We start from the raw sequence: 461,373 nt of genomic DNA, 5'->3' as shown, positions 1-461,373 counted from the left end.
CTGCTGCGGGCCGCCGCGCCACGGGGGCGGCGTGGCCGTCCTGCGGGCCGCGTCCCAGCGGTGCGCGGCGCGTTCCGTGCGGCTGCGCAGCCGGTCGTGCAGCCGGTCGGCCAGTTCCCGGGCACTCGCCTCGCGGACGTGCACGACGACGAGGTGGGCGCCCACCTGGATCTCGGCGCCGGCGGCCCAGGGGAACTCGACGTGGTGGGCCGCCGCCCTGGTGACGCGCACCTCACCACTGACGGGCGGAAGCCCGGGACGGTCGAGCACGGCTCCGATCTTCGCCCGCAGGTACACGAGCGACTCCTCGTCCACGTCGCCCTCGACCCGCACCCGCACGGCTGCGGTGACACCATCGGTGCCGATGTCCTTGGCGGTCATGTGCTCAACTCCTTGTGATCGTTCCGGCGATGCCTCAAGACTGCTGCGCGCTTCTGCTCCCAGGACCGGTCGGGCCCGGAAGCAGGGGCCACGGGGCCCGGTCACCGGCTGTCGCTCACGTCGGTCCCGGCGAGCGCGGCCCGTCCGGCCTCCAGGCGGGCGACCGGGACGCGGAACGGCGAGCATGAGACGTAGTCCAGTCCGGCGGTGTGGAAGAAGTGCACCGAGTCGGGGTCGCCGCCGTGCTCGCCGCACACGCCGATCTTCAGGTCCGGCCGGGTGGCGCGGCCCTCGGCGACCGCCATCTCCACCAGACGCCCCACTCCGTCGCGGTCGAGCGTCTCGAACGGAGAGGCGGGGAAGACGCCCTTGTCGAGGTAGGCGGAGAAGAACTCGGCCTCGACGTCGTCGCGGGAGAAACCCCAGGTGGTCTGGGTCAGGTCGTTGGTGCCGAAGGAGAAGAACTCGGCCTCCTGGGCGATCCGACCCGCCGTCAGCGCTGCCCGCGGCAGTTCGACCATGGTCCCGACGGGGCAGGTGACAGGGACGCCGGCCGCGGCGGACACCTCACCCAGAACCCGCTCCACCTCCGCACGGACGATCCGCAGTTCGCGGACGTCCCCGACGAGCGGCACCATGATCTCCGCCCTCGGAGTGCCGCCGGCCAGCGTGCGCTCCGCGACGGCCTCGCCGATCGCCCGTACCTGCATGGCGACCAGACCGGGGATCATTAGGCCCAGACGCACGCCGCGCAGGCCCAGCATCGGATTCTCCTCGTGCATACGGCTCACCGCGGCCAGCAGCTCGACGTCGTGCGCGGCCGGCAGGTCACCGCGGGCCTCGGCGGCTGCGATGCGCACCGCGAGCTCGGTGCGGTCGGGCAGGAACTCGTGCAGCGGCGGGTCCAGCAGGCGGATGGTGACCGGCAGGCCGTCCATCGCCTCCAGGATGCCTACGAAATCCTGCCGTTGCAGAGGCAGCAGAGCCGCCAGCGTCCGCTCGCGCTCGGTGTCCGTGCGGGCCAGGATCATCTCCTCGACCAGCTCGCGGCGCTCGCCGAGGAACATGTGTTCGGTCCGGCACAGTCCGATGCCCTGCGCCCCGAACCGGCGCGCGCGGGCGGCGTCCTCGGGGGTATCGGCATTGGCACGCACCTTCAGCCGCCGGACGGCGTCGGCCCGCGTCAGCGCGCGGGCCACGGCGCCGACCGGCCCGATCGCCTCCGCGTGTCCGTCACCGGCCGACTTCCCGCAGGTGTCATCGGCCAAGGCGTCGCGAGTGTCACCGACCAAGGCGTCGTGGGTGTCACCGGCCGTTTCGTCATCGGTACCGCTCTCCAGGAACCGCATGACCTCCGAGTCCGCCAGCGGTACCGACCCCTCGTACACGGCTCCGGTGGAGCCGTCCACGGAGACGACCGTGCCCTCTTCGACGACGGTGCCGTCCGGGGCGGTGAAGTGCCTGGCCTCGACGTCCACGGCCAGCTCCTCGGCGCCGCAGACGCAGACCCTGCCCATGCCGCGGGCGACGACGGCCGCGTGGCTGGTCCTGCCGCCGCGGCTGGTGAGCACCGCCTGCGCGGCGATCATGCCGGGCAGGTCGTCGGGGGCCGTCTCCTGGCGGACCAGGACCACCTTCTCGCCGGCCGCGGCACGCCGTACCGCCTCGGCGGAGTGGAAGACCACCGCGCCCACCGCGGCGCCCGGCGAGGCCGGCAGGCCGTGGGCGAGGGGCTCGCTCGTCGCGGAGGAGTCGAAGCGCGGGAACATCAGCCGGGCCAGTCCCTCGCCGCTCACCCGGGCGAGGCTCTCGTCGGGGGTGATGAGCCCCTCGTCGGCGAGTTCGGCGGCGATGGTGAAGGCGGCCTCTGCGGTGCGCTTGCCGACCCGGGTCTGCAGGATCCACAGCGTGCCGCGCTCGATGGTGAACTCGATGTCGCACAGGTCCCGGTAGTGCCGCTCCAAGGTCCGCATGTGCTCGCGCAGCCGGGCGTACGAGCGGGGATCCAGGCGCCCCAGCTCGGTCAGGGGCACGGTGTTGCGGATGCCGGCGACGACGTCCTCGCCCTGCGCGTCGGCCAGGTAGTCGCCGTAGAGGCCGGGGCGTCCGGTGGCCGGGTCGCGGGTGAAGGCGACGCCGCTGCCGGAGTCGGGACCGAGATTGCCGAAGACCATGCGCTGCACGTTGACGGCGGTGCCGAGGTCGTCGGGGATGTGCTCGCGGCGCCGGTACAGGCGGGCGCGCTCGCCGTTCCAGGACTCGAAGACGGCCAGGACAGCCCGGCGCAGTTGCTCGGCGGGGGACAGCGGGAAGTACTCGCCGGTCTCCAGATGGATCAGGTTCTTGTACGTCTCCACCAGTTGGGCCAGGTCATCGGCATCCAGGTGCATGTCGTCCGGGACGTCGCGCAGATCCTTGAGCAGGGCGATGGCCCGCTCGAAGTGTGCGGGGTCGACGCCCATGACCGTGCTGCCGAACATCTGTATGAGGCGGCGGTAGGAGTCCCAGGCGAAGCGGGTGCTGCCGGAGACCTTGGCCAGCCCGAGGACGGACTCGTCGTTGAGCCCGATGTCGAGGATCGTCTCCATCATGCCGGGCATGGAGAACCGGGCGCCGGAACGGACGGACAGCAGCAGCGGGTCGTCCGGCTGCCCGAGCAGTCGGCCCGCGGCGGCCTCCATGCCCGTCAGACGTTGGGACATCTGCTCCCACAGGCCCGCGGGCTCGCCGCCGGTGTCCAGGAAAGCCCTGCACGCCTCGGTGGTGATGGTGAATCCCGGTGGCACCGGCAGCCCGAGCCGGGTCATCTCGGCCAGGTTCGCGCCCTTGCCGCCGAGCAGGCCGGCCATGTCACGGCCGCCCTCGGTGAAGTCGTACACAAAACGAGCCATGACGCCGCTCTCCTCAGCTGTGGGGCGTGGTGGTTCCAGCGTCGGACCGGAGCGTGTGCCGCGCGAGGTGCTGGCAGTCCCTCCCCGGGGGACCGGTCGGCCCCGGTGCGCGCCGTCCGTCCCCGCAGGGCCCAAGGGCCCTTTGCCTGAGCCGGCCGACCCCTGGCGGTTCCCCCACGCCGCAGGAAGGCTCGAAGACATCGGGAGGTTCACGGACTCGGGAGGGACACGCCATGCTTCACGACATCGCGGTGGGGGTCGACGGGTCGCCCGCGAGCCTCGCGGCCGCGCACTGGGCGGCCCAGGAGGCTCAGCGGCGGGGAACCGGGCTCAGCGTGGTGCACGCCTGGCACCCCCATGCGCGCCCGGCGCCGTACGTTCCTCAGGACAGCACCGAGCACGGCTGGGCCGAGCAGACCCTTGAGGAGGCCGTACGCAGCGTCCGCACGGCCCATCCCGGTCTGCGGATCACCGAGCGCCTCGTGTGCGACGCGACGGTCGGCGCACTGGTCGCCACCGCGGCCGATGCCGACATGCTGGTCCTCGGCACACGCGGACCGGGGCGGGTGGGCGGGTTCGTGACGGGGTCGGTGTCCCAGCGCGTCGTCGCCCGGCCCGCTTGCCCCGTCGTACTGGTGCGGGCAGGGCGGAGCGCTGCCGACGACCACCTGCCGGCCGCGGACGGCATTGCTCCGGACGAGATCCCCCAAACACCCTGCCGCGAGGTCGTTCTGGGACTGCACATCGGGCATCCCTGTGACGAACTGATCGAGTTCGCCTTCGACGCCGCCCGGCGGCGCGGCACCGGCCTGCGGGTGATCCATGCCTTCCGGATACCGCTCCGGCCTGCGCCCGGCCCGTCGGTGCCCCTCCGGTTCGCGACGCCCGACGGCCCGTCACTCGACCCGCAGCCACAGGCGCAGACGCCGGCCGACGTGGAACGCACCCTGACAGCGGTGCTGCGCCCCTGGCGGGAAAAGTTCCCGACCGTCCCGGTGACCGAGACGGTCACCGGGGGCCGGGCCGCCGTCACGCTGGTGCACGCGGCGCGGGACGCCGGGCTCCTCGTGGTGGGCCGTCGCACGAACGGGCGCAGGAGCGGTGCCCGCACAGGCTCCGTCGCCCATGCCGCGCTGCACCATGGCGGCTGCCCCGTCGCCGTGGTCCCGCATGACTGAGCCTGCTCACCGGCCACCCGCGTCGTGGAGAGCACGGGGGCCGACGGCTGTCGGAGACCTCGCTGTATCCCACGCGATCGTGTATGGCCGGTCGGCCCGCTCATCCGCGCCGAACTCGCCTTCGGCCAGGGCTTTCCGGCTCGGTGCACGGGTGGGACCGAAGGTCCCGGCGGGCCGGGGCCGGATGGGGACCGGTGCGGTGCCCTGTCCGGCACTCCTCGTCGGCACCTCGGACGACCAGCATCGACAGTGAACGGATGCCCCGACGAAAGGACCTGCGATGACCGCGACGGTGACAGCCGGCCCCCGGACCGCCGACGCCTGGCGGCAGTTCGCCGGAACGGGATGGCGTGAGCGCATCGACGTGCGCGACTTCATCCAGGCCAACTACACGTGCTACGACGGCGACGCCTCGTTCCTGACCGGACCGACGAACCGCACCCGCACGGTGTGGGAGAAGGTCGGCGCGCTCTTCCCCGAGGAGCGGCGCCGGGGCGTCCACGACGTGGACACCGCCACCCCGTCCACGATCACCTCGCACGCCCCCGGCTGGATCGACCGGGACCGCGAGCTGATCGTCGGCCTGCAGACCGACGCCCCGCTGAAGCGCGCGATCATGCCCAACGGCGGTCTGCGCATGGTGGAGAACAGCCTGAAGGCGTACGGCTACCAGCCCGACCCGTTCGTGACGAAGGTCTTCAGTACCTACCGCAAGACTCACAACGACGGCGTCTTCGACGCCTATACCCCCACGATGCGGGCGGCCCGCAGGGTCGGCATCATCACAGGGCTGCCGGACGCCTACGGCCGCGGGCGGATCATCGGCGACTACCGCCGCGTCGCCCTCTACGGAACCGACCGGCTGGTCGAGGCGAAGCGCGCCGAACGGGCTCTGCTGGACGCCCGGCCGTCCACCGCGGACGTCATCCGCGACCGTGAGGAACTGGCCGAGCAGCTACGGGCGTTGGGTGAGCTGACCCGGATGGCGGCGACCTACGGCTGTGACGTCTCCCGCCCGGCCGACACTGCGCACGAGGCCGTCCAGTGGCTCTACCTCGGCTACCTGGCGGCGGTGAAGGAACAGAACGGCGCGGCGATGTCGCTGGGCCGCACCTCCACCTTCCTGGACGTCTACCTCCAGCGGGACCTGGAGGAGGGCGTCCTCGACGAGTCCCGTGCCCAGGAGCTGATCGACGACTTCGTGATCAAGCTGCGGATCGTGCGCTTCCTGCGCACCCCCGAGTACGACGCCCTGTTCTCCGGTGACCCGACGTGGGTGACCGAGTCCATCGGCGGTATAGGCGTGGACGGCCGTCCGCTGGTGACCCGCACATCCTTCCGGTTCCTGCAGACGCTCTACAACCTCGGACCGGCCCCGGAACCCAACCTGACCGTGCTGTGGTCGCCGGGGCTGCCGGCCGGGTTCAAGGAGTTCTGTGCCCAGGTCTCCATCGACACCAGCGCCGTCCAGTACGAGTCGGACGAGCTGATGCGCCCGCGCACCGGTGACGACACCGCGATCGCCTGCTGCGTCTCCGCGATGGCGGTGGGCAGGCAGATGCAGTTCTTCGGCGCCCGGGTCAACCTCGCCAAGGCCCTGCTGTATGCCGTCAACGGTGGCCGGGACGAGATGAACGGTGAGCAGATCACTCCCGAGATGCCGGCGCTGAGCGGCGAGTACCTGGACTACGACGAACTGTCGGCGGCCTACGACCGCGTGCTGGACTGGCTCGCGCAGACGTACGTCGACGCGCTCAACGTCATCCACTACATGCACGACAAGTACGCCTACGAGCGCATCGAGATGGCGCTGCACGACTATCCCGTCCACCGCTTCATGGCCTGCGGCATCGCCGGCCTGTCCGTCGCCGTGGACAGTCTGTCCGCTGTCAGGCACGCACGGGTGAGGGTGTTCCGGGACGCGACGGGACTGGCCGTGGACTTCGAGACCGAGGGCGAGTTCCCGGCGTACGGCAACAACGACGACCGGGCCGACTCCCTCGCCGTCGAACTGGTGGAGTCGTTCATGGCCAAGGTGCGCAAGCACCCCACCTACCGGGATGCCGAGCACACGCAGTCGGTGCTGACCATCACCTCCAACGTCGTGTACGGCAAGCACACCGGCAACACCCCCGACGGCCGCCGCGCCGGCCGGCCCTTCGCTCCGGGCGCCAACCCGATGAACGGCCGGGACCGGCACGGGGTGGCGGCCTCGGCGCTGTCGGTGGCCAAGCTGCCGTACGAGCAGGCGCGCGACGGCATCTCCCTGACCACCACGATCACTCCGGAGGGACTCGGGCACGTACCCGAGGAGCGCGCGGGCAACCTGGTCGGCATCCTCGACGCCTACATGTCCGCGGGCGGTTTCCACATGAACGTCAACGTCCTGGACCGGGCCGTGCTGGAGGACGCGATGGAGCACCCGGAGAAGTACCCGGAGCTCACGATCCGGGTCTCCGGATACGCCGTCAACTTCGTCCGCCTGACCCGCGAGCAGCAGCTCGACGTGATCAGCCGCACCTTCCACGGATCGCTGTGACCGGCATCGTGCACGGCGCGGCCATCGGCCGGATCCACTCCTGGGACCTGTCCACCGGCGTGGACGGTCCCGGGACCCGGTTCGTGCTGTTCGTCAGTGGCTGCCCCCTGCGCTGCCTGTACTGCGCCAACCCCGACACCTGGCACATGCGCGACGGGCGGGCGGTCACCGTCGACGAGGTGATGGGGGAGATCGACAAGTATCGGGCGTTCATCACCACGGCGGGTGGCGGAGTGACTCTCACGGGCGGTGAGCCTCTGCTTCAGTCCGCGTTCGCCGGCGCCGTGCTGCGCCGTTGCAAGGAGGCCGGTCTGCACACCGCGCTCGACACCTCCGGCTTCCTCGGCCTCCGTGCCACGGACGAACTCCTTGCCGACACCGACCTTGTGCTGCTGGACATCAAGTCCTTCGACATCCCCACCTACCGGAAGCTGACCGGCGGCGGACTCGACCCCACACTGAACTTCGCCACCCGTCTCGACCGACTGGGCAAGCGCATGTGGATCAGATACGTGCTGGTGCCCGGCTGGACCGACGATCCGGAGGCGGTCGACGGGCTCGGTGGCTTCCTTGCGGGGCTCGGCAGCGCCGAGCGGATCGATGTCCTGCCGTTCCACAAGCTCGGCGCCGCCAAGTACGACGCCCTGGACGTCCCCTTTCCCCTGCGAGACACGCCGACCCCCGACGCGGCACTGGTGGACCGGGTCCGCGGCCAGTTCCGCGCACACGGTCTGGTGGCCCACTGACCGCAGCCGCGTCTTCGGCCCGAGCGCCGCGGTCCCGCCGCCGAGGGGCCGAAGGTCCCCCGGACCGTCCCCGCACGGCCCATGACCCGACGGGTGCACCACCGCAAAGCTGAAAGCGGTCCCGGAACAGACCGGGATCGCCGAACTTCAGGGGAGGACAACCGACATGACAGTGCGTGTGGGCATCAACGGCTTCGGCCGCATCGGCCGCAACTATCTGCGCTGCGCTCTGGAACGAGCCGACACCGGCACCGGTGTGCCGCTGGAGGTGGTGGCGGTGAACGACACCACCTCGCCCGAGGCGCTGGCGCATCTGCTGACGTACGACTCGACGTACGGGCGGCTGCACCGCACCGTCGAGCACGATGAGACCTCGCTGTCCGTGGACGGACACCGGATGGAGGTGACTGCCGAGCGCGACCCCGCCGCCCTGGGGTGGGGCGACCTCGGAGTGGATCTGGTGATCGAGTCGACCGGCCGCTTCCGCACGCGCGAGCAGGCCGGCCTGCACCTGGCGGCCGGGGCACGCAAAGTGCTGCTGTCCGTGCCTGGCAAGGGCGTCGACGCCACGATCGTGATGGGTGTCAACGAGGGCACGTACGACGCGGAACAGCATCACGTGATCTCCAACGCCTCCTGCACCACCAACTGCGTGGCTCCCATGGTGAAGGTGCTCGACGACCACTTCGGGCTCGTCAAGGGGCTGATGACCACCATCCACGGTTACACCAACGACCAGGTCGTCCTCGACGGCCTGCACAAGGACCTGCGTCGCGGCCGCTCGGCGGCGGTGAACATCATCCCCACCACCACCGGTGCCGCCCGCGCCGTGGGCCTGGTCCTGCCGGAGCTGGCCGGCACACTGGACGGCAGTGCCGTGCGCGTCCCCGTCGAGGACGGCTCGCTGACCGATCTGACGGTGGTACTCGGCCGGCCGGTGAGCGCGGAAGAGGTGAACGCCGCCTACCGGGAGGCCGCGGAAGGCCCGCTGAAGGGCGTGCTGAGGGTGTCCGACGCCCCGATCGTCTCGCGCGACGTCGTCGGCGACACCGCTTCGTGCGTCCTGGACGCACCGCTGACCCAGGCGCACGGGGAACTGGTGAAGGTCTTCGGCTGGTACGACAACGAGTGGGGCTACACCAACCGCCTGCTGGACCTCACCGAGTATGTCGCGACCCGGCTGCCGGGGAACTGAACACCCCGGCCGGCCCACGCCCTTGCTGTGACAGTGTTCCCGTACCGCCCTCGGAGCCGAGCCGCTACCGTGGCGGGGGAGCGCACGGTTGTCGCAGTTCGGTGGGGTGTGGAGGGTCATCGGTGGGAAGTGCCAGAGAGGTTCGGGAGGCCCGTGGGGGGCTGCCGCAGTTGCGGCTGGATGAGTTGCTGGATGAGCTGCAGGCCCGTCTGGACGCGGCACGTGGCACCCGTGACCGGGTGCACAGCCTGCTGGAGGCGGTGCTGTCGGTCGGCCGGGAACTGGACCTCGAACAGGCACTGCACAGCATCGTCGAGGCCGCGGCGGCCCTGGTCGACGCGGAGTACGCCGCACTGGGAGTGATCGGCCCGGACGGCAAGCGGCTCTCGGCCTTCCACACGGTGGGTGTCAGCGACGAGCAGATCGCCCGCATCGGCCCCTACCCGGAAGGCCATGGCATCCTCGGTGAGCTGATCCGCCACCCCGAGCCGCTGCGGCTGACCAAGCTCTCCGAGAACTCCGCCTCCTACGGATTCCCGGCCCACCACCCGCCGATGAACACCTTCCTGGGCGTCCCCATCCGGGTACGGGATCACGTCTTCGGGAACCTGTACCTGACCGAGAAGCGGGGCGGGCAGCAGTTCGACGAAGATGACGAGGCGGTGCTGGCCACCCTCGCCGTGGCGGCCGGCGTGGCGATCGACAACGCCCGCCTCTACGAGGAGTCCCGGCTGCGCGAGCGCTGGCTCCAGGTGAACGCGGAGATCACCCACACCCTGATGTCCGGCACCGATCAGGGCGGGGTGCTGCGGCTGATCGCCGAACGGGCCAGAGAGATCACCGGCTCCGCCCTGAGCGTGGTGGCCATGCCGGTGAGCGGGACGGACACGCTCGCCGTGGAACTCGCGATCGGCCAGGAGGCCGAGGCACTGCGCGGGATGGTGCTGCCCGTGGAGGGAACCCTCGTGGGGCAGGCTTTCCGGCAGGGGACGTGGGTGAGCAGCCCGGACGTCTCCCAGGACGAGCGGATGTCGGTCGGCCTTCCGCGTTCCGGTGGTCTGGGACCGGCCGTGGCCGTCCCCGTCGGTTCCGGGGACGACAGGGTGCGCGGTGTGGTTCTTCTGGTCCGGGAAGCGGGCCGACCCGAGTTCTCCGAGAAGGAGACGCAACCGCTGCAGGTCTTCGCCGCGCAGGCCGCCGTCGCCATGGAACTGGCGGAGCGCCGCCAGGACGCCGAACAGATCGCGCTGCTGGAGGACCGCGACCGGATCGCACGCGATCTGCACGACCTGGCGATCCAGCGGCTGTTCGCCACCGGCATGACACTCCAGAGTGCCGGCCGGCGTATCCAGGACGAGAGGGCCTCCGAGCGGGTCCTGCGGGCGGTGGACGACCTCGACGAGACCATCAAGATCATCAGGTCGACGATCTTCGGCCTGCGTTACCGGGACGACACCGTGTCCTCCGGGCTGCGCGCCCGGGTGGTGCGGACGGCCGGTGACGCCGCACCGGTCCTGGGCTTCGCGCCGAGCGTCCGCATGGAGGGCCTGCTCGACACACACGTCCCGAGGGAGACCGCGGACCACGTCCTGGCTGTTCTGTCCGAGTCCCTGACCAACATCGCCCGGCACGCCCGGGCGGACCGCGCCGACTTGGCCCTGGAGACCGATGGCAAAGAAGTGCGGCTCACGGTCACGGACAACGGCGTGGGCATAGCGCCCGGAGGCCGACGCAGCGGACTGGGCAACATGGCGGAACGGGCGCGCGAACTCGGCGGGGACATGGAGTTGAGCAGTCCGGAAGGCAGGGGTACGCGCATCGTGTGGCACGCACCGGTGGGACAGGGCACGGACGCGTCGGACGCGTGAACCGGGCGACCCGCCGCCGGTCGCGGCGAGGCGGACGGGAGCTGAACGCCGCTCACTTCTGACGGCCGTTCACGTCACGTGTCCCTGGCGGGGAACACCGCGGAGCACGTGGGAGAGAACTCGTCCGTCGCAGTGCTCGCTCACAGCCGGGCGGGGATCCGCCCGGCCCCTGGCTCCGGCGTGGCCGAACGTCCCTCCATGGAGGGCCCGTTCAGCCCCGCGATCACGGCCCATCGGCACCCGGCGCGCGACCGGCTTCTGCACCAGAGTGAGTGGTGTCAGGAACCACCCCGGACAGTCCCGAAGGGATCACCACCATGGCCGTGCACGAGCACTCTCACCGCAGTGCGGGTTTCCACCTGCCGTCCTTGCGCAGGAACCGGACCACCGCCGCACCCGAGTCCGCCGTGTCGGCACACAGCGACACGCACACCGCACGGGCCTACGTCCTCGCCTCGGCGCGCCTGCTGATGGGCTTCGTCTTCCTGTGGGCCTTTCTCGACAAGACCTTCGGACTCGGCTACGCCACCGCTTCCGGCAAGGGCTGGATCGATGGCGGCTCGCCCGCCGAGGGGTTCTTGGGCCACGTCGCCGTCGGACCGATGGAGTCCACCTTCCACGCATGGGCCGGCGCCGCCTGGGCGGACTGGCTGTTCATGCTGGGCATGCTCGGCATCGGCCTCGCGCTGGCCGCAGGGGTGGCCCTGCGCCTGACGGCATTCGCGGGCACCGCGATGATGGCGCTGATGTGGGTGGCCGAATGGCCACCGGCCCAGCACCTGTCGGACGGCTCGATGAGCATGTCGACGAACCCGTTCGTCGACTACCACCTCGTCTACGCCGTGGTGCTCATCGCCCTCGCCGTCACCTCCGCCGGCGACACCCTCGGACTCGGACGGCTCTGGGCCCGGCTCCCGTTCGTCCGCGGTAACGGATGGCTGCGCTGAACACCGCTGGTGCGGTGGGCCTGCCGGCGGGCCCACCGCACCAGTGCGCCGATGGGGTCGGTCGGCCCCCGCCGGGGACCAGCGGCCCCTGCCCCGGAACCCCGGTGAACGAGAAGCTGAAACAGCACCACCCGCCACAGGAGGAGGACACCATGTCCCGCACGATCACGGTAGGACTCGATGGATCGCCCGAGAGCCGCGCCGCCGCGGACTGGGCGGCCCGCGAAGCGGCGCTGCGCGACCTGCCGGTCAAGCTCGTCCACGTGTGGCCGCCGGTACCCGAACCGATGCCCCAGACCCCGTTGTTCGACGCCGAGACCTACCAGCACTGGACCGAGCGGCTCCCCCGCGAGATCGCCGAGACCCTGATATCGCGCCACCCCGGGGTCGAGGTGTCCACCGAACAGCGGGCCGGAGCCGCGGCCGACGCCCTTGTGGAGGCCGCCCGCGACGCCGAGTTGCTGGTCCTCGGCTCCCGCGCGCTGAGCGGGCTCGGAGGCTTCCTGGTCGGATCTGTCGGACAGGCCGTGGTCGCCCGCACCGAAACGCCCGTGGTCCTCGTACGGGCCGGGGAACAGGCCGCCGACGAACACCTCGCGGATCCCGCGGGTGTCCCGTCCGCGGACACCGCCTTCCGGCCCGTCGTCCTCGGCCTCGACACCGCCGGCGCCGACGACGCCGTGATCGCCTTCGCCTTCGAGGAGGCCCGGCGCCGCCACACGGGTCTGTACGCCGTCCACGGCTGGAGCCTGCCGCCCTACTACGCGTACAGCATGGCCGCCGCTGTCGATTTGAGCGACGACATCGCCCGGCAGCAGGCCGCCGAACTCACCGACGCCCTGCGCCCCTGGCAGCAGAAGTACCCGGATATCGAGGTCGTCGAGGTGTCCCGGCTCGACAGCCCCGCCAGGCAACTGATCGACGCCTCCCGCGACGCCTCTCTCGTCGTCGTCGGCCGACGCGTGCGCCGCAACCCCTTCGGCGCCCACATCGGTGCCGTCACCCACGCGGTGCTGCACCACGCCACCGCACCCGTCGCCGTCGTCGCCCACCACTGACGCGTCCGACCCCACGAGACGATCATTGAAGGAGCAGGCACCATGAAGGCAGCAGTCGTGCGGGAGTTCGGTGAACCCCTGGTCATCGAGGAGCGCCCCGACCCCGAACCCGGCTTCGGCCAGGTCCGCGTCCGTGTCGAGGCGTCCGGGCTGTGCCACACCGATATCCACGCCGCAAACGGTGACTGGCCGGTCAGGCCGACACCGCCGTTCGTGCCCGGCCACGAGGGCGTCGGCCTCGTCGAGGAACTCGGCAACGGCGTCACGCACTTGTCCGTCGGACAGCGGGTCGCCGTGCCGTGGCTGGGCAGGGCGTGCGGGCGGTGCGAGCACTGCCTGTCCGGCTGGGAGACGCTTTGCGAGAGCCAGGTCAACACGGGATACGGCTGCGACGGCGGGTACGCCGAGAAGATGCTGGCCTGGGCCGACTTCGCCCAGGTCGTGCCCGAGGGTGTCAGTGCCCTCGACGCCGCGCCGCTGACCTGCGCGGGCGTCACCACCTACAAGGCCCTGAAGGTCGCCGCCGTCCGGCCCGCCCAGCTGGTCGCCATCTCGGGCGTGGGCGGGCTCGGCCACCTGGCGGTGCAGTACGCGAAGATCGCCGGGGCCACCGTCGCCGCGATCGACGTCACCGACGACAAGCTCGAACTAGCCCGCGAACTCGGCGCCGACATCGTCATCGACGCCCGCACCCAGGACGTCGGCGCCGAGCTGAAGCGGCACGGCGGGGCCCACGCCGCTCTCGCCCTCGCCGTGAATCCGGCCGCCTTCGAAGCGGTCAACTCCGGCTTGCGGCGCGGCGGAAAGCTCGTGATGGTGGCCCTGCCCGCGCACGGCACCATCCAGGTGCCGATTTTCGACACCGTCCTCAACGGCACCTCGGTGATCGGTTCCATCGTCGGCACTCGCCAGGACCTTGCCGAGGTCTTTCAACTCCACGCGGCGGGCCGGACCAGGGTCATCCAGGAGACCCGCCCGCTCGCCGCCGTCAACGAATCCGTCGACGAGGTCCTGCGCGGTCGGATCAAGGCCCGCATCGTCTTCGACCTCGGCGCGGAAGGCTGAGAACGACGCCGCAGCCCTTGCCGCGACCCGGCAGCAGGGCCTGGCCGACACCGATCGCCGAGGTCGCCCGACCCGTGGTTTTGTGCGTGCGCGTCATGTGTGGTGCGGGTGTTGACGGTCGATACGCGTCCCGCCGCTGCCCAGCAACGCCGCGGGCCTGCGAGCACGCCTACTACGTGGGCACTCGTGCCTCGTGCGACGCCCCGGGGCAGAGCCGACCGCGGCCCGGCGCCGCGGTCCGGTTCGTGGGCTGCTACGAGACCGGGGTCACTCGACTCCCGCTACGAGAGCAGCGGGGAGACGCGACCGGCCTCACGAGAGCGGAGCCGCATCCACCTGGCGCCACGTCGCCACCGGGCCGGGGTCACGGGAGTCCTCGGGGGTGACCCAGAACGCCCTCCCCAGTTCGGCGCTGTACTGGGCGCCCGTCCGCCCGTCACCGGACGAGCGGCCGGTCAGGCGGCGACCGATCCACGGCAGCAAGTGCCGGCGGGCGAAACGGAGGTCATCGACGCGTCGTATCGCCCATTTCGGGGGCGCGGCGGCCGGCAGTGGCGTCTGCCAGTCGTTCTCCGGCGGCAGCCCCAGCGCCTGCCAGACCGCCTCCGCCACCCTGCGGTGCCCGTCGGCCGTCAGATGCAGCCGGTCGACGTCCCACAAGCGGGGATCGCCCAGGGCCGGTGCTCCGTACAGATCGACGACCGATGCTCCGTGGCGGGCCGCCAGGTCGTCGACGAGTGTGAACAGCTCCTCCATCCGCGGACGGAAACGTTCCATCACCGGGCCGTTGCGACCGGGGCTGCGCATGAGCACGAGCTTCTTGCACGAGGGCGCGAGCCGCTCCACGGCTTCTTCGAGCCGTCCGCGGACCATGCCCATGTCGCACTTGGGCCGCAGCGTGTCGTTGAGACCGCCGACGAGCGTGATGACGTCCGCCTGCATGGCGGCGGCCACATCGACCTGCTCGTCGACGATCTGGCTGATCAGCTTGCCTCGTACGGCGAGATTCGCGTATCGGAATCCCGGCGTGCGGACCGCGAGCCGTCCGGCGAGGACATCGGCCCAGCCCCGGTAGGAGCCGTCGGGCAGCAGGTCCGACATGCCCTCGGTGAACGAGTCGCCGACCGCGACAAGGCTGGTGTAGGAGGCATTCATTTCCATGGCGCTGCGATCGTATCGCGGTGGGCTCCGGCCTCCTCCCGCGACGGTCGCGGATGGGGCGCGGCCGAACGCGCACCACGCCCCACCCCATCCCGCCTCACAGCGCCCACCGAACGGTCAGCGCGCCTTCGGCCGTCCCACCAGTTCGCGCAGCACGTCCTCCATCGTGACCATTCCGGCCAGTCGCTCGTCCTCGTCCAGAACCGCCGCCAGATGTGTACGGCTGCGCCGCAGCGCGGTCAGTACGTCGTCGAGCGGTGTGGCGGCCCGTACCCGGGCGATCGGGCGCATCGCCGTCACGGGGAACGGCACATCGCGCGGTGTGGCGTCCAGGGCGTCCTTCACATGGAGGTAGCCCAGGATCCGCTCCTCGCTGTCCATCACCGGGAAGCGCGAGAAACCGGTCTCGTACGAGAGCTGTTCCAGCTGTTCCGGCGTCGTCCCGATCCTGGCGTAGACCACTCGCTCGACCGGCATGACCACATCCCGCACCGGGCGACGGCCCAGCTCAAGGGCGTGGTGCAGCCGTTCGGCCGCGCGGTCGTCGACCAGCCCGGCAGCCCCGGCATCCTTCACCAGCCGGGCCAGTTCGTCGTCGGAGAACGTGGCGGACACCTCGTCCTTCGTCTCGACCCGCAGGAGTTTCAGCAGCGCGTTGGCGAAGGCGTTGATGGCGAAGATCACCGGGCGCAGCGCCCGGGCGAGGGTCACCAGCGGTGGTCCGAGCAGCAGTGCGGTCCGTACGGGCTCGGCCAGGGCGATGTTCTTCGGCACCATTTCGCCGAGGAGCATGTGCAGATACGTCGCCACGGACAGCGCGATCACGAACGAGATCGGATGGACCAGTCCGTGCGGCACGCCCACCGCGTCGAAGACGGGCTCCAGCAGATGCGCGATGGCCGGTTCGGCGACGATGCCGAGGACCAGGGTGCACAGGGTGATGCCCAACTGCGCCGCCGCGAGCAGCGCCGAGACGTGTTCGAGGCCCCAGATGACGCTGCGCGCCCGCCGGTTTCCGTTCTCCGCCTCCGGTTCTATCTGGCTGCGGCGTACGGAGATCAGCGCGAACTCCGCGCCGACGAAGAAGGCGTTGAAGACCAGGGTCATCAGTCCGATGAAGAGCTGGACGGCGATCATCGTGCGTCCTTTGCCTGCTCGTCGTCGCCGGGCAGCGGCGCATGCAGCAGCGCCCGCGCGGCACGGCGCCCGGAGGCGTCCACCACGTCGACCCGCCAGCCGGCCAGTTCGATCGAATCACCCACGGCGGGGATGCGGCCGACCTCGGTGGCGATGATTCCGGCGAGTGTCTCGTACGGTCCCTCCGGCACCCGCAGTCCTATCCTCTTCAGCTGGTCGATGCGGGCGGCGCCGTCGGCCGACCACAGGGTCCGTCCGTCGGCGTCCTCGCCCGCCGCTGCCAGGTCCGGCGTCTCGTGCGGGTCGTGCTCGTCGCGCACCTCGCCGACCACCTCCTCGACGATGTCCTCCAGGGTCACGACGCCGGCTGTCCCGCCGTACTCGTCGATGACGACGGCCATGGCGAGCCTGCTGGACAGCCGGTCCAGAAGCCGGTCCACGGTGAGGGTCTCCGGTACGAGCAGGGGCTCGCGCAGCAGCTCCGAGACGCGTGTACGGGGCCGCTGCTCGGCCGGGACGGCCAGCACGTCCTTGATGTGTGCCACGCCGACGACGGTGTCGAGGTTGCCGCGGTACACCGGGAAGCGGGACAGTCCGGTCGCCCGGGTGGCGTTCGCCACGTCCTCGGCGGTCGCCTGTATTTCGAGCGCGGTGACCTGGACCCGCGGGGTCATGACGTTCTCCGCCGTGAGCTCCGCCAGGTTGAGGGTGCGGACGAACAGCTCCGCGGTGTCCGCCTCCAGCGCGCCCGCCTTCGCGGAGTGCCGGGCCAGCGCCACCAGCTCCTGCGGGCTGCGGGCAGAGGCCAGTTCCTCGGCCGGTTCCAGGCCGAAGCGGCGCACGATCCGGTTCGCGGTGTTGTTGAGGTGGCTGATGAACGGCCGGAAGACCGAGGTGAAGGCCCGCTGCGGGGTCGCCACGGACTTCGCCACGGCGAGCGGGGAGGAGATCGCCCAGTTCTTCGGTACGAGTTCACCGACGACCATCAGGAACACGGTGGACAGCGCGGTTCCCAGGACGAGGGCCAGGGAGGACGCCACCCCGGGGGACAGGCCGACGGCCTCCACCGGTCCGCGGATCAGCTTCGCGATGGACGGTTCGGAGAGCATGCCGACCACCAGGTTGGTGACGGTGATGCCGAGCTGTGCGCCGGAGAGCTGGAAGGTGAGGCTCCGTACGGCCTTCATGGCGCTCGCGGCGCCGCGCTCGCCCTGTTCGACGGCCCGTTCGAGCTGGCCGCGCTCGACGGTCGTCAGTGAGAACTCGGCCGCGACGAAGGCGCCACAGGCGAGCGAGAGCAGCACCGCCACGAGCAGCAGAAGCACTTCCGTCATCGGTTCACCTCCGTCCCATGATCGGGCAGGGGCAGGAGAATCGCTCGGTGTCGGAGATGTCGAGGATGTCGACTGAGGCGATGGTGACTACTGGGAGGCTCGCCCATGGGCGGACGCTCACACCTTTCGGAAGGATCGGTAGGGAGATCATCCATCGTAAAGGATCGGCAAAGTCGTCCGCCCTCTCGGGTGATCGTCTCAGTCCGTGAGGGGCTTCACCCAGCGCCGCCAGTGGTCCTCGCGGTGGTAGCCGCCCGCGGCCCAGGTGTGGTGCGCCCGCTCATTGGCCTCCAGGACCATGGCGTCCACCCGTCGCCCGCCCAGGGCGATGAACCGCTGTTCCGCCGCTTCCAGCAGGGCGGTGGCGATGCCCTGCCTGCGCCGGTCCGGGTGTACGGCCAGCCGGTACGCGGAGCATCGCCAGCCGTCGAAACCGGCTATGACACTTCCCACGAGCAGCCCGTCGCGCTCTGCGAGAAGCAGGGCCCCGGGGTCTCGCGAGATGAGCCGGGACACTCCGTCGTGGTCGTCGCTGATACTCGTCCCTTCTGCGGCTTCGCGCCAGAACCGCAGGACGGCGTCGATATCGGTGAGGGTGGCGCAACGGACGTGGAGATCACTCATCCGGCGAGCCAAGCAGAGCGCGGACCCGCTCGGCGAACGATTTCCGCTCCTCGGACCTCTCTGCGCTCGGCGGTCAGAGTTCCGCGTCGAGGATGTCCAGGAACGCCGCGGCGTTCACGCTCCCGTCGGGGCGGGGCAGGGACAGTTCTGCCCAGATGACCTTGCCCTGGGGGGTGTAGCGGGTGCCCCAGCGTTCGGTCAGCTGGGCGACGAGGAACAGCCCGCGGCCTCCCTCGTCCAGTGCGGCGGCATAGCGCAGATGGGGCGAGGTGCTGCTGCCGTCGGCGACCTCGCAGGTCAGGGTGCGGTCGAGCAGCAGCCGTATCGTGACCGGTGCGGAGCCGTAGCGGATGGCGTTGGTGATCAGCTCGCTGAGCACCAGTTCCACGGCGAATGCCAGCTCGGACAGGCCCCAGTCGTCGAGCTTCCCGGCCACGGCGGCGCGCATCCCCGCCACTGCGGCGGGGTCGAACGGCACGTCCCAGTCGGCGACGTGGTCGGGCGGGATCGCCCGTGTGCGGGCGATCAGCAGCGCCACATCGTCCTTGGGCCGGCTGGGCAGGAGGTCGTCGAGCACCGCCTGGCAGCTCTCGTCCGGCGACCGGTCGGGGTGGTACGCCAGGGCTTCGCGCAGCAGCTCGATCCCCACGTCGATGTCCCGGGTGCGGTCCTCGATGAGCCCGTCGGTGTACAGGACGAGCTGTGTGCCCTCCGCCAGCTCCAGTTCCTCGGTCTCGAACGGCATGCCGCCCAGGCCCAACGGCGGCCCGGCCGGCAGATCGGGGAACGTCACGTTGCCGTCGGGCCGTACGACTGCGGGCGGGGGATGCCCCGCCCGCGCCATTGCACAGCGGCGGGAGACGGGATCGTAGATCGCATACAGGCAGGTGGCGCCCGTGATCCCGGCACCGGCGGTCGTTTCCACCTCCTCCTGGTCGATGCGCTGGACCAGGTCGTCGAGGTGGTTGAGGATCTCGTCGGGCGGCAGGTCGAGTGTGGAGAAGTTGTGCACGGCGGTACGCAGCCGTCCCATCGTGGCGGCCGCGTGCAGGCCGTGGCCGACGACGTCCCCGACGACCAGCGCCACCCGGCTGCCCGGCAGCGGGATCACATCGAACCAGTCGCCGCTCACCCCGGAGAACGCGGGCAGGTAGCGATGGGCGACATCGAGTGCGCTCTGCTCGGGCAGGGCGCGCGGGAGCAGGCTGCGCTGCAGTGTCACGGCCAGTGCGTGCTCCCGGGTGTAGCGGCGGGCGTTGTCGATGCTGACCGCCGCCCGGGCGACCAGTTCCTCGGCCAGGGACAGGTCGTCCTCCTCGAACGGCTGGGGTTTCTCCGAGCGCCAGAAGTTGGCCATGCCGAGGATGACGCCCCGGGCCTGGAGGGGCACGGTGATCAGCGAGTGGATGCCGTACTCGACGACCCTGTGTGTCCGCTCCGGTTCCTGGGCGAGCCAGCCGGGTGCGGCGGACAGGTCGGGCACCAGCTCCGAGCGGCCACTGCCGAAGGCCTTCGCCTGCGGCGTGGAGGGCAGGAAGTCGATCAGGGTGCCGCGTTCGTAGAGCGGATGGTCGTCCCGGATGCCCCGGACGGCGGTGCGGCGCATGTCCGCGCCCGTGGTCGTCGGCTCGTCGCCGTGCAGGACCGGATCGGCAAGGTCGACGGTGACGAAGTCGGCGAGCCGGGGGACCGCGACCTTCGCCAGCTCCTCGGCCGTGCTCACCACATCGAGGGTGGTGCCGATGCCCAGCCCGGCGTCGTGCAGCAGTTGCAGCCGCTCGCGGGCGCGGTCCGCCCTGCCCGACAGTGCCCGCAGCTCCGTGGAGTCACGCAACGTCGCGACCGTCCCCTTCGGGCCGCCGTGACGATCGGTGGTCCGCTGGTTGACCGCGAGCAGGCGGTCCCCCGCAAGGTGCACCTCGTCCGTGGCCGCGCGGCCCGAGGTCAGCAGCTCCACCGTGCCGGGATCGAGGCCGGGCAGGTCCTTGATGCGCTGCCCCTCGGCATCCTGCGGCAGGTCCAGCAGCCGCCTGGCCTCGTCGTTCGCCAGGACGAGCCGGCCGTCGTTGCTGACGATGAGCACGCCCTCGCGCACGGAGTGCAGCACCGCGTCATGATGCTCGTACATACGGGTCATCTCGGCCGGGCCCAGCCGGTGGGTCTGGCGCCGCAGCCGTCTGGCGATCAGCGCGGTCCCCGTCGTGGCCATGACGAGCGCGGCCGCTCCGGTACCGAGGATGATCGGAATCTGCCGGGACACCACGCTGGTCACGTTCTCGACCTTCATGCCGGCGGACACCAGGCCCACGACCTTGTCCGCGTGGTCCTCGATGGGGACGACCGCCTGCACCTCGTGGCCGAGCGGGCCGTTGACGCTCTCGGTGTACACCTGCCCGGCCAGCGACGGCCCGATGGTGCCGACGAACTTCTTTCCGATCTGCTGCGGCTGAGGGTGCGTGTAACGGATCCCCTTGGTGTTCATCACCACGATGAAGTCGACGCCGGCCGCCTTCCGCGCGGCCTCGGTGAGCGGTTGGAGCACCTTGGAGGGATCAGGGGTCTTCAACGCGGCCAGGACGCCCGGTGAGTGCGCGAACGTCTGCGCGACGGCGATCGAACGGTGTCTCGCCTCCGAGTTGGTGTCGTGCTGGGACTGCAGCAGGAGCGCCAGCACCGCGGCCGCCACGAGGAGCACCACCACAGCCACCTGCAGGGCGAAAACCTGCCCGGCGAGGCTTCGGGGGTGCTTGTCCGTGAGTGACCGAACCGGTGCGTTCCGGAATCGGCCGAAACGTTTGGCCACATTGCCCTTTTTAACACCGCAAGGTCGACACCGCGTTGGGGCGAGGCTGGCAGGAGGGGCCTTTCGGGCGGGAGTGTGCGGCTGCGGCAATCGGCTGCCGGCAGGGCGCCGTGGCGCAGGCGTCGTTCCCCGACAGATGTACGGGGCACCGGAGGGCTCCTCTTGCCGGTGCTAGCAGACCCGCGCTAGCGTGATGGAGTGCCCAAGACTCAGCTGAACGTGAGAGTGGACGAGGCCACCGCCGAGGCCGCGCGTCAGCGCGCGCTGCAAAGGGGGATGAGCGTGAACCGCTACATAGAAGAGCTCGTCAAGCAGGATGCGGGCGAGGTCGGACACACCTTTGTCGAAGCCGCGGCCGACTTCATGAAGCAGTACGAGTCGGTGTTCGCCGAGGAGTTCGGCCCGGAGCGCAAAGGCACGCGTTGAACCTCCAGATCGACCTTTCCTGGCTGCTCATGGTGGCCGAGCACAAGACCCCCGGCGATCCACAGGTCGTCGACTGGGGCGCGCTAGTGGCCGCGGTGGCCCGCCATGAGGCCGAGATCTTCGGCAGCCCCGTCTACAGCGACCCGCACTCCAGGGCCGCATCCCTTCTGCAGTTGCTGCTCCATGTGCCCGCGCTCGAACACTCCAATGCCCTGTTCTCCTCGGCCGTCGCCTACGGCTATCTCGTCGCCTCCGGACTGAAGGTCATCACTTCACCCGAGCAGGTGCGCGACTTGGCCCGGCTCGTGAAGGAGGGCAAGGCGGATGTCCGGGCCATCGCCGACGAACTGCGCCAGTGGAGCCTGTGACACCGCCGGTGCGCGTCGGTGGACCGATGAATCGGTGACGCCGCGGGCACGCGGTGACGCGCCGATGCGTCAGCTCACCACGGTCGGCCGCCGCGCCACGCCAAGCACGCACGCCGATGTGGGCAGCCGGATTCCCCAGTCGGGCATCCTGACCCTGCGGTACGTCTCCACCGTGAACCCGGCGCGCTCGATGGCGGCCAGGGTGTCGCGCGCCGTGTGACAGCCACCTGCCACCAGCGGCCACACCGTACGGTCCAGCGCCAGCTGAACCGTTGCCATGGCCCGGTCATCGGCCCGCACGTGCTCGAAGAAACGGAGCTCGCCGCCGGGACGCAGCACCCGTACGATCTCCGCGAGCGAACGCTCCACATTCCGCACGGTGCACAGCACCAACGACGTGACGGCCCCGTCGAACGCCTCGCTCTTCACCGGCAGGGCCTCTGCCACACCCGGCACCACATCCACCGGAATTCCGGCACGCAGCGCCGACCGTACCGCCAACTGCCGCAGGGTGCGCTCGGGTTCGATCGCCACCACCTCCGACACCGCGGGCGGGTAGTGCGCGAAGTTCAGGCCGTTGCCCGCCCCTATGTCGATGACCCGGCCCGACAGACCGGCCAGCAGTTCCGAGCGCACCGCGGCCAGCCCCGCCCCGGTCTCCGCGGCCACGCTCATCCGGGCGTAGAACCGGGCGAAGACCGGATGGTGCACGGCGTCCTCAAGGATCTTCGTGCTGCGCAGACGCATGGCGGACCTCCTCGACACGGCGCTCGACCGGAAAGGTAGGGCTACCTTGATTCTTCCCCGTCCCGCGCGGCTCAGCCGCTCAGTCCGCCCGCCGATTCCCGCCCAGTTCCGCCGCCAGCCAACTCCCCGCCCTGGCGCGGAACTCGGCGGGCGCCAGCGCCCCCGCACCGGCCGGCACCGCACCCAGCAGCGGGGCGCCCGCGGCCACCGGAAGGTCCTGAAGATTGCAGAGCGCCGCGAGGTCCGGCTCGGCGGGCATGCTGCCCACCACCACACCGCGGCACTCCAGCCCCCGGGCCCGCAGAGCTTCCGAGGTCAACGCGGTGGCGTTGAGCGTGCCGAGCCCGGCCGGTGCCACGATCAGGACCGGCGCGCCCAGCAGCCGGGCCGCATCGGCCAGGGTCGCGCCCTCGTCGTCGTACCGTACGAGCAGGCCGCCCGCGCCCTCGATCAGCACCAGATCGTGCCCGGCCGCCAGCTTCTCGGCCGCCTCGGCGATCTCGTACGGCCGTACCGGCGCCAGACCGGCCCTGCGGGCGGCCGTGGCCGGTGCCAACGGTTCGGGGAACCGCGCCAGTTCGACCGCGGTCACATGGCCGCCCGCCAGCCGTGCCACCTCGGCGGCATCGCCGGGCTCGCCGGGGGCCAGCCCCGTCTGCGCGGGCTTGAGCACCGCGACGCGCCGGTCCCGGCAGGCCGCCGCCACGGCCGCGGTCACGACCGTCTTGCCGATCTCCGTGCCGGTACCCGTCACCACCAGAACCGTCATCTCAGCCCTCCCGCGCGGCCGCGCACACGGCACGGCAGATCCGTGCCACATCCTCGTCACCCGTCACATACGGCGGCATCGTGTAGACGAGATCGCGGAACGGCCGCAGCCACACGCTTTCCCGTACCGCCGCCCGGGTCGCGGCCTCCATGTCCACCTCGTGATCCAGCTGTACGACGCCGATCGCGCCCAGCACCCGCACATCCCGCACCCCGGGCAGCTTCGCGGCCGGGGCGAGACCGTCGCGCAGCGCGCCGCCGATCCGCTCGACCTCCTTCTCCCAGTCCTGTCCGAGCAGCAGGTCGATGGAGGCGCACGCCACCGCGGAGGCGAGCGGGTTGCCCATGAACGTCGGCCCGTGCGCCAGCACCGGTACCTCGCCGCGCGAGATGCCCTGCGCCACCCGTGAGGTGCACAGCGTCGCCGCCATCGTCAGATAGCCGCCGGTAAGTGCCTTGCCCACGCACATGACATCGGGCGAGATGCCCGTGTGCCCGGCGGCGAACAGCTTTCCCGTACGGCCGAAACCCGTGGCGATCTCGTCGAACACCAGCAGCACGTCATGCGCGTCGCACGCCTCGCGCAGCACCCGCAGATAAGCGGGGGAGTGGAACCGCATCCCGCCCGCACCCTGCACCACCGGCTCCACGATCACCGCGGCCAGCCGGTCGGCGTGCTCCCCGATCAGGTCCCACAGGTGCTGTACGTACGCGGCGTCCGGCTCCGCGTCGAAGCCGGCCGGCGGCTCGTCCGCGAAGACCTGCCGGGGCAGCACACCCGACCACAGCTCGTGCATGCCGCCCTCGGGGTCGCACACCGACATCGGCTGCCAGGTGTCCCCGTGATAGCCGCCGCGCCAGGTCAGCAGCCGCTGCTTGGCCGACCGCCCGGCCGAGCTCCAGTACTGCAGACACATCTTCACCGCGACCTCGACCGACACCGACCCGGAGTCGGCGAGGAAGACATGGCGCAGCGGTTCCGGGGTGATCTCCACCAGCCGGGTGGCCAGGCGCACGGCGGGCTCATGGGTGAGCCCGCCGAACATCACATGACTCATCCGGTCCAGCTGGCCGCGTGCCGCCTCATTGAGCACCGGGTGGTTGTAGCCGTGCACCGCCGACCACCACGACGACATCCCGTCGACCAACTCGTGCTGCCCGTGGGCCGGTTCGGCGAGCCGGAGGCGGACCCCGGACGCGGACTCCACGACCAGCGGCTCCTGACGTCCCGGCATCGGGCCGTACGGATGCCAGACGTGGGCCCGGTCCAGGGACCGCAGCTCGGCCGGGGAGAGAGCCTCAGGCATTGGGGGCGAGATCCGTACCCGCACCGCGACGGCGGACCGCCACCAGATCCGTGCGCGCGGCCGGGACATCGCCGGGCTCGGCCGCGGTCTCCGCGGGCGCGTCACCGCAGGGCGCGCACCCGCCCTCGTGCGAACCACAGCCGCCACCCACCTGCGAACGGTGCGAGGGCAGCGTCGTCGTTCCCGCTCCCTCCACCTCGAAACCGGCGTCCGCGATCATGTCCAGATCCGCCTGCCCCGCCTGTCCCTCACTGGTGAGGTAGTCGCCCAGGAAGATCGAATTGACCAGGTGCAGCGCGAGCGGCTGCATCGAGCGCAGATGCACCTCGCGCCCGCCCGCGAGCCGGACCTCCACATCCGGGCAGACGAACCGGACCATCGCCAGAATGCGCAGGCAGCGCTGCGGGGTGAGGTTCCACTCCTTGGCCAGCGGTGTTCCCTCGAACGGGATCAGGAAGTTCACCGGCACCGAGTCCGGGTCCAGCTCGCGCAGCGAGAAGACGACATCGACCAGATCGGCGTCGCTCTCACCCATTCCGGCGATCAGCCCGGAGCACGCCGAGAGCCCTGCCGCCTGCGCCTGCTGTACGGTCTCCACCCGGTCCGCATAGGTGTGGGTGGTGGTGATGTCCCCGTACGTCCCCTCGGACGTGTTGAGGTTGTGGTTGTACGCGTCAGCGCCCGCCGACCGCAGCCGGTCGGCCTGGCCCTCGGAGAGCAGACCGAGGCAGGCGCACACCTCGACGCCCTCGTTCTGCTCCTTGATCGCCTCGATGGTCTGCGACACCCGGTCGACGTCCCGGTCCGTCGGACCGCGACCGCTCGCCACCAGACAGACCCGCTTGGCGCCCCCCGCCACCCCGGCGGCGGCGGCCTTCGACGCCTCGTCCGGCTTCAGCCACGTGTACTTGAGGATCTCGGCCTTCGAGCCGAGCCGCTGCGAGCAGTAGGAGCAGTCCTCGGGGCAGAGCCCGGACTTCAGATTGACCAGATAGTTCAGCTTCACGCGCCGCCCGAACCACTGACGGCGCACCTTTCCGGCCGCGGCCACCACTTCGAGCAGATCGTCGTCCGGGGTCGCCAGTACGGCGAGCGCTTCTTCGCGGGTCGGCAGCTCGCGCCGCAGCCCCTTGTCCACCAGCGTGTTCAGGAGGTCCATGGCGTTGATCCTGGCCTACGGCATGGCCTGCAGCCAAGGAGGAACCGGACAACAGAGCCTGTCGAGGGTGTGTGTATTGCCACACCATGACCTGCTGCGCCCCCGGTTAGGGTCTGTGAGCTGCCTACAAAAGGGACCGCTCATGCCCTTCGCCCCGTTCGACTGGATCGATGACGAGGCGCGCCGCCGTGCGGACGCCGGACTCGTCCGCACGCTCCGCCCCCGGCCCGCCGAACCGGAACTCCTGGACCTCGCGAGCAATGACTATCTGGGCCTGACCCGGCACCCCGAGATCACCGCCGCCGCCGCCGAGGCCGCGCGCCGGTGGGGTGCGGGGGCGACCGGATCGCGGCTCGTCACCGGCTCGACCGCCCTGCATGCCGAACTCGAACGAGAACTGGCCGACTTCTGTGGCTTCGAGGCGGCACTGGTGCTGTCATCGGGCTACGCGGCCAATCTCGCCGCCCTCACCGCGCTCACCGGCCGGGGATCGCTGATCGTCTCCGACACCGGCAACCACGCCTCGATCGTCGACGGTTGCCGGCTCTCGCGGGCCGAGACCGCCGTCGTGCCGCATGCCGATCCCGATGCCGTACGCAAGGCCCTGCAGACGCACGGCGGGCGCGCGCTGGCGGTCACAGACTCGGTCTTCTCGGTCGACGGCGACGCCGCACCACTGCCCGAACTGGCCGGTGTCTGCCGGGCGGAGGGCGCCGCACTGCTCGTCGACGACGCGCACGGCCTCGGAGTGCTGGGCGAAGGCGGCCGGGGCGCACTCGCCGCCGCCGGACTCGCGGGCGGGGAGGGAATCGTCACCACGCTCACCCTCTCCAAGTCCCTGGGCAGCCAGGGCGGAGCGGTCCTCGGCCCGGCCCGGGTCATCGAGCATCTGGTCAACACGGCCCGTACGTTCATCTTCGACACGGGCCTCGCACCGGCCGCGGCGGGCGCCGCCCTCGGGAGCCTGCGGCTGCTGCGCCGCGAGCCGGAACGCGCCGGCCGGGCCCGTGCGGTCGCCACCGCCCTCCACGAGCGGCTGACCGAGGCCGGTCTGACCGCCGTACGCCCCGACGCCGCCGTGGTCTCGGTGCGGGCGCCCTCGGCGGATGCGGCGGTGCGCTGGGCGGCCGACTGCCGCACCGAAGGAATCGCGGTGGGGTGCTTCCGGCCGCCGTCGGTGCCGGACGGTGTCTCCCGGCTGCGGCTGACCGCGCGAGCCGATCTGACCAGGGACCAGATCGCCGCCGCCGTGGCCGTCGTGCTGCGGGCCGCTCCCGTCAGCTGACCGGAGCCCGGTGCAGACCGGAGACGAAGGATGTCCAGGCCGCCGCGGAGAACCGCAGGGGTGGCCTGGACACGTCCTTGGAGTCCCGCACGGCCAGCCGCCCGTCACCGAACGGCGAGGTCTCCACGCAGTTGTTCATACCCGTGCTTCGGCTGCTGCGCCGCCACCGTAACTCGTGCTGTGCGAGGCAATCCGGCATGAGGCCCCCTCGGGCGGTTCTGGCTCACCGGCCGTCGCGGTCGATCGCGGCGATGAGATCCAACGAGTGCTGCGGCGACAGCGCGTGTGCCTGCATCGTGTGGAAGGCCGAGCTGTACGCCTCAAGGTCTTCTTTCCGCTCCAGATAGAGGCTACTCGTCAAATGGTCGAGAACCACCACGTCCAGATCAGAAGTGTTCGGAAATGAGAAGATAACGAAAGGTCCGGTGAGGCCGGCGTGGCCACCGACCGAGAACGGCAACAACTGGAGTTCCACGTGGGGTAGTTGAGCCACACGGGTCAGATGGCGCAGCTGGTCCCTCATCACCCGGCGCCCGCCGACCTCACGCCGCAGCACCGCCTCGTCGAGCACCGCACTGAGCCGCAGCGGCGGATCGGTCCGCAGCACCCCCTGCCGGGCGAGCCGCACCTCCACCAGGGAGTCCAACTGGCCCGCGGGCAGCCCGTCCAGCGATGCCCGGGTCACCGCACGCGCGTAATCGGCCGTCTGCAGGAGCCCCGGCACCACCGAGGTCTCCAGGGTCCGTGCGGTCCGCGCCTGGGACTCCAGACTGATGAAGTCGCGGTACTGCGGCGGGATCAGACCGCGATAGGCATGCCACCATCCGGTGCCGCCACCGCCCGCCGAGCCCGCCAGCGTCGCCAGGAGCGCCCGCAACTGCGTGTCGTCCACGCCGTACGCGTCCAGCAGCCGGGTGACATCGGCCGGCCGCACCCCACTGACACCGGTCTCGATCCGGCTCACCTTCGACTGATGCCAGCCGAGCATCCGCGCGGCGTCCCGACTGGTCAGTTCCGACGCATGGCGCAGACTCCGCAGCTCCTCCCCGAGCTTGCGGCGCCGTACCGCAGGGCCGTGGTGCATCCGCGGCCTCCCTCCCTTTCCTGCCGAGCGGACAGTGTGACGCCTGCATACGGTCTTGTGGGGCAGGGTTCACCGCATCGAGCGACAGATATATGCATATCTTGGTGGATCGCCGTCACGGAGGGCAGCATCGGTGGCAATCTGGCGCGTAGCACAACCGGGACCGGTCGCGGGCCGGTCCAGGTGGGAAAGGGGCGGCTCGCCATGGCAGACCATCAAGAAGCAAGCGTCACTCTGCCGAGCGACCCGGTCTCGGTCTCGGCGGCCCGGAGATATGTGGCCGGCGCGCTGACCGATTGGGGACTAGGTCCTGTACGGAGTTCAGATCATGCTCGTCGGGTGATGCTGCGTAGCCACAGCATCGTGCCGCACAGGTGGAGTCCGGCCAGGTAGCTCTCGGGAGTCTTGTCGTAGCGGGTGGCGATCCCGCGCCAGTTGCGCAGCCGGTTGATGCACCGCTCGACCGTGTTGCGGTCCTTGTACAGCTCGGCGTCGTGACTGACGGGGCGGCCTCCGCGCGAGCCCTTCTTTTTGCGGTTGGCCGTCTGGTCCGCCTTCTCCGGGATCACCGCCCGGATTTGGCGTTTGCGCAGGTAGGCGCGGTTGCGGCGGGAGGAGTACGCCTTGTCGCCGGCGACCGCGTCCGGGCGGGTGCGGGGCCGGCCCCTCCTGCCACGGACCTTGATCTTGTCCACGACCCGCGCGAACTGCGGGCTGTCACCGGCCTGGCCGGGGGTGAGGACGAACGACAGTGGACGGCAGCGCCGTTCGGCTGACAAGTGCACCTTGCTGGTCAGCCCGCCCCGGGAACGACCGAGCTCAGCAGCCTTCAAACGGGCCCGGCGGCGTCGCCGCAACCGCTGCCGCTCGGCTCGTTCCGGGTCCCCGTCCTGATCGTATTGCGGCTCCCGTCCCTTCTTCCCGCCCCCTTTTCGGACTCTGCGGCCTCCACCAGCGCTTCCAACTGCTCTTCGTCCAGAACCATCCCGGCGGCGTGGTGGTGAGCGCGGGAGGTAGCAGAGTCCACGCTGACCAGCGACAGGTCTGCCTCACCGCGTTCTGCGGCATAACCGATGACCGTCTCCATCAGGTGCTGGAAGACGCCCTCGCGCGTCCAGATACGGAAGCGGTCGTAGACGCTCGACCACGGACCGTACTCGGCAGGCACGTCTCGCCAGGGGCTGCCGGTGCGGAACCGCCACATCGTCGCGTTGAAGTGTTTTCGCAGGTCAGGTATGGGTCCGGATACTCCCAGCGGGAGGTGGGGCTCAATCAGGGACCACTGCTCATCGGTCACATCGCCACGTGCCATACCTGATGGCCTATCAAGCGCACACGGTTCCGCGCTGCGGATTACCCGAACCGTGATCTGAACTCCGTACAGGACCTAGCCGCCGGCACGGAGTACGCCGACAGCATCCAGCTCATCGTCTCGGAGCTCGCGACCAACGCCGTCCAGCACACCTTCGGACAGTCGCCCACCTTCACCGTGGACCTGAGGCTGGAGCGGGAGGAACAACTGCACCTGGGGGTGACGGACAGTCACCCGCGCCGGCCCCGGCGGCTGCCCGCGGCCGTTCAACAGGACAACGGACGCGGCATGGTGATCATCCGCTGTCTGGCCAAGGAGTGCGGGGGCAGGCTCACCGTCACCCCCACCGCCGACGGCGGCAAGACGGTCTGGATCGAGCTCCCTTGGAGCGTCCCCGTGCAGAGCTGACCGGCCGTCCGATCCGCCCGCTCCCCGCCTCCCGGCCGCCTGGTCACCCCGCCTCACCGCTCGACCGCTGAGCCGAGCCCGCCCGCCCGAAACCACTGCGCAACAGCGCCTGGAGTGTCGCGGCGGCGGCGCTCGCCCGGTCTCCGCGGTGCACCATCGAGATCGTCCGCCGGTACGAAGCGGGTTCCAGTCGCCGCACGGACAGCGGCGTCGACGACATCGCGGCAACCATCTCCGGCACGACCGCCACTCCGATGCCCGCGCTGACCAGCGCACACACCAGCGCATAACCGGGCGACTCGCAGACCACGGCAGGGGTCGCCCCCGCCTCGGCCAGCGCCTGCTCCACCCCACGACGCGGCGGATGCCTCGGCGCGCTGCTGATCAGAGGCCGCCCCGCAAGCTCCGTCACCGGCAGTCTCCCGGTCCCCTCGGCCAGCATCTGACCGACCGCCGTGATCAGCACCAGCTCCTCGACCAGCAGCGGTTCGGCGAACACCCCGGAGGGCCAGGCCGCCGCGGCCGCCGGCTCGTACACATGGGTCAGTGCGAGGTCGACCTCGCCCTCGGCCACTGCCGTCACCCCGTCCGGCGGCTCGTACTCGGCGACCGCCAGCTCCACATCCGGATGGGCGCGGCGAAACGCGCTCAGCACCGGCGGCAGCAGATGGATGCCCGCAGTGGTGAACGTGCCGACCCTCAGGCGCCCGCCGGAGAGCCCGGAGAGCCGGGCCAGCTCATGGCGGGCCAGGTCCATCTCGTCAAGGATCCGCCGGGCGCGTCCCAGCAGCAGCTCGCCCGCGGCCGTGAGGCGGGCCCCCCTGTGATGGCGCACCAGCAGTGCGGCGCCCGACTCCCGCTCCAGCTTGGCGATCTGCTGGGAGAGCGCCGGTGCGGTGTAGCCGAGGCGGGCGGCGGCCCGGGTGATCGATCCGGCCTCGGCGACCGCCACGAGCGCCGCGAGCCGTGTCGGGTCGTACATTAAGCGTTCCTTTTGGCAGACCCAGAAGATTGCAAGTACACGCTAAAGGCTCCGCCGGGTCAGGGTGGACCCATGGACGCACAACTGATCGCCTTCACCGGGGTCGCCGCGGGAATGGTCGCGCTGCCGGGCGCGGACTTCACCGTCGTCGTACGCAACGCACTCGCCTCCCGGTCGGCGGGCGTGGCGACCGCGCTGGGTGTTGCCGGGGGACTGCTCGTGCACACCGCGCTGGCCGTTGCCGGGCTCGCCGCGGTGCTGGTGACGATGCCCGTGCTGTTCCGTACCGTCCAGCTGCTCGGCGGGGCCTACGTCCTCTGCCTCGGAATCAGCGCCCTGTGCGCGGCACGGCGCCGCGCCACGCGCGAGGCGGGTGAGGCCGTGGACGGACCGGCGGGGCAGGGGACCGTACGCGCGCTGCGCCAGGGCTTCCTGACCAACGCCCTGAATCCGAAGGCGCCGGTGCTCTTCCTGAGCCTCTTGCCGCAGTTCGTTCCCGACGGGCAGCCGCCGCTCCCGAGGACGCTGCTACTCGCGGCGATCGTCGTGCTGCTGGCGCTGATCTGGTTCCCCGCCGTGGCGCTCCTGGTGGACCGGCTGGGCCGGTGGCTGCGCCGGCCGCGTACCGCCCGCGCCATCGAGGGCGGCAGCGGCGCGGCGCTCACCGCGCTGGGGCTGGTGCTGGTGTCCGGGCCCCTGCTGCACTGAGCAACGACTGCCGCGCTGATCAACGAGTGCTGCACTGCGCGACAAGCGGATCAGCGGCCCGGACGGATGTCAGCGGACCCGCCCGTAGTAGACCCTCTTCGTCCAGATCTTCTCCAGCCGGACCACCGAACCGGTGCGCGGCGAGTGCCAGATCCTGCCCTTACCGGCGTAGATCCCGACGTGGTAGATGGCGCGGCCGTAATGGAAGAAGACCAGGTCGCCGCGTTGCCTGCGCGAGGCCGGGATATGGCGGGTCTTGTTGTACTGCTGCTGGGCCGTGCGGGGGAGCTTCTTGCCGGCTTTCTTGAACGAGTAGGCCGTGAGCCCCGAGCAGTCGAAGCGGCTGGGCCCGGTGGCCCCCCACCTGTACGGCGCCCCCTTCTTCGACGCGGCGATGTGGAGCGCCTTCATCGAGAGCGTCGCCGCCTGGGCCTGGCTCGTCGCGCCCGGGGCGAGCATGGTGCCGCCGACAGCGGCCAGTGTGAGAACCGAGGCCGTGCCGGCCCGGGCGAGCAGAGACGGGACATGAACCTGCGCAGTCATGCGCAACCCTTCGTCAGCCGCCTGTGAAGGATGACCTGTCGGGTTCGGGCTGGCGAAGTTGCCCGGCCGCGCACGGCGGCTTCACCCCGAGGGCCGGCCGATGTTCCGGCCGGCCCGTTGTGCTCGGGTCCTCCATTCCTGCCGATCCACTTCTGTCGACCAGTCATCCGGACAGCGGCAGGACTCGGCGTCCGCCCGGACCGCCCCGCCGCGGTGGCGGGGGCTTGTCGTCCCAGGGATCTTGACTCACCGGCTGCCGGAAATCCGAGAAGAATCGGCGATATATGCGACTCCTCACGAATGACCCGTTCGGGTGGAGATGGCGATTCCGGCCACTGCGGCGGTCGCGCGGTCCGGTCCCGTACCAGGGGTGGAATGACAGATTCGGCTCACCGCCCTCACAAAAAGCGCAAGTTGGAATATCTCTCACAAAGAGGATTTCCTACGCCGAACGAGCTAGGAATTTCGATGCGTGTGCCGGGCGTGTCGTGCGGGGGAGTTGACCGGAACCGGCCGGGGCCGGATGCGATGCGGTGATCATCTGGCCTGGGCGGGGGGTACGGTGACGCGGCCGGCCCGGCGTTCCCCGTCCAGTACGCGCAGCGCCCGCGCCAGGGTGGCGGAGTGGATCCGCGATTCGCCGCGCTCGTGCATCAATGCCAGGGCGTCCCGCAGCGCCCCTGCCCGCGAGGCCAGCGCCTGTGCGGCGCGCAGCGCACCGTAGGTGTCGCTGCCGCGGGCCGGGTTGATCCGGCCCAGCTGGTCGAGGACTTCGAGGTAGCAGTCGATGAACTCCCCCTCGGCGCGCGTCAGCGCGGGCAGCGGCGGCAACTCCGGTGGTCGCATCGGGCGTTCACCTCGTCCCGTGCGGCGGGAGCGACGACTTCCGGTTCTCCATGACGTGGTCCACCAGGCCGTACGCCTTGGCGCCCGCCGCGTCGAGAATGAGATCGCGCTCGATGTCGGAGGAGATCTGCTCGTCGCCGCGGCCGGTGTGACGAGCCAATAGTGTGGTCAGCATCTTGCGGAGCCGCTCCAATTCCTGTGCCTCGATCTGCAGATCGGACGGCTGGCCCTGCACCGGCTCGGAGAGCTCGGGCTGCCGCACCACGACCCTGGCTCCGGGCAGTGCGTGCCGTCGGCCGGGGGCGCCCGCTGCGAGCAGCGCGGATGCGCAGGAACCGGCCTGGCCGAGGCAGTAGGTCTCCACCTCGCAGTTGAGGTACTGCATCGTGTCGTAGATCGCGGACATGGCACTGAACGAGCCGCCGGGGGAGTTGATGTAGAGGGAGATGGGCCGGTCCGGGGCGTCGTGTTCCAGATGCATGAACTGGGCGATCAGATCGGTCGCCGCGGTGTCGTCGACGGGGGTGCCGAGGAAGACGATCCGTTCCGAGAGCAGCTTCGAGTACGGGTCGAGGGTGCGGGTGCCGTTGGTCGTGCGTTCGGTGAACTCGGGCAGTACGTAACGGGCGGTGGGGCGGAACAGCATGGCGAAGCCTCTCCTCCGGGTCTGTACGGGGCCCTGTGCAAGCTTCTGTGAAAAATGTACAGGACGTACAGAAGGTTATGATGGGGAGCATGGCCTACGAGATTCCGGTGACGCAAGCCCGAGCTGAGCTCGCCGAACTGATCAACCGTGTCGTCTACGGCGGCGAGCGAGTGGTCGTGACGCGGCACGGCAAGCCGCTCGTGGCGCTCGTTTCGGCCGCTGACCTGGAGCGACTCGAAAAGGACGAGGCGGCTGCCGAGGAGCAGGTGATCAGCTCGGTCTCCTCGATCGGCTCCTCGGTGTCCGCTCCCGGTGAACGGCGGCGTTTCGGCATCGCGGCCGAGCACAGGGGGCACCGCGATCCGGGCAGCTGAGCGCATGGCGAGCCGGGCGGCCGGGTGCCGCGCTGATGGTCCGTGACGTCGAAATGCCGTGCACCCCCGGCGCCTGCTGCGACGGGGGTGCACGGCGTGCTCGAACGGGGTCAGCCCGCCAGGGCCGGCTCCGGGGTGCGGAGCGCGGGTGTGGCCGGGGGTCGTGTCCGGCGCCGTTTGCCGATGAGCACCGCCGTCAGCCCGAGTGCTGCCCACAGCACGAGCGTGAGCAGCGCGCCACCCGCGCCGCTGCCGTCGAAGAAGGCCACAGACCGCAGCGGTGAGCCGCCCGCACCTGGCGGCAGCAGCTGTCCGATCGTTCCGATCGGCCGGGGCAGCAGTTCGGGCGCGCTGCTGACGCCGGAGAACGGATTTCCGAGCAGCACCATCAGCAGGGCGCCGATGCCTGTGCCGGGCGGACCGATCAGCGCGGCGAGCCCCGCCACCGTGCCGCCGATGGCCAGCGCGGTGAGTCCGAACGTTCCGGCCTCGGCCCACCAGTCGCCGGTGATCACTCCGAGCCAGTTGTCGGTGAGCGCCGCCGCACCGATCCCGGCCGACGCGGCCGCGCCGATCAGCGCCAGCGCGGCCCGGCCCGCGCGCAGCCGCAGCATCGTGACCGCCGAGCCCGACAGGACGCCCGCGATCGCCAGTGGGAGGAAGCTCGCGCCGAGCGCGCTGCCGCGCGGGTCCCCGGCAGGCGTCGCCACCACATCCGTGACCTGTACCTGAGCGCCCTCGGGGGCCCGGGCCGTGACGGCCTCGCGCAGCAGCTGGGCCACCACCGGGCTCGCCGCGGACGCGGTCAGCAGTCGCGGTCCCTGGGGTGTGGCCACGGCCGCGCCGTATACGGACCGGTTCTCGATCGCGCGGCGGGCGTCGGCCTCGGAGGCGTAGCGGTGGACATCGAAAGCGCCCTCGCGCTGCTCGAACTGCTGCTGGAGCCGCTCGGCGGCCGGCGCGGAACCGGCCACCCCGACGGGCAGATCGTGCGGCGCGATCCGGGCCGCGGGCCAGGCGAAGGCCCACAGGGCGAGCATCACCACCACGGGGATCAGCAGGATGACCGCCACCGTGCGGCGGTTTTGGGCAGCGGGCACGAGAGGCCTCGATTCAAAGAGAAGGATCGTTCGTTTTATTTGGTGGTCACTGTCGACCCGGTGTCGGAACTTGTCAAGAAGGAATGTTCGTTTTAGGTTTCGGGTATGGCCCGCGTATCCCAGGAACACCTCGACGCCCGCCGCCGTCAGATCATCGAGGGCGCGGCGCGCTGCTTCGCGCGCGACGGCTTTCACGGCACGTCGATGCAGGACGTGCTCAAGGAGGTCGGCCTGTCGGCCGGGGCCGTCTACCGCTATTTCAGCGGGAAGGAGGACCTGATCGCGGCCATCGCGGGGGAGGCGGTCGGTGGCGTCAGGCAGGCCTTCGAGGAGGCGGCGCGTGTCACGCCGCTGCCTGCTCCCGATGTGCTGATCGGCCGGGTGGCCCGCTCGCTGTTCGACGGCGCGGGGCGTGAAATGGGCCGGCAGGCCTACGCCGGTCTCATCGTCCAGGTGTGGTCCGAGACCCTGCGCAGCGAGCGGCTCGCCGCCACGCTCGCGGAGGCCTTCGGAGGTCTGCGGGCGGCGTGGACGGAGCTGGTCGAGGTGTACCGCGACATGGGTCTGCTCACCCCCGAAGTCTCCGCCGATCATGTGGCCCGCACACTGATCGCCACGGCGCAGGGATTCATCGCCCAGCTGGCGATGTTCGGTGACGCCGAGCCCGAAGCGCTGGAGAGCGGCCTGCGTGGCCTGATGTCCATGGATCTGCAAAAGATCAGTTAACGCGCCGGAAAAACTTCGGCTCTAACGTGCAATACCTCTCCGCGAGAGACCGGTCCGGCGTTCAACAGTCTGTTGAGCGCGACTGGTGTCTCGCTGCGCCCAGGGCCGGTACTGGGCACAGGACTGTGAGGTGGAAGCATGCAACTGACCCCACATGAGCAAGAACGCCTGCTCATCCATGTTGCTGCCGATGTGGCCGAGAAGCGTCGGGCACGCGGACTGCGGCTCAACCACCCCGAGGCGGTCGCGCTGATCACCACGCATCTGCTGGAGGGCGCCCGCGACGGTCGTACGGTCTCCGAACTGATGGCGTCAGGCCGCAAGGTGCTCACCCGTGAGGACGTCATGGACGGGGTGCCCGAGATGATCCATGACGTCCAGGTCGAGGCCACCTTCCCGGACGGCACCAAACTCGTGACCGTCCACGAGCCGATCGTCTGACGGAAGGCGCCACCGATGATTCCCGGAGAGATCCTGTACGCGGACGGGCCCGTGCCCTTCAACGAGGGCCGCCCCGTCACCCGCCTCACCGTTCTCAACGCCGCCGACCGGCCCGTCCAGATCGGCTCGCACTACCACTTCGCCGAGGCCAACCCGGGCCTGGACTTCGACCGTGCGGCGGCCCGCGGACTGCGGCTGAACATCCCCGCAGGGACCGCCGTGCGCTTCGAACCCGGCGTACCCGTCGACATCGAGCTCGTCCCCCTCGCCGGACGGCGCGTCGTCCCCGGCCTGCGCGGCGAGACCGGAGGTGCTCTCGATGGCTGAACTCGACCGAGCCGTCCACGCCGACCTGTTCGGCCCCACGACCGGCGACCGCATCCGGCTCGCCGACACCGATCTGCTCGTCGAGATCGAGGAGGACCGCTCGGGCGGCCCCGGACTCGCGGGCGACGAAGCGGTGTTCGGCGGCGGCAAGGTGATCCGCGAGTCGATGGGCCAGGCCCGCACCACCCGCGCCGAGGGCGCCCCGGACACCGTCATCACCGGCGCCGTGATCATCGACCACTGGGGCGTCGTCAAGGCGGACATCGGCATCCGCGACGGCCGGATCACCGGGATCGGCAAGGCCGGCAACCCCGACACCATGGACGGCGTCCACCCCGACCTGGTCATCGGCCCCGAGACCGAAGTCATCGCGGGCAACGGCAAGTTCCTCACCGCGGGCGCCATCGACGCCCATGTCCACTTCATCTCGCCGACCCTGGTCGACCAGGCGCTCTCCTCCGGGATCACCACCCTGGTCGGCGGCGGCACCGGACCGGCCGAGGGCACCAAGGCCACCACCATCACGCCCGGCCCGTGGCACCTTGCCCGGATGTTCGAGGCGCTGGAGGCGTACCCCGTCAACATCGGTCTGCTCGGCAAGGGCAACACCATGTCGCGCGAGGCCATGCACTCCCAGCTGCGCGCCGGTGCACTCGGATTCAAGATCCATGAGGACTGGGGCGCCACCCCCGCCGTCATCGACGCCTGTCTCGGCGTGTGCGAGGAGACGGGCGCCCAGCTCGCCATCCACACCGACACGCTCAACGAGGCCGGATTCGTCGCCGACACCCTGGCGGCCATCGCCGGACGCTCCATCCACGCGTACCACACCGAGGGTGCGGGCGGCGGGCACGCGCCGGACATCATCGGCGTCGTCTCGCAGCCGTACGTCCTGCCCAGCTCCACCAACCCGACCCGGCCGCACACCGTCAACACCATCGAGGAACACCTCGACATGCTGATGGTCTGTCACCACCTCAACCCCGCCGTGCCGGAGGATCTCGCCTTCGCCGAATCAAGGATCCGGCCCTCCACCATCGCGGCCGAGGACATCCTCCACGACCTCGGAGCCATCTCGATCATCTCGTCCGACTCCCAGGCGATGGGCCGCATCAGCGAGGTCATCATGCGCACCTGGCAGACCGCCCATGTGATGAAGCGACGCCGCGGCGCACTGCCCGGCGACGGACGGGCAGACAACCAACGGGTCCGTCGCTATGTCGCCAAATACACCATCAACCCGGCGGTCGCCCAGGGCCTCGACCGGGAGATCGGCTCCGTCGAGACCGGCAAGCTCGCCGATCTGGTCCTGTGGGAACCGGCGTTCTTCGGTGTCAAGCCGCAGACCGTCATCAAGGGCGGCCAGATCGCGTACGCGCAGATGGGCGACGCCAACGCGTCCATCCCCACCCCGCAGCCGGTGCTGCCGCGCCCGATGTTCGGCGCGGTCGGCCGTTCCCCCGCGGCCAACTCCCTCAACTTCGTGGCGAGCGCGGCCATCGATGACGGGCTGCCCGAGCGCCTCGGGCTCGGCAAGCGGTTCGTGCCCATCACCAGCACGCGCGGCGTCACCAAGGCCGACATGCGGGAGAACGACGCGACTCCGCAGGTCCACGTCGACCCCGACAGCTTCGCCGTGACGATCGACGGAGAACCGGTCGAACCCGCACCGGCCGCCGAACTGCCCATGGCCCAGCGCTACTTCCTCTTCTGATGCGGACCATGCGATGAGCCGCGCAGCACTTCTCGTCCTCGCCGACGGCCGGTTCCCCGCCGGTGGTCACGCCCACTCCGGCGGCGCCGAACCGGCCGTGAAGGAGGGACGCATCCGCGACGCGGCGGACCTCGCCGAATTCTGCCGGGGCCGCCTGCACACCACCGGGCTCACGGCCGCCGCACTCGCCGCGGCGGCCGCCCACGGCCACGACCCGCTCGCGCTCGACGAGGCCGCCGACGCCCGTACCCCGTCACCCGCGCTGCGCACCGTCGCGCGCAAGCTCGGCCGGCAGCTGATGCGGGCGGCCCGCGCCACCTGGCCCAGCCCCGAACTGGCCGCGCTCGCCCTGGCCCGGCCGCGCGGCGCACACCAGCCCGTCGTGCTCGGCCTCACCGCACGCGCGGCGGGACTCGGACCCGAGGACGCCGCGCACTGCGTCGCCTACGAAACCGTCAGCGGACCGGCCACCGCCGTCGTCCGCCTGCTCTCCCTCGACCCCTTCGAGGCCACCGCCGTCCTCGCCCGGCTCGCACCCGAACTCGACCGGATCGCCGCACAGGCCGCCGCCGCGGCGCACGGAACCATCGACGCGCTGCCCGCCGCCTCCGCCCCGCTCCTCGACATCACCGCCGAGGCACACGCCGCCTGGCCGGTCCGCCTGTTCGCCTCGTAGCACCGCAAGAACCAGGAGCCGCACCCCATGCACCTCGACCACACCCCGCACGGCCCCGCCGCCGTGAGCGCCGACGCCGCCCGTCCCGACGGCACCCGCCGCGCCCTGCGCATAGGGCTCGGCGGACCGGTGGGCTCCGGCAAGACCGCGACCGTCGCCGCCCTGTGCCGGGCCCTGCGCGACCAGTTCTCCATCGCCGTGGTCACCAACGACATCTACACCCGCGAGGACGCCGCCTTCCTGCTGCGCCATGCCGTCCTGCCGCCCGAGCGCATCCAGGCCGTGGAGACCGGCGCCTGCCCGCACACCGCGATCCGCGACGACATCTCCGCCAATCTCGAAGCCGTCGAGGACCTGGAGGACACCGTCGGGCCGCTCGATCTGATCCTGGTCGAATCCGGCGGCGACAACCTCACCGCCACCTTCTCCAAGGGCCTGGTCGACGCCCAGATCTTCGTCATCGACGTGGCGGGCGGCGACGACATCCCGCGCAAGGGCGGCCCCGGCGTCACCACCTCCGACCTGCTCGTCATCAACAAGACCGACCTCGCCCCGTACGTCGGCTCCGACCTCGGCCGGATGGCCCGCGACGCCGCACAGCAGCGCGGACCGCTCCCAGTGGCCTTCACCTCACTCACCTCCGAGGAAGGCGTGGGGCCCGTCGCCGAGTGGGTGCGGGCCCGGCTCGCCGACTGGACCGCATGAGCGTCCAGGCCACCGCCCGGATCACCGCGGTCCTCGACAGCAGGGGCGTCACCTCGCTCCCCGTGCTGCAGAGCGACGGACCGCTCGCCCTGCGCCGGACCCGGGCCGCGAACGGCCGGTACGCCCGGGTCACCGTCATCGGCGCCATGAGCGCGCCGCTCGGCGGGGACCGGCTCGCCATCGAGGCACAGGTCGAGGAAGGCGCCCGGCTCACGGTCGACTCGGCGGCGGCCACCGTCGCCCTGCCGGGAGCGGGAACAGCGACCGGCCCCGCCACGTACGACATCGGGCTGAACGTGGGGGAGCGGGCCGAACTGCGCTGGCTGCCTCAGCAGCTCGTCTCCGCGCGCGGCAGCGCCCTGCGCATGTCCACACGCGTCCAACTCGCCCCCACCGCACGGCTGATGCTGCGCGAGGAGCAGATCCTCGGCCGCCACGGCGAGAGCACCGGCACTCTCATCAGCCGCCTCACCGTGCACCGCGCCGGCCGTCCGCTGCTCGACCAGCAGATGGCGTACGGGCCGGGAGCACCCGGCGGCTGGGACGGCGCGGCCGTCCTGGGCGGCCACCGGGCCGTCGGCCAACTCCTCGTCGTGGACCCGTCGTTCGACGACAAGCGCCTTGAGACGCGGCTGCTGGGACCGACCGCCGTCCTCGTACCGCTCGCCGGCCCGGCCGTGCTGGTCACCGCGATCGCCCCCGACGCGCGGCTGCTGCGCACGGTCCTCGACGACGCGCTGAACGACGTACTCGACACCCCGGCAGGATGAACACCGCTCAGCGGGACATGGGTGTCCGGTTATCGATTCGGTAAAGAAGTGTGTGTGCGGCCTGTTCTCAGGAACCCCACAGACGACAGGATCCACGGGAGGTCCCGATGTGAACTGCGCTGCTACCTGCGGCGCTTCAGACAATGGGGGAGGATCCACTTGAGACGCACAGCAGTGCTCGGCTCGGCCGGCACTCTGATCGCGGGCACGCTCATAGCGGGCGCGATAGCCGCACCGACGGCCACGGCCGACGGCCGCCACAGCGGTTCGCAGGCGCGCGGCGTCCAGATCGCCGCCGCACGGGCGGCCCACACCGGCATCGACTGGAAGGACTGCCCGGCCGACTGGGCCCTGGCCACTCCGATCCAGTGCGGCTGGGTGTCCGTACCGCTCGACTACGCCAAGCCCTACGGCAAGCAGATCAAGCTCGCCGTCGACCGGCACGTCAGCACCGGCACGAAGGACGAACGGCAGGGCGCGCTCCTGTACAACCCCGGCGGCCCCGGCGGCTCCGGGCTGCGGTTCCCCACCCGGATCACCAACAAGAACCCGCTGTGGACGAAGACCGCGAAGGCGTACGACTTCGTCGGCTTCGACCCCCGCGGCGTCGGCCACTCGGCGCCGATCTCCTGCGTCGACCCGCAGGAGTTCGTGAAGGCCCCGAAGGCCGACCCCGTACCCGACTCCGAGGCGGACAAGCGCGCCCAGCGCAAGCTCGCCGCCGAGTACGCGGACGGCTGCGCCGAACGCAGCGGCGACATGCTGCCGCACATGACCACGCCGAACACCGCACGCGACCTGGATGTCATCCGCGCCGCCCTCGGTGAGAAGAAGCTCAACTTCCTGGGCGTCTCCTACGGCACCTATCTGGGCGCGGTCTACGGCACGCTCTTCCCGACCCACGTCCGTCGCATGGTCGTCGACAGCGTCGTCAACCCGGCGAAGGACAACATCTGGTACCAGGCCAATCTCAACCAGGACATCGCCTTCCAGGGACGCTGGGACGACTGGAAGGCATGGGTCGCCGCGAACGACTCCGCCTTCCACATCGGCAACACTCCCGCGAAGGTCGAGCAGGAGTGGCTGAAGCTGCGCGCCTCGGCCAAGAAGAGCCCGATCGGCGGCGTCGTCGGACCCGCCGAGCTCATCGGCTTCTTCCAGAACGCGCCGTACTACGACTCCACCTGGGCGCTCGTCGCCCAGACCTGGAGCGACTACCGGGCGGGCGACACCCAGGCGCTGGTCGACGCCGCGGGACCCGACATGTCGGACCTCGCGGGGAACGCCTCCTCGGAGAACGGCAACGCCGTGTACACGGCGGTCGAGTGCGCGGACGCCAAGTGGCCCACCAGCTGGCAGCGGTGGGACCGCGACAACACCCGGCTGCACAAGGACTACCCGTTCATGACGTGGTCCAACGCCTGGATGAACCTGCCCTGTGCGACCTGGGGGGCCGAGCAGCAGACCCCGCTGAACGTGAAGACCGGCAAGGGCCTGCCGCCGGTGCTGATCGTGCAGTCCACGCGTGACGCCGCCACTCCGTACGAGGGCGCCGTCGAACTGCACAAGCGCTTCAAGGGCTCGCGCCTCATCACCGAGCGGGACGCCGGATCGCACGGCGTCACAGGCCTGGCCAACCCCTGCATCAACGAGCGGGTGGACACCTATCTGCTCACCGGCAGGACCGACCGCAGCGACGTGACGTGCGCCCCGCACGCCACACCCAAGCCGTAACGGTCACGCCCCACCCGGACGGGCGGCAGGTGGTCTCGGACCACCGGCCGCCCGTCCGGGTGCACGGGCTCCGCCTCAGGCCCCGCGGTCGTACCCCGCCAGCCAGACGTCCTCCGCCGCGTAGTCGAAGAGCTCCTCCCCGTACGCCCGCAGCACGGTGGGAAAGGCCTCCGTCCAGTCCCTGCCCTCCAGTTGCGCGGCGATCCACTCGACCGTCCCGGGAAGCGACTGCGCATAGCCCGTCACCGCCCGGTACCCGAGCTCCCGCTCGGCGGCCGCCATGTCGTACACGACGGGATGGGCGATACTCCAGGGCGTCGAGCCGACGCCGTCCTTGCCGGGCGCGCCCGGCATCAGCACGGTCTCGGTCCTGCGGCCGAGCACCGCGTCGACGGCCTCGCCGATCTCCGCGACCGTCGGCGCCTGCGGATCCCCGGCATTGAGCACCCGCGAACCGGGCCGCGCGGCGGCGAGCCGGATCAGCTCGGCCAGATTGGAGACATGGACCGGGTGGAAGCGGGACGCCCCGCCGAACGAGAGCACCCGCCGCTCCCGGCCGTCCAGGAGCCGCTTCACGAAGTACAGCTCGCGGGGGGAGCGGCAGTGCGGCCCGTGGATCGCCCCCGCCCGCAACAGCGTCACCGGCAGCGCGTCGCCCGCCGCCAGCAGAGCCTGCTCCAGCTGTACCTTCCGCGTCCCGTACGTGGCATCGCCGGCCTGCACGGTGCGCTGTGTCTCCGGGATCGGCACCGGGTAGCGCGGCGCCCCGTCGGGCTCGTTCTGCGTGTCGAAGCCACGCCCCCGGTCGTCCTCGTACACCGCACCGCTGGAGATGACCACCGCCGAACCGATCCGGTCCGCGAGGCCGGTCAGCTGCCGGGCGTGATCCGCTCCGTACGCGACCATGTCGACCAGTACGTCACAGCCGTCGCCCAGCGCCGCGGCGAGCGCGCCGTCCTTCTCCCGGTCGAGGGCCGTCGTGCGCACCGCGCCGTCCCACCGCGCGTCCCGGCCGCCACCGCGCGAAGCGGCCGTCACCTCCCAGCCGTCCTCGGCGAGCGCCCGCACGGCCGCCCGCCCGATCTGTCCGGTCGCTCCCAGAACCCATGCGTTTCCTCTGCTCATGAGAGGCACGCTAGGGCGCGGCCGCGGCCGGGACCAGCGGAGTTCACCGAGCGCGGATTCGCCGTCAGCGTCGCAACTTCGGGAACTTCTTCGCCGGACCGGCCTGCTCCGCCTGCGCGGCCTTCACCTTGACCGCGTACTCGTCGACGTACTCCTGGCCCGAGAGGCCGAGGATCGCGTACATGATCTCGTCGGTGACCGCCCGGATCGCCGCCTTCTGGTTCTCCATACCGGCGTAGCGGGAGAAGTCCAGCGGTTCGCCGAAGCGGATGGTGACCCGTTTGATGCGCGGGACGACCTGTCCGGGCGGCTGGATCTCGAACGTACCGACCATCGCGCACGGCACCACCGGAACCTGCGCGGTGATCGCCATCACGGCCACGCCGACCTTGCCCTTGTAGAGCCGGCCGTCGTGCGAACGGGTGCCTTCCGGGTAGATTCCCAGCAGCTCGCCCCTGGCCAGCACCCCGAGCCCCTCACGGATCGCCGCCTGTCCCGCGTCCTTGCCGGACCGGTCCACCGGAATCTGCCCGATGCTGTGGAAGAAGGCGGCGGTCAGCCGCCCCTTCACTCCCGGTCCGGTGAAGTACTCCGCCTTGGCCAGGAACGTGATGCGCCGTTTGAGGATCGCGGGCATCAGGAAATGGTCTGAGAACGAGAGATGGTTACCGGCGACGATCGCCGCGCCGTCCTCCGGGATGTGTTCCAGGCCCTCGATTCTGGGGCGGAAGAACAGCCGGAGAAGCGGACCGAGAATGACGTATTTCAGGACGTAGTAGAACACGGGGCGGCTCCTAGCTCTACCGGATCGGCTCCAGGGCTGCATTCAGCGAGGTCAGCGCACATCTCAGCGGGGGACAGCCTATGTGCAGCCGTCGGCCTGTGTAACCGTTGGGCGGGTCAATGCCGACCCTGTGTTCACCCGGACCGATCATCCGGGTCGTCCAAGGGACATTGACGTCACATCAAGTGATCACCGGTGAGCGGGGCGTTTGCCGCGGGTGCGTCGGGGCGTGGGTCCGGCAGCCGGAACCGCAGCCGGCAGATCACCGTGTCCGTCTCGTGCCGCACGGCGTGTGCGACGACCGCGCCCCGCTGGTTCTGGAGCAGCCGCTGCCACATATGGGCGGGCTCGACCTCGGGGATGAGCACAGTGATCCGCACGCCCGGGTCCATGGCCGCCGCCTCGCGTATGTACGCGGCGACCGGGCGGCCGCCGCCTCGGTGCTCACCGGCGCGGACCGCGGGAGACCGACCGCGATCAGCACCAGCACACCGGGACAGAACCACAGCCGGTCGTCGTACAGCCCGGGGAAGGCCGAGGTCAGCGCGGCCACCCCGGCGGTGACGGCGACCGCGACGTTGAGGACGTAGTCCAGGACCAGGACGATCGCCTCGGCCCGTACGCCACCGAGGCCGTCGCGTCCAGCGAGAGTGCGGCGAGGCGGGCCCCGGTATCGGGGGGTTCCTCGGCACTCGGTGCCTTGGCGGGGGCTGAGGTCGCAGTGGACATGTGCTTCGCGGTCCTTTGATCGGGTCCGCTCAGGGCGTTCCCGCTTGCGGCCGTCAACGGCCGCCAATGGCGCTTTCTTGGCCCGAGACGGTGCTCTCTTTGCGTTTTCTTGACACCGACCGCCCCCTGCCGGGAGAGCGGCAGGGGGCGGATCGTGCCGGGCGTGTCCCTCGCCCGGCCCGGCCCCGTCGCCGCCCGTGCGGACGGCGACGGGAATCCCGGTCAGGGCGCGGTGCCCCAGGAGAGGGTGCCGCCCGCGTAGGCGGCGACCTTCGAAGCGTCGGCGTAGGCCGTGTTGGTTCCGCGGCTGTAGTCGTCGGCCTCGTTGAAGCTGGACCAGTCGGTCTTGTTCAGCCGGAGCTGGATCTCCCCGGTGGAGGCCCCGGCGGCCAGGCTGCCGCTGGCGAAGCCGACCTCCAGGTAGTGGCTGGCCCCGGCGGCCGGACCGCCCGAGGAGACCACGCCGTGGGTCACATCGCCGCAGCCGACGACCGCGTAGTCGCACGCGGCGTTGAAGGTGCTCGCACCTGCCTCGGGAGTGAACCAGTACCGCACCTTCACCGTGGACAGATCCACCGCGCCCGACCCGGTGTTGACCAGTTGCAGCCCCATCCGGATCTGGTTGTCGGTGGCCGACGAATCGGTGTTCTTGTACTGGACCTTGAGGGTGCCGCTCCCGGTGCCGCCGCCCTGGTCGGTCGTGGCGGAGACGGCCGCGGAGACCGCAGAGGCGTTACCGGCCGCATCCCGCGCCCTGACCGTGTAGCTGTACGCGGTCGAGGCGGTCAGGCCCGTGTCCGTGTAGGAGGCCGACGCGGTGGAACCCACCTGAACTCCCGCGCGGTACACGTCGTACGCGGTCACAGCGGTGTCGTCGGTCGAGGCCGTCCAGGACAGCGAGACGCTGCCACTGGTCTTCCCCGTGACCCGCAGACCCGTGGGCACGCTCGGTGCCTGGGTGTCGTCACCACCGCCACTGCCGTCCAGCGGCGGGTAGGCGTTGCGCACCAGCTCCTGGAACTGCGCGGAGAACCAGTGGCCGGCGAGCGGGGAGTTCGCCAGTGCGCCGGTCAGGTTGTTGCCGTTGCGGCCGTTACCGGTGTACGTGGGGTCGCACATCCGGTCGAAGCCCTTGCCCTCGTCGTTGTCGATGGGCTGGCTGTTGCCGTCCGACTCGCCCGGAGGCTTCGCCCAGACGTAGGCGTCGATACCGGGCTCGGGAGCGCTGGTGGGCCGCTCACCGATGCCCGCACCGCTCTGGTTGCACCAGTTGCCCGCGTGGATGCGCCGGTCGACGCGGCCTCCGTTGACGTAGTCGTCCACGCTGGTCAGCGGGCCCGCGGCGGTGGGCCGGGCGGAGCCGCCCCAGCCGTTGCGGGCCGTGTCGATCAGCATGCCGATGTTCGAGGCGAAGCCCTGGTTGACCAGCTCCGTGCGCAGCGCCTGCGCGAAGGACAGCTCGTCGGCGTAGAAGTTCCAGTCGATCCACTTGGACTGGCGCACCGTGGTGCCGTTCACGGAGTCGGTGACCTTGAAGTTCGGCTCCTTCAGCGCCGAGTAGTTGGCGGTGTTCACGATGAAGCCCTGGACATCGGCGACCGTGGCGCCCTCCGTCGTCGCGGCCTTCTTGAACTCCTGGGCCGCCGGTGCGAAGTTGGTGTCCCAGCCCAACCAGCCGTGGTGGGCGGCATCGATGTAGTTGTAGACGTTGGGAATCGCACCGAGGGTGTGCAGCGCGTAGCCGACGCCCTTCTCGTAGTTGCCGTTCGCCTTCATCGCCGCGCACGCGTCGGTGGACCCGGCGCTGCCGCCCGCATTGGTGACCAGGTTGGGCAGCGAGTCCGGCTCGATGATGGTGACGATGCGCAGATTCGCGTAGGCCGGGTCGGCGAGGACGTCGGCGATGGGGTCGATGTACTCGTTCTTGTACCGGTCGAGCTCGGTGGGGCCGAGCTCACCGTTGGACGCCAGCGCGGCACAGTCCCGTCCCGGCAGGTCGTAGATGACCACCTGGAAGAGGTTCGCGCCCTGGTCCAGGGCCGTGTCGAGGTGCTCGCGCAGGCTCATCGCGTCGCCCGCGCCCTCGATGGCCGCGATGCGGTCCATCCACACGAAGGAGGGCTCGTCGGCGATCACGCTGCCGCCCGGTTCGGCCGCGGCCTTGGCGGACCAGTCCGGGTTCACATACGCGGTGGCGCCCGCGTAGGGGTTGTCGACCCGGGCTGCGGCCGACGCCGGCGAGGGTATGGCCACCGCCAGCGCCGCGCCCATCGCCAGGGCGGAGAGTGCGGCCAGCTTTCGGCGTATCCCGTGCAGGGTGCTGCCTCTGGTTCTCATTGCGGCTCCGTGCTCCTCTCGTACGTCTGCGGGGTTTCCCCGCAGGCGGGTTCGTGGGGGTGTTGCCCGGGGCGGCGGCCGGTCAGGGCGCGGTGCCCCACACCAGGTCGCCGTCGGCGTGGACGGCGATCTTCGGTGCGTCGGTGAACGAGGTGTTGGTGGCCCAGCTGTAGTCGTCGGCCTCGTTGAAGCCGGACCAGTCGGTCTTGTTCAGCCGCAGCTGGATCTCTCCGGTGGAGGCCCCCGCCGCCAGGGTGCCGCCGCTGAAACCGACCTCCAGGTAGTGGTCGGCGCCCGGGCCGGCGGCGGAGGAGGGCTGCACGCGGTGGGTGACGGTGCCGCAGCCGAGGACGGCGTAGTCGCACGCCGTGCCGTAAGTGGTGGCACCGGATTCACCGCTGAACCAGTAGCGGACGGTGACGTCGCGCAGGTCCACCGGGACCGTGCCGGTGTTGACCAGCTGCAACCCGGGCCTGATCTGGTTGTCGCCCGGCGATGAGTCGTTGTTCTTGTACTGCGCCTTCAGCGCGCCGGTCGTACCGCCGCCCGCTCCGGTCGTCGCGGTGACGGCCGCGGAGGCCGCCGAACTGTTCCCGGCCGCGTCGCGGGCCCGCACGGTGTAGCCGTACGAGGACGAGGGGGCGAGCCCGGTGTCGGTGAAGGACGTCGAGGCCGTGGTGCCCGCCTTCACCCCGTCGCGGTAGATGTCGTATCCGGTGACGCCCGTGTTGTCCGTCGACGGAGCCCAGGACAGGGAGGCGGTGCTGCTGGTCGTTCCGGTGACGGCGACGCCCGCCGGGACCGACGGAGCCTCGGTGTCGCTTCCGCCGCCTTCCGCGCTCGCCTCGAAGGCGAACCCGTTCATGCCGAGCCCCTGGCCGCCCTGCCAGATCTCGAACCCGGCCTCCGCGTCGATCAGATAGTGGGCGGGGTTGATGGCGCCGCGCGTGACACCGTCGTCGATCAGCCCCTTCACATTGAAGCCGGTCAGCTCGGTGGCGCCGTTCTGCAGGACGTACGAGATCACCTTCCAGCCCGAGGCGCCGGGCCCCGTCCAGACGTCCCAGGTCCGGCCGTCGAGCTGCACCGTGGCGGTCCGCGACCCGATCGGCTGCACGCCGCCGCGGTGGTTCATCCAGACCATCAGCTCGGTGCCGTCCGGCTGGTCGTCGGTGACCGGGACGGAGTTGAACCAGATGTCCATCGACACGTTGTACGCGCCGGAGGAGACCTGCGTGGTCGACCAGTCGGTGCGTACGCTGCCCAACTCATCGACGCGCAGCGGCAGTCCGCTGCCGCTCGTGCACGCACCCCAGTGACAGCCTTTGTAGCTGGAGGGGTACGTGGCCGGGGCGCCGTTCGTCGGGAGCGCGAACGAGGATTCGGTGAGACTCCAGGCACCCGTCGCCGGGTCGATGCTCACGCACTGCCGGGCCTCGGAGTTCCACTCGTTCTGCTGGTAGAGGTACTCGCCTCCCTGCAGTTCGGTGGTTCCCCACTGGGTGCAGTCGGTGATGGGCGCGGCCGACGCGGGCGAGGCGCCCGTGAGCACCGTTGCCGCGGCGAGCAGCAGCGACGCCGCCGTGGCGACGAGCGCCGGCAGCCGTCGGCCGGTGCGCCCGGCCGCCCTGTCCGTCATGCGGTGGCTCCTCACGGCTCGACCCCCCAGGCAAGGGCGCCGCCGATGTACGCCGCGACCTTCGAGGCGTCGGCGTACGCGGTGTTGGTGGCGCGGCTGTAGTCGTCGCTCTCGTTGAAGTTCGACCAGTCGGTCTTGTTCAGCCGCAGCTGGACCTCGCCCGTCGACGCGCCCGCGTCCAGCGTGCCCGCGCCTGCGGTGAAGCCGACTTCCAGACAGCGCTCGGCACCCGTCTTCGGGGCGGTGGCGGCCACCACCCTGTGGGTGATGTTCGACGATCCGAGCGCGGCGTAGTCGCAGTACGTGCCGAAGGTGTTTGCGCCGCCCTCGGAGGTGAACCAGTACCGGAGCGTCACCGTGGACAGGTCGATGGGGGTGCCGCCGGTGTTCAGGAGTTGCAGACCCAGCCGGATCTGGTTGTCGGTGGCCGAGGAATCGCTGTTCTTGTACTGGACCTTCACCGCGCCGCTGCCGCCGCCCGGTTTCGTGGTAGCGGTCACGGCGGCGGAGAGCGCCGACGTGTTGCCGCCCGCGTCGCGCGCCGCCACCGCATAGCTGTACTCGGTGGCCGCGCCGAGGCCCTCGTCGGTGAACGTCCGCGTCGTCGCGTTCCCCGCCAGCACCCCGTTGCGGTAGACGTCGTACCCCGTCACCGCGACGTTGTCGGTCGCGGCCGACCAGGACAGCGACACGCTGTTGCTCGTGGTGGCGGTCACGGCGAGTCCACCGGGCACCGTCGGCGCCTCGGTGTCCGAGCCGCCCGTGCCCTCCACCAGCAGCTCCGCGTAGATCGCGAAGGCCAGCGCGAGCGCCGCCTGTGCCCAGAAGCGGTGGTAGGTGAAGGTGGGGGCGGCGCCGCCGTCCAGATAGGCCTGGACCTTCGGCCAGTCCGGGTCGTCCCGGTACCAGGTCCGGATGTCGATGAAGGTGGCGCCCGGCTCGACGGTGTCGCCGTTCGGCATCGTGCCCGACCACCCCGACGGGACGTACACCTCGTCGTCGAAACGCCGGTAGTCGGTCCTGGTCTCCGGCACCGCGATGCCCTTGTCGTCGGCGTTCAGCGCCATCGCGTCGAGGAGTGCCTTGGCCAGCGCGCCCGCGGCCTGGTCGCCCGACTTCGCCGCGTAGTAGGTGAGCGTCTTGACGTACGCGGCGCCCACGCCGACGTCGTTGGAGTAGTCGACGACCGATACATGCAGCCCGGCGTTGCGCCCGGGGGACGCCGGGTTCCAGGTGTCCGGCTGCCCCGTCCAGTTCAGCGTCGAGGGGAAGCGGTAGCTGCCGTCCGAGCCGACCGTCGTCTCGCCGGAGGCCCAGGCGACCCACTTGTCCAGCACGGCCCCGGCGGTCGCGTTGCCGGTGACGTAGTAGTACGCGGCGACCCGCTCCATGCCCCACGCCTGGAAGCCGAACCAGTTGTTGCTCGGCGGGTCGTGGTAGACCGGCTGCCAGTCGTAGGCCATGCCGTAGAAGGTGGGGGTACCGGCCGGTGGCGTGCCGTACTGCCCCTCCCAGCTGTTGGTGCACCCGCCCGCGAACGCGCCCTCGCTGGACTGCAGCCAGCTGAGGAACTCCAGCTGCCGGGTCAGACTCTTCGCCCAGTCCGTCCTCGCGGTGGCCGACTTGGGGGTGAGCGCCGGTACGTTGGACAGCGCCCAGGCGGAGAGCGGGTTCTGGTACCCCTGGTGGGAGGCGCCGTCGCCGATGCGCCAGGCCCAGCCGCCACCGCTGCCGGCCGCGGCACCGCCCCAGGCGTAGTACCAGGACAGCAGGTAGTGCTGGGAGTCGCGGCCGGAAGCCGCGGGGCAGGAATTGGGGTCCGTGCAGTTGCCGACGCGCTTGAAGTACTTGTCGAACATGGCGTAGCGCAGGTAGTCGCCCATCCTGGCGGCCTTCGCCACGGATGCCTCGACCTCGCTCTCCTTGCCCTGCGCCGAGGCCCAGCGATAGGCCCAGTAGGCGGCCTGGACCGCGCGGGCGTCGGCGTCGGGGGCGTTGGTGTACTTCCACTGCCTGGCGTAGCTCTGGTCGCCGACGAAGAGATCGAGATAGCCGTTGGGGCCGCCGTACTCGAAGAGGTCGGTGGTCGGCTGCGGGATGGTCTCCCACACCGACTCCTGCGCGCCGCGCTGGTAGGTGTTGATGAACGAAGGACCGGGCCCCGGGCCCGACTCGCCGCCGGTGCCCGGCTTGTTGCCGTAGCCGTAGGTGTTGTCCAGGTCCATCAGCCAGTGCATGCCGTATACGTCCATCGTGCCGTAGGACGCGGCCAGTTCGGTGGCGAGCGGATCCGAGCCGACGGAGACCGAAGTATCCAGAGACGAGGGGTAGTTGTCCGGCAGCGGCCACTCCGGGGCGTAGGTCGCGGGGGACCCGGGGTTGTACGAGTCGCTGGTCGGCTGGTCGGCGTGTTGCGGGATGATCGTCTTCTCCGCCACCGTCCAGGCCGCGTTGAACGGTGCCCAGTCGCCGGTCACCCGTCCGTACGCCGCCTCCAGCCACATCCAGAAGCTGACCGCTTCCGAGGTGGTCTCGTGACCGTGGTCCGGCGCCTCGACCATCAGGGTCTCGACCGAGTGGTACGGCAGTCCCTCCGGGCTGAAATAGCCGTTGGCCGCCGCCTTGATCTTGCCGTACTGGGTGAGGAACGCCTGGGTGTACGGGTCGTCGGCCGCAGCGCTCCGGGCGCCTGCGCGACCGGCAGTGGCGGCCGGAGCGGCGACCACGACGCCCCGGGCCAGGCCCACGGCGAGCAGACCGCCGCCCAGGGCACTACTGAACGTTCTACGGGATATCGACACAAATCCTCCAGTGGCGGGTGTCGTGGGGGAGGGTCGGGGAGACGGAGGAAGGTGCGGCACAACGGTGCGGGAACAGGTCCGGGCAGCGAACAGGGACCGGGGCCCGGACGGGTTCACCGCCCGGGTGCACGACGGCCTGTGTGTGCAAGTCTTGATTGTGGGAGCGCTCCCAAAGTGGCGTGGTGATGCGCACCTGTCAAGAGTCAAATCACAACTGCTTTACGGGCTCGTTAACTTGACGGACCGGCAGTCGACCGGTCCGCGACGTATAACTGCTGGTGACGGGAGGTCAACCCGGGGTCGCGACCGGGTGCTGAGTCCGCTCGGGATTCCGTGCGCGTCACCTGACGGTCAGCGAACCCTTCATATAAGGGTGAATGGTGCAGATGTACGGGTACGTGCCGGCCTTGTCCGGTGCGGTGAAGGTGACCGTCCGCCCCGACGCGACATCGCCGGTGTCGAACGCCTTGCCGCTGGTCGCGGTCACGGTATGGGTCGCGGAGTCCTCGTTGACCACGGTGATCAGCGTCCCCGGGGCGACCGTCAGACGGGCCGGCCCGAACGCGAAGTCCTTGATCGTGACCCTCGCCCTGCCGACCGGGGGCGACGAGGGGGATGGTGAGGCCGGGGAGGCGGCGGGCGGTGTGACGCCGACGGACGACGAGCTGCCGCCGCCGCCACCGTCCGTGCACCCGCCGACAGCGGCCGCGAACACGCCCACCGCGATCACGGCGACAGCCGCCCTCGAACGGTTGCCCATCACAAGAACTCCTCGGGTCCGGCCACCGCTCCGGCGGCCCTGTGGCCCTGAACGTTGAGGGCCGCGCGACCGGGGAGAGGGCAGGCGCTCGGGACGGCCGGCAGCTCGCATCCATCCGGGTGCAGGGCTCCCGCCCGCCGGTACTCCAGCCGGACCCGCCGCCGCCCCCGGAGGGCGAAGCACGCGGCGCGGCTCCTTGTCCGGTGCGGACTCAAAAGATCATCTTGCAAGGGTTCCCGGACACGGGACGTCCAGGACGCCTGAGACGCACCCGGTCCGCTCCACGAACGCCCCGAGATCTTCCGAGCCACAGGAGTTCCCCGATGCGCCTGCGCGCCACCCTCGCCGCCGCTGCTCTGATCACGCTCGCCGCCGCGGCGCCCGCCGCGGCCGACCCGTTCGGGGACCCGATGGAGGACCGCGGGCTCTTCCTCACCGTCTCGGGCAGCGACAACACCTGGATCCGGGGCGTCCGGCTGCTCTGCCCTGCCGCCCCGGGCGCCCACCACCCCCATGCGGCCGCCGCCTGCGCGGCGATCGACGAGGCGGGAGGCGATATGGACCGGCTGCCCGGCGACCCGCACCTGTGCACCATGGAACTCGACCCGGTGACCGCCACCGCCACCGGCACGTGGAACGGGCGCGCGGTCAACTGGCAGCACACGTTCGGCAACGCCTGTGAGCTGGAAGCCGCCACCGGAGTGGTCGCCCGCTTCTGAGCCCAGCCCGTTCTGAGCCGGGTGACCCGCCCGGCTCAGGACTCGCGCGTCGCGGCCATCCCCAGGGTGATCAGGCCGAGCACCACCCAGCCGAACCAGAGCCAGCCGCTGCTCCCCAGCGCCACGGTGTAGGCGGTGACCACTATCAGGGCCACCACGGTGATCAGTCCCATGGCCTTCGTGGATCCGGACATGCCCGCACCCTCCTCGTCGGCCGCACGGCCGTGGATGCCATCGTCACCCGGAAGGCAGGTCCACCGCTACTGCCCGCGCGCCTGCAACGAGGCGAGATAGGCGTTGTACGCCTGCAGCTCCTGGTCCCCGTCCCGGTCGGCGGCGCGGTCGGAGCGCTTCGCCGTCCGCTGCTCGGAGCGGTACCACTGGAAGACCAGCGCGATCAGCACCAGCACCGACGGGATCTCGCTGAACGCCCAGGCGATGCCGCCCGCCCAGTTCTGATCGCTCAGCGCGTCGATGCCGAGCGAGGCCGGCGGATTCTTGTACGTCTCCACCATCGGCGTCGACGCCATCATCAGCGCGATGCCGAAGAACGCATGGAACGGCATCCCCGCGAACAGCTCCAGCATCCGCATCACATAGCCGGGCCGGTGCGGCCCCGGGTCGACGCCCATGATCGGCCAGAAGAACACCAGACCGACCGCGAGGAAGTGCACCATCATCGCGATGTGGCCGGTCTTCGAACCCATGAGGAAGTCGAAGAGCGGGGTGAAGTACAGCGCGTACAGACTGGCGATGAAAAGCGGAATCGTGAAGACCGGATGCGTGATGATCTTCATGTACCGGCTGTGCAGCAGCATGAGCAGCAGTTCGCGCGGGCCCGTGCGGCCCCGTCCCGCGACCGGCAGCGCGCGCAGCGCCAAGGTCACCGGAGCACCCAGAAGGAGCAGGATCGGCGACAGCATGCTGATCACCATGTGCTGCACCATGTGCACACTGAACATGACCATGCCGTAGTCGTTCAGCTTGGTGCACATCACCAGGGCGATGGACAGCACGCCGACGACGAAGAAGACGATACGGCCGACCGGCCAGGCGTCCCCGCGTCTGCGCAGACGCAGCACGGCGTACCCGTACAGGCCGATGGCCAGCAGGCAGCCGACGAGAAAGAACGGGTCCGCGGAGAATTGGAGCCCACGTCCCAGCGTGAACGGCGGCAGATCCATGTTCATGCCGTGCCCGCTGTGATCCATCTGTTCACTCCCGCTGGGGACGTCCCCGTTTCGTGCCGGTTGTCCCGACCAGAGTAGAACTGCCCCCGGCCGCAGCTGCGGCCGGGGGCAGTTCGTAGGGCAGGGGCGTCGCTCAGAGCACGCACTCCGCCTCGGCGTACCGCTCGGCCGGAACCGTCTTCAGGGTCTCCACGGCCTCGCCCAGTGGCACCATCGCGATGTCGGTGCCGCGCAGTGCCGTCATCATGCCGAACTCGCCGCGGTGCGCGGCCTCCACCGCGTGCCAGCCGAAACGGGTGGCGAGAACACGGTCGTACGCGGTCGGTGTGCCACCGCGCTGCACATGGCCGAGAATCACCGGTCGGGCTTCCTTGCCGAGGCGCTGCTCCAGCTCGACGGAGAGCTGCGTGGCCACACCGGCGAACCGCTCGTGCCCGTAGATGTCCTTGGTGCCCTGCTCGAACTCCATGGAGCCCTGGCGTGGCTTGGCGCCCTCGGCGACGACGACGATCGCGAACTTCTTGCCGGCCGAGAAGCGCCTGCCGACCAGTTCCGTCAGCTCGTCGATGTCGAAGGGGCGCTCCGGCACGACGATGGCGTGCGCACCGGCCGCCATGCCCGAGTGCAGCGCGATCCAGCCGGTGTGGCGGCCCATGACCTCGACGATCAGCACCCGCTGGTGCGATTCGGCGGTGGTCTTCAGCCGGTCGAGTGCCTCGGTGGCGACGCCGACGGCGGTGTCGAAGCCGAAGGTCACATCGGTGGAGGCGATGTCGTTGTCGATCGTCTTGGGTACGCCGACGATCGGCAGGCCCGCCTCGGAGAGCAGATTGGCCGCTTTCAGCGTGCCCTCGCCGCCGATCGGGATGATCACGTCGAGCCCGAGATCGGCGACATGGCCCCTGGCCTGTTCGACGCCGCCCCGCAGATGGGCGGGCTGGACCCGCGAGGAGCCGAGGATCGTACCGCCGCGGGCGAGGATGCCGCCCACCGCATCGAGGTCGAGCTTGCGGTAGTCGCACTCGAGGAGGCCCTTCCACCCGTCGTGGAAGCCGATGACCTCGTCGCCGTGGTCGACCACCGCGCGGTGCACGACGGAACGGATGACGGCGTTGAGGCCGGGGCAGTCGCCGCCGGAGGTGAGCACACCAATTCGCATTGCCCGGGAAACCTTTGCAAAGTGGGCCGACGACCGGACCGCGTCGTCCGGTTGGATCCCCGCCACCCTACCGGCGCAGGATGGCGGGACCGAACCGGGCGTCCGCCTGCTGGACGCCGCTCAGCTGAGCGAAATACGACTCATCAGGCGGGCTGGGTCGCCGAGGCGATGCGCTCGGCGCGCAGCGCCTCGTACCAGCGGTCGTCCGTCGGCGGCAGGGCGTTGACATCGAGGGCCAGCTTCAGCAGCAGATCCGCGATCAGCGGGTTGCGCGCCATCACGGGCCCGTGCATGTACGTACCGAAGACGGTGTCGTTGTACGCACCCTCGGTGCCGTCCCCGGTGCCGTTGCCGTTGCCGAACTGCACCCGGGCGAACGGCCGTGCCGTCGGGCCGAGATGGGTGACGCCCTGGTGGTTCTCGAAACCGGTCAGCGGAGGCAGTCCGAGGTTCGGGTCGATGTCGGCCAGTACGTCACCGACGCACCGGGCCCCCTCGCCACGGGTGGAGACCACGTCGAGCAGTCCGAGACCGGGCTCGCGCTCACCGAGGTCGTTGATGAACTCATGGCCGAGGATCTGGTACCCGGCACAGACCGAGAAGATGATCGCGCCGTTGGACGCGGCCCGGCTGAGCCCGCCGTCGCGGCGCAGCCGCTCCGCGGCCAGCCGCTGCGGACGGTCCTCACCGCCGCCGATCAGATAGATGTCGCCGGACGTCGGGACCGGCTGGTCGCTGCGGACGTCCACGCGCTGCACGTCGAGACCGCGCTGGCGGGCCCGGCGCTCCACCACGAGCGCGTTGCCCTGGTCGCCGTAGGTGCTGAGGAGGTCGGGATAGACCCAGACCAGACGCAGACCGTTGTTGCTCATGCTTCGTCCTCTCCGGAGGTGGCCGGGGCCGGGGTCAGTTGCCGACACGACGGCGCAGATCCTGGAAGGCGGTGTAGTTGGCGATGACCTCGATACGGCCGGGCGGGGCCTGCTGCACGGCCTCGTCGAGGTTCTCGCAGACCCGGAAGTCGAGACCGGCCACTTCGAGCCGGACCGCGAGGTCCAGCTTGCGGTCGCCGAGCACGAAGATCGGGTGACCGGCGAGCTGGGTGTAGTCCACGTCCCACAGCCAGGAGGTGTCCGTACCGTCCGCGCCACGGGCGTTGACGGAGAGGATCACCGGGGTGGGCGGCGGGTCGATCAGGGAAAACGTTTCGAGCCAGCCCGCCGGGTTCTTCGCCAGCAGCAGCCGCAGCTCACGGCCGAGGAAGGTGACCACGTCGTAGCGGCCCGCGACGGCCTGCACCTGGTACATGCGCTCCAGCGCGACCTGCGGCGGCACACCGAACACGGCGGCCACGGCGGCCGAGCTGGTGGCGTTCGCCTTGTTGGCACGGCCGGGCAGCTGGAGGTGGATCGGCCACGCCGAACCGTGCGGGTCCAGGACGTAGTCGCCGTGCAGCACCCAGCTGGGGGCGGGGCGGCGGAAACCGCACTCGCCGCAGAACCAGTCGTCGCCGGGGCGCTGCATCACACCGCCGCAGGACGGGCAGGACCAGGCGTCGTCCTTCCACGCCTGACCGGCCGCGACCCACACCACATTGGGGGAGGAGGACGCCGCCCAGACGATCAGCGGGTCGTCGGCGTTCGCGACGATCACAGCCTTGGAACCGGACAGCCCCTCACGCCACTTCTCCGCGAGCATCCGGGTCTCCGCGGCACGGTCCAGCTGGTCGCGGGAGAGGTTGAGCAGCGCGATCACCTTGGGCGTCGTGTCGCGTGCGACCCCGGCGAGGTACTTCTCGTCCACCTCTATGACGCCGTACTTCGAGTCCGAGCCGCCCGCCAGCGCCGAGGTGATGCCCGCCGGCATGTTCGCGCCGAGCGCGTTCGACACGACCGGGCCCGCGGCCCGCAGTGCCTCGGCGATCAGCCGGGTCGTCGTCGTCTTGCCGTTCGTCGCCGACACGAGGATCACGTCCAGGTGCTGCGCCAGCCGCCCCAGCAGGTCGGGGTCGAGCTTGAGTGCCACCCGGCCGCCGATCACCGATCCGCTGCCGCGCCCCGCGGCGCGCGACACCGCCGCCGCGGCCTTGCCCGCCGTCACGGCGAGCTTGGCCCGCGGCGACAACGGCTCCGTGTTGCCTGCCATCGTCCTAGATCCTCCTTGCATCGGTCCACGCCCAGCCTATCGATGTCCGGCGCGGCGACCGCACCGCGGCACCGCCGGGAAGGTGGAGGTCACGTGGAACGTACGATTGCCGCCATGCGAAACCGCCCGATCCCCGGCAGTTCCGGACTGATTCGTGCCATGAGTCTGCTCGGTGATCCGGTGCTGCACAGTGCCTGCGAACCCGTCACGGACTTCGGTCATTCCCTCGCCCGCCTCGTCGAGGACATGTACGCCACCATGTACGCGGCCCAAGGGGTCGGACTCGCGGCCAATCAGGTCGGCGTCGCCCTGCGGGTGTTCGTCTACGACTGCCCGGACGACGACGACGTCCGGCACCTCGGACATCTCGTCAACCCGAAGCTGGTCGAGGCGGACGGCATCACCGTACGCGGCCCGGAGGGCTGTCTCTCGCTGCCCGGCATCGAGGCCGGCACCCCGCGCTTCGACCGTGCCGTGGTCGAGGGCGTGACGGTCGAGGGCGAGCCGGTACGGGTCACCGGCACCGGCTTCTTCGCCCGGTGCCTCCAGCACGAGTGCGACCACCTCGAAGGCACGGTCTACACGGACCGGCTGACCGGGCTGCGCCGGGCGCGGGCGCTGCGCGCGGCCCGCCGGGCGCCCTGGGCGACCGGCGGCTGACCATCGCACTCCCTCAGAACCCGGGGCCGCCGGGCCGGTCGCCCACGGCGGCCAGCCTGCCCCACAGCAGATCCGCCAGGCTGCGCACCAACTGCTCGCGGGAGCAGGGACGTTCGCCCAGCCACCAGTCGCCCGCGGCGTGCATCATGCCGACGATGCCGTGGCCCCATATGCGGGCCATGGCCTCACTGTCCGGGCCCAGGTCCACGCGCTCGGCGATCACCAGGGCCAGTTCCTCGCCGAGGCGGCGCAGCAGCGGGGCGGAGTGCCGTCCGACATCGAAGCCCTGCTCGGTCGAGGGCGCCGCGTCGTCGGACGGGTGCATGAGGAAGCGGTAGACCTGCGGGCGGGCCTCGATCGCCGCGAGATAGGTGTCGAGCGTCGCCTCCACGCGCCGACGGCGCTCGGCGGGTGCGTCGAGGGCGGCCCGCAGAGCGATCAGCAGGGCATCGGTGTGGCGTTTGGCGAGGGCGCGGTAGAGGCCGCCCTTGTCGCCGAAGTGCCGGTAGAGGATGGGCTTGGTGATTCCTGCCTCCGCCGCGATGGCGTTCATCGAGGCCCCGGGCCCGTCCCTGAGCACCACGCGGTCGGCGGCCTCGAGCAGCTCGCGGCGGCGGCTCTCGGCCGCTGTCCTCTGCCGCTCGGCCTGTCGTGTGGTCTCCATGTCGCCTCTCCCCACCCCTGGCCGTGCAATTGCGTCCTGCCTGCGCAACGTAACACTCTGCCCTGCGGGATGCGGATCGGCACCCGGGCGGTTGACAGAGGCTACTTGCCGGTAACAGACTGCGGTTACCGCAAGTAACGAGTGGTTTTTCAGGGTAGTACGTGGAGGGGAAAATGGCCGAGTTCACGCTCGAACTCAACGATGACCAGAAGCAGGTCCGTGACTGGCTTCACGGCTTCGCCGCGGATGTGATCCGACCGGCGGCTTCGGAGTGGGACGAGCGTGAGGAAACGCCCTGGCCCGTAATCCAGGAGGCGGCCAAGGTCGGCATCTACTCCCTCGACTTCTACGCCCAGCAGTTCTTCGACCCGACGGGCCTCGGCATCCCGATGGCGATGGAGGAGCTCTTCTGGGGGGACGCGGGCATAGCTCTGTCGATCGTCGGTACGGGCCTGGCGGCCGTGGGCGTCCTCGCCAACGGCACCGAGGAGCAGATCGGCACCTGGATCCCGCAGATGTACGGCGACGCGAACGATGTGAAGGTCGCCGCCTTCTGCTCCTCCGAGCCGGACGCGGGCTCGGACGTCGCCTCCATGCGGACCCGCGCGGTGTACGACCGGGCCAAGGACGAGTGGGTGCTGAACGGCACCAAGACCTGGGCGACCAACGGCGGCATCGCCAACGTCCATGTCGTCGTCGCCGTGGTCGACGCGGAGCTCGGTTCCAAGGGCCACGCCTCCTTCATCGTGCCGCCGAACACCCCCGGCCTCTCCCAGGGCCAGAAGTTCAAGAAGCACGGCATCCGGGCCTCGCACACGGCGGAGGTCGTCCTGGAGGACGTACGGGTCCCCGGTCACTGTCTGCTCGGCGGCAAGGAGAAGCTCGACCAGCGCCTGGCCCGGGCCCGCGAGCGCGCCGCGTCCGGCGGCGAGCGGGTGAAGAACGCGGCGATGGCCACCTTCGAGGCGTCCCGTCCGGCGGTCGGCGCGATGGCGGTCGGCACCGCCCGTGCGGCGTACGAGGTCGCGCTCGACTACGCCAGGACTCGCACCCAGTTCGGCCGGCCGATCATCGACAACCAGGGCGTCGCCTTCCAGCTCGCCGACATGCGTACGCAGATCGACGCGGCCCGGCTGCTCGTCTGGCGCGCCTCCTGGATGGCGGCCACCGGGAAGCCGTTCACGTCGGCCGAGGGCTCCATGTCCAAGCTGTACGCGAGCGAGACGGCGAAGACGGTCACCGCGCAGGCCATCCAGATCCTCGGGGGCAACGGCTTCACCCGTGAGTACCCCGTGGAGCGGATGCACCGGGACGCGGCGATCTACACGATCTTCGAGGGCACGAGCGAGATCCAGCGCCTGGTGATCGCCCGCACCCTCTCCGGCATGCCGATCCGCTAGCGCGGAGCCCCGTGTGTCCTCGATCGCCGGACGGGCCGGAATCCGGCCCGTCCGGCGATCGAGGGCGGAACCGGTCAGGCGGGGAGCTGGGACTCGATGGCCGCGATGAGCTCCGGGGCCTCCGGCTCCGTACGCGGGCGCAGGCGCGCGACCGGCTCGCCCGCGGGCGAGATGAGGAACTTCTCGAAGTTCCACTGGACGTCGCCCGCTTCGCCGTCCCCGTCCGCCAGCCCCGTCAGCTCGGCGTACAGCGGGTGGCGCGTTTCGCCGTTCACGTCGGTCTTCTCCAGCAGCGGGAAGCTGACACCGTACGTCGTCGAGCAGAAGGTCTGGATCTCCTCCGCGCTCCCCGGCTCCTGGCCTGCGAACTGGTTGCACGGCACGCCGAGCACGGTGAAGCCGCGGTCCCCGTACGTGTTCTGGAGCCGCTCCAGACCCTCGTACTGCGGGGTGAGCCCGCACTTCGACGCGACGTTCACCAACAGGACCGCCCGGCCGCGGTAGTCGGCCAGGGAGGTGGGCTCGCCGGTGAGCGTGCGCAGGGGGATGTCGTACAGCGTCATGAGGCTCTCCTTGTGAGGGTGACTTCCACTGCCATTGTCACGCCTGCACATTGATCGGTACGAACCCGGCCGCCCCGCCGACCGCCTTGTAATAGAGGGTCGTCGGTTTCAGGACGCCTGCCGGATCGGCGGCGTAACCCGGAATCGATCCGCACTCCGTCCAGCCCGTCGAGCGGTAGAGCCGTTCGGCGGAGCTGCCGGTCTCGGTGTCCAGCACCAGCAGCGTGACCCCCGCCTCGGCGGCCGAGCGTTCGGCGGCGTCGAGGAGCGAACGGCCGAGGCCTCGGCCGCGGGCCGACGGGCGGACCATCAGTTTGGCCACTTCCGCGCGGTGACGGGAGTTCGGCAACGGGGCCCGCACCAGCGCGATGGTCCCGGCCACCCGTTCCGCGTTCCGGGCGATCCAGACCTGAAGGTGCCCGGCGTCGACGGCCCCGGCCCTCTCCCGCCACCAGGCGGCCGCCGCGTCACGGTCCAGCGGCGCGAGGAATCCCACCGACGAACCGCCGTTCACGGCCTCCACCAGAAGGGCGGCCAACTCATCGGCGTAGGTGACCAGTTCGGGTCCGGACACCTGGACGATCTCGGTCATGAGACGGCTTCCTTTCGGGGCTTTCACAGCTTTCACGCTTTCCACGGCGCTCGCGGCGCCCATGACTCTCATTGCTCTCACGGCTCTCACGGCTCTCACGGCAGGACGATCACCAGCGCGTAGCGGACCCGCTCCGGGCCCGGACAGTGGAAGTGTGAAGGGCCGCGCAGCCGGAAGCGCAGACAGTCGCCGCTGCGCACGGTGTGCACGGTCCCGTCGACGGTGATCTCGACCGTCCCCTCCAGCACCCAGACGTGCTGCTCCACACCGGACACGGGCGCGTCCTCGTAGTCGATGGCGGCCCCGGCGTCGAGCGTGCCCTCGATGACCTCGGCGCGCAGCCCGGTGTGCGGTGGGGAGACCGAGCGGCGTACGAAGCCTGATGCCTCGTCGCGCCACACCGGTTGCCGCGCGGCGGGAACCAGCTGCGGCACCTCGGCCTCCACCTCCATCAGCAGCCGGGACATGGTCCGCCCGTAGACCGTGCACAAGGTGCCGAGCAGGGCCGCGGTCGGGCTCAGCTCACCGCGCTCCAGCCGGGACAGCGTGGAGCGGCTCACCCCGCTGCGCCGGGACAGATCGTCCAGCGACCAGCCGCGCCCGGCCCGCAGTTCGCCCAGCCGCACGGCGAGCCGGGCATCGACGGAGCCGGACTCCGCCCTTTCGGTCTCTCTCGCAACGGAGACGATATCTCTGACCGGAGATGAGCAGGGGCATGAGTGACAGCCGGACGTGCTTGTTCTGCTGACCGGGTGCTGTCGTGCCACGCTGATTCGGGGAAGTCCCGGCCGGGCCCACTCGGGTCCGCCGGTTCGCTTCTGCTACCAGAGGAGGCCGATATGGCCAGTGCCAGCAGCGGGCCGAACGTGGCGCCCGAAGCCACCCCGACCTCGCGTCAACCCTTCCGGCACGGCTGGACCGCCTTCGCCGTGGTCCTGATGATCTTCGGCGGTGCGATGGCGATCTTCGAGGGAATCGCCGCCATCACCAAGGACAACGTCTTCGTCGCCACGCGCAACTACGTGTTCCAGTTCAGCCTCACCGGCTGGGGCTGGATCCACCTCGTCCTGGGCATCGTCATCGTCCTCGTCGGCTTCGCGCTGTTCACCGGGGCACTGTGGGCGCGCGTCGTGGGCATCGTGTTCGCAGGGCTTGCCGCACTCGCCCACTTCCTGTGGCTGCCCTTCTACCCGTTCTGGTCCATCGTGCTCATCGCCATCAACGTCTTCATCCTCTGGGCGCTGTGCGCGGCTCCGCTGGAGGAGGAAGAAGCCTGAGCGTGACGACGTAGGAGACCACGACCGAGACGATCACCAACGGCATGACGGTGAGACCCTCGGACCCCAGCAGCAGCGTGGCCAGCAGCACCGAGGTCATGGGCAGCTTCAGCATCGCCACGCACATGGCCCCGATGCCCATCGCGAAGCCCGACGCCAGACTGAGCCCCGGGAGATGGGACAGCGCGATTCCGCCCGCCGCTCCCACGAACATCGCCGGAAAGACGGGGCCTCCCCGGAAACTGCTCAACGACGCGCAGTACGCCAGCGCCTTGCAGAGGGCGAGTACCAGCAGCGTGGCCACCGAGTAGCCCGCACCGGCGGAGAGCAGCGGATCGAGCGCGCTCTCGCCGGAGTACAGCACCCCGGACGCCTCCCTGCCGGTGCTCTGCGCGTACCCGAACGCGATCAGACCGATGATCAGACCCATGACCGCGGTGGCCACCACCGTCCGCCGCTCGACGTGGGCCTGCAGGAACAGGGCGAGCCGCTGAATACCCGTACCGGCGAAGGCCGCCGCGAGGCCGACGGCGACCGCCCAGCCGAACTGGGCGAGGTCGGGCTGCTGGGCGTGCGGCACATGGTGGAGCGCCAGGGAGTACGTCCCCAGGCCGGTCCACGAACCGAGACCGGTGAAGATGAGTGAACCGATACCGGCGGCCAGCAGGCCCGGCACCAGGACCATCCCGAGCATCGCCCCGCCCAGCCCCGAGGCCTCCATCAGGAGAAAGGCGCCGAGCAGCGGTGACCCCAGCAGCGCGCTGACGGCGGCGAAGCTCCCCGCCGCTCCCACCACGGCACTCGCCTTGGGGCTGATGCCCGGTTTGACCAGGCGCACCGTGTACACGGCCAGACCGCCGCCGAGAGCGATGAGCGGTGCCTCGGGACCGAGCACCGCCCCGACGCCGAGCGAGACGAGCGCCGCGAGGGCGATGCCGGGCAGCTCCACCGCCGCGGGCGCCCCCGTGTTCATCAGGCCGTCGGCGGGCCGGTGGCCGCCCTTCCCGGGGAGATGGCGGACGGTCAGCCCGACCAGCAGGCCGGCCACGGCGAGCAGCGGCACCGGCCACCAGGACGGCGTACCCGCGAAGCCCAGTGCCCTGGGCAGGTCGTCATAGGTGAGCGACTGGAGTCTGTGGACGAGGGCGAGGAAGCCGAACGCCACCACCGAGACCGGGACGCCGAGCATCGCCGCCGCCAGGAGGAGCATGACGTAAGCACGGGTGCGGATGAGCCTGAAGGGGTCCGATGGCGCCGCGGTGGGTGCTGCGACGGGTTTGGCCGACATGCTCATGGTCTCCTCGGCGCCGGAACCCATCGGGGAACATGCTGTGCCGCCGACGGACACAACGTCCACAAGGAGTTAGCACAGCGCGCGGACAGGGCGGCTGCGCACCCGCTGTGCGCGTGCGTCGATTCCCCGACCGTCATTCCTCTGGACCAATGCGCCCGCACGTGTCCGGCCGGGGGTCGAACGCGTGGCCGCGCCCCGGATACGCGGCGATCGCGGTCCGGTCGCCCGATCGTCATGTTCCCTGCCGCTGCCGCCATCACCTGTTCGACCGGTCGTGCCGGAGACCGACCCGCCGCCAGATCCTCCGCTGGCACCTGAGCGCGACCGTGCCCACCACGATCAGCACCGCGATGTTGACCAGCAGCTGGACGAGCGACCCCCATGCCTCGTGCCAGCTCGTGAACGCGGTGGAGACGCTGAGATCCGCCGCGGCCGGGATGGTCGTGACGGAGATGAACACACCGAGCAGGGCGCTCGTCCTGGCCTCGGTGAGCGACACGATGCCGACGACACCAGCCAGTGCCGCCACGGCGAACGAGAAGAAGTTGGGGGTGTTGATGAGATGGGAGACCGGCCGCAGCCCCGCGTGGAACGCCGCCGATTCGAGGCCGAACGCACGCACCAGGAGACTGAAGAGAAAGGTGATGACGATCGTCAGCAGGAAGCCCGCGACCAGCGCCCGAAGCCCCCGCCGGATCCTGGTCCGGTCGCCCTGGTCGATGCCCAGCGCGACGCTGACGATGGCACCGTACTCGGGGCCGACGACCATCGCCGCGACGATCAGGATCTGGGAGTTGGTGACGATGCCGACCGAACCGATGATCCCCGCGATCACGAAGTAGAGATAGAAGCTCGGCGGGTAGGTGGCCTCGGAGCGGATGCGCGCCTCCACCTGCTCCCAGACCGGTGCACGGGCCAGCGGCCCGAGCTGTTCGGCTCCGACGTCGGCCGCCCGGCCGGAAAAGGCCATGTCCACCGGTTCGATGACGAGGGAGCCGCGGCGGTCCAGGTGCAACGCGCGCAGGCCGCGCAGGACCTCGTTGGCCGCGCCCGTCAGCACGTCGCAGGCGATGGCGTCGCCGTCCGGGTTGCGTGACGCGGCCGGCTGCACGATCAGATTCAGCACGCATGGATCACCGGCGAGCAGGCTCACCGCCCGGTCGGTCAGATCCGGCGGGCTCACCGCGCGGACATGGATCATGTCCATCCTGAACCTCCATGAATCCCCCCTCCAGTAACACCGCAGCCGACACGTCCAGCAATCCAGGCCCCCGGCGGGCCCCATCGGGCGATCACCGGGCGCCGGACGGATAGTGGATGGGACCGGGATCTGTCTGGGATTGGATGCTCATGGACCGATACCCCCCTGTCGCCGAGCACGGGCTGGTGGGCGATCTGCAGACCGCCGCACTGGTTTCCTCGCGAGGGGTCGTCGACTGGTTCGCCGCCCCGAGGTTCGATTCCCCCAGCATCTTCGCCGCGCTGCTGGACCACGACTGCGGCGGCTTCTTCCGGTTGGCCCCCGAGGGCCCCGAGCACACCTGTAAGCAGCTCTACTACCCGGACACCGCGGTCCTGGTCACCCGCTTCATGTCGCCGGACGGGGTCGGCGAGATGCTCGACTGGATGCCGCCGGTACGCGCCGAGGCCCCCACCGACCGGCACACCCTCGTGCGGACCGTGCGTGTGGTACGCGGGACCTTGCGCTTCTCGATGGAGTGCCGGCCCCGCTTCGACTACGGCCGTGCCTCCCACACGCTCGAACCGACCCCCGGCGGAGCCGTGTTCCGGGCACCGGGCATCGCCGCACATCTGCAGACCACCTTCCCCGTGACGCGCGACGGCCAGGACGCCCTCGGTGAAGTGGTGCTGAACGTGGGGGAGTTGGCGGTGGCCGTTCTCACCGTCTGTGACGCGGACGGGCCCGCGCCACCGACGCCGACCACCGACGCCGTCACCGAACAGCTCTGGGAGGCCGTCGACTTCTGGCAGCGGTGGGTGCGCGTCTCCCGCTACCGGGGCCGCTGGTCCGACATGGTCAACCGCTCGGCCATCACCCTCAAGCTCCTCACCTACGCGCCCTCCGGCGCACCGGTCGCGGCGGCGACCATGGGCCTGCCCGAGCAGGTGGGCGGCGAACGGAACTGGGACTACCGCTACACCTGGGTCAGGGACGGCTCGCTGTCGGTCAGGGCCCTGCTCGACCTGGGGTTCGTCGACGAGGCGACCGCCTTCACCCACTGGCTCAGCGACCGGATTCACGACCGCGGGGACGCAACGGGCGAAGCCCTGAGGATCATGTACCGCGTCGACGGGGAGCCCCTGCTGACGGAGGAGATCCTGGAACACTTCGAGGGCTACCGCGGCTCGTACCCGGTACGGCTCGGCAACGCGGCCGCCGACCAGTTGCAGCTCGACATCTACGGCGAGGCCCTCTACGCCCTGTCCGAAGGACATGAGGTGGGTGTCCAGGCCGGCTACCGGGGCTGGAAGACCGTCGCCCAGACCCTGGACTGGCTCGTGGACTCCTGGGACCGGCCCGACGAGGGCATCTGGGAGACCCGCGGCGGACGCCGGGACTTCACATACAGCCGGGTGATGTGCTGGACCGCCTTCGACCGCGGCCTGCGCCTGGCGGCCCAGCTCAGCAGACCGGCCGACACCGTCCGGTGGACCAGAGCCAGGGACGCCATTCTCGAACAGGTCATGGAGCGCGGCTGGAGCGAATCGGAGCAGGCGTTCGTCCAGCACTACGACGGCGGGGTGCTGGACGCCTCGCTGCTGCTGATGCCCAGGGTGGGGTTCCTCGCCCCCATGGATCCGGGCTGGCTGGCCACGCTCGACGCCATGGACCGCACCCTGGTGTCCGACAGCCTCGTCTACCGCTACGACCCGGCCGCCTCACCGGACGGCATGCGGGGTTCCGAAGGCACGTTCAGTCTCTGCACCTTCCTGTACGTGGAAGCCCTGGCCCGCGCGGGCCGGCTCCGCAAGGCGCGCTTCACCTTCGAGAAGATGCTCACGTACGCCAACCATGTCGGCCTCTTCTCCGAGGAGATCGGTCCCAGCGGTGAGCAACTGGGCAATTTCCCCCAGGCGTTCACCCATCTCTCGCTCATCACGGCCGCGCAGACCCTGGACGAGGCGCTGGACCGGGCGGACGAGCGGGAGCGCCGCTGACGGCGACGGCAGCGACGGAGATCGGGCCGACAGCCGCCGGGCCGGCTCGGCCGGGCAGGGGACCCGCCGTCCCTCCAATGGAGCAATGGGCCCCAGCCCACCCACGTTCATGACCGAGATGCGCCGCGGCCCACCCGCTGATGGAATGGCCAGGGCCGTGGCCCCCGGCGGAACCGGGGCAGTCGAGATGCTGAGGAGCCGGCGTGAGCAGCGAGAGCGACGAGACGGGACCGATCGACTACCTGGTGGTCGAGTTCCCGGCCGGAAGCCGGATGACGGGCGAAGGAATGCCCCTGCTGGTCGACCTGGTCGACCGGGGCATCATCCGCATCCTGGATCTGTTGTTCGTCAGGAAGAACCAGGACGGAACGGTCGAGGGCGTGGAACTCTCCGAGCTGACCGGGGACGGCCAGGGCGAGCTGGCCGTGTTCGAAGGGGTCTCATCGGGCCTGCTCGGCCGGGACGACATCGACGAGGCGAGCGCGGTCCTCGAACCGGGCAGCGCCGCCGGAATCCTCGTCTACGAGAACGTGTGGGCGGGACCGTTCGCGGCCGCCCTGCGCCGCCAAGGGGGCCGCCTGGTCGCCAACGGGCGCATCCCGATCCAAGAGGTCCTGGCCTCGCTCGACGCGGCCGAGTCCAGGGTCTGAGCCGTACACGGTCTTGCCGGGCCGCCCCCGGCAGGGCCCGTCGGCCGCCCGCAGAGCCAGTCAAAGGAGATGCACCATGCCAGGCCTTCTTCGTGGCGTCGCCCGTACAGCGGTGATCGCCGGCACCGCCACCTCGGTCTCCAACCGGGTCTCCCGGCGCCAGGCGGGCCGCTGGGCGCGGCAGGACGCCGCGCAGACGCAGGCGCAGACGCGGCCCGCCCCCGCGGAACCTCCGCCGCTCGCGCCGGAGGACGAGATGAGCAACAAGATCGCGCAGCTCAAGGAGCTCGGTGACCTCAAGAACCAAGGACTGCTGAGCGACAGCGAGTTCGCGGCCCAGAAGGCCCGGATCCTCGCCTCCTGACCTGTGCGCGCGAGCAACTGCTCCGCCCCGTGCCGTTCGGAAGCCGCAGGGTGGACGGGCGTCTTGAGAAGATCGATTCGTGGAGTCCGCCGAACCCTTTGAACCCTTCTCCGAATCCGGCAGCGAGCCCCCGCCCGGGGACGGTGCCGCCGACCGGACCGCCCGCCGACAGGTGGTGCGCTGCCGCATGTGCGGCCGCCCGCTCACCGGTACGCAGTCACGCCGCACCGGCCTCGGCCCCGCCTGCGACGCCAAACTGCACCCCGCGCCCCCGGACATCCGCACCCGCCGCCACGAGGTCGAGCAGGACCCGCTCCCCGGTATCTGACCGGGCGCGGCTCGCCGCCCAGAGCTGCTGCAGGACCGATGGCACGTGCCCCTCCCCGTACGGTGAACGCATTGAGGCCGTCCCTCGCCTGCCGGAGGACTCCGTGCTTGTCGCCCACCTCCTCGCCACCGTCCCCGCGCCGCTCGATCCGGACTCCGCGGACGCTCCGGAACTGCGGATGGGACGGCCTTCGCGTAGGTGGTTGCCGGACGAACACGGAGACCCTGTCCTGTGGAACGATGCCAGGCATGCCCACCGATCCCATACATGAAGATGCCGTGCAGCACCCAGCACGTCTCGTCGCCACAGTCCCGGCTCCGCTGGGCGCTGCCGGCGCCGACGCTCCGGAGGTACTGCACTGGCCGGGCCGCAGGCTGCTCGTCCAGCACGCGGACGACGAGGTGGCCGTGGTCGACCTCGGTGAAGAAGGGGAAGCGAGGCAGGAATTCCGCTTCCCCGCGCCGTGGCCCAGACCGTTCGGCCGCGTCACGGTGTCCCCCGGGGGCGACATCGCCGTCTTCTCGGGGGTGCACGGTGTACGGGCCGTGGACCGCGGCGGTGATGTCCTGTGGGAGATCCAGCACGGCTGCTGGGCGACCGCCGTGTGCGCCTGGACCCGTGCCCCGTTCCCCGAGTACGCGGACGACCCACGCCATCATCATGCCGACCGCGGTTCCGCCGCGTTCTCCGCCGACGGCAAGCTGGTGTGGGCGCACGTCCGGCACTACTCCGACAACCGGGCGGACGAGGAGTGGCTGGTCGTGAACGCCGCCGACGGAGTGGTCCTGGGGCGGGCGAAGACCATGACCGTGGGCTCCGGCTCCCTGCACTTTCCTCATCCGAGCGCCGAGTACATGGGGCTGACCGTCGGAGAAGGAGACGACGACTCCCCGGTTCTGTGGGGTCACTGGGACGGCACCACCCTCGCCGTCGAGCGGCTCGAGGGAGAGATCTTCCAGGCGGTCAGTCCGTCCGGGCGGCACTTCCTCTGCACTGATCCCGGGCAGTGGGCCCTGTACCTCCACGAGGCCACGGACGGAACGGAGTTGCGGCAGTTGGACGCCAGGGAGGCAGTGCCTCCCGTGCCCGGGGACGACATGGCCAGGTGGGACTACGAGGGTGCGTACCCCTACGAGGAGGGTGCTGTCGTCAGCACCGAGGAATACGCCGAGGTCCCGCGTCACTGGCTGGTGAATCCCCGGAGCATGTCGGTGCGGGGCCTGGTCACCTACCCCCTGCCCGTCGCGGGCAGCCCACGTTCCGCCGGCGCCGGCATGTGGCACACGGTCGCCAAGGACAAGGCCTCGGTCCACCTGTGGTGCCTCGCCGACGAAGGCTGAGCCCGTTCCCCGCACGCGAACGCCCGGCCGGGAGTGTCCCCGGCCGGGCGTGCTCTGTGCGGCTGGTCGCGGCTTGTGGCCGAAACCCGGTGACGCCTAACGCCTCAGACGCCAGAACGTCCGGAAGTCGGTCTTGTCGGCCGCTCCCTGGAAAACCTCACCACCGAGGTTCATGGTTTTCTGAACCAGCGGCGCGCAGATGTCCGAGCAGACATTCTTGGACGCACCGCCATAGAGGACCTCGTAGTCCGGGTTCTTCTGCAGCCAGCTGAAGACGGCTTCCTCGGCGTGCTCGAAGGCGGGCTTGCCCTTCTTGGTCAGCCTGCCGGGAACCAGCGCACCGTCGACGAACTCCTCGCCCTTGCCGAGGGTCAGGAGGTTGCTCTTCTGCCCGGAACTCATCGCCACCTTGTTGATGACGTCGGTGGTGCCTTTCTTCCGGACGCCGATGACCGCCACGGTCACCATGCTCTCCTTGAAGAAGTGGAGCTGACCGGCGAGTTCCTCGGCGCGCTTCTGCGCCGCAATGGCTTCGTCCTTGTAGCCACAGTTGTGGACAAGGACTGCTGTGCTCCCCTTGCCCACGTAGTAGGTGTGGACGCCCTCGACGGAGAGGTTGTAGACACGAGCTGAACGATGGGCCGTATCGATCGCACTGATCTGGACCCAGGTACCGGCCGAGGTCTGCAGCCACATACCCGGCTTCAGCGCACTTGCCTCGACCCACTTGCCGAAGTCGGGCAGCCAGTACAGGTGCGCCGCCGTCGACGTCAGCTTGAACGGCTTGGCCTTGCCGTCCTTGCCGACGGTCAGGGTGACGAGGTCCTTCTCGCCCTCGTGGTTACGGGTGTTGGTGACGTACCGGGACTGCGTCTGCCCGGTCTCCGGATCGGTGGCGACGACCTGGTCGCCGACCTTCATCTTCTCGATGTCGCGGACCGTGCCGTCCGCGAGGACGACCTTGGTGCCGGGCACGAAGCTGTTCACCTTGCAGGTGGACGCCTCCGGCTTGTCCGGCGACTTCGTCGTCGGCGCGTCGGGGGTGTCCACCTTGCGTGCGTCGGCCGCGGTGTTGGCGGCCTTGCGGGCGTCGTTGGCCGAATCGACCGCGTCGAGGCCCTTCTTGGCGTATTTTCCGGCCTTGACGGCCGAGGCGCCATAGCCGATCAGCGGGATCGCCGAGGTCAGTGACAGTGCGGCGTCGGCATAGTTTCCCTCGGCCGCGTACCAGATGCCGTTGGCGACGTCGGCGACCTCACCGACGACGGGAACCAGGCCGACCACGTCGAGCGCCGCGTGGCCGATGTCCGACAGGGACATACCGAACAGGTGCCCGTCGAGCTCGACGAAACTGATCGGATTGCCGCCGGCGAACGCGTACCGGTTGCCGGTGAACGGGTCGGTGGCGAGCGACATGTCGGCGAAGGCACCGCTGTAGGAGTCCCGGGTCAGGAAGCGGTTCAGGCCCGGGTCGTAGTTGCGGAATCCCATGTCGTACGTGCCCGAAGCGCCGTCCCAGCGCGAGGAGTTGAAGCGGAAGGAGTTGTAGTCCTCCTGCGCCGCGCCCCCGCCGGGCTTGTCCGCGCCGGTCATCTGGGACTCGTCGGCACTGCCGTAGGCGGTGTATCCGTACGTGGAGCGGGTGCTGCCGTTCTCCTTCGTGATCGCCTCGATGTCGCCACGCGGACTCGTGACGTACTGCGAGTACTCCTTGCTCCCGTCCTCCTTGTGCTTGATCTGGGTGGCCCGCCGGCCGCCGCCGATGTACTGGTAGTCCTTGTCCGCCTTGCCGTCGACCGTCTCCCGCAGGAGCGTGCTGTCCAGGCCGAGGTAGGTGAACGCCGTGGTCTTGCCCTGGTCGCCGGAGGTGGTCTGGGAGACCGTCCGGTCGAACGGGTCGTGGACGTACGACGTGGTCACCGCGGTGGCACCGACGCCCTGGCGGACCTTCGCCTCACGGTCGAAGCCGTCGTAGTAGTGCTTCTCGACGCTCTGGCCACCGGTACTGACGGTGTCGAGCCGGCCCAGCGGGTCGTAGTTGTAGGTGGACGTGACACCGTTCGCACTGGCGGAGAGCAGCCGGTTGCGGTCGTAGCGCTGGGTGGTGGTGGTGCCATCGAGCTTCTGCGACACGATGTTGCTGTTGCGGTCGTACGTGTACGACTCGGTGGACGGGTCGTCGCCGCTCTTGGCGACCGTGGTGATCCGGTCCTGAGGGTCGTAGTCGAAGGTGTACGTGTTGTTGATGTGGGCCGAGTTGTCGTCGGCGTTCATCAGCTTCAGCGTGTCCTTGGAGCGGTGCCCGTTGGGCGAGTACTCCAGGTCGTGCTGCGCGACCACGGCGTTGCCCGACGTCTTCTCAAGGGACTGCCTTACCGCCCCGTCGAGGTAGTACTGCATGCCGAGGGTGTTGCCGTTGGGCTTGGTCTGCTTCAGGAGCTGACCACGCCCGGTGTAGGTCATCGAGGTGATCTGCTGATTGCCCGCGGTGGCGGAATCCGCGTTGGTCACCCTCTTGACCAGGTCGCGCTCGTCGTACTCGATCTTCGTCCAGGTCAGGTCGTGCGTGGACGTGACGGCGTGACCGTTCTCGTCGTACGTCAGCGCGGTGGTGTTCTTCACCGTGCCGCCGGCGACTTCCTCGACCTTCGAGATGTGGTTGAGACCGTCGTACGCGATTCTGTACGTGTCGATCTTCGCGTCCGACGAATGGTCCTGGACCTCGACCATGTTGCCGTTGGCGTTGTACCGGTAGGTGAAGTCCTTCTTCTCGTTGTCCGTGTCACCGGAGTTCGAGCGGACCAGCTTCACCGCGTCCGCGAGGACCGTGCCGTTCGCCTGATCGGTGAGGGTGACCTTCTGCGGGCCGTCCTCGACGAACGCGTAGGACCCCAGGGAGACCCAGGTGCCGGTGTTCGTGGTCTCGTCGATGGTCTTGGTGGTGCTGCCGCCGTCGTGGTCGACCTTGAACTTGGCGTCCGACGCGGCACCCGTCATCTTCGGATACCGGACGAACACCTCGTAGGAGCCGTCCTGCGGGATGTTCAGCTGCCACGACAGCGAGGAGCTGCCCGTGCCCGCGGGGTGCGAGTACGTGTCGTAGCCGTACTGCTGCTCGGCCTGAGTCCGCGTCCAGTTGCCCAGCGTCGCGGTGTTGTTGAAGTCCGAGCTGTCGACCACGACGACCTGCTTGCCGACGGGTACACCATCGTCCGAGCGGGCCTTCTGGTTGCCCGACGGGTAGTAGTCCCAGGTCATGGTGCGCTGCTGGGAGCCGCCCGCGGAGGTCAGCGTCGTCCTGGTCTGCTGGCCGAGCTTGTTGTACTCGTAGGCCGTGGTGATGTCCCACGGGTCCTTCGACGTCCTGGCCCAGCCGTTGTCGTAGTACGTGTACTCGGTGTCGTTGCGGACCGTCTGACCGTCCGACGGCGGCGCCGACACCGATTTCAGATTGCCGACGGAGTCGTAGGTGTAGAAGGTCGAATCGGGCGACGTGTACTGACTGTCGTCCTTGTCGAAGGGGGACCGCTCCTCCTTCACCCGGTTCAGCTCGTCGTAGACCGTCTCCGAGGCGAAGTCGGTGTCGTCGTCGGTGGTGGCGACGCCGCGCGGAGTGATCGTCCTGGTCCGGTTGCCGGCCTGGTCGTACTCGAACCTGGTGGTGCGGTGGGTGATGTTGCCGGAGGACTCCGACACCGGCACCCGCGACTCCACGAGAGCGCCGCGCTCGTCGTATGTCGCCAGCGACTCGTTGCCCTCCGCGTCGGTCTGCCCGGTCTGGAGGCCGTCCTTGTCGTAGCGGACCGAAGTGGCCCACTCCAGCGCGTCGATCGTGCGCTTCACCCGGTGGTTGAGGTCGTACTCGTAGCGGGTGGTGTAGTCGTCCGGGTTCGCGGTGGCGTTCTTGCGACCGTCCACCACCTTGACGACGTTGCCGACGCTGTCGAACTCCACCGAGGCCTTGTTGCCGTTGGCGTCCACCATTTCGACGGCCTGGTAGATGGCGTCGTACCGGGTCGTGGCGGTGAAGTCGCCCTCGGTGGCCGTCAGGTTGCCCTGCGGTCCGGTGGCCGAGACGAGATTGCCGACCTTGTCGTACGTCGATGTGGTCCGGCGCGTCGGCCCGGTGGCCTCGTCCGGCGGATCCACCGATTCCACGCGCTGGTCGGCCTTGTCGAACACCGCCGTGGTCTCTGTCCCGTTGGGAGCGAGGGCCTTGGTGATGTTGTCGTTGGCGTCGTAAATCGGTGCGGGAGTGACGATGAAGTCCCCCGCCGCCTTGTCCTTCGGCTCTCGCTTCTCCAGCGGACGGCCGTAGGCGTCATAGGTCTGGGTGACCTCGGCGCCCTGGGCGTTGGTGACCGTGGTGACGTTGCCGCGCTCGTCGTACGCGAAGTGCGAGTCGTTCTCGGCCGCGTCGGTGATGGTCGTCGGGAAGCCGGTCGGGCCGAACCCGCTGTACAGGGTGGCGTGCCCATTGGCGTCGGTCGACTTGGCGACCTGACCGTACGAGTCGTACTCGGTGCGGGAGGTGTAGTCGCCGTCGACGCCCGTCGTCGCGACGCCCTTCGGGTCGGTGACCGAGGTCAGGTTGCCCAGCAGGTCGTACCCGAACCGGTAGGTGCGCCCCTCAGGGGACTTCTTCTCGAAGATATCGGCGATGTGGCCGTCGAGACCGTAGGAGTAGGTGAAGGTCTGTGCCGCGGTGCCGTTCTTGTTGGCCTCGGCATCCTTCTGCTCCAGCGGGTAGCCGGTGACCGTGTCGTACTTCCAGGTCGTGACCGCCCCGTTTGCCTCCTCCAGACGCGTCACGTTGTTGTCGGTGTCCCAGGCCAGCTTCGTGGTCTCGGACTTGGCGTCGGTCATCTCGGTGGACCGGCCGTAGCCGTCCATCGAGTACTTCGTCGCATGGCCTTCGGCGTCGGTCACCTCGGTATCGACGACCGAGCCCGCCGTGCCGTCCGGGTCGGCGTAGACGTAACCGGTGGTGCCGCCGAGCCGGTCAGTGATGGTCTGCGTGTTCCAGTGGAACTTCGGGTCGTCGCCCTCGCTCGGGTAGTAGTAGTCGAGCGAGGTCGGGTTCCCGCGCGGGTCGGTGACCTTGACCAGCTTGACGTTCTTGTTGCCCTGTTCGGCGTCGTAGTCGAAGCGGAACACCTTGGGCTGTGTGCTGCCCGCACCGTCGGTGAGGGTGGTGAGCAGACCCTCGTCGGAGTAGTCGAAGGTGACCGTCCGCCCGGAGATGTCCGTCATCGACTTCACATGGTCGATGATCTTGGGCTTGTTGGTGTCGGCCTTCGTCCAGTACGTGACGGTGAGCGACTGCCGCTGCGTCGGGTCCTCGATGTAGGTGAGGAACTTGACCGGCTTGTTGTTGGATTTACGCTCGGCGTACGTGTACGACTGCGTGTTGCCGTTCTTGTCGACGACCGACGTCAGATAGCCGTCGCAGTCGAAGAAGAACTGGGCACGGTCCGGGCGGGTCAGCGACCAGGCGCGCGGGTCGCCGTCCTTGTCCGGGGTGCAGTCCGCGCCCGCGCCCTGCCGCAGCAGATAGTGCACGCCCGCCGGGGCCCGCCAACTGCCGTCGCCCTGCTTGCGGAAGACGTGCGCGGTGCCGTCCCCGTCGGGCAGCGTCACCTCGGTCGGGTTCGGGTTGGGATGGAAGTCGAGCGCGGCGCCCATCCGCAGCGGCATCGCGGCCTGCGCGGACCAGCCTGCGCCGAGCACCGTGTCGGAGGTGTCCTGCGAGTTGTAGGCGAACCGCACGAATGTGGCGAGGCCGCGGCCCGGGTTGTTGAACGCGTTGTACTGCCAGACCGTGTTGCCCGCGTACAGGTTCGTCATCAGCGACGAGCCCGCGCCCGTGTTCTTGCCGGCGTAGGAGAGGAAGTCCTCCATGCCGAGCTGGTTGGACGTCGGGTCCTCGGTGCGGACGTTCTGTGCCAGCGGCGCGATGTTCTCGGTGGCGGACAGCCACGTGCCGTCCGCGGTGTTCCTGAGGTCCCACTTCAGGACGTACTCAAGGCGCTTGTTGCCCGAGTCCGAGTTGATCGGCGCCTGCAGTTTCGCCGGGACGGTGATCGAGTCGCCCGGCAGCACCTCGTGGGCGAGCGCCGTCTGAAGCTGGTTGCCGCCGGTGGTGGCGTCCGTGCCGTCGGGCAGCGACCAGGTGTACGACAACGCGCGCTGGCCCGCGGGCCAGGTGCTGGCGGTGGTGTTGTTGAGGGTGACGTCGACCGTGTACTCGTCGCCGGGGATCATCCGCGCCGGGGTGTAGGGCGCGAAGTACGTGCTCTCCGTCGACTTGTCGAGATAGGTGATGACCAACTGCGGCCGCAGTTGGGGCTCTTCGGCCTCGGACGACAGGAACAGGGTCCGCTCCTGAGGACCGCTCGCCGACTCGTCGCGCAACCGGACCGCCACGCCGTGGTTCTTGGCGGGGTCGGACACCCAGCTCTGCGCGAGCGAGGTGAGCGACCAGCTCTGGCGCGCCGGGTCGTTGGTGACGGTGGCGACGGTGTCGGAGGCGACGGCGTCCATGTCACCGCCCGCCGTGCTCCACGAGGTGGTCGCGTCCGCCTTGTTCCAGGTGGCGGCGGGCTCGTTGAAGTCCCGGGTCAGACCGCGGGCTTCATAGATCGCACCCGGTGTACCGGTCGTCGTGGTGAAGCCCCACATGTGCAGGTCGGCGTCGAGCACCCGGGCGTTCGCGGGGATGTCACCGACACCGGGGAAGCCGACCAGGGCGCGGGTCGTGCCGTACGTGGTCGAGTTGTTGCCCACGGACAGCCAGGGCCGGGCGATGCCCGACTCGGAGATGGTGTCGTGCCCTGTGGCCGGCTCGGCGGACGACAGCGTGGTGTCGCTCTGCCCGCTCTGCAGCACCACGGTCGTGCGCCCCGCCTTGGGCAGCCGCACCAACTGCGTGGTGGACGGCAGTACGCGCCCGTCGCGGGTCTTGACCGCGACCATGTAGTAGTAGGCGTTGCCGAGCGGATCGGCGGAGTCCGCCGGGGTCGGCGTGGCGGTGCTGTCGGTGAAGTCCCGGGTGTCCTTGGCCACCGGCGAGACCAGCGTCTGTGACGACGGCGTGAAGTGCTGGAACACGCTGCGGTGGACCTGGTACTCGACGATGTCGTCGCCGGTGGCGGTCGACGACGGGTCGGTGTACGCGGGCCAGCTCAGCTCGGCGCCCGTGGAGTGGACGACGCGCGGGGCGTCGGCGTCGACGCCCTGGATGCCGTAGGTGAGCACCAGCTTGGGGTAGTTGGCGACCTCGCCCTTGTACGCGTACTCGGAGGCCTCGTAGCGCGGGCCGCCCTTGGGCCCGGTCGAGGACTCGTCGGCCGCCTTCACGACGAAGCCGTTGTTGGTGTACGTCCCGTCCAGCCACTGCTGGACCGTCTTGGTCACCGCGAAGCTGTGCCAGGAGTTGGACTCGTCGGCCTTCTTGGTGACCACACCGCCCTTGGTGAAGCGGACGGCGTCCGCGAGGACGGTGGTGGCCGTCGACGCGGGACCGTCCCCGAGGACGACCTGGCCAGTGGTTCCCGCCTTGAACGGGTGGCTGCCCAGTGTCTTCCAGACCTCGGCGCTGCCCGCCTGCTGGTTGACCGTGTACGCCTTGGTGCCGCCGTTGTACGTCACCGTGTACGGGGCGTTCGTGGCGCGGTCGGAGGCCGGGACGTAGTGCACGTCGACCTGGTAGCTGCCGTCCTCGGGAAGGCTGGGCTGCCAGGTGTAGGTGTCGCCGGCGGTGGCGTCCTTGTTGTAGCGGTAGTCCTGGCCGACCGCGTACTGCGTGTACGCGGTGTTGGTCGAGGTCGGCCAGGCGCCCCAGGCCGCGGTGGTGCCCGAGTCGCCGTCGTCGACCAGGACGGAGGTGCCGGACAGCTCACCGGTGATGTTCTGGGCGTTGTTCCAGGTCGCGCCAGTCTCGGTCCAGGCGGCGGTGGCGCGGTGCGCCTCCAGCTCGACCTCTTCGGAGCCGGTGGTGTGCGTCTGGTCGTAGTAGAGCTTGAGGTCGGCCGAGTCCAGCTTGGTGCCGGCGGGTATGCCGGACAGGCCGAACCGCAGCAGTGCCCTGCTGCTGCCGGTGGTGGTGTTGCCGACGGAGAGCCGCCAGCTGCCGTCGTAGTTCGCCGAGGCGTCGTCCGAGGAGATCATGACGTCCTCGGACTGCGACGGCGTGGGCGCGATGGTGATGGTCGGGTCGACCGTCACCGGGTACGTGCGCGCGGAGGCGGCGAGCCACTTGGCGTCGGGGCGCAGGCTGACGGCGTAGGAGCCGTCCTTGCCGGTGAGCCGCTGTTGCACCGCGTCGGAGGACGAAGTCCCGTACGGTGAGCTGCTGTTCGGTTTGGCATCCGTCATGAACGGCGCGGGGATGACGAGCTCGGGCCGGTCGGCCCCGGCGCTCTCGCTGTACAGCGAGATGCTGCCGTTCTTCTCCGACTCGGCGCTCAGGCCGTGGGTGGTGAGCGCGAAGTCGAACGAGGGAGCGCGGCTGCCCCGCGGCCGCTCGCGCAGGACGATGCCTTCCTTCACGCTGCCGTTGCCGACGGTGTACGTGAGGTCGACGCCCTTGCCGAAGGCGTCCCGGTAGGTGACGGTGTTGCCGTCCACGTGCGGGGTCAGCTTCTTCGCGTCCACACCCTTGAGGCCCAGGGTGACCCAGTGGCCGCGGTCCAGCTCGAAGCGGACCAGCTCGCCGGGGCGCGAACCGAAGTAACTGCGGGTGAGGTTGGTGGTGTTGGCCTTGTCGAAGCCCTTGCGGTCGGTGTCCCGGACCGTGGTGTCGATGGCCTTCCACGTCCGGTCCCCGCCCTGACCCGTGGCGTACGAGTCGGGTACGGAGGAGACCTCGGACTGCACCCTTCCGTCGGAAAGCTGCCAGTAGCGGGCCTGGGGGGTCCTGCGCCCCGTGAGCTCCTTGACGCGCTTGGGCTTGGCGGTGGCCCTGCCCTCGGCGAGCCGCTCGTTGCGGGGCACGTCGGTGTCTGGAAGCCCGGGCGGGCTCGCCCTCTCCTCCCCGTCGCCCTCGAAGAGGCTCTTGAGACCGTCGGTGAGCCGCCCGGTGTCGGGTGGCTGTGCGAACGCGGGTGTCATGGGCGCGAGAGTGGCGATGAACGCCAGCGTCACACTCGTGGCCAGGAGCCTTGCGGCTCTCGGTCTGTGCATCGGTTCCCCTTCGCGAAGCGGCTAAAGCCCAACCGCCGGACGGTAGTTGGCGAAGAGACTGTCTACAGCGGTGCGGCCTGCACATGTCAACCGAACGGATCATTCGCTCCACCCGCTTGAAATGGGTTGAAATCGGCGGGTGATGAGTCGTTTGATGCCCATCTGCCGTACATGGCCCGCCACTTGACACAGGCTGGCCCGCCGCTCTTGGATCTGGGGCGTCACGTCGGTGTTCGGGCCGCGCCCAGGGGGAGAGATTTCATGAGCAGTAGCACCCGGGAAGTGCACAAGCCCCTGGCGGAGCCCGGGGGACCTGGGCCGGACGGGTCCGACGCTTCCGGGGCGGGCGTGGCCGGATTCCGTCGCCTGGGCTCCGGCCGCGCCGGAGTGATCGCGGCCGCAGTGGCGCTGGCCCTGTGCGGCGGCGGGTTCGCCCTCTACGGCATCCTGGGTGGCGACGACGAGAAGCCGCGCCGGAGCGTGCCGACCGCTTCGGTGACGTACGAGGTGACCGGCGAGGGGCGAGTCGATCTCAGCTATCAGGGGGCGAGCGAGAACGGCAGGGCCAGGACGGTCTCCGGCGCCCGGCTGCCCTGGCGCACCACGGTCCAGATCCCGCTGGGGCAGGACCCGGTCGTCAGCATCACCCTCGGCGAGCACGGCAGTCGCGCCACCTGCACCCTCGCCATCAGCGGGCGCCACGTCCAGAGCGCCACGGCTGACGGCGGGTTCGGCCGGGCCACCTGCTCGGGAACGCTTCCCTCACCCCGGCCGACCGACGGCTGAAGCGAGAGTGCTGCCGCACCCCGGGGGCGCGGCAGCCGTCAGGGGTTCAGGGGCGAGGCGCCACGGAGTCCGTATGGCCTGCGGCATACGGACGGAACAGCCCCTCCTGCACCACGGACACCAGCAGATTGCCCGCGCGGTCGTAGATCCGGCCGCGCGCCAGCCCGCGTCCGCCCGTCGCGATCGGCGACTCCTGGTCGTAGAGGAACCACTCGTCCGCCCGGAACGGCCGGTGGAACCACATCGCGTGGTCCAGCGACGCCATGTCGAAACCGCGCGGGCCCCACAGCGGCTCCACCGGGATGCGGACCGCGTCGAGCAGCGTCATGTCACTGGCGTACGTCAGCGCACAGGTGTGCACCAGCGGGTCGTCGCCCAGCGGGCCGACCGCACGCATCCAGACCGCGCTTCGCGGGTCCGCGCCCTTCGTCTCCTCCTGCGTCCAGCGCAGCCGGTCCACGTACCGGATGTCGAAGGGCTGCCGGCGGGCCATCCGCTCCAGCGCCTCCGGAAGCGCCCCGAGGTGCTCACGCACCTCCTCGGCGACGGTCGGCAGCTCCTCGGGGTCCGGGACCTCGCGGGCGGGCGGCAGCTGGTGCTCGAAGCCCGCCTCCTCCGGCCGGTGGAAGGAGGCCGTCAGACTGAAGATCGTCCGGCCCTGCTGCACGGCCGTGACCCGGCGGGTGGTGAACGACCGGCCGTCCCGGATGCGCTCGACGTCGTAGACGATCGGCACACCCGGACGCCCCGGACGCAGGAAGTAGGCGTGCAGCGAATGCACCGGCCGCTCCCCGTCGGTGGTACGGCCCGCCGCCACCAGCGCCTGTCCGGCGACCTGCCCGCCGAAGACCCGCTGCAGTGACTCCTGGGGGCTGCGCCCGCGGAAGATGTTGACCTCGATCCGCTCCAGGTCGAGCAGATCGACCAGGCGCTCGGCGGGGTTCGTCATGCGTTTCGTCTCCACTCTCGCAGCGGCGCCGCCGCCCTGGCGTACGCGCTCACAGCTGACCGACGGAGGTGACGCGGACGACCGCCCGGCCCTCCTCGTCCGAGGCCGCCAGATCGATCTCGGCGCTGATGCCCCAGTCGTGGTCGCCGTTCGGGTCGGCGAACGTCTGCCGCACCCGCCACAGACCGTGCGCGGGGTCCTCGTCGATCTTCAGCAGCTTCGGCCCGCGGGCGTCCGGACCGGTGCCCAGATCCTCGTACTCGTCCCAGTAGGCGTCCATCGCATCGCCCCACGCGTCCTCGCCCCAGCCCGCGTCGCCGTCCAGCTCGCCGAGGTCGCCGACCCTGTCCAGCGCGGCCAGCTCCACCCGGCGGAACATCGCGTTGCGCACCAGTACCCGGAAGGCGCGGGCGTTGGCCGTGACCGGCTTGACCTCGTCGGCCCGCTCCTGCGCCTCCTCGGCGGTCTCCACCTCCGGGTTGGCGAGCTGCTCCCACTCGTCGAGGAGACTGGAGTCCACCTGCCGGACCATCTCACCGAGCCAGGCGATCAGGTCCTGAAGATCCTCGGACTTGATGTCGTCCGGAATGGTGTGCTCCAGAGCCTTGTACGCACTCGCGAGATAGCGCAGCACGATGCCCTCGGTGCGGGCCAGCTCGTAGTTGGAGGTGAACTCCGTGAACGTCATGGCGCGCTCGAACATGTCGCGGATCACGGACTTCGGCGACACCGGGTGGTCACCCACCCACGGGTGGCTCCTGCGGTACACGTCGTACGCGTGCCACAGCAGCTCGCTCAGCGGCTTCGGGTACGTGACCTCCTGGAGCAGCTCCATGCGCTCCTCGTACTCGACGCCGTCCGCCTTCATCTGCCCGACCGCCTCGCCGCGCGCCTTGTTCTGCTGGGCGGCCAGGATCTGCCGCGGATCGTCGAGCGTCGACTCGACGACAGAGACCATGTCCAGCGCGTACGAGGGGGACTCGGGGTCCAGCAGGTCGAACGCGGCCAACGCGAAGGTGGACAGCGGCTGGTTGAGCGCGAAGTCCTGCTGGAGATCGACGGTGAGCCGGACGATACGGCCCTCCGCGTCCGGCTCGTCGAGCTGCTCCACGACACCGCCGTCCAGCAGCGAGCGGTAGATCGCGATGGCCCGGCGGATGTGACGCAGCTGGGCCCTGCGCGGCTCGTGGTTGTCCTCCAGCAGATGCCGCATCGCCTCGAAGGCGTTGCCGGGGCGCGCGATCACGGACAGCAGCATCGTGTGCGTGACCCGGAAACGGGAGGTCAGCGGCTCCGGATCGGACTGGATCAGCTTGTCGAAGGTGGTCTCCGACCAGGCGACGAAGCCCTCGGGGGCCTTCTTGCGGACCACCTTGCGCTTCTTCTTCGGGTCGTCGCCCGCCTTCTTGACGGCCTTCTCGTTCTCGATGACGTGCTCGGGCGCCTGCGCCACGACGAAGCCCGCCGTGTCGAATCCGGCCCGGCCCGCACGCCCCGCGATCTGGTGGAACTCACGGGCGCGCAACGTACGCACGCGAGTGCCGTCGTACTTGGTGAGTGCCGTGAACAGCACGGTGCGGATGGGCACGTTGACGCCGACGCCGAGGGTGTCCGTACCGCAGATCACCTTCAGCAGACCCGCCTGGGCGAGCTTCTCCACCAGGCGCCGGTACTTCGGCAGCATGCCTGCGTGGTGCACCCCGATGCCGTGGCGCACATAGCGGGAGAGGTTCTGGCCGAACTTGGTGGTGAAGCGGAAGTTGCCGATCAGATCGGCGATCTTCTCCTTCTCCTCCTTGGTGCACATGTTGATGCTCATCAGCGACTGCGCCCGCTCGACGGCCGCGGCCTGGGTGAAGTGCACGATGTAGACCGGCGACTGCCTGGTCTCCAGGAGCTCGGTGAGGGTCTCGGTGATCGGGGTCAGCCGGTACTCGTAGCTGAGCGGCACCGGCCTGGTCGCGGAACGCACCACGGAGGTGGGGCGGCCGGTGCGGCGGGTCAGGTCCCCCTCGAACATCTTGACGTCACCGAGCGTGGCCGACATCAGGATGAACTGGGCCTGCGGCAGCTCCAGGAGCGGGATCTGCCAGGCCCAGCCCCGGTCCTGCTCCGCATAGAAGTGGAACTCGTCCATCACGACCTGACCGATGTCGGCGTACTTCCCGTCGCGCAGCGCGATGGAGGCCAGCACCTCGGCCGTGCAGCAGATCACCGGGGCGTCGGCGTTGACCGAGGCGTCACCGGTGAGCATGCCGACGTTCTCCGTACCGAACAGCTTGCACAGGTCGAAGAACTTCTCCGAGACCAGCGCCTTGATCGGCGCGGTGTAGAAGGTGACCTTGTCCTGGGCCAGCGCGGTGAAGTGCGCGGCCGCCGCGACCAGGCTCTTTCCGGAGCCGGTCGGGGTGGAAAGGATCACGTTCGCGCCGGAGACCACCTCGATCAGCGCCTCCTCCTGGGCAGGGTAGAGGGAGATGCCCTGGGTCTCGGTCCATGACGAGAAGGCCTCGAAGAGGGCGTCCGGGTCGGCGGTCGGGGGCAGCTGATCGATAAGGGTCACGCCCCCCATCTTGCCTGCCTTCCGCCCGGATGAGGGAACCGGAGGACCGTGCGAAGATCACGGACGATACGCTGCCCACTCAACTCGGCCGCATCGCAACGGCGATGGCGGCCGCACGATCTTTGGGGGCGGAAGAACCATGATGGGACCGGCACACTCTCTGTCAGGGGCGGCGGCCTGGCTGGGGGTGGGCGCGGCGGCGGCCGCCGCCGGCCACACGATGCCGTGGCCCGTGCTCGTCGTCGGCGCGCTGATCACCGCCGGAGCCGCGCTCGCCCCGGACCTCGACCACAAGTCCGCGACCATCTCGCGCGCCTTCGGTCCGGTCTCCCGGGGGCTCTGCGAGATCGTCGACAAGCTCTCGTACGCCGTCTACAAGGCGACCCGGGGCTCCGGGGACCCGCGCAGGAACGGCGGCCACCGGACCCTGACCCACACCTGGCTGTGGGCGGTCCTGATCGGCGCCGGGGCCTCCGCCGCGGCGATCACCGGGGGCCGGTGGGCGGTCCTCGCGATTCTCTTCGTCCACCTCGTGCTCGCCGTCGAGGGACTGCTGTGGCGGGCCGCCCGGATGTCCAGCGACGTCCTGGTCTGGCTGCTCGGCGCGACCAGTGCCTGGATCCTTGCGGGCGTCCTGGACAAGCCGGGCAACGGCTCGGACTGGCTCTTCAGCGCGCCCGGCCAGGAGTACCTCTGGCTCGGGCTGCCGATCGTCCTCGGCGCCCTCGTCCATGACATCGGCGACGCGCTGACCGTCTCCGGCTGCCCGATCCTGTGGCCCATCCCGCTGGGCCGCAAGCGCTGGTACCCGATCGGGCCGCCGAAGGCCATGCGGTTCCGGGCCGGCAGCTGGGTGGAGCTGAAGGTGCTGATGCCGGCGTTCATGGTGCTCGGGGGAGTGGGCGGGGCGGCGGCCCTGAACTTCATCTGACCGCCGCAACCCGCTCCGGTCCCCGGGACTCCGGCCCCCGGCAGACTGCTCAGCCGTGCCAGGACCGCCACAGCGCCGCATAGGCGCCGTCCGCCGCCACCAGCTCGTCATGGCTGCCCAGCTCGCTGATCCGGCCGCTCTCGACCACCGCGATCACATCCGCGTCGTGAGCGGTGTGCAGCCGGTGGGCGATCGCCACGACCGTACGGCCGTCCAGCACCCGGGCCAGCGAGCGCTCCAGGTGCCGGGCGGCCCGCGGGTCCAGCAGCGATGTCGCCTCGTCCAGCACCAGCGTGTGCGGATCGGCCAGGACGAGCCGGGCCAGCGCGATCTGCTGGGCCTGGGCGGGTGTCAGTGCCAGGCCGCCGGAGCCGACCTCGGAGTCCAGCCCCCCGTCCAGCGCCCTCGCCCAGCCGTCCGCGTCTACCGCCGCGAGCGACGCCCACAGCTCGGCGTCGTCGGCGCCGGTCCGGGCCAGCAGGAGGTTGTCCCGCAGCGAACCGACGAACACATGGTGCTCCTGGTTGACCAGCGCCACATGCGTGCGTACGCGCTCTGCCTTCATGCGCGACAACTCCGCGCCACCGAGCGTGACTTCACCCGTGCGCGGGGCGTAGATCCCGGCCAGCAGCCGGCCCAGAGTGGACTTGCCCGCGCCGGACGGCCCGACCAGGGCCAGGCGCGTACCCGGTGCGACGTCCAACGACACCTTGTGCAGGACGTCCAGCCCGGCGCGGTAGCCGAAGTGCACTTCGTCGGCCCGGACATCGCGGCCGTCCGGGACGACCTCCGCATCGCCCGCGTCCGGTTCGATGTCCCGGACGCCCACCAGCCGCGCCAGCGACACCTGAGCGACCTGCAACTCGTCGTACCAGCGCAGGATCAGGCCGAGCGGGTCGACCATCATCTGCGCCAGCAGCGCACCCGTCGTCAGCTGCCCCACGGTCAGCCAGCCCTCGATCACGAACCAGCCGCCGAGCATCAGCACCGCGCCCAGAATCGTCACATAGGTGACATTGATGACGGGGAAGAGCACGGAACGCAGGAAGAGCGTGTAACGCTCCCACGCCGTCCACTCCTTGATCCGCCGGTCCGACAGAGCCACCCGGCGCGCACCCAGGCGGTGGGCCTCCACGGTCCGTCCGGCATCCACGGTCTCCGCGAGCATCGCCGCGACAGCGGCGTATCCGGCGGCCTCCGAACGGTACGCGGACGGCGCCCTCCTGAAGTACCAGCGGCAGCCGAGGATCAGTACGGGCAGGGCGACCAGGACCGAGAGCGCCAGCGGCGGAGCCGTCACGGCGAGCGCGGCCATCAGCAGCCCCGCCCACACCACGCCGATCGCCAGCTGCGGCACGGCTTCACGCATCGCGTTGGCCAGCCGGTCGATGTCCGTGGTGATCCTGGAGAGCAGATCACCGGTCCCGGCCCGCTCCAGCACACCAGGCGGCAGCCCGACCGAGCGTACGAGGAAGTCCTCGCGCAGATCGGCCAGCATCTCCTCACCGAGCATCGCGCTGCGCAGGCGCATCATCCGGGTGAACACGGTCTGCACGATCAGCGCGAGCGCGAACACCCCCGCGGTGCGCTCCAGATGGAGGTCGGTGACACCGTCGGAGAGGTCCTCGACCAGCCCGCCCAGCAGATACGGGCCGACGATCGAGGCGATCACCGCGACGGCGTTGAACGCGATGAGCACGGCGAACGGCCCGCGGTGGCGCCGCAGCAGCTCCCGTACATAGCTCCGTACGGTGGTGGGGGTGCCGACCGGAAGGGTCGTGGCCGACTCCGGTGCGGCCGGGTCGTACGCCGGTTCTGCGACGCCGATCATGCCCGTTCCTCGACTTCCTCGATCGTGTTGATCCTCTTGACCACGTCCCCATGGGTCAGGGCCGCGATCTCGTCGTCCGTCTCACGCGTCACGACCGCCCGGTAGCGGGGGACCGTGTGCAGGAGCTCACGGTGGGTGCCGACCGCGACGACGGTGCCCCGGTGCACCAGCACCACCCGGTCCGCTAGGTCCAGCAGCAGCGGTGACGAGGCGAACGCCACGGTCGTACGGCCCTGGCGCAGTTCCTTGATTCCGGCGGCGACCCGGGCCTCCGTGTGCGAGTCGACGGCGGAGGTCGGCTCGTCCAGAACCAGCGCCTCCGGGTCGGTCACCAATGAGCGGGCAAGCGCGAGCCGCTGGCGCTGACCGCCCGAGAGCGACCGGCCGCGTTCGGTGATGCGGGTCGTCATCGGATCGGCGTCCGTGGCGACGGACGCCTGCGCCAGGGAGTCCAGCACATCGCCGCACTGGGCGGCCGACAGCGCTTCCTCGGCGCTCACCCGGCCGGACGACGGCACGTCGAGCAGCTCGCGCAGCGTGCCGGAGAGCAGGACCGGGTCCTTGTCCTGGACCAGTACGACGGTCCGGGCGGAGTCCAGCGGGAGTTCGTCCAGCGGTACGCCACCGAGCAGGACGGACGGGGCCTTCCGCTCCGTCGTGCCGACGTCCGCGTCCTTGTGCTCGCGCTCCTGCTCGTGCACGTGCTCGTCCGATTCCGCGCCGGCATCCGATTCCGCGTCCGTGTGCGCATGGCCGCCGAGCCGCTCGGCCAGCCGCCCCGCCTCGTCCGGATCGCCGCAGACCACCGCGGTGAACAGACCGGCCGGGGCCATCAGCCCGGTTGCCGGGTCGTACAGATCGCCGGTCGCAGTGGCGTCGACGGTCGACGGCTGGGCCGTGCGGTGCAGCGACAGCACCCGGACCGCGCGCTGGGCGGAGGGCCGCGAGAAGGAGTACGCCATCGCGATCTCCTCGAAGTGGCGCAGCGGGAACAGCATCAGTGCGGCCGCGCTGTACACCGTGACCAGCTGGCCGACCTCGATCCGGCCGTCGCGGGCCAGAGTCGCCCCGTACACGACCAGCGAGATGAGCAGCATGCCCGGCAGCAGCACCTGGATCGCAGAGATCAGCGACCACATCCGCGCACTGCGCACCGCGGCCTTGCGGACCTCCTGCGAGGCACTGCGATAGCGGTCCAGGAACAGCTCCTCGCCGCCGATCCCGCGCAGGACCCGCAGTCCGGCGACGGTGTCCGAGGCCAGTTCGGTGGCCTTGCCCGCCTTCTCGCGCTGGCGGTCGGCGCGCCGCGTGGCCCGGGGGAGCAGCGGCAGCACGGCCAGGGCCAGCAGGGGCATGGAGAGAGCCACCAGGACGCCCAGCGACGGCATGTAGACGATGAGCCCCACGCAGATCAGTACGAGGGTGGCCGCGGCAGCCGCGAAGCGGGAGAGCGCCTCGACGAACCAGCCGATCTTCTCCACGTCACCCGTGGACACCGCGACGACCTCGCCCGCTGCGACTTGGCGGGTCAGCGCCGCGCCGAGCTCCGCGGTCTTACGGGCAAGGAGCTGCTGAACGCGCGCGGCGGCGGTGATCCAGTTGGTGACGGCGGTCCGGTGGAGCATGGTGTCGCCCACCGCGATCAGCACGCCCAGGGCGGCGATCAGGCCACCCGCCCACGCCAGGCGGCTGCCGGAACGGTCCACGACCGCCTGTACGGCAAGACCGACGGCAAGCGGCAGCCCGGCGAGGGAACACTGGTGCAACAGCCCCCAGGACATGGACTTGAGCTGGCCGCGCAGCTGATTGCGGCCGAGCCAGAACAAGAAGCGTGGGCCTGACCGGACATCGGGATCGCCGGGATCCGAGTACGGAAGATCGCGAATCTGCATGACGTCCCATGGTTCGGTGTGACGGTTTGTTCGGTGAATGACTCAAACCGTGCAAGGTTCGCCCCGGGACGCCCGTCGGGGCAATTGGTTTTCTCCACGAACGGTACGTATCGCGCCAAGGTCGCGATACGTCCGGGCAGGGCGTGGAGGGGACGCCGTGCTCCGGCCGGATGGCGTGCCCCTTGGCGGTCTGGGCGAGACCTGCCGTCCATTCGGTGACCCTTGCTTTTGCCAGCCAAAGACGAGGGATTCCGTATATCAGCGAGATGGAATGTTGTTCTTGGCTGGCAGATGAGGTTCTGCCGTGTGGTTGCCGGGCATGCCGTGAGTGGCGACTTTCATGCTGGTTTTCCAAGGAGGCGATCCGATGCCCCGTACAGGCGCAGCGCCCACCGGCGATCGGTGACTCGGCAAGTCCCTGCTCCTGCGGGGTGAGCCGGCGCGGCCGGTCCTGCTCACCGTGGCCGACTTGCGGGAGCGATGGGAACAGCACCGGGTCGACGTGGTCTTCAACTGCGCCAAGCGCGGGCCGCAGCGGCATACCTTCGAGGGTCCGCTGCTCCGTGAGGTCATCGCTGACGCCTGGCCCGCTGTGGGTCACCGGCGTCGTAAGGACCGGGCCCGATTTTTGGTCGCCGTCACCGGCGGTGACGGGCACCATACGGTGCTCTCGTGGGCGGAGATCGACGCCGATTTCGGCAACCTTCCCGTCCTCCTGGGCGCCGTGCTGGACGGGCGGAGTCTGGAGAGGGAAGGCAGCCAACTGGTGGTGCCTTCCGACTACTGCGGCGCCCGCTACGTCGGTGCGATCACCAGCGTGTGGGTCGGCGCCCACGCGATGCCCGAGGCCACCGCGCCCGCATCCGGCACGTCGCCGGAGGGATGACGGCAGTTGCGTCAGGGAAGAGCCCGTCCGCAGGGAGTGGGCCACAGTGAGGGAGCAGGCGATGCTACGACAGCTGGAGTATCTGGTGGCGTTGGCCAGAGAGCGGCACTTCGGACGTGCCGCGGCCGCCTGTTTCGTCTCGCAGCCCTCGCTGTCGGCGGCCATACGCAAGCTGGAACATGAACTGGATGTTCCTATAGCGCGGCGGGGCCGCCGGTTCGAGGGGCTGACACCGGAAGGAGAGCGGGTGCTGCTGTGGGCGCACCGTGTCCTGGCGGAGCGGGACGCGTTGCGGCAGGAGCTGTCAGCGGCGCGGGGCGGCTTGGCGGGCACGCTGCGGATGGGAGCCATACCCACCGCTCTGACCGTCGCTCCGCTGCTGACCACCCCGTTCCTGGACCGGCACCCTCGGGCACGGATCTCGCTCGAATCGCTTTCCTCACGCGACATCAATCACCGGCTGGCGGAGTTCGAAGTCGACATCGCCCTGACCTACCTCGACGACGACAGCCTCGTTCACGTCCGCAAGGCACCTCTGTACGAGGAGCGATACCTGCTTCTGACCCCTCGCGGCGGCCCCATGGACGGCAAGGAGACCACCCGCTGGGGAGAGATCGCGGCACTGCCGTTGTGTCTGCTGTCACCGCAGATGCGCAACCGCCGCATCATGGACGAGTACTTCGCGGCGGACGGTGCGGGCGCGGTCGCTCCCGCCGTGGAGACCGACTCCGTCGCCGCGCTCTACGCGCATCTGACCGCAGGGCACTGGTCGAGCGTGATCTCTCACGCCTGGCTGCACATGTTCGGGGTCCCGGACGGTATGCGGGTCGTCCCCCTGGAGATCCCGGCGAACGGCCAGCGCGTCGGGCTCGTCATCGCCGACCGGACTCCCGAACCCGCCCTGGCCAGGGAATTGCTGAGAACGGCGAGTGAGGCGGGCGTCCGTGAAGCCCTTGATCACCTGCTCGACCAGCATCTTCAGCAGCCGTATCGCCCGGATAGCGGAGTCCTATGACGGCATAGAAAGATTCATTTTGACCACCGGACGCCGACGCGAGGACTGTTGGGGCACCTTCCCGCACCAACGGATGAGGAGCCGCAGTCATGGCAAAGGTGCTGTGTGTGCTGTACGACGACCCCACCGACGGCTACCCGAAGTCCTACGCCCGCGATGATCTGCCCGAGATCGACCACTACCCGGGTGGCCAGAGCACCCCCACCCCCCAGGGCATCGACTTCACCCCCGGTCACCTCCTCGGCAGTGTCTCCGGTGAACTGGGCCTGCGGCACTTCCTGGAGTCCCGCGGCCACACCCTGGTGGTCACCTCGGACAAGGACGCCGCCGACTCGGTCTTCGACCAGGAACTGGCCGACGCCGACATCGTCATATCCCAGCCCTTCTGGCCGGCCTACCTGACCGCTGAACGCATCGCGAAGGCGAAGAACCTCAAGCTCGCCATCACCGCGGGCATCGGCTCCGATCATGTCGACCTCGACGCGGCCATCGCCAGGGGCATCACCGTCGCAGAGGTCACGTACTGCAACAGCATCAGCGTCGCCGAACACGTGGTCATGATGACCCTGTCCCTGGTACGCAACTACCTCCCCTCCCATCAGGTGGTCCTCGACGGCGGCTGGAACATCGCCGACTGCGTCGCCCGCTCCTACGATCTGGAAGGCATGCAGGTCGGCACCGTCGCGGCCGGCCGCATCGGCCTCGCCGTCCTGCGTCGCCTCGCCCCCTTCGATGTCGGCCTCCACTACACCGACCGCCACCGGCTCCCCGCCGCCGTCGAGCAGGAACTGGGTCTCACCTGGCACGAGAGCGCAGCCGAGATGGTTCCGCACTGCGACGTGGTGACCATCAACGCACCTCTCCACCCGGAGACCGAGGGACTCTTCGGCGACGAACTGCTTGCCACCATGAAGCGCGGCGCCTACCTCATCAACACGGCCCGCGCCAGGATCACCGACCCCGAAGCCATCGACCGCGCCCTGCGCAGCGGACAACTCGCCGGCTACGCGGGCGACGTCTGGTATCCCCAGCCCGCCTCCGCCGACCATCCCTGGCGGACCATGCCCCACCACGGCATGACCCCGCACATCTCCGGTACCTCCCTCTCCGCGCAGGCCCGATACGCCGCAGGCACCCGCGAGATCCTGGAGTCCTTCCTCTCCGGCAGCCCGCTGCGCGAGGAATACCGCATCGTCGACAAGGGCGCCCTCGCCGGTGCCGGCGCCCATTCCTACTCCGTCAGCGCCGGCTGACGGACAAGCCAATGGCGGTCCCGGCCCACGGGCCGGACCGCCGCGTCAACCCCGGCCCTCGGCTCGCGTACCTGCGCCCCGACCCTCCGGTCTGCCGGGCGGTCCGGTGATCAGCGCACCACGGGGCCCGGGCGGGTGGCGCGCTCCAACTCGATCAGTGCCGAGTAGTACGACCGCCCCGTGGCCCGGTCCATGCCGATCTCGCACATCCGGTTGGCCGAGAGATACGCGTCGTACTCCCGCGCGTCGACCTCGGCGGCCTCCTTCGCCGTCGCGGAGGCCGTCAGCTCCTTGTGCAGCATGCCGCGGTCGCCCGCGAAGGCGCAGCACCCGGCGTCGTCAGGGATCACGACCTCCTCCGCACAGGCTTCGGCGACCGTACGCAGCTGTGCCACGTCGTCCAGATGCTGCATGGAACAGGTCGGATGCAGGACCGCCGAACCGATGCGGCGGAGCACCGTCAGCTCTGGAAGGAGCTCGTCGGCCGCCCAGACCAGGGAATCGACAATGGTCAGCTCGCGGTGCAACGCGCGGTTGTCATCGGTGAGATACGGGACCACCTCGTGGGCGATGCCCAGCGTGCACGACGAGGCGTCGACGACGAGCGGCAGCTTTCCGCCGGCCGTCCAGCCCCAGGCCGCTTCCACGATGCGGTTGGCCATCACGGCATTGCCCTCGTCGTACCCCTTGGAGTGCCAGATCGTCGCGCAGCAGGTCCCCGCGACATCGTCCGGGATCCATACCGGCTTTCCGGCGCGGGCGGACACGGCGACGACAGCCTGCGGCAGCGACGGGCCGCGATGGCCCTCGGGGCCGCCGAAGATACGGTTCACACACGCCGGGTAGTAGACGGCGCTCGCCCCGGCACGGGAGGTACGCGTCAGCTTCCGCGCGGCGGCGCCGGGGATCTCGGGCAGCCACTCGGGCACCAGATCGGGGCGTACGGCCCTGCGGGCGAGCCCGGTGAGCCTCTCCAGTGGTCCGTCACCGATCCGGTCACCGATGCGGTCGGCCGCGGCGACCGCGAGCCGCGCCGCCGCCTCCACCGCCTTGAAGTTCTTCGCGGTGAGCGCCGCGATCCGCTCCTCGCGCGGCGAGTGCCGCTGGTGACGGAAGTCCTTCATCATGGCGCCGGTGTCGATGCCGACCGGGCAGGCGAGCTTGCAGGTCGAATCGCCCGCGCAGGTGTCGACGGCGTCATAGCCGTACGCGTCGAGCAGCTGCACCTCCACCGGTGAACCGCCCTGCTGACGCATCATCTCCCTGCGCAGCACGATCCGTTGACGCGGCGAGGTGGTCAGGTCATGGCTGGGGCAGGTGGGTTCGCAGAAGCCGCACTCGATGCAGGGGTCGGCCACCGGCTCGACCTCGGGGATGGTCTTCAGCCCGCGCAGATGGGCCCTCGGGTCGCGGTCGAGGACGATCCGGGGCGCCAGTACGCCGTCGGGGTCGATGATCTGCTTCGTGCGCCACATCAGCTCGGTCGCCTTCGGGCCCCACTCCAGCTCCAGGAAGGGCGCGATATTGCGTCCTGTGGCGTGCTCCGCCTTCAAGGAGCCGTCGAAGCGCTCCACCGTCAGCCGGCAGAAGTCCTCCATGAACGCGGCGTAGCGGTCGACGTCGGACGCCTTCGCCGCGTCGAAGGCGAGCAGGAAGTGCAGATTGCCGTGGGCCGCGTGGCCGGCGACGGCGGCGTCGAAGCCGTGCTCCGCCTGGAGTCCGAGCAGGGCCTCGCAGGCATCGGCCAGCCGGGAGGGCGGCACCGCGAAGTCCTCCGTGATCAGCGTCGTACCCGAGGGCCGGGAGCCGCCGACCGCCGTGACGAACGCCTTGCGGGCCTTCCAGTAGCCCCCGATGGCCTTGGCGTCACGCGTGAACTCATTGGTCACCGAGGCCACGGGTGCGACCAGGTCGAGCCCCTCGACCACGGCCGCCGCCGCCCGCTCGTACGCCTCCTGGACCGCCTCGTCCGGAGCCCGGAACTCCACCAGCAGCGCCGCGGTCTCCTTGGGCAGCCCGGCCCAGTCCGCTGGAACTCCTTGGACGCTCACCGACGCGCGCAGCGTGTTGCCGTCCATCAGCTCCACCGCGATCGCCCCGGCCTCGTTGAAGCGCGGCACGGCGGCCGCCGCCGCGGTCAGCGAGGGGAAGAACAGCAGGGCGCTGGAGACGCGGCGGTCCAGCGGCAGCGTGTCGAACACGACCTCGGAGATGAAGCCGAAGGTGCCCTCGGAGCCGACCATCAGACCGCGCAGGATCTCCACGGGCGTCGAGCCGTCCAGGAAGGCGTCGAGCCGGTAGCCGTTGGTGTTCTTGATCTCGTACTTGGCGCGGATCCGGGCCGTGAGTCCGGCGTCCGCCTCGATCTCCGCCTTCAGCGCCAGCAGCCCCTCGCACAGCCTCGGCTCGGCATGGGCGAGATCCTCGTCCGCCGCGGGGTCGCCCGTGTCGACGACCGTGCCGCTCGGCAGCACGAAGGTGAGGGAGGAGACGGTGCGGTACGAATTACGGGTCGTTCCCGCGGTCATTCCGGAGGCGTTGTTGGCGACGACCCCGCCGATCGTGCAGGCGATGGCGCTGGCCGGGTCTGGCCCCAGCAGCCGGCCGTGCCGGGCGAGGGTGGCGTTGGCGCGCATGACCGTGGTCCCGGGGCGGATGCGGGCCTGCGCGCCGCCGTCCAGGACCTCGATGCCCGCCCAGTGGTGGCGGACGTCGACCAGGATGTCCTCGCCCTGGGCCTGGCCGTTCAGACTCGTCCCGGCCGCCCGGAAGACGACATCGCGGCCCTTGCCGTGCGCGTACGACAGGATCGCCGAGATGTCGTCGATGTCCTCGGGGACCACGACGACCTGGGGGACGAACCGGTAGGGACTGGCGTCGGAGGCGTACTTCACCAGGTCGGAGACCTTCCACAGCACCTTCTTCGGCCCGAGCAGGGCGGTCAGCTCGCCGCGCAGCGGTTCGGGCGTGCCCGGAGCCTGCCGGTCGGGGACCCGGTCCTGGGACGGAGTGCGCACCGCACCTGGGCGGAGTGCTTCCGGCTTCGGCTCCAGCAGCGGCATGTCGAGCGCTCCTCGGCGATTCGGTTCGGTCCTGTTCGGTCCGGTCCGGTCCGGTCCTGTTCGGTCCGGTCTGGTTCGGTCCGGAGACGGCACGCACGCAGCACCCGTCGGGTGTACGCGCATCCGCACGGGTTCAGCAGCGGCGCTCCGGCATTCCGTTGACCAGGGCGGACAACAGCCCGCCGAGCACCTCGCGCTGATCGGCGGTCAATGGAGCCAGGATCTCCTCTGCGGCGGCCCGGCGCGCGTCGCGCAGCGACCGGAGGGTGGCGAGGCCCTCCTCGGTGATCTCGATCCGGACCACCCGGCGGCTGTCCGGATCGGGGGTGCGACGTACCCGGCCGCTCGCCTCCAGGCCGTCGACCAGGCTCGTCACGGCGCGCGGGACGACGTCCAGGCGCTGCGCGAGATCCGCCATCCGGGGCGGACCGTCGTAATGCGCCACGGTGCGGAGCAGCCGGAACTGTGCGGGAGTGATACCGATCGGCTCCAGCTGGCGGCTCTGAATCCGCTGGAGCCTGCGGGTCACCCGCAGCAACTGTTCGGCGAGCACGCCATCGGCGTCGGAGGAGTCCATGCGGGAACAATATCAGGACCTGGTTCATTGTGAGCATAGGTAACAATGAGCTATGCTCCCAAAAGTTTGACTCCCCGGCCGAATCACCCGGCCGAGTCCCGCAGCCGCACGCCTGACGAAGGAGCCCATGAAACCCGAAGAAATCACCTGGACACCCCCGCCCCGGGACGGCAGCCGCCCGCCCGCCGAGCTGCGCCGCATCCTGCGCCTCTTCCACCCCTACCGAGGCCGGCTCGCCCTGGTCGGGCTGCTCGTCGGCGCCTCGTCGCTGGTGTCGGTCGCCTCGCCGTTCCTGCTGCGCGAGATCCTGGACACCGCCATCCCCCAGGGGCGTACGGGGCTGCTGTCGCTGCTCGCCCTAGGCATGATCGCCACGGCGGTGATCAACAGCATCTTCGGCGTCCTGCAGACCCTGATCTCCACCACGGTCGGCCAGCGCGTCATGCACGACCTGCGCACCGCGGTCTACGCCCAGCTCCAGCGGATGCCGCTCGCCTTCTTCACCAGGACCCGCACCGGCGAGGTGCAGTCCCGCATCGCCAATGACATCGGCGGCATGCAGGCGACCGTCACCTCCACCGCGACGTCGCTGGTCTCCAATCTCACCGCGGTCGTCGCCACGGTCGTCGCCATGCTGGCGCTCGACTGGCGGCTCACCCTGGTCTCGCTCCTCCTGCTGCCGGTCTTCGTCTGGATCAGCCGCAAGGTCGGCCGTGAGCGCAAGAGGATCACCACCCGGCGCCAGAAGCAGATGGCCGCCATGGCGGCCACGGTCACCGAGTCGCTCTCCGTCAGCGGCATCCTGCTCGGCCGGACGATGGGCCGCGCGGACTCCCTCACCAAGGGCTTCGCCGAGGAGTCCGAGAAGCTGGTCGACCTCGAAGTGCGCTCCAGCATGGCCGGGCGGTGGCGGATGTCGACGATCGGCATCGTCATGGCCGCCATGCCCGCCGTCATCTACTGGGCGGCAGGCCTGGCCCTGCAGTCCGGCGGCCCCGCCGTCTCCATCGGCACGCTCGTCGCCTTCGTCTCGCTCCAGCAGGGCCTCTTCCGGCCCGCCGTGAGCCTGCTCTCCACCGGGGTGCAGATGCAGACGTCCCTCGCGCTCTTCCAGCGGATCTTCGAGTACCTCGATCTGAAGGTGGACATCACCGAGCCCGAGAACCCCGTCCGGCTGGAGAAGATCCACGGCGAGATCCGCTTCGAGGACGTCGACTTCAGTTACGACGAGAAGAGCGGCCCGACCCTCAGCGGCATCGATGTGACCGTGCCGGCCGGCGGCAGCCTGGCCGTCGTCGGACCCACCGGCTCCGGGAAGTCCACACTCAGCTATCTGGTGCCCAGGCTCTACGACGTCACGGGAGGCCGAGTCACGCTCGACGGCGTCGACGTACGCGATCTGGACTTCGACACCCTGGCACGGGCCGTCGGAGTGGTCTCCCAGGAGACCTACCTCTTCCACGCCTCGGTCGCCGACAACCTCCGCTTCGCCAAGCCGGATGCCACCGACGCCGAGATCGAGGCCGCCGCCCGTGCGGCGCAGATCCACGACCACATCGCCTCCCTGCCCGACGGCTACGACACCCTCGTCGGTGAGCGCGGCTACCGCTTCTCGGGCGGCGAGAAACAACGCCTCGCCATCGCCCGTACGATCCTGCGCGACCCACCCGTCCTGGTGCTCGACGAGGCGACGAGCGCCCTCGACACCCGTACGGAATTCGCCGTTCAGAAGGCGATCGACGCGCTCTCGGCGGGCCGCACCACCATCACCATCGCGCACCGGCTCTCCACCGTCCGCGACGCCGACCAGATCGTCGTCCTGGACGGCGGCCGCACCGCCGAGCGCGGCAGCCACGACGACCTCCTCCAGCGGGACGGCCGCTATGCCGCCCTGCTCCGTCGGGACGGCCAACTGACCCCAGCGGCGAACTGACCGTGGGCGGGGTTCGGCGAGCCGCTGTCGAGGTCGTATACGCGGCGACGCCGCCGCTCCCGTGGGACGGGGAGCGACGGCGCCGTGCGAAGCGGTGGTCAGACGAGCCAACCCACGAAGTGGACGATGCCGGCGAGCAGGTTGGTGATGAGGTTCATCCGGTGTTTCTCCTTGTGCGTGGTGCATATGTGGGACTGCGCAGTCGCGGTCTGCAGCCCGTCGCTTGCGCCCCGTAATCATCATCCGGCGCAGGGGAGTTGAGCAATGAACAGCGAAACGATCACGCGTTCCAGCGAACATCCGATCCCCTGTTCGTGTGTTCTGGCATCGGAGTGGGGCCTCGTGTCGTCAAGGTGGGGGCTCCATATGGCGGGATAGCGTGCCCGCATGGTGAACGAGCTCCCGGGCACCCTGCCCCGTCGCCCTGTCCGCCCGACCCGGCGCGGCCGTCTGGTGCTGTTGATCGGCGCCGTTCTCGTGCTCGCTCTGGCAGTGGCCGTCCTCGTACCGCTGCTGACACGGAGGCCGGTGGCCGAGCGGGCCCGCCCCCTGGTGATCCCCGAAGGATGGCGGACGTCCCAGGTGTACGCCGCAGTCGACAGGACGCTGGCCATCTCACCCGGCACCACCGAAAAAACCGCAGCCACGGCGGATCTTCCGCTCCCGGCCGAGGCGAAGGGTAATCACGAGGGCTACCTCTTCCCGGCGACGTACCCCATCACCTCCCACACCACCCCGCAGAGCCTGCTCAGGTACATGGTCGACACGGCGGTCAAGCGGTTCGGCACGGACCACATCACCGCAGGCGCGCAGCGCCACGGCGTCACGGTGTACCAGACGGTGACGATCGCGAGCATCGTGCAGGCCGAGGCGGACACCGAGAGCGACATGGGCAAGGTCGCCAGGGTCATCTACAACCGGCTCGACCGGGGCATGCCGCTCCAGATGGACTCCGCGCTCAACTACGCGCTGAACCGCAGCACTCTGGACACCACCACCAGTGACACGAAGATCGACAGCCCGTACAACATCTATGAGCACCAGGGACTGCCGCCCACGCCCATCGGGAACCCGGGGGAGCAGGCAATGACGGCGGCGATCACGCCCATGCCCGGACCGTGGCTGTACTTCGTCACGGTCGCGCCCGGGGACACCCGCTTCACCGCCGACTACGCGGAACAGCAGAGAAACGTGGAGGAGTTCAACCGCAACCGCCGCAGCGCATCCGGCGGCTGAGGACCCGCACCGTCACACCAGGACAGACGCGAACTCCCCGTCCGGATCCGACTCCGTCCCCGTCTCATGCTCCGTCTCCGTCCGCTCCCCGCTCCCGTCCAGCAGCCGTGTGATCGCCCGCACCGCCGCCCGCCCCGCCCGGTTGGCGCCGATCGTGCTGGCGGACGGGCCGTAGCCGACGAGATGGATGCGCTCGTCCCGTACCGCCTGCGTGCCCTCGACCCGGATTCCGCCGCCCGGCTCGCGCAGTCTCAGCGGTGCCAGATGGTCGATGGCGGCCCGGAACCCGGTCGCCCAGAGGATGACGTCCGCCTCGACGGTCCGGCCGTCGTCCCAGGCCACGCCGGTCGGCGTGATGCGGTCGAACATCGGCAGCCGGTCGAGCACGCCTTCCTCGCGGGCGCGCCGGATCGCATCGGTGAGCGGCAGTCCGGTCACGCTCACCACACTCTGCGGCGGCAGCCCGCGCCGCACCCGCTCCTCCACCATCGCCACGGCGGCCCGCCCCTGGTCCGTGCCGAACGGCCCCTCCCGGAACACCGGCGGCCGGCGCGTCACCCAGTACGTCTCCGCCGCCACCTCGGCGATCTCCATCAGATGCTGCGTACCGGAGGCGCCGCCGCCGACCACCACCACTCGCTGCCCGGCGAACTCGGCCGGCCCCGGGTACTTCGCGGTGTGCAGCTGCCGCCCCCGGAAGGTCTCCTGGCCCGGGTAACGCGGCCAGAACGGCCGGTCCCAGGTGCCCGTGGCGTTGATCAGAGCGCGGGCGGCGTACGTACCCTCGGACGTCTCGACGAGGAGCCGTCCGCCGTCGCCCTCACGCACGGCGCTCACGTCGACCGGCCGGTGGACGCGCAGGCCGAAGGTGCGCTCGTACGTCTCGAAGTACTCGCCGATCACCTCGGAGGAGGGCCGGCTGTCATCGGCTCCGGTGAGTTCCATGCCGGGCAGCGCGTGCATGCCGTGGACCTTGCCGTACGTCAGCGAGGGCCAGCGGAACTGCCAGGCGCCACCGGGGTGCGGGGCATGGTCGAGCACGACGAAGTCACGGTCTGGCTCCAGCCCGGTGCGCCGCAGGTGATAGGCGCCGGACAGTCCTGCCTGTCCGGCGCCTATCACGACGACATCGACCGTGCGCGCTGCGGCCACCCCGAAGTTGTTCACGCTTCTACCAACTTCTTCGGGGGTGAGGATCTTCCCGCGATCTGTCGCGATTCCCCTCACACCGGCGGACGGACCGGCACGGCCTTCCGGCTCACCGCCGCACCGCCTCGCTCAGCGGCCCCCGGCGATCAGCAGCGGAGCACCGCCCGGCGCGGACGCCGGCCGGCCGTTCACCGCAGGCACCCCGAGCAACGGCGACGCAGGCACGGTCGACAGCAGACCACGCGCCGCCAGCTCGGGCGTCACCCCCTCACCGAACCAGTACGCCTCCTCAAGGTGCGGGTATCCGGACAGCACGAAGTGCTCCACACCCAGGTCGTGGTACTCCTCGATCCGGTCGGCGACCTCCGCATGGCTCCCGACCAGCGCGGTGCCCGCACCGCCTCGCACGAGACCGACGCCCGCCCACAGATTCGGCGCGATCTCCAGCCTGTCGCGCGAACCGCCGTGCAGCGCCAGCATCCGTTGCTGCCCCACCGACTCGCTCCGCCCCAGCGCCTGCTGAGCGGCAGCGACCGTCTCGGCATCGAGATCGCCCAGCAGTCGGTCGGCCGTCCCCCACGCCTCCCGCGACGAGTCGCGGGAAATGGTGTGCAGCCGGATGCCGAAGCGGACCGTACGACCCCGCTCCTCCGCCAGCCCGCGGATCCAGTCGATCTTCTCCTTCACGGCGGCCGGTGGCTCGCCCCAGGTCAGATGGACATCGGCGTGCACGGCGGCCACCGGCCCGGCCGCCGCCGACGACCCGCCGAAGAAGATGTCCGGCAGCGGGTCCGGCGGCAGCGCGGTCAGCCCGCCCTCCACCTGGTGGTGCTCGCCGTCGAAGTCGTACGGCCGCCCGCTCCACGCACCCCGTACCACCGAGAGGAACTCGGCGGTCCGCGCATAGCGCCGGTCATGGTCCAGATGGTCCCCGAAGCGCCGCTGCTCCGTGGAGTCGCCGCCCGTCACCACATTGAGCAGCAGCCGCCCCCGGGTGATCCGCTGATACGTCGCGGTCATCTGCGCGGCGAGCACCGGCGAGATCACGCCGGGCCGGAACGCCACGAGGAACTTGAGCCGTTCGGTGTGCTGGGCCAGTGCCACGGTCGTCAGCCAGGCATCCTCGCACCAGGTCCCGGTGGGCGTCAGCACGGCCTCGAACCCCAGCTGCTCGGCGGCCTTGGCGATCTGCGCCAGATACTCGATGTCGGGCGCGCGCACCCCGCTCACCGGAGTGATCCGGTCCCGCTTGATCCCGCCGTCGGTGTACGCGTGCCGGTCGACGAGCGTACGGCCGTCGCCGCCGGTGGGCAGGAACCAGTGCAGATGAACATTCATGACGAGGCCTTTCCGTACGAACGGGGAGCTGTGGAGGACGGGGGCAGATCGCGGTTGAAGCGGGTGTCGACGTATTCCTTGAAGGTGAAGCGCCGCGGGATGAGCTTCAGATCGGCGAAGGTGTCGGCGATCGCCTGCTCGGAGGCGATCGCGGCAGGATCGATGGCAACCGGCACCCGGGTCCCGTAACTGCGCTTGACCGCGTCGAGGGCCACCTCGTACGGCAGTCCGGTCTCCTTCGCCCAGACCTTCGCCCACGCCTCGGGGTGCTTGAACACCCAGTCCTGCGCCCGCTGCAGTCTGGCCAGCAGGTCACCGATGGCCTCGGCCTTCTTGGCGTCCTTGAGCGCGGAGGGCGAGGCCACCTGGAAGCTGAGGCCGTTCACGACGCCCTCACCGGTGGTCAGCACCCGGGCCTTCGTGGTGCGGAGCACCTGCGAGGTGTACGGATCCCAGATGGCCCAGGCATCGACCTTGCCCCGGCTGAACGCGGCCAGGGCATCGGCCGGCTGAAGGTAGTTCAGCTTCACGTCCGAGACACTGAGCCCCGCCTCCTTCAGCGAGGCAACCAGTTGGTAGTGGGCCGAGCTGCCCTGCGCCACCGCGATCGACTTCCCCCTGAGCTGCGCCGGATTCCGCAGCGGAGAGTCCTTCGGGACGACGAGCGCCTCGCCCGCGGACGAACCGTGGCTGGCGCCCACCACGACGACCTTGGAGTCGGAACCCGCGGCGAAGACCGGCGGGGTGTTGCCGACGCCCCCGATGTCCACGGCCTTGGCGTTGACCGCTTCGAGGAGAGGTGGTCCCGAGGTGAAGGTCGACCATTTGACCCGGTAGTCGAGATCGTCCAGTTCACCCGAGGCGCGCAGGATTGCCTCGTAACCCCCCTTCTGGTCACCGATGTTGAGCGTGACGCTGCCCTTCCCGTCGGTGTCGCCCGTGGTGGAGGCGGACGTGGCCCCGCCGCAGGCGGCCAGCAGCAGGGCGAGGGGGAGGAGCAGGGCGGGCAGGGTACGGCGTCTCATCGGTTTCTCTTTCCTCGGCGTCTCATCGGTTCTTCATCGGTCTTCTTGAATCAGGGCATGTCGTACATCGGTGATCGGTGATCGGTGATCGGTGATCGGCGGGCGGCTGGTCAGGCAGCCTCGGCGACCGGGACGGTGTTCCCGGCCCCCAGCTCGGTCAGCAGCCGGGAGCGCAACGCGGCGAACTCGGGGCTGCCCACGGCGCGCGGACGGTCCAGGGCGACGGGCGTCTCGTACGCGATCGCTCCGTCCCGCATCACCAGCGCGCGGTCGGCCAGCAGCAGCGCCTCGTCCACGTCATGGGTGACCAGCAGCACCGCGCAGCCACGCCGCTGCCAGAGCTCGGCAACCAGCTGCTGGGCCTTGATCCGGGTCAACGCGTCGAGCGCGCCGAACGGTTCGTCGAGCAGCAGCAGATCGGGCTCACGCACCAGCGCCCGGGCCAGGGATGCGCGCTGCGCCTCACCCCCGGAGAGCGTCTTGGGCCACGCCCCGGACCGCTCCGCCAGTCCGACCTCCGCCAACGCACGCTCGGCTACCGCCCGTTCGGGCTTTCCGGGCAGCCCCAGCAGTACGTTGCGCCAGACCCGCTTCCACGGCATCAGCCGAGGCGCCTGAAAGGCGACAGCGCGCCGCTTCGGTACGAGAACGGTCCCCTCGATCTCGCGGTCCAGCCCGGCCAGCACTCGCAGCAGGGTCGACTTCCCGCAGCCGCTCCGTCCCAGGAGCGCGGTGAACTCCCCGGCCCGCAGTGTGAGATCGAGCCCGTCGACGACGGTCCTTCCGTCGAAGGAGCGGATCAGCCCCTCGACCCGTACGGCGGTCTCGGGCCGGTCGGCCGGAGCGGGGGAGCTCACTGCCCCGTGAACGTCGGTCGCCATTGCGGCAGCAGCCTTTCGAGTATGCGGACGATGACGTCGGCGGCGAGGCCGAGGAAGGCGTAGACGACCAGACAGACGACGATGACGTCGGTACGGAAGAACTCCCGGGCCTGATTCATCAGGAAGCCGATCCCGGCATCGGCGTTGACGGACTCGCCGAAGACCAGCGCCAGCCATGCGGTGGCGAGCGAATAACGCAGCCCCGTCATCGCCCCGGGCAGCGCTCCCGGCAGCACCACATGCCGAATCAGTCCCCACCGGCCGAGACCCAACGACTCTCCGGCTTCGATGAGTTGGGCATCGACGCCGCGAATGCCCGCGTACACATTGAGATACAGATGAAAGGCCACACCGAGCGCGATGAGCGCCACCTTCGGCTCCTCACCGATCCCGAGCCAGATGATGAAGAGCGGGATGAGACCGACCCAGGGAACGGTGCGCAGCATCTGCACGCTCGCGTCCACAAGATCCTCGCCGAGCCGCGAGAGCCCGGAAACCAACGCGAGCGCGGTGCCGACGACACCCCCGAGCACCAGCCCCACGGCAACCCGCTGCAGCGAGATCCCCATGGCGGACGGCAGCGTGCCGTCCGCGATCAGATCCGCTCCGGCCCGGGCGATGGTGCCGGGCGATGCCAGCACGTCGGGGTGCAGGACCCCGGTGGCGCTGAGCACCTGCCACAGCACGAGCAGCAGCAGCGGCCCGATGGTACGACGGATCCAACGGGGAACCGCCCGCAGACGCACACCCCGGGCAGAGGCCGCGACCACCGGCTCCAGGCCGAGCGGCCGACGAACGGATGAAGCAGAATGTCTACTGAATTCGGGTGGCAGCTGGACAACAAGACCGCCCTGGTGACCGGCGCTTCTACCGGCATCGGTCTGGCCATCGCGCGCCGGTTCGCCGCTGAGGGAGCGACGGTCTACCTGACCGGCCGCCGCAAGGCCGAACTGGACACCGCCGTCGCGCAGGTCGGTGACCGGGGAATCGGCATCCAGGGTGACGTGTCGCGGCTCGACGACCTCGACCGGCTCTTCGCCGAGATCGAGGAGCGCAGCGGCCGCCTCGACATCGTCGTCGCCAACGCCGGCCTCGGGGACTACGGCCCTCTCGGCCAGATCACTGAGGAGGAGTACGAACGCACCACCTCCGTCAACCTCAAGGGCACGATCTTCACCATCCAAAAGGCCCTGCCTCTGCTGCCGGTCGGCGCCTCGGTGATTCTGCTCTCCTCCAGCGCGGCCCTGCGCGCCGCTCCGGGCCTCGGTGTCTACGCCGCTACCAAGGCCGCGATCCGCAGCCTTGCCCGCACGTGGGCCGCCGAACTGGCCGACCGTCGGATCCGGGTCAACGCCCTCACTCCCGGCCCCGTCGAGACCCCCGGCGGTGACGAACTGCGGGCCGCGTTCCCGCAGGACGACCAGTCCGCGGCGGCCGAGCCCGCCGCACCGACCCCGCTCGGTCGCGCCGGTCGCCCCGACGAGGTCGCCGCCACCGCCCTCTACCTGGCCGGAGACCAGAGCTCCTTCACCACCGGTGCGGAGCTGCTCGTCGACGGCGGCGCCACCCAGCTCTAGAGGCGGCCCGAGACGCATTCAACGCTCGTGAGACTTGCGACAGTCGAGGCGGCACTTTCCGCGCTCCCCGTCGAATACCGCATGGTTCGAATACGAGCCCTTCGCCAGTGTCTCCGCGAGACCACCGAAGCGTTCATCGGCGGACTGACCGGAGCCCTGCGACGCCCGCAGCTGCTCGTCCTCGGCCGCTACGGCACAGACGGTCGGCTGCGCGCGGTCGGCCGGACCACGCCGCTGAAGCCGGATGCCGCCCGCCGACTCGCCGACCACCTCACCGAGGCCGGCCCCGACCACCCATGGACCGGCGCACGGTTCACCGCCACCTGGGACAGTCGCGAACCCCTCGTACCGACCCTCGTCGTCCCCGAGCTGGTCGCGCAAGTCAGCGCCGACACCGCCATCGACCGCGGGGCCTGGCGTCACCCGCTGACGGCTTACGACCTCGGGAGCAATTGAAGGTGGGCGTCTTGCTCCGGCCGCTGATCTGGCGGCATACCGGGCCTGATCCCGGCAGGCGGGTTGCCTTCGCATGCACTCCAACTCCTAGCCTTCACAGGCATGGAGACGACCAACGAGACGACGGCCGCCGGTACGCACGCGCCGTACACAAGGACCCTCGGACGAAGCGGAATCGAGGTGAGCGCCCTCGGTTTTGGCTGCTGGGCCATCGGCGGACAATGGCAGGGGCCCGACGGGAGCCCGCTCGGCTGGGGCAAGGTCGATGACGAGGAGTCCGTGCGTGCCGTGCGCCGTGCGCTGGACCTCGGCGTGACCTTCTTCGACACCGCCGACGTCTACGGGACCGGGCACAGCGAGCGCGTACTGGGACGGGCCCTCGGCAGGCGCAGGGCGGACGTCGTCGTGGCCACCAAGTGGGGCAACCTCTTCGACGAGGAGAGCAAGGTCCTCACGGGCTGCGACGACTCACCGGCGTACGTACGCCGTGCGCTGACGGCGTCGCTCGCCAGGCTCGGCACCGATTACGTGGACCTGTACCAGTTGCATCTGTCGGACGCGGATCCCGAACGGGCCACTCTCCTGCGGGACGCCTGCGAAGATCTTGTGCGGGAAGGGCTCGTCCGCGCGTACGCATGGAGCACCGACGACCCGGGGCGCGCGGCAGTCTTCGCCGAGGGCCCGCACTGCGCGGCCGTGCAGCACCGCTGCAACATCCTCCAGGACGCGCCCGAAATGCTCACCTTGTGTGAGGAGTTCGACCTCGCGAGCATCAACCGCAGCCCGCTTGCGATGGGGCTGCTGACCGGGAAGTACCTGCCGGGGAGCACGCTCGCCGCCGGTGACATCCGTAGCGCGCCGCCTGCCTGGCTGCCGGGTTTCGTGGCGGGTGGTGGTGCCGATCCGCAGTGGCTGGTACGCGTCGAGGCGGTACGGTCCGTCCTCACGAGCCGCGGGCGCACTCTCGCCACGGGCGCGCTGGCCTGGCTGTGGGCGCGCAGCCCGCGGACGGTGCCCATCCCCGGCTTTCGGACGGTCACGCAGGCGGAGGAGAACGCCGGGGCGCTGGAGTTCGGGCCGCTGGCGGAGGAGGAGCTCGCAGAGATCGGGCGTGTACTGGGGGCTTGACTGACTGGGGGAGCAATGCTGGTGGGGCAGGCAGGACCGTGACGTAAGGCGGCCGTGCGGGTTCTCAAGGCGTGCATCACGAGCCACCCCGCACGGCCTTGTCCCATCCTGTCTTCACCGGCGTCTCCCGCCAGCATTTGGGCGAGTTGATCGAAGAACTCGCGCCACGCCGGGAAGCGGCCCGCGCTTCCGCGCTGTACGAAGTGGCGCCCGCCGCAGCGGTACACCGGGCGGCACGAGGACTACGCCGAGACCCACATGGCCATCACCGGACTGTCTCCGATCGGTCCGCCCGACGGGCAACCCGTCGCCGGACGAGCACCGAACTGGTGCCCGTCCGGCAGACAGCCTGTTGATCAACCCACCGGCCGAACTGGCAGACGAGCACGCCTCGATCCCAATTTCTCCCGAGGTCGTCAGTGAGTCGCTTCGGTGGGACTGTCGAGCGAAAGTCCGGCCGCACCGACTGAGCCTGCAGAGACGATCGTCCCGGTGTTCACGAGTCGTTCGGTGGCGGCGGTGGCCTGGTGCCACGGGTCGCCTGGCCGGACGGTGACCGGATCCGGGCTGGTGGCGAGGCTCTTGCGGATTCTGGGCAGGGACAGGACGGGGGCGAGCGTGGAGCCCGAGTGGAAGACCAGCTCGCCCTTGTCGTTGATGCCGTCGGGCAAGGCAGAAGTTGCAGCCGAGCGCGTCACCGGAGGGGCCGGGTTTGAAGCGTACGGTCTCGCCCGTTGCCTCCAGTAGGGCGAAGTACTCGGCCTCGTCGGGCGCGGCGGCAACCGCGCGGTGTGCCCGCAGACGCAGGACATCACGGGTGGCGGCGTCCTGGCCCAGGCGCTTGGCTTTGAAGTGTTCCCTGCCGGTGGGTCGCTTGGCGCAGGTGCCGTCGCCCGGCTTCAGTCTCAGGAGCCCGTAGTCGATTTCGACCTTGTGGGCCTCGCGCTGGACGGCGCGCTGATCGTAGCCGCGCCGTCGTGCCCTCTCGACGACCCGCCTCCGTGAGCCGTCCACTCAGTTCATCTGACGCCGTACCAGTTCATGGAGCTGCCCGTGCGTGTCCGCGAGGAGTTCGGCGGGCGGCCCCTCCTGGACGACCCGGCCCTCCGCCATGACGATCACGCGGTCGGCGTCCATGACCGTGGACAGCCGGTGCGCGATGACGACCCGGGTGGCCCGCAGGGACCTGGTGCTCTCGATCACGGTGCGCTGGGTCTCGTTGTCGAGCGCGCTCGTGGCCTCGTCGAGGAACAGGATGCGGGGGCGTCGGACGAGGGCCTGGGCGATCATCAGCCGCTGGCGCTGCCCGCCGGAGATCGAGCCGCCGCCGGAGATCATCGTGTGCAGCCCCATCGGCATGCGCCTGATGTCATCGGCCAGCCCCGCCATGGCGGCGGCCTCCCATGCCTCCTCCTGGGTGAAGACCTCGGCACCGCAGATGCAGTCAAGGATCGATCCGGACAGCGGCTGGGCGTTCTGCAGCACGACCCCGCACTGACGGCGCACGGCCGCCCGGTCGAGCGCCGTCAGATCCTGGCCGTCGTACAGCACGCTGCCCGACACCGGCTTGTCGAAGCCGATGAGCAGCCTCAGCAACGTCGACTTGCCGCACCCGCTGGGTCCCACGATGGCGACGAACTCGCCGGGCCGGACGGTCAGCGACACCTCGTCGAGGACGACGGGACCGTCGTCGGAGTAGCGGAAGGACACACCCCGGGCTTCGATCTCCCCGGACAGTGCGCCCGGCTGGGTGCTGGTGCCGCGTACTTCGGGTGCCCCGTCGAGCACCGGCTTGATCTGCTCGAACATCGGCAGCACGGCGGCTGCGGACACGAACGCCCCGGTGAGCTGGGTGACGGCAGTCAGCAGCATCGTCACGGACGTGTTGAAGGTCAGGAACTCGGCGGCCGTCAGGGACCCGCGTGCCGGGCCCGCCAGCAGGACGAAGATGACCAGCGAACACAGCGGCAGATAGACCGCGTTGAGGACCGTCGTCAGATTCTTGATCCGGCCCGCCCGCTTCTGCAGCTCGCGGCTGCGGGCGAACTCCGCCGCCCATGCCCCGTACGCGAAGCTCTCGGCCGCCGCGACCCGCAGCTTGGGCAGCCCCCGCAGCGTCTGGAACGCCTGGTTGTTCAGCTTGTTGCCCAGCACGACCAGGCGGCGCTGCCAGCGGAGCTCCCACATACCCATGGTGAGGAACACCCCGGAGATGACCACCAGCATCGCGACGGCGGTGAGCGCCAGCGGCACACTGAACCAGAGCAGCAGGCCCAGATTCATCACCCCGAGCGTGCCCGCCTGCACCACGACAGGACCGGTGCCGGACAGCACCCGGCGGATCGCGCTCACCCCCATCGCCGCGCTCGCCAGTTCCCCCGTGGAGCGCCCGGTGAAGAACTTCGTCGGCAGCCGCAGCAGCCGGTCCCAGACCGCGGGCTGGAGCGTGCTCTCGATCCGCCCCTCCATCCGCAGGATCGTGAGGTTCTGCAGCAGCATGAAGGCCGCCGAGACGACACCGGAGATGATGACGGCCAGTGACACCTGCACGATGAGGGCGTTCTGGGCGTTGGGTACGTACACGCCGAGCACCTTGCCGGTCGCGATCGGCACCAGCGACCCCAGCGCAACTGTCACCAGTCCCGCCAGCACCAGTTTCCGCAGGTCGCCCCGGGTACCGAACAGTCCGAAGCGCAGCAGCTGCCTCTTGCTCAACGGCTGCTCCGGCAGTGGCCGGTAGAACATCACGGCGCGCTCGTCGAGCTCCTGCGCAGAGGAGCTGCCGACCCGGCTGCGCCGCCCCGTCAGCGGATTGACCGCCTCGTAGCGGCCACGGCGCCAGAGCAGGGCGACCGGTGCCCCGGACGCGGCCCGGTGGCCCACCAGAGGCCCGGAGTTCTCCCGCCACCAGCGCCCGTCGAGCCGCACCGCGCGTGTGCGGATGCGCGAGGCGACCGCGACCCGCTCGACCGGGTCGATCCGGTCGCTCACCGCCCCGCCCGTCGCGGGCTCCGCGAGGACGATCCCGGAGTCCTGGGCCACCAGGCGGCAGGCCGCGTACACCGCGTCGTCCGAGGCACCCGTCGCGGGCGAAGAGCCCCTCCGGGACCGGCCGATCGAGGTCAGCAACGCATGGTCGGCCTCCTTGCGGACGGCCTCGCCCGCCTTCATGCCCGCCGCGGTCCGGTCCTCGTGAGCGCGCTCCAGCTGTTCGATCCAGCGGTCCAGCGCCGACAGCAGGCGGTACTGCTGATTGACCATCCCCTGCCACATCGCCGGGTCGACAAGCAGGTCACCCGCCGCCTCGGCGCTGAACGCGGCGCCGTACTGCACACTCCCGGGCGACACCGGCAGCCACAGGATGTCGTCGTCGCCCACCGTCTCGTCGAAGGTGGTCCGCCCGTCCAGCGGGGCCTCGAACAGCACCCGCTGGCTCCGGCCCACGCCGAGCGAGAAGGCGTGCTCCAGCAGGCTCAGGGTGGCGTCCCCCGTGTCGTAATGGCTGCGGTACTGACCCTCGTACGTCCCCTGGCCGGCGTACTCCGGCCGGTACAGCTCACGCAGCGGGATCCGGCGGAGCACGCACTCCTGGAGCGGCCGCCCGATCAGGGTGTGCTGCGGGCCCTCGACCGGACCCAGCACGAGGGTTCCCGGTTCGAGCCGGCCCAGGAAGTGCCAGTGCCCCTGCTCCACCGCGTCCACCGTGAACAGGTCGAGGGCGCCGCCCACTACGAGCCACAGCACCTGCGGGCCCTCCAGCGACAGACTCCGCAGCCCGGTGCAGTCGACCGGCTCGCCGAGAGCTCCCAGCGCGCCGATGACCGGGTCCTGCCCGGGAGCCTCCATGCCTGCGAGAGGATGAACGGATGCCACGTCAGTGCTCCCTGACCAGATCGGCGTAGGGGCCCCCGGCGGCCACCAGATTCTCGTGCCGGCCGCGTTCCACGACGGTCCCGTGGTCCAGGACCACGATCTCGTCGCTGTCGCGCACGGTGCTCAGCCGGTGCGCGATCACGACACAGGCACAGCCGCGCCTGCGCAGGTTGTCGATGATGACCCGCTCCGTCTCGGCGTCCAGCGCGCTGGTGACCTCGTCCAGGACCAGGATGCTGGGGCGGCGCACGAGCGCGCGGGCGATCTCCAGGCGCTGACGCTGCCCGCCGGAGAAGTTCCGGCCGTCCTGCTCCACCCGGCTGTGGATGCCACGAGGGCGGCGGGCGACGACGTCGTACAGGGCGGCGTCCCGCAGGGCCTCGGTCACCGCCTCGTCCGGGACCGAGGGATCCCACAGCGCCACGTTGTCCCGGACCGTCCCCTCGAAGAGGAAGACGTCCTGGTCGACGAAGGACACGGACGCGGCCAGCGCGCCCCGGGGTATGTCCTCCAGACGCTGCCCGTCGATACGGATCGTGCCCTCCCACGGGCTGTAGAGACCCGAGATGAGCCGGGAGACCGTCGACTTGCCGCTGCCCGAGCCGCCGACGAGCGCCACCTGCTGCCCCGGCCCCACGGACAGCGAGAAACCGGTGAGCAGCGGCTTGTCGAGCGGGCTGTAGCCGAAGGTGATGTCCTCCAGCGTCACATGGCCCTTGAGGCGGCGGGTACTCGCGGCGGGCTCACGGCGGGAGTACAGCGCGTCGACCGGGAAGTTCTCGACGTCCTTGAGACGGGCCACATCGGCCGCGAAGTCCTGGACGCGGCCCGCCACCCCGTTGAGCCTTGTGACCGGCGCGGTGAAGCGGGTCACCAGAGCCTGGAAGGCGACGAGCAGACCGATCGAGATGTGCCCCTCCACGGCCCGCAGCCCGCCGATCCACAGGATCACCGCGCTGTTGAGCGTCGCGAGGGTGGGGGCGACGACGCCCAGCCAGGCGCTCGGCACCCCGAGGCGCTGCTGCTCGTCCAGAGTCGTCGCGTGCTGCCCGGCCCACCGCCGGAAGTACCCGTTCTCGCCACCCGTGGCCTTCATCGTCTCGATCAGCTGGAGACCGGTGTACGAGGTGTTCGTGAGCCGTGCGCTGTCGGCCCGCAGTTTCTGCGTGCCGACAGCCCGCAACCGTATGACGATGCGCATCGCGACCACGTTGAGCAGCGCGATCCCCACCCCGATGACGGTCAGCTGCGGATCGTACGTCCAGAGCAGGAACGCGTAGAGGAGGACGACGATGCCGTCCACGCCTGCCGCGGTGAGGTCCCGGGCGAGAGTCTCGGCCACGGCGTCGTTGGACTGGAGGCGCTGGACCAGGTCGGCCGGGCTGCGCTGCGAGAAGAAGGTGACCGGCAGCCGGAGCAGATGCCGGAAGAAGCGCGCGCTGCCGAGCGTGGACGAGATGATGCGCCCGCGCAGCAGATTCGCCTGCTGCAGCCACGTCAGTACGACGGTGAGGGCGACCATGGTGCCCATCGCGGCGAACAGCACACCCAGCAGCGAGGTCTGTTCACCGATCATGAACATGTCGATGTAGGTGCGGCTCAGGGCCGGGAGCGTCGCCCCGACGGCCACCAGCAGCAGACTGGCGAGCAGGGCGACCAGCATCGTGCCCGTGGTGCCGCGCAGCCGGGCCGGCAGCGCGGCCATGACGCCGGGCTTCCGGCCGCCGCGCTCGAAGTCCTCGCCGGGTTCGAGGACGAGGACGACCCCGGTGAAGCTGGTGTCGAAATCCTCGGCGGGCACGAACCGGCGTCCCTTGTCGGGGTCGTTGATGTGCACGCCCCGCCGTCCGAGACGGCGTCCCACGCCGTCGTACACGACGTAGTGGTTGAACTCCCAGAAGAGGATCGCGGGCGCCTGGACCTCGGAGAGGGCCGCGGGCTCCATCTGCATGCCCTTGGCCTGGAGGCCGTAACTACGGGCCGCCTTGAGCACGTTGCTGGCGCGTGAGCCGTCACGCGAGACGCCGCAGGCGATCCGCAGCTCCTCCAGCGGCACATGGCGGCCGTAGTGGCCGAGCACCATTGCCAGCGAGGCCGCACCGCACTCCAGGGCCTCCATCTGGAGCACGGTGGGGGTGTGCACGGTCTTCGTCCGCCCGGGCTTCGGCGCCGGACGCGATCGCCGCCTGTTGCCCGGGATTCCCTCCGGGCGGTGCCTGCCGCGGCCGGGCGGCGGCAGATGCTGGGCGGTGGGGGACGGGTGCGGTGCGGTCACGGGAGCAGCCAATCGATCGGGCGCTGGTCGGCGAGACGGACGGAGCCGGTGGCCAGGGTCATGGAGCCGATCGCGTACGGGGGGCCGTCGGCCGAGGACCAGCGGTAGCCGGACTCCGTGGAGTCCGAGCGCTCGATCTTCACCAGGACCGCCAACGGCCGTCCGCGCTCGGAGAACTGCTCGCCGAGCTGGGCGTCGCCGAGGAAGCGGGTGATCTGCTGCTGTGTCTGCGCGGCCCTGCCGACCGCGGCCACCTTGCCGCGCAGCACCCCGTATTGCTGAGCGGGCACGGACTGGACGGTGAGGTCGACGGAGGCGCCCACCGGGACGGACGCGGCACTGCTGCCTGATACGTAGAGCAGGACGACCAGCGGGTCGTCGGCCCCGTCGATCCGTTCGACGCTCGCCACGTCCGCGCCGGTGGTGACCACCGCGCCGATCGTTGCCGTCACCGAGGTGAGCCGGCCCGCGTCGATCGTACGGACGACGCGTTCACCCTGCTCCGTACGGACCTTGAGCAGGGGGGAGTTCCTGGGCAGGGTCTCGCCCTCGTCGGCGAGCACCTCGGTGATCTGCCCGGCGACCGGACTCTGCAGGATGTAACTGCCGCGAGAATGCGTGAGGATGCCGGGGGCGTCGAGCGTGCTGGCGACGGAGCCCGTCATGGCCCAGAAGCAGGTGGCGGCCATCACGGCGACGGTGACGCAGAGGGCGATCAGGCCCTGCGGGCGGGCGAAGCGCACCGGCAGATCGAGTTGTTCGGGCGACTGCAGCTTGGAAAGGGCCTGTTGGCGGAACTGCACGGAACTCTTTCCTCACCTGTCAGTGGTCGGCACCGAGCCCCGGAACCGATGGGTTCCGGGGCTCGGCGGGTGCTGCCGTGTCTCAGAGACCGGCGGTGAGGCCGGTGGCCAGGCCGGTGACCGCGCCCGTGTTCACGCCGGTGGAGCCCTCGACGAGACCGGTGACCGAGCCGACGAGGCCGGCGACCGGGACGATGCTCTCGGCGGTGCCCGTGACGTTGCCGACGAGACCGCCGACGAGGCCGCCCGAGACGTTGTCGAGGTCGCTGTCGGAGATCTCGGCGGTCTCGACCTGGGGGGTGTAGTTCATGATGAGCGCCCTTCGTATGGAAATTACTTATGTACGGGAGCCCGTCGTGCGGCCCCCGTATGGCCCAGGATAAAAGCACGCCTGTGCCTCGTACGGCCAATCGAACTGCGACGGATCCGTGGTTGCCGCTCCGCTGGAATCGAATCACGTGCAGAGGCATCCATTGCATGGGAGCAGATTCTTCATGAGCTTCACCGGATGAATTCGACGTCATCGCAACTTCAGGCCTCGCGCGGCGTACTACCGTCCCAATCGTCCCCTGAGTCCGCCCCGACCTGGTGTTCCGTGACCGGAACGGTGGCCGGTGTGCGCACGCCGTGTGCAGGTTTCTCCGGCCCGACTGTCCCCGCAATTCCGGGCGGCCGATGAGGTGTGTTGCCGGGGGAGTACGCAAGACTTCCGTATTACGGCGGTGTGAAAATGAGCGGGAATCGCCCGCCCCTGTGTGTCATCTGCGAATGGATGGCGTGTTTATGGAGCGTTTTCCGGGCCTCCGTGTTCACTCCGTCACTTTGCCTCCGGATATGTGGAGAAGGTGCGAGCGGCCGTCGGCGAGACGGCCCCGGCTGCCCGGCGTGTGCGGGGGCATGGCCCGTGTCGGGGTGCGCTTTGATCTGTGCGGAAGGCGCCGACGTCGCGCGGTGCGCCGGTCTGGCAACGGATCGTCGATGGAGCGCTCGGCATGACTGACGAAGAGTCCAGCACCCCTCATTGGCTGTTCGGCGATGCGCCACCGGGCCGCCGGATTCGGTGACCGCGTGCGGTACGTCAAGGAGGACACCAACCGCCAGGGTCTGCGCAAGGCGGTGGACGACGCTCCGGTGACCGTGCATCACCCCACGTCCCGCGCGGCCCGCGACTGCCGGTGCTCGCCGAACTCCCTGGTCAGGCCGAACCTTTGCCCGTCTTCGCCGCCCGGGTTCTGAACGGTCACGCGCACGCTCTCGACGACGGCACACCTCTCTCCACGCTCGTCCTGCGCGCCCTAGCGACCCCTGTACGACGCTGCTCCACCGCAGTCCGCAGCGGAACGGCGCGCCCTGTGGACCCGCGCGGGCGCCGCCCTTGCCCCATACGTCGTCCACGTGGTGGAGAACCCCAGCTTCCTGGCCCTCGCCCTTCGCCGCTTCGGCCCCGACTGCCCGCCGCTCGTCTGCACGTCCGGCCGGCCCAACAGCGCCGCGATCCAGCTCCTGCGCCTACTCATCGACCGGGGTGCCGCTCTTCGTTACCACGGTGACTTCGACGGCGAGGGCATCCGCTGGCCGTCTGTGACGCTCCAGAAGCCCGAAAGGGTGCTCGAAGCGGCCTCGTACCTGCACTGACCTGCAACTGTGCTCGCTCCCGCTCTGCGTGACATCTTTCGATGAGGCATCACGTGGAAGGCGCGATCGAGCACCTTGACGGTTGTCCTAGCGGAGGTTGGTGGACACGAACATCTCCAATGCCAACCGTCGGGTTCGACTGAGCTTCCTGGGCTGACCAAGATCGCTCATGGAGGTCCTGCCGCCAATTCTCCCTACTCCGCACTCTTGAGCGGAGAGCAACTTGCACGGTACGGACCTGAACATGGTTGAACGACCTTACGACGGACGTGGCACATGCCTGCTCGGCGTGCGGTGGCCCTCCCGCGTGAAGCCGGCCACGTCTTCCCCGAGCGTCGGCGGGAGAACGTGCTGACGGCCGCCGCCTTCCTCGGCGCCCACGTCTTCGGCTCGGCCGACGATTGGGAGGTGTCGGGCGCCACCGATCCGATGACGCGCCCGAAGCTGGGCCCTTGGCTCTTTGGCGCGAAGAAACTGCTCGTCACGTACAGGCTTGACGGTCCGTGGGAACTGGACGACCCGGCCGACGAGAACCACTTCACCGTGGAGGCATGGGGTGCGCAGATGGAACTCCGCGCGATCCGGCGCCGGAACCGTGACGCCACAATCAAGACCCGTGCGCCCGGTCGCCCGAAGGGCAAACCGTCTTACGGCTTCCAGTACGTGCGGAAGGTGATCGGCAGCAGGATCGACCAGGTTAAACTGCATCCGCACGCTGCGGAAGCCATAAGGCAGGTCGCCCGCGGCGTTGTGGCCGACCCTGCGGGAGTTCGGCGACGGCTTGATCTACGAGACGGTGTACGACCCGGGAAACGGCATCTCCGAGCGCGTCGCCGGGATGCGGGCCAACCGCGGACGACTGCGCGCCGATCGTGAGGCTGGGCTGCGCGATTCCGCGGACGACGCCGCCTGGTTCCGTGAGCGGTACGCCTCTTTCGGACGCCGGCTGGCGGCCCTTGAGGCTTCTCGTTCGCTCCTCCCCTTTGCGCCCTGGGAAAGCGTCATGCCCGACTGCGCAGCGATACGGGCAAGAAAATCGCAGATCGCAAACGACATCCCGACGTCGACACCCCCGGCCTCCTACTGGCCGTCTGGGAGACCGCCGCTGCCGTGTCCGACAGCGCCGGCGACATACGCCTGCGTGAACAAGGCATGGGCCGACAGTGGCTACCGCACCGGAGCGGGCTGAAGGCGTCGGTATGGACAGACTCGGGAACGGCGAGGCGCCGGTGCGGTCGACTGTCTTCCTGGCACCGGAGCCCCGTGCGTTGCGGGTGCTGGTCCCGAGTCAGATGCTGAATCCGCCGTCGATGGTCAACAGCGCGCCCGTGATGAACGCGGCGTCCTCGCTTGCGAGGAAGACGACCGCCTTGGCGATATCGTCAGTGGTGCCGAAGCGGCCGAGGGGCGTCATCGCCAACTGAGTGGCCGCGAACGGGCCGTCCGCGGGATTCATGTCCGTGTCGGTCGCCCCGGGCTGTACGACATTGACGGTGATGCCGCGTGTGAAGCTTCCCCTTGATGTTGGACACCTGGAGACTGGGACGTGAAGTTCCAGAGGAAGTAGTGCCAGGTGGGAAGCAAGAGCAACCGCAGCAAGCGGTACTCGGAGGAGTTCAAGCGGGACGCGGTCGCCCTCGTTCGCTCCTCCGGCAGGACGGTCACCGAGGTGGCCAGGGACCTCGGGGTCAGCGCCGAGGGGCTGCGGAACTGGGTCAGGCAGGATCAGGCCGACCGGGGTCAGGGGGCGCCGGGCGAGCTGACGACGGCCGAGCGGGAGGAGTTGCGCCGGCTGCGCAGGCTGGCCCGCGAGCAGGCCGAGACCATTGAGGTGCTGCGAAAAGCGGCGGTCTTCTTCGCGAAAGAGAGCGATCGGTGAGCGCGGTGTATGCGTTCATCGAGGCGGAGAAGACCACCCACAACGTCGCCCTCCTGTGCCGGCTGCTGAAAGTGGCCCGCTCCTCCTTCTATGCCTGGCGGGCCGGGCAGCAGGCCCGCACCGCCCGGAAGGCTGCCGACGACGCCCTCGCGCACGAGATCACGGTGTTGCACATCGCCTCGCGGCGCGCGTACGGAGTGCCGCGCATCCACGCTGAGCTGCGTCGGCTCGGTCACCGGGTCAACCGCAAGCGCATCGAGCGAGTCATGCGCGAACGCGGCATTACCGGAGTCACCCGCCGCAGGCGGCGGAGTCTGACCCGTCCGGCGAAGAAGGCCGTGCCCGCGACGGACCTGCTCGGCCGTGACTTCACCGCCCGTGAGCCCGGCACTCGGCTGGTCGGCGATATCACCTTCATCGCCACCGACGAGGGCTGGCTCTACCTCGCGACCTGGCTGGACCTGGCGACCCGCGAGGTGGTCGGCTACTCGATGGCCGACCATCACCGGGCGAGCCTGGTCGTCGACGCACTGACCATGGCCACCGGCCGCGGCCGTCTGCAGCCCGGCTGCATCGCGCACTCGGACCGAGGCAGCGAGTACACGTCCAAGGAACTCCGCCGTGAGATAGGCCGGTTGGGGCTTCGGCAGAGCATGGGCCGGACCGGCTCGTGCTTCGACAATGCCGCCGCCGAGTCGTTCTTCGCGGTACTGAAGGAAGAGATCGGCACCCGCCAGTGGCGCGACCGGGCCACCGCCCGCGCCGAGATCTTCGCGTTCATCGAGACCTTCTACAACCGCAGGCGGCTGCGGAAGCATCCAGTGTGGGGCTATCTGACCCCGTTGGAGATCCGGCAGCGGCACGAGCAAGGACATGCCCTCGCGGCGTAAGTGCTGAGTGTCCAACATCACGGGGGAACTTCAGTTCTGGGTGGATATCACGCTGTAGACAGGCATGGGCACTCCCGGCCAAGTGGTGTGAACCTCCACCCCTGGCCGTAGGTCCCACCTGCATGCTCTGCAGCGGCAGAGAGACGTCCAGGACGCAAGGCCTACGGGCGATGGACGCCTACGAGGCAGGTTGCAGGGCTGGCCACCCGCTGACCAGGCGTAGCCGCGAACCCGCGACGCTGCCATCCGGCTATGTTTTGGACAGCGTTTCCGGCTCCGGGCCGGGCACTCTCGAGATCGATCACTGGAGATCCGTCAGGGGCAGAGCAGCCGGCTCCAGGCGCGAGGCGCCAGGTGTGCAGCGTGTCGTTCCCGGACCGTACGAGACGGCCGGGCGGGGAATCATCGTTCCAGCCGGGGGGCTTGCGGCCGGAACGCTATCCGGCACGGCCCATCGTGATTTTCACATACAGGTATTCGTCCAAGACCTTCGCGAGGGAGACCGAGGGCCGGCCTATTGCTTCGGGAATGTCGTCCTCGTTCACCTGCATCGTCCGTTGCAGGCCCTGTGCCCACGACCGCCCGAGCCGGAGATGGTTGCCGAACGCTGCGGCATCGCGCGCGCCGTGCAGTTCCTGCGCGATGGCCGCATCCCACGGCATGACGCTGTGGGGCCTTATCGCGTAGAGCGCCTTTGCGGCTGCTGTGGGGCCCAGTGAGCGAGCGCGAAGCCCCGAGCTGACGGGGAGGGCGGCGAGCTCGGAGTAGGCACGAGCAAGGAGAGAGATGTCCTGATCCGAAAGGGCGGTCAAATGTGCGACGGGCAGCTCTGTGCCGTGGTCACGCCACCATGCGGCTACGCCGGTGTCGAAAGGTGCCGGCTCGCCCGCACGCGGGTAACGAATGCGGCAGCCCCATGAGTTGAGCCACCGCAAGAGTGCGGTCCGGTGATCCTCCCTGCATAGATCCAGCGTCGGCTGCGTGTTGTCGAGCAGTCTCAGCCAGCTCGCGTCGATATTTCTGAACCCATTGAATACGCAGGCTGTTTTTCGCAGATCAGAAGGCGAGGGGGGAGCCGGGGCAGGCAGGGCACAAGCCGGCGGATCGTGATCGAATCGGGTCCCCCGCAGATGGTCCGCCGCCACGCTCTTCGGCACGACCATGCGCCAGGCTTCGACGACGATCTCTTCCATTTCGCTCACGTCGAGAGAACCCAAGCGGGCCTCCACCCAGTTGAATCGCTGGCTGGCGGGGGCCGGCATCCGAAACTTTTCGGGGGCGGATTCGATAAGCGCCGCTCGCTCCCCCTTGGGAAACGAGAATCCCATCGTGGTTTCGTCTTTGGAGAACGAGATGTAGACGATGCGTCTCACCCGGAACTTGACTCGGTCCCTGACGACGGCCTCTTCACTGCGCGGCAGGGATCGCGCCAGTTCACGCACCTCTTCGATCGTTACCATTGCCATGACCATCCTTTTCGATTTCAACCAGTTTGCTGCCGGGTGGCGCCGTCGAGCGATGGTGTCATCAACCATGTACCGCTACGCAACTCCCTCTGTTAGCACATCTGTTGACGACCGACAAGTCTTGAGATGGGTGCGATGTCGGTTATAGTGCGCCTGTTGCCCTGACGACTGCACGGAGCCGTGCGGTGGTGGCACAGGCGGCAATGGGGAGATTCTCGAACCGGGGGGGCTTATGAGCCATCGAGAAGTGGATCTGGTTTCACAGTTGCCACACTTGAGCGAGATTGCGGCACAGGTCTACGCGTACGCCCTTGATTACCCTTCCTTTGCTCCCTCGGATGTCTCCGCAAGTCTTAGGATTGACGACTCCTCAGTAAATTCCGCCATTCGCGAACTGGCCAGAATGAGACTTGTCTGTCGCGCCATGGGAGGCGGGGACTTGCTCGTCGCAGTAAATCCGGACATCGCTGTGGCGCAGCTTCTCTTTCCGATGGAGCGGGCCCTGCGAATCAGGCAGGAAGAAGTAGAACAGGTTCGCGCCGAGTTGGAAGGGCTGGCGCCACTGTATAACGAAAGCATAGACCGCAGGCGCCGTTTGGAGGCCGTCGAGATGCTGCCCGATCTCGGGACGGTGCGCGCCATGCTGACGCAGCTTGCTGCCAGTTGCGAGAAGGAAGTTCTGACGTCTCAGCCCGGTGGTGGGCGCAGTGAGCCCGTCCTGGAGGAGGCCATTACCCGGGACGAGGAGTTGCTCCGCCGGGGTGTTGCGATGCGGATCCTCTATCAGCACACAGCCCGCTTCAGCCAGCCGACTCACTCCTATGTGGAACGAGTTGCACCGCTGGGTGCAGAAGTGCGCACACTGGCCGACGGGTTCGTCCGCCTCATAGTCTTCGACAGCGAGACGGCTGTCATATCCCTTCAGGGAGTGGACACGGGTGCCGTTCTCGTCCGGGACCCGAGCATTGTCCAGTTCATGGTGTCGGCCTATGAGCGTGCCTGGTCGGCTGCCGCCGAATTTCCGTTGAACATCAAGAAATACAATGTAGAAGCGGTATCGGGGGAGACCAAGCAGACCATCATGCACCTGCTTGTGGAGGGTTTGGACGACAAGAACATTGCGCGCAGGCTCGGTATGTCGTTGCGGACCTGCCAGCGTCATGTGTCCGAGATCATGGAGCGGATCGGTGCCAGGAGCAGGCTGCAGGCCGGATATCTGATCAGCAAGCATGGCTGGCTGGAGGCCGGGACACCGCCACTCACCCGCCTGCCCCTGAATGCGACCGCCCCTCCTGAGCGGGAGCCTTCGCGCTGACGCCGTCATGCCGGAGGCTGTGGACCGACCTGCCGTGCAGTGAGGCTGCGGTGACCACTGCGGGGAGGGCCGTCAGGAGGGCGAGAGCAAGGAACGAGTGGGAGACCGAGCTGAGGTCGGCCACGTGGGACACCACAAGGGTGGCGATCACACTCAGTCCCAGACCGAGGGCGTTGGCCGACCCGAAGACCCGACCCGCTCGTTCCTCGGCGACGGTACTCATCAGCAGCGTACGGGTCGAAATGCGGGCCACCGCGAAGGTGAGTCCCCCCAGCAGGAAGAGCGCCAGCGAGTACACCCCGAACCGCGGCTCCAGCGTGATCACGATCGCGCAGGCCAGATACCCCATGACCGCTGCGGTCAGGTTGCTGACCCTTTTGGTCATCTGTCGGTACAACAGCCCGCCCAGGAGCATGCCGATTCCGGCGAGCGAATCGACCACGCCGAGGACACCAGGGCCCAGGCGCAGTGATTTGACCACCAGGACCACAATCAGAGTATTGCTGACGACGACGATGACACTGCTGATCGCGTAGAGAAGGCTCAGCCGAAACGCTGGGATGCCGCGTACGTGTGCTGCCGGGCCTGGTGGCGGGGCGGCGGTCGGCTGAGTGATGTCCCGCTTCTCGGGCCGGCCGCCGATCAGGGCCCAGCATCCTGCGGATGCAAGGAAGGTGAACGCGTTGAAGAAGAGCAGTGGTTCGACGCCCACCATCTGGATGAGGAAGCCTCCGACAGCTGTCGAGAGCAGGTTGCCCGCACTGACCGCCATTTCGTAGTGGCCGCTGAAAACGGCGAGCCGCTCGGCTCGCACCCGTTCCTTGACCAGGGCATTGGAGGCCGGCATGAACAGCGCTGTGATGCAGGCGAGCAGGAAGTTGGCCGCATAAGTGGCGAGTGGGGCGGGGCTGCCCAGCAGCAGTGCTGCCGGCAGAGCCACCGCAGCCAGGGCACTGAGCACGTCGCAGGCCAGGCAGAGCATCCGCCGGTCGAAGCGGTCGGCGAGGCGGCCGAAGTACGGCGAGAGTAGAACCTGCGGTATTGCCACCATCACAAACACCCATCCGACGCCCAGGGTGCTCCGCTCTGCCTCGAGCAGCAGGAGAGCCGATGCTGTGAGCTGGATGCCATTACCCAGGCAGGTGACAAAGGCCGCAGGCAGCAGCAGCCGCTCGGAGTGCACCCGCAGCCGGTCTGCCGATCGGGGGTCGGGTACTGGTGTGGAGTCGGCCGGATCGGCTGTGGGGACGGTCGGAGGCAACAGCTGGTTCCTCGTCGGCTTGCAGGGTGGTGCCGCCTTCGGTGGCGCGGCTGGGGCGGGTGCGGCGCCACCGAAGGCGGCGAATCAGGGAGTGTTGATCACGCCTCCCTCACGGAGCGGCGTCAGACGTTGCGGACCTCCTCGATGTAGGAGACCCCCGAGTCCGCATGGGCTCCGTACCGCTCCCACTCTTCACGGAGACGGATGCGCCCGTCCTCCAGTACCTCAGGGGTGCTGAGACTGCGGCCGGAGATGACTTCGCCGCCGTCGAGCACCATGCAGTAGGCGAAATCCAGCGTCCCCTGAAAGTCGATGACCCGCCCGGCCAGGGAGCCATGTCGCACGTCGCGGCCGGCGAACTCCGCCCGGACGAGGTCGCCTTCCTGAATGTAGAGGGCCTCGGGAGCCTCGCCGCCGGGCCCGGAGTGGGTGGAGCGGAATCGACGGCCGTTGTAGTTGATGCGCTCCTGCTCATCGCCGAGGGGCGCGCCACGCAGCTCCAGAGTGCAGCACTTCACGCTGCCGCCGGCCTTGAGCAGCTCGGTGATGTCCACGCCGATGGGTTCGAATCCGCGCTCGCGCAGGGCGCTGATGAGGTGCGTGGCCGCCTCGGGCAGCACGACTCGGCGGCCGTCCGACACGGCGTTGAGTCCGAAGACCTGGGCGTCGTCCTCGGTGGCGAGAATGGCATCGGGGTAGAGCTCTTGGAGGATTGTCAGGCTCTCGGGGGAGAACGCGGCGGGGTAGTACATGACCTCGGTGTCGTTCAAGACCGAGAGGGCGGTGTCGAGGTGGTAGAAGTTCGGGTCCACCAGTTCCAGCGTGACGACGGGGCGGCCGAGGATCGCCTCCGCTTCGGAGTGCGCACGCCGGTCGGTGCGAAACCCCGTACCGGCGAGGATCCGGTCGCCTACGACGAGGTAGTCACCCTCACCCTCGTTGGTGAATTCGGCACGGTGAACGTCGGAGTACCCGCGCTCGCGGAACCAGCCGACGTAGGCCGCTGCCTCAGCTGCACGCTCTTCGTGGCGGAAACGCGCCACCAGGGCCTTTCCGTCCACAACTGTCGCGCCGTTGGCGGAGAACACCATGTCGGGAAGGCCGGGAACCGGTTCGATCAGGTCGACCGTGTGGCCGAGTTCCAGGTAGAGGTCGCGCAGCCGTTCCCACTGGGCGATGGCGAGTTCCGTATCGACCGGCTTGCAGGGATCCATCCAGGGGTTGATCGAGTAGTCGACGGCGAAGTGCGTCGGGCGGCACATCAGGTAGCGGCGCGGTCGAGCGGTGCGGGCAGGAGAAGTCTGCTGGAGCACTGGGGTCCTTCCAGATGCGTGGGATGGGGTGAAGCCGGCGGGGCGGTGGCCCCGACCGGAATCAGTCGGTGAACTCGACCCGGATCTGCGAGGCGAGTTCTGTCGCAGTGCTCATGGCATCCTCGAACGAGGTTCCGGTCGCGCCCAGGAAACCGAGGATGCTGTTGCCCTCCGGGGGGCGCTTGATGATGTCCCCCGGACTGGCGGTGACTTTGAAGAAGAAGAGCCGGGAGGAGTTGGAGACCTCCTCCGGGACCGCGATCTCCCGGATCGTGCCTGCGGACGAGATCAGGCACATGGCAGCGGTGTGTACGTCGGTGGGCGTGTAGTGGTCGACCTCGGGGCGTACACCGCCGGCGACATCCATCACGGCCTCGATAGGGCTGTATCCCGCGCTGACACGGGCCATGTGGTCCAGGCCTCCGCCGCCGGGACGGACAGCGATCTCAAGCAGGTGGGGGCGGCCCTGGTGGAAGCGGACTTCGGCGTGGAGCACACTGCGGCGCACACCCTGCGCCCATGCTCCGGTACGTACGGCGTCGTGTACGGCAGCCACCTCGTCCGGGGTGAGTGAGGTGGGCGCATGGTGCACGTCATCGTCGAAGGTGTCCCCCTCCACGGTCACCCGGTCCACGATCGACCCCAAGTACACCTCGTCGTCCCAGGCCAGGGCCTCGATGAGGAACTCACGACCGTCCAGGAACGATTCCACGATGAGGCCGTTCGACCCCAGGTCGAGCCCGTCCGCCTCCATGGCGACCCAGGTCATGTCCTTGATGCCTTCGACGGCCTGAGGGAACCGCTCGCGCATCTCGTCCGGACCGTCGACACGGAAGACGAAGTAGCTGCCCGCGCCGAGGGTGGGCTTGAGGACGAGGGGATAACCCCACTCCTGGCCGGCCCGCAGTGCGTCCTCCAGCTCCGGAACGAAACGGAAGTGCGGGTGTGCGGCGCCCCCCTTCTCGTGGGCCTGGCGCATGAGCAGCTTGTTTCGGCTGGTCCGGGCCGCCTCCAGCCCGATGGTCGGTAGTCCCAGGGCCTCGGCCACCGCGGCCGCCGCGGTGACCGAAGGTTCCGCGAACGTCAGCACGCCGTCGAAGGCATGCTGCGCGTGCCAGTTGCATGCCGCCGCGATGATGTCGTCGATGTGCTTCGACCCGACGATCCGGTACCGCTCCTCGGGCCACGCGCCCTGCGTCCCCACTCCGTTGAGGACATAGAGGTCGGCGCCGAACTCCTGGACCTGCTGATAGCGCGAGATGTAGTAAGTGCTGTTCTGGCTGGCTTCAAGCGCGAGCAGCCTCATGTCAGGGCTCCTTGAGAGATGCAGTGATGGAGGTGGTGGCAGCAGGGCCTTGTACGGGGCGAGCTAGGACGCGAAGGTGCCCGTCGACTGCTTGCCGTACAGGCGCCGGACCGAGCCGATCGTGATGCTCGCGACGACTGCGACCAGGACGCCCAGGGACAGGTAGCCGTACTTCACATGGGTGTGGTCGGAGAGCATGGTGATGGCGAGTGCGGCGCCCGCGCTGGCAGCGAGGCCGAATGCGTTCGTGGCACCGAAGACGCTCCCCGCCCGGTCTTCCGTCGTCGCCTTCATGAGGAGCGTCCGCGCCGAGATGCGGGCCAAGCCGAAGGTGAGCGCCCCCAGGGGGAGGAGCATCATCAGTCCGATGGTGCCGAATCGAGGCTGCAACGTGATGAAAAGGGCGCATCCCAGGTATCCGAGCAGCATGAGGTGGAGCTCGCCGAGCCGGCCGCTGAGCTTGCCGTACACGGCTGCCGCGATGACCACCCCCACGCCGGCCAGCGCGTCGACCACGCCGAGCACCCCCGCGCCTTGCTTGAACGCCTGGACGACCAGGACGACGACCAGCGCATTGCTCACCGTGACGATGATGTTGCCGATCGCGTAGAGCAGGCCGAGCCGGACCACTGGCGACGCCTCAGCCACCGATACATCGTCCCCTCCCGCCACATCCTGCGCCGCAGCCGCCATCGGCTTACGGCCGACGAAGATCCAGCACACCGCTGACAGCAGGAACGTCAGGCCGTTGAAGAAGAAGAGTGGCTTGGCTCCGAACAGCTGGACGAGCATGCCGCCGATCCCCGTGGAGAGCAGGGTGCCCGCCTGGGTGGCGACCTCGAATCTCGCGTTGAACTTCCCCAGCCGCTCGGGGTGGACGCGCTCCTTGACCAGAGCGTTGCTGGCGGGGATGAACAGCGCGCTGACTGTTGCCAGTGCGAGATTGGTCGCGTAGACGGCAGTGTCCGTCGGCCCGCCGAGAAGGAGCCAGACCGGGAGCGCCACGGCACCGGCCGCACTGAGCAGATCGCAGACCAAACACAGCATCCGCCGATCGAAGCGATCAGCCAGTCGTCCGAACCATACGGACAGCAACGCCTGTGGAGCCGCCACCGCGATGAACAGCCATCCGACCGACATTGCGGTCTGCTCGGCCTGAACGACCAGGAGAGAGGCAGCGATGATCTGGATGCTGTTGCCCAGGCACGTGATGAATGTGGCGGGTATGAGCAGCCGTTCGGCGCGGTTCGCCGGAGGCGATGCGGCCGTGACGGCGCTCGCGGGTGCCTGTGGACTGACGGTCATGGAAATCCTGATCTGTGGATAGAGGGCTCAGAGAGAACGCGTCGGGGAGCGTTGGTCGAGATGGGTCAGGCCCGTGGGCGTGACGGGCCTTCCCAGAACTCGATCGGCCAGTGAACTGGCGATCACTGGTGCGAACTTGAAGGAACTTCCCCCACAGGCGGCGTACGCCCAGGACCGGCCGCCGTCCAGTTCGACCAGCCGCGGTCCACCGGTCTCGGCGTCCGCCAGGTAATAGGCGTCGTACGCACCGGTGATCCAGTCCGCCCGAAAACCGACCACCAGGTCGTGGAACATGTCGGTGAGGTGTTCGCGCCAGAAGCCGGGTGCCGCATGCCCGTCGATGCGCTTCGCAGGTCGGCAGGCGGTCGCCGCGGTGAGCTTCAGCGGCGTGTCGCCCACCGGCGGAATCAGCCAGGCGCCGGCTGCGGTGCCGAGCGCCGGGACGGCCGGTGTTCCGGCCCAGGAGCGTGCCGTCTCAGAAGGAAGCTGGCAGTAGAGCAGCGTCTGTCGGAACAGTTGGGTGCCCTTGACGGCTTCCGCGGGAAGCACCTCGCGAGACCACGGGCCGGCGGCAACGACGACGCGATCGCTGTGCAGAGATTCGCCGGAGGCGAGCCGTACCTCACCCGAACAAGGGTCGAACCGGGTCGCTTCGTTCTGCGGCAGCAGCTGCACACCAGGTGTCTTGTTCAGGATCGCGACCAGCGCCTCGAGCACCCGGTCGGCAAGCAGTACACCACCATCCGGTTCGAGGACGGCGGACGCTCCGGCGGGGAGACGGAGCCGGCCGTATGCCCGCGCCAGCTCCGCAGGCCCCAATGTGCGCGAGCGGCCGCCCGATTCGACGAGCAGCGCCGATGCAGCGTCCGCCTGGTTCGTCGCCATGACAGTCAGGGCTCCGGACCGGTGGAACAGTCCGCCGCCGAGCAGCCGGGTGAGCTCCGCCCATCGGGCCGCGGCGCCCACCGCCGCGCGTGTTGCCGATGCGTCCTGCGGGTGCAGCGCGCGAACGATGCGATGCCGGTCGTACGACGCACTGCGGCGGTGCGGAAGGCGGCCTTGCTCGACCAGGACCACATCCGCCCCCGCTGTCGCGCACTCCAGAGCGGTCAGCAGTCCGATGACCCCACCACCGACCACGGTGATACGCAATCGGTCCCCCGGTGTGGCCCGAGCGGCAGTGTTGGAGGCTGCCATCGCTCGTCAGCCTGCACTCACGGTGGTGCTGAGCAGTGGCAGCATGAACGGCACCACCTGGGTGACCTCGCAGGCGGAGATGGTCAGCTCTGCCTCGAAGCCGCCCGCCTCGGCCGCGGCAGCCGCCAGGTCCACCAGGATCGGCGAGGCTGCCGCCAGCAGTGTGCGCGCCTCAAGGAACAGATCGCCCAGCAGGATCGGGGCGCTGTCGTCGCAGACGTCGTTCAGCTGTTCCGAACGCTCTTGGAGCCGGGCGAGCTGGCTGACGATCAGGTCGGCTGCCCGGGTGAGGCTGTAGCCGTCCAGCTCGTAGGTGGTCTCGAAGCGCCGCACCATCGTGGCCGCGCGCCTACGGGCCTCCCCGGAGACCGGGAGCGGTTCGAAGGCGGACCCGAGCTCGGACAGGGCCTTGGCGAGCCGTACGGCCAGGTTGTTCCATGGCACGGTGAGCCGCTCATGGGTGATCTTCTCCAGTGCGGCCCGGCTGAAGTTGGTCCGCTGGTGCTCCGGAGCGGTCAGTGCCAGATAGAAGCGCACCTGGTCGCGGGGGATCTCTGCGACCAGGTCACGCCCCCAGACGACGTGGCCCTTGCTGGTCGAGAACTTCTCCCTCTCCAGCTCGTAGAACTCGTTGCTGACGATGGCGGTCGGGACGCAGTAGCGGCCCTCGTGTGCCAGCAGCAGGGCCAGGTGCGTCATGCCCCAGAAGTAGACGTTGTCGAAGCCCAGGAAGTACACGAGCTCGATGTCCCGCTCCGCCAGCCAGAGCTCGTCGTCGGCCGTCGGCGCTTCACCCAGCTCGCGCGCGGCATGGGCCGTGCAGTACATCGAGGCCGGCATGCCCTCGACCCAGGCGTTGATCGTCTGGTCCGGGGTCTCGGGGAACGGCGCCGGGATGCCCCATGCGGTCGGGTATGTGATGGGGAAGTCGGGCAGCGGTCCGGCGAGGACTTCCTGCACCAGTTGCCGGGTATGCGGGCGCAGCTTCACGGAGTTGCTGTCGTAGTACGCGGTGAGTTGCTCCCGGTACTCCTCCAGCGGCAGCACCAGGATGGTCGCTTCGCGCGTGGTCAGGACGTCGGTCGGGTCCACGGTCGAGCGAGGGTTGATCAACTCGTTGAAGTTGTTGGGATGGCCACACGCTTCACACAGCCCGCCCCTGCTCTCGGCCAGGCACTTCGGGCATTCGCCACTGACCAGCCCCTCCATCAGGAACTCGCCCGTCTTCTCCGAGTACGGGAAACTGGCTGTTCGCTGCCGAAACCGGCCGGCGTCGTGCAGCGCGCCGACGAAGTCGAGCACGGTGCGGCGGTAGCCGTCGTCGAACGGCGCGAATCCGTCCACCTTCATGCCGGTCGCCGCGAGAGTGGCGCGGATGTCGTGCCAGGACTCGGCGGCCAGGGACTCAGGGGTGATTCCCTGGCGGCGAGCACTCGCCACGACGTAGGTCTGGCTGTCGTCGGTGCCCGTTGTGTAGACGACGTCGCGCCCGATGGCGCGCAGGTAGCGTGCGTACACATCGCAGGCCAGGTAGGGGCCGGCCAGGTGACCGACGTGCAGATCGCCGTTGGGGGTGGGAGGCGGGGCGATGACGACGGTACGCCGGTGGTTCTGGAACCGCGCCATGATTCACACCTCCTGGGTCTGCTGAGCGTGACCGTGCCGGGTGGCGAACCGCTCACCCATTTCGGCGTCCCACCAGATGCTGTACATCTCGAAGTCGGAGCCGGACTCGTTGACGACCCGGTGTTCGTGGTGCGGCGGGAAGTGCACGATGTCCCCGGCCTCGAACGGCACGCGCTCGCCACGCGACTCCAGCACCGCCTCACCGCGCACCGCGATGAAGATCTCGTACTCGTGGTGACTGTGCGGGGTGGACGCGGTGCCCGGCCGGATCACACACCAAGAGCCCTCGAACGGGGCGTTCAGCTCGGGCCACGGCAGTAGCCGTTGTGCGTCCAGGCCGTTCTCGTGGCGCAGGCCCGCACGGTCAAGATGCTTGATGAGCATGTAGGTTGCGTCTCTCTTCGGAAGGAATGACACGGGCTCAGGCCGCATCGGCCGTGCTGAGTTCGCGGCGCGGGGCAGGGATGAACTTGTGCTGCGCCCGGTGGGCGAGGATGTCGTGGGTGACCTCGCCGGCCCGGGCTGCGAGCACACTCAGCAGCGAGTCGGCGATGCCGTGCGTGGCCTCGTTGACGCCCTGCAGATAGCAGGCGGCGGAGGCGGGCCGTCCCAGCTCCAGGCGGTAGTTGCGGGTGACCTCGATCTGGTCGAGGCTCAGTGCCTCCGCCAGCGCGGTGACCGTGCGCGGCATGCCGCGCACGAACCCCGTACCGAGCAGGACCAGGTCTGCACGCAGCTCCCACGCACTGCCGGTCTTACGGTCGTTGAGGGTGAGAACGACCTCTTCGCCGTCCATACGGGTGGCGGTCACATCGGTCATCGTGTGCATCGAGAGCCGGGCCCGGCCGCTGTGCCGGTCCTGGTAGAACTGCCGGTACAGCGAATCGAGGGTGGCGGGTGCCAGACCGCCGTAGTTGGCGCGGTGCATCTCCCCGAGCAGCTGATGGCGGGCCTCGGGCGCGGCGTTGTGGAACTCGTCGACGAAGGAGTTGTAGAACAACTCGTTGGTGAACTTGCTGCTCTCATAGCCGTTCAGACCGATGGAGCGCATGATCATGGTCGGCTTGCACTCGGGAAGGTCGCGCAGTGCGGCGCCGAACAGCTCGGCCGCGCTCTGCGCTCCGCCTATGACCGCCACCCGGTGCGGCAGATCCGCCCGTACCTCGCCGATCCGCTGCATGTACTGGGTGCTGTGGATGACTCGCTCGGCCGGAAGGGACGCGAACGCCTCGGGGACGCGGGCGTCCCGGCCCGTGCCGATCACGAGATACCGGCAGCCGATGGTGTCACCATTCGCCAGCCGGACCAGCCACCCGGTGACAGAGCCGTCGGTGCCGGCCGTCTCCTCGACCGCCGTGCACTCGCGACCGTACTCGACGCGGACCATGGCGAGTGAGTCGGCAACCCACTGCAGGTACTCGGATATCTCACTGCGGTACGGCACGAAGCTGCCCAGGTTCACGAACGCGTCGAGACGGCCCTGGGAGTGCAGGAAGTTGATGAAGGAGAACCGGCTCTGCGGGTTGCGCATCGTGACCAGGTCCTTGATGAAGGAGACCTGGCTGAGCACATCGGGAAGGAGCATGCCCCGCTGCCAGACCACGTCCTTTTCGCGCTCGATCACCAGCGCATTACGCGCCAGTTCCGGGGCGAGCTCCTCCAACGCGATCGCCAGTGCGAGATTCGCCGGTCCTGCGCCAATGGCGAGCAGTTCAACTTCGCGATGTCCCATTACCATTCCTTGATTGACGCGAATGAGGTCGGATTCCGATAGCCCGCGGCGCACGGCAACGGGCCGGAGTTCCTTTTCCAGGGGCTCGCAGGTCTGGCTACCCCCAGCCGGTGTCAGATGTCGACAGCAAGCGGTGCGCCCCCTGCTGAACAGGAAGGGAGTCGGCTGTCGATGTGACAAGGCCGGCTTCGGTTGCCTGAAAGGCTGCGGCAACGGCGACTGTCAGAAATACGCAGGTGCGGAACATGAATCCCCCCGGAGGTCATGCAGATGTCAGGTCGGTTGACTTCCTGACTGATGCGCCAACCATGGCACGCCCTTCCGTAATTGGCGTCCGGTATTTGGACTCGCATTCACGTTTGGCGGCAACACGAGTACCGCGGATGTCCATTTTTATATGGACATATGCGTAGAACATCGAGCCGTGTTCGATGCCCTCGTGGCTCGCACGTGGGCCGAAATGCCATGCTCTGGCCATCGCCTCTCAGCCACGTGGAGTCAACCCATCCCGTGGCGGAGGAACCGCAGATTGCCCGCGGCCCGGGTCGCGGCCGGTGGCAGGGCGCCGATCGAGGCGAGTTGGTCGACCACGACGAGTACGGTGCCCTGCTTCACGATGATCAGTGGTCCGTCAGTGCTTCCGGGAGCGGTGGGGGGACGGTGGTTCATGGGCCAACCGGTTGCGTGCGCGCGACGCCCCGGCGCCTCGGAACACACGCTCATGTTCGCTGGGGCGCGCCCTATGACATGGACGCGCAGCGCACGTCATCTGCTGTGAAATGTCTGGGCAATCTCTTCGGGGGCATCGAGCACGATCGTGTGGTAGCTGTCGATCCGGGACACGATGGCTTCACGGGGCCCATGCCCCCAGGCCTCGCTGGCGTAGAACGCATCCTCCTGACGCCGGTGTTCGTCGAGCGAGGCGAATGCGCGGATGAGATACGCCTCCTCGTGCCCGTCCTCGGCCACCAAGGAAGCCCCGCAATCCACCACCCGGATACCGGCCCGTTCCAGCAACGGCACGGACTCATCCCGCATCACGCGCACGAACTCGTCTCTGGTGCCGGGCTTCAGCCGGTACGTACGGATCTCAAGAATCATCGTCGGTCTCCCGTGGCAGGCAGGGCAGAAAGCAACCACGCTACTGACAGGGGACTCGTCGTCATAACGCCGTCCGGAGGAATGCCCGGGTGCCCGCGAGTTCGAGGGGTCAGGTGGCCGTCAGGCCGGCTTGCGCCACACGGAGATGTGCTTTGCGGAGTCCTGGGTGAATGGCGCCCTGTCCCAGTCCGCGATGCGCAGTTCCAGTTCCAGCCCTGCGATCCGTGCCATGAGGTCGAGTTCCGCCGGCCATGCGTATCGGTGCCGGGAGCTGCTGCGGCGGTAGCGGCCGTCGTCGCCGTCGCGGGTGAGGTGGTGCGAGACGAGGATCTGCTCGACCAGGTCGAAGGTGTCGAAGCCGAGATGCCGCTCGGAGACGTCGAACGGCACCGCGACCTGCCGGGGAGGCAGGAACCGCAGCGGTGGTACGCCCAGCTCGATGACGAATCGGCCGCCGGGCGTCAGGTGCCGTGCGGCGTTTCTGAAGCACTCGACCTGCTCGTCCTGCGTGAGCAGGTTCGTGATGGTGTTGTAGACGAGATAGACCAGGGTGAACGTGCCGGGGACGGTGGTTGTGGCCATGTCCCCGATGGTGACCGGGAGCGTGTCCTCGTCGATCTTGTGCCGCAGGACGGCTGCCATGTGTTCGGACAGTTCGATGCCCACTACCGGCACGCCTCGTTCCCGGAGCGGGATGCCCACTCGTCCGGTTCCGATGGCGAATTCCAGCGCCGGGCCGTCCCCGGCGAGTTCGGCGAGGAAGCCGATGGTCGGTCCGAGAACAACGGCCGAGGACATCTCGTGCTCCTCGGAGTCGTAGCGGTCGGCGGTCGCACGGGTCCACAGTTCACTGCTCGTCACGGGCGGCCACTTTGCCCGGCGGGGCGGGGTGCTGTCGACGTATTTACCTTCCACCGGCTCCGATCGAGCTGACACCTTCTTGCACAGGTGTCAGCTGAGGTCACGCGCGCTTGTTGAGAACGTCGTTGATTCGCAAACCCTCCGCAGGGGTGACGCGGCCGTGTGGGAGCTCGATCCCCAGGGCCTCGGCGAGCTGACGCTGCTGTGTGTCGACGGCCGCCTCGACCAGGTCCGCCAGGGCCGCACCCGCCGCCCGGCCCCTACGGCAGCCGGTCAGCATCATGGCCAGCCCGACCGGGAGCGCCGGCCACCAGGTCACGCCCAGCGCCACCGTCAGCAGCCCCCAGGCGGTGGTTTCCGCCGAGCGCTGGTACCGGCTGGACGCATCGCTGATCACGGGTCGCACCGTCTCCGGAAGGAGCAGCCACAGACGGGGCCAGACCAGGGCCACCGACAGCCCGTACTGTGCGTCGACCCGCTCGTCGACCAGACGGAAGCGATCCCCGATCTCCGTAGCGCGCACGGGCAGATACCGGTCCGGCCCTCCGCCCCCGGTCCGCTCCCGCTCAGCCCTCGCCCTTTCCCGGCGGTGTGCCACCCAGCGGTGCGGTCGGCGTGTGATCCATACCTTCCGGACTCCCGCCGCCACTCCCTGGGCCGCCAGCCCGGCAGCGGTGGCGGCCAGCAGGCCGCCGACGACCACGAGGACCGTCGCCGCAGGCCGGGAGTCGAGCCGTTGGCCCAGCCGGTCCAGTTCGGTGGTGAGCTCCGCCGCATCGAGTGCCGAGGTGTGTCCGAGCAGGACTCCGCAGACGGACGCCGCCACCAGCAGCAGTCCGGGCAGCAGCAGGGCGCTCAGCCAGCGGTCCGCGACCTTCTTGCCCACTTCCGCGAGCAGCGTGTTCACGGACGGGGCCGGGCGCGCAGGACCATCGGGGCGTCATCGACGGCGCAGCGTGGTTCCCGGCCTCTCTCGTCCGGGTGGGCGCGGCGCGAACAACGTCCGGCGGGGCAACGGTAGTCACCCTCGACCTGCACGGGATCGAGTCCGAAGTCGTCGAGACCGACCATGTCGCCGGCGTGCTTGTCGGGGTCGGTGCGTGTCGAATAGCCCAGCCGCCGGCATACGGCGGCGGCCGGCTCGCCGTCCCGGACGGCCTGCGTGGCCTGATCGATCCAGGCCAGCACCTGTTCGTCCTCCGAGGCGCCGGCCAGCAGATCCGGTACCGCGGCGCACAGCCACGCCGCAGCGGCACGATTGTCAGCGGTGGACAAAAGGAACTCCTTCGCCGAGGCGGATCCGTGGTGGGGTAAATCCCTTACGGTAGACGAACAAGCCTGCATACGGGGGTTGTTGTGAGCTTGTCGCAGGACGAGGCGCTGACGTTTCTGAACGAGCGGATCGAACGGTATGAGCGGACGGGGGACCGGGAGGCGGTGCTGGGCCCCGGGGTGATGGCCCGGGCGGGCCGGCTCTGGCACACCGCGCTCTCGCCCGGCGGCTGCAGTGTCGAGATCGGGCACGCGCTGGCCCGGCTGCATTGGGCCCGCGATGAAGCCGACGACAGCAAGAAGGGTTCCGATCTGTGGGAGGCGCTCCTGTTCTACGCTCGGATCGGCAACGTCGATCCGTCTCTGGTCCCCGAAGAGCCGCGTCAGTTGCTCGCCGCAGGGGTGCAGATCGATCACAGCTTCCTCGGTCCCGAGCACTGGGGCCGCCTGGCGATCCGGCTGCTCAAGGAGGGCCAGGTCACAGAGGGCCGGACAGAGTTGGACGAAGCGATCGAGCTGTTCGGCGGGACGGTCGAGGCCTACCCGCAGGAGCACAGATTCTGGTCCGGAGACATGTCCAATCTGAGTCTGGCGCTGCGCATGAGGTACGACCGCTGCGGCGACCCGTCGGACCTCGACCGGGCCACCGTGACTGCACGCGCCGCCGTCCGAGCCACCGATCCGGCCGACGCCAGTCTGCCCAACCGCCTCGACAACCTCAGTACCGCACTGCAGGCACAGGCCAACCGCAGCGGCGACTTCGTTGCCGCCGCTGAGGCGGCCAGACTCGGCTCCCGTGCAGTCAGGGCCACCCCGCCGACGGATCGTCGCCGCCTGCTGTTCGAGGAGAACCTCGCCGGCGCGCGCCTGACCCGGTTCCGTCTGACCAGGGACCTCGACGAACTCAGGCTCGCCGTCGAGGAGTTACATGCGGTGGTGGCAGCCACCCCGGGCAGCGACCTGGACCTCGCACGACGCAGGGCCACGCTCGGCGGTGCGCTGTACGAACTCTTTGTGCTCACCCGCGACCCGCACCAGCTCGGGCAGGCGGTCGAGCTGCTGACCCAGGCGGCCGACAGGAGTCCCTTTCCCGGCCTCCGGCTCGATGCTCTGTCCGACCTCAGCTCCGTTCTGCTCAGCCGCTTCCAGGAGACCGGCAGCCAGCAAGACCTGGACCACGCCGTCTACTGCGGCGAAGAATCCGTCAAGGAGGCAGGGACCAGGGATCCACGGCGCTCCGGGCGGCTGTACACATGGGGGCGGGTGCTGTGTGCCACCTACGCGCATACCCACGAGCCGCGGGTCCTCGACGAAGCCATCGACGCCTTCCGCCTGGCGCTGGACGGGCTGGGGCCCGGCCATCCGAGGCGGGCGCCCTGCGAAGCGAGCCTCGGTCAGGCACTGATGGACCGGCAGTTCCGCCTGCGGGACGACATCACGCCCTTCGGTATCAGCGAGCTGCGCGCCGATGCGGCGCGGCTCCAATGGGAGCAGATACGGAACACGCAGGGGCCGGAGCTGCTCTCCACCGAACTCGGCGGACTGCAGGATCTCGCAGAAGCCCATGCGGCGTGCTTGCGCGCTGTGGCGGCCGCCGGCCCAAGGGGCCCGGACCTGGGCACCCATCTGCGGGGCCTGAGCAGCGTCCTGTACAGCCGTTACCGCCTCCTCGGCGAGGAGAGCGACGCGGACAGGGCCGTCGAACTCGCAGAGCGGGCATTGCAGAGCACTCCCGCGCAGCACGCCGGCCGTGCCTCGGTCGTGCTTCAGCTCGCCCGTTTCCTGACGGATCTCCGCGGACACGCGGGCGCCGGGCGTGCTCTGTCCCTCTGGCAGGGGCTCGCCTCCGACCTGACGGCGCCGCCCTGGGCACGTGCTTCGGCGGCGGCGTACGCGGCGCGGTACCTGGCCCGGAGCGGTGCCTGGGGCGCGGCCACCGATCAGTACGCGCAGGCGCTCGGAATTCTGCCGTCCCTTGTCTCGTCGGCCAAGGAACGGACAGCGCAGGAAAACGAACTCACCGCATGGAGCGGCCTGTCGGCCGAGGCCGCGAGCTGCGCGGTCGCCGCAGGCGACCCGGAGCGCGCGATGGAACTGCTGGAACAGGGCCGATCCGTCCTCTGGGCACAACTGCTCGACCTGCGCGACGGGCTGGACGCTCTCGACTCCGTGGACGGGGAACTGGCCGACCGACTCGCCCGCCTGGAACGCGAGTTGAACGCACCGCCCGAGACGGCCTCGGCCAATCCGTGGTGGGACCGCATCGCCGACCGGCGGCTGACACTGGTCGCGGAACGCGACGAACTCCTCGCGCGCATCAGACGCCTGCCGGGGCTCGGCGACTTCCGGAAACCCGCCGCGGGGGCCGAACTGCGCGGGGCCGCGAGCCGGGGGCCGGTCGTCATGGTCGTCTCCAGCCAGTGGCGCACCGACGCCCTGATCGTCACGACCACCACCGTCCGAGCAGTCGAGCTGGACCGCCTCACGTACCAGGGCATGCTGGAGCGGACCGCGCGCTATCTCAACGCGCTCGCCCAGTACGAGGAAGGCCCGCGAGACGCCATCGCCCGGGTCAAGCTCAACCTCCTGGTCACCAGCACGCTGAAATGGCTGTGGCACGACATCGCGGAGCCGGTGCTGACAGCTCTCGGACACACCGGGGCTCCTCCCGCCGGGCGGCCCCGGCCCCGGCTGTGGTGGTGTCCGACAGGTCCTCTGGCGCTGCTGCCCCTGCACGCCGCGGGCCTGCCGGACTCCGCGTCCCCGGATGGGACACCCGATGCCTGTGTCCTCGACCGGGTCACCCCCTCGTACACCCCGACGGTGCGCGCCCTGCTCGCCAACCGGCAGGCCACCCCTCGTCCCGGGACGACGGACCGGATGCTGGTGGTGGGGATGCCCGTCACCCCGGGCCACCTCCCCCTGCCGCAGGTCGCGGGGGAACTCACCGCCCTGCGCGAAGCGATCCCCAGGGCCACGGTGCTGCAGGGGGAGCGGGCGACACGCCAGGCAGTACGTGACGCCCTGCGTACCCACCGCTGGGTGCACCTGAGCTGCCACGGCGGGCAGCAACTGCTACGCCCTTCGGAGGGAGGGCTCGTCCTGCACGACGAGATGCTGACCATCGCTGATCTCCGGGCCGACCGGCACGCCCACGGCGAGTTCGCCTTCCTCTCCGCCTGTAAGACGGCCCTCGGCGGCGCTGCGGTACCCGATGAGGCGATCAACGTCGCCAGCGCGTTCCAGTACGCCGGCTGGCAACAGGTCATCGGCACCCTGTGGTCGGTGGGGACCATCGCCACCGAGGAACTGAGCGGGGATCTCTACCGCACGCTCGTCAGGGGCGGAACCCTGCGATCCGAAGGAATCGCCGCAGCCCTGAACGACGCCGTCCGCAGGCTGCGCGCGGCGGGCCACCCACCCCTCGTCTGGGCGCCGTTCGCGCACGTGGGCGGCTGAACACCGAGCGGTCCGACGGACAACCCTCCGGATCCACCACGACGGAAAAGAGGTCCCAGATGCGCTTCGGACGCCGCAAGAGCGGGAAGGCGCCAACCTCCGAGGCAGTGGGGAGGACGCCCCCCGAGCCACCGGCCACAACGCCTCCCGCACTGCCCGTAGAAGAGGAGGCGCATTCGCTCCCCCAGTCGACCATCGAGCAGGAGGAGCTTCTCTCCGAGCTGCTCAGCCGCGAGCTCCACGCACCGGCGGAGCCGGTGATGCGCGCCCTCCTGGCCGACTACGAACGTTTTCTCGGCCCGGACGATCCCGCCACCATCTCCCTGTACGACGCGCTGGGCCACACGCTCTACCAACTGGGGCTGACGCCGGAGGCCGAAGCCATGCACCGCGAGGCGTACTCCCGCAGTGAACACCGCAACGGACCCGACGACCCGGACACTCTGGCCTATGCCCACAATCTCGCCACGGCCCTGGTGATGAGCGCCGAACGCGAGGAGGGACTCGCGCTTCTCACGCGGACCATGGAGCGCAGGGAGAGCGTTCACGGCCCGGACCACGCCACCACACTGGAGACCGCAGCCGTCCTCGGCGCCGTCCTGTTCGAGTCCGGCGCTCAGGAACACGGTTTCGCCCTGCTGGAACGGGTGTACACGAGCTACCGGACCACCTTGGGCGAGGATGACCTCCAGACCCTCGCCGCCGGCGGAAACCTGGCGGCCGCGGTACACACCCTCGGGCATACCGACGAAGCCGCCCGGCTTCTCGTCGTCGTCCTGTCGGGTTACGTCCGCACCCTCGGCCCGGACCATACGCTGACCCTGGGTACTCAGCAGCGCCTCAGGCGCATGGGCTGGTACATCAACATCAACGTGCAGATGGAATGAGGTCGAGGTGACGGCTTGCGGCACGGTGCTCAGGGCCTGCACCAGCAGGCGTGCAGCGGCCCACCGAACTCAGAGCCCGGTGACTTTGGCGCTCGCCGACAGCTCGTAGACCAGGGTGACTGTGCGACGGCTGCCGGGCGGGAGAGTGACGTCCCAGCGGGCGATACCCTCGGCGTCGACCACGTCGGGCGCCGGGGAGCAGGAATCCTTGTGCAGGCGTATCTCCACCGCCGAGACCTCGGAGACCGGGATCCGCTCCCGAAGGACGACCACCCGCTCGTCGTGCTCGCCGGGGGCGGAGAACCGGGACAGGTGCAGCCGGACCGTGCGGGTGACCACGGTCCGCTGGGTGATACCGGCGCAGTCGCGGGACTCCTCGGCATGCCGGACCACCCTGTGGTCGTCGCAGCTGCCGAAGGCCAGCTCGCCGTGGGCGCCGGGGGCGGTGAAGCCCAGCGTGCCGCGGCCGCTGAATCCGCTGCCGCGGACCAGGTCCACGGGTCCTGCGAGCAGCGCGTGCCCGGACAGGTTGTCGAACCGCACCACCTGGGTGACCAGCGGGGACAACTCCGGTGAACAGGCGTACTCACTGGACGCGGCAGTGGTGAACGAGGAGAGCGGCACTCGGTGGGCGCGGCCGTCACCGGGCACCGAGACCGGCGCGGGGGATCTCAACACCCGTGCCTCGCCGCCGTCGTCCACCCCCGGCAGGCCGAGCACCGGGGCCGGGCCGAGGGTCCCGATCTCCTCCTCGCGCAGCTCGACGTCGACCGTGCGGCGCTCCGCTGCGGAGCGGTCCTTGAGCGTCAGCCGGTCCTCGCCCAGCCGTGGCGGATCGGTGGCCAGAGCCGAGCGGGCCGTCGACAATGTCAGCCGTACGTCCGACCAGTCCTCACCGGTGCGCTGCCAGACCATCGCGTCGGTCTCCAGCGTCAGGGAGTCCCCGTCGAGCACGGCCCGGTAGGCGGGCCGCCACAGCGCACACGGGGTGAGGTGGCTCAGGCGCAGCCCGACCGGACCGGCGACCGCGGTCTCCACGGTCAACTCGATATGGCCGACCAGCACGGCGGGCTCCTCCTCGGAGAGATGCATGGCCCGCTGGGCTTCACCGAGTTCGACAGCGAGGGCGGCCAGCCGGGCTTCCACGGTGCGCAGTTGCTCGCCGTGCGCGTCGCGCTCGTCGTCCACCCGGTCCAGTTCGGTGGTCCAGCGGGGCCGTTCGGTCTCCCCGGAGCCGGTGCCTTCGCCGATCTCCCGCAGCAGATCGGCGGCGAGCCGGCCGAGCAGGTCAAGGCGCGCTTGCAGCCGGTCACGTCGCTGCTCCAGGGCCAGCTGCTCCTGTTCGAGGGTGTGTACGCGGTGGCGCAGGGCCGAGTCGTCGTCGGTGGACGGCTGTGGCCCGCGCGGCGTCCAGCTGCGGACGATCCGCACGTCGAGCACGGTCGCTGGGTGATCGGCGGTCAGCTCGGCATGGAGGGTCCGGTCGACGGCCAGTGCACTGACCGGTCCGAGACGCAGCCGCTGGACCCCGGCCTCCAGGTCGAGCACGACGGCACGCTCGATGTGGGCGCGATCCTCAAGGCACGTGACGGCGGTGACGGGGAGGGCGATCGGCTTCGGGGCCGTGGACATGGCGTGTGTCAGCTCCTGCGGTTGCCGCCGACCAGGGCCTTGCCGGTCGGGATGCGGATCTCGTAGCCGCCGTCGAGGGCGGCATTGGCGCCTGCGGGCAGGTCCAGTCGCCAGACGCGGGTGCCCGGCGCCTGTCGATCGGGCCCCGTGCCTTCCTCGGGTGCCGTCCAGTCCGCCCGTTCCTCGATCCGGACGTCCGGATCGGAGGTGACCGGCACCCGCTCGCGGACTTCCACGGTGACCGGCCGCGCGAGCCGGTTGGCCAGCTCCACGTGGACGCGGTGGTCGAGCACGGTGGTGTTGTTGCGCAGACCCGAGGTCGACTCGTGCACGTTCGTACGGCGGGTGACCCGGATGCCCTCGTCGGGCCCGAGCCCCACCCGGCGGACACCGCCGGGGGCAAGGGTGGGCAGTGCGGCGGTCAGCAGGAAGTCGTCCTCGACGGTGACCTCGACCGGGCCGGCCAGCAGTGCCTGGTCGGTGGCGTTGGAGAGCACCAACGTCGCGTACACGGTCTGCTCGACGGACGGCACGCAGAGGTACTCGGTACGCAGGCCGACCGGGATCTCGCCGACGGTGACGGTGTGCCAGGTGCCGTCGGACGGAATGTCGGCGCGGGCGGTGGCATCGAAGCGGTGGTCGAAGGAACCCGCCGACTCGCGGGGCCGTACGGCCTGTCCGGGCAACGGCAGCGCGGCCACCGCTTCGGCGCGGCGGCGGTACTCGGCCGCCACCGGGTCGAAGGGGGAGTCGGGAAACAGCCGGCCTCTGCGACCGCCCTGCTCGCCGGGGCCGCACAGGACAAGGGCGGCATAGTCGAGCTCGGCGCCGCTCGGCTGCGGCGGACCGGCTACCGGCGCCGGAGGGGGTGGCGGCGCGGCCCGGCCAGGAGCCGCGGGCGCCATGGCGGCGGGGGCACCCGCGAAGGACCTGCCGCCGGGCACCGGGACTGCGGCCGACGGACCGCCGTAGCTCTGCGGCGACGGGGGAGGCGGCGGTGGCGGAACGGGACCGGACATGGAGCCGCCCGCGCCACCCATGGGCGCGGAGCCGGCCCCGACAGCCGCGGGTACGGCGGTCGTGGCCGGGCCGGGGCCTGCCGCGTCGTACCCGGAGAACAGGCCGACGAGCCCGGCCGGGGGCTCGCGCCAGCCGGAAGGCGCGGAAGCGGGCTGACTGCGACCGATCCGGATCGAGCGGAGCCTCGGCAGGTCGGTGCGGCGCCGAAGATCGGCGGTGGCCAGGGCTATGCGCACGCCGGTCCAGTCCTCCCCGGTCCGCTGAGCGACCGAGGCGCGCAGCACCAGACGGCCGCTGCCGTCGCCCTGACGGTGAGTGAGACGGTAGGCCGGAACCCAGACGGCGCCCGGCACCCCGTATTCCAGCTCCAGCTCCAGTTCCACCTCCGCATCACCGGTGCCGTCGAGGGTCAGGACCGCGCAGACCGTGGTCTCCACGTGCGCTGACGGCGCGTCGGTGGAGGCGCGGGCGAGCCGGTCGGCGGCGACGGTGAGCTCGTGCTCGACGTTGCGCAGTGCCTCCTCCAACCCGACGAGGCGGTTGTGCAGTCCCGCCAGCCGCTCGTCGACGAAGTCGGCGAGCTCCAGCCACGCGTCGACCGGGGTGCGGCGGTGCGGGTCCTCGCGCCTGCGGGCAGGTGGGACCGGGTGGAGAGCCCTGACCTCCTCGATCAGGCCCAACTGCCGGTCCCGGCGTCCCTGCGCCGCCGCGTACTCGTCGCTCAGCCGCTCGACCTCGTGCCGCAACTCGTCGGGTGTGCCCGTGCCGAGCGGCTCGGCCTCGACTTCCACCCGGGCCTCGGTGACGCGTACCCCGGGGGCTCCCAGGACACGGGCCCGCAGCGAGCCCGGGTCCAGCGAGCGGGGCAGTCCCGTCACCCGCACCCGCCCGTCGGACGACACGCTGCCCCGGGCCAGGCGTCGGCAGACCGCGCCCTGCGCGTACACCACGACCGAATCGAGGGTCGACCCCCACCTCTGTGTCGACTCAGCCGTCATGTGCTTCGCCCCCCGTCGCGTCCATGCTGAGCGAAGCCTACGCCCGGGCGGTCCACGCGTCCGCGTCGGATCAGGAGGCCTCTGTTCTTCCGACGTCCCCAGCCACCGACGCCTCACCGTAAGCGAGTTCGCTCGCCAGGAGCGCGGCGCCCACGACCCCCGCGCGGGGGCCGAGTTCGGACATGACGATCGGCAGATTGCCGGTGGCGAGGGGGAGTGAGCGTTTGTACACGACGCTGCGGATCTCGGCGAGCAGGGGATAGCCGAGCCCGGTCAGACCGCCACCGATCACGATCATCGACGGGTTCATGAAGCTGACCAGCGTGGCGAGGACCTGCCCGACCCGGTGGCCGCCGGCCCGGACCAGGCTGACGCTCGTGCTGTCGCCGCCGTCCGCGCACTCCGCGACATCCAGGGCGGTCAGAACCCCCCGCTCGGCGAGCCGTTCGGCAAGGGCGGGCGACCGGCCGGATCTCGCGGCCTCCGTGGCGTCCCTGGACAGCGCCACCCCGCCGAAGTACGCCTCCAGGCAGCCGGTGTTCCCGCAGGAGCAGACAGGCCCGTCCGCCTCGGCCTCGACCTGGACGTGCCCGATGTCGCCGGCGCATCCCTCCGCGCCCCGGTAGATACGGCCGTGGTGCTGCATGCCGGAGCCGATACCGCTGCCGATCTTCACGAAGAGCAGATGGTCGACGGTCCTCGCGACCCCGCTGTGCTGCTCCCCGAGGGACATCACGTTGACGTCGTTGTCGACCACGACGGGGCAGCCGTGCGCGCGGGCGAGGGTGTCGCGTACCGGAAAGCGGTTCCAGCCCACCATGATCGGCGGCGAGACGGGTACGCCTTCCCGGAAGCTGACCGGTCCCGGCAGGCCGATGCCGATTGCGTCGAGCCGCGTGTAGTGCCCCTGGTCGGCCATCGCGCGCAGGAGTTCGCTGACGCGCCCGAGCACGGCGACCGGTCCGGAGCGGATGTCCGCCGGCTCGGAGCAGGAGGCCACCGGCGCGAGCGAGCCGTCGGTGATCTCGATGTCGACGGAGCTGGCGCCCAGATCCACGGCGGCGAACCGCACACCGGGGTCGAGCTGGACGAGAGTGGAGCGCCGCCCGCCGCGCGACGCGGCGGGGCCCGCCTCACGGACCCGCCCGGCGGCGACCATGCGGTCGAGTTCGCCGAGCAGCCGCGGGCGCGGAACCTCCAGCCGGTCCGCGAGTTGGGCGCGGGACAGCGGGCCGTTGTCACGCAGTAGACTCAACACGCGGTACTGGATGTTCACGGACTCACTTCCTCTGGACGCCCTTGGACAGCTTTCGGGAGTTGTCGCGGGGGTGGTACGGGGCCGGGCACCGTATCGCCCGGCAGGGCTCGTGCTCGCGGGGCCGCAGGGACGCGGGCGGCCTTCGGCAACTTTTTCACAGAACGCCGAAAGTTGCCGCACTGTTGACGGAACTCCCCAGGCGGGGCCTTACCGCCCGGAACCGGGCCCCTGTCACAGAGTCCGGGCACAGAACTGCCCCGCCGGTGACAGCGGGGCAGCTCCGACCGATCCGGCGTCAGCCGGTGGCTCCTGCCTTCAACGCCCGCGCGCTCCGTGCCAGGGCCGCGCCCGCCGCGCTGTCCGGCACCAGGGAGGTGTCGGACGCGTAGCCGGCGAACGATTCCAGCACGGCCGCGGCCTGACTGGTGCGGCCCGCGTCGGCGTGCGCCTCGGCCTGGGCCAGCCGTACGGTCAGCCGCTGCTGCCCCTGCGCCGTGATCAGGCCGTCGGCCCGCAGCTGGGTGATCAGCGCGCGGATGTCCGCGTAGGAGGTGTGGGTCGTGAAGGTCACCGTCTTGGTGGTGGTGTTGCCGGCCTTGTCCCGGGCCGTGACCGTGAGGTCATGGTTGCCGAGCGGCAGCCGCCACAGCTCCAGCACCTGGCCGGAGGTGACGGACTTGCCGTCCAGCGTGGCCGTCGCTGTGGCCCCACCGGACACCGCGTCCTGTGCCGAGAAGACCGGCGTCGGACGCTCGGAGTCCCCGTAGACGCCGCCCGCGTCGAGACCGGTCACCGCCACCGTGGGACCGGTACGGTCGATCCGTACGGTGAGCGAACCCACCTCGGAGACGTTGCCGCCGTTGTCGGTCGCCCGGTAACGGACGGTCGTGGCACCCTCATTGGACAGGGTGACGGTCGAGTTCGCCGACTGCCACGTCGTTCCGCCGTCGACCGAGTACTGACGGCTTGCGACCGTCCCGTTGTCGCTCGCCGAGACCGCGAGCGACACGTTGCTGGTGTACCAGCCGTCGTCACCGTTGGGCCGGGGCGGGTTGAGCGTGGCGGTGACCTTGGGCGCGGTCTTGTCCGCGACGCCCGCGCCCTGGAAGGTCAGCGAGTCCAGCTCGACACCGCCGGAGCTGGTGACGAAGACCTCACCGCTCCCCGAAGGGGCGTTCGCAAGCGCGGTGGTGATGGTCTGCCAGCCCTCCTCGGCCGGAACCGACACGGTGGCGAACGGCTCGGCGTCGGCCGCGCCCCAGCGCAGCGCCAGGGTGCCGGCGCCACTGGCGCGGGTCTTCACCCCGGTGATCCCGGCGAAGGACACCGGGTCGTACGCGATCCAGTCACCCGCGTCGAATGAGGTCAGCTTGCGCTGTCCGGATGCCGCGGTGTCGTCCGTGATCGTGACGCCCTCCGCCGAGTCGTAGTGCTCGGCCTGCATGAGAGCAGGGTTGAGCACCACCTGGGCGTCACCGGTCGCCGCCGGAACGCCGCCCGCGCCCTTGTCGGTGTAGGTGATCCCAAGGACGCCGAAGACGTTCTCGGTGTCACCGTGTCCCGCGTCGGTCGGGGTCGCGACGCCGCCCGTGCAGCCGGTGCCGCTGTTGACCGGGTGTCCGTGCTGGTTGTGCCCGAGACCGAAGGTCCAGGCGGCCTTGGCGCAGTCCGGTGTAGTGCCGTCCTCCGGGTCCTCGACGGCTATGCCGTACGGCACGGCGTCGCCCCAGTTGAAGAACCCGCCGTCGGGCGGTGAGGTGATCCGAACCGTCGGTGCCGTGTTGCCCACGGTGATCTGACGGCTCGACAGACCGAACTTGCCCTGCGGGTCGGAGACCTTCAGCCGGGCCTGGAACTGCCCGTTCTCCGGATACGTACGGCTGGCCGTGGGCCCGGTGGCGTCGAAGGTGCCGTCGCCGTCGAGGTCCCACTGGTAGGTGAGGTCACCGTTCTCCGGGTCACTGGAGCCGGTGGCGCTGAACGAGACCTCCAGAGGGGCCTGGCCGGACGTCCTGTCGGCCTTGATCACGGCGGTGGGCGCCTTGTTGCCCTCGGCGTAGTCGATCCGGTAGAGACCCGCGTCGGGATTCTGCCGGAAGAAGCCGTCGCCGTAGTCGAGGACGTAGAGCGCGCCGTCCGGGCCGAACTCCAGGTCCATCGGGTTGTCCCACTGCGGGATGCCGTTCTGCGAACGCTCGCTGTTGGGCAGGACGTTCTCCAGCTTGCTCACGGGACCGTCCGGCCCGTCGAGCGTGAACGCGGCGACGTAGTCCTGGGAGAACTCCGCGAAGAACGCCTTGCCGTCCCAGTACTCGGGGAACTTGCCCGGTGAGGGGTTGTCCGCGTCGTAGTGGTAGACCGGACCGCCCATCGGGGCCTGGCCGCCGGGACCGCCGGGACCGCGGAAGGCGGTCAGCTCGGGCCACGGCTGGTCGGTGTCCCGGTCGCCGTACCAGAGCGTGGCCGGCACGGGCGCGGGCAGCTCGGTCAGGCCGGTGTTCCAGCGGGAGTCGTTGACCGGTGCCGCGCAGTCGAAGGCGGGACCGGGGGTGAGGGTGGCGAAGTCGAAGTCCCGGTAGGGCTTGCTGTTGTCACCCGTGCAGAACGGCCAGCCGCTGTTCATGGCCTTGGTCGTGGTCTGCCACTCGACGTATCCCATCGGCCCGCGGTTCGGGTCGGCGGTACCGGCGTCGGGGCCGTAGTCGCCCCACATCACGGCGTCGGTCTCGCGGTCCACAGCCAGCCGGAAGGGATTGCGCAGGCCCATCACGAAGATCTCGGGACGGGTCCTGGCTGTGCCGGGCTCGAAGAGGTTCCCCTCCGGGATGGTGTAACTGCCGTCCTCCTGGACGTCGATCCGAAGGATCTTGCCCCGCAGGTCGTTGGTGTTGCCCGAGCCGCGGCGCTCGTCGAGCCCCGGGTTGTAGCCGGCCGCGTCGTTGATCGGCGTGTAGCCGTTGACGTTCGGGCCCGAAGCCGGGGTGTTGCCGCCGGTCGCGAGGTAGAGGTTCCCCTCCCCGTCGAAGTCCACGTCACCGGCGACGTGGCAGCACTGGCCGCGGTTGGTGTCGACCCGGATGATCTCCTGCCCGGTGGAGAGGTCGAGCTTGTCGCCGGTCCACTTGAAGCGGGTCAGGGTGTCGTACCCCTCCCACTGCTTCCAGTACGAGTCGTTCTGCCCAGCGGGCAGTTGGAGCGGGGCGGAGCCGGCCGGGGTGTTCAGCGGCGGCGAGTAGTACAGGTAGACCCACTTGTTGGTGGCGAAGTCCGGGTCGAGCGTGACTGTCTGCAACCCCATCTCGGAGTTCTGGTACACGTCGACGTGGTTGACGACCTTCGTGACACCGGTGCCGGGGTCGGTGAGCCGCACGTCGCCGTTGCGGGCGGTGTGCAGGACACGGCTGTCGGGCAGTACGGCGAGGTCGATCGGCTCGCCGGTGTCCTTCGTCAGAGTGACTTTCTCGTAGTTCGACCAGTCCAGGGCGTGTTCGTGGCCCGGGTGCGCCTGGGCGGCGGGCGTGAGGGCCACACCGCCCAGCGCGGGCAGTGCCACGAGCAGGACTCCCGTGATCAGGCGTCTCAGGGTGCGGTGCACGATGATGCGTCTCCTCGATCGCTGGCGGTAAGGAGCGGACACGAAGGCGCCTCGCGCGAAGGCGCCTCTCGTCTTCGGGGCCTCTCAGCCGAGGAGTCCCTTGAGCGCCGTGAAGCTGCGCTCGGCCGCGCCGAGCGAACCCGGCGGATTGGGCTGGGTGTTGGGCGCGGTGTCCTGCTCCCAGATGCCGACGTGCGAGGCGCGCGGCCCGATGTCGCGGACGAATCTCTCGTACGGAAGGTCACCGGCGCCGAACTCGACTATGTCGAAGCCGTTGGCGTTCGCCGCGTTGGCGTCGCCGTCCTTCATGTGGAACAGCGGGTAGCGGTAGGGCTGGTTGCGCACGTACGCGGCGGGGTCGAATCCGGGCCAGCGGTACTGGCCCACGTACGCCCAGTAGATGTCGAGCTCCAGATAGACATGGCGCGGGTCGGTGTTCTTGAGGAACACGTCGTACAGCCGGACCGACGGCTGGTCGGTGGCGAACGCGAACTCGCCCGCGTGGTTGTGCTGGTAGAGCTTCAGGCCACGCGCGGTCGCCGCGGCGCCCCAGACGTTGAACTCGTCGGCGGCGGCGCGGTAGCCCGCGACGGTGTTCACGTTCGAGGGCGCGTTGGCGGTGCCCACGTGCGGCATCCCCAGGATCTGCGCGGCGTCCAGCTCGGCCTGGAGGTTGGTGCGCAGATTGCCGATGCCGACGTGGCTGCCGACAGCGCGCAGTCCGTGGTCGTCGAGCAACTGGCGGATCTCCGGGAAAGTGATCTGCCGGCCCAGGATGGAGGTGGACTGGGTGTATCCGGCGAACTCGATCTCCTTGTAGCCGATCCGGGCCAGTTCGGGCAGGACGACGCCGAAGCCGAGCGCACTGACCTTGTCGCGGATGCTGTAGAGCTGGATGCCGATGCGGTCCTTGGGGATGGACAGACTGCTCGGCGCGGCTGCGGCGGAGGTTGCGGCGGCCCCGGTCACTGAGGCGGCGGCGATGGCCACGGTGGTGCCGGCGGTGGCGCGCAGGAAGTCCCTGCGGTCGAAGGACTTGTGAATATGACTCACGGTCACTCCTGGGGAATAAGGAGAAGAAGGTACGGATCGGGGCGCGCGGCTGGGCTGCTGCTCGGAGGTGCGCGCCGCGACGGCGGATCCACGGACTCCGCAACACAGCGGAACGGGGGCGACGGGAGGGGAACCGCCGCGCGGTGCGGAGGTACGGCGACGGGGGCGGCCGCTGTCACCTGCCGGATTCGCCGCGTGTGCCGCTGGCTGTGCCGCTCGGCCTCAGAGGCGGGAGTTGCCCGCCCCGTGGGCGTCGGCCCGTGCCGCGGCGGCGCGGGCGGCGGCCTTCTCGGCGAGGTCGGCACCACGGTCCTGGGGTGCCGCCTCCTTGGCCGAGCGGGAGGACGAAGCGCCGGCGGCGGCGGTCTCTCCGGTGACGGCGCCACGGATTCGCGCCAACTCGCCCACGACCAAAGCGGGGTCGTTGCCGGTCGCGGTGAGCCCGCCGCGCACGATCGTGTTGTCGAGGACGGCCGTTGCGGTGTTGTCGGTGACCACCAGGTTGCCGCCGAAGTACGAAGCGCCCGCGCAGGATCCGAGCAGGCCCTCGCCGCCGAGCTGGAGGGCGTCGGCGTTGCCCGCGTACTTCGCGGCGCCGTACACCTCGCCGGCGCAGAACACGCTGCCGAGGGTGTTGCCGTTGACGGTGAGCGCGCCCTTGACGGTGCTGTCGTATACGTCGCTGTACTGGTTGCCGTCACCCGTCAGCGAGCCGCTGAGGGTGCTGCCGGAGACGTACAGCTCACCGGCCTCGGTGCTGACGTTCCCGCCGAGCGTCGAGTCGACCATGTAGACGAATCCCTCGGTGGCGTCGACCGCCTTGAGGTTGCTCTTGTCCAGGTGCGCGCCGAAAGCGGAATGGGTGGTCAGCGCACCCTTGACGGTGGTGTCGGTGAGGTCGAGATAGGCGTTCTCCTCGACGGTGACCGCGCCGTTGAAGGTGGCGCCCGCCGCCACGAGGTCGGCTCCGGCCTCGACCGTCACCGTGCCCTTGACCCTCGTGCCGGTGAGCGTGCAGGACTTCCCGGCCGGTACGACCAGGTCGTTGCTGACGGTCACGGCCCCGCCGTCACCGACACAGGTGGTGTAGAGGGCGGCCTGGGCGGAGCCGGAGAGAGCCACCAGGCTCCCGGATGCCACCAGTGAGGCCGTGGCGATGAACGTAAGAATCTTCATGTCGCTTCCCTTCCGCTGCGGTCACGGCAGAGTCGGTGACCCGGCCGGTTTCCCCGTGTTTCGACGGATGCTGAAACGGTGCGTGAGCGACGACCGCTGTGACAGCGATCGCGGGGTGCCTCGTGACGGGTGGTGGCCCGGCCATGGGGGGAGAGACGTGGAAAGACTCGTGAGGTGAGGAGCGTTCGAGGGAGAACGCCGATCGGCTGCGGTGTTACCGGGACGAAACGCATGTCTCGGTGGGCCGAGAGATTAGGGCGCCGTGTGGGGGACTGTCCAGAGGTTCGGTGCGAATCTCTGGAACTTTCTGATGATTCATCAAAAGGTGTGTGGCGCTGGTGAAAAGGAAGACGGGGCATCCGGGGTGCCGGGGGCAACGGCCCGACTGTGTCGCCGAGTTCGCAGTCGCGAAGGCGATGGGGGCTCAACGGCTCGGCGGAGGTGGCGCGCCTCGACGGCGGCATGGGCACCGCCGAGCGCCAGTACCCGGCGCCCCGTCAGCGGCTGGTCCAGGGTGCTGACCGAGTTCTCCGGGTCGTCCACGGTTGAGGTTGCGAGGGCGCGGAGCCGATGACGTCGTGAGGAAGAGGCAGGGGCAGCACCAACTCCGTGACGGTCATGGGGCAACGGTCGGCGTGGATGCGGGGGCGCCGACGCGGCGGAGGGTTCGCCCGTGCGACGGCGCCCCGAAGGAGGCCGGATTCCCCGGTGAGCCCGGGACGGTCACTGCTCCCGCATGCCCCACGGAGAGCCGTACGCGCTGAGCAGGTCCAGGAAGGGGCGGGCTGGGAAGGCCTCAGGGCCGAGGACTCCCGAGCCGGTCCACGCGCCCGTGGCCAGGAGTTCGAGGGCGACGACCGGGTTGACGGCCGTCTGCCACACCACCGCCTGGGAGCCGTACTCGGCCATCGACCACTGGTTGTCGACCACGTGGTAGAGGTAGACCTCGCGCGGCGCACCGTCCTTGGTACCGCGCACCCAGGTGCCCGCACAGGTCTTGCCGTGCATGCGCTCGCCCAGCGTCGCCGGGTCCGGCAGACAGGCGGCCACGACGTCGCGGGGCGACACACCCGCCGGTCCCGCGGCGCTCGGCACGGTCACCGCGTCGGTGCGGTCCAGGCCGAGGAGGTGCAGCGTCCTGAGGGTCTGGATGAACTCCTCGCCCAGGCCGTACTTGAAGGTCACGCGCCGTGCGTCGATCCAACGGGGGACGAGCAGCACCTCCTCGTGCTCCACGTTCACGCACTCGACCGGGCCGATGCCCTCGGGGAAGTCGAACACCTCCGGCTCGCTGAAGGGCGCGGTGGTGAACCAGCCGCGGTCCGCCTCGTAGACGACCGGCGGATTGAGGCACTCCTCGATGGTGGTCCAGATGCTGAAGGAAGGCGCGAACCCGTAGCCGTCGACGGCGAGGTTCGCGCCGTCGCGGATGCCGATCTCGTCGATCTCGTCGAAGAGTTCGTCGGCTGCGTACCGCGCGAAGACATCGGAAAGACCCGGCTCCACACCCATGCCCACGAGGGCCAGCGCGCCCGCCTTCTCCCAGTCGGCGGCCTGCGCGAACTGTGCGTCGCCGAGCATGACCCCGCACTCCTCGTACGGCCGATCCGAGTGCGGGCGCGACAGGGACATCGCCATGTCGAGGTAGGTTGCGCCGGCTGCGAGCGCCGCCCGGAAGAGGGGCATCACGAACCGCGGGTCGGTGGCATTGAGCAGGACGTCGCACCCGTGCCGCGTCAGCAGCGCCGTCACCGCCGCCTGATCGGACGCGTCGACGTGCTCGGCACGGAAGCGGCCCGCCGCACCCGCGAGGGCGGCGACCGCCGCCTCGGCCCGGCTCAGGTCGTAGTCGGCCACGACCATCTCGTCGAAGAACGGGCGCCGGGCCGCGATCCGGGTGATCGCGGTGCCCACACCGCCGGCTCCCACAAGCAGTACACGCATGACAGGGACTTCCTCTCCGGAAACGGGGGCGTGACTGCGCGCACCGGAGGTGCGGGCGCCCCTGCCGGGAGATCCAACGCCGCGTGCTCGGATAAGGTCAATGGTGTTGGCGTAAGGGCCGGGGCGAGGAGGCGGCGGTGGCGAAAGCTGTGGTGCCCGAGGAGAAACGGCGGCGGCGCCGTCCCACCAGGAGCGGCATCGTGCTCTCCGAGCAACTGATTCTCGAGACCGCCCTGCGGATGCTGCGTGAGCACGGAAGCGCGGGACTCACCGCCCGCCGTCTGGGTCTGGCCCTGGACGCCGACCCCAGCACCCTCTACCGGTACTTCCGCGGCATGGACGATCTGACCCTGGCCATCGGCGACGCCCTCATCGGGCAGGCCCTGCAGGGCTGGCGGCCCACGGGGGAGTGGCGGTCGGATCTGCGCGGCCTCGGGCTGCGCATCCACGCCGTGTACGTCGGGCATCCGCAGGCGGCACTGCTGACAGCGAACCGGGTCACCGGCCGGGCCCACGAGCTGGCGGCCGACGAGGCCATCCTCGACGTACTTCGCACGGCGGGGTTCCCCCTGCCGGACACGGTACGGATCTACCAGGCCTTCATCGACCAGACCCTGGCCTTCGCCGCGCTCGACGCCGCCTCGCTGGCTCTGCCACGCGAAAGCCTCAGAGCCGACGAGGACATGTGGCGCTCGACCTACGCCCGCCTGCCGCGCACCACACACCCCCGGATCGCCGAGGCGGCGCCCCTCCTGGCGACCCGCATGGTCGACAGCGCCTATCCCACCGCCCTGGAGATGCTGCTGGACGGCGCCGCAGCGCAATGGGAGGCACTGCGCGCCCGGCGGTAGAGGATCGCCGTGCCGGATCACATCGCGTGGGGCGGGGCGAGCTCGGTCCAGATGGTCTTGCCGTTCGGGGTGTAACGGGTGCCCCAGCGTTGGGTGAGCTGGGCGACGAGGAACAGGCCGCGGCCGCCCTCGTCGTCCGCTCCGGCGCGGCGCAGACGAGGAGAAGTACTGCTGCTGTCGGAGACCTCGCAGATGAGGTTGGTGTTGCGGATCAGCCGAAGCCGGATCGGCGGGAGGCCATAGCGGATGGCATTGGTGACCAGTTCGCTGACCACCAGTTCGGCGATGAACGAGATCTCTTCCAGACCCCACTCGGTCAGCTTCCGCGAAGCCAGGGACCGGGCATCGACGACGACCGCCGGGTCGTCGGCCAGGTCCCAGGAGGCGACGCGGTCTGCGCCCAGGGCGTGGGTGCGGGCGACCAGGAGCGCGACGTCGTCCGGTGGCCGGAGGGGGAGCAGGGCGGCGGCCACCTGGTCGCAGATCTGCCCGAGCGGGCGGTCGGGGTGGGACAGGCTGCGCCGCAGTGCCTGAAGTCCGACGTCGATGTCGGGATCCCGTCCCAGGAGGAGTCCGTTGGTATAGAGGGCTAGTACGGTTCCGTCCGCGAGATCCAGCTCGGCGGTCTCGAAGGGCAGGCCGCCCAGGCCCAGCGGCGGGCCCGCGGGCAGGCGCGGGAATTCGACGGTGCCGTCGGGGTGCACCACCGCGGGCGGGTAGTGGCCGGCGGAGGCCAGTGTGCAGCGTCGCTCGACCGGGTCGTATACCGCGTACAGGCAGGTGGTCCCGGTGACGGTGCCGCCGGTCGGCGGGGAGCCGGAGGGACAGTCCTCCTCGGCGAGCCGGACCACCAGGTCGTCGAGGTGAGTGAGCAGCTCGTCCGGGGGTACGTCGAGGTCGGCGAGGGTGTTCACGGCGGTACGCAGCCGCCCCATGGTGGCGGAGGCGTGCATGCCGTGTCCGGGGACGTCGCCGACGACCAGGGCGACTCGGGCGCCGGAGAGCGGGATTACATCGAACCAGTCGCCTCCTACGTCGCTCTCCGCGCCGGCCGGTCGGTAGCGTGCGGCGACCTCGACGGCGTGGAGTTCGGGCAGCTCGCTGGGGAGCAGTCTGCGTTGCAGGGCCAGGGAGGCGGCGCTTTCGCGGGTGTAGCGGCGGGCGTTGTCGATGCACACGGCGGCTCGGGAGGCCAGTTCCGCCGAGAGGGTGAGGTCCTCGTCGTCGAACGGGTCCGGTTGCTGCCACCGGTAGAAGCTGGCCACGCCCATCAGGACGTTCCGGGCGGCCAGAGGAACCACCATCAGGGAGTGCGCGCCGGCGGCTCGGAGTCCCACCACCCGCCGGGCATCGTCCCGCAACCAGTCGGCGGTGTAGTCCAGTCTGGCGACGAGGCGGGATTCGAGGTCGGCCATGCAACGCGCCTGCGGCGAGGAAGAGGCGAACCGGCTCAGCTCGCCGACCGCGTACGCCGCCCGGGAATGCCCGCGCCAGGTGGACCGAAATGCCGCACGGCGGAGCGTGACGCGGTCTTCGACCGGACCCGGCTCGGGCGCCTCGCCCTCCACGACGGCGTCCAGCAGATCGACGGTGACGGTGTCGGCCAACCGGGGGACGGCCACCTCGGCCAGTTCCTGCGCGGTCCGCATGACGTCCAGGGTGGTGCCGATGTGCAGACTGGCCTCGTTGAGCAGAGTTCTCCGTTCCTGGGCTCGGTAACTGGCGGTGACGTCGATGACCGCGTGGCACAGCCCGAGGGCAGCTCCGGCCGGGTCCTGGAGCCGGAAGGTACTGGTGGACCACACATGCTCGTGTTCCGGGTCGGCGACGGTGCGCCCGCGGTGCACAAAGTCCATGGTCGGTAGGCCGGTGTCCAGGACCTGCTGCATCTGCGTCTCGATGGCCTCGGCGCTCAGGCCCGGCAGTGCCTCCCCGATCCGCTTGCCCAGCCGTTCCGCCGTCGGTATGCCGGTCATGCGCTCCAGGGCCACATTGCGCCGTACGCAGCGCAACTCGGTATCGGTGACCAGCAGGCCGACGGGCGACTGGGAGAAGAGTCCCTCCATGACCGCCTGGTCGCCTTCCCAGCGGCGCATCTGGGCTGCCTCGACGGCCAGGACCACCCAGTGCGGCGGGGCCCCGGGGCCTTCGGGGCCGGTCGAGGGGTACGCCCACAACACCAGCTTCAACAGTCGGCCGTCCCCGCAGCGTACGGTCACGACTGCGGACCGCACCTCCGGTTTCCCGCGCAGTGCGCGCAGTGCCCCGGCGGCTGCGGCCGGCTCGGGCCCGGCGAGCAGTTCGGTGGCGGGCCGGCCCAGGACCTGGGCCGCCGGATGGCCCAGCAGCTGTTCGGCAGCCGGGCTCCACCGGACAACGACACCTCGGGAATCCAGCACAGCGGTCGCAGCCACCTCGGCGCCGGCGACCACGTCGGCGCCAACGACCGCACCACTCCCCGGGCCGCCTCCGGTGTCCCGTGCCATCCGCGCCGTCCCACAACTCCCGATCATGGCCGCAGCCCTCCCTCGGCAGCGTATTCCCGATCCGATGGATGCGCAGCGGTGGTACGCCCACGACCATCACCGGAACGCTGACCACGACCGGAACCGACGCCGACACCGGCGACAACGTCTCCAGGACCCCGCTGCGCATCCTCCAGCCCCGTATCGTCACGGTGCCCGCCGTCGGCAAACCGGGGTTCGTCACCTCCGTACGGGGCAAGGACTTCCCGCCCGGAGCACCGGTGACGCTCACCTGGAAGCCCGGGATCACGGCAACCGCCCCGCCCACCGTCCCGCGCGCGGACCGTACGTTCATCGCGCAGCTGCTGATCCTGGTGAAGGACCAGACGGGTCCTCGCACGATCACCGCCCGGGGACCGGGGTTCGGCCCGGTCACCACTGACTTCCTGGTGGTCAGCGGCACCATCGTCCCGCCGGACGAGGTGGGGCGCCGGTGATCCACGAAGTCGACGAGGGGCTGCGGCTGTTGCTGGTCGACGCAGGCCTCCAGGAGAACGGTGTCGACCTGGTCTTCGACGCACCGACGAAGGACTGGTCCGCCCGGCGCAACGCCCCCACGATCAGCGTCTTCCTCCATGGCATCCGTGAGGACGCGACCCGGCGCCGCACCGGCACGGCCGAGGAACACGACGACCAGGGAGTGGTCATAGGCCGGCGGACCCCGCCGCGCTGGTTCGAGCTGACCTATCTGGTGACCGCCTGGACCAATCGCCCGCAGGACGAACACCGCCTGCTCTCCGAGGTGTTGCGCTGCCTCGTACGGTCGGATGTGCTGCCCGCCCGGATGCACACGGGCAGCCTCGCGGAGCTCGGGCTGACCGTCGAGATCGAGGCGGCCGGTCCGGGCACCGACGGGCCGTCCGCCTCGGACGTGTGGTCCGCGCTCGGCGGTGAGCTCAAGGCCGCCATCGACCTGCGGGTGTGGGCGCCGCTGGCCGGGGAACGCGCTTCCGCCGGCCCGCCGGTCACCGAAGGGCTCGTGGTCAGGGCCGCGCCCGCACGCGACGGCGACGGGTCGCAACCGGGGCGCCGACTGCGCTACGACGGGGCGTCCGACCCCGGCGGGCAGGGCTTCGCCGCAGCACGTGAACGGCAGTTGCCGCCCGGTCGGCGCAGGCGCGGGGGTACGGCTCGGTGACCACGACACAGAGCGACCGTGCCGTCCGCGAACTGCCCGGGACTCCGACGGCGGGCATCGAGGACCTGTGGGAGCGGTTGATCCACGTCGAAGAGCGGGTCAGACACGCCGTGGCGGCCCGGCGGGCCGCCGACCCGGAACCCGACGATCCGTACCGGGGGCAGTACCTCACCCCCGAGGCGGCCGAACGGATCGTGGCGTCCCGCGACGCGTTCACGCCCGTACCGGCGTACGGCTCCGCGCCTTCGCCGAACTCCCCGCGCGGGAGCCGGATCCGGCAGCTCGCCGAGGATTTCGGCCTGGTGCCGCTGGACGTCGACCTCCTGCTGGTCGCGACGGCTCCGGACATCGATGTCCGCTTCGAGCGGCTCTACGGCTACCTCAACGACGACCTCACCCGGCGAAGGCCGACCATCGGCCTGGCACTCGAACTCTGCGGGCTGCCCGCCGCGAGCTCCGGCCGCTTCCGGTTCTCGCCGTCCGCCCCGCTGGTCGCCGGCGGGCTGCTGGAGGTCCTGGAAGCCGACCGCCCGCTGCTCTCGCGGGTGCTGCGCGTGCCCGACCGGATCACCGCACATCTGCTCGGCGACGACGAGACCGACGGGAGGCTGCGCGGCCTCGTCCGGGTGGCCGGGCCCGAGGAGGAGCCGGACACCGGACCCGGGGTACTGCGGGTCGCGGCGGCGCTGGGCACCGGCAGCGGCCTGGTGTATCTGCTCGACCGGGGCGGTGACCCCGGCAGACTGGCGGTCGAGGCGCTTCTCGCCGCGGGGCGTCGTCCGCTGGTGGTCGACATCGCGGCACTGGCCGCTGCTCCGGAACCCGCGGAGCTCTTAAGGACCCTGGCGGCCGAGGCCCGGCTGAGCGGTGGCGGAGTGGTCCTCGGGCCGCTCGAAGCGCTTGCTCCCGAGCGGCCCGAGAGAGCCCGGCTGCTCGGGGGCCTCTGCGCGGCGGTCAGCGGCGCCCCCCTCATCGCGTACGGGAAGAAGAACTGGGATCCCCTGTGGGCCACGGAGAGCCCGGTTCCGGTGCGCGTCCTGCCTCCCGGACCCGCGGGCGCGGCGCGGCAGTGGCGCCGGGCGCTCGCCGAGGCCGGCCAGGCCGTCGGGCTGCCCGCCGCGAACGTGTCGGCCGACGAGGGACTCATCGAGGCCACCGCCGCCTACCGGCTCGACTCCGAGCAGGTGCGCAAGGCCGCTGCCGTCGCCTCCCGGCTGGCCGTCCTGGAGGAGCGTCCGGTGGACGCGCAGGATCTGCGCACGGCGGTCCGGGCACAGAACGGCGCGGGGCTCGAACGGCTGGCCCGTCGCATCGAGCCCGCGGTCGGCTGGGACGACCTCGTGCTGCCCCCCGCAACCCGCCGCCAGCTGTCCGAACTCGCCCTGCGCGCACGCCACCGGGAGCAGGTGCTCGGGCAGTGGCGGATGCGGCCGGGCGGCGGCCGGGGGCGGGGAGTCATCGCGTTGTTCGCCGGCGAGTCCGGCACCGGCAAGACCATGTCCGCCGAGGTCGTGGCTTCGGAACTCGGCATGGAGCTCTACGTCGTGGACCTGTCCACCGTGGTGGACAAGTACATCGGTGAGACCGAGAAGAATCTCGAAAGGATCTTCGTCGAGGCGTCCGACGTCAACGGCATCCTGCTGTTCGACGAGGCCGACGCCATCTTCGGGAAGCGCTCACAGGTCAAGGACGCGCACGACCGTCACGCCAACGTGGAGTCGGCCTATCTGCTGCAGCGGATGGAGTCCTTCGACGGGATCGCGGTGCTCACCACCAATCTGCGGGCCAATCTCGACGAGGCCTTCACCCGCCGCCTCGACGTGATCGCGGAGTTCCCCATGCCGGACGCCCAGCAGCGACTGGCCCTGTGGGACCGCTGCCTCGGGACGGCGATCCCACGCGACACGGAACTCGACCTGGAGTTCTGCGCGGGACGCTTCGAACTGGCGGGAGGGTCGATCCGGGCCTGCGCTGTGACCGCCGCCTACCTGGCGGCGGAATCCGGGGGACCGCTCGGCATGGAGCAGGTCGTCTCGGCCGTGCTCCAGGAGTACCGCAAACTCGGCCGGCTGGTCCTGGAAAGCGAGTTCGGCCCTTGGCTGGACCGTGCGCAGGAACGCGACGGACGATAGCGCCCGCACCCCTCCCGGAGAGCGGCGCGGTCCGGGGCGACGGTGCACGTCCCGGAGACCGCGAGACACTGCCCTGCGGGACAGCACCCCTGCCCCGCAGGGCCCTTCTTCCTGTCGAGTGCGTCGATAGGGTCGTACGGGTGAGCCCACAGGGTGAGCGGCGGAAGGGGCCAGCAGCTGTGCATGCATACGAACGGCCGACGAAGACGGTGCGCCGGGGGCCTTCGGCGCGAGCGGCCGGACGCGCGGACTCGGTGTTCCGGCCCGGCCCCGGCCGTCTGACGCCCGCGGGGGCGATGAGCCTGCAGCGCACCATCGGCAACGCCGCCGTGGCACGCCTGATCGAAGATGAGGCCGAGCACAGCGCGTTCGGGCCGCAGCACCCGCAGCCCGTTCAGCGCGTCACGGCGCACGCGGTGCTCCGCTCGCCGGGGCGGCCGCTGGACGAGCCCGTCCGTACCGAGATGGAGGCCCGCCTCGGCTCCGACTTCTCCGACGTCCGCGTGCACGACGACAGCGCGGCCCGTACGTCCGCCGCGGAGGTGGGTGCCCGTGCCTACACCTCGGGCAACCATGTCGTGATCGGTGCGGGCGGGGCCGACCCGCACACACTGGCCCATGAACTCACCCATGTCATACAGCAGCGCAAGGGGCCCGTCGCCGGCACGGACAACGGTGACGGCCTCAGGGTCTCGGACCCGTCGGACCGTTTCGAACGCGAGGCGGAGGCCAACGCCAGGCGAGCCATGGCCGCTCCGTCGAAGCGCGCGAGGGAAATGTCTCCGGGGCAGGAACACGGGCACGAACACGCGCACGCCGACGCCGCAAGCACGGTGCAGCGGATGCCCAAGCGCAAAAAAGAAGCCGTATCCAGTGGTGACAGCCCCCCGCCGCAGCGCCGGAACACCCGGGGCAGCAAAAAGGTCTTTGACCTCAACAAGCCGAAACTGACCTTCACGTCCGCGTACGAAGGCCCGGCCAACCAGCAGCTCAATGCCGATCAGAGCATCGGGTTCGGGCAGGCCGCCACGTTGCACAACCCGGACGGCGCCCCACTGGCGGCCGCCTCCAACTACCACTTCTGGCAGCAGGTCACCGACAGCAATGTGCAGATCATCCCCGCTCACAGTGCGACGGGCCAGGCAAGCCAACGGCCGTGGCAGCAGGACGGCCCGTACCGGCCGCCCTACAACAACGCGGTGATCGAGAACGCCAGGAACAGCATCACGTTCAACGACAACCCGGGCTTCTCCACCTCCGTGAAGATGTCCTCCGGCTACTGGCTGGAGTCCTACAGCGTCAGCTTCCGTTGGAAGGTCGCGAGGAACACGGGCGCATTCAGGGCCAACACCCCCGCATGGACCAGTGATGTCGTCACCCACACGCTGACGTCCGCCTATGACCCCGACACCCCGGACGCGTCCGCACCGATCGTGACCACCGCCGCCGGTCAGCGTTCATGGGACATCGATCTGTCCGCCCTGGAGGACGACGAGTGAGGCCCGCCCTGCGCGGCCTCCGCGCAGGGCGTTGAGGCCAGGCGCGCACGGTGCACCGGCCTGCCGCCGGTGCGGAACTCCCCGGCGTACGGGTGGATGCAGAGATCAATGACCCGCCCGGGAGAAGAAGCGGGTGGTATACACCGCGTATGCCCCGTTTGCGCATTCCGCTCCCTGCACTGACCGGGAGCGGTCGGCGGTATTCGGCAGCCCGTGCGGGGCGTGCGCTCTCCCCCCGTGGCGCGCTCGCCCTGCAGAGCGTGGACGGTGCGCTCTCCTTCGCTCTGCGTGCCGCGCTTGCCATGGCGCTCCCGGCGCTGCCGATGGCACTGGCCGGGCGTACCGATCAGGCTGTCTACGCCATGCTGGGCTCTTTCACCACCACGTTCGGCCGCAACCTGCCCTATGCGCGTCGGGCCCGGGTCCTCGCGCTGGTCGTGGTAGCCATGGCCGCGTGTGTGGGCTGCGGTTCGGCCCTCGCGGCGTGGGCCCATCCGCGGAACGCAGGAGCGGGCGCAGCCGCGGTGGTCGTGGCGACGGCCGTGGTCGCCGGTGTCGCGAAGCTGGCCTGTGACGCGGCTCGTCTGAGCGGGCTCGGCGCGGTGCTGCTGCTCTTCTCCTTCGCCGTGGCGGCCAACGGTTCGCCGGTTCCCGCCGACATCCTTGCCCGGACCGCACTGGCCGCAGCGGGTGCGGCCGTTGCCTGGGTGCTGGCCGTGGCGGGCTGGTTCGTACACCCGGATCGTCCGCAGCGTCTCGCCGTGGCCGCGGCACTCCGCGAGCTCGCGGAACTGTGGGAGACAACCGGCGCGGGGGACGCAAGCGCTCTCGCCAGGCACCGGACGACCGCCGCTGTTCTGCAGGCGTACCGGACTCTCGGAGTCATGCCGCCGACAGCCGCCGAGCGGGGCGGCCGGGGCGGCGCCTGCCTGTACCTGACCGACCTCTCCTGGTCGTTGCTGATCGGTTCCGCGCGCCGGCCACCGGATGACCTCACCGGTCTGGCGCGCCAACTGCGCCGCCAGGTCCGCCTGCTCGTGAGTCGTCGTCAGCGGGTGCCGCAGGTGCTGCCCGAGCTGTCGCTCCCGTCCGTGGCCGCTCAGGCCGCAATGGTCTCCGCGACCGGCCCCGAGCCGGATCGGACCGATCCCGCCACCGGGCACGCTGCCGAAGCGCGCGCCGCGGAACTGGTGACGGGGCAGCACCACGGCGGCCCCGGTCACGCGGCGGTCCTGCTCGTTCCCGCCCTGAGGATGGTTCTCGGCACCGGGCTGGCGGGAGGGGCGGCCTTGCTGCTGGGCCTCGGCCACGGCTACTGGGCGGCGATCTCCGCCGCCGCGGTGCTGCACTCGATCAACGTCCGTACGGCGGCACAGCGGGCCGTGCAGCGCACCCTGGGCACGGTCGCAGGACTGATGCTCGCTCTCGGCGTGCTGGCCGCGCGCCCCGATCCCGTGGTGCTCGTCCTTGTGATTGTTCTGCTGGAGTTCCTGCTGGAGTACGTCGTGGCCCGCAACTACGGTCTCGGCGTCGTCTTCCTCACGCCGCTGGCGCTGCTGCTGAGCGAACTGGCCACTCCCTCGCCCGCCGGAGCCCTCGTCCAGGACCGGGCACTGAGCAGCGCCCTCGGGATCGTCATCGCGCTGGGCTGCGCGCTCGTGGTGGTCCATGGCCATGCGGCCATCCGGGCGGAGCGCGCGCTGGCCGCGTGCACGGAGGCGTCCGACCGTGCGGAGCATGTGCTGGACGGCCGTCTGGAACCGTCGTTCCCCCTCGCCCAGACTCATCTGGCGGCAGCCGTGGTGGAGTTGCGCGAGGCCGACGACGCCGCGGCGGGCGAACTCTGGCCGGCGGAGATCGACCCCACCGAACTCGCCGCCGCGGAGCAGCGCGCCTACCTCCTCCTGAAGCGGTTCGTCCGGTGGCGGTGACGGCGTTGCTGTACGCAGCTTCGCCCGTGCGCGCTCCCCGCTCAGGCGGCGGGACCGATGGTGACCTTGAGGTGCTTCATGATCGGCTGGTCGCTCTGGGTGCTGTAGTCGCTGAGCGCGCACAGCACGTTCATCTCGGGCATGTAACCGGCCGCGCAGCCGCGGGGGATGTCGTAGGGGATGGCGAGGTAGCCGTTGAGGGACCGCTGACTGCCGTCCTTCGCGGTGCTCGTGATGTCTACGGGGCCGAGGTCGGCGATACCGCGTTCGCGCATGTCGGCCCGGTTCATGAAGACGAGCGTGCGCAGGTTCTTGATGCCGCGGTAGCGGTCGTTGTCGGAGTAGATGGTGGTGTTCCACTGGTCGTGGGACCGCATGGTGCCCAGTGCCAGGGTGCCGGGGGCGGGGACGATGTCGGGCAGGACGGCGGTGGAGAACTCGGCGCGTCCGGACGGGGTCAGGAAGACCAGTTCACGGGCGGGCTGCTTGATGCGGAAGCCGAGGGGCAGGCGCACGCGGCGGTTGAAGTCCTCGAAACCGTCGAGGACTTGGGCCATGGTGTCGCGGATGCGGTCGTAGTCCTCGACGTACCACTGCCAGGGCGTGTCGCTGTCGGGCAGGGCGGCGCGGGCCATGCCGGCGACGATGGCAGGCTCGGACAGCAGGTGCGACGAGGCGGGGCGCTTCATGCCGATCGACAGATGGACCATGCTCATGGAGTCCTCGACGGACGTGCTCTGGACGCCCTTGCGCTGATGGTCCTTCTCCGTACGGCCGAGGCACGGCAGGATGAGGGCACGGCGGCCGTGGACGAGGTGACTGCGGTTCAGCTTGGTGCTCACCTGGACGGTGAGGTCGCAGGAGCGCAGGGCCGCGTAGGTGGCCGGGGTGTCGGGTGCCGCGAGGGCGAAGTTGCCGCCCATGCCGACGAATACCTTCACATCGCCGCGCCGCATCGCCTTGATGGTGCCCACGGTGTCCAGACCGTGTTCACGGGGCGGCTCGATGTCGCAGACCTCGGCGAGGCGGTCCAGGAACTCGTCGCCGGGGCGGTGGTCGATGCCGCAGGTGCGGTTGCCCTGGACGTTGCTGTGTCCTCGTACGGGGGAGGGGCCCGCGCCTTCCCGTCCCAGATTGCCGCGGAGCAGAAGCAGGTTGACGATCTCCCGGACGGTGTCGACGCCGTGCTCGTGCTGGGTGAGACCCAGACACCAGCTGACGATGCTGCGGTCGGCTTCGCCGTACACGCGCGCCGCCTTGAGGATGTCGGCGCGGCTCAGACCGGACTGGTTCTTGATCTCCTCCCAGGACGTGGCCTCGCACAGCGCGCGGTACTCCTCGAAGCCGGCGGTGTGGCGGTCGATGAACACCCGGTCCAGAGCCCTGGGGTCGGATTCGGACTGCTCCAGGATCGCCTTGGCCATGCCGCGCAGCAGGGCCATGTCACCGCCGATGCGGGGCTGCAGGTTCAGCGTGCTGGTGCGGGTCGTCTTGAAGAGGGCCATGTCCGTGAAGTCGTGCGGGACGATGGTGCGTGTGGCCGCCGCCTCGACGAGCGGATTGATGTGCACGATCCGGGCGCCGCGGTGGTAGGCCTCGGCGAGGGCGGTGAGCATCCGGGGCGCGTTGGATGCGGCGTTGACTCCCAGGATGAACAGCGCGTCGGCGGCCTCCCAGTCCTTGAGGTCGACGGTCCCCTTGCCGGTGCCCAGGGATGCCTGGAGGGCGCGGCCGCTGGCCTCATGACACATGTTGGAGCAGTCCGGCAGGTTGTTCGTGCCCAGTTCACGGGCCATCAACTGATAGAGGAAGGTGGCCTCGTTGCCGAGCCGGCCGGAGGTGTAGAACGCCGCCCGATTCGGGTTGTCCAGCCCGCGCAGAGCGCGGCCGACCACCTCGAACGCGTCCTTCCAGCTGATTGGCACGTAGTGGTCCGATTCGGGGTCGTAGACCATCGGCTCGGTCAGCCGGCCCTGGTTCTCCAGGTCGTAGTCGCTCCACCCGGACAGCTCGGTCACCGAGTGGGCGGCGAAGAACTCGCGCCCGACCCGCTTGCGGGTCATCTCCCAGGTGACGTGCTTGATCCCGTTCTCGCAGATGTCCAGATGCAGGCCCTTGGTGTCGTCCGGCCATGCGCATCCGGGGCAGTCGAACCCGGTGTTCTCGTGGTTCATCCGCATGATGGCCCGCGGACCGTCCACCAGCGCGCCCTCACGCACCAGGAAACGGCTCACGCTCTTGGCCGCGCCCCAGCCCGCAGCGGGATGGTGGTAGGGCCGGAACTGCGGTTCGCCCTCGGGGGCGGGACCGACTCGGGGCTCCAGGGGGTGCTGCTCGGCATGGTTGGCGCTCAAGGCCTTCAAACCCTTCCACGATTCGGGCATATGGTGATAAAACGACACTTCTGGGCAGGCTATGCACGTGGTTCCCCACCTGCCACTCGAATCTCGGCGCGGTGGGCCGGAGTACGGCCCGGGGGAGGCACTCCACAGGGCGCGTCCGTCGTACTGCCGGGCTGCACCCCGGTGTACGCGCGAATAGGCTCGGACGCACGGGAAGCCCGAGGCCCTTCGCTGAGCCACCGAGGTGGTCACCCTTGAGGTCCATGAACCACTGGCCGGCGCTCTCCGCCGTTCCCAGACTCGCCGGCGCGGTGATCGTCGGGGCGGTCACCGGCGCGGTCACCGGCGCACTGACCAACACGCCGCTGGGGATTCTCGCGGGTGTCGCCGCTGCGGAGGCGGTCTTCGTCGTGGCGGGGTGGATCGTGCTGTGGCCCATGGACGCGGCCACCACCCATCACAACGTCCGGCGCGAGGAGTTCCGGCCCGTCATCGAGGAACTCGCCGTCGTCGCGGCCGCCCTGTGCGGACTGGTCGGCATCGTGGTGCTGCTCCTGGTCGACGACTCGGACCTGAGTCACGCCGCGGCCGCGACGGCACTCTGCGGCGTGTTCATGGCCTGGGCATCACTCCACCTGATGTACGCCACGCGCTACGCGTACCTCTACTACCTGCCGTCCGAAGGCGGGATCGACTTCAACTCCCCCGACCGGCCGAAGTACATCGACTTCCTCTACTTCAGCTACAACCTCGGGATGACCTACCAGGTCTCCGACACCGACGTCTCCAGTTCCACGATCCGCGCGGTCGTCCTCCGGCACTGCCTGCTGTCCTACGTGTTCGGCGCCGGCATCCTGGCCACCACCATCAACCTCGTCGCCGGAATCGTCACGGGCTGATCCATGGGCGGAATCCGGCCTCGCAACGGCTACCGGCGGGGCGGTCCGGCCAGAGGCGCGCCTTCCGCTATGACCTGTCGCCTTCGCCGCCGAGAGACAGCACGAGCGCGGTCGTCCGTCCCCCGGGCGTGTCATAGGTGATGGTCTCGCCGGCGCGATGTCCGAGCAGCGCGCGGCCGAGCGGGCTGTCGGCCGTGACCAGAGTCCGGTCCAGCGCCTCGGCGACCTCGCCGATCTGCACGGTTGCCTCCGTGGCATCCGCGAACCGCACCGTCACGGTGCTGCCCACGCCGACCGTGTCGGTCGGGGGAGCCTTCGCGACGTCCGCCTCGCGAAGCCGCCCGTCGATCCCGGCGATGCGGGTGTCCAGACGGTCGAGTTCCGAGGCGCGCTGCAACTCGTCGGCCTGGTCCGCCATGTCGCCCACCTGCTCGCCGCTGCTCAAGGTGGCGGCGACGGTTGCGCGTTCGGCGCGCAGATCCACGAGTTCCCGTTCCAGCGCCGCACGGGCCGCAGCGCTGATGGGTTCGGGTCCACCGTTCATTCCTGCTCCCGTCGTACGGGCGGCACGGTTGAGTGGCACAGTCACGCAGGGCATTTTTACGATATCAGGCAAATCGCCACGCTGTGATGGCAGGCCGTTGCGGCGTGGGGCGGGGTCGGGGGCGGGGCCGGTGAGATCCAGGGATGGCCCTCAGTTGTCCACGGCCGCGCGATCGTTCCCGGACTGCTTGCCTGCGGTCACGGCTTTGAGCTCGTCGAGTGATTCTCTGATGAGTTGTGACATGTCCTGCTGGTCGGTTCCGCTGATCCAGCGTTCGAACGCGATCTTGAAGACGGCGATCCCTGCCTCGGCGGCCAGACTCGCGGCCGGGTCCGCGACGCCGCGCCGACGCAATGTGTCGGCGAGTGCCGCGGACAGTGACGCGAGCTTGATCAGCTCGCGCTCCTGCAGCTCTGCGTTCGCGGCAATGATCTTCTGGCGCTGCCGGGAGTGTTCGCGGCGCTCTTCGAAGACGGCCGCGGCGGCATCGAGGGCCGCGGCCACCGCGTCGATCGGCGCCGCGGACTCGGGCGCGCCGGCGAGGGCGCTCACGAGGAGTTCCTGCAGGGAGGCCGCGCCCGCAAACAGGACCTCGCGCTTGTCGGCGAAGTGCCTGAAGAACGTTCGCTCCGTGAGCCCCGCCCGCCTGGCGATCTCGGTCACCGTGGTCTGTTCGAACCCGCGCTCGCTGTAGAGCTCCATTGCGGCCTGCTCCAGCCGGCCGCGCGCGTTCGGCTCCCATCGACTCATACCCCTGATCATATGTGATGACAGTGACTGGCATCAGGTGTAGGTTGATGACAGTTACTGACATCGACTTCCCTGCCGCGCTTCTCGTGGCGCGGACGGTCGAATCACTCAGGAGGTCTCCCATGCGCATATTCATGACCGGCGCGTCCGGTTGGATCGGATCCGCCGTCGTCCCCGAACTCATCGGCGCGGGCCATCAGGTCACGGGGCTCGCCCGTTCGGACACCTCGGCCGCCGCCCTCGCCGCGGCCGGGGCCCAGGTGCATCGCGGCACGCTCGACGACCTCGACAGCCTGCGAGAGGCGGCCGCCGCGTCGGACGGTGTGATCCACCTCGCGTTCAAGCACGACATCGCTTTCTCAGGGGGCTTCCAGATCGCTGTCGATGCGGATCGCCGCGCCGTCGAGGCGTTCGGCGAAGCGCTCGCGGGTTCGGACCGGCCGCTCCTCATCGCCTCCGGGACGCTCGGGCTCGCACCCGGGCGTGTGGGGACCGAAGAGGACGGGCACGGTTCCGACCCGGCTGTGGCCGCTGCGGGCGAGGGCCCGCGGGCACGGTTGGCCACCGCCGAGTCGGCGCTCGCCCTCGCTTCCCGCGGCGTCCGCTCGTCCGTTGTGCGACTCCCCCCTACGGTGCACGGCGACGGGGATCACGGCTTCATGGCGGCCCTGGTCGGTATCGCCCGCGACAAGGGCGTCTCCGGCTACGTCGGTGACGGGGCATGCCGCTGGCCCGCCGTGCACCGGTTGGATTCCGCGCACCTCATCCGCCTGGCGCTGGAGAAGGCTCCGGCGGGTTCGACGCTGCACGCGGTCGCCGAGGAGGGTGTGCCGATCCGCGCCATCGCCGAAGTGATCGGACGTCAACTCGACCTCCCCGTGGTCACCATCTCTCCCGAGGACGCGGGAGAGCACTTCGGCTGGCTGGGTGGCTTCCTGGGCGTCGACGGCCCGGTTTCGAGCATGCGGACCCGCGAGTTGCTCGGGTGGCAGCCGGTTCACCCCGGACTCCTTGAGGACCTCGGCAAGGGCCACTACTTCCAGACCTCATCCGTATGACGCCTTGACCGGGATGTGAGGAGGGGTGAACGCCCCGCATGGGGAGAACGGTTCCCATGCGGGGCGTTCACGGCACGTGGGGGAGCTCCATGTCTGTGGAGCAATGCCCTGGGCGGCGGGCCGAGGCGGCGTGGACGGACGAAGGGCGGGCGGGTGCGGGCTTGTGGGTCGCCGAAGGCTCGTCGGGGCCTCTCGGCATCCCCCGATGTGGCCCCGTGGATGTGATGCCACCCATAGGGGCTGGATCACATACTAGGGCGGGTAGGAGTGCCGGGGCTGCCCGAACCTCACGTAACCGGTCGTGATCGGTTCATTTCAGACATTGCTCCGATGTTGGGTAGTACGTCACATTCTTGCCACGGGGTGGGTCCGCCGCTAACGATGGCTGTCGTTGCGGGACACCGCGACACCCCCCGGACAGGAGAGTTGCTTCCGTATGACCACGCAGACGCAGACCCGCACCAGCCGCATCGCCCGCCTCCGCAAGGTGACCGTCGCCGGCATAGCCACCGCCGGTGCCGCCGCCGCGGCGCTCGCCATGGTCTCGACCTCCGCGCAGGCTGCCGAAGCGGCCCCGGCCGGTGTCGCCTCCGTGGCCAAGATCTCGACGGACGGCAGCCAGGGCGGCAAGGGCTACGCCAACAACCTCGACGGCTGGATCAAGGAATCCCTGGCCATCATGAAGGCCAAGGGCATCCCCGGCACCTACGAGGGCCTGCACCGCAACATCATGCGCGAGTCGAGCGGCAACCCCAACGCCCAGAACAACTGGGACATCAACGCCCAGAAGGGCACCCCCTCCAAGGGCCTCCTCCAGGTCATCCAGCCGACGTTCAACGCCTACCACGTCGCCGGAACCGCACACGACCTGACCAACCCCGTCTCCAACATCACCGCGGCCGCCAACTACGCCGCCCACCGCTACGGCTCCATCGACAACGTCAACTCCGCCTACTGAGTTGCGGGCTCCGCACCCGCCCGGCGAAGCCGAAGGGCCGGCATGGCAGCAATATCGCTGCCTATGCCGGCCCTTCGGCTTCGCGTCCGAGGAGAAGGATGCGCGGTCGCACGGGCCGAGTTCCGTCCGATTTCCGGTCACAGTCGACGCATCGGCGAACATTCAACGGTGATTTGGTGCGCGGTGTCCGATAACCGACCATGGGGTGCATCCCCCGGAGATTCCCGCAGCAGGTGTGTGCCCACACGCTGGTCGGCCGCTGCACGGGCGACGGTACCCAGCACGATGAAAGGCGCACCACCCCCACGCACGACACCGGAACCGTTCCTCAATCGGCTCCGGCCCCGGGCAACTCCGTTCCCGCCCCGGCCCAGAACCCCGCCGAAGGGGGAAACCGGCACGCACGGCGTTTCGGGCTTCCGGTCGCCACCGCGCTGGTCATGGGCAGCATCATCGGCGGCGGCATCTTCCTGCTCCCCGTGTCCGTCGCCCCGTACGGCACCATCAGCCTCGTCGCCTTCGGCGTGCTCACCGTCGGCGCCATCGCGCTCGCGCTCGTCTTCGGGCGGCTCGCGCAGCGCGATCCGCGCACCGGCGGGCCGTACGTCTACGTGCGCGAGGCCTTCGGCGATTTCGCGGGCTTCCTGGCGGCCTGGTCGTACTGGATCACCTCCTGGGTGAGCAACGCGGCCCTCGCCGTCACCGCCGTGGGCTATCTGGACGTACCGCTGCCCCTGCACGGATCGCCGTGGCTGATGATGACCGCCGCACTCGTCGTGCAGTGGCTGCCGGCTCTCGCCGACCTCGCCGGGACCCGTTACGTCGGCGCGGTGCAACTCACCTCCACCGTGCTGAAGTTCGTGCCTCTGCTGCTGGTCGCGATCGGCGGGCTGTTCTTCTTCGACCCGGACAACCTCGGTCCCTTCCAGGCCACCGGGGGCGGTGCGATCGGCGCGGTCTCTGCGTCCGCCGCGATCCTGCTCTTCAGCTACCTCGGAGTGGAGTCGGCGGCGGTCAGCGCGGGCGAGGTGCGCAATCCCCGGCGCAACGTCGCGCGGGCGACCATCCTCGGCACGCTCGGTGCGGCGCTGGTGTACCTGCTCGGTACCCTCGCCGTCTTCGGTACCGTCGCGCACGACAAGCTGCTCACCTCCAGCGCCCCCCTTCGCCGACGCCGTCAACGCCATGTTCGGCGGTACGTGGGGCGGCGCGGCGGTCGCCTGTGCGGCGCTCGTGTCGATCGTCGGCGCGCTCAACGGCTGGACGCTGCTCAGCGCCCAGACCGCGTACGCCGCCGCCCGCGACGGGCTGTTCCCGGCACGCTTCACGGTGAAGCGGCGGGGCGTGCCGACCTTCGGCGTGATCGTCACGGTCGTCCTGGCCTCGCTGCTGACCGTCTACAACTACATGGCGGGGACGGCCCGGGTGTTCGAGATCCTGGTGCTGGTCACGACCTTCACCGCGACCGTCCCGTATCTGCTGGCGACCGCGGCCCAGCTGTACTTCCTCATCTCGGGGCAGCGCGACCGGGTCCGCCCGGCCCGCCTCGCCCGTGACGCCGTGCTCGCGCTGGCCGCCTTCGGTTTCTCCATGTGACTCCTGGCGGGCTCCGGTTACGCCGCCGTCTACCAGGGAGTGCTGTTCCTCTTCGCGGGTGTCCTCGTGTACGCGTGGATGTCGGCCCGCAAGGCGCGCGCCTGACGCCTTCGGCGATGGCACCCCGAGAGCTGCTCGGCGACGGAGCCGACGGGCCGTCGCCCGGCGCTAATGGATGAAGCGCGGCAGCCACTTCGCCCGGTAGTCGGGGTGCCCGGCATGCTCTGCGGCCATCTGCCGGACGGCGAAACCGAGCCCCACGGCGCGGCCTGACGCGAAGTCGTGTTCGGGGCGGTCGACGTCCTTGTCGGCCACCTCCGCGTACTCGTTGAGAAGAACCCTGCTCGTCTCGATGCGGCGACGCGTGTGCGCGGGGTCCTGGAAAGCGATGTGCTGGTCGTAGCCGCGATTGCGCACGCTGAACGCGATGGCGCCGACGCGGTCGTGGATTTCGCCGGGCACGTCGGCCGGGCAGCGCCAGCTCTCCCCGCCTGCCGCCAGCGCAATCTGTTCCTCCTCGGCAAGGCGCGCCCGCACGAAGTCGATCATGTCGGAGTTGTCTGTCATCGGGCTGTCGAATCCTTCAACGTCATGGCTCTGCACCCGAATCCGCACCTGCTGTCCGGGCCGGTTCTGTCCGTTCACCGAAGATCTCGGACGAAGATCTCGGACGAAGATACCGAGTTGAAAGTCCGGCACCCCGGAGACACCACCTGCGTCGGTCCCGGGCCGCGTACACACGGCCTTCCGCCGCTCACCGCATACGATCACTGACTGCGACCGCACCCCTCCGTCCGGAGCGCGGAGGGCACCACCGTACGAGAGAAGTGAGCCATCCATGACCGCCGTACGCGGAACCTCAGTGGACATCCCCACACAGGACGGCGTGGCCGACGCCTACCTGGCCCACCCCGACGACGGACAGCCGCACCCCGCGGTCCTGTTCTACACGGACGCCTTCGGAATCCGTCCTCAGCTGCAGAAGATGGCCGACCGGCTCGCCGGAGCCGGATACACCGTCCTGGCCCCCAACGTCTTCTACCGCCATGGACGAACACCGGTGACCGAGCTGCCCGAGTTCATCGACCCGGCCGGGCGTCCGGAGATCTTCGAGCGTCTCGGCCCGATCATCCAGTCGCTGACACCCGAAGCGGCGATGCGCGACGCCGACGTCTACCTGCACTGGCTGGCAGCCTCCCCCCTGACCACCGAAGGGCCGGTCGGTGTCACGGGCTACTGCATGGGCGCGGGCCTCGCGCTGCGTACCGCAGGCACATATCCGGAGCGGGTCGCGGCCATGGCCGGCTTCCACGGCGGGCGGCTGGCCACGGAATCCGCCGACAGCCCGCACCTGCTCGCCGGCCGGATCGCCGCGGAGCTGTACTTCGGCCACGCCGACCAGGACCCCTCGCTGCCCCCCGAGCAGATCAACCGCCTCGACGAGGCGCTCACCGCGGCGGGCGTGCGCCACCGCAGCGAGGTCTACACCGGGGCGCAGCACGGTTTCACCCAGGCCGACACCGCCTCGTACGACAGCGCGGCGGACGACCGCCACTGGACGGCACTGCTGGCACTCCTGGACCGCACCCTCTGACCGGCACGCGTTCAGATCGCGGCCGTCGCACTGCGGACATACGGTCGGCAAGGGCACAGGCGCCCCACACGGCCTCCGCGCGCACCCCACGCGGCCCCCCGCGCGCGGCCCACGAGCCGGCAAGAGCCGTCGACGGCCGGATCAGAACGCAGGACACGAGAGGAAGCCGCGATGTCGGTCGAGAACACCCCCACTGTCTCCCTCGGGCCCGACAGCGGCCTGGACCAGGTCTTCCAGCTGGCCCAGCAGCTGCGCGTGGACTCCGTCCGCGCCAGCACCGCCGCGGGCTCCGGCCACCCCACCTCCAGCCTGTCCGCCGCGGACCTGATGGCCGTCCTCATGACCCGCCGGCTGCGCTACGACTGGCAGAACCCGAAGAATCCGGGCAACGACCACCTGATCTTCTCCAAGGGGCACGCCTCCCCGCTGCTGTACGCGATGTTCCTCGCCGCCGGTGCGATCGACGAGGAGGAACTGATGACCACCTACCGCCGCAACGGCGCCCGGCTGCAGGGCCACCCCACGCCGGTCCTGCCCTGGGTGGACGCGGCCACCGGCTCCCTGGGCCAGGGCATCGCCTACGGCGTCGGCATCGCGCTCGCCGGACGGGACCTGGAACACCAGCCGTACCGTGTGTGGGTGCTGTGCGGCGACAGCGAAATGGCCGAAGGGTCGGTGTGGGAGGCCCTGGACAAGGCCGGCCGCCACCGCCTGGCCAACTTCACCGCGATCATCGACGTCAACCGCCTCGGCCAGAGCGGCCCCACGGAGCTGGGCTGGGACACCGGCGCCTACGCCCGGCGCGCCGAAGCCTTCGGCTGCCGCGCGATCGTCGTCGACGGCCACGACCTGACGGCCGTCGACGAAGCCCTGGCCGCCGCGAGCGACGGACAGGCCCCCACCGTCGTCGTCGCCAAGACCGTCAAGGGCCAGGGCGTTTTCGAGGTCGCGGACGCCGAGGGCTGGCACGGTAAACCGCTGCCCGAAGACCTTGCCGCACGCGCCGTCACCGAACTGGGCGGCCTGCGTCACCTCACCGTCCGCGGCCCGCAGCCGCCCGCCCCCGCCCCCAGAGCCCCGGCCGCTCCCGTGGAGGTGACCCTGCCCCACTTCGAGGTCGGCGCAGCCGTCGCCACCCGCGTCGCCTTCGGCAAGGCACTCGCCGCGATCGGCGCCCGGCCCGACATCGTGGCTCTGGACGCCGAGGTGGGCAACTCCACCCACGCGGAGGACTTCGGCAAGGCACACCCCGAGCGGTACTTCCAGACCTACATCGCCGAACAGCAGATGATCGCCACTGCGGTCGGTATGGCCGCACGCGGCTACCGCCCCTACGCCACCACCTTCGCCGCCTTCCTCACCCGGGCCCATGACTTCATCCGTATGGCGGCCGTCTCCCAGATCTCCATGAGCCTGTGCGGAACCCACTGCGGTGTCGAGATCGGCGCGGACGGCCCCTCCCAGATGGGCCTGGAAGACCTCGCCATGATGCGAGCCATCCACGGTTCCACCGTGCTCTACCCCAGCGACGCCACCTCCGCCGCCGCTCTGACCGCCGCGATGGCCTATATGGACGGCATCTCCTACCTGCGTACCACCCGGGGCGCCTACCCCGTCCTCTACGCCCCCGACGAAACCTTCCCCGTCGGCGGTTCCAAGACCCTGCGTACGGGCGACAGCGACCGGCTCACCCTCATCGGCGCCGGTGTCACCCTCCACGAATGCCTCGCCGCCGCCGAGCAGCTGGCCGCCGACAACATCCCCGTCCGGGTGATCGACCTGTACTCCGTCAAACCCCTGGACCTCGACACGCTCGCCCGCGCCGCCCAGGAGACCGGCGCACTGGTCGTCGTCGAGGACCACCACCCCGAAGGCGGCATCGGCGAGGCCGTGCTGTCCGCGCTGGCCGCACAGCGGCTGACCCCCGCGGTGGTCCACCTCGCCGTGCGCAATCTGCCGGCCTCCGGAACTCCTGCCGAACTCCTCGACACCGCAGGCATCTCACGCACCCATATCGCCCGAATCGCCCGAGACCTCGCCATCCGCTGAGCACCGCGGCCGGTGCCCGCGCTCCAAGTCGCCTATCGTCGACGTGATTTCTGCCGGAAGCCTCGGCTCGGCCGGGGCGGGACCATGATGTGGAGGATGACTGTGCGCTACCGCGAGCTGGGACGCAGCGGACTGTCCGTGTCCGAGATCGGTTACGGCGCCTGGGGCATCGGTGAGTCCGCCTGGGTGGGCGCCACGGAGGACGAATCCGTACGCGCCCTGAACCGGGCGATCGACCTCGGCGTGAACTTCGTCGACACCGCCCGCGGCTACGGCGAGAGCGAGCGGATCGTCGGCCGGGTCGTGCGCGAGCGGGCCGGTGACGAGGTGCTCGTCGCCACCAAGGTGCCGCCGAAGAACGGCATTTGGCCGGCGCCCGACGGGCTGGACCCGGCCGAGACGTTCCCGGGAGAGCACATCCGCGCAAGCCTGGAGACCAGCCTGCGTGCCGGCGGCCTGGACCACTTCGACGTACTGCAGTTCCACGTCTGGAGCGATGACTGGGTCGGCCGCGGCGACTGGCTGGAGACGATCGCCGCACTGAAGCAGGAGGGAAAGATCCGCCTGTTCGGCGTCTCCGTCAACGACCACCAGCCCGACAACGCACTCGCACTCGTACGCAGCGGTGCCGTGGACACTGTGCAGGTCATCTACAACGTCTTCGACCAGGCACCCGCCGACGCGCTGCTGCCGGCCTGTGAGGAGCACGGCGTCGGTGTCATCGTGCGGGTGGCGCTCGACGAGGGCGGCCTGACCGGACGGATCACCGCCGGCACGACGTTCCCCGAGGGCGACTGGCGCAACCGCTACTTCCGCGACGACCGCCCGGCCCAGGTCGAACAGCGGGTGGCCGCGATCGTCGCCGACCTCGGCATCGCACCCGACGAGATCGCCGAGAACGCGCTGCGGTTCGTGCTGAGTTCACCGGCGGTATCCACCGTCATCCCCGGGATGCGCACCGTACGCAACGTCGAGCGCAATACGGCCCTGAGCGACGGGCATCCGCTCACCGCCGACCGGCTCGCCGTCCTGGCCAAGCACCGGTGGCAGCGCAACTTCTACTCCTGATCAACAGGTGCCGCTCCGGGGCGGGCTGCGGCGCGCCCGGGCGAAAGGCCCTGCGCGTGGAAGCCCTTGCGCACGATGGATGTGTACGTCGTGGGCCCGCCCTCGACGCGGTGCAGCACCACCGTCCAGTCGCCCCTGTCGTCGCCGATCGGAATCGCGTCGACGGCACTGGGCGGTGCAGGCGCTGCGTACGGTCTCCATGGTCGCGGCCTGCGCCGAGCCGGGCGAGAATCCGGTACGCGCCCATGTGGGCGGGGCCCTGAGGTCGCAGTGCACCCACCGGCACGACTGTGCCATATTCGCCCACACGGCTTCCCGCCGCACCTGATATGCCTGCCGCACCCGGCGACCTTGTGGAGGACAACCCGTGACGACCACTCGCGTTCTGATCGCCGATGATCAAGTGATGGTCCGTCAGGGATTCACGGTCCTGCTCAACGCCGAACCCGATCTCGAAGTCGTCGGCCAGGCCGTGGACGGCGTCGACGCCGTCGCCAAGGTCGCCGAACTGGCCCCCGACGTAGTCCTGATGGACATACGGATGCCCGGGGTCGGCGGCATCGAGGCGACCCGCCGCATCACGGCATCGCCCGCCGCCACCGCCAAGGTCCTCGTCCTGACCACGTTCGACCTCGACGAGTACGTGTACGAGGCGCTGCGTGCCGGGGCGTCGGGGTTCTTGCTGAAGGACGCGTCGGCCACGGAACTCGCCCATGCGGTACGGGTGGTGGCGGCCGGTGAGGCCCTGCTCGCGCCGAACATCACCAAGCGGCTCATCGCCGAGTTCTCCCGGATGTCCGACGTCCCGCGCAGCCCGGTCAAGGGCCGCAGCGGCAACCTCACGGAGCGCGAGACCGAGGTCCTCTCCCTGATCGCACAGGGCCTGTCGAACGCGGAGATCGCCGGGTGCCTGGTGGTGGCGGAGCAGACCGTCAAGACGCATGTGAGCCGGATCCTGGTCAAGCTCGGTCTGCGCGACCGGACCCAGGCCGCGATCCATGCGTATGAGACCGGACTGGTGCGCCCGGGCGGCTCTTGAGGCTCCGTTCACCCGCTGCTGCCGTGCACCGGCCCTGCGCCGCAGCGGGATTCAACGCATGGCGGGCGTGAAGGGCATCACCGGCGGCCGTCCCCGACGTGGCCCACGTCACCGCGGGAGCGGGCCACGAGGTCCGCAACGGCTGCGACAATCGCCCTGACACCAGTACGACGGGGGCGCAGTTGATGGAGTCGGCCGAGAAGAGGGCCGGGGCATGACGCACACCGCAGTGATCAGTGGAGCCGCCGTCGGCGCGGGCCCTGTCGCCGACCCCTCCCTGCGCCTCTTCCTCTTCCACCACGCCGGTGGATCGCATCTCCTCTACCGGGACTGGGTAGCGGAGTTCCCGCCGGACTGGGAGCTGTGTCCGCTGAACGCCCCCGGGCGTGCGTACGAGCGCGAGCGGCCGGCGGCCGACCGGGTCGACGATCTGGTCGACCACTTCCACCAGAAGCTGCTGCCGCTGTTCGACCGGCCTTTCGCCTTCTTCGGCCACAGCATGGGAGCCCTGGTCGCGTACGAACTGACCTTGAGGCTCGCCGCACAGGACGACGGCCCGCGGCCGGTCTGGCTCGGGCTCTCCGCCTTCGGCCCGCCCCGGGGTGCGAGGTATCTGCGCCGCCCAGGACGGCACGAGAGCTCCGACGCCGAGCTGCGGGACTGGCTGCGGTCGGTCGGCGGCACCCCGGCCGAGCTGCTCGACAACGACGAACTGTGGCAGATGTTCGAGCCCATGTTCCGCAGCGATTTCAAACTCGTCGACACCTGGGCGCGTGAGCCCGACACCGGCTCACTGCCTCTGCCCTTCACCGTGTTCGGCGGCGACCGGGACCCTGTCGTGGAGCCCGCGCGGCTCAAGGCGTGGTCCGAGCACTCCCCGTACCTCCAGGGCGTCCACCTCTACCCCGGCGGTCACTTCTATCTGAACGACCACCGCGCCGCCCTGACCCGCACCGTCACCGCGTCGGTGCGGGCGGCCGGGGCCGGGGCGACGCCGTTGCGACAGAGGCCCTGATCCGCGTGGGCCAGGAGGCAGGGGTCAGGAACGCGGACCCTCGGGCTTCTCGTCGCGCGCCGCGTTCTTCTCCTTGATGCGCACCGCTTCCTTACGAACCCCGGCCTGGGTGGCGCGTTCCTGCTGGAGCCACTCGGGGTTGTCCGTCTTCAGCGTCTCGATCTGCTCCGTGGTGAGGGCGTCCGTGATTCCGCCACGGGCGAGACCCGAGATGGAGATGCCGAGCTTCGCCGCGACCACCGGCCGGGGGTGCGGGCCGTTGCGCCGCAGCTCCTGCAGCCACTCGGGCGGGTCGGACTGCAGTGTGTTCAGCTCGGTGCGCGAGACGACACCCTCCTGGAACTCTGCGGGGGTGGCCTCTAGGTACACACCCAGCTTCTTTGCCGCGGTCGCGGGCTTCATTGTCTGGGTGGTCTTGTGCGACGTCATGGTGCCAAGGGTATCGAGCATGTGCGCTACCTCTGACCAGGGCCGGTAACCTGGCGGAGTGACAAGCTCGGAAGAAACCCCTTCGTTCCGGCTCGCGTACGTCCCCGGCGTGACCCCCACCAAGTGGGTGCGGATCTGGAACGAGCGGCTGCCCGACGTCCCGCTGACCCTCGTGGGTGTGTCGGCCGCCGAGGCGGCCGACGTGCTGCGGGGCGGCGGCGCCGACGCGGGTCTCGTGCGGCTGCCCATCGACCGGACGGGCCTCAGTGCGATCCCCCTCTACACCGAGACGACGGTGGTGGTGATCCCCAAGGACCACGTCGTGGCGGCGGTCGAGGAGGTCTCCGCCGAGGATCTCGCCGACGACATCGTGCTGCATCCGCTCGACGACACCCTCGAATGGGAGCACCGGCCGGGACGGCCCGCCATCGAGCGCCCCGCCACGACGGCGGACGCCATCGAGCTGGTGGCGGCGGGAGTGGGCCTCCTCGTCGTCCCGCAGTCACTCGCCCGCCTCCATCACCGCAAGGACCTCACCTACCGGCCGGTTTCCGACGCCCCCGAATCGGGCGTCGCGCTGTCGTGGCCGCAGGACGAGACGACGGACCTGGTGGAGGACTTCATCGGGATCGTCCGCGGCCGGACCGTGAACAGTTCCCGGGGCCGCCCCAAGGCCCAGGCACAGGCCCCGGCGCAGCCGAAGGCCAAGCGCCCCGACACGGGCGGCGCACGCCGCAAGCCCGCAGCCGGCAAGGCGTCGGCGAAGAACCCGCGGAGCGGTTCCGGAGGCTCCAAGGGCGCCAAGCGCCAAAAGCCCCGCCGCCGGTCGTAGCGGCGCCTCACACGAAGACCGGCCCTCGGCAAACCTTCCGTACAACCCTTCTGCCGCATCCTCGGTCAAACAGGACGCCAGGAAGGAACGGGCCCTTTCCGGTCATCGCCCCCGCACCCGCCCGGTCATCCTTGGACCAAGGAGCCGCTCGTGCGCACCTACCGTTCGGCCGCCGTTGCCGCGGCCTCATTTCTCCTGATGGCGGGAGCCGGCATCGCGGCTCCCGCCGCGTACGCCGGTACCCCCGGCGGCACGCACGCAAGTGACCGGAACAGCGATTTCAACGGCGACGGCTACGAAGACGTGCTCATCGGCGCGCCGGGCGCAACCGTCAGCGGAAAGAAGAGCGCGGGGTACGTGACCGTGCAGTACGGCGCGTCGACGGGGATCGGCACCCGCAGGACCGCGGTCGTCAGCCAGTCCACCACAGGGGTGCCGGGCGCCGCCGAGACGGGCGACGGCTTCGGTAAGGCGCTGGCCACCGGCGACCTCGACGCGGACGGATACGACGACGCGATCGTGGGCATCCCGGGCGAGGACATCGGGACGGTCGCGGACGCGGGCGGGATCACCGTTCTGTGGGGGTCCTCTCGGGGACTGGCCGGCGCGGACAGCGACTGGCTGGAGGCGGACAGGCCCTCGGCCGGCGAGAAGTTCGGCAGCGCCCTCGCCGCCGCCCGCTTCAGCCCTGACACCCCGGGCGACGAACTGGCCGTCCTCGGCCGCGACGCCCTGGAGCTGTACATGTACGACGCGGCCCCGCAGCCGAAGTCCACGCCGCTGGAGCGCACCGCACGCAACCGCCTCGCCGTAACGTCGGCGGAGCGACAGATCCAGCCCAAATCCCTGACCACCGGCGACTACGACGACAACGGTCTCGCCGACCTCGTCGTCTCCGGCGTTACCGTCGGCGACGAGCCGGGCCACGGCTGGTCGTCCTTCTTCTCCGGGCAGACGCAGGGCCTGGTGTACGAGCGCGACCTGCGGGGCGGCCCCGTCACGGCCTCCGGCGACATCGACAACGACGGCTACGACGACCTCGTCACCGGCGAACCGCACAGCCCCGACGACGGCGGTGAGTCGATGACCGGCGGCCTGATCGGCGTCTACTACGGCAGCCCCGACGGGCCGCTCGGCGTCGACGGCGCGGGCAGCCCGCCGCAGTGGTGGACCCAGGGCTCGCCCGGCGTCCCGGGCACGGCCGAGCGCGGTGACGGCTGGGGCACGGACCTCTCCGTCGCGGACACCAACGGCGACGGGTACGCGGACGTGGCGATCGGCGCGTCCGGCGAGGACATCGGCACGGTCCCGGACGCGGGGGCGGTGTGGGTGCTGCGCGGCGCGTCCGGCGGACTGACCGCCACCGGAGCCAAGTCGTGGGACCAGAACTCCGTGAATGTGCCGGGCGCCGCGGAGAAGGGCGACCGCTGGGGCGGTCAGGTCAGGCTGACCGACCCGAACAGGGACGGCCGCTTCGGCCTGCTGGCGTCCGCCCCCGGTGAGAACACCGGTGACGGTGTGGTGTGGGTGCTCTCGGCCGGTTCCGGAGGAGTCACGGCCACCGGCTCGTGGACGTACGGCGGCGGCTCGCTCAGCGCTCCGTCGCTGGACGCGGCGTACGGGGCCACGATCGACGAGTAACACGGACTGCGGACAGGACAGGGCAGTACGGGAACAGCGCACCGGGGGCCTCCGACAGGCTTCCCGGTGCGCTGCCGTTCCGGCTCAGCGCCTGCGTGGCACCTTCGGTTCCGGGACGAGACGCACGACGCCGTTCAGCACATGGTCGATCACGTCGTGCGAGGGCTTGTCCGTGAGGTTGGTGAGCAGCCGGGCCAGGGTGTTGAGCAGGAAAGGCGACCCCATGACGTAACGGTTGAGGACCGGCTGGAAGCCCGAACGGCTGAAGACGAGGTCGGCGGCCGTATTGCCGAGACGGTAGTAGCGTCCCCAGCGGCGGTTCATCTCGACGGGGTAGCCGCGCAGCACCTGTTCCCGCCTAGCCCCCCGGGGGAGCGCGAGGGCGAGCGCGGCGGTCTCGGCCGCCACTTCGCCGGCCTCCATCGCCTGGCCGATGCCCTCGCCGTTCCACGGGCTGATCATGCCCCCGGAGTCGCCGACGAGGAGCAGCCCGCGGGTGTAGAGGGGATGACGGTTGAAGCCCAGGGGAAGGGCCGCGCTCCGGACGGGGCCCTCCGCGTTCTCCTCGCGCAACCCCCAGGCGTGCGGGGTACGCGCCAGCCACTCGTCCAGCGTGGCGCGCAGGTCCGCCTTTCCGTGCCGCCGGTGGGGCAGCGCACCGAGGCCGACATTGACGCGGCCGTCGCCCATGGGGAAGATCCAGCCGTATCCGGGCAGATAGTGATCGCTTCCCGGGAAGCGGAGGTCGGCCCACAGCTCCAGGTACTCCTCCTGGGAGCGCTCCGGACTGCGGTAGTAGCGGCGCGCGGCAGTCGCGATCTGTCTGCGCGTGTCCCGCTGCAGACCCATGGCGAGTGCCAGGCGGGCGGAGGCGCCGTCGGCGGCGATGACGATCGGCGCGCGGAAGGCCAGGGGTTCCTTCTCGTCGGTCGTGGCGGTCACACCGGTGATACGTCCGGCGCGGTCGGTCAGGGGCTGGGTCACCTTCACACCGGCGCGCAGCCGCGCTCCCGCGGCGACCGCGTGCCGGGCCAGGATGTCGTCGAAGTCGTGCCGGCTGCGCGAGAGCCCGAAGTCCGGGTAACGCCCGAGCGCGGGCCAGTCGATGTGCACCTGATGGTCCCCGGCCACCCAGCGCATTCCGCGTGAACGCGTCCACCCCGGGGCCTTGATGTCGACGCCCATCCTGATGAGCTGGTGCACCGCGCGTGGTGTCAGACCGTCGCCGCACACCTTCTCCCGGGGGAAGCGGGACTTCTCCAGGAGCAGGACGTCGACGCCCGCCCTGGCGAGGTGGAAGGCCGCGGCCGAGCCCGCGGGCCCCGCCCCCACCACGATCACCTGGGCTTCCTCGTCCGAGCCGTGGCCGGACCGATCGTCCGGCGGAGACTGGTCTGGCGTCGTTTCCCGCATCGGGAACCCCTTCCTGTTCCTGGGACAGCCGGTGCCGTACCGGGGACGGCGGCCCTGTGCATCATCATCGATCAAGGAGGGCCGGTACGGAACCAGGCCCGGGATGTCCGGCGCCCGCCTGATGCGGCGTCAACCACTGTGCGAGGAACCTCGATCAGGCAAGCTGCCGATGTGAACACCTCTGCCGACGACGGCTCACCGGGCAACGGTCTCCTCGACATCTCGCTGCGACGTGCCGCCTGGCCGAACTCCTCCCCAAGGGGCGGCTGGTCGAGATCTAGGACAGCTGCACCCTCATCCCCCTGGACCGGCCGACGAGGCTCGCGCAGATCATCCGGGACTTCACCCACGCACCCGACGCGACGTAGACGGTCCGTGGTCACTTCGAGGCGAAGACGATCCAGACCTGGCCGGGAGCGAAGGTCATCCGCTTGCCGTCAGGGGTGGTGAAGGAGGTCGTGGAATCGGCGGTCGGCCGCGACCAACGCACGTCGTACCCCTTGCCGTTGCGCAGCACGAGGGCGGAGCCCGAGCCCACGGTCTCGGTGTACGGGGAGGTGCTGCCCCACCGGTCCTGATAGAGCGAGGGATGCACGGTCACGTACTGCACGATCACATCGGCCGCCCCGAGCCGGGCTCCGTCGGACGTACGGGCCGGTGTGCCGTCCATGTCCACCAGCCACCTGTGCCGGTCGGCGGACCAGGTGAAGGCGAAGCGGGCCGCCGGATACCGGACCGTGTGTCCGGCGAGGGGCCTGCCGCCCGGGGGCGGGGCCGCGAAGCGCAGCCCGATGTCCTCGGCGGCGTTCACGCCGGTGGTGGCGTGCGGTGTCTTCCCGGGGCGCAGATAGAGGTTGTGCGGCGCCGCCCGGTCGCTGCCACGGAAGTACGCGCCGGGGTCCGCCGTCGGCGGCAGCGGGTTCAGCGGTGCCGCCTCTATGGCCGGGAGGAGCTTGGCCTGGGCGCCGGAGAAGGCGAGCGTCGGCCGGTCGAACTGGCGCAGCAGCTCCAGGTCCGTCTCGCGAGCGCTGCGTACCGGGCCGACGACGGGCGGCATCCTGGACGAATAGGCGGCGAGGATGCGGCTGAGACCGGCCTCCACCTGCTCCACGTAGACGATGTCCGCCTTGTCGAGCCCGGTCTGCGGCCGTGCGGGGCCGACGTTGTCGATCTTGACGGCGAGGACATGGGCGCGTGGTCCCGAGGACGTCGTGGACGGAGTGGAGCGGCTCGGGGAAGGAGCTGTTTCCCCGCCGCCGCTCTGGCAGCCCACCGCTGCCGCGATGAGCACCGCCAGCGTGGCCAGTGATGCCGCGGCCGGCCTCTTGGTCCCGGATGCGCGCATGGCCGCCCCTTCCGAGTCGGCCGACGCGACGATCCGGCTTCTGCCGCTCGCCGCGACGGCTCTTCGTCCATCATCACGCAGATGGACGCCTCAGGGGTTCCCAGGAGCGGGGCGGGCGGCTCGCGCCCGGTCCCGGCGGGCCCGTGCTCAGTAGGGCAACGGGCGGCCGGAAGGGGTGCGCAGATCGAGGGGCGGCGGCCGGGAGGGCAGTTGCGGACGTCGGACGATCTTGATGCGGCCCATTGCCACCACCTCCTGTCGGTCACCGGTCATATGCCCCGCGGGTTGCCCCTTCATGCGGCTCCGGCCCGCTCAACCGGCCGACTGCGCAGGAGTGTTACGCAGTCGGCCAGACGGATGAGGGGAAGATGCCGGGAAAACGCGGGAAGGTCCGAGAATCAGGCGGAACACGCGGGAAAGCACGGCAAGGCGTGCGAAGGAGCGTGAAGGCGCCATCTTTCCGTCGCACCGGGGACATGCGCACACGCGCTCGCTATCCTCCGGCTATGAGCTATGAGCTATGAGCTATGAGCTATGAGCTATGAGCTATGAGCCATGAGCCATGAGCGCGGCACGGCTGGGGCATCCGGCGGGGCTCCGCGGGGTTCCGGGTGACCGAGGGCATGAACCCTCTGCCGGACGTCCGTACCGCAGAGGCGTGGACAGCCTTCGGAACCCGATTACGTCAGTGGCGCAGGCGCGCCGGGCTCACCCAGGCCCAGGTGGGCGCCCGTGTCGGCTACGACCACACCGCCATCAGCAAGCTGGAGCACGGCACCCGCAGGACACCGCTGCCGCTCGCCCACAGGCTGGACGAGCTGCCGGCGGCCGGCGGAGACCTCCTCGACGCCTGCGAGGCGGCGGAGGCCGAAGGGCCCGAGGAGAGCGGGGGAGCACGGCCCGCTGCGGCCACCGCACGGGCGTGCCCGCTGCCCGGCGAGCCCGCGGGCGGCGCCCTGCTCTCGATGCTGCCCCCGGACACCGTTCCGCCCACGAGCCTGCCCACCTATGGGCTGGTGTGTCCGGTGCACCGCCGTGACGGCTGCGCCGTTCCCGTACTCTCCGATGTCATCGCCCTGCATACGGCCTTCTGCGCCCTGGGCCCGGCCGCCGTCTCCCGCCCGCCGCTGGACATCGACACCGTGCACGCCCTGACGGTACTGCTCGCCGTCTGCCAGCGGGCCGACGAGGAGCGCGCCTGGCCGGGAGCGACCGTCGTCGTCGAGCGCACCCTGCACGCGATGCTCCGCTGGATGGCCCTGCCCGCGGCGCCGTACCAACGCCAACTCGCGCCGCTCGCGGCCGAGTACGCGCAGTCGGCCGGATGCCTGCGGCTGCTGTGGGGCCGCAACGCGACAGCGATGGCCTGGCTCGACCGGTCACTGGTCTGGGCTGGGCTGGCCGGTCATGTCGGCACGGAGGTGGCCGCACTCGGCGACATGAGCACCCTCGCACGGCTGGAGGGCGACGGGCCCTCCGCCCTCGCCTACGGAGCCGCGATCCGGCAGGCGGCCGCGGGCCGTCACTGGGCGGGCGCCCTGAGCGATCTGTATCTGGCGCGCGGACACGCGGTACGGGGTGACGCGCGGCAGACCCTGGACCACATCGACCGTGCCTGGTCACAGATGGGCCGGGCCGGTGAGCAGGACGAGACGGAGGCGCCCTGGCTGTCCGTCGGCTCCGTGCGTCTGCGGGTGGAGTCCGGCGCCGCCGGGGCCCTGCGGGACCTCGCCGCGTCGACCGGGGACCGCAGGCTGGCGCTGCGCGCCGTCGCTGCGACCCGTACCGCACTGGGTCTGCTTCCTCCAGGGATGCACTCGACACGGATGCTGTTCCTGGTGCGGATGGCCGACGCCCATGCCTGCGCCCGGGATCCGCAGGCGGCGATCGCCATCGCCGAACCCGTACTGGACACCACCGAGGTGACCGCCTCGACGCTGCTGGGCCAGGAACTGCGCGGTCTGCACAGCCGGTTGGCGTCCCTGTACGCGAACCGGCCGGAGACCGACGACTTCACCCGACGGCTGGCGGCCCTCGTCCGCTGACGCACCGCGGCGGAGCGTGTGCGTACACGCCCCGCCCGGTTTCTTCCTGACGTTAGATCAGCTTGCGTTCAGTGTCACGTCGTCCACGACGAAGCTGGTCTGCAGATAGGCGTCCTCACTGCTGGCGAATCCGAGGGTGACCGTCTGGCCGGCGAACGCGCCGACGTCGAAGGTCCTCTGGACGTAGGAGTCCGTGGCGTCCCTGTTTGAGTACGTCGCGAGCGTTCTGGTGCCCAGCTTCACGGTGAACGTGTTACGCGACACCGTCGGCACTGCGGTCGAGCGCCGTCGCGTTGATGTTGCTCGTGGTGTCGCAGGACTGGTGGTAGCAGGGGTCGTACGACCGGCCCGCCGTACCGCCCCACTTGGCCGCCTGCGCCGACGACTTGGTGTCGGAGGCTCCCGTCGCGTATCCGGAGGTGGGAATGCCGCCCTGCTGGAAGGAGTAGTCGTCGGACCGCCCCTGGCCCTCGACGTTCTCCTCCGGCGCGAGGTTCAGCGAGTCCCAGTACTCCTTCATCGGGGCCGAGGTCGCCGAGCCGACGTTGTTGATGAAGTAGCCCGCGTTGGTCGAGGCGACCATGTCGAAGTTGTAGTACGCCTTGATGGAGCCGCGCTGGGCGCTGGTGAGCTGTCCCACGTAGTACTGCGAACCCTGCAGCCCCTGCTCCTCGCCGTTCCACCACGCGAAGCGGACGTGCTTGGTCATCGTCGGGTTCTGCCGGGCCAGGGCGAGCGCGTTCTCCAGCAGCGTCGCGGAACCCGAGCCGTTGTCATTGATCCCGGGTCCGGCCGCGACGCCGTCGAGGTGGGCGCCGAACATCACGGTCTGGTCGGAGGGGCCGCCCGGCCAGTCGGCGATCAGATTGTTGCCGCGGTAGGTGCAGCTGGTGCAGGTCTGCTCGCTGACGGTGTAGCCGGCCGCCTGCAGCTTGCCCTTCACATAGGCGACCGAGGCCGTGTAACCGGCGCTGCCGGACCGGCGGTTGCCGCCGTTCTGCGAGGCGATGGTGTTCAGCTGTGCCAGGTGGGACTGCACTTCGGCGACACTGATGTCGGGTGCGTCGCCACCGGGATCGCCGCCGTTGTCGACGGTCAGCGTGTACTGGGCGGTGTGGCTCTGGGTGCCGTCACCCTTCACCGTGAAGGTGTACGCACCGGGCGCGGCGCCCGACGAAGCGGAGACGGTCATCGCCGAGGACGCTCCGGACTGCACCGACGACGGGCTGAAGGACGCACTCACGCCGCTGGGCAGACCGCTCGCCGTCAGGTTCACCGTCTGCGCACTCCCGGAGCTGACCGATGTCCGCACCGTGGCCGTCACCGAGTCGCCCGGCCTCACGGAGCCGGACGCCGGGTCCAGGGAGAGGGTGAAGTCGTTGTTGCCGCTGGGTGTGCAGGCCGGGTCGCCGCTCTGGGCGGGGACGCTGATGGCATCCCACGCGGACTTGGTCCGGTTGAACAGCACACAGGTGGTGTCGAGGTTCTTGGCGGCGGTGAGCGTGGCCGTGCGGTAGCGCTTGTAGGGCATACCGCTCGTCTTGAGCAGCATGCCGCCGTAGAAGACCTTGCCGGCGCTCCGGATGCCGACACCGGTGACCGGGGAGCTGTTGCACGTCGGGCTGGACGGCCTGCCGCCGCCCGGGTTCGAGCCCTCGGCCAGCAGATAGAACCAGTGGTTCAGCGGACCGGCCGCCGCGTGCTCCTCGGTGTTGGGTATGGAGGAGCTGTAGCAGTTCGGGTCGCCGGTCTGCCCCGGGTCGTACATGATCCGGATCGGCCCGTCGCCGACCAGGTCGACCTTCTCGCCGACGGTGTAGTCCGGGTCGTCGTAGGGGGCGGGCTCATTGGTGTACGCCTCGGTCAGAGCGCCCATGATGTCGCCGGTGGCCTCGCCGAGACCGGACTCGTTGTCGGCGCCGCCCGGCGTGTACTGGTCGATGCCGTGGCCGAACTCATGGCCCACCACGTCCATCGCGGCGATCCACCGATTGGCGTTGTTGTGGCCGATGGAGACCGAGGAGCCGTCCCAGTACGCGTTGACGTCGTTCAGCCCGACCTCCACCGGCCAGCTGCGGCCGTTGCCGTCGTGTCCGTTGCGGCCCAGCCAGTCCCGCAGCATGTTCCATTCGTGCTGCGCCGCCCACATCACGTCGACGCAGCCGGTCTCCTTGCTGGAGGCGCTGCCGGTGCCCCAGGAGTCGCTCGGCTTGCTGAAGACACTGCCCGTGCTGTAGTCGGCGCAGCTCAGGCCCGGCCGGTTCGGGTCGCGCAGCGAGTAGCTGCTGCCCGACGCGGTGGTGTCGATGGCCAGTGGCGACGGACCGTTCCACTGGCTGTTGCCGGTACCCGCCTTGACGTCGTCGTAGCTGTCGAGCACCTTGCCGTTGCCCGCGTCGACGAAGACGTGCAGACGGCTGGGGGTCTTGGCGCTGCGCCCGGTGAGCACCGTCTCCCAGGCCAGCCGGGAGGTCTTCTCCGTGGCGCGCACGACCAGGCGGCGCGAGTCCACCCGCTGCACATCGGCGAGCTTCTTGCGGGCGGTCGCCTCGGCCGCCCGGGCGGAAACGGTCGGTGTGGTCGGCACGTTGATCCGCCGGGGCACCGCCGACTGGGTGCCGCGTATCCGGCCCCTGGAGTCGGCCACCACGACGGCGTCCCCGCCGACGACCGGCAGCCCGCGGTAGGTGCGCCGGTATGCGACGGAGTACAGACCCTTGACCCACGGGGTCACCATCTGCCGCTCGTACTGCTCATCGGGGCCCTTCGCCAGGGTGTCCAGACCACTGGCGGCGGCCCGGTCGGCCGCCGAGACCGCGGCCGACAACGCTTTCGGGGCGGGGGGAGCGGGCGGAGACGGTTCGGCAGATGCTGACTGGCCGCTGACGGCGACCAGCATTCCGGCGAGGACGGCCAGGGTCGTCCCGGCCGTCATCGGTCTGCGTTTCATCGAGGCTCCTTGATTCGAGGGGGGCCTCGATCACGGGCAACCGGCATACGGTGACGCACCTGCATCGGCCCTCGCAGGCCGCCCTCGACACCGGCGTCCGTGATCGAGCGACCGAACACTCACACGTCGTCATGGACCCGTCAATGAACTGCGAGGGCTGCCGGGGGAGTTGGCAAGTCTGGTCAAGCCGCGCTGGTGGGATCGCGCAACAACCCGGTGTGCGGGGCGGCTACTCCAGGCCGGAGATCGTGAACACCGTACGCGCGGTCCGGCGGTCGATCCGGTCGCCCAGCTGCCGCAGCGCCGTCACCCCGCACCGCAGAGTCCCGCGGTGCACACACCCGCGCGCGTCGTCGTCCAGCCGGTGCCACAGCGCCGGATTGACGAGGAACACCTGGGGGTCGACCTCGACCCGGCCGCCGTCCGCGTCACGGAGGACCAGGCGCTGGGAGACCCCGTCCGACCAGCGCGCCGACACCAGACGGTCGGTGCGCACGATCCGTTCGCGCAGCAGGCCGCGGCAGGACAGCCACCCGGGCCCCGCGCTGACCCGTGGCGGCACCAGCACCAGGAACAGCAGAGCCGCCAGCCCGGTCCACAACAGTGCGCGCGGCCCGGTGAGATGACCGGCCGTCGCATCGACGGCCAGGAGGAGGCCGAGGAGCGTCACGGCGCAGCGGACCGCGAAGCGCAGGTCCCGGGCCCAGCCGCGGTCGTACGCGGTCGTATCGGGCGGAGGGCTCACTCGGCCGGTGCGCCGGCCGGGCACGGCTCGGATATCACGTCGTCCCATGGCAGCGACGCTAGGGAAGCCGGAGCGCCGCTCGGTGTTCGTTGACGAACCACTGACGCCGCGGCCCCCGGTCCTGACGACTGCTTGACGGACGGAGCCACGGCGTGGACGGTACGGTCATCGGGTCGGGGCGCATCCGGGTGCGGCGGGGCAGCAGCGAGGGGCGGTCTCAGTCCTGTTCGTCGTCGCCGCTGTCCCCGCCGTCCTCGCCGTCCCTCTCGTCCCCGCTGTTCTGCGCCGGCGGGGCGGGGGCCGGAGACTCGGGTCCGGTGGTCGCGGTTGAACCGGTATCCGGTGTTCCGGCCGAGCCGGAGTCCGGGGAGAACAGGCTCATCCCCAGGTACACGGCCGCGAGGAAGGCGACCGTACCGGCGATGGCGCTCGCCACCCTGGGCCGACGTCTTATCGCCTCGCGGGCGCCGGTGAGCCGCCGGGTGGGCGCGGACCGGTCGGCCGTACGCCGTCTGTGGCCGCCGGCCTGCGGAAGGCGGTACGTCGCCGCGCCCTGGGCCTGCTGGGCCGAGGCAGCCGCGGGAGCCGTGCCGAAGGCCGCGGCGGGCGCCGGGGCGTATGGGGCACTCGGTGCGGCAGGAGGAGGCGCGGCGGCGTACATGGGCAGCGGCTCCGGCCGTCCCCGCCACGCATCGCTCTGGAACCAGTCCGCGACCTGCTGGGCACTGGGCCGGTCCTCGGGCTGCTTCGCGAGCAGCCCCAGCAGATAAGAGTCGAAGGCCGGGGACAGTTGCACGCCCCGCTGCCCGAGCGGCACGGGGGGTGTGTCGACATGCTGATAAAGCGTTGCGGTCGCGGTGTCGGAGCGGAACGGCGGATCACCCAGCAGGAGTTGGTAGATCACACAGCCCAGCGAGTACATGTCGGATGCCGCACCGGCCGTACGGCCAAGGGCGCGCTCCGGGGCGAGATAGAGACTGGTGCCGACTATCTGCCCCGTGGTGGTCAGCGCGGCGGAGGGGTCGTCGACGAACTGGGCGATGCCGAAGTCGCCGATCTTGACGGACCCTTCGGCGTCCAGCATCAGGTTTCCGGGCTTGATGTCACGGTGCACGACGCCCTGCCGATGGGCGGCGGCGAGTCCCGCGGCCGCCTGGCCCGCGATCCGGGCGACCTGCTCGGTCCCGAGGCGTTCCTCGGCCGCGAGGAGGGCGCCCAGGCTTCTGCCCTCGACGAGCTCCATCACCAGGAAGAAGCGGTTCTCCCAGGCCCCGAAGTCGAACACGGCCACCAGATGAGGGTGGCTCAGACGGGCCGCGGTCTGCGCCTCAAGGCGGAACCGGGCGGTGGCCGACTCGTCCGCGTGATCGCCCAGCAGCAGCTTCACGGCCACCGCCCGGCCGAGCACTTCGTCGGAGGCGCGCCACACCTCACCCATGCCGCCGCGGCCGATGGGGGACAACAAGCGGTACCGTCCAGCTACCAGCACCTGTGCACCAATCTCGAATTGTGGGCCGCTTCGACTGCCACGGCGGCGACCCGACCGGGATCGGGGCGGGGTGGGAGCGCGCGGCATGATCAGGATATCGGGCCGCAGGACCCCCCGAGTCGCCCGGGCCTTCACCGCCACCAGCAGGATCAGGAAGAAGGCACCGGCCGAACGGACGCGGACCGGCGCTCTTCTCCCGGGAACAGCCAGTCGTACGCGGCCTGCGCCGTGAACGCGCGCTGCCCGCCCGCGAAGAGCAGACCGGCCGTCGCGAACGCCGGATCGGCGGCTGTCGCGGCCACATAGGGAATCGCGATGCAGCGCATGCCCGCCGCATGCGCCGCCGCCGCGCCCGGTGCCGCGTCCTTCAGCACCACGCAGTCGGCGGGCGCCGCGCCGAGGCGGTGGGCCGCCTCCAGGAACACATCCGGTTCCGGTTTGCCGTGCGCCACCTCGTCGGCGGAGACGTACACGGGCAGATACGCGTCCAGGCCCGTGCCCGCGAGCACGGCCTCGATCGCCGCCCGGGACGAACCCGAAGCCACCGCCATCCCGACGCCGTCATGGCGCAGCCGCTCCACGAACTTCCGCATCTCGGGAAACACCTCGGTCGAGGACCGCGCCAGCTCCAGATACAGAGCGTCCTGACCGGCCACCAGTTCGTCGACGGACGCCTCGATGCGGTACTCGGCACGCAGGACCGCCAGCGTCTCGCGGACACCGATCCCGATGAACCGGGTGTGATGCTCCCAGGTGAAGCCGGGCACGCCGTACCGCTCCAGGAGGCGCCGCGCCGCCTCGTAGTAGTTCGGCTCGCTGTCCACCAGCGTGGCGTCGAGATCGAAGATGACGGTGAGGACGGGGACGCGCCGGGAACTCATGCCATCCAGCATGCCGGGGCGTCGATCACTTCGGGCCGTCGGCGGCGGCGAGGCCCACCGATTCGACCAGCGGCAGCAGCCGGTGCGGCACCCGCTCGCGCAGCGCGACCTCGGTACGCGTCCTGACCACACCGGGCAGCTGGATCAACCGCTGGATGACGTCCTCCAGATGACCGTTGTCGCGGGCCACCACCCGGGCCAGCAGATCGCCGCCGCCCGTGGTCGAGAAGGCCTCGACGATCTCGGGCACCGAGGCGAGCGCCTCACCGACCTCGTCCAGATGCCCCTGGGTGACCTCCAGATGGACGAAGGCCAGCACCGGGTGGCCCAGCGCGGCGGGGGACAGGACCGGTCCCGTACCGGTGATCACACCGTTGCGCTCCAGCCGGTCGATACGGGCCTGGAGGGTGCCGCGGGCGACGGAGAGGATGCGTGCGTACTCGCGGACGCTGGTGCGCGGCTGCTCGATGAGCAGGCGCAGGATGCGGGTGTCGAGGGCGTCCACCGCCATGGTCGGTTGGTCGCTTCCTGGTAGGCGGATCCGGGCTGCGACTGTACCAACGGCCCGCCGCAACCCCGATTCGCGTCCCGTACCCGTAGTCCTGCAGAGCTACAAAGAGGGTTCGCTCCCTGGCGGGACGTGGACGACAAGGCCCGGTCCATAGCTTCTGTACCCCGAGCGATACAGCTGTCCGGTACGGAAGGAACACCCCTGCATGTCGTCCCAGCCGCGCAGAAGCCGATTGCGCCGAGGCCTGCTCAGCGCGTTGGTGGCCGCCTCGGTGGCCGTGCCGGTCGCGGGAGCGGCCGGGCCCGCCGCCGTACCGTCACCGGCTCCGACCGTCCACGGCCCGCTGCCCGCCGCCGCGCCCCGTGCCCTCGCCGAGCGGTACGCCGCGACCCGTGCCGACATCGGGGCGGCCGAGCGGGCCGCCGCCGGCCACGGCGACCGCAAGCGCGCCGCCGCGCTGCACGCCATGGCCGATCCGGCCCGCGGCTTCCTCTCCTTCGACGGCCGTGACGGCGGCCGTAGTGTCGAGGTCTTCGGCGACCTGTCCCACGCCGAGCGGATCGCCGTGCTGGTCCCGGGCGCGGGCATCGGCGTCGACCACTACTGGCGTCTGCGCAACGGTGCGCGCGCACTGCGCGGTGAGCTGGGCGAGCGGTCGGCCGTCGTCGCCTGGCTCGGATACGAGACACCGGCGACGGTGAGCCCGGCCGCGCTCACCTCGGGGCGGGCCGACGAGGCTGCCCCCGAACTGCGCCATTTCATAGCGGAGTTACGAAGACTGAGGCCCGCGGCCCGTACCTCCCTCGTCTGCCACTCCTACGGCTCCGTCGTCTGCGCCCGCGCCGCGCACGGACTGCGGATCGCCGACATCGTCCTGTACGGCAGCCCCGGAACCGGCTACAAGGACGCCGCGGCCCTGCACACCCCGGCCACCGTCTGGGCGGGCCGCGGCGGCGACGACTGGATCGCCGACGTTCCGCACGCCGAGCTCCAACTGCCCTTTGCGGACATCGGGTTCGGGACCGACCCGGTCTCGCCCGGCTTCGGTGCGGAAATCTTCGCGGCGGGCGACGGCGGCCACAGCGACTACCTGAAGCCCGGCTCCGTACCGCTGAGGAGCATCGCCCGGATCGTGGCCGGAACAGCCAGGTCCGCGGAGCCCTCGGGAGAGCGCCATGCGTGACTTCGTCCGTCGGATCGAATCCGCCACCCCCGCCGACCGCGACCGTGCAGTCGACGCCCTGCGCGCCCTTGCCATCCTCGGCGTGGTCCTCGGTCACTGGCTGGTGACGGCACTCGTCGTCGACAGCGGCACCCTGCACGGATCGAGCCCGCTCCAGTACATGCCCCGATTCGCCCCGGTCTCCTGGGTGTTCCAGACCCTTGCCGTCTTCTTCCTGGTCGGCGGACAGGTCGGCGCGAGGAGCTACGCCTGCGCTCGCGCCCGTGGCGAGAACTACGGCCGGTGGCTGCGTACGCGGATGGTACGGCTGCTGCGGCCGGTGGCCGTCGTGCCCGTCGTATGGACCGTGGCGGCGTGCACGATGCTCGCCTCCGGGGCGGACCAGGACACCGTGCGCGCGCTGTGCAAACTCGTGTGGTCCCCGCTCTGGTTCCTGGTGGTCTTCGCGGCGCTGACCGCGGCGACGCCGCTGGTGGCCAGGCTGCATCCGCTGTGGCCGTTGTCCGTCGTACTGATCACCGACCTCTACCGGTTCGGCCTGGACGCGCCCGACGGGTTCGCCCGGGTCAATGTGGCGGCCGGCTGGCTCGTGCCGTACTGCCTGGGAGCCGCCTGGGCCCGGGGAGAGCTGAACAGCCGCCGGACCGGCTGGACGCTGCTGCTCGGCGGAGCCGCCGCCACCGCCGCACTGGTCCTATGGGCCGGCTACCCCGCAGCCATGGTCGGGGTCCCCGGACTGGAGGTCTCCAACCTCGACCCGCCGACCCTCGCCGTGGTCACCTTCGGCCTCGCACAGTGCGGAGCGGCGCTGCTGCTGCTCGGCCCGCTGCGCCGGATGCTGCGACGCCCGGCCGCCTGGGCGGCGGTGGCCACCGTCAACCTCTCCGCGATGACGATCTACCTGTGGCACCAGACCGCGATGATCGCGGTCACCGCGACCGGCCTGTCCGCGGGCGGCACCCTGCCGGGTCTGCACACCGTCCCCGACACCCCCGGCTGGGTACTCGCCCGGCTGGCCTGGCTGCCCGTGTTCGCTGCGGCGCTGCTGATCTGCTGGGTGGCGTTCCGCGGTTACGAACAGGGTCGTCCGCGTGGGAAGAGCACGGTCGTCCGCAAGGGGAGTCCCGCCCGGTCGGCGGCAAGGCCCTAGTAGGGCTTTGTTAGGTACCCCAAGTGATCCTCGTCAGATAGATTGTGATCTTCTTTCAGGTGTGACACCTGAGGAGATGGAAGAGGTCCGTCCACGGCTGGAGGCGTTCGCGGCCGAGATGCTCGGTTCGCTGGCACGTCGGGACCAGCGTGCCAAGGGCGAGATGTATCTGCGCGGGCTGATGCTGGACGGTAAGCGCAAGTCGATGCAGCCGATGGCCGAGCGGCTCGGGGTTGACCACCAGCAGCTTCAGCAGTTCGTCTCCTCCTCAACCTGGGACTACTCCAAGGTTCGGGAGCGCCTGGCCCGTTGGGCTGCGGCGCACATCTCTCCCGAGGCGTACGCGATCGACGATGTGGGCTTCCCCAAGGACGGCTACGACTCGCCGGGGGTAGCGCGGATGTACTGCGGTGCGCTGGGCAAGCGCGGCAACTGCCAGATCGGGGTCAGTGTGAATCTGGTGTCCGACCGCGCGTCCTCGGCCGTCGACTGGCGCCTGTTCCTTCCCGAGAGCTGGGACGACACCAAGCACGGCGACGATGCGCTGCTGGCTGACGCGATCCGGCACCGCCGGGCCAAGGCCGGCATCCCCGACGCGGCACGGCACCGGGAGAAGTGGCGCCTGGCCCTGGACATGCTCGACGAGGTCCGCGAAGACTGGGAGTTGCCCGACCTGCCGGTCGTCGCCGACGCCGGATACGGCGACGCCACCGGCTTTCGCGAGGGCCTGACCGAGCGCGGCCTGACCTACGCCGTCGCGGTCAAGGCCATCACGACCGCACACCCGGGCGACGCCACGCCCGAGCGCCCGCCATACTCCGGACAGGGCCGCCCTCCCGTGTCCGCCTACCCCCAGCCGCACACCACCCTGCGCGAGCTGGCCCTGGCGGCCGGACAAGCAGCCACCCGCACCGTCACCTGGCGCCAGGGCAGCAAGGCCACCAAGCACAACCCGAACGCCGACATGCGCTCGAAATTCCTGCCCCTGCGGGTCCGCCCGGCCAACCGACACATCCGCCGCGCCGCCGACGGCTCCCTGCCCGAATGCTGGCTGCTCGTCGAGTGGCCACCCGGCTGCGCCGAACCAACCGACTACTGGCTCTCAACGCTGCCCGCCGACACCCCACTGCGCGAGCTGGTCCGAATCGCCAAGATCCGATGGCGAGTTGAGCACGACTACCGCGAGCTCAAGGACGGTCTCGGCCTGGACCACTTCGAGGGCCGCAACTACCTCGGCTGGCACCGCCACGTCACCCTCGCCTCCCTCGCCCAGGCCTTCTGCACCCTCCTGCGGCTCGACCCAAAAGCCCCTGCGCCGGCCTAACGCTCTACGCGGTCCTCCGCGAACTCCAGGCCCTCCTGGCCACCTGGACCGGCGCCTGCTCGATATGCGGCCAACCCGCACCGACACCCGACCCCCACCACAGGACCTAACAAAGCCCTACTAGGGTGGGTTCCGTGAAGCGGGGGGACGTGGCGAGGCGCTCGGCGCAGGCCCTGCGGGCGCTGCCCCGCATCCTGCGCGAGGACCTGGTGACGTCGGCGGTCGGCCCGACCCCGCACGAGGGACGACCGCGCTGGCTGGAGTGGCGGCCGGCTCTCATGGTCCCGATGGTGATGTGTGCGGTGGGCGTACTCATCGTCGACACGAACCAGTACGCCTTCGGCTACCGGGTGGGCATACAGCTCGGCATTCCGCTCGCCGGCATTCAGTCGGCGGCGCTGGTCGTCGCACTGTTCCGCCCCGTCCTGGCCTGGTGGGCGACGGTGCTCGTCATGGTCGTGCTCACTCCGTTCGCCGCGAACGCAGGCCCTTTCGGCGCGACGTTCCCCTGGAACGGAACCGTGATCGGGCTGCAGGCCGCCATGCTGTTCCTGCTCGCGCTGCGGGTCCGGCCCCGGACCGCCGCCCAGGCGCTGACGATCAGTGTCGTGGCGGGACTCGTCTGCGGCACGGTCAACCCCTGGCGCCAGGGCGGCGTCGGCATCGCCGTCGCGGTTCTCGTCATCGCAGTGGTGGTCGGCGCCGCGCTGCGCGGCATCGGCGTGGCGCGCACCCAGCTGGTCGTGCAGGAGGAGCTCACCGCCGAGGAGCGGGCCCGGCGCACACTCCTGGAGGAGCGCAACCGGATCGCCCGCGAGCTGCACGACGTGGTCGCCCACCACATGTCGGTCATCTCCATCCAGGCACAGGTCGCCCCGCACCTGGTCGAGAACCCTTCCGAGGAGCTGAGGGAGAACCTCGCGGGTATCCGGGAGAACGCGGTCGATGCGCTCACCGAACTGCGCCGGGTGCTCGGCGTGCTGCGTTCCGAGGAGCCCGTGCCGCAGGCCGCACGGCATACCCCGCAGCCCACCCTCGACCGGCTCGACGAACTGATCGGCAACGCGCGCGGCGCCGGACTCACGGTCACCGCCGAGACCACCGGAGAGCCGCGGCCGCTCGCGCCGGGCGTCGAGCTGTCGGCGTACCGCATCGTGCAGGAGGCACTCAGCAACGCGATGCGTCACGCACCGGGTGCGCAGGTGCGGGTGGAGATCGGCCACCACAGGTCCGGGGTCACGGTCCGGGTCACCAACGCCGCGCCGGACCGGGCCGCCCCTGCCTCGGCGGGCGCGGGGCACGGTCTGCTCGGCATGCGCGAGCGCACCGCGATGCTCGGGGGCGACCTGGCCACCGGTGCGACACCCGACGGCGGCTACGAAGTGACGGCGACACTCCCCGCACAGCCCCTGCCCGGCATCGACGGTCTTCCGCCCCGCTAGGGCCTTTCGTCCGGATCGGCCCCGCCTCGGTCCGTTGGCCTACCCATGGCGCATGTCGGCGGCCGATCGATGGGCCAATGGCCCAATGGTTTGTGTCTCGGTTGAGCCACGGCCCCTTGAGATGTTGTGATGTACCCGTCGATGGCGCTGCGGATCTCCGCGGCGCCTTTTTCATGTGCCGGTGTGCAGGGCCGGTGTGCAGAAGCGGGAGCATGCCGTGCTGAAGAGGATGTTCGTTTCCCCGGACCCGGGGAGACTGCGAATGCGCAGCGCCGTCCGGGCCGTCCTCGGCATCGGTCTGGCCGTCGTGGTGTGCGGCCTGGCCGGTCACTCGCTCGTCGCCGCCATCACCGGCGGTCTGGCCGCGCTGCTGGCCCTGTTCACCGTGCTGGACTCCACGGTCCGCGATCAGGCGGTCACGACGGCCCTGCTGCCCGTGGCCGGTTTCCCGGTGCTCGCCCTCGCCGCCGGGCTGCACGACCATCCGTTGGCGCGGGACGCGGCCTTTCTCGCGGTCATGGGCCTGGGCGTCTATGCCCGCAGATGGGGGCCGCGCGGTCACTCGCTGGGCGTGTTCGCGTTCATGGCCTTCTTCACCACGCAGTTCCTCCACACCCTGCCCGGGCAGCTGCCCGAGCTGTACTCCGCGGTCGCCCTCTCCCTGCTCGCCTCGTCCACCGTCCGCTTCGGACTGTGGTGCTACGAGCGGCGGATGGCCGCCGCCGTCGTACCGGCCCCCGTGACCGGCGGTGGGCTGGCCCGCGCGACCACACGCCAGGCGATCCAGGCGACCGTCGCAGGAGCCCTCGCGCTCTCGGCGGGCCTGCTCCTGTCCGAGCAGCGCTGGTACTGGGCCGTGGGCGCCACCTGGTGGGTCTTCGTGAACACCGCCTCCCGCGGCGAGACGCTGGTACGCGGCTTCCGCAGGATGCTGGGCACCCTCATCGGCGTCCCCGTCGGCCTGGCCGTCGTCGTCCCGCTGCACGGTGCCGCCGTGCCCAGCGCCGTCGTCGTCGCGATCGGCGTCTTCGGGATCTTCTACACCGCCGCGGTCTCCTACACCTGGATGGTGTTCTCCGTGACGGTGATGGCCGGGACACTCTACGGACTCCTCGGCGTCCTCGATCCGGCGCTGCTCCTGCTGCGCCTCACCGAGACCGGCGCCGGTGCGCTCGGTGCGATGCTCGCGGTGCTCCTCGTGCTGCCGGTCACCACACACGCCACGACCGACGCATGGATCCAGCGGGCCCTGCGCTGCGTGCACGCCTGCACGGAGGAGGCCGCGGCACGGCTCTCGGGCTCGACGACCGCCGACCCCGCGCCCCGGATCGCCGAGCTGGAGGCGCTCCTCGGGCGGGTGCGGCTCTCCCTGGCCCCGCTGGTGCATCCGCTGAGCCCGCTGCGCGCCCGCAAGGCCCGCGCCGGACAGGTGCTCGCCCTGCTGGACACCTGTGCCCGGGAGGTGCGCGGACTGTCCTCCGTCGCGGCGGACCCGGAAGCGTCCCACGACGCCCGCCTCGCAGCCGCCTGCTGGCGCGTCGAGGCGTCCGTGGAGGCGCTGACCGCCCCGGAGCCGCGGCACAGGGCGGGCATACCAGGCATTCCGCCGCACCCGGCCGTCGCCGAACCCGCGCTCGCCCATCTGCACGGCCTGGAGCGGGCACTCGCCGAACTCGCCGCACCCCTGCACAGCGATCCGCGTGCACCGCTGATCGCTGCGTGAAGCGCCTGCGCGGCGCCGGCCGACCACCGAGCCCTTGGTCTGGACCGCGACGGGCCGACTGCTACCGTCGCGCCGGAAGATCACGACGGTACGGACGGCCGTGATCAGTCGGCGAAGAGAGGCAGTGCGGTGACGAGCAGTGCGGTGGGCAGCGACAACGGCACGGGGCGGGCCTTCATCGGGTCGTTCACCTCGGCGGGCGGGCGGGGGATCACCGTGGCAGCAGTGGACCGGGAGACCGGGGAACTGACCGTCCTCGGCGCGACGGACGCCGTCCCCGACCCCTCGTACCTCGCCCTGGGCCACGGCCCCGGACCGGGCGGCAGGACGCTCTACACGGTGAGTGAGACCGAGTACGGTGCGGCCGCCGCCCTCGACGTCACCGGCGATGTGCCGCGGCTGTTCGGCGAGATCCGGCCGGTGGAGGGCAGCGGTCCGACGCATCTCGCGCTCGCGGGCGGTCATCTGCTCACCGCCAACTACGGCTCCGGCAGCGTCACCGCGCTGTCCGTGCGCGCGGACGGTTCCCTCGGCGCCGTCACCGCCGTGCTCCGGCACGAGGGCGGCGGTCCGGACATCGAGCGTCAGCGGGGCCCGCACGCCCACCAGGTGCTGCCCGACCCGTCGGGGAACTGGGTGCTGGCCGTGGACCTCGGGACCGACTCCGTACGGATCTGCGCGCTGGACACGGCCACCGGTGCGCTGCGGCCGCACGGCGAGACGGCCCTGCGGCCGGGCACCGGGCCGCGCCACCTGGCCTTCCATCCCGCGGGCAGCCACGCCTACGTCCTGAACGAACTCGAACCGACCGTCACCGTATGCCGGTGGGACGCCGCCACGGGGGTCCTGGAACCGCTCGGTGAGACGTCCGTGCTGCCCGAGGAGCCGGTGGGCGACGGGGACGCGGCGATCTACCCGTCCGAGGTGGTCGTCTCGCACGACGGACGGTTCCTCTGGACCGCCAACCGCGGTGACGACAGCATCTCCGTTCTCGCACTCGACGCGGCGGGCGAGAAGGCGACCCCGGTCACGACCGTGGGCTGCGGCGGGCACTGGCCGCGCGATCTCGCGCTCGACCCCACGGGCCGATGGCTGTACGCGGCCAATGAGCGGTCCGGGAACGTCAGCTGGTTCGCCGTCGAACCGTCGACCGGCATCCCGCGCCCGGCGGGCTCGCTGGAGGTCCCCGCCGCGTCCTGCGTGATCTTCGCCTGACAGCACGCACTCGCAGCAGGTATTACGCAGGACGCCGCGCACAGCCGGATCGCCGGACGGGCCGGAAGAACCGAGCCCGCCCGGCGATCGATGACGGACGGCCGCCGGGCGCACCCGGCACCGGGTCAGTGCGCCTGAGCGCCCTGCGACGCGGTCGGCGCGATACCGAGCGCCGTCATGTACATCGACAGCACGAGCTTGCCGACCGCCGGATACGCGCCGAGCGGCTCGGCCGTCGCGCAGCCCGCCTCCTTCGCGGCGGCGTCCAGCAGCCCTTCGGCCACCTCGGGGCCGATGAGGTACGGGGCCAGCGCGAGCTGCACCGAACCGGAGCCCGTGAGCTGCTCGGCGATCGACGCGACGGAGCCCTCCACATCGAGCGCGGCGGCCATCACGGGTACCGCCAGCCGGGCGGCCAGCAGCATGCCGGTGATCCCGGCTGCCTGCACCGCCTCCTCGCCGCCGACCGTGGCCAGCACGATGCCGTCGGCGGCCGTGGCCACCGTGAAGAGCCTGGCACGGTCGGCGCGGGCCAGACCCGCCTCGGAGAGCCGTACGTGCAGTGCCTCGGCGAGCAGCGGGTGCGGACCGAGCACATCGGTCAGCTCGACCTGCGTACCGCTGTCCATCAGGGCCTGCCGTATCCGCCGGATCAGGGCGCTGTCCGGCCCCGCGAGCAGCGGCACCACGACGGCGGACGGCCCCTCGGGCTCGGCGACCTCACGGCCCGCTGCCCGCGCCTGCTCGAGGCGCGCGACGCGCTCGGCGGCGCCATGGGTGAGTACGGAAGAAAGCTTCGGGTACTCGGCATCGTCGCCGTCGAGGTAGCCGATCCGGGCATCGAGGCCGGGCAGCTCGGAACGGGCGATGCTGATCACCTCCTCGGCCAGGCTGCGCGTGGCCGAGGAGGGGGTACCGGGAACGGCGAGAACGAGCGCGGCAGCGCCCTCAGGCGCGACCACGGGCTCCGGGCGGCGGTGCCGTCCGGACTGGCGAGGTCGCGGCATTCGTACAGGCAGGCCGGAAGCGGGCCCAGTGGGGGTGCTCATGGCGCCGCATGCTACTGGTTTTGGGTGGCTCCCTGTTCGGGGAGGGCCCAGCAGGGCGTTATCTGTCCGCTTTTATCCGATGAGAGGCTTACTTATCGACTGTCCTGCTCTGTCGCCCCCTATGAGGACTCCTGCCCAGGCCCGTCACCGGGTACGCAGAGCAGCGTCGGATGGCGGGGCAGTTGCAGATCCCCGGCCGCCAGCGCCTGGGCGATGGACAGCGCACCGGTCAGTGGATCACCCGAACCGGGGACCGTCCGTGCCTGCGGGATCTGCCGGGACAACTCCTCCCCCAGCGGCACGAGCAGCGGATCGCCCATCCGGAACAGGCCGCCCGTCAGGGCCACTTCGCACGGTTCGTCGTCGGCCCCGGCCTTCGGGCACACCGCCGCGGCCGCCTCCGCGATATGTCCGGCGGCCTGGCGCAGAATGCCCGCGGCGATCGGATCGTGCCCGGCGCACGCGGCGACCTCGGGTGCGAACGAGGCCAGTACGGCAGGCCGGTCCGTACGCGGATAGAGCAGCCCCGGCAGCTCCGGCGCCGGCCCGAACACCGCCTCCAGCCGGGCCAGCAGCGCGGCGGACCCGCCGCGCCGCCCGTCATGGGCGCGCATGGCCGCGTCGAGCCCGGCCCGCCCGATCCAGGCGCCTCCGCCGCTGTCACCCAGCAGATGCCCCCAGCCGTCGGCCCGGCGCCAGCTCAGCAGATCCGTGCCCAGCGCGATCATGCCCGTGCCCGCCGCGACGACCGCTCCCGGGCGCTGACCGACCGCGCCCGCGTACGCGGTCACCGCATCGGCGGCGAGAGCGAGCCGGCGCACGCCGAGTGCGCCCTCCAGGGCCGAAGGCAGCTCGGCGCGCAGCTGCCCGCCGAGCGTCGCCATACCGGCGGCGCCGATCGCCACGGCGGCGATCGGGGAGCCGTCACCGCCGCCGTGCTGCTCCAGCAGCCGGCCGGCGGCGGGCAGCAGTTGCTCCAGCAGATGGCCCGCATCGATCCCCGCAGGTCCGGTGCGTACCGGCTCGGCGCACACCGTCGTGTCCACCGGGGCGGGCGTGCCGACGGTGCCCAGCGCCACCCGCAGCCCGGAGCCGCCCGAGTCCACACCGAGCACGAACGGCCCCGGTGAACGCTTGCGTGAGCTCATGAACCGGCTCCAGGAGAGAACGGGAAGGGACGGGAAGGGACGGGGAGGGACGGTAAGGGAAGGGGATGGGAACGGGAAAACAGGGGAATGACGGCGGCAGCCTATCCCGTGCTCCGAAGACGGGATTCGGCGCGTACGGGGGACCGGCCGCGGAAGCCAACACATCGGCGGTGAGCGGGTCGTGTACGCCGGTAGAGTGATGTTTTGTGGCACCACGACCGTTGAATGAAGTAGTCGAGCCCGGATGGGCCGAGGCGCTCGCCCCTGTGGCCGGGCGCATCGCAGCGATGGGCGATTTCCTCCGTGCGGAGGTAGCAGCCGGCCGCACCTATCTGCCGGCCGGCGCGAACGTACTGCGCGCGTTCCAGCAACCCTTCGACGAGGTAAGGGTCCTGATCGTCGGTCAGGACCCCTACCCGACGCCCGGGATGGCCATGGGGCTGAGCTTCTCGGTGGCCCCCGAGGTCCGTCAGCTGCCCGGGAGTCTGGAGAACATCTTCCGTGAGCTGCACACGGACCTGGGGCTTTCGCGGCCCTCCAACGGCGATCTGACGCCGTGGACGCGCCAGGGCGTGCTGCTGCTGAACAGGGCGCTCACCACGGCGCCCCGTAAACCCGGCGCGCACCGGGGCAAGGGTTGGGAGGAAGTGACCGAACAGGCCATCCGGGCCCTGGCCGCGCGGGGCAAGCCGCTGGTGTCCGTGCTGTGGGGGCGCGACGCCCGTAATCTGCGACCGTTCCTCGACGGCTTCCCGGCCATCGAGTCCGCGCACCCCTCGCCCATGTCGGCGGACCGCGGTTTCTTCGGCTCGCGCCCGTTCAGCCGCACCAACGAACTCCTGCTCGGCCAGGGCGCCCAGCCGGTGGACTGGCAGCTGCCCTGAGGCACGGCCGCCGCCGGTCCGGGACCGGCGGCGGCCGTCGCGAGGAAGAAACCTCCCGACCGGTCAGCCCCCGGTGACCGCCGCCCGGACACAGAGAACATCCGGCAGATGCGAGGCGAGTTGCTGCCAGCTGTCCCCGTCGTCCGCGCTCGCGTACACCTCGCCGTTGCGATTGCCGAAGTAGACGCCCGCCGGGTCGGCGTCGTCCGTACAGAGCGCGTCGCGCAGCACCGTGCCGTAATGCGTCTCCTCGGGCAGGCCCGCCGACAGGGGCTCCCAGTTGCTGCCCGCGTCGCCGGTGCGGAAGACCCGGCAGCGCCGCCCGGCCGGCACGCGGTCCGCGTCGGCGTTGATCGGGAAGACGTACGCCGTGTCCGCACGGTGCGGGTGCGCCGCCACGGCGAAACCGAAATCGGAGGGCAGGCCCCGGCCGATGTCCGTCCAGTTGTCCCCGGAGTCGTCGCTCCGGAACACGCCCCAGTGGTTCTGGAGATAGAGCCGGTCGGGATCGATCGCGTCCCGGGCCACCTTGTGGACGCACTGGCCGAACTCCGGATTCGGGTCGGGGAGGAAGACCGCCGACACTCCCTTGTTCGACGGGGCCCAGCTCGCACCGCCGTTCTCGGTGCGGAACACCCCGGCCGTGGAGACGGCGACCGTCACGGCCCGGGCGTCCCGTCGGTCCGTGAGGATGGTGTGCAGACCCTCGCCGCCCCCACCCGGCACCCACTTCGAGCGCGTCGGATGCTCCCACAGCGGGCGGACCAGCTCGAAGGTCACCCCGCCGTCCTCGGAACGGAACAGTGCCGCCGGCTCCGTCCCCGCATACACGACATCGGGTGCCTCGGGGCCCGCCGGGTGCAGCTGCCAGACCCGCTCCAGCGACGCCTCGGTGAACTGCGGGAACTTCACGGCCGGTTGTGGTGGTTCGATCCAGGTGGTGCCCAGGTCGTCGGAGCGGAAGACCGATGGGCCCCAGTGCGCGCTGTCCCCGCCGACCAGCAGCCGGGGGACCTGTCCGCGGGTGTCGATGGCGATCGAGTAGATCGCCTGGGCATTGAAGTGCGGGCCGTCGAACTCCCAGGAGCCGCCGCGCCTGCGGCCGATGAAGAGTCCTTTGCGGGTGCCCACGGTGAGCAGTACGTCGGTCATGACCGAACCTCCCGAAACGCCGTTGTGCCGGATACGGGTCAGTCTGCACCCCGCCACTGACAGCGGCCCGCAGCCCAGCCCCGGACACCCGCACCCTGTTGCTCCCGCGGTCGGCGAAGGTACGGTGCAGGGGGTGTGGAAAGCGCTTGCTGGGTGCCCTCACGGCTTGCCGGGCGCCATCGCGGAGAGAGCGGGGAGCAGCTGTGCCGACCTTCGAAGGGCTGCCCGGCGCCGTCGCCGTCTCCCACCTGCGGGTCTACGACTGGCCCGCCGTGGACGGCCTGCGCGGTGGGACGCCTCATCTCCATCTCACCTGTTCCGAGGGGTACGTGGTGGTCGGGGGCAGGGGCTCGGTGCAGACCCTCACGGCGTCGGGGTTCCGGCAGACGCCGCTGGCCCCGGGCGGCCTGGTCTGGTTCACACCCGGCACGATCCACCGCCTCGTCAACGAGGACGGGCTGCGCATCGTCGTCCTCATGGAGAACAGCGGGCTGCCCGAGGCCGGTGACGCCGTACTCACCCTGCCGCCGGGCCGCCTTGCGGACCCCGACGCCTACCGGGCGGCGGTCACCCTTCCCGCCGACGGCTCCGAGGAGCAACAGGAACGGGCCGCCCGCACCCGCCGTGATCTCGCCGTCGAGGGCTTCCTCGCACTGCGCCGGGCCACCGAGGCGGGCGATCCCGGACCGCTCGCCGCCTTCCACCGGGCCGCGGCCGCACTCGTACGCCCGAGGACCGAGGACTGGCGGGGGCGATGGCAGCAGGGGGCCGCCGCGGCGTCCGAGGTGACCGGCGGACAGCTGGACGCTCTGGCGCGCGGCGAAGGCGGTTACCTCGCCGACGCCTGTGTGCACGCCGAACAGCCCTCCGCGTACGGAAGGTTCGGCATGTGCGGGCGGCTGGACGTCTACCGCGGCTGACCGGCCCCGGCGTCACCGGGGCGGTACGCGCGCCCGGTCCGGCCCGCGGCGGCCCGACCGGGTGAGCGGGGTGCGGAAGCGGGCCGCAGGGGTCAGTCGCGGGGCCGGGCGGTGCTGCTGCGTACCACCAGATTCGTAGCGAGGTCGACCCGGGTGGTCGCGGGCCGGTCGCCCCGGCCGAGGTCGAGGACCAGCCGGGCCGCCGTCTCGGCCATCTCGATGAGCGGCTGGCGCACCGTGGTCAGCGGCGGCCCGATCCACCGGGTGAGCGGCAGATCGTCGAACCCGACGACGCTGAGGTCCTCCGGGATGCGCAGCCCCAGCTCGCGGGCTGCCTCGTAGATGCCGAGGGCCTGGAGATCGTTGCCCGCGAACAGGGCGGTGGGCGGCTCGGGCAGTTGCAGGAGTTCGAGACCGGCCGCGTAACCGTCCTCGTGGTGGAACTCGCCCTCCCGGATCAGCTCCGGATCGAAGGGCAGGCCCGCGGTCTCCAGTGCCGCCCGGTAGCCGTCGACGCGGGCGCGGCTGCACATCATGCGGGACGGGCCGCTGACGACGCCGATCCGACGGTGTCCGAGCCCGGTCAGATGGCGGGTGGCCGCCAGCCCGCCCTGCCAGTTGGTGGTCCCGACCGACGGCACGTCGTCACCCGGGTCGCCCGCCGGGTCGACCACGGCGTACGGGATGTTGCGGCTGGTCAGCTGGGCGCGCTGGGCGGCCGTCAGGTCCGAGAGCACCAGGATCACCCCGACCGGCCGACGGGCCAGCACGCCGTCCACCCAGGTCTGCCCCGGGGTCAGCCGGCCGGCGCTCTCGGAGAGCACCAGACTCAGCCCTTCCTCCCGGGCGACGTTCTCCACCCCGCGGACGACCTCCATGGCCCAGGCGCTGTCCAGCTCGTGGAAGACCAGGTCGATCAGCTGGGACTGCGCCGTGGAGCCGCGCCTGCGGCGGTAGCCGTGGAGCAGCAGCAGCTCCTCCACCCTGGTGCGCGTGGCCGGGGCGACGTCGGCGCGTCCGTTCAGCACCTTCGAAACTGTCGGAGCCGAGACTCCGGCGGCCCGGGCGATTTCAGCCAGCGTGGCACCGCCTTCCGGCGACTCGCCGATTGGCGTCTTCTCCTGTTGGGGATGGACCTTTGCGGGGCTCATGCAGGAATCCTAGCCTCCCGCCGCCTTGGCAGGGTCAGTCGGCTCCGCTTGGAAAATACCTCGCCACACCTCTTGACGCGCCCGAAACGCGATCGTACGGTTCCGGCAACATTCGAGCGAATCTCCGAAACATTCGACAGAGGTGCGGTCATGCGGTCGGGCATTTTTACTCACGGTACGCGAACAGCGAGATGGACTGCGGCGGGTGCGGCCATGGTCATGGCTGGGCTGCTTGCCGGCTGCGGCTCCGGCGGGGCCGGTGGCAGCGACAGCGGCACCATCACCGCCTACGTGTACGGGGATGACGCGGTCAAGGTTCAGCAGGCCGCGGTCAACGACTTCAACAAGACCTCCAAGGTCAAGGTCAAGCTGGTGTCGGTCCCCGGCACCGACTACGTGAACAAGCTCCGCAGCTCCATGGGCTCGCCCAGCGCTCCGGACGTCTTCTTCAACTGGGGCGGCGGCTCCATCAAGCCGTACGTCGACGCCAAGCAGCTGGTCGACCTCAGCGACACGGTCAAGAACGACCCCACGCTGAAGGACGGCTTCCTCCCGTCGATCATGGCGGCGGGCAGCCTCGACGGGAAGATCTACGGGGTGCCGATGCGCGGCATGCAGCCCGTGATGCTCTTCTACAACAAGACGCTCTTCGCCGAGAACAACCTCCAGGCCCCCAAGACCTGGGAGGACCTGCAGAAGGCCATCACCACCTTCAAGGGCAAGGGCATCACCCCCTTCGCGCTCGGCGGCTCCGACAAGTGGCCCGAGCTGATGTGGATGGAGTACCTGCTGGACCGGGTCGGCGGCCCCGACGTCTTCCGGAAGATCCAGGACGGCGACACCTCCGGCTGGGGCGACCCGGCGGTCCTCAAGGCGGCCCAGACCGTCAAGGAGCTCGTCGACGAGGGCGCGTTCGGCAAGAACTTCAACTCGGTCGACTACGGCAACGGCGGCGCCCCCACCCTCCTCAACAAGGGCAAGGCCGCCATGCACCTGATGGGTTCGTGGGAGTACTCGACCCAGCTGGGCAAGGCGCCCGAGTTCGCCAAGAAGGACCTCGGCTGGACCGCCTTCCCGACGGTGGCCGGCGGCGTCGGCGACGCGGCGAACGTGGTGGGCAACCCCACCAACTACTGGTCCGTCAACGCCCGCACGAAGCACAAGGACGCCGCGATCGCCTTCCTGAAGACGATGGCGTCCGAGAAGTACGCCAAGGCTCTGGTGGACAACGGTGACATCCCCACCACCTCCAACGCCGAGTCGATGCTGAGCACCTCGCCCAACCCGCAGTTCGCCGCCGACCAGTACCAGATGGTCCAGAAGGCCCCGAGCTTCACGCTCTCGTGGGACCAGGCGCTGGAGTCCCAGTACGCCACCCCGCTGCTCACCGAGATCAGCAAGCTGTTCGCCGGAAAGTCCACCCCTGAGCAGTTCGTCGCAGCAATGAAGGCCGTCAAGTAAAAATGTCCCACCACACTCCGCACACGAAGACGAGCGGAAGGGGCAAGGCGGCCGTCGGCAACGTCGGCCGCCCGCCGGTCGGCTGGGCCGTACCCGGCATTCTCTTCTTCGCCGTCTTCGCGATCGTCCCGCTGGCGATCGCCGTGTACCTCTCGTTCTGCAAGTGGGACGGGCTCAACTCCCCGACCCCGGCCGGCCTGGAGAACTGGACCCGGCTGTTCAAGGACCCCGAGTTCCGGCAGGCCGCCTGGCTGAGCCTGGTGCTCACCGCCGTCAGCTGGGCCTTCCAGACCCCCGTGGCCCTGCTGCTCGGTGTCTGGGCGGCGGGCCGGCAGCGCAGCAGGACCGTGCTCTCAGCGATCTTCTTCATCCCGCTGCTGCTCTCCACCACCGCGATCGCGATGCTCTTCCACGCCCTGCTGGACCCCAACTTCGGCGTGATCAAGGAGATCGGCCCCTGGTTCGGGATCGACCCGAACATCATGGGCTCGTCCACCGGGGCGCTGCTCACCGTGGCGTTCGTCGGCGGCTGGCAGTTCATGCCCTTCCACACCCTGATCTACCAGGGCGGAACACGGCAGATCCCGGAAGTCCTCTACCAGGCGGCCGCCATCGACGGCGCCGGCATGGTGCGGCAGTTCTTCCACATCACGCTGCCGCAGCTGCGCAACACCGTGACGACCTCTTCGGTCCTGATGATCGTCGGCTCGCTCACCTACTTCGACACCGTGCTGATCATGACCAAGGGCGGTCCCGGCACGGACACCACGGTCCTGCCCTATCTGATGTACCGGACCGGATTCCAGACCTACGACCTGGGCTACGCGGCGGCCATCGCCACCGCCCTCGTCGTCGTGGCCACCGGCCTGTCCTTGATTCTCGTCCGCTTCAGCGGCTTCGGGAACATGCGCTCCACCCGGGAAGGTATGTGACGCGATGTCATACGACACCCGCTCCGCGGCCCCGGCGATGACACACCCCGTCCGCCGCCCCGCAGGCTCCCGCCGCCGCTGGAGGCCGCGCGGCAACCCGGTGGCCGGACTGGGCTCGCTGATCTGGCTGGTCATCGTGATCGTGCCGATCTACACGCTGATCTCCTCGTCGCTGATGCACCAGGACGAGGCGCTCAACGGCGATCCGCTGGCCTTCCCGACGAATCCGACGCTCGACAACTACAACACCGTGCTGCACAGCGGCTTCCTCTCGATGCTGGGCAACACCGCGATCGTCGCTGTGGCCACCGTGGCCATCGTGCTGGTGCTCTCGGTGCCGGTCGCCTACGTGGCGGTACGCACCCGCGGCCGTCTCTCGTCGCTCGCCTTCCGGACCTTCCTGCTCGGCGTGGCGATCCCGGCGCAGGCGGTGATCGTGCCGCTCTATCTGCTGATCGGCAAGATGGGGCTCTACGACACCCTGCCCGCGATCATCCTGCCGACCGCCGCCTTCGCGATGCCCGTCGCCGTGCTGGTGCTCAGCGGCACCATGCGCGATGTGTCCGAGGAGATGTACGAGGCGATGGCGCTCGACGGTGCCACGCCCGTACGGATGCTGCTGCAGCTGGCCGTCCCGATGTCCAGGGCGGGCATCAGCACGGTCGCGATCTACACCGCGCTCCAGGCCTGGAACGGCTTCCTCTTCCCGCTGATCCTGACGCAGTCGGAGGAGAACCGCGTACTGACCCTCGGCCTGTTCAACTTCATGACCCAGTTCGGAGTGAACATTCCCGCCGTGCTGGCAGCGATCGTCCTCTCCGTGGTGCCCATCTTCGCCGTGTACCTCGTGGCACGGCGGGCGCTGATCAACGGCCTGATGGGGGTGGGCGGCAAGTAGCACTCCCACGCCGCCCCGTACCACCGCATTCACGAGAGGAACCCCTGCCGCCATGGCAATCCACCCTGTCCCGCATGCCCGTCAGGCCGAACCCGCTGCCGCAGTCGACGGCCCCTGGCGCGACCCTTCGCTCGCCCCCGAGGAGCGGGTGGCCGATCTCGTCGCCCGGATGACCCTGGAGGAGAAGGCCGCCCAGCTGTACGGAATCTGGGTGGGCGCCGACGCCGAAGGCGACGGAGTCGCACCGCACCAGAACGACATGGTCGACCCGGTCGACTGGGAGGACCTCATCTCCCGCGGACTCGGCCAGCTGACCCGGCCGTTCGGCACCGCACCGGTCGACCCCGGCGTCGGAGCGGTCGCACTGGCCCGCGCCCAGAGCCGGATCACCGAGGCCGGCCGGTTCGGCATCCCCGCCCTCGCCCACGAGGAGTGCCTGGCGGGCTTCACCGCATGGGGCGCCACCGCCTACCCCGTACCGCTTTCGTGGGGTGCGTCCTGGGACCCGGAGCTGGTGGCCGAGATGGCCCGGCGGATCGGCCGCGACATGCGGTCGGTGGGCATCCACCAAGGACTGGCCCCCGTCCTCGACGTGGTCCGCGACCTGCGCTGGGGACGCGTCGAGGAGACCATCGGCGAGGACCCGTACCTCGTCGCCACGATCGCCACCGCCTACGTCCGCGGCCTGGAGTCCACCGGCATCGTCGCCACCCTCAAGCACTTCGCCGGGTACGCGGCATCGGCGGGCGCCCGCAACCTCGCACCGGTCCGGGCCGGGGCGCGCGAGATGGCCGACATCACCCTCCCGCCCTTCGAGATGGCGCTGCGCGAAGGCGGCGCCCGTTCGGTGATGCACTCCTACGCGGAGATCGACGGCGTGCCCGTGGCGGCCGACCCGGCCCTGCTCACCGGACTCCTCCGGGACACCTGGGGCTTCACCGGCACCGTCGTCGCCGACTACTTCGGCATCGGCTTCCTGGAGACCCTGCACAAGGTCGCCGCCGACCGCGCCGACGCGGCACGCCTCGCGCTGAGCGCCGGGGTCGACGTGGAACTGCCCACCGTCCGCAGCTACGGCGAGGTGCTCGTGAGCGCCGTACGGGACGGCGTCGTCGCCGAGGAGCTGGTCGACCGGGCGTTGCACCGGGTACTGCTCCAGAAGTGCGAACTGGGACTGCTCGACCCCGACTGGACCCCGCTGCCGGCCACGATTTCCGGCACCGACCCCGAGCAGGCCCGCGCGACGGTGGACCTCGACGCGCCGGAGAACCGGGCCCTGGCCCGGAAGCTGGCGGAAGAGGCGGTCGTGCTGCTCGCCAACCCCTCCGGCGCGCTCCCGCTGCGCGGCGACGGCCGGATCGCTGTCGTCGGCCCGCGCGCCGACGACGCACTGGCCATGCTCGGCTGTTACTCCTTCCCCAGCCATGTCGGTGTCTCGCACCCCGAGGTGCCGATGGGGATCGACATCCCGACCGTGCTCCAGTCGCTGCGTGAGGAGTTCCCCGGGGCGAAGCTCTCCTCGGCACAGGGCTGCGAGGTGGACGGCACGGACACCTCCGGCATCGAGGCCGCCGTGGAGCTCGCGCGGGACGCCGATGTCTGCGTCGCCGTGCTCGGCGACCGGGCCGGACTGTTCGGCCGCGGCACCTCCGGTGAGGGCTGCGACGCCGCCGACCTGTCCCTGCCCGGTGTTCAGGGCGAGCTGCTGGACGCGCTGCTGGCCACGGGGAAGCCGGTGGTCCTGGTCCTGCTGACGGGACGTCCGTACGCGCTGGGCCGCTGGGCCGACCGTACGGCCGCCACCGTGCAGGCGTTCTTCCCCGGCGAGGAGGGCGGTCCGGCGCTGGCCGGTGTGCTCTCCGGGCGGGTCAACCCCTCCGGGCGGCTGCCCGTCAGCGTCCCGCACGCTCCGGGCGGCCAGCCGTGGACCTACCTCCAGCCGCCGCTGGGCCTGGCGAACGGTGTCAGCAACATCGACCCGACGCCGCTCCACCCCTTCGGCCACGGACTCTCTTACACCAGCTTCTCCTGGGAGCCCGGCGAGAGCGTTCCGGCCGAGATCCCCACCGACGGATCCGCCGACATCGAGGTCACCGTCCGCAACACCGGTGACCGAGACGGCGCCGAGGTCGTGCAGCTGTACGTCCACGACCCGGTCGCCCAGACCACCCGTCCGCAGGCGCGGCTCATCGGGTACGCCCGGGTGCAGCTGGCCGCCGGGCAGGCCCGCAAGGTCAGCTTCCGGTTCCACGCCGATCTGGTGTCCTTCACCGGCATCGGCGGCCGACGGATCGTCGAGCCCGGCGATCTGGAACTGCGGCTCGCCGCATCGAGTGCCGTCTCCGACATCCGGCAGACGGTACGGCTGAAGCTCACCGGCCCCGAGCGCACGGTCGATCACCGTCGCCGGCTGGTCTGCGAAAGCACTGTCGAGGAGGCGGCGCAGGACCCGGCCCCGGCCGGGATCTGACGCACCGCCCTTCCTCCGTTCCGAGAGCCTCCCCGCGGAATCTCGGCCTCCCCGCCGGCTGTGCGGGGAGGCTCTCGAAACTTTCGAAATCTCCACTTCGCATCCTCAACTGCACGTCGTATCCGCATACGTCGCACGCGCCGGCCCCGGTCAGGGAGGGGCGTGTTCAACGAAGGGATCTGTCATGCGCAAGGCAACTCGGGCACTTGTTGTCGGCACCGCCGCCGCGACCCTGCTCGTCTCCACCCTCACCCTCAGCGCCTCCGCCAGCCCCGAGCAGTCGGGCCACCGGAGCAAGCCGAAGGGCGATGCCGCAGCCACCCTCGCGGGGCTAGGCAAGCGGGCCGATCTGCGCATCGGAACGGCCGTCGACATGTCCGCGCTGGCCACCGACGCTCCCTACCGGGCCAAGGTCGCGGGGGAGTTCTCCTCGGTCACCCCGGAGAACGCCATGAAGTGGGAGGCCGTCGAACCGCAGCGCGGCACCTACGACTGGGCAGCGGCCGACGACCTGGTCGACTTCGCCCGCGACCACGGCCAGCTCGTCCGCGGCCACACGCTCGTCTGGCACAGCCAGCTCCCGTCCTGGCTGAACAACGGCGACTTCACCCCCGATGAGCTGCGCGCCATCCTGCGCAAGCACATCACCGACGAGGTCGGCCACTTCAAGGGCAGGATCTGGCAGTGGGACGTCGTCAACGAGGCCTTCAACGACGACGGCACCCTGCGCGACAGCATCTGGCTGCGGAAGCTCGGCCCCGGCTACATCGCCGACGCCTTCCGCTGGGCCCACCAGGCCGACCCCAAGGCCAAACTCTTCATCAACGACTACAACATCGAGGGCGTCAACGCGAAGAGCACCGCCCTCCACGACCTCGTCGTGCAGCTGCGCAAGCAGCACGTCCCGGTCGACGGCGTCGGCATCCAGGGCCACCTGGGCGTCCAGTACAGCGCCCCGCACGACATCGCCGACAACATGAAGCGCTTCGACGACCTCGGCCTGGAGACCGCGATCACCGAGGCGGACGTCCGCATCCCGATGCCGGTCGACAGCACCGAGCTGGAGGCACAGGCCGAGGGCTACGACGTACTGCTGCGCGGCTGCCTGCTCACCCGCCACTGCACCGACTTCACCGTCTGGGGCTTCACCGACAAGTACTCCTGGGTGCCGTCCACCTTCGAGGGCCAGGGCGCGGCGAACATCTTCGACGAGAACTACGTCGCCAAGCCCGCGTACAAGGCCATGAGCCAGGACCTGAAGCTCGCCGCGGGCCGGGACTGAGTGCGCGCGACGAAGGGGTGCACGGACAAGGCATCGCGATGACGAACAGCCTCCGGATCACCGGAGTGAGGATCACCCCGGTCGCCTTCCGCGACCCCGCGCTGCTCAACGCCGTGGGCGTGCACGAACCGTTCGCGCTACGGGCGATCGTCGAGGTCGACACCGACCAGGGCCTCGTCGGCCTCGGCGAGACCTATGCCGACGAAGGACATCTGCGCCGACTCCGGGCCGCCGCGGACGCCCTCGTGGGGATGGACGTGTACGCACTGGGCGAGATGCACCGCGCGGTGGCCCGGGTCCTGAGCCACGACAGCGGAGCGGGCGGCACCGGACTGACCGGGATGATCACCACCAGCAGCGCAACGGACCGGGTGTTCTCCCCGTTCGAGGTGGCCTGCCTGGACCTTCAGGGAAAGGCGGCCGGCCGGCCGGTCAGCGATCTGCTCGGCGGCGCGGTACGGGACTCCGTACCGTTCAGCGCCTATCTCTTCTACAAGTGGGCCGGACATCCCGGGGCCGAGCCCGACGGCTGGGGCGAGGCGCTAGGCCCGGAGGCGATCGTCGCCCAGGCACGACGCATGATCACCGAGTACGGCTTCACCGCGATCAAGCTCAAGGGCGGTGTACGGCCGCCCGAAGAGGAGACCGAGGCGGTCCTGGCCCTGCGCGAGGCCTTCCCCGGAGTGCCGCTGCGGCTCGACCCCAACGCGGCATGGGGCGTGGAGACCTCGGTCGCAGTGGCCCGCCGGCTGGAGGGCGTCCTGGAATACCTGGAGGACCCGACGCCCGGACTGGACGGCATGGCACAGGTCGCGCGGGAGACCCCGATCCCGCTCGCCACCAACATGTGCGTCGTCGCCTTCGAACACCTGGCGCCCGCGGTGGCACAGCGTTCGGTGCAGGTGGTGCTCTCCGACCACCACTACTGGGGCGGTCTGCACCGCTCCAGGCTGCTCTCCGGAATCTGCGACACCTTCTCCCTGGGGCTGTCGATGCACTCCAACTCGCATCTGGGGATCAGCCTGGCCGCGATGACCCACCTGGCGGCCGCCACACCGAACCTCACCTACGCCTGTGACACCCACTGGCCGTGGAAGACCGAGGAGGTCGTGGAGGAGGGCGCACTCGCCTTCGCCGACGGGTCCGTGCGGGTTCCCAAGGGCCCGGGGCTCGGCGTCACGCTCGACCGGGACGCGCTCGCCCGGCTCCACGAGCAGTACCTCACCTGCGGTCTGCGCGACCGGGACGACACCGGCTACATGCGCCGCATCGACCCCGCCTACGAGAAGAAGACCCCCCGTTGGTGAATCCGGCCCCCGGCCGTGTCCCACGACGCAGGAAGGAGCTTTTATGGCCCCGCTCGACTGGGTCGCCCTGGGCGGCTATTTCCTGGTGATGCTGCTCATCGGCCTCTGGTCGCACCGGCGCGTCGGTGATGTGAGCGACTACTTCACCGGTGGCGGCCGGATGCCCTGGTGGCTGTCCGGCATCTCCCACCACATGTCCGGGTACAGCGCCGCGGTGTTCGTCGCCTACGCGGCCATCGCCTACAGCTACGGAATCACCGTCTACGTATGGGCGTTCCTGCCGCTCGCGCTGGGAACCGCGGTGGGCGCCTGGCTGTTCGCCCCGCGCTGGAACCGGCTGCGGCAGCGTTACGCGGTCGCCTCGCCGCTGGAGTCCCTGGCCAAGCGGTACAACGTACCCACTCAGCAGGCGCTCGCCTGGAGCGGGGCACTGCTGAAGGTGTTCGACGTGGCCGCCAAGTGGGCGTCGGTGGCCGTTCTGCTCAATGTGTTCAACGGGATGTCGATGACGGCCGGCATCCTGATCACCGGCATCGTCACCCTGCTGTACTGCACCGTGGGCGGTCTGTGGGCCGACGCCCTCACCGACTTCGGGCAGTTCGTCATCCAGGGCGTCGCGGCGCTCGCCATGGTCTGGGTGGTCCTGGACCGGCTCGGCGACGGCATCGCGGGCCTCGGCACCATCTGGCACCGGCTGCCCGAGGGGCACGGCCACCCGCTGGTCGGTCCGTACACCGCGACGTTCCTCGGCGCGTACGTCGTCGTGAAGCTCTTCGAGTACAACGGCGGCATGTGGAACCTGGCCCAGCGCTACATGGCCACGGACACCCCGAAGGCCGCCCGCCGTTCGGCCGGGCTCTCCGCGCTGCTGTACGTGGTGTGGCCGGCGGTGCTGCTGTTCCCGCCCGTCGCCGCGGCCGTGCTGCTGCCGGACGTGGCCGACCCGCAGAAGATCTACGCGCTGATGGCGGAGTCGTACCTGCCCGCCGGACTGGTGGGGCTGACCCTGGCGGGGATGTTCTCGCACACCATGGCCATGGCCTCCTCGGACGCCAACGCCGTGTCCGCGGTCGTCACCCGCGACATCATCCCCGCGGTCGTGCGCGGCGCCAGGAACCCGGCTCCGGCGACCGGGCTGCTCATCGCCCGGGTGTGCACGGTCGTCTTCATCACCATCAGCATGGTCGTCGCCATCGAGGCGGATCACTTCGGCGGGGTGCTGGGCATCATCGTCGGCCTGGTCGCGGCCGTGATGGGTCCGATCTCCATCCCGATGCTGCTCGGCCTGCTGCCCCTCTTCCACAAGTGCGGGCCCAGGGCCGCCCTGTCCTCCTGGGCGCTGGGGCTGCTGGGCGCTGGGGCTGCTGGGCTACGGCCTGGTGAGGTTCGTGCTTGAGAGCACGGACCAGACCGTCATCATCGTGACCCCACTGGTGATTTCGCTTGTGGTGTACGTCGCTGTCGGCCTGCTCCTCCCGGAGGCCGACGACACGGCCGACGCGATCGTGGCCGCGGTGTCGCCCTCACCGGGCGGTGACGGCGACATGACGGCGGCTCCGGTGCCTCAGCCGGCCGTGCCCGGCGCGGTGGACTGACAGGGCGCACTCCAAGACGCCAAGGAACAACTCGTCAAGGCACACACGCGACCCATTTGTCATGCGTGTGAACAAATATGGGAGAGCAGTATGGACAAGCACTTCCCGCAACAACACACCAGTCGCAGAGCGATTCTCGGTGCCGGACTCGGCCTCGCAGCCGTCACGGCCACCCCCCTCGGCTCCCTTCTCGGCCTGTCCGGCGAAGCCTCGGCAGCCGTGCCGGGCGGCACCGTCCGGCCCACCGACCCGGGCGCGTACATCTCGTTCACCCACCGCTCCGGCAGCTTCCCGCTGGTCAGGGGCGGGCGGGCGGCCCCGGTCGTGGTCAGTGACAGCGACCACGCGGGCGTCGTCCGGGTGGCAGGTGACCTCCGGGCCGATATCGAGCGCGTCACCGGTGTCCGCCCCGCCCTCTCGCAGGGTGCGATACCGAAGGCCCGCGAGATCGTCCTCGTCGGCACCGTCGGCCACAGCCCGCTGATCGACGGACTCGTCGCCGCGGGCAGACTGAACGTCTCCGGCATCGCCGGTAGGTGGGAGACCAGCCTCCAGACCGTGGTGGAGAAGCCGCTCCCCGGAGTCGACCGGGCCTTCGTGATCGCGGGCAGCGACCAGCGGGGCACCATCTACGGCGCGTACGACGTCTCCCGGGGCATCGGCGTCTCGCCCTGGTACTGGTGGGACGACGTGCCCCCCGTACACCGTGACGAGATCCACGTCCTGCCCGGCCGGCACACCCAGGGCACCCCCGCCGTGAAGTACCGCGGGTTCTTCATCAACGACGAGAACCCGGCGCTCGGCACCTGGGCCCCGGCCTTCTTCGGCCCCGGCAAGGCCCCCGGCTTCGACGGCGGCTTCAACGCCGATTTCTACGCCAAGATCTTCGAGGTCATGCTCCGGCTCAAGGCCAACTACCTGTGGCCTGCCGTCTGGGGCCGTGCCTTCGCCGAGGACGATCCGCTGAACCACGCCACCGCGAAGGCGTACGGCGTCGTCATGGGCACCTCGCACGAGGCGCCCATGATGCGCGGCATCGAGGAGTGGAACCGGCATGCGGTCGCCGCCGTGCGCGACAGCGCGGGCAACATCACCACCCCCGGCCACGACCCCTACGGCGGCACCGGCGAGTGGTCCTTCCGCCGCAACGCCGAAGCCATCAAGGCCTACTGGGCCGACGGCATCCGCCGCATGAAGGAGCAGGACTTCGAGGGCGTCGTCACCCTCGGCATGCGCGGCAACGGCGATGTGAGCCTGCCGGACGGCGACGGCATCGAGCTGATGACCGAGATCATCGCCACCCAGCGCCAGATCCTGGCCGAGGTCTCCGGCAAGGACGTCACCACGATTCCGCAGGTGTGGACCCTCTACAAGGAGGTCCAGCGGTACTGGGACCGCGGCTTGCGGGTGCCCGAGGACGTCACCGTCGTCCTCACCGACGACAACTGGGCCAACATCCGCAAGCTTCCCGACCTCAAGAACGATGCGCGCGAAGGCGGTTACGGCCTCTACTACCACTTCGACTACGTCGGCGTGGGCCGCAACTACAAGTGGGTGGACACCACTTCGCTGCCCAACATGTGGGACCAGCTGCACCAGTCCGCCGCGTACGGGAACCACGGCCTCTGGGTCACCAACGTGGGCGACCTCAAGGGCAACGAGCTGCCCACGCAGTTCTTCCTGGAGTACGCCTGGAATCCGGAGCGCTGGACGCTGGACCGGATCCCGGAGTGGGAGGAGCGGTACGCCCGGCAGAACTTCGGCGAGAAGCAGGCCGCGGACGTGGCCGAGGTGCTGGGTGCGTACGCACGGCTGCAGTCGCGCCGCAAGCCCGAGCTGCTGAACCGGAAGATCACTCTCGATCCCGCCAAGGACCCGGCCAAGGACGCTTCCGCGATCGTCTACGACGACCAGGCCACCCCGTTCAGCATCGTCGACTACCGCGAACTGGAGCGGGTCACCGAGGACTGGCGGCGGCTCGCCGCCGATGCCGAGCGGGTCCGCCGCAAGCTGCCGGCCTCCCTCCAGGACGCCTGGTACGAACTGGTCGGCTACGAGGTGCAGGCCACCGCCAATCTGTATGTGCTGCGCGAGGCCGAGTTCACCAACCTGCACTATGCGGCGCAGGGCCGTGCGCTCACCAATGATCTGGCGGCCGCCGCCGAGGCCCGTCTCGCCGAGGACTTCGCCCTGGCCGACCGCTTCAACAACGAGGTCGCAGGTGGCAAGTGGAAGGGCTTCCAGACCCAGCCGCACATCGACTACGGCGATGTGGCCCGCTACGGTCCGAACGCTCCCTGGCAGCAGCCCGAGATCAACAACGTCGCCATCAAGGACGTGCTCTTCCCCGCAGTCAAGCGCATCGACCTCCCGGCCGGTGCCGAGATGGGCGTCGCCGTCGACGGCTCGGACAAGTGGTGGCCGAACGAGAGCGGCCCGGCCGTACTGCCCGCCTTCAGCCCGTACCAGAGCCAGCCCGCGCAGTACATCGAGGTGTTCAACCGGGGCACCGCCCCGTTCGACTACCGGATCCGTACGGGGGCTTCCTGGCTCGTCGCCGACCGCGTCAGGGGCCGGGTCGACAAGCAGGACCGGGTCACCTTCCGCGTCGACTGGTCACGGGCGCCCGAGGGCGTCACCGAGGTGCCGGTCACGGTCAGCGGACCGGACGGGCGCGAGGTGAGCGTCCGGGCGGTGATCGACCACCCGAAGGTGCCGCGCTCGCAGCTGGAAGGCTTCGTCGAGGCCAACGGGTACGTTTCCATCGAGGCCGACCACTACTCCCGCTCCGTCGGCGGTGGCGGCATCAGCTGGCAGCGCATCCCGGGCATCGGCCGCACCGGCGCGGGCATGGAACCCTTCCCGGTCACCGCGGCCCGGCAGATCCCGGGCGGCGCCGGTCCGCGGCTGGAGTACCGGGTCTCCCTGTTCACGACCGGCCCGGTCACCGTCCACGCCTATCTGGCACCGCGCAACAACGCGCTGGCCTCCGACGGGCTCACGTACGCCGTCTCCTTCGACGACGACGCACCGCAGAAGGTCAACATCACGGCGGTGACGGGCTCCGACGACGGCACGATGAACGTCCAGTGGGCCCGCAACACCTCGGACAACGCCAACGTCACCAGCACGGTGCACCGGATCGGCCGGGCCGGTGTCCATGTGCTGAAATTCTGGATGGTCGACCCGACGGTGGTGCTGCAGAACCTGGTGGTCGACACCGGCGGCCTCAAGCCCAGCTACCTGGGCCCGCCGGAGAGCCTCCGGCTGCACTGAGCCGAGGGGCGGCACGGGCAAGGGGAGAGCAGAGCGATGACGAGTGGTATCGAGGACCGCGACGGACACGCGGCGACCCTGGAGGTGACCCCCGTCGGTACGGAGGTCCGGGTCAGAGGCGTTTCACCGTCGGGAGAGCTCGCACTGGTCTGCACCCCTGCCCGCGCCCGGGAGCTCGCCGCGGCTCTCGCTCTCGCGGCGGACGAGGCCGAGAGCGCGTGGTCGGCACAGCCCGTCACCGTCAGGGCGCGCGAACTGCGCCGGGGCGATGTACGGGAGGGCGACCGGGCCATGACGGTGGAGGGCGTCAGGACCGACGGCACCACCGCCCATGTCACCTGGAAGTCGGGCGCCGGACGCAGCTGGACCCAGGGGTACGACGCGGACGCCGAGATCACGCTGAGGCGTCGCGGCTAGCTCGCACACGGCCGCTCAGCAGCGCGTGAGGCCCATCCCCGGCCGGAGACGGAGCGGGGGTGGGCCTCAGGCACGTCCGCGGCCTTGTACGAGGAGCTTCGTAATTTGACGGGCGTCGTAGTACGGGATGTATCGTACTAACGAGTCCTCCGGGCCCGATTGCCGAGCCCGGCCTTTCCGAGCCCTGATCCTTCCGTACCCATCGAAACGGAGTCCGACGTGAGTGCCCTCTTCGAGCCCTACACCCTGCGGTCGCTCGTCATTCCCAACCGGGTGTGGATGGCGCCCATGTGCCAGTACAGCGCCGAACCCGTGGGGCCGGACGCGGGCGTCCCGACCGACTGGCACTTCGCCCACCTCGCGGCGCGTGCCGTCGGCGGAACCGGGCTCATCCTCACAGAGGCGACGGCTGTCGGCCCCGAGGGCCGGATCAGCCCGGCGGACCTCGGCATCTGGAACGACACCCAGGTGGCCGCCTTCCGCCGGATCACGGACTTCATCAAGGAGCAGGGCTCGGTTCCCGGGATCCAGCTCGCGCACGCCGGTCGCAAGGCCTCGACGGCAGCCCCCTGGCTGGGCGGCGGCCCCGTCGGACCGGACGCGCACGGCTGGACGCCGGTCGCCCCCAGCCCGCTGCCGTTCGACGACGGGTACCCCGTGCCGCACGAGCTGACGGCGGACGAGATCCAGGGCGTCGTGGGGCAGTTCCGCGAGGCCGCCCGCCGCGCGCTGGACGCGGGCTTCGAGGTCGCCGAGGTGCACGGGGCCCACGGATACCTCGTCGGACAGTTCCTCTCCCCGCACAGCAACCGGCGTACGGATGAGTACGGCGGCAGCTTCGACAACCGCATCCGCTTCGCGCTCCAGGTCGTCGACGCGGTACGGGAGGTCTGGCCGGAGGAACTGCCCGTCCTCTTCCGTATCTCCGCGACGGACTGGCTCACGGAGAACGACGAGGACGAGCGCGAGGGCTGGACCGTCGACGAGACCGTACGGCTGGCCAAGGAGCTCCAGGCCCACGGGGTGGACCTGCTGGACGTCTCCAGCGGCGGAAACGCCCCGCGCGCCCGCATCGAGACCGGGCCGGGCTACCAGGTCCCCTTCGCCGAGCGGGTCAAGGCGCAGACCTCGCTCCCGGTTGCGGCCGTGGGCCTGATCACCGAGCCGCAGCAGGCCGAGAAGATCATCACCGAGGGCCGGGCGGACGCCGTCCTGCTCGGGCGCGAGTTGCTGCGGAGCCCGTCGTGGGCCCAGCACGCGGCCCGCGAACTGGGCGGCGCACTGCGCACGCCGGACCAGTACCTCCGCGCGGTCTGACAGCACCGCATCGCACCGGGCCCCCGCCGTACCTTCGGCGGGGGCCCGGTGCGTCAGCGCTGCCGGGCGCGGAAGAGGTCGCGCAGCAGAGCGATCTCCGCCCCGTGGTGCAGCAGTTCCTGATTGACCCACCAGACCGTGTCGATGAACGGATCCTCCGGATCGCTGCCGTGCGGGTAGGTGCTGTGCCCCACCGTGTTCAGCGCCGCGTCGTCGGCACCGATCAGCGCCTCCCGCCAGGCCGTGGCTCCGGCGTCGAACTCCGCGATCGCCCCGGCGGCGTCCGCGGCGACGCGGTAGTCGTCCCGGGTCAGCGAGTGGCTGCCGTTCGTGTGGTCCGCGCGCAGGGCCAGCAGCTCGCTGAGGTGGCTCAGGCGCCACGCGATCGTGGTGAACGGCGGCGGCGTCGGATGCGGCGCCGGCGCAGAGTCGCGCCCCCAGCCGCCCGCACCGGTCAGCACCGTCGCGGCCGGCCCTGGCCCGTCGGCACGCCGTCGGACCGACCAGCAGTCCGGCACCGGCTCCCAGAGATACTCCTCATCGGTCAGCGGCACGACTTCCACGTCCGTGCCGTTGCCGCTGTCCACGACGGGCCCGGCCAAACGACCGGTGAGCCGCTCGCGCGCGAAGTCGAACTGCTGCAGCAGGGGAACCAGACGCGGTGGTGTTGCCAACGGATGCTCCTGTGGGGTGTGGTGGGTCTCGGAATCGGGCCGGCTTGCTCCACCGGACCTTGTCACGGCGTGTGCGACCGCCGCCCCAGGATTTTCCGGAGCCGGAGCCGGAGCCGGAGCCGGAGCCGTGCGGCGGAGACGGCCCCGCAGGCAAGCGAACGTGCCGGTCATGTCTGTCTGCCCGGAGTATCTTTCTATCGTTGAAAATTCTGCGTGCACAACCGTTGTTAAGTGTTTGTTGTTGTGGCTCAATGTTCGATTGTGTGCTGTGCCTCACAGGTGTGAGGCGCTCCGGCTCTCGACGAGGACGACGCCTTGAACCGACAACTACCCCGCCCCCGCGCACTTCTCAGATCGCTGGCGTGTGCCGCCGCACTGCTGATCCCGCTGGGTGCCACCCTGGTCCCGGCCTCGGCCGCGACCCCCGCTGCCGCCCCTGCTTCGGCGGCCACCGCGACCGCGTTCGCGGCCGACGACCCGGTCACCGATGTGCACGGACTGAAGGGCGAGTACTTCCGCATGTCGGCGCCGGGCGCCCGTGACTTCGCCGAACTCGGCGGCGTGGCGCTCGATCCGCAGATCAACTTCCCCGGACTCACGGGCACGTTCGAGGCCACGACCGGGCGTACCGAGAACACGACCGCCCGATGGACGGGCCGGATCGAGGCCCCCGAGACCGGTGACTACACCTTCGCCGCGATCGGCGACAACGGGTTCAGGCTGTTCATCGACGGCCAGGCCGTCATCGACCACTGGCAGCCCGACTGGGACGTCGAGCAGACCAGCAAGCCGGTCGCACTGACCGCCGGAGAGCCGCACGAGTTCCGGCTGGAGATGTTCCAGGACACCGGTGGCGCCAACATGTTCCTGCGCTGGTCCAGCGCGAAGCTCACGAAGCAGATCGTGCCCGAGTCGGCGTTCACCCCGCCCGCCGACTTCGAGGTCTACCCGGTCGCGCTGAGCGTCGCCGACGACGGACTGCGGCTGCAGGCGACCTTCAAGGACCGGGTCGACGACCTCGGTGATGTCAAGGACCACCTCAAGATCGAGGCCGACACCTCGCCGATGCCGGTGAAGTCGGTCGCGAAGGCGTCCGACAACCCGAAGGCCCTCATCGTCACCCTGGCCGCTCCCATCCAGAAGAACCAGCAGGTCAGGGTCGCGTACGACGGGGAGGGCGGCCTCCGGGCAGGCGGCGCGGCGGTCCCGCAGATCAGCCGTACGGCCAAGAACCTGTCCACCCACCGGCTGACCACCCCGTGGGGCGACAAGCTCGACCGCAAGCACCCGCTGCCCGAGTACCCCCGTCCCCAGCAGGTTCGCGACCAGTGGAAGAACCTCAACGGGCCCTGGGAGTTCGCGGGCGCCGAGGCCGGTCAGAAGCCGGTCTTCGGCAAGCCGCTCGACGAGCGCATCACCGTGCCCTTCCCCGTCGAGTCGCAACTGTCCGGCCTGGAGCGCCACGAAGACCACATGTTCTACCGCAAGCTGGTCGAGGTGCCCAGGAGCTGGGCCGTCGGCGGCAAGGGCGACAACGGCAAGCGCCTGAAGCTCAACTTCGGCGCCGTCGACTACCGGGCCACGGTCTGGGTCAACGGCAAGCAGGTCGCCGAGCACACCGGCGGCTACACCTCCTTCAGCGCCGACATCACCGACGCTGTCAAGGGCAGCGGCCCGCAGGAGATCGTCGTCGCCGTCACCGACACCACCGGCCCCAACCAGCCGATGGGCAAGCAGTCGAGGAACCCCGGCGGCATCGTCTACACCGAGTCCTCCGGCATCTGGCAGACCGTGTGGATGGAGCCCGTCGCCGCCGCCTCCGTGGACACGCTGACGACCACGCCCGACATCGACAAGGGCCGCCTCGCCCTGACCGTGAACTCCGCCGACGCGTCGCCCGGCGCCCGGATCAAGGCCGTCGCCCGCGACCGCAAGGGCCACGTCGTCGGCACGGTGACCGGCCCCGCCAACCACGCGCTGAGCCTGCCCGTCGCGAAGCAGCACCTCTGGACCCCGGACGACCCCTACCTCTACGACCTCGAAGTCACCCTGACCGACGGCCGCTCCAAGGACACCGTCGACAGCTACTTCGGGATGCGCTCCATCGGGATCGAGAAGGTCGGCGGCTACCAGAAGCTCGTACTCAACGGAAAGCCGTTCTTCTCCCTCGCCATGCTGGACCAGGGTTTCTGGCCCGACGGCCTCTACACCCAGCCCAGCGACGCGGCCCTCACCTTCGACCTGAAGGCGCAGAAGGAGCTCGGCTTCAACGCGGTCCGCAAGCACATCAAGGTGGAGTCGGCCCGCTGGTACTACCACGCCGACAAGCTCGGCCTCCTGGTCTGGCAGGACTTCGTCTCCAGTAACATCACCGATGCCACTGGGCAGCAGTCCTTCCTCTCACAGGGCAAGCAGATGATGGAGCAGCTGCACAACTCGCCCGCGATCGGCGGCTGGATCGTCTTCAACGAGGGCTGGGGCGAGTGGGACCGTACCGAGACCGGGAAGATCGCCGAGTCCGTCAAGGCCGCTGACCCGTCCCGGGTCGTCAACGCTCACAGCGGAGTCAACTGCTGCTCGTCCAAGGGTGATTCGGGCAAGGGCGACATCATCGACCACCATGACTACCTCAACCGTGAGGCGCCCTTCCCGGACGACCGGGCCGCCATGGACGGCGAGCACGGCGGCTTCACCCTCCGTACCCCCGGGCACATGTGGCCGGGCGCGCCCGCTGCCATCTACAGCGGCGTCGCCGACAAGGACGCCCTGACGGCGAAGTACGTCGACAACACCCGTACGTACTACCTCGCGGCCGCGGGTGCCGAGCTGTCCGGCTCCGTGTACACCCAGGTCTCCGACCTGGAGAACGAGCTCAACGGGCTGTGGACCTACGACCGCCGCGAGATCAAGGTCGACCCGAAGAAGGTGCGGCAGATCAACGAGCAGGTCATCGCGGCCGGTGCGGCCGCCGGTGACCGTGAGCAGGTGAAGGGCGGCGCCGACTGGCGGCTCGACGAGGGCACGGGCACCACGGCCGCCGACCAGGGTCCCAACCACAGCGCGCTCACCCTGACCGAGGGCACCACCTGGACGCCGGGCGTGCACGGCTCCGCGCTGAAGTTCAACGGTCAGGGACAGTACGCGCAGACGGCCGGACCCGCCGTCGACACCACCCAGGACTACACGGTCTCCGCCTGGGCCACCCTGGACGCGCTCCCGGGCAACTACGCCACCGTGGTCAGCCAGGACGGCCGCCGCACGGAGAATCCCTTCTATCTCCAGTACGGGCAGGGCGCGTTCGCGTTCAGCACACCGGGCGGACACCGGGCCCGGGTGGAGATGAAGCCCGAGCTGGGGAAGTGGTACCACCTCGTCGGCGTGCGTGAGGGCGACGACCTCAAGCTGTACATCGACGGGAAGCCCGTGGCGCAGACCACTGCCGGACCCGCCGATGTGAGCACCGGGCCGCTGTCCGTGGGCCGCGCCATGTACGCAGGCCAGAAGGGCGACTTCTGGAACGGCTGCGTCGACCAGGTGCGGGTGTACGACAGGGCGCTCACCGCGGATGAGGTGAGCACCCTGCACGACGGCGAACAGCCGTAGTCACGACAGAGGCCGGCCCGGCAGCGTCGAAGTACTGTCGCTGCCGGGCCGGCCGTCGTCGGGGCCGGTCCGTCACCTCACGGAGCCAGCAACTGCCACACGTGGTCGTCGGTGCCGTTGTCGCTGAACTGGACGACGTGGGCGCTGTCGGCGGTGGACATGTTGTCGACGCCGAGGACTTTGCCGGAGTGGCGGTTGTGGATGCGGTACCAGCCGTCGCCGTTGGGGACGAGCTGCCAGAGGTGGTCGTCGGTGCCGTTGTCGTCGAACTGGACGACGTGGGCGCTGTCGGCGGTGGACATGTTGTCGACGCCGAGGACTTTGCCGGAGTGGCGGTTGTGGATGCGGTACCAGCCGTCGCCGTTGGGGACGAGCTGCCAGAGGTGGTCGTCGGTGCCGTTGTCGCTGAACTGGACGACGTGGGCGCTGTTGGCCGTGGACATGTTGTCGACGCCGAGCACCTTGCCCGAGTGCAGGTTACGGATCCGGTACCAGCCGTCGGACAGCCACTGCCCGGCGTCCGGACCGGCCGTCGGGAATGCCGTGATCCGCAGCCGGGCCGCGCCCATGGGGACGAGCGTGATCTCCTCCACCGGCTCGGTGCTGCGCGCCGGGCTGTCCTGGAGCGGGGCGACGACCTGCTCGCCGTCCGCGCTCCACTCGGGAATCCGGCGGGCACGCGCGGTCATGGTCAGCGGGGTGCCGTCGAGGGTGAACGGGTTGTCCCCGGGAGCGCGGCGGGCGGAGTGGAGGCGCAGCGAGGAGGCGGGCTCCCCGCCGTCGAGGACGAGCCCGTAGTTCCAGGCACTCGTGGCATGCACCTCGTACTCCGGGAACCGGTCCGTGCCGCCGATGCGCCGGTACTCCTCACCGATCCGGAGCGAGTACGTGAGCGGCCCGTGGTCGACGCTCACCGCGCCGTGGTTCGACGCCCAGGTGCGTACGGTCGTGCGCTGGGGGAAGCGCAGGGTGACCCTGTCGCCGTTCGCCCATGTGCGCTCGACCCGGGTGAAGGCCGGGCCCGCCGGTGCCTGCACGCGGCGCCCGTTGACCCTGATCTCCGGTTCCGCGCACCAGGCGGGAATGCGCAGCACCAGCGGGAAGCGCAGATGCTTCGGTGACCTGAGGGTCAGGGTGACCGTGTCCTTGAACGGATATCCGGTCTCCTCGGTGAAGGTGACCTCGGTGCCGTCGGCCACCTTCGCGGTGACCTCGCAGCTCGCGTACATCGCGGCGGCCAGACCCCCGTCCGGGGTGGCCAGCCACAGCTCCTCGACGAAGTACGGCCAGCCCATCCCGTAGTTGTGCGGACAGCAGCGGTACTGATCGACGCCCGGCAGATACGCCTGCATGGCAAAGCCGTTCTGGAACTGCCGCCCGCTCTTGGGCACATTGTCCAGATCGACACTGTTGGCGCTGGTGATGTAGTGGACCGCCCGGCCCGAGGGATCCAGCGCGGCGGGCAGCGAGTTGAAGGCCAGTTCCTCGCAGCGGTCGGCCCACAGCGGATCGCCGGTGATCCGGGTGAGCAGCTGGTGGCTGGCCATGAACTCGACGATGCCGCAGGTCTCGAAGCCCTGCCGGGGGTCGCCGTGCCCGGGACGCGCGTTCTCGTCCCCGGCGAAACCTCCGCCGGGGAACTGTCCGTACTGGTCCATCGCCTTGCCGTACGTCCCGTACGTGGCCCGGGTGTCGGTGGCCGAGCCGCTGCGCAGGGCGTACTGGGCCGGCTCACGGAAGCCCTGCGCGATGTTCACGTTGTGCAGGTTGACCAGATTGTCGCCCCAGTCGGCCCCGTACGTATGGATCTTGTCGGCGAGATCGAGGAGGAAGGCGTCACCGGTGCGGTTGAAGAGCCAGAAGACACTGTCCAGGCCGTCGCCCCAACGAAGGGCGATCCAGCTGGTGTTGAAAGCGCCGGGCCCCTGGGCGTTCATATAGCGGAAGAACCTGCTGAGGAACGGGATGACGCGCCTGTCGCCGCTGTACTCCTGCCAGGAGCGCAGGGCTTGGAGGAGGGGGAGGAAGGGCCAGAAGTCCGGGCCGCCGTTCAGCGACGTACGCAGCGATTTCGGGCCGAAGAAGCCGTCGCTCTGCTGTGTGCCGAGGATCGCGTCGAACCAGCGGCGCACGGATGCGAGCGCCTTGGCGTCCCCGGTGACGATCGCGAGATCGGTGTAGCCGCGCAGCCAGTACGGAACCTCTTCCCAGCCGCCCAGCTCGGGGCGGACCCAGCCGGTGGCGGAGAAGTCCAGGAAGTGCGAGAACTCCTCGTAGCGGCCGCACAGTCCGTCGAGCTGGAGCCCGAGCTGTCCGGCCAGCCAGCCGTGCGCGGTGACCGTGCCCGGGGGCAGTTTCAGGAACGCCGTCGGGTGCAGGGGCGCGGCGTTGGGGGAGTAGTGCCCGCCGTGGGCGGGCGCCGCCCGGTGTTCGGCGGCGGTCGCGGTGGTGGCCCAGCGGCCCGACGCGGCCGCGGTGGCCGCGGTGGCCAGCGCACCGGCCATGAGATGTCTGCGGTTGAGGGACATCGGTGAGAGCTCCTGCCTGCCGGCTGTGCGGGTATCGGCCCAAGCGGGGAGAAAGGGCCGCGAGTAGGGAGAAGGGCCGCGTGTGGGAGCCGAGGTGAGCCGGTACGGAATCGGCCGCGGCTTCCACGCATGGCAAGGCCACCGCCGGGCCCGGCGGCAGCAGTGCGTCAACTTGCTTGCAACGTTGGAAAATTGGCGTCCGGCCGTATGACAGCATGCCTCCGAAGCGCTGTCCAGGGGTTCCGCGCCACCTGGTGGTGCACCGCGCGGCCGTCCTCGCTCCGGGGTCCGACACTTTTTGGAAACGCATCGGCAACTCTCTTGCCGCCCGTGCCGCGCCGCCTATATAACGTTGTAAACCGAGCCGCCGACAGGCCGCGCAGGCTCTCACGACCGCAGGTTCAGCAGCTGTTCAGGCAGCCCGGAGCGGGGTCGCGAGGAATGAAGTGACATCGGCCGCCCCGCGGTTGATGCATCGTCCAGCCATGCCCCGACCACACGCCAGCGAGCGTGCCGTCACCCCGCCAAGGAGCGTCCCGCGCATGATGATCCAGCGCCGATCCCGAACCCTCGCCGTGGCCTGCCTCCTCGCCGCCACCGCCACGCTGGCCGCCTCCGGCTGCTCCAAGTCGGAGACCTCGAACAACGCGGGCGGTGACAGCAGCCAGGGCGCCCAGGCGGCCAAGACCCCCGAGAGCAGCTCCGGTTCGGGCTGCTCGCTGCAGACGTACGGTGCGCCGAAGCTGGACCTGAAGGACGCGGTGGTCGGCTTCTCGCAGTCGGAGAAGGAAGCCAACCCGTTCCGTATCGCCGAGACCCAGTCCATCAAGGACGAGGCCAAGAAGGTCGGCGTGAAGAAGCTGCTCACCACCAACGCGCAGTCGCAGCTCTCCAAGCAGATCAGCGACATCCAGGACATGCTTTCGCAGGGCGCCCAGTTCCTCATCGTCGCCCCGCTGAACTCCGACGGTCTGGAGCCGGCGTTCAAGGCGGCCGCGGCCAAGAAGGTCCCCGTCCTGACCATCGACCGCAAGGTCAACTCCACCGCGTGCAAGGACTATGTGGCCTTCCTCGGCTCCGACTTCGTCGAGCAGGGCAAGCGCGCGGCGGACGCGATGATCAAGGCGACCGGTGGCAAGGGCAAGGTCGCCATCCTCCTCGGCGCGTCGGGCAACAACGTCACCACCGACCGCACCAAGGGCTTCGTCGACCAGGTCAAGGCCCAGGCGCCCGGCCTGGAGATCGTCGCCCAGCAGACCGGCGAGTTCGCCCGCGACAAGGGCCAGCAGGTCATGGAGCAGCTCATCCAGTCCAAGCCCGACATCACCGCCGTCTACGCGGAGAACGACGAGATGGGCCTCGGCGCCGTCACCGCGCTGAAGGCCGCCGGGAAGAAGCCCGGCAAGGACGTCAAGATCGTCTCCGTGGACGGCACCCGCAACGCCGTGCAGGCCCTGGTCAACGGCGAGTACAACGCCGTCATCGAGTCGAACCCGCGCTTCGGACCGCTCGCCTTCGCGACCGCCCAGAAGTTCTACGGCGGCGAGGAGATCCCGGAGAACGTCATCATCTCCGACCGGGCGTACGACGAGACCAACGCCAAGGCCTCGCTCGGCGGGGCGTACTGACCGTACCGATCCGCAGGGATCCGCACCCCCGGACCACCGCCGCCGTGGCACACCACCCCGCCACGGCGGCACCGGGCCCACACCCTTGGAACAGCGGAAGGCCAAGACCACCCATGGCACCACCCGAAGCAGTACCGCAGGCGCCGGAGCCGGCCGCCCACCCGGAGGAGGTGACCGCTCCGGCCGCCGCCGGCACCGTCCTCGAAGCCCGCTCGGTGAGCAAGCGGTTCCCGGGTGTCGTCGCCCTCGACGACGTCTCCTTCTCTCTGCGCGCCGGCGAGACCCACGCCCTGGTGGGGGAGAACGGCGCCGGCAAATCCACCTTGATCAAGGTTCTGACCGGTGTCTACCAGCCCGACGGCGGCGAACTCCGGCTGAGCGGGTGGCCCGTCAGGTTCGCCCGCCCGTTCGAGGCTCAGCAGGCCGGGATCTCCACGATCTACCAGGAGGTCAACCTCGTCCCGCTGATGAGCGTGGCGCGCAACATCTTCCTCGGCCGTGAGCCCAAAAACCGCCTCGGCCTCATCGACTTCTCCCGGATGCACCGCGAGACCACCGAACTGCTGGACGGCTTCGGCGTACGCGTCGACCCCCGAAAGCCCCTGCACACGCTCGGCATCGGCACCCAGCAGATGGTCGCCCTGGCCCGCGCCGTCTCGGTCAACGCCCAGGTCGTCATCATGGACGAACCCACCTCCTCGCTGGAGCCGCGCGAGGTCGAGACCCTCTTCGGGGTCATCGAGAACCTGCGCGGCCAGGGCATCGCAGTCCTCTACGTCAGCCACCGCATGGACGAGCTGTACCGCATCTGCGACCGGGTCACCGTGCTCCGCGACGGCCGCCACATCCACACCGGCGACCTCGCGGGCCTCGACCGCATGCAACTCGTCTCGATGATGCTCGGCCGCGATCTGTCCGAGGTCCGCCGCACCGGCCTCACCAGCTTCGGCGGCGAGGGACACGACGCGGCACGCACTCCCGTACTCACCGCGACCGGCCTCACCCGGCGCCACCAACTCCACGACATATCCCTGTCGTTGTACGGCGGCGAAGTGCTCGGTCTCGGCGGCCTCCTCGGCTCCGGCCGCAGCGAGACGGCGAAGGCGCTGGCCGGAGCCCTGAGCCTGGATTCCGGCGAACTCACGGTCGCGGGACGGACGTTGCGCAGGATCGGCTCGGCCGGTGCCATCCGCTCGGGCATCAGCCTGCTGCCCGAGGACCGCAAGGCCGAAGGCATCGTGCCCGGCCTCTCCGTGCGCGAGAACATAGTGCTGGCCGCCATGCCCCGGCTCTCCCGCTTCGGTGTGGTCTCCCGCCGCAAGCAGGACCGCATCGTCGACATCTTCATGAAGCGGCTGCGGATCAAGGCGGCGAGCCCCGAGCAGAAGGTCGGCGAACTCTCCGGAGGCAATCAGCAGAAGGTCCTCCTCGCCCGCTGGCTCTGCCTGGAACCCAAGGTGCTGCTGCTCGACGAACCGACCCGCGGCATCGACGTCGGCGCCAAGGCCGAGGTCCAGCGCCTCATCGACGAGCTCGCCCGCGAGGGCCTCGCCGTCCTGCTCATCTCCTCCGACATCGAGGAACTCATCGAGGGCGCCGACCGCATCGTCGTCCTGCGCGGCGGCTCGGTGGCCGGCGAACTCGCGGGCGACGAAGTGACCGAGAGCCATCTGCTCGAAGTGCTCGCCGACCACTCACCGGCGCCCACCGGAAAGGCCCCGGTCGCCCAGGAGGACCCCCGATGACCCAGGCCGCCCTCTCCGCCCCCGCCCGCCCCCTGGCGCGGCTGCGCGACCCCGCCTGGTACCAGGAGTACGGCGTGTACGTCGCCGTGACCGTGGTGCTCGTCTTCAACGCCCTGTTCACCGAGCACTTCATGACCGCCGACAATCTGCGCACCCAGCTCGTCCAGGTCGCCCCCATCATCATCGTCGCCCTGGGCATGGCCCTGGTCATCGGCACCGAGGGCGTCGACCTGTCCGTCGGCTCGACGATGGCGCTCGCCGCCGCGCTCCTGCCGCTCTACCTCGGATACGGGCTTCTGCCCGCGCTCCTCGTCGCGCTGCTCGCCGGAGCGGTCGTCGGCGCGGTCAACGGCACCCTGGTCTCGCTCATCGGGCTGCAGCCGATCGTCGCCACCCTCGCCCTCTTCGTCGGCGGCCGTGGCCTCGCCCTCGTCATGGCCGACGGCCAGCTCAAGCAGATCGTCAACCCGGATCTGCTCTCGCTCGGAACCGGCTCCTTCCTCGGCATCCCGCTGGTCGTCCTGATCGCCGCGATCCTCGCCGTGGCCGTCGCCTTTTTGGTGCAGCGCACCACCTTCGGCCGTCAGATCGTCGCCGTCGGAGGCAACCGCTCCGCCGCGGCCCTGGCCGGACTGCCCGTACGGCGTGTGCTCATCGGTGTGTACGTGCTCTGCGGCGTACTGGCCGCCCTCGCCGGCATCCTCGCCACCGCCAGGCTCACCGCCAGCGACCCCTCCTCGCTCGGCACCCTCATGGAACTCTCCGCCATCACGGCGGTCGTCGTCGGCGGCACCCCTCTCAACGGCGGTTCCATCCGGGTGCTCGGCACCGTCGCGGGCGCCCTGCTGATGCAGCTGCTGCGCGCCACCCTCGTCAAGCACGACCTGCCCGACTCCACCGCACAGATCGCCCAGGCGGCCATCATCATCGCCGCCGTCTACGTCGCCCGGGAGCGTCGGTCCCGATGAACGAAACCACACCCACCGCGGTGGACCGGGTCCTGGCACCGCGCAAGAGCCCCGCAGCCCTTCCGGACGGCGCACCCCGCCCCGCATCCGGGTCCGGGCCCGCGCTCACGCAGCGGCTCGCCGGACTCCTTCAGCGCCAGGGCGTGCTCGCCGTCCTGCTGACCGTCGTGATCATCGCCTCGTTCGTCTATCCGACGTTCGCCACGCTCGACAACGCCCGCGGTGTGACCGTGCAGGCGTCCTTCCTCGCCGTGGTCGCCCTCGGCATGACCATGGTCATCATCACCGGCGGCATCGATCTGTCCGTCGGCTCCGTCTTCGCCCTCGGCGGTGTGCTCGCGGCCTGGGCCTCGCAATGGGGCATGCTGCCCGCGCTGCTCGTACCGCTCGCGGTGTGCGGCGCGATCGGGCTGCTCAACGGCTTCCTGATCGCCCGCGCCGGGATGGCCCCCTTCATCGTCACCCTCGCGACCCTGCTGGCGGCGCGCGGCATGCTCCTGGCCTTCACCGACGAGGGCGCCACCACCTACCTCGTACCGAAGGGCTCCGCCTTCGCCGAACTCGGACAGGGCAGCGTGTGGGGCTTCGGCTACCCGATCCTGATCGCCCTGGTGCTGTTCGGCGCCGGGGGACTGCTCCTGCAGCGCACCTCGTTCGGACAGACCCTGTTCGCCGTCGGGGGCAGCAGCGACGCGGCCACCCTGATGGGCCTGCCCGTCGCCCGTACGAAGCTCCTCGTCTACACGCTCAGCGGTCTCCTGGCCGGACTCGCCGGTGCGCTGAACGCGGCAAGGCTCTCCTCCGGCGTCACCATCGTCGGCGTCGGCATGGAACTCGACGCGATCTCCGCCGTCGTCATCGGCGGCACCCTCCTCATCGGCGGCGCCGGGTCGATCAGCGGCACCCTCTGGGGCGTCCTGCTGCTCGCCGTCATCCAGAACCTCATCAACCAGATCGGCTCGCTGAACTCCTCGTACCAGTCGGTGGTCAGCGGAGGGTTCCTTATCGTTGTCGTCGTGGCCCAGCGCTATCTGGCGCGCAGCCGCAGAAGCACCTGAGCCGCGCAGGCCGGGGCTCTGCCCCGAGCCGCGAAGCGCGAGCCGAAGCCGATCCAGTGCGCCTCAGTGCGTATCGAGCCGAGTCAGGGAGTGCCGTGGGCGTCAGCCTCAAGGACGTTGCACAACGGGCGGGCGTGTCCATCAAGACCGTGTCGAACGTGGTGAACAACTATCAGCACGTCACACCGAAGATGCGCGCCAAGGTGCAGCAGGCCATCGACGAACTCGGCTACCGGCCGAATCTCACCGCACGCCATCTGCGCAAGGGCCGCACCGGCATCATCGCCCTCGCCGTACCCGAGTTCGGCAACCCGTACTTCGCCGAACTGGCGGGCGCCGTCGTCGACGCGGCCGCCCGGCACGACTACACCGTCCTGGTCGACCACACCGCCGGCCTCCGCGAGAAGGAACTCCTGGTCAGCCAGGGCTTCCGGTCCCATGTCATCGACGGCCTCATCCTCAGCCCCATCCATCTGGAGACAGAGGACCTCATGGCACGCACCGAGACCGCGCCCCTGGTGCTGCTCGGTGAGCGGGAGTACGAGGCCCCGTACGACCACATCGCCATCGACAACGTGGCCGCCGCCCGCGACGCCGTACGCCATCTGCTCGACCTGGGCCACCGCAGGATCGCCTTCCTCGGCTCCCGCACCGGACGCGAACGCCAGCCCGCCCATCTGCGGCTGCGCGGCTGGCGCGAGGAGCTCGCCGCGGGCGGTGTCGAGCCCGACGAGTCACTGGTCGTGGTCACCGACGGCTACGGGCGCGAGGACGGCGCCACCGCCATGGCCGCCCTCCTGGACCGGGGCGAGCAGCCCGACGCGGTCTTCGCGTACAACGACCTCATCGCCATCGGAGCCATGCGGACCCTGACCGAACGCGGCCTGCGCATTCCCGAGGACGTCGCCGTCGTAGGCTTCGACAACATCGAGGAGAGCCTGTACGGCGCCACCACGCTCACCACCATCGCCCCAGACAAGGAGGCCATCGCCCGGCTCGCCGTCGACAGCCTCGTCGAACGGCTCTCCGGCAACCCGGTGACCGAACCACGACGGCGCCGCCCCGGCTACACCCTCGTCGTCCGTGAATCCACCGTGCCCCGGCCCACCGCCGCAGGGCACTGAGCACCTCCCCCTCGGCTGTTCGCCCCTCCCAAGGATCTCTGATGCCTCGCCCCACCGTGAACCGCAAACCGTTCGGCGTCCATGACGGCACGGACGTCGATCTCTGGACACTCGACTCCGGTACGGGAGTCCGGGCCGGGATCCTGACCTACGGCGGCATCCTGCACAGCCTCACCGTGCCGGACACCGACCGGAAAGCGGCATCCGTCGTGCGGTCCCTGGCCACCCTGGACGACTACACCGGCAAGAACCCGTTCTTCGGCGCCCTCATCGGCCGCTTCGCCAACCGCATCGCCCACGGCCGCTTCACCCTCGACGGCACGACGCACCACATCCCCGCCAACGACCGGGGCCACGCCCTGCACGGCGGACCCGACGGCTTCCACACCCGCATCTGGCAGGCCACCGCGGACGCGAGCGAGGACGCCGCCACCCTCCGGCTCACCCTGCACAGCCCCGACGGCGACATGGGCTTCCCCGGCGCGCTCGACGTCACCGTGACGTACACCCTCGACACCACCGGCACTCTCGCCATCGACTACACGGCGACCACCGACCGCCCGACAGTCCTCAACCTCACCAACCACGCCTACTTCGACCTCACCGCGAGCGGTGACATCCTCGGCCACACCCTCCAGGTGGACGCCGGCACCTACCTCCCGGTCGACCGGGACGGCATCCCGCAGGGACCCGCCGCCGACGTGCACGGCACCCCGTTCGACCTCACCACCCCGCGCACCATCGGCGAGCGGATCGCACTGCCGGACGAACAACTGCGGATGGCGGGCGGCTTCGACCACTGCTGGATCATCCGCGACCCCGAGTCCGGGCCCCGCTCCGCACCGCGCCGCGCCGCCCGTCTCACCGCCCCCGGTGCCACCCGGATCCTGGAGGTCTGGACGACCGAGCCCGGCATGCAGGTCTACACCGCCAACCAGCTCGACGGCACCCTCACGGACCCGGCGGGCCTGCCCCACGCACGCCACAGCGCGATCTGCCTGGAGACCCAGCACCTGCCCGACTCGCCCAACCGCCCCGAATACCCCGGCACCGAACTGCGCCCCGGCGAAGTCGCCCGCAGCAGGACGGAGTTGAGGTTCCCCCACCTCACAGCGCACCCGGCCTGAGCGCCGGACCTGCGGCACATCGACAGGTCCGGCGGGCAGTTGTACGGCCGCGCGGGGAATGGCGGAATGCGCCGCGATGTTGGAACGATCATGACTTTTTCTGTGGACGTGACCGTCCGGGGCTATGAGCTCGACACGCAGGGGCATCTGAACCAGGCCGTCTATCTCCAGTACGCAGAGCACGCTCGCTGGGAGCTGCTGCGAGCCGCCGGGCTGTCGCAGGAGAAGCTGCTGGCCAGCGGCGTCGGGCCGGTGGCCCTCGAGACGACGGTGAAGTTCCTGCGGGAGCTCCGCGGTGGGGACCGGGTGCGGGTGACCTGCCAGTTCGTATATGGCGAGGGGAAGACGTTCGAGGTCGCGCAGAAGATCCTCAAGGAGGACGGCACGGTCGCGGCGCAGGTCACGGGCGTGGCCGGAATGCTCGATCTGACGGCCCGCAAGCTGATAGCCGATCCGGCCGGGCACCTCGCCTCGCTCGCCGAGAACCCGGACCTGCTGAGCGGCTGACCGCGGCGGCTCACGATCGGCGCTGCCCGTTGTACGGTGAATCTCAAACTACGATGAGTCTCGTATTATGGGAGGCCATCGGACCGAACCAGGAAGTGGAGCCGCCGTGACCCCCGCCAGCGCCCCTGCCCCCAGCGCCGCAGCGGCCGGCGGCCGCGCGCTCGATCACCCCGCACGGGACGAGATCCGCATCGAGAGCGTGCTCCACGCGCTCGCCGACCCGATGCGGCTGCGCGTGGTCCGTGAGCTGGCCGCCGCCGACGCCGAGCTCACCTGCTCCTGTTTCGACCTGCCGGTGTCCAAGTCGACCACCACGCACCACTTCCGGGTGCTGCGCGAGAGCGGCATCGTCCAGCAGATCTACCGCGGCACGGCCAAGATGAACGGGCTGCGCCGCGACGACCTGGAAGCGCTGTTCCCCGGTCTCCTCGACAGCATCCTCGACGCGGCGAACCGGCAGGTCCAGCGCATCGGCGAGGACCGGTAGCCTCACGCTCCGCCCCGGCCGACGGCCTCCGCCGCGCTCAGCAGCCCCGCCCAGTCCGGAATCTTCACCGGCCCCCGGCCCAGCGACCGCCCCAGCGCCGCCTCCGCACGCTCGATGGACAGCCACCCGTTCCACTCCACCGGGCGCAGCCCCCACGCCCGCAGTGCGGCCACCGGATCGGGTGCCGAAGGGCGCCCGGCGAGCAGCGGGGCGTCGTCGAGCAGCGATGTCACCGTCTCCTTCGCGCAGGACCGGTTCGAACCGATCACCCCGGTCGGCCCCCGCTTGATCCACCCGGCGACGTACTGCCCGGGCGACGGCACCCCGTCCCGCAGCACCCGCCCGGCCAGATGCGGCACCGTCCCGCGCACCGGGTCGAACGGCAGGCCGGGCAGCGGCAGCCCGCGGTAGCCGACCGCCCGCAGCACGAGCTGGGCGCCGATGTCCTCGTACGTACCGGAGTCGCGCACGCCCCCGCTGCCGTCCGGCACGGTACGGGCGAACCGCACCCCGGCCACCCTGCCGTCCCGCTCCAGCAGCTCGACGGGGCGCAGGAAGAACCGCAGGCGGATCGTGCGCACCGAGCCCTCTCCCGGATCCGCGCCCGCGGTGCCGCCCGCGGCCCAGCCGCGCAGGACCTCGACATTGCGCCGCGCCGCCGCCGTCAGGGGCGGCGCGCTCGGCGGTGAGGACAGGGCGGGCGCCGACCGCGGGGACGGATCGACGTACGCCGGGTCGAGCGCCATCTCCGCCTCGTCCACCACCACCCGCGCCCCCGGCAGCGCGCCCAGCTCCCGCAGCTCCTTGGTGGTGAACCTGGCCTGGGAGGGGCCGCGCCTGCCCGCCATGTGGACCTCGCGCACCCGGCTGCCGGCCAGCGCGCCGAGCGCCCCGTGCGGTACGTCGGTGGGACGCAGCTCCCGCGCGCTCCGCGAGAGGATCCGCGCCACGTCCACCGCCACATTGCCGACCCCGATCACCACGGCCGAGCGTGCCTGGAGCGCAAAGCTGTTGGCCGCGGCGTCGGGGTGCGCGCTGTACCAGGAGACGAAGTCGGTCGCGGAGCAGCTGCCGGGCAGATCCTCGCCCGGGACCGCGAGGCCGCGGTCGGTCGCCGCGCCGACGCAGTAGACGACCGCCTGGTAGAGCTCGCCGATCCGTCCGGGCGGGATGCCGTCGCCGCCCACCTCGACATTGCCGAGGAAGGTGATCCGATCGTGCTCCAGGACGGTCCGCAGACTGTTCTGCAGCGACTTGATCTTCTCGTGGTCGGGAGCGACGCCGTAGCGCACCAGGCCGTACGGGCAGGGGAGCCGGTCCAGCACATGGACCCGGACATCGGGCACCCGGTCCTGCTCGACCAGGGCCTGGGCGGTGTAGACCCCGCTGGGACCGGAGCCGACGACGGCGACACGGAGCACGGCGCACCTCTTCCCGCAGGATGCCTCCAGCATGGCACCCGTTGCCGGGGCGGGGGACGGACGCGGCCGTGGCGTCGTCGGCTACATCGCGCGCATCCGGTCGATCTCCACGGTCTGCTGGGCGACGACGTCCCCGGCCATCTCCTCGACCTGCACGTTGTTCCCCTGCGAGAGCACCTCCGTCGCCATCGTGATCGCTCCCTGATGGTGGGTGATCATCAGCTTCAGGAAGAGCTTGTCGAAGGCCGCGCCGTCCGCCGCGCGCAGCTGCTCGATCTGCGCCGGGGTCGCCATCCCGGGCATCGCCGAGTGATCGTGGCCGGTGGTGGGTCTGGCTCCACCGTTGTGTGTGAGCCACCCCTCCATGGCGCCGATCTCCGGCTTCTGGCCCGCGGAGATCCGCTCGGCGAGCCGCTTGAGGGGCGTGGAGTCGGAGCGGGCGGCGACGAGTCCGGTCATCTCCAGCGCCTGGGAATGATGCTGGATCATCATCTGCACATAGCGGAAGTCGGCCGAGTTGGGGGTGTCGTCCCCAGCCTCCTTCACGGCCTCCTCGGCCGACAGGGTCCGTGCGGGCTCTCCCGGCTTCCCGGGCGCCACCACCGAAGGCCCCACACCCGCCTGCGCCTTCGTACGGTCCTCACCGCTGCCGGCGTCGCACGCGCCCAGGGCGAGAGCGGCGGACAGGACGGCCGCGACAAGAACGGACCGGCGTACACACCTGGACTGACGGCGGATCAACAAGTGGACCTCCAATGCCACATGGGGGTGGTTGCCAACCGTCCTAACACGCTTCCGCACGAGAGTGATCAGAAACTTTCATTACGTCTCTGTTGCCATCTGTTGAGAAAGCCATGAGAAGGACGATACTGCCGGGGTCCGTGAACAGTTCAACTACGTACGGATACAAGGGAGGACGCAGTGATTTCGTTGCACACGAGCCCGGTGCGGCGCAGACGTCTGGGTGTGGCCGCGGCAGCCGCCGGGCTGCTCGCCACGCTGCTGACGGCCGGACCCGCGGCCGCGACGCCCGACCCCGGTGACACGGCCGCCGCCCGTACCGATGTCTCCACAGCACAGGAAGCCGAAGCCACGGCCGCCATCACCGGCGGCGAGATACCCGGCGTGGACGAGATCGTCCACAGCCAGAACATCACCCACCTGGCCAACGTACCCAAGGACGCGCTCAAGGGGCTGAACACGGACCTGGCCTTCCAGGGGAAGTACGCCTTCGCGGGGAACTACGACGGCTTCCGGATCTTCGACATCAGCAGTCCGAAGCACCCGAAGACGGTCGCCCAGGTCCTGTGTCCCGGGTCGCAGAACGACATCTCGGTCTCGGGAAACCTGCTCTTCCTGTCCACCGACTCCTCGCGCAGCGACAACTCCTGCACCAGCACCACCCAGCCCGCCACGGAGAAGTCCTCCTGGGAGGGCATGAAGGTCTTCGACATCAGCGACAAGCGCAACCCGAAGTACGTCGCCGCCGTCGAGACCGCCTGTGGGTCGCACACCCACACACTGGTGCCCGAGCGCAAGAACGTATACGTGTACGTCTCCTCGTACTCGCCGAACGAGACGTTCCCCGACTGCCAGCCGCCGCACGACGGGATCTCGGTCATCAAGGTGCCGCGCAGCGCACCCGAGAAGGCCGCGATCGTGAACTTCCCGGTGCTCTTTGCGGACGGCGGCAACCCGGGCGCCCCCACCAACCCAGGTGTCTCCAAGACCACCGGCTGCCACGACATCACGGTGCTGCCCTCCAAGGACCTGGCGGCCGGTGCCTGCATGGGCGACGGTCTGCTGTTCTCAATCAAGGACCCGGAGAACCCCAGGATCATCGACCGGGTGCAGGACAACGTGAACTTCGCGTTCTGGCACTCCGCCACGTTCAACCAGGAGGCGGACAAGGTCGTCTTCACCGATGAACTCGGCGGCGGTGGGGCTGCCACCTGCAACGAGGAGATCGGCCCGAAGCGTGGCGCCGACGGCATCTACGACATCGTCGGCCGGGGAGACCACCGCAAGCTGGTGTTCCGCAGCTACTTCAAGATCGACCGTCCGCAGGCCGCCACGGAGGTCTGTGTCGCCCACAACGGTTCGATCATCCCGGTCAAGGGCCGCGACCTGATGGTCCAGGCCTGGTACCAGGGCGGAGTCTCGGTGTGGGACTTCACCGACTCCTCGAAGCCCAGGGAGATCGGCTACTTCGAGCGCGGCCCCGTCAGCACGGACGCGGTCACCACGGCCGGCCCCTGGTCGGTCTACTACTACAACGGCTACATCTACTCCAACGACATCGCCAAGGGCCTCGACGTCCTGAAGATCGACGACCGGCGGACCGACCCGGCGAAGCGGGTGCGGCTGGACGAGCTCAATGTCCAGACGCAGCCGGACTACTTCGACCGCTGATCCGGCCCGCTCCAACCGGTCGCATCACGTACCGAGCGCGTCCCGCCGGGCGGATTCCCCGCCCGGCGGGACGCCGCGACCACCGTTGCAGCCGTCAGGCGGCGGACCTGGCGCTCCCGCCGGTCGCCGCGGCCCACTCCACCAGCAGCCGCTGATACTGCTCCTCGTCCTCCGGGGACAGGTGGCCGCCGGAGCGCTGCCACAGGTCACGAATCTCTTTGTTCACCACGGCGGCGGCACGCACGGAATCGGAGGGGCATGGAGAACGGGACATGCGTACAGGCTAAAGCCCCGATGTGACAATCCGACCCATTGGGCGTCAGGGACATCTCTCACATGTCTCTCAGGCAACGCCCGGCACCAGTCCGAGCACCCGCAGCCCATCCGGCCTCTCCTCCACCGGTAGATGCCGCACAAAGCGCACGTCACAGCCCAGCGCCGCCGCCCCGCCGTCCGCGCGCGGCTCGTCGCCGACCATCACCACATCCGCCGGATCCTGCCCGAGAAGTGTGCAGGCGGTGCGGAAGAGCCGTGGGTCCGGCTTCTGGACGCCGTGCTCGTACGACAGGACGTAGGCGTCGACCAGGGCGTCCAGACCGTGCGCCCGGAACACCGGCCGCAGATCCCAGCCGATGTTGCTGACCACCCCGACACGGATGCCGCTGTCGCGCAGTGCGCCGAGTACCTCCGCCGCGTCCGGATAGGGCCGCCAGGCAGCCGGTGACCTGTGCCGCTCGTACAGCGCGTCGTACATCCCCGAATCCGGCAGGGCCACCTGCCGTGCCAGGCCCGTGTACGCCTCCCGGTGGAGCTCCGCGCTCTTGTCGCGGGTGGCCCACACGGAGGCGAGCCGGTCCGGAACCTCCTTAGGATGCGGACCGCCCGGCAACGCCCCGGCAGCCGCCAGCTCCCGCGCGTACCGCTCGAAGTCGGACTGGTTCACGGTCACCTCCCGCTCTGCCAGCACCGCCCGCAGCCAGGACCGGACCGGTTCGATACGGAAGAGGGTCCCGGAGAAGTCGAAGAGCACACCCTTGATCTGCATGGACGCGATCCTCCCGGGTTCAGGAGCGCTGCGGCAAGACCGGTCCGCCGCGCCCCTCGTACCGGGCGAACCCGGCGACGGCGAATCCGACCAGGGCCGCCCCCAGCAGCCAGCCGCCCAGGACGTCGCTCAGCCAGTGCACCCCCAGATAGAGCCGGGTGATGCCCACCCCGACCACCGAGACCCCTGCCACCACCAGCGCGGACCACCACATCCAGGGCCCCGTACCGCGCCGCCGCAGCAGCCAGAGCAGCAGACCACAGGTCACCGTCGCCGTCATCGCGTGACCGGAGGGGAATGCTGAGAAATGGGCCGAATCCACCGGGTCCGGCCAGTGCGGCCGCTCCCGGCCGACCGCGGCCTTCAGCCCCTGTTGGAGGAGGGTCGACAGCAGGCTCACCGCCGCCGCCCACACCGCGAGCGCCCGCGCCCCGCGCCACCACAGCACCACCACGGCCACCAGGGTCAGGGCGCGCATGGTCCATGGATCCCACGCCCAGTCGGTCAGGATCCGGTTCGCGTGGACGAGACCGGGTTCGGTGACCGCCCTTCGGTGCAGCGCCTGCGCGACCGTACGGTCCAGCGTCATCAGCGGCAGCCAGCGCACGGCGACCAGGACCAGCAGGGCCAGGGCGGCAGCCGCGCAGACCACGGAGGCGCCGAAGAGGGTGACGCGGGAACGGGGGCGGGCCGGTGGGGCGGAGGTCAGGGATGGCATGGGGCGATCTTCGCGGAAGATCCGCGCGCCCGGCTATCCCAGTGCGCTGAGTCCCGGAATGAAGGCCACAAGAAGCGGAATCACCGGCACCATGGCGGCCGCCGCGGTCAGCCGGAGCCGACGGCCCGCGGTGAGCCGCTCCACCGGGGTCAGCAACCGGTTCACCCGCAGCGGCAGCTGGGCGTCCGGCGCCGGGCTCGGGCCGAACACGCCCCGGTCCTCGTTGAGTTCCACCAGGGCCAGCGCGATCGTCAGCCGTCCGAAGCGCCTCGACGCCACATCGTCCGCGGCCAGTTCGACCAGCCGGTGCATCTCGTTCCGGAAGGCCGCGAACACCGGCACCTGCGGAAAACCGGTCGCCAGCGCGCCGGAACAGTGCAGCAGCCAGTCGTGGCGGGCCCTCGCGTGCCCCTGCTCATGGGCCAGCACCGCATCCAGCTGACGGCCCTTCAGGCGGCCAAGTGCCGCTGTCGTGATGACCAGTTGAGGCGCGGCGCCGGGCAGCCACCAGGCATCGGGGCGCTCACCCTCCAGCACGACGAGCCGGCCGCCGCCGGGCTCCTCCCCGGGCATCAGCGGGGAGCGCACCAGCAATTCGGCGCGGCGCCGCCTGCGACGCACCTGGGTGCGGTGGATCTCCCGCGTCAGCATCGCCGCCGTCCACACCCCGCCGAGCGCCAGCAGCACCGCCATCGCCGCGGACCACCATCCGTACCCGCCCAGCGCATAGGCCTCCATCACGCCCCGCGGTGCCGGCGCGAACACATGGCCGCGCACCGCCTGCCAGGCCGCGGCCGCGCTGAACGTCATCGAGAGCGCGAAGGAGAGCAGCACCCCGGCCACCACGCACTGCCATACCCACAGCGCGATGACGGGCTCGCGCTCGGGCCACCGCGCCCGCGCCATCAGACGCGGAGTCACGACAGCGGCCAGTGCGCCGAGCAGCAGCAGCACGAGGGAGACCAACATGGCGTCAGCCTATGAGCGGCGCGGCAGCCACGGATATGGCTGTGCACGGCAAGTGACGCACGCCACGGTTTGGCCCGCTCCCTGTCTCACAGAGTGAGCAGCATCGCGAACATGGCGATCCCCATCGTCAGCCGGCACGCGAGGGCCAGCTCGGGCCATGCGCCCCAGCCATCCCCGGCCCGCTCACCGCCGCCGCTGCCCGCCGTGGCGGAAACCGGTATCAGCCGGGCCCCCGAACGCAGCACATACACCGCGTAGTACGCCAGCAGCAGTCCGGTCAGCACGGGTATGCCCCCGGCCGACGCCGCGACGCCATGGCCCGCGTGTGCGCCGTGCCCGCCATGCGCACCTCCACCGCCCGGTGCCATCACCAACGCCATGTAGACCATCGCCGACGACCCGACCAGATGGTGCAGATGGTGACTGCTGTGCCGGGAGAACCACAGCGCGCGCAACGAGGCCGCGCCGAACAGCGCCGCGTACACCACCCACCCCCACGCGGGCGGGGTCACGACCGCGGCCGGCACGGCCATGGCGGCCATGCCGAAGCCCATCAGCGCCTCCGCACGTGCCGTCCTGCGCCCCTCGCCGGTCTCGCTGCGCGTGCGCAGCAGGCAGTACGCGCCCGTCACCGCGCACAGTGCCATCAGCAGCCAGCCGGACATCGCCGTTCCGTGCACAGCGCACCTCCCCCTGGACGTACGACGTAGGTCCCCTCCTAGTCGATGCCCGGGCAGGGATCGTCGTACGCGGCGCACGGAGGTACACGGGAGCGCGCGAGGGGAGTGTTCCCCGCCGCGCACCGAGGACGCCCAGGTTCTAGGGGCGATAACGCAGGGGATGGTCCTCCGGTACCTCAACCACGACGATCCGGTGCCCGTCCGGATCGCGGATCCACATCTCGACCAGCCCCCACGGCTCGCGCACCGGCGGCCGCAGCACCTCCACGCCCCGGGCCGACAGCTCCTCGTGCGCCGCCCGGACGTCCGCGACCTGCAGCCACAGTTCCAGGCCGGGCACCGGGGGCGCCGCGGCGCGTCCGGACACCTCCAGGAAGCCGCCGCCGAGGAAGTAGACCGTGCCCCGCTCGGGGCCGGTGCCGAACTCCCGGTAGACGGGCAGCCCGAGGGACTCGCCGTAGAAGATCCGTGACCGCTCGGGATCGGCCGGACGCAACAGGATCCGGCTGCTCAGCACATGAACCATGCGCCAGACCATAGGCCCCGGGCATGCGGGTTACGCTGCTCCGGCACGGCCACAGCAGAGAAGCGGAGAGCCACCGCCATGGACACAGCCCCTGCCCAGGACTCGGGACAGCTGACCTTCCGCGACGCGGCCGACGCCGATGTGCCCGCGCTCGTGACGCTCATCGAGTCGGCGTACCGCGGGGACTCCAGCCGGGCGGGCTGGACCACCGAGGCGGACATCCTGCAGGGCCGGCGGACCGACCCGGACGGTGTCCGCCAGGTCATCGAGGCGCCCGGCAGCCGACTGCTCGTGGTGGAGCGCGACGCTGCGACCGTCGCCTGCTGCCAGCTCGAACACCGCGGTGACGCCGCCTACTTCGGGATGTTCGCGGTCCGCCCCGAGCTGCAGGGAGCCGGTCTCGGCAAGGTGATCATCGCCGAGGCGGAGCGCACCGTCCGGGAGAGCTGGGGCGTGCGCGAGATGCACATGACCGTGATCTCGGTGCGCGAGGAACTGATCGCCTGGTACGAGCGCCGCGGCTACCGCCGTACGGGAAAGCTCAGCCCGTTCCCGTACGGCGATGAGCGCTTCGGCATCCCGCAGCGCGACGACCTCACGTTCGAGCTGCTGGTCAAGGACCTGATCTGAGCGGCGCGGCGGTCAGGCGGTGAAGCGGCCGGCGCGGCGGATCTCCGGGTAGTCGGTGGTCGCGCCGTCCAGTCGCAGGGCGCGTACCAGCCGCAGATGGTCCTGGGTGTTCACCACCCAGCCGATGACCTTCAGCCCTTCGGCGTGTGCTTGCTCGGCCACCTCCAGGGTGAGTCGGCGGATGTTCAGCGCCAGCGTCGCCGCACCCACCGCCTTCGCCCGGTCCACGATGTCGCCGCGCCAGCGGCTCGCGATGAGCACGGTCCGTACCCCCGGCACCAGCTGGGCGATCTCGGCGACCGCCTCGTCGTGGAACGACGACACCTCGACCCGGTCGACCAGACCGCGGCGCAGCATCACCTCGGCCAGGGCGCGGGCCGCGGCCACGTCCTTGATCTCCGCCTGCACGGGGGACCGTACGGCGTCGAGCACCTCCTCGAAGACCGGCACCCGCTCGCCCAGCCCCGCATCGAGCTCACGCAGCTCGGACAGGGTCTTGTCGGCGATCGGACCGCTGCCGTCCGTCGTACGGTCCACTTCGGCGTCGTGCATGACGGCCAGCGCGCCGTCCTTGCTCAGATGAAGATCCAGTTCGATGGCGTCCATCCCGGCCCGTTCCGCATGGACGAAGGACCGCAGGGTGTTCTCCGGCTCGACACCCATCACTCCGCGATGTCCGATGGTGAGAAAAGACAAGGCAACTCGCTTCCGTCGACGGCGTCTCCCCGCGCGCGGCTCCTGCCCACGGGGCACTACGGCATTACGGCAATTCGGCAGCCTAACGGGCCACCCCCGGGAGAGAACCCCTCGGACGCGGGGGAGCGGTGCCGTGTCACCCATGCGTGGACAGGCCCCGCACGGCCCGGCCGCTCAGGTGTACGAGGACGGGTGGGCCTTCGGTCTCCGGGCCGCGTCCGGCCGACGGAAGCGTTCGCTCAGGAGGTTTCGAACAGGAAAAATAGCGGTGACCATGGGGGCTCGGCAGGATAATCTTCTGGCCCCCACTTGTCCGGAGGAACCGCACACGGATACGGTTGCTTAACGCGAGGTTCTCCTGTGGAGGAAGTGTTATGACGGAAATTCTTGTGCACGGCGTTGCCACAGGTGACATAGCTACGGACCAGCGGGTGGTCGATCACCCCGCCTGGCCCGCGCTCAAGAATGCCGTGGAGGAGATCCGCCCCTGGCAGTCGAAGGACGGTTCCATCGACTTCGACGCCGACGGCGCACCGTCCCGCACGGACGCCCAAATGACGCTGGACCGTGTGATCAGCGCGGTCGAGGAGCTCTCCCCGCTGCTTCCGCACGACGTCGCGTACCACCGCGCCCTCGTCATGGACCTGCGCCGCTGGGCCACCGACGGCTTCGGCGTCCCGGACTTCCTCGACTCGCTGCTCGCCTTCCAGCCGGCCAAGGACCGCATCGACGGGCTCCAGCACCTGGTCGTCTTCGCGATGTACACACAGAACGGCAACCCGGACCGCAACCTCGAAGCGGTCGTCCTGCGGATGGTCTGGCCCGAGTGGCTGGCCGAGCTCGAAGCCACCCGCTACGACAACCCGCTGTTCTGCGGCATCACCTTCGAGGGCTTCACCTCCGGCTACGACACCAACTCCGCGGTGCTCTTCCCGGAGACCGTCGCCGTGCGCGAGGCCCCCGAGCGCTTCAGCTGGGGCGGGATCTTCTGCGACCGCGAGGCCGCCCGCTTCCGCCGGGTCACCGAGGCCTCGGTCGACCTGCTCGGCGTGGAGCTGCCCGAGGACATCCGTGCGATGGTCGGCGACCAGCAGCGCTGCGAGCAGGCCTTCGTGCTCTGGGACATGGTCCACGACCGCACTCACAGCCACGGCGACCTGCCGTTCGACCCCTTCATGATCAAGCAGCGCCAGCCGTTCTGGATGTACGGGCTCGAAGAGCTGCGCTGCGACCTCACCGCCTTCAAGGAGGCCGTGAAACTGGAGGCCGACGGCTTCGCCCAGGGCCGTGACGTGCAGTACGCCGTGCTGTTCGACCGGATGTTCCGCTTCCCCGTCACCGGCGAGCGCGTCCGCAACTACGACGGCCTCGGCGGCCAGCTGCTCTTCGCGTACCTCCACAAGCACGACGTGATCCGCTGGACCGACAACAAGCTCAGGATCGACTGGGAGCGCGCCCCGCAGATCACCAACCAGCTCTGCACCGAGATCGAGAAGCTCTACCGCGACGGCATCGACCGCCCCAAGCTCGTCCACTGGTTCGCCGCCTACGACCTGGTCTCCACCTACCTCGCGCCGCACCCGGGCTCCCGCTGGGCCAAGGGCCCGGACGCGCTGGATCTGTCACAGCCGCCGCGTAAGCTCGTCGACGAAGTGCTTCCGGACGAGTTTCCCCTGAGCATGTTCTATGAGGCGCTCTCCAAGAAACTGAAGAACGTGATCGCCTCGACCAAGGGGATCACCGCCGCGGATGCCGAGCGGGCAGCCGCGTGAGCGCCGGGCTTGAGGAGGCGGTGGCCATGAACGCGAACGGCAAGGGCAATGGGAGCGGAGCTCTCGAAGGTGCCGTGGTCGCTGTCGCCGGAGCCGCGGGCCCGGCCGGGCGGGCCGCGCTGCTGAGGCTCGCCGAGGCCGGTGCGACCGTCGTCGCCTCCGACGCCGACGCCACCCGACTGGCCGAGGCGGTCGACGCCGCGCGCTACGCCCACGGCGGCGCCACCGTCACCGGTGACACAGTCGATCTGCTGGACCTGGCCGCAGCCCGCGAATGGGCGGCCAAGACGGAGAAGGAATTCGGCCGGATCGACGGCCTGGTCCACCTCGTCGGCGGCTGGCGCGGCAGCGCGAGCTTCGCCGAGACCGACCTCGCCGACTGGAACCTGCTGGAGAAGCTGCTGATCCGTACGGTCCAGCACACCTCGCTGGCCTTCCAGGAGGGTCTGCAGCGCAGCGACCGGGGTCGCTATGTGCTGATCAGCGCGGCCGGGGCGAGCAAGCCCACCGCGGGAAACGCGGCCTATTCCGCGTCGAAGGCCGCGGCCGAGGCCTGGACGCTCGCGCTCGCCGACGCCTTCCGCAAGGCGGGGGGCGACGAAGGGCCCAAGACCGCGGCTGCGATCCTGATCGTCAAGGCACTGGTGCACGACGCGATGCGAGCCGAGCGCCCCAATGCGAAATTCGCGGGCTTCACCGACGTCAAGGAGCTGGCCGATGCCATCGCCGGCGTCTGGGACCGGCCCGCCCCGGAAGTGAACGGAAAGCGCCTGTGGCTGACCCCACAACCGTAAGGACCGACGCGCGACGCCACCACGACCCGCAGGTACGCGGCTTCGCCAGTGACAACTACGCGGGCACGCACCCCGAGATCCTCGCGGCCATCGCCCTCGCCAACGGCGGTCACCAGATCGCCTACGGCGAGGACGACTACACCGAGCACCTCCTGCGCGTCATGCACAGTCACTTCGGCCCCACCGCCGAAGCCTTCCCGGTCTTCAACGGAACCGGCGCCAACGTCGTCTCCCTCCAGGCGATGACCGACCGCTGGGGTGCCGTGATCTGCGCCGAGTCCGCCCACATCAACGTCGACGAGGGCGGCGCCCCGGAGCGGGTGGGCGGCCTCAAGCTGCTCACCGTGCCCACCCCGGACGGCAAGCTCACGCCCGAGCTCATCGACCGGCAGGCGTACGGCTGGGACGACGAGCACCGCGCCATGCCGCAGGTCGTCTCGATCACCCAGAACACCGAGCTGGGCACGGTCTACACACCCGACGAGATCCGCGCCATCTGCGAGCACGCCCATGGCCACGGCATGAAGGTCCACCTGGACGGGGCCCGGATAGCCAACGCCGCGGCGTCGCTGGACGTACCGATGCGTACGTTCACCAACACCGTCGGCGTCGATGTCCTGTCCTTCGGCGGCACGAAGAACGGGGCGATCTTCGGCGAGGCCGTGGTCGTCCTGAACCCGGACGCCGTCCGCGCCATGAAGCACCTGCGCAAGCTGTCGATGCAGCTCGCCTCGAAGATGCGCTTCGTCTCCGTACAGCTGGAGGCGCTGCTCGCCGGAGACCTCTGGCTGCGCAACGCCCGGCACGCCAACGCGATGGCTCAACGCCTCGCGGAGGGCGTGCGTGCGGTGGACGGCGTGGAGATCCTTCACCCCGTCCAGGCCAACGCCGTCTTCGCCCGGCTGCCGCACGAGGTGAGCGAGCGGCTCCAGAAGCGCTTCCGCTTCTACTTCTGGGACGAGAAGGCCGGTGACGTGCGCTGGATGTGCGCCTTCGACACCACGGAGGACGACGTCGACGCATTCGTCCTCGCGCTGAAGGAAGAGATGGCGAAGTAGCCATACGCGAAGTTGCCATAGCTGAATAGGTATGCGGCTGAACGGAAAGTCATTGACATTCGGTCTGCCGCATACCTACGCTCGGCGCGCATGGAGCTGATCCAGTACGTCCCGGAACTTTCCGCGTACCTCGCCGCCGATGAGGCCATCGACCACGAGCATCTGCTGGTACGGAAGACGGTCGCCGATCTCCGCGGCAGCGCCGCCGAAGCATATGCATACGCGGCCGCCGCCTATGCCTTCGTGCGCGACACCATCGAGCACTCCGCCGATTCGGGTGACACGCGGGTCACCTGGCGCGCCTCCGACGTCCTCGCGACGCGCAACGGCATCTGTCACTCCAAGTCCCATGCCCTGGCCGCCCTCCTCCGTGCGGCGGGCATCCCGGCCGCCCTCTGCTACCAGGCGCTCGCCGAGGACAACGGGGATCCAGGCCCCGTGCACGGGCTGATCGCACTCCGGCTGCCCGGCCGTGACCGCTGGGACCGCCAGGACCCCCGGGGCAACAAGCCGGGCGTCGACGCCCGGTTCTCGCTCGACGGGGAGCGGCTGGCCTGGCCCGTCCGGCCGGAGTTCAATGAAGTGGACTATCCGGTGCTCTATGCAGCACCGCATCCGGCGGTACTGCGCGGCCTCCGGTCCGCCGAGAACCGTGCGCAGCTGTGGCGCACCCTGCCCACATCGCTCTGAGATCCCGTCCCGAGGCAAGGCAGCCGATGACCCTGACGTTCAACGTCTCCGACGACGTACGCACCCTCGCCCCCGGCTTCACCCATCTCGCCGTCGAAGCGCGTGGGCTGGTCAACGGGCCCAGCAACGAGGAAAGTTCGGCTCTTCTGGACGAGGCGGCCCGCCGCCTGACCGAGCGGCTCGCCGGCCGGGCCCCGCACGAGGACCCGCACATCGCCGCCTGGCGCGACATGTACACCGCCTTCGGCGCCAAGCCCTCCCGCACCCGCAACTCCGCCGAGGCCCTGGCCCGGCGCGCGCTCACCGACGCCGGGCTGCCGCGCATCAATCTCCTGGTCGACCTCTACAACGCCATCAGCGTCGCCCATCTGATCCCGGTCGGCGGCGAGGACACCGACCGCATCAGCGGCGCCATGCGGCTCGTGCGCTCCACCGGCAGGGAGCCGTTCCCCACCGTCGCGGGCGGCGCGGAGACCGTGGAGCACCCCGAGCCCGGCGAAGTCGTCTGGTGCGACGACGAGGGCGTCACCTGCCGCCGCTGGAACTGGCGTCAGGGGCTGCGCACCCGGCTCACCGAGGAGTCCGTGAACGCCGTGTTCCTGCTGGAGCGCCTCGCGCCCATGACGACCGGCGAGCTCGAAGCCGCGGGCACCGAACTCGCCGAGCGGTTGGAGAAGCTGAGCCCCGGGGCGCGGATCACCGTCGCCACTCCTCGGTGACGTTCTGGCCGCGTCAGCTCTTCTCGCGCACCTCGGCGGGCGTCGGGGCCGTACCGCCCAGGTGCGAGGGGACCCACCAGGTGTCGCTCGCGTCCTTCGGGCGTACAGGATAGGCCCGCTGAGCCGCTTCGAGGAGCTCCTGGACCCGCTCCCGCAGCCGCCGGGTGATCGCTCCCGCGTACTGGTCGGTGGGTGCCTGCACAGGCTCGCCGACCCGGATCGTCACCGGAACGTGGTTGCGCCTGAAATTACGCGTGCGGCCCTTGGTCCACAGCCTCTGCGTCCCCCACAGCGCCATCGGGATCAGCGGCACGCCGGCCTCCTGGGCCAGCCGGGCCGCGCCCGACTTGAAGCTCTTCAGCGTGAACGACTCCGAGATCGTCGCCTCGGGGAACACGCCGACGATCTCGCCGGAGCGCAGCGATGCCAGCGCGTGCGCATAGGCGTCCTCGCCCTGCTTGCGGTCGACGGGGATGTGCTTCATACCGCGCATCAGCGGCCCGGAGACCTTGTGCCGGAAGACCGATTCCTTCGCCATGAACCGGACGAGCCGCTTCTGCGGCAGAGCCGTGAGCCCGGTGAAGATGAAGTCCAGATAGCTGATGTGGTTGCTGACCAGTACCGCGCCACCGGTCTTCGGGATGTGCTCGGAACCCTGATTATCGATCTTCAGGTCAAGCGCCTTGAAAAACGTACGAGCGGCGCCGATGACCGGTCGATAGACGAGTTCTGCCATCTGGGGAAGACCCTTCTTCTGCGCCTGAGGAGGGTTCTCCCGGCGGAAGTTACGCAGCCGTAGGTTTGCGGCATTGCGCCGATCGTGCCCCATGCGCGACGCGGTGGCCAGTCTCCCGGGGCGCGGGCCGCGAGATTCTCGTCACGTGGAAGCGTCGGGAATGTCTCGGTGCCCGGTGGTGCTGACCTCTTGCGAAGAGCTCTGACAGGAGGCCGAGGGTGGACGGGCAGACGGACGAGGGAACGCTGGACGCGGCCCAACTCGGCGCGGAATTGGGGGAGCGGGCCACCCTCGTGCAGTTCTCCAGCGCGTTCTGTCAGCCCTGCCGGGCCACCCGCCGCACGCTTGCCGAGGTGGCGCGCATGGTGGACGGCGTCGCCCATGTCGAGATCGACGCCGAGGCGCATCTCACTCTCGTGCGCGAGCTGGAGATCAGCCGGACGCCGACCGTGCTGGTCCTCGATGCCACCGGACGGATCGTCCGCCGGGCCGTCGGCCAGCCACGTACCGTCGATGTCGTCGCCGCGCTGGGACGGGCGATGTGACGGACCGTGACGCATCTCCCACATTGCGGAACGCTCTTGACTGCACCCACCACGCATCGTCAGTCTGACGCTATGCCGCCAGAACTCCTTCTCTACGGCCGGGTCCACGTGGATCTCGCCCGCAACGCGAGTGCGCGCTGTCCGGGTGCCTGAGCAACCACGGCCCCGTACGCCTCTCCCGCAGAAGGACACCTTCATGACGGCTTCGCCCGAGCTCGGCACCCCCCGCACGGCATCCCCCGAACTCCTCCGCTCGGTCTTCCGGCAGCATGCCGCGGGTGTGGCGGTGATCACCGCCGCGGGTGACCGGCCGGTGGGTTTCACCGCCACCTCTCTCAACTCCGTCGCCGCCGAGCCGCCGCTGATCTCCTTCGGTGTGGGGACCTCGTCCTCCAGTTGGCCGGTCGTGGCCGAGGCGGAGCACATCGGCGTCCACATACTCGGTGAGCACCAGCAGGAGCTGGCCACCACCTTCGCCCGCAGCGGCGCCGACCGCTTCGGCCTGTCCACCTATTGGCGCAGTGGGCCCGAGGGTGTGCCGGTGCTCGACGGAGTGGTGGCGTGGCTGGTCTGCCGCGTGGTGGCGCGGATCCCGGCGGGGGACCACCGGATCGTGATCGCGGAGGCCGTGGTCGGCGACCCGGCCGGAGGCGGTCGCCCGCTCCTCTACCATCAGGGTCGTTTCACCGCGCTGCGGGACTGAGGAACTCCCGTGCGGCGGCTGGGCGCCGAGCGTCGGCCAGGTCACATCCAAAGGGCTTGCTCATGGGTGACACACTGGGTGTACTGGCGAGTAATATTTTGATCGGAGCGCCGGTCGCCCTGACCGGAAACCGCCCCATAAGGCGCCTATGCTGCGTGCAACAAGGCAGCCCAGAAATGACGATGCAGTAGGAGAGCCGGCGTGAGCTTGAGGATCGTTGTCTGTGTGAAGTATGTGCCCGATGCCACCGGTGACCGGCATTTCGCGGATGATCTGACGCTGGACCGTGAGGATGTCGACGGTCTGCTGTCGGAGCTGGACGAGTACGCGGTGGAGCAGGCGCTGCAGATCGCGGACGGGGCGGACGATGCGGAGATCACCGTGCTGACGGTGGGTCCGGAGGATGCCAGGGACGCGTTGCGCAAGGCGCTGTCGATGGGTGCGGACAGGGCTGTTCACGTCGAGGACGACGATCTGCACGGTACGGACGTGATCGGCACGTCGCTGGTGCTGGCCAGGGCGATCGAGAAGGCGGGCTACGACCTGGTGATCTCGGGCATGGCGTCGACGGACGGCACGATGGGTGTGGTTCCCGCGCTGCTGGCCGAGCGTCTGGGTGTCCCGCAGGTCACGCTGCTGTCCGAGGTCTCTGTCGAGGGCGGGGTCGTGCGGGGCCGCCGTGACGGCGACAGCGCGTCCGAGCAGCTGGAGGCCTCCCTCCCGGCGGTGGTGTCGGTGACCGACCAGTCGGGCGAGGCACGCTACCCCTCGTTCAAGGGGATCATGGCGGCGAAGAAGAAGCCGGTGGAGTCCTGGGACCTGGAGGATTTGGAGATCGAGGCGGACGAGGTCGGCCTGGCGGGTGCCTGGAGCGCGGTCGACTCTGCGGCGCAGCGCCCGGCCCGCAGCGCGGGCACGATCGTCAAGGACGAGGGTGAGGGCGGCAGGCAGCTGGCCGAGTTCCTGGCGGGTCAGAAGTTCATCTAGCCCCCTTGTCCGTTTCCGTTCCGTCGTTTCTTCGCAATCTGCAGGAGATTGAAGTCCCATGGCTGAAGTTCTCGTCTATGTCGACCACGTGGACGGCGCCGTCCGCAAGCCCACTCTGGAGCTGTTGACGCTGGCGCGTCGGGTCGGTGAGCCGGTCGCGCTCGCGCTGGGCGCGGGTGCGGCCGAGACCGCGTCGGTGCTGGCTGAGCACGGTGCGGTGAAGGTCCTGACCGCGGACGCCCCCGAGTTCGCCGATTATCTGGTCGTGCCGAAGGTGGATGCGCTGCAGGCTGCGGTCGAGGCGGTGTCCCCGGTCGCGGTGCTGGTTCCGTCCTCCGCCGAGGGCAAGGAGATCGCCGCCCGCCTCGCGGTCCGGATCGGTTCCGGGATCGTCACCGACGCGGTGGATCTGGAGGCCGGTGAGCAGGGTCCGGTGGCCACGCAGTCGGCGTTCGCCGCGTCGTTCACCACGAAGTCCCGTGTCACCAGGGGTGTCCCGGTCATCACGGTGAAGCCGAACTCGGCCCCGGTCGAGGCGGCCCCGGCCGCGGGTGTGGTCGAGACCCTGCCGGTCGGCTTCTCGGCGCAGGCCACCGGCACGAAGGTTCTCTCCCGCACCCCGCGCGAGTCGACGGGGCGTCCGGAGCTGACCGAGGCCGCGATCGTGGTGTCCGGTGGCCGTGGCGTGAACGGTGCCGAGAACTTCGCGATCATCGAGGCGCTCGCCGACTCGCTCGGCGCGGCGGTGGGTGCCTCGCGTGCCGCGGTCGACGCGGGCTGGTACCCGCACTCCAACCAGGTCGGCCAGACCGGCAAGTCGGTGTCCCCGCAGCTGTACATCGCGTCGGGTATCTCCGGCGCGATCCAGCACCGGGCGGGCATGCAGACCTCGAAGACGATCGTCGCGATCAACAAGGACGCCGAAGCCCCCATCTTCGACCTCGTCGACTACGGCGTCGTCGGCGACCTCTTCCAGGTCGTCCCCCAGCTCACCGACGAAGTCAACACCCGCAAGGGCTGATCCTCCGGGGGAGCTGTACCCGTTCTCGACGGTCCGGGGCCGCGTGGTGTGTTCTCACCGCGCGGCCCCGGACCGTTTCTGATCACCATTGACGCAGGTTCGACGGCCTTATAGCTTCACCATACGGATTGTTGATTCCGGAAAGCGGAAACAGTGCGACTGTGGAGGGTGTGGAAATGGGTCAGCAGGAGAAGGTGGAAACGAGCCTCGCCGGTGCGGTGAGCGAGGAGATCAGCGCCTCCCTCACCGCGGTCGACGCCGAGCTCGCCCGCCGCTACCCGGGAGACCCGGGGACGCGCCAGCCGGTCCACACGGTCTACGTCCCCGGCGACACGTTCACCGCGGGCACCATCCGCTTCTGGGGGGACCAGGCGCTGAAGGCCCTCGATGAACACGCCCCCGACGCGCCCTCGTTCGCCGCCGTCCTCGGCATCCCTGACGAGCTCGCCGCCCCCGTTTACGACCGCGTACGCGCCAAGCTGGAGCGCGAGCCCGTCGAGGATCTGCGCATCGACTTCGAGGACGGCTACGGCCCCCGCCCCGACGCCGAGGAGGACGAGGCGGCCGCCCGCGCCGCCCGGCTGATCTCACAGGCGTACGAGAACGGCACCGCGGCCCCGTACATGGGCATCCGGATGAAGTGCATGGAGGCCGCCGTGCGCGACCGGGGCATCCGTACCACGGACATCTTCCTCACTGGCCTCATGCGGGCGGGAGGTCTGTCCGACGGCCTGGTCCTCACCCTTCCCAAGGTGACGTACCCCGAACAGGTCACCGCCTTCGTCCGGCTCCTCGAAGCCTTCGAGGAGGCCCACGGTCTGCCGTCGGGCCGACTCGGCTTCGAGATCCAGATCGAGACCAGCCAGTCGATCCTGGCTGCCGACGGCACCGCCGCCGTGGCCCGCATGATCGACGCCGCGCGGGGCCGCGCCACCGGTCTGCACTACGGCACCTTCGACTACAGCGCCTGTGTCGGCGTCAGCGCCGCCTACCAGGCGAGCGACCACCCGGCCGCCGACCACGCCAAGGCCGTCATGCAGGTGGCCGCCGCAGGCACCGGCGTACGGGTCTCCGACGGCTCCACCAACGTCCTCCCGGTCGGCCCCACCCACCAGGTCCACGAGGCCTGGCGACTCCACTACGGCCTCACCCGCCGCGCCCTGGCCCGCGCCTACTACCAGGGCTGGGACATGCACCCGGGTCATCTGCCGACCCGTTACGCGGCCGTCTACACCTTCTACCGCGAGGGCCTGGAGCAGGCCGCCGCGCGGCTCGCCGCGTACGTCGCCAAGGCGGGCGGCGACGTCATGGACGAACCCGCCACCGCCAAGGCGCTCAGCGGTTACCTGCTGCGCGGCATCGACTGCGGCGCCCTGGACACCGCCGAGGTCGCCCGCCTGACCGGGCTGAAGCGCGCGGACCTGGACGCGTTCGCATCGCCGCGGCGGGGCGGGCTGACGGTGACCGCGCCGTAGCGGCCGACCGCGCAAGGGGCCGCGCGGCGCGGCCCGGTGGCTCAGGCGGGCGGCAGCTCGCCCGAGCCGCGTTGGATGAGCCGCGTGGGGAGCTCCACGCGGGCCGGGGCGTGGTCCGCGCCGTCCAGGCGGCGGAAGAGGTGCTCGGCGGCGGTGCGGCCGACGGCGGCGGCATCCTGGGAGACGACGGTGATGCCGAGCAGATCGGCCAGTTCGATGTCGTCGAAGCCGACCAGGGCGATCCGGCGTTCCTGCTCGGCGAGAACGCGCACCGCTGTCACCGTCACCCGGTTGTTGCCCGCGAACAGCGCGGTGACGGGCTCGGGTCCGGAGAGCATCTTCTCGACGGCGGCCCGCACCCGGTCGGGCTCGGTCGACCCGAGGGCGACCCAGGAGTCCTCGACCGTCGTCCCGGCGTCCGCCATGGCCGCGTGGTAGCCGCGCAGTCGTTCCGTGGCGGTGTGGATGCGCGGCTGGTCGCCGATGAAGCCGATCCGGCGGTGGCCGTGCGCGATCAGATGGGCGACGCCCTCGCGGGCGCCCCCGAAGCTGTCGGAGAGGACCATGTCGGCGTCGATACGGCCCGCCGGGCGGTCCACGAAGACGGTGGCGATGCCGGCCTTTATCTCCGGCTCCAGATAGCGGTGGTCGTCGCCGGCCGGAATCACGATGAGCCCGTCCACCCGGCGCGCGCACAGGGCGAGTACGAGCTCCTGCTCGCGCTCCGGGTCCTCGGCGCTCGACCCGTTGATGAGCAGGGCGCCGTGAGCCCGGGCGACCTCCTCCACCGCGCGGCTCAGCGGCCCGTAGAACGGGTCGGCGAGATCCTCCAGGACCAGGCCGATGGAGGCGGTGCGGCCCTTGCGCAGGACACGCGCGCTGTCGTTGCGGCGGAAGCCGAGCGCCTCGATGGCCTCCTGGACCCGGCGTTCGGTGTCGGGCGTGACGCCCGGCTCGCTGTTGACCACACGGGAGACCGTCTTGAGGCCCACTCCGGCGCGGGCCGCCACATCCTTCATGGTCGGCCGGTTGCCGTAACGGTTCTCGGAATGACGGGCGGTCTCGGCCACGGTGCGCTGTCCTGTCGTCGGGTGCGGGCGGTCCGGTCGGCCCACGGAGCGGTGCCGGAGGCTGTGCCGTCGAGCATAGGCCCTGGACAACGTTGTCAGCTGAATGGAGACTAGGCAGACTGTTTCCCGAAGCCGCAGGTCCCCGCCCCCTACTCACGGAGCCACACCGATGCATACCGACCTCGTCGCCGCGCTGGACATCGGCGGCACCAAGATCGCCGCCGCGCTGGTGGACGGCGGCGGGGGGCTCCTCGTACGGGCGCAGCGGCCGACGCCCGCCCGGGAGAGCGCCGAGACGGTGATGGGCGCCGTGACAGAGGTCCTGGCAGAGCTGTCGCAATCGCCGCTGTGGGAGCGGGCGACGGCCGTCGGTATCGGCAGCGCCGGCCCGGTGGACGCCTCGGCCGGTACGGTCAGCCCCGTCAACGTCCCCGGCTGGCGTGACTTCCCGCTGGTGGAACGGGTTGGCAAGGTGGTCGGCGGGCTGCCCGTGGAACTGGTCGGCGACGGCGTCGCGATGACCGCGGCCGAGCACTGGTTGGGTGCCGCCCGCGGCTATGACAACGCGCTGTGCATGGTCGTGTCGACCGGTGTCGGCGGCGGACTCGTCCTCGGCGGAAAGCTGCACCCCGGGCCCACGGGCAACGCCGGGCACATCGGCCACGTCAGCGTGGACCTGGACGGCGATCTGTGCCCGTGCGGTTCGCGCGGCTGCGTCGAGCGCATCGCCAGCGGGCCGAACATCGCCCGCCGGGCCCTGGAGACCGGCTGGCGGCCCGGTCCGGACGGCGACGCCTCGGCCGCCGCCGTGGCCGCCGCCGCGCGCGCCGGGGATCCGGTCGCCATCGCCTCGTTCGAGCGTGCAGCGCAGGCGCTGGCCGCGGGAATCGCCGCCACCGCCACGCTCGTCGAGATCGAGATCGCGGTGATCGGCGGAGGGGTGGCCGGTGCGGGTGACATCCTCTTCGCTCCGCTGCGCCGTGCCCTGCGCAGGTACGCCACGCTCTCCTTCGTCCAGCAGCTCACGGTGGCCCCGGCGGTCATGGGGACCGACGCCGGGCTGGTCGGCGCGGCGGCCGCGGCGGTGCGGGTCGCCTCGGGCGATGCGGTGGCCGTTCAGGCCTGATCGTCCGGCGGGAAGAAAAGCGCCGGAAGGGCCCGGGACCGATGTCCCGGGGCCCTCCCGGCGTCCGAAGGTGCGACGTGGCCCGTAGCCGCGGGCGTGATTCCACGTCGCTGTCCCCCCGGCTGTCCGGCAGATTCGCCCGTCGGCGCTCCCCTTCAGCAGGTGATCCGCAGGTCCGCCCAGTCCGCGTGGTCGGAATCGATACCGTCCCCGCCGTCGGTGACCACCAGACGTACCACCTGCGCACCGCTCACATCCGCGGAGAGTGGCTGCGCGGGCATCGCGTTGGTCAGCACGCCGGTCGATGCCACCTTCGTACCGTCGGCCCAGACCTCGAAGGCGACCGTCCCCTTGGCGCCCTTCTCGTCGTCGGCCCCGACCTGCGCGGTCACGGTGCCGCATGCCCCGCCGGTGTAGAACTCGACGGCGCTGTCGGCGTGCACGCCGAGGCCCTTGGCGAAGACCGTGCCGCCGATGGTGAGAGGATTTCCGTCACCCGCTTCGCTCTCGCCGTTGCTGGTGTCCTTCTCGACCGGACCCCAGCCGTTGGCTTCGGAGAGCCGGGGCAGATCGCCGAGGTAGCCGCCGCCCACAGGTGGCGCGACCACCACATGGGCCTGGAACGGGACCGTGGACGTCACCCGTGTTCCGGCCGGTGAGCGGTAGCGGGCGGTGAGCGTCAGATCGTACGCACCGGTGGCCGTGCCCGCAGGGGCCGTCACCTGCCAGCGGGTGGCGAGGGCCCGGCCGGTCGGCAGCGCCGGCGATCCGGTCGGCGATACGGCCTTCACCCGCCAGCCCGAGGGGCCGGTGAGTGCCGCGGAGACCTTCTTGGCGGGGGTGCGGCCGAGATCGGTGACCGTCGTCGTGAGAGTGGCGGTGCGACCCGCCTCGACCAACGGCCTCCCGTTCAGGCCGACTTCCACGGCGGGCGGATGCGCGGCCCACTTGCGGTCGGCCGCGATGCGCAGCAGTACGGTCCCGTGCGCCGGAACTGTCGCCGAGACGCCGCCCGCCGTGTTGTACGTCGTGTGCTCCCACAGGTCGCGCATCGTGTACGCGGTGGCCTTCGGCAGCCCTGCCGCCTCGGCCGTCGTCGAGATGCGCTGGGCGCTGCCGGTCTCGTTGAAGAGAGCCACGACGCGGCTGCCGTCCTGCATCTCCTTGGCGACGACCCAGCGTCCGCCGGTGGAGGAGAGGACGGTGCCCTGCTTGCCCAGCGGGTCCTGATCGACCGCGATGACCTCGTGGTTGGAGAGGATCTCGAAGGTTTCCGGGCCCGCCTTGCGCAGATCGGAACCGATGAGCAGCGGCGCCGCCATCACGGACCACATGGAGAAGTGGGTGCGGTACTCAGTGTCCGTCATGCCGCCGTTGCCGACCTCCAGCATGTCGGGGTCGTTCCAGTGCCCTGGGCCCGCGGCCGCGGCGAGGGGAAGGTTCTGCTTCATGATCGACAGCATGCTGCCCCAGCTGTCGTTGATGTCGCCGGTGGTGCGCCAGAGATTGCCGATGCCGGCGGCCCACTCCCAGGGCTTGTTCTCGCCCCATTCGCAGATGCTGTAGACAATGGGGCGGCCGGTCGCCGCCAGTGCGTCCCGCATCGTCGTATAGCGCTGTTTCGCGTCGACACCCTGGTTGTTGCAGTTGTCGTACTTGAGGTAGTCGATGCCCCAGTCGGCGAACTGCTGCGCATCGCTGTACTCATGGCCGAGCGCACCCGGAAGCCCCACGCTGTCGCAGGTCTTGGTGCCGGCACTGGTATAGATGCCGATTTTCAGGCCTTTGGAGTGGACATAGTCCGCGACTGCCTTGATGCCGTTCGGGAAGCGCTGCGGATCGGCCTCCAGTTTTCCGTCCGCATTGCGCTGCGGCTTTGCCCAGCAGTCGTCGAGATTGACGTACTGATAGCCGGCGTCCTTGAGGCCCTTCTCGACGAAGATGTCGGCGATTCCCTTGACCATCGACTCGTTGAACTCGGCGCGGCAGTGCGTCGAGTTCCAATTGTTGAACCCCATGGGAGGGGTGAGCGCGAGGCCGTTGTCGGCCCGGGGAGCCGACGCGGGCGCGGGAGCCGGTGCATCCGCGACGGCGGGAACGGTCGCTCCCGTGGCGCAGAGCAGCCCGGCCAGCAGCGCTCCGATGACTCCGCGGGGGCTGGTTCGGGTTGTACGGGTTGGAAGATGACGCATCGATACGTTCCTCCATACTCGTGCGGGATCAGTTAAGGCATGTGCACGCCAAGTCGTGCGATTACGGTAGAGCGTGTTGGAGTCTGTTGGAAGGGGAGCGGCAACGGTTGTTCGGCATCTCGTCAAAACCCTTGACGGCACCATCACTTGGGGGTGAGATCCAATCGCACGTTCGGTTGTGTTGGGTTGCATCCCAGAGGAGTTGGGCATGACGCAGTCTGATTACGACAGGTCAGGTGTGCCGGGCAGCGTCGTAGGACATCGGATGTCCCGGCGAAGTCTGCTGCGTGGCACGGCAGTCGGCGCAGGAGCCGTGACGCTTCCCTCCCTGCTCGCCGCGTGCGGAAGCGGCCCCGGTGGTGACGGCAAGACGATCACCATGGGCTCGAATTCGTCCGACCCCGTACCGAAGAAGGCCTTCGCCGATGCCTTCTCGGCGTACGAGGCACAGTCGGGCGGGCGAAAGGTGGAGGTCAACACCGTCGACCACAACACCTTTCAGGAGAACATCAATCGCTATCTCCAGGGCAAGCCGGACGATGTCTTCATGTGGTTCGCCGGCTACCGGATGCAGTTCTTCGCCGAGAAAGGCCTGCTGTACGACATCAGTGACAACTGGCAGGAGTACAAGGGTTTCTCGGCCGCGCTGAAAGCCCAGTCGTCGGGTTCGGACGGCAAGCAGTACCTCACGCCGTACTACTACTATCCGTGGGCCGTCTTCCACCGCAAGAGCCTGTTCGCCGATCGCGGCTATCAGGCGCCGAAGACGCTCGACGAGTACGTGGCCCTTGCCAAGCAGATGAAGAAGGACAAGCTGGACCCCATCGCCTTCTGCGACAAGGACGGCTGGCCCGCCATGGGCACCTTCGACTACATCAACATGCGGACCAATGGCTATGAGTTCCACAAGAGCCTGATGGCGGGCGAGGCCGCCTGGACCGACAAGCGGGTCAGGGAAGTCTTCGACACCTGGCGCCGGCTGCTCCCGTACTGCCAGCAGGGCGCCAACGGCCGCACCTGGCAGGAGGCCGCCACCAGCCTTCAGAAGAAGGAGGCCGGCATGGCCGTGTTCGGCCTGCCGCACCCCGGCCAGCAGTTCCCCGAAGGGGAACAGAGCGACCTCGACTTCTTCCCCTTCCCCGTCATCAACCCGGAGCACGGGCAGGACGCGGTCGAGGCACCCATCGACGGGTTCCTGCTGGCGAAGAAGTCGAAGAGCCTCAAGAACGACAAGACCCTGGAGAGCGCCAAGGACCTGCTCAAGTGGCTGGCCACCGGGAAGGCCGAGGACATCTACCTGAAGAGCGACCCGAACAACATCGCGGTCAGCGACCAGGCGGACATCTCCGCGTACACGCCGATCCAGAAGAAGGCCGTGGAGCTGGTCTCCGGGGCCAAGCAGATCTCCCAGTTCCTGGACCGCGACACCCGGCCGGACTTCTCCTCCACGGTCATGATCCCGGCGATCCAGAAGTTCATCAGCAACCCGAACGACGTGGACGGCCTGGTCAATGACATCGAACGGCAGAAGAAGACCATCTTCGCCGCCGACTGACCCCGGACGACCCCGATGGAATCCCACTGAACCTGGAGTACCGACCGTGTCGTTCCTCTCGGCGCGGCGCACCGGACGGCGGGTCTCGCGGCGGTTCACCGGCCGCGACCTCGCCGTACTCGGTGTGCTGCTCGGCATACCCGTCCTGCTCGACATCGCCATCGTGTGGGGACCGACCCTCGCCTCCGTCGTGCTCTCCTTCACCAGCTGGGACGGCATCGGTGACATCACATGGGTCGGTACGCGCAACTACGAGAACCTCTTCACCAACTACCCGCAGTTCTGGCCCGCCGCCCGGCACAATCTGCTCTGGCTCGCCTTCCTGGGCATGGTCGCCGCGCCGTTCGGGCTGCTGCTCGCCGTACTCATCGACCGGGGCGCGCGTTTCAGCCGCTTCTACCAGTCGACGCTGTACATGCCCGTCGTGCTGTCCCTCGCCGTGGTCGGTTTCATCGCCCAGCTGGTCTTCTCCCGCGACCAGGGCGCCCTCAACGCGGTCATCGGGGACACGGATTCGCCGACCGACTGGCTCGGCGACCCGGACCTCAACATCTGGATGGTCCTGCTGGCCGCGGCCTGGCGGCACACCGGCTATGTGATGATTCTCTACCTCGCCGGGCTCAAGGCCGTCGACCCCTCGCTGAAGGAGGCCGCGGCGATCGACGGGGCGGGCGAGGCCCAGACCTTCTTCCGCATCGTCTTCCCCACGCTGCGGCCGGTCAATGTCATCGTCGGCGTCATCACCGTCATCGAGTCCTTGCGCGCCTTCGACATCGTGTACGCCGTCAACCACGGCCGCAACGGACTCGAACTCCTCTCGGTGCTCGTCACCGACAACATCATCGGCGAGGCCAGCCGCATCGGCTTCGGCTCCGCCATCGCCGTCGTCCTGCTGGCCGTCTCCCTGGGATTCGTGGTGACGTACCTGGTCCAGGAGCTCCGAGGGGAGAAGAACCGTTGACCGTCCACACCGCCCCCTCCTCCGCGCGTCCCACCGCACCCCCGGCGCCAGCCCCCGCGGCCGCCCGGCGCCGTATCCGCCCCGGCAGGATCGGCGTCCACGCCTTTTTGACGGCGGTCTCCCTCGCCTTCCTCGCCCCGCTGCTGCTCGCGGTGTACGCCTCGCTGCGGCCGTACGACGAGACGTCGGAGCACGGCTACTTCTCGCTGCCCCGCCACCTCTCCCTGGACTACTACCGCCAGGCGTTCTCCGACTCCGGCATGACGAAGTACTTCGTCAACACCATGATCATCGCGGTCCCGGGGGTGCTCATCACCCTCTTCCTCGCCTCCTTCGCGGCCTTCGCACTGGCCCGGCTGAGGCTGCGCGGCGGCCTCGTCCTGCTCATGCTCTTCACCGCAGGGAACCTGCTGCCGCAGCAGGTGATCGTCACGCCCCTGTACGTCGTCTTCAACCGCATCCCGCTGCCCTACTGGATGTCCGACTCGATGACGATGTTCGACTCGTACTGGGCCGTCATCACCGTCCAGATCGGCTTCCAGCTCGGCTTCTGCGTCTTCGTCCTGGCCAACTTCATGCGCACCCTGCCCCAGGAGATCCTGGAGGCCGCCATCGTCGACGGCGCGGGCATCTGGACCCAGTACCGGCGGATCACCCTGCCCCTGTGCCGCCCGGCCCTGGCCGCGCTCGGCACGCTCCAGTTCACCTGGATGTACAACGACTTCCTGTGGGCGCTGGTCTTCATCTCCGACGGCGACAAACTCCCCGTCACCTCGGCACTGAACAATCTCAGGGGCCAGTTCTTCACCGACTACAACCTGCTGGCAGCCGGCTCGGTCATCGTCGCGCTGCCGACACTCGTGGTCTTCCTCCTGCTCCAGCGCCACTTCATCGCGGGCCTCACCCTGGGCTCCAGCAAGGGGTAGCCGACGGCACGGCGGGGCACGGGCAGCCGGCTACTCACAGCCGACCCCGTCCCCGTCCCGGTCGAGATGCCGCCCGTAGCCGGGGTCTCCGGAACGGATGGGTGCGGCGCCCGCGGCACGCACGGCAGTGCAGTTGGCGTAGTACACCGAGCTGTCTCCACCCGATCCGGATCCACCGGACGTGCCGTCCTCGCCCGCCGGCGCGACGGTCACTCTGACGGTTTTGGTCTTCGTGACGGTCGGTACCGGCTCCGGGCTCGCGGTGACCGTCTCGGTGGGTGCGGGTGCCGCAGTGGCGGTCACCGTGGCTGTCGCGGTCACCGTCGCCGAGGGTGCGGCCTGTGCTTTGCCCGCCGTCTGCGCCTCTGCAGGATCGTTTGCTCCGCCGATCCCCACGCCCACGAAGAACAGGGCGATGGCAGCCGGGATCAGGATGCGCTTCCGCGTCCACTTCGGGCGATGCTCAGGGGAAGCGGGAGCGCCGTAAGGGTTGTTGACGGGCGGCTGGGGCGGCTGACCCCACGGCGGCTGGTGGCTCTGAGACATACATCCCCCTGAGTGCGGTTGATGGAGGGATGAACGTATCGGCCCGGAATCGGGTTGGTAGCAGCATGTTCCGTTGGTGATGGATCTGTGACCAAAAAGTGAAGGAAGTGACGGTCGTGCTCGGCGGGAGCCATCCGTGAGCAACCCCATGCCGGCCGTCCGCAGGAAGAAGCCGGACCAGGCCCACCGAGCCGCGGTCAGTGGCCCCGGTCCGTCGCCTGTTGCGGTACGACCACCAGGAACGCGTCCTGGTCCAGGTCCATGACCACCTCCGCCGCCATGCCCTCGCAACGGCGGGCAGCTGCGAATTCCTCTGCGGGCCAGCTGCCTCGCGGTCCTCCCGCGGGAAAGCGTTCAAGTACTGTGCGACGCACGGTGCACCCCCTGGTCGTCGGTCCGGCCTGTCCGCTCAACGACCTTTCGGGTGCCCCCGTTACGGCCGGGCTCGTACAGTGGGACGCCGTCCGCGGACGACCGGCGGCGCCGTTCGGGTAACAGCATCGCCACAACAGGGTTTTCGCGGCAGGGTGTTGCGCAGGGCTTGATCAAGTTCCGTTGAGGTCGGGCTTGTAGGTGATGCCCAGGATGGGGAGGGCTCGTTCGGGTTGGTCGCGGATGGCGCGGGTGGTCTTCGCAATGTTGGTCGCTCCGAGGGCTTTGAGGGCTCCGATCGCGAGGTTGCGGAGGGTGGCCATGACGCGGGGTGCGTTGCCGGCGTGGACAGTGGAGGCGTCTTCGGCGAAGGTGCGGTCGCGGATGTGGTGCTGGGCTTCCACGGTCCAGTGTCCGCGCAGGTGGGAGGCGAGTTCGGCCGGTTTCGCCTGGTGGACGTCGAGGCTGGTGACCGCGTAGACGGTCTCGCGGGTCTCCTTCCTGCCGGTCTCTTTGCGGCGGCGGTGAACGCGGAGGGCGAGCTTCGCGTGGGGGAAGGCGATGCCGCCGAGGTTGTCGGCGATGGCGAGAGTCTTGATCGAGCGGGACTCGCGACGGCCGTGTCCCTTGCTCGAGGCGGTGTGCTGGATGGCCACCGCATGCCAGTCCAGGCCGTCCAGTTGGGCCCAGGCGGTGGGCTGGTTGGGCTTGATCACGGCCACGTAGTGCGCCTTCTTGGTCTCGGCCAGCCAGGCGACGTTGGCCTTCACGGAGTGCAGCGCGTCGAAGGTGACCACGTCTCCCTCCAGGTCGAGCGGTGCAAGGAGGGGCTGGAAGTGCCGTGTCTCGTTGGTCTTGGACCCAACCTCAGCCTGGGCGAGGGTGACCGGGCAGCCGTGAGTGACGGCGGACAGCAGGTGCCGGCGGGGCTGGTCCAGGCGGGCGGAGCTGCGCAGTGCCTTGCCGTCAACGGCGATCACGCGCCGTCCGTCCCGGACTGCTGCCGTCCTGGCGGTGTGGCGGTGAGCCAGCCAGGCACCCACGGCCGCATCGAGTGCGTTGGCGTCGAGGCGCTCGAGGACCCGCCCGATCGCCGACCTTGACGGCGCATGCCGCCAGCGCAGCAGATGACGGCGCACGCCGAGCGAGGCAAGCAGCCCGGCGTCGGCGCGGGAGCCCCACTCGGCAAGTTCGTCGATGGTCCGGGCTCCCGAGACCGCGGCTGCCGCGCAGACCAGCAGGATCGAGGTCAACGAGTACCAGCGGCCCCGCCGGGAGCGCGGATCGGAAACCGCCTCCAGGAAGATGCGCAGGTCAGCCGTGTCGTCCGGATTGAGGGGACCCAGCTTGGCCAACACGGCGGGGATCGGGGAAGATGAGACAGCGGACACGGGAACCTTCTTGATCACTTGGCTTAGACACCTGAATGATCACGGACCCCGTGTCCGCTCTGTCATCCGCCCCAACCCGCGGCCACCCTCACGCCAGTTGGGCGATCCCGGGAACTTGCACAAGCTCTGCGCCTGACCCCGAGCAACAACTGACACTCAGTGCGTTGTGGCAAACCGGATCTCGTTCGAAGCCCGCGGTGCGGGTGATCATTCGGACAGAGATGCCGGTGCGGTCGTGGGCATAGAGAAACGGGCCCCTTGGTAGTGACGTGGTTGTTGAGGCCGGTCACGAGCAAGGAGGCCCGTTGTCGGACGAGTTGACCATCTCTGCTGTGCCTGCGTCCACTGCGGTCACCCTTGGGTGTGACTGCTACGTGCACCGGTTCGGTTCGATCGCTGCGGGGCGGCGGGCAGGCTGCTATCCGAGTGACATGACGGACGCGGAGTGGGCCGAGGTCCGCTCCGTGATGCCGGTGCCGGCCTGGCTCCTGAAGCGGGGCGGGCGTCCGGAGGCGTTTTGCCATCGCGAGATGCTCGACGCGGTGCGCTACCTCGTCGACAACGGTGTGAAGTGGACGGCTCTGCCGGTCGACTTCCCGTACTGGCGGGCGGTCTACGATTTCTTCCGCCGCTGGCGGTCCTACGACTACGTGCGTGAGCTGTACGAACGCCTGCGACGCTCGGCGAGGGAACGCACGGGCCGCAACGCCGAGCCCAGTGGGGGGATCATCGACAGTCAGTCGGTGGACGCCTCCGAAACCGTCGGTGAGGACAGTCGCGGATACGACGGGGGCAAGTCATGTGACGGCCGCAAGCGCCACATCCTGACCGACACAGAGGGCCTGCTCCTGGAGGTCACCGTGACCACAGCGGATGTGCATGACTCCAAGGCCGCCCCGGCGCTGCTGGAGGCATTCATGGAACAGCCGGGCCGACTGCTAATACTGGTGTGGGTCGACAGCGCCTGCCAGGGTCCGGCGCTGGCGAAGGCGTTCGCCCGCCACGGGGTGCGGATCGAGGTCGTGCGCCGGTCCGACGGACAACGCGGATTTGTCGTACTGGCCCGCAGGTGGGTGGTGGAGCGAACGCTGAGCTGGCTCTCCCGCTCACGCCGCCTCAACCGCGACCACGAACGCCGCCCCGATCACCACCAGCAGATGGTGTGGTGGGCCGCCGTGATCAGGCTGTCGAGGCGCCTGGCCGCAGACGCTCCGCGCTGGCCGGAGAAGCGTCCCGAGCGACTGCTCCCGGCGCCGGCGTGAACCGCCCGTCCTCCGCCCGCAGCAGCCAGCCCCGCTTCTCCAGCACATAGGCACGGTGACGGATCTTCTCCACCTCGTTCTTGATCTCCGCCTCCCGGCCCACCGCCCGGGTCAGCTCCACCCCGTTCACCGGCCCCGAAGCGGCCACCACCGCGGCGAACACCTCCCGATACACGCCGCTGAGCACCTCCTCACCGATGCCCGGCCGCCACACCGGCGGCCGCCCACCATGCACCGGGCCTGAACCGTTCGGTCCCCCAGTGGCAGCCACCTCACCACCAGACAGCACAGAAACCGGCGTATTCACCGCGCTCTCCTCGGCCAGCACCGACACCAGCTCCTCACGCCCCACCCGGGCCCGCTCGACCCGCTCCCGCGCGGCATCCACCTCCGCCTGAGCCTGCTCGAGGACCTCCGTCCAGGACTCCAGCTCCTGCCTCGCCCGCGCCTCACGCCGCTCCATCAACCCCAGCACCGACGGCATCACAACCTCCTCGATCAACAACAAGCCGTCCGCTGCCTGCCCCTACCCCTCCACGATCACACCCCGCACACGAAGAAGCCCCTGCTCATCGAACAGGGACTCCCTTTGCCACAACGCACTCAACAACCAGGATCAGCCGTTAAATTGACACACCCGGCGCGTCCACAGGCTTCCGAGCGGGCGTGGAATTCAGCCGTTGAGAACGCGGTAACTCAATGCGGGATACGGGAAGGTGGCCGTGTGAAGGGTTCCGAGGACGAAGTAGAGATCGCCTGTGGTGCCAGGGGCACCGGTGCGGCAGTCGGGATTGAAGTAGACGGCGACGTCGGTGGCAGAGAGGTTAGTTGCGGAGCGGGCGCTCTGCGGCAGAGTCCGGCAGCCGGTGCTGGTGAGATCCACTGGGTACTCCGTGCCGGTCTGGTCGACGCCGGCATAGAAGGACACCCCGGGGTAGGTGACCGCGCCAGCGGGCTGTGCCGCAGCAGTGCAAGCAAGCATCGCGGCGCCGCAGAGGCTGGCCGCGACAGCGGCGCGTTGGATTATCAGGGGATTGGTCATGGCTTCCACCTCGTACTCGTATAGGTCAGAGAGCTGCCACTTTTGCGGCAACAAGGCAGCTCTAGCGGAAGATATTGCCTGTTCAACCAACTCTGCAAGGTCGATTTAGGCCAGCGTGGGCGGCCATATCGGTGCGCAGGATATTCGCCGAGGCCAAGGCATCGACGGCATCGGACTTCTTCCGAGCGTCGGGGGTTCAGTCCGCTCGGGGGAAGAGTTTTTCGACTGCGGTGACAAGGGCGGCGCGGCGGGCGAGGAGCGAGGGGTCCTGTGCCTGCGCTTCGGCGAAGGTGCGCAGTTCGGGCTGGGCGGCCCAGGTAAAGGGCGAGCTGACTGACCAGGGCGAGGACGTCCACCGGGCCCCAGGCAGGGTCGACCTGTCCGGCCTGCTGTTCTTGGCGCAGCTGCTCGAGTTTGCGCGCGGTGGACACCTGTATGGGGTTGTCGTGGGCCGCGGCGGTGTCCGCCACTTCGAGGCGCCCCCAGGCGATCAGGCGATAATGGTCGGGGCGGGCGGTGAAGTGGTCGAAAAGGCGGCCGGCGTAGCCGGGCAGGTCGGCCGGGTCCATGGGGGTAGCTTCGGCCAGTGCGGCGTATCGCGCTCGGTGATGTGGGCGTAGACCCGCTCCTTGCTCGTCCTGGCCTCCGGGCGATGGGGTCCACGCGGGCTCCGGCGATCCCATGGCGGGCGAACTCGTCCTTGGCCGCCGGCCACGATCCGCTGACGGGCGTCGGCGGGCTCGTGTCCGGTTGAGGGGCGCATCGTGGTCGAGCTCGGGCCGGGCGATTCAGTTCCGCGGTCGGCGCCGAATTCGATGGCTTTGACGACGGAGGCGGTGAACTCCGTAGTGGAGGCCGAGCCGCCGAGGTCGCGGGTGGAGGTGTCCGAGGCGATGGTTTGGGTGACACCCGCCACGATGATCTCGGCGGTCCGGGTCAGGGCGCCGGCCTCCGCCACCACGCACGCGACGCCATGCGACTGCTCGCCACTCTCGGCATCATGTGACCAAACCGGACAGACTCGCTGAACGACGCCGCCCTGGGCGGTGGGCTGTGTGCGGGAAGAGGTGAAGCTCCTGGTAGATGGGTTGTCGACTACCGGTAGTTCGTTAATTCCGGCGGTGGCACGGGTTGACGTCGGGTCAGGTTGGTCGTACGTCGGTGGTAGGAGTCGACTCCCTTGCAGGGGGCAGAAGATGACCGCTCGCCGTCCGTGTCCGCGTGCGCTGGGGCCGTTGGAGAAGTACGCGGCCCGGTTCGACGACCTCTTCTTCAGCTTGGCACAGCGGCGGGGTTTTCGTGAGTATCTGACCGGATTGCTGGCGCCGCGGGAGCGAAACAAGACCATCACCTGCCTGGCAGGGGCGGAGCCGGTGGCGGGTGCGGGTATGTCGGGGGTGCAGCGGCTGCAGTTCTTCCTGTCCGAATCCCCCTGGGAGGACGAGCAGGTCAACGACCGGCGGCTTGAGCTGCTGCGCGAGGAGCAGGCGACGGCTCCGGGGACCGCAAGGACGGCACGGCGACCGCGCATGTGGGCAGGCAAGACGGACAACGGCATCGTCAGGGTGACCACGGTGTGGACCGATGGCAGCGGTACTACCCGCTGCACGCGACTCCTTACACCCCTGCCCATCACTTCGCCTGTGGCCGGTCCGATCCGGCGTTCCGCACGAAACCGCAGCTGGCCGCTGCTCTCGCGGGCCGTGGGAAGGAGGCGGGCTTCGGCTGCCGGGCGGTGGTCGCTGCCCTGACCCACCGTCAACAAACCACCGCTGGCCTGGTCCGCAGCAGGCGCGGGCCCGTAGTGGATGACCCTCCGGCGATCTTCTCGTGCAGCGTGTTGGCGTGTGTCTTGGTGCGGTGTGACGCCTCGCCGGAATAGAGCTGGGGCGGCGTCGCAGGCGTCGCTGTGCGTATCGCGCCGGGCTCTCACTCGCCACAACGTTGATCGACGGGCACGCGGTGTGGCCGAGTGGCGCGTGCGTGGGTTCGGCCCGCTCTCGCGTACCTACCGTGACGGCATCTTGAGTAGTTGATCGATGCTCGTCTTGATCTGCTCCGGTGTAGTGCCTCGCCTGGCTGTGAGGTGCCGGATCAGACTCGGCGAGGAGAGGGAGAGCAGGAGGTCGGCCAGGACCGCGGCGTCGGCGTCGGGCCGGATCTGGCGTACCAGCATCGACACGTGCAGGTGCCAGGCCAGGTATGGGCCGGTGGTGTAGCGCGCGAGGGGTGAGACGGTTTCTGCGGCGAGCATGACCGTCTGGTGCTCCGCGACGTGGTCGGTGAGTGCGTGGAAGAACGCGCGCAAACGGTCGCCGGGCGGGGCGCCGGGGCCCAGCGGCGCGGGGCCGCTGAGGAAGGTCTGCTGGAACTGTCGCTCGCGGTGGTCCACAAGGGCGAGGAGCAGCTGGGTCAGATCGCCGAATCGGCGATAGACCGTTCCAACGCCGATTCCGGCCACCTGCGCCACGCTGTTCATCGTGACGGCCTCGGGGCCGTGTTCGGACAGCAGTTGCTCCGCCGCGTCAAGGATGCGCTGGCGATTGCGCGCGGCGTCCGCGCGCTCTGCCGGCGGTTGGCCAGCAGCCACGATTTCGATGCCGTCCCTGTGGCGTTCGTCTCCCATGCCGCCAAGGCTACCGGAATCCTTGCCATCCGGATGGCTATCCGGTTATGCTCGCGAAAGATAAAGCGGATAGCTATCCGAATAGGTGCTTCGTCGCCAGCCAGACCCGCTGGGTCGATGGAGACTCCGCCAACAACAGTTGACCCCGGGCTCGGCCAGCAGCGCCGCCGGACGACCCGGACCCCGCAGCCCACAGGAATTGAAGAAGGAGACGCAGATCATGCGTAACGTCAAGCGTGCCGTGCTGGTGAAGCCGGGTTCGCCCCTGGAGATCTGGGAGCGTCCCACCCCGTCTGCGTCCGGCCGCGAGGTGATCGTGTCCGTCGAGATGGCTGGCGTCTGCGGCACGGACCATCACCTTCAGTCCGGTGACATCGAGCTTCCCAACCCGATGGTTCTCGGCCACGAGGCCATCGGCCGTATCGCGGAGCTCGGCTCGGAGGTCACCACCGACGCCGCCGGCGAGCCGGTCCAGGTGGGGGACCTCGTCTACTGGCAGCCGCTGCGGCCGTGCTACAGCTGCTACGCCTGCACCATCCTGGGTGACGTGTCTCAGTGCCCGAACCTGGTCACGTTCCAGCTGCACCAGCACGCGGACAAGCCGCCGGTGGGGGCTTACACGCAGTACGCCTGGCTGCCGGACCGCACGGCGTTCTTCAAGGTTCCGGCCGATGTTCCGGCGGAGGCGCTCATCGCGTTCGGCTGTGCCATGCCCACGGTGCTGCACGCCCTGGACCGGCTGGGCGGCATCCAGTACGGGCAGAACGTCGTCGTGCAGGGCTCCGGGCCGGTCGGCCTCGCCGCCACGCTCCTGGCGCATCTCGCCGGCGCGGGAAGCATCACGGTCCTCGGCGCGCCGCCCCAGCGGCTCGAGATGGCCAAGCGGCTCGGGGCCACCACCACGATCGACGTGACCAGCACCAACGAGCAGGAGCGGGCCGCCACGGTGAAGGAGATCACGGACGGCCGCGGCGCCGACGTCGTCATCGAGGCGGCCGGCCGGATCCCGGCGTTCACCGAGGGTCTGCCGCTCGTCGCCTCCAACGGCAAGTACGTCATCATCGGGCTGTGGGGTACGCCGGGCACATCGCCGGTCGAGCCGCGCTACCTCAACAACCACAACATCAGTGTCACCGGCTCGAACCTCACCAAGCCGCGGCACATCTACGAGACGGTCCAGGTCGTCCGTAAGCACCACCGGCGGTTCCCGCTGGCCGAGATGGTCACCCACCGCTTCCCCCTCGAGCAGGCGCAGGACGCCCTTGACGCCGTTGGGCGCGGCGAGACGCTCAAGGCCGTCATCGTGCCGTAGCAACCCGCTTCCACGCGTCGCTACGCTGCGGCCCAGTTCCCCAACCCGGGCGCGACACGGGTGTCGCGCCCGGGGCGACGGCGCCGTACACGACGGCGCCCGATGGGGACAGACAACGGCCCGCCTGCCCCCTCGGTAGCTACGAACCCGACGACGAGTCACCTCCGGCCGTCCTTCCGGCGCATGCGTAACTGGAGAGTCGGCATCGAGGCCCGCATCAGCCACCTCAAACGCAGCTTCGGTTTCCGTCACACCCGCCTCCGTCGCCTGACCGGTGCCCAGATCTGGGCCGGGCTCGGGGTCTTCGCCTACAACCTCCAGCGGATGGCCGTCCTCAGCCGGTGAAGTACGGTCCAATGCCCACGGACGCCTTGTCACCGCACTTCAGCGACGGCCCCGCCACCAGCCCGAACCCTTTTTCAGGGGAAAGTAGCTATTAGGGCTTGGTCAGGTCGGTCGTGGTGGTGCGTGTCCTGTGGGCCCGGTGTGGCGTTGAGCGTGTGTGACTCCGGACGAGATTGCTGTGGTGCGTGGTGAGTTGGAGACGTTCGCGGCGGAGGTGTTCGAGCCGTTCGCGCGTAAGGGTCAGCGCCGGTGGGGGCAGGTCTATCTGCGGGGGCTGCTGACCGACGGGCAGCCTTAGCCTTGATCCACCGACGTGGTCTGAAAGTGATCTTCTGACTGATCCTGACCCGGTTTTCGGGTCGGTGATTGTGGGCGGGCAGGTGGCATCCGCTGGATGCTCCTATGGTTGTCAAGCCGCTGGAACGAGGTCGGTTTGAGTGGTTCGTTCCGTGGGTGTGGTGGTCAGGGCGCGGTAGACCTCGCGGGCGACGAATCGCTTGAGGCAGCGCATGATGTCTTTCTTGGACAGGCCTTCCTTGGTGCGGCGTTCGACGTAGGCGCGGGTGCGGTCGTCGAAGCGCATGCGGGTGAGCACGATGGTGTGCAGCGCGTTGTTGGCGGCCCGGTCGCCGCCGCGGTTGAGGCGGTGGCGGTGGGTGCGTCCTGAGGAGGCCGGGATCGGTGCGACCCCGGCGAGGTGCGCGAATGCGCCCTCGGATCGCATGCGTTCGGGGTTGTCCCCGGCGGACACCAGCAGCTGGCCCGCGGTCTCGGGTCCGATGCCGAACAGCTCCAGCAGCGCGGGGGCTGTCTGCTCGACCAGCGGGCCGATCTCCGCGTCCAGCTCGGTGATCTCGGCGTCCATGGCCTGGTGACGGCGGGCGAGCCGCCGCAGTGCCGCCCGGGTAGCCGCCAGCGGGCGGGACAGGTCATTGCCAGGCCGCAGCCGGGCCAGGGTGCGTATCAGCGCGGCACGGTCCAGGCCGGCGACCTGTTCGCGCAGCATCGCGGGCGCCGAGACGAGCAGCCCGCGGATCTGGTTCATGGCCTGGGTGCGGGCCTTGACCGCGCTGCGGCGCGCGATCCGCAGCACCCGCACCGCCTCGACCCCACCGTCCCGGCTCTTGGGGACGCCGGTGGCCCGGCCCGACAGCACGGCCGTCGCAGCGGCATAGGCGTCGATCGGATCGGACTTGCCCTTCATCCGACGGGTCTTGCGGTCTGGGCGGTCTACGTCGATGACGGTGATCCCTGCGGCGGTCAGCACGCGGGCGAGCTCGGCCCCGTAGGCGCCGGTGCCCTCCACCCCCACCGCGACGAGCGTGCCGTGGGAACGTATCCAGTCGAGCAGGTCGCGGTAGCCGCGGATGGTGGCGGGGAACTCCTGGTCGGCCAGGTGCCGTCCGACCGAGTCGATCACCGCGGCGTGGTGGGTCTGGCCGTGCGTGTCGACTCCGCCGGTGATCTGCGGGGTGTTGTGCGTCATGCTGGTCGTGTCCGTCCTTGCGAGTCCGTTCCGGGGGCGGCACGCGCCGGCCGGGCGGGCGGACAAGACAGTGATGGGGCTTTTGAACCAAGCTCCTATAAAGTCACGAATGCCCGTCCGGTCGCGTGTCAGTGGCTTCTCCGAGTGGATCGACGGATCCAGCGCAAGACAGTCCGACGACGTCCGTCTGCCCATGAGTCAGACCCCTCGGAGAAGCCACTGACATCCTCACTGTCTGCCCAGCGTTTCCACGTGTTCGGTTCCGGTTGGGCCCTGGCGGGCGGGGTGGGCAGGGTCGTCAAGCCGGTTCGGGTGGGTCGTGGGCGGTGTCGAAGAGGCTTGTCCAGGCGTGCTGCCAGGGCCAGTTGTGTGGCAGGTGCAGGGTGATGCGTCGTGCGGAGCGGGCGATCCGGGCCGGAATCTGGACCAGGTGGGTGCGGAGGGTGGCGGTGGTCGCCTTGGCATGGAAGGCGGAGGTGAGCGCGCCGGTGGCCCGCAGCAGGTTGTAGGTCATGGCCCACAGGGTGAGCCAGGCGGCGTTGGCGTGAAAGTGTCCCGAGGGCAGGTGGGCCAGAGCTCCGGCTTTGCTGTCGGCGATGACCTGTTCGACCACCGCGTGGTGGAGGTGTTCCCTCTCGGCCTGGAGGGTCTGGGCGGGGTTGTCGGTGAAGAACGGGTGGTAGCGCCAGACGGGGAACAGTTCGCCCTGCTCACCCACGATGGCGGGTTTGGCGAGGTCACGGACCCGGCGGACGATCAGCCGGGCGGTGACCCGCTCGCTTTTCTTGCGGCTCGCGAAGGCGGTGTAGGCGGGTATCTCGGCGACTTCGGCGTCCGAGATGGGCTCTCCGGTCTCGGGGTCGGGCACCGCGGTCGGGTAGGTGATCTGCTGCCATGCCTCGGCGGGAATGGCCAGGACGGCCCGTTTGATGGAGGGGTTCATGCCGGTGGTGATCGAGAAGTGGGCTCCGGCCCGGCGGCAGGCGGCGATCACACCGGCGTTGTAGAACTGCGAGTCGGCCCGCAGGATGCGGGTGCCGGTGCAGCCGGCCTCCCGGGCGGTGGCCAGGGCCTCGCTGACGAACTTCGGGGCGCCGCGGGAGTCGGCTGCCTTGCCGCGACGCATCCGCACTGTGGCGATCACCGGCCGGGAGCCGGGCGTGCAGACCGTGGCGAGGAGGGGGTGGAGGGTGCGGATGCCCTTGAACCGGCCGTACTCGGCGCCCTGTTTGGCACGGCCGTAGACCCGTTTGTGGGTGGAGTCGACATCGATGAACGCCTTCTCGCCCGCGCCGGGTAGAAGCGGGGTGTGTGCGGCCAGCGCGGTCAGGAACCTGCGGTGCACGGCGTGGAGTTGGAGGGCGTGACCGTGGGTGAACGAGCGCAGGAACGTGCCCAGCGTGGACGGGGCACGAATGCCCGCGAACACGGCCGGCATCGCACCATGGCGCAGGACGTGGAGGTCGTCGATACTGTCCGCGCCCGCGGCCATGCCCGCGACGATGCTGGTGACCTTGGCGTCCGCTGCCGCACCCGCGCCGTTGCTCGCGCCGGTCAGCTTCACCTTCTCGGCCACCAGACGCGAAAGACCGCACCGCTCGGCCAGCCACATCACCGGGACGAGCCCGGCATGCGCGATCAGATTCGGTTCATCGAACGCAGCGGAGACCGCCGACGACGTATGGGAAACTTGCATCTCGGAAGTGCCTTGCCGATCGTGCCTGGTGGAGCCTCAAGAACTCCCATCATTGCAGGTCACAAGGCACTTCCTCGTTCTCCTAGCCGCTATCCACAAGGCGCTGGCCGGTGGATCAAGGCTTAGTGCGTTGTGGCAAACCGGATCTCGTTCGAAGCCCGCGGTGCGGGTGATCATTCGGACAGAGATGCCGGTGCGGTCGTGGGCATAGAGAAACGGGCCCCTTGGTAGTGACGTGGTTGTTGAGGCCGGTCACGAGCAAGGAGGCCCGTTGTCGGACGAGTTGACCATCTCTGCTGTGCCCGCGTCCACTGCGGTCACCCTTGGGTGTGACTGCTACGTGCACCGGTTCGGTTCGATCGCTGCGGGGCGGCGGGCAGGCTGCTATCCGAGTGACATGACGGACGCGGAGTGGGCCGAGGTCCGCTCCGTGATGCCGGTGCCGGCCTGGCTCCTGAAGCGGGGCGGGCGCCCGGAGGCGTTTTGCCATCGCGAGATGCTCGACGCGGTGCGCTACCTCGTCGACAACGGTGTGAAGTGGACGGCTCTGCCGGTCGACTTCCCGTACTGGCGGGCGGTCTACGATTTCTTCCGCCGCTGGCGGTCCTACGACTACGTGCGTGAGCTGTACGAACGCCTGCGACGCTCGGCGAGGGAACGCACGGGCCGCAACGCCGAGCCCAGTGGGGGGATCATCGACAGTCAGTCGGTGGACGCCTCCGAAACCGTCGGTGAGGACAGTCGCGGATACGACGGCGGCAAGTCATGTGACGGCCGCAAGCGCCACATCCTGACCGACACAGAGGGCCTGCTCCTGGAGGTCACCGTGACCACAGCGGATGTGCATGACTCCAAGGCCGCCCCGGCGCTGCTGGAGGCATTCATGGAACAGCCGGGCCGACTGCTAGGTCCTGTACGGAGTTCAGATCATGCTCGTCGGGTGATGCTGCGTAGCCACAGCATCGTGCCGCACAGGTGGAGTCCGGCCAGGTAGCTCTCGGGAGTCTTGTCGTAGCGGGTGGCGATCCCGCGCCAGTTGCGCAGCCGGTTGATGCACCGCTCGACCGTGTTGCGGTCCTTGTACAGCTCGGCGTCGTGACTGACGGGGCGGCCTCCGCGCGAGCCCTTTTTTGCGGTTGGCCGTCTGGTCCGCCTTCTCCGGGATCACCGCCCGGATTTGGCGTTTGCGCAGGTAGGCGCGGTTGCGGCGGGAGGAGTACGCCTTGTCGCTCGGCGACCGCGTCCGGGCGGGTGCGGGGCCGGCCCCTCCTGCCACGGACCTTGATCTTGTCCACGACCCGCGCGAACTGCGGGCTGTCACCGGCCTGGCCGGGGGTGAGGACGAACGACAGTGGACGGCAGCGCCGTTCGGCTGACAAGTGCACCTTGCTGGTCAGCCCGCCCCGGGAACGACCGAGCTCAGCAGCCTTCAAACGGGCCCGGCGGCGTCGCCGCAACCGCTGCCGCTCGGCTCGTTCCGGGTCCCCGTCCTGATCGTATTGCGGCTCCCGTCCCTTCTTCCCGCCCCCTTTTCGGACTCTGCGGCCTCCACCAGCGCTTCCAACTGCTCTTCGTCCAGAACCATCCCGGCGGCGTGGTGGTGAGCGCGGGAGGTAGCAGAGTCCACGCTGACCAGCGACAGGTCTGCCTCACCGCGTTCTGCGGCATAACCGATGACCGTCTCCATCAGGTGCTGGAAGACGCCCTCGCGCGTCCAGATACGGAAGCGGTCGTAGACGCTCGACCACGGACCGTACTCGGCAGGCACGTCTCGCCAGGGGCTGCCGGTGCGGAACCGCCACATCGTCGCGTTGAAGTGTTTTCGCAGGTCAGGTATGGGTCCGGATACTCCCAGCGGGAGGTGGGGCTCAATCAGGGACCACTGCTCATCGGTCACATCGCCACGTGCCATACCTGATGGCCTATCAAGCGCACACGGTTCCGCGCTGCGGATTGCCCGAACCGTGATCTGAACTCCGTACAGGACCTAATACTGGTGTGGGTCGACAGCGCCTGCCAGGGTCCGGCGCTGGCGAAGGCGTTCGCCCGCCACGGGGTGCGGATCGAGGTCGTGCGCCGGTCCGACGGACAACGCGGATTCGTCGTACTGGCCCGCAGATGGGTGGTGGAGCGAACGCTGAGCTGGCTCTCCCGCTCACGCCGCCTCAACCGCGACCACGAACGCCGCCCCGACCACCACCAGCAGATGGTGTGGTGGGCCGCCGTGATCAGGCTGTCGAGGCGCCTGGCCGCAGACGCTCCGCGCTGGCCGGAGAAGCGTCCCGAGCGACTGCTCCCGGCGCCGGCGTGAACCGCCCGTCCTCCGCCCGCAGCAGCCAGCCCCGCTTCTCCAGCGCATAGGCACGGTGACGGATCTTCTCCACCTCGTTCTTGATCTCCGCCTCCCGGCCCACCGCCCGGGTCAGCTCCACCCCGTTCACCGGCCCCGAAGCGGCCACCACCGCGGCGAACACCTCCCGATACACGCCGCTGAGCACCTCCTCACCGATGCCCGGCCGCCACACCGGCGGCCGCCCACCATGCACCGGGCCTGAACCGTTCGGTCCCCCAGTGGCAGCCACCTCACCACCAGACAGCACAGAAACCGGCGTATTCACCGCGCTCTCCTCGGCCAGCACCGACACCAGCTCCTCACGCCCCACCCGGGCCCGCTCGACCCGCTCCCGCGCGGCATCCACCTCCGCCTGAGCCTGCTCGAGGACCTCCGTCCAGGACTCCAGCTCCTGCCTCGCCCGCGCCTCACGCCGCTCCATCAACCCCAGCACCGACGGCATCACAACCTCCTCGATCAACAACAAGCCGTCCGCTGCCTGCCCCTACCCCTCCACGATCACACCCCGCACACGAAGAAGCCCCTGCTCATCGAACAGGGACTCCCTTTGCCACAACGCACTTAGGTGACGGTCAAAGTGATTGCCTGGGCGACGCTCTGCTCGTCGCGGAGCCGGGCGCGAGACCGTGCGGCCGGCCATAAGACCAGGCCTCCGGGGTGAAAGGCACTGGCGGGAGCGGACTCGGAGAGGTGGGGGGCGGCTTCGGAGGTCATGACTGCCTGCTCTTGTGGGAGAGCTCCCCGTTCCCACCCGCTCTGTGCTCGACGAACCCCATCAGTGGATGGTGGCCGACGGTGTTCTTCCAGGTCGCCGCGGCGTCCTGCTTGTCGGGGTGCGCGATCACCAGCCCCCGGCCAGGTCCACGATCACCGAGCCGCCCACATCCGGCGCCTGATCCCCGGCCAATCGCCAGACAAGTATCCGGACTCTGGCGCGGGCCGAGCGAAGGGCCGCAGGGGCACGCCTGCCGTCGCCGACGAGCTGGTCGATAAGGCCGGAGACGGTCGGGTCCGAGGCGACCGGCGCGAACAGGCCTAGCTCGGACCGCAGCTGCCGATATCAGCCAGGGCAGTCCCTGCCCAAAGCGGCCGCGAGCTACCTCCAGCCGTACCTTGCCAGACCGCGGTCCGATCGGATTTCTACGACGAAACGCAGTGGCGCCTTTTCCCCTCCGCGCGCAGCAATGGTGATCAGGACCTACGTCTGGGGGAGCAGGTCTTTCTCCCGATGTGAAGGCGCCGGACTTGGCGTCTTATTGCTTGTGCACGCAGTTCCATGGGGTGGAGGCAGCAGCCTCCAGACCATGCGGCGGCCGTGTCGTGTCCCCCTGCATGCCGGCCTCAGTGTCCCCCGGCATGCAGGGCAGGAGCGACTTCGGCTCCTCGCTCCTTCATCCGCCGAAGCTTCCGGGCTCTGGCGTTTCGCACCGAAATGGATCAGACCTTGCCTCACACACCCAATGTCGCCGTCATCTACTACTCCTCCACCGGCAACGTGCACCAGCTGGCGGAGACCATCGCCACCGGTGCGGCCGAGGCGGGGGCCGACGTACGTCTGCTGCGCGTCGCCGAGCTGGCGCCGAAGGAAGTGATCGCGAACGTCCAGCCGTGGGCCGACCACGCCGCGGCGACCGAGCACATCCCGGTGGCCACGCCGGACGACATCACCTGGGCCGACGCCGTCATATTCGGTACGCCCACCCGCTTCGGCAACGTCGCCAGCCAGCTCAAGCAGTTCCTGGACACCCTCGGCGGCCTGTGGGCCCAGGGCCTGCTCGCCGACAAGGTGTACAGCGCCTTCACCTCCACAGCGCAGCTGCGCGGCGGCCAGGAGTCCACCCTCCTGGCGCTCTACAACTCCATCTACCACTTCGGCGGATTCGTGGTGCCCCCGGGCTTCGCCGACCCGGTCAAGTTCGCCGACGGCAACCCCTACGGAACCTCTCACGTGACCGGCCTGAACGGCGAGATCCCCGTCGACAGCACCGCCCGCGCCGCCGGCGCCTTCCAGGGCAGGCGCATCGCCGACGTCACCAGGACCCTCAAGGCCGGCCGCGCGGCCTGACCTGCCGCCGGGGGGGTGCTCAAAACAAGCAGTCTCGGAAACCGTTCAACGAGCCACGGGACCGAACCAGTTCAAAACAAGGAAGTGTTTGACATGTCAGTTCCTCAGACGCACACGGGCCGCGTGGCCGTCGTCACCGGCGCCGGACGCGGCATCGGCCAGGCCATCGCGGTCGACCTCGGCACACGCGGCGCGACCGTCGTCGCGGTCGACCTCACCAGCCCCGACGAAACCGTCGCCCTGCTCGCCGACAAGGGCCTCACGGCGCTCGGCCTCACGGCCGACGTGTCCAGCCCCGAGCAGACCGCGGCCGTGGGCAAGGAGGTCACCGACCGGTTCGGGCGGGCGGACATTATGGTCAACAACGCCGGCATCTTCCCGTTCCGCGACATCGAGGAGCTGGACTACGACACCTGGCGACGCGTCATCGCGGTCAACCTCGACTCGCAGTTCCTCATGGTCAAGGCCGTGCTGGCGACTATGAAGAACGGCGGCTGGGGCCGGATCGTCAACCTGACCTCCAACTCGATCGTCACGAACGTCCCCGGCATATCGCACTACATGGCAAGCAAGATGGGCAACATCGGCTTCAGCCGCGGTCTGGCCAACGACCTCGCCCCGTTCGGCATCACCGTCAACGCCGTCGGCCCGACCCTGACCATCACCCCCGGCTCCCGGGAAGTCCACCCCCAGGAAGCCCGCGACGCCGCCGCACAAGCCCAGGCCATCAAGCGCAACGGACTGCCCGAAGACCTGACCGGCACCATCGCCTTCCTCACCAGCGACGACGCCGCCTTCGTCACCGGCCAAACCATCATGGCCGACGGCGGCTACGCCCGCTGATCACCACTCGACGGGCCGCCGGGGGACTTCAACACCGTTTAGCCCCTCTGGGGCCGACCGAGGCTACGCGAAAGCATCTCACCTCGGGTTGGCCCGGCCCACCGTCGACGCCGCCGACCCGGACCCCCATCACCCAAAGAAGAAGCAGAAGGAGACACAAACATGCGCAACGTCAAGCGCGCCGTGCTGGTCAAGCCCGGCTCCCCCCTGGAGATCTGGGAGCGCCCCACCCCGTCCGCATCCAGCCGTGACGTCATCGTCTCGGTCGAGATGTCCGGCGTCTGCGGCACGGACCACCACCTCCAGTCCGGCGACATCACGCTGCCCAACCCGATGGTCCTCGGGCACGAGGCCATCGGCCGTATCGAGGAGCTCGGCTCCGAGGTCACCACCGACTACGCCGGAGAGCCCGTCGCGGTGGGAGACCTCGTCTACTGGCAGCCGGCGCTGCCGTGCTACCGCTGCTACTACTGCACCGTCCTGGAAGACGTGTCCATGTGCCCCAACCTGGTCACGTACCAGCTGCACCAGCACGGGGACAAGCCGCCGGTGGGGACCTACACGGAGTACGCCTGGCTGCCGGACGGCATGACATTCTTCAAGATCCCGCAGGACGTCCCGGCCGAGGCCCTCATCGCCTTCGGTTGCGCCATGCCCACCGCGCTGCACGCCCTCGACCGGCTGGGCGGCATCCAGTACGGGCAGAACGTCATCGTGCAGGGCTCCGGCCCCGTCGGCCTCGCAGCCACGCTCCTGGCGCACCTCGCCGGCGCGGGGAGCGTCACGGTCCTCGGCGCACCCGCCAACCGGCTTGAGATGGCCGAGAAGCTCGGGGCCACCACCGTCATCGACGTGACGAAGACGACCGAGCAGGAGCGGGCCGCCGCGGTCATGGAGATCACGGACGGCCGCGGCGCGGACGTCATCATCGAGGCCGCCGGCAGGGTCCCCGCGTTCACCGAGGGTCTCCCGCTCGTCGCCACGAACGGTACATACGTCATCCTCGGCCTGTGGTCCGCGCCGGGCACCTCGCCGGTCGAGCCGCGCTACCTCAACAACCGCAACATCAGCGTCATCGGCTCGGCGTACACGACGCCGCGGCACATGTACAACACGATCCAGATCACCCGGATGTGTCACCAGCGGTTCCCGCTCGCCGAGATGGTCACCCACCGCTTCTCCCTCGAGCAGGCGCAGGACGCCATCGACGCCGTCGGACGCGGTGAGCCGCTCAAGGCCGTGATCGTGCCGTAATAACCCGGTTCGTCGCGTCGGTGAGCGGCGGCCCGGTTCCCCGACCCGGGTGCGACTGCTGTCGCACCCGGGCCGACGCCGTCGTGAACGACGGCGTCCGATGGAGACAGCCGGCGCCCCGGGGGACGTTGTTGACGAGAATGGCAAGCTTCGAGGGGCGATGGACACTATGTGGGCGCCGCGCCCCCCTTCGACTTCGCCTTCACGCAGGAGGCATTGTTGGCGCCGGTGTCCGGCCAGGCGCTCGTCGAGAACCTTCTCTTCTCCGTCGACCCCTATATGCGCGAGCTGATGGACGTGGCGGGCCTCGGGCGGCGGGGCTTTCTGGACTCTGAACGCGCCCCTGGAAGGCCGCACGATCGGCCGCGCCCTGACCTCCGCCGACCCGTCCCTCGCCCCCGGCGACCTCGTCCTGTACCGCGAGGGCTGGCGGACCCATGCACCGGTGAAGGCATCGCAGACCCGCCCGCTCCCGCGCTATGACGGCGTTCATCTCACCTCGCACCGCTCCGTCCTGGGCGGAACGAGCCTCACGGCCTACGCCGCGCTTCCCCGCACGCTGCGGCTGAACCAGGCGAGGGCCTCTTCATCCCCGCAGCGGCGGGCGGCGTCGGGACAGCGGCAGGACAGTTCGCGCGGCTACCGCGAGCCGGCCGGATCGTGGGCAGCGCGGGTCAGCACTGAAGGTGAAACGGCTCGTGGGTGCCTGAGTCGGCGCGGTCGCCCAGTACAACTCCCTCACCTCTCCACCATGGCCTTGCGCAACGTCATCGACGTGGTAGGCAAGTCCCTCCGCCTTGAAGTCTCCGCGTCCGCGACTACCATGACGCGCAATCGCTCCTGGACGGCTTCGCGGTCCCGCACATTCGGTCCGGAGCGCTGGTACTGCAGGAGACAGTGGTGGCGGGGTTCGAGAACATGGTGTAGGCGTTCGTGGGGGAACGCTACGGGGAGACAACCCCGGGAAGATGATCGTCCGCGCGGGCGCGTGAGCGACTGCGCCATGGCAAGGAGCTGACTTCAGGGCAGGTGAACCGTCAGCTCGCGCCCCTCGCTGGTCATGGGGAGCGAGGCGTCCGGGATGTCCGGACCGCTGGTGAGAGGTCTGACTGAGCGCACCTACGGGTGCGTGTCCGTGACCGCGATGACTTGGTCGAGGCGGTCCCGGGCGGCCTCCAGTTCGTCGATCTTGGCTTGGATGCGTTCCTGCCCGGTTCTCTCGCCGTCGTGCCGTAGCAGTCGCTGGCGGTGTGCGCCGCGGCTGCCTGATCCGTGTCGTCCGCACGCGTGCCGGTATGGGTGAAGACGGCGTCCGCATGCGTCGGCGCCGCCACGAAGCACGAGCGCCACCATGTATGCCTGGCTTCTTGGCCGCTTGACGGACAAGGGTACGCTATACGGCAGATGGGTTGCGGTACGCATCGTGCGGGCCATTCCGTACGAGGAGTGATCGCAGCGAGGCCAGGCATGCGGGCCGCGAGAGTTCTGGCTTGGTTCAAGCGTCCGACTGTCAGTGACGTCGTGCTTGACGGCAAGGTTGGCCCAGTCCCATCAGTTCACTTACGGACATTTGTCCGTTAAGCGGTCAGAGGAAAGGTGACACTGGATGTCAGAGAGCATCGGGCCCCAGCGACCGGGGCGCACGGGTCCGCTGTCCGGGCTGCTGGTGGCCGACTTCTCCCGAATCCTTGCCGGGCCCTACGCGACGATGCTGCTGGCGGACCTCGGCGCGGATGTCATCAAGGTGGAGGGACCGCGCGGAGACGACACGCGGAGCTGGATGCCTCCAGTTCGCGACGATGTGTCCACGTACTACCTCGGGGTGAACCGCGGGAAGCGATCCGTCGCGCTCGACCTTCGCGACGAAGCCGACGGAGCCATAGCGCGCGAACTGGCCCACCGGGCCGATGTCGTCATCGAGAACTTCCGTCCCGGTGGCCTGGTCAAGTACGGGCTGGACTACGCGTCGGTGCACACCGAGAATCCGTCCGCGGTCTACTGCTCAATCAGCGGCTTCGGTGCCGGGCCCGGACGCAACGTTCCGGGCTACGACCTGATGGTGCAGGCCGTGTCCGGGCTCATGAGCCTCACGGGCGAACCCGACGGGCCGCCGTACCGCGCCGGAATCTCGGTCTTCGACGTCATGGCGGGCAATCACGCCGTGATCGGCATCCTCGCCGCGCTGCGGCACCGCGACGCGACAGGCGAGGGCCAGCACGTGGAGGTCAACCTGCTCTCGTCGGCGCTGACCGGACTGGTTAACCACAGCTCGGCCTACGTGGCCGGCGGTGTGGTTCCGTACCGCATGGGCAACGCGCACCCGAGCGTGTTCCCGTACGAGCCGTTCCCCACCGCTGACAACGACTTGATCGTGACCGCGGCCAACGACGGCCAGTTCCGCAAGCTCTGCGAGGTCCTCGACATTCCCGAGGCCGCCGACGACCCGCGCTTCGCGCGCAACGCCGACCGTACAGCGAACCGTGAGGAGCTGCGGCCGCTGCTGGTGAAGGAGCTGGCGAAGCGGGGCGCGAACGAATGGTTCGAGTTGCTGGTCGAGGCCGGCGTGCCCAGCGGTCCGATCAACACCATAGATGGCGGCTTCGCCATGGCCGAGCGCTTCGAGCTTGATCCGATCGTCGCCGTCGGCGAGGGCGACCGCGCGGTGCCGACGACACGGCACCCGATTACCTACTCGGCCACTCCCGCGATGTACCAGCTGCCGCCCCCGGAACTCGACGAGCATGGTGCCGAGGTGCGCGCATGGCTGACCAAGGACCTGGGGGTCACCCGTGACTGACTCCTCTGCGCCGCGCGTCTACCCCACCGCGCTAGGTGCCTCGGACCTCAAGAGCATCACCCTGCTCGGCCACGACCTGGCCGAGGACATCATGGGTTCGGTCGGCTTCGGTGAACTGGCCTTCTGGCTGGCCACGCAGCGGAGGCCCAGCCGGGGCGAGACCCGGGTCTTCGAAGCCGTGCTGGCGGCCCTTGCCGACCACGGCTTCACGCCCACGGCCATCGTGACGCGGCTGACTTACCTGTCGGCGCCGGACTCTGTCCAGGGCGCCCTGGCCGCGGGCCTGCTGGGTGGCGGTTCCCGCTTCCTCGGCGTCACCGAGGACACCGGGAAGTTCCTGCACGAGACGATCACCGCCCAGGAGGCACTGCCCGGCGACGACGCAGGCTGGGACGAACTGGCACTGCGCCTGGTGCGCGAGCAGCGCGCGGCCGGCCGCTTCGTTCCGGGCCTTGGCCATCACGTCCACAAGGAAGGTGATCCGCGTGCGCCCCGGCTGATGGGGATTGCCGCCGAAGAGGGTCTCTTCGGCCCGCATCTGTCGCTGTTCGCGGCCATCGGCCGCGTGCACCCTCAGGTGCTGGGCAAGACCCTGCCGCTCAACGGCGCCGGCGTGTGCGGTGCCGCACTCGCCGACCTCCGGCTGCCGCTGCCGCTGCTGCGTGGTTTCGCGTTGCTCGCGCGCACCGCCGGACTCATCGGCCAGCTCGCAGAGGAGATGTGCAATCCGGTCGCGAACGACATCTTCCTCTCCGTCGACCTGAACAACCGGTCCATCGCGCCCCAGCCAGACACCAATGGAGGATCCCATGGCTGAGCTGGTCGCGGTGATCGCGTCCACCCACCATCCGTTCTACTACCGGGCCAGCACGGCCACCGGAGAGGACCGACCACCCTTCGCCGACGAATGGGTGCGCGCGATCACCGCTTTCCGCGAGACGCTCACCCGAGCGCGCCCGGACGTGCTGGTCATGGTGGGCTCGGACCACTTCCATCAGTTGTGGCTGGACAACATGCCCCAGTTCCTGGTGGGCAAGGCCCCGCGCTACGACGCGAACTTCTACAACGAAGAACGCGAGTTCGGCCTCCCGAAGATGATTCTCAAGGGTCACGAGGACCTCTCTGCACATGTGCTGCGCGGGGGTCTCGACGCCGGATTCGACTTGGCTTTCTCCAATGAGCTCCGTGTCGACCACTCGATCACGTGCCCGATCATCACCCTCCGGCCGGAGGCGGACCTGCCGATCGTGCCGATCTACACCAACATCTTCGCGCCGCCGCTTCCGCAGCCCAGGCGGTTCGTTCAGCTTGGCCGTGCCATTCGCCAGTTGATCGAGTCCTGGCCGGAGGACAAGCGCGTCGCGGTGATCGGTACCGGGCACCTCTCCCTGGAACTCGGAGGGCCACGTCAGTTCGGTGAGCACGGACCGGACCCGGAGTTCGACCGCAAGGCCGTCGACTGGATCGCGGGCGGCGACATCGAGAAGTGCTTGGGCGAGGTCACCCTCGAGAGCCTCCATCTGCCGGGCAACGCCACGCACGGGTTCATGGACTTCATGTTGATGATGGGCGTCGCCGGCGAGGGTGCACGGGCCGACTACGTCGATACCCTGGATCTGTACCACACCATGGAGGCCTACTTCACCTGGTACCCCGAGGGTGGCGCGTGATGAGCAAGTACCTGATGAACAAGTTCCTCTACAGCGTTGACCGCGACCCCGCGCTCGTCGAGCGCTACAAGGACGACCCGCGGGGCACCGTCGAGTGGTGGGAGGCGGAGGCAGCGGGCCGCATCCTCAACTGCATAGACGACGAATCCACCACCTGGCTGCGGTTCGAGGACGATGAGCGCGCGGCACTTGCCGCACACGACTATCCGAAGCTCTTCGAGCTCGGAGCTCACCCGTTTCTGACGCTGACGCTCTTCATCGCCTTGTTCGAGAACGACTACACTGAATCCCTGGGATTTCAGCAGGAGTACGCCCAGCGCTTGTCCCACTTCACCATGCCGTACCCCGACATAGCGACGTAGCACTTGGATCTCGCATTGGGTCGACGAGGTGAGCCGAGAGGAGCTGGCGGCGCTGATCGAGCGGCTGTCACTGAGGCAGGCCGCCGCGGCCGAGCGGCGCAAGCATCGACAGCGCGGCGGCGACCGGCGGCCCGGAGCCCGCGGCGGCATTTTTCAGGAGAAGATCACCGATGCCGAACGCGTCCTGGCGGTCATTCTCGGCCTGCGTAAAGTCTGCAGCTGGGAGGTCGTGGCCGAGCTGTTCCAAGTGAGCCGCCGAACTATCGGCATTGCCAGGACCTGGGTCCGCCCACTGCTGGAGGAGACCGGCCACGCCATCACTCGATCCGCAACGCGATACTCCAGCGCCGACACGCTCCTGAACGCCAGCACACCGCACGGCGACACCCAGGGGCATTGCATGTTGGGGATCGGTCCGGTTCGCCGGTCTCGTGCATGACGTGACGTCATGTCCCGGCCTGGGCAGGGATGTACCCCAGGAAGCAGAACAGGCACGGCGCCGGTGATCATGTGGTTGTCGAAGACCCATGAGAACCGGGCGAGACCGTGCCTGCCCGAACATCATCACCCATGCCCTCCGGGCTGGGACAACTGGCCCTCCCGAACCTTCACGGCACCCCGCAGGACGCCGCTGACCTGCGTCGGTTCCTGATCTGGGTGCCTGATCCACGCGGCCATCGAGGACGGCGGTATCCGATGCTGCCCTTGTTGTGTGCGGCCGCCGCGGCCGTGCTGGCCGGCGCCCGCTCCCTCATCGCGATCGGCGAATGGACCACTGACGCCCCGCCGTCCGTCCTGGCCGATCTCGGCTTCCCGCCCGATGCGCTCACCGGCATCCGAGCCGTACCGCATCCGGCCACCATCCGTCGTCTGCTCCAACGCCTCGACGGCGACGCGCTCGACGCGGCGATCGGCGCGTACCTCCGGGCCAGAACAACACCACCGCAACCGTCCGAACCGCCTTCGAAGCCCGCGCTGCGGGCGATCGCGGTCGACGGCAAGACCGTCCGCGGCTCCCGCACCCGCACCACGACCGCGATCCAACTGCTGGCCGCGATGGATCACCACGGCGTGGTCCTGGCCCAGCGGCAGATCGCCTCCAAGAGCAACGAGATCCCCGCCTTCCAGCCCCTGCTGGACACCATCGACCTCACCGACACCTTGCTGACAGGCGACGCCCTGCACACCCAGCACGCCCACGGCGCCTACCTCCGCAAGCGGGGCGCCCACTTCCTGGCCATTGTGAAGAAGAACCACTCTGGGTTGTACGCGCAGGTCAGGAAGCTGCCCTGGGCCGACATCCCGCTCGACCACTCCACCCGCGACCGGGCCCACCACCGCGACGAGATCCGTCGGCTCAAGGTCGCCGCGTTCCGTCACCTCGACTATCCCGGCGCCCGCCAGGCCATCCAGATTGTACGGTGGCGCCGCGAGTTGAGCACGGGGAAACTCACGATCGAGCGCGTCTACCTGATCACCAGCCTGACCGTCTTCGACGCAACCTGCACCGAGCTCGCCACCTGGATCAGAGGCCACCGGGGCATCGAGAACCTCCTGCACCACGTCCGAGACCACACGGTCCGCGAGGACGACTCCAAGGTCCGCACCGGCACCCTGCCCCGCACCATGGCCTCCCTGCGCAACCTCGCCATCAGCGTCTTCCGCCAGGACGGCCAGACCAACATCGCCGCCGCCCTCCGCCACACCAGCCGCGACCACCGCCGAACCCTGTCGGCCCTCGGCCTCACGTGATCAACCCGGACAGATCGCGATCACGCAATGCCCCTGCGGCGACACCCCACGTGTCACAGAAGCAACACCTTGATTCTTTACAGCTTCTGTGCACCCAGCACCGCTGGTGGCGGGTATTGGGGAACACCTCGTTCAACGCGTTCCAGAAACCGAGCGCGCATGCCCCAGCGGGCGCAGTACCGCAGCAGGCCCGCCCATGCCTCGGAGGTGACGATCGGCTGTTATCACAGGTCAGAATGGCTTTGCGAGCGCACGCGGTTACCACGCCGCTTCGCGATAGCCGTCGGCCATCGCGATCAGTTCCTTGGTGCCGTCCGCTCGCACGCCAACCATGACCAGGACGGCAGCCTTCGCCTCCTCCAGGCGAATGCGCAGGTGAACGCCATCAGCCCAGACGTAGACGTAATCCGTGGCGGACAGATCACGGTCCATGAACGCCTTGTGGTCGGCCTGCCACTGCGTGGTCAGCCGCGTGATCGTCGCGGTGAAAGGCCGGCGGAGGAGCCGAGGAACTGCTCCAGCGCGGGCATGAAGTCACCGGACGACAGGCCGTGCAGGTAGAGCAGCGGCAGGACCTCGCTGATCTTCGGGGATTTACGCGCCCAGGGCGGCAGGATCGCCGAGGAGAACCGCTTGCGCTCGCCGGTGGCCTCGTCAACGCGCTTGTCGTTGATCCGCGGGGCCTTCACTTCGATCGCCCCGGCTGCGGTCGTCACCTTCCGCGGCTGATGGAAGCCGTTGCGCACGACCAGACGGTGGCCGAAATCGTCCCGCTGGTCGGCCAACTCGGATGAAGGCGGTGACTTCGGCTTCCAGCGTGGCGGCCAGCATGCGCCCCGCGCCCTCGCGGACGATCTCGTCAAGGAAGGAGCCGTGTGGCGTCGTTCCGTCTTCGTTGACTACCGTGAACACGGGCGTGCCTTCCCAACCGGTGCTACGAACACCGGTCTACTCGATGACTATTCCCCAATCACTCACCGGCAGAGCTCTCGTCACGGGCCGTGCCGCTCTTGACAGAGACGTCGAACGGCCAGGGGAAACAGAGGTATCGGCCCGGGGGTTGCGTCACCCCGCGAAACCGCCGGGGGCAGTGCCGCTCTTTGAGGAGGCCTCACGGGCCAGGGAGAAACTCAAGGCATCCGTCATGGCGTAGAGCGGCCAAAACCCTTGCGAGGTCGAACCGCCTACACCCCGGATTAGGGGGATCACACCGGTCCTTCACCGGCCCACCGGGGCCGACCAGGCAGCGGGAACGACGTGATTGTCGACCGACAATGCACTCCGCTTGCCGTGTCGCTGACCGGTGGAAAAGCACGACGTCACTCAGCTGATGCCTCTGCTGAATGCCATACCGCCCATCCGGGGACTGCGCGGACGTCCGAGTCACCGGCCTCGGCCGATGCTGCGCGCGTGCCGGCATCTGGGAGACGGCCTCACCGCGACTGCCCCCAGATGTACGACTTCACCCCAGCGCGCGAGCGCACAAGCGGGCCGCCCACGGCAAGCTGCCTGATGACGGCCCTTTGCAACACGATTCGCAGAACAGTGGGGACCGGGGCAGGTGCCGTCGCGGCTCGGGCGATCAGCGGAAGTCGTTGTTGCTGCTGTAGTCGCCGCTCAGCCAACGCTTCAGATCGGCCTTGGCGCTCTGAAGTCGAGTCGCATCGATGTCGTCGACATTGTCCGCATCGACCGTGAACTCAAGCAGAAGGCCATTGGGGTCGCGGGTGTAGAGCGAACGGCAGTACCCGTGCTCGAGTACGTAGGTCTCTTCGGGGTCCCACTTCGCGCCCGCGAGCCGGTCCTTGATCTGCTGCTGGACTTCGGCGGTCACCTTCAGCGCGATGTGGCTGAACGGTGACTTGGGCATCTTGGGGCCGAAGAGCTTCTGATCCTCCGGGTCGGCGAACTGGAAAAAGGCCAGGGCGCTGCCGTCACCGAGACCGTAGAACGTGTGGCAGTAAGTCCGTTCCTTACCGAAGAGCTCGTCGACCTCGGTCCAGGTGGCTATGAGGGGCAAACCGATCAGGTCCTCGTAGAAGGCGCGCGTGGCTTCCTGGTTCTCGGTGACGAACGCGTTGTGATGCAGCCGCGAGGGAAGCGCACTCTGGTCAATGCCGGTGTCGATCCCGGGCAGAGTCTGCGTCATTGCATGCTCCTCTTTGGTGAGTGAATCGTCGGGTCGCCCAATGCACGGCCGGACATCAGTCCGCCTAGCGGACCTACTGCACACCCTCACTCTGGATTGAGGAGCTGTCAAGAGCGCGTAACCGCGTGGTTCTCTCCCCCCCTTGCTGGGGTCCTTGCTGAGCCCTATCGAAGGGGACGAGCGCCGCGAAGCAGCGCCGACGCTGTGAGCAAGCCATCCATGGAGAGGTCAACCCCAGGGGAGGCTGATCATCGGTTTTCGCCGTGGGCGCACCGGGTGACGCTGGCGGCCTGCTCACATGGAGTCCATCTAGCGGCCGTGCGTACGGACGCCAGATCGGCGGGCGTGACACCTCTCTCCATCCGTGGCTCGCGGCGTGGCATCGACAGGCCTTGAGCGCGACGAAGACCTCCGTGCGGTGGAGCTGTCCAGGAATACACCGCACAGAGGTCTTCGTGCCCCACAGTAATGCCCTGTCCGCTGTTCACGGCAGGCGGCTGCCGGTCGAGCGCCCCGCTGCCGGCCGTCGTATGGCGCTTGCCAGTGCCCAAAGGGGCGAATTGGGCACCACACGCAGGCCGGTACCCCCGCGGACTACTAGAGGGCGCAGTCCGGGCTTTACCGGCTCCCCAGTCGAACCGCAACGCACTCCGGCCGAGATGGAGGAACAGGACTGCCGGCTACGGGAAGAGTGCAAGAGGGGCCCGACCTGTATCAGGTGGATTCGGGTTCTACCTTTTCACCATTACCGGGTCCTGACCGGACGCCACGGTCTGAACCATCTGAGGCGCACTGGCTGGCTATTGGTCAGGTCATTCGCCATTACAAAGGCAGTTGGCCAGACGAGCCGCTGCGCTCATTTCGAGATAATCGTCGGTCTCCTCGGCGGAGAACACCAGAGCCAACCTCCTGCGTCGGGCAGGGACCCGGGCAAGTGCGGCAGCACGCCGAGAATCTCCCCCGACCGCCAACTGCCGCGAACCAAAAGCAAGCGCGGATGCTTCAACGGTCCGAATGGCTGATGATCGGCGCCTCGTTGTTCTGGACGGCGTACGCGTCCTCTGCTCAACCACACGGAGCACCGCAACATTTCAGCGCTTTATCCGCGTGAGGACGCCTTTGGTTGCCCATATTCTTGCCGTACGGGTCGGCGACGACCGCTGGCTTCGCGCGGCAATGGCGGCGATTTCGAGGTAGTCGGCCCGTCCGTTGCCGCCGCGCTGACAATCAGCGAGAATCTCGTCCAACGGCAGGTACTCCAACAAACAGGGCTCGCCGACGGATGAGCTGAGATGTCAGATACTCGTCCCGCCGCCGAGGAGCCCTTACAGCCCGTCGGGGGAGGGGATGACCGGAACGAGAAGGTATGAATCGTAGGCCCCTCCACCGTGCACAATGTGCCGGCCGGTATTGCGCCGATCATCATGGCGATTGGTGTGGGTTCCTGTCTCGTACTTGCGCAGGTCGCTGCCCTGGACGATCAGACGCAGGGTCTCGCCTGGCTGCCAGCGCGTCGAGGAGGGCCAGATCTCGATCTCCAGCGGCTCCGGCCGGCCTGGCGCCATCGGTACTTCCTTGTCATGCGGATGCACGGGCTGAAATGGCATCGACCGGGCGGGATCCAGGGCCCGGTGGGAGGCTCGAAGCCAACCAAGCGCTACGACGCCGTCGTTGAGCGCAGAGAAGAAGGGGAACGGAACTCCGTTGCCGTTGGCGTCAAGCTTTTCGAGGCCGATGAATACGTCGGCGTCGCTCCCCTCGTCGATCTCCAGCCACAGCCGGAGCTTGGCATATCCGGTGAGTTCGGTCTCCTCGGTGAAGGTGTGGTCGAACACCAGGCGGCCGTCGTCGTCCGTAGCCTCGTAGCTCTTGCTCGAAGCGGTCTCGAGTGGCTTGTCGGAGAGGCTGCCCGCGGTGGTGTCCAGGTACAGCTCGGTGTACCTGGTGCGGGAGAGTGGCCACTCCTGCTCTGCGCGGAAGGTGCCTTCGTACGCGCGGTCGCGGACCTCCAGCCGTACCTGGGGCCACTCGTCGACCTCGTTGTGGCCCACGCCGTCCTTCAAGAACCGGTCGAAGAAGGCCAGCTGCCGGGCGAAGCTGCTCTCCTCGTAGAAGTACTGCCACTTTTTGCGCCCGTGAACCTCGAGCCACTTGTGGTCGGAGCTGATTCGGCGGAAGCCTTCCAGGGTGCCCCGGCTATGCAGACCATGGTCGCTCCAGCTCGCCACAACATACGCGGGAACCTCGATGGCGCTCAGGTCGCGCGCGCCCTTTGAGCGCCAGTAGTCGTCGAGCAGTGGGTGGCGCTTCATCATTTCGGGCCAGTCCTCGACCCGGTGATCCGAGAAGCTCGTGACCAGTTGCCAAGCGGGCAGGAAGTTTGTGTCGGGGATGCCGCCGTGGAAGGCGAATTCACGGTAGAAGTCGGTCACCCCTTCCCACGGGTTGATCGCGGCGAGACGCGGAGGTTTCATCGCCGCGATGTACCACTGGGACCAGGCGAGGTAGGAAACTCCGGCCAGTCCCACCTTGCCGTTACTCCAAGGTCGGGTGCCGGCCCATTCGATCACGTCACAGGCGTCGAGCGCCTCCTGATGTGACGCGACTACCAGGTCCCCGCCTGAGTGCCACGAGCCCCGAATATCCGGAAACACCACTGCGTATCCCTTAGGGCACCACCACGTGGGGTCGGTGCCTTCGAAGGCAGTCCACCGAGATATTCTGCTGCCGTCGACCCCGGCATCCGTATAGAGATCCCACTGGATGGGGGAGTGCTTGCCATATGGGGCCCATCCGATGAGGGTCGGAAGATTGTCTTGCCCAACGGGACGGAAGACATTGGCATAGATCACGACACCATCGCGAAGAGTGATCGCCACATCCTTCTCGATGAGCATGCCGTTTTCTTCAAGCGTCTCAGGTGCGAAGCCGGGGTATCCGCCTTCTTCGGGTCGACTACCAGCGCGGTATACCAGGTCATCGGTCATGGCGGCTCCTAGAAGGGCAAAGGGAATTCGTGGCCAGCCCACGCTGACCGCTGTGCGGACAAACATCCGCTATGCGTCAGACATTGAGCCCGGCGGGTGCCGGGTGTCAAGTAGTCGGATCGGTGTTTGTCGGGGCGGCAGTCGTTTCGCCAGGCGAACGAACGTGTGGGACCTAGTGACAGCATCCGATAAGTGGAAATATGGACCGATATGCGAGAATGCCGACGGTCGGGGTAGGAGGCGGTATCTGTCGGCTTGCGGTCACGGGCAGGTATTCGCCGACGGCAGGGCGTCGCGGTTCTCGGGTGCGACTGTGTTATGACGTATACATGCCATATCGATGGCGCATGATTCTCGGTGATGCCCAGGTCATGGCGTCTGGAGGTGCACCCTGGCCATGCCCGTGTACGCGATGCGTTCGATCACGCCTTCAGGGCGACCGTGGGCATGACTGCCGGCCACCGCGAATGCCAGCCACCGAACCAACCCGTCGCGGACAAGCGGGCCTCGCCAGTCAGCACGCGCGAACGGCACATCCTTCACCGCGCGTTTGGCGAGCGGCTACAGCACACAGAGCGTCCCGGGGGAAACGTTCAAGCCTTGCACACATGAACCACCCGGGGTTCGATAGAGATCTCAGTTGGGGGCTTGATCTGGGGTTTCGTGGTTGCGGTAGTAGTTGGCATTCGGAGGGCGGGATGTGCTCTATCTCACCGTGGAGCCGGCGGTGGTTGTACTTGTACCCGTCGATCCATTAACCTCGATCTTTCGTGACGGTCCGCCGACAAAGTCGGTGGACCGTTTCGCGTCCTGTGCCTGATGGCCGACAGGCCGAGGGCCCGGCTGTCGCGTCGGGTGGGCGCCGGGCTTTACGGCTCCGGTCGGGGGAGGGTGCTGCTCGCAGGGACGGAAACGTGCTGGTCAGCCTGGGTTGGGGAGAGCTTCGAGCCGTGCCAGGGCGTTGGTGATCACGTCGGTCCAGGGCCAGTGGCGTGCGAATCTCAGGTGCCGGCGGCGGGAGGTCGTGACGATCTGGGCGGCGGCGGAGAAGAGGCGGAGCCGGAGGCGACGGGGCTCCCACCTGCGGGTTTCGCTGGTCAGAGCGAGCATGGGCATCCAGGCCAGCAGGTCGAGGGCGATCTGGACGATCTCAAGCCAGATCTGGTTCTGTGCCGTCTTGTGCAGGGGCAGGTTGCGCAGGCCGGTCGTGCGGGCGGCCCTGATGCGGTCCTCGGCACGTGCCCGCTGGCGGTGCCGCAGTTCGAGTGCGGCGATCGGGATGCCGGTCGTGTTGGTGGCGAACGCGGTGAGCCGCAGGCCGTCGGCGTCGGTGAACCGCAACTGCGCACCGGGGTGGGGCCGTTCCTTGCGGACGATCAGCCGCATCCCTTCCGGCCAGCCCTGGAGGACATCGCCGGCAAGTTCGGCGACCCAGGCGCCGCCGCGGATCTCACCATCCGGCTCGACGGCCACCGTCCACGAGGCGGGCGGGACCTTGAGGACGGCCTGGTGGATGGCGTCGGTGATGGTCATGCCGACCGAGTGCGACAGCCACCGGCCCCGCTTCGAGAGCCAGGCGACGAACTCGTGGGTTCCGCCTGCGGAGTCGGTGCGAATCAAGGTCTGGCGTCCGCGCCGGTACTTCTTCGGCAGTTGGGCCAGGGAGAGTTGGGCGGTGGTGACGTGGTCGGCGGCAGTGTTGCTGCCCGCGTTGCCCGGTCTGAGCAGGCCGGCCACCGGCTCCCCGCTCCCGCCGCTTCTGTGGTCGACGAAGGCCATCAGAGGATGGTGTCCGAAGGTCTTTTTCCAGGTCGCGGTGGCGTCCTGCTTCTAGGAGTGGGCCAGTACGAGTACTCCGTCCAGGTCCACGATCACCTGTCCTGAGACGTCCGGGGCCGCGTTCTTGGCCATGTTCCAGACACGCTCGCGGACTTCGGCCCGCGCTGCCCGTATTGCGTGGAGGGCCTTCGGTCCGGCCGTGGCGAGGGTGTCGATGAGGCGGGAGACCGTCGGGTCGGAGGCCACCGGCCCGAACACGGCCGGCTCGGCCCGAAGCATCCCGACGTCAGCCAAACAGTCCCCGCCCAGCGCGACAGCCAGGGCCACATCCAGCAGGATCTTGCCCGGATCGTGCACCGCCCGCGGACGTCGCCACGGTGTCAGCACCGTCGATATCGCCCGGTCCAGCCCGACCTTGCGGACCGTCTCGACCAGCAGCACGGCCCCGGCCTGAGACACCACCGCCTGGCCACCACCCTCGACACGGACGCGGGGATAGGACCCGATACGCTTCTTCACCTGGGAAGTGCCTCCGACGGTGGCAGGAACAAGGACCTCGACAATCCTCATTCTTGCTGGTCAGAGGCACTTTTCGCTTACCTGACCACCCGTCGGACAGCCCGCTTCATGAAAGCGCGAGGTTAGGCGGTAGCCAGCTCGACGTGCGAGAGCGTCTTCCGCGGCCTGTGCGGATTTTTTGTACAGGCCCATCGTCGAACTCCATGGGGCGATTGCTCTGCCTCACAGAACCAAGGCGATCGCCTTGGCAGCGTCGGTGCCGCGCAGTCGAACGCGCTGTCCCCGTGCGCTCGGCAGCCTTCTCCCGCCGCGCACTCCCGCGCGCGAACGGACATCCGTCCGCCCGTTTGATCGCATTGTGTCAGTTGCCTAGGCACGGACAGGCTGCAGAAGGCGCATACCGAGAGGGTGGCTGCAGTGTCCGGTTAGCGGTCAGAGGGTCTTCATGGGTGACCCGGGCAGTACCACAGCGCCAGCCCACTGCGTAGAGTCGGTGCCCTAGGCGTCCGCATCGCGGACAACAGAGGGGCTCGACAGCCGAGCCCTTGCGATCATGAGGAGCGCCCATGCCCCGCGAAGGAACCGGACCCGATTTCATCGAGGCGCTCGCCCGAGGTTTGGAAGTGATCACGGCGTTCCAACCCCGCCAGCCCCTCATGTCACTGACAGATGTGGCCAACGCGACAGGCTTGGCCAGGCCGACAGCGCGGCGGATTCTCCTCACCCTGACCGAGCTGGGTTACGTGCGCCAGCAAGCCGGCGGGTTCATGCTCACTCCCCGTGTGCTGGAACTGGGGACCGCCTACACCACGTCGATGGGGCTCTGGGAGGTGGCGCGGCCGCATATGGAGTGGCTGGTGGAGCGAACCAACGAGTCCTGCTCGATTGCGCAGCTCGACGGTTCGGACATTGTCTACGTCGCACGTGTGTCCGTACCCAAGATCGTCACCCTCTCCGTTCAGGTCGGCACCAAGTTCCCCGCGCTGCAGACTTCGCTCGGCAAGGTGCTGCTGGCTGCCTTGCCGCAGGATGAGGCGGACCGCGTCCTTTCCGAGCCGAGCCGGTCGGGCCTGGTTCCCGTCTGGCAGCCCGAACCCAATGAATGGAAGGCGGAGCTGCGGGAGGTTCGCGCCCGCGGCTGGGCGCTCACTGACGAGCAGTTGGCGAGGGGTATCCGATCAGTGGCCGCGCCGCTGCGCGACGGATCAGGCCGTGTCATCGCCAGCGTCAACATCAATGCGCACGCCGCCGAGACCTCGGTGGAGGTGCTGCTCAACGATTACCTGCCTCTCCTTCTGCAAGTCGCAGGCGAGATCAGTGTTGACTTCGCCAGGCTGGACGCTCTGCCACGGGCGGTGCGGCGGACCGCAGTGGGCGCCCAGCCTTAGAGGTCGCGCGGATAGGCGTGCGGTCATGGTCGGCGGTTCGGGCGTTCGTCCCAGCGGTGGGTCGTCCATGCTCGTCGGATCAGGCTGCGCACGGTGATGATGGTGTCGGCGAGGTCGAAGAAGGCGTCGATGACGGTGGCGCGCCGCTCGTAGCAGCGGGCGAGCCGGTGGAAGGCGTTCTGCCAGGCGTGGGTGCGTTCAACGTGCCACCTCTGACTGGCCTGGATGGGCGCCTTTTCGCCTTTGTGGGAGATGCGGCCGTGGAGGCCGCGTTCGTTGAGCAGCGCGCGGGTCTTGTCCGAGTCGTAGCCGGCGTCCAGGTGCACGGTGATGCCGTCGGGTAACGGTCCCAGGTCGTCCAGGCGGTCGAGGGTCGGGGCGAGTAGGGGTGAGTCGTGGCGGTTGGCGCCGGCCAGGACACGGCCCAGCGGAATGCCGTATCCATCTGTCATGCCTGAGCGTTTCAGGCCCTGTTTGCCGCGGTCGACTGGTGAGCGTCCGGCGACCTCGCCGCCTCCGGGAGCCTTGGTGATGGAGCCGTCGACGGCGATCTGGTCGAGGACGAGGCCGACGATCCGGTCGTAGGACTCCAGCGCGATCTGCTTGAGCCGGGCGAAGACGCCGAGTCGGATCCACTCGTCGCGGCGGTTGCGGATCGTGGTGGCCGAGCACGTCGTGTCGGCGATCGCCTCGTCAGAACAGCCGAAGCGCAGCAGTTGCAGGAGCTTGTCGAAGATGATCCGGTCGCTGATCCGCGGGCGGTGGCAGCCGAGTGGACGGTCCGGGTGGTACTCCGGCCGCTCGGGCAGCAGGGCCGCGAATTGGTCCCAGAGCGGTTCGGTGAGCCATGATGGCACGGCGGGCACAGTTCTCCTCAGTGATCACAGAGCGTCGCAACTCCATGATCACCAGGACCTGTGCCCGTACTGCTGCCGGGGTACTGCCAGCGCGCCTATCTGCGCGACCTCTTAGACACCTGAATGATCACGGACCCCGGGTCCGCTCTGTCATCCGCCCCAACCCGCGGCCACCCTCACGCCAGTTGGGCGATCCCGGGAACTTGCACAAGCCCTGGCCTCCAGGCACGCCGACCGCGATGTCGCTCCACTGTTCAGGCAGCAGACGAAGCAGCGAACAGCTTCGCTACCTGCCCGCGGTCTCGGTGGCGAGGCTTCGAGAGACAGGTACATTCCGGCGGTCCGTCCGGGTGTGACGGCATCGAGGCCGGAGTCCGAACCTCCTTGGGGGGGACCATCGAACATGGCAAGGGCGACCCGTCCGCAGATTGAGTGGCTACGGTACTCAAGCCGCGGCTCCTGGCCGGACGCCGGGCCGACAACGTCTGCAAGGCAGATCCGCGCCTCCGGCCGAGGACCGTCATCGTCGGCGGCCTTGACGTCGGCGGCGATCTCTCATTGCTCGGCCGGTGCTCGATGAGGGCCGCGGCGGCTGAACGGACTCGCCTCGGTTCGGAGCAGGCAGACACACCCTCCGGGCCAAACTGATGACCGTTACATCGAATGCGTTGCTGTCTTGGCAGCTTGGACCATCAGCAAGCCGGTCAGTTCGTCGGGCAGAGCAAAGAATGGTGAGTGCCCGCAGTCGAGTTCATAGGCATCGTCGACCAATGCGGCTCGCTCACGCTGGCGATCCACACGTACCACCTTGTCACGGCGACACACGATGTACGCCGTCGGCACAGTTGTCCAGGCCGGCATCTCGAGCGGATCGGTAGGCACGACGCTGCGCATGGGACGCAGCCGCGACGTGGCCAAGTCGGCGGCGTGGCTCGGGCAGTCCGAATAGAAGAAATCACGGGCTGCCGGACCCAGGTGCGCCCATCCATCGCCATCCACGGATGTCGCCTCGCGCAAGCCTGGCAAGTTCCAGTGAAGTGCGGCCTGGGATTCGCCGGGCAAAGGCAGTCGAGCCGCTACGAAGATGAGACGCGAGGCCGCGTGGGCAGCAGCAGCCACTACTATGCCGGCATAGCTGTGGGCCACAACGGCTACCGGACCATCCGCTCGGAGCTCCTGCACGGCGGAGCGCACGGTCGCCACGTCCGATGAATACCCATCAAGCGGTAGGTCCACAGCCTGAGCCGGTATGCCGTGCTCGGAGAGCCGGGCCAGCACGGGCTCCCAGCACCAGGCTCCGTGGTGCGCGCCATGTACAAGAAGCAGGCTGACGCGGGACGTCATCACCGAACTCGTTCCTATTCGAACGGCCTGGTGCCCGCGGCTCGGGCACCAGGTAGCTGCAACATGCTTAGCGGAAGTCGTTGTTGCTGCTGTAATCCCCAGCCAGCCAGCGCTTCAGATCGTCCCTGGCGCTGCGCAGCCGGGCGTCGTTGATGGCGTCAACGTTCTCGGCATCGACGGTGAACTCCAGCAGCAGACCATTGGGGTCCCGAGTGTAAAGCGAACGGCAGTAGCCGTGTTCCAGCACGTACGTTTCTTCGGGGTCCCATTCCACAGCAGTGAGCCGATCGGCGATATGCTGCTGAACTTCGGAACTCACTTTCAGCGCTATGTGGCTGAACGGCGACTTGGGCATCTTGGGACCGAAGAGCGCCTGATCGTCCGGGTCGGCGAACTGGAAGAAGGCGAGGGCGCTACCGTCGCCAAGCCCGTAAAAGGTATGGCAATACGTGCGCTCCTTGCCGAACAGCTCGTCCACCTCAGCCCACGTCGCCACGAGCGGCAGGCCGATCAGCTCCTCGTAGAAAGCGCGAGTGGCTTCCTGATCCTCGGTCACGAATGCGTTGTGATGCAACCGTGCGGGAAGCGCATTCCGGTCGATACCCGCGGAGACCGCGGGGAGAGTCTGCTCCATCGCCGACTCCTCCTTCACTCGTTGAAGCCCGTCCATGATGACGAGCGGACACGTGTCCGCCAGACGGACTATGTCGCTCACCTTGACCCGGAGCGGGGGCCTTGTCAAGAGTTTTGACGCCTCAGCGCGTACCGCCAGGACCTTGGATTTTCAGGGATGGCACCGCTTCACCCAGGCAGATGCCCGGTGGGTCGAAGGAGCATCGCGAAGTCCGGACGTTCCCGGAGTCACCGTGAACCGACCTGGCCGGACGCGCCGCACGGGACTGCGGCATCCTGGCTCGTGAGCCCTTAGGCGATCTTCGTCGCAGCACGCACGCTCCACGCCCCGACGGATCGGGGCACTGCCCGGCGACCCGCCTCGCCGGACGCCCGTCTCATTCGACACCTCCACGATCAAGTGTTGCGACGACCGGTTGAATCCACCGAATACACCTCACGCGAATACCGCCCGCTGAGAGGCGGCTGGGTCTTCGGCAGAAAATGGGCAGAACGGGAATCATGTTGCGATAACACGGCAGCTGAGAGCTTCTTGGGGCTATTGAAAGCGGAGATCGGGACCACGACCTGGGCATCCCAGGAGGCGGCTGGCGCCGACGGCTTCCGCTTCATCGGGGTCGCGTACAACCGCACGCGCCTGCGGAAGCACCCGTCCACGGATACGCCATCACCCGGTCGAAACCAGGGCCCGGAGCCCTGGCAGCACAAGCCCTCGCTCCCGCAGCGTAATCACTCGCTGTCCACGATCACGGCGACTTCACTATCGCGGTTCGACGACGCTGCGCACTGCTTCAAGCATGGCGGCACGATGCTCGCTGAGCCGCTCGTCGGCCATGGGGTTCTCCCCGCAGACTGCCTTGAGAGCCGGGGGCGCGCTCAGCCAGCTCTCAGTCAAGCGCAGCACGAGCGCGAAGAGGTCGACGGCAGGAATGTCCGCGCGGAGCTTGCCCGCCCGTTGCGCTGCATCGACCGCGGCGACCCTGTCCCTGAAGCTGTCGACCTCGGCCGCGGCTGGTTCGGGCTGCTCGAAGGATCGCCATTCGGCGATCCTTCGAGCTTCGGGGTTGGCCAGGATGTAGTCGTACCGGGCGGCTGCGAAGGCACACAGGTCACCGTCCGGCGGCGGGACCGCGTCGCCGATGGCCTTGGTCTGCTCCTGCACGACAGCGTCGAACAGCTGTTTCTTGTCGCCGAAGTACACATAGAGCAGTCGCTTGTTCGCGCCGGCGCGCTCGGCGATGCGATCGATGCGCGCACCGGCGAGCCCGTGCTCGGCGAACTCGGTCGTGGCAGCGCGCAGCAAGAGCGCCTTGGTGGCCTGCGAGTTGCGGCGACGTGGATTGCGCCCGACTGTGCTTTCCGGCATGGCTCCGACCCTATCGTCATTAACTAGTTATTTAGAGGGGTGCCCCGTCGGTTTCAGGCTCCGACGACGCTGGTGAGCTCGTCGAGTTCCTGTGCGCCGGCCGTAGCGCGATCGATGACGGTCGTCGCCTGGTCTCCGAGTTCTTCGACTGCGCTGCTGAACAGCCCCATGTCGATGAGCTCCAGCGACTGCAGGTGCCGGACATTCTGTGAGGTGATGGACGGGCCGATCGCCTGGAGCGCAAAGCTGGCTGCGGAACCGGAGCGGAGCACCTCCAGCAGGGACTGGATCGGCAGGTCGAGCGCCTGGGCCAGGCGCACCACCTCGACGACGTTCTGGTGGTTCATCATCATCAGAGCGTTGTTGAACAACTTGCCGTGCTGGCCTGCGCCGGTCGGCCCCATGTGGATGACGGACTTCGAGAACGTCGCGAAGATCGGCGTCACACGCTCGACGACCTGCTGGTTGCCTCCCGCGATCGTGGTGAGCTGGCGGGCAACGGCGACGGCGTGCCCGCCGCTGACGGGTGCGTCCACGACTTCGATCCCGTAGGGCGCCGCAAGCTGCGCCAGCTCCCGGGCGGCCTGCGGAAGGCCGGTGCCGTGGTTGACCAGTACCGAGCCGCGGCGCATGTTCTGCAGCAGCCCGCCCCGCACGGCGACTTCCACGTTGTCGGAATCCTCGCGCAGGCACAGCCCGACGACGTCGCTCGCAGCGGCGAGCTCCGCGATCGTTGCGTGGGCGGCACACGGGTATCCGTCGAGTACCTTCAGCGACTCGGGGCGGCGGGCCCAGACGTGGAGCGGGTAGCCGCCGTGGGCAATCGCCTGGGCCATGGGCGCGCCCTGGTCTCCGAAGCCGATGAACCCGACTGCGGGCTTGACGTTCTGTTCAGACACTACGGTGCTCCTTCACTACGGTTCTCCTTACGTTGTTGGTGGGTTGATTCCGGTCACTCGTAGGATCGGGGCGTGATAGGCGCCCGCTGTCGGGGCCCGCACGGCTACCAGGCGATGGTTCCCTTGGCCTCAAAGAAGCCGCCGGTGGGGCCCTCGGGGCCGATCTGAGCCATCCGGACGATGACCTGGGCGCCCTGCTCGACGGTCTGGATGCCTGCGTGATGGTTCAGGTCGGTGGCAGTGAACCCCGGGTCCACGGCGTTGATCTTCACGCTGGGGTACGCCTTCGAGTACTGGACCGTGAGCATGTTGACCGCGGCCTTCGAGGACGGGTAGGCGATGTCGGGGTAGAAGTGCGCCGGCGAGTCCGGGTTCACGAGGTCGCGCATCAGCGAGGTGCCACTGCTGACGTTGACCACCACTGGGGCTGCGGAGCGCTGCAGCAGCGGCAGGAACGCATGGAGCATCCGGACCTGGCCAAACACATTTGTCTCGAACACGGTGCGCACCGAGTCGGCGGTCACTTCAGTGGCAGGGATGAAGCCGCCGCCGGCCTTGCGCGGCTCGATCCCGGCGTTGTTGACCAGAACATCCAGCCCGCCGTCGGCCTCGATGGCCTTGACAGCGGCAGCGACCGAGGCGTCGTCGGTGACGTCGAGCTGGATGAAACGTGCGCCCAGCTGCTCGGCGGACCGGCGACCCCGCTCGGGGTCCCGGGCGCCGATGTAGACGGTGTGACCTGCGGCCACGAGCTGGCGGGCGGTCTCGAACCCGAGGCCCTTATTCGCGCCGGTGATGAGCGTTGTCGTCATGGCTTTGTTCTCCTTGCGGATGTGATGAGGGGGATCGGCCGCGCAGTGAGGGGGGCAGTAGCGATCGGCCTGGTCAGGCGCTTGCGCGGCCTGCTGCCTACAGCCAGAGTAGGCTCGAAATGCCATGTATATCAATAGATAGTTACTTAATTTTCGGGCGGCGAGGCATGCACTGCGGCAAAGCTCGCGTGCCGATGCCCTGATCAAGCCGTCCGATGGCGATGTCAAGCGGGGTCGGCGCCCGCGGTGTGACCGTGGGCTTCAGCGGGACCACCGAATCAAAGGCTCCTGCGGGATCTCTGGGATCCCCTTCATGGCGCTGCCTCGGACTGTCGATTGCAAGAACCGTCGCCGGATTTCGGCGTGGGACCCCGTCGCCGAGGGGCTGGCGTGAGCGACAGGCCTGTCCCGCCGGGGCCAAGTCCAGGCCCCGCCCGGAGTGGATCACGATCGCCCGGCCTCCCATTGAGACCAGGGCCCACCACCCGTCTCACTTCACCTTGCCCGCTCACCCTGCGGCAGGGCCGGATCGGCCGCGGGTGCGGCTGGCATGGGTTTCTGTGGTGTCCAGGTCACGGCCCATGCACATCCTTCGAACGGGGTTCGTGCCGTGCTGGGCCAGGGCTTCGACGTCGTATGCGCGCATCCACCCTGCCGCGCGCAAGCGGCCCGGTGAGCGTCCGAGGCAGCCGTGGCGATGTGTTGAGCCGGGGTCGTGTCGAGCCGGGGGTCCGTGTGCAGCCGGCGCATTGGCGCGCTGCGGGTTTGTCCGAGGCGCGCCACCGGGGTGGTCTGCCTTGTCGAGGGGAGCGCCCGGTGACGCTCGCGCCTCGCAGCCGACTTGCTTTAAGCGTCAACTACTGTTTACATGCTTGCGTCGGCAACTAAGTGAGGTGGTCAACCGTGGAAGTCCACGCCCCGAGGACGCCGGGTACCGCCGCCCCGGCCTCCATTCGCTCAAGGGGAAGCCGGTCCAGTGACGGCCGCACGCGGGAGGCGCCCCTGTCCAGGATCCTGCGGCACATGGCCACCGGAGCGGCGGCGATCGCGCTGCTCCACGCTGCCCTCCTCGGGGTCTCCTCCAGGGCCGAGCCCTATCCCGACCTCGCCTGGATGGCCACGGCGGAGGTGCTGACCTCCCTTTACGTCCTCGCTCCCTGGCCTTTGACGGCGCTGGTCCTGTTGTGGCTGGCGCAGCAGCGGCCCGTGCTTTACGCCCGTACCGCCCTGGCGTTGTTGCTGTCCAGTGGGGCCGGGCTGGCCTACGCCTGCTGGGCGCCGCTGGAACATCTCCGGGCGCACGAGGGCAGTCTCTTCCGCGAATACCTGGCGCTGCCGGGCGCGCTCACGGGCTGGTACTTGATCATGGCCCTGGCGGTGGTGACCGCCATCTCGTCGCGCCGCGTACGCATTGCCGTCGTGGTGACAGCGCTGAGCGCCGTCGCGACGTGCGTCCTAACCTCCCCCCACCCTGAGCTCGCCGCCACGTTCGCCGCAGTAGTACCGCTGCTGACCTGGTTCGTCGCGGGACGGCTCGCGGGGCGGGAGGCGCGGCGCCGCTGCCCCGCGGATGCCTGGGATCCACAGGGGCGGGTGGTTCCCTTGCGGTCTCGTCGATCCGGAACACTGGCACGAGTTCCCACCCAGGACACCGCGCCGTCGCGGCAAGCGGGCTGACGGCCGTGCACCTCAACGCTGTGATCGAGACGGCGGGATGGTGGTCGTACGCCGCAGTGTTCATCCTGACGGCCGGTGAAACCAGCGCCTTCGTCGGACTGCTGGTACCTGGGGAAGCCGCCGTCCTGCTGGCGGCGGCCATCGCCGCCCAGGGCGATCTGAACACTCCGGTACTCGCGGCCGTCGTGGTCGCGGGCTCCGTCACCGGCGACAACCTCGGATACGCCCTGGGCCGTCGGTGCGCGCGGCGGCCCGGCCGGCGATGGACGCCGCGGATCCCCGGCCGCCACCGCGACGGACGAGCCCAGGCTTTCCTCACCCATCACAGTGGGGCGGCGGTCTTCGCCGGCAAATTCATCGGCTTCGCGCGCACCTTCCTGCCCTACGCCGCCGGCTCATCGGGCATGCCCTACCGCCGCTTCTTCCTCTACAGCGCCGTGGCGTCGCTGGTCTGGGGCATCGGCACGGTGCTGCTCGGCTATTTCGCCGGTGCCGCGACCGAGCTGCTGCACACAGCCGGTCTGGTCAGCGGCGCCATGCTCGTCGCCGTGATCGTGCCGGTCCTCGTCGTCATGAGGGTCCTTGCGCGTCGCCGCCGGCGGCCCACCAAGTCCACAGTCGTGGCGTCCGGCTGGCCCCGGCATCGTCTGCCGGAAGCGGCGGACAACTTCGCGCATTCACAGGAGAGATGAGTCATGCGATTCGAGGCTGTGGAGTGGGCCTGGTGCCGCTGGACCCTCCACTGGCCATGGACCCGTGCTGCCAGGATTCGGTCTGGTGCCCGCCTCACGGACACCTAGACCGACCACCGCGACCTGCTGGTCCGCGCGCACATCCAGCTCGGCGGCCCGATCGTGGTGGTCTGGGACAATCTCAACACCCATCGCACAGTCGCATGAAGAAGTACGCGGCCGAACACGACTGGTTCACCGTTTTCCAGTTGCCCTCGTACACTCCGGAGCTCAACCCCGTCGAGAGCGTCTGGTCACTTTTGTGGCGCGGCCCAACGGCGAACACCGCCTCCGAGGCTCCGGACCACGTCACCCGAACGCGCCGCCGAGGCCTCAGACACGTCCAACTCCAGCACCAACTCGTCGACGGATGCCTGGCCAGGACCAGGACCGGGCCCCAGCCTGACCACCTCAGTAATGCTCACGAAGCGCACCCGGCGCGCCGGCCAACACCGGCGACCCCGCCTGCTCGCCCGGCCAACCCCACTCACCCCAAACTCCAGGCCCTATCGGCCGCCCAGCCAACCTCACGCCCCAAGGGAGCAGCCAGGGGCATTGCGTGATCGCGATCTGTCCGGGTTGATCACGTGAGGCCGAGGGCCGACAGGGGCCGGTGGTAGTCGCGGCTGGTGTGGCGGAGGGCGGCGGCGATGTTGGTCTGGCCGTCCTGGCGGAAGACGCTGATGGCGAGGTTGCGCAGGGAGGCCATGGTGCGGGGCAGGGTGCCGGTGCGGACCTTGGAGTCGTCCTCGCGGAACGTGTGGTCCCGGACGTGGTGCAGGAGGTTGTACGAGTCGGCCAGGGGCGCGTTTCCGTCGTTTCTGGCGGGCGTTTCCCCTGGCCGCTCGTCCGAACCCGGCGTGCCAGTTACCCGGCACCGGGCTCTCCACGAGTCCCTCAGGTGGTGGTGTGGGCTGGTCGTGCGGACCACGGGGTGGGGATGGTGTTGCCCCGGTAGCGGTATCGCCGGATGGGTACCTTCGCGGGGTTGAACAGTTCCACGCCGTCGGCGGTGAAGCCCCACCGGTTGTGGGGGCTGCCGTAGGTGCGGGTGACCCATCTCCAGTGCCGGCGCCGGTGGCGTCGGCGGAGCCACTTCCACACACGGTGCCACAGGTAGTGTTCCAGCTCACTGAAAGTGATCTTGGATGCGCCGTGGCGGAAGTAGGTGGTCCAGCCCCGGAGTCTCTGCCCCAGGAGGGTGAAGACTGTGCCGGGGTCCATGTTCATTGTCTGCCGTCCGGTCAGTTCCTTGACCCGGGACCTGACCGACGTGACGGCCTTGTCGCTGGGATAGGTGTAGACCATGCGACGGTTCGAGCCCCGCTGGGTGTGGCGCTGGATGTGCCAGCCCAGGAAGTCGAAACCCTCGTCGAGATGGACGGTTCGGGTCTTGTCCTCGGCCAGACGCAGCCCGATGGTGGCGGCAACGCCTGTGACTTCGTCGCGGAGTGCTTCAGCGTGCTCCCGGGTGCCGAACACCATAACGGCGAGGTCGTCGGCGTACCGGACCAGCCGGTAAGTCGCTCCCCCTTCGCGGCGGTGGCGGCGCCGGTGCCATTCCTTGGAAAGGCTTCGTCGCTTCGCGTCGAAGTGCTCGTCGATCACGCCCAGGGCGATGTTCGCGAGCAACGGGGACAGGATCCCGCCTTGCGGCGTCCCCGACACGGTCTCCCGCAGGGTGTCCTCCCCGGTCAGGATCCCTGCGTGCAGGAAGGACTTGACCAGCCGTAGGACTCGCCTGTCGCCGATACGCTGACGCACCCGGTCCATGAGGGCCGTGTGGTCGATCTCGTCGAAGCAGGCGGCGATGTCGGTCTCGAACACCCACACATAGCCCGAGCGGGCGTGGTGGATGATGTCCTCGATCGCGTCCTGTGCTCGCCTGCCGGGCCTGAACCCGTAACTGGACGAGCTGAATCCGGGCTCGAAGATCGGTTCGAGCACCAGTTTCAGGCTGGCCTGCACCACGCGGTCTCGCGCGGTCGGGATGCCCAGACGGCGCATCTTCCCGTTGGATTTCGGGATCATGCGTTCGGCCACGGGCAGGGGGACGAACGTCCGCGCCTTCAGGTCCGCGCGGATCTGGTCGAGGAACCCGAGCACACCGTGCTCGGACGCCTCGATCCCGGGAGCGGTCCAGCCGTCGATCCCGGCTGTCCGCGCTCCTTTGTTCGTCCTGGCCCGGCGCCATGCTTCGAGCAGGAACGCCGGGTCTGCCACAAGGTTGAACAGATCGTCGAACACGCGGCCAGGGTCGGCCACCGCCCGATCGTGCAGCTTGGACTGAATCCGCAGTACCCGCGAGGCCACCGCATACGCGGCGGCCTCGGGAACGCCGGGGTTCCCCGGCGTATCTCCCGCCATTTCCTCTCCTCATCTACGTGACTCGCTGCGGTCCTTCCCCATGCGGACGGCGTTACCGTCCTCGGAGTACTACGACCGCTCCGCCCCACACAGGGCCCGACAGCGGACAGCGCGCCTGCCACCCATCCCCCGGCTGGGGAGCGGGGAGGGCAGACCCTGCATGGTTCCCATGTTCACTTTGTCCCGGTTCTCACGGGAGGGACCCGGCTATACCCCGGCGGTCTTCGTCACGCCCGCAGACACACGTGACGACCTGTCCACCGCAGCCGGTTGCCGCGAAGGACGGAAGCCTGCTTGTCGAAACAGCCCGGCTCGCACCGCACTCCCGCCCCATATCCACCAGGTTTGAGAGCGGTTCTGGCTAACGAGGCGTCAAGCACCGGTTCCTCTCGTATCCCTTCGTGAGTCGCTGGCCGGGCCCGCACGGTCTGGTAGTACCCGCACGACCCGACGGTGTCAGGGCCGCTTGCCACCGCCACACCCACGCTTCCTACGGCATGACGGCTGCCCTCTGCTTCACCCGGCTGCTGCGACAGCCAGGCGCCGGGGGTCTCTCACCCCCGTCCGGAAACAAAGCGCCTCATGGCGCACCTCGATGCCCCAGTGGCCTCTGATCCAGGTGGCGAGCTCGGTGCAGGTTGCGTCGAAGACGGTCAGGCTGGTGATCAGGTAGACGCGCTCGATCGTGAGTTTCCCCGTGCTCAACTCGCGGCGCCACCGTACAATCTGGATGGCCTGGCGGGCGCCGGGATAGTCGAGGTGACGGAACGCGGCGACCTTGAGCCGACGGATCTCGTCGCGGTGGTGGGCCCGGTCGCGGGTGGAGTGGTCGAGCGGGATGTCGGCCCAGGGCAGCTTCCTGACCTGCGCGTACAACCCAGAGTGGTTCTTCTTCACAATGGCCAGGAAGTGGGCGCCCCGCTTGCGGAGGTAGGCGCCGTGGGCGTGCTGGGTGTGCAGGGCGTCGCCTGTCAGCAAGGTGTCGGTGAGGTCGATGGTGTCCAGCAGGGGCTGGAAGGCGGGGATCTCGTTGCTCTTGGAGGCGATCTGCCGCTGGGCCAGGACCACGCCGTGGTGATCCATCGCGGCCAGCAGTTGGATCGCGGTCGTGGTGCGGGTGCGGGAGCCGCGGACGGTCTTGCCGTCGACCGCGATCGCCCGCAGCGCGGGCTTCGAAGGCGGTTCGGACGGTTGCGGTGGTGTTGTTCTGGCCCGGAGGTACGCGCCGATCGCCGCGTCGAGCGCGTCGCCGTCGAGGCGTTGGAGCAGACGACGGATGGTGGCCGGATGCGGTACGGCTCGGATGCCGGTGAGCGCATCGGGCGGGAAGCCGAGATCGGCCAGGACGGACGGCGGGGCGTCAGTGGTCCATTCGCCGATCGCGATGAGGGAGCGGGCGCCGGCCAGCACGGCCGCGGCGGCCGCACACAACAAGGGCAGCATCGGATACCGCCGTCCTCGATGGCCGCGTGGATCAGGCACCCAGATCAGGAACCGACGCAGGTCAGCGGCGTCCTGCGGGGTGCCGTGAAGGTTCGGGAGGGCCAGTTGTCCCAGCCCGGAGGGCATGGGTGATGATGTTCGGGCAGGCACGGTCTCGCCCGGTTCTCATGGGTCTTCGACAACCACATGATCACCGGCGCCGTGCCTGTTCTGCTTCCTGGGGTACATCCCTGCCCAGGCCGGGACATGACGTCACGTCATGCACGAGACCGGCGAACCGGACCGATCCCCAACATGCAATGCCCCTGATCGCCTTCACCGGACTGCGGCCGCCGGGCGAGATGTTCGGACGGCAGCGAGGCTACGCCTCGCCGTACTGGCCCGCCTCCGAGCCGGACGCCGAGCTGCGCGAGGAGGCCCTCCAGCGGTACGAGTCCCTCCACGCTCTCCGGGTGCAGTACCAGACCTATCGGGCCGACAAGAGAGCAGTGCTGGCTGCGCCGAAGTACGACAGCTGGAGGACGACCGTCATCCCGCCGTTCCTGCACGAGATGCACCAGACCCTCCTGGCGTCGCACGACCAGCCGTGGATGTTCCTGTCGATGCAGGGCAAGCCGCTGTTGAGCACGGACTTCGATAACACCTACTGGTTCCCGATCCGGGACGGCGCCGAGGAGCGCGCGTCCCGGCCTCGGTACGAGCGGTGGGCGCGGCCAGCGCTGCCGGCCGTCGAGGAGATGGCCGTAGAGGACATCTATCGGCTGCGGCACTGGCACAAGGCGAAGCTGGACGAGCCGGGCGACATCCCACGGGTGGCAGTCGAGGAGCGGATGGGCCATGAGCTGCCGGGAGTGGAGGGCACCTACAGCGAGGTAACACTCGCGATGGAGGAGCGGATAGTTGGGTATCTCCAGAGAGTGTGGGAGAAGGAAGTGGTGGGGGCCGGGCTGTGGACGCCAACCTTTCCCATGCCTCTCCCAGATGGCCCTGCGAATCCGGCTCCGCCGCTGTTCAGCGGCCTTCCCATCCTGGAGTACGAGTGATCGTCTGGATCAACGGTGCGTTCGGCGCGGGCAAGACGAGCGCCGCGCGCGAGCTGGTCGATCTGATCCCGAACAGCACGTTCTACGACCCCGGGCTGATCGGCGCGGGGCTGCGGTATCTGCTGCCCCAGAAGAGACTTGCCGAGGTGACGGATTTCCAGGACCTGCCGATCTGGCGGCGTCTGGTGGTGGACACCGCGGCGGCCCTGCTCGCCGAGGTGTCCGGGGTGCTGGTGGTGCCGATGACGCTGCTGCGACAGGAGTACCGCGACGAGATCTTCGGAGGACTGGCCTCCCGGCGCATTCCGGTGCGCCATGTCCTGCTCTCACCTGAGGAAACGATCCTGCGCAAACGGATCGCCGACCGGGTGGAGTTCGCCGACGACCCGGAGCACAGCGAACGGATCCGCCAGTGGGCCCATGAGCACATCGAGCCCTACCAGGCGGCGCTCGGCTGGCTCTCCCGGGACGCCCACACCATCGACACCAGCACGCTCACCGCGCACGAGACGGCCGAGCGGATAGCCGACGCGGTCCGCACCGGAGCGGCCACCGCATGCGAGATAGTGCAGACTCCGGAGCCGACCGCGGAGACCGTCGCGGCCGGTGTGCTCCTCTTCGACGAAGAGGACCGGGTACTGCTCGTAGACCCGACGTACAAGCCCGGCTGGGAGTTCCCCGGCGGAGTGGTCGAGTCCGGCGAGGCCCCCGCACAGGCCGGCATCCGCGAAGTGGCCGAGGAGATAGGCGTCCGCCTCGACCGGGTGCCGAAACTGCTCGTCATCGACTGGGAGGCGCCACAACCACCGGGCTACGGGGGGCTTCGGATGCTCTTCGACGGAGGCCTGCTGCCCGGTACGGACGCCCAGCGGCTGCTGCTGCCCGGCTCCGAACTGCGCGGCTGGCGGTTCGTCACCGAGGAGGAGGCGGCAACCATGCTGCCCCCCACCCGGTACGAGCGGCTGCGCTGGGCGCTGCGCGCCCGGGAGCGGTCAACCGTGCTCAACCTGGAGGCCGGAGTCCCGGTCGGCTGAGGCGCGCAGCACCGCCGCGGTGTCGACCGTGAGCGGATCGCCGTGCCCGAAGCAGACCGTGGCCGGTTCCAGCACGGCCGGCCGCCGGAACGAGGCGACGGCCCGCGCCCGGTCGATGTTGAGGACGCCCAGCATCACCCGGCCGACCCCGGCCACGCAGTCGCCGGTGAACAGCACTCCGTGGCGCGGCAGATGGATGCTGATGGAACCGGGGGTGTGGCCGGGGGAGTGGGCCACCCGGGCCCCCGGTCCGAAGCCGATCTCGTCGCCGTCGGCCGGCTCGCGGTCGACGCGGGTCGGCGGGGCCGGGGGCACGGTCAGCGCATGCTCGTACAACGGGCGTTCCCAGTCCAGCAGAACAGGGTCCGCGATCTCTTCCTCGCCACGGATCACCGGGGCATCCAGCCGATGGGCCAGGATCTCAGCGCCGTGCCGGTCGGCGAGCTCCTGGGCGGGCCGGGTTCGGCGCCACGGGCCGTCTTCGCTCTACGTCAGGAGGCGATGAGCGGCGACGTACCGCCGAATCCGCTGTCCCGCCGTCGCAGGCCGTGCCCTGCGGACAGGGGGTCCGCAGGGCACGGCGCCATCGGCGACGCGGAATCAGGCCCGCTTGGACTCTGCGTAGTTCCGCAGGAACAGCGCCTCGGCCAGCGACAGACGCTCCAGCTCCTCGGGCGACACGCTCTCGTTCACCGCGTGGATCTGCGCCTCCGGCTCGCTCAGGCCGATCAGCAGGATCTCGGCCTCCGGGTAGAGGGCCGCGAGGGTGTTGCAGAGCGGGATCGAGCCGCCCATCCCGGATGTCTGCATCTTCTCGCCGGGGTACGCGGCCTCCATCGCCTGCGCCATCGAGGTGTACGCCGGGCTGGAGGTGTCCGCGCGGAACGGCTGGCCCTGGCCGACCCGTTCCACCGACACCCTGGCTCCCCACGGGGCGTGCGCCTCAAGGTGTGCGGTCAGCAGCTCGGTCGCCTTCGCGGCGTCCTGGCCCGGCGGCACCCGCAGGCTGATCTGCGCCCGTGCGCTCGCCTGCAGCGAGGGGGTCGCGCCGACCACGGGCGGGCAGTCGATGCCGATGACGGTGACGGCGGGCCGCGCCCAGATCCGGTCGGCGACCGTACCCGTGCCGATCAGCCCGACGCCGTCCAGAACCTTGGCGTCCTTGCGGAACTCGGCCTCCGGGTACTGCAGCCCCTCCCATTCGGTGTCCGTGGTGAGCCCGTCGACGGTCGTGGTGCCGTCCTCGGCACGCAGCGAAGCCAGCAGCTGGATCATCGCGGCCAGCGCGTCCGGGGCGGCGCCGCCGAACTGTCCGGAGTGCAGGTTGCCTTCGAGGGTGTCCAGCGTGACCCGCAGCATCGTCATGCCGCGCAGCGTCGCGGTGACGGTCGGCAGACCGACCCGGAAGTTGCCCGTGTCCCCGATGACGATCGTGTCGGCGGTCAGCAGCTCGGGGTGCGCCTCGGCGTACCGCTCCAGGCCGCCGGTGCCCTGCTCCTCGGAACCCTCGGCGATCACCTTGACGGAGACCGGGACGCCGCCGTCGGCCTTGAGGGCGCGCAGGGCGAGGAGGTGCATGATGAAGCCGCCCTTGCAGTCGGCCGCGCCGCGGCCGAACCAACGGCCGTCCCGCTCGGTCAGCTCGAACGGCGGGGAGACCCAGGCGGACTTGTCGAGCGGCGGCTGCACGTCGTAGTGCGCGTAGAGCAGCACGGTCGGGGCGCCGGCCGGGCCGGGCAGGAAGCCGTAGACCGACTGGGTGCCGTCGGGGGTGTCGAGCAGGGCGACGTCCTGGAAGTCCTCGGCGCGCAGCGCGTCGGCGACCCAGTTGGCGGCCGCCTCGCACTCGCTCTTCGGGAACTGCGCGGGATCCGCCACCGACTGGAAGGCCACGAGCTCGGCCAGCTCCGTCTTGGCGCGGGGCATCAGCGAGGCAATGGTCTCGGAGATCGGACGGGCGGTCATGGGCACGCTCCTCGTGGGTGCGACGTTATGTGTACGAATCCGGGTACATGTACACCGAGTGTGCGGCGTCGCATGATGGACGAACGCACGGTCGATCCTCCCACAGCGGGGCCCGGACCCGGCGCGCCGTAGGATGCCGTGAGCAGCATGGGCCACTGGTGGGATCGGGAGCAGAAGCACATCGTGAGCAGCGAGAACGCAGACGCCGTACAGGAGCACGAAGAGTCGTCCGTGTGGGACGTCGTCGTAGTCGGCGGTGGGCCGGCCGGAGCCTCCGCGGCATACGCGGCGGCGGTCGCCGGTCGACGGGTACTGCTCCTCGAAAAGGCGGAACTGCCCCGCTACAAGACGTGTGGCGGCGGCATCATCGGGTTTTCGCGTGATTCGCTGCCGCCCGGATTCGAACTGCCGCTGCGGGACCGGATCCACGCGGTCACGTTCTCGCTCAACGGCAGGCTGGCGCGTACCCGTCGCTCCAAGCGGATGCTCTTCGGGCTCATCAACCGCCCCGAGTTCGATGCGGGGCTGGTCGAGGAGGCGCAGAAGGCGGGCGCCGAACTGCGCACCGGAGCGACGGTCACGCGTGTCGAGCAGCACGGCGCCGCGGTGCCGGACCGGCGCACGGTCGCCGTGGTGCTGTCCGGCGGCGAGACGGTCCTGGCCCGCGCGGTCGTCGGTGCCGACGGCAGCGCGGGGCGGATAGGAGCCCATGTCGGGGTGAAACTCGACCAGGTGGACCTCGGCCTGGAGGCGGAGATCCCGGTCCCGGCCACGGTTGCGGAGGACTGGGCCGGACGGGTGCTGATCGACTGGGGCCCCATGCCCGGCAGTTACGGCTGGGTGTTCCCCAAGGGCGATGTCCTCACCGTCGGCGTGATCTCGGCGCGGGGCGACGGGGCGGGTACCAAGAGGTATCTGGAGGACTTCATCGCCCGGCTCGGTCTGGCCGGCTTCGAGCCGAAGATCTCCTCCGGGCATCTGACGCGCTGCCGAAGTGACGACTCGCCGCTTTCGCGCGGGCGGGTGCTGGTGTGCGGCGACGCGGCGGGGCTGCTGGAGCCGTGGACCCGCGAGGGCATCTCCTTCGCGTTGCGCTCGGGGCGGCTCGCCGGCGAGTGGGCGGTCCGGGTCGCGGAGTCGCACGATGCGGTGGACGCCCGGCGCCAGGCGCTCAACTACGCCTTCGCCATCAAGGCCGGCCTGGGTGTCGAGATGGGCGTCGGACGGCGCATGCTGAAGCTGTTCGAGCGCCGCCCGGGGGTGCTGCACGCGGTGCTGACGGGATTCCGCCCGGCCTGGAACGCGTTCGCGGGGGTCACCCGCGGAACGACCTCACTGGCCGAGCTGGTCCGTACGCATCCGCTGGCGCAGCGGGCCCTGTCGGCCATGGACCGCTGACGCCTCGTATCCCGCCGCTGATATCCGACGCCGAGGGCTGGCCGGGCCGCACGGTCAGCCCTCCACGGTGATCCGGAAGACCGGGTGGTCCGGGCAGGCGGCCAGGAGTTCCGCGTCCGAGGACTTCGCCGTGATGCCCTGGAAGTACTGGTTGACCTCCCAGCCCCAGCGCTCCAGGTAGGCGCGGACGATCAGCACCTTCTGCTCGTCGTCCGCGATCTCCACGGCCGTGAAGGTGCGGATCTTCCGGCCCACGCGCAGCTCGCCGCTGCCGGCGACCCGCATGTTGCGCACCCACTGGGAGTGGCCCCGCGCGGAGACCAGATACTGCGCGCCCTCGTAGGGGTGGGGGTTCACGGGGATGCGCTGCATCTGCCCGCTCTTGCGGCCGCGCACCGACATCTCCGCCGAGCCGAGAAGGCTGACGCCATGCCGGGCGAGCCAGCCGATGACGCTGTTCATCCGGACGTTGAAGGCGTTGCCCCGAAGGTAGTACGGCTGAGACATGGTGACTCCCCACTGGTTTGAGAGCGGTGCTCTCACTTGAGATCAGTGTGCACGGAATCGGCGCTCAAAAGCAAGAGCAGTGCTCTTGTTATTGGTCAGTGCTCTTTATTCGTGGCAGACTGAAGACCATGAGCACTATCCGAGGAGCCAGGGAACGGGCCCGCATCGAGGTCACCGTCGCAATCAAGGACGAGGCGCGGAAGCAGCTCGCAGCCGAAGGTGCCGCGAAGCTTTCGCTGCGCGCCGTCGCACGGGAGCTCGGTATGGCCTCCTCCGCGCTCTACCGCTATTTCCCCAGCCGGGACGACCTGCTCACGGCCCTGATCGTCGACGCTTACGACTCCGTGGGCGGGGCCGCCGAGGCCGCCCATCTGGCGGCCCGTGCCGACGCCGCCCCCCACCTCGCACGCTGGACCGCCGTCGCCCTCGCCGTACGCGACTGGGCCCTTGAGCACCCTCATGAGTACGCCCTGATCTACGGCTCGCCCGTGCCCGGATACAGCGCACCGCAGACGACGGTCGGCCCCGCCTCCCGCGTGGGCTTCGTCCTGATCGCCATCGTGACCGAGGCCTTCCGCGCGGACGGTCTCGCCGTGCCGCCGCTCGCGCGGGAGCTGCGCGCCGAGGACGGGCGGATGGTCGCCGAGTTCGCCCCCGACCTTCCGCCGGGGGCTGCTGTCCCGCTGATCGCCGCCTGGGCGCAGTTGTTCGGGCTGATCTCCTTCGAGATCTTCGGCCAGTTCCACCAGGTGGTGGAGGCCCGGGAGGCCTTCTTCCGGGAAGCCGTCACCGCACTGGCCCGCACGGTCGGCCTGCTCGGCAGCAGGAGCCGCTAGAGCAACAGGAGCCGCTGGAGCGGATTGCGTACTCTTCGGCCCCTGCCCGCCCCGTACGACGTACTCCCCAGGGAGTACGGGTGATCACCACGCCCGGCTGACGCCTCCGCCCCGGCCCGCGGTCTAGCGTGGCCGACATGGAAGAGCAACGCTCACGCTGGATGCACGGCGAGCCGCCGCGCTGGCTGACGGGGCAGCCGGGACGCTCCGCCTCCCGGCTGCCCTGGCCGTCGACGATCCTGCTGGGTGCCTTCGTCATGATCGGTTCGACCATCGCGGCCCGGGGGCAGACGGACGAGCGGGCGCCGCTGGACATCTTCGCGCGGCTGCTGCTCTTCCTGGCCGTCGCCGTGCTCCTGCTGCGCCACCGGCGCCCCGTGGTGGCCGTCTTCGGCAGCTCGGCCGCGGCGATGATCTACCTCGCGGCCGGCTATCCGTACGGACCGGTGTTCCTGGCCGTCGCCGTGGGCTGCTTCAGCGCCGTGGTCTCCGGGCACCGGCGGGCCGCCTGGACGGCCGTCTCCATGGTGTGGCTGGGGCACGTGCTGGTGGCCCACTGGCTCTACCGGTGGCTGCCGCCCTCCGACGACCACGCCGCTCCCTGGGGGCAGGAACTCGGCGTCGCCGCCTGGGTGGTGGCCATCGTCGCCGCCGCCGAGTTCGTACGCGTACGCCGTGAGCAGTGGGCGGCGCAGCGCGCCGAGCGGCAGGCCGCGGAGCGGCGCAGGGCCGATGAGGAGCGGCTGCGGATGGCGCGCGAACTGCATGATGTGCTGGCCCACAGCATCTCCGTCATCAACGTCCAGTCGAGTGTCGGCCTCGCGTTGCTCGACTCCGACCCCGAGCAGGCCCGTACCGCCCTCACCACCATCAAGGCCGCCAGCAAGGAGGCGCTGGGCGAGGTCCGCCAGGTCCTCGACACCCTGCGTACCCCCGGAGACGCCCCCAGGGCACCGGCTCCCGGACTCGACCGGCTCCCCGAACTCGTCGAGCAGGCGGCGAGCGCCGGACTGACCGTCACCGTCGAGACCGACGGCGTACGCGGCGCCGTACCGCCCGGCGCGGATCTCGCCGCCTTCCGGATCGTGCAGGAGGCGCTGACGAATGTGGTCCGGCACTCCGGGTCGCGCACCGCGCAGGTCCGGATCGGTTACGGGACCGGCCGCATCCGGCTCCGTATCGACGACGAAGGCCCGGCCACCGGCGACGACGCGGGCGGCAGCGGCAACGGGCTGGCAGGAATGCGGGAGCGGGCCGCAGCGCTGGGTGGCACGATCGAGGCGGGCCCCCTGGCGGACGGCGGCTTCCGGGTGCGGGCCGAGCTCCCGCTCCCGGCCGGCGCGGCCGCGCACAACGAGGAGACACCGTGATCCGCGTACTGCTCGCCGACGATCAGCTGCTGGTCCGGGCCGGTTTCCGGGCCCTGCTGGACGCGCAGTCCGACATCGAGGTGGTGGGGGAGGCCGCCGACGGCGAGGAGGCCGTACGCAGGGTGCGCGAACTGCGCCCGGACAGTGTGCTGATGGACATCCGGATGCCCCGCCTCGACGGTCTCGCCGCGACCCGTGCCATCACCGGGGACGCCGAACTGAGCGACGTCAAGGTGGTCATGCTCACCACCTTCGAGCTGGACGAGTACGTCTTCGAGGCGATCCGCTCCGGTGCCTCAGGCTTTCTCGTCAAGGACACCGAACCCGAAGAGCTGCTGCGGGCGGTACGCGCGGTGGTGAGCGGTGACGCCCTGCTCTCGCCGGGCGTCACCCGCAGGCTGATCGCCGAGTTCGCCGCCCGGTCCAAGGAGCCCGCGGCGACGGCCGGTCTGAGCGAACTCACCGAACGGGAAAGGGAGGTGATGGCGCTCGTCGGCATAGGGCTTTCCAACGAGGAGATCGCCCGACGGCTGGTCGTCAGCCCGCTCACCGCCAAGACCCACGTCAGCCGCACGATGGTGAAGCTCGGTGCCCGAGACCGGGCACAACTCGTCGTACTCGCCTACGAGTCGGGGCTCGTCCGTCCCGGCTGGCTCGGCTGACCCGGCCACGAAGTGACCCGCGGAGCCGCCCGCGTGTCGAACGGGCCGGGGGACCGGACGACTTGTTGTACGTCGTCTCTCCCCGGCCCGCGGTCAGGACCAGGTGACCTTGGAGTTCTCGCACCAGAGCCGGGCCGGCTCCGGATCGCCCGTCACGGTGAGCGTCTTGAGCGGCAGCCGGTTCCAGAGCGCCAGATACAGCTCCTCGGCCGTCGCGCTCAACTCGCAGTCCACGAAGCCCTCATCGGTTGCGGCTCCGTCCCGTACGGCCTGCGGCGGCTGCGGAGAGAGCCGCACGGTCCAGCCGGCGTCGGTGTCCGTGGCCCGTACCCGCAGGGAACACGGCTTGTCCGTACGGACCTTGCTCTTCGGGCGGGCGTGGAACCCGCGCAGCAGCTCGTCGATCCCGTCCACCGCGCGGTCGGCCGCCACCGACGACAGCCGCCCACCGCGGGCCGACTCCGCGTCCGCCCGGTGGATCGTGGTCTCGTGTGCCTGCCGCCGGGCCCAGAAGGCCCGTGGGGACGGCGCGGGCATGAAGGTCCAGCAATCGAGACCGGCCGGGGCCGCCGTCAGCGCGTCGACCAGGAGGCCATGGCCCTCGCGGAACCAGTCGAGCAGCTCGGGCCCGTCCAGATCGGGCTCCCCGCCGTCCGGATGGTACGAGGTGTGGCCCTCGACGACGAACGCGGTGGCCCAGCGGTGCACCATCCCGGTGTGCCGGAGCAGATCGCGCACCTGCCAGCCCGGGCAGGTCGGCACCGATGCCCCGGTCCCCGCCTCCTGCGCCGCGGTCGCCAGCAGCCCGCCTTCCACGGTCAGGGACTTGATGTGGTCCGTGATCTCCATGGCCCGATTGTGCCAGCGTTTCGCGGCCCGGGGAGCGGGTGCGGGCGGCCGCTCATGCCTGTGACGCGTTGCGCGCCCCGTACCCCAGCGCCGCGGCCGCGGCGGCCAGCAGAGCCACCGTGGTGAGGGCCGCCGGGAGAGAGAACCAGTCGGCCAGGAAGCCGATCGCGGGCGGTCCCAGCAGCATCCCGCCGTAGCCGAGTGTCGATGCGGCGGCCACCCCGCCCGGCCCGGCCAGTTGCCCGGCCCGGCCGACCGCGACGGGGAAGATGTTGGCCAGACCGAGACCGGTGACGGCGAAGCCGAGGAGCGCCAGCCAGATGGTCGGGGCGAGCGAGCCGAGCAGCATCCCGGCGGCGGCTGTTCCACCGCCCGCGACGAGGGTCCGGGTCTGGCCGAGCCGTTCGAGCAGCGCCGTACCGCTGAGCCGGCCGGCCGTCATGGCCAGGGCGAAAAGAGAGTATCCGGCAGCGGCCACGCCAGGGTTGGCGTGCAGGTCCTGCGCCAGATGGAGCGCGCCCCAGTCGGCCAGCGCGCCCTCGCCGTACGCGGTGCACAGGGCGATCACGCCGAACAGGAGCACCATCCGGCGGGCCCGCCCGTTCAGCCGCCGCGGCTTCTCGGGGGCATCGGCCGCGAACGCGGGCTTCGGCGCCGGGTGGCGCAGCAGCGCAGGTCCGGCCGCCGCGGTGACCAGGAGCCCGATTCCGGTCAGGGCGAAGAGATGCGTGGCGGGGGAGAGGCTGCCCGCCACCAGCCCGCCGAGCCCGGCACCGACCATTCCGCCGAGGCTGAACGCCGCGTGGAAGCTGGGCATCACGGGACGCCGCAGATCGGCGACCAGATCGACCGCGGCGCTGTTCATCGCCACGTTCAGCCCGCCGTACGCGGCGCCGAAGACCAGCAGCACCAGTCCGAGCGCGAGCACCGAGTGCGTCTGCGCGGGCAGGGCGATGCTGAGGGAGAGCAGAGCACCGCAGATGACCGTCAGCGGATGGCTGCCGAAGCGCCGGCACAGCCGGCCGGTGAGCATCATGGTCACCACGGCCCCGGCGGATACGCCGAGCAGTGCGAGGCCCAGGGTGGAGGCCGAGGCGCCGGTCTGGTGCTTGATGGCCGGGATGCGGACGACCCAGCCGGCGAAGAGGAAGCCGTCGAGGGCGAAGAACACGGTCAGCGCGGTACGGAGGCGGGCCGATGGACGTGGGGCGGTGTTTCCGCCCGGTCCCCCCGGCAAGGCCGTCCGCAGTTTGTTTAGTGGCGGCACAAACTCAGCATAGGGGCGTCCGGACAACGGACGCAAGACGGCCGCCCGCCGCGGCCGCAAGGGGCACAAGTGCGCCACCGGCGCGACGGCAGCACCCCCGGATCATGGGAGACTCGCCCCCATGAACGGCAAGGTGACCACCACCCGGACAAAATTGGAGAGAGGCCGCAGCGCGCTCGGGCCCGCGCTGGAACTGGTCCACACCGGACGCGCGCCCACCCGCGCCGTCCTCACCTCCGAGCTCGGCGTCACCCGGGCGACGGCCGGTGCGGTCGCCGCGGAACTGGAGGCGCTCGGCCTCATCCGGGTCGATTCCCGGCCCGGCTCCGCCGCCGGCTCGCAGGGCCGTCCCTCGCACCGGCTGGCCATCCGGGAGTCCGGACCCGTCGCCATCGCCGCCCAGGTGCACGCCGACGGATTCCGGGCCGCGCTCGTCGGGCTCGGCGGACGGCTCGTCGCCACCGCCCCCGGCTGCGTCACCGTCACCGCGGACCCGGCGCAGGTCATCGGCGAAGTGGTCGACGACTGCGCCCGGTTGCTGCGGGACAGCGGACTGCGCTGCGTCGGCGCGGGCCTGGCGGTGCCGTCCGCGGTCGCCGAACCGGAGGGCACCGCGCTCAACCCGCTGCACATCGCCTGGCCGGCGGGCGCCCCGGTGCGCGAGATCTTCGCCACCTGTGTACGGGAAGCGGGCATCCCCGGCCCCGCGTTCACCGGGAACGACGTCAACCTCGCCGCGCTCGCCGAACACCGGCACGGCGCCGGCCGCGGCGCTCAGCATCTGCTCTGTGTGGCCACCGGCCACCGGGGCGTGGGCGGTGCCCTCGTCCTCGACGGCCGCCTGCACACCGGGAGTTCGGGGCTCGCGCTGGAGGTCGGCCATCTCACGGTGAACCCCGAGGGGCGCCCGTGCCACTGCGGCGGCCGCGGCTGCCTGGACGTCGAGACCGACCCACTGGCCTTCCTCGTCGCCGCCCGTCGCGAGCCCGGTCCGGAGGAGTCGCTGCTCAAGCAGGCCGGTGATCTGCTGCGCACGGAGTACGAGGACGCGGCGGTGCGCGGCGCCGCCGAGGAGCTGATCGACCGGCTCGGCCTCGGGCTCGCCGGGCTGGTCAACATCCTCAACCCGGACCGCATCATCCTCGGCGGGCTGCACCGCGCCCTGCTCGACGCGGATCCGGAGCGGCTGCGCGCGGTGGTGGCCGACCGCAGCCTGTGGGGGCGCAGTGGCAGTGTGCCGATCCTGCCCTGCACGCTCGACCACAACAGCCTTGTGGGTGCGGCCGAGCTGGCCTGGCAGCCGGTGCTTGACGATCCGCTGGCCGCGCTCGCCTGACCGTGGCGGCCGGTAGCTGTGCTGCCCTCGGCCGCCGGTCCTGGCCGGCTTCAGCGGCCGGGGAATCGGCCGGCCGGCAGGGATTGCCGACCCGCGGAACGCGTTCGTCGTGGAGGCGGCCGACGGCAAGACGTGGACGATCCGGCCCGACGCCGTGGTTGCCATCGCGGGCTGACCAGCCTTGCCCCCGCGACGACGAGCCGCGGGGGCGTGGGGGTCACTTCCTGCGAAAAGGCATGAACGCCTGGAGCGCGCCTCCGACTTCGGCAATCACAGCCGGCCTGTCGGCGCCCTTGACGCCCTTGACGCTGATTCGGAGTGCCCAGATGAACGTCCCGCAGAGGACGAGGACGAGGAGCACGACGGCAGCCAGCAGGCACAGGAAGGCAGTCGGAGACATAGCAAGAACTTCAAGAAGCGGAGACATCAAAAGCGGACCCTTCACCGTCACCGCGGAGGCCCAAAGAAAGGGCACATCCGTTGCAGTCGTGTGACCAGCAAGCTTGCGTCGATCCCTACTGCGACGCATCCACGTGGGTCCGCGCCCGTGGTGGCGCCCGAGTCCGAGACCCGGTACGACGATGACCTTTTCATGACAACGGCCCATACGTCAAGGGTTGTTGCCGTGCCGATTGACGAGAGAAAAGGGTCGCGATGGTTGCCCCCTGGACCACGACAAGACCTCTTCCAGTCCCAACAGCCGGGAGTGCCGCGGGAGGGGGCGCGCAGGGCGACAGGCCACGTCCGGCCAGTGGGCTGACGTCCGCGCAGCGAACAACGGCGGTGCGTCGGTGCCGAATATCCAGGTGATCTCGAAGACCTACCTGGACGGCAGCGAAGTCGGCGGCGTGATTGATCTGCGCATTGAGCTGTACGACGCCGATACCGGCCGCGTGCTCACCGCTGGTCGCCACGTCTGACGCACACACAGAGTCTGTCTCCCGCCATGGAGGACGGCCTTCACGTAACCCCATCCGCCCCTGGAGAACGCCGACATGGTGCTTCCAGGAGCGCTCTATGCCCTCTTGACGACCCGCCCTGTCGGCGCGACGCTCGTAGAACATTCTGCAACGTTCGCGACCATGGAGGCGTCATGACGTTACATTTCATCGCGAAGGACCCCGAGACCAACGGCGACCACTGCCCCACCGTATGGTTCGACGACATGACACAGGAGTTCGTCATTCAGGGGTGGAAGGCGGACGAGGCTCTTCGGCTGAAGTGCCTGGAGTCCGGGCCGATCCCGGACAATGAAGCTGTCGTCCGGCTCCCCGCGCGCATGATCGACGTACTGAGGAAGGTGATCGAGGTTGCAGACCGTTCCCCCGTTCACTGAACTCATGGCCGCTTGCCGGTCGTCGGCGATTCACCTGGAACTGCGCGATGTCTACGGCGTGGTGGACGAGGACGCGGACTTCGCGGCATGGAAGGACGGATGGCTGTACGACATTGACGACCGCTCATCATGGTGGAACGGCTTCCATGACACCATCGCCGACGCCGTGAGTCGCGGAGTATCCGTCCGACGCGCGCGGGTGGTATCCGAACCGGTGACCGACTACATCCGGTACGAACACTCGTGTACGCCACAGAATCTCGCGGCCGGGGAGGACGTGCGGTGGCTGCCGCGTCGCCTGACGTCCGACCTGCTGCTCCCCGGCAACGATCTGTGGATCTTCGATGGGGTGCTGGCGCGCGTCCACATCTTCGCGGGGGACGGCAGTCACGTCAGGGATGAGCTGGAGGACCGGCCGGAAGTCCTGAAGCGTCACACGGAGGCGTTCGAGGAACTCTGGGCGCGCGCCATCCCGCACGCGGAGTTCCAGGTCTGACCCGTGGCCGAAGCTCCCTTTCCGTCAGCCCGCATCCACGAGGCGCACGAGCGCGTTGCAGCACGCTTGCGAGAGCTTCGTCTCGATGCGGGGCTGACGGGAAGGGAGGTGGCGGCGCGCACTGGGTGGCAGACGTCGAAGGTGAGCCGACTTCAGACCGGAACCACCCTGCCCGCGGACGACGACATCACTGCGTGGTGCAAGGCATGCGGCGCGGAGGGCCAGGCACCCGACATCATTGCGGCTGCGCGCAATGCCGGCTCGATGTACATGGAGTGGCGCCGCCTCCAGCGGACGGGACTGAAGCGGGTCCAGGAGTCACGGACCCCCGTACACGAGCGCACGAAAGCTCAGCGTGTCTACAGCTCCAGCGTGATCCCCGGCATGCTCCAAACGCGTGAGTACGCCGCAGCGTTGCTCTCCAACATCGCCCGGTTTCACGGCACTCCTGACGACTCCGCCGACGCCGCAGACGCACGCGTGGCGCGCTCTCAGATCATTCGCCGGCCAGGACACACGTTTTCCGTTGTCGTGGAAGAGTCTGTCCTCCGGCGGCGCGTCGGAGGAGCGGAGACCATGGCCGCACAGCTTGGGCATCTCCTGACGCTTGCCACTCTGCCCGCTGTATCACTCGGCATCATCCCCGCGAGTACGCCCGCCATATGGCCCCTGGAGACATTCACCATCTACGACGACACGACGGTCTATGTAGAGCTGCTGACAGCAGCACTCACGATTTCCGCACCGTCGGAGATCGCCCAATACCTCGCAGCCTTCGGAGAGATGGCCGACGCAGCAGTGTTCGGTCAGGACGCTTACCGCATCATCGCGGGCGCCATTTCGGCACTCGGCTGAAGAGTCATAGAATTCCGTAGAACTTCATGGAACCTGCTCCTTTCCGGCACCTACCGTCTTCCTCATCACTCACGGCGGAGGAGCGGAGATGGCGACCATCATGAAGCAGCCCCGGGAAGTCCACCTGATGGAGCCGGTATCACCGCGCCCCTATCCGGGGTGCGACGTGTGCGGGGCGCTCGTTCGCGAGTGGATCGACATTACCGAGCCGGCCTCGCCCGCGTACGACATCAATAACGCGTACCGCATCGTCGACGAGATCAACGAGCACCGGAAGCAGGACGAGGAGAGCGCTCCGGCGCTCTGACGCAGACTCAGTACCGGCCCCTTCTGTTCCCCCGCAGATGCCCGGGGACTAGGTACGGTCCGCGCCTGCCGACGGGCGCAGAGGAGGGGCAGGGTCTTCCCGCCCGGCGGCTCTGCTCCTCCGACAGGCCCGCGTGCTGAGGGCGTCCCCCTGGCACGCGGTGGGCGGCAGGGGCCGGTCCTCCGAGTAGCCCGGTGAGGTCGACAGTCGGCCCCTGAGCCCCCGCTCTTTCACTGACTGGCTGTGGAGGAGCGGGGGCTCAGGTGAACCGGAGGCGCGGGCCAGCACATAGCTGCCCTGCATCGTCGCTGCGATCGTTGCCGCCATGTCCGCGGCGACGGGTGAACTCGCCTCCGTCCAGGCCCTCCTGGACCATTCCGTGAGCCGGCCGATCGTCTCGTCGACCGGTGCGCGCAACTCGTCACTGGCGATGATGTCCGGATCCATCGCCAGGCGGCCGACCAGGCAGCCGCGCGGCACGTCGCGCTCCCGCAGGAGATACGCCGAGATCCGTTCATACGCCGTTCCGGGACCGTCGAGCAGCGCTCCCGCTGTCTCGCGCATCTGCGCGGCCGTGCGGCGGATGGCCGCGAGCGCCAGGGGTTTGCCCACGAAGTGGTGGTACGTGCTGCCCTGGCCCGCGCCCGCCTGCCGCTCATGGCGCGACTGTAATTACCAGTAGGTACAGAAAATCCCAGCGCTCCCGGCCGGTGGAGGGAGCGGCGGCGGGTGCGCTGCGTACTCCCGAAGGGGTACGGGTACGGCCGCTGGCCGTACGACGACTCGGACCCCCTCTTGGGGCCAGGCTCGAAAGCGTCAGGAAAACCTGACCGCGAACCCTGAACCGAGGGAGCTGACCGAGATGAAGACACTGGCGCACAGCGGTGGACCCGGGCCCTGGATCCTCCTCTTCCCGCTCTTCTGGGCGGCCGTCGTCATCGGCGGCGTCACCCTGCTGCGCCGCACCGCCCGGCGCGGCGGACGAGGCCCCTGGCGGGCCCGTACGTCTCAGAGGGGCCCCGCCGAGACATCACCGATCACCCTGCTCGGCCGCCGCTTCGCGGCCGGGGAGATCGACGAGGACGGGTACTGGCGCCGACTCTCCGTCCTCGACGAACAGTTCGGCCGTGGCGGCAAGGAAGGGGCGGCATGACCACCACCAGCCCCACCTCCGAGCCCACCCCAGCGTCCGCCCGAGCAGCACGACGGCGAGGAGCGGGGCGGCACGACGGCGAGGAGCGGGGCGGCACGAGGACGAGGAGCGGGGCGCTGGACGGCGCCCCGCCCCTCCGCTAGCCGACCACCGACGACCGCGCGACGGAGGGCGTCCTGCTCTCCAGGTACGTGATGGCGTCCGGCTCGAACGGCCCGTCAGTCGTTGCCCCGTACACAGAGTGCGGCGGCCGCGTGGCGAACAGGGAAGGTGCCGGAAGAGTGAACCAGACGACCTTCCCGGCCCCGCCCCTCGGACGGACCCCCCAGCTCTCGCTGACCGCGGCGATCAGCGCGAGTCCGCGCCCCGACGTACTGGACGCGCCGACCTCGCGCACGGTCGGCAGCCGTGGGTCGTGGTCGTGGACGGACACCGTCAGCCGTTCGAGCAGCAGCTCGATCTCGACGATGCATGACTTGTCCGGCTGGGCATGCCGGTGGACATTGGTCAGGAGTTCGGTGACGCCGAGCGCCGCATGGTCGATCAGAGGATCGAGATGCCAGTAGCGCAGCTGCGCCGAAACGATTCTGCGGACCTGACCGATCCGCGACGGCAGGGCCTGGAGCTCCACCGTGCAGTGCCTGCTTGGCTCGCTGATCACGGCTGCGACTCCCCGAAATCGGTCCGGAAGAAGACGAAGGAACGGATCCAGCAGATGGGTGACTGCTGATTCAGGCCCGGCGGTGCGGATCACAGTGTCACCGCCGGTAAACCATGAGTGACGTGTGACCAATGTCGCTCAGGGGGCACGGCTCCGCAACTTGCGGTGGACCGGCGCCGCCCCGTCAGGTCATGCGGCCGCCCGCACTGCGCAGTGTTTCGAGGAAGCGGCGGGCCGGCCCGGCCTTGTCCGGACCGTGGTTGCGCTGTCCCATCGTCAGCCGGTACCGCGTCCCGTTGAGGCGCGCCACCGCTGCACCGGCCCCGGCGAACCACGGCCTGCCCGCGCTCACCGCCACCACCGGGGCGCTGTCGATCTCCCGGCCATAACTGGTCAGCAGGGCCAGCCTGCCGTCCTTGACCACCACCTGCCCCGCCCTCGTGAGCGAGCGGGCCCACCGCTCGATCCGTACCCCCGTCGCACTGAACTCCGTTTCCGGCATGACTGCTTCGCCCCCTTCGTGATGCTTCTGATGGGCAGTCTGCCCAAATCGGGACCGTCGCGCCAGGCCGCGTTCCGGCCTGATGTCACAGGAGCCCCGCCCGTCAGCACCAAGGCAGGGCTATGGAGGATCAAAGTGAACGTTTGTGCAGGTGGGGGGAATATCGTTGACGCTGGAGAGTGATGGCGAAACGAGGAGGAACGCGCTCATGGGCACTGCCGAGCACCGACATGACGGCCGGGCCGCGGAGACCGTCGACATCGACCGTTCCGACCCCGAGTACCGCACCTGGCTCAAGGAAGCCGTACGCAAGGTCCAGGCCGACGCCAACCGCTCGGCCGACACCCATCTGCTCCGCTTCCCGCTGCCCGAGGCATGGGGCATCGACCTCTACCTCAAGGACGAGTCGACGCACCCCACCGGCAGCCTCAAGCACCGGCTGGCCCGATCGCTCTTCCTCTACGGGCTCTGCAACGGCTGGATCCGGCCGGGCAAGCCGGTGATCGAGGCGTCCAGCGGTTCGACGGCCGTCTCGGAGGCGTACTTCGCCAAGCTGATCGGTGTGCCGTTCATCGCCGTGATGCCCCGCACCACCAGCCCCGAGAAGTGCCGGCTGATCGAATTCCATGGCGGCCGCTGCCACTTCGTCGACGATTCGCGCAAGATGTACCAGGAGTCCGCCACGCTCGCCGCCGATACCGGCGGCCACTACATGGACCAGTTCACCTACGCCGAACGGGCCACCGACTGGCGCGGCAACAACAACATCGCCGAGTCGATCTACCAGCAGCTGCGGCTGGAGCGCTACCCGGAGCCGACGTGGATCGTCGCCACGGCAGGAACCGGCGGCACCTCGGCGACCATCGCCCGCTATGTGCACTACATGCAGTTCGACACCAGGATCTGCGTGCCGGACCCGGAGAACTCCTGTTTCTTCGACGGCTGGACCCAGCACAACCCCCTGGCCACCAGCGACTGCGGCTCCCGGATCGAGGGCATCGGCAGGCCGCGGATGGAGCCGAGCTTCGTGCCGGGGGCCATCGACCGGATGATGAAGGTGCCGGACGCGGCCAGCGTCGCGGCCGTACGCACTCTGGAGAAGGCCATCGGGCGGAAGGCGGGCGGGTCGACCGGCACCGGGCTGTGGAGCGCGTTCAAGCTGGTCGCCGAGATGGTCGAGCAGGGCAGTACCGGCAGCGTCGTAACGTTGATCTGCGACCCGGGCGACCGTTACCTCGACAAGTACTACTCCGACAGCTGGCTCGCCGGACAGGGCCTGGACATCGCCCCGTACATGCGGAGCCTCGACTCCTTCCTGGCCGACGGCCACTGGCCCGGTCAGCCCGGTCAGCCCGGTCAGCCCGGATAGTCCGGACGGCCGGGGCGGAACAGTTCCACACGGTCCGCGGTCGCTCTCAGGCCGCGGGCCCGCTCAGCTGTCCGTCGAGATTGCGGACGGCGTCCCGGAACGCCCGGCCCATCCCCGACCGGGCCAGCCGCAGGGCGAACCGGAAGAGTGCGGAACCGTCCGCGGCGAACGTCCACCGCACCCGTGTCCCGGTCCCGGCCGGGGTCAGCCGCCACTCCTCCAACAGGGCCCGCAGACCAGGGGCGTTCGACTCGTCGACCCGGTAGGCGTACCGCTCGCCGGGCTCCGCCGCGACGACCGTCTCGCGCAACACCGCGCCGCCCTTGAGCCGGACCTCGCGACCCGCGCCGCCCTCGGTGGGCCGGGCCTTCGTCACCGCGGTGAACCAGCGCGGCCAGCCCGCCACATCGTCAGCGAGCGCCCGGTAGACCAGCTCGGGAGGTGCGGACACCTCGGCGGCGAAGACCAGTCGCAGCGGAGCGGACTCGGCGAAATCGAGTTCCATGGAACGGAGTCGGCGTGACACAGAAACGCACCTCCCGTGCGGTCGGCGGCGGACGGGGCCGCGCACACCATAGCCAACGCCTCGTCAGATGTCCCTGTGTGCAAGGACTTCATTCGGCTGTGCGCTGCGGGACCGCCCGTGCGGCCGCGGTGATATTGCGGGCCATACCACCGAACACCGCCGAGTGGAACGGCCACACGCTCCACCAGTAGGCGTGTCCGAGCAGTCCGTGTGGATGGAACAGCGCCCGCTGTCGATAGACAGTCAGTCCCTGTTCGTTCCGGTCCACCGACAGTTCGAGCCAGGCCGGACCGGGCAGCCGCATCTCCGCGCGCAGCCGCAGCAGCTCACCCGGAACAATTTCCTCCACGCGCCAGAAGTCCAATGAGTCGCCCACCCGCAGCCGCTGCGCGTCCCGCCGCCCGCGCCGCAGTCCGACGCCACCGACGAACCGGTCGAGCCAGCCCCTCACGGCCCAGGCGAGCGGGAAGGAGTACCAGCCGTTTTCGCCACCGATGCCCTCGATCACCCGCCAGAGCGTGTCCGGCGCCACTGGCACCATCAGTTCCCGTTCGTCGTGGTAGAGACTGCCGCCGGACCAGTCGGGGTCGGTGGGCAACGGGTCACTTGGTGCGCCGGGGACCGCCGCGGACGACCAGCGGGTGTCGACCCGGGCGTCCCTGATCCGCTGGAGCGCCAGCCGCAGCGCCTGCTCGCAGCCGATGTTGCCGCCCGGAGGGTCGGGCACGTACCGGGCGATGTCGCGCTCGTGACACACCACTTCGTGGCGCAGTGATTCCGCCAGTGGCCGGGCGATGGAGGGCGGCACCGGTGTCACCAGGCCGATCCAGAGACTGGAGAGTCGAGGGGTGAGCACCGGTACGGGGAGGATCACCCGGTGCGGCAGTCCGGCGACCTCGGCGTACCGCCGCATCATGTCCCGGTACGTCATGACGTCCGGGCCGCCGATGTCGAACGTACGGTTGACCTCGGCAGGCAGGCGGGCGCAGCCGACGAGGTACCGCACCACGTCCCGTACCGCGATCGGCTGGATCGACGTACGCACCCAGCTCGGGGTGATCATCACCGGTAGCCGTTCGGTGAGATGACGCAGAATCTCGAACGAGGCCGAGCCCGATCCGATGACGACCGCGGCCCGCAGTACGGCCGTCGGCACTCCGGAATCCAGCAGAATGCGCCCCACCTCGGCTCGCGACCGCAGATGCGGTGACAGTTCCCGCTCAGGCACGCCGGCCGGGGTGAGCCCGCCGAGGTACACGATCCGGCCGATCCCTGCCGCCTGCGCCTGTTCACCGAAGATCCGGGCCGCCCCGCGGTCCTTCTCCTCGAATCCGGGTCCGGAGCCGAGCGCGTGCACCAGGTAGTACGCCACGTCCACGTCCCGCATCGCCGCCCGCACCGAAGCGGCGTCGGAGACATCGCCCTGAACCACCTCGACCCGGTCCGCCCACGGGTGGTCACGCAGTTTCTGCGGGGTCCTGGCCAGCGCGCGCACCCGGTGGCCGGCGTCGAGGAGTGCGGGCACCAGTCTGCCGCCGATGTACCCGGAGGCACCGGTCACGAGGCAACGCAACGGCGTAACACCGGAGGATTCGGTCACTCGCCCGATTCTTCCACTGGACCGCCGTACAGGGCCCGGTGGAGGACTCCGAACGGCCGCACACGGGCCCCCCGCCTCACCACCGGCCCCGTTCAGCCGAACCGCACTACGGTTGCGGCAGCGCAGGACGGTCCAGCATGCCGTCGAGCACCCGGCCGAAGACCCGGCGGCCCGCTCCGGCGATCAATGAATCGGCCCAGTGCGGGAGCAGCCGGACGCTCAGCTCCTCCACCCACACCACATGGGAGCCGGAATCCGTCGGATACACATCGATCGCCGCCCGGCCCAGCATCAGCGAACCGCGCTTCTCCAGTCGGCACAGCCCCGCGCGCCCGGCTGCGGGCGGCGTCCACCGCACCACTTCCATCGGATCGTCGAATCCCAGCGGACCCACGCCCGTGCGTGCCACGAAGACCGTTCCGATCCCGGTCGGCCGCCCCGCGGGGACGGTGATCGTGGTCAGCGGTACATGTGCGGCGTGCCGCTCCCAGTCGGTCACCCGGCGCCAGGACTCGGCTGCGGGCAGGGGCGTGAAGCGCTCGATCCGGAAGACGGCCACAGCACGATCCTAGGCCGTGCGCAGGCCATTGCGAGCCAAGCGGAAGCCACATGCTGTCCGACGGCTCAGGAATCGCCGTCCCCCGTGCGGCCCGCCACCAGCAGGCCCGGCAGATGCTCCTCGATCTCCTCGCGGGCGGCGGCCGACAGACCCGCGTCCGTCACGAACGTGTCCACCTGCTCCAGCGTCGCGAACGAACTCAGGCCCACCGTGCCCCACTTGGTGTGGTCGGCGACCACCACCACACGCCGCGCCGCATGTACGAAACGGCGGTTGGTCTCGGCCTCCGCCAGATTCGGTGTGGAAAGCCCGGCCTCCACCGAGATGCCATGCACCCCGAGGAACAGCACATCGAAGTGGAGCGAGGCGATCGCCTGATCGGCGACCGGGCCGACCAGCGAGTCCGACGGGGTCCGTACCCCACCGGTGAGCACCACCGTGGCGGCCCCGGTGCGTGCCGTGCCCGCCGCCCCCGAACGCTGTGCCGTGTGGAACACATCGGCGACCCGCACCGAGTTGGTCACCACCGTGAGATCCGGTACGTCCAGCAGCTGTTGGGCGAGTGCGTATGTCGTCGTACCGCCGGAGAGCGCGATGGCGCTGCCGGGCACCGCCATCGCCGCGGCCGCCCGCGCGATGTCCTCCTTGGCGGTCAGCTCCAGGGCCGACTTGGCCTCGAAACCGGGCTCGTGCGTACTGGCCTCGACCACCGGCACGGCCCCGCCGTGCACCTTCTCGATCACACCCTGGCGGGCCAGCGCGTCCAGATCCCGGCGCACGGTCATGTCGGAGACGCTCAGCTTGCGGGTCAGCTCATTGACCCGGACCCCGCCACGCCTGCGCACCTCGTCGAGGATCAGGGCGCGCCGCTGCTCCGCGAGCAGGTTCTGATTCTCGCTCAACGCCGGTCCGGTCCTTCCCTCTGGCCGTACAACAGTCTCTTCGGACGGGCTCATCCTGCCACGCGGTGTCGTCGGCCGTCGCACTGGGGAGATTCCGTGAGAGCGATGCGTACAGCGCTCTTCCTCCATGATCCTGGTGACCGTGCATCAGCATCCCCTTCCACGACCGAGAGAGCGAGTCACTCCAGTGCCCCCTGCCAACCAGGCCCCGCAGAGTCCGGGACCCGCGCTGGAACTGCTGGTCCATGGCGTGGGCGGTGCCACCCCGCAGGAGATGCTCGACGATCCTCGTCCGGTCCGGGTCACCGGCGACGCGACCGCCGCCATCTACCGGAGCGCCGCGGACCTGGATGCCGAACAGCACCCGGAGCGATACCGCGACCGTCCCATCGCCGAGGCCTACTGCTGGTCCAACCTCACCTCCGGCAACAGCTCCCGCGCCCTGTGGCTGCTGCTGCTCCCCTTCATGGTGGTCAACCTCGCCCACTGGATGCGCCCCAGCGCCCGGGGCCGTACGCGCGCGGTGCGCCTGTACGGCGTGCTCGTCCGGCTCCTGGGGCTCAGCCTCACGGTCCTGTTGACCGCGGCGGCCTGCGAGGTCGCGCTCGATCTGACGGCCTGGCAGTGCGCCGGAGTGCCGGACTGCTCGAACCGGCGGTCCTGGCTGGGTTTCCTGTCGACGGCACAGGGCGGCTGGTGGTCCCAGCCGGGCCGGAGACTCGCCCTTGCCGCGCTGGTGCCCACCGCGCTGGTGGGGCTGCTCTGGTTCCTGTCCAACCGGACCTGGAGCGCGTACGAATCACAGCGCCCGCTCACCGGATCCGAACCGGACGCCGCCGATCCCGGCACTGCGCACGACCCGATCGCCCCCGGCGCCACGGCCGGTGGCCGTTCGGCCCTCAGCCGGCCCGGATTCTGGTACGGCCGCCGGCTGGTCGCCCGGCTGCGCGCCGCCCACACCGCCGCCGGATTCCTCACCGTCGCCGCGTCCGTCGCGGGCGCCGCGGCCCGCCACGACCGCACAGTCATCGGCCCCGTGCCGGCGATCCTCGGCCGGCTGATCGAGGCGGCGCTGGTCCTGGGCGCGCTCGTCGTGCTCTGGGTGGTCTGCCGCCGCGGCCGCAGCGAACGACGCCTCGACCAGCGTCTCGACCGCGCCCTCATCACCTGTCTGCCGGGCGCCGCCCTGACCCTGCTCGTCCTCGCCGCGGTGTACGCGGCCTGGTCACGGCCCGCCTGGATGTCGGCGGGCGCCCTGCCCGGCGACATCACCTTCAGCGTCCTCACGCTCGGCCAGGGCGCGCTCGTCGTCGGCCTCGCCGTGGTGTCACTGGGCCTGTACCGCAAGACCCCCGCACCCCGCACCGTCATGTACGGACTCGGCGGACCGGTGGTCGCCATGCTCGCGTGCGCCCTCGGCGGCGTCATGACCGGCGGGGTCGCCCAGCGCGTCGCCGACTGGCTCGACGGCTCAGGCACCCCGGGCATGGGCGGCAACACCGTCCTGGAAGGGCCGCCGGTGCTGCTCAGCTGGCAGGCCTCGGTCATCCCCGTTCTGCTGATGCTGCTGGTGATTCCCGGCATCCTGCTGCTCGTACGCACCTGGCTCACCGCCCGCGCCCTGGGACCCGAGGTCGACCGGGAGTACGGCCAGGAGCTGCCCGACCCCGCCCGTACCCGGCAGATCGCCCGGATCCGGGCCACGGCCGCCCTCACCGACTCCGCGTCCTGGATCCTCGGCCCGGTTTCCGGCGCCGCGCTGCTGCTGGGCGCGGCGGCGGTCGGCGGGGCCTGGGCGAGCGGTGAGGTTCCCGGGCTCGCGATGGAGGGAAGCGGCGCGTTCGTCGAGTCCGCTGCCGAGGCCGCCCAGTCGACCGGCTCCTGGATGGTCGGACTCGGCTTCATACTCTTCGTCACCTGGGGGCGGCGGGCCTACCGCGACGCCTCGGCCCGGCGCACCATCGGCATCCTCTGGGACGTAGGTACGTTCTGGCCGCGCGCCGCCCACCCCTTCGCACCGCCCTGCTACGCCGAGCGCGCCGTCCCCGACCTGGCGTCACGGATGTCCGGCTGGACCGGGCGGACCCGCGGCCGGCTCGTCATCTCCGGCCACTCCCAGGGCAGCGTCCTCGCGGCGTCCGCGGTCTGGCAGCTGCCCGCCGAGACCCGGAGCCGGGTCGCCCTGCTCACCTACGGATCGCCGATCGAGCGACTGTACGCACGCTGGTTCCCGGCCTACTTCGGGCCCGGACCGATGCACGGACTGCACCGGTCCGTGCACTGCTGGCGCAATCTGTGGCGGGCCACCGACCCGATCGGCGGCCGGGTCCGCCTCGACGAGGGACCGGGGCCCGATGTGGACCGGGGACCGCTGAAGGACCCCCTGGTCTACGGACGCACCCCCGAACATCCGCTGCCCGAACCCGTCCTGGGGCACTCGGACTACCAGGCCGACCCGGTCTTTGCCCAGGAGCGGGCCGCGCTGCTGGACCGGCTGGTACCGGTCCTGCCGCGCCAGGCCGACGGGGAGGGAGCCGAGGAGGCCTTGCGGCTCAGGGGAGCTCCGGCAGATCCTCCGGGTGCAGGAGCGTGAGGTCGTCCGTGCTCGGCTCGGTGAGCTGGGCGACCCGGCCCGCATGCCGCTCCACCATCGACTCGAAGGTCTGGCGGGCCGTGCGGCCATTACCGAAGGCCGGGCCCTTGGGAAGCTCCGTGAAGTACTTCAGCAGCGCTTCCCCGGTCCCGGAGGCCAGGCTGTACTCCTGCTCGTCGGCCTGCTGCCCGACGATCCGCAGCAGCTCGGCGGGCTCGTAGTCGCTGAAGGTGATGGTCCGTGAGAAACGGGACGCCACACCGGGGTTGACGGTGAGGAACCGCTCCATCTCATGGGTGTACCCGGCGACGATGACGACCACCGCGTCCCGGTGGTCCTCCATCAGCTTCACGAGCGTGTCTATCGCCTCCCGGCCGAAGTCCCGGCCGGAGTCCTCGGGTGACAGGGCGTACGCCTCGTCGACGAACAACACCCCGCCGCGAGCCCGGTCGAAGGCCTCCTGGGTGCGGATCGCTGTCGAGCCGATGTGCTCGCCGACCAGATCGACGCGGGACACCTCGACCAGATGGCCCCGCTCCAGCACCCCGAGCGAGGCGAGGATCTCGCCGTACAGCCGGGCCACGGTGGTCTTGCCGGTGCCGGGTGAGCCGGTGAAGACGAGATGGCGCCGTACCGACGCGGCCTTGAGCCCGGCCTCCTGGCGACGGCGGCCGACCTCGATCATGTCCGTGAGGGCGCGCACCTCGCGCTTGACGCTGTCCAGGCCCACCAGCGCGTCCAGTTCACCGAGGACGGCGTCCGACGCGCGCACCGGCCCGGCGGCGGGCACCTCGGCCGGGGCGGGTTCGACGGCACGCTGTGCGGGGATGGCGCCGAGCAGCCCGGGGGCCGACTGGGTCGCCGTCACCACGGCCGGGGCCGGGGGAGCGGGTGTGCGCAGCGCGCTCTCGTCGCTCGTGCAGTCCTCCACGACGGGCCCCGCTCCCTGGCCGTCGCCGTGGGAGCCGCCCTCGGCGAACTCGTAACCACCGCGGGCGCACCGCTCGGTGCGGCAATGGGTCAGTGTCGTACGGCAGCCGTCCATCACATGGAAGCCATAGCCCTCGCTGCCGGTGACCCGGCAGCTGTGGAAGGTGCCGCGGCCCTCGGCGGAGACATAGAAACCGGCCTCGGCGGGCGAGGTGACCGTGCAGCGCTCGATCGTCGGGTCGGCGCCCTTGGTGACGATCACTCCGGTCTGTGCCGCGTCGATGGTGCAGTTGTTCAGTGTGCCGCCGCTGCCGTGATCGCGGAACCAGGCACCGGTGGACGCCTCGCGGATGCGGCAGTCGTCGAGTTGGGCGGTCGCCCCGTCGCTCACGGAAACCGCGGTGTTGCGGATCTGGGACAGATCGCTGTCGACCACATCGGCGCGCGAACCCCGGTCGAGCACGAAGATGGCGTCCGGCACGTCATGGACCCGGCAGGAGTCCAGTATCACGGTGGCCCCGTCGCTCACCCAGACCGCCGGGTAATCGCCCGTACTGTCATGGATCTCGCACTGGTTGGCATCGACACGGGTGCCGGGATCCCAGACCGACAGACCGTTTCGGCCGAAGCGGCGCACCGTGGAGCGGGTCAGAGTGAGGACCGAGCGGGAACGCAGATCCACCGCGTTCTCGGGGATGTCGTGGATGTCGCAGTCGGCGAGCGTCAGCACGGCGTCGGTGTCGAGCGTGATCCCGTCCGCCGAAGTGCGGTGCACCGTGCAGTCGGTGAGGTGGGCGGCCGCGCGAGCGGTCACCTGTATGCCGCTGCCCTTGATCTCGTACACCTCGCAGCCGACGGCCTCCAGACCGCTGCCCTCGCCGGTGACGCTCAGCCCGGCGCCCGATGCATGGTGGACCCGGCAGCGCTCAAGACGCGGATGCGCGCCGTCACGTACCGAGATACCGGACTGGCCGGCCGAGACGACCTCGCACTGCTCGAACACCCCGCCCGCGCCGTCGAGTACGGCTATGCCGACCCCGGCCGGGTTGTCGACCGTGCACCGGCGCACGTTCGGCCGGGCGGCGCCGCGCACCTCGATCCCGGCGGCCGAACGCGTGACGATCCGCAGATCCGCGAGCTCCGGCGCGCCGTCCTCGACGAGCAGCGCCGGGGCCGTCGAGTCCTGGCCCTCCACATGCAGGTCGGAGACGACGGCGGACGCTCGGACGGTCAGCGGCACGCCGTCGACCGGCGCGATCCGTACGGAACCGACCGAGCCCTCGGGGCCGCGCAGCGTCACCGCGCGGTGCAGGACCAGATTCTCCCGGTAGGTGCCGGGCGCGATGGTGAGGACATCGCCGTCCGCCGCGGCCTCCAGGGCTGCGGTGAGGGAGGCGTATTCGCCTGTGCGGCGCCGCCACCGCGATGTGCCGGTGTGCGTCACCTGGACCGTGCCCTGTGCCATGGCGCTGTTGTGCCCCCACCTCGTGCGTGTGTGATGCCCGTGTCACCGGCCTTCAGGCAGCGACGAACCCCGGGCCGCCCACCGAGGAAGCGGGCAGGCCGGTCCACCGTAGCGCGCGCGGCGGGCGGGAGTTGACCCGATCCGCAGCTGATCAGCTGCCGGTTCCGGTCCTGCCCCAGTCCGGACCGGCCTTCGACCAGGCCCGGTCGATCCGGATGTACCGCCCCCGCACCATGTGCCAGACGATCAGACGCCTGCCGCCCTCGATCAGACCGACGGCGAGCAACATCACCCCGAACCCGGCCAGCACCGCATGCGTATGGGCCGTCGGAGCATCCATGGGCCGCAGCGCGGGGCGTCCTTCGAGGTCCGTCCAGATCTCCACCTCGGCCCCGGGACCCGTCCTGTGGGAGGTGGTGGTCACCGTACCGCGGCGGTCCGTGCCGTCCGGGGCCTTCCAGCGCGCCACCACCGCGGTCTGCGTGGTGCGCTCCGAGGACACCTCGGGATCGGTGGCGAAATGCGCCGTGCCCCGCGCCCGGCGCAGCACGACCGCGGTCGTGGCATGACGCTTGGCCTGCTGGGCCCGCACCGATTTCTGCAGGGCGTCGTCGGTGAGCGAACCGCACACCCAGCCCACTGCCGGCGCGGCCAGCAGCATGAGGAGCAGCGCGACAAGAGCCACCCATGCCTCGCACCGGTCGGTGGCGCGGCGCAGGGGATTGCGCCGCCAGCGCCACACTCCCGTAACCGCTCGCACAGTCCCGCACCCCCTTCCGTATCCGTCTTAACGCGATACGGCACGCTTCGCTCGCCGAAGCAGCGAAGAGAGAGCAACCTCACCCGGTCAACGCGCTGACCACCCCCGTGAGTTCCCCGTTTCACCCGGCCGGACCCGACGGTCCCTCCGGGGCGCGCGTGAGCCCCGAGGGGCCGCGCCGCCGGTGCGGGGAACGCCGAGGCTGCCGTCGAGTCCCCATGGCTCGACGACGACCTCGTGCGACCGTGTGTGCTGTGTCCGGCTCAGTACCCCCGGCCCTGGTACGGGCGGTTGTACGGGTCCTCGTAGGGCGAGGGCGCCGGGGCGGGGCGCGGCGACGCCGGACGCATCGCCTCGTAGCCGGTGCCGGGCGCGGGCCGCTGCTGCTGCGGATAGGGCGCCTGGTACCCACCGCGGGCCGCGGTCGGCTGCTGCGGGATGTACGGCGCCGGGGTCTGCTGCAACTGTGCGGGCTGCATCGGCGCATAACCCTGCTGGGCCGGCTGCGGGTAGCCGTAGGACTGGGTGGGCTGGGAAGGTGCCGGGGGAAGGGCCGGCAGGGCCGCCGGGAGAGCCGGCAGATAGCTGTTGCCGGTGTCATAGGCGGCAGGCACTCGGATCGGAGCGATCTGAGGGGTACCCCGCTCCGCGACCAGGGAGTCGTAGATCGGAGTGTCGGGGAACGACGGTGCGGCGTAGTAGCCGCCGCCGTAGGTGGAGCGGGGGGAGGTCATGACACCTAAGTTAAGCCCACGATGTGCTGGTTGGGGAGCCCGATAAGAGGGTTGTTTTACGGGTTGTGAGTGAACCACGATCCCCAATGCGAGCGAACTTGGGAAAAAAGGGCGTCCGGACGCGTTGAGATCGTGTAAAGGGCAAGTTCACGAGGGGTTACCGGCGGATCGACAGTCGGGATCTGCGCCACTGTGGGCCTCGCACGGGGCCGGGGATTAGGTTGGCGGGGGAAAGTCGGGCAGCCGGACTCGCGATGGGGGCGAGCATGACCATGCTAAAGGGAACCAATGTTCCGGTGGCGGCTCAGGCCGTGCGGGTCGAATTGGGGTGGCGCACCTCCCCGGGGACACCGGATGTGGACGGCTCGGCGATCCTTCTCGTATCGGGAAAGGTGCGCAACGACGCGGACTTCGTCTTTTACAACCAGCCCTCCCACGCATCCGGTGCGGTACGCCACGAGGGCAAGCGGACCTCCGGCGACGGGGCGACGGACAGCCTCGCGGTGGATCTGGCGCGCATCGAGCCGGTCATCGAGCGTGTGGTCCTGGCGGCCTCCGCGGACGGCGGCACCTTCGGACAGGTGACGGGACTGTACGTACGGATCACGGACGTGGCGGACGGCTCGGAGATCGCGCGCTTCGACAGCGCGGACGCGACGGTGGAGACCGCATTCATTCTCGGGGAGCTCTACCGCCGCCAGGGCTCCTGGAAATTCCGCGCCGTCGGCCAGGGATACGGCACCGGCCTCGAAGGTCTCGCGACGGACTTCGGTATTTCCGTCGATGAGCCGCAGCAGTCCCAGCAGCCGCAACAGTCTCAGCCGTATCAGAAGCCCCTGCCGCCTCAACAGCCCCCGCACGGAACGCGGGTTGACCAGCTTCCGCCACCCCCGCCGGTGCTTTCGCCCGCACCGCCGACGGCGCCCCCGGCGCCTCCCGCACCTCCTGCCGCCCAGCCCGTCCGGCTGTCCAAGGTGACACTCACCAAGGACGCTCCATCGGTCTCCCTCGCCAAACAGGGCGGCACTTCGGGAACCCTCCGAGTCAATCTCAACTGGGAAGTGCGCAAACAGTTCAAGGGCTGGGGAAGCAAACTCGGCAGGGCGGTCGCCAACCACGCGGATCTCGATCTTGATCTCTGCGCCCTCTACGAACTCACCGACGGCCGCAAGGGAGTCGTGCAGGCCCTCGGAAACGCGTTCGGCGCACTCCGGCAGCCGCCGTATATCCATCTCGACGGAGACGACCGCACCGGGGCCGTCTCCACCGGTGAGAACCTCACGGTCAACCTCGACCAGAAGGGCAAGCTCCGTCGCGTCCTGATCTTCGTCACCATCTATGAGGGCGCCCGGAGTTTCGCCGATCTCCATGCCACTGTCACCCTCCAGCCGCAGCACGGTGCCCCGATCGACTTCTCACTGGACGAATGCACCGTGCCGTCCACCGTCTGCGCCCTCGCGCTCCTCACCAACAACGGGGGAGACCTCACGGTCCAGCGCGAGGCCCGCTATCTCGTACCCGAGCGCGGGGTGAGCCCGCAGCGCACCATCGACTACGCCTACGGATGGGGCATGAACTGGACACCCGGCCGTAAGTGACCCGGCACGAGTCCGGACGCCACCGCGGCCATGGCCCCACGGCCGGCTCCGCTCAGCGGTCCGGCGCGGCCTCGGGACGGGCGTATGTACGCCCCTTCCAGGCCGCGCCCCGGCCCCGGTGGTGCTGCACCGCCGAATCGACCGTCATCAGCAGATACAGCACCGCGGTGAACGGCAGCAGCGGCGCCAGCCAGAGCGACTGCCGGTAGTAGCCCAGCATCGGCATGTACGACCCGGCCATCACCGCCCACGCCAGCCCGCCCGCCCACGCAGCCACCGGCGCACCGCCCAGCAGCCCGGCGACGAGCGTGACCGGCGGCGCGAGATAGACCAGCGCGAGCCCCAGCACCGTCCCCAGGAGCAGCAGCGGACTGTGCCGCAACTGGGCGTACGCGCTCCGCGACACCATCCGCCACAGATCCGCCAGCCGCGGATACGGCCGCACGCTGTCCACCCGCTCCGCGAGCCCCAGCCAGATCCGCCCGCCACTGCGCTGCACCGCCCGCGCCAGCGACACATCGTCGATCACCGCCTGCCGGATCGACTCCGGCACCCGCGCCCGGTCCGCCGCCTCCGTCCGCAGCAGCACGCAGCCGCCGGCCGCCGCGGCCGTCCGGGCCCGCGCCCGGTTCACCCACCGGAACGGATAGAGCTGTGAGAAGAAGTAGACGAAGGCCGGCACGACCAGCCGCTCCCAGACACTCGACACCCGCAACCGGGCCATCTGCGAGACCATGTCGAAGCCGCCCGACTCGGCGGCGGCGACCAGCTCCCGCAGACTGTCCGGCTCATGGGCGATATCGGCGTCCGTGAGCAGCAGATACTCCGGTTCCCGGGCCCGGGCCAGCGAGATCCCGTGCCGCACGGCCCAGAGCTTGCCCGTCCAGCCCGGCTCCGGCTCACCGGGCGACACCACCGTCACGGGCAGGCCTCCGTGCCGTACGGACAGGGCCCGGGCGACATCTCCGGTGCCGTCCTTGCTGCAGTCGTCGACGAGGAAGATCTCCGCGGCCCCCGGATAGTCCTGCGCCAGCAGTGATGGCAGGCTCACCGGAAGCATGTCGGCCTCGTCACGTGCGGGCACGACGATCGCCACAAAGGGCCAGCGCTCCGGGGCCTCGCGGCGTGGCAGCCGCTGGTCGGTCCGCCAGAAGAACCCCTGTCCCAGCAGCAGCCACACCCATGCGGCCAGCGAACCCACGGCGATCCAGGCAACGGCGCTCATTCGCCGCAGTCTGCCCCACTGTGCCGGAACCGCAAGGGCGGTCGACTATGGTGACCGGGTGAAGATCGCGCTCATGGACTCCGGAATCGGCCTGCTCGCGGCGGCCGCCGCCGTACGCCGACTGAGGCCCGACGCCGATCTGGTGCTCTCCAGCGACCCCGGCAGCATGCCCTGGGGGCCGCGTACCCCCGAGGATGTCACCGCGCGCGCGCTGGCTGTGGCCCGCGCGGCCGCCGCTCACCGGCCCGACGCACTGATCGTCGCCTGCAACACGGCCTCCGTACACGCACTGCCGGCGCTCCGCGCCGAGCTGGAGCCGGCGTTGCCGGTCATCGGCACCGTTCCCGCGATCAAGCCGTCCGTCGCCGATGGCGGCCCCGTCGCGATCTGGGCGACGCCCGCCACCACGGGCAGCCCGTACCAGCGCGGTCTCATCCGGGAATTCGCCCGCTCCGTCGCCGTCACCGAGGTCCCATGCCCGGGTCTCGCCGACGCCGTGGAGCACGCGGACGAAGCGGCGATCGACCGGGCCATCGGGGCGGCCGCCGCACTCACCCCGCGCGATGTGCGAGCCGTGGTCCTGGGGTGCACCCATTACGAACTGGTCGCCGAACGCATCCGTGCGGCGGTGCGGCAGCCCGTTCTGCCTCCCGCCGCACTGCACGGCTCCGCCGGTGCCGTCGCCGCCCAGGCACTGCGCCGGATCGGGGCCGAACCCGCTCCGTCGGCCGAACCCACCGCGAGTCTCACCGTCCTCCTCGGCGGACGCACCGGCGACCTGCCACAGGCCGCTCTGGCCTACGCGGAAGGGCAGCTGCTGGGGGCCGTCAGCCCCGCCCGCTGACCCTGCGCGGGCCGTTGGACTCATCCCCGGCGTGCGGAATCCTGAGTACGCTGCTTGACATGAGGGACCACCCCCGAAAACCGAGGCACACCGGAGCAGACCCCCACTCCGACGTCTGGATCGGCCGGGCCACCAACCGGGCCCAGTGGGTACTCGCCGCCGGTGGCGCGGCCTGTCTGGCGCTCGGCATCCAGCTGGCCGTCACCTCCGACTGGGCCTCCGGAATCATTGCGCTGCTGATGGCCGTGACCGGTTGTGTCGCCGCCGGACTGCTCATGCTGTTCGGCACTCTCGCCTTCGTGAACGTGGCCGTCAGGGTCGACGGGGACGCCATCGAAGTGCGCTGCGGCCACTTGGGCCTGCCACGCCGCCGGATTCTGCTCACCCATGTGGTGGGTGCGGAGTTCGTACCCGAGGTCACCCCGCGCCAGTGGGGCGGCTGGGGCTGCCGCTGGCGCCCGGAGCAGGGCACGGCCGTGGTGGTCCGCAGGGGCGAGGGCCTGGTGCTCCGGCTCGGTGACGACAGGACGTTCACCATCACGGTCGACGACGCGGAAGCGGGCGTACGGTTCATCCGCGAGCGCCTGCATCTGCCGGCGACCGGCGCGCCCGCCGGGGCCTGATCGCAGGAGGCGGGCCGGGGGGCCCGGGACGGCTCAGAGCGGGGTGCGGTCCGTCGGCCGCGCGCGGCGGGCTCTGCCACGAGGACCATGGGCGGTCCCGCCCGCACCACGCGCCCCGTCCGCCCCCGTCGTACCGTCGCCGATGGGCCGCCGGGCCGATGCCAGCCCCGCGAGCAGCCCCGCCCCCGCGGTCACCGGCGTGAAGCTGAGGGCATTGCCGACGCTCGCCAGCACCGCGAGTGCGGCCAGCGCGGCCCCCGCAGTCAGAACGACGGCCGTGGTGCGGGGCGACCGCCACAGCACGTACAGCAGCCAGCCGAAGGCCGAGCCCAGCAGCACCACCCCGACCACCCCCTGCTCGGCCGCCTGCTGCAGCGGCGCCGAGTGCGGTCTGCCGTCGGAGCGGACGGTCTGCTCCACGGTCGGGCTCAGTTCGGCGAACCGCCCGGGGCCGACGCCCAGAACCGGATGCTCGTGGGCCAGCTCCAGCGCGTCCTGCCACAGCTGCACCCGGTTCGCGGTGAGCGGACCCTCCAGGGACACCATGAGGCCCTGGGGCAGAGTGTCCGCGGCGACCGCCCATGACATGCCGACGACGAGGCCGGTGGCCAGCGCGAGCCCGGCGAGACCGAGCAGCCGCTGCCGCATGCGGGCTGCGGCCAGCGAACAGAGCAGCACCCCGAGTGCCGCGGCGAATCCGGCCACCGAGCGCAGCTGCAGCGCGGCGCAGGCCGTACCGAACGCCAGCAGCCGCAGGGTGAACCGCAGCGGTGCCTGCCGGGCCGCCGCCGCCGCGCAGCACGCGGCGCCCGCTGCGAGCACCAGCAGTGCGGCGGCGGCCCCGGTGTGACCGGGCGCCGTGTCCACCGTGGCCGTGGCGCCCGGCATGCCATGGCGCGAGAGGAGGCCCATGAGGAGCGCCCCGACCGCGGCGACCGTGGCGGTCGCCACCGGCAGCAGCGTTCCGCAGATCCGTCCGCAGGCGAAGCCCGCGGCGACGGCGAGCAGAGCCAGCAGCACACCCTCCGGTCCGGTCTCGTGCCCGGCGGCGCTGATCAACGACCAGATCGCGCAGGCGGCGAGAATCACGGCCCCGGCCACGTCGGAGGCGTTGCCGCGTTCCCGCGTCCGGCCCCGCCCCGCTGGTGCAATCGTCACGCGCGCCCCCCGACCTGTGACCGTCCCGTACTCAACGGCCGGATCCGGCCGTTCGGCGGGGACTGGCGGACACGGTAACGGCAGCGGCCCGGATCTGTGCGGGAAAGTGACGAAACGATCCGGCACGCAGGGTTCCAGTACGCGGGCAGGACTGCCGGACACACAGCTGACCACCGTAGACTCCGCCGGGTGAGCGCCACCATCACCTCAGTCGACGAGCCTACGCAGCCTGCTTCCGTTCCCCGTGGGAGGCAGCTGAGGCTCGTTCGGCCCGCAGCAGCCGTGATCTCGGGCGTGCTGCTGTACCTGAGCTTCCCGCCCCGGCCCCTGTGGTGGCTGGTTCTGCCCGGTTTCGCGCTGCTCGGCTGGGTGCTGCACGAGCGCAGGCTGCGCGCCGCGTTCGGTCTCGGCCTCCTCGCGGGACTGGGCTTCATGCTGCCGCTGCTGAACTGGACGGGCGAGGAGGTCGGTCCGGTGCCGTGGCTGGCACTCGCCGCCGCCGAGGCGCTGTTCGTCGCGGTCGGCTGCGTCGGGATCGCCGCGGTGTCCCGCCTCGCCTGGTGGCCGGTGTGGGGCGCCGCTGTCTGGGCCCTGGACGAGGGGATCCGGGCCAGGGTGCCCTTCGGCGGCTTCCCCTGGGGCAAGATCGCGTTCGGACAGGCGGACAGCGTATTCCTGCCGCTCGCGGCCGTCGGCGGCACACCGCTGCTCTCGTTCGCGGTGGTGCTGTGCGGCTTCGGCCTCTTCGAAGCGGTGCGTTCCTTCCGTACGTACCGCAGCACCGGTCAGGTCCCCCGAGCCGCGGTCGCCGCCGCAGCTGTAACCGTCCTCGTACCCCTGGCCGGGGCGCTGGCCGCGCTGCCGCTCGTCGACGACTCGGCGCAGGACGGCACCGCGACCGTCGCGGCGATCCAGGGCAATGTGCCGCGCCTCGGACTCGACTTCAACTCCCAGCGCCGCGCCGTCCTCGACAACCACGTACGCCGTACCGAACAGCTCGCCCGCGAGGTGAAGGCGGGCAAGGTGCCGCAGCCCGACTTCGTCCTGTGGCCCGAGAACTCCTCCGACCTCGACCCCTACCGCAACGCGGACGCGCGGATCGTCATCGACGAGGCCGTGAAGGCCATCAACGCCCCCACCGTGGTCGGCGCGGTCGTCGAGCCCGACACCGGCAAGCTGCGCAACACCCTCATCCAGTGGGACCCGAACGGCGGCCCTGTCGCCACGTACGACAAGCGCCACATCCAGCCCTTCGGCGAGTACATGCCGATGCGTTCCGTCGCACGCGTCTTCAGCTCGGACGTCGACCGGGTGCAGCGCGACTTCGGACCGGGCAAGAAGGTCGGCGTCTTCGATCTGGCGGGCACCCGGGTGGGGCTTGTCACCTGCTACGAAGCCGCCTTCGACGACGCCGTACGGGACACCGTCGAGCACGGCAGCCAGCTGATCGCCGTACCCAGCAACAACGCCACCTTCGGACGCAGCGAGATGACCTATCAGCAGCTGGCCATGTCCAGGGTGCGGGCCGTCGAGCACAGCAGGTCCGTCGTCGTCCCCGTCACCAGCGGGGTCAGCGCGGTCATCCGCCCGGACGGGACGATCGTCCAGAAGACCAAGCTGTTCACCGCGGACGCACTCGTGGACGAGGTGCCGCTGAGGTCCTCGCTGACACCCGCGACGCGGATGGGCTCGCTCCCCGAAGGGGTGCTCGCACTGGTCGCGGTGGCGGGTCTCGGCTGGGTCCTCATGCGTTCGGTACGGCTCCGGCGGAGCCGCTGATCCGTCGCGCGCGCCACGTAGAGTCGGCTCATGGCTACTCCTGACTTCATCCGCGAGATCCGCGCCACCGCGGGCCACCAGCTGCTCCTGCTGCCGGGCGTCACCGCCGTGGTCTTCGACGACGAGGGAAGAGTGCTGCTCGGGCGCCGCGCCGACACCGGCCAGTGGGCGGTCATCGGCGGTATCAGCGAGCCGGGTGAGCAGCCGGCGAGGACGGCGGAGCGCGAGGTGTACGAGGAGACCGCCGTGCACTGTGTGGCGGAGCGTGTGGTGCTCACCCAGGCTCTGGAACCGGTGGAGTACGCCAATGGCGACCGCTGCCAGTATCTGGACGTCACCTTCCGCTGCCGGGCGACCGGCGGCGAGGCGCGCGTCAATGACGACGAGTCTCTGGAGGTGGGCTGGTTCCCGGTGGACGCGCTGCCGCCGTTGACCGAGTTCGGTCTCTTCCGGATCAAGCAGTCGCTGACCGACGAACCCACCTGGTTCGAACCCACTCCTCAGCACTGACACACGCCGCTCGCCGGACGGGACCGGTTTCCCGGCCCGTCCGGCGAGTTCGGCAGGTACGGCAGGTACGGCTCAGACGGTACGGGCGTCGGCGGACAGCGCCGCGGGTGCGTCCGCCTCCGCGGTGGCTCCCTCGATGTCCGCGAGATCCCGGTCCCTGGTCTCCTTGGCGCAGGCGACCGCCAGGACGGTGATGAGCGCCGCGGCGATCACGTACAGCGAGATCAGTGTCGAGCTGTGGTACTTCTCCAGCAGCGCGGTGGCGATGAGCGGCGCCGGGGCACCGGCCGCGACCGACGAGAACTGGGCACCGATCGATGCACCCGAGTACCGCATCCGGGTCGCGAACATCTCCGAGAAGAAGGCCGCTTGGGGTGCGTACATCGCGCCGTGGAAGATGAGTCCGACCGTGACGGCGAGCAGCAGGCTTGCGAAGCTGCTGCTGTCGATCAGCGCGAAGAACGGGAACATCCACAGCCCCACACCGACCGCCCCGACCAGATAGATGGGTTTGCGGCCGAACCGGTCCGACAGCGCGCCCCACACCGGGATGACCGCGAAGTGGACGGCGGAGGCGATGAGCACGGCGTTCAGCGCCGTCTGCCTGTTCAGGTCCGCGGCCGTCGTCGCGTACACGAGGATGAACGCGGTGATCACGTAGTAGCTGATGTTCTCCGCCATCCTGGCGCCCATGGCGATGAGCACATCGCGCCAGTGGTGGCGAAGGACGGCGACGAGAGGCATCTTCTCGGCCGCCGAGGCGACCGCCTTGCGTCCCTCGGCCTGTGCCAGCGCGGCCTTGAACACCGGCGATTCATCGACAGAGAGACGAATCCACAGGCCGACGATCACCAGTACGCCCGAGAGCAGGAACGGGATGCGCCAGCCCCAGGCTTCGAAGGCGGAGTCCGACATCAGCGCGGTGAGCGCGGCGAGCACCCCGGTGGCGAGCAACTGCCCGGCCGGCGCACCTGTTTGCGGCCAGGAGGCCCAGAACCCGCGCCGCTTGGCGTCCCCGTGTTCCGACACCAGCAGCACAGCCCCGCCCCACTCACCACCGAGGGCGAAGCCCTGCACCAGACGCAGGACGGTGAGCAGTACGGGGGCGGCTGCCCCGACCGTGGCATGCGTGGGCAGCAGCCCGATGGCGAACGTCGCTCCGCCCATCATCAGCAGACTGAGCACCAGCAGCTTCTTGCGGCCCAGCCGGTCGCCGAAGTGCCCGAACACCAGGGCTCCGAGCGGCCGGGCGGCGAAGCCGATCGCGTAGGTGAGGAAGGAGAGGAGCGTGCCGACGAGCGGGTCGGACTCCGGGAAGAACAGCTTGTTGAAGACCAGCGCGGCAGCTGACCCGTACAGGAAGAAGTCGTACCACTCGATGGTGGTCCCTATGAGACTTGCGGCGACGATCCGGCGGAGGTTCGACGGTGCTGGTGGGGAGGTTGCTGGGGCGGCCATGGGTACCACTTCCGGATGTTTGGCGGGGACGTTGCTGTGTCGCCATACCGTAGGAAGGGCCAGGTCAGGGGCGTATGTGGCGGGACACCATAGTTCCGGTGCGCAGTGTGCGGGCTGCCGCTACGGGGAGGGGGTGCGGGTCTGTCTCCGCATGGTGGGGTGGGGAGGCCGCGCAGGGGAGGGCTGTCCGGGTTGCACTGTTCGGCATATTTCGCGAGGGCAGTGCTGACTCCTGCGCCGACTTGGTGCTGACTGCGTTGTGTTGTAATCGGGCAATTCGGTGCGGAGTGGGCGGCTGGCAGTCGACGGAGCCTTGGGCTGCTCACCGAACAGGCTCGTTGCGGAGCTGCGTCGCGGTGGACCGGCCGGGGGTGGCCGTGAGAGGTGTCAGGCGGCTGGGCCGGCGCTGCCGGGGTCATTGGGGTGGGATTGCAGCGGGGTGATGGCCGCGGTCATCCAGGGCCACAGCGGCAGGGTGCCGAGCACCTTCTCCCGTAGCCCGGATTCGTCGTCGGCGCGCCACAGGCCGATGCTGCGCACCTCTCCGACAGGGCGCCACAGGCGTACGAGGTGCCCGTCGGCCGCGAGTTCTCCGGCGCGTACGGATTCCGCGGCGCGGATCCGGTCGACCTCGGCCGGGTCGGTGCCTTCGGGAACGGTCGTGGTGAGCTCGACGAGGAATTCACGCATGGTCTTTCTCCAATGCAGCCGAGGCGCCATGGACGCCGACGATCGAGGGGAGTGCGGGTGACAGGGCAGCGTCAGTCCTGGGTGATGACCCGGGAGACGTGATACTGGCGGATCTTCCAGTCGTCGTACTCGCGGTGCAGGACGAGGGACAGGTGGACCTTGGCCTCCCAGCCGTCCGCACCGCTGAAGGTGATGTCGGCGAAGCCGCCGGCGACCTGGTCGTCGAGGGTGTAGGTGTGAAGGACCGTCACATCGGCCCGCCGGTCGGCGTCGACTGCCTCGTAGTACGCGCGTACCGCGTCCCGGCCGACCACAACTGTCGGTCCGAAGCCCTGGAAGAGCGCGTCCGGGGTGTACAACTGCGCGATCACGTCCGGCTGGTGGTTGTCGAAGGCAGCCTTCCACCGGTCGAGCACTTCTTGCATGGGGTGAGTCATGGTCCTGGTCCTCTTTCTTGTTCGGCAACGGCTCTCGTAGTTCATGGGGCTGGTCCCGGCCCCGACCCGGCATCGCCAGGCGTCGGGCAGTCCGGCCACCTTCTGCACCTCGGGTCGGTCGGGTCATGCAGAGCGGGGTACCGAGGGGCACCGAATCGCTGCAGGTGTCGGTGAAGTGGAGGCCAATGGTGAAGCCACGGGAAACTCCTCATCCCGTCCTTTGCGGGGCGGTGGCGTCGGCCCAGGGTGCCCGGCGGGGTCAGTGCCCGGCGGTCTGCCCACCGTCGACGGGCAGGATCGCACCGGTGACGAATGGGGCGTTTTCCAGGTAGAGCACCGCGTCGGCGATGTCGCTGATCTCGCCCATGCGGCCCACGGGGTGCAGTTCGGCGAGCGCGGCGTGGTACTGCTCCGGGTGCATGGGCGTCTTGATCGTGCCCAGGGCGACCGCGTTGGAGCGGATCCCCCGGGAGGCGTACTCGATGGCCAGAGCCTTGGTGGCGGCCTGGAGGCCGCCCTTGGACAGGGAGGCGAGTACGGAGGGCACGTTGGAGTTGGGGTGCTCGACGAGGCTGGTCGTGATCTGCACGATGTGTCCGCCACCCTGCTTGAGCATCTGCTCGATCACGAGCTGGCTGATGCGGAAGAAGCCGTTGACGTTCACCCCCATCACCTTGTCGTAATCGTCTTCGGTGAACTCGGTGAACGGCTTGGAGACGAAGACGCCGGCGTTGTTGACGAGCGTGTCGATGCGGCCGAACCGCTCCAGGCCCGCCGCGATGACGTGCTCGGCGGTGGCGCGGTCGGCGATGTCCCCCCGGATGGTGAGAATGTCGGCGTCACTGGACTCCTCCATGCTGCGCGAGGTGGCGACGACGGCGTAGCCCAGCTTGCGGTAGGCGGTGACGAGCCCTGCGCCGATGCCCTGCGATGCGCCGGTGATGACGGCGACCTTCTGTCCCTGAGTATTCATGACGGCCTCTCGTGGATGGTGGAAGCGGTGCTAGCCGACCGGTCATATAAAAGTAGACGACCGGTCGACACCGGTCAATGTGGAACGCTCTCGTTCGTGGCGAGACGGAGGGTGCACTGGGTGGCCTTGTTGTTTGTAGACCGGTCGTCTACATTTCTACTAGACCGGTCGGCTACTACTTCCGACCCTTCCGCTCACCCATGAATGGAAACCATGACCGTGACCACTCCCGTGAACGTCGCAATCGTCTACTACTCCTCCACCGGCACCATCACCGAGATCGCCAGGGAACTGCGCGATGCCGCGGTCAAGGCCGGCGCCGAAGTCCGCCTGGTGAAGGCGGCGGAGCTCGCTCCCTGGGAAGCCATTCAGTCGAACCCGGCGTGGGCCGCCAACCATGCCGCCACGGTCGACATCCCGGAGGCGTCCGTGGACGACATCGAGTGGGCCGACGCGGTTCTGTTCGGCACCGCGACGCGCTTCGGCAATCTGTCCGCCCAGCTCAAGCAGTTCATGGACACCCTTGGAGGCCTCTGGGCGCAGGGCAAGCTGGCCGACAAGGTCTACAGCGGCTTCACGTCGTCCGCGACCGCCCACGCAGGGCAGGAGACGACACTCCAGGCGTTGTACACCTCGGTCCACCACTTCGGAGGCATCGTCGTCGCTCCGGGATTCACCGACCCGGTCAAGTTCCTGGACGGCAACCCCTACGGCACCTCCCACGTGGACGGGCAGGGCACCCTGCCAGTGAACGACACCACGCGCGCCGCCGCGCGCCATCAGGCGGAGCGCGTCGTGAAGATCGCCGCGAACCTGAAGGCTGCCGCGTAGCAGGACGGGTTCTTCCCCTACGCGCAGGTCGGCGCCGCTGCTCGCAGCGGCGCCGACCTGCGGTCGTATCCGGCGGAAGTGCTAGATGACCGGTTTGCTTACCCAGTAGTCGAATGGTCGTATACTGAAGCCATGGGACGGACGAGCGATGCCAGGGGCAAGATTCTCAGTGCTGCGCAGTCTTTGATCGAACTGCGGGGATACTCGGCGCTGGGCGTGGCGGAGATCTGCAAGACGGCTGCTGTGCCCAAGGGCAGCTTCTACTACTTCTTCGAGTCCAAGGAAGTCTTGGCGCTGGCCGTGCTCGATGAGCAGTGGGCTACTCAGCGACGCGAATGGGATCGCGCTCTGCGGAGCGACCAGGAGCCCCTGCTGCGGCTCCGGCAGCTCTTCGAGGAGACCGCTGCCGCCCAGCGCGCAGGACAGGCGACGTGCGGAACCGTGTCCGGGTGCATGTTCGGCAACCTCACGCTGGAGCTGAGCAACCAGACGGAGGCCATCCGGGAGCGTCTGCAGGAGATCTTCGATGCCCAGGTCGACTTGGTGGAAGAGGTGATCGCGGCAGCCGCGGAGCGCGGTGATGTGACGGTCGCCGATGTTCGTGAGGCCGCCCGTTCCGTCGTCGCGCAGTTGGAGGGGCAGGTGTTGTTCGCGAAGCTCTACAACAACACCGCTCAGCTCGATGCCCTCTGGTCGAACTGCCTCGCTCTTCTGGGAGCGCGCGCCCCCGAACCGGGTGTGGCTGCAGTCTGACCGGGGTCGCTCGGTACCGGCTGCGAACCCTGGACGGAGCGGGGTATGTGCCGGCGCGGACCTCGACTCCCACCCCTTGGCCTTCGAGAGGCCAAGGGGTGAGAGTCGTTCGGAGGGCCGGGCCGGCGTCACGCGAACTTGACGTCCTCGATGTCGATTGTGACGAGTTCGATGTCGCGCACCACCACACCTCCCTCTCCGAGCGGGTGGACGCGGCGCCTGGTGGGGACCACGATCCCGCCGAACTCCGCGTGATCGAAGGTGTAGTGCGCGGCCGGTCCGGCGTTGAGGACCTCCGCGGTGTAGTCGTGCCTGCGGAGCAGTCCGTCCTTGTCGAAGTAGAAGACCTGCTCCCGGCTGTGCGTCGCAAGGTTCTCGGGGAACGTGACCTTGAGCCGGGCCCACGTCTCGCCCCCCTCGGTCACAGCGGGCAGCTCCTCGGTTCGGAAACCGGGGGAGGTGAAAGTGAAGGGTGACGTCAGGTACGTCCACATCGCGTAACCGGCGAAGTAGGCGACGTGCAGGTCGTCCCAAGGGGTTTCGAGGGTGTGACCCGCAAAGGCGTCCCGGGGTGACCGGCGCTCGGCCTGCACCTCGCCGGAGTCGTTCTCCACGGCCACGCGCTCGGCGGTGAAGGAGGTGCGCAGGCCCGGTGCGGTGAAGGGGTAGTGGCTCGCGTGCTGTCGATGCAGGTCGACTCGCACGGCAGCGCGGTCGAAGACGCCCTCCTGCCCTTTCACCGCCCACAGCGCCCCTGCGGAGCGGAAGTCGACCGTGACCGACTCGTACTGCGAGTAGCGGTCCATGCCGCCGTGTGCCGTTATGACCTTGGCCGTGAGATCACTCATGGTGCTGTTCTCCTGTGTGGTGATGGGGGTCGCTTGCCTCTCATAATGACCGGTCGTCTTAAGCGGAGCAAGCTGCGCCTCTGCGCTTCCCCTCACGTGGGTGCGCTAGTGTCTCGTGATCCTGTTCATGTCAGTTCGAGTTGTTATTAACGAGTTTCTTCACGTTGGTCGCGACGAGTCGGACCTTCGCGAGGACCTCGCCGGCGGTCGCGGTCCAAGTGAACGGTTTCGCTGTCGTGTTCCAGGAGTTGATGTAGTCGCGGATCTGTTTGATCAGGACGTTGACGCTGGAGAACGTGCCGCGGCGGATGGACTGCCGGGTCAGGATTCCGAACCAGATCTCGATCTGGTTCAGCCACGAGGAACCGACGGGAGTGAAATGGAAGTGGACTTGCGGGTTCTTGACCAGCCACTCCTTGACCTCCGGGGTGGTGTGCGTCGAGAGGTTGTCCAGGACGACATGGATGTCCTTCCCGGCGTGCGGTTTCACCGCCTTCTTCAAGAAGGCCAGGAAATCCTTGCCGTTCCGGGTCGGCCTGCACTCGCCGAGCACTTCACCAGTGGTGACGTTCAGGGCGGCGAACAGGTTCGTGGTGCCGTGCCGGACGTAGTCGGCGGTGCGCTTCTCGCTCGCCGCGAAGGCGACCGGCAGCACCGGCTGGGTCCGGTCCAGCGCCTGGATCTGCGTCTTCTCGTCGATCGAGAGGACCACCGCGCCGCCCGGCGGGGCCAGATACAGGCCGATCACGTCGGCCACCTTCTCCGCGAACGCGGGATCTTTGGAAATCTTGAAGGTGCCGGACCGGTGCGGCTTCAGGCTTTCCTCCCGCCAGACGCGCGCGATGTAGTGCCAGGACACGGTGATGTTCTCGGCCCGCTCCAGATACTTCGCCAACTCCCGCGTGGACCAGCGCGAAAGCCCCGTGCCGTCCGGCGGCGTCATGCGCGTCAGCGCGATCACCCGGGCCCGCACCCGCGCCGGCACCTGTTCCCGCGCGCCACCGGGACGCTCACCTTCCAGCCCGGCCAGGCCCTGCTCGGCATAGCGGATCTTCCAGCGGTCCACGGTCGGCAGCGACACCCCGAGCAGCTCCGCAATGTCCTTGCGCCGACGCCCCTCACTCGACCACAGCACGATCCGGCCCCGCGTTGCTATGTCCGCAGGAACGTCCCGACTGTTCACCAACTCCCGCAACTCGGCGGCCTGTTCCACGGAGATCTCCACACCAAGAGACCCTGCCATACAAGATCAAGTAACGCTGACGGAATCACGAGACACTAGCTGCTGACATCAGCCGCCGTCCAATAGGGGGCGGTCTGCTATCGTCGAATGTGACCGATCGTCTTACTGGGAGAACTGAGGAGGTTCAGCGGTGCCCAGAGCGAGCCTGCGGGAGAATCTCATCGCTGCGGCGGTCGAGCGGTTTCATGCTCGTGGCTACGCGGCCACGGGGGTGAAGGACATCACCGATGCCGCCGGCGCCCCCAAGGGGTCCTTCTACAACCACTTCCCGAGCAAGGAAGCCCTGGCCGTTGTCGCGCTGGACCGGTACGGCGCCACCCGGGGGTTGGAGAGGTTGCATGACCGGTCGGTCGCTCCGCTGACCCGGCTGCGTGAGCACTTCGAGTTTCTGCGCGACGAGAACATCGAGACAGAATTCAACCGGGGCTGCCTCGTGGGTGACCTCGCCGTCGAGGTCGCCGATCACAGCGATGCGGTCCGTGCGACGGTGCGCGACAGTTTCCAGGCCTGGGCCGACGCTCTGGCCTGCGCCATCACGGATGCCCAGCAATCCGGTGAGGTGGCGAAGACGCTGGAGGCGTCCACCTTGGCGCGCTTCGTGCTGAGCGCGTGGGAAGGCTCACTGACCAGCGCTCGGGCCGACCGTTCGGCTCGCTCGTTCGAGGCGTTCTTCACGGTCGTCTTCGGTGTCTTGCTGCGGTGAGTCGCGGGCCTCGGCCGCCTGCCCGCCCCCAGGTTCGGCTCGCGCCGGATTCACCTGCCACTGAGCGGCTCGGGGTCGTCGCCGGCATACGGGAGGACCGGCGTTTCGCGCCGCTCCGCCTCGTGGGCCGGTTTCCAGACTGCTCTGGCGATACGCCCGACGAGGCCATTCGCCGTGGCCGGCACCTCAGCCCTCCGGTGCGTAGAACACCGCGGTGGGCATGACCACTGTGCGCAGATGGGCGAAAATCGGTCGCAGTACGCGGTCCACTACGAGTGAGTTTCGTCCGGTGCCGCCGGTGGCGACGATCAGCGCCGGTGTGGCCTCCAGTGCCGTGCCTTCGAGGCAGTCGAAGAACATCCTGCGCGCAGGAGGGCCTGCTTCTGCACGCGAGTGCGATGCCGTTGCGGATGTCCTGGCCGTTCGGGCTCGGGAGCCGCGCTGCGGGCGGTCGGGCGCTTACGGGTGCGAGTACAGGGTGACGGTGGCCGTGCGGCGCAGGAATTCCTCGGCCCGGGCCCATGGCCAGCCGTTGTCGACCACGAGCGAGCGCCAGCCGGACGGGCCGAACCAGAACCACAGCGCGTCCGCCGTCTCCTGCTCTCCGTAGAGAGGCGCAGGGCTCAAGGTGTGGAGGTGGTGCGCGGCCGTCGTCAGGGCGTCCCGGTAGGCCGCCGTGGCTCGCTCCCACAGGGCCGCACCGTTCTCATGAACCGGCCACGCCTTGTGGATCGCCTCGTGTACGGGGAAGTGTCCTTCGTTGCCCGCTCGTGTGCCCCGGGCGAGTGTGTCCAGGACCGCCTCGGGTGTCCGCAGGCTGAGCAGGTGCCGTACCGCCCGCTCGTGGCCGGACGCGGACACGCCCTGGTCCACGATCCGGTCCAGGATGTCGCCCTTGCTGCCGACGCTCGCGAACACCGTCTTGGGGGAGACGCCGGCGGCGGACGCGATGTCTGCGACGGTCACGAGTCCGTAGCCGCGGTTCGCGAACAGCTCGGTGGCCCGCTGGAGGATCTGCTCGCGGGTTCGCGCGGCGGACTGTTCGCGCAACGGGGAGACATAGGAGCGCTTGGAGGGCATCACTCCATCCTAGGTTTTCCTTGATGACCTAATGATTAGGTACGCTACTACTCGAATTGAGGGCCATCCGCGTCGCGCGGGTCGCCCGTGACGAGAGGTGTGACCGATCATGGGGATGAGCGCTGCTGAACTTGCGCAGGGGCTCTTCCGCGTTCTCGAAACCGGGGACGCGGATCTGGCCGCCGATGTGGTCGCGGCGGACTTCCGCAACCGTGAAGCGGCCGTGGCACCCTCGCCCTGCTCGATCCCGGGCCCCGCGGGAGTGCTTGCCTCGGGGGCCTGGATGCGCTCCGCCTTCGGTGAGCTGCGCTTCCCGATCGTGGAGACGGCCGGCAACGACCGGCAGGTGTGGGTCCGGCTGCGCATGCTGGGACGCCACACGGGTCCCTTCGTGCGCTTCCGCGACGGCTCGCTCGACCAGGCCGTCCCCGCAACAGGACGTGAGATCGACTTCGAGCAGATCCACGTCCTTGATCTGCGCGAGGGCAAGGTGGTCGGCCACGAGGCGGTGCGCGACGACATCACCATGCTGGGACAGATCGGCGTCTTTCCACCCGCTCCGGCCACCGCGCTGCGCATGGTCGCCTGGAAGCTGACCGGGCGTGCCGCTCGCGCCGCCGTCCATGTCACGGCGCAGGCGGCCGAGGCGGCCGCCCTCATGGAGCGAAGCCGCTGAACTGGACGCCCGCTCCGCACGGACGATCGCGGCAGGTACCCCTCCCGCGCTCGTGACTGCCCGACCTGCGGTCGGCGTCGGTCGGGCCCGAAGCTCGGCCGGAGCCTCGGAACCAGCCGGCTCTGTAGGTGATCAGCATTCCTGCGAACACCGCCATCGTGCCCAGGGCGGCCTGCGCTGCCCGCCGCGTACACAAGAATCAGGGCCGGAGACGGCAAGCTCCTCACCGCAGTAGGCGTCACCGTGCCGAGCGTCATGGCTGTACGGACGACGACGTCGACCATCACCAGTCGAGCAGGTGGCTGCCGTGTGACGCATCACCGTCTTGACCGGTGATGATGGAGGTGTGACCATCGGCTGTACGGAGTCGTCAGGCTCTGTGTGCGAGTACCGGGTACCGGGCGGCATACCGTCGGCCGAGCACCGTCGACCACACGAAGCGGCTGCCACCCACCGTGGGGCCCCACTGCATGGAGGAGACGTCGAAATGGGAGACCAGGCCAAGTCCGAGGACCCGGCGCAGGAAGTCCGGCATCAGCGGTTCGGCACGTTGCCGGAGCGCATCCGCCTGGAAGACATGACCGAAGAGCGGCCGGCCGTCTCGCACGATCCGATGAGAGAGGCGTACGACGCCGACGAGTGGCTGGTGCGCGTCTGCCTCTGAAGTCATCCGGGACCGCGACCCGCCTGATCCTCGTACGTCACTGTCCACGGCGCGCGAGGACCGAACCATCTCCCTTCCCCCAGGAGTCCCAGTGAAGATCCGGAGAACCCTGACCGCCGTTGTGTCCGTGACGGCCGCCGCGGTGATCGCCTGCGGCTGCTTCCTCCAGGCGTTCTGACGGTCGAGCGCGCCTGCGCATGGCGCGGGGGGTAGAGCCCGCATCGGGGCCGAAATGTGGCTCTGGAGGGCATGTCGCGTGACGGACGACCGGTCCGCCGTCTTCCACCGGGACTTGCCTAGCTGTTGAGAGACAGCGGCCGCCAAGGCGCTCGCCCTTGATCGAAGAGTGTCGCTGCAGCCAATGCCGTGCCGTGGGATCACGGGTCTGCGGCTTCAGAGCGTGTGGCTTCTCGCGGCGAGGTCCGATGCGGTCTCCTCCAGCGCGGCCCGGTGCCCGAAGAGGCCGGGAAGGCCGCCCGTGTGGAGGAAGACCGTGCGTCGGCCGGGAACGATGTGTCCATCCTTCACGGCTGCGATCAGGCCGGCCATGGCCCGACCGGTGTAAACGGGGTCGAGCACGACGCCCTCCGTGCGGGCCGTCCGGTTGACGGCCGCCACGACCGGTTCGGTCAGCGCGCCGTAGCCCTGGCCGACCTGGTCCAGTCGCAGCCGAAGCGAGCTCGGCGGGTGTGCCGTGCCGGACAGATCGGAGACGAACGCGGCCACGATCTCCGCCGGTTCGGTCACGGCGCCGCAGTGGACACCCAGGACCCGTTCGGTGCCGAGCGCGTGGACCAGTCCGGCCATGGTGCCGCCGGAACCCAGGGCCACCACGACGGTGTCCAGATCCGGGGCCTGGGCGAGCAACTCGCCTCCGCACACCGTGTAGCCGCGGGCGCCGAGCACGCTGGAGCCGCCGAAGGGGATCAGCGCCGGTACGGCCCCGTCGGACCGCAGCCGCGCGGCCACGTCCTCGGCGGCGGCGCTGAGGGCGTCGCCATCGATATCACCAGCCCAGACGACGGTGGCGCCGAACAGGGCGTCCAGGGCGAGGTTGCCGCGTGTCGGCATATCGGCAGTGCCCGCCAGAACCAGCACGGTCCGCAGCCCCAGGCGGGCGCCCGCGGCGGCGGTCAGCCGGGCGTGGTTGCTCTGCGGGGCGCCGGTGGTCACGAGGTGGGTCGCCCCGTCGGCGAGGGCTGCCCCGCAGAGCCACTCAAGCTTGCGGATCTTGTTGCCCCCGCCGCCCAGGCCGGTGAGGTCGTCGCGTTTGATCCAGAGATCGTCCGCGTCGAGGCCGAGTTCCTTGGCGAGTCGTGGCATGGGCTCCAATGGAGTGGGCCAGGTGCCGAGCGTAACGGGCCGGGGGCCGTCGCTTGGGGAGGTCATGATTACATGATCGCATTCGGCACCTGTCGCGTGCCGCGTCGTCGTCGCTCCTTGCCCTTCCCCCTCCTGGCACCGCCTCGCAACGATCTCACCACTCGTGCGACGGACGATGTGTTGCGTGGCTGTTCGTCATCGGTACGGCGCGGAGCCGCGCGCCCGGCTGTGTAATCCATACCGAACAAGCAGTGCAAATCGGTTGGTGGAGCAGGCTCAGGTCGCCACCTTCTGGAGGGCCGCGGCCAGCTTCTTGAGGTCCAGGCCGGCCAGATGATCGAGGAAATACCGGCGCACGGCGGCCAGATTGGTCGGCCACGCCTCTTTCAGACGCCGGAAGCCGGCGTCCGTGAGGGCCGCGTTCCAGCCGCGGGCGTCCTCTGCGCACCGGACTCGCTGAACGAAACCCAGGCTCTCCAGTCGGTGCACGACACGAGTGGTGCCGCTGAGCGACATCTCGCAGACTTCGGCGAGATCGCTCATCCGCAGCTGCCGACCGGGTGCCTCGGAGAGGTGCATCAGGGCCAGGTACTCGGTGCTGGGCAGCCGCTGCTCCCGCACCATGTCGGCGTCGATTGCGCGAGGCAGCGCGTGAATGAGGCGCGGAAGGGCCCGGACGACGGCCTCTTCCTCGGGGCTCAGGGGGTTCGGTTCAGCTGTGGCCGGTGCTGGCTGTGCGGTCGGCATGGGGGCAATGCTTGCATGGTGAAGCAACCAGGCAAAGTTGCAGTGCGAAGCACTGAAGTCCCGACAGCCGGGATCACCTTCAGGTCGGCCGTGCTGTCGGCCGCCGGAGCGGAGGGTGCCACCCCGTACTCCGGGCAGACGGATGCCGGCTGCCCGGCGGGCCCGTTTGAGCATGCCCGCGCCGGACGCCCCACACTCCGGACGCCAATCGGTGGAGAATCCACCCGGTGGGCTCCGCGGTAGCGTGGCGATACCTCGTTCCGGCCCACAGATTGATCCGCTCGGCATCGTTCGCCGCCGTTGCGGCGCCGCACATCGGGCTGGTCAAGTGGTGCAGGGCCGGGTAGCCGTGCGGTGCCAGGCCGCCGTACCGGTCGACGAAGTCATTGCGCAGTGCTCGCGCCGGTCGGCCGGTGAACGCCCGCGTCACCACACCGAAAGCGCCTCCGTCACGGTCTCCGGGGTCGCGATGCCGCCCGCGGCGACGAGCGGCAGGGACACGTCGCTCCGTACGGGCGGGGCGGGTCGAGGCAGCGGCGGTTCGCCCGGCCCGACGAACCACGTGATCCCGCGCCTGGCCATGAGGAGATCCCCACCTGCCGACAGCGGCTCGGTGTCCTGGTGGGCGGGGGAGTGATGGACAAGCGACCCCATTTCGACTCTTGCTTGACTCGTCAATTAAATGATATGAAGTTGCTCGCCGAAGCAAGCTTTCGGCTTCACCTTACGGAAGGTCCCTCATGACCAAGATCGGTATCATCATCGGCAGCACTCGGCCGGGTCGTAACGGCGAGGCCGTGGCCCGCTGGGTGCACGAAGTCGCTGTTCAGCGCACCGACGCACAGTTTGAGATCGTCGATCTGCTGGACTACAAGCTTCCCCTCCTGGACGAGGCGTACCCGCCGTCCCTGGGCAACTACACCCAGCCCCACACCCTGGCCTGGGCCGAGAAGATCGCTTCCCTGGACGGCTTCATCGTCGTGACGCCGGAGTACAACCGCTCCGTGCCCGGCGCGCTGAAGAACGCGATCGACTTCCTCTATGCCGAATGGAACAACAAGGCCGTCGGCTTCGTCGGCTACGGCTCGGTCGGCGGCGCCCGTGCCGTGGAGCACTTGCGCGGCATCGCGGGAGAGCTCCAGATGGCCGACGTCCGCTCCCAGGTGGCGCTCTCCCTCTTCACCGACTTCGAGAACTTCACCACCTTCAAGCCGGCCGACAACCAGCGCGACACCCTCGTGACCACCCTGGATCAGGTTGTCGCCTGGTCCACGGCCCTGGCTCCGCTGCGCGCCAACTGAAGACCGCGGCCTGCCCGTGGGCCTGGCGGCCGTCCCCTCCTCCGCCCTGCGGGCAGGGCTCGTAGGGCGGAGGGCCCGGCCGAGCCTGCTGCTGGCCTCGCTGTGCGTACAGGCCATGGGAATCGTCCTGAGCCGCGGCCGGACCGGGAGGCCGTCGGCGACCGGTCCCAGGTGCCTCACTCGCCAGGGTCCGGCCTCTCCGCGACTCCGATGCCGAGGTGCCGTGTATTTGACCGGCGACTCCGTACTCAGTCAGCCGAGGCGATGCGCTCCAGGGCCTTGGCGGCGGCGGCGATGTCACAGCCTTCGAGGCGGGAGAAGATGTGCCGCCGCACGCTCGCGAGATTCGTGGGCCATGCCTGCTTCAAGCACGTCCAGCCGTCACTGGTGAGGACCGCGAGCCAGGCCCGTCCGTCGTCCAAAGATTTCTCGCGGAGCACGAACGACTGAGCCTCCAGGCGTTTCACGATTCGGGTCACGCCGCTCAAGGACAGCCCGCACGCATTGGCGAGCTCACTCATACGCATGTGGTTCTGCGGTGCCTCGGAGAGATGAACCAGCACCATGTATTCGCTGCCGGTGATCGGCTGATCCGCGGCCATGTCGGCGTCGACGACGCGCGGCAGGTATGTCATTACCCGGCCAAGAGCGCGGAGGAACGCTTCCTCATCCTGATTGAGGGGCTTGATCGCCGCCGTGTCTGCCATGGGCACAGTCTAATTGGCTACAACCGACCGCTTGTCCGGTCCTCGTCAGTTGCCACCGGAAGCGCCCGGCAGGTCACCGGCTCGACACTGGCGGGGCGCCGGCCGATTGAGGGGTGGGCGTCGGTTGTCCGGCGGGTCGGATGTGCGCGGCGGGTGGAGGTCAGGGGGCAGATGGCGGCGTCCGGTCCGGGGTTTGCATTTTCACTTATCACCGGTCAGAGTGGTGACGTGAATCATGCATTTCCCTGCGGGACGCTCTTCCTCGACTTCGTCGGAACGCTGCGCGCACGCCGCAACGAGGCGCCGAGGGAAATGCTCGCACGCCCTGAATCGCTCGGCGACTGGTTCGTGGAGTCCGGCATGCTCGACGAGACTCCCGGCGTCGACGAGGCCGACCTCGCGACCGCCCTGGATCTGCGAGAGGCCATCTACGCGGTGGTCGCGTCGCGTCTGGCCGGCGAACCCCTGCCTGCCGCGGCGCTCGCCGAGGTGAACCGGCAGGCGGCAGGCCTGCCGGTGCGGGTGCAGCTGGGCGCCGACGGCAGGCGTCGCCGCACAGGTTCCGTTGCCCAGGGTCTCGCGGTCCTGGCCCGGGAGACCGTGGAGATCCTCGGGGGAGTGGAGGGCGCGCTGCTGCGCGAGTGCTCCCGCCCGGAGTGCACCCAGGTCTATTTCGACCGCTCGCGCGGCCCCCGGCGGGAATGGTGCTCCATGAAGACCTGCGGCAACCGGGTCAAGGCCGCCGCCTACCGGGCCCGTCAGCGCAGCACGGAGAGCTGAGCCGTCCTGCGCGTACTCGGGCGGTTCCGGGTGCGCATGGTGAGGCGGTCGCTGTCGTGGCGGGGAAGCGGGCGACGGCGACCACCTCGATGAGACATCGGCACCCGGTCGTGCGTCCTCTCCTCGGCCGTGTCCTCGGGCCCGATGCGCTCGGGCAGCTTGCCGAACTGTGCGTGAGGTGTGGCTGCCACGGTGTCGATGATGTCGGCGTTGTTGACCAGGATTCCCTCATGGGTGGTGTCGCGCCGCCGGCTGCGGGTCGGTGAAGACCACCCGGGTACCGCCGTACAGTCGGCCTCAAGGGGCTCGCCCAGGATGTCGGCCGCGACGACGCGGGGGAGTGCCCGTCGCAGGGCCGCCTACAGGACCTTCAGCAGTTCGACCGCCAGGGCCGCGGCCGACGCGGGGTTCTGCCCCGTGTACAGGTTGCGGTCCACGATCGTGTACGGCTTCCACATCTCGCCGCGGACGAAGTCCACGCCGAGCGTTTTCAACTCGTCCTCCAGCAGCCACCGCGCCCGGGAAGCCAGCCCGACAGCGTCCTCCTCGTCGTTGGTGAAGGCGGTGATCCGGTAGCCGGCGAAGGGGGAGACGCTGTGGAACCTGGTGGACAGCATCGCTGCCGGTGCGTGGCAGACGACGGCGAGAGGCTTGCCCGAACCGAGCGCCGCAGCAAGCAGCCGGCCCGCGTCGGGGTTCTCCCAAAGGTCCTCCATGGGACCGTGGCCGCCGGGGAAGTAGACGGCGTCGTAGTCCTCCAGGCGAGCGTTCGACAGCTGTATCGGCCGCCGCATCTCCTCCGCGGAGCGGATGATCTCCTCCAGTTCGAGGGCGGTCTCGGCACTGCCGGCCATGTCGGGGCGCAGGCTCATCATGTCCACGGTCGGAACCACGCCGTTGGGGGTCGCCACCGTGACCTGGTGGCCGGCATCCGTGAACGCCTTGTAGGGGGCCGCGAACTCCTCGGCCCAGTAACCGGTCGCGTGCCTGGTGCCGTCCTTGAGCGTCCAGTAAGAGGCTCCGGTCATCACAAACAGTAGCTTCGCCGCCATGTCCACTCCTGCCATTGCTGCAATCGAGGAGGGCGTCCGCGTCCGCGGACGGCTGCCTCGACCCATGCTGCTCGTGTCGGCCGCATGTCGCATCCGCGGGAGACCCCGGTCGGTCACGGGCGCGGGTGAACGGAACACATCTGTCCACGGTCGGTCACGCGTGTGTGCGGGGGTGCGCGCAGTGTGCAGTGCACGGCGGCAGCCGGCGGCGCCCCGTGGCAGTCGTCTCCACGTCCCGCCGCCGGCAGGGTTGTCGTGGGCCAGACGTGGAGTGAGCACGGGGCCAAGGGCGGTCGTGCGACGAACTGCTGCCGTACTTTCAGCGCACCGAGACAGGGCTGAGCGGCGGCGACCCCTTGGCCGACCTGGTCCATCGGTCGGCGTCCCGCGGTTGCGGCCCCCAGCCGCGGAAGCCTGAAGGCCCCTTCTGCGGATCCCCGCGCAACGCTTCATATCCGCCCGGACCAGCGGCTCGTGTCATGTGGCAGATGTGATGCGTCCGGGCACCTGTGCCTGGGCGAACAGGGCGATGGCGGCCACGTGGTGGCCGACCTTCGCCCCGGACATCTCCTCGAACCAGTTGCCGGCGTGCCTCGGAGGACGTATGTGCAGTTCCGGCCGCAGTACGACGGAGCACCGGAATGGCTCGGAACGTCAGGGACGCAGGTCCACCCAAGAGCCGTGCGCCGCGGTCCGCAGCAGCGCTTTGCCGGGTTCGCAGGGACAGAAGGAGCTTTCCCCGCCGAGCAGCTCACGCTCCACGATCTCCGCGCGGAGCCCGGCGGTGCGGGTACGGTCGGCCACGTTCTCGCCGACCGGGCCGGCGCCGAAGACGACCACATGGCACGCCGCCCCGCTGCGGGGTCCGGTCCCCGGTTCTGGTGTCGACTCGCCGTCAGCGTCCGGGAAGGCGCGTGGTCACTTCCTGAAGCACCCACCCGTTGCCGTCCGGGTCGCTGAACGCGGCGAACGAGCTGTAGCTGGCGCGCGTCGGGTGCGGACCGCTGACCCGGCCCTCCTCCGTGCCGCGGTGGAAGACCCCGCCGGCGTCGTGGAAGACCTCGCCCATGTCGATGCCGCGGGCGACGAGGTCGGCGTGGGCCTCCTCGATGTCGTCCACGATGAGGTGCAGCCCTTGCACCGACCCCGGTGCGGCCGTGGTGACACCGGTGCCGAAGAGGATCGAGCTCTGTGAGCCGGGAGGGGTCAGGTGCACCACCCGGTAGCTGTCGTCGGCGATGTAGTCGACGTCCAGGCGAAAGCCGAGCGCCCCGTAGAAGGCCTTGGCCCGGTCGACGTCGGAAACAGGCAGCACCACAACTTCGAGTTTCAGGTCCATTGCGCTTTCGATCTCCTGGCCGGAGGTGTCGCGTTGATGTACGTCACCTGTGGAAGTGATGATGAGCTTGGCGGTTCCCTCATCACCTGTCAAGCAGGTTACGGCGTGGTCGTCGATTCCTTTGCGCGGGGCTCCCGGTGCCCGGATGGTCGGGCAGTCGGCCGGTCGGATGACGTACCCCGACGTGCGCGAGGCACGTGTGCGTCGTCTGGCCGTGCGTGCGAGACGGGGGCGTAGCCCCTCCGGCATGGCCTCCACGTCCGGCCTCCGGGGCGGCACGGATCCATGAGGACCCTGAGCCCTCCCGACGTGGCCGCCACCGCCGTGAACCCGTCAGCCGGAGCCAGGCGTGGAGCTGGGAGTGGCGGGCGCGTCGACGGCCGGGCGAGCCCGCCCGGCCTGCGGTCGTGCCCCGTCGCTGTGGGCCCCGTTTGCCTGCCCGGTGGCACCGTCGTCGTAGGAGACGTCCACACCGGCCTTGCGGACGGAGCCGGAGCCGGGACCACCAGGCAGGTGCGAGGGGGAGGCGGCGATGCCGGTGTAGCGTCCGGCCTTTCCGGCGCCGTCTCCGTCCTGCGACGGCGTAGTCCAGCTGCATCGGCGTGCTGGTCGAGTAGTTGTGCCTCCAGGCCGCCCGGGAGTTCTCCGGGACCAGGCGGTACCGCAGCTCCTCGGGCGGCGGCGCGAGCGGGAATCGGGGCTGCCGATGGCGTCGGTGCCGGAGGCCCGGACGACGGTGTCGCCGTGGTAGAGGGTCACCGCGTTCCTGACGTCGGCGTTGCCGAAGGAGCGAGGTCGGCGAAGGAGGCCACTTCGCCCCCTGGCCCGGCGGGCCGCGCAACTGGCCGGGTAGCGCCGCCACTCGGAAGGCCTGGGGCCCCTCGTCGCTGAGTACTGCCTCGGCGCCACGGCTGTCGGTGGCGCACTCCTCGCGGCGTATCAGACCGCGGCGCTCCATGCGCCCGAGCCGGTGGGAGAGGCGGCTGCGGTCCCAGCCGAGGACCTTCGCCAACACGGAGGGACGCAACCGCGAGCGGTCGCCTCACTCAGTGCGAGCAGCACCGAATGGTCTCCCGAGGAGAGCGAGGATTCCCTGTGCAGACGCGTAGTGAGCTCGGCGCGGAGTGTCTGCGCGGTCTCGATGAAGTCGCGCCAGATCCGCAGCTCCTCGGCCGTGGGGTATGCCCTGTGTCGCCGACCCATTGCTGACACGCTCTCGATTGACACGTCAATCATATCGAGAGATACTTGACTAGTCAATGAAAAATCCGGATGGTCAGCCGTCCGGGAGCCGCCAGGGGAAGGACATCATGACGGCGAACCGCTCGCTTCGGCCCGCCCCTGATGCCGGCCTCGTCGGCGGACGCCCGCAGCGTTTCGCCGGCCACGTAGACCTCTACCACCGGGCGTTCAAGCAGTCCGGACACCACCCGCAACCCCGTCGGCCAGCACTCCTCAGGTCTCATCGCCAACACCGGCGGCACGCTCTGCGTCGGCTCCCCAGAGACCGTCGCCCGCAAGATTGCCAAGATCGCCTCGCCGGACCCGCGCTCGCGTGATCGGACTGCTGGGCCGCGAAGTCGCCCCGCGTGTGCGGGAACTGCTCACCAAGGAGCCCTCCCATGTCTGACCTCGTTCTCGGCCTGGACACGTTCGGTGACGTGCCCGTGGACGACTTCGGTGCCCTGCTCACCCACGCCGGGGCGATCCGGCAGGTCGTCGACGAAGCCGTTCTCGCGGACGACATCGGCGTCGACGTGCTCGCCGTCGGCGAACATCACCGCCCCGAGTGGGCGGTGTCCACGCCGGAGACCGTGCTCGCCGGTATCGCCACGCGCACCCGGCGCATCCGCCTTTCCTCGGGCGTGACCGTGCTGAGCTCGGACGACCCGGTCCGCGTGTTCCAGCGCTTCGCGACGGTCGACGCGCTCTCCGGGGGCCGCGCCGAGGTCATCCTCGGCCGTGGCTCCTCCACCGAGTCGTTCCCCCTGTTCGGTTACGACCTGAGTGACTACGAGGTGTTGTTCGAGGAGAAGCTCGACCTGTTCGTGCGACTCCTCAAGGAGGAACCCGTCACCTGGAAGGGCACCGTACGGGCTCCTCTGAAAGACGCCGAGGTCTTCCCCCGGACCGAGTCCGGACACCTGACGACCTGGGTCGGTGTCGGCGGCTCGCCCCAGTCGGTCGTCCGCACCGCGCGCCACAACCTTTCGCTGATGCTCGCGATCATCGGCGGTTCCCCCGAGCGCTTCGTCCCCTACGTCGACCTCTACCGGCGCGCGACGGCCCAGTTCGGCACCACCGCCCATCCGGTGGGCATGCACTCGCCGGGCTTCGTCGCCGACACCGACGAAGAGGCCCGGGAGGTCTACTGGCAGCCGTACCGGGAGATCCGCGACCGCATCGGCGCGCTGCGCGGCTGGCCGCCGCTGCGCCGGTCCGAGTACGAGGCCGAGATCGAGCACGGCTCCCTCTACATCGGCTCACCCGAGACGGTCGCTCGCAAGATCGCCGGTGTCGTCCGCAAGCTCGGCGTCGGCCGGTTCGATCTCCTCTACACCGCGGGAGCGCTGCCTGTCAGCGCCCGCCTTCGCACGGTCGAGCTGTACGGCACGAAGGTGATCCCCCGGGTCCGCGACATGCTGGCCGGCTGACCCGAAGGAACCCGAAGGAATTCGATGGACATCACAGATGTGTGCACGATCGGCATCCTGGGCGCCGGCAAGGTGGGAACCGTACTGGCCCGCCGCGCCCTGGCGGCGGGCTGTCGCGTGCTGATCGCAGGCTCGGGGGACGCCGACGCCATCGCTCTCACCGTGGAGGTCCTCGCCCCCGGCGGGGTCGCGGTCGCCGCGGCCGAGGCCGCCGCAGGGGCCGACGTGGCGATCCTGGCCCTCCCCCTGGGCAAGTACCGCAGCATCCCGGTGGAGGCGCTGCGGGGCAAACTCGTCCTCGACGCCATGAACTACTGGTGGGAAGTCGACGGCGTACGCGACGACTTCACCGACCCGCGCACCTCCACCAGCGAGATGGTCCAGGCGTTCCTGCCGGACTCCCGCGTGGTCAAGGCGTTCAACCACATGGGCTACCACGACCTCGGGGACGAGGCACGGCCCACCGGGGCTGCCGACCGCAAGGCGATCGCCATCGCCGGTGAACACCCCGACGACATGGCCACGGCCGCCCACCTGGTCCACGCGCTCGGCTTCGACCCCGTCATCGCCGGCTCCCTCGCCGACGGTGTGCGGCTGCAGCCGGGCACCGAGCCGTTCGGTGCCAGAGTCGGCGCCGACGAACTACGCGCCATGCTCGACCGGTTCCCGGAGACCGGGTACGGCCGAGAGGTGAGCAGGGCACGCACCGCTGTGCCGACCACGTCCGCCGAAGAGGCCTGACGTACCTGCCGGTCCCCTTGCGTACACCTGTCAGCCGTCCGGCGGACACGGATGAGGCTGGTCAACCGGTCCACGCTGCCGTCCCGGACGGGTCCGCCGGCTTCCCCGGCGCTGCGTGCAGCAGCGTGGCGGACTCGAATATGGACCGGGCGAGCAGATCGCTGACGACTGAATGCCGGCGCCGCTCGCCGAAGAGCGCCCGGAGCGTAGGCGTGAGGGGGGCTTGTTGCTGCGCTCCGCAGACAGTCGGGCCGCACCCGGCCCCGGTCAGGCGGCGGCTACGAGGCGGCCGCGACCGGGAAGGCCAGGACAGCGTGCTGCCGCGCGAGTCGTTCACTCGGTCATGTGGCGACCGAGGTTGCACTTGACGCCGTTCGGCTTCTGCAGGCCGACGTGCGCTGCTGAGAGGACAACTCGCATGCCGGTAGGTGCTGCTCGTCACCTCGCGCGACAGGTCAACGGCCTGAGGATCGAAATGGCGTCCCGAGCGGGGGAGGCGATGTCGGACACCCCATCAGCGGTCAGGCCTTCTTTGTGTCGAAGTTCACCTGGCCGCATCTGGTCCGTCGTGGTGGTGGCGTCATCATCAACGTCGCGTCGGTGGCCGGCATGATCGCGGGTTCGACACCGCCGATGATCGCGCATGCAGCGGCCAACGCCGGTGTCATCGGCATGACGCGGCAGCTCGCGCTGGAGGGTGCCCCCCTAGGCATCCGTGCGGTGGCGATCAGCCCGGGCCCGGTCCTGACCCCGGCCAGCGACCGTGACCTGGGGGACAACCAAGCCGCTCGGGACGCGATCATCGGCAAGACGCTCCTGAGGCGTTTCGCCCGCCCCGAGGAGATCGTCGAGCTGGCCGCGTTCCTCGCTTCGGACCGAGCGGGCTACATCACCGGCGCCAACTACGTTGTCGACGGCGGTGCGAGCGCCTGGTAATACGACCCTGTGCTCATGCTCAGACGTAGCAGCGTTCTGTCCCGGCGAGGTCGGCCGTGCTGAACCCCGACCGGGACAGCTGCATGTGGCGGCCGTGCGTGAAACCCCGGCACACATCGCCAAGATCGGATGCGGGTACGCGCCGGCCCGCGCATCGATGGCACATTCCTGTGTCGGCGCTCGTCGTCGGACCACCACTCTGGCCGAGGGCCCGATCGGCATCGGCCCGGAATGCGGCACCTCGCCATCATGCAGCTTCGACCGACACGAAGGTCCACTCCGGCGATCGACGTCACCCACCTCATGCGGTGCGCTCGCGCCCCAGGCGCCCGGCCACATGCAAACCTGCGCGAACAGGACCCCGATTGGGCGTCGAGCGGCTTCAACGCCTTTTCGATCCCGCAGGAGGTCTCGTACGCCACCGCCCGTGGAGGCCTCCTCCCGGCACCTCCGACAGCCGCTTCACCTCTGTGGGCATGGGCGCGATCGAGCGGTTCATGCGCCCGGTCACCGTCGACGGCCGGTCGCAGGGACGCAACGCGAGAGCTGCGAGGAGGTGAGCAGCAAGCTGATCGGCCCACGGGACCTCGTGTCGTACACCGCCACGAGCACCGACGGGGAGGTCATCCAATCTCTCGGTCCCGCACCGTACGGGCTGATCGTCTGCACGCCCCAGGGAGTGAGTCTGTCAGCACCGAGTCAGCACGCCGTCGACCCGGTGCTGGTTCCGTGCTGACTTCGAGGAACAGATTTGTGGAGAACCACAAGTCATAGCCCTGATCGAATGAGCGGGTGGTCGGCGGCGCTGCGGATGCCGTCTCCAGGTCGTCGGGGTCACCGCAGTGATCCCCGCGCCAGGCATCATTCGTGTTCGTCGAGCCAGATCACGATCCCGGTCCAGTCGTTGAGCACGGCCGCGACGCCCGCCCTGATGGCGGACGCGCAGCGTCCGGCGGTGAACGAGTCGGCGTCGTACGCCGAGGACGTGCCGAGCCCTTCGCCGCGGAACGACGCGCCGGACCAGTCGACCGCCGTGACGTTGTGGGTGGGCTCGGCCAGCTCCGCGCCCACGACGAGGAATTGTTGTGACAGGTGGTTCGCAGTGACCGTCGAGAGAGGGTCAATGAGGTCGTTGCCCGCGCTGACGATGAGGTCCGGCCCCATCTCAAGGGCGCTGACGATGCTGGGGAGAAGGTCGGCCGGGCCGTCGGCGACCACCGTTCTGAGGTCGACGTCCTCGTTCTCGGCCCAGTCCTCGACCGCCGTCACAAGGGTCTTGGTCGGGCGGTCGTCACCCGCGGTGAGGAGCACCACGCGGTAGCCCTTTGACGGGTGGACCCCGGTCCAGGAGCCGGGCCTTGGAGTGGCGGTCGCCTCCGGGGCGGGCGGAGACGAGTGGTCGATGAACCCGGAGTCGAGAGTACCGATGGCGGTGGGCTCGGGATGCGGCCGTGACCAGTCGTCGCCGGAGCTGCATCCGGTGAGCAGCGCGGCGGCCGCGGCCAGCGCGGCAGCGGCCCGAAGCGAGGGGCGCAAGGCGAACGTCCTTCGTGTGGTGGTGGATGGTGCGCCTACATCCTCCTATCCCATTTCCTGTCGCTTTCCTCCACGGGTGCCGTTCTCGGCTTTGTTCTTCCGTAATTCGCCGACGGGCCGGATCGTGTTCACCCGTGACATGGAACGTGCACTGGCAACCTCAAGGAGCCCTCATGTCACAACGGGTCCGCCTCGGCATCATCGGGATCGCTGCGGCGGTAATCGCTTTTCTGGGCGTCGGGCAGCCGGCGTTCGCCCACGGGTTCACCTCGGTCGTGTACGCCCATGTCACCGCAGGCGACGAGGGTCATATACGGACGAAACTGAAGCTCGAATACGACCTCTTCGTCGCGTCCACCGCCGACTCCGAGAACGACGATCCACTCTTCCGGACAGGAAACGCCGCGTTCGAGTCCGGTGACACCGAAGGACAGGCCGCGGCACTCAACGCCCATTCGAAGTCGGCGATGAGGTATGTCGCCGATCGCTTCTCGGTCACCTCGGACGGCAGGGCATGCACGCCGGCACAGGTCGGCGACTTCACGATGACCCGGAAGGAGGACGTGCCGTACGCCGCTCTGCTGCTCGACTGGACCTGTACCGAGCAGGGCGACGATCGCGTACTGCGCAGCGGGCTGTTCCCCGACTCAGAGGACTACGTCACCGGTACCAAAACGATCGTCACCTACGACATCGACGGCCGCTCGGGAAGCGCCGCGCTCGACGCCGCTCATCCGTCCTTCTCGTTGGGTCAGTCGTGGTACGCGCGGTTCTGGGAGTTCTTCAGCCTGGGCGCCGAGCACCTGCTGACCGGGACCGACCACATCCTGTTCCTGCTGGCGCTCATCGCCGGGTCACGCCGTCTGCGCGAGATCGTGCTCGCGGCCACGAGTTTCACCCTGGCGCATTCGGTGACGTTCATGCTCGCCGCTCTCGGCCTGGTCGACGTTCCGGCGAAGGTCGTGGAGCCCGTCATCGCGCTGTCGATCGCCGTGGTCGCCGGCTGGTACCTGTGGCGGATCTGGCGGCGCGGTGGCCATGCCACCGACCTCGAGGCGGTGGAGGGCAGCCACTTCGGCCTGGACCGTGCGGGCTGGACCCGCCTCGGGGTCGTGTTCTGTTTCGGCCTCGTGCACGGCCTGGGCTTCGCGGGCGCACTGGGGATCGACCAGGCGTGGTCGTGGACCCTGCTGTGGTCCTTGCTGGTGTTCAACGTCGGCATCGAGGGCGTGCAACTGGCGATCATCGCCATCGTCTTCCCGCTGCTGACCCTGGTGCGCCACCGTGCACCGACGGCCGGTCTCTGGACCACCGGCGCGATCTCCGCGGGCGTGGCCGTCATGGGGTTGGTGTGGTTCGTGCAACGGGTGTCCGGGTTCTGAAACCAGATCAGACTCCGTAGAAAGTTCAACCAATGCCGAGATCGCATTTATGGCTGGTTAACCGGGCGATGAGAGCTTAACGGTCTCCATTCATGCACCTTACTGTGCGCAAAAGGAACGAAAAACCGATGAATCTGAGAACCCCGACGCAGGCCTCCGGGCCTGTGCGGCGCCGTGTGGCCACAGGCGCCACAGCGGCATTCCTGGGCCTGGCAGTGGCCATCGGCGGCGGCATGGCGTCCCCCGCCGCCGCTGACGAGACCGCCTCGCTCACCGGCATCATCCTCGGTGTGGGCGCCAACGAGACCCAGCGCACCGTGACTTGGTACTCCTCGGCCGACACCGCGCAGAAGCTCCAGGTCGCCCCGACCGCGGAGCTCGTCAACGGCGAGTTCCCGGCCGGCGCCGACACCTTCGACGCCATCGGCGGAGCGAACATCGCCACCAGTGGCGGCTTCAACCGCCACGCGACGATCACCGGCCTGAAGGAACACACGGCGTACTCCTACCGTGTCGGTACCGAGGGCAACTGGTCCACGGCGTACTCCTTCAAGACGCAGGACTTCGAAGGCGACTACGACTTCCTGTTCTACGGTGACCCGCAGATCGGCTCGTCCGGCGATCTCGCCCAGGACCAGGCCGGCTGGCAGGACACGGTCGACGTCTCGCTGAAGGCCAACCCCGACGCCGAGCTCCTGGTGTCGGGTGGTGACCAGGTCGAGAGCGCCAACAACGAGTCCCAGTGGAACTCCTTCCTCGCCCCGGACCAGCTGCGCCAGTACCCGTGGGCCGCCACCATCGGCAACCACGACGTCGGCGGCAAGGCCTACGAGCAGCACTTCTCCACGCCGAACACCGACAATTCGGCTTTGTACTACAAGGACGGGGCGACGTCCACCACGTCCGGCGGTGACTACTGGTACATCTACAAGGATGTCCTGTTCATCGACCTCAACAGCAACAGCTACGACGAGGCGAAGGGCGGCGGCGACGCAGCCCACACCGCCTACGTCACCGACGTCATCAACAAGCACGGCAACGAGGCCAAGTGGAAGGTCCTCGTCTACCACCACGCGATCTACTCCCCGGCCAGCCACGCCAAGGACAGCGACAACAAGAAGAGGCGTGTCGACTTCCCGACAACGTTTTCCAAGCTCGGCGTCGACATGGTCCTCCAGGGTCACGACCACAGCTACTCCCGCAGCTACCTGATCAAGAACGGTGAGAAGGCGAACCCGGACGAGAAGCCCGGGGCCGCTGATGTGTATCCGGGTCCTGGTGGTGTCGTCTATGTGACGGCGAACTCCGCCTCGGGCTCGAAGTACTACGACATCACCACGCCTGACAACAGCGGGACGAGCGGCGCCGGCAACGGCGCCGACCCGCTCAACCCGAAGAACTACTGGTACAACTCGGTCCAGAACCAGGAGCACGTCCGCTCCTACGTGAAGGTCCAGGTGCGCAACGACAAGCTCGTCGTCGAGAACCTCCGCAGCAGCACCTGCGCGGCCCCGAACTCGGATGCCGCGCCGTGCAACAACACCCCCGCCGACCAGCCCGTGGGCTCGCTCGTCGACAAGGTCACTGTGCACCCGTACAACGGCGACAGCCAGTCCCTCCAGGTCAACGTGCCGAACGCCGCTCCGGGTGAGTTCGGCTGGACGATCGACGGCTACAACGGTCTGGTGGACCTCGGCACCGCCCAGGAGCGCAACGGCGACCACTTCGAGGCGAGTGGCAAGATCAACCCGATCCTCGTGTCCGACAGCCGTCGCTCGCTCGCTCCGTGGTCGGTCTCGGCCAATGTGAGTGACTTCAAGGACGCCGACAAGACGTTCTCCGGCTCCTACCTCGGTTGGGCACCGCACCTCCTCGACGGCGGCGCGGGTGCCATAGCCGGCGAGCCGGTCGCTTCCGGCTACGACGACCAGGGCAAGGGCCTGTCCGTCTCGCGCGGTCTCGGTTCCGCCGAGCAGGGCCACCCCCGGGGTTCGGCCAAGCTGGGCGCGGACCTGGGTCTGAAGATCCCGGACAGCGTCGAAAAGGGTGGCTACCGCGCCACCCTGACGATCACTGCGCTGAGCAGCTGATCCGACCCGTTCCACCTGACGGGGTGGGCACCTTCCGGTGCCTGCCCCGTCTCAACCGGCGGGGTGGGCGCCTTCGGGTGTCCTGCCCCGCCTCCTGCTCCAGGAGAACCCCGAGATGCACGCGCCCGTAATACGCCGGACGACCACAGTCGCCGCCCTCATCCGTACCGCCGTCCTGGTCCTGCTCACTGCCTTCGCGGTCGCCGGCCTGTCCGCCGGCGCAGCTCAAGCGGAGGACGGCAACGTCACCTGGACGGTCAGGACGGCCTCGAACAGCTACGGCGCCGACCGGTCCAGCTTCAGCTACAACGTCAACCCCGGTGGACAGCTCAAGGACACGATGGCCGTCGCCAACCGCGGCAAGTCTCCGCTTGAACTCGCGGTCTACGCCGCCGACGGCTTCACGACCGACATGGGCCGGCTCGACCTGCTCACCAAGGACAAGAAGTCCGTCGGAATCGGCGCCTGGGTTCACGCCGGCCGTGACACCGTCGTGATCCAGCCCGGTAAGTCCGCCGAAGTCCCCTTCACGGTCAACGTTCCCGACAACGCCACGCCCGGCGACTACGTGGGCGGCATCCTCACCTCCCTGAAGCAGTCCGACGACGCCGAGGGCATCAACGTGGACCGGCGCCTCGGCATCCGGGTCAAGCTGCGGGTCAGCGGCGAACTCAAGCCGAAGCTCGCGATCGAGGGCCTCCAGGTGGACTACGCCGGCTCGCTCAACCCCTTCGCCAAGGGCGACGCCACCGTCACCTACACGATCCACAACACCGGCAACGCCATGCTGTCGGCCAAGCAGGCGGTGTCGGTCTCGGGCCCGTTCGGATGGCTGCGGGCCGACGCCGGCGGTATCGCCCCGCCGCCGGAGCTGCTCCCCGGTGAGAGCTGGAAGGTGAAGGTGCCCGTCCACGGCGTGGCGCCCGGAGTCAGCCTGGCCGCGACCGCGACCCTCACGCCCGTGCTCGCCGACGCGTCGGGCTCCACCGCCCTGCTCAAGCCGGTCCAGGCCACGGCACACGGCTGGGCCGTTCCGTGGACGCTGTTGCTGCTGCTCGTCGTGGTGATCGCGGCCATCGTCGGGGCGCTCGTCCTCTCCCGCCGCAACCGCGTACGGCGCAGACTGCGCGAGGACGCCCGCGTACGGGAAGCCGTCGAGCAGAGGCTCCGCGACCAGCAGACGCACAAGAGCTGACCGTCCGAGTGCGTCGACGAACGCGACCCACCGGTCAGCGCCCGACAGTGCCGTCCGGCAGATGAAGTCAGCGGGCGCGATCCGGACGGGGTGATCGCGCAGCCTGACCCGGGATGTCGGCGGGTGTGCTGCTGAGGAGTGCTTGCCGGGTGAAACGGATGGCGTACGGCAGGGCGGCCCGGGTGAGAGCGTTCGCGCCGGAGGCGTGGGCTGCGGCTCCGATGACGGGCTCCGCGCATGCGCCGACGCGCCGCAGGACAGCGGGACTCCACAACCGGCTCGTGTACCGCAGAGCCGGGCGCAGAAGACCGGTGGCGGGAAGGTCGGGGAGGGCCAGGGCCAGGGTCCGGTCTTCTGCGCCGGGGCGCGGCCAGGTCAGTTCGATGCGCATGAGACGGCCTCCACGGGAGGTAGTGGACCTGACGTCGTTCCGGCCGGTCAGGCACAGTGCAGTGTTCGGTGGGTCGGCCGACGGGTGCGAGGCCGCGGACGGGCGGCGGCGTCGGTGAGCGATCCGCGACGACCCGCTGTCGGGACCGGACAGTCGGTCTCCTCGAAATTGCCGCAGCCGGGATGGCCCGTGGCGTTGGGGCATCCACCGCCCGTTACCTCACTTGGCGGCAGATGGGTATGTCCAGGCTTGCCGGAGTTACGCGATCTTGTCAAGGTTGCTGAAAGGTGAGAGGCGTCACGGCCACGTGCCGTCGGTCACCCCGGCTCCACGGAGAGAGAGCGACCATGACTGACAGTTCCCATGCGTCCGATTCAGGGGACACGAAGGTGCGGCACCCCGTCCAGGACACACTGACGCACCCCATGCGGACCGTGACGACAGCAGTGGAGAGGGTCCCCGGCGCGGATCGGGTGAAGGGGGTCGTCGACGGTGTCCTGGACTCCGTCGGGATCGTCTCGCCGCATGCACGGCGTGTCGCGGCGTACACCGGTGCCGGACTGCTTGGCGTAGCCGGTGTGGTCGAGTGGCCGGTGGCCATGGCGGGCGCCGCGGTGGTGTGGCTCACGCAGTCGCGTCCGAAGGATTCCGCCACAGCCCCTGCCGCCGGCGAGGCCCGTACCGAAGGACTGCGGGCGAAGCGGGCCGCCAGGTCGGCCAAGGCGCAGTCCACCGCGAGGCCGGCGAAGACCCGCGCGGCCAAAGCATCGACCGCCTCGAAAACGGCGAAGAAGCGTCCGGCCAAGTCATCGGCCGCCTCCGGGACGACGAAGCCCCGCGCGTCCAAGCGTGCCGCCACGAGCGCCACAGGACCGTCGCGTGTCAAGGCAGGTGGGCGGAAGAAGTCCTGAGGCCGCCTCCCACCCGCTGTTACGACCGTTCCGTGCCCGGCGCCTGTCAGGACAGTTCCGCGCCCAGCCCGTGCGGCAAGCCCGCGAAGGTGAAACATGCTGCTCCGCTTGCTGACCGGGCTGCCCGCCGTGGCCCTCCAGAGCGCCTTGGCGGTGCCGGTCCAGGCCACCCGCAAGATCGCCCCGCCGGCCGCGGATGCGGCGCGGTCGGCCGCTGAGTTCATGAACGCCGCTGCGCGCGGCGCGGTGGACGGAGCGGCGGCGGTGTCGGCGACCGCGCTGCGGGTCGGCCGGGTCGCCCGCAACGCGATGACTCCTCAGGTCGGATACTGGCGCGCCGGATCCCGGATGCACCTCGCCCTGGATCACCACCCGGACGCGCCCGTTCGAACCGTGGAACGACTCGAAGCCGCTGCCAGAAAGGTGGCCTTGGAGCTGGCCGAGCACCCTGACGTGCTGATCGCCTACTGGGATGGCGGCCTGGGGCGGCTGGTCGTGCAGACCACCGACGACGCGGTCGGCGAGCGGGTGGTGGACAAGGTGTCCGAACTGGCCGCGGGACACGGGCTTGTGCACGTCGGCGACCAGACGCTGGAACACGTGCACCCGGGCGCCGCCGGAGGCGTGCGCGCCGGCGCTGTCGCCCTGGCGTGCGACGTGGCGGGCATCGGCGTCGCAGTCGCGGCACGGGCGGCGTTTCTCAAGAGCGCGCCGGAGGCCGTGGTGGCCGCTGTCGTCATGATGCGCGAGGACTCGCGAGTACGCGCGGTGCTGAGCCGTGCGCTGGGCCCGGATGCGGCCGATCTGGTGCTGGCCGCGGCTTACGCGGCCGTCTGCGGGATCGGGCAGTCGCCGAGCCCGCTCGTGCTCGACGCGGCACTGCGGACCGCCCAGTTGGTGGAGTCGCTTGCTCAGCTCGCGACGTTCGACGCCGTACACGACACGCTGTGCGCCCCGGACCGGCTGACGGTTGCCGACACCGACGTCGTACGTCCGCCGCTGCGTTCGTGCCCGGGCGAGGAGTATGCCGCCGCCGCGGTCAACGGGATGCTGGGCGGCGCCGCCACCAAGCTCCTGTTCACCCGCAGCCTCGACGAGGCGGCCGAGACCGTACTGGCCGGTTCACCCAAGGCCGCACGCTACGGCCCGGCGGCCTTCACCGCGGCTCTCGGCAGTGCCCTGGCACGCGAGGACGTGCTGGTCCGCGACCCCGAGCGGCTGCGCCGACTGGAGCTCGTGGACACCGTGGTCATGCATCCCGGAGCGCTGCGCAGCACTCGGCGCACCGTGCTTGAGGTCCACCCCAGCAGGACCGGCTGGGATCACCGCCGGCTGTGGCAGGAAGCCACCGCGGCCCTGAGCGCATCCGACGACGTGGCAACGCCTCCCGAGGAGCCGCGCATCGGCCTTCGCCCGGTGCCCGATGAGACGGCGTCGGACGCGGGACTGATGATCGCGTCGGTTCGCGGAACGGACGTCGGCACCGTTTTGGTCGGCTGGGAGGTCGACCCCATGGCCGAAGCCGCGCTGGACGCAGCACGCCGAGCCGGTCTGCACGTCGTGGTGGTGGACGACTGCTCGCTCGGCGAGTTCGGAACCCTGGCCGACCAACTCGCCTCTGCCGAGGTCCCGTTGGCCGAGGTGGTGACCGCCCTGCAGAACGAGGGGCGAACGGTTCTCACGGTGGCGCGCGTCGCGCACGACCGGGCGGCAGCCCAACGGAAGTTGACTGCCGCCGCCCATGACGTACTCGACGGACTGCTGCGCAGCGACGTCGCCGTCGCAGTCACCGACGAACGCAGCGCTGTCGTCTGGGGCGCCGACCTTCTGCCCCTGCGCGGACTGGAGGGCGTGTGGCGGCTGCTGTCCGCCGTGCCTGCGGCGCGGGCGGTCAGCCGGCGTGCCAAATTCTGCGCCGAGGCGGGCGCCACGCTCTCCGAGCTGCTGGTACTCACCCGGGGGGCCCGGTCGCAGCGTGTTCCCTTCCCCCTCGAAGTGCGGCTCAGCCCCGTCAATATCGCCACCGGCGCGGCCCTGGTCATGGGCTGGTGGGCCGCACTCGGTGTGGCCGCCGGTACGACCCCCCACCCCACTCCGCGGGTGCCCTGGCACGCACTGCAGCCCGAGCAGGTCATGGCCCGGCTGGCGAAGGCATCGCGTGCCGCGCCCACCGCCCTGACGGCGGTACGGACCCGGGCCGGCCACATCGCGGGCGCCGCTGCCGCGCACCCGGTCTTCGCGCCCGCACGGGTGAGCGCGCGTCTGGCCGACGCCGTGTGGGCCGAACTGGACGACCCGTTCACCCCGGTCCTGGTGGTCGGTGCCACCGCGCAGGCTCTGCTGGGATCCGCGGTGGACGCGTTCCTTGTCATCACCGCCGTGGCGGTGAACGCCCTGGTCGGCGGGGTACAGCGATTGCGTGCGGAGCGGGCGCTGTCCGCGCTGGTGACCGGGCAGCGGCGAACCGCCCGGCGACTCGCCCACCCGTCAGCGGGGGAGGCATCCGTCGTCGAGGCCGAACGACTGGCGCCCGGCGAGATGATCGAGCTGCGCACCAACGATGTGGTGCCGGCCGATGCGCGGCTGCTGGAGGTCAGTGGCTTCGAGGTGGACGAGTCCTCGCTGACGGGCGAGTCGCTGCCCACCCGCAAACAAGTCGCCGCCGTACCGCAGGCGTCCGTCGCCGACCGCAGCTGCATGGTGTTCGAAGGCACCACGGTGGTGGCGGGCCGAGCCCGGGCGGTGGTCGTGGGCACGGGCGACCAGACCGAAGCCGGCCGGGCGGCGTCCCTCGCCGCCCGCGTCCCCGCCTCGGCGGGGGTTCAGACACGGCTGCACCGGCTGACCCGCCGGGTGCTGCCGCTCACCCTCGCAGGCGGCGCCGCGGTGGCCGGGCTGTCCCTGCTGCGCGGCCACCCCGCGCGCACAGCCCTCCAGGGCGGACTGGCAGTCGCGGTGGCCGCCGTACCCGAGGGCATGCCTCTGGTGGCGACCGTCGCGCAGATGGCCGCGGCACGGCGGCTGAGCAAGCTCGGCGTCCTGGTACGCACGCCACGCAGCCTGGAGGCGCTCGGACGCGTGGACACCATCTGCTTCGACAAGACCGGGACCCTCACGGAGAACCGGTTGCGAGTCGTCCGCCTGATCGCCGGCACAGGCACCGAGCACCTGGCCGACGCCCCCGAGGCGGAACACATCCTCCGCATCGCCGCCCGGGCCTGCCCCCGTGTTGCCGAACAGCCGGGAGTCCACGCGCACGCCACCGACGAGGCGGTCCTGGCAGCAGCCCCGCCCGAGGCGGGGTGGACCGCCGTGCAAACCCAGCCCTTCGAGGCGAGCCGGGGTTACGCAGCAGCCACCGGAAGAGAAGCGGACGGCGCCGGCATGCTGGTCGTCAAGGGCGCGCCGGAAGTCGTGCTGCCCTGCTGCCCGGACACGGATCCGGCAGCCGTCGAGGAGGCACACTCCCTCGCCGGCCGGGGCCTGCGGCTCCTGGCCGTCGCCCAGCGCCGTCTCGCGACGGACGACGAGGCGAGGGAGGCACTGGACAAGCCCCTCGAACTGCTGGAACTCATCGGGTTCGTGGCGCTGGCCGACACCCCCCGCGCCAGTTCCGCTCCGCTCGTGGCCGGTCTCGGAGAGGTCGGTGTACGACCCGTCATGCTCACCGGCGACCACCCGCAGACCGCCCGCTCCGTGGCAGTCGCCCTGGGCTGGCCCCCGGATGTCACGGTCGTCACCGGCATCGAGTTGGCTTCGCTGGACCGGGCGGGACGGGCCCGTCTGCTCCGGGACTGCGGCGTCGTGGCCCGCGTCGCACCTGAGCAGAAGCTCCAGGTCATCGAGGCGCTCCGGGAGGCGGGTTGCGTCGTGGGCATGGTCGGGGACGGCGCCAACGACGCCGCCGCCATCCGCGCCGCCGATGTCGGCGTCGGAATCGCCGCGCGCGGATCGGCAGCCGCGCGCAACGCCGCAGACCTCGTGATCACCAACGACGAACTGTCGGTTCTCATCGACGCCATCGGCGAGGGCCGGGCCCTGTGGCGCAGCGTGGCCGACGCGATCAGCATCCTGCTCGGCGGGAACGCCGGAGAGGTCGGCTTCTCCGTACTGGGCACACTGCTGTCCGGCACTTCGCCGCTGTCGACACGTCAGTTGCTGCTGGTCAACCTGCTCACCGACATGTTCCCGGCGATGGCGGTCGCGGTCACCCCTCCCGACCCGGAACCTGCCGGCGAGCCCACCGCGGCCGACACGGAACCCGTGGGCTTCGCCGTCCTCGGGCAACCGCTGACACGCCAGATCCGCCATCGCGGCCTGATCACCGGTATCGGCGCGGCCATCGCATGGCTCATCGGCACCCTCACCCCCGGTTCTGCACGACGCACCAGCACCATGGCCCTGTGCGGTGTGGTCGGGGCCCAGCTCACGCAGACCGTCGCCGGACGCCGCCACAGCCCGCTGGTCCTGGCCACGGCCCTCGGTACGGCCGCCGTGCTCGTCGGCCTCGTTCAGACACCCGTCGTCAGTCACTTCTTCGGGTGTACGCCGCTGGGCCCACTGGCCTGGGCCGGAGTCGCCGTCGCGGTCGGCACCGCCTCCCTCGGACCGCGCGTACTGCCACCGGCCGAACAACTGCTGGCCGACCTCGCGTCCCGACTGCGTCCCGTGGTCCGGCTCGTCCGCTGAGACCCCGCACGAACGGCGGTCGAAAGCCGGTCCGTACGACATCGAACCGGCGATCCGGCTCCTGCGTCAGGCTTCCTCCGCCGGGAGCGCGTACAGGCGGGGGAGGTTCACCACGATCGCCTCCTGGGTGCTGCGGGCGATCACGACCACGGCCTCCTCGGCCGGGTCGGGGTTCTCCTCGCGGTGCGGCACGAACGGCGGGACGAAGATGTAGTCACCGGGTGAGGTGCGCAGCCGTACCTCCTCCGGTTCGTCGCCCGAGGCGTCCAGGAAGACGAACTCGGGGTGTCCGCTGACCACATGGATCGCGGTCTCGGATTCGCCGTGGTGGTGGTCGGAGGAGGAGGTCGCGGGCGCCACGTGGGTCTGGCCCATCCACAGCTTCTCGGAGCCGACGGTCTTCCCGCTGACGGCGGCGAACCTGCGCATGCCGCCGGTCTGGGCTGTGTCGCCGTCCAGGGCATCGGCGCGGATGTGGTGTCCGCTACGGCCGGGCCCTGGAGTTCGTCCAGGTCGCCCGCGGCCTGTGGGACTCCTACGAGGACGACGCCTTCCCGGCCGACGTGGCACGCGACGTCTTCCTCGACCCGGCGAAGCTGCACGAACTCAACCACGCCGGGGAACACTTCAAGGTCGCAGGACCGCTCAACCTCTCCCGTTCGCCCCAGGGACAGCCGGTCATATTCCAGGCCGGGGTCTCCGACGAGGGCCGCGACCTCGCCGCGCGGGTGGCCGAGGGCATCTACGCCCCGGGCGGCTCCCTGGAGCAGGCGCAGGAGTACTACGCCGACATCAAGAGGCGTACGGCCTCCTACGGGCGCAATCCCGACCACATCAAGGTCTTCATCCACGGCGGCCCGATCGGCGGCGCGACCGACGAAGCCGCCAGGCGCCGCGAGCGGGAGATCTTCGAGGAGGACAACGGCTTCGAGCGCAACCTCGCGCTCCTGGGCCGTTCCTTCGGCGCGTACGACTTCAGCGGGCACGACCTCGACGCCCCCACCGACGAGGTGCAGCGCCCCTGGGCGGACGCGTACCTCGCCGCCTGGGACCAGCCGCGCCGGCCACGGATCGGGCTGTCCCGGTTCGTGTTCCCCGCGAAGGACAGGCGCACCGCGCTCCAGCAGATCGGCGACGACGTCCACCGGGCCGCTCTGCGCATGGCGCAGAGCGGTGCCTTCCCCGAGGGCCTGGGGAGGGACGAGGCGCTGCGCCGCTTCCACTCGTTCCACGGCGCCCCCGAAGAGATCGTCGCCGCACTGGTGCAGGAGAAGGTCCTGCCCCTCGCAACCGATCTGATCACCCAGTTCAACCCCGCCGTCCCCGACCACGACGCCGCGATCCGAGCCCTTGAGCTCATCGCGACCGAGGTGGCACCCGCCTTGGGCTGGCGGCCCGCGACCGAGCCGGAGCCCCAATCCGCAGGAGTATGAGATGACCGAGTACACCGACCATCACGCACCCGAGGGTCTGCGCACACGCGGCACGATCGTCGTGGTGCCCGGCCGGGGCGAGACCCGGGCGACCTACGCCCGGTTCGGCAAGCGGCTCGCCGCCGACGCCTACCGCGTCCGCGTCGTCGACGCCCCGGACCTCGACGCCGACGACCTGACCGGCTCGCTCATCCGCTTCGGCGCACGGCTCGCCGACGCCGTCGAGGACACCGCGGCGCAGGACGGTGTCGTCCGCCCCGTCGTGCTGGTGGGGGCCGGCACCGGCGCCGGCGCCGTCGCCGCGCTCCTCGGCCGGGAAGAGACCCCTGCCGCCCCGCGGCCGGACGCCGTCGTTCTCGCCGGGCTTCCGGGCCATGCGGCCACCGCCGCCGGTACGTGGGACCACGAACTCGACGTACGCACCTTCTGTCCCGTCCACCGGGGCACGCTCACCGACGACTCCGAGGTCCGGCGGGGCTCGCTCGACGACGCGGTGCCGGACGCACTGCTCACGGCCGCGTACGACAGCGAGGTCGACGTCCCTGCGCTGATCCTCATCGGCGACGCCGATCCGCTCGCGGATCGCGACGCACTCGTCCGCGCGGCGAAGTCACTGCCACGCGCCCGCCTTTCGGTGGTCCGCGGCGCGCATCACGACGTCCTGAACGACTTGCAGCACCGCTCGGTCGCGGCCGAGACCGTCACCTTCCTGGAGACCCTGCGCAACGACCTGGTGCCGGTGATCGCGGTGGACCCGAGCGCATGGTGAGCGCCGGCGAACCGATCCGGCCCACCCGGTAGTCACTCCTGACCCCCGAACCCGAAAGGTCTTCCCATGGCCGCCATTCTGTCCGTCTCCGGAAGCCCCTCCGCCACCTCCCGCACCGCACGGCTTCTGCGCCACCTGGACGACCGGCTCCGGCACCAGGGCCACGACGTGACCCCGCTGGACGTGCGCACCCTGCCCGCCGACGCGCTGCTCGGCGCCGACTTCCGGCACCCGGCCGTCGTCGCGGCCACCGCGCTGTTCGAGCAGGTGGACGGGGTGGTCATCGGCACCCCCATCTACAAGGCCGCCTACTCGGGGCTCCTGAAGTCGCTGCTCGACCTGCTCCCGCAGTATGCGCTGACCGGCAAGACCGTGCTGCCGCTGGCCACCGGCGGCAGCACGGCCCATGTCCTGGCCATCGACTACGCGCTGCGCCCGGTGCTGAGCTCGATGGGCGCCGCACACATCGTCCCGGGCTGGTTCACGCTCGACAAGGACATCACCGTCGGCGACGACGGCACGCTGACCGTCGCGCCGGGCGCCGCCGAGGCGCTGGTCAAGGTCACGGACGGGTTCTCCGTCGCGCTGGGCGGCCGTACGACGGTGCTGGCGCCCACCGGCTGAGCACCGCGGCCGTCATCACCCGCTTGGTGGACGAGAGACCCTAGGTCTGACGGTCCTGGAGCTGATGGTGGTCGCCGTTGCGGTCGCCGGTCTGCAGGCCCAGGCGCCGTCTCCACCGTTTCGGTGGTGCGGGGGCGGGGGCCCAGGCACCGGCGGCCACCTCCTCGGAGTTGAGTACGTCGTCGCCGTAGAGATCCTGCAGCCAGTTGGTCTGGTAAATGGTGTCGAGGTAGCGCTCACCGAGGTCAGGACTGACGGCCACCGAGGTGATGTCGGGCGCGTCGTGCCGGGCCAGCCAGCTCGTCGCGCCGCTGACCACCGTGCCGGTGGAGCCGCCGAACAGGAAGCCTCGCCTGGCCAGACGGTGGCAGGTGCGGATGGTGTCCGCCTCCTCGACACGTATCACCTCGTCCACATAGGACTCGTCGAGCAGAGGCGGGCGCATGCTCATCCCCAGCCCTGGAATCATCCGCCGGCCCGACGCCCCGCCGAAGGACACCGAGCCGACGCTGTCCACCGCGACGATTCGCACCGGCCGGTGCCACCCACGGAAGTAGCGCGCGCAGCCCATCAGCGTCCCGGTGGTGCCGGCCCCGACGAACAGCACGTCCAGCTGCGGGAACTGGCGGGCGATCTCCGGTCCCGTCCTGCGGTAGTGCGCCTTCCAGTTGCTCGGATTGGTGTACTGGCTGAGCCACACGTACCGGTCGTCGGAGGCGCACAGCGAGCGGATGAACTCGATCCGCGCGCTGAGGAAGCCGCCGTTGGCCTCCTGTCCGGCGATCACGTGCACCTGGCTGCCCAACGCCTCCATCATCATCCGGGTCGACAGGCTGCCTCGGGAGTCCGTCACGCACAGGAACCGGTAGCCCTTGCTCGCCGCGATCATGCTCAGAGCCACGCCGAGGTTTCCGGAGGAGGACTCGACCAGGATCGAGTCCGGCCTCAGGATTCCCTCCCGCTCTGCGGTCTCCACCATCTCGGTGGCGGCCTTCAACTTGATCGAGCCGGCGAAGTTGAAGCCCTCGCACTTCAGGAAGAGGGAGTGCCCGAAGGTCGGCCGGAGGTCGACATAGAGTTCCTCCTCGTTGAAGGCGTAGGGAACGGATATGACGGGCACGATGATCTCCTCTGTCTGGAGCAGAGCGCTTTCAGAACGTCCGTCCGACCGTGGGCGGGCTTCTCGCCCGTGCGGCCGGTCCCTCCCGGGACCGGCCCGGGTCAGGATGCCGGGGCTCCCGGTCCGTTCATCCGTACCGGCTCAGCTCGTGGAAGAAGTCGTCGACGACGTGCAACTCCCCGCAGCGGACCACCTCGTCGTAGACGTACTTGCCGACCGCGAGGTCGAGCACCCCGAGGCCGAAGGGCGAGAACACCGCCGTCCGGTCCGCGGGAACCGACACCCGCCCGGCCATCACGTCGTCCAATGTGCCGTGCAGGAACTCCCGGCCGCCCGTGAGCTGTTCGGCCAGATGCGGCGAGGTGTCGGCCTTCAGACAGTGCTCGATGTCATCGACGATATTGGTCGAGGCGAGCAGGATCTCCGGCGCGAGGTCGCGCAGCGACACATGCAGCACCACTGGATGATGCGCGAACCACGAGGGGTCGCTGACATGGGGCTGACCGGCGACGGTGGCGAAGACCACCAGGTCGCTGTTGCGGATCAGCTGCTCGGCACCGTCGTGCACGGTGATCCGGCCGGTGGTGCCCGACTGCTCCAGGTAGCACCGGAAGCCGGCCGCGCTGTCGGCGGACAGGTCGTGCACACCGATCTCGTCGAACGACCAGCCGGTGCCGACCAGGAAGGTGTGGATGTAGCGGGCGATCAGGCCCGTCCCGAAGAACCCGACACGCGCCGGTCGCGGCCGGTCGCGGCTGAGCCAGTTCGCCGCCGAAGCCGCCGACGCGGCCGTCCTGGTGGCGCTGATGATCGAGCTCTCCAGGCAGGCGAACGGATAGCCGGTGTCATGGTCGTTGAGGATCAGCACAGCCGAGGCCCTCGGGACGCCGGCCGCCACGTTCTCCGGGAAGCTGGAGATCCACTTCACACCGTCCACCCGCACCGTCCCGCCGATCGAGGCGGGCAGCGCGATGATCCGGGAGGACGGACGGTCGGGGAAACGCAGGAAGTACGACGGCGGATTCACCGAATCACCGGCGCCGTGCGCCCGGTAGGTGGCCTCGGTCAGCTCCACGATCCGCTTCTCGTTCCCGTGCAGGGCGCGCCGGACCTGGGCACCGGAGATCACCGCGAACGGCGGCACGGTGACCGGCGAGGCGGTCGCGTCCTCTGTCGCGGGGGAACCGGTGACGGTCATCCTGTGCTCACCTCGACGGTCGGCGAGCAGTCGGCCAGTCGCACCGGGTCGGCCATGGCGACGAGCACTTCGCGCGGTCCCTCGAAGGGCTCCCGGCTGTGCGCGGTGCGGACGTTGTCGACCAGCATCAGGTCTCCGGCCAGCCACGGTTCGCGGACGGTATTGGCCTCGTACACGTCGTTGAGCAGTTGTACGACGTCCTCGCCGATCGGGTCGCCGTTGCCGAAGCGGGTGTTGAACGGCAGCCCGTCGGCGCCGTAGACGTCCACCAGGTACTCGCGCACCTCGGGGGCCATCGTCCACTCGTTGAGGAACGCGATCTGGTTGAACCAGCAGCGCCGGCCGGTGACCGGATGACGCACCACGGCACTGCGGCGCTGGCTGGTGCGCAGTCCGCCGTCGGGCTGCCACTCGAACCCGATCGCGTTGGCGCGGCAGTAGCTCTCGACGGCGCCCCGGTCGTCGGTGCCGAACGCCTCGGCGACGGACGCCCCGATCTCGTCGTTGTAGCTGCGGGTGAGCAGCCAGCCCTCCCGCTCGAACCGCTCGGTCAGCCCGGCGGGCAGTGCGTCGAGCACGGCCGGTGAGTCGGCCACCGCGGTCGCCCCGCCCTCGGTGGGCGCGCCGACGCAGGCGAACATCATCAGGCCGGGGAACTCAAGCGTGTAGCTCAGTTCGTGGTGCATGCACATCGGCTGGTTCGACGGCCACTTCGTCGAGGAGTACACGCCGTCCGAGTACGTCTCCCGGGGCGCGAAGACCTCCTTCTCGGCCATCAGACCGCCTGCCAGCCTCGAAAAGACGGCGCCGGTCCCGGCCACGTCGCGCAGCCCGAGTCCGCGGACCAGGACCGAACCGTGCTCGGCGACGACAGCGCGCAGCGCGTCCCGGTGCTCGGCGGCCCAGCCCGGCGCGTCGCCGGTGGTTGCGGCCCGCAGGATGGGAGGCCTGCCGGGTTCCCGTTCCACGTCGACCAGCGACGCCGTGGATATGAACGACATATCGGTTCCTTTCAGTCGCCGCTCAGGAAGAGGCGAACAGTTCGGCGGCGCGCAGCACGGCCTGCGCCGCCTCGGCCGGACGGGTGCGCAGGAAGTAGTGGCCGCCGTCGGCGAGTTCGTGCAGGTCGACCTGTTCGGCCAGGAGCTGCCAGTCGCGGTACCGGCGCCGGTACTGCGCCGTGCCCGGGTCGTCGGCGGCGACGACCACGGTGACCGGCGCGGACAGCTTCGGCGCCGGCGGGCTGTCCAGGGCGTCGGCGAAATAGCGGTGCGCGGATACGCAGTCGTGCCGGTAGGTCGCACCGGCGTGCTCGGCGTGCCTCGCATCCAGCTCACCGAGCTCGGTGTATCCGCCGCCCGCGCCCAGCTCTGCGGCGATCGCGGCGTTGCTTCGCCCCGTCAGCCCGGCGATGGCGGCGCGCCGGTCGGCGGCGTTGCCGAGCAGCTGCGCGGCGAGGAACACCCGCTGGACGTCCACCCCGCGCTCCTGCAGCTTTCTGGCCGTCTCCACGGCGAGCGCGGTGCCCGAGGAATGTCCCCACAGCAGGACGCCGGTCAGGCCACGCCGGACGATCTCGTCGACGACCTGCTCGACCACCTCGGCCATCGACGCGAGCGGCTCGCTCTCGGCCGTCACGTCGTGACCGGGCAGCTCCACGGCGTAGACCGCAAGGCCGCCGTCCGGCAGCGCCCCGGCCATCGGCCTGAAGTCCACCGCGTTGCCGCCGGCGTAGGGGAAGCACACCAGGGCAGCGGCGGCCTGCGCACCGTCCGGTTCCGACAGCGACTGGAGCAGCCCGGAGCGCCGCTGGGACCTGCCGTCGACCAGCCCGGCCAGATCGGCCAGGACCGGATGAAGGGTGACGTCCTTGAGGGACACCGCACGGTCCAGGGTGATCGCCAGCTTGACTGCCGACAGCGATGTGCCGCCGCGGTCGAAGAAGTGGTCCTGCCGCCCGATCCGGTGCTGCGGGATGCCGAGCACCTTCGCCCACGCGGCCGCCAGGCGCAGTTCGGTCGGTGTGTGCGGCGCGCGGAAGTCGTCCTGGATCACATCGAGTTCTCCGGCGAGCGTCCGAAGAACCTTCCTGTCAATCTTGCTGTTGGTCGTCAGCGGCAGACTCTCTCGCCAGTGGAAGGCCGACGGGACCATGTACTCGGGCAGCGACTCACCGAGCCGCTCCGGCAGTACGCCCTCCTCCAGTGGCCGCCGACCGGAGTAGAACGCCACCAGGCGCTTGCTCCGACCGGCCCGCTCGGCGACCACCACCGCGCCGTCGCGAACACCGGGCACCCGCAACAGCGTGTTCTCGATCTCGCCGATCTCGATCCGGAAACCACGGATCTTCACCTGGGTGTCCTTGCGGCCGAGGAACTCCAGCTTGCCCCCGGGCTGCCAGCGGCCGTAGTCGCCGCCCCGGTAGAGCCGGGCGCCCGCACGGTGCGGATCGGACAGGTAGGCCTGCCGGGTGAGTTCGGGGTCGTTGACGTATCCGCGGCCGACGCAGAGGCCGGAGAAGACGATCAGACCGGGGGCGCCGAGCGGTACCGGAGCCAGGTGCTCGTCGACGACGTGGACGCGCACGTTATTGATCGCGCGACCCAGCAGGACCCGGCCCCCGTCGGGCACTCGGTCCATGACCTCGTGGTTGGTGTCGTCCGAGGTCTCGGTCAGCCCGTAGGCGTTGACCAGTCTGATCCCGGGCTGGGCGGCGAACCAGCGCTGCACCAGCCCGGTCTTCAGTGCCTCGCCGGTGACCGACACGCACCGCAGGTCAGGCAGTTCGCGGCGCTGCTGCGTCAGACAGGACACAACGACGTCCAGATAGGAGGGAACGACCTGGAGTACGGCGACCCGGCCGTCGACGATCTTGTCGACGAACCGCTGGACGTCCAGGATCACCTCCTGCTCCACCAGCAGGGTCCGACCCCCGACCAGGAGCCCGGACACCAGCTGCCACAGTGAGATGTCGAAGCACTGGGGTGCGGTCTGGGCGACCACCTGTCCCTCGCCGATCCCCAGGTCGTCGATCTTGGCGTAGAGGTGGTTGAGCATGCCCGCGTGCTCACACATCGCGCCCTTCGGCTCACCCGTGGAGCCGGAGGTGAAGTAGATGTAGGCGAGCTGGTCCGCTGCCACGCGGACGCCCAGATCGTCGTCGGCATGGCCCTCCTCGCGGGCCGCGCCGACGAAGAGCTTCTGGACCCCGGGCAGCGAGCCGAGGGCCCGGTCGAGCGTTGCGGCGCTGCCGGGCTCGGTCAGCACGAGCCCGCACCCGGCGCGGGAGAGCATGGCCGCGAGGCGATCGGCCGGGAAATGCGGCTCGATGGGCAGGTACACACCTCCGGCCTTGAACACGGCGAGGACGGCGGCCATCCAGTCCAGGTTGCGCTCGGTCACCACCGCGACGACGCCCTCGGGGCGCAGCCCCCGCGCGAGCAGGGCCCGTCCCACCCGGTTGGCGCGCGCGTTGAGTTCGCGGTATGTCAGCCGCCGCTCCCCGTGCACCGCCGCGACGGCGTCCGGGTGCATCGCCACCCGCTGCTCGAACAGCTCGTGGAACCGGCGGTCCGGCAGCTCCCGGCGCGGACCGGCGAGCCCTTCCAACTGGAAACGGAACTCCTCGGCGGAGAGCAGGCTCTGCCGCCCGTGCTCGGCGTCCGGACCGGCGGCGATGAGCGCGAGTGCGGTGAGGTGGTAACCGGCGATCCTGACGGCGCAGTCCGCGTCGAGGGCGTCGGTCCGGTACCGCAGCCGCAGCACGAGCCGGCCGCCGCGCTGCGAGAAACCCACCCGCAGCACGGTGTCACCGGCGAGTTCACCGCCCGTGCCGTGCGGATCGAGCACGGCCTCCATCGGCACTTCGGCCAGGCCCAGTTCGCGCCTGAGCTCGTCGACCGGAAAGTCCTGGTGCGACAGCAGATCCGACACGGCCCGATGGGCGTCGCGCAGCAGCGTCCGCCACGAGGCGGATGCGGTGGTCAGCCGGCAGGGCAGCGGCAGACCACCCTCCGCGGTGACGTAGCCGGTCGCGACCTCGTGCTCGCCGGACAGGGCGGAGAGCACCTTGGCGTGCGCGGCCAGCAGCACCGAGTCGAGCGACACCGCCAGGTCCCCGGCCAGCCGGCCCAACGCCGCCACGACTTCGTCCGGAACCGTTGCCTCGTGTTCGTCGACACCCGTCACCGGATCGGTCGTCCACCGCGGGATCGCGGTGAATCCACCGGCGACGAGCACGGCGCGCCAGAACTCCCGGTCGGCCTGCACTTGTATTCCCATCTGGTCGTCCCACTCCAATTCACCGTCGCCACCGTGCTGTTCGGCGCCGAAAAGGGCGGCGCTGCTATCCCTGCCGGATCAGCGCCTCGGGCTGATAAGGGGTTTCTCGCAACTCCGTGGCGGGATTTCCTCCCCAGCGCGCGTGCGACGGGACTTCCTCGCCCTTCATGAGGAAGGAGTCGGCAGCGAGCACCGCGCCCTCGCCCATCGTCACGCCGTAGTGGACATGGGCCCCCACACCGAGGGTGCAGCCGGCGTCGATGGTGCTGCGATCGGACTTGAAGGTGCCGTCCTCCTGCGAGTGGCACTGGATCTTGCTTCCCGCGTTGAGCGTGCAGTCGTTCCCGATGGTGGTGAGCGCCCGCTCCGTCAGATAGCAGCCGTCGTCGAAGACCCTGCTGCCGATCCGCACCCCCAGCATCCGCCAGATCACGTTCTTGAAAGGGGTGCCGTTGAAGACGTCGAGGTAGGTGTCAGGCACCTTCCAGAGGCGCTCGTGCCACCAGAAGTACGGCTCGTAGATGGAACACAACTGCGGCCGCAGCGAACGGAATGCCGCGATGCCGCGCTCCACCAGTACGAAGTACACAGCGGTGAACCCGAGGCTGAACACCAGGAACGCAGCGGTCAGCACATGCCCGTAGGAGTCGTAGAGATCGACGTTGGCCAGTGCGAGCACGGTGAGCACGAAGAAGTGCAGCCACCGCACGAGCAGGAAGAAGACCATCGAGCGGATGTTGTAGCGGTTCTTCGCTGCGAGGCTGCGGCGCAACTCGTCGCCGGTGCGCAGATGGTCGAACCGGGAGTCGCGCTCGACCGACCGGGGAATCTCGAAGCACGGCGAGCCGAGCAGACCCACTCCCTCGCGTACGTCGCCGTCGAGCGGGATCATCACCTTCGTCGCGAGGAGGCAGTTCTCGCCCGTCCTGGCCCCCGAGGGATAAGCGATGTTGTTCCCGAGGAAGTTGTGCGGCCCGATCGATGCCCGGGACACCCGGAACGACGTGCTCGAGAATTCGGCGTTGACGATGGAGAGCCCGTCGGCGACCATCGTCCCGCTGCCGACCGAGCACAGATACGGGGTCTCGTGCTGCACTTCCGTGCCGAAATTCGACCCTGTCTGCTCGACCCGGGACAAGTCGTATCCGAGGCCGCGCAGATAGTGGACGATGTAGGAGCTGTCACCGAACAGCCAGGTGAAGAACTTCAGATTGGTCATGCGGCCGATCGCCCGGTGCGCCGAGTAGTGGAACCCGTACAGCGGATAGACCTTGTCCGGCTCGATGAACCGGTTCAGCAGACGCGGAACGGTGAACAACACGGCCAGGCCCAGGACGACGAATCCGAAGAACAGCAGGAGGGAAAGGACCAGCGCGTCGAGGTAGAGGACGGGTGAGGCGAACCCCACCGTGCCCGGACCCAGCCGGCTGTGCAGCGCCGGAACCAGGGTGAACAGCATGTACGCGCCCCCGACGGTCAGCGGCACGTAGAGGAAGAACAGCTGAAGCACGGTGACGAGCCCGAACCCGGTCCTGCGCAGGGTGCCGCACCTGGCCGGCTCGATGCTCAGGTAGTCGTGCTCCGTGAGCTGCGCAGGGGATCCGTGCCAGTGCCGGCCGCCCGGGACCCGCTGGCCGCTGTACAGCGTGGACGTGTGGCCGAGCTGGGCTCCGTCGGCCATCGATGTGTCGATGTCGAGCACGGTCTTCTCACCGATGAACACGTCCCGGCCGAGGGTGACCCGGCCGGTCTGGATACGGCCGGCGTGCGCCCGGTAGCAGAGGAAGAACGAGTCCTTGCGGATCACCGTGCCGGCGCCGATCGTGAGCAGGTCGGGGCAGACCGGAATGTTGCGCGAGAGGATCGTGACCTCCTTGCCGATCCGTGCGCCCAGGGCCCGCAGGTACAGCACGTACAGGGGATTGCCGACGAAGAAGATCATCGGGTTGGCGTGGATCAGCACCTTGACGGTCCAAAAACGCAGATACGTCAGACCCCAGACGGGGAACTCTCGTGGTTTCCACCGGCCGATGAGGAGCCATTTGGCCACGATCGGGAAGGTGCACAGACCGATGAATCCGACGCCGCCGAAGACGAACGACCGCAGGTAGATGTCGATTACGTCCGAGCCGGCGGAGACCCAGGCGTAGCCCCGGTCGGCAACAAGTCCGGCGAGGAAGGAATATCCCAGAAAGAGCAGGAACTGCAGTGTTCCGCAGAGCGCGTACCGCACCGTTCCGGACGGGGTCACCACCCCGGCGGGCGCCGGGACCGGCGGTTTGACGGGGAAGAGCGCGACGTCCGCGAGTCCCGTTGCCAGGCTCCGGACGGTCGGGTGGCGGTAGATGTCCTTCATCGATGCCGACGGGAGGTCCGCCCGCTTCCTGACCCGTGCGCAGAAATGGGCCATCACCAGCGAGTTGGCACCGAGGTCGTCGAAGAAGTGACTGTCGACCGGTACCCGTTCGACGCCCATGACGTCGGCCAGCACCTCGGCGAGGTCTTTCTCGATGCCGGTCGTCGGGCCGGTGTATTCGCGCTTGTCGATCGCGGATTCATCCGGCCCGGGCGTCAGGACTTCGACGGATTTCTCCTCCATGCGAACTCCTTGAGGGGTTTTCGATCGCCGCCGGCCATGACGGCCGGTGCCCGTTGCTCGCGCTTTTCGATGGCCGGAGCGAGTGGTCCAAAGGCCATGAGGCCGGGATCCGCTGTCCGATCCCAGAACCGTCGCCTCAGTCTCAGCTGTCCGCCGTCGGGCTGCCACTCGAACCCGATCGCGCCGGTGCGGCAGCAGCTCCCGACGGCGCCAGGGCCTCGCCGCCGGAGGCCCGGCGGTGTGCGGCGCACGGTTCCGGGCGTACTGCATACGAGTGGCGAGCAGCCGGTCCGCGAGGTGGTACGCCCGGTGACCCGGGGTGCGCTCCAGGGCGCACGCCGGTCACTTCGGATACGGGTCGTAGCAGTCCAGTGCCGGGTGGTACAGCACCTGCCAGGTGTTCGCGTCGACAGCTCCGGTGCTGGCCAGACCGTGGCAGCCCTGGATCCATATGATCTTCTTCGACGTGGCGTCGCCGAAGACCCCGTCGACCGCGAGTTTCGGCACGCCTCCCCACACATTGCTCAGGCACTGCGCCTGTTTCACGGACGGACCGGTGCTCACCGGGGTGAGCCCGGGGCGCTCGATGGGGGACGTGTGTGAGCATGTCTTCTCGGTGGCGACCGCGTCGTGTGTCGTGGTCACCAGAGCCCCGGCGGTCAGCAGTGCTGCGCCGAGGGCGGCACACTTGCGACGGATCATCTCGCGCACTCCTCTCGTACGGATCAAGTGGACCCGCATCCAGCATGAGGGCGCGAGCGCGGTCCCGCGCATTCGCGGCGCGACGCCCGGGTTCCACGCCCCCTGCGTCGCCGCTGCCCCGACGACCCCCTCGATCCTTCCGGCAATGCGTTGAACGTGTTCAATGTCGCCGACAGGATGGCCGATGCCGCGGCTGTCCGGTGGGTGCGGTGCTCATTGGTCCTGCCGCGAGGGGGATTTGGACCGTGGATGAAGGCGAGCCCTGGAGGAGTCCGGGCGGCGGCACCTGGTCCGACGGAAGGGGCGGAACGCTGACGTTCACGGCCGACGGCAGGGTGAGGGCCTCCGGGGTCGATGACCCCGGTCCCGATGACCGCTTCGACGAGGCGGTGAAGGAGTGTACGGGCCACGGCACGTGGACGTTCGAGGCGGGGCGGAATGCCTGGAGCCATGAGGTAGAGGTCGATATGAGGGACTGCGGAGGGTGGCCCTGGAACGTGGGCGGCACGCGGGGCCGGGTCATCCTCTACCGGTACATCGGGGCCACGGCCCACACCGGCCAACAGCCCGGCGTGGGCCGTGCGCACACCCTGAAGCGCACACCCTCAAGCTGCCGCCCCCGTCAGCTCTCGGTCTCGTCCGTTGCGCGCTCGCCCTCCGCCTGTGACGGCTGCGTGCGCGTCGTGGCGGGGTGCCGTTCCTCGGCCGGATTCATGTCCTCATCCAGCCGCTCGCCCTCTGCCTGCGACGGCGTCGGGTACTCGTCCTGCTTCTTCATGGCAGCCTCCGCTGTCGGAACGCATGCCTACACAAAAAGCGTAACGCCCGGCCGACTCGTCAGCCGCCCGGGACCGGTGCACTGTGGAAGACGTGGGCCTCAGCGAACGCTTTCCGGGTCTGACGCAGGTATGGCGGCCGAGCCATGCCCTGCTGGCGATTCCCCTCGTGCTCATCGTCGTGATCACCGTCATGGACCTCCTGGTGCCGGAGGACGTCCACCTGGGGCCTCTGCTGGTCATCGCGCCCGCGATCACCGCCTCCTTCGCCGGCCCCCTGCTGACCGGAGCGGTCGGCCTCCTGGCGGTGGCGGCCCAGGCGTACATCGGCCTGCACTTCGGCGTGCTGACCTCCCGGAACGTGATCGTGCAGATCGCCGCCCTCGCCGTGCTCTCGGCCGTGGTGGTGTGCTTCTGCGTGGTACGCGAGCGGCGCAGACGGGAACTCGCCCGGGTGCGGTCGGTGGCCGAAGCCGCGCAGCATGTGCTGCTGTGGCCGCTCCCGGACCGTATCGGCCCGCTGCGGATCGCCTGCCTGTACCTGGCCGCCGAGGACGAGGCCCAGATCGGCGGTGATCTGTACGCGACCACCCGCGTCGGGGACGGAACCCGGGTGCTGATCGGTGACGTCAGGGGCAAGGGTCTGGCCGCCATCGGAGAGGCCGCCCTCGTGCTCGGCGCTTTCCGCGAGGCCGCCCACCAGCACACCGGCCTGCCCGAACTGGCCGCGGCCCTCGAACGGAGCGTCTCGCGCTACCAGGCCGACTTCGAGCCGGAGGAAGAGGCGGGGGAGCGCTTCGCCACCGCTCTGCTGCTGGAGATCCCCGACCAGGGCAACATCAGCCGGATGACCAGCTGCGGACACCCCGCACCGCTGCTGCTGAGCCCGGGCCACGCCGTCACCGTCCCGAGCCTGCACCCCGCGCCCCCACTGGGGGTCGGCGGCACGGGGCCGACGGGCTACGCCGTCGACGTGTTCACCTTCGAGGAGGGCGACACCCTCCTTCTCTACACGGACGGCGTCATCGAGGCACGCGACCGGGCCGGATCCTTCTACCCCTTTCCCGAGCGGGCCGCCCGGTGGACCGAGGCCTCCCCGGAGTCGCTCCTGCACCACCTGCGAGGCGATCTCCTCGCCCACGCCGGGGGGCATCTGGGCGACGACGCGGCCTTCATCGCGATTCACCGCAGCCCCACCCCCCACACCCGTCCGGGACGCCACCACACGGATCGCTGATCCCGGCCCTGAGCCGCCGGACGGGCCCTGGGGCCTTCATGGCACGCTCGACGCGCAACCGGGCCTCCTCCAGACCCGCGGTGGTCGGTGGTCATCCTTCTTTCTCCCCCTCGCGTCGGCATGTCCACCGGCTTCAGCGAGCGCCTGTCCTACGGTAGTTGCTCCGCAATCATCATGAAGGAGCGCATACATGCCGATCTCACTCGGACTCGGTCTCCCGCAGATGAAGCAGTACGACATCGGTCGCGACGTCGCCCTGGTGGCACGCGCCGCGGAGGAGACCGGATACACGAGCCTGTGGGTCTTCGAGCGAGTCCTGTTCCCCGAGCCCGCCACCCAGGGGCTGTACGGCGTTCCGGGGCTGCCCTGGCCCGACCAGTACCGCAGCGTCGCCGACCCGCTGGTCACGCTCGCGCTGGCCGCCGCGGCCACCGAGCGGGCCCGGCTCGGCACCAGCGTCCTGATCGCGCCGTTGCACGTGCCCTTCCAACTGGCCCGCTCGCTCGCCTCGCTGGACGTCGCGAGCGGCGGGCGAGTGATCGCGGGCCTCGGCACGGGATGGTCCCTGGACGAGTACGCCGCCGCCTCCGTCGCGCCCTTCGAGCGGCGTGGCGCTGTCCTGGACGAGCTGCTGGACGTGTGCGCGGCCGTCTGGGGCCCCGATCCCGTCTCGTACGAGGGCGAGTTGACCACCATCGCCCCCTCCGAGGTCGGCCCCAAGCCGGTGCGCCCCATCCCGGTCTACCTGCCTGCGAACAGCCCGCGCGCCGCCCGCCGTCTGGTGGACCGGGCGGACGGCTGGATGCCCGTGGCCATGGGCGTCGCACAGCTGGCCGAGCAGTGGCAACGGGTGCAGGACATGGCCGCCGAGCGCGGTCGGGAACGTCCCGTCGAGGTCTGTGTCCGTGCCAACGCCCAGTACAGCGCCAAGCCGTTCGAGGGAGCGGGCCGAGCGCCCTTCCAGGGGAGCGTGGCGCAGATCGTCGAGGACCTGGTGGCACACGCCGAGACGGGCCTACCGGAGTTCCTGCTCGATCTCCAGGGCACGACGCGCGACGCCGCGGAGCTGATCGACGTGGCGGCCGAGGTGTACGAGGCGGCGCGCGCCGCGGGCATCTGACACCCGCGCGACGGTGTCCGGGCCCGCCGCCCGGAGAGGCCTGCCCGCGGAGGCTGCCGCGCGGCCGGCCCGCCGCTGTGACGTGAGGCGTTCGGAGCCACCTCCGGGCAGGCCCCGGATCTCACCCGACCGGGCCAGCGAACGCGGGGGCCGCCTTCTGTCCATTGGGCCGTGGCCACGCCGGAGTTGCGTGGCCACGGGGGCCATGAGTCCGTGGGAGTCGTGCTCTGCCAGATCTCAGCCTTCAGGAGGAGACATGCACACTGAGCAGAACGGCCGCTCAGCCGACCGGCTTTCCGTGGTGTACACGGTCCACGTGATCGAGGGCGGTGAGCAGGGGTTCCTGGACGCGTATGAGCGAATACGGAAGTCCGTCGCCAGCGTTCCCGGACACATCATCGACCGCCTGGGCGAACCCATCGACGACTCCCGTCAATGGGTGATCACCAGCGAATGGGAGACGCCCGACCACTTCTTCGCCTGGCAACAGGGCGAGGACCACCGCGCGCTGCTGGCCCCGCTGCGCGTCTGGGTCGACCAGACCCAGTCGCTGCGCTACCGGGTCATTCAGGAGACCGTGGGGGTGAAAGCATGACGCACCCCACCACCGGCCCCGTCGCCGTCCTCGGACTCGGCACCATGGGCACGGGCCTGGCCACCCGCCTTCTTGAGCAGGGCGTCCAGGTACGGGTCTGGAACCGCACCGAGGGGCGGACCGAGCCGCTCATCCAGGCGGGCGCCGTCGGCGCGGCCCATCCGGCCGAGGCTATCGAGGGCACGAGCGCGGCCATCTGCACCGTGACCGACGGCGAGGCCCTCGCCGCCGTGCTCCACGGACCGGGCGGGGTGCTGACCGGGGGCCCGTACTCCGGCTCCCTGGTCTGCGCCAGCACGGTCGCACCCGAGGAGGTCGTCCGTCTCACCGGCGACCTGCACTCCGTCCTGGACGTCGGCATGCTGGGCAACCGAGAGCATGCCCGCAGCGGTGAGCTGCGGCTCTTCGTCGGCGGCGAGGAGCGGGTCTTCACCGCGGGGCGGCCGCTGCTCGAACTGCTGGGCAAGGAGGTCGTCCACCTCGGCGAACTCGGTTCCGGCATGCGGATGAAGCTGCTCCTCAACCTGCTGATGGGAATCGAGGTGCAGGCTCTGGCCGAGGCCGTCGAGCTGGCTGCCGCCACCGGACTGGACCGCAAGCTCGTCCTCGACACGATCGCCGGGAGCGGCTTCGCCTCACCCGTCATGTCGTACAAGTCCAAGCGGCTGGCCGCCGGGCGTTTCGACAAGCCGGACTTCCGGCTGAGCCTGATGGCCAAGGACCTCATGCTCGCCGCCGACCAGGCAGCGGCGGCCGGACTGCGGCTTCCGCTGGTCGCCGCGGCCGCGCACACCCACCTCCGCGCCACCGACCAGGGGCATGGCGACGAGGACTGTGTCGCGATCGCCCACGCCATCACACCGAACCCGGGAACCCACACGTGATCATCGACATCCACGGGCATCTGTCCCCACCGGAGGCCGCCCGACGCTTCCCCATGCCTCCCAGCCTGACCGACGTCGACGGCATGCTCGCCGCCCGCGCCCAGGCGGGGATCGACCTCACCATCATCGGCAGCCCGGTCGGCGCAGGCGCCATGGCGCGAGTACCGGGCGTCGACAACTACGCACAGCCCAGAGACCGGCTCCGGGCCTTCCACGCCTGGATGTCGGGGCTGGTCGGCTCCTTCCCCGACCAACTGCGCGGGTATGTGTACGCCAACCCGTTCGGCGACGACGATCACCTGGAAGGGGTCCGCGAGACCCTGCGGGATCCCGCCTTTGTCGGCCTGATCACCACCTCCAGCGTCCACGGCGAACTGCTCGGCTCCCCGCGGGCCGACTCCTTCTTCGCGCTGGCCGCCGAGACCGGAGTGCCGGTCCTGGTGCACGCCCCGGCCGAACCGATCGGCACGGACCGGGTCGACGACTTCGGCTTCGTCGAGCAGATCGGCCGGTTCGGCGACGTCACCATGGGCATGGCCATGATCGCGTTCGCGGGGTGGCTGGAGAAGTACCCGGACCTGCGGCTGATCGGTGCCACCGGCGGCGGCGCGCTCGCGCTGCTGCCCGAGCGCCTGCAGACGGCGGCGCGTCCCCGGCACTGGGGCGGCGGCAAGCCGCAGGCACCGTCCGCCACCCCGCCCGCCTCCGCCATGCCGCCGGCGGCCGATCCGGCTGCGGCGCTGCGCCGCATGTACGTCGACACCAGCACGTTCAGCCCGGCGCACCTGGGCCTCAACGCAGAGGTGCTGGGGCCGGAGCGGATGCTGTTCGGCACCGACTCGCCGCCGATGTCGGTGCCCCTGGAGGAGTTCATGCGCATGATCGAGAAGCTGCCGATCGACAAGGCGTCCCAGCAGCTCATTCTCGGCGGCAACGCCGAGGCTGTCTTCGACCTCGGGAGCCGTCCGTGACCACAGTGGACGATCCGGTCACCGCGGCCGAGCGGTGCACCGCGCAGTACCGGCGAAACCCGCACCCGGTGTACGCGAACCTCAGGGAGACGGCGCCCGTCTGCCCCATGCGGCCGCCGCACGGCGTCGACACGTACCTGATCACACGGTACGAGGACGCGAGGGCGGCCCTGGCGGATCCGCGGCTGAGCAAGGACATGTACGGGGCCATGGACGCCTACCGAAGGATCTTCGGTGACTCGTCGGTGGCGCTGGACGACCACATGCTCAACTCCGACCCGCCCAAGCACACCAGGCTGCGCAAGCTCGTCAGCTCCACGTTCACCCCGCGCCGCGTCGAATCGCTGCGGCCGCGGATCCAGGACGTCGTCGGCACGCTGCTGGACAACTGCGCGCCCCGCGAAACCGTCGACCTGCTGCAGGCGTTCGCGTTCCCGCTGCCGATCATCGTGATCTGCGAACTGCTCGGCGTCCCGCCGGACGAAAGGTCCGAGCTGCAACGCCTGTCCACCACGGTGGCGCAGACGGGATTCAGCAAGGAGTCCAAGCAGGCCCAGCAGAAGGCGGAGGAGGGACTGCACGCGTACTTCGCGGATCTCCTGGCGCGAAAGCGCGCCCACCCCGGCGAGGACCTGCTCAGCGCACTCATCGCGGCCCGCGACGAAGACGGCGGACTCACCGAGGAGGAGCTGATCTCGACTGCGTTCCTGCTGATGTTCGCGGGTCACAAGACGACCGCGTACCTCATCGGCAACGCCGTCCACCACCTCCTCACCCATCCCGCGCAGTTGCGTGCCGTGCGGGAGAACCCGGAGCTGGTCGGGCAGGCGGTGGAGGAGCTGGTGCGTTACGACGGCTCGGTGGAGAGCGCGACGTTCCGCCACGCGACCGAGGACGTACTGATCGCAGGGACACTGATCCCGAAGGGGTCCCTGGTCCAGATCGCGATCAGTTCGGCCAACCGCGATCCGCGGAAATTCGACTCTCCGGACGAGTTCGATGTGATGCGGCCGAAGAATGCGCAAAGCGCCCATCTGGGGTTCGGACACGGCATCCACTACTGCCTGGGAGCGCCTCTGGCCAGACTGGAGACGCAACTCGCGCTCACAGGTCTGCTCAGCCGCTTCCCGAGAGTGGCTCTGGCGGATCCGGCGCGAGAGGCGACCTGGCTGGAGGTTCCGTTCCCGGCCTTCCGCGGCCTCGCGGAACTGCCCGTCGTGCTCGCGCCCGCCGCGCCCTGACCGGCAGCGGGAGAACACCGGCATGCACCCCGGGCTGCCCCGGACACCCCGGGGCAGCCCGGACGCCGTGCGTCACCGGTCCGGGCCTCGGCGGGCGTCCGCCGCCCGGTCGCGGTCGTGACCGGTCACGACGCCACCGGCGGCCTGAGCGCGGAGTACGCTCCGGCGCCCGCCGCCAGGAGGATCACACAGCCCGTGAAGATCAGCCCGGCCGGGCGCAGCCCGAGCCAGACGGCCATGGCGCCCACCCCGACCACCGGCAGCGAGATCCCGGCGTAGGCGACGACGAAGAACGCCGAAATGGTGCCGCCACGATGCTGCGCCGGAGCCGCGCCGCTGACCATGGTGAGCGCCGCGCGAAAGGCCAGTCCCTGGCCGGCGCCGCCGCACAGGGCTCCCAGGACGAGCAGCGGCATGGATTCGGCGACCAGCGACGCCGCCACCAGCAGCAGACCGACGACGAGGACGGCGCACCCCTGGGGGAGCGCGCGGCGCGCGCCGATCCGCGGCGTCAGGGACTGCCCGGCGGTCGAGGCGAGGAACACGGAGAACACCACGGCGCCGGAAACGGCCAGGTTGCGCACCCCCAGCGTCTGCGAGGCGAAGCTCGGCGCGACCGCCGTGAACAGCCCGAGAAGCGCGAAGCCGGCGAACGCCGCCAGCGAGGCGGGCCTGAACACTCCCCGCACCTCTGGAGGCACCGTGATCCCCTGCGGCTTCAGAGGAGGCCATCGCTTCGGCTCGGCCACGGTCTCGGGCAGGAACCAGGTGATCGCGCAGGCCACCGCCACCAGGCCCAGGTGGACCCAGAACGGCATCATCAGCGGCCAGGGCGTGTACTGCGCGAGGAGGCCGGAGAGCAGCGGCCCGCAGCCCAGACCGCCCATGTTCGCCGCGGTGGCGGCGAACCCGGCCCGCACCTTCTGCCCGGGACCGGCCAGCTCGATGACGGCCGCTGTCGCCGCGCCGCTCAGCAGGCCCGCCGCGCAGCCGGACAGCAGCCGCCCCGCGAAGAGCAGCGGCAGACCGCTCTCCAGGAGGAAGCAGCCCGCACTCGCGGCCGACAGGACCAGGGCGCACAGGAGTACGGGCCTGCGGCCGGCCTTGTCGGAGTAGTTTCCCGCCACCAGAAGCACGGTGATGACGGCAACGGCGTACACCGCGAAGACAACGGTCACCATCAGCTCGGAGAACCCGATCTGCTCCTGGTAGAGCCCGTACAACGGCGTGGGCAGCGTGGTCCCGGCCATCCCGACGGCGAACACCGCTGCCGCGGCCGGATAACCCCTCATCGCGGCCGCGCCCGGCGCACGAGTTCGCGGGGCGGACCGGGGGAACGCGCGGATCGTCAGTCCCAGAGCCGGTACGTCACGTGCCGCGGCGTGTGGGAGGGCGTGCCGTCGGTGTAGACGAGCTGCAGCCGGGTGAAGCGCTGCAGGTCGGGGTTCTTCTTCCAGGACGTCGGTCGGTCGAGCCTCACGGTGACGGGGTAGGAGTGGAACGTGCCCTCGGCGCAGAAGGGCTGACAGTCGTTCACCGCATCGAGTCCTCGGCCCACAGCGGTCGTGTGTCCCCAGTCGGACCACCGAAGTGCGATGAGGCGGTTGTTGCCGTCCCCGCAGGCGAGCAGGAAGTCGCCGGGGCGTACTTGAGGTTCCGAGAAACAGTCGACCGCCACCGCGTGAGCGTGCGGGTGTGACCCTGCGGATGCGGATGCCGGTACCACTGCCGCCGTGAGCGCCGCAGCCGCACACAGCATGACCGCTGTTCTGAACGTGTCTCTTTGCATATCGGCTCCCCAGCTGCCTGTTCTGCCACTACTCGAACGCGGGCGACCCCTTCTCGCAGCGGTTGTTCCTGAATCGACGCTACGACCGTGCCCAGGGATGCACCACCCGTACGGGCGACAGCCGGCCAGGGTGGCAGCATGGCAGGGAAAAAACGGAAGAAGAGTGGTATAGGGGCGTAGTCTGGTCATAACGCCTGTGCACCGCGAGTCAGCGACGGAGACGGCGCATGACCGACCCCTACGGCTTCCTCAAGACCCCCCGCCGGTCCGTCCCGGCCCGCCCCGTCGAGGAACGGCTGGGCGACTGGGACGAGGTCTACGCGGGGCAGGCCCGGCTGCCGCTCGTGTCCGAGCAGGCGGGGCGCTGCATGGACTGCGGCATACCCTTCTGCCACAACGGCTGCCCGCTGGGAAACCTCATCCCCGAGTGGAACGCGTATGCGAGGAAGGGTGACTGGTGGGCGGCGGCCGAGCGGCTGCACGCGACGAACAACTTCCCGGAGTTCACCGGGCGGCTGTGCCCGGCGCCGTGTGAGGACGCCTGTGTGCTGACCATCAACGCCGATCCGGTGACGATCAAGAATGTCGAACAGGCGATCGCCGACCAGATCTGGGCCCGCGGATACGCGACGCCGCAGCCGCCCGGGCGGCTCAGCGGCAGGACCGTCGCCGTCATCGGCTCCGGCCCCGCGGGACTGGCGGCGGCACAACAGCTCACCCGCGTCGGCCACACCGTCGCCGTCTACGAGCGCGCCGACCGCATCGGAGGGCTGCTGCGCTACGGCATCCCCGCCTTCAAGATGGAGAAGTGTCACCTGGACCGCCGCGTCGAGCAGATGCGCGCGGAAGGCACCCGATTTCGCACGGGCGTGGACGTCGGCAGTGATCTCGACGCCACCGAACTCACGGAGCGGCACGACGCGGTCGTCATCGCCGTCGGCGCCACGGGCAGGCGGGAACTGCCCGTCCAGGGCCGCGAGCTGTACGGCATCCACCAGGCCATGGACTACCTGACCCTGGCTAACCGGGTCGAACAGGGCGATCCCGACGTGCCGGTCATCACCGCCGAGGGCCGGCACGTGGTGATCATCGGTGGCGGGGACACCGGCTCGGACTGTCTGGGCACCGCCCTGCGCCAGGGCGCCGCCTCCGTCGTACAGCTGGACATCAATCCGGAGCCCGGTGACAGCCGACGGGACACCGAACCCTGGCCCGTCTATCCGAAGGTCTACCGGATATCCCATGCCCATGAGGAGGCCCGGGGGCGAGCGGGCGCCGACCCGAGAGTCTTCTCCTGCGCCACCCTCAGCTTCGAGGGGAACAGGTCGGGCCGGGTGCGCGCGCTGCGCCTGGCGGAGGTGGAGCCCGAGGACCGAAGGCCGCGGCTGGCGACGGAACACGTGATACCGGCGGACCTGGTCCTGATCGCCCTCGGTTTCTTCGGCCCCGAACGGGGCACCGGCCTCATGCGGCAGCTCGGGCTCACGCTGGACGACCGGGGAAACTTCGCCCGGAACGCCGACTTCGCGGCCGAGACGGTGGAGCCTGCCGGGCGGACCGGCCGCGCCGGGGCCGGCGGGGTGTTCATCGCCGGTGACGCGGGACGCGGCCAGTCGCTCGTCGTGTGGGCCATCGCGGAGGGACGCGCCGCCGCGGCCGCAACGGACCGCTATCTGAGCGGTTCCACGGTGCTTCCGGCGCCCATCGCCCCACAGGACCGGCCCCTGGTCGCCTGAGCCCACGAGAGACGGATACCACGCACGGACTTTCGTGACGAACCGTGAACTCGCCGGCCGTCGTGCGTGCGTGAGATCAGTGGCCGTCGTCACTCCATGGAATGCGAGACAAGGGAAGCCAGTCGCGGGATTCCCGCTGGACCACATCCCTGCAGTGTTCGCGCAGCCGTCGGGGCCAGCGGTCCTGCCACGCCTGCCAGATGAAGTAGTGCAAGGCCACCAGGACGATCACGGAGAGCACGGCGGTTGCCAGTGTCGCCGCCAGCACGCCGACGACGGCCGCGGGGCCCCCGGGCCCGGTGCCGGGCTCGCCGAACACGCTCCACCCCAGCAGCAGACAGGTGCCGAGCGTGAGCCAACCCGCCACGATCAGCCCCACGGCGAACGGAGCGCGCCGGGCACGGTCGTCGTGCCGTATCCGGTAGGACGGCAGATAGCCGGACAGCCGCTCCGCATGAGCCGCGCAAGCTGTCTTGAAAGCGGGGTGAGCGGCGAGCGCCTCCACGGTCACCGGGTGTCCGACGGACCACGAACCGAAGGTGAACTGCCATGCCTCCAGGTCCAGCGGATGCTCCGGAGACCGCACACCCTGCTGATCCGCCTCGTCTTCGCAATCCGCACCGGCACCGGCACCGGCATCCGCATCCGCCTCTGCGGTCGGTACGAGGCGTGCGTCCTGGTCGAGGTGCACCAGCCCTGCGCCGGTCAGCGACCGCAGGGCCGTCTCGGCCGCTTCACGCTCCCTTCCCCAGGGCGCCGAGCGCTCGTACCCGGACCCGATCAGCCAGGTCGCGTGATACACATCCACCTCGCCCGACGCGAGCAGACGCTCCGTCGCCCACAGGCCGGATCGGTAACTCCACAGAGCCAGGGCGCCGATGCCCAGATTCAGAAGCACCAGGAGCCCGCTCGTGCTCAGGACGAGCCACAGCACACCATCCATGTGGACAGGAATAGACCACGCCTCCCGGCTTTGGCCAGAGCGAGGCAGCGGGTTCCGGCCGACCCGCTCTCACCCGGACGGTCCGCCGCATCACTCTGCCGCGGTCCGGGGCGCGCCGTCGCTGCCGGATCCGGAGAAGCTGAGTCCGGCGTCGCTCACAGTGCGGTGCCTTTCGTTCCGTACCGCGCCTGAGCCCGCCGGGGTCGGTGCCGTTCTTCGCTGGGAGCCCGTGAATGGATCTGCAACTGGCAGGCAAGGCGGCCGTGGTCACCGGTGCGGGCAAGGGCATCGGTCTTGCCGTGACACAGGCTCTCGCCGACGAGGGCGTGCGTGTGGTCGCCGCCTCCCGTACTCCCACCGAAGCCCTGTCCGGCCTGGCGGAGCGCAGGGACGTTCATTTCGTGCAGGTGGACCTCGCCCGGCCCGAGGGACCGGGGGAGACGGTCGAGGAGGCGGTCGCCAGGTTCGGCGGGCTGGACATCCTGGTCAACAACGTCGGGGCAGTACGTCCGCGAGCGGACGGCTTCCTGTCCGTCGGCGACGACGACTGGACCTGGACCTGGACGGTCAACTTCCTCACCGCCGTCCGCGCCACGCGCGCCGCCCTGCCGCACCTGATCAAGAGCGGCTCGGGTTCCATCGTCACGGTCAGCTCGGTCAATGCCTTTCTGCCCGATCCCCTGATCATCGACTACTCCGCGAGCAAGGCCGCGCTGACCAACTTCTGCAAGGCACTGTCCAAGGAAACCGGCCCGCACGGGGTGCGGGTCAACACCGTCAGTCCCGGACCCGTCTCGACGGACATGTGGCTGGGGGAGGGCGGCGTCGCCACCACCGTCGCCGCGGCCGGAGGCAGCGCACCCGACGCCGTCGTCCAGGGGGTTGCGGCCCAGTCGGTGACCGGGCGGTTCACCCGGCCGGAAGAAGTCGCCGATCTGGTACTGCTGCTGGCGAGCGGCCGTGCCGGCAACGTCACCGGATCCGACTTCGTCATCGACGGAGGACTGATCACGACCCTGTGACGGGAGAGACTCGGCCGGCGTGATGGTGGTGTACCGGCCGTGGACCCCGGACATGCGGGCGGTACGACCGTCGACGCATGGCGGATCGACGGACACGAGGTCCTCGATCCGGCCCTCCGGCGGCGCGACGCCGAATCAGCTCCTCACCGACAACACCCATCACGGCCATGTACACGTGGGATTCGCGAGCCGACGCCCCCGCCCCCTCGGCACGTCCGTACGGTGGGGTTCGGTGCGTCGAGGCGCTGTGGCGGCGTACGGATGGGCATGGGAAGGAGATGGCACGAGTATCCGAGCCCGTGATCAAGCTTGTCCGGCGGACCACCGAGCCCGTCGGAGCGCAGACCCTGCGTTCCACGGCGGCTGCCGTCATCGCCTATGTCGTGGCGGTGTGGACCCTTCCGTTCCCCGCACCGCTCACGGCCCCGCTCACCGCACTCCTCGTTGTACAGGTCACCCTTTACGCGACCCTCACCACGGGGATCCGCCGGGTGAACTCCGTCATCGTCGGGGTGGTCATCGCCAGCGCGTTCAGTTCCCTGGTGGGGCTCAACTGGTGGAGCCTCGGGCTGACGATCTTCGCCTCGCTGATCGTCGGGAGGCTGGTGCGGGTCGATGAGTTCGTGCCCGAGGTGGCGATCAGCGCGATGCTGGTCCTGGGCGTCTCGCAGGTCGCCGCCACCGCATGGGACCGCGTGCTGGAGACACTCATCGGCGCGGGTGTGGGACTGCTGTTCAACCTGCTCTTCGCACCACCCGTGTGGGTGCAGTCCGCGGGTGCCTCCATCGACAGTCTGGCCCGCGCGATGGGACGGATGCTCCGCGCCATGGGGGAGGACGTGGGCGGTCACATCCCCGTCCAGCGGGCGGCGGACCGGCTCCACGAAGCGCGTCGGCTGGACCACGACATCGTGGAGGTCGACGCCTCGCTGCGACAGGCCGAGGAAGGCCTCACCCTCAATCCGCGCGTCCGGCAGGGGCTGCTGTACCGGGTCGTGCTGCGCACCGGTCTGGACACCCTGGAGATCTGCGCCGTGGTGCTCCGGGTGCTCTCACGCACCCTGACCGATCTGGCCAAGGCCCGTACCGAGGAGACACTGTTCCCCGCGGACGTGGCCGCATCCCTGACGGACCTGTTCGGACAGATGGCCGGTGCCATCGAGAGCTTCGCGGAGCTGATCACCACCCCCGTCGCCGAGAACGCCGAGGACGCGGAGACCCGGCTCGCCCACGCACTCGCCGTCAGCCGCGCGACCAGGGACCGGGTGGCGCACCAGCTCCTCGAAGACGTCCAGGAGCACCCCAGACAGTGGCAGCTGCACGGTGCCCTCCTCGCCGAGATCGACCGGATTCTGGACGAACTCGACATCGACAAGCGCACCGAACGCCTGGGCAAGGAACTCGACCGGCGCTCGGAGCAAGTGCACGAACGCCACCCCTGGCTGCGTGCCGTATCGCGCCGGCTGCGGGGCAGCCGGACCTGAAGCGGCCCGGTCCCGTGGCCTCACCCGGAGGCCGGAAGCCGCTCGATGGCGACCAGCGCCGCATCGTCGTCCAGGCTGCCGCCGGCGTGCCGCACCAGGTCGTCGCAGAGCGACTCCAGCAGGGATTCCGGGCCCCCGCCGGTCCACGACGCGGCCCGCTCCATGAGCGGATAGAAGGCCCCCGACCGGTCCCGGGACTCGATGACACCGTCCGTGTACAGAAGCAGGGTGTCACCGACGTCGAAGGTGAACGTCTCCGCCGTGTGCTCGGTGACCAGCAGATGCGCCAGACCCAGCGGCGGGGCCGGTACGCGGACATGGAGCGGGAACGCCTCTCCCGCGCGCAGCAGGAGCGGCGGCGGATGATCGCAGCTGACCAGACGGAGTTCGGTGGAGGCATCGGGGATGTCGAGAACCGCCGCGGTGACGAAGGACTCCGCGCGCTCGTGGTCGTCCTCCCCGTCCTCCTCCTCGTGACAGATGCAGTCCTGATCCAGAGCGACGCTCTCCTCCAGATGCGCCACCAGATCGGACAGCTGCGCCTCTTGGCGGGAAAGAGCGTGGAAAGCACCGAGGACGCTGGCCGCCTCACCGATCGCGGACAGCCCCTTGCCGCGCACATCACCGATGATCATGCGGGTTCCCCCGTCGGTGCGGGTGGCCGCGTAGAGGTCGCCGCCGATCTGCGCCTCCGCCTCCGCGGCCAGATAGACCGAGGCGATACGCAGCGGGCCACTGCGTTTGGGCAGCGGCCGCAGCACCACGTGCTGTGCCGCCTCGGCCACCGAACGCAGCTGGGTCACCGCCCGCTCGTTCCGCTGCCGCAGATGGGCGAAGAAGGTGACGAAGCCGGAGATCAGGACGAGCGCGATGATCTGGTAGGTGTGATTCAGGTCGTTGATACTGGTGCGCACAATGGCCACCAGGGATTGGGCCAGCACGGCGACCGCACCGACGAAAGCGGTCATGCGAGGCCCGGTGAACGAGGCCGCCAGCGCGGGCGCCGCCACCAGGAACGGGCCGAGATGGACTTCCGGTGGCGCGATGACGTCCACGACCGTGACGAGGGCGATCAGCGCGAACGGCACCGCCACGAGAGCGTTCCTGCGCCTTCGGGACTCGCGGAACGACTGCAGGAATCGCCGGGCAACCATGCTTCCGGGATACCTCACCAGATCCGTCACCGCCCATCGTGCGACGCATCGGCCCGGCCCGAGGGGACGGCGCGCAGGCCCCGGAGCGGTGCGCGCCCGCCCCGTACGGGTCACATCGTGTCCGTACATCGAAGTGGCCGACGCTTGCCACTCACTCATGGAAGAGCGGCAAGACGTCGGCCATTCGCCTGAGACAGGTCTTACTTGTTACGGCGGATGTTCTCGCCGCCGATGTTGCCCTGCTGCTCGATCTGCTCCTGCAGCTTCTGGGCCTTCTCCTGGAGCCGCTGGCGCTGCTCAGGGTCGGTGGTGCGCTCAGCGGCCTCGTTCATCTGCCGGGCCTTGTCGCGCAGCTGCTGCGCACGGTCACCGGATTCACGTGCAACGCTCATCATCGCTCCTTGTGCGGTTGGGAAGAGCGGGCTCCATCAGAGAACCAGCGTCGCCGGTTCACCGCACCTCGAATCGTCACTCAGCGTCACGGGGTGCCGTGGGGGCGGTGCGGCGCTGGCATGATCAGGGGCATGAACGAGAGCATCATCGCCGCGTGTGACGGGGCATCGAAGGGCAATCCGGGGCCTGCGGCCTGGGCGTGGGTCGTGGCCGACGCGCAGGGGCGACCGCAGCGCTGGGAAGCGGGGCCGCTGGGAACCGCCACCAACAACGTCGCCGAACTCACCGCACTGCGGGAGCTGTTGGAGTCAACGGACCCGTCCGCGCCGATCGAGGTGCGGATGGATTCGCAGTACGCGATGAACGCGGTGACGAAGTGGCTGCCGGGATGGAAGCGCAACGGCTGGAAGACCTCGGCCGGCAAGCCGGTGGCCAACCGCGACCTGGTGGCCCGTATCGACGCCCTGCTGACCGCCCGGAGCGTGGACTTCGTCTACGTGCCCGCCCACCAGGTGGACGGGGATCCGCTCAACGCCCTCGCCGACCAGGCGGCCAGTGAGGCCGCCGCGGCGCAGCGGCCGGCCGGTACCGCACACGGCTCCGCGCAGCTGCCGACGCCCGCTCCGGCCAGGGCGACCGAGGGACGGAGCGGGAGCGCGCCGGTGAAGAAACCGGTGAAGAAGGCAGGGAGCGCCGCACGCTCCGGCGCCACGATCAAGGCCAGGTTCGCGGGCCGCTGCCACTGCGGAAAGCCTTACGCGGCACAGGAGATGATCGCCAAGAACCCGAACGGCTGGGGCCACCCGGAGTGCCGCACAGCGCCCGCCTGAGGCGCGGTGCCGTCGGACCCACGCACCCGGAGCGGGCGAGTGGCCACGCGAAACGGACCCCGCGTGCCATGATGCGGCTCCGACGGCGGCGTCCGCGGTGTTTTGCCGATGCCGCCGGTCAGTGGCGAGACGCTGGGGGGCGTATGGGAAGCACGGGCACGGTTCTGCGCGAGTTGCGCGGTGCACAGAAGACGGCCAAGGGAGTGTCGCTGTACTCGCGGTACGTGAACCGCCCGGCCGGGCGGGTGCTCGCGGCAGGCGCGTACCGCGTCGGGCTGACACCCAATCAAGTCACGCTGATCAGTGCGGCGTTCACCTTCGCGGCCATCGCCTCGGTGGCGTTCGTGCGGCCGTCCTGGGGGCTCGCGGTCGCGGTGTACGCGGGTCTGGCCGTCGGCTTCGCCTTCGATTCGGCCGATGGACAACTGGCCAGACTGACCGGGCGGGGAGGCCCGGACGGCGAGTGGCTGGACCACGTCGTGGACTGCGCCAAGATGATCCTCGTACACACCGCCGTGCTGGTCTCGTTCCAGCGGTTCTTCGATCTGCCGGCCCAGGGCTGGCTGCTGCTGCCGCTGGGCTTCCTGTTCACCGCCGTGCTGACCTTCTGTGCCGGGCTGCTGCGCGAACAGCTGGGCAAGGCGGCCGCCCGTCCCGCGGCGGGCGGCAGCGCCGCGGCCCCGGTGTCCCGGGTGCGGGCCGTGGCACTGCTGCCCGCCGACTACGGAGTGTTCTGCCTGGTGTTCCTGCTGCTCGGCGACGAGGCCGCGTTCCGCATCGGCTATGCGGTGCTCGCCGTCGTGCACGCGCTGTTCCTGGTGGCGTTTCTCGTCAAGTGGTTCAGGGAGCTGAAAGCGCTCCGGACTGCGGGCTGACGAGTGTGTCCAGCGCCCGGCGCAGCTGGGTGCTGGACGTGTGCACGGTGTACGGGAAGTACACCACCTCCACGCCCACCTCGGCGAAGTCCCGCTCCAGCCGCTTGCCCTTCTCGGTGTCCCGCCAGTCGTCCCCCTTGAAGATGACGTCGAACCTGACCTGCTGCCAGGTCTCGACCTTGTCGGGCACGGTCTCGACGAACGCCGCGTCCACGTAACGGACGCTGCGTACGATCTCCAGCCGTTCCGGCAGCGGAATCACCGGCTTGTGGCCCTTGGCGAGCGCGGCCATCTCGTCCGAGACGACTCCTGCGACGAGATAGTCGCACTGGCTGCGGGCATGCCGCAGGATGTTGAGGTGCCCTATGTGGAACAGGTCGTAGACCCCCGGCGCATAGCCGACCCTGTGCACCATCCGTTCTCTCCCCCCACGGTGAACGTGATGTCCGTGTCCGGCAGCGGTTGTCCGGACATGGCATCCGGTGCTGCGGGATATCGGTATCGGTGTTGATGGTGCAACGACCTTACTGTGAAGACCACTTGCGCATCTCGTGAACGGATAAGCTCACTTTTGGGGCTGTTCCTTGGGGGGAACAGAATGTTCCGGGGGGAAGGCGGGCGTCCATGTCCGATGCCGATCGTCACAAACCGTTCGAAGGCCGCACACTGCTGGTCGTCTCGACGAACTATGCGCCTGAGCTGACGGGCATCGGCCCGTACGCCGCGCAGCTTGCCGAGCACTGGGCCGCGTCCGGTGCCGAGACCCATGTACTGACCGGCATGCCGCACTATCCGTCCTGGCGGACGGAGGCCGAGTACCGGGGCGTGTGGCGGATCACCGAGAAGCGGGCCGGGGTCACCGTCCACCGGCGAAGACATTATGTGCCCCCCCGTCAGACAGCCCTGCGCCGGGCCGCGTTCGAGGCCACGGTGCTCGGGCACGGCCTGCTGTCCCCGCCCCTCCCGCGTCCGCCGGACGCGGTGATCGCCCAGCTGCCCAGCCTCGCGGGCGGTGTCATCGGGGCCCGGCTGGCCCGCCGCCACAAGGTCCCGTACATCCCGGTCGTACAGGATCTGATGGGTGCCGCCGCCGCGCAGAGCGGAATCCGGGGCGGCGGCCGGGCGGCGGCAGTCGCCTCGGCGGCCGAACGGTACGCGCTGCGCGCCGCCGCCCTCGTCGGAGTCATACACGAGAGCTTCGTGCCCCGGGTCACCGCGTACGGCGTGGACCCGGGACGCATCCGTGCCGTCCCCAACTGGTCGCATGTGCGGCCTCCTTCGGCCGACCGTGCCCGGACCCGGGCGCGACTCGGCTGGAGCGAGGGCACCCCCGTGGTCCTGCACTCCGGGAACATGGGTCTCAAACAGGGCCTGGAGGTCCTCGTCGACGCGGCCCGGCTGGCGCCTGAGGTCCGCGTCGTGCTGATGGGGGACGGGAATCAGCGCGAGGCGCTGCTGAGACGTGCGACGGGACTGCGCAACCTCGACTTCCTGCCGCCCGCGGGGGCCGACGAGTTCACGGACATCCTCGCCGCCGCCGATGTGCTCGCGGTGACCCAGCGGGCCTCCGTGCTCGACATGAGCGTCCCGTCCAAACTCACCTCGTACTTCGCCTCGGGCCGCCCCGTCGTCGCCTCGGTCGCCGACGGAGGAGGCACCGCACAGGAGGTCCATCGCTCCGGCGCCGGGATCCTCGTCGCACCCGAGGACCCCGCCGCGCTGCTGTCGGCCGTACGCAAGCTCGTCGAGGCGCCCGCCGCAGCCGACGCACTCGGCGCGAACGGACCGCGGTACGTCACACACCACCTGAGCCGGGAGGCGGGCCTGGCCCGCTTCGACGCACTGCTCACCGAGGCCCTCGCGGACGCACAAGGGAGACCACGCCGATGACCCAGCCGATCCGCGCCCTGGAGGACCAGGACGAACCCGCGTTGCTGAGGGACCAGTTCCGCCAGCTCCTGCGCTACCGCGCACTGCTCGCCTCCGGCGTGGTCCTCGGACTGCTCGGCGGTGGCTGGCTCGCCCTCAGCGGCGAGGAGAGCTACACATCGACCGGCGAAGTGGTCGTACGCTCCGCCGCCTCGGACCCCTTCGCCGCGGGCGCCTCCGCCGACAAGGGGATCAACATCGGCTCCGAACGGCAGACCGCCGTCAGCGACACCGTCGGCACCCTGGCCGTCGGCTCCCTGGCCGCACACGGCGACCGGGTGGAGGTCGGGAACCTGCTCTCCGGCCTCCAGGTCACGAACCCGCCGAACACCCTCGTGCTCCGCTTCTCCTACACCGGGCGCACCCCCGCCCTGGCCAAGGCACGGGCCGAGGCGCTCGCCGACGCCTACCTGGAGATCCGCAGACAGCGCACCGAGGACAGCATCGCCAACATGGTCGACGGCTACCGCGCCCAGCTGAAGCCCCTCACCGAACAGCGCGACCAACTGGCGCAACAGGACGGCACGAGCAATGACGTGACCAGCGCCCGGGCCAACCTCGTGGTCTCGATCTCCGAACTCAGCCGGAAGATCTCCGAGTTGCGTGCCCTGGACACCACCCCCGGCTATCTGACGAAGAAGCCCGTCGTACCGACCGAGCCCACCGGCGCGGGGCTGCCCCTGCTGCTGGGACTCGGCGGCGTGGTCGGACTCGCGCTCGGACTGCTCCTGTCGTGGGTACGGCTGGTCTTCGACCCGGCCGTGCGGTCCACCAGGGAGCTGGTCCGTTCGCTCGGCGCCCCGCTGCTCGGCACCCTGCCCAGGGAACGGGCGGCCGCGGGCGGGCTGCTGGCGATCGGACGGAGCGGGAGCAGGCTCGCCGAGGAGTACCGGGCGGTCGCCTTCCGGCTCGCCTACGACCCCTCGTTCGCCCAGCGCCGCAGACTCCTGGTCACGGCCCCGCGCGGCGACGGCGACGCGGCGGCCGCCGCCGCGGTCAACCTGGCCGCGGCCTTCGCCGAGATGGGGCGTGACGTGCTCCTCGTCGAGGCCGATCTGCGTACCCCCTCGCTGGCCAGGGACCTCGGCCCGGCCGTGCAGGGCGCCGGGCCGCGCTGGGCGTCGGAGGGCGAACGGGCCTGGCCGTCGGACAGCCGGATGAATGTGGACGTCCCGGGGTCGGGCGCCTTCACCCTGATAGCGGGCCGGCGCACGGACAACGTGCCGCGGGCCCTGACCTCCGCCCCCGTCGGACGGATCGTCGCCGAGGGCGACCGGCCCGGCGCCGTCGTCATCGTGCTGGCCCCGCCCGTCCTCTCGTACGCCGACGCCGTCGCACTGATCGACCGCGTGGAGGGCGTCGTCGTGGTCTGCGACCCGCGCGAGGTGCACCGCAGCGACCTGGAGCGGATCCGCGAGATCATCGGGGCGGCCGGGGGCTCCGTGCTCGGCGCCCTGCTGCACCCCGGCCGCAGCCGCTACGAGCGCCGGACCCGCAAGAAGGCCGGCAGGCGCCACACCGGCGGCCGGTCCGGCTCCGCGCCGGGCCGGGACGACGGGGAGGGCCGCGGCGGCCCGGAGCACACCGGTGACCCGGCCGAGACGCTCGGCCTGCGCACCTTCGACTCCACCATGGGACGCAGATGAGGGCACGGACCGCGATCGTCTGCTCGGTCGCGGACCAGGGCGTGGCGGCGCTCACCAACATCCTGGTGCTGGTGGCCGCCGCCCGGCTCTCCACCGTGGCCGACTTCGCCCGCTTCTCGGCGGTCTACCTCGTCTTCACGGTGCTGCTGGGGGTGTTCGGCGCGTACACCGGGCAGCCGCTCGTGCTGCGGCGCGGCGAGGGCGAGGAGGTACGCGGCGCGTGCCGGTCGGCGGTCGCCTTCACCCTGCTCGCCGCGTCGGCGCTCGGCGCGCTGCTCGCCCTCGTCTGCCTGCCGCTGCCCGGAGCCACCGCACGCGCCCTGATGGTGCTGGGGCTCGTGCTCCCGGTGGTCCTGGGGCAGGACACCATGCGGTACGCCTTCTCCACGCTGCACCTGCCCCACCTGGCACTGGCGAGCGACGTCCTCAGGCTGATCTGTGTCCTGGGCGCGCTGTCCGTGCAGCCGTACGGTGCCCCGGCCGCCCGGCTCGTCACCGTCTGGGGGCTGTCCGCGCTGCCCGCCCTGCTGCTGTCGGCCGCCCTGCTGCACCGCCGGGTGGCGAATTCGCCGCTGCGGCCAGGGGTCCTGCTGCGAAGGGGCCATCTGGGGCGGCGCTTCGTCGTGGAGTTCGGGGTGGGCAACGCCACCAGTCAGCTCTCCGTGCTCGCACTCGGCATGGTCGGCAACCCGCTGGTGGTCGGCGCCCTGCGTGGCGCGACCACCCTCTTCGGGCCGCTGAACGTGCTGTTCACCTCGGCCACCGGCTTCGGCCCGCCCCTGCTCGGCCGCCTCGACTCCGAGCGGCGCAGGGTACGCGCGACGGCGACGCTCGCCGCCGTCCTGGCCGCGACAGCCGGCGCCTGGGCCACCGCGCTAGCCCTGCTGCCCGACACGATCGGGCGCCAACTGCTCGGCGACACCTGGCCCACGGCGGCCGCACTGCTCCCGGCGACCGGCAGCCAGTACGCGGCGATGGCCGTCGGCACCTGCGGGCTGCTGGCGCTGCGGCTGCTCGACCCCCGTACGACCCTCTCCATCCAGGTGGTCTTCTCGCTTGCCGCCGTCGCCTTCCTCACCGGCGGCTATGTGCTCGGCGGGGTGCCGGGTGCCGCCTGGGGCCTGTGCCTGGGGTCCGTGTGCAAGGCGGCGGCCACGTGGACCCGGGTGGCCCGGCTCAGACGCCGTACCCCGGCACAAAAGGCACCCGTCAGTGCGAACGCGGTCCGCTCCGGCTCCTGAAGCTGGTGATCAGCAGCAGACAGAGCACCGCGATCGCCAGCTTCCCGACGGACTGCAGCAGCGGCCCGCGCAGCAGAATGAAGGTGTACCCGGCGATCAGCGGCGCGGCGACGGCCAGAACACTGCCGGGACCCGGGCCGTCCCGCGAAACCGCTCGCGCATAGCGCCGGTCGCTGCGCGCGGCGGCGTACCCGATCAGTGCGAGACCGCCGACCATGCCCGGCGCGCCGAAGTCGACCCAGAGCTCGGTCCACAGCGGCGCCGACAGGTTGGTCATGTTCATCCCCATCCACTGACCGACGCGCACCCCCGTGTCCTCCGGCTTGCCGCTCCACACCGACCGGGGCACGAAGAACAGTGCGGAGCCCGCCAGTTGACGTCCATAGGTGTGGCCGCGGGTGTCGACCCAGGTGATGGTGTTGGCGAACATCACCGTCTGGTCGTAGTCCTTGGTGGCCAGCGGCTCGAAGACCGAGGACGAATCCACCGGGCGGTACCCGGCGCTGTCGTAACGGAACCGGTCCGCGTACGGGAACAGCACCAGCGCCCCGACCACCCCCATGGCCAGCACCGACCGGTACATCGCCGCACTGCTCGGGAACGCCGTGAACAGCAGCGAGACCAGGACGGTCAGGAACCAGTAACGGGCATTGGAGACGGGGTTGTTGACGATGACGTTGACAACCACAAGACCGCACCAGACCAGAACCGTCGAGGGCGAGCGCCGGGCCCTGCGCGAGGTCACCAGCCGGCGGGTGCTGAAGAGCAGCGCCAGCAGCGCGGGCACCGTACCGAAGCCCTTGAGGAAGGCGGATCCCACATTGGACTCGCTCGACGCCACCCCGCTGACCGCGACCGACGCGCTGATCTCCTGACGGCTGGTGAAGAAGATCGCGGGACCGCCGAGCTTCACGACGTAGTAGCCGCTCGCCACGAAGGCCAGCACCACCAGCAGCCTGAGCCGCCCCCGGTGCGCGGTCGCCGGACCGCTCCCCGAGCGTGCCGTCGCCCTTCGGCGCAGCGGCCGCCGGGACGCCAGCAGCGCCCCGAGGTCGAAGGCGGCACACCCCACCAGGACCAGCGCGATGGCCGTCATCAGATCCGATCGCGGTCCGACCATCGGGGTGGGGGTCTGCCCGATGACCGCCTGCGCGAACGGTGCCACCCCCATCGCGATGTACACGAACATCCAGAACACGCCCTGCAGCAGCCGTCGTCGCGTCGACAGGATCATCGTGGCGAGCCGGGCCCCCGCATAACAGGTCAGTACCAGCTGCAGCCAGTACGCGGTGTCCCGGACGCCCGTCCCGGGCTGCGCGGCGATCACCGCGGGCAGGAAGCAGACCAGGCCCAGGATGAGCGGCACGGCCAGGGCCCGCGAAAGCATCGCCCACGACATGGGCTTCGCCGGTGGCTGGACCGGGTTGCGCGGGCCGTGCTGCGGTGCGGGTGCGGACGGGGCCGCCTCGTGCACGGACGTCATCTGCTCCCCGTTCCGTGGTCCTGTGAACACTCTAACGAATCAACCCACTTGGGGGGTTTGGATGACTAGTCTGTGAATGACCGGCCGAGGTTGAGGGGAACCCTGGTGAAGATCCTGCACGTCGTCACACTGCACACCCCGGACCATGCGTTCGGTGGCCCGACGAGAGTGGCGCTCAATCTGTCGAAGGTCCAGCGGGCCGGGGGCGACGACGCCCGCATCATGGCGCTGGGCGACGGCTTCGAGGGCCGGCTGCCGTGCGAGGTCGAAGGAGTGCCCGTCCATCTCTTCCCGGCCCGCCATCTGCTCCCCATGTTCGAGGTCAGCGGCATCACCTCCGGGGCGCTGCTCCTCGCCGCCCGCCGGATGATGCGCGGCGCCGATCTCGTCCACGTCCATCTGATGCGCGACCTGGTCACGCTGCCTGCCGCGCTGCTCGCGCTGGCCTCCCGCACCCCCCTGGTCGTCCAGACGCACGGCATGGTGGACCCGACCGAGAAGCGGGTCGCCCAGCTGACCGATCTGCTGGGCGTACGCAAGGTGCTGCGCCAAGCCGACGCCGTACTGCATCTGACCGAGACGGAACGCCTCGATGTGAACGCGGTCGCCGCACCTGTGCCGTTGACCCGCACCGTACGGCTGGTCAACGGCGTCCGACCGCAGGAGCGCAAGCCCGCCCGGGAGCCGGGGCGGCCGCCGACGGTCCTCTTCCTGGCCCGGATCCAGGAGCGCAAGCGGCCGGAGGACTTCGTCGCCGCGATGCCGATGGTCCTGGCCGAGTACCCCGACGCCCGGTTCGTGCTGGCCGGTCCCGATACCGGGGCCCTGCCCGGAACCCTCGAACTCGCCCGCAGGCTCGGGGTGATGGACAGTCTCGACCATGTGGGGCCGCTCGACCACGAGGAGGTCCTGGAGGCGGGACGGCAGGCCGATGTGTATGTACTGCCGTCGATCGAGGAACCGCTGGGCGTCTCCGTACTCGAAGCGATGTCGGTCGGCACACCCGTGATCATCACCCGCACCTGTGGCCTGGGCCCCGATGTCGCGGCGGCGGGGGCGGGCCGGGTGATCGACAGCCGTGTCGGCGAGGACGGGAGGAACGCGCTCAAGGTCGCCGCGGCGATCGTGGACCTCCTCGGACCCGAGGCCAACGACCGGGCGGGCCAGGCCGCCTGGGACCTGGTCAATGCGGACTTCACCATCGAGGTGGTGACCCGGACCCTCCGGCGGACCTACGAGGACGTGGTCCGCCGGAAGGGACGCCGAGTCAAGCCGTCTTCCCCTCACGGGACTTGAGAGCGATCTGCCAGCGGTAGAAGCTCATCGCCAGCGCGAAGTCGAAGCCCGCCCGCCCGTCGAGGAACCCCCGCCGGTACACGTACATGTACGCGAACGACACCAGGGGCTTGAACGGCGCCTTGTGGAAAAGCTGCCCCTGCCGCGACTTCACCCTCCGCACCTGCTCCTTGACCTCGGGATGGTGCTCCAGCCACGCCTCCCAGTCCGAGTACCGGTTGTGCCGCTCGAACCAGGCGGTGACCGGGTCGAGGTCCTGGTGCTCGATCGGATTGCGGAGCGAGGCGGCCGACTCGGCGACCGGCTGGTAGTGGCCCTCGACCTCGCCGATGCCCGGCGCGTCGAGATCCCCCACCTCCGGGTACCGGCAGCGGGTGCGGTCGGTCAGCGACCGCTTGCGGATGGTGTAGCCGTGCCGCAGCCGCTTCCCCGAGAACCAGTAGCCGAGCGGTATGTCGTACGCCGCCGGCTTCGGCACGCCGGGATCGGCGAAGATCTCCCGCAGTTCGGCCAGCAGACCGGGGCTGAGCCGCTCGTCCCCGTCGAGCAGCAGAATCCAGTCCAGGTCGGTGCGGACATGGTCCAGGCACCACTGCTTCTTGCGCGGATGGCCGCCGTCCCAGGTGTACGTGACCACCTCGGCCCCGCACTCCTCGGCGATCTTCGCCGTGTCGTCCGTACTGTGCGAGTCGACGACGACGACGGCCTCGAAGTGGCCGAGCACCGACTTCACGGCCTCGGCGATGTTCAGCCCCTCGTTCTTCGTGGGGATCGCCACGGCTATCGGCAGCTTGCTCATCCATGGTCTCCTTCGGGCAGCCAGGCGTAGCAGCCTGTGGAGGTGAAGGCGCGGGCCGCCTTCGGGACGGTGATCTCGGCCCGCTTCCCGGAGTGGGAGGAGCCCGACACGAGGGTCCTGCCGTCCGCCCCGGTGATCTGCCAGGCGCAGTTCGCGGTGGGAGTGACGTCGCGGTAGCGGCCCGGCCGGACCTGGTCGCCCTTGTACGTGCCGTCGGCGTACCCCCGTGAGGCCTCCCGCACCAGGTCTGCGTGCTGGGTGCACAGATGCTCGACGGCGGGCCGGGCGTCGGCGATCTCGCCCGTCACGATCGCGCCGACCGCGGTGTCCCGGTCGACCTTCACGAGGTACGTCAGCTTGTCGCAGGTCTCCTGTCCGGTCTGGAGCACGGCCGCCGGGTCCACGCCCTCGGGCACCCGGTCGACCAGATACTCCTTCTGCTTCTTGTTGAAGGAGCCGGTGGCCGGGGTGAGTTCATCGGTGGGAAGTTTCGGTGCTTCGCTCGTCCGCGGAGCCGAAGGGCCGCTGGATTCGGCGTCGCCGGGACCGGCCGATGGCGCGGTGACAGGGGCCCGGGTGGCCGAGGCCGCGGCGTCGCTCGCCGACTTGTGCCCGTCGGAGGACGAGCCGCAGGCGGCCAGCGCCGCCGTCAGTACGACGACGGCGGCGCCGGCCAAGAACGGATACCTCATCCACCATTCCTCAGGGCGTAGTGGGCACTGACCTGCGAGCTGCTCAGGGCGGTCGGGTAGACGGCGGTCTCGTCGATCTGCCCGGCGAAGAAGCCGCTCGTCGGCTGGTTCGGCCAGCTGTTCAGGTTGTCCCCGCCCACCCGCCAGTAGCCGTTGTAGTTCTCGTTGGTGGTGTACAGGGCGTTCGAGGCACGGAGCTGCCCGTCCACGTACAGCGCGAGGCCGCCGGCGCCCTGGGTGGCGACGACATGGTGCCAGGCGCCGTCGTTGTAGGCGGCGGGCGTCGTGATGGTTCTGGTGCCGCCGCTGTAGACCCCGAAGTTCAGCCGCCCGTCATTGCGCATGTACACATGCTTGTCGTACCGGTTGCTGTTCTGCATGGTCAGATTGCCGAAGCCGATGATCTTCCCCCCTCTGGTGGTCGTCGTCTTGATCCAGGTCTCCAGCGAGAACCTGGTGGGCTGTGCGTGCCGCTCGTTGCTGTAGGCGTACTGGCTCGATCCGTTGAAGCCGATCGCGGTCGAGGCACCCGCGACGGCGGCCGGAGTCTGGCGGTAGGCGGGGGAGTTGCGCAGGAATCCGTTGTCGAGACCGGCGCCGGTGTCCGCGGCGAAGGTCGAGGTGCCCTCGTCGTAGCGCCAGTACAGCGAGGCGCCGTCGGCCAGCACCCTGGCCGGATAGGACTCGGCCGCGGACGCCACGGTGGCGGACATGGCGGGGGACTTGGCGCTGGTGTTGGTGCCGTCACTCGCGCTGATGCGGTAGGAGTGGGTCTCGCCCGCGGCCACGTCCGTATCGGTCCACCTCAGCTGCGGCCGGTCCCAGAACAGCGAGTAACCCGTGGTCGTGTACACCGGGGTGCTCGCGCCGTCCTTGTAGATCCGGTAGGTGAGCTCCCCGTCGTCGGTGTCGAAGCTCGTCTGCCAGTTGACCTCCACCTTGCCCGGGGCGACCGTGGACAGGCTGACGTTCGGTACCCAGGGTGCCCCGGTGTCGGGACCGTCGGCGAACCGGGTGAGGCTCTGCTGCGCGGAGCCGTTGACGGTGGTGAACTCGCCGCCCACCCACAGATAGTGGTGGCCGCCCTTGTCGGTCTGCGCCATCACCCGCGGTCCGACCGGCTCACCGATGCCGTCGTTGGTGTCCGGGAACCAGGGGAGCAGCTTCGGGTCGTCGACGGACTGGGCCAGCAGATGCTTGCGCGGCTGGTCGGGGAACTCGTCCATGCTGGCGCAGTCGTGCGCGTGACTCCCGCTGTACAGCACGCCGTTGTGGACCAGGACGGCCTGGGTGGCGCCCAGGCAGGTGTCCCGCCAGCGCTGTTCGAAGGTGCTGAGGTCCAGCGCGATCCGGCCGTCGAAGACCCCGCCCCCGGTACCCTCGTTGGCGGTGTAGAAGCCGGTGGCGTCCGTCGTCAGGTCCTGCACCGTGGAGGTGTTCGGAATGAAGCCGGGGTAGCTCTTGGCGAGGGCCCCGGTGGTGGCGTCCACCACGGCCAGCGCGTGCGACGTGGTGCCGTTGACGGTGAAGAAGTCACCGCCGATCAGCACGTGCTGTCCGTCGGGCGTCAGTTCCACGGCCCGGCCCACCTCGTCGGTGTTGGCCGTCCACGGCTTCAGCGCGGCGCCCGTGGTGACCGCGGCGAACTTGTTCCGGGTCTGTCCCGCCACGGTGTTGAAGTCGCCGCCCAGATAGACGGTGTCGTCCGTGACGGCCAGGGCCCGTACCGTCGCGGAGACGGAGACCTTGAAGTCCTGGCGCGGGGTGCAGGTCGCCGTGTCGATCGCGGCGACATTGCTCACCCCGACCCCGCTCACCGCGCCGAACTGCCCGCCGACGTACAGGGTCTCCTGGTCGGGGGAGAGCGCGAGCGCCCGTACCGTCGCCGTCCCCGACGAGAGGGTGAACGACAGGCTGCAGCCGGTCGGCGCACCGGTCGCCGCGTCGAACGCGGCGAAGTTCACCGCTGCCTCTTCGGAGGTGCCGGCGGGTGCGTCCGGCGGCCGGACGGTGGAGAAGGTGCCCCCGGTGTAGACGACACCGGCATCCGACGCGGCCATCGACCAGACGATGCCGTTGGTCTGCCAGGTGGTGAGGTCGTCCGCGGTCAGGGAGACAGGTGGGGTGAGTGCCGCGGCCGGGGAGCCCCCGGACGCGGCGGCGGTCAGGGCTCCGGCGAGCAGGCAGAGCGCGGCGGCCGCGGCACGTGCCCTGCCACGTCCGAAGGGTCTGCGCCCCGTACTTCCGTTCATCATTCAGCTCCGAAGGTGAGAACGAGCTGCGGCGACAAGGCCGCGGTTCCTGCCTCGTCCGACCGGTGGCGGGGACTGTCCGTCCCTCTGCCGGTGCGGGCGAGTGAGTGGTCCTGGCCCTGGGCCCGGACCTGTGCGGGCGCGTTCGGGTCCACCGGGCGGCCGGTGGAGAGCGAGGTCGTGCCCGTTCTGGTCCCCGGCACGGTCGTGGGGTACGACGGCCGGGTGCTGTGGGGGACGGCCGGACCGGCCGGTGCGCCGGTGAGCGGCGCCACGGTGCGGTTGCCGGCGGGGACCGGATCTCTCATCGGTCCACCCGTACGGCCGTTCCGGCGAGTTGGTCGGACAGCTGACGGATGTCCGCCTCGACCATGATCCTGGCGAGCTCCTGCGACTTCACGGCCGGTTTCCAGCCGAGCAGTTCCTCGGCCTTGGCGGCATCGCCGATCAGCGCGTCGACCTCGCTGGGGCGTTCGTACTTGGCGTCGTAGCGGACGTGCTCCCGCCAGTCCAGGCCGGCGTGCGCGAAGGCGTACTCCAGGAACTGCCGGACGCTGACGCCCTCGCCGGTGGCCACCACGTAGTCGTCGGGGCTGTCGCACTGCAGCATCCGCCACATCGCGTCGACGTACTCGGGGGCATAGCCCCAGTCGCGCACGGCATCGAGATTGCCCAGGTGGAGATGGGTCTGCAGACCGGCCTTGATCCTGGCCACGCCACGGGTGATCTTGCGGGTCACGAACGTCTCGCCGCGGCGCGGGGACTCGTGGTTGAAGAGGATCCCGTTCACCGCGAACATCCCGTACGCCTCGCGGTAGTTGACGGTCGCCCAGTACGAGTAGACCTTGGCGACGCTGTAGGGGCTCCGCGGATGGAACGCGGTCTTCTCGTTCTGCGGCGGCGGGGTGGCGCCGAACATCTCCGACGAGGACGCCTGATAGATACGGGTGTCGATCCCGCTCGCGCGGACGGCCTCCAGCAGCCGGATGGTGCCGAGACCGGTGATGTCACCGGTGTACAGCGGGGCGTCGAACGAGACGCGGACATGCGACTGCGCGCCCAGGTTGTAGACCTCGTCCGGCCGGATGTCGCGCAGCAGATTCACCAGCGCGACCCCGTCGGCGAGGTCCGCGTGATGCAGGAAGAACGAGCGGTTCTCCTCCTCCGGACCCTGGTAGATGTGGTCGATCCGCTCGGTGTTGAAGCTCGACGAGCGGCGTATCAGCCCATGGACCGTGTACCCCTTGTCGAGCAGCAGCTCGGACAGATACGAACCGTCCTGTCCGGTCACGCCGGTGATGAGCGCGGTCTTCGCCACGACTCCCCCCCTCTGTGTTCGCCTGAAAGGTTGTTGGTTCCCACCGAAATATCGGAATTGAGCGATCTGCGGCAAAACATCACCGCGGCCTGCGGCTGCTGGCACAATCCGAGCCATGACGACTGATCTCCCCGGCCCTCCCCAGGAAACCGTCCGTCCCCTCCTACGACCCGGCGCCCGCATATTCGTCGCGGGCCACCGCGGCCTGGTCGGCTCGGCGGTGGTGCGCCGCCTCACCGCCGCCGGACACGAGGTGATCACCCGCGACCGCGACCGCCTCGATCTGCGCGACGCCGCACGGACCGAGGCGTTCTTGAGCGAGGTCCGTCCGGACGCCGTGGTGCTGGCCGCCGCCAAGGTCGGCGGGATCATGGCCAACAACACGTATCCGGTGCAGTTCCTCGAAGACAATCTGCGCATCCAGCTGAGCGTCATCGCCGGAGCCCATGCCGCCGGGGTGGAGCGGCTGCTCTTCCTCGGCTCGTCCTGCATCTACCCCAAGCTCGCCCCGCAGCCGATCCCCGAAAGCGCCCTGCTCACGGGCCCGTTGGAGCCGACCAACGAGGCGTACGCACTGGCCAAGATCGCCGGAATCGTGCAGACCCAGTCCTACCGCCGGCAGTACGGCGCCTCGTACATCAGCGCCATGCCCACCAACCTCTACGGCCCGGGCGACAACTTCGACCTGGAGACCTCGCACGTACTGCCCGCGCTGATCCGCCGCTTCCACGACGCGCGAAGGGACGGCTCGCCCGCGGTCACACTCTGGGGCTCCGGCAGCCCCCGCCGCGAATTCCTGCACGTCGACGATCTGGCCGCCGCCTGCCTCCTGCTGCTGGAGCGTTACGACGGCGACGAACCCGTCAACGTCGGCTGCGGCGAGGACCTGACGATCCGTGAACTCGCCGAGACCGTACGAGATGTGACGGAATATCAGGGATCCGTTCAATGGGACACGTCCAAGCCCGACGGCACCCCGCGCAAGCTGCTGGACGTCTCGCGCCTCACCTCCCTCGGTTTCGCCCCGAGGATTGCGCTGCGCGACGGGATCGCCCGCACGTACGCATGGTGGCTGGAGCGGCAGACCGCGCAGGTCTGAGCGGATCCCGCGGGTCCACCGGTACGGGCCGGCCGCCGCAACCGGGCGGCCGCCCGTCCCCCCGGCCCCGCACGGCCGGTGGTTTCGCACTTCTCGCATCCTTCGGCCGCCGCTCTCAGTACGCCCCGCGGCCGTCGGTGACGGCGCGCAGCGTACGGGCCATGAGTCCCATGTCCGTGGCCACCGACCAGTTGTCGACGTACCACAGGTCGAGCGAGACGGTCTCCTGCCAGGACAGGTCCGAGCGCCCGCTGACCTGCCACAGGCCGGTCAGCCCCGGCCGGACCGCGAGCCTGCGCAGCTCCCGCTCGTCGTAGCGCGACACCTCCTCGGGCAGCGGAGGCCGCGGGCCGACCAGCGACATGTCGCCGCGGAGCACATTGAGCAGCTGCGGCAGCTCGTCGAGGGACGTCCGGCGCAGCAGACGGCCTATTCCGGTCACCCGGGGGTCGCGGCGCATCTTGAACATCGGACCGTCGTTCTCGTTCGCCGTGATCAGCTGCGCCTTGTGGCTCTCGGCGTCCACGACCATCGTCCGGAACTTCCACATGGTGAACGGCCGGTTGTGCTGTCCGTGGCGTATCTGGCGGTGGAAGACCGGCCCGTGCGAGCCGAGCCGCACCGCCGCCCCTATCAGGAGCAGCAGGGGTGCGAGTACCAGCAGACCGAGGGCGGCGCCGGTACGGTCCACCAGGGACTTCAGGATCATCTGCGGTCCCCGGCGCAGCGGTGGCGCGATGTGCAGCAGGGTCAGCCCGGCCGCCGCGGACGGCCGTACCCGGGCGGCCGCGATGCCCGAGAGCTCGGACAGCACGGAGAGCGCGAGCCCGCCGTCGTGCAGTGCCCAGGAGAGCCGCCGCAGCCGCTCCTCGGTGAGCTGCGGCCCGGGCACCACCAGAGCCAGGTCCGCGTCATGGGCGAAGGCGCCGCCCAGCACGGTCGAGGCATCGTCGTCGGCCGGTGCGGGTGCGAGCCTGCCCGGCACCTGGACCCCGCACTCCAGCGGTTCGGCCCCCACCGGTATGGCGGCCACGACCGCATACGGATGGTCCGCACGGGAACTCAGCAGTTGTACCGCGCGTTTTACCCCTGGAGCCTCACCGACCACCAGAACCCGGCGGACCGCCCGCTGGCGCCGCCCCGGCCAGGGCAGCCGGCCCACCCCCCATATCGTCATGCCCACGATCAGGCCGGGCAGCAGTGCCACGACCGCCGTCGCGGGATCGACCCGGTCACCGGTCATGGTCCGCAGCACGGCGAGTAGGCCGATGAGCAGCAGCCAGTCGCCGGCCGTGCTCAGCATCCCGGGCGAATGGCCCGGAGGCCGGTCCGCGTACCGGCCTCGCACGGCCCGTACACCGGCCCAGGCGAGTGAGGCCACGGCCGCGGCGACCGCGGCCCGCGCCTGCTCGCCTGCCCGCAGGACGAGCCATGCCGGCATCCCCAGGCCGAGAAGTTCGGCCCCGATGACGACCGGCAGGCGTCTGCCCGTCCTTCTCTTCGTCGCGGCCGGTCCTGAATGTTCGCGCTGTGCGCTCGGCGCCCTCCATAGATCGTCGAGTTCTTTGCTGCGAGGCCGATTCGAAGCAGTCCGTGGACGTGGCGCCCCCGCCAGTCCCACAGGTCCTGATCTGTCCGAATCGGGTAGCTCGACATGCCCCATGAACCCCCCAGTCACAGTTGCATCGCCACAAACGGGGCGCATCCGTCGATCCCATGGACTGACGGATGCGCCCTCGCTCGCTGCACGATATCCACACACGTGCCATTTCGCTGGAGTTCCAGTGAAGTTCAGACATGCCCACCGACTCGGAACTCGTCCCGTTCCGCGCTGGATCTCGTGGTCTGTGGGTGCCTGTTCGCATTTGGAAGGCACCGGAATCGGTTTGTGTGCGGACATGTACGTCACCAGTTGCATGGCCTCGCCAACAGGTTTGTCTGGGAAAATGCGGCGTCGGGTTCAAGACACCCGGCCATGAGCGAAAGTGGTGACGTGCGGTGACTCCCGCGGAGAAGAACTGGGCCGGAAACATCACGTTCGGGGCGCGGCGGCTGAATATGCCCCACTCCGAGGCCGGGCTGCGGGAATCGGTCTCCGCCTCGACCGCGGTGCACGCGCTCGGCACCCGGCACTCCTTCAACACCGTCGCCGACACGCGCGGTGACCTGGTGTCGGTGGCCGGGCTGCCCCGCAGGGTCGAGATCGACCGGGAGGCGGGTGCGGTCACGGTCGCCGCGGGGCTGCGCTTCGGGGAGTTCGCCGATGTCCTGCACCAGAACGGATACGCCCTGCACAACCTCGGTTCGCTGCCGCACATCTCGGTCGCCGGGGCCAGTGCGACCGGAACTCATGGTTCCGGCGTCGGTAACAGTTCCATTGCGGGGGCCGTCCGGGCCCTGGACATGGTCACGGCCGATGGCCGGAAGGTATCGCTGAGGCGCGGCGACGCGGACTTCCCCGGAGCCGTGGTGGCCATGGGGGCGCTGGGCGTGGTGACCGCGCTGACGCTGGACCTGGTGCCCGCCTTCGACGTACAGCAGTGGGTCTACGACGATCTGCCGGAGGCCGCGCTCACCGGCGGGTTCGACGAGGTGATGTCGGCCGCGTACAGCGTCAGTGTCTTCACCGACTGGCGTGAGGGCCCGCTCAATCAGGTGTGGCTCAAGCAGCGAGTGGGCTCCGGGGGGCCGCAGGAGGCGCCCGGCGAGTGGCTCGGGGCACGGCTCGCGGACGGACCGCGCCATCCGATCGCCGGGATGCCGGCCGAGAACTGCACCCGCCAGCAGGGCGTTCCCGGACCGTGGCACCGGCGCCTTCCGCACTTCCGCCTGGAGTTCACCCCCAGCAACGGGGACGAACTGCAGACCGAGTACTTCGTCGCCCGGCAGGACGCACCGGCGGCGTACGAGGCGCTCGGCCGGCTCCGGGAGCGGATCGCCCCGCTGCTTCAGATCACCGAGATCCGCACCGTCGCCCGCGACGATCTGTGGCTGAGCCCGGCGTACGACAGGGATTCGGTCGCCTTCCACTTCACCTGGGTGCCGGACACGGCCGCCGTCGCACCGGTGCTCGGGGCGATCGAGGAGGCCCTGGCACCGTTCGGCGCGCGGCCGCACTGGGGCAAGGTGTTCACCACCGCTCCCGAGACACTGCGCACGCTGTACGCGAAGTACGCCGACTTCGAGCGGCTGACCGCCCGGTTCGACCCGGAGGGCAAGTTCCGCAACGACTTCCTGGCCCGCCACTTCCGGAGGTGAGCCGCCCCCGCGGGACGAGCCGGAACGCGCGCCCGGGCCCGGCCGGGTGGATCCTGGTGGCAGGACCGCGTCGTGGCGGCGCACCGGGGCCGGGCGCGGTCGCAGGGAGGTGCGCGATGACACGCACGCTGGAGTGGAAGGTCCGCGTCGGTCTGTCCGAGGAGGACGGTACGACCAGGGCGGAGGCGGTGCTGGACACCGGTTCCGAAAGACTCGTCGGACACGGGGTCGCCCGCTGCAACCCGCAGGACGTGGACATCCCCGCCATCGGCGACGAACTCGCGGCGAGCCGTGCCATGAAGGACATCGCCGTGCAGCTGATGAAGGCCGCCGACCAGGAACTGGAGACGGTCGGAGCCGGACCCGCGAGCGGTCCCGTGGCACCGCCGTACGCATGGTCCGACACCACGGCCTGAACCCTCGGCCCGGCAGGCGTCCCGCCTGCCGGGCGGCGGGGCGGCGGCCGGAACATCCGGCGGCATGGGCGCGAGGGGCGGCGGCCGATGCGTGAGATCCTCCCGGTGCTCAGCCGCTGGTACGCCGCCGGGGAGCCGTTCGGGCTGGCCACGGTCGTCGGGGTCAGCCGCAGCGCACCGCGCGGCCCCGGCGCCGCGATGGCCGTGGGCCCGGACGACGAGGTCGTGGGCAGCGTCTCCGGCGGCTGCGTGGAGGGCGCGGTCTTCGAACTGGCCAAGGAGGTCGCCGAGACCGGCCGGGCCCGGCTGGAGACCTTCGGCTACAGCGACGAGGACGCCTTCGCCGTCGGCCTCACCTGCGGCGGTGAGATAACTCTTCTCGTACGCCCCGTGACGGCGGCGTACGACCCCTCCTTCGGCGAGGTCGCCGCAGCGGTCGCCGCACACCGCCCGGTGGTGGCCGCCACCGTGACCGACGGGCCCGCCCCGCGCGGCGCCGTGCTCGCCGTCCGGCCGGACACCGTCTCCGGATCGCTGGGCGCGAGCGGCCTGGACGCCGCGGTCACCGCCGACGCGCGCGGGGAACTCGCCCAGGGTGCGACTGGCCTGCGGCACTACGGCCCGAACGGCGAACGGCGTGAGGACGATGTCACCGTGTTCCTCCAGTCGTTCGCCCCGCCGCCGAGGATGCTGGTCTTCGGCGCGATCGACTTCGCCGCCGCGGTGGCCCGGATCGGTGCGTTCCTCGGCTACCGCGTCACCGTTTGCGACGCGCGCCCCGCCTTCGCCGACCCCCGGCGTTTCCCGGACGGCGCTGAGGTGGTCGTCGACTGGCCGCACCGGTATCTGAGCGGCACGGAGGTCGACGGGCGGACCGTGATGTGCGTACTCACCCACGACCCGAAGTTCGACGTCCCGCTGCTGGAGGTGGCGTTGCGCACCCCGGCCGCTTACATCGGAGTGATGGGCAGCCGCCGGACCCACGAGGACCGCCTGGCCCGGCTGCGCGAGACCGGACTCGAAGAGGCGGAACTGGCGCGGCTGCGCTCACCCATCGGCCTCGACCTCGGCGCGCGCACCCCCGAGGAGGTGGCCGTCTCGATCGCGGCGGAGATCGTCGCACGCCGCTGGGGAGGCACCGGCAGGCCGCTCGCGGACACGGCCGGAGCGATCCACCCGCCGCGACCCGAGCCCATGTGACCCCGGAGATCCGTGTCCCGGCCGCATGCGGCGTGCCGGTCGCCGTGTCCACAGCGGGTGCCTGCCGCGGGAGCCGTAGCGTTGCGCGCGGAAGGGACCGACGCCGGGTGCGGGGGAGCCATGTGCTGGAGTGCGACTGCCGATCTCGTCGCGGGCACGGCCATCACCGCCGTCGGCGTGGCGTGTGTCGCGCAGGCACGCCGGGTCCGTGATCTGCCCCTCGCGGCGCTGCCGCTGCTCCTCGGGGCCCATCAGATCATCGAGTCGGTGATCTGGCGCTCGGGCGGCGGCACCGGGCCCGCGACCATTGCCTGGGCCGTCATCGCCCTGCCGCTGCTGCCGTTGTGGGTTCCGCTGGGAGTGCTGTGCGCCGCACCACCGCACGCCCGACGCCGGTTGCTGGTGCCGCTCGCGGCCGGAGTCGCGACGGCCGTCGCCCTTGCCCACTGCCTGGCGACCCGTACCGTGACCGCCGAGATCCGCGGCCACACCCTCGGCTACGTCCTCGGTCTGCCCCGCTCCGGGCTCCTCGTCGGCGGGTATCTCCTGGCCACGGTGGGCTCGCTGCTCCTGTCCGGGGACCGCCTGCTGCGACGGCTCGGCGTGCTCGTCGCGGTCGGGGCCGCCGCCTGTGCGGCGCTGTGGCGGCTGGAGTTCATCTCGACCTGGTGCGCCTTCGCCGCGGTGTGTTCGGTGGTCCTGCTCGGCTGGACCCGCCGACGCCCCGTGGAGCAGAACGTCTAGCTAGACGGACCGGGGCAGTCCGATCGGGTTCGGGAACGGCAGCAGCTTCGCCTCCAGCACCTGCCGGGCCGGCAGCTCCAGCGCGGCGAGCAGCGCGTCCACCATGCTGTCGCCGAGAGGGTGCAGCAGCCGGGCGGCCAGCCGGTCGGTGGTGGCCTCGATCAGGTCCCGCTCCTCACGGCCGCGCGATGTGACAGCCGCCTGCGCGTCGATCAGCCCGCGCGAGCGCAGCCGTTCCTCGGCTGACGCCCATTCCTTGTCGCCCCAGCCCCGGTCGAGCTGGATGCCCTCGCGCGGAACACGGTCGGTGGCGGCGGCCAGGACGAGCGCCTCGGGGGCGTCGAGACCGTGGTCGGCAAGCGCGGCGGCGTGCGCGTCACCGCGGAACTCCCGCAGCGTGGTGGTGAGTTGCCACAGGCGTTCCACCGGGTCGGCGCGGTCGCACAGCGGCCGGTTCGCGGCGAACAGCGGGCGTGCGAGCGCCGATGCCGCCTCCACCATCGCGGCGATCGGCACAGCGAGCTGTTCGGCGAGCGTGTCGATGCCGGGGACGAGCCTGCGCAGCGCCCGCGCGGCGAGCTTCGCCCGCAGGTCCGTCAGCGTCTCGGGGGTGACGATCTGCCAGGCGGCGGGCAGCGCCCGGGCCACCATCCCCGGGGCGAAGACGGCCAGGACCGCGGTCGCGGCCTCGGGGCGGACCGGCCCCATGGGGGCGGTCCGGGTGGCGAAGTACCCCATCCAGAAGCCCTTGAGGCCGACGGACCTGCCGATGCCCCGGCACTCCTCGTCGAAGTAGATCACCGCGTGGAGCGGTTCGGTGCGCAGCCACAGTGCGCGGGGTCTCGACTCCATGACAGTCAACCTAACGCCCACGGCACCGGATCCGCCGCACGACGGCGGGCGGTCAGCGGCCGAAAGAGCCGTTGCCCGCCCGCCGTCACGCACCGGGGAGCGCTGGTGGCGACCGCCTCAGGCGGCCCCGCCGAAGTGCCGCTCCACGATCGCCGCGGCATCGGTGCCGCGCGGCAGGATGCCGTACTGGTGGCCGCGGGCCTCGCCGAGACGGGCTGCCACGAATGCCTCTGCCATCGCCTCGGGAGCATGACGCAGCATCAGGGAGGCCTGCAGGGCCAGCGCCATGCCCTCGACCGCCGCCCGGGCGCGGGTCTGCGCGGCGATCGGGTCGCCCAGGTCCTCGGCCAGCTCCCGGCGTACCCGGCGGACGTGCGCGTCCAGTACGGAACTGGCACCGGCCGTGGTCTCCAGCTCGGTCCAGAAGGCGTCCAGCGACTGCGGGGTCCTGGCGATGCCCCGCAGCACATCGAGCGCGATGACGTTGCCGGAGCCCTCCCACACCGCCATCACGGGCTGTTCGCGGTAGCGCCGGGCCAGCGGCCAGTCCTCGGTGTAGCCGTTGCCGCCCAGGCACTCCAGCGCCTCGTAGGCGTGATGCGGGCCGCGCTTGCAGATCCAGTACTTGGACACCGCGGTGGCCAGCCGCCGGAACATCTCCTCGGACTCGCCGCTGCCGGCCTCGTACGCGTGGGCCAGACGCAGTGAGGTCCAGGTCGCGGCCTCCGTCTCCAGCGCCAGATCGGCGAGGACCGCCGTCATGGCCGGCTGGTCGGCGAGCCGGGCGCCGAACGCGCTGCGGTGCCGCGCGTGCCAGATCGCCTCGGACACCGACTGGCGCATCCCGGCGGTGGTGCCGAGCACACAGTCGAGCCGGGTGTGGTTGACCATCTCGATGATGGTGGGGACACCGCGGCCGGGCTCGCCGACGCGTACCGCCCAGGTGCCGTCGAACTCCACCTCGGAGGAGGCGTTCGACTTGTTGCCGAGCTTGTTCTTCAGCCGCTGGATACGGACGGTGTTACGGGTGCCGTCGGCCAGGACCCGCGGTACGAGGAAGCAGGTGAGCCCGGCCTCGGCCTGGGCCAGGACCAGGAAGGCGTCCGACTGCGGGGCCGAGAAGAACCACTTGTGGCCGGTCAGCAGATGGGCCCGGCCCTCGGGGTCGGAGGCCAGCCGGGTGGCCCGCGTGGTGTTGGCGCGGACGTCGGAGCCGCCCTGCTTCTCCGTCATCCCCATGCCGAACGTCAGCCCGGACTTGCTGCCCGGGGTGATCAGCCGGGGGTCGTACGAACGGCTGAGCAGGCCCGGCAGCCAGTCCCGCCCCACGTCCGGATCGCGCTGCAGGACCGGGACCACGGCATGCGACATGGACATCGGGCAGGCGTGGCCGGGTTCGATCTGGGCGAACAGCATGAACGAGGCCGCCCGCGCCACCGCCGCTCCGGGCTTCGGGTCGGCCCAGCCCGCGGTGTGCGTGCCATGGCTCACCGCAGCGCCGATGACCTCGTGGTACGCGGGGTGGAAGTCGATCTCGTCGACGCGGTTGCCGTAACGGTCGTGGGAGCGCAGCACGGGCGGGGAGGTGTGGGCGAGCTCCGCGTCGGTCTGGAAACGCTCGGAACCGACCAGGGTGCCGATGTCGTGCAGCTCCGGTTCGTGCCAGGAGGCGCCGAAGGTCCGGACGGCCTGGGCGAGCGGCAGATTGGTGCCGTACTCGTCGAGACCGGTCCGGGGCGGGGCCTGGTTGGTGACCTCATGGGTGGGGTGCGGCGCGGGGGCCTGCGGCAGAAGGCCGGTCCGCTGCGTGGTGACGGTCATCGCGGGGTTCCTGTCCTGGGTCGATGGGAGGGGCGGATGCCGGCAGCTGCGCGTTCTGCGCGGGCAGCTCACCTGCGGCGATACCGGCCATGATGTTCTGAACATCGATTCATATCTTCCTCTTCACTCAACCACTGTTGTTCTCGCGGTGCAATGGCCTGCTGTCGAACTGTTCTTCTCCTTTCCCTGGGTAAGCGAACTAGTGTTCATGGCTGCGCGGGTGGTGGCTGTTACGGAGTTTCCCGACCGGTCGCGCAGGGTGCGCGTATGTGCGCGCCGGGTGCCGGATGTCGCCGCGGGCCGCCTCCGCGGGGCGTCGCGCGGGTGGGTGCAACGGGCAGGGGTTGACAGGTACCCGGACGGTCGGGGTGTGTGCCGATTGCAGATGCGTGTGACGGAAATGTCCGTACTTCGTAACACGTATCGGGGTGACTTTCGTTACTCGGGCAAAAGGGCCACAGTGTGCGTTCTCGGCAACAGGCCGGGACCGAACAACGCTCGGACCGCACAGTCCGGGCCCGCACAAAAAGGGGTCTTCATGTCCCGTTCCGCACGGCGGTTCACCGCTACCGTTCTCGCTTCAGGCGCACTGGTGGCCGCCGCCGCACTGCCCGCGACCGCAGCCGACCACGACCGCGGTCACGGCCAGTCCTACCCGCGCTCGGCCGTGGTCCTGGGCGCGATCCAGTACGACAGCCCCGGTTTCGACAACGGCACCAACCGCAGCCTCAACAGCGAATGGGTGACCGTCACCAACACCAGCCGCTACCCCGTCAACCTCCGCGGCTGGACCCTGAGCGACGAGAGCCGCAACACCTACCGGTTCAATCTGTGGCTGGCCGGCCGCTCCTCGGTGCGTGTGCACACCGGCATCGGCCGCGACACCAGCCGCGACATCTACCAGGACCGCCGCAGCTACGTCTGGGACGCCAACGACACGGCGACTCTGAGGGACGCGCGCGGATACCGGGTCGACTCGACGTCCTGGGGCCGCGACCGCGACCGCGATCGTGACCACCGCGATCGTGACCACCGGGACCGTGACCACCGTGACCGCGACCACGATGGTCGCAACGGCCACCAGGGCCGCGACGACCGAGGCGGCCGCAACCACCACGACGGTCGCGGCTGACCCGGCCGGCGTCCGCTTCCCGTCCCCGGAACGGCCGCCACCTCCCTGATCGCGGCGCCCCGCGGCCGACCCGGCCGCGGGGCGCCGCCTTGTCAGCGCCCGGCCGGCCGCCGCGCGGGGCGCTCCGCGTTGAGCGCGTCGACCGCCCCGCGGACGTCCCCGATCGTCGTGTAGTCGACGGCGACGAAATTCACCGGGCCGCCCCGCTGCCGCTCGCACCGGTGCGCACGGTCCAGCACCCAGTCGCGGGCGTTGACCTCGCCCGCGTCGATCCTGCTTCCGCCCGCGACGGTGACGAAGTGGTTGAGCAGGAAGAGCCGCTTGCCGGTGCCGCCGCGGTGCGGGACACAGTCCATCTCCTGCGGGCTCCGGAACGCGAACGGCGTCTCCATCCCGTAACGGTAGAAACTGCGGTACCAGGGCGCGGGGCCGTCGGCCTGCTCGGCGAAGACCACGAGGCGCCGGCTGCTGTCGAGCATCTCGCCCAGCGTCGGCCACGCCTTCGCGGGGTCGGCGTCCGGAGTGTGGACCAGATCCAGCAACCCCGCCTTCCGGAAGGCCCGCTCCGTGTCCTCGCCACTGATGGCGTCCTGAACGATCAGTGTCACGACCTCCGTCGGATGCGACCGCATCCATGCGCCGATCGCCTCCAGGGCCGGCACCAGCTCGATCGCACCCGCCCGGCACACCGCATGGCACAGCCACAGACCCTTGCGCGGGGGATTGATCCGATTGACCGCGGAGGTGATCAGCCGGCGCTGCTCGGGCGAGAACTCGGGGGAGTCCAGCCGCTGCGCGATCTCCTCGGGCGTCTCCCAGTGGTACGTGTCGATCTGCAGTGCCCGGACCCCGCTGTCGAGCTGGGCGGTGATGTCGGGGTCCTGGAGCGGGCCGATGAAGCGGTCGGCGGTGGTCGACATGGCGTTGTGCGAGGTCACATATGCCACCTCGTCGTACCCGCGGTCGCACAGCTCCGGGCTGCCCTGGCAGATCCGGGGCACGGACCGATTGATGCCCAGCGGTACGAGCAGGACACCGGCCAGCGCGGCGCAGCTCGCCCCGGCCGCCAGTCCTCGGACGCGAGGGGCCGTGATCGAGGCCCGCGGCCGGACCCCGATGGCCCAGCCGGTTGCCACCAGGAGCGCCCCGATGACCAGCGGGATCAGAGCGGTCGTCAGCGCGGTCAGCGCGATCCGGTCGAGCGCGGTGTTCTGTACGTCCTCGACCAGCCGGGTCAGGCTCGGCGGCCAGGAACCCGGCGGGGTGATCACCCGTCCGCCGGTGGCCAGGCGTGCCACCAGTACGGCCAGAGCGGTGAGGACCGCGCCGGATGCGAGTGCCCAGCCCGTCAGCATCAGCCTGCGCCCGGAGGCCGCAGGGCCGGCGAACCACAGGACGGTCAGGGCGGCGACACCCAGCACGGTGGCGATGGCCTCCACCAGGGCGAGTCCCTCGTGCGTGAAGGTGCGGGCCCCGTGAATGGAGTCCAGCTGGTTCCCCGACGCGGCGAGCGCCTCGGTGATGTCCCAGGTGCCGCCGCCCGCCGTGGTGCGCAGCCCGGCCGCGGCGGCACGGGTCCGGTCCGAGACCGCTGCCGGGGCCACGGCCGCCAGCGCTGTGGCGACATCGCCCTGCGCCAGCGCGACCGAGACCTCCGGGCGCAGCGCCGCCCGGCTTCCCGCGGGCACCGCCCGCAACAGCGCGTCGGTGGCCTGCGCCGCCTGGCCCGGGGACAGGGGCAGAGCGGGCAGCCCGCTGGGGACCTGCCCGGAGAGCAGACTGTCCAGCGCCTGCTCCAGGTCGGTGGAGAACCGCGCGAAGTCCGGCTCGGGCTTCTGCTGGAGCGAGGCCACCAGATCACCGAAGTAGATCTGGGCGAGATCGGCGAGGTTGTCCACCACCGGCGTGATGTCCACCGTCAGCCTCAGGGTGTTCCGGTCGCCGCGGAGATACCCGACGACGCTGTCGATCTGCCGGTGGGTCATCTCCCGGACCGTCTGCGGATCCAGCACGACCTTGATGTTCGAGGTCACCACCGCCTCCGGGACCGGCAGCCGTGCGAGGAGATTCCTGGTGACACCCGATGCCCCGGGATCCACGAGCACCTGGTCGTAGAGCCGGTCGTAGGCCTCCTCGTCGTCGAGGACCGACTGGTAGAACGACGGGGACACCACGGTGCTGCGCGCTGTCGCGGCAACGGCCATCACCAGCGTGCACACGGCCGCCACGACGAACGCGGCCGTGCGCAGCGGGTGCCGCACACCGAGGTCAGGGCTCATCGGCCGAGGACGGGATCTCCTGTTCGGTCCACAGGGCCTTGCCGTCATTGCTGTACCGGGTGCCCCAGTGGGTGGCGAGCTGGGAGACGATGAACAGTCCGCGTCCGCCCTCGTCGACGGTGCGCGCATGGCGCAGATGGGGCGTGACCCGACTGCTGTCGTGCACCTCGCAGGTGAGCGAGCGGCCCAGGATCAGCCGCAGCTGCAGCGGAGGGGTGCCGTAGCGGACGGCGTTGGTGATCAGTTCGCTCACGATGAGTTCGGCCGCCTCGGCCGTCTCCTCGTCGAGGTTCCAGCCGTCCAGCCGGTCGCGCACGAGCGTACGGGCGATGGCGGGCGTGGTCGGGTCGTGGGCCAGCTCCCAGGTCGCGACCTGGTGGGGCGGGACGACGCCGGTACGGGCGAGGAGGAGCGCGGCGCCCTGGGGACAGTTCTCCGCCGGAAGGTTGTAGACCACGTCGTCGCCCAGGTTCTGCAGACTCCGGCCCGGCTGCGCGAGCGCCTCCCGCAGCCGCTCCGCGGACGCGTCGTCGGTCACGAGGGCGCTGGTGAAGAACGCCAGGACGCTGCCTTCGTCGAGCTCGTACACAGCGGTGGCGAACGGCGAGGTGTCGGTGGAGAAGAGCGAGGGCCCTTCGGGTACGTCCAGCACGGTCGTGGTGCCGTCGGGCGTGACGAGGAGCGGTGTGGGATGTCCCGCCCGTGCGAGGGTGCACAGACGGGAGAACGGGTCGTAGACCGCGTACAGGCAGGTCGCACTGGATGCTTCCTTGCGCAGCCGGTCGCCGGGCGGCAGCGATGCCCGTTCGACGGCCAGGCGTCCTGCGGTGTCGGTCAGCCGGGCCAGTACCTCGTCGGGCTCCAGATCGAGACCGGCCAGTGCGTGGATGACGGTCCGCAGTTGCCCCATGGTGATGGCCGTCTGGAGGCCGGGGCCCTCGACATTGCCGATGATCAGGGCGGTGCGCGCGCCGGACAGGCTGATGGTGTCGAACCAGCTGCCGCTGTTGCGCCCGGGCAGCAGGACGTGCGACGTCTCCACCGCGATCCGGGCACCGTTGCGCTGGGGGAGGAGACGGCGCTGGACCGTCGACGCGATCACATGGTCGCGCTCGTAGCGCCGCGCGTTGTCGATGCTCAGGGAGACATGCGCAGCCGCCGTCAGAGCGAACGGGAGATCCTGGTCCTCGTAGGGCTCCGTCTCCCGGCACCGGTAGAGACTCACCAGACCGAGCAGCACCCCGTGCAGCTTCAGCGGGACCACGATCAAGGAGTGGGCCCGGGTCGCCGCGATCAGCCGGGCGGTGTCGGGATCCGCGTCGAGCCACGGCGTCCGGGGACCGAGCTGGACGAGACGGGGCCGGAGATCCGACGCGGCCAGAGCGAACGGCGTACGGGCGGGCAGCCTGCGCATCTCTCCGACCAGGGCGTCCCGCTGCCCGGCGCCACCGAGGCCCCGCACCGCCGCGCGGCGCAGCGGGACTTTGAGCCCCAGGGGCCCGGGCGGCGGATCCGAACCGCGCAGGACCTCATCCACCACCTCGACCACGGCGAGGTCGGCGAACACCGGAACGGTGGCCTCGACGAGTCCCTCACAGGTGGCCCCTACATCGAGGGACCTGCCCACCTGTGTGCGTACCGCGGCGAGACAGGCCTCCCTGACGCGGGTCTTCTCCTGCTCATTGACATCGACGACGGCGGCCAGCAGCCCGAGAGCGTGCCCCTCCGTGTCGTCCAGACGGTAGGTGGAGACCATCAGACTGCGATCGGGGCCGGGGTCTTCCATGAGCCGGCCGCGGATCACGCGGTCGTGCACAGCCACGCCGCTGTCCAGCACGCTGCGCATGGCACGCTCCTCCTCGCCCGGTCGTTCGAAGTGGTACGCGTCGGTGAAGTAGCGTCCGATCAGGCTCTCCGTGGAGGTGTCGTCGTCGCGGAGGTTGACCCGCACCACCCGCAACTGCGTGTCCAGAACATGCAGGCCCACCGCCGACTGGGCGAACAGCGTGTCCAGGAGCGCCGCATCCAGGCCGTCGACCGCCTTCGACGCGGGGTCCGGTGCACCGGCGTCCGACACGGATTCACCCCCATCAGGCTCCGTCCACCGCGCGAATCGGTGGGTAGGGACAAGCGTCGACGCTCGCTGCGGGCTGCGCCATCGGTCGGTGGCAGACGAGTGAAGCGTTGCCGGGACCACGCAGGAGCAACGGCCCGCGCTGCTCCGCACCCCCTTCTAGGTGGTCGCCGGCGGGCCGGGCGTCGCCACGGATTCCGGCGCGGACTGCGGTGTCGGGGGCTCCGGTGCCGGTTCCGTGTCCGCTGCCCCGGTGGACGGGGGAACCAGGGCCGACGGTTCGGTGGACGCGGAGGGTGATTTCGAGGCCGGCGCCGGAGGGGACGGCGCGGACGGCGGCGGGGAGGTCGCGGGCGACGGTTCGGACGGCGGACTCTTCGACGGAGCCGGGGACGAGTCCGGCGTCGAAGGGCAGGGCCCGTCGGACGCGCCCGCGGGCTGCGGCGGGCAGGACGAGAAGATCGTCTTCGCGGGCGGTGCGGTCTTCTTGTCACGGCTGCCGGTGTCACCCGCGTCGCGCCTGAACCAGCCGTCGTTCTCCGGATCGAACAGGATGAACGCCTTCACCGCCCGCGGCGCGGGCTCCACCACCACGACGTTCGAGGAGCGGTACCCGGGCCAGGCGTCGCCCACCAGCTTCACACGGCCCTTCACCGCGACCGGCGGGAGCAGCGGGTTTCCGCAGGCACAGCGCACCCGTGGCACACCGCGGTCGTCGACCAGGACGGCTGTGCCCGTCTGGAGCACGGCCTGGAAGCTGGTGGGCGCACCGTCGCGGTACCCGTGGTTGGTGACCCGGGTGTCCAGCCTCAGCTGGACCGGGGTCAGCGAGCGCAGATAGCGGGGAACGCCGGAGGGGGCGATCCCCAGGACCGAGGCGAACGCGGCGTTCTTGCCGGAATCGGCCGTGAGCGCGGCGATCTGCTTCTCCACGTCGCAGCCGGCGACGTCACGGGTGCCGCCGTACAGGCCCGGAGTCGAGCCCCGCACCGCCTGCGCCACGTTCGCCCCGGTCGCGGAGGGGCTGGGCAGCGGGGTGGGTGTCGTCGCCCCGGAACTCGTCCGTGCCGTGGACGGGGTGTACGGATCGGGGCCGGCCGAGCCGGCGGCCTGCAGGAAGACCTCGCCGCCCGCCACCGATGTGCCGTCGGGACGGGTGAGGACGACGACCAGCACCACCGCGGCCACGATCACGGCGGTGATCGACGCCACCAAAGGCACCGACCGCCATCGGGGGCGCCCGGGGCCGCCGCCGGAGCCGGACGGCTGCGCGGCCGCATCGCCGGGTCCGCCGGGCCCGTGCATGCCGCCGGAGCTGCCACCGGCCGGGGGTCCGGACGGCGGGCCGGAGGGACGGTGCGGCGGTGGCGGCACAGGTCCCTCCTGCGTGGGGCCCGAGAGCGGGCCGGAGGGGGGTCCTGTGGGGCGGCCGGACGGCGGGGGTCGGTCGTCACTCACGGGTTCTTCTTCCGGGCGATGGGGATCGGTTGCCGGGCGATGGCGATCAGTTCCGATTGTTCCCTTACGTGCACATTGTGTGCTCCGTACTCCTGAGGCCCGCAAGCCGACGCCGACCGGCTCTTCCAAGGGGCGGAGCACCCGGCGCCGTGCCTAGCGTGGCCCCGTGAGCGAACAGGGAGCCGGGGACCGGAGCGGCGTGGCATGCAGCGCCTCGCACGGCTGGGGCGATGCCCTCGTCACCGTGCTCGCCGGGCTGGTGGCCATGGCCGTCACGGCGTCCCTCGGACTGTGGGCGGCCGGCGCGTCGGGGCTGCCGGACGGTGCGTTCCCGCACGTGGTGGCGGCCGTCGTCGTGATGGCGGCGGGCGGCACGGTCGACCTGGCGGGGGACGCCGGGGACCTCGCGCGGACTCACGCGGATCTCTCGGCGTGGCCGCTCTCGGTGACCCTCGCCGGAACGCTGGTGATCGCCGCGGGCTTCCTGCGTCCGCTGCGTCACCGGGCCGTCGCGGGCACCCGCGAACTGGCGGGCTGGGCCGCCCGGGTGGCAACGCTCTGGGCGCTGGTGCTCATCGGCCTCTCGCTGCTCGCCCGCCGGACGTTCGCCGTCACGGTCGGCGGCCCGACCGGCACGGTCATCGGTGATGTGCTCGACGCATCCCCCCGGGTCGGCTTCCGGGCCGATGTCCTCCTCACCCTCGTCCTCGGCCTGATCTGGCTGGCGGGGGTCCTCGTCCTCGCGCTCCTCGTATCACGGGCGGCGCCGCTCCCGGCCCGGCTGGTCCGCTTCCAGGAGCCGGTGCGCCCGGCCGCGTACGCCATGGTGGCGCTGCTACTCGCGTACGTCGTCCTGGGACTGGTCGTCGGGCTCGTAGCCGCCGCGACCCGCGGGCACCCGGCCGAGACGTTCGCCGTGATCCTCCTGGGGCTGCCGAACCTCGTCTGGCTTTCCTGCACGCTGGGGCTCGGGGCGTCGTGGGAGGGGAAGGCGGATGGCCCGTTCGCACTGCCCGTGCCACAGGTGCTCGACTCCGTACTCCGTACGCCCGACATCTCCACCCTCGACGTCACCACGCTGGCCGAGGCCGACGCACGGTCCTGGTGGCTGGTCGTCGTCGCCGCGGCCCTGACCCTGTCCGCCGCGTTCCTCATGGCGATTCGCTCGCCCGCCCGGATGCCGCCCCGGCAGCACGCCGTGCACATGGCGGTGGCGCTCGTCCTCACCGTGCTGACCATCTGCCTGACCGCCCGGATCTCCGCGCACTACGGACTGTCGCTGCTGGGCATCGGGGACATGGACGGCGGCCTGGGCGGTGAGGTCATCCTCCGCCCGCACCTGGGCAGCGCACTCGCTCTGGCCGCCCTCTGGGGACTGGTCACCGGATTCCTCGGCAGCCTGCTCGCCTCCAGGGTCCTCAGGCGCGGAGAGGTGCCGGGCTGATCGCCGCACCTACTGCCGGAAACCGGGGAACACAGGCAGCGCCCAGCGCGGCGGCCCGGGCGGTGGCCCGGACCCGGGGGAGCGTACGGCGCTCCGGTTGTCGATCCGGGTCGGCGGATGGTTCTCCCGCGCACCGCCCCCGGCGGCGGAGCGAAGGGCGGCCACGAACTGCAGACAGGAGTCGTACCGGTCGTCCGGGCTCTTGGCCAGGGCCTTCGCCAGTACGTCGTCCACGGCCGCAGGCAGATCGGGACGCAGCTCGGTCAGAGGCGGGGGCGGGTCGAACTGGTGGGCCCACAGCAGCGCCATGTCGTCGTCGCGCCGGAACGGCGGTCCGCCGGCCAGGGTCTCGTGGACGACACAGGCCAGGCTGTAGACATCGCACCGGCCGTCCACCGGACGGCCGGAGATCTGCTCGGGCGCCACATAGTCGAGCGTGCCGACGAACTGGCCCACGGAGGTGAACCCGGTCAGCGACAGCGACTTCTTCGTCAGGCCGAAGTCCGTCAGGTACACATGCTCGGGGTGGTCGCTGTCCGTGCCCGCCGCGATCAGGATGTTGCCGGGTTTGACGTCCCGGTGCACCAGCTCGTGATCGTGGGCGGCGTCGAGCGCGGACGCGACCTGGGCGGCGATCCGGACCGCCGTGTCCATCGGCAGCGGGCCCTCCCGGTCGATGCGGGCACGCAGGTCCTGACCCGCGACGTAGCGCATGGCGATGTAGAGGACGCCCTCGGTCTCACCGGCCTCGAAGACGGGCACGATGTGCGGGTGGTCGATCGCGGCCGCCACCCGTGACTCATGGGTGAACCGTTTGCGGAAGGTGTCGTTGCGGGCGAGTTCGGGGGCCAGCAGCTTGAGGGCGACCGTGCGGTCCAGGCGCAGATCCCGGGCCCGGTAGACCACCGCCATGCCGCCGCGGCCGATCTCGCTCTCCACCACATAGCCCGCGATCTGCTTCCCGAGGAGGTCGGAAGGCCTGCCGACGGGCAGTCCGCTGTCCGGCGAGGAGTGCCCGGCGGCCGGGGGCCGTGGTGCGGGCTCGCGGGCCATCACCCCTCACCTGCCCGGGTCGGCGGATGCGCGGCGGGCGGCCCGGACTCGCCGACCGGCCGGACGACCTGTGTCGCTTGCTCGTCTCCTTCGACCTGTGGGACGACCTGCGTCGCATCCGCTTCCACCGCATCCGCCGGCCCGTCCACCGCAGCCCCGCTCGGCCGGCCCGGGCCGGCCGAGGCCGCGTAGGTGCTCAGCCGCGTCCCGTCGCAGTACACCCAGCGCTCGTGCTCGGCGTCGTACAGCCACACCGCCTCGCCGTCCACGACCACCCCCACCCGCAGCCCCTGCGCACGGCGACGGAAGGTCTCCCCGTCGATACGCTCATCGGCCAGTTCCTCCGCGGCGCGCCGGTACCGGGCCAGCGACTCCTGGACCCGGGCCAGCAGCGGTCGCGGGTCCGCCGTACGGGCGAGGGGCTGCGCGGCCGGCGGCGGCCCGTGCGGTACGGATACGAGCAGACGGCCGTCGACCCAGGCCGACCAGCCGTTGGCGCACAGGACCCGCCCCCAGTCCCCGCGCCGGTCGATGAGCTGCACCGGGAGCAGCGGGTCGAGCGGTTCCGTGGGGCGGGACACGTCGGGCGCCTCCCAGGCGGGCATCCCGGCCTGGGGGACGACATGGGTCGGGCGGAACTCCGGAGTCACCATCGGCGCCTGCTTCCGCTATTTCCGCATGATCGCGGGTTCATGCCGCCGCAGCAGCCGGGCGACCGCGAATCCGAAGACGACCGAGAGCACCACCAGCATCCCCATGTCGAGCAGCCACACGCCCGCGGAGTGCGCGAACAGCGGGTCCGCCGTCAGCCTGCCCGGCACGATCCTGCCGAGACCGATCGTCCCCGCCATCGCCCCCAGCGCCCACCGGGAGGGGACCAGCCACGACAGCTGCTCGATCCCGGGCACCCCGTTCAGCTTCAGCAGCGCACCGCAGAAGACGACCTGGACGATGGCGAGGAGTACCAGCAGCGGCATGGTCACCTCCTCCTTGCGCACCAGCGCGGACACCAGCAGACCGAGCATCATCGCGGTGAAGGACAGCAGCGCCACGGTCAGGGTGATCTCCACCAGCGGTGGCAGCAGCACCCCCTTGCCTCCCGGCGCGTTGAGATCGACGCCGACGAGACCGACCAGCGTCAGAACGACAGCCTGCAGCACCGTGATCGTGCCCAGGACCACGACCTTGGACATCAGATACGCCGATCTGGACAGCCCCACGGCGCGCTCGCGCTGATAGATCACCCGTTCCTTGACCAGTTCCCTTACGGCATTGGCCGCGCCGGTCAGCACACCGCCGACACACAGGATGAGCAGCGCGTTCATCGCCGTCTCCTGGGTGAGCCGGCTCCCGGCCAGGGCGCGCGTCATCGCGCCCATCACGAACGGCAGCGCGATCATGATCGCGAGGAAGGTCCGGTCGGCGCTCAGCGCGGCCGCGTACCGCCGTACCAGCGTCCGCAGTTGCGCGCTCCAGCTCCTGGTTCTCGGCGGGGGCGCCACGGGGGCAGCGGCGGCGTGCGGAAGCCGGGGCTGTGCCGTGGCATTTGCGATGTACTGCCGGTGGAACGGGGACGCGGCGTACTGCGCGGCCCACTCCCGCTCGTGGTCGTTCTCGAACGCCTCGAAGGCCTCCGGCCACTCCTGGAAGCCGAAGTAGACCAGCGCCTCCCCGGCGGGGCCGTAGTAGGCGATCCGGCCGCCGGGCGCCAGCACCAGCAGCCGGTCGCACATCTCCAGGCTGAGCACACTGTGCGTGACGACGATGACGGTTCGCCCGTCGTCGGCGAGGCCGCGCAGCATCTGCATGACGGAGCGGTCCATGCCCGGATCGAGTCCGGACGTCGGCTCGTCGAGAAAGAGCAGCGACGGCTTGGTCAGCAGCTCCAGGGCGACGCTCACACGCTTGCGCTGGCCGCCCGACAGGCTGTGGATCGGCTGGTCGGCTCGCTGTTCGAGGCCCAGTTCGCGGATGACTTCGGCGACCCGGGCCCGGCGTTCGGACTTCGCGGTGTCGTGCGGGAAGCGGAGCTCCGCGGCGTATCCGAGGGCCCGGCGCACGGTCAGCTGGGAGTGCAGGATGTCGTCCTGCGGTACGAGCCCGATGCGCTGGCGCAGCTCCGCGTAGTCGTGGTAGAGATCGCGTCCGTCGTAGAGGACCGTCCCCTCGTCGGCGGGACGGAGCCCGGTCAGGGCGTTGAGAAGAGTGGATTTTCCGGCGCCGCTCGGCCCCACCACTGCGAGCAGGCACTTCTCGCCGACCGGGAACGACACATGGTCGAGGAGTGTCTTGCGGCCCCGGTCCACGGTGACCGCCAGATCCTGGACGTCGAGCGAGACCTCACCGGTGTCGACGAACTCCTGCAGGGTGTCGCCCACCAGGCTGAACGCGGAGTGGCCGATGCCGACGATGTCACCGGGTGCGACCCGGGCGCGGGCCACCGGCCGGCCGTTGAGGAAGGTGCCGTTGTGCGAGCCGAGGTCGACGATCTCGTACGTGCCGTCCGGTCGTCTCCGCAGCTCCGCGTGCCGGCGCGAGACGGTCAGGTCGTCCATGACCAGGTCGTTCTCGCCGCTGCGGCCGATGCGTACGGTACGGGCGGGCAGCGGACGCACGGTGGTCGGCTGCCGGAAGGCGCCGGTCGCCAGGGGCGCGGAGACGGCGGACGGGCGTTCGGCGGCGGGAGGCGACGGCCGTTCGTGCCCGATGAGCACCGCGCGCGGCCCGTTCGCGGGGTGACCGAAGCGGATGACGCTGCCGGGGCCCACGCCCGATTCATGGATGCGCGTGCCGCCGGTGTACGTGCCGTTCGTGCTGTCCTCGTCCTCGAGCGACCAGTGGTCGGCCACGGGCCGCAGCACCGCGTGGTGCCACGAGACCCGTGCGTCGTCGATGACGATGTCGCTGAGTGGGTCGCGCCCGACGTGGTAGTCCCGGCTCGGACTCATCACTGTGGGTCCCGCGTCGGTTTCGAGAACGAGTTCGGGCGCAGTCGGCGCGACAGGCCGTTCTCCCATGCCCAAATTCTAGCTATACGTGCCGTTATGTGCCCGACGTGTCCTTCGGACCGGGTCCGGCGTCGAGGTGCGCGCCGGGCGCGACGGGAAGCCGGCCCTCACCGTCACGGTGACCGCCGCCTCCCGCCGCAACCCGTACGGTCTGCTGCCGCGCCCGGGGCACGCACTCCCTGCGCATTCCGTTCGGGCTCAGGCGCCCAGCGCCGCCGAGACCACGGCCCTGGCCTCCTCCTGCACCCGGCTGAGGTGGTCGGTGCCCAGGAACGATTCGGCGTAGATCTTGTAGACGTCCTCGGTGCCCGAGGGGCGGGCGGCGAACCAGGCGTTCTCGGTGGTCACCTTGATGCCGCCGATCGGTGCGCCGTTGCCGGGCGCCTCGGTGAGCACGGCCGTGACCGGTTCACCGGCCAGGGTGTCGGCCGAGACCTGTTCGGGAGAAAGACGCCCGAGGACCGCCTTCTGTTCGCGGTCGGCGGGGGCGTCGATCCGGGCGTACGCCGGCTCGCCGAACCGAGCCGTGAGCGCCGCGTAATGCTCGGACGGGGACTTGTCCGTCACCGCCAGGATCTCGGAGGCGAGCAGCGCCAGGATGATGCCGTCCTTGTCGGTCGTCCACACCGATCCGTCCCGGCGCAGGAACGAGGCCCCGGCCGACTCCTCGCCGCCGAACCCGAGCGATCCGTCGACCAGTCCGTCCACGAACCACTTGAAGCCGACCGGTACCTCGACCAGTTGACGGCCCAGTCCGGCGGCGACCCGGTCGATCATTCCCGAGGAGACCAGCGTCTTGCCGATGCCCGCCGCAGCCGGCCACTGCTCGCGGTGGGCGTAGAGGTAGTCGATCGCCACGGCGAGGTAGTGGTTGGGGTTCATCAGCCCGGCGTCGGGGGTGACGATGCCGTGCCGGTCGGCGTCGGCGTCGTTCCCGGTCGCGATCGAAAAGCGGTCGCGCTGCCCGATCAGCGAGGCCATCGCATACGGCGAGGAGCAGTCCATCCGGATCCTGCCGTCCCAGTCCAGCGTCATGAACCGCCAGGTGGGGTCGGCCAGCGGATTGACCACGGTCAGATCGAGCCGGTGCTGTTCGGCGATACGGCCCCAGTACGCGAGGGACGCGCCGCCCAACGGGTCGGCGCCGATCCGCACTCCGGCCGAGCGGATCGCGTCCAGGTCGAGCACGGACGGCAGGTCCGTCACATAGCTGCCGAGGAAGTCGTACGTCCCGGTGGTCGATGCCGCACGTGCGCGTACGTACGGCAGCCGGCGTACGTCTTTCATTCCGGCCGCGATGATCTCGTTGGCCCGCTCCTGGATCCAGCCGGTGGCCTCCGATCCTGCCGGGCCGCCGTTCGGCGGGTTGTACTTGAACCCGCCGTCACCGGGCGGGTTGTGGGACGGCGTGACGACCACACCGTCGGCGGGCCGCGCGGTCCGGCCCCGGTTGTGGGTGAGGATGGCGTGCGACACCGCAGGGGTCGGGGTGTAGCCGTCGGCGGAGTCGATGAGCACGGTCACGTCATTGGCGGCGAACACCTCGATGGCGGTGACCCGCGCGGGCTCCGACAGCGCGTGGGTGTCCGCCCCGAGGAAGAGCGGCCCGTCCGTGCCCTGCCGCGCCCGGTACTCGCTGATGGCCTGGCTGGTTGCGGCGATGTGGTCCTCGTTGAACGCGGTGGCCGTGGACGACCCGCGATGGCCGGAGGTGCCGAACGCCACCCGCTGGTCCGGCTCGGCCGGATCCGGGTGCAGCGTGTAATACGCGGTCACCAGCCGGGCCACATCGGTGAGATCCTCCGGCCGGGCCGGCTGTCCAGCTCGTTTGTGCGGCATCTGCACTCCTCCGTATCGGTCGGTCGTCACGATCTTCCCCTCCGCCATTTTCGCGGGTGGCCCGCACCGGTCCGCGACCGCCCCACCGCGGACAACCGGGATGTGGCGGGTTCCGGCCGAACGGGAAGAGACCGGATGACACCGAATGCGTCCGTATCGGCCGGTGGCATCCTGCTGCGCGAGGCCGCCGCCGAGTACGGCTCGCGCACGCTGCTCACCAGCGGCCCGCTCGACGGACAGGGGAGGCTCCCGCAGGCACGGCGGCCCGGCTGCGGACATGACCGCCGGGGAGCGGGCGGGGGCGACCGGGTGAACCGGGCGGCGGACCCCCGCAGGATCGCGGGGGGACGAGGGCTGCGGCACAGTGGGCATATGGACGATCTGAATGCCCTCGCCGACGAGCACCTGGCCGTTGCCCGCAGCTCGGCACACGGCCGCAGTGCTCACCGCCTGCTGCATGAGGAACCCCTGCGCCAGACCGTCATCGCCCTCACCTCGGGCTCAGCCCTCGACGAGCACAACGCTCCTGCCGCGGCCTCGCTCCAGGTGCTCCGCGGCAGGGTCCGCCTCACGGCGGCCTCCGGCGATGTGGAGCTGAGCGCCGGAGGACTCCACCCGATCCCGCAGGAGCGGCACGGGCTGCTGGCGCTGGAGGACGCCGTGGTGCTGCTGACGGCCGTCAACGAGTGACGAGTGACCACTGACCGGTGACGGAAACGGATCCGGGGGGTGCGGCGGCCGCGGCCTGGCCGGAGCGGCCGGAAGTACCGGCCATCAGCCTTCCACCTCGCCCTCGAACGGCCGGACCTCGATGGGCAGCGTGATCGCCCGCGCGGCCTTGCGGCCCCAGTCGAGGGCGGCGTCCTGATCGGGGGCCTTGATGATGCACAGCCCGCCGAGGTACTCCTTCCCCTCGATGTACGGGCCGTCGGTGAGCAGCGTGTCGCCGTCCTCGGCCCGCACGACGGTGGCCGTGGCCGGCGAGCTCAGTCCGCCTGCGAACACCCAGGCCCTGGCCCGTTGGAGCTCCTGGTGGAAGCCTTCCACGTTCCGCATGATCCGTTCCAGCGCCTCGGGGGAGGGCGGCTCGCCCCCGGACGGTGTGACCACGCTGAGCAGGTAGTGCCTCATGGTGTTCCTCCTCGGCTGCGATACCGGTGCGATACCGGCGCGGTGCCGGTGTCCCACCCTCTATACGAACGGGCGCCGCCCGGATCGACACGGAACACGGTCGTGTTCGAGGAAATTCTTCCCGAGTCTTGTGGGAGCGCTCCCAGGGTCGGCAGGATGAGACGGTGACCCCGCCTGCCGGCCCACGGGCCTACCACCCCGGCGACCGTGCGGCCCTCGCGGACATCTGTGTCCGGACGGCCGACAACGGTCAGGACTCGCGGCATCTGTACCCGGACCAGGAGCTGATGCCGACGATCTTCGCCGCGCCGTACGCGTATCTCGAACCCGATCTGGCCTTCGTGATCGACGACGGTACGGGCCGGGCGGTCGGCTACATCCTGGGGACCGCGAACACAACGCGGTTCGTCGAGGCGTTCCGGGAGAAGTGGCTGCCGTTGGTCGAGGAGCGCTTCCCGGCGCTCGACGGCCCGCCGCGCACCCCCAGCGAGGAGATGACCGGCCTCCTGCACGACCCGGAGCGGATGATCCTCCCCGAACTGGCCGCCCATCCGGCCCACTTGCACATCGATCTGCTGCCCGCATGGCAGCGCAAGGGGTACGGCAGGGCATTGATGCGCACGTTTCTCGGTGCCCTGCGTGCCAAGGGGGTCGAGGGCGTGCACCTGTCCATGCTCACGGCCAACACCCCGGCCAGGGCCTTCTACGACCGCCTCGGCTTCGCCGAGATCCAGGTCCCGGACCCCGGTCCCGTCACCTATCTGGGGCGTACCACCGAAGCGGACCTGTAGCGGACCGCCGCCATCGGCGGTACGGCGCCCACTCACACGGTTCGCTCCATGCACACCAACTCGTCCCGCGCGTCCCAGGGTTCGGCCTCGGCCGTGCGAAGACGTCTTCGCGCCATCCGTGCCGGACTGGCCGAAAAAGGAGGGTGTCGCGGAAGTCGGATGGGCAGGTACTGGTGTACGAGCACGGAAGAGGGGCGCGGCGGCCGGTGGCGAGGGGCGTGTGACGTGAGGGAGCAGACCGTGTGGCAGTTCTCCGACGATCGTGGACAGTTGTCGACCGCAGGGCGGCGTCCGGCCCGGGTGCTCGCCTATGTCCAGGCCGGAGCGACCCTGTGGGACCACGGGATACGCCCGAGCGTGGTATTCGGCTCGGACCATGACGACCAGGCCGTGCCGGACGTGGCGAAGACCGGATCGCTGTCGCTGACCGAGACCGGCTATCTCGGCGCGGGCAGCACCCTGGACGTGGACACCCTGCTGAGCGGCGAGCCGGACCTCGTCGTGGCCGTCAGCTACGGCGGCGGCCATGTCTACGGGCTCGCCCCGGAGACCGCCAAGCGTTTGGAGGAGCACGTGCCGGTCGTCGTCATCGACGTGGGCCAGGCGCGCACCCTCGCGGAGATCGGCGACCGGTTCGCGCAGCTGGCCCGCTCACTCGGCGCGGAGGAACCCGCGGCGGCCACACATGACCTGGACGCCGCCCGGGTCCGGCTGCGCGCGCTCGCCGCCGGACCGGACCGGCCCCGGGTGGTCGCCCTCTCCCCGGCCGGCCAGGACCGGACGCACCTCGCCCGCCCCCGCATGTGGCCCGCGCTGCGCGTGCTGGCGGAGCTTGGCGTCGACCTCGTGGAACCGGCCGAGGGACCCGGTGCGAACTGGTCCACGGTCGGCTGGGCGGACGCCGCGGCGCTGCGCCCGGCCGTTGTGCTCGCCGACATCCGGGCCAACGCCACGCCGCTGGACGAGCTGCGGACGAACGAGGAGTGGTCGGCGATCGCACGCACTGCCCGCGTGGTGCCCTGGAACCCGGAGCCGGTCTGCAGCTCGCTGGCCCATGCCCGGTTCCTGACACTCGTGGCCGATGGACTGGAGGCCGCCGCCGGCCTCCGGTGACGTACGAGGAGAGAGGGCGCGGCCGGAGTGAGCCGATGCCCCGTACGGACGCTTCCGATCGCGCCGGCCGCTCCGATTCGCGAGGCTGGCCAGGAGCGTCCCGAGTCGTCACCGCACGTCCCCAGGAGCAGGCATGCAGCAGGACAAGCACCCGCCCTACCGTCCCGTCGTCTTCCGCGACCGTTCGGCGGGCTACGCCTTTTTGACCCGGTCCACCGCGTCGAGCGAGCAGACGATCGACTGGGACGACGGCAACAGCTACCCCGTCATCGACGTGGAGATCTCAGCGGAGAGCCACCCGTTCTTCACCGGGAAGGCCCGCGTGGTCGACACCGAGGGACAGATCGCCAAATACGAGCGCCGGTACGGCGACGAGGGGCGCAAGGACGCTTCCTGACCGGCTGTACCGAGCGAAGTCCCCCGGCCCACCGCGGAGGGCCGGGGGACTTCGCTCGGTATGAGGCTGCCGCCTCCGGCAGGCTTCTCGACCGGCGACCGCCGACGTCTCCGCAGGGGCGGCGTACCGCCTTACGCGCCGGACCTGGGCGGTCATCGACGGCAGGCCCGTCATGGATGTGATCAACACTCGCTTTGCACGCGGCAGGATCGGGCTCAATGTGTTCTCAGGCCGCACCGCCTGCAGGACACCTTCGTCACCGCACTTCAGGAGACCCGACCCCCATGCTCGACAGACTCGACCTGCTCGTCATCGGCGAATGCGTCGCCGACATCGTCCGGCTGCCGGGTGCGGCCGATCAGGTCCACCCGGGAGGCAGCCCGGCCAACGTCGCGTACGGACTGGCCCGGCTCGGTCACGGTGCCATCCTGCTGACCCAGCTCGGCCCTGACGACAACGGTCGCCTGATCAGGGACCACCTCGCCGGAGCCGGGGTCGAGGTCCGCACCGACCGTGCCACGGAGCCCACCCCGTCCGCCGCCGTGACCCTGGACGGCAACGGGCGGGCCGCGTACACCTTCGAGATCACCTGGTCACTTGCCCCGGTCTCCCTGGACCGGCCGCCCCAGCACGTCCATACCGGTTCTCTCGCGACGGTGATGGAACCCGGTGCGGCCACCGTCCTCGCCGCCGTCGAGTCGCTGCGGTCGCCCGCGACCGTCAGCTACGACCCCAATGTGCGGCCCGAGCTGATGGGGGAGCACGACGCCGCCGTCCGCAGGGTCGAGCGATGCGTCGGCCTCAGCGATGTGGTCAAGGCCAGCGACGAGGACCTGGCATGGCTGTATCCGGGCGGGGAGCCGGGGGAGATCGCCGAGCGCTGGCTTGCCACCGGCCCGGCGATCGTCCTCGTCACCCGCGGAGGCAACGGCGCGCTGGCCGTCTTCCCCGGCGGGCGCGTGACGGTCGCGGCGCTGCCCGCCGGCGTGGTCGACACGGTGGGGGCGGGCGACGCCTTCATGTCGGGCACCCTGCACGCCCTCGCCGCGCACGGACTGCTCGGCGCGGACGGCCGGGAAGGGCTGCGTTCGCTGGACCGGGGCACCGTGACCGACGTCCTGCGCCATGGCGCCGCCTCCGCCGCCGTGACCGTCGCACGGGCCGGAGCCAACCCGCCGGACGAGACGGAGCTGAAGGCGGCGCTCGCCCTGGGCTGAACATGACGGTGCGGGCACACGGCAGGAGCCCGCCCATCACCCGTGCCCGGGCACCGCCAGATGCGGGGTGCTGTCGTCGTCCAGGAATTCGATGACGGCCAGGGCGATCAGCGCACACACCGCGATCCACACCGTGACCAGGCCGGTCGGCCGGTCCCAGGCCACCAGGACCGCGGCGGCTACCACGACCACCGTCCAGTTCAGCCAGTTCCTGGCCCGGTGCACCCACCTGCCGACCGGGCCGCCGGTGACACCGGCCGCGTCGCGCACGGCACCGATGCCGCCGCTCCACATGGCCTTGACACGGGTGGCGGCGCGGCCGCCACCGGTGAGCCACGCCGCGAGGGCCACCACGATGCCGAGCGTGATCACCAGGCGGACCAGGGTGCGCATATGACCGAGCAGGGCGTCGAAGACCGAACCGGCCGCGGGCTGGGACACCTCGGGCGGGAGGCTGTCGAGATAGAAGGCGCGGCCCACCCAGACGGCCAGGCCCAGCACCGCGGCGCCCGCCGCGACCGCGAGCGCCGCCGTGACCAGTGCGCGGCGGCGGCGTACCGCGAGAAGGATCCCGCCCGCGGCGAGCACCAGAGTGACCAACGGCAGCCAGAAGCCGATGATCTGCAGGGCCCGGAACCACTTCTTGGCCTTGCCGACCGAGTCGGACGTCAGCACCGTGAAGTCGGTGTGGATCTCCGGGATCTTCGCGGCGACCGTCAGCCCCCGGTCGACGAGGCGTTGCTTCACGCGGTCGATGACCGGCGCCAGATCGATGGTGACGGTGTCACCGGTGAGCCTCACCGGCCCGCCGCCGCTCCCGGACAGCGCCTTGATCGTCGCGGACTGGGCGGCCCGGTTGAGGTCGGTCCAGATCGTCTCGAACTCGTCGCTGGCGACGAACTTCTCCACGGTCCCGTGCACGAAGTCCGAAACCCCGGTGGTGAGGGGGCCGCTCAGCCTGGAGAGCGCCCTGTCGACGACCGGCCGGTCCGCAGGGGCGACATCGGCCAGCAGCGCCTTCACATCGAGGTGTTTCATGACGGCGCCGGTGACACGATCGGTCACCGCGGACTGCACATCGGGGTCGGATGCGAGCGGCGCCATCATCGCCACATAGTTGTCGGTGTCGCCGATCTGGTTCTTCGCCCAGGTGGACACGATGCTCAGCGGCGTGAGGACGGCGGCGACGAGGATGAGCAGCACGGCGAAGAACGAACGGGCCCGCGGCCGGTGCCGAGCCGGGGCACGGGCCTCCAGCACCGCCACCCTGTCACGCAGCGCCTCCAGTTCCGTTTGCGCCTGTGGGGACTTCGAGGGGTTGCCGTCCGCTTCCATGCCCCAAGGGGATGCCCTGCCGGTGCGGTCAGCGCGGCGGGCTGCTGCGGACGGGTGAACGCGGTCACCGGGCGCGCGGTGCGGATCGGTCCACTCGGCCTATCGATGCCCCGTTCGGCTCAGTGAGCGCATCCTCGCCGGGGCCACTGCCGTTCGACCATCGGCAGACGTGGTCGATTACGCAGGACGGGGGCGGAGCATGGGGCGGGCCGACATGGGTGTCGCTGTGACGGGCGTGGGGCTGGTGACCCCCGCGGGCGCGGACGAGCAGACCTTCTGGGCGGGACTCTGCGCCGGTGTGTCCGTGGCCCGCAGCTGTGACGAACTGGCGGGACTGCCCGTCGACTTCGCCTGCCCGGTGGAGGGGATCGACCTGGACGAGGCAGTCGGCGGACGCTCGGTGTGGAGGATGGCGCGGTTCGTGAAGATGGCGCTGGTCGCCGCCCGGCAGGCGGTGGCGGACGCCGGACTCTCACCGGAGTCGTGGGACGGCGACCGGGTGGGTGTGGTGCTCGGCGTCGGTGTGGGCGGGGTTTGCGTGCTCGTCGACCAGGTGCGCAGGCTGGACGAGAACGGGCCCGCGGCGGTGTCGCCGCTCCTGGTTCCGATGATGATGCCCAACGCCGCCGCCGGGGAGGTGGCCATCGCGCTGCGGGCCCACGGCCCCAGCCTGGCACCGGCCACGGCCTGTGCGTCCGGGGCGAGCGCGATCGCCGTCGCCCGCGACCTGCTGACGAGCGGCCGGTGCGATGTGGTGGTGGCCGGCGGCGCGGAGTCCGTACTGACTCCGCTGGTGGTGAGCGCCTTCGCGGGCATGGGAGCGCTCTCCCTGCGTACCGGCGATCCGGCCGGGGCGTCGCGGCCGTTCGCCGCTGACCGGGACGGGTTCGTGATCGGTGAGGGCGCCGCCGTGCTCGTGCTGGAGCGGACGCATGACGCGCAGGCCCGCGGGGGGCGGCCGCGTGCCCTGCTGACCGGTGCGGGTTCCGCCACCGATGCCCACCACCCCACGGCCCCGGACCCGGAAGGAGCCGGTGCGCGCAGGGCCGTGGAGACGGCGCTGCACGAGGCGGGCTGGGCGGCCCGCGAGGTCGACCACATCAACGCGCACGGCACATCGACCCCGCTGAACGACGCGATGGAGAGCGCGCTCATCTCCGGGCTCTTCCCCCACCGGCCGTCGGTGACCGCCCCGAAGGGAGTGCTCGGGCACACCCTCGCCGCGGGCGGGGCGATCGAAGCGGTGGCCACCGTACTGACGCTGGAACACGGCCTCGTGCCGCCGATCGCCAATCTGGACTCGCCGCCGGACGGGTTCGACCTCGACTGCGTCGTCAAGGAGCCCCGCCCGCAGCGTGTCGAGCGGGCGCTCAGCCACTCCTTCGGCTTCGGCGGACACAACGTCGTACTCGCCTTCCAGCGCGTCGAATCGGACCGCCCGCCGCGGACGGCGCCCGGTGTCCTCACCGTCGGCTGATCGTTGTTGTCTCATGACCGCAACGATCGACAGCCCCTCCACCGAACGGTCCGTGGAACTCCTCACCGGTGTGCTCCTGGGCGACAACTTCCGCCAGGAGCACGGCTTCTGGCAGCGGCTGATCAGCACAGAACCGTTCCGCCGCACGGACCTGCGGACCTCCGAGGAGCGTCTGCGGCTCGCGTACGAGCGGCTGCGCATCCTCAACGACAGCCTCGACAGCGGCGCCCGGCTCGCCGCCGATCCACGTGCCCTCGCGGCGATGCACGAATGGCTCGGGCCCCTCGACCCGGCCCTCACCACGGTGGCGGGCATCCACTACAACCTCTTTCTCGGCAGCCTCCTCGACCACGACGGCGACGGCCGCCGCGATCTGTCGGACTTCCTCCGGCTGCGCGGCATCGGCACCTTTCTCTGTACGGAAGTGGCGCACGGCAACGACGCGACGTCCGTCGAGACCACGGCCGCCTACGACCGCGAACGCGACGGGTTTGTGCTGCACACACCGCACGCCGGTGCGCAGAAGTTCATGCCCAACACCAGTCCGGCGGGCGGTCCCAAGACCGGTCTGGTGGCCGCGCGGCTGCTCGTCGACGCGGTCGATCACGGGGTCTTCCTCTTCCTCGTACCGCTCACCGACGCCGTACGGGCCCTGCCCGGCGTACGGGTCCGCAGACTCCCCGCACGCATGGGCAGCCCGGTGGACCACTGCCTGACCTCCTTCGACCAGGTCTTCGTGGGGCGCGACGCACTGCTCGGCGGGGACCATGGACGGATCGGCGACGACGGCGAGTTCAGCAGTGCGGTCGGCAACCGCAGACGTCGCCTGCTCACGTCGATCGGGCGCGTCACCTCGGGCAAGATCTCGATGAGCGCCTGCGCGGTCGGCTCCGCGCGCGCGACGCTCGCCGTCGCCGTCCGCTACGGCGGCCACCGGTACATCTCCGGGCCCCGGGGATCGCACCCGGTGCCGGTGATCGCCCACCGCAGTCACCACGGGCCGCTCGCCCGGGCCATGGCCACCGTCTTCGCCATGAGCCTGCTGCACCGCAGGGCCCTGGACCGCTGGGAGCGGCGAAAGGACGGCTCGGGTGCGGGCCGGGAGGAGGCGGAGCGGCTGGTGGCCGTCGCCAAGGGCTGGATCACCTGGCAGGCCAGGGCCGTGATCGTCGAATGCCGTGAACGGTGCGGAGCCCAGGCGCTCCTGGAGAACAACGGCATGAGCCAGCTGATCACCGGGGTGGAAGGCGCCATCACCGCCGAGGGCGACAACCTGGCCATCCACGCCAAGGCGGCCGCGGAAATGCTCTTCGCCGGCGAACCGGCCGTGCTCGACGCCCCCTTCGGCCGCGGATCCGGCGATCTGGAAGACCCCGGATTCCTCGGCGGGCTCCTGGCGGCTCTGGAGGAGATCTGGTTCGGCCGGGCAAGGCAGCGGATGGGCCGCGTTGCGCACGGTGACCCGCTGGAGCGGTGGAACGCCGCGTCCGGTCCCGCCCTGCGCGGCGTCGAGGCCCACGCCCACCGGCAGGCGTTCCGGGCGTACGCGGACGCGGTGGCCGCTCTTCCCGAGGGGCCCGCCCGTGAGCGACTGGCCGGACTGCAAAGGCTGTTCACGCTCGACGTGATCGCCCGCAACAGCGGGGACCTGCTGGCGGAAGGGTATGTGACGGCTGATCAGGTAAGGGATCTTCCGGACACCGTGGAAGAGCTGATCGCCGTCGTCGCCGCCCAACTGCCCGCCCTCGCCGACTCCTTCGCGCTGCCGCGGGAACTGCTCGCCGACTGGCCCATCGCGGGGGCCGATTACGCCGACGCGTACGACGATCCGGCGGCCGCCTGGCACACGGCCGGGGAGCGGGCGACCGCTCCGGGGCCGCGGTGAGGGCCGTGAGGAGGACGGGGAACATCCGTGCGGACGGGCTGGGTGCGGGAGACGGCCGCAGCCCTCGGAGTACGTGCTGTACTGCTCGCCTTCTGGGGTACGGCGGCCGTTCTGGCCCGGTGGTGCACGGAGCCGGAGAAGGACGGTGACGAATCGGTTCGCCACAAGGCGTAACTGGAGTGATGCCACCCAGTTGATCCGGCGTCGGGACGGTGTGACCGCCGTCTCCGGAAGCCGTACCGAATGATGGAAAGGTAGCTCATGAGTGCGATTCACCCCAAGATCATCGAGGTCCTGACCCACACCTTCAAAGTGCCCGCCGCCGAGATCCGCCCGGACTCCACGATGGACAGCTTGGAGATGGACTCCCTGGCCGTCGCCGAGTTCGCCGTCCTCATCAGGGAGACGGTGGGCGGCGACGGCGACTTCGACGAGCTTCCCAAGGGCGCCACCCTTGCCGACATCACGCGGTTCATCGACGCGACGGCCGGTGGCGGGGAGCTGAGGGGCGGCGAGGCACCGATGAGCAACGCCCGATGAACAGGCCCGCCATCGCCGTGACCGGCCTGGGCATGATCACCCCGGTCGGCAACGACACCGAATCCACCTGGAAGGGTGTGTGCGCCGCAGTCTCGCCCGCGCGCACCGTCTCGGCGCTCGAAGGGTGCGCGATCGACTTCGCCTGCACGGTCGACGGCATCGATCTGGACGCCGCGATCGGCGGCCGTACGTCCTTCCGGATGGGGAGGTACGTCAAGTTCGCCGTTCTCGCCGCCCGGGAGGCGGTGGCCGACGCCGGACTCGACCCGGCGCAGTGGGAGGGCAGCAGGGTCGCGGTGGTCGTCGGCACCAGCAGCGGAGGCTCCGCCGCACTGACCGAGCAGGCTGTCGTGCTCGACCGGCACGGACCGGATGCCACCTCGCCGTCCGGCATCCTGCTCACCATCCCGAACATGCCCGCGGCCGAGATCGCCATCCAGATGCGGGCCACCGGCCCCAGCCTGGCGCCGTGCACCGCCTGCTCGTCCGGCGCCACCGCACTGTCCGTCGCCCGCGACCTGCTGGTCACCGGGCAGTGTGACATCGCGATCGCCGGAGCCACCGAGTCGATCGTCTACCCGGTCGCCATGACCGGGTTCGCCCGGTCCGGAGCCGCGGCCCGGGCGGACGGCGACCCGGCAAGGCTGTGCCGGCCCTTCGCGGCCGACCGCGCCGGGCTGGTCATGGGCGAGGGCGCCGCCGTCATGGTGCTGGAACGCGCGGACGACGCCGACGCCCGGGGCGCCACTCCCCGGGCACTGCTCGCGGGCACCGGCGCCACCACCGACGCCCACCACCCCACCAGCCCGCACCCGTCCGGCGCGATCGCCCGGGCAGCGGTCGAGGCCGCGCTGCGCGACGCGGGCTGGGCGGCCGAGGACGTCGAGCACGTCAACGCACACGGCACGGCGACACCGCTCAACGACGCCACCGAGGCCGCCCTCATCGCCCGGGTCTACCCGCACCGGCCGCCCGTCACCGCCCCCAAGGGCGTACTGGGGCACTGCATGGGGGCGGCCGGAGCGATCGAGGCGGGACTCACCGTCCTGACACTCCAGCGCGGAGTCGTACCGCCGATCGCCAACCTGGACGCCCCGGCGCCCGAGTTCGACATCAACTGCGTCACCAAGCAACCCCTGCGGCGGACCGTCCGGCGCGCAGTCAGCCACTCCTTCGGCTTCGGCGGACACAACGCCGTGATCGCTCTCCAGCGTCCGTAGGTATCAGGCAGGTGGTGCGACGGGAGCACAGCCCGGCGTATCACCGGCCACACCGCCCATGAGCTGCGCCGAGGCTCGTGATGGCGCCCGGCCCGTCGGACGAGGACGCGGTGCGCGAAGCCCTGGAGCGGACCGGTCTCGCCGCGCGCCTACCCGGCCACCGAGCCCGGCGGTCCTGTCTCCGGCAGGTCGTAGTGGCGGTAGAGCTCTTCCTCCTCCACCACGGACAGATGCGCGTCCGCGTCCACCCGGGGGGCTTCCTTGACGCGGTCCTTCGGATACGGGATGTGCAGATCGGGGCCCGCACGACGGGCCCCGGCAAGAGGCACGAAACTCTCCTTCATCCCGAACAGGCCGGTCTTCACCGTGATCCAGTCCGGGCGGCCCGTGCTGTCGTCGACGTACACCCGGCCCACACTGCCGATCCTCTCGCCCTCGGAGTCGTACACCGTCAGGCCGTCGAGCTCAGCGGAATCCGTGAAGCCGTCAGCGGTGCCCATCACCGAATCTCCTCGCCCGGGCGCGATATGCGGCTGAGGCCATCACAGGAGGCGCGTCCGGGTTCCATCGCGCCTCACCCGGATGGGCGCCGCAACCTCCCCGCCCGTGGCGTACGGCCTCCCCGTGCCCGGAGCCGCGGGACGCACACCGTTCCCGCGTTGGGCCGATCGGGTGAGGCGTGCGACCCGTGCGCCCGGGAAACCGGCGGGAGCCGTCCGGCGTTGTATCCGGCATGAACACACTGCGCGGCACATTCGACGAGGACGCGGAACTCTACGACCGGATGCGCCCGCACTATCCGGCGGCCCTGGTCACAGAACTGGCGGCCCTGTCCGGTCTCACCTCTCGGAGCAGAGTGCTCGAAGTGGGCCCTGGAACCGGTCAGTTGACGGTGGCGCTCGCCGAACCGGGGTGTGAGCTGACGGCCGTCGAACTGGGCCCCTCGCTGGCGGCCGTGGCGCGACGCAATCTGCGCGGCTTTCCCCGCGCCCATGTCGAGGTGTCCCCGTTCGAGGAGTGGACGCCTCCGCCGGACCCCTTCGATCTGGTGGTGTGCGCGACCGCCATCCACTGGATCGACCCCGCACGGCGCTTCACGGCGGCGGCGGACGCGCTACGGCCCGGTGGGACGCTGGCCATCGTCACCACCCATCATGTGGCGGGCGGCAGCGAGGAGTTCTTCGCACAGGCGCAACGGTGCTACGAGCGCTGGGACCCCGCCACCCGACCGGGTGTCCGGCTGTCGGACGAGGCGTCGATGAACACGGTCTTCGGAGAACTCGAACACCCTCCTTGGGACGGGCCGGTCCGGGTGGGCCGGCACGCACGGGAGATCACGTACACGGCCGAGCAGTATCTGGACCTCCTCATGACCTACTCGGGCCACCGCGATCTGGCCCCCGGCGCGCGAAACGGTCTGCTCGCGTGCATCCGCGCCCTGATCGAGAAGCACCACGGAGGGCGCATCACCAAGCGGTATCTGCATGAACTCCTGACGGTCCGAAGAGGTGCGTGATCGCCGACGACCGTGGCCACTGGCAACACGCCTCGGGGCCGGCGTGTCGACCGTAGGTTCGGCATGCTCGAACAGGCATATGATCGACGGGCCGCGTGCCGAGCGTCGGCCCTTGTCCTGCCGTGTCACCGGGGGTGCCTCATCAGTTCCGTACGCATCCGGCTGCCCGAACAGCGTGGCGAGCTGCTGACCCGGCATGAGGACGGCCTGGACCTGCACCATCTCGTGTGGCGGCTCGGCCCGGGATGGCGGGTGTGCAGCAGCGCCGTGCTCGGCGGCGGCATGGGCCCGCGCGCCTGGATCCTCAACGCCCAGGTGCCCGGCGGATACCCCCGCCTGGACCCCGACCGTCACCTCGCCGAGATCGCCGCCCTGGAACTCCTCACCGGACCCGGCGCCGGGCTGATGACGGCCGCCGATGTCACCGCGTACACCGTCGCCTCCGACGAGGGGGTGACGGCGACCGCCACCTGCGGGCTCGGTGTACGGGGCTGGGCCGCCGCGCCGGCCGAGGGCGCCGAAGGACCGCCGCGGCCGGGCACGGTCAACATCGTCGTCACCCTGCCCGTGGCACTCTGTGACGCCGCTCTCGTCAACGCGGTCGCCACGGCCACCGAGGCCAAGGTCCAGGCACTCCTGGACGCCGGACTCGACTGCTCGGGCACCCCCACGGACGCCGTCTGCATCGCCGCCCCCGCCCCGGGGCCCGCCCCCGGCGAACCCTTCGCAGGACCACGCTCCCGCTGGGGCGCGCGACTCGCCAGGGCCGTGCACGCTGCCGTCCTGGAAGGCGCGCTGCGGCAATCCTGATAACCCACCGCGCCGCGAGCCGACCGGGGCGTGGCCGACGAAGGGAGTCCCCTCATGACCTCAAGCGCTGCAAAAACCGCCCCGCGGCGACCGACCGTCGCCGTCCTCGGCACCGGAATCATGGGATCGGGCATGGCCCGCAGCCTGCTCCGCGCCGGACTCGACGTCCGCGTCTGGAACCGTACTCAGGCCAAGGCGGCCCCGCTCGCCGCCGATGGCGCCACGGTCGCACAGACTGCGGAGGAAGCCGTGCGCGGAGCCGATGTCATCCTCACCATGGTCAACGACGGCCCCGCCGTCGCCGCCGCACTCGCCGCCGCGGGCCCTGGACTGAACGCCGGGCAGATCCTGCTCCAGAGCTCGACCGTCGGGCCCGATGCCACCACCGATCTCGCCCGGCGCGCGGCGGACGCGGGGCTGATCTATCTCGACGCACCGGTCTCCGGAACCAAACAGCCCGCGGAACAGGGCGCGTTGACGGTCTTCGTCTCCGGCCCGTCCGCCGTCCGGCCGTCGGTGGACCCGGTTCTGGACGCGATCGGGCAGCGCACGGCCTGGGTCGGCGAGGAACCGGGCGCCGCCTCCCGGCTGAAACTCGTCGTCAACACCTGGGTCATCAACCTGGTGGGCAGCATCGCGGAGTGCCTCAACCTCGCCGAGGGACTGTCCATCGACCCGCAGTCGTTCCTCGACGTGATGAAGGGCGGCCCGCTCGACTCCCCGTATCTCCAGGGCAAGTCCGCGGCGGTCATCTCCGGCGACCTCACCCCCAGCTTCACCCTGTCCACCGCGCTCAAGGACACCCGCCTCATCCTCGAAGCCGCCGAACGGTCCGGGGCCACGCTGGACCTGGTCGCCGCGTCGGCCGCACGGTTCGAGCGCGCGGAGGCGGCCGGCCACGGCGGCGAGGACATGATTGCCACCTACTACGCGGGCCGTCCGGCGCAGAAGGCCGGCGACTGACGGCCGTGCCCGGGTGCCGTCGCCCGGGTCACGGCCGTGCGAGGCCGTCTTTGCGACGGACCCTCGCCCGTCAGACGACCTGTACCTCGTGCCGTACGACGGCGTCGAAGAGATAGCCCTGCGTGTTGCGGACCGCCACGTCCGGCTGCGTACGGCCGGTCCGGTCGGTCGCCCGTGCCGGCAGCACCGCCGGACCCCGCTCCTTCGGCAGCCAGTCGGCCGACCAGCGGACCCAGCTTCCGCTGCGGGGCTCGTCGCGCAGCCGCGCACGCCGCCAGCGGGCGCCGCCGTCGGTGCTGACCTCCACCGTGCGCACCGGCGCCCCGCCCGACCCGGAACGTCCCGTGAGCACCTGGCGCCGGTGCGCGGGCACCGACGCACCGGCGGTCAGTTCGAACGCGCTCTTCAGCGTCTGCCGGGTCAGCGGGGCGCTGCCCTCCGGCGGATAGCCGGGGCCGAACAGCCGGTACAGCCCGGTGTTCCACGGGGAGAGCAGCGGCTCGGCGCACACCTCGATGTCGCCGACCCACTTGATGTTCGCGATGCCGACCCAGGACGGCACGATCAGCCGCACCGGATGTCCGTGGTCGGGCGGCAGCGGCTCACCGTTCATCTCGTACGCGAGCAGCACGTCGTCCAGCGCCTTGGCCACCGGCAGCGGCCTGCGCACCCGGCCCAGATCGATCCCGTCGCTGATCACCTCGTCGTCGAGGCCACGCGGCAGCACATCCACCGCGTCCCTGGCGATGCCCGCGAGCCGCAGCACATCGACGAGCCGCACCCCGCGCCAGCGGGCCGTACCGATCGCGCCCAGAGTCCAGGCGGTGCCGCTGACCTGCTGGTTCTGCTGTGTCGTGTAGTAACTGCGGGCATTGCCCGCGCACTCGACGAACGCGGTGCGGGAGACCGAAGGCAGCGCGCGCAGTTCGTCGTACGTGAACTCCACAGCCGGGCCCCCGAGCCCGCTGCCCCACACGGTCAGCCTCCAGTCCGCCGCGTCGATCCGCGGGGTGACGGTGTGATTGCGCACGAAGAACCGGTCGGCCGGAGTGAGCAGCCCGGTGGTGCGCAGCGCCGCGAAGTTCGTCTCGGCGTTGGTGCCGCGCACGGTGAACAGTTCGGGCGGCAGGGGCTTCATGATCCCGGGAGCGGCGGCGGTGGGCGCCGCATGCGCGGGAGCCGCGAGCCCGGCCAGCGGCCCGGCCGCCGAGGCGGCCGCCACCAGTTTCAGCAGATCGCGGCGGTCGATACCGGCGGACCGCGCGGCACCGCGCGACCACTGACGAAGCCGCATCCCGTCGTACGCGGCCTCGGACGGTGGAACGGGTCTCATGAACAACTCCAGGGGACGAGGAGGATGCGGATGGGGACTGCGGGTGGTGCGTCAGCGGACCGGGACGGCCTCCGGCCCGCCGGACAACAACTCCCGTACCAGGGAGCCGACCTGACCCGTCTCGATCAGGAAACCGTCGTGCCCGTGGGGCGACTCCACGATCCTGAGCCGGTCCGCACCCGGCAGCAGCGAGGCCAGCTCCGCCTGCTGCGCCGGGGGATAGAGCCGGTCGGAGTCGACGCCCGCGACCAGTGCGGGCATCCGGGCACGGCGCAGCGCCGCCGCGATGCCACCGCGCCCGCGCCCGACATCGTGCCCGTTCATCGCCTCGGTCAGCGTCACATAGCTGCCCGCGTCGAAGCGGTGCACCAGCTTGGCCGCGTGGTGGTCGAGATAGGACTCCACCCGGTACCGGCCGCCGCGCCACGGATGCTCACCCGGCTGCGCCTCGCCGCCGAACCGTGACCCGAGCTCGGGTTCGCTGCGGTACGTCACATGGGCGATCCGGCGGGCCAGACCGAGGCCCCGGTGCGGGCCACCGCCCGGCGGCGCCTGGTGGTAGTGGCCGCCCTGCCAACCGGGGTCGGAGCGGATCGCGGAGACCTGCACGGCGCCCCAGGCGATCTGCTCCGCCGACGCCGCCGCGGACGCCGCGAGCACCAGCAGCGAGCCGGTGCGCTCCGGCCGGCCCACCGCCCATTCGAGCGCCCGCATGCCGCCCATCGAGCCCCCGATCACCGCGGCCCACCGTCCGATGGACAGCGCGTCGGCCAACGCGGCCTCGGCCGCCACCTGGTCACGGACCGTCAGATGGGGGAAGTCGCCACCCCAGTGCGGCCCTTCGGGACGGTACGACGAGGGGCCGGTGCTGCCCCGGCAGCCGCCGAGCACATTCGGCGCGACGACGAACCAGCGGTCGGTGTCCAGCGCCTTCTTGGGCCCGACCAGCGCATCCCACCAGCCGGCCGTGGGATGCCCGGGCCCCGCAGGCCCGGCCACATGGCTGTCACCGGTCAGGGCATGCAGCACCAGCACCGTGTTGGAGCCGTCGGGTGCCCGCCGCCCCCATGTCTCGTACGCCAGTCGCACCCCGGGCAGCACACCGCCGGACTCCAGCGGCAGCGGCCGGTCCAGGGTCACCCAGGCCAGGCGGCCGGGCGGATCCCCCTCCCGCCGGCCTCCGGTGGCCGGCGGGAGGGGGAGTACGGGGGAGGGGGCCGTCCGGTTCAGGACGCCGCCTTCGCTGCCCGGAACCCGGCCTCCAGATCGGCCTTGAGGTCGTCCACGTTCTCCAGCCCCACCGAGAGCCGCACCAGCCCGGCGGTCGTCCCGGTGGCGGCCAGCTGCTCCTCGGACAGCTGGCTGTGGGTGGTCGACGCCGGATGGATGATCAGGCTCCGTACGTCACCGATGTTGGCGAGATGGCTGAACAGCTCGACCGCGTCCACGAACCGCTTCCCCGCCTCCACCCCGTCGCGCAGCTCGAAGGCGAGCACGGCCCCGGCGCCGCGGGGCAGATAGC

The 461,373-nt window shown here is 69.9% G+C and carries 387 protein-coding genes and 28 pseudogenes (2 of these 415 cut by a window edge); 205 read left to right on the top strand and 210 right to left on the bottom strand.

All coding sequences use genetic code 11. The annotated features are described in order from the left end of the window. Together OG507_RS05835 and ppdK are read right to left on the bottom strand one after the other, a co-directional pair. Positions 1 to 381, bottom strand: the 5' portion of a protein-coding gene (locus tag OG507_RS05835; RefSeq protein ID WP_327366052.1) for a hypothetical protein. Its footprint begins 3 nt before the window's first position; only the first 381 of its 384 coding nucleotides appear in the window; the start codon lies at positions 379 to 381; the stop codon falls past the left edge of the window. A gap of 101 nt (positions 382 to 482) precedes the next feature. After that, positions 483 to 3,272: a pyruvate, phosphate dikinase gene (ppdK, locus tag OG507_RS05830; RefSeq protein WP_327366051.1), complete on the bottom strand. Its 2,790-nt coding sequence runs from the start codon at positions 3,270 to 3,272 to the stop codon at positions 483 to 485. Positions 3,273 to 3,505: 233 nt separating this feature from the next. Here ppdK and OG507_RS05825 point away from each other — a divergent pair, with 233 nt between their 5' ends. The 8 genes from OG507_RS05825 to adhP all read left to right on the top strand — a co-directional run bounded on the left by OG507_RS05825 (position 3,506) and on the right by adhP (position 13,868). Continuing rightward, positions 3,506 to 4,450, top strand: coding sequence for a universal stress protein (locus tag OG507_RS05825; protein WP_327366050.1), 945 nt, complete (start codon positions 3,506 to 3,508; stop codon positions 4,448 to 4,450). A 280-nt stretch (positions 4,451 to 4,730) separates the two neighbouring features. Further along, the gene (gene pflB, locus OG507_RS05820) at positions 4,731 to 6,989 is read left to right on the top strand and encodes a formate C-acetyltransferase (protein ID WP_327366049.1); all 2,259 of its coding nucleotides are present in this window, start codon (positions 4,731 to 4,733) and stop codon (positions 6,987 to 6,989) included. After that, the gene (gene pflA / locus OG507_RS05815; protein ID WP_327366048.1) at positions 6,986 to 7,735 is read left to right on the top strand and encodes a pyruvate formate-lyase-activating protein; all 750 of its coding nucleotides are present in this window, start codon (positions 6,986 to 6,988) and stop codon (positions 7,733 to 7,735) included. Before pflB ends, pflA begins: the two co-directional genes overlap by 4 nt. Before the next feature lie 166 nt (positions 7,736 to 7,901). Further along, positions 7,902 to 8,930, top strand: a complete 1,029-nt coding sequence (gap, locus tag OG507_RS05810; RefSeq protein ID WP_327366047.1) for a type I glyceraldehyde-3-phosphate dehydrogenase — start codon at positions 7,902 to 7,904, stop codon at positions 8,928 to 8,930. A gap of 122 nt (positions 8,931 to 9,052) precedes the next feature. Next, the gene (locus OG507_RS05805) at positions 9,053 to 10,798 is read left to right on the top strand and encodes a sensor histidine kinase (RefSeq protein ID WP_327366046.1); all 1,746 of its coding nucleotides are present in this window, start codon (positions 9,053 to 9,055) and stop codon (positions 10,796 to 10,798) included. Between the two features lie 317 nt (positions 10,799 to 11,115). Further along, on the top strand, positions 11,116 to 11,745 hold the full coding sequence (locus tag OG507_RS05800) for a hypothetical protein (RefSeq protein ID WP_327366045.1): 630 nt from the start codon (positions 11,116 to 11,118) through the stop codon (positions 11,743 to 11,745). Positions 11,746 to 11,897: 152 nt separating this feature from the next. Then, positions 11,898 to 12,803: a universal stress protein gene (locus tag OG507_RS05795; protein WP_327366044.1), complete on the top strand. Its 906-nt coding sequence runs from the start codon at positions 11,898 to 11,900 to the stop codon at positions 12,801 to 12,803. A gap of 42 nt (positions 12,804 to 12,845) precedes the next feature. After that, positions 12,846 to 13,868 (top strand): alcohol dehydrogenase AdhP, encoded by a 1,023-nt coding sequence (gene adhP, locus OG507_RS05790; protein WP_327366043.1) that lies wholly within the window; start codon positions 12,846 to 12,848, stop codon positions 13,866 to 13,868. 312 nt (positions 13,869 to 14,180) lie between these two features. On the opposite strand, the gene OG507_RS05785 is transcribed toward adhP, so the two are convergent. The 5 genes from OG507_RS05785 to OG507_RS05765 all read right to left on the bottom strand — a co-directional run bounded on the left by OG507_RS05785 (position 14,181) and on the right by OG507_RS05765 (position 20,927). Beyond that, the gene (locus OG507_RS05785) at positions 14,181 to 15,029 is read right to left on the bottom strand and encodes an SGNH/GDSL hydrolase family protein (RefSeq protein ID WP_327366042.1); all 849 of its coding nucleotides are present in this window, start codon (positions 15,027 to 15,029) and stop codon (positions 14,181 to 14,183) included. Positions 15,030 to 15,146: 117 nt separating this feature from the next. Then, complete coding sequence (locus OG507_RS05780; protein ID WP_327366041.1) at positions 15,147 to 16,166, bottom strand: hemolysin family protein; 1,020 nt, start codon at positions 16,164 to 16,166, stop codon at positions 15,147 to 15,149. Beyond that, a complete protein-coding gene (locus OG507_RS05775; protein WP_327366040.1) occupies positions 16,163 to 17,500 on the bottom strand; it encodes a hemolysin family protein in 1,338 nt (445 codons plus the stop codon). The genes OG507_RS05780 and OG507_RS05775 overlap by 4 nt, the downstream gene beginning before the upstream one ends. Before the next feature lie 198 nt (positions 17,501 to 17,698). Continuing rightward, the gene (locus OG507_RS05770) at positions 17,699 to 18,124 is read right to left on the bottom strand and encodes a GNAT family N-acetyltransferase (RefSeq protein WP_327366039.1); all 426 of its coding nucleotides are present in this window, start codon (positions 18,122 to 18,124) and stop codon (positions 17,699 to 17,701) included. Between the two features lie 73 nt (positions 18,125 to 18,197). After that, positions 18,198 to 20,927 carry a SpoIIE family protein phosphatase gene (locus tag OG507_RS05765; protein WP_442810948.1) on the bottom strand — a complete coding sequence of 910 codons (2,730 nt, stop codon included), beginning with the start codon at positions 20,925 to 20,927 and terminating at the stop codon, positions 18,198 to 18,200. Positions 20,928 to 21,125: 198 nt separating this feature from the next. Here OG507_RS05765 and OG507_RS05760 point away from each other — a divergent pair, with 198 nt between their 5' ends. Both OG507_RS05760 and OG507_RS05755 read left to right on the top strand, forming a co-directional pair. Then, positions 21,126 to 21,353, top strand: coding sequence for a hypothetical protein (locus OG507_RS05760; RefSeq protein WP_030921856.1), 228 nt, complete (start codon positions 21,126 to 21,128; stop codon positions 21,351 to 21,353). Beyond that, the gene (locus OG507_RS05755; protein WP_327366037.1) at positions 21,350 to 21,721 is read left to right on the top strand and encodes a fic family toxin-antitoxin system, toxin component; all 372 of its coding nucleotides are present in this window, start codon (positions 21,350 to 21,352) and stop codon (positions 21,719 to 21,721) included. The genes OG507_RS05760 and OG507_RS05755 overlap by 4 nt, the downstream gene beginning before the upstream one ends. 69 nt (positions 21,722 to 21,790) lie before the next feature. Here OG507_RS05755 and OG507_RS05750 read toward each other — a convergent pair whose 3' ends face one another. The 4 genes from OG507_RS05750 to bioB form a co-directional block, all read right to left on the bottom strand. Next, positions 21,791 to 22,468, bottom strand: coding sequence for a class I SAM-dependent methyltransferase (locus tag OG507_RS05750; RefSeq protein ID WP_327366036.1), 678 nt, complete (start codon positions 22,466 to 22,468; stop codon positions 21,791 to 21,793). Between the two features lie 79 nt (positions 22,469 to 22,547). Further along, positions 22,548 to 23,237, bottom strand: a complete 690-nt coding sequence (bioD, locus tag OG507_RS05745) for a dethiobiotin synthase (protein WP_327366035.1) — start codon at positions 23,235 to 23,237, stop codon at positions 22,548 to 22,550. A gap of 1 nt (position 23,238) precedes the next feature. After that, a complete protein-coding gene (locus OG507_RS05740) occupies positions 23,239 to 24,543 on the bottom strand; it encodes an adenosylmethionine--8-amino-7-oxononanoate transaminase (protein WP_327366034.1) in 1,305 nt (434 codons plus the stop codon). Continuing rightward, the gene (gene bioB / locus OG507_RS05735; protein WP_327366033.1) at positions 24,536 to 25,702 is read right to left on the bottom strand and encodes a biotin synthase BioB; all 1,167 of its coding nucleotides are present in this window, start codon (positions 25,700 to 25,702) and stop codon (positions 24,536 to 24,538) included. The genes OG507_RS05740 and bioB overlap by 8 nt, the downstream gene beginning before the upstream one ends. 142 nt (positions 25,703 to 25,844) lie before the next feature. Here bioB and OG507_RS05730 point away from each other — a divergent pair, with 142 nt between their 5' ends. Beyond that, complete coding sequence (locus OG507_RS05730) at positions 25,845 to 26,987, top strand: 8-amino-7-oxononanoate synthase (protein ID WP_327366032.1); 1,143 nt, start codon at positions 25,845 to 25,847, stop codon at positions 26,985 to 26,987. Here OG507_RS05730 and OG507_RS05725 read toward each other — a convergent pair. Next, positions 26,980 to 27,186, bottom strand: coding sequence for a DUF397 domain-containing protein (locus OG507_RS05725; RefSeq protein ID WP_327366031.1), 207 nt, complete (start codon positions 27,184 to 27,186; stop codon positions 26,980 to 26,982). The two genes, OG507_RS05730 and OG507_RS05725, sit on opposite strands and share 8 nt — an antisense overlap. 24 nt (positions 27,187 to 27,210) lie before the next feature. Continuing rightward, positions 27,211 to 28,071, bottom strand: a complete 861-nt coding sequence (locus OG507_RS05720; protein WP_327366030.1) for a helix-turn-helix domain-containing protein — start codon at positions 28,069 to 28,071, stop codon at positions 27,211 to 27,213. A gap of 204 nt (positions 28,072 to 28,275) precedes the next feature. Here OG507_RS05720 and OG507_RS05715 point away from each other — a divergent pair. After that, positions 28,276 to 28,377: pseudogene (locus tag OG507_RS05715) on the top strand (ATP-binding protein); the annotation flags it as partial. A gap of 20 nt (positions 28,378 to 28,397) precedes the next feature. Here the strand turns inward: OG507_RS05715 and OG507_RS05710 are convergent. Continuing rightward, a pseudogene (locus OG507_RS05710) lies at positions 28,398 to 29,383 on the bottom strand (IS5 family transposase). 90 nt (positions 29,384 to 29,473) lie between these two features. Here OG507_RS05710 and OG507_RS05705 point away from each other — a divergent pair. Continuing rightward, positions 29,474 to 29,791: pseudogene (locus OG507_RS05705) on the top strand (ATP-binding protein); the annotation flags it as partial. A gap of 43 nt (positions 29,792 to 29,834) precedes the next feature. On the opposite strand, the gene OG507_RS05700 reads toward OG507_RS05705, so the two are convergent. Further along, positions 29,835 to 30,773 (bottom strand): LysR family transcriptional regulator, encoded by a 939-nt coding sequence (locus tag OG507_RS05700; protein WP_327366029.1) that lies wholly within the window; start codon positions 30,771 to 30,773, stop codon positions 29,835 to 29,837. 72 nt (positions 30,774 to 30,845) lie between these two features. Between OG507_RS05700 and OG507_RS05695 the strand changes: the two genes are divergently transcribed. Next, positions 30,846 to 31,481: a LysE family translocator gene (locus OG507_RS05695; protein WP_327366028.1), complete on the top strand. Its 636-nt coding sequence runs from the start codon at positions 30,846 to 30,848 to the stop codon at positions 31,479 to 31,481. Positions 31,482 to 31,550: 69 nt separating this feature from the next. On the opposite strand, the gene OG507_RS05690 is transcribed toward OG507_RS05695, so the two are convergent. From OG507_RS05690 to OG507_RS05680, 3 genes are all read right to left on the bottom strand, one after another. Further along, a complete protein-coding gene (locus tag OG507_RS05690; RefSeq protein WP_327366027.1) occupies positions 31,551 to 32,024 on the bottom strand; it encodes a C40 family peptidase in 474 nt (157 codons plus the stop codon). Positions 32,025 to 32,561: 537 nt separating this feature from the next. Beyond that, on the bottom strand, positions 32,562 to 32,870 hold the full coding sequence (locus tag OG507_RS05685; RefSeq protein ID WP_327366026.1) for a hypothetical protein: 309 nt from the start codon (positions 32,868 to 32,870) through the stop codon (positions 32,562 to 32,564). A 7-nt stretch (positions 32,871 to 32,877) separates the two neighbouring features. Continuing rightward, positions 32,878 to 33,513 (bottom strand): ATP-dependent Clp protease proteolytic subunit, encoded by a 636-nt coding sequence (locus OG507_RS05680; protein WP_327371875.1) that lies wholly within the window; start codon positions 33,511 to 33,513, stop codon positions 32,878 to 32,880. A gap of 92 nt (positions 33,514 to 33,605) precedes the next feature. Here OG507_RS05680 and OG507_RS05675 point away from each other — a divergent pair, with 92 nt between their 5' ends. Further along, entirely contained in the window at positions 33,606 to 33,890 is a 285-nt protein-coding gene (locus OG507_RS05675) for a type II toxin-antitoxin system Phd/YefM family antitoxin (RefSeq protein ID WP_327366025.1), read from the top strand. A 110-nt stretch (positions 33,891 to 34,000) separates the two neighbouring features. Here the strand turns inward: OG507_RS05675 and OG507_RS05670 are convergent, their stop codons facing one another. Further along, positions 34,001 to 34,990 carry an ABC transporter permease gene (locus OG507_RS05670; RefSeq protein WP_327366024.1) on the bottom strand — a complete coding sequence of 330 codons (990 nt, stop codon included), beginning with the start codon at positions 34,988 to 34,990 and terminating at the stop codon, positions 34,001 to 34,003. A 105-nt stretch (positions 34,991 to 35,095) separates the two neighbouring features. Here OG507_RS05670 and OG507_RS05665 point away from each other — a divergent pair, with 105 nt between their 5' ends. The 8 genes from OG507_RS05665 to OG507_RS05630 all read left to right on the top strand — a co-directional run bounded on the left by OG507_RS05665 (position 35,096) and on the right by OG507_RS05630 (position 42,083). Further along, positions 35,096 to 35,716, top strand: a complete 621-nt coding sequence (locus OG507_RS05665; protein ID WP_327366023.1) for a TetR/AcrR family transcriptional regulator — start codon at positions 35,096 to 35,098, stop codon at positions 35,714 to 35,716. Positions 35,717 to 35,854: 138 nt separating this feature from the next. Further along, positions 35,855 to 36,157, top strand: coding sequence for an urease subunit gamma (locus tag OG507_RS05660; RefSeq protein ID WP_327366022.1), 303 nt, complete (start codon positions 35,855 to 35,857; stop codon positions 36,155 to 36,157). Positions 36,158 to 36,172: 15 nt separating this feature from the next. Next, complete coding sequence (locus OG507_RS05655) at positions 36,173 to 36,484, top strand: urease subunit beta (protein WP_327366021.1); 312 nt, start codon at positions 36,173 to 36,175, stop codon at positions 36,482 to 36,484. Beyond that, a complete protein-coding gene (locus OG507_RS05650) occupies positions 36,477 to 38,198 on the top strand; it encodes an urease subunit alpha (protein ID WP_327366020.1) in 1,722 nt (573 codons plus the stop codon). Before OG507_RS05655 ends, OG507_RS05650 begins: the two co-directional genes overlap by 8 nt. Positions 38,199 to 38,211: 13 nt before the next feature. Then, positions 38,212 to 38,874: an urease accessory protein UreF gene (locus tag OG507_RS05645; RefSeq protein ID WP_327366019.1), complete on the top strand. Its 663-nt coding sequence runs from the start codon at positions 38,212 to 38,214 to the stop codon at positions 38,872 to 38,874. A 27-nt stretch (positions 38,875 to 38,901) separates the two neighbouring features. Then, positions 38,902 to 39,579, top strand: a complete 678-nt coding sequence (gene ureG, locus OG507_RS05640) for an urease accessory protein UreG (protein WP_327366018.1) — start codon at positions 38,902 to 38,904, stop codon at positions 39,577 to 39,579. Beyond that, on the top strand, positions 39,576 to 40,349 hold the full coding sequence (locus OG507_RS05635) for an urease accessory protein UreD (protein WP_327366017.1): 774 nt from the start codon (positions 39,576 to 39,578) through the stop codon (positions 40,347 to 40,349). The genes ureG and OG507_RS05635 overlap by 4 nt, the downstream gene beginning before the upstream one ends. A 159-nt stretch (positions 40,350 to 40,508) precedes the next feature. Next, the gene (locus OG507_RS05630) at positions 40,509 to 42,083 is read left to right on the top strand and encodes an alpha/beta hydrolase (protein ID WP_327366016.1); all 1,575 of its coding nucleotides are present in this window, start codon (positions 40,509 to 40,511) and stop codon (positions 42,081 to 42,083) included. A gap of 75 nt (positions 42,084 to 42,158) precedes the next feature. Here OG507_RS05630 and OG507_RS05625 read toward each other — a convergent pair whose 3' ends face one another. The 7 genes and pseudogenes from OG507_RS05625 to OG507_RS05590 all read right to left on the bottom strand — a co-directional run bounded on the left by OG507_RS05625 (position 42,159) and on the right by OG507_RS05590 (position 52,258). Next, positions 42,159 to 43,208: an NAD-dependent epimerase/dehydratase family protein gene (locus OG507_RS05625; RefSeq protein WP_327366015.1), complete on the bottom strand. Its 1,050-nt coding sequence runs from the start codon at positions 43,206 to 43,208 to the stop codon at positions 42,159 to 42,161. A 64-nt stretch (positions 43,209 to 43,272) separates the two neighbouring features. Next, positions 43,273 to 43,992 (bottom strand): lysophospholipid acyltransferase family protein, encoded by a 720-nt coding sequence (locus OG507_RS05620; RefSeq protein WP_327366014.1) that lies wholly within the window; start codon positions 43,990 to 43,992, stop codon positions 43,273 to 43,275. Between the two features lie 176 nt (positions 43,993 to 44,168). Beyond that, a pseudogene (locus OG507_RS05615) lies at positions 44,169 to 44,438 on the bottom strand (hypothetical protein); the annotation flags it as partial. A 505-nt stretch (positions 44,439 to 44,943) separates the two neighbouring features. Then, positions 44,944 to 47,058, bottom strand: a complete 2,115-nt coding sequence (locus tag OG507_RS05610) for a glycoside hydrolase family 6 protein (protein WP_327366012.1) — start codon at positions 47,056 to 47,058, stop codon at positions 44,944 to 44,946. 82 nt (positions 47,059 to 47,140) lie between these two features. Beyond that, positions 47,141 to 48,697, bottom strand: a complete 1,557-nt coding sequence (locus tag OG507_RS40340; protein ID WP_442810947.1) for a GH12 family glycosyl hydrolase domain-containing protein — start codon at positions 48,695 to 48,697, stop codon at positions 47,141 to 47,143. A gap of 11 nt (positions 48,698 to 48,708) precedes the next feature. Then, positions 48,709 to 51,453: a glycoside hydrolase family 48 protein gene (locus OG507_RS05595; protein WP_327371874.1), complete on the bottom strand. Its 2,745-nt coding sequence runs from the start codon at positions 51,451 to 51,453 to the stop codon at positions 48,709 to 48,711. A gap of 385 nt (positions 51,454 to 51,838) precedes the next feature. Next, positions 51,839 to 52,258: a cupredoxin domain-containing protein gene (locus OG507_RS05590; protein WP_327366011.1), complete on the bottom strand. Its 420-nt coding sequence runs from the start codon at positions 52,256 to 52,258 to the stop codon at positions 51,839 to 51,841. Positions 52,259 to 52,581: 323 nt separating this feature from the next. Here OG507_RS05590 and OG507_RS05585 point away from each other — a divergent pair, with 323 nt between their 5' ends. Then, positions 52,582 to 52,977 carry an SSI family serine proteinase inhibitor gene (locus OG507_RS05585; protein ID WP_327366010.1) on the top strand — a complete coding sequence of 132 codons (396 nt, stop codon included), beginning with the start codon at positions 52,582 to 52,584 and terminating at the stop codon, positions 52,975 to 52,977. A gap of 35 nt (positions 52,978 to 53,012) precedes the next feature. Here the strand turns inward: OG507_RS05585 and OG507_RS05580 are convergent, their stop codons facing one another. The 5 genes from OG507_RS05580 to OG507_RS05560 all read right to left on the bottom strand — a co-directional run bounded on the left by OG507_RS05580 (position 53,013) and on the right by OG507_RS05560 (position 57,471). After that, the gene (locus OG507_RS05580) at positions 53,013 to 53,171 is read right to left on the bottom strand and encodes a hypothetical protein (protein WP_327366009.1); all 159 of its coding nucleotides are present in this window, start codon (positions 53,169 to 53,171) and stop codon (positions 53,013 to 53,015) included. Between the two features lie 66 nt (positions 53,172 to 53,237). Beyond that, positions 53,238 to 54,188, bottom strand: coding sequence for a cytochrome c oxidase assembly protein (locus tag OG507_RS05575; RefSeq protein ID WP_327366008.1), 951 nt, complete (start codon positions 54,186 to 54,188; stop codon positions 53,238 to 53,240). Between the two features lie 112 nt (positions 54,189 to 54,300). Beyond that, a complete protein-coding gene (locus OG507_RS05570) occupies positions 54,301 to 55,326 on the bottom strand; it encodes a 6-phosphofructokinase (protein WP_327366007.1) in 1,026 nt (341 codons plus the stop codon). A gap of 143 nt (positions 55,327 to 55,469) precedes the next feature. Continuing rightward, positions 55,470 to 56,198, bottom strand: a complete 729-nt coding sequence (locus OG507_RS05565; protein ID WP_327366006.1) for a type 1 glutamine amidotransferase — start codon at positions 56,196 to 56,198, stop codon at positions 55,470 to 55,472. Positions 56,199 to 56,232: 34 nt separating this feature from the next. Further along, entirely contained in the window at positions 56,233 to 57,471 is a 1,239-nt protein-coding gene (locus OG507_RS05560; RefSeq protein ID WP_327366005.1) for a Mur ligase family protein, read from the bottom strand. A 114-nt stretch (positions 57,472 to 57,585) separates the two neighbouring features. Between OG507_RS05560 and def the strand changes: the two genes are divergently transcribed. After that, positions 57,586 to 58,131, top strand: coding sequence for a peptide deformylase (gene def, locus OG507_RS05555; protein ID WP_327366003.1), 546 nt, complete (start codon positions 57,586 to 57,588; stop codon positions 58,129 to 58,131). A 13-nt stretch (positions 58,132 to 58,144) separates the two neighbouring features. On the opposite strand, the gene OG507_RS05550 is transcribed toward def, so the two are convergent. Further along, positions 58,145 to 58,795: a TetR family transcriptional regulator gene (locus OG507_RS05550; RefSeq protein WP_327366002.1), complete on the bottom strand. Its 651-nt coding sequence runs from the start codon at positions 58,793 to 58,795 to the stop codon at positions 58,145 to 58,147. A 173-nt stretch (positions 58,796 to 58,968) separates the two neighbouring features. Here OG507_RS05550 and OG507_RS05545 point away from each other — a divergent pair, with 173 nt between their 5' ends. Continuing rightward, positions 58,969 to 60,195 (top strand): acyl-CoA dehydrogenase family protein, encoded by a 1,227-nt coding sequence (locus OG507_RS05545; RefSeq protein ID WP_327366001.1) that lies wholly within the window; start codon positions 58,969 to 58,971, stop codon positions 60,193 to 60,195. 74 nt (positions 60,196 to 60,269) lie between these two features. Here the strand turns inward: OG507_RS05545 and OG507_RS05540 are convergent, their stop codons facing one another. The 3 genes from OG507_RS05540 to OG507_RS05530 form a co-directional block, all read right to left on the bottom strand. Beyond that, positions 60,270 to 60,758 (bottom strand): glutathione peroxidase, encoded by a 489-nt coding sequence (locus OG507_RS05540; protein ID WP_327366000.1) that lies wholly within the window; start codon positions 60,756 to 60,758, stop codon positions 60,270 to 60,272. Positions 60,759 to 60,795: 37 nt separating this feature from the next. Further along, entirely contained in the window at positions 60,796 to 61,350 is a 555-nt protein-coding gene (locus OG507_RS05535; protein ID WP_327365999.1) for a GNAT family N-acetyltransferase, read from the bottom strand. A gap of 95 nt (positions 61,351 to 61,445) precedes the next feature. Then, on the bottom strand, positions 61,446 to 61,976 hold the full coding sequence (locus tag OG507_RS05530; protein ID WP_327365998.1) for a helix-turn-helix domain-containing protein: 531 nt from the start codon (positions 61,974 to 61,976) through the stop codon (positions 61,446 to 61,448). Between the two features lie 213 nt (positions 61,977 to 62,189). Between OG507_RS05530 and OG507_RS05525 the strand changes: the two genes are divergently transcribed. Continuing rightward, positions 62,190 to 62,627 carry a DUF7144 family membrane protein gene (locus OG507_RS05525; RefSeq protein ID WP_327365997.1) on the top strand — a complete coding sequence of 146 codons (438 nt, stop codon included), beginning with the start codon at positions 62,190 to 62,192 and terminating at the stop codon, positions 62,625 to 62,627. Here the strand turns inward: OG507_RS05525 and OG507_RS05520 are convergent. Both OG507_RS05520 and OG507_RS05515 read right to left on the bottom strand, forming a co-directional pair. Beyond that, the gene (locus tag OG507_RS05520) at positions 62,578 to 63,915 is read right to left on the bottom strand and encodes a chloride channel protein (protein WP_327365996.1); all 1,338 of its coding nucleotides are present in this window, start codon (positions 63,913 to 63,915) and stop codon (positions 62,578 to 62,580) included. The two genes, OG507_RS05525 and OG507_RS05520, sit on opposite strands and share 50 nt — an antisense overlap. A gap of 262 nt (positions 63,916 to 64,177) precedes the next feature. Then, positions 64,178 to 65,128 carry a DUF389 domain-containing protein gene (locus OG507_RS05515; RefSeq protein ID WP_327365995.1) on the bottom strand — a complete coding sequence of 317 codons (951 nt, stop codon included), beginning with the start codon at positions 65,126 to 65,128 and terminating at the stop codon, positions 64,178 to 64,180. A 143-nt stretch (positions 65,129 to 65,271) separates the two neighbouring features. Here OG507_RS05515 and OG507_RS05510 point away from each other — a divergent pair, with 143 nt between their 5' ends. From OG507_RS05510 to OG507_RS05490, 5 genes are all read left to right on the top strand, one after another. Beyond that, positions 65,272 to 67,101: a glycoside hydrolase family 15 protein gene (locus OG507_RS05510; RefSeq protein WP_327365994.1), complete on the top strand. Its 1,830-nt coding sequence runs from the start codon at positions 65,272 to 65,274 to the stop codon at positions 67,099 to 67,101. Between the two features lie 203 nt (positions 67,102 to 67,304). Beyond that, complete coding sequence (locus OG507_RS05505) at positions 67,305 to 67,751, top strand: DUF6325 family protein (RefSeq protein WP_327365993.1); 447 nt, start codon at positions 67,305 to 67,307, stop codon at positions 67,749 to 67,751. A 76-nt stretch (positions 67,752 to 67,827) separates the two neighbouring features. After that, complete coding sequence (locus OG507_RS05500) at positions 67,828 to 68,115, top strand: SHOCT domain-containing protein (protein ID WP_327365992.1); 288 nt, start codon at positions 67,828 to 67,830, stop codon at positions 68,113 to 68,115. A 79-nt stretch (positions 68,116 to 68,194) separates the two neighbouring features. Then, positions 68,195 to 68,443 carry a DUF6011 domain-containing protein gene (locus OG507_RS05495; protein WP_327365991.1) on the top strand — a complete coding sequence of 83 codons (249 nt, stop codon included), beginning with the start codon at positions 68,195 to 68,197 and terminating at the stop codon, positions 68,441 to 68,443. Between the two features lie 278 nt (positions 68,444 to 68,721). Further along, complete coding sequence (locus OG507_RS05490) at positions 68,722 to 69,783, top strand: hypothetical protein (RefSeq protein ID WP_327365990.1); 1,062 nt, start codon at positions 68,722 to 68,724, stop codon at positions 69,781 to 69,783. Between the two features lie 96 nt (positions 69,784 to 69,879). On the opposite strand, the gene OG507_RS05485 is transcribed toward OG507_RS05490, so the two are convergent. Then, the gene (locus OG507_RS05485) at positions 69,880 to 78,966 is read right to left on the bottom strand and encodes a golvesin C-terminal-like domain-containing protein (protein ID WP_327365989.1); all 9,087 of its coding nucleotides are present in this window, start codon (positions 78,964 to 78,966) and stop codon (positions 69,880 to 69,882) included. Between the two features lie 261 nt (positions 78,967 to 79,227). On the opposite strand from OG507_RS05485, the gene OG507_RS05480 reads away from it, so the two are divergent. Further along, complete coding sequence (locus tag OG507_RS05480; RefSeq protein WP_327365988.1) at positions 79,228 to 79,752, top strand: hypothetical protein; 525 nt, start codon at positions 79,228 to 79,230, stop codon at positions 79,750 to 79,752. A gap of 46 nt (positions 79,753 to 79,798) precedes the next feature. On the opposite strand, the gene OG507_RS05475 is transcribed toward OG507_RS05480, so the two are convergent. Then, positions 79,799 to 80,701 carry an acyl-CoA thioesterase gene (locus OG507_RS05475; RefSeq protein WP_327365987.1) on the bottom strand — a complete coding sequence of 301 codons (903 nt, stop codon included), beginning with the start codon at positions 80,699 to 80,701 and terminating at the stop codon, positions 79,799 to 79,801. A 49-nt stretch (positions 80,702 to 80,750) separates the two neighbouring features. Next, the gene (locus tag OG507_RS05470; RefSeq protein ID WP_327365986.1) at positions 80,751 to 83,264 is read right to left on the bottom strand and encodes a DEAD/DEAH box helicase; all 2,514 of its coding nucleotides are present in this window, start codon (positions 83,262 to 83,264) and stop codon (positions 80,751 to 80,753) included. A 139-nt stretch (positions 83,265 to 83,403) separates the two neighbouring features. Between OG507_RS05470 and OG507_RS05465 the strand changes: the two genes are divergently transcribed. Then, the gene (locus OG507_RS05465; protein ID WP_327365985.1) at positions 83,404 to 84,195 is read left to right on the top strand and encodes a metal-dependent hydrolase; all 792 of its coding nucleotides are present in this window, start codon (positions 83,404 to 83,406) and stop codon (positions 84,193 to 84,195) included. 49 nt (positions 84,196 to 84,244) lie between these two features. Here the strand turns inward: OG507_RS05465 and OG507_RS05460 are convergent, their stop codons facing one another. Continuing rightward, positions 84,245 to 86,026 (bottom strand): ABC transporter ATP-binding protein, encoded by a 1,782-nt coding sequence (locus tag OG507_RS05460; RefSeq protein ID WP_327365984.1) that lies wholly within the window; start codon positions 86,024 to 86,026, stop codon positions 84,245 to 84,247. Further along, complete coding sequence (locus OG507_RS05455; RefSeq protein ID WP_327365983.1) at positions 86,023 to 87,918, bottom strand: ABC transporter ATP-binding protein; 1,896 nt, start codon at positions 87,916 to 87,918, stop codon at positions 86,023 to 86,025. The genes OG507_RS05460 and OG507_RS05455 overlap by 4 nt, the downstream gene beginning before the upstream one ends. Positions 87,919 to 88,336: 418 nt before the next feature. On the opposite strand from OG507_RS05455, the gene OG507_RS05450 reads away from it, so the two are divergent. The 3 genes from OG507_RS05450 to OG507_RS05440 all read left to right on the top strand — a co-directional run bounded on the left by OG507_RS05450 (position 88,337) and on the right by OG507_RS05440 (position 91,072). Continuing rightward, on the top strand, positions 88,337 to 88,804 hold the full coding sequence (locus OG507_RS05450) for a molybdopterin-dependent oxidoreductase (RefSeq protein ID WP_327371873.1): 468 nt from the start codon (positions 88,337 to 88,339) through the stop codon (positions 88,802 to 88,804). A 61-nt stretch (positions 88,805 to 88,865) separates the two neighbouring features. Then, positions 88,866 to 89,819, top strand: a complete 954-nt coding sequence (locus OG507_RS05445; RefSeq protein ID WP_327365982.1) for a LysR family transcriptional regulator — start codon at positions 88,866 to 88,868, stop codon at positions 89,817 to 89,819. 89 nt (positions 89,820 to 89,908) lie between these two features. Further along, entirely contained in the window at positions 89,909 to 91,072 is a 1,164-nt protein-coding gene (locus tag OG507_RS05440) for an NAD-dependent formate dehydrogenase (protein ID WP_327365981.1), read from the top strand. 110 nt (positions 91,073 to 91,182) lie between these two features. Here OG507_RS05440 and OG507_RS05435 read toward each other — a convergent pair whose 3' ends face one another. Together OG507_RS05435 and OG507_RS05430 are read right to left on the bottom strand one after the other, a co-directional pair. Then, positions 91,183 to 94,134: an FAD-binding and (Fe-S)-binding domain-containing protein gene (locus OG507_RS05435; RefSeq protein WP_327365980.1), complete on the bottom strand. Its 2,952-nt coding sequence runs from the start codon at positions 94,132 to 94,134 to the stop codon at positions 91,183 to 91,185. Positions 94,135 to 94,267: 133 nt separating this feature from the next. After that, positions 94,268 to 94,711: a MarR family winged helix-turn-helix transcriptional regulator gene (locus tag OG507_RS05430; RefSeq protein ID WP_093893433.1), complete on the bottom strand. Its 444-nt coding sequence runs from the start codon at positions 94,709 to 94,711 to the stop codon at positions 94,268 to 94,270. A gap of 127 nt (positions 94,712 to 94,838) precedes the next feature. Between OG507_RS05430 and OG507_RS05425 the strand changes: the two genes are divergently transcribed. Together OG507_RS05425 and mltG are read left to right on the top strand one after the other, a co-directional pair. Next, positions 94,839 to 96,644, top strand: coding sequence for an ABC transporter ATP-binding protein (locus OG507_RS05425; protein WP_327365979.1), 1,806 nt, complete (start codon positions 94,839 to 94,841; stop codon positions 96,642 to 96,644). Between the two features lie 387 nt (positions 96,645 to 97,031). Then, a complete protein-coding gene (gene mltG, locus OG507_RS05420) occupies positions 97,032 to 97,880 on the top strand; it encodes an endolytic transglycosylase MltG (RefSeq protein WP_327365978.1) in 849 nt (282 codons plus the stop codon). Positions 97,881 to 97,892: 12 nt separating this feature from the next. Here mltG and OG507_RS05415 read toward each other — a convergent pair whose 3' ends face one another. The 5 genes from OG507_RS05415 to OG507_RS05395 form a co-directional block, all read right to left on the bottom strand. Then, positions 97,893 to 99,047 (bottom strand): NAD(P)-binding domain-containing protein, encoded by a 1,155-nt coding sequence (locus OG507_RS05415; protein ID WP_327365977.1) that lies wholly within the window; start codon positions 99,045 to 99,047, stop codon positions 97,893 to 97,895. 111 nt (positions 99,048 to 99,158) lie between these two features. Further along, positions 99,159 to 100,367 (bottom strand): LLM class flavin-dependent oxidoreductase, encoded by a 1,209-nt coding sequence (locus OG507_RS05410; protein ID WP_327365976.1) that lies wholly within the window; start codon positions 100,365 to 100,367, stop codon positions 99,159 to 99,161. Beyond that, positions 100,364 to 101,392 carry an ABC transporter substrate-binding protein gene (locus OG507_RS05405; RefSeq protein WP_327365975.1) on the bottom strand — a complete coding sequence of 343 codons (1,029 nt, stop codon included), beginning with the start codon at positions 101,390 to 101,392 and terminating at the stop codon, positions 100,364 to 100,366. The genes OG507_RS05410 and OG507_RS05405 overlap by 4 nt, the downstream gene beginning before the upstream one ends. A 110-nt stretch (positions 101,393 to 101,502) precedes the next feature. Beyond that, the gene (locus OG507_RS05400) at positions 101,503 to 102,273 is read right to left on the bottom strand and encodes an ABC transporter ATP-binding protein (protein WP_327365974.1); all 771 of its coding nucleotides are present in this window, start codon (positions 102,271 to 102,273) and stop codon (positions 101,503 to 101,505) included. After that, positions 102,246 to 103,106: an ABC transporter permease gene (locus tag OG507_RS05395; RefSeq protein ID WP_442811089.1), complete on the bottom strand. Its 861-nt coding sequence runs from the start codon at positions 103,104 to 103,106 to the stop codon at positions 102,246 to 102,248. Before OG507_RS05395 ends, OG507_RS05400 begins: the two co-directional genes overlap by 28 nt. Between OG507_RS05395 and OG507_RS05390 the strand changes: the two genes are divergently transcribed. The 3 genes from OG507_RS05390 to OG507_RS05380 all read left to right on the top strand — a co-directional run bounded on the left by OG507_RS05390 (position 103,083) and on the right by OG507_RS05380 (position 105,434). Next, complete coding sequence (locus tag OG507_RS05390; protein WP_327365973.1) at positions 103,083 to 103,850, top strand: SDR family NAD(P)-dependent oxidoreductase; 768 nt, start codon at positions 103,083 to 103,085, stop codon at positions 103,848 to 103,850. The genes OG507_RS05395 and OG507_RS05390 overlap by 24 nt on opposite strands. A gap of 27 nt (positions 103,851 to 103,877) precedes the next feature. Further along, the gene (locus OG507_RS05385; protein ID WP_327365972.1) at positions 103,878 to 104,306 is read left to right on the top strand and encodes a hypothetical protein; all 429 of its coding nucleotides are present in this window, start codon (positions 103,878 to 103,880) and stop codon (positions 104,304 to 104,306) included. A gap of 102 nt (positions 104,307 to 104,408) precedes the next feature. Continuing rightward, complete coding sequence (locus OG507_RS05380) at positions 104,409 to 105,434, top strand: aldo/keto reductase (protein ID WP_327365971.1); 1,026 nt, start codon at positions 104,409 to 104,411, stop codon at positions 105,432 to 105,434. A gap of 440 nt (positions 105,435 to 105,874) precedes the next feature. Here the strand turns inward: OG507_RS05380 and OG507_RS05375 are convergent. The 5 genes and pseudogenes from OG507_RS05375 to OG507_RS05355 form a co-directional block, all read right to left on the bottom strand. Then, positions 105,875 to 106,418, bottom strand: a pseudogene (locus OG507_RS05375) (mobilization protein); the annotation flags it as partial. Between the two features lie 30 nt (positions 106,419 to 106,448). Further along, a complete protein-coding gene (locus OG507_RS05370) occupies positions 106,449 to 109,280 on the bottom strand; it encodes an NHLP bacteriocin export ABC transporter permease/ATPase subunit (protein ID WP_327371871.1) in 2,832 nt (943 codons plus the stop codon). Positions 109,281 to 109,308: 28 nt separating this feature from the next. Further along, positions 109,309 to 111,582, bottom strand: a complete 2,274-nt coding sequence (locus OG507_RS05365) for an NHLP family bacteriocin export ABC transporter peptidase/permease/ATPase subunit (protein ID WP_327365969.1) — start codon at positions 111,580 to 111,582, stop codon at positions 109,309 to 109,311. Beyond that, positions 111,579 to 112,385: an HlyD family efflux transporter periplasmic adaptor subunit gene (locus OG507_RS05360; protein ID WP_327365968.1), complete on the bottom strand. Its 807-nt coding sequence runs from the start codon at positions 112,383 to 112,385 to the stop codon at positions 111,579 to 111,581. The genes OG507_RS05365 and OG507_RS05360 overlap by 4 nt, the downstream gene beginning before the upstream one ends. Positions 112,386 to 112,467: 82 nt before the next feature. Then, positions 112,468 to 112,695 carry a type A2 lantipeptide gene (locus tag OG507_RS05355; RefSeq protein ID WP_327365967.1) on the bottom strand — a complete coding sequence of 76 codons (228 nt, stop codon included), beginning with the start codon at positions 112,693 to 112,695 and terminating at the stop codon, positions 112,468 to 112,470. Between the two features lie 865 nt (positions 112,696 to 113,560). On the opposite strand from OG507_RS05355, the pseudogene OG507_RS05345 reads away from it, so the two are divergent. The 4 genes and pseudogenes from OG507_RS05345 to OG507_RS05330 all read left to right on the top strand — a co-directional run. Further along, positions 113,561 to 113,692, top strand: a pseudogene (locus OG507_RS05345) (TIGR02679 domain-containing protein); the annotation flags it as partial. 88 nt (positions 113,693 to 113,780) lie between these two features. Next, entirely contained in the window at positions 113,781 to 114,020 is a 240-nt protein-coding gene (locus OG507_RS05340; protein WP_327365966.1) for a DUF2399 domain-containing protein, read from the top strand. Between the two features lie 276 nt (positions 114,021 to 114,296). Then, positions 114,297 to 114,896: a hypothetical protein gene (locus tag OG507_RS05335; RefSeq protein ID WP_327365965.1), complete on the top strand. Its 600-nt coding sequence runs from the start codon at positions 114,297 to 114,299 to the stop codon at positions 114,894 to 114,896. 144 nt (positions 114,897 to 115,040) lie between these two features. Next, positions 115,041 to 115,197: pseudogene (locus OG507_RS05330) on the top strand (IS5 family transposase); the annotation flags it as partial. A gap of 111 nt (positions 115,198 to 115,308) precedes the next feature. Here OG507_RS05330 and OG507_RS05325 read toward each other — a convergent pair. After that, the gene (locus OG507_RS05325) at positions 115,309 to 115,518 is read right to left on the bottom strand and encodes an SDR family oxidoreductase (protein WP_327371870.1); all 210 of its coding nucleotides are present in this window, start codon (positions 115,516 to 115,518) and stop codon (positions 115,309 to 115,311) included. A 75-nt stretch (positions 115,519 to 115,593) separates the two neighbouring features. Between OG507_RS05325 and OG507_RS05320 the strand changes: the two genes are divergently transcribed. Beyond that, complete coding sequence (locus OG507_RS05320; protein WP_327365050.1) at positions 115,594 to 115,899, top strand: transposase; 306 nt, start codon at positions 115,594 to 115,596, stop codon at positions 115,897 to 115,899. After that, entirely contained in the window at positions 115,896 to 116,789 is an 894-nt protein-coding gene (locus OG507_RS05315; RefSeq protein WP_327365964.1) for an IS3 family transposase, read from the top strand. The genes OG507_RS05320 and OG507_RS05315 overlap by 4 nt, the downstream gene beginning before the upstream one ends. Positions 116,790 to 117,226: 437 nt before the next feature. Here OG507_RS05315 and OG507_RS05310 read toward each other — a convergent pair whose 3' ends face one another. Continuing rightward, on the bottom strand, positions 117,227 to 118,324 hold the full coding sequence (locus tag OG507_RS05310) for an MmcQ/YjbR family DNA-binding protein (RefSeq protein WP_327365963.1): 1,098 nt from the start codon (positions 118,322 to 118,324) through the stop codon (positions 117,227 to 117,229). A gap of 205 nt (positions 118,325 to 118,529) precedes the next feature. On the opposite strand from OG507_RS05310, the gene OG507_RS05305 reads away from it, so the two are divergent. Then, positions 118,530 to 119,570, top strand: coding sequence for a helix-turn-helix transcriptional regulator (locus OG507_RS05305; RefSeq protein WP_327365962.1), 1,041 nt, complete (start codon positions 118,530 to 118,532; stop codon positions 119,568 to 119,570). Here the strand turns inward: OG507_RS05305 and OG507_RS05300 are convergent. From OG507_RS05300 to OG507_RS05240, 13 genes and pseudogenes are all read right to left on the bottom strand, one after another. Beyond that, positions 119,515 to 120,831 (bottom strand): MFS transporter, encoded by a 1,317-nt coding sequence (locus tag OG507_RS05300; RefSeq protein WP_327365961.1) that lies wholly within the window; start codon positions 120,829 to 120,831, stop codon positions 119,515 to 119,517. The two genes, OG507_RS05305 and OG507_RS05300, sit on opposite strands and share 56 nt — an antisense overlap. Before the next feature lie 491 nt (positions 120,832 to 121,322). Beyond that, positions 121,323 to 122,144 (bottom strand): annotated as a pseudogene (gene ddaH, locus OG507_RS05295) (dimethylargininase); the annotation flags it as partial. Positions 122,145 to 122,205: 61 nt separating this feature from the next. Beyond that, positions 122,206 to 123,450, bottom strand: coding sequence for an ATP-grasp domain-containing protein (locus OG507_RS05290; protein ID WP_327365960.1), 1,245 nt, complete (start codon positions 123,448 to 123,450; stop codon positions 122,206 to 122,208). Positions 123,451 to 123,513: 63 nt separating this feature from the next. Further along, positions 123,514 to 124,755, bottom strand: a complete 1,242-nt coding sequence (locus OG507_RS05285) for an MFS transporter (RefSeq protein WP_327365959.1) — start codon at positions 124,753 to 124,755, stop codon at positions 123,514 to 123,516. 27 nt (positions 124,756 to 124,782) lie between these two features. Further along, positions 124,783 to 125,952, bottom strand: coding sequence for an NAD(P)/FAD-dependent oxidoreductase (locus OG507_RS05280; RefSeq protein ID WP_327365958.1), 1,170 nt, complete (start codon positions 125,950 to 125,952; stop codon positions 124,783 to 124,785). A gap of 6 nt (positions 125,953 to 125,958) precedes the next feature. Then, positions 125,959 to 127,578 (bottom strand): class I tRNA ligase family protein, encoded by a 1,620-nt coding sequence (locus OG507_RS05275; protein WP_327365957.1) that lies wholly within the window; start codon positions 127,576 to 127,578, stop codon positions 125,959 to 125,961. A 3-nt stretch (positions 127,579 to 127,581) separates the two neighbouring features. Beyond that, complete coding sequence (locus OG507_RS05270; protein WP_327365956.1) at positions 127,582 to 127,962, bottom strand: cupin domain-containing protein; 381 nt, start codon at positions 127,960 to 127,962, stop codon at positions 127,582 to 127,584. A gap of 37 nt (positions 127,963 to 127,999) precedes the next feature. Then, complete coding sequence (locus OG507_RS05265) at positions 128,000 to 129,310, bottom strand: lysine N(6)-hydroxylase/L-ornithine N(5)-oxygenase family protein (RefSeq protein ID WP_327365955.1); 1,311 nt, start codon at positions 129,308 to 129,310, stop codon at positions 128,000 to 128,002. A gap of 498 nt (positions 129,311 to 129,808) precedes the next feature. Next, positions 129,809 to 129,979, bottom strand: a complete 171-nt coding sequence (locus OG507_RS05260; RefSeq protein ID WP_327365954.1) for a hypothetical protein — start codon at positions 129,977 to 129,979, stop codon at positions 129,809 to 129,811. Between the two features lie 96 nt (positions 129,980 to 130,075). Next, positions 130,076 to 130,411 carry an NIPSNAP family protein gene (locus OG507_RS05255; RefSeq protein ID WP_327365953.1) on the bottom strand — a complete coding sequence of 112 codons (336 nt, stop codon included), beginning with the start codon at positions 130,409 to 130,411 and terminating at the stop codon, positions 130,076 to 130,078. A gap of 120 nt (positions 130,412 to 130,531) precedes the next feature. After that, a complete protein-coding gene (locus OG507_RS05250; protein ID WP_327365952.1) occupies positions 130,532 to 131,272 on the bottom strand; it encodes a class I SAM-dependent DNA methyltransferase in 741 nt (246 codons plus the stop codon). A gap of 100 nt (positions 131,273 to 131,372) precedes the next feature. Next, positions 131,373 to 132,179 carry a hypothetical protein gene (locus OG507_RS05245; RefSeq protein ID WP_327365951.1) on the bottom strand — a complete coding sequence of 269 codons (807 nt, stop codon included), beginning with the start codon at positions 132,177 to 132,179 and terminating at the stop codon, positions 131,373 to 131,375. Continuing rightward, a complete protein-coding gene (locus OG507_RS05240; RefSeq protein WP_327365950.1) occupies positions 132,176 to 132,547 on the bottom strand; it encodes a hypothetical protein in 372 nt (123 codons plus the stop codon). Before OG507_RS05240 ends, OG507_RS05245 begins: the two co-directional genes overlap by 4 nt. An 81-nt stretch (positions 132,548 to 132,628) precedes the next feature. On the opposite strand from OG507_RS05240, the gene OG507_RS05235 reads away from it, so the two are divergent. Together OG507_RS05235 and OG507_RS05230 are read left to right on the top strand one after the other, a co-directional pair. Further along, positions 132,629 to 136,003, top strand: coding sequence for a CHAT domain-containing protein (locus OG507_RS05235; RefSeq protein ID WP_327365949.1), 3,375 nt, complete (start codon positions 132,629 to 132,631; stop codon positions 136,001 to 136,003). Positions 136,004 to 136,062: 59 nt separating this feature from the next. Beyond that, positions 136,063 to 136,890 carry a tetratricopeptide repeat protein gene (locus OG507_RS05230; RefSeq protein ID WP_327365948.1) on the top strand — a complete coding sequence of 276 codons (828 nt, stop codon included), beginning with the start codon at positions 136,063 to 136,065 and terminating at the stop codon, positions 136,888 to 136,890. 69 nt (positions 136,891 to 136,959) lie between these two features. Here OG507_RS05230 and OG507_RS05225 read toward each other — a convergent pair whose 3' ends face one another. The 7 genes from OG507_RS05225 to OG507_RS05195 form a co-directional block, all read right to left on the bottom strand. Then, positions 136,960 to 138,522, bottom strand: coding sequence for a mucoidy inhibitor MuiA family protein (locus OG507_RS05225; RefSeq protein WP_327365947.1), 1,563 nt, complete (start codon positions 138,520 to 138,522; stop codon positions 136,960 to 136,962). Between the two features lie 8 nt (positions 138,523 to 138,530). Then, positions 138,531 to 140,540, bottom strand: a complete 2,010-nt coding sequence (locus OG507_RS05220; protein ID WP_327365946.1) for a DUF4139 domain-containing protein — start codon at positions 140,538 to 140,540, stop codon at positions 138,531 to 138,533. Between the two features lie 70 nt (positions 140,541 to 140,610). Beyond that, positions 140,611 to 141,816: an ROK family transcriptional regulator gene (locus tag OG507_RS05215; RefSeq protein ID WP_327365945.1), complete on the bottom strand. Its 1,206-nt coding sequence runs from the start codon at positions 141,814 to 141,816 to the stop codon at positions 140,611 to 140,613. A gap of 277 nt (positions 141,817 to 142,093) precedes the next feature. Further along, positions 142,094 to 145,393, bottom strand: coding sequence for a PQQ-dependent sugar dehydrogenase (locus tag OG507_RS05210; RefSeq protein WP_327365944.1), 3,300 nt, complete (start codon positions 145,391 to 145,393; stop codon positions 142,094 to 142,096). 84 nt (positions 145,394 to 145,477) lie between these two features. After that, entirely contained in the window at positions 145,478 to 146,446 is a 969-nt protein-coding gene (locus OG507_RS05205) for a sugar phosphate isomerase/epimerase family protein (protein ID WP_327365943.1), read from the bottom strand. A gap of 222 nt (positions 146,447 to 146,668) precedes the next feature. Then, positions 146,669 to 147,622, bottom strand: a complete 954-nt coding sequence (locus OG507_RS05200) for a hypothetical protein (protein WP_327365942.1) — start codon at positions 147,620 to 147,622, stop codon at positions 146,669 to 146,671. Between the two features lie 723 nt (positions 147,623 to 148,345). After that, the gene (locus tag OG507_RS05195) at positions 148,346 to 149,566 is read right to left on the bottom strand and encodes a saccharopine dehydrogenase family protein (protein ID WP_327365941.1); all 1,221 of its coding nucleotides are present in this window, start codon (positions 149,564 to 149,566) and stop codon (positions 148,346 to 148,348) included. 137 nt (positions 149,567 to 149,703) lie between these two features. Here OG507_RS05195 and OG507_RS05190 point away from each other — a divergent pair, with 137 nt between their 5' ends. Beyond that, complete coding sequence (locus OG507_RS05190) at positions 149,704 to 150,417, top strand: TetR/AcrR family transcriptional regulator (RefSeq protein WP_327365940.1); 714 nt, start codon at positions 149,704 to 149,706, stop codon at positions 150,415 to 150,417. A gap of 17 nt (positions 150,418 to 150,434) precedes the next feature. Here the strand turns inward: OG507_RS05190 and OG507_RS05185 are convergent, their stop codons facing one another. Then, a complete protein-coding gene (locus OG507_RS05185) occupies positions 150,435 to 152,903 on the bottom strand; it encodes a SpoIIE family protein phosphatase (RefSeq protein WP_327365939.1) in 2,469 nt (822 codons plus the stop codon). 89 nt (positions 152,904 to 152,992) lie between these two features. Between OG507_RS05185 and OG507_RS05180 the strand changes: the two are divergent. From OG507_RS05180 to OG507_RS05160, 5 genes and pseudogenes are all read left to right on the top strand, one after another. Then, positions 152,993 to 153,379: pseudogene (locus OG507_RS05180) on the top strand (hypothetical protein); the annotation flags it as partial. Then, positions 153,376 to 154,080: a DUF4255 domain-containing protein gene (locus OG507_RS05175; protein WP_327365938.1), complete on the top strand. Its 705-nt coding sequence runs from the start codon at positions 153,376 to 153,378 to the stop codon at positions 154,078 to 154,080. The pseudogene OG507_RS05180 and the gene OG507_RS05175, both read left to right, overlap by 4 nt. Beyond that, entirely contained in the window at positions 154,077 to 156,212 is a 2,136-nt protein-coding gene (locus OG507_RS05170; protein WP_327365937.1) for an ATP-binding protein, read from the top strand. The genes OG507_RS05175 and OG507_RS05170 overlap by 4 nt, the downstream gene beginning before the upstream one ends. A gap of 179 nt (positions 156,213 to 156,391) precedes the next feature. Continuing rightward, positions 156,392 to 157,711: an eCIS core domain-containing protein gene (locus OG507_RS05165; protein ID WP_442810946.1), complete on the top strand. Its 1,320-nt coding sequence runs from the start codon at positions 156,392 to 156,394 to the stop codon at positions 157,709 to 157,711. A 149-nt stretch (positions 157,712 to 157,860) separates the two neighbouring features. Continuing rightward, positions 157,861 to 159,642, top strand: coding sequence for an FUSC family protein (locus tag OG507_RS05160; protein WP_327365936.1), 1,782 nt, complete (start codon positions 157,861 to 157,863; stop codon positions 159,640 to 159,642). 41 nt (positions 159,643 to 159,683) lie between these two features. On the opposite strand, the gene OG507_RS05155 is transcribed toward OG507_RS05160, so the two are convergent. After that, on the bottom strand, positions 159,684 to 162,026 hold the full coding sequence (locus OG507_RS05155; RefSeq protein ID WP_327365935.1) for an FdhF/YdeP family oxidoreductase: 2,343 nt from the start codon (positions 162,024 to 162,026) through the stop codon (positions 159,684 to 159,686). Positions 162,027 to 162,247: 221 nt separating this feature from the next. Here OG507_RS05155 and OG507_RS05150 point away from each other — a divergent pair, with 221 nt between their 5' ends. Then, positions 162,248 to 162,883 (top strand): DUF1345 domain-containing protein, encoded by a 636-nt coding sequence (locus OG507_RS05150; protein ID WP_327365934.1) that lies wholly within the window; start codon positions 162,248 to 162,250, stop codon positions 162,881 to 162,883. Positions 162,884 to 162,950: 67 nt separating this feature from the next. On the opposite strand, the gene OG507_RS05145 is transcribed toward OG507_RS05150, so the two are convergent. Together OG507_RS05145 and OG507_RS05140 are read right to left on the bottom strand one after the other, a co-directional pair. Then, complete coding sequence (locus OG507_RS05145; protein WP_327371868.1) at positions 162,951 to 163,427, bottom strand: GreA/GreB family elongation factor; 477 nt, start codon at positions 163,425 to 163,427, stop codon at positions 162,951 to 162,953. 150 nt (positions 163,428 to 163,577) lie between these two features. Then, positions 163,578 to 164,177: a TetR family transcriptional regulator gene (locus tag OG507_RS05140; RefSeq protein ID WP_327365933.1), complete on the bottom strand. Its 600-nt coding sequence runs from the start codon at positions 164,175 to 164,177 to the stop codon at positions 163,578 to 163,580. A 122-nt stretch (positions 164,178 to 164,299) separates the two neighbouring features. Between OG507_RS05140 and OG507_RS05135 the strand changes: the two genes are divergently transcribed. From OG507_RS05135 to OG507_RS05125, 3 genes and pseudogenes are all read left to right on the top strand, one after another. After that, positions 164,300 to 165,235, top strand: a complete 936-nt coding sequence (locus OG507_RS05135; RefSeq protein ID WP_327365932.1) for an SDR family oxidoreductase — start codon at positions 164,300 to 164,302, stop codon at positions 165,233 to 165,235. 436 nt (positions 165,236 to 165,671) lie between these two features. Beyond that, complete coding sequence (locus OG507_RS05130) at positions 165,672 to 166,193, top strand: transglycosylase SLT domain-containing protein (protein ID WP_327365931.1); 522 nt, start codon at positions 165,672 to 165,674, stop codon at positions 166,191 to 166,193. 440 nt (positions 166,194 to 166,633) lie between these two features. Continuing rightward, a pseudogene (locus tag OG507_RS05125) lies at positions 166,634 to 167,894 on the top strand (amino acid permease). A 63-nt stretch (positions 167,895 to 167,957) separates the two neighbouring features. Here the strand turns inward: OG507_RS05125 and OG507_RS05120 are convergent. Further along, positions 167,958 to 168,356: a DUF6221 family protein gene (locus OG507_RS05120; RefSeq protein ID WP_327365930.1), complete on the bottom strand. Its 399-nt coding sequence runs from the start codon at positions 168,354 to 168,356 to the stop codon at positions 167,958 to 167,960. Positions 168,357 to 168,627: 271 nt separating this feature from the next. On the opposite strand from OG507_RS05120, the gene OG507_RS05115 reads away from it, so the two are divergent. The 5 genes from OG507_RS05115 (at position 168,628) to OG507_RS05095 (ending at position 174,554) form a co-directional block, all read left to right on the top strand. After that, positions 168,628 to 169,383 (top strand): dienelactone hydrolase family protein, encoded by a 756-nt coding sequence (locus OG507_RS05115; RefSeq protein ID WP_327365929.1) that lies wholly within the window; start codon positions 168,628 to 168,630, stop codon positions 169,381 to 169,383. 171 nt (positions 169,384 to 169,554) lie between these two features. Beyond that, positions 169,555 to 171,432 carry a transketolase gene (locus tag OG507_RS05110; RefSeq protein WP_327365928.1) on the top strand — a complete coding sequence of 626 codons (1,878 nt, stop codon included), beginning with the start codon at positions 169,555 to 169,557 and terminating at the stop codon, positions 171,430 to 171,432. 102 nt (positions 171,433 to 171,534) lie between these two features. Continuing rightward, positions 171,535 to 172,500 carry an aldo/keto reductase gene (locus tag OG507_RS05105; protein WP_327371867.1) on the top strand — a complete coding sequence of 322 codons (966 nt, stop codon included), beginning with the start codon at positions 171,535 to 171,537 and terminating at the stop codon, positions 172,498 to 172,500. 367 nt (positions 172,501 to 172,867) lie between these two features. Continuing rightward, complete coding sequence (locus OG507_RS05100; protein WP_327365927.1) at positions 172,868 to 173,539, top strand: response regulator transcription factor; 672 nt, start codon at positions 172,868 to 172,870, stop codon at positions 173,537 to 173,539. Between the two features lie 214 nt (positions 173,540 to 173,753). Continuing rightward, on the top strand, positions 173,754 to 174,554 hold the full coding sequence (locus OG507_RS05095; protein ID WP_327365926.1) for a thioesterase II family protein: 801 nt from the start codon (positions 173,754 to 173,756) through the stop codon (positions 174,552 to 174,554). A 24-nt stretch (positions 174,555 to 174,578) separates the two neighbouring features. On the opposite strand, the gene OG507_RS05090 is transcribed toward OG507_RS05095, so the two are convergent. Next, complete coding sequence (locus OG507_RS05090; protein ID WP_327365925.1) at positions 174,579 to 174,983, bottom strand: DUF5997 family protein; 405 nt, start codon at positions 174,981 to 174,983, stop codon at positions 174,579 to 174,581. Between the two features lie 58 nt (positions 174,984 to 175,041). On the opposite strand from OG507_RS05090, the gene OG507_RS05085 reads away from it, so the two are divergent. Together OG507_RS05085 and OG507_RS05080 are read left to right on the top strand one after the other, a co-directional pair. Next, entirely contained in the window at positions 175,042 to 175,815 is a 774-nt protein-coding gene (locus OG507_RS05085) for a LysR family substrate-binding domain-containing protein (RefSeq protein WP_327365924.1), read from the top strand. A 150-nt stretch (positions 175,816 to 175,965) separates the two neighbouring features. Then, complete coding sequence (locus OG507_RS05080; protein ID WP_327365923.1) at positions 175,966 to 177,456, top strand: FG-GAP repeat protein; 1,491 nt, start codon at positions 175,966 to 175,968, stop codon at positions 177,454 to 177,456. 84 nt (positions 177,457 to 177,540) lie between these two features. On the opposite strand, the gene OG507_RS05075 is transcribed toward OG507_RS05080, so the two are convergent. Together OG507_RS05075 and OG507_RS05070 are read right to left on the bottom strand one after the other, a co-directional pair. After that, positions 177,541 to 178,869 carry a geranylgeranyl reductase family protein gene (locus OG507_RS05075; RefSeq protein WP_327365922.1) on the bottom strand — a complete coding sequence of 443 codons (1,329 nt, stop codon included), beginning with the start codon at positions 178,867 to 178,869 and terminating at the stop codon, positions 177,541 to 177,543. 379 nt (positions 178,870 to 179,248) lie between these two features. Beyond that, the gene (locus OG507_RS05070; RefSeq protein ID WP_327365921.1) at positions 179,249 to 180,214 is read right to left on the bottom strand and encodes a DUF3048 domain-containing protein; all 966 of its coding nucleotides are present in this window, start codon (positions 180,212 to 180,214) and stop codon (positions 179,249 to 179,251) included. Between the two features lie 623 nt (positions 180,215 to 180,837). Here OG507_RS05070 and OG507_RS05065 point away from each other — a divergent pair. Next, the gene (locus OG507_RS05065) at positions 180,838 to 182,259 is read left to right on the top strand and encodes a helix-turn-helix domain-containing protein (protein WP_327365920.1); all 1,422 of its coding nucleotides are present in this window, start codon (positions 180,838 to 180,840) and stop codon (positions 182,257 to 182,259) included. Positions 182,260 to 182,316: 57 nt separating this feature from the next. Here OG507_RS05065 and OG507_RS05060 read toward each other — a convergent pair whose 3' ends face one another. The 6 genes from OG507_RS05060 to OG507_RS05035 form a co-directional block, all read right to left on the bottom strand. Then, positions 182,317 to 182,523: a hypothetical protein gene (locus OG507_RS05060; protein ID WP_327365919.1), complete on the bottom strand. Its 207-nt coding sequence runs from the start codon at positions 182,521 to 182,523 to the stop codon at positions 182,317 to 182,319. Next, positions 182,513 to 185,194 (bottom strand): M28 family peptidase, encoded by a 2,682-nt coding sequence (locus tag OG507_RS05055; protein ID WP_442811088.1) that lies wholly within the window; start codon positions 185,192 to 185,194, stop codon positions 182,513 to 182,515. Before OG507_RS05055 ends, OG507_RS05060 begins: the two co-directional genes overlap by 11 nt. Before the next feature lie 244 nt (positions 185,195 to 185,438). Beyond that, complete coding sequence (locus OG507_RS05050) at positions 185,439 to 186,002, bottom strand: hypothetical protein (RefSeq protein ID WP_327365917.1); 564 nt, start codon at positions 186,000 to 186,002, stop codon at positions 185,439 to 185,441. A gap of 169 nt (positions 186,003 to 186,171) precedes the next feature. After that, positions 186,172 to 187,392 (bottom strand): serine/threonine-protein kinase, encoded by a 1,221-nt coding sequence (locus tag OG507_RS05045; RefSeq protein ID WP_327371866.1) that lies wholly within the window; start codon positions 187,390 to 187,392, stop codon positions 186,172 to 186,174. Positions 187,393 to 187,592: 200 nt separating this feature from the next. Continuing rightward, on the bottom strand, positions 187,593 to 188,324 hold the full coding sequence (locus OG507_RS05040; RefSeq protein WP_327365916.1) for an HAD family hydrolase: 732 nt from the start codon (positions 188,322 to 188,324) through the stop codon (positions 187,593 to 187,595). A 25-nt stretch (positions 188,325 to 188,349) separates the two neighbouring features. Continuing rightward, complete coding sequence (locus OG507_RS05035; protein ID WP_327365915.1) at positions 188,350 to 188,835, bottom strand: Lrp/AsnC family transcriptional regulator; 486 nt, start codon at positions 188,833 to 188,835, stop codon at positions 188,350 to 188,352. A 205-nt stretch (positions 188,836 to 189,040) separates the two neighbouring features. Here OG507_RS05035 and OG507_RS05030 point away from each other — a divergent pair, with 205 nt between their 5' ends. The 6 genes from OG507_RS05030 (at position 189,041) to OG507_RS05005 (ending at position 196,872) form a co-directional block, all read left to right on the top strand. Beyond that, positions 189,041 to 190,018 (top strand): alpha/beta hydrolase, encoded by a 978-nt coding sequence (locus tag OG507_RS05030; protein WP_327365914.1) that lies wholly within the window; start codon positions 189,041 to 189,043, stop codon positions 190,016 to 190,018. After that, complete coding sequence (locus OG507_RS05025; protein WP_327365913.1) at positions 190,011 to 191,168, top strand: acyltransferase family protein; 1,158 nt, start codon at positions 190,011 to 190,013, stop codon at positions 191,166 to 191,168. The genes OG507_RS05030 and OG507_RS05025 overlap by 8 nt, the downstream gene beginning before the upstream one ends. A gap of 61 nt (positions 191,169 to 191,229) precedes the next feature. After that, positions 191,230 to 192,492: an IS701 family transposase gene (locus tag OG507_RS05020; RefSeq protein WP_442810906.1), complete on the top strand. Its 1,263-nt coding sequence runs from the start codon at positions 191,230 to 191,232 to the stop codon at positions 192,490 to 192,492. A gap of 134 nt (positions 192,493 to 192,626) precedes the next feature. Beyond that, positions 192,627 to 193,934, top strand: coding sequence for a sensor histidine kinase (locus OG507_RS05015; protein WP_327365912.1), 1,308 nt, complete (start codon positions 192,627 to 192,629; stop codon positions 193,932 to 193,934). A 217-nt stretch (positions 193,935 to 194,151) separates the two neighbouring features. Continuing rightward, on the top strand, positions 194,152 to 195,657 hold the full coding sequence (locus OG507_RS05010; RefSeq protein WP_327365911.1) for an FUSC family protein: 1,506 nt from the start codon (positions 194,152 to 194,154) through the stop codon (positions 195,655 to 195,657). 144 nt (positions 195,658 to 195,801) lie between these two features. After that, the gene (locus OG507_RS05005) at positions 195,802 to 196,872 is read left to right on the top strand and encodes a lactonase family protein (protein ID WP_327371865.1); all 1,071 of its coding nucleotides are present in this window, start codon (positions 195,802 to 195,804) and stop codon (positions 196,870 to 196,872) included. 125 nt (positions 196,873 to 196,997) lie between these two features. On the opposite strand, the gene OG507_RS05000 is transcribed toward OG507_RS05005, so the two are convergent. Both OG507_RS05000 and OG507_RS04995 read right to left on the bottom strand, forming a co-directional pair. After that, positions 196,998 to 197,921, bottom strand: a complete 924-nt coding sequence (locus OG507_RS05000; RefSeq protein ID WP_327365910.1) for a sirohydrochlorin chelatase — start codon at positions 197,919 to 197,921, stop codon at positions 196,998 to 197,000. A 119-nt stretch (positions 197,922 to 198,040) separates the two neighbouring features. Further along, complete coding sequence (locus tag OG507_RS04995) at positions 198,041 to 199,069, bottom strand: N-acetylglucosamine kinase (RefSeq protein WP_327365909.1); 1,029 nt, start codon at positions 199,067 to 199,069, stop codon at positions 198,041 to 198,043. Between the two features lie 206 nt (positions 199,070 to 199,275). Between OG507_RS04995 and OG507_RS04990 the strand changes: the two genes are divergently transcribed. Then, positions 199,276 to 199,953, top strand: a complete 678-nt coding sequence (locus tag OG507_RS04990; protein ID WP_327365908.1) for a uracil-DNA glycosylase — start codon at positions 199,276 to 199,278, stop codon at positions 199,951 to 199,953. Between the two features lie 63 nt (positions 199,954 to 200,016). On the opposite strand, the gene OG507_RS04985 is transcribed toward OG507_RS04990, so the two are convergent. Continuing rightward, positions 200,017 to 201,105, bottom strand: coding sequence for a WD40/YVTN/BNR-like repeat-containing protein (locus tag OG507_RS04985; RefSeq protein ID WP_327365907.1), 1,089 nt, complete (start codon positions 201,103 to 201,105; stop codon positions 200,017 to 200,019). A gap of 203 nt (positions 201,106 to 201,308) precedes the next feature. Between OG507_RS04985 and OG507_RS04980 the strand changes: the two genes are divergently transcribed. Then, complete coding sequence (locus OG507_RS04980; RefSeq protein WP_327365906.1) at positions 201,309 to 202,025, top strand: cupin domain-containing protein; 717 nt, start codon at positions 201,309 to 201,311, stop codon at positions 202,023 to 202,025. 92 nt (positions 202,026 to 202,117) lie between these two features. Here the strand turns inward: OG507_RS04980 and OG507_RS04975 are convergent, their stop codons facing one another. Next, complete coding sequence (locus tag OG507_RS04975; protein ID WP_327365905.1) at positions 202,118 to 203,176, bottom strand: LacI family DNA-binding transcriptional regulator; 1,059 nt, start codon at positions 203,174 to 203,176, stop codon at positions 202,118 to 202,120. A gap of 213 nt (positions 203,177 to 203,389) precedes the next feature. Between OG507_RS04975 and OG507_RS04970 the strand changes: the two genes are divergently transcribed. From OG507_RS04970 to OG507_RS04925, 10 genes and pseudogenes are all read left to right on the top strand, one after another. Beyond that, a complete protein-coding gene (locus OG507_RS04970) occupies positions 203,390 to 204,637 on the top strand; it encodes an extracellular solute-binding protein (RefSeq protein WP_327365904.1) in 1,248 nt (415 codons plus the stop codon). Between the two features lie 2 nt (positions 204,638 to 204,639). Further along, the gene (locus OG507_RS04965; protein WP_327365903.1) at positions 204,640 to 205,569 is read left to right on the top strand and encodes a carbohydrate ABC transporter permease; all 930 of its coding nucleotides are present in this window, start codon (positions 204,640 to 204,642) and stop codon (positions 205,567 to 205,569) included. Positions 205,570 to 205,573: 4 nt separating this feature from the next. Next, positions 205,574 to 206,467 carry a carbohydrate ABC transporter permease gene (locus OG507_RS04960; RefSeq protein ID WP_327365902.1) on the top strand — a complete coding sequence of 298 codons (894 nt, stop codon included), beginning with the start codon at positions 205,574 to 205,576 and terminating at the stop codon, positions 206,465 to 206,467. A 52-nt stretch (positions 206,468 to 206,519) separates the two neighbouring features. After that, positions 206,520 to 208,937 carry a glycoside hydrolase family 3 N-terminal domain-containing protein gene (locus tag OG507_RS04955; RefSeq protein ID WP_327365901.1) on the top strand — a complete coding sequence of 806 codons (2,418 nt, stop codon included), beginning with the start codon at positions 206,520 to 206,522 and terminating at the stop codon, positions 208,935 to 208,937. A 184-nt stretch (positions 208,938 to 209,121) separates the two neighbouring features. Then, entirely contained in the window at positions 209,122 to 210,219 is a 1,098-nt protein-coding gene (locus OG507_RS04950) for an endo-1,4-beta-xylanase (protein ID WP_327365900.1), read from the top strand. A 38-nt stretch (positions 210,220 to 210,257) separates the two neighbouring features. Continuing rightward, positions 210,258 to 211,526 carry a glucarate dehydratase family protein gene (locus OG507_RS04945; protein WP_327365899.1) on the top strand — a complete coding sequence of 423 codons (1,269 nt, stop codon included), beginning with the start codon at positions 210,258 to 210,260 and terminating at the stop codon, positions 211,524 to 211,526. 43 nt (positions 211,527 to 211,569) lie between these two features. Further along, positions 211,570 to 213,121, top strand: a pseudogene (locus tag OG507_RS04940) (sodium:solute symporter family protein). A 90-nt stretch (positions 213,122 to 213,211) separates the two neighbouring features. After that, positions 213,212 to 216,397 carry a glycosyl hydrolase 115 family protein gene (locus OG507_RS04935; RefSeq protein WP_327365898.1) on the top strand — a complete coding sequence of 1,062 codons (3,186 nt, stop codon included), beginning with the start codon at positions 213,212 to 213,214 and terminating at the stop codon, positions 216,395 to 216,397. Between the two features lie 36 nt (positions 216,398 to 216,433). Next, on the top strand, positions 216,434 to 216,814 hold the full coding sequence (locus OG507_RS04930) for a hypothetical protein (RefSeq protein ID WP_327365897.1): 381 nt from the start codon (positions 216,434 to 216,436) through the stop codon (positions 216,812 to 216,814). A 219-nt stretch (positions 216,815 to 217,033) separates the two neighbouring features. Then, positions 217,034 to 218,131: an NADH:flavin oxidoreductase/NADH oxidase gene (locus OG507_RS04925; protein ID WP_327365896.1), complete on the top strand. Its 1,098-nt coding sequence runs from the start codon at positions 217,034 to 217,036 to the stop codon at positions 218,129 to 218,131. Positions 218,132 to 218,184: 53 nt separating this feature from the next. On the opposite strand, the gene OG507_RS04920 is transcribed toward OG507_RS04925, so the two are convergent. Next, positions 218,185 to 218,805: a DinB family protein gene (locus tag OG507_RS04920; RefSeq protein ID WP_327365895.1), complete on the bottom strand. Its 621-nt coding sequence runs from the start codon at positions 218,803 to 218,805 to the stop codon at positions 218,185 to 218,187. Positions 218,806 to 219,120: 315 nt separating this feature from the next. Between OG507_RS04920 and OG507_RS04915 the strand changes: the two genes are divergently transcribed. Next, the gene (locus OG507_RS04915; RefSeq protein ID WP_327365894.1) at positions 219,121 to 222,408 is read left to right on the top strand and encodes a LamG-like jellyroll fold domain-containing protein; all 3,288 of its coding nucleotides are present in this window, start codon (positions 219,121 to 219,123) and stop codon (positions 222,406 to 222,408) included. Between the two features lie 77 nt (positions 222,409 to 222,485). Here the strand turns inward: OG507_RS04915 and OG507_RS04910 are convergent, their stop codons facing one another. Beyond that, complete coding sequence (locus OG507_RS04910; protein WP_327365893.1) at positions 222,486 to 224,936, bottom strand: RICIN domain-containing protein; 2,451 nt, start codon at positions 224,934 to 224,936, stop codon at positions 222,486 to 222,488. A 542-nt stretch (positions 224,937 to 225,478) separates the two neighbouring features. On the opposite strand from OG507_RS04910, the gene OG507_RS04905 reads away from it, so the two are divergent. The 8 genes from OG507_RS04905 (at position 225,479) to OG507_RS04870 (ending at position 233,580) form a co-directional block, all read left to right on the top strand. Continuing rightward, the gene (locus OG507_RS04905) at positions 225,479 to 226,564 is read left to right on the top strand and encodes an ABC transporter substrate-binding protein (protein ID WP_327365892.1); all 1,086 of its coding nucleotides are present in this window, start codon (positions 225,479 to 225,481) and stop codon (positions 226,562 to 226,564) included. A 113-nt stretch (positions 226,565 to 226,677) separates the two neighbouring features. Further along, the gene (locus tag OG507_RS04900) at positions 226,678 to 228,309 is read left to right on the top strand and encodes a sugar ABC transporter ATP-binding protein (RefSeq protein ID WP_327365891.1); all 1,632 of its coding nucleotides are present in this window, start codon (positions 226,678 to 226,680) and stop codon (positions 228,307 to 228,309) included. Then, positions 228,306 to 229,277 carry an ABC transporter permease gene (locus tag OG507_RS04895; protein WP_327365889.1) on the top strand — a complete coding sequence of 324 codons (972 nt, stop codon included), beginning with the start codon at positions 228,306 to 228,308 and terminating at the stop codon, positions 229,275 to 229,277. Before OG507_RS04900 ends, OG507_RS04895 begins: the two co-directional genes overlap by 4 nt. Beyond that, complete coding sequence (locus tag OG507_RS04890) at positions 229,274 to 230,335, top strand: ABC transporter permease (protein ID WP_327365888.1); 1,062 nt, start codon at positions 229,274 to 229,276, stop codon at positions 230,333 to 230,335. Before OG507_RS04895 ends, OG507_RS04890 begins: the two co-directional genes overlap by 4 nt. A 95-nt stretch (positions 230,336 to 230,430) precedes the next feature. Further along, on the top strand, positions 230,431 to 231,459 hold the full coding sequence (locus OG507_RS04885; protein ID WP_327365887.1) for a LacI family DNA-binding transcriptional regulator: 1,029 nt from the start codon (positions 230,431 to 230,433) through the stop codon (positions 231,457 to 231,459). A 41-nt stretch (positions 231,460 to 231,500) separates the two neighbouring features. Further along, positions 231,501 to 232,586, top strand: coding sequence for an aldose epimerase family protein (locus OG507_RS04880; RefSeq protein WP_327365886.1), 1,086 nt, complete (start codon positions 231,501 to 231,503; stop codon positions 232,584 to 232,586). Positions 232,587 to 232,676: 90 nt separating this feature from the next. After that, complete coding sequence (locus OG507_RS04875) at positions 232,677 to 233,093, top strand: acyl-CoA thioesterase (RefSeq protein ID WP_327365885.1); 417 nt, start codon at positions 232,677 to 232,679, stop codon at positions 233,091 to 233,093. Positions 233,094 to 233,199: 106 nt separating this feature from the next. Then, positions 233,200 to 233,580 carry an ArsR/SmtB family transcription factor gene (locus OG507_RS04870; RefSeq protein ID WP_327365884.1) on the top strand — a complete coding sequence of 127 codons (381 nt, stop codon included), beginning with the start codon at positions 233,200 to 233,202 and terminating at the stop codon, positions 233,578 to 233,580. A 2-nt stretch (positions 233,581 to 233,582) separates the two neighbouring features. On the opposite strand, the gene OG507_RS04865 is transcribed toward OG507_RS04870, so the two are convergent. Further along, positions 233,583 to 235,001 (bottom strand): FAD-dependent oxidoreductase, encoded by a 1,419-nt coding sequence (locus OG507_RS04865; RefSeq protein ID WP_327365883.1) that lies wholly within the window; start codon positions 234,999 to 235,001, stop codon positions 233,583 to 233,585. A gap of 81 nt (positions 235,002 to 235,082) precedes the next feature. After that, the gene (locus OG507_RS04860; RefSeq protein ID WP_442810945.1) at positions 235,083 to 235,745 is read right to left on the bottom strand and encodes a DUF305 domain-containing protein; all 663 of its coding nucleotides are present in this window, start codon (positions 235,743 to 235,745) and stop codon (positions 235,083 to 235,085) included. 177 nt (positions 235,746 to 235,922) lie between these two features. Here OG507_RS04860 and OG507_RS04855 point away from each other — a divergent pair, with 177 nt between their 5' ends. Continuing rightward, on the top strand, positions 235,923 to 237,413 hold the full coding sequence (locus OG507_RS04855; protein ID WP_327365881.1) for an LVIVD repeat-containing protein: 1,491 nt from the start codon (positions 235,923 to 235,925) through the stop codon (positions 237,411 to 237,413). Positions 237,414 to 237,507: 94 nt separating this feature from the next. Here OG507_RS04855 and OG507_RS04850 read toward each other — a convergent pair whose 3' ends face one another. From OG507_RS04850 to OG507_RS04825, 6 genes are all read right to left on the bottom strand, one after another. Further along, positions 237,508 to 237,687 (bottom strand): hypothetical protein, encoded by a 180-nt coding sequence (locus OG507_RS04850; RefSeq protein ID WP_327365880.1) that lies wholly within the window; start codon positions 237,685 to 237,687, stop codon positions 237,508 to 237,510. Positions 237,688 to 237,756: 69 nt separating this feature from the next. Further along, a complete protein-coding gene (locus tag OG507_RS04845; RefSeq protein WP_327365879.1) occupies positions 237,757 to 238,458 on the bottom strand; it encodes an HAD family hydrolase in 702 nt (233 codons plus the stop codon). A gap of 19 nt (positions 238,459 to 238,477) precedes the next feature. Further along, positions 238,478 to 239,176, bottom strand: coding sequence for a phosphatase PAP2 family protein (locus OG507_RS04840; protein WP_327365878.1), 699 nt, complete (start codon positions 239,174 to 239,176; stop codon positions 238,478 to 238,480). 33 nt (positions 239,177 to 239,209) lie between these two features. Continuing rightward, entirely contained in the window at positions 239,210 to 240,145 is a 936-nt protein-coding gene (locus OG507_RS04835) for a M56 family metallopeptidase (RefSeq protein ID WP_327365877.1), read from the bottom strand. A gap of 86 nt (positions 240,146 to 240,231) precedes the next feature. Then, positions 240,232 to 240,825 (bottom strand): DUF5134 domain-containing protein, encoded by a 594-nt coding sequence (locus OG507_RS04830; RefSeq protein ID WP_327365876.1) that lies wholly within the window; start codon positions 240,823 to 240,825, stop codon positions 240,232 to 240,234. A 139-nt stretch (positions 240,826 to 240,964) separates the two neighbouring features. Continuing rightward, entirely contained in the window at positions 240,965 to 241,351 is a 387-nt protein-coding gene (locus tag OG507_RS04825; RefSeq protein WP_327365875.1) for a VOC family protein, read from the bottom strand. Positions 241,352 to 241,429: 78 nt separating this feature from the next. Here OG507_RS04825 and OG507_RS04820 point away from each other — a divergent pair, with 78 nt between their 5' ends. Next, positions 241,430 to 241,981, top strand: a complete 552-nt coding sequence (locus OG507_RS04820) for a GNAT family N-acetyltransferase (protein ID WP_327365874.1) — start codon at positions 241,430 to 241,432, stop codon at positions 241,979 to 241,981. A gap of 12 nt (positions 241,982 to 241,993) precedes the next feature. Here OG507_RS04820 and OG507_RS04815 read toward each other — a convergent pair whose 3' ends face one another. After that, positions 241,994 to 242,677: a glycerophosphodiester phosphodiesterase gene (locus OG507_RS04815; protein WP_327365873.1), complete on the bottom strand. Its 684-nt coding sequence runs from the start codon at positions 242,675 to 242,677 to the stop codon at positions 241,994 to 241,996. A gap of 374 nt (positions 242,678 to 243,051) precedes the next feature. On the opposite strand from OG507_RS04815, the gene OG507_RS04810 reads away from it, so the two are divergent. The 5 genes from OG507_RS04810 to OG507_RS04790 all read left to right on the top strand — a co-directional run bounded on the left by OG507_RS04810 (position 243,052) and on the right by OG507_RS04790 (position 247,710). Then, positions 243,052 to 244,449, top strand: coding sequence for a DUF6421 family protein (locus OG507_RS04810; RefSeq protein ID WP_327365872.1), 1,398 nt, complete (start codon positions 243,052 to 243,054; stop codon positions 244,447 to 244,449). 26 nt (positions 244,450 to 244,475) lie between these two features. Then, positions 244,476 to 245,243, top strand: a complete 768-nt coding sequence (locus tag OG507_RS04805; protein WP_327365871.1) for an SDR family NAD(P)-dependent oxidoreductase — start codon at positions 244,476 to 244,478, stop codon at positions 245,241 to 245,243. Then, a complete protein-coding gene (locus OG507_RS04800; protein WP_327365869.1) occupies positions 245,222 to 246,301 on the top strand; it encodes a threonine aldolase family protein in 1,080 nt (359 codons plus the stop codon). Before OG507_RS04805 ends, OG507_RS04800 begins: the two co-directional genes overlap by 22 nt. Before the next feature lie 90 nt (positions 246,302 to 246,391). Beyond that, positions 246,392 to 246,991 carry a transglutaminase domain-containing protein gene (locus OG507_RS04795; protein ID WP_327365868.1) on the top strand — a complete coding sequence of 200 codons (600 nt, stop codon included), beginning with the start codon at positions 246,392 to 246,394 and terminating at the stop codon, positions 246,989 to 246,991. A gap of 26 nt (positions 246,992 to 247,017) precedes the next feature. Then, a complete protein-coding gene (locus OG507_RS04790) occupies positions 247,018 to 247,710 on the top strand; it encodes a B3/B4 domain-containing protein (protein ID WP_327365867.1) in 693 nt (230 codons plus the stop codon). 13 nt (positions 247,711 to 247,723) lie between these two features. Here the strand turns inward: OG507_RS04790 and OG507_RS04785 are convergent, their stop codons facing one another. Continuing rightward, entirely contained in the window at positions 247,724 to 248,446 is a 723-nt protein-coding gene (locus tag OG507_RS04785) for a lysophospholipid acyltransferase family protein (protein ID WP_327365866.1), read from the bottom strand. 218 nt (positions 248,447 to 248,664) lie between these two features. On the opposite strand from OG507_RS04785, the gene OG507_RS04780 reads away from it, so the two are divergent. The 5 genes from OG507_RS04780 to OG507_RS04760 all read left to right on the top strand — a co-directional run bounded on the left by OG507_RS04780 (position 248,665) and on the right by OG507_RS04760 (position 253,177). Continuing rightward, the gene (locus OG507_RS04780; RefSeq protein WP_327365865.1) at positions 248,665 to 248,991 is read left to right on the top strand and encodes a TlpA family protein disulfide reductase; all 327 of its coding nucleotides are present in this window, start codon (positions 248,665 to 248,667) and stop codon (positions 248,989 to 248,991) included. A gap of 196 nt (positions 248,992 to 249,187) precedes the next feature. Further along, complete coding sequence (locus OG507_RS04775; RefSeq protein ID WP_327365864.1) at positions 249,188 to 249,694, top strand: flavin reductase family protein; 507 nt, start codon at positions 249,188 to 249,190, stop codon at positions 249,692 to 249,694. Between the two features lie 201 nt (positions 249,695 to 249,895). After that, a complete protein-coding gene (locus OG507_RS04770; RefSeq protein WP_327365863.1) occupies positions 249,896 to 250,681 on the top strand; it encodes an electron transfer flavoprotein subunit beta/FixA family protein in 786 nt (261 codons plus the stop codon). Positions 250,682 to 250,739: 58 nt separating this feature from the next. Then, on the top strand, positions 250,740 to 251,702 hold the full coding sequence (locus OG507_RS04765; RefSeq protein WP_327365862.1) for an electron transfer flavoprotein subunit alpha/FixB family protein: 963 nt from the start codon (positions 250,740 to 250,742) through the stop codon (positions 251,700 to 251,702). A gap of 176 nt (positions 251,703 to 251,878) precedes the next feature. Next, complete coding sequence (locus OG507_RS04760; RefSeq protein ID WP_327365861.1) at positions 251,879 to 253,177, top strand: DUF6986 family protein; 1,299 nt, start codon at positions 251,879 to 251,881, stop codon at positions 253,175 to 253,177. A 41-nt stretch (positions 253,178 to 253,218) separates the two neighbouring features. Here the strand turns inward: OG507_RS04760 and OG507_RS04755 are convergent, their stop codons facing one another. Then, a complete protein-coding gene (locus tag OG507_RS04755; RefSeq protein ID WP_327365860.1) occupies positions 253,219 to 254,247 on the bottom strand; it encodes a LacI family DNA-binding transcriptional regulator in 1,029 nt (342 codons plus the stop codon). Positions 254,248 to 254,416: 169 nt separating this feature from the next. Between OG507_RS04755 and OG507_RS04750 the strand changes: the two genes are divergently transcribed. Further along, entirely contained in the window at positions 254,417 to 255,373 is a 957-nt protein-coding gene (locus tag OG507_RS04750) for an ROK family protein (RefSeq protein WP_327365859.1), read from the top strand. Between the two features lie 155 nt (positions 255,374 to 255,528). Here the strand turns inward: OG507_RS04750 and OG507_RS04745 are convergent, their stop codons facing one another. Then, positions 255,529 to 257,565: an NPCBM/NEW2 domain-containing protein gene (locus tag OG507_RS04745; protein WP_327365858.1), complete on the bottom strand. Its 2,037-nt coding sequence runs from the start codon at positions 257,563 to 257,565 to the stop codon at positions 255,529 to 255,531. A 265-nt stretch (positions 257,566 to 257,830) separates the two neighbouring features. On the opposite strand from OG507_RS04745, the gene OG507_RS04740 reads away from it, so the two are divergent. Genes OG507_RS04740 through OG507_RS04730 form a run of 3 tightly spaced genes read left to right on the top strand, consistent with a single transcriptional unit; the run spans position 257,831 to position 261,007 of the window. Beyond that, positions 257,831 to 259,120 carry an ABC transporter substrate-binding protein gene (locus OG507_RS04740; RefSeq protein WP_327371864.1) on the top strand — a complete coding sequence of 430 codons (1,290 nt, stop codon included), beginning with the start codon at positions 257,831 to 257,833 and terminating at the stop codon, positions 259,118 to 259,120. Positions 259,121 to 259,166: 46 nt separating this feature from the next. Further along, entirely contained in the window at positions 259,167 to 260,081 is a 915-nt protein-coding gene (locus tag OG507_RS04735; RefSeq protein ID WP_327365857.1) for a carbohydrate ABC transporter permease, read from the top strand. Next, positions 260,078 to 261,007 carry a carbohydrate ABC transporter permease gene (locus OG507_RS04730; protein ID WP_442810944.1) on the top strand — a complete coding sequence of 310 codons (930 nt, stop codon included), beginning with the start codon at positions 260,078 to 260,080 and terminating at the stop codon, positions 261,005 to 261,007. The genes OG507_RS04735 and OG507_RS04730 overlap by 4 nt, the downstream gene beginning before the upstream one ends. A 30-nt stretch (positions 261,008 to 261,037) precedes the next feature. On the opposite strand, the gene OG507_RS04725 is transcribed toward OG507_RS04730, so the two are convergent. The 3 genes from OG507_RS04725 to OG507_RS04715 form a co-directional block, all read right to left on the bottom strand. After that, positions 261,038 to 261,553, bottom strand: coding sequence for an excalibur calcium-binding domain-containing protein (locus tag OG507_RS04725; RefSeq protein ID WP_327365856.1), 516 nt, complete (start codon positions 261,551 to 261,553; stop codon positions 261,038 to 261,040). 197 nt (positions 261,554 to 261,750) lie between these two features. Beyond that, complete coding sequence (locus tag OG507_RS04720) at positions 261,751 to 261,927, bottom strand: hypothetical protein (RefSeq protein WP_327365855.1); 177 nt, start codon at positions 261,925 to 261,927, stop codon at positions 261,751 to 261,753. A gap of 171 nt (positions 261,928 to 262,098) precedes the next feature. Beyond that, positions 262,099 to 263,316, bottom strand: a complete 1,218-nt coding sequence (locus tag OG507_RS04715) for an ISAs1 family transposase (protein ID WP_327365854.1) — start codon at positions 263,314 to 263,316, stop codon at positions 262,099 to 262,101. Between the two features lie 431 nt (positions 263,317 to 263,747). On the opposite strand from OG507_RS04715, the gene OG507_RS04710 reads away from it, so the two are divergent. Continuing rightward, positions 263,748 to 264,578 (top strand): IS5 family transposase, encoded by an 831-nt coding sequence (locus OG507_RS04710; protein WP_327365853.1) that lies wholly within the window; start codon positions 263,748 to 263,750, stop codon positions 264,576 to 264,578. On the opposite strand, the gene OG507_RS04705 is transcribed toward OG507_RS04710, so the two are convergent. The 4 genes from OG507_RS04705 to OG507_RS04690 form a co-directional block, all read right to left on the bottom strand. Next, positions 264,496 to 265,062 (bottom strand): hypothetical protein, encoded by a 567-nt coding sequence (locus OG507_RS04705; RefSeq protein WP_327365852.1) that lies wholly within the window; start codon positions 265,060 to 265,062, stop codon positions 264,496 to 264,498. The genes OG507_RS04710 and OG507_RS04705 overlap by 83 nt on opposite strands. Positions 265,063 to 265,251: 189 nt before the next feature. After that, positions 265,252 to 265,620 carry a hypothetical protein gene (locus OG507_RS04700; RefSeq protein ID WP_327365851.1) on the bottom strand — a complete coding sequence of 123 codons (369 nt, stop codon included), beginning with the start codon at positions 265,618 to 265,620 and terminating at the stop codon, positions 265,252 to 265,254. Continuing rightward, the gene (locus OG507_RS04695) at positions 265,617 to 266,189 is read right to left on the bottom strand and encodes a hypothetical protein (protein WP_327365850.1); all 573 of its coding nucleotides are present in this window, start codon (positions 266,187 to 266,189) and stop codon (positions 265,617 to 265,619) included. Before OG507_RS04695 ends, OG507_RS04700 begins: the two co-directional genes overlap by 4 nt. Further along, complete coding sequence (locus tag OG507_RS04690) at positions 266,111 to 266,581, bottom strand: hypothetical protein (protein WP_327372243.1); 471 nt, start codon at positions 266,579 to 266,581, stop codon at positions 266,111 to 266,113. The genes OG507_RS04695 and OG507_RS04690 overlap by 79 nt, the downstream gene beginning before the upstream one ends. 235 nt (positions 266,582 to 266,816) lie before the next feature. On the opposite strand from OG507_RS04690, the pseudogene OG507_RS04685 reads away from it, so the two are divergent. Next, positions 266,817 to 267,364 (top strand): annotated as a pseudogene (locus tag OG507_RS04685) (transposase); the annotation flags it as partial. 264 nt (positions 267,365 to 267,628) lie between these two features. On the opposite strand, the gene OG507_RS04680 reads toward OG507_RS04685, so the two are convergent. After that, positions 267,629 to 268,246: a TetR/AcrR family transcriptional regulator gene (locus tag OG507_RS04680; protein WP_327365848.1), complete on the bottom strand. Its 618-nt coding sequence runs from the start codon at positions 268,244 to 268,246 to the stop codon at positions 267,629 to 267,631. A gap of 220 nt (positions 268,247 to 268,466) precedes the next feature. Here OG507_RS04680 and OG507_RS04675 point away from each other — a divergent pair, with 220 nt between their 5' ends. The 3 genes and pseudogenes from OG507_RS04675 to OG507_RS40335 all read left to right on the top strand — a co-directional run. After that, a complete protein-coding gene (locus tag OG507_RS04675) occupies positions 268,467 to 269,558 on the top strand; it encodes a zinc-binding dehydrogenase (protein WP_327365847.1) in 1,092 nt (363 codons plus the stop codon). Positions 269,559 to 269,606: 48 nt separating this feature from the next. Next, positions 269,607 to 269,903 (top strand): annotated as a pseudogene (locus tag OG507_RS04670) (transposase); the annotation flags it as partial. A 157-nt stretch (positions 269,904 to 270,060) separates the two neighbouring features. Next, positions 270,061 to 270,195 (top strand): annotated as a pseudogene (locus OG507_RS40335) (IS701 family transposase); the annotation flags it as partial. Between the two features lie 117 nt (positions 270,196 to 270,312). Here OG507_RS40335 and OG507_RS04665 read toward each other — a convergent pair. Next, positions 270,313 to 271,389, bottom strand: coding sequence for an IS110 family transposase (locus OG507_RS04665; RefSeq protein ID WP_326818651.1), 1,077 nt, complete (start codon positions 271,387 to 271,389; stop codon positions 270,313 to 270,315). A 298-nt stretch (positions 271,390 to 271,687) separates the two neighbouring features. After that, positions 271,688 to 273,085 (bottom strand): IS1380 family transposase, encoded by a 1,398-nt coding sequence (locus OG507_RS04660; RefSeq protein WP_327365845.1) that lies wholly within the window; start codon positions 273,083 to 273,085, stop codon positions 271,688 to 271,690. Between the two features lie 397 nt (positions 273,086 to 273,482). Between OG507_RS04660 and OG507_RS04655 the strand changes: the two genes are divergently transcribed. Next, positions 273,483 to 274,079, top strand: coding sequence for an IS5 family transposase (locus OG507_RS04655; protein WP_327365844.1), 597 nt, complete (start codon positions 273,483 to 273,485; stop codon positions 274,077 to 274,079). On the opposite strand, the pseudogene OG507_RS04650 reads toward OG507_RS04655, so the two are convergent. Continuing rightward, positions 274,013 to 274,997 (bottom strand): annotated as a pseudogene (locus OG507_RS04650) (IS5 family transposase). The gene OG507_RS04655 and the pseudogene OG507_RS04650 overlap by 67 nt on opposite strands. Positions 274,998 to 275,009: 12 nt before the next feature. Here OG507_RS04650 and OG507_RS04645 point away from each other — a divergent pair. Continuing rightward, a complete protein-coding gene (locus OG507_RS04645; protein ID WP_327371862.1) occupies positions 275,010 to 275,396 on the top strand; it encodes a transposase in 387 nt (128 codons plus the stop codon). On the opposite strand, the gene OG507_RS04640 is transcribed toward OG507_RS04645, so the two are convergent. Together OG507_RS04640 and OG507_RS04635 are read right to left on the bottom strand one after the other, a co-directional pair. Further along, positions 275,314 to 275,880, bottom strand: a complete 567-nt coding sequence (locus OG507_RS04640; protein ID WP_327365843.1) for a hypothetical protein — start codon at positions 275,878 to 275,880, stop codon at positions 275,314 to 275,316. The two genes, OG507_RS04645 and OG507_RS04640, sit on opposite strands and share 83 nt — an antisense overlap. Positions 275,881 to 276,175: 295 nt before the next feature. Further along, positions 276,176 to 276,534: pseudogene (locus OG507_RS04635) on the bottom strand (IS1380 family transposase); the annotation flags it as partial. 348 nt (positions 276,535 to 276,882) lie between these two features. On the opposite strand from OG507_RS04635, the gene wrbA (OG507_RS04630) reads away from it, so the two are divergent. The 9 genes from wrbA (OG507_RS04630) (at position 276,883) to OG507_RS04585 (ending at position 286,181) form a co-directional block, all read left to right on the top strand. Then, positions 276,883 to 277,503: an NAD(P)H:quinone oxidoreductase gene (gene wrbA, locus OG507_RS04630; RefSeq protein WP_327365842.1), complete on the top strand. Its 621-nt coding sequence runs from the start codon at positions 276,883 to 276,885 to the stop codon at positions 277,501 to 277,503. 93 nt (positions 277,504 to 277,596) lie between these two features. After that, complete coding sequence (locus OG507_RS04625) at positions 277,597 to 278,346, top strand: SDR family NAD(P)-dependent oxidoreductase (RefSeq protein WP_327365841.1); 750 nt, start codon at positions 277,597 to 277,599, stop codon at positions 278,344 to 278,346. 162 nt (positions 278,347 to 278,508) lie between these two features. Further along, entirely contained in the window at positions 278,509 to 279,600 is a 1,092-nt protein-coding gene (locus OG507_RS04620) for a zinc-binding dehydrogenase (RefSeq protein ID WP_327365159.1), read from the top strand. Between the two features lie 1,606 nt (positions 279,601 to 281,206). Next, the gene (locus OG507_RS04610) at positions 281,207 to 282,397 is read left to right on the top strand and encodes a CaiB/BaiF CoA transferase family protein (protein ID WP_327365839.1); all 1,191 of its coding nucleotides are present in this window, start codon (positions 281,207 to 281,209) and stop codon (positions 282,395 to 282,397) included. After that, positions 282,390 to 283,214, top strand: a complete 825-nt coding sequence (locus OG507_RS04605) for a citryl-CoA lyase (RefSeq protein WP_327365838.1) — start codon at positions 282,390 to 282,392, stop codon at positions 283,212 to 283,214. Before OG507_RS04610 ends, OG507_RS04605 begins: the two co-directional genes overlap by 8 nt. Then, positions 283,207 to 284,067 (top strand): extradiol ring-cleavage dioxygenase, encoded by an 861-nt coding sequence (locus tag OG507_RS04600; RefSeq protein ID WP_327365837.1) that lies wholly within the window; start codon positions 283,207 to 283,209, stop codon positions 284,065 to 284,067. Before OG507_RS04605 ends, OG507_RS04600 begins: the two co-directional genes overlap by 8 nt. Further along, on the top strand, positions 284,067 to 284,429 hold the full coding sequence (locus OG507_RS04595; RefSeq protein ID WP_327365836.1) for a hypothetical protein: 363 nt from the start codon (positions 284,067 to 284,069) through the stop codon (positions 284,427 to 284,429). The genes OG507_RS04600 and OG507_RS04595 overlap by 1 nt, the downstream gene beginning before the upstream one ends. A gap of 28 nt (positions 284,430 to 284,457) precedes the next feature. Next, positions 284,458 to 284,868 (top strand): hypothetical protein, encoded by a 411-nt coding sequence (locus OG507_RS04590; RefSeq protein WP_327365835.1) that lies wholly within the window; start codon positions 284,458 to 284,460, stop codon positions 284,866 to 284,868. 131 nt (positions 284,869 to 284,999) lie between these two features. Further along, positions 285,000 to 286,181, top strand: a complete 1,182-nt coding sequence (locus OG507_RS04585) for an ISAs1 family transposase (RefSeq protein WP_442810943.1) — start codon at positions 285,000 to 285,002, stop codon at positions 286,179 to 286,181. Between the two features lie 85 nt (positions 286,182 to 286,266). On the opposite strand, the pseudogene OG507_RS04580 reads toward OG507_RS04585, so the two are convergent. Beyond that, positions 286,267 to 287,093: pseudogene (locus OG507_RS04580) on the bottom strand (transposase); the annotation flags it as partial. A 288-nt stretch (positions 287,094 to 287,381) separates the two neighbouring features. Here OG507_RS04580 and OG507_RS04575 point away from each other — a divergent pair. Next, positions 287,382 to 287,577 (top strand): annotated as a pseudogene (locus tag OG507_RS04575) (IS5/IS1182 family transposase); the annotation flags it as partial. Between the two features lie 186 nt (positions 287,578 to 287,763). Here OG507_RS04575 and OG507_RS04570 read toward each other — a convergent pair. The 4 genes and pseudogenes from OG507_RS04570 to OG507_RS04555 all read right to left on the bottom strand — a co-directional run bounded on the left by OG507_RS04570 (position 287,764) and on the right by OG507_RS04555 (position 293,615). Then, positions 287,764 to 288,330: a VOC family protein gene (locus OG507_RS04570; protein WP_327365833.1), complete on the bottom strand. Its 567-nt coding sequence runs from the start codon at positions 288,328 to 288,330 to the stop codon at positions 287,764 to 287,766. A gap of 1,091 nt (positions 288,331 to 289,421) precedes the next feature. Continuing rightward, entirely contained in the window at positions 289,422 to 289,577 is a 156-nt protein-coding gene (locus OG507_RS04565; protein WP_327365832.1) for a hypothetical protein, read from the bottom strand. Positions 289,578 to 289,655: 78 nt separating this feature from the next. Next, the gene (locus tag OG507_RS04560) at positions 289,656 to 291,317 is read right to left on the bottom strand and encodes a CocE/NonD family hydrolase (RefSeq protein WP_327365831.1); all 1,662 of its coding nucleotides are present in this window, start codon (positions 291,315 to 291,317) and stop codon (positions 289,656 to 289,658) included. A gap of 921 nt (positions 291,318 to 292,238) precedes the next feature. After that, positions 292,239 to 293,615 (bottom strand): annotated as a pseudogene (locus tag OG507_RS04555) (IS1380 family transposase). Positions 293,616 to 294,181: 566 nt separating this feature from the next. Between OG507_RS04555 and OG507_RS04550 the strand changes: the two are divergent. Continuing rightward, positions 294,182 to 295,003, top strand: coding sequence for an IclR family transcriptional regulator domain-containing protein (locus tag OG507_RS04550; protein WP_327365830.1), 822 nt, complete (start codon positions 294,182 to 294,184; stop codon positions 295,001 to 295,003). 23 nt (positions 295,004 to 295,026) lie between these two features. Here OG507_RS04550 and OG507_RS04545 read toward each other — a convergent pair whose 3' ends face one another. The 6 genes from OG507_RS04545 to OG507_RS04520 all read right to left on the bottom strand — a co-directional run bounded on the left by OG507_RS04545 (position 295,027) and on the right by OG507_RS04520 (position 300,914). After that, on the bottom strand, positions 295,027 to 295,869 hold the full coding sequence (locus tag OG507_RS04545) for an IS5 family transposase (RefSeq protein ID WP_327365829.1): 843 nt from the start codon (positions 295,867 to 295,869) through the stop codon (positions 295,027 to 295,029). Between the two features lie 645 nt (positions 295,870 to 296,514). Beyond that, on the bottom strand, positions 296,515 to 297,204 hold the full coding sequence (locus OG507_RS04540; protein ID WP_327365828.1) for an alpha/beta fold hydrolase: 690 nt from the start codon (positions 297,202 to 297,204) through the stop codon (positions 296,515 to 296,517). 67 nt (positions 297,205 to 297,271) lie between these two features. Then, on the bottom strand, positions 297,272 to 297,838 hold the full coding sequence (locus tag OG507_RS04535; protein ID WP_327365827.1) for a VOC family protein: 567 nt from the start codon (positions 297,836 to 297,838) through the stop codon (positions 297,272 to 297,274). 759 nt (positions 297,839 to 298,597) lie between these two features. Then, on the bottom strand, positions 298,598 to 299,203 hold the full coding sequence (locus OG507_RS04530; RefSeq protein ID WP_327365826.1) for a TetR/AcrR family transcriptional regulator: 606 nt from the start codon (positions 299,201 to 299,203) through the stop codon (positions 298,598 to 298,600). A 53-nt stretch (positions 299,204 to 299,256) separates the two neighbouring features. Then, the gene (locus OG507_RS04525; RefSeq protein WP_327365825.1) at positions 299,257 to 300,102 is read right to left on the bottom strand and encodes an NAD(P)-dependent oxidoreductase; all 846 of its coding nucleotides are present in this window, start codon (positions 300,100 to 300,102) and stop codon (positions 299,257 to 299,259) included. Between the two features lie 104 nt (positions 300,103 to 300,206). Further along, on the bottom strand, positions 300,207 to 300,914 hold the full coding sequence (locus tag OG507_RS04520; RefSeq protein ID WP_327365824.1) for an SDR family NAD(P)-dependent oxidoreductase: 708 nt from the start codon (positions 300,912 to 300,914) through the stop codon (positions 300,207 to 300,209). Between the two features lie 903 nt (positions 300,915 to 301,817). Between OG507_RS04520 and OG507_RS04515 the strand changes: the two genes are divergently transcribed. The 3 genes and pseudogenes from OG507_RS04515 to OG507_RS40330 form a co-directional block, all read left to right on the top strand. Further along, positions 301,818 to 302,591, top strand: coding sequence for a hypothetical protein (locus tag OG507_RS04515; RefSeq protein ID WP_327365823.1), 774 nt, complete (start codon positions 301,818 to 301,820; stop codon positions 302,589 to 302,591). Positions 302,592 to 302,596: 5 nt separating this feature from the next. After that, complete coding sequence (locus OG507_RS04510; RefSeq protein WP_327365822.1) at positions 302,597 to 303,283, top strand: DedA family protein; 687 nt, start codon at positions 302,597 to 302,599, stop codon at positions 303,281 to 303,283. A 114-nt stretch (positions 303,284 to 303,397) separates the two neighbouring features. Next, a pseudogene (locus OG507_RS40330) lies at positions 303,398 to 303,708 on the top strand (transposase); the annotation flags it as partial. A gap of 197 nt (positions 303,709 to 303,905) precedes the next feature. On the opposite strand, the gene OG507_RS04505 reads toward OG507_RS40330, so the two are convergent. From OG507_RS04505 to OG507_RS04495, 3 genes are all read right to left on the bottom strand, one after another. Next, positions 303,906 to 304,253, bottom strand: a complete 348-nt coding sequence (locus tag OG507_RS04505) for a hypothetical protein (RefSeq protein ID WP_327365821.1) — start codon at positions 304,251 to 304,253, stop codon at positions 303,906 to 303,908. Further along, positions 304,220 to 305,689: a group II intron reverse transcriptase/maturase gene (ltrA, locus tag OG507_RS04500; RefSeq protein ID WP_327365820.1), complete on the bottom strand. Its 1,470-nt coding sequence runs from the start codon at positions 305,687 to 305,689 to the stop codon at positions 304,220 to 304,222. Before ltrA ends, OG507_RS04505 begins: the two co-directional genes overlap by 34 nt. A 516-nt stretch (positions 305,690 to 306,205) precedes the next feature. Then, complete coding sequence (locus OG507_RS04495) at positions 306,206 to 307,258, bottom strand: ISAs1 family transposase (RefSeq protein ID WP_442810942.1); 1,053 nt, start codon at positions 307,256 to 307,258, stop codon at positions 306,206 to 306,208. Between the two features lie 173 nt (positions 307,259 to 307,431). Between OG507_RS04495 and OG507_RS04490 the strand changes: the two genes are divergently transcribed. Continuing rightward, on the top strand, positions 307,432 to 308,175 hold the full coding sequence (locus OG507_RS04490; RefSeq protein ID WP_327365818.1) for a hypothetical protein: 744 nt from the start codon (positions 307,432 to 307,434) through the stop codon (positions 308,173 to 308,175). Continuing rightward, positions 308,172 to 309,209, top strand: coding sequence for an NUDIX hydrolase (locus OG507_RS04485; protein ID WP_327365817.1), 1,038 nt, complete (start codon positions 308,172 to 308,174; stop codon positions 309,207 to 309,209). Before OG507_RS04490 ends, OG507_RS04485 begins: the two co-directional genes overlap by 4 nt. On the opposite strand, the pseudogene OG507_RS04480 reads toward OG507_RS04485, so the two are convergent. Together OG507_RS04480 and OG507_RS04475 are read right to left on the bottom strand one after the other, a co-directional pair. Continuing rightward, positions 309,168 to 309,662: pseudogene (locus OG507_RS04480) on the bottom strand (MBL fold metallo-hydrolase); the annotation flags it as partial. The gene OG507_RS04485 and the pseudogene OG507_RS04480 sit on opposite strands and share 42 nt — an antisense overlap. A gap of 147 nt (positions 309,663 to 309,809) precedes the next feature. Then, complete coding sequence (locus OG507_RS04475) at positions 309,810 to 311,174, bottom strand: dipeptidase (protein WP_327365816.1); 1,365 nt, start codon at positions 311,172 to 311,174, stop codon at positions 309,810 to 309,812. 183 nt (positions 311,175 to 311,357) lie between these two features. Here OG507_RS04475 and OG507_RS04470 point away from each other — a divergent pair, with 183 nt between their 5' ends. Continuing rightward, complete coding sequence (locus OG507_RS04470; RefSeq protein ID WP_327365814.1) at positions 311,358 to 312,572, top strand: geranylgeranyl reductase family protein; 1,215 nt, start codon at positions 311,358 to 311,360, stop codon at positions 312,570 to 312,572. Positions 312,573 to 312,626: 54 nt separating this feature from the next. On the opposite strand, the gene OG507_RS04465 is transcribed toward OG507_RS04470, so the two are convergent. Then, positions 312,627 to 313,079, bottom strand: a complete 453-nt coding sequence (locus tag OG507_RS04465; protein ID WP_327365813.1) for a nitroreductase/quinone reductase family protein — start codon at positions 313,077 to 313,079, stop codon at positions 312,627 to 312,629. Between the two features lie 128 nt (positions 313,080 to 313,207). Here OG507_RS04465 and OG507_RS04460 point away from each other — a divergent pair, with 128 nt between their 5' ends. The 3 genes from OG507_RS04460 (at position 313,208) to OG507_RS04450 (ending at position 315,947) form a co-directional block, all read left to right on the top strand. Beyond that, positions 313,208 to 313,915: a TetR/AcrR family transcriptional regulator gene (locus OG507_RS04460; protein WP_327365812.1), complete on the top strand. Its 708-nt coding sequence runs from the start codon at positions 313,208 to 313,210 to the stop codon at positions 313,913 to 313,915. A gap of 137 nt (positions 313,916 to 314,052) precedes the next feature. Continuing rightward, positions 314,053 to 315,285, top strand: coding sequence for a sensor histidine kinase (locus OG507_RS04455; RefSeq protein WP_442810941.1), 1,233 nt, complete (start codon positions 314,053 to 314,055; stop codon positions 315,283 to 315,285). Further along, positions 315,282 to 315,947: a response regulator transcription factor gene (locus tag OG507_RS04450; protein ID WP_327365811.1), complete on the top strand. Its 666-nt coding sequence runs from the start codon at positions 315,282 to 315,284 to the stop codon at positions 315,945 to 315,947. The genes OG507_RS04455 and OG507_RS04450 overlap by 4 nt, the downstream gene beginning before the upstream one ends. Before the next feature lie 93 nt (positions 315,948 to 316,040). Here the strand turns inward: OG507_RS04450 and OG507_RS04445 are convergent, their stop codons facing one another. Beyond that, the gene (locus OG507_RS04445; RefSeq protein ID WP_327365810.1) at positions 316,041 to 316,796 is read right to left on the bottom strand and encodes a maleylpyruvate isomerase family mycothiol-dependent enzyme; all 756 of its coding nucleotides are present in this window, start codon (positions 316,794 to 316,796) and stop codon (positions 316,041 to 316,043) included. Positions 316,797 to 316,848: 52 nt separating this feature from the next. After that, complete coding sequence (locus OG507_RS04440; protein ID WP_327365809.1) at positions 316,849 to 318,063, bottom strand: MFS transporter; 1,215 nt, start codon at positions 318,061 to 318,063, stop codon at positions 316,849 to 316,851. A gap of 121 nt (positions 318,064 to 318,184) precedes the next feature. Here OG507_RS04440 and OG507_RS04435 point away from each other — a divergent pair, with 121 nt between their 5' ends. Then, positions 318,185 to 319,399 (top strand): ROK family protein, encoded by a 1,215-nt coding sequence (locus tag OG507_RS04435; protein WP_266364126.1) that lies wholly within the window; start codon positions 318,185 to 318,187, stop codon positions 319,397 to 319,399. A gap of 217 nt (positions 319,400 to 319,616) precedes the next feature. On the opposite strand, the gene OG507_RS04430 is transcribed toward OG507_RS04435, so the two are convergent. Then, positions 319,617 to 319,799: a hypothetical protein gene (locus OG507_RS04430; RefSeq protein ID WP_327365808.1), complete on the bottom strand. Its 183-nt coding sequence runs from the start codon at positions 319,797 to 319,799 to the stop codon at positions 319,617 to 319,619. A 693-nt stretch (positions 319,800 to 320,492) separates the two neighbouring features. On the opposite strand from OG507_RS04430, the gene OG507_RS04425 reads away from it, so the two are divergent. The 4 genes from OG507_RS04425 to OG507_RS04410 all read left to right on the top strand — a co-directional run bounded on the left by OG507_RS04425 (position 320,493) and on the right by OG507_RS04410 (position 322,393). Next, the gene (locus tag OG507_RS04425; RefSeq protein ID WP_327365807.1) at positions 320,493 to 320,735 is read left to right on the top strand and encodes a hypothetical protein; all 243 of its coding nucleotides are present in this window, start codon (positions 320,493 to 320,495) and stop codon (positions 320,733 to 320,735) included. A 4-nt stretch (positions 320,736 to 320,739) separates the two neighbouring features. After that, the gene (locus OG507_RS04420; protein WP_327365806.1) at positions 320,740 to 321,231 is read left to right on the top strand and encodes a DUF6879 family protein; all 492 of its coding nucleotides are present in this window, start codon (positions 320,740 to 320,742) and stop codon (positions 321,229 to 321,231) included. A gap of 3 nt (positions 321,232 to 321,234) precedes the next feature. Next, positions 321,235 to 322,086 carry a helix-turn-helix domain-containing protein gene (locus OG507_RS04415; protein WP_327365805.1) on the top strand — a complete coding sequence of 284 codons (852 nt, stop codon included), beginning with the start codon at positions 321,235 to 321,237 and terminating at the stop codon, positions 322,084 to 322,086. Positions 322,087 to 322,174: 88 nt separating this feature from the next. Further along, a complete protein-coding gene (locus OG507_RS04410) occupies positions 322,175 to 322,393 on the top strand; it encodes a hypothetical protein (protein WP_327365804.1) in 219 nt (72 codons plus the stop codon). A 201-nt stretch (positions 322,394 to 322,594) separates the two neighbouring features. On the opposite strand, the pseudogene OG507_RS04405 reads toward OG507_RS04410, so the two are convergent. Continuing rightward, positions 322,595 to 323,050: pseudogene (locus tag OG507_RS04405) on the bottom strand (LmrA/YxaF family transcription factor); the annotation flags it as partial. A gap of 205 nt (positions 323,051 to 323,255) precedes the next feature. On the opposite strand from OG507_RS04405, the gene OG507_RS04400 reads away from it, so the two are divergent. Together OG507_RS04400 and OG507_RS04395 are read left to right on the top strand one after the other, a co-directional pair. Continuing rightward, positions 323,256 to 323,546: an SHOCT domain-containing protein gene (locus tag OG507_RS04400; protein WP_327365803.1), complete on the top strand. Its 291-nt coding sequence runs from the start codon at positions 323,256 to 323,258 to the stop codon at positions 323,544 to 323,546. Then, complete coding sequence (locus tag OG507_RS04395; RefSeq protein ID WP_327365802.1) at positions 323,543 to 323,689, top strand: hypothetical protein; 147 nt, start codon at positions 323,543 to 323,545, stop codon at positions 323,687 to 323,689. The genes OG507_RS04400 and OG507_RS04395 overlap by 4 nt, the downstream gene beginning before the upstream one ends. On the opposite strand, the gene OG507_RS04390 is transcribed toward OG507_RS04395, so the two are convergent. Both OG507_RS04390 and OG507_RS04385 read right to left on the bottom strand, forming a co-directional pair. Then, entirely contained in the window at positions 323,686 to 324,207 is a 522-nt protein-coding gene (locus OG507_RS04390; protein ID WP_327365801.1) for an ATP-binding protein, read from the bottom strand. The genes OG507_RS04395 and OG507_RS04390 overlap by 4 nt on opposite strands. A 184-nt stretch (positions 324,208 to 324,391) precedes the next feature. After that, a complete protein-coding gene (locus tag OG507_RS04385; protein WP_327365800.1) occupies positions 324,392 to 324,709 on the bottom strand; it encodes a hypothetical protein in 318 nt (105 codons plus the stop codon). A 208-nt stretch (positions 324,710 to 324,917) separates the two neighbouring features. Between OG507_RS04385 and OG507_RS04380 the strand changes: the two genes are divergently transcribed. Beyond that, positions 324,918 to 326,078, top strand: a complete 1,161-nt coding sequence (locus OG507_RS04380) for a PLP-dependent cysteine synthase family protein (protein WP_327365799.1) — start codon at positions 324,918 to 324,920, stop codon at positions 326,076 to 326,078. Between the two features lie 46 nt (positions 326,079 to 326,124). Here the strand turns inward: OG507_RS04380 and OG507_RS04375 are convergent, their stop codons facing one another. The 4 genes from OG507_RS04375 to OG507_RS04360 form a co-directional block, all read right to left on the bottom strand. Further along, positions 326,125 to 326,604: an SRPBCC family protein gene (locus OG507_RS04375; RefSeq protein ID WP_327365798.1), complete on the bottom strand. Its 480-nt coding sequence runs from the start codon at positions 326,602 to 326,604 to the stop codon at positions 326,125 to 326,127. Positions 326,605 to 326,692: 88 nt separating this feature from the next. Beyond that, positions 326,693 to 328,204, bottom strand: a complete 1,512-nt coding sequence (locus tag OG507_RS04370; RefSeq protein WP_327365797.1) for an SDR family oxidoreductase — start codon at positions 328,202 to 328,204, stop codon at positions 326,693 to 326,695. Positions 328,205 to 328,310: 106 nt separating this feature from the next. Next, a complete protein-coding gene (locus OG507_RS04365; RefSeq protein ID WP_327365796.1) occupies positions 328,311 to 328,763 on the bottom strand; it encodes an SRPBCC family protein in 453 nt (150 codons plus the stop codon). Positions 328,764 to 328,828: 65 nt separating this feature from the next. Beyond that, positions 328,829 to 329,665, bottom strand: a complete 837-nt coding sequence (locus OG507_RS04360; RefSeq protein WP_327365795.1) for a DeoR/GlpR family DNA-binding transcription regulator — start codon at positions 329,663 to 329,665, stop codon at positions 328,829 to 328,831. A gap of 127 nt (positions 329,666 to 329,792) precedes the next feature. On the opposite strand from OG507_RS04360, the pseudogene OG507_RS04355 reads away from it, so the two are divergent. After that, positions 329,793 to 332,245: pseudogene (locus tag OG507_RS04355) on the top strand (hypothetical protein); the annotation flags it as partial. On the opposite strand, the gene OG507_RS04350 reads toward OG507_RS04355, so the two are convergent. The 3 genes from OG507_RS04350 to OG507_RS04340 all read right to left on the bottom strand — a co-directional run bounded on the left by OG507_RS04350 (position 332,218) and on the right by OG507_RS04340 (position 336,147). Continuing rightward, positions 332,218 to 334,653: a right-handed parallel beta-helix repeat-containing protein gene (locus OG507_RS04350; RefSeq protein ID WP_327365794.1), complete on the bottom strand. Its 2,436-nt coding sequence runs from the start codon at positions 334,651 to 334,653 to the stop codon at positions 332,218 to 332,220. The pseudogene OG507_RS04355 and the gene OG507_RS04350 overlap by 28 nt on opposite strands. Positions 334,654 to 334,804: 151 nt before the next feature. Continuing rightward, a complete protein-coding gene (locus OG507_RS04345) occupies positions 334,805 to 335,413 on the bottom strand; it encodes an Rv1733c family protein (protein ID WP_327365793.1) in 609 nt (202 codons plus the stop codon). 263 nt (positions 335,414 to 335,676) lie between these two features. After that, positions 335,677 to 336,147 (bottom strand): DUF6643 family protein, encoded by a 471-nt coding sequence (locus tag OG507_RS04340; protein ID WP_327365792.1) that lies wholly within the window; start codon positions 336,145 to 336,147, stop codon positions 335,677 to 335,679. Positions 336,148 to 336,401: 254 nt separating this feature from the next. Between OG507_RS04340 and OG507_RS04335 the strand changes: the two genes are divergently transcribed. Continuing rightward, positions 336,402 to 337,745, top strand: coding sequence for a TerD family protein (locus OG507_RS04335; RefSeq protein WP_327365791.1), 1,344 nt, complete (start codon positions 336,402 to 336,404; stop codon positions 337,743 to 337,745). Positions 337,746 to 337,797: 52 nt separating this feature from the next. Here OG507_RS04335 and OG507_RS04330 read toward each other — a convergent pair whose 3' ends face one another. Continuing rightward, a complete protein-coding gene (locus OG507_RS04330; RefSeq protein ID WP_327365790.1) occupies positions 337,798 to 338,970 on the bottom strand; it encodes a glycosyltransferase in 1,173 nt (390 codons plus the stop codon). Positions 338,971 to 339,028: 58 nt separating this feature from the next. Between OG507_RS04330 and OG507_RS04325 the strand changes: the two genes are divergently transcribed. Together OG507_RS04325 and OG507_RS04320 are read left to right on the top strand one after the other, a co-directional pair. Beyond that, entirely contained in the window at positions 339,029 to 339,814 is a 786-nt protein-coding gene (locus OG507_RS04325) for a glutamate racemase (RefSeq protein WP_327365789.1), read from the top strand. Between the two features lie 59 nt (positions 339,815 to 339,873). After that, positions 339,874 to 340,437 (top strand): hypothetical protein, encoded by a 564-nt coding sequence (locus tag OG507_RS04320; RefSeq protein ID WP_327365788.1) that lies wholly within the window; start codon positions 339,874 to 339,876, stop codon positions 340,435 to 340,437. 33 nt (positions 340,438 to 340,470) lie between these two features. On the opposite strand, the gene OG507_RS04315 is transcribed toward OG507_RS04320, so the two are convergent. Continuing rightward, on the bottom strand, positions 340,471 to 341,595 hold the full coding sequence (locus OG507_RS04315) for an O-antigen ligase family protein (RefSeq protein WP_442810940.1): 1,125 nt from the start codon (positions 341,593 to 341,595) through the stop codon (positions 340,471 to 340,473). A 189-nt stretch (positions 341,596 to 341,784) separates the two neighbouring features. Between OG507_RS04315 and lnt the strand changes: the two genes are divergently transcribed. After that, positions 341,785 to 343,374 carry an apolipoprotein N-acyltransferase gene (gene lnt, locus OG507_RS04310; RefSeq protein ID WP_327365787.1) on the top strand — a complete coding sequence of 530 codons (1,590 nt, stop codon included), beginning with the start codon at positions 341,785 to 341,787 and terminating at the stop codon, positions 343,372 to 343,374. Between the two features lie 30 nt (positions 343,375 to 343,404). Further along, positions 343,405 to 343,884 (top strand): NUDIX hydrolase, encoded by a 480-nt coding sequence (locus tag OG507_RS04305; RefSeq protein ID WP_327365786.1) that lies wholly within the window; start codon positions 343,405 to 343,407, stop codon positions 343,882 to 343,884. A gap of 72 nt (positions 343,885 to 343,956) precedes the next feature. On the opposite strand, the gene OG507_RS04300 is transcribed toward OG507_RS04305, so the two are convergent. The 4 genes from OG507_RS04300 to OG507_RS04285 all read right to left on the bottom strand — a co-directional run bounded on the left by OG507_RS04300 (position 343,957) and on the right by OG507_RS04285 (position 347,442). Then, a complete protein-coding gene (locus tag OG507_RS04300; RefSeq protein ID WP_327365784.1) occupies positions 343,957 to 345,342 on the bottom strand; it encodes an MFS transporter in 1,386 nt (461 codons plus the stop codon). Positions 345,343 to 345,729: 387 nt separating this feature from the next. Then, complete coding sequence (locus OG507_RS04295; protein WP_327365783.1) at positions 345,730 to 346,032, bottom strand: muconolactone Delta-isomerase family protein; 303 nt, start codon at positions 346,030 to 346,032, stop codon at positions 345,730 to 345,732. Between the two features lie 71 nt (positions 346,033 to 346,103). Next, the gene (locus tag OG507_RS04290) at positions 346,104 to 346,469 is read right to left on the bottom strand and encodes a YybH family protein (RefSeq protein WP_327365782.1); all 366 of its coding nucleotides are present in this window, start codon (positions 346,467 to 346,469) and stop codon (positions 346,104 to 346,106) included. Between the two features lie 259 nt (positions 346,470 to 346,728). Continuing rightward, the gene (locus tag OG507_RS04285; protein WP_327365781.1) at positions 346,729 to 347,442 is read right to left on the bottom strand and encodes an SDR family NAD(P)-dependent oxidoreductase; all 714 of its coding nucleotides are present in this window, start codon (positions 347,440 to 347,442) and stop codon (positions 346,729 to 346,731) included. Positions 347,443 to 347,661: 219 nt separating this feature from the next. Between OG507_RS04285 and wrbA (OG507_RS04280) the strand changes: the two genes are divergently transcribed. Then, positions 347,662 to 348,273 (top strand): NAD(P)H:quinone oxidoreductase, encoded by a 612-nt coding sequence (wrbA, locus tag OG507_RS04280; protein WP_327365780.1) that lies wholly within the window; start codon positions 347,662 to 347,664, stop codon positions 348,271 to 348,273. Positions 348,274 to 348,405: 132 nt separating this feature from the next. Next, complete coding sequence (locus tag OG507_RS04275; protein ID WP_327365779.1) at positions 348,406 to 349,026, top strand: TetR/AcrR family transcriptional regulator; 621 nt, start codon at positions 348,406 to 348,408, stop codon at positions 349,024 to 349,026. 128 nt (positions 349,027 to 349,154) lie between these two features. On the opposite strand, the gene OG507_RS04270 is transcribed toward OG507_RS04275, so the two are convergent. After that, a complete protein-coding gene (locus OG507_RS04270; RefSeq protein WP_327365778.1) occupies positions 349,155 to 349,874 on the bottom strand; it encodes a hypothetical protein in 720 nt (239 codons plus the stop codon). Positions 349,875 to 350,004: 130 nt separating this feature from the next. Beyond that, positions 350,005 to 351,117, bottom strand: coding sequence for an IS630 family transposase (locus OG507_RS04265; RefSeq protein ID WP_327365137.1), 1,113 nt, complete (start codon positions 351,115 to 351,117; stop codon positions 350,005 to 350,007). 130 nt (positions 351,118 to 351,247) lie between these two features. Here OG507_RS04265 and OG507_RS04260 point away from each other — a divergent pair, with 130 nt between their 5' ends. Further along, positions 351,248 to 351,820, top strand: coding sequence for a TetR/AcrR family transcriptional regulator (locus tag OG507_RS04260; RefSeq protein ID WP_327365777.1), 573 nt, complete (start codon positions 351,248 to 351,250; stop codon positions 351,818 to 351,820). Positions 351,821 to 352,006: 186 nt separating this feature from the next. Here OG507_RS04260 and OG507_RS04255 read toward each other — a convergent pair whose 3' ends face one another. Next, on the bottom strand, positions 352,007 to 352,180 hold the full coding sequence (locus OG507_RS04255; protein WP_327365776.1) for an NAD(P)H-dependent oxidoreductase: 174 nt from the start codon (positions 352,178 to 352,180) through the stop codon (positions 352,007 to 352,009). A 99-nt stretch (positions 352,181 to 352,279) separates the two neighbouring features. After that, positions 352,280 to 352,900: a TetR/AcrR family transcriptional regulator gene (locus OG507_RS04250; protein ID WP_327365774.1), complete on the bottom strand. Its 621-nt coding sequence runs from the start codon at positions 352,898 to 352,900 to the stop codon at positions 352,280 to 352,282. 115 nt (positions 352,901 to 353,015) lie between these two features. Here OG507_RS04250 and OG507_RS04245 point away from each other — a divergent pair, with 115 nt between their 5' ends. Continuing rightward, the gene (locus OG507_RS04245; protein WP_327365773.1) at positions 353,016 to 353,576 is read left to right on the top strand and encodes an ester cyclase; all 561 of its coding nucleotides are present in this window, start codon (positions 353,016 to 353,018) and stop codon (positions 353,574 to 353,576) included. Positions 353,577 to 354,063: 487 nt separating this feature from the next. Beyond that, positions 354,064 to 354,240, top strand: a complete 177-nt coding sequence (locus OG507_RS04235) for a hypothetical protein (RefSeq protein WP_327365772.1) — start codon at positions 354,064 to 354,066, stop codon at positions 354,238 to 354,240. A 393-nt stretch (positions 354,241 to 354,633) separates the two neighbouring features. On the opposite strand, the gene OG507_RS04230 is transcribed toward OG507_RS04235, so the two are convergent. The 4 genes from OG507_RS04230 to OG507_RS04215 all read right to left on the bottom strand — a co-directional run bounded on the left by OG507_RS04230 (position 354,634) and on the right by OG507_RS04215 (position 356,964). Continuing rightward, positions 354,634 to 355,629, bottom strand: coding sequence for a D-cysteine desulfhydrase family protein (locus OG507_RS04230; RefSeq protein WP_327365771.1), 996 nt, complete (start codon positions 355,627 to 355,629; stop codon positions 354,634 to 354,636). Positions 355,630 to 355,839: 210 nt separating this feature from the next. Beyond that, a complete protein-coding gene (locus tag OG507_RS04225; RefSeq protein WP_327365770.1) occupies positions 355,840 to 356,310 on the bottom strand; it encodes a MarR family winged helix-turn-helix transcriptional regulator in 471 nt (156 codons plus the stop codon). A 79-nt stretch (positions 356,311 to 356,389) separates the two neighbouring features. Further along, complete coding sequence (locus tag OG507_RS04220) at positions 356,390 to 356,740, bottom strand: nitronate monooxygenase (protein WP_327371859.1); 351 nt, start codon at positions 356,738 to 356,740, stop codon at positions 356,390 to 356,392. Next, entirely contained in the window at positions 356,737 to 356,964 is a 228-nt protein-coding gene (locus OG507_RS04215; protein ID WP_327365769.1) for a hypothetical protein, read from the bottom strand. Before OG507_RS04215 ends, OG507_RS04220 begins: the two co-directional genes overlap by 4 nt. An 86-nt stretch (positions 356,965 to 357,050) precedes the next feature. Between OG507_RS04215 and OG507_RS04210 the strand changes: the two genes are divergently transcribed. After that, positions 357,051 to 357,611: an NADPH-dependent FMN reductase gene (locus OG507_RS04210; protein ID WP_327365768.1), complete on the top strand. Its 561-nt coding sequence runs from the start codon at positions 357,051 to 357,053 to the stop codon at positions 357,609 to 357,611. A gap of 248 nt (positions 357,612 to 357,859) precedes the next feature. Here OG507_RS04210 and OG507_RS04200 read toward each other — a convergent pair whose 3' ends face one another. Next, positions 357,860 to 358,318, bottom strand: a complete 459-nt coding sequence (locus OG507_RS04200; RefSeq protein WP_327365767.1) for a MarR family winged helix-turn-helix transcriptional regulator — start codon at positions 358,316 to 358,318, stop codon at positions 357,860 to 357,862. Between the two features lie 228 nt (positions 358,319 to 358,546). Between OG507_RS04200 and OG507_RS04195 the strand changes: the two genes are divergently transcribed. Beyond that, on the top strand, positions 358,547 to 359,098 hold the full coding sequence (locus OG507_RS04195) for a CGNR zinc finger domain-containing protein (protein WP_327365766.1): 552 nt from the start codon (positions 358,547 to 358,549) through the stop codon (positions 359,096 to 359,098). Here OG507_RS04195 and OG507_RS04190 read toward each other — a convergent pair. The 6 genes and pseudogenes from OG507_RS04190 to OG507_RS40325 form a co-directional block, all read right to left on the bottom strand. After that, positions 359,077 to 359,289, bottom strand: coding sequence for a hypothetical protein (locus OG507_RS04190; protein WP_327365765.1), 213 nt, complete (start codon positions 359,287 to 359,289; stop codon positions 359,077 to 359,079). The two genes, OG507_RS04195 and OG507_RS04190, sit on opposite strands and share 22 nt — an antisense overlap. A gap of 168 nt (positions 359,290 to 359,457) precedes the next feature. Next, positions 359,458 to 360,150 (bottom strand): type 1 glutamine amidotransferase domain-containing protein, encoded by a 693-nt coding sequence (locus tag OG507_RS04185; RefSeq protein ID WP_327365764.1) that lies wholly within the window; start codon positions 360,148 to 360,150, stop codon positions 359,458 to 359,460. 693 nt (positions 360,151 to 360,843) lie between these two features. Further along, positions 360,844 to 360,990, bottom strand: a pseudogene (locus tag OG507_RS04180) (pyridine nucleotide-disulfide oxidoreductase); the annotation flags it as partial. A 55-nt stretch (positions 360,991 to 361,045) separates the two neighbouring features. After that, positions 361,046 to 361,489, bottom strand: coding sequence for a VOC family protein (locus OG507_RS04175; RefSeq protein ID WP_327371858.1), 444 nt, complete (start codon positions 361,487 to 361,489; stop codon positions 361,046 to 361,048). A gap of 333 nt (positions 361,490 to 361,822) precedes the next feature. Then, a complete protein-coding gene (locus tag OG507_RS04170) occupies positions 361,823 to 362,248 on the bottom strand; it encodes a hypothetical protein (protein WP_327365763.1) in 426 nt (141 codons plus the stop codon). A 205-nt stretch (positions 362,249 to 362,453) separates the two neighbouring features. Further along, positions 362,454 to 362,504: pseudogene (locus OG507_RS40325) on the bottom strand (hypothetical protein); the annotation flags it as partial. 607 nt (positions 362,505 to 363,111) lie between these two features. Between OG507_RS40325 and OG507_RS04165 the strand changes: the two are divergent. The 3 genes from OG507_RS04165 to OG507_RS04155 all read left to right on the top strand — a co-directional run bounded on the left by OG507_RS04165 (position 363,112) and on the right by OG507_RS04155 (position 365,820). Beyond that, on the top strand, positions 363,112 to 364,143 hold the full coding sequence (locus OG507_RS04165) for an LLM class flavin-dependent oxidoreductase (protein WP_327365762.1): 1,032 nt from the start codon (positions 363,112 to 363,114) through the stop codon (positions 364,141 to 364,143). A gap of 24 nt (positions 364,144 to 364,167) precedes the next feature. After that, the gene (locus OG507_RS04160) at positions 364,168 to 364,884 is read left to right on the top strand and encodes an NADPH-dependent F420 reductase (RefSeq protein WP_327365761.1); all 717 of its coding nucleotides are present in this window, start codon (positions 364,168 to 364,170) and stop codon (positions 364,882 to 364,884) included. A 534-nt stretch (positions 364,885 to 365,418) separates the two neighbouring features. Further along, positions 365,419 to 365,820: an SDR family NAD(P)-dependent oxidoreductase gene (locus tag OG507_RS04155; RefSeq protein ID WP_327365760.1), complete on the top strand. Its 402-nt coding sequence runs from the start codon at positions 365,419 to 365,421 to the stop codon at positions 365,818 to 365,820. 861 nt (positions 365,821 to 366,681) lie between these two features. Here OG507_RS04155 and OG507_RS04150 read toward each other — a convergent pair. Continuing rightward, entirely contained in the window at positions 366,682 to 367,356 is a 675-nt protein-coding gene (locus OG507_RS04150; protein ID WP_327365759.1) for a hypothetical protein, read from the bottom strand. Positions 367,357 to 367,529: 173 nt separating this feature from the next. Here OG507_RS04150 and OG507_RS04145 point away from each other — a divergent pair, with 173 nt between their 5' ends. The 3 genes from OG507_RS04145 to OG507_RS04135 all read left to right on the top strand — a co-directional run bounded on the left by OG507_RS04145 (position 367,530) and on the right by OG507_RS04135 (position 372,023). Beyond that, positions 367,530 to 368,738: a HupE/UreJ family protein gene (locus OG507_RS04145; protein ID WP_327365758.1), complete on the top strand. Its 1,209-nt coding sequence runs from the start codon at positions 367,530 to 367,532 to the stop codon at positions 368,736 to 368,738. Between the two features lie 128 nt (positions 368,739 to 368,866). Then, complete coding sequence (locus tag OG507_RS04140) at positions 368,867 to 370,828, top strand: metallophosphoesterase family protein (RefSeq protein ID WP_327365757.1); 1,962 nt, start codon at positions 368,867 to 368,869, stop codon at positions 370,826 to 370,828. A gap of 115 nt (positions 370,829 to 370,943) precedes the next feature. Next, complete coding sequence (locus OG507_RS04135; protein WP_327365756.1) at positions 370,944 to 372,023, top strand: WxL protein peptidoglycan domain-containing protein; 1,080 nt, start codon at positions 370,944 to 370,946, stop codon at positions 372,021 to 372,023. A 67-nt stretch (positions 372,024 to 372,090) separates the two neighbouring features. Here OG507_RS04135 and OG507_RS04130 read toward each other — a convergent pair whose 3' ends face one another. Next, a complete protein-coding gene (locus OG507_RS04130) occupies positions 372,091 to 372,414 on the bottom strand; it encodes a hypothetical protein (protein WP_327365755.1) in 324 nt (107 codons plus the stop codon). A gap of 347 nt (positions 372,415 to 372,761) precedes the next feature. On the opposite strand from OG507_RS04130, the gene OG507_RS04125 reads away from it, so the two are divergent. Together OG507_RS04125 and OG507_RS04120 are read left to right on the top strand one after the other, a co-directional pair. Continuing rightward, on the top strand, positions 372,762 to 373,325 hold the full coding sequence (locus OG507_RS04125; RefSeq protein ID WP_327365754.1) for a hypothetical protein: 564 nt from the start codon (positions 372,762 to 372,764) through the stop codon (positions 373,323 to 373,325). A gap of 96 nt (positions 373,326 to 373,421) precedes the next feature. Next, positions 373,422 to 378,014, top strand: a complete 4,593-nt coding sequence (locus OG507_RS04120) for a cation-translocating P-type ATPase (RefSeq protein WP_327365753.1) — start codon at positions 373,422 to 373,424, stop codon at positions 378,012 to 378,014. Between the two features lie 66 nt (positions 378,015 to 378,080). Here the strand turns inward: OG507_RS04120 and OG507_RS04115 are convergent, their stop codons facing one another. Next, positions 378,081 to 378,584 carry a cupin domain-containing protein gene (locus tag OG507_RS04115; RefSeq protein WP_442810939.1) on the bottom strand — a complete coding sequence of 168 codons (504 nt, stop codon included), beginning with the start codon at positions 378,582 to 378,584 and terminating at the stop codon, positions 378,081 to 378,083. Here OG507_RS04115 and OG507_RS04110 point away from each other — a divergent pair. From OG507_RS04110 to ssuE, 3 genes and pseudogenes are all read left to right on the top strand, one after another. Beyond that, positions 378,497 to 379,447, top strand: a pseudogene (locus OG507_RS04110) (LLM class flavin-dependent oxidoreductase); the annotation flags it as partial. The gene OG507_RS04115 and the pseudogene OG507_RS04110 overlap by 88 nt on opposite strands. A gap of 1 nt (position 379,448) precedes the next feature. Further along, the gene (locus OG507_RS04105; RefSeq protein WP_327365752.1) at positions 379,449 to 380,216 is read left to right on the top strand and encodes an alpha/beta hydrolase; all 768 of its coding nucleotides are present in this window, start codon (positions 379,449 to 379,451) and stop codon (positions 380,214 to 380,216) included. A gap of 66 nt (positions 380,217 to 380,282) precedes the next feature. Next, complete coding sequence (gene ssuE, locus OG507_RS04100) at positions 380,283 to 380,840, top strand: NADPH-dependent FMN reductase (protein ID WP_327365751.1); 558 nt, start codon at positions 380,283 to 380,285, stop codon at positions 380,838 to 380,840. 40 nt (positions 380,841 to 380,880) lie between these two features. Here ssuE and sbnA read toward each other — a convergent pair whose 3' ends face one another. The 7 genes from sbnA to OG507_RS04065 form a co-directional block, all read right to left on the bottom strand. Continuing rightward, a complete protein-coding gene (gene sbnA, locus OG507_RS04095) occupies positions 380,881 to 381,960 on the bottom strand; it encodes a 2,3-diaminopropionate biosynthesis protein SbnA (protein ID WP_327365750.1) in 1,080 nt (359 codons plus the stop codon). Between the two features lie 127 nt (positions 381,961 to 382,087). Further along, the gene (gene sbnB, locus OG507_RS04090) at positions 382,088 to 383,158 is read right to left on the bottom strand and encodes a 2,3-diaminopropionate biosynthesis protein SbnB (RefSeq protein WP_327365749.1); all 1,071 of its coding nucleotides are present in this window, start codon (positions 383,156 to 383,158) and stop codon (positions 382,088 to 382,090) included. Next, the gene (locus OG507_RS04085; RefSeq protein WP_327365748.1) at positions 383,155 to 384,159 is read right to left on the bottom strand and encodes a TauD/TfdA family dioxygenase; all 1,005 of its coding nucleotides are present in this window, start codon (positions 384,157 to 384,159) and stop codon (positions 383,155 to 383,157) included. The genes sbnB and OG507_RS04085 overlap by 4 nt, the downstream gene beginning before the upstream one ends. A gap of 22 nt (positions 384,160 to 384,181) precedes the next feature. After that, positions 384,182 to 387,439, bottom strand: coding sequence for a non-ribosomal peptide synthetase (locus OG507_RS04080; RefSeq protein WP_327365747.1), 3,258 nt, complete (start codon positions 387,437 to 387,439; stop codon positions 384,182 to 384,184). 64 nt (positions 387,440 to 387,503) lie between these two features. After that, positions 387,504 to 390,038 carry a Pls/PosA family non-ribosomal peptide synthetase gene (locus OG507_RS04075; protein ID WP_327365746.1) on the bottom strand — a complete coding sequence of 845 codons (2,535 nt, stop codon included), beginning with the start codon at positions 390,036 to 390,038 and terminating at the stop codon, positions 387,504 to 387,506. 342 nt (positions 390,039 to 390,380) lie between these two features. Then, positions 390,381 to 390,740, bottom strand: a complete 360-nt coding sequence (locus tag OG507_RS04070) for a peptidoglycan-binding domain-containing protein (RefSeq protein WP_327365745.1) — start codon at positions 390,738 to 390,740, stop codon at positions 390,381 to 390,383. Between the two features lie 622 nt (positions 390,741 to 391,362). Beyond that, a complete protein-coding gene (locus OG507_RS04065) occupies positions 391,363 to 391,518 on the bottom strand; it encodes a hypothetical protein (RefSeq protein WP_327365744.1) in 156 nt (51 codons plus the stop codon). A gap of 191 nt (positions 391,519 to 391,709) precedes the next feature. Here OG507_RS04065 and OG507_RS04060 point away from each other — a divergent pair, with 191 nt between their 5' ends. The 6 genes from OG507_RS04060 (at position 391,710) to OG507_RS04035 (ending at position 397,564) form a co-directional block, all read left to right on the top strand. Continuing rightward, a complete protein-coding gene (locus OG507_RS04060; RefSeq protein ID WP_327371857.1) occupies positions 391,710 to 392,753 on the top strand; it encodes a PP2C family protein-serine/threonine phosphatase in 1,044 nt (347 codons plus the stop codon). A gap of 190 nt (positions 392,754 to 392,943) precedes the next feature. After that, positions 392,944 to 393,873 (top strand): LLM class F420-dependent oxidoreductase, encoded by a 930-nt coding sequence (locus tag OG507_RS04055; RefSeq protein ID WP_327365743.1) that lies wholly within the window; start codon positions 392,944 to 392,946, stop codon positions 393,871 to 393,873. Between the two features lie 256 nt (positions 393,874 to 394,129). Then, complete coding sequence (locus tag OG507_RS04050; RefSeq protein ID WP_327365742.1) at positions 394,130 to 394,468, top strand: antibiotic biosynthesis monooxygenase family protein; 339 nt, start codon at positions 394,130 to 394,132, stop codon at positions 394,466 to 394,468. Next, positions 394,465 to 395,352 (top strand): NAD(P)-dependent oxidoreductase, encoded by an 888-nt coding sequence (locus tag OG507_RS04045; protein ID WP_327365741.1) that lies wholly within the window; start codon positions 394,465 to 394,467, stop codon positions 395,350 to 395,352. Before OG507_RS04050 ends, OG507_RS04045 begins: the two co-directional genes overlap by 4 nt. Next, a complete protein-coding gene (locus OG507_RS04040; protein ID WP_327365740.1) occupies positions 395,349 to 396,323 on the top strand; it encodes an amidohydrolase family protein in 975 nt (324 codons plus the stop codon). Before OG507_RS04045 ends, OG507_RS04040 begins: the two co-directional genes overlap by 4 nt. Beyond that, positions 396,320 to 397,564: a cytochrome P450 family protein gene (locus tag OG507_RS04035; RefSeq protein ID WP_327365739.1), complete on the top strand. Its 1,245-nt coding sequence runs from the start codon at positions 396,320 to 396,322 to the stop codon at positions 397,562 to 397,564. Before OG507_RS04040 ends, OG507_RS04035 begins: the two co-directional genes overlap by 4 nt. A 125-nt stretch (positions 397,565 to 397,689) precedes the next feature. Here OG507_RS04035 and OG507_RS04030 read toward each other — a convergent pair whose 3' ends face one another. Both OG507_RS04030 and OG507_RS04025 read right to left on the bottom strand, forming a co-directional pair. After that, positions 397,690 to 398,856: an MFS transporter gene (locus OG507_RS04030; protein WP_327365738.1), complete on the bottom strand. Its 1,167-nt coding sequence runs from the start codon at positions 398,854 to 398,856 to the stop codon at positions 397,690 to 397,692. Between the two features lie 56 nt (positions 398,857 to 398,912). Continuing rightward, positions 398,913 to 399,242 carry a hypothetical protein gene (locus OG507_RS04025; RefSeq protein WP_327365737.1) on the bottom strand — a complete coding sequence of 110 codons (330 nt, stop codon included), beginning with the start codon at positions 399,240 to 399,242 and terminating at the stop codon, positions 398,913 to 398,915. Between the two features lie 338 nt (positions 399,243 to 399,580). Between OG507_RS04025 and OG507_RS04020 the strand changes: the two genes are divergently transcribed. Continuing rightward, positions 399,581 to 401,089 carry a glutamate synthase subunit beta gene (locus OG507_RS04020; protein ID WP_327365736.1) on the top strand — a complete coding sequence of 503 codons (1,509 nt, stop codon included), beginning with the start codon at positions 399,581 to 399,583 and terminating at the stop codon, positions 401,087 to 401,089. Between the two features lie 76 nt (positions 401,090 to 401,165). On the opposite strand, the gene OG507_RS04015 is transcribed toward OG507_RS04020, so the two are convergent. After that, on the bottom strand, positions 401,166 to 402,032 hold the full coding sequence (locus tag OG507_RS04015; protein WP_327365735.1) for a hypothetical protein: 867 nt from the start codon (positions 402,030 to 402,032) through the stop codon (positions 401,166 to 401,168). A gap of 233 nt (positions 402,033 to 402,265) precedes the next feature. Here OG507_RS04015 and OG507_RS04010 point away from each other — a divergent pair, with 233 nt between their 5' ends. Continuing rightward, positions 402,266 to 403,054 (top strand): SDR family NAD(P)-dependent oxidoreductase, encoded by a 789-nt coding sequence (locus OG507_RS04010; protein WP_327365734.1) that lies wholly within the window; start codon positions 402,266 to 402,268, stop codon positions 403,052 to 403,054. Positions 403,055 to 403,332: 278 nt separating this feature from the next. Beyond that, entirely contained in the window at positions 403,333 to 404,538 is a 1,206-nt protein-coding gene (locus tag OG507_RS04005; RefSeq protein WP_327365733.1) for an FUSC family protein, read from the top strand. A gap of 20 nt (positions 404,539 to 404,558) precedes the next feature. On the opposite strand, the gene OG507_RS04000 is transcribed toward OG507_RS04005, so the two are convergent. Then, positions 404,559 to 405,692: a PP2C family protein-serine/threonine phosphatase gene (locus OG507_RS04000; RefSeq protein WP_327365732.1), complete on the bottom strand. Its 1,134-nt coding sequence runs from the start codon at positions 405,690 to 405,692 to the stop codon at positions 404,559 to 404,561. A 200-nt stretch (positions 405,693 to 405,892) separates the two neighbouring features. Continuing rightward, on the bottom strand, positions 405,893 to 406,084 hold the full coding sequence (locus OG507_RS03995; protein WP_327365731.1) for a DUF6381 family protein: 192 nt from the start codon (positions 406,082 to 406,084) through the stop codon (positions 405,893 to 405,895). Positions 406,085 to 406,216: 132 nt separating this feature from the next. On the opposite strand from OG507_RS03995, the gene OG507_RS03990 reads away from it, so the two are divergent. Both OG507_RS03990 and OG507_RS03985 read left to right on the top strand, forming a co-directional pair. Further along, positions 406,217 to 406,915, top strand: a complete 699-nt coding sequence (locus tag OG507_RS03990; RefSeq protein WP_327365730.1) for a ribonuclease H family protein — start codon at positions 406,217 to 406,219, stop codon at positions 406,913 to 406,915. Positions 406,916 to 407,058: 143 nt separating this feature from the next. Beyond that, positions 407,059 to 407,790 (top strand): CDP-alcohol phosphatidyltransferase family protein, encoded by a 732-nt coding sequence (locus OG507_RS03985; protein ID WP_327365728.1) that lies wholly within the window; start codon positions 407,059 to 407,061, stop codon positions 407,788 to 407,790. Here OG507_RS03985 and OG507_RS03980 read toward each other — a convergent pair. Then, entirely contained in the window at positions 407,756 to 408,205 is a 450-nt protein-coding gene (locus OG507_RS03980; protein WP_114242908.1) for an adenylyltransferase/cytidyltransferase family protein, read from the bottom strand. The two genes, OG507_RS03985 and OG507_RS03980, sit on opposite strands and share 35 nt — an antisense overlap. Before the next feature lie 209 nt (positions 408,206 to 408,414). On the opposite strand from OG507_RS03980, the gene OG507_RS03975 reads away from it, so the two are divergent. From OG507_RS03975 to OG507_RS03965, 3 genes are read left to right on the top strand one after another with little or no spacing between them, the layout of a single operon-like run. Further along, a complete protein-coding gene (locus OG507_RS03975; protein WP_327365726.1) occupies positions 408,415 to 409,680 on the top strand; it encodes a glycosyltransferase in 1,266 nt (421 codons plus the stop codon). Next, a complete protein-coding gene (locus OG507_RS03970) occupies positions 409,677 to 411,365 on the top strand; it encodes a lipopolysaccharide biosynthesis protein (protein WP_327365725.1) in 1,689 nt (562 codons plus the stop codon). Before OG507_RS03975 ends, OG507_RS03970 begins: the two co-directional genes overlap by 4 nt. Further along, complete coding sequence (locus OG507_RS03965) at positions 411,362 to 412,606, top strand: hypothetical protein (RefSeq protein ID WP_327365724.1); 1,245 nt, start codon at positions 411,362 to 411,364, stop codon at positions 412,604 to 412,606. The genes OG507_RS03970 and OG507_RS03965 overlap by 4 nt, the downstream gene beginning before the upstream one ends. On the opposite strand, the gene OG507_RS03960 is transcribed toward OG507_RS03965, so the two are convergent. Beyond that, positions 412,575 to 414,089, bottom strand: a complete 1,515-nt coding sequence (locus OG507_RS03960) for a hypothetical protein (protein WP_327365723.1) — start codon at positions 414,087 to 414,089, stop codon at positions 412,575 to 412,577. The genes OG507_RS03965 and OG507_RS03960 overlap by 32 nt on opposite strands. A 105-nt stretch (positions 414,090 to 414,194) precedes the next feature. Between OG507_RS03960 and OG507_RS03955 the strand changes: the two genes are divergently transcribed. Next, positions 414,195 to 415,385 carry a glycosyltransferase gene (locus tag OG507_RS03955; RefSeq protein WP_327365722.1) on the top strand — a complete coding sequence of 397 codons (1,191 nt, stop codon included), beginning with the start codon at positions 414,195 to 414,197 and terminating at the stop codon, positions 415,383 to 415,385. Here the strand turns inward: OG507_RS03955 and OG507_RS03950 are convergent. Genes OG507_RS03950 through gmd form a run of 5 tightly spaced genes read right to left on the bottom strand, consistent with a single transcriptional unit; the run spans position 415,357 to position 420,446 of the window. Further along, positions 415,357 to 416,184: a glycosyltransferase family 2 protein gene (locus tag OG507_RS03950; protein WP_327365720.1), complete on the bottom strand. Its 828-nt coding sequence runs from the start codon at positions 416,182 to 416,184 to the stop codon at positions 415,357 to 415,359. The genes OG507_RS03955 and OG507_RS03950 overlap by 29 nt on opposite strands. Further along, positions 416,181 to 416,876: a hypothetical protein gene (locus tag OG507_RS03945; protein WP_327365719.1), complete on the bottom strand. Its 696-nt coding sequence runs from the start codon at positions 416,874 to 416,876 to the stop codon at positions 416,181 to 416,183. Before OG507_RS03945 ends, OG507_RS03950 begins: the two co-directional genes overlap by 4 nt. Continuing rightward, on the bottom strand, positions 416,873 to 419,128 hold the full coding sequence (locus OG507_RS03940; RefSeq protein WP_327365718.1) for a LamG domain-containing protein: 2,256 nt from the start codon (positions 419,126 to 419,128) through the stop codon (positions 416,873 to 416,875). The genes OG507_RS03945 and OG507_RS03940 overlap by 4 nt, the downstream gene beginning before the upstream one ends. Further along, entirely contained in the window at positions 419,128 to 419,436 is a 309-nt protein-coding gene (locus tag OG507_RS03935) for a hypothetical protein (protein WP_327365717.1), read from the bottom strand. The genes OG507_RS03940 and OG507_RS03935 overlap by 1 nt, the downstream gene beginning before the upstream one ends. Continuing rightward, positions 419,433 to 420,446, bottom strand: coding sequence for a GDP-mannose 4,6-dehydratase (gene gmd / locus OG507_RS03930; RefSeq protein WP_327365716.1), 1,014 nt, complete (start codon positions 420,444 to 420,446; stop codon positions 419,433 to 419,435). The genes OG507_RS03935 and gmd overlap by 4 nt, the downstream gene beginning before the upstream one ends. A 115-nt stretch (positions 420,447 to 420,561) precedes the next feature. Here gmd and OG507_RS03925 point away from each other — a divergent pair, with 115 nt between their 5' ends. Beyond that, a complete protein-coding gene (locus OG507_RS03925; RefSeq protein ID WP_327365715.1) occupies positions 420,562 to 421,545 on the top strand; it encodes a GDP-L-fucose synthase family protein in 984 nt (327 codons plus the stop codon). A 115-nt stretch (positions 421,546 to 421,660) separates the two neighbouring features. Here the strand turns inward: OG507_RS03925 and OG507_RS03920 are convergent, their stop codons facing one another. Then, positions 421,661 to 423,208, bottom strand: coding sequence for an exopolysaccharide biosynthesis polyprenyl glycosylphosphotransferase (locus OG507_RS03920; RefSeq protein ID WP_327365714.1), 1,548 nt, complete (start codon positions 423,206 to 423,208; stop codon positions 421,661 to 421,663). Between the two features lie 335 nt (positions 423,209 to 423,543). Here OG507_RS03920 and OG507_RS03915 point away from each other — a divergent pair, with 335 nt between their 5' ends. From OG507_RS03915 to OG507_RS03900, 4 genes are all read left to right on the top strand, one after another. Continuing rightward, positions 423,544 to 424,803, top strand: coding sequence for a D-arabinono-1,4-lactone oxidase (locus OG507_RS03915; RefSeq protein WP_327365713.1), 1,260 nt, complete (start codon positions 423,544 to 423,546; stop codon positions 424,801 to 424,803). Between the two features lie 116 nt (positions 424,804 to 424,919). Continuing rightward, a complete protein-coding gene (locus tag OG507_RS03910) occupies positions 424,920 to 425,219 on the top strand; it encodes a DUF1876 domain-containing protein (protein ID WP_327365712.1) in 300 nt (99 codons plus the stop codon). An 87-nt stretch (positions 425,220 to 425,306) separates the two neighbouring features. Then, positions 425,307 to 426,419, top strand: a complete 1,113-nt coding sequence (locus OG507_RS03905) for an XdhC/CoxI family protein (RefSeq protein WP_327365711.1) — start codon at positions 425,307 to 425,309, stop codon at positions 426,417 to 426,419. 120 nt (positions 426,420 to 426,539) lie between these two features. After that, the gene (locus OG507_RS03900; RefSeq protein ID WP_327365710.1) at positions 426,540 to 427,163 is read left to right on the top strand and encodes a DUF6629 family protein; all 624 of its coding nucleotides are present in this window, start codon (positions 426,540 to 426,542) and stop codon (positions 427,161 to 427,163) included. Here OG507_RS03900 and OG507_RS03895 read toward each other — a convergent pair whose 3' ends face one another. Both OG507_RS03895 and OG507_RS03890 read right to left on the bottom strand, forming a co-directional pair. Further along, positions 427,164 to 428,015: an SCO6745 family protein gene (locus tag OG507_RS03895; protein ID WP_327365709.1), complete on the bottom strand. Its 852-nt coding sequence runs from the start codon at positions 428,013 to 428,015 to the stop codon at positions 427,164 to 427,166. Between the two features lie 117 nt (positions 428,016 to 428,132). Next, positions 428,133 to 429,836, bottom strand: coding sequence for an acyl-CoA dehydrogenase family protein (locus OG507_RS03890; RefSeq protein ID WP_327365708.1), 1,704 nt, complete (start codon positions 429,834 to 429,836; stop codon positions 428,133 to 428,135). A gap of 538 nt (positions 429,837 to 430,374) precedes the next feature. On the opposite strand from OG507_RS03890, the gene OG507_RS03885 reads away from it, so the two are divergent. Then, positions 430,375 to 430,968 (top strand): lamin tail domain-containing protein, encoded by a 594-nt coding sequence (locus OG507_RS03885; protein WP_327365707.1) that lies wholly within the window; start codon positions 430,375 to 430,377, stop codon positions 430,966 to 430,968. 92 nt (positions 430,969 to 431,060) lie between these two features. On the opposite strand, the gene OG507_RS03880 is transcribed toward OG507_RS03885, so the two are convergent. From OG507_RS03880 to OG507_RS03870, 3 genes are all read right to left on the bottom strand, one after another. Further along, entirely contained in the window at positions 431,061 to 433,247 is a 2,187-nt protein-coding gene (locus OG507_RS03880) for a hypothetical protein (protein WP_327365706.1), read from the bottom strand. Continuing rightward, complete coding sequence (locus OG507_RS03875) at positions 433,237 to 435,324, bottom strand: SpoIIE family protein phosphatase (RefSeq protein ID WP_327365705.1); 2,088 nt, start codon at positions 435,322 to 435,324, stop codon at positions 433,237 to 433,239. Before OG507_RS03875 ends, OG507_RS03880 begins: the two co-directional genes overlap by 11 nt. Positions 435,325 to 435,480: 156 nt before the next feature. Then, a complete protein-coding gene (locus OG507_RS03870) occupies positions 435,481 to 436,779 on the bottom strand; it encodes a DUF6777 domain-containing protein (protein ID WP_327365704.1) in 1,299 nt (432 codons plus the stop codon). Between the two features lie 166 nt (positions 436,780 to 436,945). Here OG507_RS03870 and OG507_RS03865 point away from each other — a divergent pair, with 166 nt between their 5' ends. Then, positions 436,946 to 438,223: a streptophobe family protein gene (locus tag OG507_RS03865; protein ID WP_327365703.1), complete on the top strand. Its 1,278-nt coding sequence runs from the start codon at positions 436,946 to 436,948 to the stop codon at positions 438,221 to 438,223. 9 nt (positions 438,224 to 438,232) lie between these two features. On the opposite strand, the gene OG507_RS03860 is transcribed toward OG507_RS03865, so the two are convergent. The 4 genes from OG507_RS03860 to pgm all read right to left on the bottom strand — a co-directional run bounded on the left by OG507_RS03860 (position 438,233) and on the right by pgm (position 444,123). Then, positions 438,233 to 439,276 (bottom strand): serine/threonine-protein kinase, encoded by a 1,044-nt coding sequence (locus OG507_RS03860; protein ID WP_327365702.1) that lies wholly within the window; start codon positions 439,274 to 439,276, stop codon positions 438,233 to 438,235. Then, the gene (locus OG507_RS03855; RefSeq protein ID WP_327365701.1) at positions 439,276 to 439,929 is read right to left on the bottom strand and encodes a hypothetical protein; all 654 of its coding nucleotides are present in this window, start codon (positions 439,927 to 439,929) and stop codon (positions 439,276 to 439,278) included. The genes OG507_RS03860 and OG507_RS03855 overlap by 1 nt, the downstream gene beginning before the upstream one ends. A gap of 15 nt (positions 439,930 to 439,944) precedes the next feature. Then, positions 439,945 to 442,293 (bottom strand): FHA domain-containing protein, encoded by a 2,349-nt coding sequence (locus tag OG507_RS03850; protein WP_327365700.1) that lies wholly within the window; start codon positions 442,291 to 442,293, stop codon positions 439,945 to 439,947. A 189-nt stretch (positions 442,294 to 442,482) separates the two neighbouring features. After that, positions 442,483 to 444,123 carry a phosphoglucomutase (alpha-D-glucose-1,6-bisphosphate-dependent) gene (pgm, locus tag OG507_RS03845; protein ID WP_327371856.1) on the bottom strand — a complete coding sequence of 547 codons (1,641 nt, stop codon included), beginning with the start codon at positions 444,121 to 444,123 and terminating at the stop codon, positions 442,483 to 442,485. 372 nt (positions 444,124 to 444,495) lie between these two features. Between pgm and OG507_RS03840 the strand changes: the two genes are divergently transcribed. Further along, positions 444,496 to 444,813, top strand: a complete 318-nt coding sequence (locus OG507_RS03840) for a cupin (protein ID WP_327371855.1) — start codon at positions 444,496 to 444,498, stop codon at positions 444,811 to 444,813. Positions 444,814 to 444,897: 84 nt separating this feature from the next. Here the strand turns inward: OG507_RS03840 and OG507_RS03835 are convergent, their stop codons facing one another. Further along, positions 444,898 to 445,254 (bottom strand): YciI family protein, encoded by a 357-nt coding sequence (locus OG507_RS03835; RefSeq protein WP_327365699.1) that lies wholly within the window; start codon positions 445,252 to 445,254, stop codon positions 444,898 to 444,900. A 164-nt stretch (positions 445,255 to 445,418) separates the two neighbouring features. Between OG507_RS03835 and OG507_RS03830 the strand changes: the two genes are divergently transcribed. From OG507_RS03830 to OG507_RS03815, 4 genes are all read left to right on the top strand, one after another. Next, positions 445,419 to 446,045 carry a GNAT family N-acetyltransferase gene (locus OG507_RS03830; protein ID WP_327365698.1) on the top strand — a complete coding sequence of 209 codons (627 nt, stop codon included), beginning with the start codon at positions 445,419 to 445,421 and terminating at the stop codon, positions 446,043 to 446,045. Between the two features lie 225 nt (positions 446,046 to 446,270). Beyond that, positions 446,271 to 447,158: an ABC transporter substrate-binding protein gene (locus OG507_RS03825; RefSeq protein ID WP_327365697.1), complete on the top strand. Its 888-nt coding sequence runs from the start codon at positions 446,271 to 446,273 to the stop codon at positions 447,156 to 447,158. A 133-nt stretch (positions 447,159 to 447,291) separates the two neighbouring features. Then, a complete protein-coding gene (locus OG507_RS03820) occupies positions 447,292 to 447,555 on the top strand; it encodes a type B 50S ribosomal protein L31 (protein WP_327365696.1) in 264 nt (87 codons plus the stop codon). 284 nt (positions 447,556 to 447,839) lie between these two features. Continuing rightward, on the top strand, positions 447,840 to 448,772 hold the full coding sequence (locus OG507_RS03815) for a carbohydrate kinase family protein (RefSeq protein WP_327365695.1): 933 nt from the start codon (positions 447,840 to 447,842) through the stop codon (positions 448,770 to 448,772). A 36-nt stretch (positions 448,773 to 448,808) separates the two neighbouring features. Here OG507_RS03815 and OG507_RS03810 read toward each other — a convergent pair whose 3' ends face one another. Continuing rightward, entirely contained in the window at positions 448,809 to 450,107 is a 1,299-nt protein-coding gene (locus tag OG507_RS03810) for a hypothetical protein (RefSeq protein ID WP_327365694.1), read from the bottom strand. A gap of 214 nt (positions 450,108 to 450,321) precedes the next feature. Between OG507_RS03810 and OG507_RS03805 the strand changes: the two genes are divergently transcribed. The 4 genes from OG507_RS03805 to OG507_RS03790 all read left to right on the top strand — a co-directional run bounded on the left by OG507_RS03805 (position 450,322) and on the right by OG507_RS03790 (position 455,229). Beyond that, a complete protein-coding gene (locus tag OG507_RS03805) occupies positions 450,322 to 451,584 on the top strand; it encodes a beta-ketoacyl-[acyl-carrier-protein] synthase family protein (protein WP_327365693.1) in 1,263 nt (420 codons plus the stop codon). A gap of 13 nt (positions 451,585 to 451,597) precedes the next feature. After that, positions 451,598 to 453,469 (top strand): acyl-CoA dehydrogenase family protein, encoded by a 1,872-nt coding sequence (locus tag OG507_RS03800; RefSeq protein WP_442810938.1) that lies wholly within the window; start codon positions 451,598 to 451,600, stop codon positions 453,467 to 453,469. A gap of 261 nt (positions 453,470 to 453,730) precedes the next feature. Then, positions 453,731 to 454,009: an acyl carrier protein gene (locus OG507_RS03795; RefSeq protein ID WP_327365692.1), complete on the top strand. Its 279-nt coding sequence runs from the start codon at positions 453,731 to 453,733 to the stop codon at positions 454,007 to 454,009. Then, on the top strand, positions 454,006 to 455,229 hold the full coding sequence (locus tag OG507_RS03790; RefSeq protein ID WP_327365691.1) for a beta-ketoacyl-[acyl-carrier-protein] synthase family protein: 1,224 nt from the start codon (positions 454,006 to 454,008) through the stop codon (positions 455,227 to 455,229). Before OG507_RS03795 ends, OG507_RS03790 begins: the two co-directional genes overlap by 4 nt. A 185-nt stretch (positions 455,230 to 455,414) precedes the next feature. On the opposite strand, the pseudogene OG507_RS03785 reads toward OG507_RS03790, so the two are convergent. After that, positions 455,415 to 455,729: pseudogene (locus tag OG507_RS03785) on the bottom strand (PRC-barrel domain-containing protein); the annotation flags it as partial. A 233-nt stretch (positions 455,730 to 455,962) separates the two neighbouring features. Between OG507_RS03785 and OG507_RS03780 the strand changes: the two are divergent. From OG507_RS03780 to OG507_RS03770, 3 genes are all read left to right on the top strand, one after another. Beyond that, positions 455,963 to 456,745, top strand: a complete 783-nt coding sequence (locus tag OG507_RS03780) for a class I SAM-dependent methyltransferase (protein WP_327365690.1) — start codon at positions 455,963 to 455,965, stop codon at positions 456,743 to 456,745. Positions 456,746 to 456,970: 225 nt separating this feature from the next. After that, complete coding sequence (locus OG507_RS03775; protein WP_327371854.1) at positions 456,971 to 457,555, top strand: adenosylcobinamide amidohydrolase; 585 nt, start codon at positions 456,971 to 456,973, stop codon at positions 457,553 to 457,555. A 54-nt stretch (positions 457,556 to 457,609) separates the two neighbouring features. Continuing rightward, the gene (locus OG507_RS03770) at positions 457,610 to 458,518 is read left to right on the top strand and encodes an NAD(P)-dependent oxidoreductase (protein WP_327365689.1); all 909 of its coding nucleotides are present in this window, start codon (positions 457,610 to 457,612) and stop codon (positions 458,516 to 458,518) included. A gap of 70 nt (positions 458,519 to 458,588) precedes the next feature. Here OG507_RS03770 and OG507_RS03765 read toward each other — a convergent pair whose 3' ends face one another. The 3 genes and pseudogenes from OG507_RS03765 to OG507_RS03755 all read right to left on the bottom strand — a co-directional run. Next, complete coding sequence (locus OG507_RS03765; protein WP_327365688.1) at positions 458,589 to 459,851, bottom strand: sulfite oxidase; 1,263 nt, start codon at positions 459,849 to 459,851, stop codon at positions 458,589 to 458,591. 51 nt (positions 459,852 to 459,902) lie between these two features. Continuing rightward, on the bottom strand, positions 459,903 to 461,081 hold the full coding sequence (metX, locus tag OG507_RS03760) for a homoserine O-acetyltransferase MetX (RefSeq protein WP_327371853.1): 1,179 nt from the start codon (positions 461,079 to 461,081) through the stop codon (positions 459,903 to 459,905). Then, positions 461,078 to 461,373, bottom strand: a pseudogene (locus OG507_RS03755) (PLP-dependent transferase); its annotated part runs 478 nt beyond the window's last position; the annotation flags it as partial. The gene metX and the pseudogene OG507_RS03755, both read right to left, overlap by 4 nt.

It is taken from the genome of Streptomyces sp. NBC_01217 (assembly GCF_035994185.1).
Classification (GTDB): domain Bacteria; phylum Actinomycetota; class Actinomycetes; order Streptomycetales; family Streptomycetaceae; genus Streptomyces.
This window is presented reverse-complemented; position numbering and strand designations above follow the sequence as displayed.

Coding starts and splice junctions, on each gene's coding strand:
- ppdK (WP_327366051.1), bottom strand. CDS start 3,272: ATGGCTCGTTTTGTGTACGACTTCACCGAGGGCGGCCGTGACATGGCC.
- OG507_RS05825 (WP_327366050.1), top strand. CDS start 3,506: ATGCTTCACGACATCGCGGTGGGGGTCGACGGGTCGCCCGCGAGCCTC.
- pflB (WP_327366049.1), top strand. CDS start 4,731: ATGACCGCGACGGTGACAGCCGGCCCCCGGACCGCCGACGCCTGGCGG.
- gap (WP_327366047.1), top strand. CDS start 7,902: ATGACAGTGCGTGTGGGCATCAACGGCTTCGGCCGCATCGGCCGCAAC.
- OG507_RS05800 (WP_327366045.1), top strand. CDS start 11,116: ATGGCCGTGCACGAGCACTCTCACCGCAGTGCGGGTTTCCACCTGCCG.
- OG507_RS05795 (WP_327366044.1), top strand. CDS start 11,898: ATGTCCCGCACGATCACGGTAGGACTCGATGGATCGCCCGAGAGCCGC.
- adhP (WP_327366043.1), top strand. CDS start 12,846: ATGAAGGCAGCAGTCGTGCGGGAGTTCGGTGAACCCCTGGTCATCGAG.
- OG507_RS05785 (WP_327366042.1), bottom strand. CDS start 15,029: ATGGAAATGAATGCCTCCTACACCAGCCTTGTCGCGGTCGGCGACTCG.
- OG507_RS05780 (WP_327366041.1), bottom strand. CDS start 16,166: ATGATCGCCGTCCAGCTCTTCATCGGACTGATGACCCTGGTCTTCAAC.
- OG507_RS05775 (WP_327366040.1), bottom strand. CDS start 17,500: ATGACGGAAGTGCTTCTGCTGCTCGTGGCGGTGCTGCTCTCGCTCGCC.
- OG507_RS05770 (WP_327366039.1), bottom strand. CDS start 18,124: ATGAGTGATCTCCACGTCCGTTGCGCCACCCTCACCGATATCGACGCC.
- OG507_RS05750 (WP_327366036.1), bottom strand. CDS start 22,468: ATGCGTCTGCGCAGCACGAAGATCCTTGAGGACGCCGTGCACCATCCG.
- bioD (WP_327366035.1), bottom strand. CDS start 23,237: ATGACGGTTCTGGTGGTGACGGGTACCGGCACGGAGATCGGCAAGACG.
- OG507_RS05740 (WP_327366034.1), bottom strand. CDS start 24,543: ATGCCTGAGGCTCTCTCCCCGGCCGAGCTGCGGTCCCTGGACCGGGCC.
- bioB (WP_327366033.1), bottom strand. CDS start 25,702: ATGGACCTCCTGAACACGCTGGTGGACAAGGGGCTGCGGCGCGAGCTG.
- OG507_RS05730 (WP_327366032.1), top strand. CDS start 25,845: ATGCCCTTCGCCCCGTTCGACTGGATCGATGACGAGGCGCGCCGCCGT.
- OG507_RS05725 (WP_327366031.1), bottom strand. CDS start 27,186: ATGCCGGATTGCCTCGCACAGCACGAGTTACGGTGGCGGCGCAGCAGC.
- OG507_RS05720 (WP_327366030.1), bottom strand. CDS start 28,071: ATGCACCACGGCCCTGCGGTACGGCGCCGCAAGCTCGGGGAGGAGCTG.
- OG507_RS05700 (WP_327366029.1), bottom strand. CDS start 30,773: ATGTACGACCCGACACGGCTCGCGGCGCTCGTGGCGGTCGCCGAGGCC.
- OG507_RS05695 (WP_327366028.1), top strand. CDS start 30,846: ATGGACGCACAACTGATCGCCTTCACCGGGGTCGCCGCGGGAATGGTC.
- OG507_RS05690 (WP_327366027.1), bottom strand. CDS start 32,024: ATGACTGCGCAGGTTCATGTCCCGTCTCTGCTCGCCCGGGCCGGCACG.
- OG507_RS05685 (WP_327366026.1), bottom strand. CDS start 32,870: ATGCGACCACCGGAGTTGCCGCCGCTGCCCGCGCTGACGCGCGCCGAG.
- OG507_RS05675 (WP_327366025.1), top strand. CDS start 33,606: ATGGCCTACGAGATTCCGGTGACGCAAGCCCGAGCTGAGCTCGCCGAA.
- OG507_RS05665 (WP_327366023.1), top strand. CDS start 35,096: ATGGCCCGCGTATCCCAGGAACACCTCGACGCCCGCCGCCGTCAGATC.
- OG507_RS05660 (WP_327366022.1), top strand. CDS start 35,855: ATGCAACTGACCCCACATGAGCAAGAACGCCTGCTCATCCATGTTGCT.
- OG507_RS05655 (WP_327366021.1), top strand. CDS start 36,173: ATGATTCCCGGAGAGATCCTGTACGCGGACGGGCCCGTGCCCTTCAAC.
- OG507_RS05650 (WP_327366020.1), top strand. CDS start 36,477: ATGGCTGAACTCGACCGAGCCGTCCACGCCGACCTGTTCGGCCCCACG.
- OG507_RS05645 (WP_327366019.1), top strand. CDS start 38,212: ATGAGCCGCGCAGCACTTCTCGTCCTCGCCGACGGCCGGTTCCCCGCC.
- ureG (WP_327366018.1), top strand. CDS start 38,902: ATGCACCTCGACCACACCCCGCACGGCCCCGCCGCCGTGAGCGCCGAC.
- OG507_RS05635 (WP_327366017.1), top strand. CDS start 39,576: ATGAGCGTCCAGGCCACCGCCCGGATCACCGCGGTCCTCGACAGCAGG.
- OG507_RS05625 (WP_327366015.1), bottom strand. CDS start 43,208: ATGAGCAGAGGAAACGCATGGGTTCTGGGAGCGACCGGACAGATCGGG.
- OG507_RS05610 (WP_327366012.1), bottom strand. CDS start 47,058: ATGAGAACCAGAGGCAGCACCCTGCACGGGATACGCCGAAAGCTGGCC.
- OG507_RS40340 (WP_442810947.1), bottom strand. CDS start 48,697: ATGACGGACAGGGCGGCCGGGCGCACCGGCCGACGGCTGCCGGCGCTC.
- OG507_RS05590 (WP_327366011.1), bottom strand. CDS start 52,258: ATGGGCAACCGTTCGAGGGCGGCTGTCGCCGTGATCGCGGTGGGCGTG.
- OG507_RS05585 (WP_327366010.1), top strand. CDS start 52,582: ATGCGCCTGCGCGCCACCCTCGCCGCCGCTGCTCTGATCACGCTCGCC.
- OG507_RS05580 (WP_327366009.1), bottom strand. CDS start 53,171: ATGTCCGGATCCACGAAGGCCATGGGACTGATCACCGTGGTGGCCCTG.
- OG507_RS05575 (WP_327366008.1), bottom strand. CDS start 54,188: ATGGATCACAGCGGGCACGGCATGAACATGGATCTGCCGCCGTTCACG.
- OG507_RS05570 (WP_327366007.1), bottom strand. CDS start 55,326: ATGCGAATTGGTGTGCTCACCTCCGGCGGCGACTGCCCCGGCCTCAAC.
- OG507_RS05565 (WP_327366006.1), bottom strand. CDS start 56,198: ATGAGCAACAACGGTCTGCGTCTGGTCTGGGTCTATCCCGACCTCCTC.
- OG507_RS05560 (WP_327366005.1), bottom strand. CDS start 57,471: ATGGCAGGCAACACGGAGCCGTTGTCGCCGCGGGCCAAGCTCGCCGTG.
- def (WP_327366003.1), top strand. CDS start 57,586: ATGCGAAACCGCCCGATCCCCGGCAGTTCCGGACTGATTCGTGCCATG.
- OG507_RS05550 (WP_327366002.1), bottom strand. CDS start 58,795: ATGGAGACCACACGACAGGCCGAGCGGCAGAGGACAGCGGCCGAGAGC.
- OG507_RS05545 (WP_327366001.1), top strand. CDS start 58,969: ATGGCCGAGTTCACGCTCGAACTCAACGATGACCAGAAGCAGGTCCGT.
- OG507_RS05540 (WP_327366000.1), bottom strand. CDS start 60,758: ATGACGCTGTACGACATCCCCCTGCGCACGCTCACCGGCGAGCCCACC.
- OG507_RS05535 (WP_327365999.1), bottom strand. CDS start 61,350: ATGACCGAGATCGTCCAGGTGTCCGGACCCGAACTGGTCACCTACGCC.
- OG507_RS05525 (WP_327365997.1), top strand. CDS start 62,190: ATGGCCAGTGCCAGCAGCGGGCCGAACGTGGCGCCCGAAGCCACCCCG.
- OG507_RS05520 (WP_327365996.1), bottom strand. CDS start 63,915: ATGTCGGCCAAACCCGTCGCAGCACCCACCGCGGCGCCATCGGACCCC.
- OG507_RS05515 (WP_327365995.1), bottom strand. CDS start 65,128: ATGGACATGATCCATGTCCGCGCGGTGAGCCCGCCGGATCTGACCGAC.
- OG507_RS05510 (WP_327365994.1), top strand. CDS start 65,272: ATGGACCGATACCCCCCTGTCGCCGAGCACGGGCTGGTGGGCGATCTG.
- OG507_RS05500 (WP_327365992.1), top strand. CDS start 67,828: ATGCCAGGCCTTCTTCGTGGCGTCGCCCGTACAGCGGTGATCGCCGGC.
- OG507_RS05485 (WP_327365989.1), bottom strand. CDS start 78,966: ATGCACAGACCGAGAGCCGCAAGGCTCCTGGCCACGAGTGTGACGCTG.
- OG507_RS05480 (WP_327365988.1), top strand. CDS start 79,228: ATGAGCAGTAGCACCCGGGAAGTGCACAAGCCCCTGGCGGAGCCCGGG.
- OG507_RS05475 (WP_327365987.1), bottom strand. CDS start 80,701: ATGACGAACCCCGCCGAGCGCCTGGTCGATCTGCTCGACCTGGAGCGG.
- OG507_RS05465 (WP_327365985.1), top strand. CDS start 83,404: ATGATGGGACCGGCACACTCTCTGTCAGGGGCGGCGGCCTGGCTGGGG.
- OG507_RS05460 (WP_327365984.1), bottom strand. CDS start 86,026: ATGATCGGCGTCGCAGAACCGGCGTACGACCCGGCCGCACCGGAGTCG.
- OG507_RS05455 (WP_327365983.1), bottom strand. CDS start 87,918: ATGCAGATTCGCGATCTTCCGTACTCGGATCCCGGCGATCCCGATGTC.
- OG507_RS05445 (WP_327365982.1), top strand. CDS start 88,866: ATGCTACGACAGCTGGAGTATCTGGTGGCGTTGGCCAGAGAGCGGCAC.
- OG507_RS05440 (WP_327365981.1), top strand. CDS start 89,909: ATGGCAAAGGTGCTGTGTGTGCTGTACGACGACCCCACCGACGGCTAC.
- OG507_RS05435 (WP_327365980.1), bottom strand. CDS start 94,134: ATGCCGCTGCTGGAGCCGAAGCCGGAAGCACTCCGCCCAGGTGCGGTG.
- OG507_RS05430 (WP_093893433.1), bottom strand. CDS start 94,711: ATGGACTCCTCCGACGCCGATGGCGTGCTCGCCGAACAGTTGCTGCGG.
- OG507_RS05425 (WP_327365979.1), top strand. CDS start 94,839: ATGAAACCCGAAGAAATCACCTGGACACCCCCGCCCCGGGACGGCAGC.
- mltG (WP_327365978.1), top strand. CDS start 97,032: ATGGTGAACGAGCTCCCGGGCACCCTGCCCCGTCGCCCTGTCCGCCCG.
- OG507_RS05410 (WP_327365976.1), bottom strand. CDS start 100,367: ATGAATGTTCATCTGCACTGGTTCCTGCCCACCGGCGGCGACGGCCGT.
- OG507_RS05405 (WP_327365975.1), bottom strand. CDS start 101,392: ATGAGACGCCGTACCCTGCCCGCCCTGCTCCTCCCCCTCGCCCTGCTG.
- OG507_RS05400 (WP_327365974.1), bottom strand. CDS start 102,273: ATGGCGACCGACGTTCACGGGGCAGTGAGCTCCCCCGCTCCGGCCGAC.
- OG507_RS05390 (WP_327365973.1), top strand. CDS start 103,083: ATGTCTACTGAATTCGGGTGGCAGCTGGACAACAAGACCGCCCTGGTG.
- OG507_RS05380 (WP_327365971.1), top strand. CDS start 104,409: ATGGAGACGACCAACGAGACGACGGCCGCCGGTACGCACGCGCCGTAC.
- OG507_RS05370 (WP_327371871.1), bottom strand. CDS start 109,280: ATGGAGGCTCCCGGGCAGGACCCGGTCATCGGCGCGCTGGGAGCTCTC.
- OG507_RS05355 (WP_327365967.1), bottom strand. CDS start 112,695: ATGAACTACACCCCCCAGGTCGAGACCGCCGAGATCTCCGACAGCGAC.
- OG507_RS05335 (WP_327365965.1), top strand. CDS start 114,297: ATGCCTGCTCGGCGTGCGGTGGCCCTCCCGCGTGAAGCCGGCCACGTC.
- OG507_RS05310 (WP_327365963.1), bottom strand. CDS start 118,324: ATGGTTGATGACACCATCGCTCGACGGCGCCACCCGGCAGCAAACTGG.
- OG507_RS05290 (WP_327365960.1), bottom strand. CDS start 123,450: ATGAGGCTGCTCGCGCTTGAAGCCAGCCAGAACAGCACTTACTACATC.
- OG507_RS05285 (WP_327365959.1), bottom strand. CDS start 124,755: ATGACCGTCAGTCCACAGGCACCCGCGAGCGCCGTCACGGCCGCATCG.
- OG507_RS05280 (WP_327365958.1), bottom strand. CDS start 125,952: ATGGCAGCCTCCAACACTGCCGCTCGGGCCACACCGGGGGACCGATTG.
- OG507_RS05275 (WP_327365957.1), bottom strand. CDS start 127,578: ATGGCGCGGTTCCAGAACCACCGGCGTACCGTCGTCATCGCCCCGCCT.
- OG507_RS05270 (WP_327365956.1), bottom strand. CDS start 127,962: ATGCTCATCAAGCATCTTGACCGTGCGGGCCTGCGCCACGAGAACGGC.
- OG507_RS05265 (WP_327365955.1), bottom strand. CDS start 129,310: ATGGGACATCGCGAAGTTGAACTGCTCGCCATTGGCGCAGGACCGGCG.
- OG507_RS05260 (WP_327365954.1), bottom strand. CDS start 129,979: ATGAACCACCGTCCCCCCACCGCTCCCGGAAGCACTGACGGACCACTG.
- OG507_RS05255 (WP_327365953.1), bottom strand. CDS start 130,411: ATGATTCTTGAGATCCGTACGTACCGGCTGAAGCCCGGCACCAGAGAC.
- OG507_RS05230 (WP_327365948.1), top strand. CDS start 136,063: ATGCGCTTCGGACGCCGCAAGAGCGGGAAGGCGCCAACCTCCGAGGCA.
- OG507_RS05225 (WP_327365947.1), bottom strand. CDS start 138,522: ATGTCCACGGCCCCGAAGCCGATCGCCCTCCCCGTCACCGCCGTCACG.
- OG507_RS05220 (WP_327365946.1), bottom strand. CDS start 140,540: ATGACGGCTGAGTCGACACAGAGGTGGGGGTCGACCCTCGATTCGGTC.
- OG507_RS05200 (WP_327365942.1), bottom strand. CDS start 147,622: ATGAAGATTCTTACGTTCATCGCCACGGCCTCACTGGTGGCATCCGGG.
- OG507_RS05195 (WP_327365941.1), bottom strand. CDS start 149,566: ATGCGTGTACTGCTTGTGGGAGCCGGCGGTGTGGGCACCGCGATCACC.
- OG507_RS05185 (WP_327365939.1), bottom strand. CDS start 152,903: ATGGCACGGGACACCGGAGGCGGCCCGGGGAGTGGTGCGGTCGTTGGC.
- OG507_RS05160 (WP_327365936.1), top strand. CDS start 157,861: ATGCCCCGTTTGCGCATTCCGCTCCCTGCACTGACCGGGAGCGGTCGG.
- OG507_RS05155 (WP_327365935.1), bottom strand. CDS start 162,026: ATGCCCGAATCGTGGAAGGGTTTGAAGGCCTTGAGCGCCAACCATGCC.
- OG507_RS05150 (WP_327365934.1), top strand. CDS start 162,248: ATGAACCACTGGCCGGCGCTCTCCGCCGTTCCCAGACTCGCCGGCGCG.
- OG507_RS05145 (WP_327371868.1), bottom strand. CDS start 163,427: ATGAACGGTGGACCCGAACCCATCAGCGCTGCGGCCCGTGCGGCGCTG.
- OG507_RS05140 (WP_327365933.1), bottom strand. CDS start 164,177: ATGAGTCGATGGGAGCCGAACGCGCGCGGCCGGCTGGAGCAGGCCGCA.
- OG507_RS05135 (WP_327365932.1), top strand. CDS start 164,300: ATGCGCATATTCATGACCGGCGCGTCCGGTTGGATCGGATCCGCCGTC.
- OG507_RS05130 (WP_327365931.1), top strand. CDS start 165,672: ATGACCACGCAGACGCAGACCCGCACCAGCCGCATCGCCCGCCTCCGC.
- OG507_RS05120 (WP_327365930.1), bottom strand. CDS start 168,356: ATGACAGACAACTCCGACATGATCGACTTCGTGCGGGCGCGCCTTGCC.
- OG507_RS05115 (WP_327365929.1), top strand. CDS start 168,628: ATGACCGCCGTACGCGGAACCTCAGTGGACATCCCCACACAGGACGGC.
- OG507_RS05110 (WP_327365928.1), top strand. CDS start 169,555: ATGTCGGTCGAGAACACCCCCACTGTCTCCCTCGGGCCCGACAGCGGC.
- OG507_RS05095 (WP_327365926.1), top strand. CDS start 173,754: ATGACGCACACCGCAGTGATCAGTGGAGCCGCCGTCGGCGCGGGCCCT.
- OG507_RS05090 (WP_327365925.1), bottom strand. CDS start 174,983: ATGACGTCGCACAAGACCACCCAGACAATGAAGCCCGCGACCGCGGCA.
- OG507_RS05075 (WP_327365922.1), bottom strand. CDS start 178,869: ATGCGGGAAACGACGCCAGACCAGTCTCCGCCGGACGATCGGTCCGGC.
- OG507_RS05070 (WP_327365921.1), bottom strand. CDS start 180,214: ATGCGCGCATCCGGGACCAAGAGGCCGGCCGCGGCATCACTGGCCACG.
- OG507_RS05065 (WP_327365920.1), top strand. CDS start 180,838: ATGAACCCTCTGCCGGACGTCCGTACCGCAGAGGCGTGGACAGCCTTC.
- OG507_RS05055 (WP_442811088.1), bottom strand. CDS start 185,194: ATGACGGCCGGGACGACCCTGGCCGTCCTCGCCGGAATGCTGGTCGCC.
- OG507_RS05050 (WP_327365917.1), bottom strand. CDS start 186,002: ATGGGACGACGTGATATCCGAGCCGTGCCCGGCCGGCGCACCGGCCGA.
- OG507_RS05045 (WP_327371866.1), bottom strand. CDS start 187,392: ATGGGTGAGGTGTGGCGCGCCTCCGACGAAGTGCTCGGCCGGGCGGTG.
- OG507_RS05040 (WP_327365916.1), bottom strand. CDS start 188,324: ATGAGTTCCCGGCGCGTCCCCGTCCTCACCGTCATCTTCGATCTCGAC.
- OG507_RS05035 (WP_327365915.1), bottom strand. CDS start 188,835: ATGGCGGTGGACGCCCTCGACACCCGCATCCTGCGCCTGCTCATCGAG.
- OG507_RS05030 (WP_327365914.1), top strand. CDS start 189,041: ATGTCGTCCCAGCCGCGCAGAAGCCGATTGCGCCGAGGCCTGCTCAGC.
- OG507_RS05025 (WP_327365913.1), top strand. CDS start 190,011: ATGCGTGACTTCGTCCGTCGGATCGAATCCGCCACCCCCGCCGACCGC.
- OG507_RS05000 (WP_327365910.1), bottom strand. CDS start 197,921: ATGAGCACCCCCACTGGGCCCGCTTCCGGCCTGCCTGTACGAATGCCG.
- OG507_RS04995 (WP_327365909.1), bottom strand. CDS start 199,069: ATGAGCTCACGCAAGCGTTCACCGGGGCCGTTCGTGCTCGGTGTGGAC.
- OG507_RS04985 (WP_327365907.1), bottom strand. CDS start 201,105: ATGACCGACGTACTGCTCACCGTGGGCACCCGCAAAGGACTCTTCATC.
- OG507_RS04975 (WP_327365905.1), bottom strand. CDS start 203,176: ATGAGCCCCGCAAAGGTCCATCCCCAACAGGAGAAGACGCCAATCGGC.
- OG507_RS04970 (WP_327365904.1), top strand. CDS start 203,390: ATGGTCATGGCTGGGCTGCTTGCCGGCTGCGGCTCCGGCGGGGCCGGT.
- OG507_RS04965 (WP_327365903.1), top strand. CDS start 204,640: ATGTCCCACCACACTCCGCACACGAAGACGAGCGGAAGGGGCAAGGCG.
- OG507_RS04960 (WP_327365902.1), top strand. CDS start 205,574: ATGTCATACGACACCCGCTCCGCGGCCCCGGCGATGACACACCCCGTC.
- OG507_RS04955 (WP_327365901.1), top strand. CDS start 206,520: ATGGCAATCCACCCTGTCCCGCATGCCCGTCAGGCCGAACCCGCTGCC.
- OG507_RS04950 (WP_327365900.1), top strand. CDS start 209,122: ATGCGCAAGGCAACTCGGGCACTTGTTGTCGGCACCGCCGCCGCGACC.
- OG507_RS04945 (WP_327365899.1), top strand. CDS start 210,258: ATGACGAACAGCCTCCGGATCACCGGAGTGAGGATCACCCCGGTCGCC.
- OG507_RS04935 (WP_327365898.1), top strand. CDS start 213,212: ATGGACAAGCACTTCCCGCAACAACACACCAGTCGCAGAGCGATTCTC.
- OG507_RS04930 (WP_327365897.1), top strand. CDS start 216,434: ATGACGAGTGGTATCGAGGACCGCGACGGACACGCGGCGACCCTGGAG.
- OG507_RS04910 (WP_327365893.1), bottom strand. CDS start 224,936: ATGTCCCTCAACCGCAGACATCTCATGGCCGGTGCGCTGGCCACCGCG.
- OG507_RS04905 (WP_327365892.1), top strand. CDS start 225,479: ATGATGATCCAGCGCCGATCCCGAACCCTCGCCGTGGCCTGCCTCCTC.
- OG507_RS04900 (WP_327365891.1), top strand. CDS start 226,678: ATGGCACCACCCGAAGCAGTACCGCAGGCGCCGGAGCCGGCCGCCCAC.
- OG507_RS04895 (WP_327365889.1), top strand. CDS start 228,306: ATGACCCAGGCCGCCCTCTCCGCCCCCGCCCGCCCCCTGGCGCGGCTG.
- OG507_RS04890 (WP_327365888.1), top strand. CDS start 229,274: ATGAACGAAACCACACCCACCGCGGTGGACCGGGTCCTGGCACCGCGC.
- OG507_RS04880 (WP_327365886.1), top strand. CDS start 231,501: ATGCCTCGCCCCACCGTGAACCGCAAACCGTTCGGCGTCCATGACGGC.
- OG507_RS04875 (WP_327365885.1), top strand. CDS start 232,677: ATGACTTTTTCTGTGGACGTGACCGTCCGGGGCTATGAGCTCGACACG.
- OG507_RS04850 (WP_327365880.1), bottom strand. CDS start 237,687: ATGTCCCGTTCTCCATGCCCCTCCGATTCCGTGCGTGCCGCCGCCGTG.
- OG507_RS04845 (WP_327365879.1), bottom strand. CDS start 238,458: ATGCAGATCAAGGGTGTGCTCTTCGACTTCTCCGGGACCCTCTTCCGT.
- OG507_RS04840 (WP_327365878.1), bottom strand. CDS start 239,176: ATGCCATCCCTGACCTCCGCCCCACCGGCCCGCCCCCGTTCCCGCGTC.
- OG507_RS04835 (WP_327365877.1), bottom strand. CDS start 240,145: ATGTTGGTCTCCCTCGTGCTGCTGCTGCTCGGCGCACTGGCCGCTGTC.
- OG507_RS04825 (WP_327365875.1), bottom strand. CDS start 241,351: ATGGTTCATGTGCTGAGCAGCCGGATCCTGTTGCGTCCGGCCGATCCC.
- OG507_RS04820 (WP_327365874.1), top strand. CDS start 241,430: ATGGACACAGCCCCTGCCCAGGACTCGGGACAGCTGACCTTCCGCGAC.
- OG507_RS04810 (WP_327365872.1), top strand. CDS start 243,052: ATGACGGAAATTCTTGTGCACGGCGTTGCCACAGGTGACATAGCTACG.
- OG507_RS04805 (WP_327365871.1), top strand. CDS start 244,476: ATGAACGCGAACGGCAAGGGCAATGGGAGCGGAGCTCTCGAAGGTGCC.
- OG507_RS04795 (WP_327365868.1), top strand. CDS start 246,392: ATGGAGCTGATCCAGTACGTCCCGGAACTTTCCGCGTACCTCGCCGCC.
- OG507_RS04790 (WP_327365867.1), top strand. CDS start 247,018: ATGACCCTGACGTTCAACGTCTCCGACGACGTACGCACCCTCGCCCCC.
- OG507_RS04785 (WP_327365866.1), bottom strand. CDS start 248,446: ATGGCAGAACTCGTCTATCGACCGGTCATCGGCGCCGCTCGTACGTTT.
- OG507_RS04775 (WP_327365864.1), top strand. CDS start 249,188: ATGACGGCTTCGCCCGAGCTCGGCACCCCCCGCACGGCATCCCCCGAA.
- OG507_RS04765 (WP_327365862.1), top strand. CDS start 250,740: ATGGCTGAAGTTCTCGTCTATGTCGACCACGTGGACGGCGCCGTCCGC.
- OG507_RS04760 (WP_327365861.1), top strand. CDS start 251,879: ATGGGTCAGCAGGAGAAGGTGGAAACGAGCCTCGCCGGTGCGGTGAGC.
- OG507_RS04750 (WP_327365859.1), top strand. CDS start 254,417: ATGCATACCGACCTCGTCGCCGCGCTGGACATCGGCGGCACCAAGATC.
- OG507_RS04745 (WP_327365858.1), bottom strand. CDS start 257,565: ATGCGTCATCTTCCAACCCGTACAACCCGAACCAGCCCCCGCGGAGTC.
- OG507_RS04740 (WP_327371864.1), top strand. CDS start 257,831: ATGTCCCGGCGAAGTCTGCTGCGTGGCACGGCAGTCGGCGCAGGAGCC.
- OG507_RS04725 (WP_327365856.1), bottom strand. CDS start 261,553: ATGTCTCAGAGCCACCAGCCGCCGTGGGGTCAGCCGCCCCAGCCGCCC.
- OG507_RS04710 (WP_327365853.1), top strand. CDS start 263,748: ATGACGGACGCGGAGTGGGCCGAGGTCCGCTCCGTGATGCCGGTGCCG.
- OG507_RS04705 (WP_327365852.1), bottom strand. CDS start 265,062: ATGCCGTCGGTGCTGGGGTTGATGGAGCGGCGTGAGGCGCGGGCGAGG.
- OG507_RS04700 (WP_327365851.1), bottom strand. CDS start 265,620: ATGACCAATCCCCTGATAATCCAACGCGCCGCTGTCGCGGCCAGCCTC.
- OG507_RS04695 (WP_327365850.1), bottom strand. CDS start 266,189: ATGGACCCGGCCGACCTGCCCGGCTACGCCGGCCGCCTTTTCGACCAC.
- OG507_RS04680 (WP_327365848.1), bottom strand. CDS start 268,246: ATGGGAGACGAACGCCACAGGGACGGCATCGAAATCGTGGCTGCTGGC.
- OG507_RS04675 (WP_327365847.1), top strand. CDS start 268,467: ATGCGTAACGTCAAGCGTGCCGTGCTGGTGAAGCCGGGTTCGCCCCTG.
- OG507_RS04665 (WP_326818651.1), bottom strand. CDS start 271,389: ATGACGCACAACACCCCGCAGATCACCGGCGGAGTCGACACGCACGGC.
- OG507_RS04660 (WP_327365845.1), bottom strand. CDS start 273,085: ATGCAAGTTTCCCATACGTCGTCGGCGGTCTCCGCTGCGTTCGATGAA.
- OG507_RS04655 (WP_327365844.1), top strand. CDS start 273,483: ATGACGGACGCGGAGTGGGCCGAGGTCCGCTCCGTGATGCCGGTGCCG.
- OG507_RS04640 (WP_327365843.1), bottom strand. CDS start 275,880: ATGCCGTCGGTGCTGGGGTTGATGGAGCGGCGTGAGGCGCGGGCGAGG.
- OG507_RS04625 (WP_327365841.1), top strand. CDS start 277,597: ATGTCAGTTCCTCAGACGCACACGGGCCGCGTGGCCGTCGTCACCGGC.
- OG507_RS04620 (WP_327365159.1), top strand. CDS start 278,509: ATGCGCAACGTCAAGCGCGCCGTGCTGGTCAAGCCCGGCTCCCCCCTG.
- OG507_RS04610 (WP_327365839.1), top strand. CDS start 281,207: ATGTCAGAGAGCATCGGGCCCCAGCGACCGGGGCGCACGGGTCCGCTG.
- OG507_RS04600 (WP_327365837.1), top strand. CDS start 283,207: ATGGCTGAGCTGGTCGCGGTGATCGCGTCCACCCACCATCCGTTCTAC.
- OG507_RS04595 (WP_327365836.1), top strand. CDS start 284,067: ATGAGCAAGTACCTGATGAACAAGTTCCTCTACAGCGTTGACCGCGAC.
- OG507_RS04585 (WP_442810943.1), top strand. CDS start 285,000: ATGCCCTCCGGGCTGGGACAACTGGCCCTCCCGAACCTTCACGGCACC.
- OG507_RS04570 (WP_327365833.1), bottom strand. CDS start 288,330: ATGACGCAGACTCTGCCCGGGATCGACACCGGCATTGACCAGAGTGCG.
- OG507_RS04560 (WP_327365831.1), bottom strand. CDS start 291,317: ATGACCGATGACCTGGTATACCGCGCTGGTAGTCGACCCGAAGAAGGC.
- OG507_RS04550 (WP_327365830.1), top strand. CDS start 294,182: ATGCCCCGCGAAGGAACCGGACCCGATTTCATCGAGGCGCTCGCCCGA.
- OG507_RS04540 (WP_327365828.1), bottom strand. CDS start 297,204: ATGACGTCCCGCGTCAGCCTGCTTCTTGTACATGGCGCGCACCACGGA.
- OG507_RS04535 (WP_327365827.1), bottom strand. CDS start 297,838: ATGGAGCAGACTCTCCCCGCGGTCTCCGCGGGTATCGACCGGAATGCG.
- OG507_RS04530 (WP_327365826.1), bottom strand. CDS start 299,203: ATGCCGGAAAGCACAGTCGGGCGCAATCCACGTCGCCGCAACTCGCAG.
- OG507_RS04520 (WP_327365824.1), bottom strand. CDS start 300,914: ATGACGACAACGCTCATCACCGGCGCGAATAAGGGCCTCGGGTTCGAG.
- ltrA (WP_327365820.1), bottom strand. CDS start 305,689: ATGGCGGGAGATACGCCGGGGAACCCCGGCGTTCCCGAGGCCGCCGCG.
- OG507_RS04495 (WP_442810942.1), bottom strand. CDS start 307,258: ATGCCCTCCGGGCTGGGACAACTGGCCCTCCCGAACCTTCACGGCACC.
- OG507_RS04490 (WP_327365818.1), top strand. CDS start 307,432: ATGCCCCTGATCGCCTTCACCGGACTGCGGCCGCCGGGCGAGATGTTC.
- OG507_RS04475 (WP_327365816.1), bottom strand. CDS start 311,174: ATGACCGCCCGTCCGATCTCCGAGACCATTGCCTCGCTGATGCCCCGC.
- OG507_RS04465 (WP_327365813.1), bottom strand. CDS start 313,079: ATGTCTCAGCCGTACTACCTTCGGGGCAACGCCTTCAACGTCCGGATG.
- OG507_RS04460 (WP_327365812.1), top strand. CDS start 313,208: ATGAGCACTATCCGAGGAGCCAGGGAACGGGCCCGCATCGAGGTCACC.
- OG507_RS04455 (WP_442810941.1), top strand. CDS start 314,053: ATGGAAGAGCAACGCTCACGCTGGATGCACGGCGAGCCGCCGCGCTGG.
- OG507_RS04445 (WP_327365810.1), bottom strand. CDS start 316,796: ATGGAGATCACGGACCACATCAAGTCCCTGACCGTGGAAGGCGGGCTG.
- OG507_RS04435 (WP_266364126.1), top strand. CDS start 318,185: ATGAACGGCAAGGTGACCACCACCCGGACAAAATTGGAGAGAGGCCGC.
- OG507_RS04430 (WP_327365808.1), bottom strand. CDS start 319,799: ATGTCTCCGACTGCCTTCCTGTGCCTGCTGGCTGCCGTCGTGCTCCTC.
- OG507_RS04425 (WP_327365807.1), top strand. CDS start 320,493: ATGACGTTACATTTCATCGCGAAGGACCCCGAGACCAACGGCGACCAC.
- OG507_RS04420 (WP_327365806.1), top strand. CDS start 320,740: ATGGCCGCTTGCCGGTCGTCGGCGATTCACCTGGAACTGCGCGATGTC.
- OG507_RS04410 (WP_327365804.1), top strand. CDS start 322,175: ATGGCGACCATCATGAAGCAGCCCCGGGAAGTCCACCTGATGGAGCCG.
- OG507_RS04400 (WP_327365803.1), top strand. CDS start 323,256: ATGAAGACACTGGCGCACAGCGGTGGACCCGGGCCCTGGATCCTCCTC.
- OG507_RS04395 (WP_327365802.1), top strand. CDS start 323,543: ATGACCACCACCAGCCCCACCTCCGAGCCCACCCCAGCGTCCGCCCGA.
- OG507_RS04385 (WP_327365800.1), bottom strand. CDS start 324,709: ATGCCGGAAACGGAGTTCAGTGCGACGGGGGTACGGATCGAGCGGTGG.
- OG507_RS04380 (WP_327365799.1), top strand. CDS start 324,918: ATGGGCACTGCCGAGCACCGACATGACGGCCGGGCCGCGGAGACCGTC.
- OG507_RS04350 (WP_327365794.1), bottom strand. CDS start 334,653: ATGGCACAGGGCACGGTCCAGGTGACGCACACCGGCACATCGCGGTGG.
- OG507_RS04340 (WP_327365792.1), bottom strand. CDS start 336,147: ATGACCTCCCCCCGCTCCACCTACGGCGGCGGCTACTACGCCGCACCG.
- OG507_RS04335 (WP_327365791.1), top strand. CDS start 336,402: ATGGGGGCGAGCATGACCATGCTAAAGGGAACCAATGTTCCGGTGGCG.
- OG507_RS04330 (WP_327365790.1), bottom strand. CDS start 338,970: ATGAGCGCCGTTGCCTGGATCGCCGTGGGTTCGCTGGCCGCATGGGTG.
- OG507_RS04320 (WP_327365788.1), top strand. CDS start 339,874: ATGAGGGACCACCCCCGAAAACCGAGGCACACCGGAGCAGACCCCCAC.
- OG507_RS04305 (WP_327365786.1), top strand. CDS start 343,405: ATGGCTACTCCTGACTTCATCCGCGAGATCCGCGCCACCGCGGGCCAC.
- OG507_RS04300 (WP_327365784.1), bottom strand. CDS start 345,342: ATGGCCGCCCCAGCAACCTCCCCACCAGCACCGTCGAACCTCCGCCGG.
- OG507_RS04295 (WP_327365783.1), bottom strand. CDS start 346,032: ATGCGTGAATTCCTCGTCGAGCTCACCACGACCGTTCCCGAAGGCACC.
- OG507_RS04290 (WP_327365782.1), bottom strand. CDS start 346,469: ATGACTCACCCCATGCAAGAAGTGCTCGACCGGTGGAAGGCTGCCTTC.
- OG507_RS04285 (WP_327365781.1), bottom strand. CDS start 347,442: ATGAATACTCAGGGACAGAAGGTCGCCGTCATCACCGGCGCATCGCAG.
- OG507_RS04275 (WP_327365779.1), top strand. CDS start 348,406: ATGGGACGGACGAGCGATGCCAGGGGCAAGATTCTCAGTGCTGCGCAG.
- OG507_RS04270 (WP_327365778.1), bottom strand. CDS start 349,874: ATGAGTGATCTCACGGCCAAGGTCATAACGGCACACGGCGGCATGGAC.
- OG507_RS04265 (WP_327365137.1), bottom strand. CDS start 351,117: ATGGCAGGGTCTCTTGGTGTGGAGATCTCCGTGGAACAGGCCGCCGAG.
- OG507_RS04255 (WP_327365776.1), bottom strand. CDS start 352,180: ATGTTCTTCGACTGCCTCGAAGGCACGGCACTGGAGGCCACACCGGCG.
- OG507_RS04250 (WP_327365774.1), bottom strand. CDS start 352,900: ATGCCCTCCAAGCGCTCCTATGTCTCCCCGTTGCGCGAACAGTCCGCC.
- OG507_RS04245 (WP_327365773.1), top strand. CDS start 353,016: ATGAGCGCTGCTGAACTTGCGCAGGGGCTCTTCCGCGTTCTCGAAACC.
- OG507_RS04235 (WP_327365772.1), top strand. CDS start 354,064: ATGGGAGACCAGGCCAAGTCCGAGGACCCGGCGCAGGAAGTCCGGCAT.
- OG507_RS04230 (WP_327365771.1), bottom strand. CDS start 355,629: ATGACCTCCCCAAGCGACGGCCCCCGGCCCGTTACGCTCGGCACCTGG.
- OG507_RS04225 (WP_327365770.1), bottom strand. CDS start 356,310: ATGCCGACCGCACAGCCAGCACCGGCCACAGCTGAACCGAACCCCCTG.
- OG507_RS04215 (WP_327365769.1), bottom strand. CDS start 356,964: ATGGGGTCGCTTGTCCATCACTCCCCCGCCCACCAGGACACCGAGCCG.
- OG507_RS04210 (WP_327365768.1), top strand. CDS start 357,051: ATGACCAAGATCGGTATCATCATCGGCAGCACTCGGCCGGGTCGTAAC.
- OG507_RS04200 (WP_327365767.1), bottom strand. CDS start 358,318: ATGGCAGACACGGCGGCGATCAAGCCCCTCAATCAGGATGAGGAAGCG.
- OG507_RS04185 (WP_327365764.1), bottom strand. CDS start 360,150: ATGGCGGCGAAGCTACTGTTTGTGATGACCGGAGCCTCTTACTGGACG.
- OG507_RS04175 (WP_327371858.1), bottom strand. CDS start 361,489: ATGGACCTGAAACTCGAAGTTGTGGTGCTGCCTGTTTCCGACGTCGAC.
- OG507_RS04165 (WP_327365762.1), top strand. CDS start 363,112: ATGTCTGACCTCGTTCTCGGCCTGGACACGTTCGGTGACGTGCCCGTG.
- OG507_RS04160 (WP_327365761.1), top strand. CDS start 364,168: ATGGACATCACAGATGTGTGCACGATCGGCATCCTGGGCGCCGGCAAG.
- OG507_RS04145 (WP_327365758.1), top strand. CDS start 367,530: ATGTCACAACGGGTCCGCCTCGGCATCATCGGGATCGCTGCGGCGGTA.
- OG507_RS04140 (WP_327365757.1), top strand. CDS start 368,867: ATGAATCTGAGAACCCCGACGCAGGCCTCCGGGCCTGTGCGGCGCCGT.
- OG507_RS04135 (WP_327365756.1), top strand. CDS start 370,944: ATGCACGCGCCCGTAATACGCCGGACGACCACAGTCGCCGCCCTCATC.
- OG507_RS04130 (WP_327365755.1), bottom strand. CDS start 372,414: ATGCGCATCGAACTGACCTGGCCGCGCCCCGGCGCAGAAGACCGGACC.
- OG507_RS04125 (WP_327365754.1), top strand. CDS start 372,762: ATGACTGACAGTTCCCATGCGTCCGATTCAGGGGACACGAAGGTGCGG.
- OG507_RS04120 (WP_327365753.1), top strand. CDS start 373,422: ATGCTGCTCCGCTTGCTGACCGGGCTGCCCGCCGTGGCCCTCCAGAGC.
- OG507_RS04105 (WP_327365752.1), top strand. CDS start 379,449: ATGACCGAGTACACCGACCATCACGCACCCGAGGGTCTGCGCACACGC.
- ssuE (WP_327365751.1), top strand. CDS start 380,283: ATGGCCGCCATTCTGTCCGTCTCCGGAAGCCCCTCCGCCACCTCCCGC.
- sbnB (WP_327365749.1), bottom strand. CDS start 383,158: ATGACCGTCACCGGTTCCCCCGCGACAGAGGACGCGACCGCCTCGCCG.
- OG507_RS04085 (WP_327365748.1), bottom strand. CDS start 384,159: ATGTCGTTCATATCCACGGCGTCGCTGGTCGACGTGGAACGGGAACCC.
- OG507_RS04080 (WP_327365747.1), bottom strand. CDS start 387,439: ATGGGAATACAAGTGCAGGCCGACCGGGAGTTCTGGCGCGCCGTGCTC.
- OG507_RS04075 (WP_327365746.1), bottom strand. CDS start 390,038: ATGGAGGAGAAATCCGTCGAAGTCCTGACGCCCGGGCCGGATGAATCC.
- OG507_RS04070 (WP_327365745.1), bottom strand. CDS start 390,740: ATGATCCGTCGCAAGTGTGCCGCCCTCGGCGCAGCACTGCTGACCGCC.
- OG507_RS04065 (WP_327365744.1), bottom strand. CDS start 391,518: ATGAAGAAGCAGGACGAGTACCCGACGCCGTCGCAGGCAGAGGGCGAG.
- OG507_RS04060 (WP_327371857.1), top strand. CDS start 391,710: ATGGACCTCCTGGTGCCGGAGGACGTCCACCTGGGGCCTCTGCTGGTC.
- OG507_RS04055 (WP_327365743.1), top strand. CDS start 392,944: ATGCCGATCTCACTCGGACTCGGTCTCCCGCAGATGAAGCAGTACGAC.
- OG507_RS04050 (WP_327365742.1), top strand. CDS start 394,130: ATGCACACTGAGCAGAACGGCCGCTCAGCCGACCGGCTTTCCGTGGTG.
- OG507_RS04045 (WP_327365741.1), top strand. CDS start 394,465: ATGACGCACCCCACCACCGGCCCCGTCGCCGTCCTCGGACTCGGCACC.
- OG507_RS04030 (WP_327365738.1), bottom strand. CDS start 398,856: ATGAGGGGTTATCCGGCCGCGGCAGCGGTGTTCGCCGTCGGGATGGCC.
- OG507_RS04020 (WP_327365736.1), top strand. CDS start 399,581: ATGACCGACCCCTACGGCTTCCTCAAGACCCCCCGCCGGTCCGTCCCG.
- OG507_RS04015 (WP_327365735.1), bottom strand. CDS start 402,032: ATGGATGGTGTGCTGTGGCTCGTCCTGAGCACGAGCGGGCTCCTGGTG.
- OG507_RS04010 (WP_327365734.1), top strand. CDS start 402,266: ATGGATCTGCAACTGGCAGGCAAGGCGGCCGTGGTCACCGGTGCGGGC.
- OG507_RS04005 (WP_327365733.1), top strand. CDS start 403,333: ATGGCACGAGTATCCGAGCCCGTGATCAAGCTTGTCCGGCGGACCACC.
- OG507_RS04000 (WP_327365732.1), bottom strand. CDS start 405,692: ATGGTTGCCCGGCGATTCCTGCAGTCGTTCCGCGAGTCCCGAAGGCGC.
- OG507_RS03995 (WP_327365731.1), bottom strand. CDS start 406,084: ATGAGCGTTGCACGTGAATCCGGTGACCGTGCGCAGCAGCTGCGCGAC.
- OG507_RS03990 (WP_327365730.1), top strand. CDS start 406,217: ATGAACGAGAGCATCATCGCCGCGTGTGACGGGGCATCGAAGGGCAAT.
- OG507_RS03985 (WP_327365728.1), top strand. CDS start 407,059: ATGGGAAGCACGGGCACGGTTCTGCGCGAGTTGCGCGGTGCACAGAAG.
- OG507_RS03980 (WP_114242908.1), bottom strand. CDS start 408,205: ATGGTGCACAGGGTCGGCTATGCGCCGGGGGTCTACGACCTGTTCCAC.
- OG507_RS03975 (WP_327365726.1), top strand. CDS start 408,415: ATGTCCGATGCCGATCGTCACAAACCGTTCGAAGGCCGCACACTGCTG.
- OG507_RS03970 (WP_327365725.1), top strand. CDS start 409,677: ATGACCCAGCCGATCCGCGCCCTGGAGGACCAGGACGAACCCGCGTTG.
- OG507_RS03965 (WP_327365724.1), top strand. CDS start 411,362: ATGAGGGCACGGACCGCGATCGTCTGCTCGGTCGCGGACCAGGGCGTG.
- OG507_RS03960 (WP_327365723.1), bottom strand. CDS start 414,089: ATGACGTCCGTGCACGAGGCGGCCCCGTCCGCACCCGCACCGCAGCAC.
- OG507_RS03950 (WP_327365720.1), bottom strand. CDS start 416,184: ATGAGCAAGCTGCCGATAGCCGTGGCGATCCCCACGAAGAACGAGGGG.
- OG507_RS03945 (WP_327365719.1), bottom strand. CDS start 416,876: ATGAGGTATCCGTTCTTGGCCGGCGCCGCCGTCGTCGTACTGACGGCG.
- OG507_RS03940 (WP_327365718.1), bottom strand. CDS start 419,128: ATGAACGGAAGTACGGGGCGCAGACCCTTCGGACGTGGCAGGGCACGT.
- OG507_RS03935 (WP_327365717.1), bottom strand. CDS start 419,436: ATGAGAGATCCGGTCCCCGCCGGCAACCGCACCGTGGCGCCGCTCACC.
- OG507_RS03925 (WP_327365715.1), top strand. CDS start 420,562: ATGACGACTGATCTCCCCGGCCCTCCCCAGGAAACCGTCCGTCCCCTC.
- OG507_RS03920 (WP_327365714.1), bottom strand. CDS start 423,208: ATGGGGCATGTCGAGCTACCCGATTCGGACAGATCAGGACCTGTGGGA.
- OG507_RS03910 (WP_327365712.1), top strand. CDS start 424,920: ATGACACGCACGCTGGAGTGGAAGGTCCGCGTCGGTCTGTCCGAGGAG.
- OG507_RS03905 (WP_327365711.1), top strand. CDS start 425,307: ATGCGTGAGATCCTCCCGGTGCTCAGCCGCTGGTACGCCGCCGGGGAG.
- OG507_RS03900 (WP_327365710.1), top strand. CDS start 426,540: ATGTGCTGGAGTGCGACTGCCGATCTCGTCGCGGGCACGGCCATCACC.
- OG507_RS03895 (WP_327365709.1), bottom strand. CDS start 428,015: ATGGAGTCGAGACCCCGCGCACTGTGGCTGCGCACCGAACCGCTCCAC.
- OG507_RS03890 (WP_327365708.1), bottom strand. CDS start 429,836: ATGACCGTCACCACGCAGCGGACCGGCCTTCTGCCGCAGGCCCCCGCG.
- OG507_RS03885 (WP_327365707.1), top strand. CDS start 430,375: ATGTCCCGTTCCGCACGGCGGTTCACCGCTACCGTTCTCGCTTCAGGC.
- OG507_RS03880 (WP_327365706.1), bottom strand. CDS start 433,247: ATGAGCCCTGACCTCGGTGTGCGGCACCCGCTGCGCACGGCCGCGTTC.
- OG507_RS03860 (WP_327365702.1), bottom strand. CDS start 439,276: ATGGCCCGCGAGCCCGCACCACGGCCCCCGGCCGCCGGGCACTCCTCG.
- OG507_RS03855 (WP_327365701.1), bottom strand. CDS start 439,929: ATGGTGACTCCGGAGTTCCGCCCGACCCATGTCGTCCCCCAGGCCGGG.
- OG507_RS03850 (WP_327365700.1), bottom strand. CDS start 442,293: ATGGGAGAACGGCCTGTCGCGCCGACTGCGCCCGAACTCGTTCTCGAA.
- pgm (WP_327371856.1), bottom strand. CDS start 444,123: ATGCCGCACAAACGAGCTGGACAGCCGGCCCGGCCGGAGGATCTCACC.
- OG507_RS03840 (WP_327371855.1), top strand. CDS start 444,496: ATGGACGATCTGAATGCCCTCGCCGACGAGCACCTGGCCGTTGCCCGC.
- OG507_RS03835 (WP_327365699.1), bottom strand. CDS start 445,254: ATGAGGCACTACCTGCTCAGCGTGGTCACACCGTCCGGGGGCGAGCCG.
- OG507_RS03820 (WP_327365696.1), top strand. CDS start 447,292: ATGCAGCAGGACAAGCACCCGCCCTACCGTCCCGTCGTCTTCCGCGAC.
- OG507_RS03815 (WP_327365695.1), top strand. CDS start 447,840: ATGCTCGACAGACTCGACCTGCTCGTCATCGGCGAATGCGTCGCCGAC.
- OG507_RS03810 (WP_327365694.1), bottom strand. CDS start 450,107: ATGGAAGCGGACGGCAACCCCTCGAAGTCCCCACAGGCGCAAACGGAA.
- OG507_RS03805 (WP_327365693.1), top strand. CDS start 450,322: ATGGGTGTCGCTGTGACGGGCGTGGGGCTGGTGACCCCCGCGGGCGCG.
- OG507_RS03800 (WP_442810938.1), top strand. CDS start 451,598: ATGACCGCAACGATCGACAGCCCCTCCACCGAACGGTCCGTGGAACTC.
- OG507_RS03795 (WP_327365692.1), top strand. CDS start 453,731: ATGAGTGCGATTCACCCCAAGATCATCGAGGTCCTGACCCACACCTTC.
- OG507_RS03790 (WP_327365691.1), top strand. CDS start 454,006: ATGAACAGGCCCGCCATCGCCGTGACCGGCCTGGGCATGATCACCCCG.
- OG507_RS03780 (WP_327365690.1), top strand. CDS start 455,963: ATGAACACACTGCGCGGCACATTCGACGAGGACGCGGAACTCTACGAC.
- OG507_RS03770 (WP_327365689.1), top strand. CDS start 457,610: ATGACCTCAAGCGCTGCAAAAACCGCCCCGCGGCGACCGACCGTCGCC.
- OG507_RS03765 (WP_327365688.1), bottom strand. CDS start 459,851: ATGAGACCCGTTCCACCGTCCGAGGCCGCGTACGACGGGATGCGGCTT.